Below are 458720 nucleotides of genomic sequence, written 5' to 3'. Positions count from 1 at the left end.
AGGGTTACAGCCGTGGCCTGGCCAGCGCCGTGCGCACCTTCGGCGTGAGCCAGTCCTCCACGTACCGGTTGAACAGCCAGGCCAGGAACAGCATGGTGGCCACCGTCGCCAGGAACGTGACGTGCGAGGGCAGGTGCAGGGTCCGGTGGTAGGCCTCGATGGCGACCCAGCCCAGGTGCTCGTGGACCAGGTAGAACGGGTACGTGAGCGCGCCCGCGACCGACAGCCAGCGCCAGTTGGCCCAGTTCAGCCAGCCGAGCGCGATGGCCGCCACCGCCAGATAGCCGAGCGTGATGAACAGGACGATGCCGAACGAGGTGCGGTAGGAGAAGAACTCCGGGTTCGGGGCGTGCCACAGCCTCGCCACGGCGTAGTGCTGGCCGATCAGCCAGCTCACGCCGACGATGCCCCAGGCGTACGCGTCCCGCCGGTTGCGGTGGATCAGGTAGAGGCCGACGCCGCCGATGAAGTACGACGCGTACTCCGGCATCAGGATGAGGTCCAGGAGCGGCTCGTTCGCGGCCTCCGCGATGGCAGCGGCCAGCGTCCAGCCCGCGCAGAACAGGATGATCCGCTGCCGGTTGGCGCCCGGAAGCACGACGCACAGGGCGAACAGGGCGTAGAAGCGGACTTCTGCCCACAGCGACCAGCAGACGCCCAGAACCCGGTCCGCGCCGAGGGGCTGCTGCATCATCGTCAGGTTCACCAGCGCGTCACTCGGCGACACCGCGTGGTACGCGACGACGGGCAGCGCGAACACCGCGGTCACCAGGATCACCGCCGCCCAGTAGGCGGGCAGCAGGCGCGAGGCGCGGGAGGCGAAGAACGAGCGCAGGGACCTGCCCCAGCCGCTCATGCAGATCACGAACCCGCTGATCACGAAGAACACCTGGACGCCCAGGCATCCATACGCGAACCACGAGTGCAGCTCGGGGAACTGGAGTTTCGGGGAGGTGCCCCAGGCCTCCGTGACCTCGCCGTCCCGGCCGCCGTAGTGGTAGCAGGCGACCATCAGCGCGGCGATGATCCGCAACCCGTCGAGCGCACGCAGGCGAGGCGCGTGCGCCCGCGGGATTATCCGGTGCGGGGCACCGTTGACGTCCGCCGGCGCCGGGGACTTCGGGACGGACGTGTCCACGGATGCGTTCACGGGGACATTTACGGGAGCGTTGGCGGGGGCGTTCATCCGAGCGTGGCTCGCTTCAGCGACCGTGCGCGGCGTGCCACTCGGCGTACCGTCGCATTGCGCGGGATGAAGGCGAGCTGCGCGGGAACCGCGCCGGGCAGTGCCAGAGAGGTGAGCCGGCGTCGCTTGAAGTACCGCCAGGTGTGCGTGTTCAGCTTGTGCGTCAGATACTCCTCGGCGGCCTTGCGCAGGTCCGGGTAGATCTTCGGCTGCATGGCGAAGCCGACGGCGCGCACGAGTTCGGTGAGGGCCGCGGCGTCCAGGCCGTTCCGCTGCTCGGTGACGGCCGCCTTGTCCGTCAGCTCCGGCAGCACGGCGTCGACGATGGTGACGGGGATGCGGTTGCTGTTCTCGTACGGCGTGAGGCGCTCCAGGAGGGCCTCGGTGCCGATGCGGGCGACAGGAAGGCCGTACAGCGCGGACGCCGTGAGCAGCGCGGTGGAGAAGCAGCCGACGACCAGGGCGGGGCGCATCCGCTGGTAGAGCACCTCGGCGAGGACGGGCGTGTCGAGCACCGTGAGGTCGGCGCCCAGCTTCTCGGCCTCCTTCTCCAGCAGGCGCGACCAGCGGGCCGGGGCCGACGGGTGCGGCTTGAACACCACGCGGGTGTGGCCGAGCGCCAGGGCGCCCTTCAGCATCCGTACGTGGAGGGCCTCCTCCTCCTCGGCGGTGAGGATGTCGAGGGCGGAGAGGTACTGGCCCAGCAGCAGCGCGGGTTCGTCGATCGCGGGCAACTCGTCGCCGGTGCTCTCGAGGTCGGCGAGCACCTTGACGAACGCGTCCGTCGGTACGATCTCGGGCTCGACGCCGAACTCCGTCAGGAGCAGCGGCTTGAGGCCCGGCACCAGGTCCAGGTGGAGCAGCCGGGACACGCGCGTGCCGACCAGGGGGTCGATCTTGTTGCGGGTGGGGCCGTAGCTCATCAGGCCGTCCGCGTACACGGTGACGGGCGCGCCGGTGAAGATTTGCGAGACGCCGAGCGCCGGGTGCACCTGGATCGACTCGACGGCCAGCTCGATGTCGTCGTCGCCGAGGTTCCAGGCGAGCCGCAGATGGCGTTCCCACAGGGGTACGTCGTCGAGCCGCGGGGCCCAGCCGCCCGGGTGGAAGGGGGAGATGGTCTCGTTCCACGAGATCACGTCGTCGAAGCGGCCGCGCAGCCGCTCGAAGCCGGGCATCTCGTCCAGGGCGGGGGTCGTCTCGGGCGTCGTCGCGTTGTTGGAGACGAGCAGGATGCGCCGGTCGGCCGGCGTGAAGCACTTGCTGTCCAGGGCGGCGGCGAGCGTGGCCGTGCCGTACAGCGTGGACGCCAGGAAGATCTGGGTGGTCACGCGGCCACCCCCGCGCCGGTGGGACGGCGGCGCAGCCGGCGCAGCCGACCGGCGCGCTGGACGTCCATCGAGTCGAGGGCGTCGTCGAGCACGTCCTGCGGCATGCGCCGCAGCGCGACGGCGCTCATCGACTTGAGTTTCCGTGCCACCGCTGGCTCGAACCTTTCGATGGATCCCAGGTGATGGGAAATAATCGCGCAATACGTGCGCACGGCTTTGGGCAGAAGTCTTTCCGCTTCGGGGTCCTCGGCGGTTTCCGCAACCACCTGATCGAACGCGCGGATGAAATCGAGCTGACGTACGTCACCGATCTGTGTCAGTGAGGAGGCTACGCCACGCCGGTAGAACACGCCGAGCAGCCCCACCGTGGCGAAGGATTCCGCCTCCCGGTGCAGCTTCCAGATCCACGGCCGGTCCTCGGCCGTGCGCAGTCCGTCGGTGAAGTGCAGCAGGCCGCGGTCGAGGAGACGGCGGTGGTAGATGCCCGCCCAGGCGTATGCGTAGTCGACGGAGGTGGACCGGTCGGCGGGGAGGATGGCGTCGCGCGGGTTCATGACGACACCCCGGCGACCGTTCGGTACGCGGTGGATGGAGCGGGCGCGGGCGGTGCACTGGACATGGTCGGTACGGACGAAGTCGCAACCCAAGTCTTCGATGGAGGCCAGGAGTTGCTCGTAATAGCCGGGGGCGAGCCAGTCGTCCCCGTCGAGGAACGTGAGGTATTCGCCGCGCGCGGCGTCGATGCCGGTGTTGCGCGCGGTTGCCAGCCCTCCGTTCTTCTCGTGTCTGACATACACCGCACCCGGGAGCTCGCGCTCCGCGCGCGCGAGAATGTCCGGTGTCTCGTCGCGCGAGCAGTCGTCGACGAGAATGAATTCGAAGTCGGCCCGCGCGTTCGCACGCAGGCTCTTCAGGGTGTCGGGCGCGTATTGCTGCACGTTGTAGAACGGCACGATGACGGAGAGCTTGACCACCCACGTGACGTTAGGCGGCGGCCCGGCATTCGTCTTGACCGCTGGTGAGATGTCAGGTGAACGACGCGTGGCGGAACCGTGAACCCAGCTGGTTTCCGGGTCCATCGGGGCCCGATTCGCCATTCGTAGATGTGCTGTTAACCGTTTGTTGTATTCGGGTTGGGCAGGACCTCGAAATGGCTTCCTAGCGTCTTCGACGTGCCAGCAAGTACCACGAAGTCCCTGCGGGTGGCCGTCCTTGCGGATTCCGACACTCGGTGGAAATGGGGATCGCTCACCGCGAACCGCATTTCTCCGGCCGAATCGGACATTCGCCTCGACGGATTCCTCCTGCGCGGCCGTGCCACCCCCACCGCCCGCCAGCTCGAAGAAGTCGGCGTCCGCGCGGACTCCCTCCGTGAGGTCACCGCGGTCGAGTTCCTGCGCGAGATGGCGAAGGAGGAGTGCGCCTACGACGTAGTCGTCCTCTCCCTCGTCGGCGGCGCCGTCCAGGCGATGCTGCACGGACTGGCGCACGCCTGGGACGGGCGGACGAAGCGGCCCGTGGTCGTCACCGGCTATGTCGGCGTCGTCTACGAGAAGCTCGCCGACGGCCTGCTGCTGCGGCACGGCGCGGACCTCGTCCTCGCCAACTCCCGCCAGGACGCGGACCGTTTCCGGGTCGTGTACGAAGGAGTCGGCGCCGACGCCTCGTCGGTGACGGAGGTCGCGCTGCCGTTCCTCGGCGGCGAGCCCTACGCCGGCGGTGAGGACCCGTACACGGTCGTCTTCGCCGCGCAGCCCTCCGTACCGGAGAGCCGCAAGGACCGTACGTACCTGCTGAACCGGCTGGTCCAGCACGCGCGCCTCCACCCGGACCGTGAAGTGCTGCTCAAGCTGCGCTCCAAGCCGGGTGAACACACCACGCATATCGAGGAGTTGCCCTACCAGAAGCTGGCGCAGCGGGTCGACCTGCCGGCCAACTTCCGGCTGGTGTACGGGCACATGGGTGAGGTCCTCGACCGCACCGACCTGCTGGTCACCATGAGCTCCACGGCCGCCCTGGAGTCCCTGCACCGCCGTATCCCCACGGTCGTCCTGACCGACCTCGGGGTGCGCGAGGCGCTCGGCAACCACCACTTCGTGGGCTCCGGCTGCCTCGCCTCCTGGGACCAGCTCGACGAAGGGCACCTGCCGGAGTCCGACGCGGCGTGGGTGGCCCGGCAGGGCGTCGCCGCCGACGGCTCGTACGAGACGGCCTTCGACGCGGCGCGCTCCCGCATCACCGAACTGCTGGAGGGGGGCCGACTCCCGCCCCTCGCCCCGTACTACACGCCCGAAACCGCGCCCGGCTATCTGCCCGGCATCCTCGCCCGCCACCACCTCGGCCCGGACGGCGGCCCGCTGCCCGGCGCGCCCGCGGCGGACAAGGAGCCCAGCCCCGTACGGCAGATCGTGCGCCGGGCCGCCCGCGGCGCCTACCGCCACGGCGTCCAGCGCGTGGCACCGGTGATCCGGCGGATGGGGGAGCTGTGACCGCCACCGAGCCCCCCGGCGCTTCTCGCCTTCCTCGCCTCCCTCGTCAAGGAGAACAGCGCATGACCAACTCCGAAGCGGGCCAAGCCGCGCCCGTGCGCCGCGTACTCGCGGTGATCCCCGCGCGCGGCGGCTCCAAGGGCGTGCCCGCGAAGAACCTCCTGCCGGTCGGCGGTGTGCCGCTGGTGGCCCGCGCGGTGCGCGAGTGCCGTGCCACGCGGCTCGTCACGGACGTCGTGGTCTCCACGGACGACCAGGCGATCGCCGCCGCGGCCCGCGAGGCCGGCGCCGAGGTCGTGCTGCGCCCCGCCGCCATCGCCGGCGACACCGCCACCTCCGAGGCCGCCGTCCTGCACGCCATGGACGCCCACGAGGCCCTGCACGGTGCCCCGGTCGACGTGGTCCTCCTCGTGCAGTGCACCAGCCCGTTCATCATCCGCGAGGACGTGGACGGCGTCGTCCAGGCGATCACCGGGAACGGCGCGGACACGGCGCTGACCGTGGCTCCCTTCCACGGCTTCGTGTGGCGCGACGCGGACGACGACCCCGTTGTCGTCGACACCCAGCGCGCCGCGACGGAGAACGGCACCGACACCCTCGTCTCGGACACCGCGACGAGCGGCGGCTACGGCGTCAACCACGACAAGTCCTTCCGCCCGCGCCGCCAGGACCGCCCCCAGGACCTCCTGGAGACCGGCGCCGTCTACGGCATGGACGCGGCGGGCTTCCGCGAGGCCAAGCACCGCTTCTTCGGCCGTACGGAACTCGTGCGCACCGACCCGGCCCGCGTGCTGGAGATCGACGACCCGCACGACCTCGCCCGCGCCCGCGCGCTGGCCCCCCTCTTCGACGCGAACCGCCCCGGTTCGCTCCCGACCGCCGCCGACATCGACGCGGTCGTCCTCGACTTCGACGGCACCCAGACCGACGACAGGGTGCTGATCGACTCCGACGGACGGGAATTCGTCTCCGTGCACCGCGGGGACGGCCTCGGTATCGCCGCCCTCCGCAAGAGCGGGCTGACGATGCTGATCCTGTCCACGGAACAGAACCCGGTGGTCGCCGCCCGGGCCAGGAAGCTCAAGATCCCGGTCCTCCACGGCATCGACCGCAAGGACCTCGCACTGAAGCAGTGGTGCGAGGAGCAGGGCATCGCGCCGGAGCGCGTGCTCTACGTCGGCAACGACGTCAACGACCTCCCGTGCTTCGCCCTCGTGGGCTGGCCCGTGGCGGTCGCGAGCGCCCATGACGTTGTGCGCGGCGCCGCACGCGCGGTCACCACCGTCCCCGGTGGCGACGGCGCGATCCGAGAGATCGCCAGCTGGATCCTCGGCCCTTCTCTCGACTCCCTCCACAAGTAAGGAACTTCTCCACCATGAGCAACTCCCGTCTGCGCACGTTCGGTTCGAAGACCGCCGGCCCGGGTCAGCCCGTCTACGTCGTCGGTGAGATCGGCATCAACCACAACGGCGAGCTCGAGAACGCCTTCAAGCTGATCGACGCCGCCGCCGAGGCCGGCTGCGACGCCGTCAAGTTCCAGAAGCGCACCCCGGAGATCTGCACCCCGCGCGACCAGTGGGACATCGAGCGCGACACCCCCTGGGGCCGGATGACCTACATCGACTACCGCCACCGCGTGGAGTTCGGTGAGGACGAGTACCGCCAGATCGACGAGTACGCCAAGAGCAAGAACATCGACTGGTTCGCCTCCCCGTGGGACACCGAGGCCGTCGCCTTCCTGGAGAAGTTCGACGTCCCGGCCCACAAGGTCGCCTCCGCCTCGCTGACCGACGACGAGCTGCTGCGCGCCCTGCGCGCCACCGGCCGCACGGTCATCCTCTCCACCGGCATGTCGACGCCGAAGCAGATCCGCCACGCCGTCGAGGTTCTCGGCTCGGACAACATCCTGCTCTGCCACGCCACGTCGACCTACCCGGCCAAGGCCGAGGAGCTCAACCTGCGCGTGATCAACACCCTGCAGGCCGAGTACCCGAACGTCCCGATCGGCTACTCCGGCCACGAGACCGGCCTGCAGACCACGCTCGCCGCGGTCGCCCTCGGCGCCACCTTCGTCGAGCGTCACATCACCCTCGACCGCGCCATGTGGGGCTCGGACCAGGCCGCCTCCGTCGAGCCGCAGGGCCTCGCCCGCCTCGTCCGCGACATCCGCACCATCGAGGAGTCCCTCGGTGACGGCGTCAAGAAGGTCTACGAGTCCGAGCTCGGCCCGATGAAGAAGCTGCGCCGCGTCGCCGGCGTCGTCGCCGAGGCGGAGATCGCCGACGCCGCGGGCGAGCCGGTCGCGGTCTGAACGCCCTCAACCCCTCCTTACGACGGGACGGTCGTACGTCGATGAGCCCCCGCGCCGGATCCACCGGCCCCCACACTCTCGCCTTCGTCGAGAGTCCGGTACAGCTCCTGAACGTGCTGGAGTGGGCGCACACACACGCCCTCAGCAGCACGGCGCCCGGCGCGGGGCTCACCCTCGTCGTCCTGTCTCCCAACGATCCGATGACCCGCGGCCAACTGCGCCGCATGGCCGAGCTGGCCCGCGAGGAGGGTCACGAGGTCCGCTGGGAGGAGGCGCGCGGCGGCACGACCGCACCCTTCCACACGGTGGGAGGCCTGGCACCCCTGCTGCGCAGGGCCCACCGCATCGTGATGGGCGACCCGTTCTCCCGTTACGTACAGCTCCTGCTGACCATCACCCGCGCCCGCGACCTGGTCGTCGTGGACGACGGCACGGCGACGATGGAGTTCGTCGCCCAGCTCGCCCGCGGTGAACGCCTGGTCCGCTGGCACCGCAAGGGCGGCCGCCCCGGCCCCCGCGACCTGCTCTTCGCCCCGGTGTCCTCCTCGGCCAGGCGCCGCCTGACGCCGAGCGCCCACCGCACGGTCGAGGTCTTCTCCTCCATGCCGATCGAATCGGCACCGGACGGCGTCCGCATCACCGCCAACGACTTCTCCTGGACCCGCGCCCGCTTCGGCCCGCCCCGCATCACCAAGGGCGCGGACCTGGTCGGCACCTCCCTCGTGGAGACGGGCGTGGTCGACCCGGACCGCTATCTGTCGGCGGTCCGCGCCCTGTCCCAGGCCCACGGCGCGACCCGCTACTTCGCCCACCGCCGCGAGAGCACCGACAAGCTGCACCGCCTGGCCAACGAGACGGGCCTCGAAATCGTCCGCCCGGACCTGCCCCTCGAACTGATCGCCCGCCGTGGCCCCATCGGCCGTACGATCCTGAGCTTCCCGTCGACGGTCGTGCACACCCTGCCGCTGGCCCTGGCCGGCACCGAGGTCCGCGTCGCCGTCTGCGACATCGACCCGAGCTGGCTGACCCAGAACGCCTCCCCGCGCGCTCAGGGCTTCCTCTCCGGGGTCACGGGCACGGCACGGGACGTCCACCGGCTCACGATGGCGAGCACGGCCTGACCACGAGCACGGCCTGACCGCCGGTAAGGGCTCCGGATCCCGTCGGCGTGCTGTGAGACCGTAGAGGCGGAGTACGGGTGTGGGCTCGGCACGTCGGGCGTTCACCCGTGGGGATCCCCGGGCAACCCCCGGCGGACCGACTCAAGATCCAATCCGTCCGGAAAGCCGGGCGGGTTTACCCATCTCCGTCGATACGTATGCGCCGCGCGGCCAGGTTTCTTCGCCTAACGGGCTGAAGTTTTGTTGATCGTGGGTCAGTTGGCCGTCCCGTCGCCCTACCCTTCAAAGGGTGAACCAACTGATGTCCCCAGAGTCCGAGGCCGATCACCCCGGGGAACCCCTGCTCCCCGGCGCGCTGCCCGAGGCGCTGCGCGCCGAACTCGTCGCGTTCCGCCGCGACTTGCACATGCACCCGGAGCTCGGCAACCAGGAGTTCCGCACCACGGCCGCGCTCAAGGCGCGCCTGGAGCGGGCGGGCCTGAAGCCGCGCGTCCTCGACACCGGGACCGGCCTCATCTGTGACATCGGGGACTGGGACGGCGTACAGCCCATGCTCGCGCTGCGCGCCGACATCGACGCGCTGCCCATCCCGGACACCAAGACCGAGTGCGCGTACCGCTCGACCGTGCCCGACCGCGCCCACGCCTGTGGCCACGACGTGCACACCACGGTCGTCCTCGGCGCCGGGCTCGTCCTCGCCGACCTGCACCGCGAGGGGCGCCTTGCCCGTCCCGTACGGCTGATCTTCCAGCCCGCGGAGGAGGTGCTGCCCGGCGGCGCCCCGGACGCGATCGAGTCGGGCGTCCTCGACGGCGTCGGGCGGATCATCGGCGTGCACTGCGACCCGAGGGTGGACGCCGGGCGCATCGGGTTGCGGCACGGCCCCATCACCTCCGCGTGCGACCGGCTCGAAGTCGCGCTCGACGGCGCGGGCGGTCACACCGCGCGCCCCCACCTCACCACCGACCTCGTCACCGCCGCCGCACGCGTCGTCACTGACGTACCGGCGCTCGTCGCCCGGCGGGTGGACGCCCGCAGCGGGCTCGCCGTGACCTGGGGACGGATCGAGTCCGGGCACGCCTGCAATGTCATCCCTCAGCACGCCGAGCTCTCCGGGACCGTGCGCTGCCTGGATCTGGGCGCCTGGCGGGCCGCGCCCGACCTGGTGCACGCGGCCATCGACGAGATCGCGAACCTCTACCGCGCCAAGTCAGAGATCAACTACATCCGGGGCGTCCCGCCGGTCGTCAACGACCCGGCCGTCACGGACCTGCTCCGCGACGCCATGACCGCGCGGCGCGGCGCGCACTCCATCGAGGACACCGAGCAGAGCCTCGGCGGCGAGGACTTCTCCTGGTACCTGGAGCACGTGCCCGGCGCGATGGCCCGCCTCGGCGTCCGCACACCGGGCGAGCGCACCACCCGCGACCTGCACCGCGGCGATTTCGACGCGGACGAATCGGCGATCACGGTCGGGGTCGAGCTGTTCACGGCGGCCGCCCTTCTCGACACCGGGGTGTGAGGACAGAGGGCGCGACGGGCGACCGCGGTCGCGCCCTTCCCTGCGCAGTAGCGTTCCGCCTCCCCAAATGTGCCGTTCGCTCCCCTGGTTCACGGGGACGTAACCGGCCATCGGCACGAATGGATAACGGCCACGCGGAACCCCGTTCCCTGGACGGTCTACGCGCGTTAATGTGCGCCGAACTCAGCACCCACTGCGGGGCTTGGAGAATGGGGAACTTCAGATGCGTCGGATATCCAGCCTGACCCGCATCGCGGTGGGGGTCGCGTCGCTCGCACTCGCCGCCACGGCCTGCGGCGGCACCAGCAAGGACAGCGACAGCGACGGCGGCGACAGCAGCAAGAGCGGCAAGGGCCTCGCCATCGCGTACGACATCGGCGGCAAGGGCGACCAGTCCTTCAACGACGCCGCGTACGCGGGCCTGGAGAAGGCGAAGGCGGAGTTCAAGTACGACACCCAGGACATCGAGCCCACGGACGGCGAGACCGACGCCGACAAGGAGCAGCGTCTGGCGTCGCTGGCCAAGCAGGGCTACAACCCCGTCATCGGTGTCGGGTTCGCCTACGGCCCCGCCATGGAGGCGGTCGCCAGCAAGTACCCGGACACCACTTTCGGCATCGTCGACTCCGTGGTCGACGGCAAGAACGTGGCGTCGCTCGTCTTCGCCGAGCAGGAGGCCTCGTACCTCGCCGGTGTCGCCGCCGCCAAGGCCACCAAGAGCAACACCGTCGGCTTCGTGGGCGGTGTGGACATCCCGCTCATTCACAAGTTCGAGGCGGGCTTCAAGCAGGGCGTCGCGGACACCAACCCCGGCGTCAAGGTCCTGTCGCAGTACCTGACGCAGACCGCCGAGGAGGGCGGCTTCTCCAGCCCCGACAAGGGCAAGGCCGCCGCCGAGGGCCAGATCGAGAAGAAGGCCGACGTCGTCTACCAGGCGGCCGGCCTGTCCGGCCAGGGTGTGATCGAGGCCGCCGCGAAGGCGAAGGTCTGGGCGATCGGCGTCGACTCCGACCAGTACCAGCAGGAGGCGCTGGCCTCCTACAAGGACCACATCCTGACCTCCGCGCTCAAGGACGTCGGCGGTGCGGTGTACGCGCTCGCCAAGTCCGTCAAGGACGGCAAGCCGCTGACCGGCGTGCAGACCTTCGACCTGAAGGTCAACGGCGTGGGCCTCGCCGACACCAACCCGAAGATGGCGGAGATCTCCGGACTCAGCGACGCCGTGGCCAAGGCCAAGGCGGGCATCATCGACGGCACCATCAAGGTCAAGACCGAGTAGTGATCCCTAGGTCCGTCGCCGCCCGCGAGGGCGAACGCGGTCGAAGGTGTGCGGAGCGGGCGGTCACTCACGGTGCCCGCCCGCTCTCGCATCCCCGCGCATGTCACCCACCGCCATGGCGCCTTTGCGGTCGGCAAGCCTCCGGCCCGTACGCGAGTGGCGTCGGGCACAGCCGGATAACAAGGTGGACAGAAGGGGTTTTCTCGCCGGTCTACGCGCGTTAATCTGCGGCGAAGCCAGCGCCGAAGCCCTACCGTCAGGCGCTTGTACGACAGGAGCACAACACATGCGCCGGGTTCCCCGCATCGCGCTCGCAGGCGCTGCGACCGCCTCTCTCGCCCTCGTTCTCTCCGCCTGTGGCGGCACCTCGACCTCCGCCGGCTCGTCGGAGGCGAAGGGCGACAAGGGTCTCGCCATCGCCTACGACGTCGGCGGCAAGGGCGACCAGTCCTTCAACGATGCCGCGTACGCGGGCCTGGAGAAGGCGGAGAGCGAGTTCGGCTACGACACCGCCGACGTCGAGCCCACCGACGGTGAGACCGACGCCGACAAGGCGCAGCGTCTGGCGTCGCTGGCCAAGCAGGGCTACAACCCGGTCATCGGTGTCGGCTACGCCTACGCGCCGGCCGTCAAGGAGGCCGCGGAGAAGTACCCCGACACCACCTTCGGCATCGTCGACGACTCCACCGTCACGGCGAAGAACGTGGCGGACCTGGTCTTCTCCGAGGAGGAGGCCTCGTACCTCGCCGGTGTCGCCGCCGCCAAGGCCACCAAGTCGAACACGGTCGGTTTCGTGGGCGGTGTGGACATCCCGCTGATCCACAAGTTCGAGGCGGGCTTCAAGCAGGGCGTGGCGGACACCAAGCCCGGCGTCAAGGTCCTGTCGCAGTACCTGACGCAGACCGCCGAGGAGGGCGGCTTCTCCAGCCCCGACAAGGGCAAGGCCGCCGCCGAGGGCCAGATCGAGAAGAAGGCCGACGTCGTCTACCAGGCGGCCGGTCTGTCCGGCCAGGGCGTGATCGAGGCCGCGTCCGCCAGCAAGGTGTGGGCGATCGGTGTCGACTCCGACCAGTACGAGCAGGAAGCTCTGAGCAAGTACAAGGACGCGATCCTGACCTCGGCGACCAAGGACGTCGCCCAGGCCGTGTACAACCTTGCGAAGTCGGTCGAGGACGGCAAGCCCGAGACCGGTATCGTTCGGGGCGATCTGAAGTCCGGTGAGGTCGGTCTGGCCGACTCCAACCCGGAGTTCGCGAGCAACACCGCGATCCAGGGCGCCGTCGACACGGCCAAGGAAAAGATCATCAGCGGCGAGATCAAGGTCAAGTCCAGCTGACGAGCAAGAACTCGGGAGCAACCATGCGGTTCCGAGGAAGTTCAGGCACGACCTCCTGCCGCCAGGCGCGGGTGCGTGTCCGGACCGCCTCGGAGCCGCTTGGTAACCGCGGGGTTACGTCCGCTCAACGGGATACGAGGAGTCCGGCTCCCCGTATCCCGTTCTCGCGGGGCGGGAACCCTTTCGTTGCCGTAGGGGCGCTACGCGCGTAGACGACCCCCTTTCCCTACAGGAGAGTGCGCCATCAACGCGTCCAGCAGCCCTCCGGCCGACGCGGTCAACGGTCAGGTGACCGCAGTCGAACTCGCCGGGATCACCAAACGATTCCCCGGCGTCGTGGCCAACCACGACATCCACCTCAGCGTCCGCAGGGGCACGGTCCACGCCCTCGTCGGCGAGAACGGTGCCGGCAAGTCGACGCTGATGAAGATCCTCTACGGCATGCAGAAGCCGGACGAGGGCACCATCGCCGTCAACGGCGAGCAGGTCACCTTCTCGTCGCCCGCCGACGCCATCGCGCGCGGCATCGGCATGGTCCACCAGCACTTCATGCTCGCCGACAACCTCACCGTCCTGGAGAACGTCGTCCTGGGCAGCGAGAAGCTGTACGGCATCGGCGCCAGGGCCCGCCGCAAGATCGTGGAGATCTCCGAGCGCTACGGCCTCGGCGTCCGCCCCGACCTCCTGGTCGAGAGCCTCGGTGTCGCCGACCGTCAGCGCGTGGAGATCCTCAAGGTCCTCTACCGCGGCGCCCGCATCCTCATCCTGGACGAGCCCACCGCCGTACTCGTACCGCAGGAGGTCGACGCACTCTTCGACAACCTGCGCGAGCTCAAGGCCGAGGGCCTGTGCGTCATCTTCATCTCGCACAAGCTGGGCGAGGTGCTGTCGGTCGCCGATGACATCACGGTCATCCGCCGCGGTACGACGGTCGGCACCGCCGTCCCCTCCGAGACGACGCCGCGCCAGCTCGCCGAGCTGATGGTGGGCAGCGAGCTGCCCACCCCGGAGACAGCTGAGTCCACGGTCACGGACAAGCCGGTCATCGAGGTCAAGGGCCTCACGGCCTTCGCCGGCGGCGGTCCCTCCCTCGGCGAGTTCGACGAGCCGTCCGCCACCGGTCTGGCTACGGAGGACACGGCCGAGACCGCCGCCGCGGTGCGGCGCGTCCTCGACGACGTCACCTTCACCATCCACGCGGGCGAGGTCATGGGCATCGCCGGCGTCGAGGGCAACGGCCAGACCGAGCTCATCGACGCGCTGATCGGCCTCCAACGGGCCGACTCCGGCTCCGTCTCCTTCCTCGGCGAGGACATCACCGCCCTGCCCACCCGCAAGCGCCGCGAGCAGGGCATCGGCTACATCCCCGAGGACCGGCACCGGCACGGCCTCCTCCTGGAAGCCCCGCTCTGGGAGAACCGCATCCTCGGCCACGTCACCGAGAAGCCCAACGCGAAGGGCGTCTGGCTCGACATCAAGGGCGCCCAGGAGGACACGAAGCGGATCGTCAAGGAGTACGACGTCCGCACGCCCGGCATCGACGTCACCGCCGCCTCCCTGTCCGGCGGCAACCAGCAGAAGCTGATCGTCGGCCGCGAGATGAGCCACAAGCCGCGCTTCCTGATCGCCGCCCACCCCACACGCGGTGTGGACGTCGGCGCACAGGCGCAGATCTGGGACCAGATCCGCGAGGCGCGCCGCGAGGGCCTCGCCGTGCTGCTGATCTCCGCCGACCTGGACGAGCTGATCGGCCTCTCCGACACGCTCCGGGTGATCTACAACGGCAAGCTGGTCGCGGACGCCGACCCGGCCACCATCACCCCGGAGGAGCTCGGCTCGGCCATGACCGGCGCCGCCTCCGGACATCTCGAGAACGAAGAGCTCGCCGCCCAGGCTGAGCTCGAAGAGCATCCCGAAACCCCGGCGGAGCTCTCAGAGCACCCCGAGACCCCGGCAGACGCCCCGGAAGACGAGGCCCGCTGATGAAGAAGTTCGACAAGGAGCGCCTGCTCCTCGCGGTGGCCGGGCCGGTCATCGCGCTCGTCGTGGCCGTGGCGCTGACCTCGGTCGTGCTGATCTCCTCGGGCAAGAACCCGATCGAGCCGTACACGATCATGTTCGAGCAGGCCTCGTTCTCCGACATCCAGGTCCTGATCATCAACCAGGCCTCGCTGTACTACATCGCGGCGCTCGCGGTGGCCATCGGCTTCCGGATGAACCTGTTCAACATCGGTGTGGACGGCCAGTACCAGCTGGCCGCCATGATGGCCGCGATCGTGGGCGCCCATGTCGCGCTGCCCGCGGCGTTCCAGATCCCGCTGCTGCTCCTGACCGCCGTCTTCACCGGCGCGTTCTGGGCCGGAATCGCCGGTGTCCTCAAGGTGACCCGCGGCGTCAGCGAGGTCGTCGCGACGATCATGCTCAACGCGATCGCGACGTCCGTCATCGCCTATCTGTGGCTGCCCAGCGTCTTCGGCGTCAAGGTCGGCAACAACAGCACCACCGGCGAGATGCACGCGTCCGGCTGGGTGCCCGGCTTCGACCTGGGTGCCGCGGGCGAGATCTACGGCCTGGTGGTCCTCGCCGCTCTGCTCGGCATCGGCTACTGGATCGTCCTCAACCGCACCCGCTTCGGCTTCGACCTGCGCGCCTCCGGCGCCTCGGAGACCGCCGCCGCGGCCAGCGGTGTGAACCCCAAGCGCATGGTGCTCACCGCCATGCTGGTCTCCGGCGGCATGGCCGGCCTCGCGGGCCTGCCGATCCTGCTCGGCGCCACGCACACCTTCAGCCTGAACTTCCCGACCGGCATCGGCTTCCTCGGCATCGGCATCGCGCTGCTCGGCCGCAACAGCCCGGTGGGCATCGCCTTCGCGGCCCTGCTCTGGGCCTGGCTGGACAAGGCCTCGCCCGAGCTCGACTTCCACGGCTACGACAAGGAAATCGCGGTCATCATGCAGGGCCTGATCGTGATCGCGGTCGTCGTCTCGTACGAGGCCGTACGCGAGTGGGGTCTGCGCCGTCAGCAGCGCCGCGTCGGCGCGGAACTCGCCGCGGGCCACGTCCTCGGCGCCGCCAACAACACCGAGAAGGAGGTGGCTGGCCGATGACCACCGCAACCAAGGTCGACCAGCCCAAGTCGCAGCCCGCGGCACCCGGCGGCCGCCGGCTGTCGCTCCCCGTCCTTCTGCTGGTCATCGCGGGCGCCCTGGCGCTGACCTCGATCGTCCGCATCATCACGGGTGCCGACGGCATCACCAACGTCAGTCAGATGTCCACCGCGCTGGAGCTGGCCGTCCCGATCGGCCTGGCCGGTCTCGGCGGTCTGTGGGCCGAGCGCGCGGGCGTCGTCAACATCGGCCTCGAAGGCATGATGATCCTCGGCACCTGGTTCGGTGCCTGGGCCGGTTACCAGTGGGGACCGTGGACCGGCATCCTGGTCGGCATCATCGGCGGCTGCCTCGGCGGTCTGCTGCACGCGATCATCACGGTCACCTTCAACGTCAACCACATCGTCTCCGGTGTGGCCATCAACATCCTGGCGCTCGGCGCCACCCGCTACCTCGCCCCGCTCGCCTTCGAGGGCGTCCAGGGCGGCTCGGCCAAGCAGTCCCCGCCGGTCGAGTCCCTCGGCCACTTCACCGTGCCGGGCCTATCGGACTGGCTCAGCACCCTCAACGCCAAGGGCTGGTTCTTCCTCTCGGACATCGCGGGCCTGCTCGGCGGCCTGGTCACCAACGTCTCCTGGCTGACCCTGATCGCCGTCGCGCTGATCCCCGCCACCTGGTGGATCCTCTGGCGCACCTCCTTCGGCCTGCGCCTGCGCTCCTGCGGTGAGAACCCGATCGCGGCCGAGTCGCTCGGCGTCAACGTCTACAAGTACAAGTACCTGGCCGTGATCATCTCCGGTGGCCTGGCCGGTCTCGGCGGTGTCTTCCTGTCGATCGTCGCCAACCCCTTCTACCTGGAGGGCCAGACCAGCGGCCGCGGCTACATCGGTCTCGCCGCGATGATCTTCGGTAACTGGATGCCGGGCGGACTCGCCCTGGGCGCGGGCCTGTTCGGCTACACCGACAGCCTCAACCTGCGCGGCGGCTCCGAGAACGTCCACGCACTGCTGCTGCTCGGCGCCATCCTGCTCGTCATCGGCGCGATCTGGCTGGTGATCAAGAAGAAGTACGTGGCCTCCGTGGTCACGCTTGCCGTGGGCGTGCTGGTCTTCCTCTGGTACTCCCTCACCAACGAGGTGCCGAACCAGATCGTCTCGGCCACGCCGTACGTCATCACGCTGCTCGTCCTCGCGCTGTCGGCGCAGCGCCTGCGCATGCCGAAGGCCGACGGCATGCCCTACCGGAAGGGACAGGGCAAGTGACGTCCGCCGACGCGGGGTCCGCGGCCGTCGACTGGGAGGCCCTGCGCGCGGCCGCGCGGGACGCCATGTCCCACGCGTACGCCCCCTACTCGGGCTACCCGGTCGGCGCCGCGGCTCTCGTCGACGACGGCCGGATCGTCACCGGCTGCAACGTCGAGAACGCCTCGTACGGGCTCGGGCTGTGCGCCGAGTGCGGTCTGGTCTCCCAGTTGCAGAACACCGGGGGCGGCCGGCTGACGCACTTCACCTGCGTCGACGGGCGGGGTGAGATCCTGGTGCCGTGCGGGCGCTGCCGCCAGCTGCTGTTCGAGTTCGGCGGGCCCGATCTCATCCTGGAGACCCCGGCCGGAATCCTGCCGCTCTCCGAGATGCTGCCGCAGGCCTTCGGGCCGGGCCATCTCACCCAGTAATTCCCGTGCGGCCCCTCCTGATCCGCTGAAGATCTCCGGGAGGGGCCGCTCATCTTTCGGAAGGAAAGCCATGGCCATGGACGCCGTCTCCGTCATCCGCACCAAGCGGGACCGCGGCGAGCTCAGCGACGAGCAGATCGACTGGGTGATCGACGCGTACACCCGCGGCGAGGTCGCCGACTACCAGATGGCGGCCCTGAACATGGCGATCCTGCTCAACGGCATGGACCGCCGTGAGATCGCCCGCTGGACGGCCGCGATGATCGCGTCCGGGGAGCGCATGGACTTCTCCACGCTCGCCCGCCCGACCGCCGACAAGCACTCCACGGGCGGCGTCGGCGACAAGATCACCCTCCCGCTGGCCCCGCTGGTGGCCGCGTGCGGTGCGGCGGTCCCGCAGCTGTCCGGGCGCGGCCTCGGCCACACCGGCGGCACCCTCGACAAACTGGAGTCGATCCCCGGCTGGCGCGCGCTGCTCTCCAACGAGGAGATGCTCTCCGTGCTGGACGGCGTGGGCGCGGTGATCTGCGCGGCGGGCGACGGCCTGGCTCCGGCGGACAAGAAGCTGTACGCGCTCCGGGACGTGACCGGCACGGTCGAGGCGATCCCGCTGATCGCCTCCTCCATCATGTCCAAGAAGATCGCCGAGGGCACGGGCTCGCTCGTCCTGGACGTGAAGGTCGGCACCGGCGCCTTCATGAAGACGATCGAGGACGCGCGTGAGCTGGCCTCGACGATGGTGGGCCTGGGCACCGACCACGGGGTCAAGACGGTCGCGCTCCTTACCGACATGTCGACCCCGCTGGGCCTGACGGCGGGCAACGCGCTGGAGGTCCGGGAGTCGGTGGAGGTCCTGGCGGGTGGCGGCCCGGCCGATGTGGTGGAACTGACGCTGGCCCTGGCCCGCGAGATGCTCGACGCGGCCGGCATCAAGGACGCCGACCCCGCGAAGGCGCTCGCCGACGGCTCCGCGATGGATGTGTGGCGCCGCATGATCGCCGCGCAGGGCGGCGACCCGGACGCCCCGCTCCCCGTCGCGCGCGAGCAGCACGTGGTGACGGCTCGGTCCTCCGGCGTCCTGACCCGCCTGGACGCGTACGACGTGGGCATCGCCGCCTGGCGCCTGGGCGCCGGACGCGCCCGCAAGGAGGACCCGGTGCAGGCCGGCGCGGGCGTCGAACTCCACGCCAAGCCCGGCGACACGGTGACGGCGGGCCAGCCCCTCCTGACCCTCCACACGGAGACCCCGGAGCGCTTCGAGTACGCCCTCGAATCGGTGGCCGGCTCGTACGACATCGCGGCGCCGGGCACGGACTTCAAGGCCACGCCGGTCGTGCTGGAACGCATCGCCTGAGCTGCGCTTCTCCCTTCCGGGTGAACGGGACCAGTGGACCTCCACCGGTCCCGTTCCGCGTTCTGGAGCCGGAGACGCATCCGCGTACGCGGCGGCCGGCACCCGTGGGCCCGGGCAGCGCCGATGAGTTTTGTGCTCGCGGCCGGTCTACTGACCGTGGACGCCAGGACACCCGACGTACTCGTGCTGCCAGGACTCGTCACCCGGGACGAGCTGCCCCGGCTCTGCGACGACGTGCGTGCGCAGCTGGAGGTGACCGGAAGCGGGGTCGTGGACTGCGATGTGGCGGGGCTCGGTGCGGCCGGCCTGGCCGCTGTCGACGTCCTGGCGAGACTGGAGCTGGCCGCGCGGCGGGCCGGGGGCCGGATACGGCTGCGCAATCCGGACCCCGGCCTGCGTGCCTTACTCGACCTGGTCGGTCTCGAGTTCTTCGAAGCGCATGGGCAGCCCGAAGAGCGGGAACCAGCGGGCCGTGTCCAGGAAGCAGTGGTACCCGGTGATGCGCCCCTTTGAGATCTCCAGCACCTGGACGGCCCAGGGCTCGTAGCCCTCCCCGTTCGGGTTGGGCTTGTAGTGGCCGAACGCTGGCAGGCCATTGGCCTCGACCGGCACCAGGCGCGAGTTCGTGCACCCGGAGCCCGTCGTCGTCATGAAGCCGGTGATGTCGGCCGGGCCGACCAGCCACAGGTCGAACGGCGGCATCGTCATGATCGCGTCCTCCTGGAGCAGCGCTGTCAGCGCCGTCATGTCGTACCCCTCGAAGGCGGCGACATAGCGCTCCAGAAGCTTTTGCTGCTCGTCGTCGAGGGGGTCGAAGGTGACGGCGTCGGCGCCCGCGTCGGTGTTTTCCGCGACGGTCGCGCGGGCGCGCTGCAGGGCGCTGTTGACCGACGCGACCGAGGTGTCGAGGAGTTCGGCGACCTCGTTCGCCTTCCAGGCGAGGACCTCGCGCAGGATGAGCACGGCACGCTGCTTCGGCGGCAGCTGCTGCAGGGCCGCCACGAAGGCGAGGCGCACCGACTCCTTCGCCACCGCCGCCTCGGCCGGGTCGTCGACCGTCGGCAGGACGCGGGCGTCGGGCATCGGCTCCAGCCAGGTGTTGTCCGGGCGGGGGGTGAGGGCGGCCTGGGCCAGCGGGGACGGGGCGGTCAGGTCCATGGGGCGTGCCCTTTTGTTGCCCGCGTTCAGCATGTCCAGGCACACGTTCGTGGCGATCCGGTAGAGCCAGGAGCGCATCGAGGAGCGGCCCTCGAACGTGTCGTAGCTGCGCCAGGCTCGGACCATCGTGTCCTGCACCGCGTCCTCGGCCTCGTAGGACGAGCCGAGCATCCGGTAGCAGTACCCGGTCAGCTCGACCCTGTGCTTCTCCAGCCGGACGTCCAGCTCTGTCGTCGTCCCCGTACCGTCGCTCATCGCCAGCCCACCCCTTGGCTCTTCCGGTCGCCGCCGCCTCTTCGCGCCAGCACTTCGGAAGTTACCGCAGCCCACTGACAATGGCGCGCAAAGTGGGAGAACCTGCAGGTGGAGTGGGTTGCGGATACCGGGTTCTACGCCCCCTCCGACAATTTCAGCCCCTCCGGCGTTTGAGGAGCGGGGTCTGGGGCGGAGCCCCAGGTACGGGAATGGGCAGGGGCGGAGAGGGCGAAAACCGTCGTCAGTGGGCGGCCGGTGCCGCGTTGCCGCGGCGGGACTGAAGCCGCGCCGCGTGGGAGCCGAAGACCGTGATGGTGACGACACCGACGACGGCCAGCAGGCCGAGGGCCACGGTGCCGGTCCAGCCGCCCGCGTGGAAGGCGACCGCGCCCAGCGTGCTGCCGGCACTGGAGCCGACGTAGTACGCGGACTGGTAGAGCGCGGACGCCTGGGCGCGCCCCGTCTGCGCCGTGTGGCTCACCGCCGACGACGCCACCGCGTGCCCCGCGAAGAAGCCCGCGGTGATCAGGACCAGCCCGAGCAGCACCAGCGGCAGCGAGCCGGCCAGGGAGAGCAGCAGACCGGCGGTCGTCGTACCGCCCGCCAGGTACAGCGCCCCGCGGCGGCCGAGGCGCGCCACCAGCCTGCCCGCCGTCGACGCCGACACCGTACCGACCAGATAGACCAGGAAGACCGAGCCGATGATGCCCTGGGGGAGGGAGAAGGGGGCTTCGGTCAGCCGGTAGCCGATGACCGTGTAGACGGCGCCGAACACCGTCATGAACAGCGCGCCGATCGCGTAGAGCCGGCACAGCAGCGGGTTGGAGAGGTGCTCGCGCACCGTCCGCGCCAGCACCCGAGGCCGCAGCGAACCCGGCGTGAAGTGCCTCGGCGCCGGAAGCAGCAGGCGGAAGGCGACGGCGCAGGCCACCGCGATCACCCCGATCGTGCCGACGGCCACCCGCCAGCCCCACTCCTGCGCGACCCAACCGGTGATGACCCGCCCGCTCATCCCGCCGACGCTGTTGCCCGCGACGAACAGCCCGATCGCGGTGATCAGGGCCTTGGGGCGGACCTCCTCGGCCAGGTAGGCGGTCGCCGACGCCGGGAGTCCGGCGAGCGCCGCGCCCTGGATCGCCCGCAGCACCACCAGCGCACCGATCGACGGCGCGAAGGGCACAAGGAGGCCGACCGTCACCGCCACCGCCAACGACGCCGTCATCACCGTACGCCGTCCGAATCGCTCCGAAAGCGCGCTCATGGGGAGGACGAAGAGCGCCAGCCCACCCGTCGCGGCCGACACCGTCCAGCTCGCGTCGCTCGCGGTGACCCCGAAGTCCGAGGAGATGAGTGGGAGCAGGGCTTGCGTGGAGTAGAGGAGCGCGAAGGTCGCGACACCCGCGAGGAAGAGGGCGAAGCTCATCCGGCGGTAGCCGGGGCCGCCCGGGGTCATACGCGTGTCGACGGCGGGAGTCGCATCGACGACAGGGGCGGAAGCGACGCCACGGACGGAGACGGAGGTGGAATCGAGGACAGGGGCGGAGGAGGCGGCGCCCACGGTGGTGGACGCCCCGGTACTGGCGGACGGCATACTTCGAAGCTAAAGAGCCGCCGCTCATCCGTCCAATGCATGGAATCGCCATAATCGTTCCTATGGCGCATCAGCAGAGGTCAGAAGCTCACCTGTCACCGTCCAGTGACACAGAAGACATTGTCGCGCTGCTCGCCCCACGGCTCGCGTACTTCGCCGGGGTCGCCCGCACCGAGCACGTCACCCGGGCCGCGCAGGAGATGCGGGTCCCGCAGTCGACCCTGTCGCGGGCCATGGTCCGGCTCGAACAGGACCTGGGCGTCGACCTGTTCGCGCGCAGGGGACGCACCGTCTCGCTCACGGCCGCGGGGCGTACGTTCCTCGGCTCCGTCGAGCGCGCCCTCGCCGAGATCGAGCGCGCCGCCGACGACGTGCGCGCGGACGCCGACCCGGCCACCGGCAAGGTCGCCTTCGGCTTCCTGCACACCATGGGCTCGGAGACCGTGCCCGGACTGATCCGCGCCTTCCGGGCCGGCCATCCCGGCGTCCGCTTCAGCCTCGTCCAGAACTACGGCGAGGCGATGCTGGAGCGGCTGCGCTCGGGCGAGCTGGACCTGTGCCTCACCTCGCCCGTGCCGGACGCGCCCGACCTGGTGGGCCGCCGCCTCGACGAGCAGAAGCTCCGGCTCGTCGTGCCGGCCGAGCACCACCTCGCCGCCCGCAAGCGCATCCGGCTCGCCGAGGCCGCCGACGAGACCTTCGTGACTCTGGAACCCGGCTACGGCATGCGCCGTATCACCGACGACCTCTGCAAGGAGGCGGGCTTCAAGCCGCGTATCGCCTTCGAGGGGGAGGAGACCGAGACGCTACGAGGTCTCGTCGCCGCCGGTCTCGGGGTCGCCCTCCTGCCGCCACCGCCCGTCGCCCGCCCAGGAGTCGTCGAGCTCTCGGTCACCGCCCCGCGCGCCGTACGCGAGATCGGCGTCGCCTGGCTGGAGGGCCACCCGGACACACCGCCGGTCGCCGCCTTCAAGGGGTTCCTGCTGTCCCGGCGGGGCCGTCTGCTGCCCGACTGAACCTTGGACCGACCGGCACATGGGGGCGGCGTCCCCCATGTGCCGGTCGGTCCTACCGCCGCAACGACTGCCCGAACCCGGCCGCCAGCGGCATCCGCAGCCCCAGCGGCGGCGGCGCCGCGAACGCGTCCTCGATCGGGCGGGAGAAGGCGCGTCCGAACAGCGTGCCCAGGACGAAGTCCTCGGCGAGGGCGAGGACTTCCCGCCGGTGCTGGTGCAGCGCGTGCCCGTCGGAGTGGACCTCGAAGCGGCAGATGTCGCGGTTGGCCTTCTTGGCGCGCGCCGCGAGCCGGAAGGACAGCTCGGGGTCGGTGCGTTCGTCGTTCGTGCCGTGCACGATCAGCACGCGCCGGCCGGCCAGCTGTTTCACCGGCTCGGGTGGCGCCGCCATGTCCTCCTCGGGCAGCCAGGGGGCGAGCGCCAGTACGGAGTTGACGGCCCCGTGGCCGGCCGCGCGCAGCGCCGCCCGTCCTCCCATGTCCACGCCGGCCAGGCACACCGGAACGTCTCCGTAGCGGCGTACGACCTCGTCGGCGGCCCAGGACGCGTCGCCCGCCAGATGCGCCTCGCTGCCGTTCCAGCCGCGGTAGCGGTAGTGCACCACATGGGTGACCAGGCCTTCCGCGCGTCCCGCCCGGGCGAGGCGGCGTCCGAGCCCGCGTACGGAGGCGGTCGCCATCAGGGGGGACGGTCGTCGGGCGGAGGTCTCCTCGCCGCCCGGGAGCAGCAGAACCACGCCGCTCACCGCCGTCGGCTCCGGGCCGAGCGCCCTCCCCAGCCGGGCCCTGCGAACCGGCGTCGCTTGCTGTGCCATGACAGAACAGTGTCAGAAGCGACGGTGTACGCCACCCGTCCGCACGGTCACCATTACGTATCGACGGATCCGTCCACCAGGAGATCTACGCGCGTAGGGGCTAGGGTGCGAAAATGACGAGCCAGATCCCGAACACCCCGAGCTCGGAACAGATCCGCCGGGCGCCCAAGGTCCTGCTGCACGATCACCTCGACGGGGGCCTGCGCCCCGGCACGATCGTCGAACTCGCCCAAGAACAGGGGTACTCCCACCTCCCCGAGACCGACCCCGACAAGCTCCGGGTCTGGTTCCGCGAGGCCGCCGACTCCGGTTCCCTGGAGCGGTACCTGGAGACCTTCGCCCATACCTGTGCCGTCATGCAGACGCGCGACGCCCTCGTCCGGGTCGCCGCCGAGTGCGCCGAGGACCTCGCCGAGGACGGCGTCGTCTACGCCGAGGTGCGGTACGCGCCCGAGCAGCACCTGGAGGCCGGGCTCACCCTCGAAGAGGTCGTCGAGGCGGTCAACGAGGGCTTCCGGCAAGGGGAGCGGCTCGCCCGGCAGAACGGCCACCGCATCCGAGTCGGCGCCCTGCTCACCGCCATGCGGCACGCGGCCCGTGCGCTGGAGATCGCGGAACTGGCCAACCGCTACCGGGACATGGGTGTCGTCGGCTTCGACATCGCCGGCGCCGAGGCCGGTTACCCGCCCACCCGGCACCTCGACGCCTTCGAGTACCTCAAGCGCGAGAACAACCACTTCACCATCCACGCCGGTGAGGCCTTCGGCCTGCCCTCGATCTGGCAGGCGCTGCAGTGGTGCGGCGCCGACCGGCTCGGCCACGGCGTACGGATCATCGACGACATCAAGGTCCACGAGGACGGCTCCGTGCAGCTCGGGCGGCTCGCCTCGTACGTCCGTGACAAGCGCATCCCGCTGGAGCTGTGCCCCAGCTCCAACCTCCAGACGGGCGCCGCCGACTCGTACACCGGCCATCCGATCGGACTGCTGCGGCGGCTGCATTTCCGGGCCACCGTGAATACGGACAATCGACTTATGTCGGGAACGAGTATGAGCCGTGAATTCGAGCACCTTGTCGAGGCGTTCGGTTATACGCTCGACGACATTCAATGGTTCTCGGTCAATGCTATGAAGTCAGCATTCATTCCTTTCGATGAACGGCTGGGCATGATCAATGACGTCATCAAGCCCGGTTTTGCCGAGCTGAAGTCCGCATGGCTGTTCCAGCAGACCGCCTCCACCAGCGGTTCTGTGGGGGATCGGGCCTGATCGGAGGGGGTGGGAAGCGGCTGAGTCTTCACTCCATCTCCATGACTCGGCCGCTTTTTATGTTTGCGGAGCCCGGGTCTGGGTGTTTACGTTTTTGGACCGCTCAAAACCCCGTCTCACGGATCCAAGGACGCATTCAATATGAAGCAGTCTGCTGCCAAGACCCTCGGTGTCGCCGCTCTCGGTGCCGCCTTCGCCGCAGCCGGTGCGGGTGCCGCCAACGCCGCGCCCGCGGTGCCCGACGCCTCCTCGGCGCTGGACACCGTCACCCAGACGCTGCCGGCGGAGAACGTCACCAAGGCGCTGCCCGGGGCCGGTGAGGCGCTCGCCCAGGGGCAGAGCGCGCTTGGCACGGGTGTGGCCGCCGCCCAGCCCGCGGCCGCGCGCGTCCTCGCCGACGGCCCTGCCGCGCCCGTGGCCGGGCTGCTCGGCGGACTGCCGCTGCAGGGACTGCCCACGCACGGTCTGCCGGTGAACGGGATCCCGCTCGGCTGATCCGCCTGATCCCGCGCCTGAACTCTCTCCTGTACGAACGCCGGTGGGGCGCACCCTTGTTGGGGTGCGCCCCACCGGCGTGTCGAGCCGGGGAGCCGGTGACTACCAGGCCGTGCGGGCCTTGTCCTCGGACGGGAGCAGGATCCACAGCACTATGTAGAGCAGGAACTGCGGGCCCGGGAGCAGGCAGGAGAGTACGAAGATCACGCGCATCGTGGTCGCGGAGATGCCGAAGCGTCGCGCCAGCGCTGCGCACACGCCGCCGATCACGCGGCCGTTGGTGGGACGGGCAAGGGCGGTCATGGTGGCTCCTTCGCGAACCGTAGCCGACTGCCGGGTGGTCCGGCTTCGATGTCTTGTGTCGTCAACGCTAAGCGGACGAACTGGGCCAAGCGTCGCTCTACGGGGCGATCCCGACCCTGGGAATCGTCGGGGTCCGACCCTGAGCCGTGTCCTCCCGGAGGCGGGCCGCGCGATGTCGTGACGCGGCCCGGCGGCGGAGCCTGGCCCGGACGGCGGGCACGATCGCGAGATGCGTGAGGGCTACGCCGACCGTGTTGAGCAGCAGGGAGTCGACGTCCACGACCTGGCCGGGGACGCCGGTCTGCAGAAGCTCGATGCCCAGCGAGAGCAGGGCGCCGGCGGTGACCGTACGGGTGAGGGAGCCGAGGGGGGAGACGGCGAGCTTTCCGCCCGCCATGGGGAGCAGGACGCCCAGGGGGGCGAGGAGGGCGAGGCCCTCGGTGATGCGGCAGGCCGCTTGCTGGGGGCCGAGTGCCAGGTCGGCTCTGATGCCGGCGAACGGCCGCAGGTTGGCGGCGCTCATCCAGGGGACGTCCAGGGGGCGCAGGGTGATCCAGGCGACGAGGGCGAGATGTGCGACGAGGAGGACACCTCCTGCCACACGGACGCGGACCACGGCGCTGCCGCCGTCTGAACCTTGACGCTGCACGCCTCCCAAGACGCGGGGTCCGGCGGGATCGGTTCCGGCGGCGGGGCGACCGAAGGGTTGTCCGCCCCGTCCGCCCCGTACCTGGGGGACTCCGCCCCCCAGACCTCCCGTGTCGCGCTTCGCGCTCGTCCTCAAACGCCGGACGGGCTGAAATCAGCCCGTCCGGCGTTTGAGGAGCGGGGGTTTGGGGGCGGAGCCCCCAAGTGACGATGGGGGTCCCCCGCTCGAGCGAAGCCGAGAGTGGGGGAGGGCAGGGGCGGAGGGGGCGAAAAAACGCCTCAAACGCCGGACGGGCTAGGAGACCACCGTCGACGGCGGGGAATTCGTCCCCGGGTCGGCGCGGACCTCGGGGGTGCACTCGTAGCTGTGGAGGGGGGACGGGGCGGGGCCGCCGAGGATGACGGTGCCGTTGTCCTGGGCCGCGCCCGAGTCGGCGAAGGTGCAGATGATCTGGGCCAGGGCGGACGGCGTGAGGTCCTCGGGCGGGGTGCTCAGCCGGAGGATGCCCTCGGGGTCCTTGTCACGAGGGCCGCTGACGGTCATACCGCCGCGTACGTCCGTCGTGTACCCGGCCTGCTCCTCCGGCGCGGAGGGCGGCTCGGCGAGTTCGTCGAGGAGCCCCTGGGCCACCAGAACCCGTCGCGCCGCCTCAGCCGTGCCGTCCGGAATGCGTACGGACCGGTCGACCGCCACCAACTGCTCCGAACAGAGCAGGAACACCTGGACGGGGACGCCGCGCGAGGACTGCGTGGAGATGTCGGGGCCCGACAGGGCACAGGGCACACGGGACGGCGCCGGGCCGAAGTCCGTCGGGACCTGGGTGGCGCGGATGCCGCAGCCCGCGAGCAGCACGGCGAGCAGCGGAAGGGCCAGCCAGGGGCGTACGCCCCGGAGCCGGCCAAGCCGTCCCGGCCCCGCGGGGCGTGCACCTCGCGGCGCACGGAGGTGTCGTGCGGTCGTCATCCGGCGGTGCCCTCCGAGCCGTTGCTGTTCCCGTCCCTTTTCCCGTTCCCGTTCTCGTCCCCGTTGTCGGAGTCGTCGGTCGGGAGCTCCGACGCGTCCTGGGGCAGGCGCAGGGTGAAGACGGCGCCCCCCTTGGGCGCGTTCGCCGCGGTGATCTCGCCGCCGTGGATGTGGGCGTTCTCCAGGGCGATGGAGAGGCCGAGGCCGCTGCCCTCGGAGCGGGGGCGGGAGGCGCTCGCCTTGTAGAAACGGTCGAAGACGTGGGGGAGTACGTCCTCGGGGATGCCGGGACCGTGGTCCTGGACCTCGATGACGAGTTCCTCGCCCTCCACCCGCACGGACACCCGTACCGGAGAGCCCCCGTGCTTGAGCGCGTTGCCGATCAGGTTCGCCAGGATCACGTCGAGGCGGCGCGGGTCGAGGCGCGCCGTGATGCCGCGCTCGGCGTCCAGGTCCACCGCGTCCAGCCAGGCGCGCGCGTCGATGCACGCGGTGATCTGGTCGGCGATGTCGACGTCGTCGAGGACGAGCCGGGCGGTGCCCGCGTCGAAGCGGGTGACCTCCATCAGGTTCTCGACGAGGTCGTTCAGGCGGCGCGTCTCGCTGACCACGAGGCGTACGGCCGGTTCGATCATCGGGTCGACGCTGCCCGTCTCCGCGTCCAGTTCCTCTTCCAGGATCTCCGTGACGGCGGTGATCGCGGTGAGCGGCGTACGGAGTTCGTGGGACATGTCCGCCACGAAGCGGCGGGACGCCTCGTCGCGGGCGCTCATGTCGGCGACACGTTTTTCGAGGGCTTCCGCCGTGTGGTTGAACGTACGGGAGAGGTCCGCGAGTTCGTCCGTACCCGACACGCGCAGGCGCGTGTCCAGTTTGCCCTCGCCCAGGCGGCGGGCCGCGATGCCCAGGCGGTGCACCGGCTTGAGGACCGTGGTCGCGGCGGCCTGGGCGAGCAGAGCCGAGCCGATGAGGGCCAGACCGGTGGCGATGCCCAGGGACCAGGCGAGGGAGTTGAGGTCCTTCGCCTCGGGTTCGAGGGACTTGAGCATGTAGCCGGTCGTGGTGCCGCCGATCACCCTCGCACCGCCCACGAGGTACGGCTTGTCGTGGTCGGTGATCCGCTGCCAGTACAGGTGGTACGCGGACTCGTTGTTCGAGGACAGCTCCTGCTGCTTGTTCACCGCCTTCTGGAGGGACTTGGGTACGTCCTCCAGCGTGAAGGTGTCCAGCGCGGAGTTGCCGACGACGGTCTTGCCGTTCGCGTCCTGGGCGATCAGGAGCACGCTGAAGCGCTGGCTGCTGTCGGCCATCTGCCCGGCCGTGCGCTGGAGTTCGTCCTGCCCCGGGTGCACCGGCAGCAGGCTCGCGTGGTTGCGCATCTCCTGCTGGAAGTCGCGCAGCACCGCGTCCTGCGCACGCGTCAGCACAGCCTCGCGATTGAGCCAGTACGCGATGCCCGATGCCGACACGGCGGCCGTGAGCGCGACGAGTCCGAACACCACGACCAGCCGCAGCCGCAGGCTGGTGAAGCGCAGGCCGGACAGGAGCGCCTTGCGTGCAGCGGCCCAACCGCGGACCTTGTCCTGCGGTTTCGTCATTGAGGATTGTCCAGCCGGTAGCCAACCCCACGCACCGTTCGGATGAGCGTGGGCGAGGACGGCACGTCCTCGACCTTCGCGCGCAGCCGCTGCACACACGCGTCCACCAGGCGCGAGTCGCCCAGGTAGTCGTGCTCCCAGACGAGGCGCAGCAACTGCTGGCGGGACAGCGCCTGTCCGGGGCGGCGACTCAGCTCCAGGAGCAACCGCAGCTCGGTGGGCGTCAGTTGCAGATCCTCGCCGTTCTTGGTGACCGTCATCGCGGCACGGTCGATGACGAGCGATCCGAACGTCGCCGAGTCGTTCGCTTCGCGCTCACCGCGCCGCAGCACGGCACGGATCCGGGCGTCGAGCACCCGGCCCTGCACGGGCTTGACGACGTAGTCGTCGGCGCCGGACTCCAGACCGACCACGACGTCGATGTCGTCGCTGCGCGCGGTCAGCAGAATGATCGGCAGCTGGTCGGTGCGCCGGATGCGCCGGCACACCTCGAATCCGTCGATGCCGGGCAGCATCACGTCCAGCACGATCAGATCCGGCCGCTGCTCACGCAGTAGTTTCAGACCGTCCTCGCCGGTGGCAGCAGTGGCCACACGGTGTCCCTGGCGCGTCAAAGAGAGCTCCAGGGCCGTACGGATGGCGTCGTCGTCCTCGATCAGCAACAGGGAAGGCACGAACGTCATTCTGGCCCATGTCATGGCCGGGTAGCGACCTCACCCGAACTTCGTTCGACGGGACCTGCAAGCGCTCCCAGCCATCACCCGCACCAAGGCCCCTTCTTGTACGGCGGAGAGGCCCCGAGGGGGCATCCGCGTAGTCGTGCCGTTCTTCTCTGTGATCGTGCTGCGGCGCGCCCGCGGATGGGCCCTGTGACAGGTCTGTGACAGTCGGCGGACACGGCCATGAAGTGGCCCGGGCAAGCTTTTCGACACAAGCACGGAAGCACGGAAGCACGGCGGACCGAACCGAAGATCCGGGACTCCACGACGGGGGGCGCGAGATGAACACGCTGCACAGCACCAGCACTAGCGCAGTTGTCACGCGGCTCCACGACGTCACCCGGGCCGCGGAGAAGTCCGGCGCCGATGGGGGTCCCTCCCGCGCGAGCGTATTCGAGCGTGGGGGAGGGCGGGGGTGCGCTCGCGGCGCCGGGCGTCAACACACCGGGTACATGACGGTGGTTGACGCGTTCACTGGGGAGAGCCCTGCGGCGACAGCCGCTCTGGGCACTGTGGGGGGGAAGGCTCACGGGGGAGCCGCGTACGGGGAGGCCACGGGGGAGCGCCGTTCGGTGTCGGAGGTGGAGTTCACCGCCTACGTCCAAGAGCGTCGTGCCTCCCTGTACGCAACCGCCTACCACCTGACCGGTGACCGGTTCGAGGCCGAGGACCTGCTGCAGAGCGCGCTGTTCTCGACGTACAAGGCCTGGGACCGGATCAGCGACAAGGCCGCGGTCGGGGGCTACCTCCGCCGCACCATGACGAATCTGCACATCAGCGCGTGGCGCCGCCGCAAGCTGAACGAGTACCCGACCGAGGAGCTGCCGGAGACGCCCGGCGACACGGACGCGATGCGCGGCACCGAGCTGCGCGCCGTCCTGTGGCAGGCACTGGCCCGGCTGCCCGAACTCCAGCGCACGATGCTGGTCCTCCGTTACTACGAGGGCCGCACCGACCCGGAGATCGCGGAGATCCTCGACATCAGTGTCGGCACGGTGAAGTCCAGCATCTGGCGGTCGCTCCGCCGGATGCGCGAGGACGAGGTCCTCAGCTTCGGCCGTGACGAGGAGGAGTCCTTCGGGGAGCTTGTCGCCTGAAGGCCTGGGGGGAAGCAAGGGGAAACACAACCGGGGGGAACCAACGGGGTCACGGGGGACCGCGGGGGAGCACGGGGGAAACGAGAAAGGTCCAGGCGGACGGGGGGTCCGCCTGGGCCTCTTTTCGTGTTCGTGTCCCGTCGTGTTCGGGTCCCCCGCCCCGGCGCCTTCGCCGAGAGCGGGAGCCGGTGACCGGGGTGGCTACGCCGCCGTCGGGCGCGCGGCCGCGCGCCCGACGGCGGCCGCGGCGGTCAGGCGGCCCAGGGCCTCGGCCTTGTCGCAGGGGTGGGCGCCCAGGGCCGCCTGGCGGGCCACGATGGAGCGCTCGGCGCGCATCAGACGCCAGCCGCGGCGCAGCAGGAAGGGCACCGACTTGCGGCCCTCCCGCAGATCCCGCATGAAGCGGCGGCGGAACGTGGTGACCGGGCCGCGCGACAGGCACAGCGCGTCGGCCAGCACGCCCAGCTCACGGCAGCGCTCGACGATCTCGGCGGCGAAGATGCCCTCCGCGATGAACAGCGGGGTCCGCTCGACGCGCAGCGTCTCCGTACCCGTGCGGGCGCTCAGCGCGATGTCGTACACGGGGATGGTCGTCCGCCCCGTACGGCACAGCTCCTCGATCGCGGCGACCGCGGTGTCCGCGTCCCAGGACAGCGGGTGGTCCCAGTCGATGTCCGCGCTGCCCTCCACCTGAGGAAGCGTCGGGTCCGTGCCCTCCTTGTAGAAGTCGTCGAGGCGGAGCACGGGGAGCCCGGAGTCGGCCGCGAGAAGGGACTTTCCAGAGCCGGAGGGGCCGCAGAGCAGCACCACTCGGGTGGGTATCGGGGGATGGGAACCCAATTCTCCGTACCTTCTGTCAATCGACCTGGTTTCGCCCCGCAGCGAACATGCGGCGGACACATCCAGGAGATTATCCCCTCCCCCGAGACCCGCCCCGGCCTACTCCGCCACCGGCTCCGTGACAAAGCGCCCGGACGCGTCCAGCTTCCGCGCCAGGGCCTGCGCCTCCTCGGGGGTGTCCGCGCCGAGGGAGTACGTCGTCGACACGGTCGGCAGCGACGGCCGGCGCTACGCCTGCGGGGTCTGGGTGTACGACAAGACCCTCCTGCCGTCCGGGCGCGGGCTTGGCCCCCTGGCTCTTCCTGGGGACGCCGCCGAGCCGGGTCACGGGCGAGGTCACCATCGAGCGCGCCTCCGCGCCGGCCTGGAAGGGCACCTTCACCACGGGCACCAAGGCCCTCCACTACGGCCTGCGCGACATGATGGCCGAGCTCTTCTCCTACGAGGCTCTGAGCCACCCCGGCCGGGTGCACTACGTCTACATCGGCGCCGACCGCAGCAGCTTCCACGGCGGCTTCACCATGGCCGGCCAGGACCGAATCGAGATCACCTTCGCCACGCACGGGGTGACACTGACGCACACGGTGGACTGGAACTGACGGCAACGGCGGACGGGGGCCGGACGGCATCGGTGGACTGGGCCGGACGGTCCCGGGGGGACTGGCGCTGATATGTCTGTTGCCCCGCACAGGCGAATCTGCCACCTTCGGTGCTCGCGCGGGAGGACGGGTCAACTACGCTGCGTGTCACTCCACTTGCTCTCCGCTCCCCAACAGAGGACATCCGATGGTGCGACACGCAGCCACCCAGCAGACCACCCAGGCCGCCCGCAGGACCGCGCGCATCGTCGTCGCGGTCGGTGTGGTCGCTGCCGGTGCGGCCGGGGCCACACCGGCGGTCGCGGACGCGGACCCGGTCGTGGACGTCATGCGCACCCGGCCCACTTCCCTGGGCAACGTCGACCCGCAGGCGGGCCTCCAGGCCCTGACCGGCACGGTGGGTTACGTCACCGGCTCGGTCGAGGGCCTCAAGCCCAACCCGCTGGCGGGCACCGCTGTCGACCCGCTCGACAACGGCGTCGGCACCCAGCTCGCTGACTTCAAGCCCCTGTCCTCACAGGCGCTGACCCGGCCGGTGGCACAGGCGTCGTCGATCGGCAGCATTCCGGTACTGGGCCAGGCGACGGGCCTGCTGCACGGCTGACCACGGCAGAAAGCCGCGCTTCCCCCGGACGGAGGGGAAGCGCGGCTTTCTGGTCCCAGGTGAGTCCCAGGTGACTTTCGTGTGACTCAGGTCCCAGGTGACTTTCGGATGGCTCAGTACGACGAGCCCGACGCGCCCAGCGACCCCGTCGGGTGCCAGACCGTCTTCGTCTCCAGGAAGGCCGTCATGCGGTCGATGCCCGGAGTCGCGGAGTAATCCACAGCCTGTGGACGCACGACCCGCTTGAGGTTGTCCGCGGCCGCGATCTCCAGCTCCTTCGCCAGGACGTCGTCCGCGCCCGCGAGGTCGATCGCGTTGACGTCCTGGTGCGCGGCGAGGGGAGCGGCGATCTCCGCCGTCTTGCCGGAGAGCACGTTGACCACACCGCCGGGCAGGTCGGAGGTGGCGAGCACCTCGCCGAGCGACAGGGCCGGGAGGGGGGACCTCTCGCTCGCGATCACGATCGCCGTGTTGCCGGTCGCGATGACCGGCGCGATGACGGAGACAAGACCGAGGAAGGACGACTCCTGCGGGGCCAGGACCGCGACCACGCCCGTCGGCTCGGGGGTGGAGAGGTTGAAGAACGGGCCCGCCACCGGGTTGCCGCCGCCGACGACCTGGGCGATCTTGTCGGTCCAGCCCGCGTACCAGACCCAGCGGTCGATCGCCGCGTCGACCTGAGCGGCGGCCTTCGCCTTCGACAGGCCCTCGGCGTCGGCGACTTCGCGGACGAACTGCTCCTTGCGGCCCTCCAGCATCTCGGCGACGCGGTAGAGGATCTGGCCGCGGTTGTACGCCGTCGCGCCGGACCAGCCGCCGAACGCCTTGCGCGCGGCGACCACCGCGTCACGGGCGTCCTTGCGGGACGAGAGCGGTGCGTTCGCCAGCCACTTGCCCTTAGGGTCCGTCACCTCGTACACCCGGCCGCTCTCGGAACGCGGGAACTTCCCGCCGACGTACAGCTTGTAGGTCTTGAGGACGGAGAGTCGCTCAGTCTTTTCGGTCTTCTCAACTGCGCTCATTTTTTATCGCTCGCCCTTCGGGCTCGACGGGGCGAGGTACGCCTCCAGGCCGTGGCGGCCGCCCTCGCGGCCGAAGCCCGACTCCTTGTAACCGCCGAACGGCGAGGTCGGGTCGAACTTGTTGAACGTGTTGGACCAGATGACGCCCGCGCGGAGCTTGTTCGCCACCGCCAGGATGCGGGAGCCCTTCTCGGTCCAGATGCCCGCCGACAGGCCGTACTGGGTGTTGTTGGCCTTGGCGACGGCCTCGTCCGGCGTGCGGAAGGTGAGGACCGACAGCACCGGGCCGAAGATCTCGTCGCGGGCGATGGTGTGCGCCTGGGTGACGTTCGTGAAGAGCGTCGGGGCGAACCAGTAGCCGGAGGTGGGCAGTTCGCAGGCGGGAGACCAGCGCTCGGCGCCCTCGGCCTCGCCCTGCTCGGCGAGCGAGGTGATCCGGGCCAGCTGCTCGGCGGAGTTGATCGCGCCGATGTCCGTGTTCTTGTCGAGCGGGTCGCCGAGGCGCAGCGTCGACACGCGGCGCTTGAGCGAGTCGAGCAGCTCGTCCTGGATCGACTCCTGGACCAGCAGGCGGGAGCCCGCGCAGCAGACCTGGCCCTGGTTGAAGAAGATGCCGGTGACGATGCCCTCGACGGCCTGGTCGATGGGGGCGTCGTCGAAGACGATGTTCGCGCCCTTGCCGCCGAGTTCGAGGGTGACCTTCTTGTTCGTACCGGCCACCTGGCGGGCGATCGCCTTGCCCACGGCGGTGGAACCGGTGAAGGCGACCTTGTTCACGTCCGGGTGCTCGACGAGCGCGGCGCCCGTGTCGCCGTACCCCGGAAGGATGTTGACGACGCCCTTGGGCAGACCGGCCTGGCGGCAGATGTCCGCGAAGAACAGGGCGGACAGCGGGGTGGTCTCGGCCGGCTTCAGCACGACCGTGTTGCCGGTCGCCAGCGCCGGGGCGATCTTCCACGCCAGCATCAGGAGCGGGAAGTTCCAGGGGATGACCTGGCCCGCGACGCCGAGGGGCTTGGGGTTGGCGCCGAAGCCGGCGTGGTCGAGCTTGTCGGCCCAGCCCGCGTAGTAGAAGAAGTGCGCGGCGACCAGGGGGAGGTCGGCGTCGCGCGTCTCCTTGATGGGCTTGCCGTTGTCCAGCGTCTCCAGGACGGCGAGCTCGCGGCTGCGCTCCTGGATGATGCGGGCGATGCGGAAGAGGTACTTGGCGCGCTCGGCGCCGGGCAGTGCCGACCACTTCTCGAAGGCCTTGCGGGCGGCCTTCACGGCACGGTCGACGTCCTCGGTGCCGGCCTGGGCGACCTCGGAGAGGACCTCCTCGGTGGACGGCGAGACGGTCTTGAAGACCTTGCCGTCGGCCGCTTCCGTGAACTCGCCGTCGATGAACAGCCCGTACGAGGGGGCGATGTCGACGACCGTGCGGGACTCGGGCGCGGGTGCGTACTCGAATGCGGATGCCATGGTGATCAGTCCACCGTCACGTAGTCGGGGCCGGAGTAGCGGCCGGTGGCCAGCTTCTGACGCTGCATCAGCAGGTCGTTCAGGAGCGAGGAGGCGCCGAAGCGGAACCAGTGGTTGTCCAGCCAGTCCTCGCCCGCCGTCTCGTTCACCAGGACCAGGAACTTGATGGCGTCCTTGGTGGTGCGGATGCCGCCTGCGGGCTTCACGCCGACCTGGATGCCGGTCTGGGCGCGGAAGTCGCGGACGGCCTCCAGCATGAGGAGCGTGTTGGCCGGGGTCGCGTTGACGGCGACCTTGCCGGTCGAGGTCTTGATGAAGTCGGCGCCCGCCAGCATGCCGAGCCAGCTGGCCCGCCGGATGTTGTCGTACGTCGACAGCTCACCGGTCTCGAAGATGACCTTGAGGCGAGCCGCCCCCGAGGCCTCCTTCACGGCGACGATCTCGTCGTACACCTTCATGTAGTGGCCCGCGAGGAAGGCTCCGCGGTCGATGACCATGTCGATCTCGTCGGCGCCCGCGGCGACGGCGTCGCGCACGTCGGCCAGCTTCACGCCGAGCGCGGCGCGGCCCGCCGGGAAGGCGGTGGCGACGGAGGCGACCTTCACGCCGGAGCCGGCGACGGCTTCCTTGGCGGTGGCCACCATGTCGGGGTAGACGCAGACCGCGGCCGTCGTCGGCGTCGTACGGTCGGTCGGGTCCGGGTGGACCGCCTTGGCGCCGAGCGCCCGGACCTTGCCCGGGGTGTCCGCGCCTTCCAGCGTCGTCAGGTCGACCATCGAGATGGCGAGGTCGATGGCGTACGCCTTCGCGGTCGTCTTGATGGAACGGGTACCGAGCGAGGCGGCGCGCGCCTCCAGGCCGACCGTGTCGACGCCGGGGAGCCCGTGGAGGAAGCGGCGCAGCGTGCTGTCGGACGCGGTCACGTCGCCGAGTGCGTGTGCAGTGGTGGACATGGTCACCAGCCGAGCATATCTACGCGCGTAGCGGCTGTACACCCCCGGGTCGGACGCAGAACGCCGAGGGGCTCATTCTCAGCCCCTGCGGAGCGTCGGGCACAATCGGGCCCATGACCACCTCGCGACCCGAGTCGAAGGACCGGATCTACCGGTCGCCCGCCGGCATGGCGGGCGGTGTGCTCCTGCTCGTCATCGCGGGCTGGCTCGGCATCGACGCGCTGATCGCGGGGCAGGGCCGCACTCCCTGGCAGGCCCTCGCCGCGCTGATCCTCATCGTCCCGCTGGTGTGCGCGTTCACCCTGCGCCCCGCGGTCTACGCGAACGAGGACCGGTTGCGCGTCCGCAACCCGTTCCGCGTCATCGTGCTGCCCTGGAGCAAGGTCGCCTCCCTGCGTTCGGGCTACTCCAACGAGGTGGTCGACACCTCCGGCACGAAGTACCAGCTGTGGGCGATCCCCGTCTCCCTGCGCGCCCGCAAGAAGGTGGCCAGGCAGCAGGCACGGGGCGCCACGGCGGACGGCCGGGGCAGCCGTACGCCAGCGTTCGGCCGCACGGCCCCCGCACCCGCCGCGCCGTCCCGCGCCACGACCGACCAGATCATGGACGACCTGCGCGAGCTGTCCGAGGCGAGGGCGTCCGAGGAGAGCGCGCAGGGCGAGGTCAGCGTGCGATGGGCGTACGAGGTGATGGTCCCCGCGGCGGCCGGCGCGATCCTGCTGGCCATCCTGCTGGCCATGGGCTGACCGGCGCCTCGCACGGTCATGGCGCGCTCGGCCACACCAGCACCATGTACGCGCCGCAGTACGCCGCGACCACCAGCGCCGCCGTCAGGCTCAGTGCCCGGAAGCGGGCCGAGGCGCGGGAGATGTGCAGGGCGAGCGGGAGCAGGAGGGGGAAGCCGGGGAGGAGGAAACGGGCGCGCGGGAAGTAGACACCGCCGCTGCCCAGGACGATCAGCAGCAGGACCCCGGTGAAGACGAGCAGGGGCAGCGGCTGGCGGTCCCAAGCGGAGAGGACGTAGAGCGCCATCGACGCGAGCAGCGTCACCGTCACCATCACCAGGAACAGCTGGGGCGTCGAGTCGAACGCCAGGACCTGCTGCATCCGCTGCAGGGTCTCCAGGCCGCCGTCCCACTCGTTGTTCCACAGCCGCTGTACGGCGAAGTAGCCGTCCCAGCGGCCCACGCGCAGGCCCACCCAGCCGACATACCCGAGCCAGCCGGCCGGGGCGAGCGCGGCGGCCGCCAGGGCGCGTGCCGAGAAGCCGTGGCGGAGTGAGACCAGGGCGGTCGCGGTGACCGCGGCCGCCACCGCGATGCCTGTCGGGCGGGTCAGGCCGGCCAGCGAGGCGAGCGAAGCCGCCCACAGCCAGCGGCCGGTGAGCACCGCGTACAGCGACCACGCGGCGCACGCCGTGAACAGCGACTCCGTGTAGCCCATCCACTGGACGAGGCCCACCGGGAGGGCCGCCCACAGCACGGTCAGCAGGACGCCTACGCGGCGGCCGTGCAGATGGCTGCCCACCGAGTAGATCCCCCACGCGGCGGCGAACGAGCTCACGACCGCGATGACCAGGCCCGTCGTCGCGCGCGTGCCCGGCGTCAGCACGGCGAACGCCTTGATGAGGACGGGGTAGAGCGGGAAGAAGGCGAGGTTGTTCGCGTCGTGCTCGGTGCCCAGGCGGTGTGCGTAGCCGTGGTCGGCGATGCCCAGGTACCAGTTCGCGTCCCACTGCGCCGCCAGGGTCGGCCACAGGCCGTGGTGCTGGTGGTGGGCCCACACGGTGACCACGAGCAGGACGGTGAGGCGTACGGCCGCGTAGGCGAGCAGCGCGGGGGCCGCACGGCGCAGGTGGGCGCGGAATCTGGCCGCGGGGGTGGCTTCCCGCGGCGGGCGCCGGGTGTTCGGGACGCGTGCACTCGGGGCGTTCCGGGGTGGGGCGGATGTCGGCCGGGAAGCGGTCGAGGGCACGCGGCAGCTCCTGGGACTCGGTGGTGCGCTACCGGTAAACCGTTCCTCGGTCTTCCAGTGGCGTACGGGAGCGCTGCGTCAACTGCCGTGTGGAAATCACCCGTACGTGCGGCGGGCAGGGGGCCGCTCTGCGAGCAGACGGGAGGAGGGCCGCTCTGCGGGAACCCGGGAAGATGGCCGCTGTGGGGACCACCGGACCGGTGAGCCCCCACAGGCGATGCCAGCTGTCAGATCAGATACCGGCTGCCGCCGACAGGTCCCGCTTGATCGCCGACAGCAGCTCGGCGGCCTTCGCGTGGGCCGCGGGGAGGCCGTCCCGGGTGCCCACCGGCACCACGACCTCCAGGTAGCACTTCAGCTTGGGCTCCGTGCCGCTCGGGCGGACGATGACGCGGGCGCCGTCCAGCGTGTAGCGCAGGCCGTCCGTCGCAGGCAGCTTGTCCGTACCCTTCGTCAGGTCCTCGGCGTTCGTGATCGCCAGGCCCGCGAGCTCCGTCGGCGGCTGCTCACGCAGGCGCCGCATGGCGTTCGCGATGACCGAGAGGTCCTCCACGCGCACCGAGAGCTGGTCGGTGGCGTGCAGCCCGTATTCGACGGCGATGTCGTCGAGGAGGTCGACGAGGGTGCGCCCCTGCTCCTTCAGCTCGGAGGCGAGCTCGGTGATGAGCAGCGCCGCCGTGATGCCGTCCTTGTCGCGTACGCCCTCGGGGTCGACGCAGTAGCCGAGGGCCTCCTCGTACCCGTACCGCAGACCCTCGACGCGGGCGATCCACTTGAAGCCGGTGAGGGTCTCCTCGTACGGCAGGCCTGCCTTCCCGGCGATCCGGCCGAGCAGGGAGGAGGACACGATGGACTCGGCGAAGGTGCCGCGGGCACCGTGGTTGACCAGGTGCTGGGCGAGCAGGGCCCCGACCTCGTCGCCGCGCAGCATGCGCCAGTCGCCACGGTCCTTGACCGCGACGGCGCAGCGGTCCGCGTCGGGGTCGTTGGCGATGATCAGGTCGGGGTCGGTCTCGCGGGCCTTCGCGAAGGCGAGGTCCATGGCGCCGGGCTCTTCCGGGTTGGGGAAGGCGACGGTCGGGAAGTTCGGGTCGGGGTCGGCCTGTTCGGTGACGAGGACGGGCTCCGGGAAGCCGGCGCGGGCGAAGGCGGCGAGGAGGACCTCCGTGCCGACGCCGTGCATCGCCGTGTACACGGTCCGGGCGGTGCGGGGGGAGTCCTCCGCCAGGACGGCGTCCGTACGCTCCAGGTAGGCGTCGAGCGTGTCCTCGTCGAGGGTCTGCCAGCCGGAGTCCGGGCGGGGCACGTCGGCGAGGGCGCGGACGGCGTCGATCTCGGCCGCGATCTCGGCGTCGGCCGGCGGAACGATCTGTGAACCGTCCCCCAGGTAGACCTTGTAGCCGTTGTCGCGGGGCGGGTTGTGGCTGGCGGTGACCTCCACGCCCGCCGCCGCGCCCAGGAGCCTTATGGCGTAGGCGAGGACGGGGGTGGGGAGGGGGCGGGGCAGTACGGCGGCGCGCAGACCGGCGCCCGTGATGACGGCCGCCGTGTCCCGGGCGAAGTCCGCCGACTTGTGCCGGGCGTCGTAGCCGATGACGACCAGGCCGTCGGTCACGCCCTTTGCCTTGAGGTAGGCGGCGAGGCCGGCCGCCGCCCGGATGACCACGGAGCGGTTCATCCGCATGGGCCCGGCACCGAGCTCCCCTCTCAGCCCCGCGGTGCCGAACTGGAGGGTGCCGCTGAAGCGGGCGGCAAGCTCATGGACGTCCTCGGCGTCGATGAGCTGGGCGAGTTCCTCACGGGTGTCCGCGTCGGGATCCTCGGCCAGCCACGCCTTGGCCCGCGCGATGAGTTCGTCCTGCACCTCGGGTGAACCTCTCTCTTTTCAGCCCGTCCGGCGTTCGAGGACGAGCGCGTCAGCGCGATTGCGGGGGTCTGGGGGCGGCAGCCCCCAGGTACGGGACGGGCAGGGGCGGAGGGGGCGAAAAACCCCACCGCCGAACCCGCAGCAAACCCCGCCGACTACAGACGATCCAGCACCTGAGTCAGAAGCTCACCCATCCGCGCGGCCGAGTCGCGGCCCGCCTGGAGGACTTCCTCGTGGTTGAGCGGCTCGCCGGTCATGCCGGCGGCGAGGTTGGTGACGAGCGAGATACCGAGCACCTCCGCACCCGCCTCACGCGCGGCGATGGCCTCGAGCGTCGTCGACATGCCCACCAGGTCGGCCCCGATGACCCGGGCCATCCGGATCTCGGCCGGCGTCTCGTAGTGCGGCCCGGGGAACTGCGCGTACACGCCCTCCTCGAGCGAGGGGTCGACCTCCTTGCACAGCGCCCGCAGCCGCGGCGAGTACAGATCGGTGAGGTCCACGAAGTTCGCGCCGACGATCGGGGACGTCGCCGTCAGGTTGATGTGGTCGCTGATCAGCACCGGCTGCCCGGGCCGCATGCCCTCGCGGAGCCCGCCGCAGCCGTTGGTGAGCACGATGGTCTTGCAGCCGGCGGCGACGGCGGTCCGCACGCCGTGCGCGACGGCGGCGACACCGCGGCCCTCGTAATAGTGGGTGCGGCCGAGGAAGACCAGGGCCCGCTTGTCACCGATCTTGTACGAGCGGATCTTGCCGCCGTGGCCCTCGACCGCCGGCGGGGGGAACCCGGGCAGTTCGGTGACCTGGAACTCGGCCTCGGGGGAGCCGAGGGCGTCCACGGCCGGGGCCCAGCCGGAGCCCATCACGAGGGCGACGTCGTGGGTCTCGGCGCCCGTGAGCTCACGCAGGCGCGTGGCGGCGGCGTCGGCGGCGGCGTAGGGGTCGCCCTGGATGTCGTCCGGAAGAAGAGATGCGTTCACGCGCACGAGGGTAGCCGGTCCAGGCCTACGCGCGTAGATGACAGAGCTCACGGTCTTGCGATCGTTGTCTTGTCGTTTCCGACGAGAGGGCGATGCGAGGGGACCGCTCACTCGTCCGTGATGAGGACGTCCTTGTCGTTGAAGACCTCGACGATGAAGACCAGCAGGCGGCCGCGGCTGACCGTGTATTCCACCAGGATGTTCTGCGTCAGCCGGATCGTGCGGTCGTCTCCGGTGGAGCTTATGGGCCGTGAAACCGAGAGGAATGGGTCGCGGGCCAGCATGGCCATGCCTTTGTCGAACGCGGCGCGCTGCCGGTCGTCGAGCCGGTCGCGGGCCGCGGCGGCCTGAACCGTGTAGTAGACGTCGTACGTGATCGTGGGGGCCATGAGCACTCCCGCTGGTGCGTCGGTGTCCTCGAGCTTAGAGGCGGCGGCCCTCAGCAGGGCCTCTTCCGCAGTTCCATCACGTAATCGTGTGGAGCGCCGGCAGACTCCGCCGCGTCGGCGATCTCCCCGAGGTACCGCGCCGACGGCAGCCCCCCCTCGTACCCGTTGAGCACGTACACCCACGCCGGCTCCTCCCCCTCCAGCGTGTCCACGCGTACCCGCATGCGCCGGTATATGTCGAGGCCCACGCCCTCCCAGCGGTCCATGGAGTCCTCGTCCAGGGGTGCGATGTCGTACAGCGCCACGAACACCTGGGACCGCGGTGCCTCGACGATCGTCGCGAGCGCGCCCTCCCAGCCCATGTGCTCGCCCCCGAAGGTCAGCCGCCAGCCGTTCAGCCAGCCGGTGGCGCGCAGCGGCGAATGTGGAGCGCGGCGCGTCATGAGCCGCGGGTCGAGATTGCCGGCGTACGCGGCGTAGAGCGACATGAGGTTGAGGGTACGGCAGCGACGCATACGCCTCTCGTGTAACAGAAGGAGCTCGGGTGCACGACGGTTACCACCCTGGGCGGAAGCACTTGGGAGCGTGCGGGACAATGGAGTACGTGACTCGGATCGTGATCATCGGTGGCGGACCCGGCGGATACGAGGCGGCCCTGGTGGCCGCCCAGCTCGGCGCGGAGGTGACCGTCGTCGACTGCGACGGTCTGGGCGGGGCGTCGGTGCTCACCGACTGCGTACCGTCCAAGACTCTGATCGCCACGGCCGAGGTGATGACCACCTTCGACTCGTCGTACGAGGAACTCGGCATCATCGTCGCCGACGACACGCCGCACATCGATGAGCCCGCGCGCGTGGTCGGCGTCGACCTCGGCAAGGTCAACCGCCGTGTGAAGCGGCTCGCGCTCGCGCAGTCGCACGACATCACGGCCTCCGTCACGCGCGCAGGCGCGCGTGTCCTGCGCGGGCGTGGACGGCTCGAAGGCATGCAGGCCCTGGACGGCTCGCGCAAGGTCGTCGTACGGGCCGCGGACGGCACCGAGGAGACGCTCACCGCCGACGCCGTCCTCATCGCCACCGGCGGTCATCCCCGCGAGCTGCCCGACGCGCAGCCCGACGGCGAGCGGATCCTGAACTGGACCCAGGTGTACGACCTCGACGAGCTGCCCGAGGAGCTCATCGTGGTCGGTTCCGGCGTCACCGGTGCCGAGTTCGCCGGCGCCTACCAGGCGCTCGGGTCGAAGGTGACCCTCGTCTCGTCCCGCGACCGCGTGCTGCCCGGCGAGGACCCGGACGCCGCGGCCGTCCTGGAGGACGTCTTCCGCCGCCGCGGCATGAACGTCATGGCGCGCTGCCGCGCCGAGTCCGCCAAGCGGGTCGGCGACCGCGTCGAGGTCACGCTCTCCGACGGCCGGGTCATCAACGGCACACACTGTCTGATGGCCGTCGGCGCCGTCCCGAACAGCAGCGGGATGGGCCTGGAGAAGGCCGGGGTCAAGGTCAGGGACTCCGGGCACATCTGGACCGACAAGGTCTCCCGGACGACCGCCCCCGGCGTGTACGCGGCCGGTGACGTGACCGGCGTCTTCGCCCTCGCGTCCGTCGCGGCGATGCAGGGACGTATCGCCATGTACCACTTCCTGGGCGACGCGGTGGCCCCGCTGAACCTCAAGACGGTCTCGTCGAACGTCTTCACCGACCCCGAGATCGCCACCGTCGGCTACACGCAGGCGGACGTCGACGCGGGCAAGATCGACGCCCGTGTCGTGAAGCTCCCCCTCCTGCGCAACCCGCGCGCCAAGATGCAGGGCATCCGGGACGGCTTCGTCAAGATCTTCTGCCGTCCGGGCACCGGGATCGTGGTGGGCGGCGTGGTCGTGGCCCCCCGCGCCTCGGAACTGATCCATCCCATCTCGATCGCGGTCGACAACAATCTGACGGTCGAACAGATCGCGAACGCCTTCACCGTCTATCCCTCGTTGTCGGGCTCGATCGCGGAGGTGGCGCGGCAGCTGCACACCCGTAAGACCGCGGGCGAGGTCTGAGTCCTTCGGGCGACTCCCCGCCGGTCTTCGCTGGTCACGGGGAGTCGTCGACCATTCGTAAGGCATAGGCGGCGCGAGTAGGCGCCTATACCACTTCGCGCCCTGCCATGCGAACAACTTCTGTTATTCGGCGCAAACTGCTGAAAGCAGACGGTCGTTGGGGTTACTGTCAGTTTCGTGTTCGCTGCAGAACGTCGCCAATTGATCCTCGAAATGGTGCGAGCGAATGGAGCGGTGTCGCTCCGTGAGCTCGCCCGCGTCGTCCAGACCTCCGAAGTGACCGTACGGCGGGACGTGCGCGCACTGGAGGCAGAAGGACTCCTCGACCGCCGACACGGCGGTGCGGTATTGCCGGGCGGGTTTACGCGGGAGTCCGGCTTTCCGCAGAAATCGCATCTCGCGACCGCCGAGAAGACGGCCATCGCCGATCTCGCCGCGGGTCTCGTCGAAGAGGGCGAGGCCATCGTGGTGGGTGCGGGTACGACCACGCAGGAGCTGGCTCGCCGGCTCGCGCGGGTGCCCGGGCTGACCGTCGTCACCAACTCCCTGTTGGTGGCCCAGGCGTTGGCCCACGCCAACCGTGTGGAGGTCGTGATGACCGGCGGCACTCTGCGCGGTTCCAACTACGCCCTGGTCGGCTCCGGCGCCGAGCAGTCCCTCCAGGGGCTGCGCGTCTCCCGGGCCTTCCTTTCCGGCAGCGGGCTGACCGCCGAGCGCGGTCTGTCCACGTCCAACATGCTCTCGGCGTCCGTCGACCGCGCGCTGGTCCAGGCCGCCGCCGAGGTCGTCGTCCTCGCCGACCACACCAAGCTCGGTACGGACACGATGTTCCAGACCGTGCCGACCGACCTGATCACGCGCCTGGTCACGGACGAGCCGCCGCCGCACGACGACCGCGCGGCCACCGAACTGCAGGCCCTGGCGGACCAGGGCGTACAGATCGCGGTGGCCGGTTCATCCAGCTCGGGCGGCGCGGGAGGCGATCCCGTCCCGGCGGGGCGCCAGCCACGCCGGGACGTACCACTCCCCGGGCCGCGCCGCGGCCAGGTGGTACCCGGCACGGGCCCGCAACTGCGCAGCGCGACGGCCCTGGGCGAACAGCCCCAGGGGGAGCGGGCGCGGGTGGCGGACTTGCGCCGCCGCTGACGGGGGCGGCCCGCCTGAGGCACTCATGCCCTCACGGCTTCAAGCCGCGGAGCGTCAGTGTCAGGAGGCGGTCCGCCAGTTGGGGTTCGTCCGGGGTTTCCTCTGACGCCAGGGCGATGGCGTTGGTCAGTTGGAGGAGATCGGTGATCGAGACGTCGGGGCGTACCGCGCCTGCCTGCTGGGCGCGGAGCAGGAGGGCGTTGCCCGCCTCGCGCATCGGGGTGCTGCACCGCGCGAGGGCCGAACCTTCGTCCCGCGAGGCCGACATGAGGGCGCGCGACAGGCCGCGGTACTCGCTCGCGTGGGTGATGATCTCGCGCAGCCAGTCCACGAGGGCGGTGCAGGGCTGCGGGGCGTCCAGCAGCTCGCGTGAGCGGGCGAGCAAGTCGCTGACCGCGTCCTCGAAGACCGCGCTCACCAAGGCGTGGCGGTTCGGGAAGTGGCGGTAGAGCGTGCCGATTCCGACGCCCGCGCGGCGGGCCACGTCCTCCAGGGAGGCGTCGGTTCCGTGCTCGGCGAACGCGGAGCGCGCCTCGGCGAGCAGCCGTTCGTAGTTGCGCCGGGCGTCGGCACGCATGGCGCGCGGCGCCCCGGGGCTCTCCGCGGGCCCCTGCGCCCCCGCTCGGTCCTGTGCGGTCGCGCCCACCATGGCATCCACCTGCTCTCTCCTGCCGCGAGGCTGCCGTCCAGCATGCCATCAGGCGCTCACGAGCGGTCTCCCCGGGCCGGGTGAAAGCCGTACCTCCTTCTCGTGCGTCCCTTTGGCCTTCTCGTACGTCCCTGGGGCGCGCCCTTGGCGCACGCCGTGGGGGTGACAGGACGAAGCGCCCGGCGGACTCACTGCTTCAGTCCGCCGGGCGCTTCGGGTGTCGGTCGTGCAGAGACCTGAGTGCTCAGTCCTTGATCTCGCAGATGACGGCGCCGGAGGTGATGGAGGCGCCGACGTCGGCGGTGAGGCCCTTGATGGTGCCGGAGCGGTGTGCGTTCAGGGGCTGTTCCATCTTCATGGCTTCCAGGACGACGACGAGGTCGCCTTCCTGGACTTCCTGGCCTTCTTCGACGGCGACCTTGACGATGGTGCCCTGCATGGGGGAGGCGAGGGTGTCGCCGGAGGCGACGGGGCCGGACTTCTTGGCGGCGCGGCGTTTGGGTTTGGCGCCGGCGGCGAGGCCGGTGCGGGCCAGGGACATGCCCAGCGAGGAGGGCAGGGAGACTTCCAGGCGCTTGCCGCCGACCTCGACGACGACGGTCTCGCGGCCGGGCTCTTCCTCGGCCTCCAGGTCGGTGGGGGGCGTGAAGGGCTTGATGTCGTTGACGAACTCGGTCTCGATCCAGCGGGTGTGGACCGTGAACGGGTCGGTGGAGCCGGTCAGTTCGGGGGCGAAGGCCGGGTCGGTGACGACTGCGCGGTGGAAGGGGATGGCGGTGGCCATGCCGTCGATGCGGAATTCGGCGAGGGCGCGGGCGGCGCGCTGCAGGGCCTGTTCGCGGGTGGCGCCGGTGACGATCAGTTTGGCGAGCAGGGAGTCCCAGGCGGGGCCGATGACGGCGCCGGACTCGACGCCGGCGTCCAGGCGGACGCCGGGGCCCGAGGGCGGGGTGAAGGTGGTGACGGTGCCGGGGGCGGGCAGGAAGCCTCGGCCGGGGTCTTCGCCGTTGATGCGGAACTCGAGGGAGTGGCCGCGCAGTTCGGGGTCGGTGTAGCCGAGGGGCTCGCCGTCGGCGATGCGGAACATCTCGCGGACCAGGTCGATGCCGGCGACTTCCTCGGTGACGGGGTGTTCGACCTGCAGGCGGGTGTTGACCTCGAGGAAGGAGATGGTGCCGTCGGCGCCGACGAGGAATTCCACGGTGCCGGCGCCGACGTAGCCGGCTTCCTTGAGGATCGCCTTGGAGGAGGAGTACAGCTCGGCGACCTGGGCGTCGGACAGGAAGGGGGCGGGGGCTTCCTCGACGAGTTTTTGGTGGCGGCGCTGCAGGGAGCAGTCGCGGGTGGAGACGACGACCACGTTGCCGTGGGTGTCGGCCAGGCACTGGGTCTCGACGTGGCGGGGTTTGTCGAGGTAGCGCTCGACGAAGCACTCGCCGCGGCCGAAGGCGGCGACGGCCTCGCGCACGGCGGACTCGTACAGTTCGGGGACCTCGTCCAGGGTGCGGGCCACCTTCAGGCCGCGTCCGCCGCCGCCGAAGGCGGCCTTGATGGCGATGGGCAGGCCGTGCTCCTTGGCGAACGCGACGACCTCCTCGGCGCCGGAGACCGGGTCGGGGGTGCCGGCGACCAGGGGGGCGCCGGCGCGCTGGGCGATGTGCCGGGCGGCGACCTTGTCACCGAGGTCGCGGATGGCCTGCGGGGGCGGGCCGATCCAGATCAGCCCGGCGTCCAGGACGGCCTGGGCGAAGTCGGCGTTCTCGGACAGAAAACCGTAGCCGGGGTGGATGGCATCCGCTCCGGAGTCCTTGGCGGCCTGCAGCACCTTGGCGATGTCCAGGTAACTGGTGGCCGGGGTGTCACCGCCCAACGCGAACGCCTCGTCCGCCGCACGGACATGCAGAGCGTCCCGGTCCGGTTCCGCATACACGGCAACGCTCGCGATCCCGGCATCCCGGCACGCCCGGGCCACGCGGACAGCGATTTCGCCACGGTTGGCGATGAGCACCTTGCGCACGATGGCTCCCTCCTTGAAACAAGCCGAGTTTAGGGACAGCCGACACGACCTTTCGACCCGTCCACTGTGGTGAGCTTGCCCACACGGAGCGTGATGCGAGGCTCGCCCGACCCGCGAAATCCCTTGTCGCGCCGAGGCACGCAGGAATCCTTCCCAGAACCCTAGCCCGCCGGTGTGGTCAAGGTCTCTGTGACTCAGTGCTGCGCCCCACAGCGTTTCTTTGTGGAGTCCCTACGAATGGCCCAACGATTCTTTGCCCGTGGCAGAACCCTTGTCCCTGGGTTTACCCGTTAGTAGCGTTCGGGCTGCTGAAGAAAGTCCGCGGCTCGAAGGACCCCGTCGAGGGGTGGCCGGGCGGCGATCTGGCGTACTTGGGTTAACGGCACTGGGAAGTGGGTGGGGACCGGTGGTGCGCAGGCCGGTTGCGTGGGTGGCGGCGATCGTGCTCTTCGCCGAGGCGGTCGGCATAGCGGCGCTGAACTGGTTCCTCGGCATGGTCGTCGACCGCCAGGACATGTCCCTGGCTGGCCTCGACCCGGACATGATGTCCGTCTCGTCGAAGGTCGGGGGCCTGGTCTTCGGCCTCTACTTCGCGGCGTGCGGCCTCGCCGCCCTGCTGATCGCGCTGCGCGACCGCGCCCCACGCGTGGTCGGCCGCATCCTCCTCATCAGCGCCGCCGTGGTGCACGGGCTGCTCGGCGCGTTCACGGTGGGCCTGGTGGGCTGGGGCGCGTTCGCCTTCATGATGGTGGTGCTCGGGCTGATCGTGTTCACGCTGATGGCGTACGACCGCCGCGAGGGCGCCGGTCCCGCGGGAGGCGCCGCGCCCGAGGACGGCAAGAACGGCGACAACGGGGGAGGGGTCCCGATCGCACCTCCGGCACCCCCGGCCCCGTCGGCCTCCTGACCACGTACCCCCGAGGTACCACGTACCCCGCGGTCCCTACTTCTCCTGCGGCGTCCACAACTCCGTGATGCCGATGCCCAATTGGGCCAGCAGCCGGCGGACCAGCGGCAGCGAGATCCCGATGACGTTGCCGTGGTCGCCGTCGATGCCGTCGATGAACGGGGCCGACAGGCCGTCCAGGGTGAACGCGCCCGCCACGTAGAGGGGTTCGCCCGAGGCGACGTACGCGGCGATCTCGGCGTCGGTCGGGTCGCCGAAGCGGACCACGGTGGACGCGGTCCCCGAGGCGTAGCGCTTGGCCGCCGTGTCGTAGATGCAGTGCCCCGTCTGGAGGATCCCGGCCCGGCCGCGCATCGACTTCCAGCGGGCGACGGCCTCCTCGGTGTCCGCGGGCTTGCCGAGCGCCTCGCCGTCCAGTTCGAGCACCGAGTCGCAGCCGATCACCAGTGCGCCCTGCACCTCGGGCTTCGCCGCCACGTGGGAGGCCTTCGCCTCGGCCAGCGCGAGGGCGAGTTCGGCGGGGGTCGGGGCGGTGACGGCGTCCTCGTCGACCCCGCTCACGATCACCTCGGGGTCGAGGCCGGCCTGCCGCAGCAGGTTGAGCCGGGCGGGGGACTGCGAGGCGAGCACGAGGCGGCGGCGCGGCTGATCGGTCATGCGGTCAGCGTATCGGCGGAGGGTCCCCGAGGGCTCATCTCACCCCGATCACGATCATCGCCAGCACCATGGCCAGCGCCATGAGAACGCCCAGCCGCCGCAACATGTCCTGCATGTCGCGGAGTTCCTTGGGGGGCTCGTTCTCTGGGTCGGACCACAGCATGGTGTCGAGCTTGCGGCGACGTGATGGGGGGCGCCTGAGTACGCGTACTCAACTTGTGCTCGGCTTGAGCTCAGCTTGAGTTCGACGGAGTAAACGGCACTCCAGTCCCGTTTTAAACGGTACGCTAATTCCATTAGTGACCCCGATGAGGTCGGCGCCGAGGTGCCGTGCGGCCTCGCCGCCCTGCTGCGGCGGACTGGGGCGAGCGCGCGGCCAAGGTGAGCCATGAGCTCAACGAGTGGATCCGGTGCTCGGGGGGGTATGACGCGGTCGTCGACCTCAACCGGGTACTGGCCGATCCGGCGGACCCGGACCGGCTGCACCCGTCGTACGACTTCGGCGACCACCTGCACCCCGACGACGCGGGGTACCAGGTGATGGCCGATGTGCTGTCAGCGGTCCTCTAGCCGGGCCAGAAGGTGCGACTCCACGCCGTCGGGCCCGGCTTGGGCAGCCGGTGCGCGGCGATGCGGGCCGGGTCCGCCCAGGAGTCCGGCTCGCGGCGCGCGCCGGACGGGGTGGGGACCGCCGCCGCGGCGCGCGCCCTGACCACCGCCAGGGCGGCGGCCAGCTCCTCCGGGGTCGGATTTCCCCGTACGACCTTGATCGTCATGTCTGCTCCCAGGATCCGGGTCTACAGGGGCTTAGAGGGGGATGTTGCCGTGCTTCTTCGGAGGGAGTGATTCCCGCTTCGTACGGAGCTGACGCAGACCGCGTACGACGTGGGAGCGGGTCTGCGACGGCATGATCACGCCGTCGATGTAGCCGCGCTCGGCCGCCGTGTAGGGGTTGAGGAGGGTGTCCTCGTACTCCTGGATGAGGCGGGCCCGGGTGGCTTCCTGGTCCTCGGCGGCGGCGATGGTGCGGCGGTGCAGGATGTTGACCGCGCCCTGCGCGCCCATCACCGCGATCTGGGCGGTGGGCCAGGCGAGGTTGAGGTCGGCGCCGAGGTGCTTGGAGCCCATGACGTCGTAGGCGCCGCCGAAGGCCTTGCGGGTGATGACGGTGATCAGCGGGACGGTCGCCTCGGCGTAGGCGTAGATCAGCTTGGCGCCGCGGCGGATGATGCCGGTGTGCTCCTGGTCGACGCCCGGGAGGAAGCCGGGCACGTCGACGAAGGTGATGACGGGAACGTTGAAGGCGTCGCAGGTCCGGACGAAACGCGCGGCCTTCTCGCTCGCGTCGATGTCCAGGCAGCCCGCGAACTGCATCGGCTGGTTGGCGACGATGCCGACGGGGTGGCCCTCCACCCGTCCGAAGCCGGTGAGGATGTTCGGCGCGAACAGCGGCTGCGTCTCGAAGAACTCGGAGTCGTCCAGGAGGTGTTCGATCACCGCGTGCATGTCGTAGGGCTGGTTCGCGCTGTCCGGCACGATCGTGTCCAGCTCGCGGTCCTCGTCCGTGAGGGCGAGGTCCGCCTCGTCCGGGAAGACCGGGGGCTCGGAGAGGTTGTTGGACGGCAGGTAGGACAGCAGCTGCTTGACGTACTCGATGGCGTCCTTCTCGTCGCCCGCCATGTGATGGGCCACGCCGGATGTGGCGTTGTGGGTCCGGGCGCCGCCCAGCTCCTCGAAGCCGACGTCCTCGCCGGTGACGGTCTTGATGACGTCGGGGCCGGTGATGAACATGTGCGAGGTCTGGTCGACCATGATCGTGAAGTCGGTGATCGCGGGGGAGTAGACCGCGCCGCCCGCGCAGGGCCCGACGACCAGGCTGATCTGCGGGATCACGCCGGAGGCGTGGGTGTTGCGGCGGAAGATCTCCCCGTACATGCCCAGGGCGCTGACGCCTTCCTGGATGCGGGCGCCGCCAGAGTCGTTGATGCCGATGACCGGGCAGCCGGTCTTCAGCGCGAAGTCCATCACCTTCATGATCTTCTGGCCGAAGACCTCGCCGAGGGCGCCGCCGAAGACGGTGAAGTCCTGCGAGAACACCGCGACCGGGCGGCCGTCGACCATGCCGTAGCCGGTGACGACACCGTCGCCGTACGGGCGGTTCTTCTCCAGACCGAAGTCGGTCGACCGGTGCCGCGCGAACTCGTCGAACTCGACGAAGGACCCGTCGTCCATCAGCAGCTCGATCCGCTCACGCGCCGTCAACTTGCCCTTGGCGTGCTGCTTTTCGACCGCGCGCTCCGAGCCGGCGTGCGTCGCCTCCTGGATACGGCGCCGCAAGTCAGCGAGCTTGCCCGCGGTGGTGTGGATGTCGGGGTGGTGCAGCTCTTCCGGCTCGGACATCGGGATGCGGCTCCCTGCCTGCTCTAAGGGATGTGAGGGTTGAGGTGCTCAGAAGTGGGGACGGCTACTCATCCGTAGCGTAGTGGGGTGTCTTCGGTTCGGCAGTGCGGCGTTTACCACACTCCCCCTCTGGTTTCAGCGGTCAACGAGGTCTCCGGATCAGGCCTGAGCGCCCGGGAAACTCAGCCCGGCAGGGACCGGAATCCGTCCCCTTCTCGCGGGGCGGAGGACGTCAAACCTAGGGTGGTTGCATGACGACCCCACCAGGTGGACAAGGCAGCCCCTCCGACGAGCCCGGTGAGCCGCGGCCGGGCCGCTGGTCCGACCTCGACCGCCCACCCCTCAACGAAGCCGCCCTGCGCCGCGCGCTGGTCCGCGACGGCGGGCTCTGGAGCGATGTCCAGGTGGTCCAGCGCACCGGGTCCACCAACTCCGACCTCGTCGCCCACGCCGCGAAGGAGGACGTCGGAGAGGGTGTCGTCCTCGTCGCCGAGGAGCAGAACGCCGGGCGCGGTCGCCTCGACCGCAACTGGACGGCTCCGGCCCGCTCCGGCCTCTTCTTCTCCGTCCTGCTCAGGCCCACCCAGGTCCCCGTCGAGCGCTGGGGCTGGCTGCCGCTGCTCACCGGCGTGGCCGCCGCGACGGCCCTCTCGCGGGCCGCCGGTGTCGACACGGCACTCAAGTGGCCCAACGACCTGCTGGTGACCGTCGGCGGGGAGGAACGGAAGGCCGGGGGCATCCTCGCCGAGCGGACGGGGGCCGATGCGGTGGTGGTGGGCATCGGCATCAACGTCACCCTCAAGGAGGACGAGCTTCCCGTGCCGGGGGCCGGTTCGCTGGCGCTGGCGGGAGCCGTCACGACGGACCGGGACACCGTGCTGCGGGCCGTGCTGCGCTCCCTGGAGCAGTGGTACGAACGCTGGCGTGCCGCCGGGGGCGATCCCGCCGCGTCGGGCCTCCAGGAGACGTACGCCGCCGGCTGCGCGACGCTCGGCCGGGTGGTCCGGGCCGAGCTGCCCGGGGGGCAGTCGATCACCGGGGAGGCGGTGGCGGTGGACGGCGACGGGCGTCTTGTCATCGCTACCGGGGAGGGTGTGCAGGAGCCGGTGGGGGCGGGAGATGTGGTGCATGTGCGGGGCGTGTAGCGGGCGGTTTTTCGCCCCCTCCGCCCCTGCCCGTCCCATAACTGGGGGCTCCGCCCCCAGACCCTCGCTGTCGCGCTTCGCGCTCGTCCTCAAACGCCGGACGGGCTGAGAATCAGCCCCCCGGGCGTCGGGAGTGAGCCAGCGCACACCTGCCGTAGAGTTGAGCGCGGTCGATACCTGACCGCGGCAGATCGGAAGGGCAGCAGGCGTGACCGTCGACGACACCGGCTCCGACACGGGTGCCCACCCCGCCCCCGACAGCGAGCAGGGCCGTACCGCCGGGCCGGACACTGACCGGGACACCGACCCGGACTCCGGCGAGGACCCCCTGGCGCTCCGCCTGGAGCAGCTCATCCTCGGCGCCGAGCGGCGCTACACCCCGTTCCAGGCGGCCCGCAGCGCCGGCGTCTCCATGGAACTGGCATCCCGCTTCTGGCGGGCCATGGGCTTCGCCGACATCGGCCAGGCCAAGGCCCTGACGGAGGCCGACGTCCTCGCGCTGCGCCGCCTTGCCGGTCTCGTGGAGGCGGGCCTGCTCAGCGAGGCGATGGCGGTCCAGGTCGCCCGTTCCACCGGCCAGACCACCGCCCGCCTGGCCGAGTGGCAGATCGACTCCTTCCTGGAGGGCCTGACCGAGCCGCCGGAACCGGGGATGACGCGCACCGAGGTGACGTACCCCCTGATCGAGCTGCTGCTGCCAGAGTTGGAGGAGTTCATCGTCTACGTCTGGCGGCGCCAGCTCGCCGCCGCGACGGGACGCGTCGTCCAGGCGGCGGACGACGAGGAGATGGTCGACCGCCGGCTCGCCGTCGGCTTCGCGGACCTCGTCGGTTTCACGCGGCTGACGCGCCGCATGGAGGAGGAAGAGCTTGGCGAACTCGTCGAGGCCTTCGAGACCACGTGCGCGGACCTGGTGGCCGCGCGCGGGGGCCGTCTGATCAAGACGCTGGGCGACGAGGTGCTGTACGCGGCGGACGACGCGGGTGTCGCCGCGGAGATCGCGTTGCGGCTCATCGAGACCCTGGCGAACGACGAGACGATGCCGGAGCTGCGCGTCGGCATCGCCTTCGGCACAGTGACCACCCGTATGGGTGACGTGTTCGGTACGACCGTGAACCTGGCGAGCCGCCTCACGTCGATAGCGCCACGCGACGCGGTCCTGGTGGACGGCGCCTTCGCGGAGGAACTTGTCCGCACCGGGGAGGCCCCCGCCTCCGAGGCGGAGGCCGCCGAGGCCGCGGCCACCGCGGAGAAGGAGGGCGAGGAACCCCCCTCCTACCGCTTCGCCCTCCAGCCGATGTGGCAACGCCCGGTACGAGGCCTCGGCGTCATCGAACCGTGGCTTATGGCACGCCGGGAGGGCGAGTCCTGACACGACGGGGCCACGAGCCCTGACACGACGGGGCTAGCGGGGGCCGACCGGCGCCCCCAGGCCGTTCACGCAGATCCCGATGATCGGCACGCAGATGCCTGAGGGCTCGGGCTGCGGGGCCGGGGCGTGCGTGGTCGGGCTCGGAGTGGGCCGGGGTGCGGCGGGAGCGGTCGCGGCCGGGGGCGGTGTGGTCACGGGGCCGGTGGGGATGCCGGTGGTGTCCGGTACGGCGCCGGCCGCGGGGGCGCTCCCGCGAGGCGACGGGACGGCCGCCGGTGTCGTGGTCGGCGGCGGTGTCGGTACGAGGCCCACGCCCGAGGTGGGCGTCGCGCTCGCCCCGCCGGCCGCGCTCGCCCGGCCCGTCGCGACGGTCCCCGTGGCGGTCACGGGGTTTGCCGAGGGCGCGGCCTCGACGGTGGTGACGGCGTTGCCCGCCGTGTCCGTGACGGTGGCCCCGGTCGGCTCCGCCTCCGCGCTGCCCCCACCGGCGACCACCGACTCGGGTGTCATCCGCGCCAGGCTCAACGCTCCCGCCGCGAGCGCGAGTCCCCCCACGGCGAGCACTACCCGCCGCGGACGGGGCCTGCGGTGCCGCCCACGGGCGGGGCCGCCCCAGAGGGGAGCAGGTCGTGGCGTCGTCTCTCGGTTCGTCATGGCCGTCCTCCCCAATGCGCCCGCACCCCCCCCGAGTGCGCCGTGGCGGTGCGCAGGCTATGTGTGGTTTGAGGGTGACGGGCGGGGGTTGGGCGGGATGTCACCCGAAAGAGGACAACCGGGGCGAGGGGACGGGTTTCGTCGGGCGGCGTGGGCTGCGATGATCGGGGCGTCGGTTGTTAACCCGCGTTAACCGGGAGGGTGTCGTGGCACAGCTAGGGGCGGAGCAGGGGTCGCAGCCAGGGGACGAGCGGCGGTTCGGGGAGTTCGTCGTCGTACGGCGGCATGCGTACGTCGCGGAGCTCGCCCTCGACCGGCCCAAGGCCATGAACGCCGTGTCCACGGACATGGCCCGGTCGATCGCCGGTGCCTGCGAGGCCCTCGCCGCCGACCGCGACGTACGCGTGGTCGTGCTCACCTCCACCCACGAGCGCGCGTTCTGCGTCGGCGCCGACCTCAAGGAGCGCAACTCCTTCACCGACGCCGACCTGATGCGGCAGCGCCCGGTCGCGCGGGCCGCGTACACCGGTGTCCTGGAGCTGCCGATGCCGGCCATCGCCGCCGTGCACGGCTTCGCGCTGGGCGGCGGCTTCGAGCTGGCGCTGTCGTGCGACCTGATCGTGGCCGACCGTACGGCGGTCGTCGGGCTGCCCGAGGTGTCCGTCGGGGTGATCCCCGGGGGTGGCGGTACGCAGCTGCTGCCCCGCCGGGTCGGCGCCGCCCGCGCCGCCGAGCTCATCTTCTCCGCGCGACGCCTGGAGGCCGCCGAGGCACGGGAGTTGGGCCTCGTGGACCAGCTCGTGGAGGAAGGGCGGGACACGGCGGAAGCCCTTGCTCTCGGCGCCCGTATCGCCGCGAACTCGCCCGTCGGGCTGCGTGCCGCCAAGCGTGCCCTGCGTCTCGGTCACGGCCTGGATCTCCGTGCCGGCCTGGAGGTCGAGGACGCCGCCTGGCGGTCCACGGCGTTCTCGGGCGACCGGGCGGAGGGCGTGGCTGCCTTCAACGAGAAGCGCAAGCCGGAGTGGCCGGGGGAGTAGGGGAACGCACGACTGCCCGCAGCTGGTGCGTACGCCCACCCGGACCCCTGTTCGCCATACCAATGTCCCAAATCGCGGCAAATATCCCTAGCCTGGAGTGATGGGTGAGGACAGACGGCTGAAGGCCGTGGTGGCGCTCGCGCAGGGGATGGCGGCGGCGCACACCTCGCGCGAGTCGTGGCGGGCCGCGGCGCTCGGCGCGTGCCACGCGCTGGCCGGAAGCTTCGCCGCGCTCTCCATGTGGGAGCGCGAACTCGGCCGGCTGCGGGTGCTCGTCAATGTGGGCGAGCGGGCCCCGGACGAGGTCGAATTCCCCGAGGGGGAGGCCTACCCGGTGCACCAGTTCCCGGAGATCACCGAGTTCCTGCACGAACGCTGGGCCGGGGGCGGCGGCCCCAACGCCTGGGTGGAGACGGCCGACGGGCCGGCGGCGGGCCCCGCCGGGTACTGCCATCAACGCGTCGCGGCCCTGCGCCGCCGCGGCCGTGGCTGCTGCGTCGTCGCCCCGATCGTGCTGAACGGCCGCGCCTGGGGCGAGCTGTATGTGGCCCGCCCGGCCGCTGACCCCGTCTTCGACCGGGCCGACGCCGACTTCGCGACCGTGCTCGCCTCCGTCATCGCGGCCGGGATCGCCCAGACCGAGCGCCTGGAGGAGGTCAGGCGCCTCGCGTTCACGGACGCCCTGACCGGGCTCGCCAACCGCCGTGCCGTGGACGTACGCCTCGACGAGGCCGTCGAGCGGCACAAGGCGGCCGGCGTCGTGATCAGTCTCGTCGTCTGCGACCTCAACGGGCTCAAGCGCGTCAACGACACCCGGGGGCACGCGGTCGGCGACCGGCTCCTGGAGCGGTTCGGATCCGTGCTGTCCCTGTGCGGGGCCATGCTCCCGGGCACCCTCGCCGCCCGGCTCGGCGGTGACGAGTTCTGTCTGCTGGCGGTGGGCCCTGCGGCCGACGAGGTGGTCCGTATCGCCGATGAACTCTGCCGCCGCGCCGCCGAGTTGGAGCTGGGGGAAGGGGTGGCGTGCGGGGTCGCCTCGACCGAGGACCCGATCGGGCCCGTCCGCTCGGCCCGTCGGCTGTTCCGGCTCGCGGACGCGGCCCAGTACCGGGCCAAGGCCGTACGCGCGGCGAAACCCGTGGTCGCCGGACGCGAGGGCCCCGACGACCCGGTCGTACGCCTCGCGGACGCGCCCTCGCCCACGGAGGGGGAGCGCCGCCGCTTCCGTGGCCGCCACGAGCCCTGCCCGTGACCCACGCCGGGCGCTCGGGACGATGTACGGCGGAGTCTCGGGGTGTGACGTACCGCGGAGTCCGGTGTGACGTACGGCGGAGTAAGGGGTCAACCTGGCACTCGCTAGTGACATCGTCGAATTCACTGCGTACGCTCCTGAATATGGATATGCACACTGTGGTGGTGGGGACGTCCGGGGTGACCGCGTCCGACGTTCTCGCCGTGGCGCGCGACGGCGCCCGGATCGAGCTCTCCGGCGAGGCGGTGGCGGCCCTCGCCGCGGCCCGCGGGATCGTGGACGCGCTGGCGGCCAAGCCGGACCCCGTCTACGGCGTCTCCACCGGGTTCGGCGCCCTCGCAACCCGGCACATCGGCCCGGAGCTGCGCGGCCGGCTGCAGCGCAACATCGTCCGCTCGCACGCCGCCGGGATGGGCCCGCGGGTGGAGCGGGACGTCGTCCGCGCCCTGATGTTCCTGCGGCTCAAGACCGTCTGCTCCGGGCACACCGGCGTACGGCCCGAGGTCGCACAGACCATGGCGGACATCCTCAACGCCGGCATCACCCCGGTCGTGCACGAGTACGGGTCGCTCGGCTGCTCCGGCGACCTGGCGCCGCTGTCCCACTGCGCGCTCACGCTGATGGGCGAGGGCGATGCCGAGGGCCCGGACGGCGTCGTACGCCCGGCCGGCGAACTCCTCGCCGAGCACGGCATCGCGCCCGTCGAGCTGCGCGAGAAGGAGGGCCTCGCCCTCCTCAACGGCACCGACGGCATGCTCGGCATGCTGGTCATGGCCCTCGCCGACCTGGAGACGCTCTACAAGTCAGCCGACGTCACCGCGGCACTGTCCCTGGAAGCGCTCCTCGGTACCGACAAGGTCCTCGCCCCCGAGCTGCATGCCATCCGCCCGCACCCGGGCCAGGGTGCCAGCGCCGCCAACATGCTGGCCGTGCTGAAGGGTTCGGGCCTGACCGGACACCACCAGGACGACGCGCCGCGCGTCCAGGACGCCTACTCCGTGCGCTGCGCCCCGCAGGTCGCCGGCGCCGGACGCGACACCATCGCCCACGCGCGCACGGTCGCCGAGCGCGAACTCGCCTCCGCCGTCGACAACCCGGTCGTGCTGCCCGACGGTCGCGTGGAGTCGAACGGCAACTTCCACGGCGCCCCGGTCGCGTACGTCCTCGACTTCCTCGCCATCGCGGCCGCCGACCTCGGCTCCATCGCCGAGCGCCGCACCGACCGGCTGCTCGACAAGAACCGCTCGCACGGTCTCCCGCCGTTCCTCGCGGACGACGCCGGTGTCGACTCGGGCCTGATGATCGCCCAGTACACGCAGGCCGCGCTGGTCAGCGAGATGAAGCGGCTCGCGGTCCCCGCGTCCGCCGACTCGATCCCTTCCTCCGCGATGCAGGAGGACCACGTCTCCATGGGCTGGTCGGCGGCGCGCAAGCTGCGGACGGCCGTCGACAACCTCACGCGCGTCATCGCCATCGAGCTGTACGCCGCCACGCGCGCCGTCGAGCTGCGTGAGGGGCTGACCCCGGCCCCTGCGTCGCAGGCGGTCATCGACGCCGTACGGGCGGCGGGAGTTGAGGGTCCCGGTCCCGACCGCTTTCTTGCCCCCGACTTGGCGGCCGCGGACGCGTTCGTGCGCGGCGGTGGCGTGGTGGCCGCGGCGGAGTCGGTGACCGGCCCGCTCGCGTAGCGATCCGCTGTACGTGACCGGGGGCGCCGTTCGGTCGGGCTGTGCCCCCGGTCACACGTCACGGTGGCCCGTGCCCGTCTGGGGGTGTGCTACTGTCACATTGATACGTTTTTGGTACCCATTTACTTTGTGCGCCTGATCGGAATCTCCGCAGGCGCGTTTTGTTTTACCGGCATCTCCGGCTTTTCCCGGTGCATACTCCGGATGGGGCCCCTACCTGTTCAGGAGAAATGCATGGCTACTGGCACCGTGAAGTGGTTCAACTCGGAAAAGGGCTTCGGCTTCATCGAGCAGGACGGCGGCGGCCCCGACGTCTTCGCTCACTACTCCAACATCGCCAGCTCCGGCTTCCGTGAGCTGGTCGAGGGCCAGAAGGTCTCGTTCGAGGTCACGCAGGGCCAGAAGGGCCTGCAGGCGGAGAACATCAACCCCGCCTGATTCGGGGACGCGCTTTTCCAGAGCCGGGGCCCGCACCTTCGGGTGCGGGTCCCGGCTCGCGCTGTGCGTGCAGTCCGTGGGGCCCAGGAAGGAAATCCAGATCCAGCATGACTCGATCCGAACGTCCCGTCCGTAAGCGGCCGGCCAATGCACGGGGCAGCGCCCAGGCGAATTCGTCCGCACGAGGCGCGGGCCGCGGCGGCGGCCGTAATGCCGGCCGGGGCGCGGCCCGCAAGGTCGTGCCGCCGCAGGAGTTCTCGCTGCCCGAGACCCTCACGCCCGCGCTGCCCGCCGTCGACTCCTTCGACGCGCTGGACATGCCGGCCGCGCTGACCAAGACCCTCGCGTCCCAGGGCGTCACCGAGCCCTTCCCGATCCAGGGCGCGACCCTGCCCAACTCCCTTGCCGGGCGCGACGTTCTCGGCCGGGGCCGCACCGGCTCGGGCAAGACGCTCGCCTTCGGACTCGCCCTCCTCGCGCGTACGGCCGGTCGCCGTGCCGAGGCGAAGAAGCCGCTCGCGCTGGTCCTCGTCCCCACGCGCGAACTCGCGCAGCAGGTCAACGACGCGCTGACGCCGTACGCGACCGCCGTGAACCTGCGCGTGGCCACGGCCGTCGGCGGTATGTCGATCAGCCGGCAGTCCGGGGCGCTGCGCCGCGGCGCCGAGGTCCTCGTGGCCACCCCGGGACGGCTCAAGGACCTCATCGAGCGGGGCGACTGCGCGCTCGACCGGGTCGCGATCACCGTGCTCGACGAGGCCGACCAGATGGCCGACATGGGCTTCATGCCGCAGGTCACGGCGCTGCTCCAGCAGGTCGAGCCGGACGGTCAGCGGCTGTTGTTCTCGGCGACGCTCGACAAGAACATCGACCGGCTCGTACGGATGTTCCTCACGGACCCCGTCGTGCACTCCGTCGACCCGTCGGCCGGCGCGGTGACCACCATGGAGCACCACGTGCTGCACGTCGCCGACGAGACGGACAAGAAGGCCGTGGCGATGCGGATCGCGGCGCGCGACGGCCGGGTCATCCTCTTCGTCGACACCAAGCGCGGCGCGGACCGCTTCACCAAGCGGCTGCTCGCCAACGGCGTACGGGCGTCCGCGCTGCACGGCGGGCGCAGCCAGCCGCAGCGCAACCGCACCCTCGACCAGTTCAAGAACGGCCAGGTCACCGCGCTCGTCGCCACCAACGTGGCGGCCCGCGGCATCCACATCGACGACCTTGACCTCGTGGTCAACGTCGATCCGCCGACCGACCACAAGGACTACCTCCACCGCGGCGGACGCACCGCCCGCGCCGGGGAGTCCGGCAGCGTCGTCACGCTCGTACTGCCCGAGCAGAAGCGCGAGATGACCCGCCTGATGGTGGACGCCGGCATCACCCCGCGCACCGCCCGCATCAAGTCCGGCGATGAGGAACTGACCCGCCTCACCGGGGCCCGCGAGCCCTCCGGCGTCCCCGTCGTGATCGAGGTCCCGCAGCCGGCCGCCCAGCCACAGCAGCGTCCCAAGTCGCGCCCCAGGACCGGGGGCGGCGCCAGGAGGCCGGCGGGTACGGGCGCGAGCGCGGCCGGGGGTACGGAGTCCCAGGGCCGTCAGCCGCGCCGTGGCGGCACGGGCGACAGCACGGCCGCCGGCCGCTCGGGCGGCCGCGGCCGCGCGCCGCAGCGCCGCACGGAACGAGGCGGCCAGGGCGGCAGCGGACGCAGGGCCGCTTAAGGGGATCTGGCAAACACCGGGCGGGACCCCGCGCCCCGTAAGGGGCGCGGGGAACTGCGCGATCAGCCACGGACGGCCCGCAGCGAAAGAACGACCCCATCGCACCCAGGCGCCCCGCCAGTCACGGCCCCATGGCGCCCCGTCCGTCACACGGTGCCGAAGAACCCCGGATCCACCGAGTCGAGCTTGATCGCGGTGTCCCGGTGGAGCCGGAGGACTTCCGCCAGCGGGACCGCCCGCCGTCTGGTGGCCGAAACGTCGCGGCGGGCCTCCGCGGTCCAGAGGTACGGCACGACGGACAGCCCCTGCGTCCCGGTCAGCGCGCCGGACTCCCCGCGCCAGCCGGGCCAGCGCAGGGTGTCGTAGAACCGCTCCGTGCCCTCGGAGAGGAACCACGCGAGCCAGGTACTGTGGCTCACTTCGAGGCTCTCCCAGCGCAGCGAGTCCGGCGCGAAGTACGTGATCTCGCCGGGGCGCCCGGGACGGCCCGCCGCCTCGGGGTCGGGCCCGTTCATGGCGTAGACCCCGCCCAGGACGTCGTGGCCGACGACGAGACCGTTGAAGGGGCGCCAGGCCGGATCGAGCCGCTCGGGAAATCCGTTGACCTCGGCGAGACTGGGCAGCCCCGTCGCACCGCCGGGCACCCCCGTCGGCGAATCGGCGTCACCCGGGCTGCCGTAGATCCGCACCCACCCGCTGTCCAGCACCACCCCACCGCAGTTGAGCACCATCCCGCCCAGCCAGGAGCGCGTGGTGATCTGCATTTGGAGCAGGGTGGCGCGGCCCAGCGCCGGGTCGACCGGCACCACGTCCATGGACACCATGCTGGTGCCGAGTGCCTCGGACAGGACCGGCCAGGAAGACTCCTCGACCTCGGTCAACTCGCTCAGCTCTCGCATGGATCCCCCGCAGGTTTTCCGGCCCGAGCACCGCGCTCAGTAGGCCATCGTGCGCTCGCGGCGCACCGAATAGAAGATGAATCCGGCTCCCAGGCCGAGGAAGAGGGTGCCGCCGAAGACGTACGGCGTCGTGTCGACGCTTCCGGTGTCGGCGAGTTGGGTGTGGTCCTGGGCCTCACCCGACTCCGCGGTCGCCTCCGTCGACTCCCGCACCGCAGTGGTGGTGACGGTCGACGCGGTGGTGGACGCCGAGACGCTCGGGATGGGTTCGTCCTGGGTCGCGTTGGCGGACGGGACGAACCACAGGGCCCCCAGGAGGGACCCGGCTGCGGTGGCGGTCAACAACGATCGACGTGCGGCGGACACGAAATATCGATCCCCTTGTGGCGCTGGCGAATTGGCCGTGTGGGGCGATGCTAATGAAAGGCGCGGGTCGTGGGAAAGTCGCGCACGTGCGGGCCGTACGCTCCGTTCCATGAGTACTCCTGAGACATCACAGTTTGTGCGGCTTCGGGTCGAACTGGTGCTGCAGGTCGACGACCCCGACGCCCTCACCAAGGCCGCGCTGCGCCGCGTGGCCGATGACGCCGACATGCCGGCCGACGAGCGGACGCACGCCGAGAGCGCGGTGACGGAAGACACCTCCGAGGCCCTCGCGTATCTCGTGGACCCGTTCGACCTGGTCAGCGAGGTGCCCGGGGTGGACCTCGCGCAGGCCTCCTGGAGCAGCGAGCCCATCGACTACGACCCCGATTCGCCGGATTGGGACCTCGACGAGGATGATGCTGACGAGGACGACGAAGACGACGAGGAAGGTGCCCGCGGCTGACGCGGCTTGGGGAAATCGTGACCCCGGGCGGCAACCGCCGCCCGGGGTTCTGTCGTCTCAGGAGTCCCAGGGGGAGGGGCACTGGCCGCGTCCGCACCACTGGATCCGGCGGTCCGGACGTGGTGTGTCCCACATCTTCGAGGTATGTGGAACGGGACGAACCGGTCGTAGCGTTGATAGCTCGTACGGGGCTCCTGTGTCCTTTGGTGATTCGGCAACGATGGAGAAGCGTGTGATGACGGACAGTAAGCGGCGCAAGGGCCTGATGGCCGCGTCCGCACTGCTCGGCGGGGTGCTGGTGCTCTCTGGGTGCAGCGGGGGCGAGGCCAAGGCTGAGGGCTCGGACGGCGGCGACAGCTCGTCACAGGCCAAGGTCGACGAGGCGGCTGCCGAGAAGTCCTCCGAGGCCCAGATCAAGATCACGCCGAAGGACGGCTCCGACAACGCCTCCATCAACAACGGCACGGCGGTCACCGTGAGCAAGGGCACGCTCACGTCCGTCACCATGCAGACCGCCTCCGGCACCGCCGTCGCCGGTCAGATATCCGCCGACAAGAAGAGCTGGAAGCCCGCCGGCCAGCTCGAGCGCGCCACCACATACAAGGTCGCCGTCGAGGCCACCGACTCGGCGGGCCGCACCGCCCATGAGAACTCCTCGTTCACCACGGTCTCCCCGGCCAACAGCTTCATCGGCAACTTCACGCCCGAGGACGGCTCGACCGTCGGCGTGGGCATGCCGGTCTCGATCAACTTCAACAAGGCGATCACCAACAAGGCCGCCGTGCAGAAGGGGATCACCGTCACCTCCAGCAGCGGCCAGGAGGTCGTCGGCCACTGGTTCAACGCCAACCGCCTGGACTTCCGCCCGGAGGACTACTGGCAGGGCGGCTCCACCGTCACCCTCAAGCTCTCGCTCGACGGCGTCGAGGGCGCCAGCGGTGTCTACGGCGTGCAGCAGAAGACGGTCACCTTCAAGATCGGCCGTAACCAGGTCTCCGTTGTCGACGCCAAGTCCAAGACGATGAAGGTCACCCAGGACGGCAAGACCGTCAAGACCATCCCGATCTCCGCCGGTTCGCCCACGAACACGACGTACGAGGGTCAGATGGTGATCTCCGAGAAGTTCGAGGAGACCCGGATGGACGGCGCGACGGTCGGCTTCACGGACGACGACGGCAAGGGCGAGTACGACATCAAGGACGTACCGCACGCCATGCGTCTGTCGACCTCCGGCACCTTCATCCACGGCAACTACTGGGGCGCCAAGTCCATCTTCGGCGCCGTGAACACCAGCCACGGCTGCGTCGGCCTGTCCGACACGAAGGGCGCGGGCGACCCGAACACGCCCGGGGCCTGGTTCTACAACAACTCGCTGATCGGTGACGTCGTGGTCGTCAAGAACACCGGCGACAAGACCATCGCCCCGGACAACGGCCTCAACGGCTGGAACCTCGACTGGGCGGCGTGGAAGGCCGGTTCGGCCGTCTGAGTTACCTGAACCGTCAAGGCGGCGGCAGCCCTCGGGGCTGCCGCCGCCTTCGCGTTTCCACCGGTTTCCGGAATCCCGCACGGGATCACACAGGTGAACTCCCGCTCCACCACAGCCTTCTCATCGTTCTCTTATTCCGGCCTTAACGCTTCATCACGCGCCGTACCTAGCTTGCGGCCCATGTTCTTCACCTACCTGAGGCGCGAGTTGCGCCGCCGCAGAAAGGCGGCCCTCGTCGTCGCCTCCGGACTCGCCCTGGGCATCGCCCTGGTCATCGTCGTCAGTTCCGTGTCCTCGGGCATGGAGAAGGCGCAGGGCAAGGTCCTCCAGTCGCTGTACGGGCTGGGGACGGACATGACGGTCACGAAGGCCGCCGAGCCCGCGTCGAGCAGCGGCGGCGGCAAGCGCTTCAACTTCGACGCCCGCCCCGACGACTCCGACGACGAGCAGAGCAGCGACCGCGTCATGGTCCAGGGCTTCCAGACGCTGTCCGCGAAGACGGTCGCCGAGGTCGACGCCCAGCAGGGCGTCGCGGACTCCGTCGGCGGGCTGAGCCTCCAAGTCATCAAGGTCAGCGGGCAGTTCAAGCAGGGCCAGTTCAAGCAGGACCAGAACGGCAAGCAGAACAGCCAGGGCGGTCCCGGCGGGGCGCAGCCCTCCCCGCAGGGCCGTGTCGAGGGCGGCGGCGCCGAGTTCGACGTGGACAACTATTCGGTCTACGGCACCGACGTCACCAAGCCGGCCCTCGGCCCGCTGACCTCCTCGAAGATCACCAGCGGTCGTACGTTCAAGACGACGGAGACCAACGCCAAGGTCGTCGTCGCGGACACGTCGTACGCCAAGGAGAAGAAGCTCAAGGTCGGCAGCACGGTCACCATCAAGGGCGTCAAGTACAAGGTCATCGGCATATCGACGCCGGACAGCGGTGACGCGGCGGCCAACCTGTACATCCCGCTCAAGCAGGCGCAGACGATCAGCGACTCCAAGGACAAGGTCACCACGATCTACGTCAAGGCGTCCGACTCGCAGCAGATCGACAGCGTCAAGAGCACCATCCAGAAGAACATCCCGGATACGACGGTCACCACCTCCGCCGACCTCGCCGACACCGTCTCCGGCTCCCTGTCCACCGCTTCCGACCTCGCCTCCAGCGTCGGCAAGTGGCTGTCGATCGCGGTGCTCGTGGCCGCGTTCCTGGTGGCGGGTCTGCTCACCTCCTCGGCCGTCTCCCGCCGCGTACGCGAGTTCGGCACCCTCAAGGCGCTCGGCTGGAAGTCGGGCCGCGTGACCCGCCAGGTCGTCGGTGAGGCCATCGTCCACGGTCTGGTCGGCGGTGCCCTCGGTATCGCGCTCGGCCTCACGGGCGCGTACGTCGTCACCGAGATCAGCCCGAACCTCCAGGCGGAGCTGGGCGGTTCGGGCGGCGGCCCGGGCGGTGGCGGCCCGGGCGGCGGCCCCGGCGTCAGCGTCATCGGCGGTCCGGCGCGGGAGACCGCGTCCAAGGCCCTCGACGTCGCGCTCACCGCGCCCGTCAGCATCGACACGATCGTCGTCGCGGTCGCCCTCGCCGTCACCGGCGGTCTGATCGCCGGGGCCTTCGGCGGCTGGCGCGCCTCCCGGCTGCGGCCCGCGGACGCCCTGCGCCGCGTCGAATAGGCCCCGCCCCCCGTACCTACTCCCCGCCCCCTTACGCACCGCACTTACGTATCCCAGGAGTTGCACCATGTACGAACTCAGAGGCGTCACCAAGCGCTATACGCGGGGCAAGGAAACGGTCGACGCGCTCGCCGGAATCGATCTGACGATCGGGGACGGCGACCGGCTTGTCATCCAGGGCCCCACCGGTGGCGGAAAGTCGACCCTTCTCCAGATGCTCGGCGGGCTCGACCGCCCGACCGCCGGGAGTGTCGAACTCGACGGCACGGACATGGCGAGACTGTCCGAGGCGAAGCTCACCAGGGTGCGCAGCGAGAACATCGGTTTCGTCTTTCAGAGCTTCAACCTGATTCCCACGCTCACCGCCCAGGAGAACGTCGAGACCGCCCTCGTACCCCTCGGTGTGAAAACGAGGGAACGGCGCGAACGGGCCGCCGCGGCACTGGAGTCGGTGGGGCTGGCCGAGCGGCTCGGGCATCTGCCCGCCGAGCTGTCCGGCGGCCAGCAGCAGCGCGTCGCCATCGCCCGAGCCCTGGTCAAGCAGCCGAAGGTGCTGCTCGCCGACGAACCCACCGGAAACCTCGACGAGTCGATGCGCGACGAGATCATGGACGTACTGGAGGCCATGTGGAAGGAGCACGGGCTCACTTTCATCATGGTCACGCACGATTCAGCGATAGCGCAGAAGGCGCCGCGGCTTGCGACGATCCGCAAGGGCCGGATCACTGTCAAGGAGAACGCGGGAGCATAAAGGAGTGCAAAAGGGGAGCGCGGGAGCGGAGCGGAACAACTCCGTCAACTCTTCACTGTCACCTCTCTATTGAGCGGTCGATCACCCCCCGGGCATACTTGCGTATTCCGGGGGGTGCACGCGCATGCGTGCGGGATGTCCCCCGGCCGGATGAATCGGGAATTCATCCGGACCACATCTCCAGGGGGAGACTTGCGCAGACAAATGAAAAGAGCGTGCGCGGCGACCATCGCCACGGCTGCGGCCGTGGCCCTGGCGGCGGGAATGACCAGCCCGGCGTCGGCGAAGGCGGAGCGCGCGAGCGGCGCATCGGCGGCCGGACAGCACCGGCTCACGGCCAAGCAGCACATCACGCTGATCACCGGTGACCGGGTGGCCGTCGACGCGAAGGGCCGCGTCGTCGGCTTCGAGCGTGCCAAGGGCCGCGACCGCATACCGGTGACGATCCGTAAGGCGGACGGCCACACGCTCGTCGTGCCGGCCGACGCCCAGCGCCTGATAGCCACCGGCAAGCTCGACCAGCGGCTCTTCGACGTCACCGAGTTGAGCAAGACCCGTAACTCCCAGAAGCGGGGCCTGAAGCTCATCGTCGGCTACCAGGGGGCAGCGACGGCCGCCAAGGCGGACGTCCGTGAGGCGGGCACGCTCCGCCGCACCCTGAAGTCGCTGAACGCGGACGCGCTGCTCACGCCGCGGCAGGACGCGGCGGAGCTCTGGTCGGCGGTCACCGAAGGCGGCAGCACCGCCTCCGGTATCGCGCACGTCTGGCTGGACGGCGTCCGCAAGGCGAGCCTCGACAAGTCGGTCCCGCAGATCGGCACCCCGAAGGCGTGGGCGGCCGGGTACGACGGCAAGGGCGTCAAGATCGCCGTCCTCGACACGGGCGTGGACGCGACCCACCCGGACCTCAAGGACCAAGTGGTCGCGGCGAAGAACTTCTCCACGTCCGCCGATGCCACCGACAAGTTCGGGCACGGCACGCACGTCGCCTCGATCGCGGCGGGCACGGGCGCGAAGTCGAACGGCACGTTCAAGGGCGTCGCGCCCGGCGCCAAGCTCCTCAACGGCAAGGTCCTCAGCGACGACGGCTACGGCGACGACTCGTCCATCCTCGCGGGCATGGAGTGGGCCGCCGAGCAGGGCGCCGATGTCGTCAACCTCAGCCTGGGCGGCGGCGACACCCCGGCGACCGACCCGCTCGAAGCCGAGGTCAACAAGCTCTCCGAGGAAAAGGGCATCCTCTTCGCCGTCGCGGCCGGCAACGACGGCGACTTCGGCGAGCAGACCGTCGGCTCCCCGGGCAGCGCGGCCGACGCGCTCACCGTCGGCGCGGTCGACGACAAGGACCAACTGGCGTCCTTCTCCAGCCGTGGCCCCGGCCTCGACGGTGCCATCAAGCCGGACGTGACCGCGCCCGGCGTGGACATCACGGCGGCCGCCGCCCCGGGCAGTCTCATCGAGAAGGAGGTCGGCCAGAAGCCCCCGGGCTATCTGACGATCTCCGGTACGTCGATGGCGACTCCGCATGTCGCGGGCGCGGCGGCGATCCTCAAGCAGCAGCATCCCGACTGGACGTTCGCCGAGCTCAAGGGCGCGCTGACCGGCTCCGCGAAGGGCGGCGCGTACACGCCGTTCCAGCAGGGTTCGGGCCGGATCCAGGTCGACAAGGCGATCAAGCAGTCCGTGATCGCCGACCCGGACTCGGTGAGCTTCGGCGTCCAGCAGTGGCCGCACACCGACGACAAGCCGGTGACCAGGCAGCTCACCTACCGGAACCTCGGCAAGACCGACGCCACCCTCACCCTCACGGCGACCGCCACCAACCCCAAGGGCCAGGCGGCTCCTTCGGGCTTCTTCACGCTCGGCGCGAAGACGGTGAAGGTCCCCGCGGGCGGCAAGGCCGCGGTGGACGTCACCGTCAACACCAAGCTGGGCGGCACCACGGACGGCGCGTACGCGGCCTACGTGACGGCCACGGGCGGCGGCCAGTCGGTACGGACGGCGGCGGCCGTGCAGCGCGAGGTGGAGTCGTACGACGTCACGGTGCAGTACGTCCACCGCGCGGGTGAGACGCCCATCCACCTCACGGACCTGTCCGCCTACACGGGTCTGGCCGAGGGCCGGACCTTCTTCACGCAGGGCACCGCGACCACGGAGACCATCCGGGTGCCCAGGGGCGACTACCTCTTCAACTCCCAGCTGGTGAAGGACCTCACCAATGCTGAGGGAGGCGTCGACTGGCTGGTCCAGCCCAAGCTGAGCGTCACCAAGAACACCACGGTGACCGTCGACCAGAACGCCGCCAAGTCCGCCGACATCACGGTGCCGGACACCCGGGCGAAGCAGCTGGCGGCGATGGTCTCCTACGCGTACGACCCCGCGGGCGTCGGTTACGGCGTCGGCATGGAATCCTTCCAGGACCTGCGGGTCGGCCACATCGGCCCCGCGGTCTCCTCCGGGCTGTCCCAGAGCTGGTCCGGCACGTGGGCCAAGGGGGACGACGCCGAGTACGACGTGTTCACCGGCGGCAAGGTCACCAGGCTGCGCGGCGCGCACGTCAAGCACTACAAGGCGAGCGAACTGGCCACGGTGAAGACCAACCTGGGCGCCGCGGCCTCCGGCAAGACGGGGTCGGTCACCGCGTTCGGCTTCCTGCCCGATGACGTCTCCTTCGGAGTCGGCGTCGAGCGGAAGCTGCCGGGCACGCGCACGCTGTACGTGTCCACCGGCGACCAGGTCCAGTGGAGCCTCGACTTCGAGCAGTACGGCGGCAAGGACGCCGACGGCTTCCCGGTCGGCGAGGCCTTCTACACGCTGGGCGACCCGCAGACCTTCTCGGCGGGCAAGAGCTACACGAAGACGTTCAACACCGGTGTCTTCGGCCCGAAGACGGGCGGTCTGTACGGCGTCTACCGCGACGGCTCGTACATCAACGGGTATCTGCCGATGTTCGCCGACGGCCAGTCGCACGCCGGCTCGTCCGTCTACACCTCGGTCAGGACGACCCTGTACCGCAACGGCACCAAGGTCGCCGAGACCGACGATCCGCTCGACGGCAGCGGCCAGTTCAAGGTGCCGGACGCGGACGCGGCGTACCAGCTGACCACGTCCATCAAGCGTTCCGTGAAGGTGGCCGCGGCCTCCACCCGGATCGACGCGAGCTGGACGTTCCGCTCCAAGAAGGCCGACACGGCGAAGCTGCCGGTCTCCACGGCCCGCTTCGGCGCCTCCCTCGGCCTCGACAGCCGCGGGCCCGCCGACGAGAAGGTCACCATCCCGGTCACCGTCCAGGGCGCGGCCGCCGGTTCGAACCTCAAGTCCCTGTCCGTGTACGTGTCGTACGACTACGGCCAGACATGGACCAAGCTCGACGTCAGGAACGGAAAGATCACCTTCAAGAACCCGGCGAAGGGCAAGGGCATCTCGTTCCACGCCAAGATCGCCGACAAGAAGGGGAACAAGTCGACGATCTCGATCTACAACGCGTACTACGGGAAGTGACGCGACGGCCGGACGGGCTGGAAGGTTTCAGCCCGTCCGGCGTTTGAGGATGAGCGCGAAGCGCGACAAGCGGGGTTCTGGGAGCGGCAGCCCCCAGGTACGGGAATGGGCAGGGGCGGCGGGAGCGAAACCCTACTGCGGGGAAGCCGTGCCCGCGCGCGTGGCGTCGGTGCCCCAGGAGGCCAGCAGCCGCAGCGCCTCCGCGGAGGCGGACCCCGGCTCCGCGTGATACGTGACCAGCGCCAGCTCACTGTCACCCGTCACCTGGAACGACTCGAACTGGAGCGCCAGATCACCCACCAACGGATGCCGCAGCCGTTTCTCCCCGTGCGTCTTCTCCTTCACGTCATGCGTGGCCCACAACCGCCGAAAGTCCCCGCTCTTCACGGACAGCTCCCCCACCAGCGCCGACAGGCGCGGATCGTCCGGATGGCACCCCGCGTCCATGCGCAGCTGGCACACGATGTCGATCGCCTTCTGCTCCCAGTCCACGAACAGATCGTGGTAATCGGGCTTGAGGAACACCAACCGAGCCCAGTTCCGCTCCTGCGGAGGCAGCTCCGACCAGTCCCCGAAGACGGCCGCGGCCATCCGGTTCCACGCGAGGATGTCCGCCCGGCGCCCGACGACGTACGCCGGAACCCCCTCGAACGTGTCGAGCAGCTGCCGCAAGGCGCCTCGCACCTGCTGCGGCCGAGCCGGCTGCTTCTTCTTGTGCTGCTTCGGCTTGGCGAGGTGCGTGAGGTGCGCATACTCGGCATCCGTCAGCCGCAGCGCACGCGCGATCGCGTCGAGCACCTCCGCCGAGACGTTCCGCCCGTTGCCCTGCTCGAGGCGGGTGTAGTACGCGACGGACACCCCGGCCAGCTGCGCCAGCTCCTCGCGGCGCAGCCCGGGCACCCGGCGGTGCCGCCCGTAGTCCGGCAACCCCACGTCCTCAGGCTTCAGCCGGGCCCGGCGGGTGCGCAGGAACTCACTGAGCTCGGCACGCCGGTCCAGCGGCTGCCCCGGCTGTTCGTCCATACGTCCAGTATTCACGGTCGTACGCAGAGAAGCCTGACCCCGCCAGTGGTAGGACCAGCGGACGTACGCAGAACCGTGGCCTGGGTAAACCGCGTGAGCCACGGCAGTCTGGACGACGTACCTGGTCGGAAGGCAACCAGGTACAAGATCTCTCCTGAGGAGAACCCCGGCATGACCACTGTCGCTGCGTACGCCGCTCCCGCCGCCAAGGCTCCGCTGGAGCGCACCACCATCGAGCGTCGTGAGGTCGGCGAGTTCGACGTCCTGATCGACATCAAGTTCGCCGGCATCTGCCACTCGGACATCCACCAGGCCCGCGAGGGCTGGGGCGAGGCCATCTTCCCGATGGTGCCCGGCCACGAGATCGCCGGCGTCGTCTCCGAGGTCGGCTCCGGCGTCACCAAGTTCAAGGCCGGTGACCGCGTGGGCGTCGGCTGCATGGTCGACTCCTGCCGCGAGTGCGAGAACTGCAAGGCCGGCCTGGAGCAGTACTGCGCCAACGGCAACGTCGGCACGTACAACGCCCTCGACAAGAACGGGGAGCCCACCTACGGCGGCTACTCCCAGAAGATCGTCGTCGACGAGAACTACACCGTCCGCATCCCCGACGGTCTGTCTCTCGACGTGGCCGCCCCGCTGCTCTGCGCCGGCATCACCACGTACTCCCCGCTCAAGCACTGGAACGCCGGCCCCGGCAAGAAGGTCGCCATCCTCGGCATGGGCGGCCTCGGTCACATGGGCGTCAAGATCGCGCACGCGCTCGGTGCCGAGGTGACCGTGCTCTCCCAGTCCCTGCGCAAGCAGGAGGACGGCCTGAAGCTGGGCGCCGACCACTACTACGCCACCAGTGACCCGAAGACCTTCGAGGAGCTGGCCGGCACGTTCGACCTGGTCCTGTCCACGGTCTCGGCTCCGCTGAACCTGGACCAGTTCCTGTCCCTGCTGAAGACGGACGGCGCCTTCGTGAACGTGGGCGCGCCCGAGGAGCCCGTCTCGCTCAACCTCTTCTCGGTGATCAGCGGACGCAAGACCCTCGCGGGCTCCGGCATCGGCGGTATCCAGGAGACCCAGGAGATGCTGGACTTCTGTGCGGAGCACGGCTTCGGTGCGGAGATCGAGCTGATCGGAGCGTCCGAGATCAATGACGCGTACGAGCGGGTGCTGGCGAGCGACGTCCGCTACCGCTTCGTGATCGACACCGCCACGATCTAGTTCTTGGTCGTTGTGTGGGGGGCGCCCGCCCGTCGTAGGCCGGCCGTCGTAACGGTCGTACGGCTGGTCGGGCGCCCTTCCGCGTTTGACGTCTGACGTTCGCCCAAGGCAGGGCTTGCCTTGGGTTCACAGCGGAGGGTTTGGGGCCGGGAAGGCGGGCTGCCTAGTCTGAAAAGGTGGCTCGGATTCCTGCGAGGAGGTCTTCGCGATGTCCATAGCGCTGAACCACACGATCGTCGCCGCCCGCGACAAGAAGGCGTCGGCGCAGTTCCTGGCCGACATCCTGGGCCTCGAAGTGAGCCCGCAGTACGGCCCGTTCATCCCGGTCCAGATCCCCAACGGGGTCACGCTGGACTACATGGACACCGACACGGCCGCACCGATCACGCCCCAGCACTACGCCTTCCTGGTCTCGGAGGCCGACTTCGACGAGATCCTCGCCCGCGTCCAGGAGTCCGGCCTCACGTACTGGGCGGACCCGTTCCACCGCATCGTGAACGAGATCAACACCAACGACGGCGGCCGCGGCGCCTACTTCGACGACCCGAACGGCCACAACCTGGAAATCCTGACGAGGCCGTACGGAAGCGGCACGGACTGACGTCCCTGGCGACGGTCCTGTTCAGGGGGCCCGGATCGAGGCCGCTCGCGCGGAGGTCCTCATGCCCGAAGGAGAAGTCCCCGTTGGGCAGGGCGCCGCCGACGTGCCGCCCGACCACGGTGCCGGGACGGAACTGACACAGCCGTGACGCATGCGCTCGCCGAACTGCGCCCGACGAGGCGATCGTGGCAGGACCCCGTATGGGGCTCGGCGGCAGCTAACGCACCCGGCGGGTCATCGCGCCGCCGACAGCGCATGGCGCTCTGGGCATACAGAGCGCTGCTCACCGGGTCGTACCCGGCGAGCAGCGCGCTCAGCGTTGCCGTGACGTCCGGCGGGAGCGGCTAGCCGTCCGCCTTCGCCACACCGATCGGGCAGGACACGCCCGTCCCGCCGATCCCGCAGTACCCCGCCGGGTTCTTGTCGAGGTACTGCTGGTGGTAGCCCTCGGCCGGGTAGAAGGTGCGGCCCTCGGCGGGGAGGAGTTCCGTGGTGATCGTGCCGTGGCCCGAGGCCGTGAGGACCTTCTGGTAGGCCTCGCGGGAGGCGGCCGCGGTGGCGGCCTGGGCCGGGGTGTGGGTGTAGATGGCCGAGCGGTACTGGGTGCCCACGTCGTTGCCCTGGCGGAAGCCCTGGGTCGGGTTGTGGGACTCCCAGAAGACCTTGAGGAGCCGCTCGTACGAGATCACGGACGGGTCGTAGACCACGCGGACCGCCTCCGTGTGGCCCGTCAGGCCCGAGCAGGCCTCCTCATACGTCGGGTGCTCGGTGAAGCCGCCCTGGTAGCCCACCAGGGTCGTGTACACGCCCGCCGGGAGCTGCCAGAACTTGCGCTCCGCGCCCCAGAAACAGCCCAGGCCGAAGTCGGCGATCTCCATGCCCTCGGGGTAGGGGCCGAGGAGCGGGGTGCCGAGGACCGTGTGGCGTTCGGGGACCGTGAAGGACGGCTCGGGGCGGCCGCGCAGCGCCTGCTCGGGGGTGGGCAGCTGCGGTGTACGGCTGTGCAGGAACATGCTCTCTCCACGGGGTACGGGTTGCGGGGGGTCATCCGCATCAACATGGGAACCGCCTCCGGCATTCCGCGCGCTCAGCCCAGCCCGGCCTGTGCGGCCGCGCGCGGCGCGACCGCTCTCTGTCGCGGGCCGGCGCGCGCCTCAGTGCGGCAGCGTCGCCGGGTTCCCCCCGTTCGCCTCGTACCCCGCCACCGCCAGCGCCCGGTATATCGCGTAGTCCGCGGCCGGGTCGGAGGTCAGGGTCCAGGGAAGCGCGCCGACGTGGCCGTCCACGTGCACCAGCTGGTTCATCGCCTCGGCCCAGCGCTCGCTGCGGACGAGGAAGAAGACCAGGAGGTGGCGGACGTGGGCCAGCATCGGGTCGTCGGGGCGGGCCGCGTGCACCGCGAAGAGCGCGCCGTGGACCGCCTTCGTCACGACCTCGCTCTGGTAGAAGCCGCGGACCAGGTTCACCTCGGGGAGGTGCTCGAAGACCGCGAAGAGGGGCATGGCGGCCAGCAGGGAGCCCTCGGGGGCGCGGGCCGCGGCTGCCTCCGCGAAGGAGTACGCGACCTCACGCGAGCCGTGCCACTTCTCGCACCAGTAGTGCAGGGCCGCCAGATGCGCCCCCATGTGGGACGGCGCGCGGTCCAGGATCTTCAGCCAGAGCTTCTCGAACTCCGGCTGCTCGTAGCCGAGTCCGCGGGCCACCGACAGCTCGATGATGTACGGGACCGGGTCACCGGGGGACAGCAGCGCCGCCTCGCCGCACGCGGCCCGCGCCTCCTCCATGATGATCCGGAACTCGTCCGTCCCCGGCGTCGACGTACGCCACGCCTGCTGCACCAGGAACTCCGCGTGCACCGCCGCGCCGCCCGCGTCCTTGGGCTGCTCGGCCCGCCACACCCGCAGCCACTGCCCACCGGGCGTCTCGCTGACCCCGCCGGGGCGCTGCTGCAGCTCGACGGACGCGGCGCCCGCGAACGCCTGCACCCGCTGCCAGCGCCGCTCGCCCGCCGTCTCCGTGCCCGCGAGCAGCTGCGATGCCGAGCGGTAGTCCTGCGTGCGCTGGACCAGGTCCAGCACGTCCAGCAGGTCCTGGTCCGGGCCCGGCATGCGGATGTCCAGCTCCTCCTGCCGCAGGAACCCGTAGTTCGACGGGTCCGCGGCGTCCGGATCGCCGGGCATGACCTGCTGAATACCCGCGCGCCTGCGCATGAGAACCGGCAGCAGGACCATGCTGAACATGGCCAGTGCCAAGAGGACCCAGAGAATCTCCATGCCTCAAGCGAACCAGACGGGTCCGACAATTGGCCAACCTGGTCCGCACAAGTTCTCGCGGACGGTGCCACAAGCTCCGGCGGACGGCACCGCAAACCCTCGCGAGGCGGCGCCACAAGCCCTCGCGGGGCGGCATTACAAGGCCTCGCGGGCGTCATCGGCCCCGCGCGCCCATTACGCTCGGGACCCATGAGCGACAGGCACATCAGTCAACACTTCGAGACCCTCGCGATCCACGCGGGCAACACCGCCGATCCCCTCACCGGCGCGGTCGTCCCGCCGATCTACCAGGTCTCGACCTACAAGCAGGACGGCGTCGGCGGCCTGCGCGGCGGTTACGAGTACAGCCGCAGCGCCAACCCCACCAGGACCGCCCTGGAAGAGAACCTCGCCGCCCTGGAGGGCGGCCGCCGCGGCCTCGCGTTCGCGTCCGGACTGGCGGCCGAGGACTGCCTGTTGCGTACGCTGCTCAGCCCCGGCGACCACGTGGTCATCCCCAATGACGCGTACGGCGGCACGTTCCGCCTCTTCGCGAAGGTCGTCTCCCGGTGGGGCGTGGAATGGTCCGTGGCCGACACGAGCGACCTCGACTCCGTACGAGCCGCCCTCACCCCGAAGACCAAGGCCGTCTGGGTGGAGTCGCCCTCCAACCCGCTCCTCGGCATCACCGACATCGCCGCGGTCGCGCAGATCGCGCGTGAGGCGGGCGCCAAGCTGGTCGTCGACAACACCTTCGCGACCCCCTACCTCCAGCAGCCGCTCGCACTCGGCGCGGACGTCGTCGTGCACTCCCTGACCAAGTACATGGGCGGCCACTCGGACGTCGTGGGCGGCGCCCTGATCGTGAGCGACCAGGAGCTGGGCGAGGAGCTGGCCTACCACCAGAACGCGATGGGCGCGGTCGCCGGGCCCTTCGACTCCTGGCTGGTGCTGCGCGGCACCAAGACCCTCTCCGTGCGCATGGACCGGCACAGCGAGAACGCCGGCAAGATCGCCGAGATGCTCACCCGGCACCCGCGCGTGACGCGCGTCCTGTACCCGGGCCTCCCGGAGCACCCCGGTCACGAGATCGCCGCCAAGCAGATGAAGGCGTTCGGCGGCATGGTCTCCTTCCAGGTCGAGGGCGGCGAGGAGGCGGCCGTCGAGGTCTGCAACCGCGCCAAGGTGTTCACGCTCGGCGAGTCCCTGGGCGGCGTCGAGTCCCTGATCGAGCACCCGGGCCGGATGACGCACGCCTCGGTGGCCGGTTCGGCGCTCGAGGTCCCCGCCGATCTCGTACGCCTCTCCGTAGGCATCGAGAACATCGACGACCTCCTCCAGGACCTCCAGCAGGCCCTGGGCTAGTCAGGCCCGCGAGGGTCAGCAGACCCGCAAAGGGTCACCAGCCCGTCAGCGGTGGAGTCGTCTCCGACGGCGGCTCCACCCACGGGCGGGCCGTCAACGCCCAGACGACGAAGGCGACGGCCGCCGCGAACAGCAGCAGCCACATCAGGCGCCGGGCCACCGTCCTTCGGCGCAGCATGCGCCCTCCGCGGCGTACGACGTCCGCGTACAGGTCCGGCGGCACCGGAGGCGGCGCCTGCTCCAGCATCCGCCGCACGACCGCCTCACGCTCGGACCGGTTCATGACGGGGCCACCTCCACCGTCGGAGCCGGGCCCCGCGGCGGGTGCAGCAGCGTGGCCATGGCGCGGGCGCAGATCGCCCGCACCCGTTCCGTGGGGAGCCCGAGCAGGGCCGCCGTCTGTTCCTCGGCGACGCCCTCGTACAGCCTGAGGACCAGAATCAGCCGCTCCTGGGGCGTGAGCCGGGCCAGGACGTTCTCGGGGGAGGGGCGCAGGCGCCCGAAGCTCCCGTACTGGTGCCAGGCCGCGCGCGCGAAGCGCAGGGCCAGCTGCTGGCGGGCCCGGTCGTACGGGTCCTCGCCGCGCAGCCGGTCCCAGGAGGCGTACGTGTGGGCGAGGGCCAGCGTCAGCAGGCGCCGCGCGCGCGGGTTGGCGCCCGGGGGCTCCGCCGTGAGCAGCGTGGCGGCATGCAGCAGCCGCCCTGCCGCGCCCGCGACGAACGCCTCGAACTCCCGGGCCCGGCGGGCGCCTTGGGACGCATGCCGTTCTCGCACCGCGCCTCCCGCCTGAGGGCGACCCTGAGGGAAACGGGCCCCGGCCGCGTACGCCGTGCCGCACCACGTACGACGAGGACCCGGTCTCATATGAGGCCAGGCGCCGCCTCTCGGTCAAGGGCTCGGCGCACATGCACGCGCGCGAAGGGAGCGCCTCCACGCGCGCGTGGGGAGCACATGCACGCGCGCGTGGGGAGGGGATACGAGAAGGACCTCGCGTGGACACTCGATCAACGGAGATGCCGGACACGGTGACGTGCCCCCCGGCGGTTCAGGAAGCCGGCTCCGACTCCGCCACCGGTACGCCCTGGGCGGACTGGCGGGCGGAGAGCGCGCCGTTGAAGCGGGTCAGGAGCGTGCAGAACGCCTCGCGCTCCTCCGGCGTCCAGTCGTGTGTCAGCTCGGCCATCAACTGGCGCCGGGAGGAGCGCACTTCGTTGAGGCGGGCCTGTCCGCGCGGCGACAGCTGGAGGACCACCGCCCGCCCGTCCTCGGGGTGCGAGGTGCGCTTGACGAGCCCGGTGTCGACCAGCGGGGCCACCTGCCGGGTGACCGTCGAGGAGTCGATGCCCATGCTCGCGGCCAGCGCCTTGACGCCCATGGGGCCTTCCTTGTCGAGGCGGTTGAGCAGCAGGTACGCGGCACGGTCCATGGAGTTGCGCACCTGCCCCGCCCCGCCGAGCCGGGTCTGCTCGGCACGGCGCGCGAACACCGCGACCTCGTGCTGCAACGTGTCGAGCAGACCGGTGTCACCGAAGATCGTCATGTCCATCGACATTTCAGGTGTTGTGGGCATGGCCGGGGGCTCAATTCATGCGTGGGGAGCTGGGTTGGGGGACAGGTTACGCGGCCGGGGCGCTAGCCGTACCGGCGCTGCGCAAACCGATCCCGGAGCGTGGTCACGGCGGGAGTGCGGCCGCGTGAACTGCGAGACTGGTGGTCATGAGCTACAGCACGGCTGACTCCTTTCCCAGCGTGACTCTCGACGACGTACGCGGCGCGCAGAAGATGCTCACGGGTGTGGCGCGGGTGACCGCGATGGAGGGCAGCAGGTATCTGTCGCAGCTGGTGGGAGCGCCGGTCCACTTCAAGTGCGAGAACCTTCAGCGCACGGGTTCGTTCAAGCTGCGCGGCGCATACGTACGCATCGCGGGGCTGCTTCCCGAGGAGCGTGCCGCGGGTGTCGTCGCCGCGAGCGCCGGGAACCACGCGCAGGGCGTCGCCCTGGCCTCCTCGCTGCTCGGCGTGCGGTCCACGGTCTTCATGCCCACCGGCGCCCCGCTGCCGAAGGTCGCGGCCACGCGCGACTACGGCGCCGAGGTGAGGCTGCACGGACAGGTGGTGGACGAGACGCTGGCCGCCGCGCAGGAGTACGCGGCCGAGACGGGCGCGGTGTTCATCCACCCCTTCGACCACCCCGACATCATCGCGGGCCAGGGCACGGTCGGTCTGGAGATCCTGGAGCAGTGCCCCGAGGTGCGCACGATCGTCGTCGGGATCGGCGGTGGCGGCCTTGCCGCGGGCGTCGCGCTCGCGGTCAAGTCGCTGCGTCCGGACGTACGGATCGTCGGTGTGCAGGCGGAGGGCGCCGCGGCGTACCCGCTCTCGCTGGCGGCCGGGCGTCCGGTGTCGGTCGAGAACCCGGTGACGATGGCCGACGGCATCAGGGTCGGGCGGCCGGGCGACGTGCCGTTCGGGATCATCGAGGAGCTGGTTGACGAGGTCCGCACGGTCTCCGAGAACAATCTGTCCAGTGCCCTGCTGCTCTGCCTGGAGCGCGCCAAGCTGGTCGTTGAACCGGCCGGCGCGAGCCCCGTCGCGGCGTTGCTGCGGGAGCCCGGTGCCTTCGAGGGCCCGGTCGTGGCACTGCTGTCGGGCGGGAACGTGGACCCACTGCTGATGCAGCGCATCCTGCGCCACGGCATGGCGGCAGGTGGCCGTTACCTGGCGGTCACTCTGCGATTGACCGACCGCCCAGGCGCTCTGGCCACACTTCTCGGGGTGTTGTCAGTGGCAGACGCTAACGTCCTCGATGTGAGTCACGTACGGACCGATCCTCGGCTCGGGCTCACGGAGGTGGAGGTCGAGCTGCACCTGGAGACGAAGGGCCCCGAGCACTGCGCCGAGGTGAATCTGGCGCTGCGCGAGGCGGGCTACACGGTCATCGACTGAGGTCAGGGACCGCGTCCGGACCGCGTCCGGACCGGATCCGCACGGGATCCGGACGGGATTCTGAACCGAGTCAAGATCGAGTCAGGACGGCCTGTGTCTCCTGTGGAAAAACCGGTTGAGTAACGCGATACATCGCGTTACAGTCTCTGTCTGTTATCCGGCCGCCCGTGTGGGCGGCCGAAACCTGCGAGAACCCGCAGAAGCACCTGCTCATTTCCTGAAAGTCCCCAACGACGTGGAGTACTCACATGCCAGGCGCCATCTATGCCGAAGGTCTGGTCAAGACCTTCGGTGACGTAAGGGCTCTGGACGGCGTCGATCTCGATGTCCCGGAGGGCACGGTCCTGGGCCTGCTCGGGCCGAACGGCGCGGGAAAGACGACCACCGTCCGCTGCCTGACCACCCTGCTGCGCCCCGACAGCGGCAAGGCGGTCGTCGCGGGCGTCGACGTGGTCAAGCACCCCGACGAGGTACGGCGGAGGGTCGGCCTTTCCGGACAGTTCGCCGCGGTCGACGAATACCTGACCGGCCGCGAGAACCTGCAGATGGTCGGCCAGCTCTACCAGATGAAGGCGAAGGCGGCGAAGGTCCGGGCGGACGAGCTGCTGGAGCAGTTCAACCTCGCGGACGCCGCCGACCGCACCGCCAAGACGTACTCGGGCGGTATGCGCCGCCGGCTCGACCTGGCGGCCGCCCTGGTCGTCTCGCCCCCGGTGATGTTCATGGACGAGCCGACGACCGGCCTCGACCCGCGCAACCGCCAGGCGCTGTGGGACGTCATCAAGGACCTGGTCTCCGGCGGTACGACGCTGCTGCTGACCACCCAGTACCTCGAAGAGGCCGACCACCTCGCGCACGACATCTGTGTGGTCGACCACGGCCGCGTCATCGCCCGCGGCACCGCCGACCAGCTCAAGGCGCAGACCGGCGGCGAGCGCGTCGAGGTCGTCGTGCACGAGCGCGAGCACATAGCGACGGCCGCGGAGGTGCTGCGCGGCTTCGGCAAGGGCGAGGCCACGGTCGAGGAGCACACCCGCAAGCTCACCGTGCCCGTCACCGGCGGCGCGAAGCTCCTCGCGGAGGTCATCCGCGAGCTGGACACCCACGGTATCGAGATCGACGACATCGGCCTGCGCCGCCCCACCCTGGACGACGTCTTCATCTCGCTCACGGGCCATGCGGCCGAGGAGCGGGAAGAGGGCAACGGAGCGGTGCAGGACAGCAAGGACCAGAAGCGCAAGAAGGGGACCGAAAAGTGAGTGCCGTGACCGACGCCGTGCAGGTCGCGGCGCCCTCGAACCCCTTCGGCCAGTCCATCCGGGACTCGCTGGTCGTCGCCAAGCGCAATCTGATCAGGATGTCGCGGATCCCGGAGATGGTGATTTTCGGACTGATCCAGCCGATCATGTTCGTGGTGCTGTTCAGCTATGTCTTCGGCGGCTCCATGCAGATCGGCGGCAGCACCAGCCCCGCCGACTACCGCAACTTCCTGATGGCCGGCATCTTCGCGCAGACCGTCACCTTCGCGACCGCGGGCGCCGGCGCGGGCATCGCCGACGACATGCACAAGGGCCTCATCGACCGCTTCCGCTCGCTGCCCATGGCGCGCGGCGCGGTGCTGACCGGGCGCACGCTCGCCGACCTCGTCCAGACCGCGCTGACCCTGCTGGTCCTCGCGATCGTCGCCCTGCTGGTCGGCTGGCGCGTGGGCTCCCACGGCGACACCAACGCGGGCAAGGTCCTCGGCGCCTTCGGACTGCTGCTTCTGGCCGGGTACGCGTTCACCTGGATCGGCGCGCTGATCGGCCTCTCCGTGCGCACGCCCGAGGCGGCCACGTCCGGTGGTCTGATCTGGCTCTTCCCGGTCACGTTCATCTCGAACGCGTTCGTGGACTCCAGCAACATGACGCCCTGGCTGCGGCACATCGCGGACTGGAACCCGTTCAGCGCGATCGTGCAGGCCAGCCGCGAGCTCTTCGGCAACCCGGGGGTGTCCACGTCGGACGCCTGGCCCATGCAGCACCCGATCGTGGCCTCGGTGATCTACTCGGTCCTGATCATCGCGATATTCAGGACGCTGGCGGTGCGCAAGTACCGATCTGCCACGGCGTGATCTGGGCATGACGATGCCCCCGGCCGCGCGGCCGGGGGCATCACCGTAGTCGCTGGTCCTGGGCTCAGCCCTGGTACGGCTCGGCCTTGAGGATCTTCACCGAGGCGAACTTGCCGTTCGGCAGCTCGTACTGGGCGTCCTCGCCGACCTTCTTGCCGTTCACGCCGGAGCCCAGCGGGGACTGCGGCGAGTACGTCTCGATGTCGGAGCTCGCGTACTCGCGGGAAGCCAGCAGGAACTCCAGAGTGTCGTCCTCGTCGCCGTCGAAGGCGATGGTGACGACCATGCCCGGCGCGACCACACCGTCCGCCGCGGGAGCCTCGCCGACCTTGGCGTTCTCCAGAAGCTGGGTCAGCTGGCGCACACGGAGCTCCTGCTTGCCCTGCTCCTCCTTGGCCGCGTGGTACCCGCCGTTCTCGCGCAGGTCGCCCTCCTCGCGCGCGGCCGCGATCTTGGCGGCGATCTCCGTGCGCGCAGGACCAGACAGGTACTCCAGCTCGGCCCTGAGCTGGCTGTACGCCTCCTGGGTCAGCCAGGTGACGTTCTCGCTGGTCTGGGTCACAGGTGCTCCTCGTAGGTACTGGGAATACAAAGCATCGCCCTACCCAGAAGAATGTTCCTTCACGGGTGGGCGAAACCACGAGCCTAACAATTCAGTGGCCCGAAGGGGAGGACATAAGACATCAGAATGACGTCTATGCAGGTCAGCCGGTAGCTACCGGGGGTGACATCACTCGGCGTGGCAGCCGAGCAGCTCCGCTGAGCCACCACGGGCCGTCGTACGCAGCGTAACCACCTGGTCGACGCGCGACGAGTTCTGCTCGAAACGGAAGTCCGCGCGGCCCACTTCGCTGCCGTCGGCACCCTGCGAGCGCAGGGTGCAGTAGCCGTGGACGTCTGCGTCCTTGCGTACCTCCAGATGTACCTCGACCGCGCTGTCCGAGGTCGCCTTGAAGGTGATCACCTCGGCGCTGATCTTGCTGCCGCCGACGTAGTGGGACGCGAACCAGCCGATCAGGACGAGCAGGGCGACGCCCAGCACACCGCCGATGATCTTGAGTGTGCGGTCGGCGCGCTCGTCCGCGGAGCGGCCGTACCGGCCCTCGGGCACCTGCACCGTACTCATGATCGTCCTCTCCACGGGGCCCACGGGGTTGGGGCCCCGGAATTATTCCCCCCCCGATTCCGTCACTATAGAAGCCGCCCAGGACGCAGATTCACGCCGGGCACCGACTTGCCGACCGGCCGGCCGGCCGAATGGGCCGGCCGACCCACCGACTGGCCGACTTACTGAGGATTGAGTCTTGACTGACCAGCTGCGACTGATGGCCGTGCATGCCCACCCCGACGACGAGTCGAGCAAGGGCGCCGCCACGATGGCGAAGTACGTGTCCGAGGGGGTGGACGTGCTGGTCGTGACCTGCACGGGCGGGGAGCGCGGCTCCATCCTCAATCCGAAGCTTCAGGGCGACAGGTACATCGAGGAGAACATCCACGAGGTACGCAAGAAGGAGATGGACGAGGCCCGCGAGATCCTCGGCGTCAAGCAGGAGTGGCTCGGCTTCGTCGACTCGGGTCTGCCCGAGGGCGACCCGCTGCCGCCGCTGCCCGAGGGCTGTTTCGCCCTGGAGGACGTCGACAAGGCGGCCGGTGAACTGGTCCGCCAGATCCGCTCCTTCCGCCCGCAGGTGATCACCACCTACGACGAGAACGGCGGTTACCCGCACCCCGACCACATCATGACCCACAAGATCTCGATGGTGGCGTTCGAGGGCGCGGCGGACCACGAGAAGTACCCGGAGTCGGAGTTCGGCCCGGCGTACCAGCCGCAGAAGCTCTACTACAACCAGGGCTTCAACCGCCCGCGGACCGAAGCGCTTCACCGCGCCCTTCTCGACCGCGGCCTGGAGTCGCCGTACGGGGAGTGGCTGAAGCGGTGGTCGGAGTTCGAGCGCGTGGAGCGCACGCTGACCACGCACGTTCCGTGTGCCGAGTTCTTCGAGGTGCGTGACAAGGCGCTGATCGCGCACGCCACGCAGATCGACCCCGACGGCGGCTGGTTCAAGGTCCCCATGGAGATCCAGAAGGAGGTCTGGCCGACCGAGGAGTACGAGCTCGCCAGGTCTCTCGTCGATACCTCCCTCCCCGAGGACGACCTCTTCGCGGGCATCCGCGACAATGCCTGACATGAGCGCAAGCCTCGCACTGACACAGCTCGTCCCTCTTGCCAAGGAGCTCGACGAGAACAAGGTCACTCCCGGTGTCCTCGGCTTCATCGTTTTCGCGGTGATGGCCCTGGCCGTCTGGGGTCTCATGAAGTCGATGAACCGGCACATGGGCAAGGTTGCCTTTGAGGAGGAGCCGGAGGCGGATGCGGTGGCCTCCGGCACGGTGAGTCGCGACTCCGGGGCCGGGGCGGCCTCCGGGCCCGCCTCCGGTCGAAAGGCCTCGCCCTCGAAGGGCTGAGCTTCTCCTGCCGAGGGGCTCGTACCTTGGTCCGCCAGGGGTGGCGGCAGGTGCGCGGAGTGCGCGCGCGGCGGGGCGGGTTCGCGCCCGCCGCGCCGCTCGTGTGTGCGTCGACCCCCCGGCGAAGCTGGGTGGGTTAAAGGGCTTTTCGCCCCCGCCGCCCCTGCCCTCCCCCACTCTCGGCTTCTCCCCCAGTGCCTTAAGGGCCTGGGAGGTACCCCCAGAGCGGGGGGACCCCCATTGTCACTTGGGGGCTCCGCCTCCAAACCCCCGCTCCTCAAACGCCGGAGGGGCTGAACTTCGCCGGCCGGGGCTGAAATTTTGCCGGCCGGGGCTGAGAGCGGGCTAGGAGTTGGCCGAAGCCACCGCCACCCCCATCACGTCCCGTGCATACCGCCCCGGCACCATTCCCAGGCGCCAGGCCTGCCAGCCGGCGTCCAGGTCGACTCCTCGCTCCAGCAGCAGCTGGTACGCCTCGATGTAGTCGTCCAGCTTGGCGTCGCGGGACGGGTGGCCGGTGCGGGAGAGTTGGGTCAGTTCCTCCTGGGCGACGGCGGCGCCGACCTCGTAGCCGCCCGGGGCCGCGTACGGGAGCAGGGTGCAGCGAAGGAAGCGCGCCCAGTCCTCGCCGCGGCGGTCGCCGTACGACGTGAAGAGGCCGATCGCTTCGTCGCACAGCGCCAGCGCCTGCTGTGTACGGGCGTTTCCCGCGTCCACCACCGCAAGTTCCAGGCAGGTCCAGGCCTCGCCGTGGGCCACGCCGATGCGCTGGAAGTCGGCGCGGGCGTCGACCAGGAGCTGGCGGGCGAAGCCGGAGTTGCGCAGCGAGCCGGTCTGGGCGGCACGCTGGTCGCGGGTGACGCGGGCCGAGTGGTGACGGGCACAGGCGAGGCCGTAGACGTCGCGCATGCGGGAGAACATCGTGCGCGAGCGCTCCAGTTCGCGGACCGCCGAGTCCAGGTTGCCGCCCTCCTCCAGGGCCTGGCCCAGGTAGTAGATCGTCCACGCCTCGCCCCGCGCGTCCTCGTTCTCGCGGTGCCGGGAGGCCGCCTGGCGCAGCCCCGCGACCGCGGTGGACGGGTCGCCGTCGACGAGGCGGGCGCGGGCCAGCTGGGTGAGGGCCCAGGCCTCGCCGCGGGCGTCGCGGGTGCGGCCGTACAGGTCGAGGGCCTCGCGCAGTTCCCGTTCCGCGCGCGGTACGTCGCCCATGCGCAGGCCCAGCTGGCCGAGCTGGAAGTGGGCCCACGCCTCGCCGTGCACGGACCCGCTCTCGCGGTGCAGGACCAGGGCCTGGGTGAGCAGGTCCAGGGCCTGGGCCAGGCGGGAGCGGTCGCGCTCCACCGCCGCGAGCGCGTGCATCGTCCAGGCGCGGTCGGCCGCCAGGCCGGGGGAGGCCTGGAGGTCCATGGCCTCCTGGAGCTTGGCCGCCGCCTCGGTGAGGTTGCCCTGGTGGTGGAGGGTGATGCCGAGGGAACAGAGCGCCCTGGCCGCGCCCGCGTCGTGATGGGCCTCGAAGTACAGGTCCACGACGGAGGTCAGGGTCGTGCGCGCCTTGTCCAGCTCACCGAGCTGGCGGGCCGCGATGCCCGTACGCCACTGGACCGAGCGGACCAGCAGACCCTGGTCCACGGCCTGCGTCAGCTCGCTGATCTCGCCCAGGCGGTAGAGGTCTCCGCGGAGCAGGCAGTAGTCGCACAGGGCGCCCAGCAGGTTCAGGACCGCCGCCTGGTTCACGCCCTCCGCGTGGCGCAGGGCCGCCGTGATGAAGCTCGACTCGTCGTCCAGCCAGCGCAGAGCCGCGTCGAGCGAGGTGAATCCGTGCGGGCCCACGGTGCTCGAATGAAAAGCGGTGTCCGCTCGCGTGGACGTCTTGCCGTCGACCAGGCGGATCACCGAGTCGGCGAGCTCCGCGTAGTTCACGATCAGACGCTCCTGCGCCGCCGTACGCTCGGACGGCTCCTCCTCGTCGAGGAGGCGGGCGCCCGCGAAGGCCCGTACGAGGTCGTGCAGCCGGTAGCGGCTGCCGCGGACGTGGTCGATCAGGCCCGCCTGCCAGAGCGCGGTCAGATGGCGGCCCGCCTCGGGCTCGTCCGTGGCCAGCAGGGACGCCGCCGCGGCCGCGCCGAGGGAGGCTCGGCCCGCCAGGGCCAGACGGCGCAGGAGCCGGCGCGCCATGTCGGACTGGTCCGTATAGCGCAGCCACAGCACGCGCTCGACCGGTTCCACGGGGCCGTATGCCGCCAGGTCGGAGGCCAGCAGGCGCGGTGTGCGGGGGCCGAGGGAGGAACCCGCGATGCGCAGGGCCAGCGGCAGGCCGCCGCACAACTCCCGTACCCGGTCGGCGGATTCGGCGTCGTACGGGCCCGAGGCGTCCTGCGCTGTCGCGTTCAGCAGCTCCTCGGCGCCCGCCGCGTCCAGCGCCTCGACGGGCAGCTGGTGCACCCAGGCGGGGAGGTCGGCGGGCAGGTCGAGCGGCCGGCGGGCGGTGACCAGGACCAGGCTCTCCGAGCGCTCGGGGATCAGGGTGCGCACCTGCTCGGCGTCGCTCGCGTCGTCCAGGACGATCGTCACCGCCAGACCCGTCAGATGCTGGTGGTACAGCTCGCCCAGCCTCCTGACCTGCTGGTCCTGTGAGGAACGCTCGCGGAAGAGGAGCTGTTCGCGCGGTGCGCCGAGCCGGTTCAGCAGGTGGAGCAGCGCGTCGCGGGTGGTCAGCGGCGGGTCGTCCGGGCTGTCCCCGCGCAGGTCCACCACGCACGCGCCCCGGAACTGGTCCCTGAGGTCGTGCGCCACCCGGACGGCGAGAGTGCTGCGGCCGGAGCCGGGCGCGCCGTACAGCACGACCACCGTCGGCTTCGTCTCCGTGCTCGCGCGCGCCGCGTGCACCCACTGCGCGACGCGTGCCATCTCGGTGCGGCGTCCCGCGAACGGGCCGTCCGGCTCGGGCAGTTGACCGAACGACTGCTCCAGGACGCTGCGCCGCCGCGCGGCCGCGCTCTTGTCGGTGCGCCGCAACTGGGGCGCGCCCTGCTTCGCGCCCGTGGAGGCGCTGAGCACCCGCTGCTGGTCGAGGAAGGGACGGATGCCCCGTACGTCCAGGGCCGTCAGCCACTGCAGGCGCAGCTGCTCCGGGCCGCCGGGCTGCCCCAGGGCGCCGGCCCGGCGGCTCGCGGCCGGCACATGCGCGGCGGTCACCTTGAGCACGGTGGCCGCGGCGCCCGCCACCGCCACCGTGGCGCCCGCGCCGATCGCCGTCCCCGTGTCCGTACCGAACGCCAGGTCCGCGACCACGGCGGCGACGGCTGCAACAGCCGTCACCAGTAAGGGCGTTCCGCCGCCCTGCCGGGCATACCGCTGCCCGAACGTCAGCCGTCCCGCCTCCGCCTCGTCGAGTGCCCGCGTGTACGCCGCGTACTCCTCGGCGGCGGTCTGCGCCATCGCGTCCAGCGCGGCCCGCGCCCGCGACAGCAGCACACCCTCGTCGATCCGCCCACCCGTCCGCCGTGCCTCTTCCTCCACGGCCCGGGCCAACAGCCCCTCGGCCTCCGCCCGATGGCTGTCCCGCATGTGACGTCCCCCTCCGTCAGCAACTCCTTTGCAGACGAGTGTCCTTCGTTCCGCACGTGAAGGCGAGAGGACCGGCGATCATTCGCATGGGCCGGCGATCGTTCGCCGGGGCCCTGCCGGACATGCCTGACGGGTGAGGTGCCGGGTACTGCGGCAGGATGGACGTATGCCGAACCGACTGGCCCATGAGACGTCCCCCTACCTCCTCCAGCACGCCGACAACCCCGTCGACTGGTGGCCCTGGTCGGCCGAGGCCTTCGACGAGGCCCGCAAGAGCGACAAGCCGGTCCTGCTGAGCGTCGGCTACAGCAGCTGTCACTGGTGCCATGTGATGGCCCACGAGTCGTTCGAGGGCGAGGCGACGGCCGCCTACATGAACGATCACTTCGTCAGCATCAAGGTCGACCGCGAGGAGCGCCCGGACGTCGACGCTGTGTACATGGAGGCCGTGCAGGCGGCGACCGGGCAGGGCGGCTGGCCCATGACCGTGTTCCTCACGCCGGACGCCGAGCCCTTCTACTTCGGCACCTACTTCCCGCCCGAGCCCCGTCACGGCATGCCCTCCTTCCTGCAGGTGCTGGAGGGTGTGCACAACGCCTGGACCGACCGGCGGGACGAGGTCACCGACGTGGCGGGGAAGATCACGCGGGATCTGGCCGGGCGGGAGCTGGGCGTCGGGGACAGCCAGGCGCCCGGCGAGGAGGAGCTGGCCCGCGCGCTGCTCGGGCTCACCCGGGAGTACGACGCGACGCGGGGCGGATTCGGTGGGGCGCCCAAGTTCCCGCCGTCCATGGTCCTTGAATTCCTGCTGCGGCATCATGCGCGGACCGGTTCCGAGGGTGCGCTGCAGATGGCCGCCGACACCTGCGAGCGCATGGCGCGCGGTGGCATCTACGACCAGCTCGGCGGGGGCTTCGCCCGGTACTCCGTCGACCGCGAGTGGGTCGTGCCCCACTTCGAGAAGATGCTGTACGACAATGCCCTGCTCTGCCGCGTGTTCGCCCACCTCTGGCGGGCCACCGGGTCCGAGCTCGCCCGCCGCGTCGCCCTCGAGACCGCCGACTTCCTGGCGCGCGAACTCCGCACCGAGGAGGGCGGGTTCGCCTCCGCGCTCGACGCCGACAGTGACGACGGGAGCGGGCGGCATGTCGAGGGCGCGTACTACGTGTGGACCCCGCGGCAGCTGCATGACGTCCTCGGCGACGACGCCGAACTCGCCGCCCACTACTTCGGGGTGACCGAGGAGGGCACCTTCGAGCACGGGCAGTCGGTCCTGCAACTCCCTCAGCGCGACGGCGTCTTCGACGCCGAGAAGATCGCCTCCATCCGCGAGCGGCTCCTCGCCGCACGCGCCGGACGCCCCGCCCCCGGCCGCGACGACAAGGTGGTCGCCGCCTGGAACGGGCTCGCCATCGCCGCCCTCGCGGAGACCGGCGCCTACTTCGACCGGCCCGACCTCGTGGACGCCGCGATCGGCGCCGCCGACCTCCTCGTACGTCTGCACATGGACGATCGCGCGCGGTTGTCCCGTACCAGCAAGGACGGCCACGTCGGCGCGAACGCGGGTGTACTGGAGGACTACGCGGATGTCGCCGAAGGCTTCCTCGCGCTCGCGTCCGTCACCGGGGAAGGGGTCTGGCTCGAATTCGCCGGGTTCCTGCTCGACCACGTGATCGTCCAGTTCGCGGACGCCGAGTCCGGTGCGCTGTACGACACGGCGGCCGATGCCGAGCGGCTCATCCGCCGTCCGCAGGATCCGACCGACAACGCCACGCCGTCCGGGTGGAGCGCGGCGGCCGGTGCGCTGCTGTCGTACGCGGCGCAGACCGGCGCCGAGCCCCATCGCGCCGCCGCCGAGCGGGCGTTGGGCGTGGTGAAGGCGCTCGGTCCGCGTGCGCCCCGCTTCATCGGGTGGGGGCTGGCGGTGGCCGAGGCGCTGCTCGACGGGCCGCGCGAGATCGCGGTCGTGGGCCCGGCCGGCGATCCGGCCACCCGGGCCCTGCACCGCACCGCCCTGCTGAGCACCGCCCCGGGAGCCGTCGTCGCCGTGGGCACGCCCGGGAGTGACGAGCTGCCGCTGCTTTCCGGCCGGCCTCTGGCCGACGATCAGCCGACCGCGTACGTGTGCCGCAACTTCACGTGTGACGCCCCGACATCCGATGTCCAGCGCCTCAAGGACGCGGTGGGCAGCGTGAACGCCGTCTGAAACCGTCACCCGTGGACCAGAAACCTCCGGCGTAAACCGATACATCCCTTTCTTCAACCCAGAGTGCCGAAACACTCTATTTATCTGAATAACTCATAGGCTTCACAGTTCCCCCTTAGTGTCTGCACGGCGGCGCGACAGGTGTGACTCACTGAGACTCACAGTGACCCCCTGTCGCGACAGGGGTTTTGGGGATCTGGGGGGATCTGTTGGTCACGTCTGTCTTCATTGCTGCCGTTTCTCTGGCGCTCTTCTGGATGGCAGCCTTCACACTGTGGTGGCAGATGCACGCGTGGCGTACGCCCGAAGTGCTCGCCTCCACCCGGTTCAGCAGTCCGGACGGCGGTGAGAGTCTGTCCTTCTCGCTGCTGCTGCCCGCGCGGCACGAGCAGACCGTGCTCGACCACACGATCCAGCGGCTGCTGGAATCCAGTCACACCGACTTCGAGATCATCGTGATCGTCGGGCACGACGATCCGGAGACCACCGACGTGGCGCGCGGTGCCGCGGAGCGCGACGCGCGCGTCCGCGTCGTCGTCGACCACCACGACAAGAAGAACAAGCCGAAGGCCATGAACACGGCGCTGCCGCACTGCCGCGGCGACGTCGTCGGAGTCTTCGACGCCGAGGACCAGGTCCACCCGGAGCTGCTCGCCCACGTGGATCACGCGTTCCGCACGACGGGCGCGGACGTCGTCCAGGGCGGCGTGCAGCTCATCAACTTCCACTCCAGCTGGTACAGCCTGCGCAACTGCCTGGAGTACTTCTTCTGGTTCCGCTCCCGGCTCCATCTGCACGCGCAGAAGGGGTTCATTCCGCTCGGCGGCAACACCGTCTTCGTACGGACGGACGTACTCAAGGAAGCCGACGGCTGGGACCCCGACTGCCTCGCGGAAGACTGCGACCTGGGCGTCAGGCTCTCCAGCGTGGGCAAGAAGGTCGTCGTCGCCTACGACTCCGACATGGTGACCAAGGAGGAGACCCCGGGCTCGCTGATGTCGCTGCTGAAGCAGCGCACCCGCTGGAACCAGGGCTTCCTCCAGGTGTACCGGAAGAAGGACTGGAGGCAACTCCCGGGCTTCGGCCAGCGGTTGCTCGCCCGCTACACCCTCATGACGCCGTTCATGCAGGCCTTCACCGGCGTCATCATCCCGCTGAACGCGGCGATCGCGTTCTTCCTCGACGTACCGGTCGGCATCGCCTTCATCACCTTCCTGCCGGCCGTCACGGCGTTCGTCACCTTCGTCTTCGAGGTCGTCGGACTCCACGACTTCGGCAAGCAGTACGGGCTGCGCGTCCGCTTCGTCCACTATCTGAAGCTCATCGTGGGCGGTCCCTTCTACCAGGTGCTCCTTGCGGGCGCCGCCGTGCGCGCCGTCTGGCGCGAGCAACGGGGCCGCACCGACTGGGAGTTGACCAGTCATGTCGGCGCGCATCTCACCGAAGTGATCCGAGAGGACGTTCCTGCGTGACCTCCACTCTTGACGCGGCGACCACACCCACGGTCCCCGCGCAGCGGCCTCGTGCGCCCAAAATCGTCCCCAACGCCCATCCGGTCCTGGGTTTTCGCAGCTCCCGCTCCGATCTGATCCTGTGCGCAGTGCTCCTCGCGGCGATCATCGTCGTCCAGGGCTGGAACATCGCCGCCTACCCGGCCCTCAGCGACGACGAGGGCACCTACCTCGCCCAGGCCTGGGCCGTCCAGGAGGGCAGGGGCCTGGCCCACTACACGTACTGGTACGACCACCCGCCGCTCGGCTGGATCCAGATAGCCGTCCTGACCTGGATCCCGGCCCAGCTCAGCCCGGAGCTGATGACCGTCGGCGCGATGCGCGCCGCGATGCTGGTGATCAGCGCCGTCAGCGCGGTCCTCGTGTACGTCCTCGCGCGCCGTCTCTCGCTGCCGCGGTGGGCGGCCGGGCTCGCGATGGTGCTCTTCGGGCTCTCCCCGCTGTCGGTCGTGCTCCAGCGCGAGATCTTCCTCGACAACATCGCGGTGATGTGGACGCTGCTCGCGTTCTGCCTGGCCGCGTCCCCGAGCCGCCACCTCTGGCACCACTTCGGGGCGGGCATCGCGGCCGCCGCCGCCGTGCTCACCAAGGAGACGATGCTCGTTGTCCTGCCCGCGCTGTTCGTCACCATGTGGCGGCACAGCCACCGCGACACCCGCAAGTTCGCGCTCACCGGAGCCGTCACCGCCTGCGCGCTGATCGGCCTCGCGTACCCGCTCTTCGCCCTGCTCAAGGGCGAGATGCTCCCGGGCTCGGGACATGTCTCGCTCTGGGACGGCATCAAGTACCAGATGAGCCGCCCCGGCTCCGGGTTCATCCTCGACCAGGGCACCGGCTCGTACGGCGTCCTCCAGTCCTGGCTGTACTACGACCGCGTGCTGCCCCTCGGCGGCCTCGCGGGCGCCCTGCTGCTCCTGGTCACCTGGCGCTGGTCGATGACCGCGCGCGCCCTGGCCGGACCCGCGCTCACCGTGGCGATCCTCGCCCTGGTGGCCCTGCGCCCGAGCGGCTACCTGCCCGCGATGTACGTCATCCAGGCCCTGCCGTTCCTCGCGCTCGTCCTAGCCGGAGGCACCGCGAGCGTCGTGCACGCGGTGCTGCGCAGGTGGCGCGGCGAGGAGGAGAAGACGTACGTCACCTGGGGGCGCCGCGGGCTGGCGGCCGTACTCGTGGTGGCCGCCGGCGCCTATGTCGTGCCGCGCTGGTACGACGGCGACCGCACCGCCATGACCACCGACGCCAACGCCCCCTACCGGGCGGCCTCTTCCTGGCTGAAGACCGAGGTGAAGGACCCGCAGGACACGCGGGTCCTGGTCGACGACGCGCTGTGGCTCGACCTCGTCCACCACGGCTACGAGCCCGGGCTCGGCGTCATCTGGTTCTACAAGGCGGACCTCGACCCCGCGTTGAGCAGGACGATGCCGCGCGGCTGGCGCGACCTCGACTATGTCGTCGCCTCCCCGACCGTACGGCGCGACGCGGTCGACCTGCCCAACGTCAAGGCCGCGATCGAGCACTCGACGCCGGTCGCCACCTTCGGCAAGGGCGCCGACCGGATCGAGATCCGGCAGATCCAGAGTGCGGGAGGCTCCCGATGAGCCACGAGTCCACCGTCCCCGACGAGCTGGGCGACCCGGTCGCACACGCGGCCGAGCTTCCCGAACCCGGCGCCGTCACCATCGTCGTACCGACCTTCAACGAGTCCGCGAACATCAGCGAGCTGCTGCACCAGATCACCGCATCGGTGCCGGCCCGGCTGCCCTGCGAGGTCGTCTTCGTCGACGACTCCACGGACGACACGCCCGACGTGATCCACGAGGCGGCGCAGGACTGCCCCTTCCCGGTCACCGTCCTGCACCGCAAGGAGCCGGCCGGCGGGCTCGGCGGCGCGGTCGTCGAAGGGCTGAAGGCGGCGACCTCGGACTGGATCGTCGTCATGGACGGAGACTGCCAGCATCCGCCGTCCCTGGTACCGGAGCTGGTCGCGTCCGGCGAGCGCGCGAACGCCGGGCTCGTTGTCGCCAGCCGCTACATCAAGGGCGGCAGCCGCGCCGGACTCGCGGGCGGCTACCGCATCGCCGTCTCGCGCAGCGCGACCTGGCTGACCAAGACGCTCTTCCCGCGCACACTGCGCGGCATCAGCGACCCGATGAGCGGCTTCTTCGCCATCCGGCGCAGCGCGGTCACCGCGGAGATCCTCCAGCCGCTCGGCTACAAGATCCTCCTCGAACTCGCCGTACGCAGCCGCCCCCGCCAGGTCACCGAGGTGCCCTTCGTCTTCCAGGACCGGTTCGCGGGCGAATCCAAGTCGACCGCGCGGGAGGGCTTCCGGTTCCTGCGCCACCTCGTCGGGCTGCGCACCGCCTCGCCGGTCGCGCGCATGGCGGTCTTCGGACTGATCGGCGCCACCGGCTTCGTACCGAACCTGCTCGGCCTGTACGCGCTCACCGCCGCCGGCATGCACTACGTACCGGCCGAGATCCTCGCCAACCAGCTCGGGGTGGCCTGGAACTTCCTGCTCATCGAGCATCTGCTCTTCCGCGAGCGCCGCAAGCACCGCAGCTGGTGGGACCGCGTCGGCCGGTTCGCGCTGCTCGCCAACGCCGATCTGATGCTGCGCATCCCGCTGATCGCGCTCTTCGTCGGCCGCTTCGGGATGAGCGCGCTCACCGCCACCGCACTGGCCCTGGTGACGACCTTCGTCCTGCGCTTCGCGGGGACCGAGGCGCTGGTCTATCTGCCGCGCCGCAGCAGCAAGCCCGGGCGCGCGAGCCGCACAGCAAGGAGAGCCGCATGACATATCCGGCACGCCCCAGACGGAGAACCTCACTGCTGGCCGTGGCGGGCCTCGCCGCCGGGCTGCTGCTGATCTCGCCGCAGCCCGCGTCCGCCGCCAACCGGGTCAAGAACCCCGGCTTCGAAACAGCCGGCACGGACGACATGCCGTACTGCTGGGAGAAGTCCGGCTGGGGCGACAACGACTTCACCTTCTCCACGGTCGCCGACGCCCACTCCGGCTCCAGGGCCATGAAGGTCGAGCTGACCCGCCGCGTCGACGGCGACCGCAAGGCGCTGATCACCGAGTCCACCGACTGCGCGCCGGTGGTCAGCGCGGGCAAGCAGTACGACCTCGGGCTCTGGTACAGGACGACGACGCCCGACGCGTCCATCACGCTCTTCCGGCACGACACGACGGGGGGCTGGCAGTACTGGACCGACCTCAAGACCCTGGACATGGCGGGCGGCTGGACCCAGGCCACGGTCCGCACCCCCGAGGTCCCGGCGGGCACCGACCGGATCACCTGGGGCGTCTCGGTGTACGGCACGGGCTCGGCGACGACCGACGACTACACCATGGAACAGGTCGCCGACCCCGTCCCGGACCCCGTGTGCACGGGCACCGCCGAGGAGTGCGCCGACGGCAAGTGGGACGTCCTGCCCACGCAGAACCCGGTCCGCTCCATGCACTCCGTCGTCCTCAACAACGGCAAGGTGCTGCTGATCGCGGGCTCCGGCAACAGCGAGGAGCAGTTCAACGCGGGCACGTTCACCTCGGCGGTGTACGACCCGGCCAACGGCACCTACAAGGTCATCCCCACGCCGAAGGACATGTTCTGCGCGGGGCACGTCCAGCTCCAGGACGGGCGCGTTCTCGTGATGAGCGGCAACAAGGCGTACCCGGTTGCAGGCGGGCACGGCTACGAGGGCTACAAGGACTCGTACGTCTTCGACCCGGCCACCGAGACGTACAGCAAGACCAACGACATGAACGACGGCCACTGGTACCCGTCGGCGACCGCGCTCGGCAACGGCGACGTCATCTCCTTCGGCGGACTGCGCGAGGACTCGACCGGCTCGGTGACGGCGGAGCTGTGGTCGGACGCCGAGCAGCGGTGGCTGCCGACGTGGAAGGTCAACCAGACCTGGTCGTACTGGGGTCTGTACCCGTCGATGATCTTGATGCAGGACGGCCGCCTGTTCTACTCGGGCAGCCATGTCTTCGGCAACGGCACCCCCGGCACGGGCTCCGCGATCTACGACTACGACGCCAACACGACGACGGCGATTCCCGGGCTGCAGAACAAGGACGAACGCGACCAGTCCGCCAGTGTGCTGCTGCCCCCGGCCCAGGACCAGAAGGTCCTCACCCTCGGCGGCGGCAACATCGACTCCAACCCGGACGCCAACCGTCTGACCGACATCATCGACCTCAAGGCGGCCGACCCGTCGTACGCCGCCGGGCCGCCTCTGCCGCAGGGCACGGTCGACCTGGGCAACGGTCCGGTGCCCCAGACCGGCGGCCAGGGCAAGATATACGTCTCCGCCGTCCTGCTGCCCGACGGCAAGGTCCTGGAGACGGGCGGCGCCCTGAACAACCGCGCCAACCCGGTCTACGAGTCGTCGATCTACGACCCGGCGACGAACACCTTCGACCCGGTGACCGCCGACCCGGAGGAGCGCGGCTACCACTCGTCCGCGTTCCTGCTGCCCGACGGCCGCGTGATGACGACGGGCGACAACCCGGGCAACGGCACCTGGAACCACGACGTGTCCATCTACACCCCGCCCTACCTGCTCAAGGGCCCCCGCCCGACGATCACTTCGTTGATCGACACCGAGTGGACGTACGGGGACACGCAGCGCATCACCGTCGACCGGCCCATCGCCAAGGCCGAGTTGATCCGCCCGGCCGCGGTGACGCACTCCTCGGACCCGAACCAGCGGTTCGTGGACCTGCCGCTGTCGGTGGACGGCAACAACGTCGACCTGAACGTGACGAGCAACCCCAACCTGGCCCCGCCCGGCTGGTACATGCTCTTCGCGGTCGACGCCAACGGCGTTCCGTCGGTGGCCACGTGGGTCCACCTCCAGGGCCCGACGGCCCTCAGCGCGACCGATGCGTCCGCACACGTCCACTCCTTCGCCGACTCCCTGGAGGGGACCGTCACGAAGCCGGGCGAGAAGCGGGCCTCGCAGAAGGTCAGCCCGACCCTCTCCGGCTGTGACCGGCACTACGGCACGATCAACGTCTGCGTACCGACGGTCTTCCCGGACGGCGTGCGGAAGACGACGGCCGGCCGCTGCGCCTGGCTGAAGGAGAAGGACTACGGGCGGCTGAAGGTCAACGGCAAGGACGATCCGCTCGGGCTCGACCCGAGTAGGGATGGACTCGCCTGCGGTGCCCAGGACGTGAAGAGGCGTTAGCCCGGTCCTGAGGTGCCGTGGGTTCAGTCCCCGAACTCCGCGAGGGCGCGCTCCACGATCGCCACCAGGCGGTCGTGGTGCGCGCCCTTCCAGTAGGCGCGCCCGCACTCCTCGCACTGCGCGAAGACGTCGTACGACCGCTGCGTGCCGCCCTCCAGCTGGTCCACGACCTGGTCCTTGGTGGCCTCCTTGAGCAGGCCGTTGCACGCCGTGCAGCGCGTCCAGGGCTTCAGCTCGGGCGCGAACCGGCCGAGTACGTCGCGGAGTTGGTCATCGGGCCGGGTGCTGTAGACGAAGGCGCCCGCCCACAGCTCGCGGCGGCGCAGCAGCCCGCGGTCGCGGCTGAGCATCACGCGCCGCTCGGCCGCCGAGCGCGCGGCGAGGGCCGGGTCGCCGATGTCCGTCGACTCGTACGCCGTGTCGACGCCGAGGAGGCGCAGGCGCCGCGCGAGCGTACCGAGGTGGACGTCGAGGAGGAAGCGGAGCGGGGCGCCGGGGACCCGCTGCGGACGCTCGACCGCGCGGACCTCCACCGATTCGCCGGCCGACGGGACGTGCGAGAACGGCACCTCGCGGCCGTCGACGAGCAGGGCGCCGACCTCCGTCAGCGGGACGCCAAGCGACTCGACGACATGGCCGAGCGAGGAGGAGCCGTCCGTCCCGACGCCCGTGGCACCCTTGCGCCGCCCGTGCGGGACGAACAGGCCCAGTCCGGGGTCGAATCCGACGTGGATCTCCGGTCCGTTCACCGGTTCAGGATGTCATGCGGGGGGTGCCCGCGGCTTCCGGGTTTCCGGGGGTCAGACCGTGCTCCAGGACGGATACGGCGCGGTCGACCACGTCGGTGTAATCCTCCTGGTGGCCGCCCTCGGCCCAGTACAGGGAGGTCTCCATCAGGCCGCCCATCAGCGACATCGCGAACACCCGCACCTCGAGGCTCTGCGGATCCCGGCCGGTGCGCTCCCCGATGGCCCGGCACAGCAGGCGCCCGGTGACCGACATGCTCTCCATCATCCGGGAGCGCACCGCGGGGACCTCGACCATCAGCCGCGTCCGCAGCCGGGTCACCTCGGGCTCCTCGGCGAGACCCAGGCCGATGGCCTTGGTCACCACGTACCGCAGGGAGTCGAACCACGGCTCGTCAGCGGGCCGCGCCCGCAGCTCTTCCTCCAGTACGGGGTCGTACTCGTCCGTGAGGACGATGTCCTCCTTGGCCGGGAAGTAGCGGAACACCGTGGACGGGGAGACCTCGGCGGCCTCCGCGATCCGCTCGATCGTCGCCGCCTCGTACCCCTGCTCCTGGATCAGCCGGTACGTCGCGTCGCGGATCGCGATCCGGGTCTTCATCTTCTTCCGCTCCCGCAGCCCCGGCGGGGATCCGGGAGCGGCGGAGGCGCGGTGTGCGGTCATGAAATGAGAGTAACTCTCAGAAGATGGTGACTGTCATGGTGGCCGGAAAGATCAGCCGTGCTGGTAGGCGACCAGCGAGATTCCGACGTAGTGCACGACGAACGCCGCGAGGGTGAAGGAGTGGAAGACCTCGTGGAAGCCGAACCAACGCGGTGACGGGTTGGGGCGCTTGATCCCGTAGATCACGCCGCCCGCGCTGTAGAGCAGACCGCCGACGATCACCAGCACGAGGACGGCGATCCCGCCCGTGCGCATGAAGTCGGGGAGGAAGAAGACGGCCGCCCAGCCCATCGCGATGTAGCAGGGGGTGTACAGCCAGCGCGGGGCGCCGACCCAGAACACACGGAAGACGATGCCGGCCGCCGCCGCGCCCCAGATGCCCCACAGAAGCCACTGTCCCTTGGCGCCCGGGAGCAGGAGCATCGTCAGCGGGGTGTAGGTGCCCGCGATGATCAGGAAGATGTTCGCGTGGTCGAGTCTGCGCAGGACGCCGTCCATCCGCGGGCTCCAGTTGCCGCGGTGGTAGAGCGCGCTCACTCCGAACAGGAGGCAGGCCGTCAGCACGTAGATCCCGCAGGCGATGCGGCCGCGGGGCGAGTCGGCGAGAGCGGTGAGTACCAGGCCGGAGATCAGGACGGCCGGAAACATTCCGAGATGCAGCCAGCCGCGCAGCTTCGGCTTGATCTCGTGCGGACGGGAGCGCGCGACCGGACCGCGGCCGGTGTCCGGCGAGTCCGTGGGCGCGTCGGGGACGGACGCAGTCATGGGGGGCATCGTACCTACGGAACCGTAAGTTACGTATCAGTGTGGAGAAATGACCGGCCAAGAGTGGCCATCATCTCACGGCGCCCATCAGTTCGCTCGGCGACGGAGGGCGGCCCTTTTCGGCCAATGAGACGGTCGCGCGCCGGTGCTCGGTGGTGGCACGGCGGCCGCTCGGTGGCCGTGTGGGCGCCGCGCAAAGAGGCGCTCGGCTGAATCCGGCATGGACGCAAAGGGACGCCCCTACACGTGGCAATGCTCACTCCGCTCAGGTGTGACGCCCTCTGGACATATGCGCACTCTCGTCGGATGATCAAATGAGTGCGGTCGGCACCGGATGAGCGCCAGAGATCGACCACCGTGAAGCATCCGGGTCGCAGCCCCCACGGGGCACAACAACAGAACCCTCACTTAGGAGCAATCGTGGCGCGCGACATCGCGGCTCCCACTACGGCCGTCCCCACCAAGCACCCGGAACTGATCTCGTGGGTGAACGAGATCGCCGAACTGACGCAGCCGGACAGCGTGGTCTGGTGTGACGGATCCGAGGCCGAATACGATCGACTGTCCGAAGAGCTCGTCCGCAAGGGCACCTTCAAGAAGCTCGATCCGATCAAGCGCCCCAACTCGTACTACGCCGCTTCCGACCCGACCGATGTCGCGCGGGTCGAGGACCGGACGTTCATCTGCTCCGAGAAGGAAGAGGACGCGGGCCCGACCAACCACTGGAAGGCCCCCGCCGAGATGCGGGAGATCTTCACCGGTGAGCAGGGCGTCTTCCGCGGCTCGATGAAGGGCCGGACGATGTACGTCGTCCCGTTCTGCATGGGCCCGCTCGGCTCGGACCTCTCCGCGATAGGCGTCGAGATCACCGACTCCGCCTACGTCGCCGTGTCCATGCGCACCATGACCCGTATGGGACAGCCGGTCCTGGACGAGCTCGGCTCCGACGGCTTCTTCGTGCGTGCCGTGCACACGCTCGGAGCGCCGCTGGCCGAGGGCGAGGCGGATGTGCCGTGGCCGTGCAACTCCACGAAGTACATCTCGCACTTCCCCGAGACCCGCGAGATCTGGTCCTACGGCTCCGGCTACGGCGGCAACGCGCTGCTCGGCAAGAAGTGCTACGCCCTGCGCATAGCCTCCGTGATGGCGCGCGACGAGGGCTGGCTCGCCGAGCACATGCTGATCCTCAAGCTCACACCGCCGCAGGGAGAGCCGAAGTACGTTGCCGCCGCCTTCCCGAGCGCCTGCGGCAAGACCAACCTCGCCATGCTGGAGCCGACGATCTCCGGCTGGACCGTCGAGACGATCGGTGACGACATCGCGTGGATGCGGTTCGGCGAGGACGGCCGGCTGTACGCGATCAACCCCGAGGCCGGTTTCTTCGGCGTCGCGCCCGGCACCGGTGAGCACACCAACGCCAACGCGATGAAGACGCTGTGGGGCAACTCCGTCTTCACGAACGTCGCGCTGACCGACGACAACGACATCTGGTGGGAGGGCATGACGGAGGAGACTCCGGCCCACCTGACGGACTGGAAGGGCAACGACTGGACGCCTCGGTCCGAGACCCCGGCCGCCCACCCGAACGCCCGGTTCACCGTCCCCGCCTCGCAGTGCCCGATCATCGCGCCCGAGTGGGAGGACCCCAAGGGCGTGCCGATCTCGGCGATCCTCTTCGGCGGCCGCCGCGCCACCGCGGTCCCGCTGGTGACCGAGTCCTTCGGCTGGAACCACGGCGTCTTCCTCGGCGCGAACGTCGCCTCCGAGAAGACCGCCGCCGCCGAGGGCAAGGTCGGCGAGCTGCGCCGCGACCCCTTCGCCATGCTGCCGTTCTGCGGCTACAACATGGGCGACTACATGGGCCACTGGGTCGACGTCGCCAAGGGCAGGGACCAGGAGAAGCTCCCGAAGATCTACTACGTGAACTGGTTCCGCAAGAACGACGCGGGCAAGTTCGTCTGGCCCGGCTTCGGCGAGAACAGCCGCGTCCTGAAGTGGATCGTGGACCGCCTCGACGGCCAGGCCGAGGGCGTCGAGACCCCGATCGGCGTCCTGCCGACCAGGGAGGCCCTGGACACCGACGGTCTCGAACTGTCCGAGTCCGACCTCGACTTCCTGCTCACGGTCGACAAGGAGGTCTGGCGCGAGGAGGCCGCGCTGGTGCCCGAGCACCTCAACACCTTCGGTGACCACACGCCGAAGGAGCTGTGGGACGAGTACCGGGCGCTGGTGCAGCGCCTGGGCTGACGCCCGCCTTGTAAACTCCGCGGCCGGTCGGACTTGCCCTGACCTGCGATGTCATCACGACCGGCCGCGGTGACGCCGGCGTCTCCAGCCCGTCCGGCGTTTGAGGACGAGGCCGTTCAGGCCGAAGCGGGGGTCTGGGGGCGGCAGCCCCCAGGTATGGGACGGGTAGGGGCGGAGGGGGCGAAAACCCCCGGCGCCATTTCCCGCATCACCTCCGCCCCGGAAGGGAATCCGCGGGACACTCAGGACATGCGCACACCGGTCAGTGACCCCATGAAGATCGGCCCGTACCGCATCGTGGGACGGCTCGGCTCCGGCGGGATGGGATGGGTGTACCTCGGCCGCTCGCCGGCCGGCCGCGAGGTCGCCGTCAAGGTCGTGCGACCCGAGCTCGCGGCGGAGGGCGAGTTCCGGCAGCGCTTCGCGCGCGAGGTCGCGGCCGCGCGGGTGGTGAGCGGCGCGTACACCGCGGCCGTGATCGACGCCGACACCGAGGCCGAACTGCCGTGGCTGGCCACGATGTACGTGCCCGGACCCTCGCTCGCCGAGGCGGTCCGCACGGACGGCCCGCTGCCCGAGCCACAGGTGCGCCGGCTCGGCGCGGGCCTGGTCGAGGCACTCCAGGCCATCCACGCCGCCCGCGTGGTGCACCGGGATCTGAAACCGGCGAACGTGCTGCTCGCGTCCGACGGGCCCCGTGTCATCGACTTCGGGATCTCCCGCGTCGACGGCGCACCCGGGCTCACCCAGGCCGGCATCGTGGTCGGCACCCCGCCGTTCATGTCGCCGGAACAGATCAAGGGAGCCCCCGTGGGCCCGCCGAGCGACGTCTTCTCCCTCGGCGGAGTGCTGGTGTACGCCCTGACGGGCCGCCCGCCGCACGGCAGCGGGGAGGCGGTGCGCTACCGGGTCGTCCTCGCCGAGCCTGAACTCGGCGACGTACCAAGGGGAATGCGGGATCTGATCGCGCACTGTCTGGCCAAGCGGCCCGAGGACCGGCCCCAACTGGGGGAACTGCTCGCCGAGTTGCTGGAGCAGACACCCAAGACGCCCTCGGAGCTGTGGCCACCGCCCGCCGTGGCCCACAGCATCAAGGTGCGCACCCGCGACCTGGCGAACCGCCGCAAGGATGGCCCCAGCGTGTCCGTCCCCTCCTGCCTCCTGCTGCACGCCCAGGCGCTGCTGGACGCCGGGCTGACCGACGCGATGGTCGCCGAGGCGGTGGGCCGTGGCGACGCCTGATTCCCTTGCCGGGCGGGGGCACGACATCCTCGAAATAGGCACGCACTGGCAGCAGTTGGTGCGGAACTGGGTGGCCCGGCGGAATTACCACACCACGACCGACACCGTTTCCGTGTCCATGCAATTCGATCTCAAGGAAACGGGACGGGTGGTCACGGTGAGATTCATGACCACCAAACGGCTCCTTGTCGCCTTTGCGACCGACGGCCATTACCTGCGCCAGGATCAACTGGCCGTCGCCGCGGCGGCGTCGAACGCGTGGAATACCGAACAGCTGAATCCCATGCTGTCCGTGTGGGACGTACGGGGGCCCCGGCCCTGTCTCGCCGGGGTCTGCGATCTCCCGCTGACCTGCCGGATGACGCAAGCGGATTTCGATGCTTTGGCCAGTGATTGGGTGGAACGGGCGCGGCAGATGTTCACCCGCTGCCATCAGGTTTTCAAGTTGTAGAAGTGAAAGCCGTCGTGTGCCCCAACCCCTTCCGGGCGCACGCCGGTTGCCGCCACTATGGGCGAGTGCCTTTCAAGGCCACGGGGGTGTGGTTTCAGGCCACGGGGGTTGCCCATGCGGCGTTCGCTGTACTTCACCGTGCTTTTCGGAATGCTGGTCGCGCTGGCGCCCGCGGGGGCGGCGGCTTCGGCCGGCGCGACGTGCGACCGGGACTTCGCGGCCCGGCTGCGGTGCTGGTCCGACGGGATCGACAAGGGCACCGTCCTGGTGACCCTGGACGACGAGGTGCGGTTCGACGGCAGGGCGCCGGACCGCAGGGCCATCGAGAAGACGCTGTGGGACAACCGCAAGCACCTCGTGGTCGAGGTTCCGGCCCGGCGCCACACGGGCCCGGGCGGAACAGCGCTGCTCCTGCTGGCGAACACCGGTTGGGTGGCGCCCGACGCCACGATCGATCCGCTGCCGAAAGGCGCCCTGCCGGAGCTGAGGACCGCCGGTGCCTGTCAGGACAAGAACGTCACCGACCTGTGCACACGGCTCACCAAAGGCCCGCTGACCGGCAACGCCCTGACCCGGGCCGCCCCGGACCTCTACAGCCCCTTGAAGGCCTACTCCGTCGCCGCCCCCGCCGGGCCGGCCACCGACTCGCCGTCCGCCGCCGGAACCCCCACCGCGAAGGCCGACGACCCGAAGACGGGCACCTCGGACCTCGACACCCCCACAAAGATCCTCGCCGCCCTCTGCGTCCTGCTCTTCCTCCTGCTCGCCCTCCTCCTGTTCCTCATCCGCCGCTCCTCCCAGGCGGTGGGCACCCTGTCCCGCCGCGCCCTCGCCGCACCGGGCGTCGGCACCGTGCCCGCCTCCACCGCGCACACCCGTACGTCCGACGAGACCACCACCCGCCTTCCCGACGAGACCACCACCCGCCTCAGGGTCACGCCGACGCCCCGGTACGGACGTCGGGTCGGGAACGTACCGGGCCCCGCCAGGTCCGCCGTCGTACGCACCGAACTGCACCCGCAGGGCTATGTCGAGATCGACCACGTGCTGTACCGGGCGGTGTGGGCGGAGCCCGGACGGCCGCCGCCCGCCCCCGGCCACCTCGTCGACGTCGCCGACGCGCGGGAGCGGGACTCCGACGTCCTGTACGCGTTCCCGCCGGCCACCGGACGCCACGTCAAAGGCGCCCGGACCTGAGCGCTCAGCCCTGAGAGCAGGAGAGACAGACATGCACAGCGAATACCCGCCCACGCTGCCGGCGGAATACGCCGACATCGAGTTCGAGAACAACGCCCAGCGCCTGCCGCTCGTGCTGTGCCTCGACACCTCCAGCTCCATGGCGGGACAGCCCATCCAGACACTCAACAACGCGCTCATGGAGTGGACCCGGGAGCTGCACGACGACGTCAGTCTCAGCTACAGCGTCGAGGTCGCCGTGGTCACCTTCGGGGGCCAGGGCGTCGCCGCCTGGCGCGGTCCCCAACTTCTCGCCCCGCGCGCCCCGGTGAGCCCCTTCGTGCCCGCGCACACGTTCCGGCCACCGCAGCTCACCGCCGCCGGGGTGACCCTGATGACGGAGGCGCTGGAGCTGTCGATGCACATCGTCGCGGCCCGCAAGGCCGAGCTGCGCGCCTCCGGACTCCAGTACTACCGGCCGCAGATCTGCCTGGTCACCGACGGGCTGCCGACCGACGGCACGGGCCATCTCACCGACTCCTGGCACCGGTTGATCCCGGTCCTCGCCGACGAGCAGCGCGCCCGCCGCTTCCGGCTGTACGCGATAGGGGTCGGCGGCATCACCGACATGGGCGAGCAGGTGCTCCAGGCGTTCGCGCCGAAGTTCAACGCGCGGTTGCAGGGCTTCCCCTTCCGCGAGCTGCTCCAGATGATGTCGGCCAGCGCGAACGCCGAGCAGAAGGGTGCGGGCGACGAGGTCTTCGAGAAGATCTTCAGCCAGTTCAAGACGCAGCGCCCGGCCTGGGAATCGTGACCGATGAACTCAGGGGAGCGCGAGTCGCCGTGGCGGATCCACGGCATGAGCGTCGAGGGCTACCGTCACCGCCGCCAGCAACTGCCGTGCCAGGACGCCTGCGCGTACACCGCGTCGGCGTCCGTGGCCGTCCTCGCGGTCGCGGACGGCGCGGGCAGCAGGCCGCGCTCGGAGGAAGGGTCGCGGCTCGCGGTGGAGCTGGCCGCCGAGCACTTCGGGCGCCGGGCGGCCGCGGCGGCGGACTGCCGGCCCGGCGAGAGTGTGCATGAGCTGCTCGAAGACGCCTTCCACGACGTCAGCAAGATGTTCCTGGACACCACCGGCGCCGACGCCGCGGACTTCGCGACCACCCTCACCGTCGTGGTGCTCGCGCCCGGCTGGCTTGGCCATCTCACCGTGGGCGACGGCTTCGTCGTACTGCGCGCCGGTACGGAGGACGGCGAGCGGCAGTTCCATCTGCTGCCGCAGGCGATGGCGGCCAGCGAGTACAGCAACGAGACGGTCTTCCTCACCTCGCCGGACGCGGTCCGCTGGGTGCACACCGACTGCGTGTCCGACGACGGGATCGACGGGGTGCTGCTGTCCACCGACGGACTCGTGCAGGCCGCGCTCAACCGCGCCGGCGGCGGCGCGCTGTCCCCGAACACCTCCTTCGTCGACGCCGTGTTCCGCTCCCTCGACACCGTGACCGACAACAGCCACGAGGGGCTCGCGACCCTGCTGAGGTCGGACCGGCTCACCGCCCTGAACGCCGACGACAAGACCCTGCTGCGGGCCGTGCTCAAGGCGCGGCCATGAGCGGCCTCACGGTGTTCCTGGACGGGAAGCAGGTCACCCTCGCGGAGCTGCCGCTCAAGGGCGGCGGCCAGGCGGCCGTCTTCCCGGTCGTCGGCGACGACGGGATCGTCGTCAAGCTCTACCGCGAACCGCCGGGCCTGGACCAGGAGCGCCGGCTGATGCGGATGCTGATCATGTCCCCGCTCGCCGCCCGCCCCACCGACCTGTCCCAGCCGCCCGAACTGGCCTGGCCCACCGCCCTGGCCCGCGGCCCCCAGGGCGAGTTCCTCGGCTACGCCATGCGCCGCTTCGGCGAGCCCCAGCACGTCCAGCTGATCGGCCTGTTCACCCGAGCCCAGCGGCTCAAGCTCTTCCCCGAACGGGCCGACTGGCGCTTTCTGCTCGGCGTCGCCTGGAACCTCGCCTTCATGACCGCCCGCATGCACTACGACAACCTCGTCATCGGCGACTTCTCCAGCAGCAACGTGGTGGTCGACGCCAACGGCTTCGTCACCTTCCTCGACTGCGACTCCATCGCCTTCAACGATCCGGTGACCGGGGAACTCTTCCCCTGTCTGATGCACACCACCGACTATTCGTCCCCCGAGCGCCAGGCCGGCGGCCCCGCCACCCGCGCCACCGACGACTTCGCCCTCGCGGTCCTCGTCTACCAGCTGCTGACCGCGGGCAACCACCCCTTCGGCGGCGTCCCGCACGACAGCGCCTCCGAGTCGACCGTCAAGGACAACATCGCCGCCAGCTGTTCCTACGTCGTACGCCCCGAGCTGGTCGTCATCCCGCGCGGCACCATCGACCCCTCCGTGCTGCCCCCCGAACTCCTCACCCTGGCCCGCGCCGCCTTCGGCCCCGGCGTGCACGCCCCCGCGGCGCGCCCCCCGGCGGAGGCCTGGCTGCGCGCCCTGGACAAGGAGCGCTCCCTGGTACGGGTCTGCCAGAACCGGCCGCTGCACACATACGGCTCCCATCTGACGTCCTGCCCGTGGTGCACGCGGGCAGCGGTGACGGGGCACGACGTGTTCAACGGGCCGGTGCCGGTTCCGGTGCCGGACGCTCCGCAGCAGGAGCCGACGGGCGGGGCGTGGGCCACGGCGCTGAAGGTCGCCCTGCTGATCGCGGTGGTGGTGATCCTGATCGTCATCGCCACGCGAGCGGGATGAGCCGTTACTACCAGCGCCCCCGGTCTTCCAGATAGCGCGTGTGCGACTCCTGCCGCCGCGCCTCCGTCTCCCGTAGCGAGGCCGCCAGCCGGTCCGACTCCTCGTACAACAGGGTGAGTTGGCGCTCCAGATGGCGCTCCGGCGGTTCGGTGCCTGGGGCCAGCCGGGTCCACCACCGAGTCCTTACGAAGGTGTCGACGGCCTCGGGGATGTCCTGCCGTACGGCACGGGACAGCGTATGCACGCCCTCCGGGTCCTGGGCGAGGACCTCGGCGACCCAACCGGGGTCCAGCAGCGCGGCCAGGAGTTCCGTCAGTTCGGTGAGCCGACCGGCCGCGGCGGGTGGCAGCTCGACCCCGCCCAGATACTCCCGCAGCTTGCCGAAGTCGAGCCGCAATGCGTCGAGTTGGGCCGACGGGTCCGGGAAGTCCGGGAGCGGGGGGCGCTCCGGCGGGGCGATCAGGGCGCCCGCGCCGTACAGGCCGGCGACGACGACGGGCCAGTACGGGCCGGCGACCCCGGTGAAGGTCAGCGCCAGGCCGACGAGCCCGCAGCCGCTGCCGGTGAGGTTCTTGCGGGACTCCAGATAGCCCAGGAACTTATTGGTAGCCACGGATCTCCTCGAAGGCGCCGTCGAGCGAGCCCTTCTGGGCGTCGAAGAGGCGGCCGCCGGTCAGGTCGGCGATGTGCTGGAGCTCGCCGCGGTCGGAGTCGCCGAACAGGATCGGGAAGACCGGGATCTCCCGCTGTCCGCCCGGCAGCCCGGAATAGAAGTCGTCGAAGTGTCCGGGGCTCGCGCCCGTGGTGTTCTCGCCGTCCGTCATCAGCACGATCGACGTGAACGTGTCGTCGTCGGTGCCCAGATGCTCGTACGCCTTCTCCAGCGACGTGTAGATCGCGGTGTCGCCCTCGGCGCTGAGCGCGCGGGTGTCCTTGCGGATCCCGTCGAGCCCGGCCTTCGGGTCCTCGGGTCGCATCACATGCGTGCGGACGCTCTTGACCTTCGACCCGAACGGCATCAGCGTCACCTCCTCGCGGTCGCGGAAGTCGCCCGTCAGATCGGTGAGCGCCTTCTTCAGCCGGGCGAGCCGGTCGCCGCCCATCGAGCCCGAGGTATCGAGAACGTATACGGTCCTGGACGGCCGGCGGAGCTTGTTCTCGTACGAGTCGAGGAGCCGGTCGGCGACGGATCGGCTGCCGGGGAAGGGGAGTTCGCGACGCCTTCCGCTGTCCAGGCCCGCCGCCGGAGGCACGGAGGCGACGACCGGACGGCGATGCGTGTCACGGGTGATCTCGCCCTGCACCTTCGGCGTCCGCAGGGCCTCGGCGAGGCGGCGGACGGTCTCGCGGGTCTCCTTGCTGGACGCGGCCAGGGAGGAGACCGGGTAGTCGGCGGTCACCACTCCGTCGCGCGGCCGGATGACCGTCAGGCCCTTCATGCCCTTGAGGACCGACTCGTAGTTGAGCAGCGCGTCCACCGTGCCGCGACGCTCGTACGCCGTCGCCAGCCAACCCGAGGAACCCGACGTCAGCTTCTGACCCTTGAAGAACTCCCGCAGTTTCGGCGTGGCCTTGTCCACGTCCGCGTCCGTGAGCGCTGACTGGGCGCCGGAGAGGCCCGAGGCGACCGAAATCAACGTGGAAAAACCCGAGTTGGAGCGGGCGGGGTCGGTCATGCCGTACGTCAGCTTCCCGTCCGCCACCGCCTTCTCCACCTGGGACCAGGTGACGTCGTCCGGCTTCCAGCCGAGTGCGTTCACGGTCGCCGGCTTGACGCCGATGGCCACGGGGCTCGACATGACCGGGGTCTCCGAGACGACCTTCTTCGCCGCGTCCGGGCGAAGGTGCAGGTAGTCGTTGGAGGACAGCCAGAGGGCGTCGTACGCGCTGTCCGCCTTGCCCTGCGCGAGCAGGTCCACGGCGGCGAGGGTGCCGATGTAGGTGGGCTTGACCGTGATGCCGGTGTCCTGCTGGATCCGGTCGAGGATCGGCTTCATGTCGCTGAGCTCGCTGGAGGCGAGGACGCGGAGGGTGCCGGGTTCGGGGGCCGCGTTGCCCTCGGACTTCTTCTCTTCCTGTGCCGTGCAGGCCGTGACGGCGAGCAGCGCCACGACGGCGCACGCCGTACGTCGTCTCATGCGAGCCCGCCTTCCAGCGCACTCTGCGAGCGGCTGCGCTCCAAGTAGGCGCTCGCATGCTGGAGTTCCGAGGTCAGGGACTCCACCGTCGTCGCCATCGCCTCGGTCGCCTGGACCTTGTACGTGTCGATCGCGTCGAGGGTGCGGTAGATCTGCTGGAAGGCGGTGCGGAGGGTTTCCGCGCCGACGGCCGGGTCGGCGGCGATGCGCTGGATCTCGCCGCTCTGGGTGGCGAGCATCTCGGCGTTGCCGCGGATGAGGTCCTCCGTGGTGCCGCGCAGGGCGTTGACCTGGTCGACGACCTTGCGCTGGTTCTCGAGGGCGGAGGCCAGCATCACGGAGATACGCAGGGCCGAGACGGTGGTGGTGGCCGCGCGGTCGACGCCCTTGATGAGCTCGTCGTTGTTGCGCCTGACCACGTCCATGGCCAGGTAGCCCTGGGCGCAGACGGCGAGCTGGGTGAGCAGGTCCTGGTGCTTCTGGCGGACGGGGAAGAGGACGTCGGAGCGGAGGGTGTCGGCCTGCGTCGGGTCCTGGGTCTCCACGCCGGCGATGTGCTCCTCGACCGCCGTGTCGAGGGCCTGGGTCAGGACGACGTACTCCTGGAGCTTGCCCATCGTCTCCCAGAGCCGGACGCGCTCGGTCTGCAGCGCCGCGTTGTCGCGGCGCAGTTCATCCTGGCCGCCGCGCAGGGAGCCCACGATCTTGTTCAACGTGCCCTGCGCGGAGGCGTACTTGGCGACGTGGTCGCGCAGTTTGTTGCCGCCCGGGAGCCGGGACAGGAACTTCCTGCCCTTGCTCGCGGGCAGGTCACGCGGGTCCAGGTCCTCGACCACGCGACGGAGTTCGACGAGCGAGCCCGCGACATGCGACTGGGCGTCCTCGCCCTTGCCCGGCAGGCTGCGCAGGGTGCGCTCCAGCATCCGGTTGGACTGCGCGGCGGCGCCCCGCATCTCGCCGGCGCCCAGGCCCGCGATCTCACCGACCTTGCCGGCGAATTCGGGCGAGCGGGCGTCGAGGGCGGCGAGCCCGCCGACGTACTCGGCGGCGCGCCGCGCCATCTCGTCCCGCACGGACGGGTCGACGGGGACGAGCCCGCCGGCCTTCTCACGGGGCACGGGCGCGACGGCCTCGGGCGGTGTGAGGGTCAACTCGTTCTGTTCGGTCGTCATGTGTCGCTTCCCCCTAGTTCCCGGCCCGGCGCGCCATCTCGTGCAGCACCTTGGAGGCGGGCACGGGCGCCTGCCGGACGCCGGTCAGCTTCTGGTTGAGATACGCGGTGTGGCTCGCGGTCGCCGCCGTGAACTCGGCGGTCGCGCCCTGCGGCCGGAAACCGTGCCGGACGGCGAGCTCGCGCAACGTCGGGTCGCTGCTGAGGAGTTCACCGAGCGAACGGCCCTGCGGCGTGAGCGGTACGACGGTGTGGTCGCTGTTCGCCGTGGTGTCCGGGTAGAGGACGGTGAGGTCGCCGACGTCCTGGCCCTCGGCGAGCAGTGCGGCGACCTGCGACTCGTACACGAGGACGAGCGGGTTGCCCGCGCCGCTGATGAAGTCCCTGAACGCCGCGTCCGTGCTGGACTGTTGGGCGCCCTGTACGCTGATCAGCTTGTGCATCAGGGGCGCGGTGCGCTCGACGGCGGCGGTGTCGGCGGCCACGCGTCCGCCGTCGGCGACGTACGAGGCGGCGGCGAGGTAGAGGGCGCCGGAGTTGGAGGTGTCGGGGTCGGTGGTGGTGATGTAGAGCGTGCCGCTCAACTCCCCGTGCGCCTTGGCCCCCTTGAGCTGCTGCCACGTCCGGTCGTGCTCGGCCGCATCGAGGTAGGCGGCCATCTTGAGGGTGCCGGTGTTCTTGTCGAGGGCGGCGAGTCCGTTGGCGGCGAGTACTTGGGCCGCGCTGCGATGGGCCACCACGACAAGGGGCGAGTAGAAGGGCCGGGGGAGGGGCTGCCGCACGTGGTACTTGTCGGCGAGCTCGTCGGCCGGCGCCTGGCTGGACGGGAAGGCGAAGTCGTACCCCTTGAGGTCGAGCCCTTCCATGGCCCAGGACCCGGAGGTCTCCGTCTTCACGGTGTAGCCCTTGGCAGCGAGGGCCTTCACCACGTCGGGATCGGCGAAGAACTCCGCCTTCTCCGAACCGATCACTCCCTGCACGGTCTTCGTTGCCGTGCCCTTGTCCTGATCATTGCGGCCCGCGACGACGGCTGCTACCACTCCGCCGATCAGCAGTACCGCCAGGACGATCCCTGCGATACGTCTCACGCCTGGAGAGTGCACCTCGGAACCCAACGTTCCCCGTCTCGGGGGGTGAACACGGGGTGACCACCGGGTCCCGGTACGCAACCGGAACCGGGGGTGCCGCTACGTGGGGCGGCGAGGAGGCCGCGCTGGTCGGACGCGTCGCTCTACGGCCCTCTGAACACCCAAAGCCGCAGCAACAGGAAGCGAAGTGCGGTCGCGGCGACATTGGCCACGATCAGTGCGCCGACCTCCACGTGCGGCGCGTCCGGCAGGGCCCGGTGCACCACGGCGAGGGCGCCGCTGCTGAGCGCGAGCCCGGCGAAGAAGGCCACCAGCCCCTGGAGTTGATGCCGGGCAGCTCCGTCCACGCCGTGCACCCGGAAGGTGAATCGGCGGTTGGCGGCGGTGTTCGCCACAGCGGTGGCCAACAGCGAGACCAGGTTGGCGGGCTGGGCGTCGAGCGCCGGCCGGAGCGCCGTGTACAGGCCCAGATAGGCGGCGGTGGACAGCACACCGATGATCGCGAACACCGGCAGCTGCCGGGCGACCCCGGCCTCGGTCACGGCGGCGGGGGCGGGCTCGGTGAAGTTCGGCATCGATTACGGCACCCGAGGTTCGAGAGCGTGTGTCTGTACACACTGAAACAGCCCCAGACAGTACCGTATGCGAGCAAATCGTGCGCTTTGTTGCGCCGACCCGCTCGAGAATGGGCTGGCATCTCCGAATGATTGATGTGCTCCACGACCCGACCGACCGGATCGAGTATGCGGTTGAGTTGTCGGTCGTGATCCCGATGTTCAACGAGGAAGAGGCGTTGCCGGCGCTGGTGGGGCGGCTACGGCCAGTGCTGGACGGCACGGGCGAGCCGTACGAGGTCGTCGCGGTGGACGACGGCTCCACGGACAGGACGGCCGAGCTACTGCTGGAGCTGCGGGCCACCTGGCCCCAACTGCGGATGGTACGACTGCGCCGCAACAGTGGACACCAGGCAGCGCTGACCGCCGGCCTGCACCACGCCCGCGGTCGCTACGCCGCGAGCCTCGACGCCGATCTCCAGGACCCCCCGGAGAAGATCCCTGAGATGCTCGTCCTGGCCCGCTCCCGGCGCCTGGACATCGTCTACGGAGTACGCGCCAACCGATCCACCGACACCGGTTTCAAGCGCCGCACCGCCGGGGCCTACTACTGGCTCATGCGTCGCTTGGTCGGCAACCACGTCCCCGCCCAGGCCGGCGACTTCCGCCTTCTGTCGCGCAACGCCCTCGACGCCCTGAAGGCCCTGCCCGACCAGCCGCAGGTGTACCGGCTCCTGGTGCCCTGGTTCGGCTTCCCCAGCGGAGAGGTCACCTACCACCGTGACGAACGCGTCGCCGGTCAGACCAAGTACCCCCTGCGCAAGATGATCCTGCTGGCGGTCGACAGCATCATCAGCTTCTCCGTCGCCCCGCTGCGCCTGGCCACCTGGCTCGGCACCCTCGCCTTCTTCGTCTGCCTCGGCACGCTCGTGTACACGCTGGCCGTGTACGCGGCGGGCGACACCACCCCCGGCTGGGCTTCCCTGATCATCGCCGTTCTCTTCATCGGCGCCGTCCAGCTCATCTGCCTGGGCGTGCTCGGCGAGTACATTGGCCGCATCTACACCGTCGTCCAGCAACGCCCGACCTACTACGTCGCCGAAGACACCGGCACGGCGACCGCCCCCGCGATGGGCGTCGCCTGGCCGGGCCCACGACGCGGCCAGGGAAGCCGACAGGATTCCGTCGGCGGCTAGGCCGTCCCGCAAAGGCTCGGTCCCACTGCCGACGGCCCGGCGCGCCGACGTCGGCGCGCCGGGCCGTCGGCAGTGGGGGAACTCCCGCTACCGGGCTACGTCCGGGCCGGCTCGGACGTGGTCCTGCCGGCGACCGGCTGGCCGGGCATGCTCGGTGCTTCGGGTCCGTGGCGGAACTCGTGGACCGTCGTCCGGAGCACGGCCATCAGCGCCAGCAGCATCAGCACACCGTGCGCAGGCATCGACAGATACGGAGCCACGCGCGGGGCAACGCACACCAGGTAACTGCCGAACGAGGCGAGCTGCACCAGCACCGGCACGTACCAAAGCTGCCGGGGCCGCAGGAACGCGGCCATCACGGTGAACACGTCTGCGACGTAGAAGTACCGCTCGTGCATCGAGGGCAGCAGGAACGGCACCACGATCGCGGAGCAGGTGGCCAGCAACACGATCCGGGTGTCCGTGAGTGCCGGCACGCGAAGGCCGGAGTCCGGCACGCCGCGTCGGCCGCGCCGCAGGGACCAGACCGCCAGCCCCATCAGGAGCGACACCAGCACCCCCGCGACCAGAACGCCCGCGCTGCGCACGGGGTTGGGGTCACCTGGCACCGACACGAACTGGTAGACGGACGGCGCGTTGACGGTGAGGAAGTGGTACGTGTCCGTCTGCCGGGCGTAGACCGTCAGCAGCCGCCCCGGGTCGGCGCCGATCACGAGGGCCGGGACAGCGAGTGCGAGGTACGCCGCGGGAACGGCGAGCAGGCACCGCCACGGCACCCGTCCCACCAGCACCAGTACGAGCAGGAAGGGGAAGAGGAAAACGGCCTGGAACTTGAACGCCAGCGCGATCCCGAAGAACGTGCACGCCCACCACGGCCGGTGGCGCAGCACGTAGTGGACCCCACCGACCAGGAAGGCCGTGTAGACGGCGTCGCACTGCCCCCACCAACCGCTGTTGGTGACGACAGTGGGCAGGAAGAGTACGACCGCGGCCGCGCCGATGGCCGCCCAGCGGTGCGTGGGCCGCAACAGGGACACCATGCGGAAGGCGTAGTACGCCAGCGCCAGGTCGAACAGCATCGAGACACACTTGATGCCCACCAGCGACGACAGCGGCAGGTAGGTCAGCGCGGCCATCAGATAGAGGTAGGGGACGTTGTAGTCCGAGAAGCTGGGGTCAGCGAGAGCGTGGAACCCGCCGTGGCTCACGATGTGCCAGTACCAGGGCTCGAGAAAGGTGACATAGTCGCCCGACTCGCCGGGCAGCAGAAGCACACGGACCAGGAGGGCTACCGTCACCGTGGTGTATGCGGCCAGCGCCAGCACGGTCGAATCGGCGGTGTGCCGGCGGGGGGCCTCGGCGGCTGTGTCGGGCATTCCGGACTCCGTTCAGGTCGCGCTCGATCGCGCCGTGCGGACGGCGTCCGGGCGCGGCGGCGATCAGTATGTCCGAAACACCCCTTAGCGACGTGTAACAAACCGGCGTTTATGGGCATTTCGCCTAGGGTGCTGCCATGCGAGGAATTCTCCTGGCCGGGGGCACCGGCTCGCGACTGTGGCCACTGACCCACTCTGTGTCGAAGCAACTGCTGCCGGTTTTCGACAAACCGATGATCTATTACCCGCTTTCCACGCTGGTGATGGCCGGTGTCCACGAGATCCTGATCATCACCACCCCTCAAGACCAGTACCAGTTCCGCCGCTTGCTCGGCGACGGCAGTCAACTGGGCCTGCGGCTCGAGTACATGGCGCAGGAGCGTCCGGAGGGCATCGCCCAGGCCTTCCTCCTGGGGGCCGACTTCATCGGCAGCGAGTCGGTGGCCCTGATCCTGGGCGACAACATCTTCCACGGGAGCGGCCTCGGCACCCGGTTGGCCCGCCACGACGACGACCTCAAGGGCGGCAGGGTGTTCGCCTACCAGGTCGTCAACCCCTCGGCCTACGGCGTGGTGGAATTCGACGAGTCGGGCATGGCGCTGTCCATCGAGGAGAAACCGGCCCGGCCGAAGTCCCGCTACGCCGTGCCCGGCCTCTACTTCTACGACCATCACGTCGTGGACATCGCCCGCGGTCTGCGGCCCAGCGCCCGGGGCGAGTTGGAGATCTCCGACCTCAACCGGGTCTATCTGGAGGCCGGGACGCTGCACGTCACGCGACTGGACCGCGGCACCGCCTGGCTGGACACCGGGACCTTCACCTCCATGATGCAGGCTTCGGAGTTCGTCCGGGTGATCGAGGAGCGCCAGGGCTTCAAGGTCGGATGCGTGGAGGAAGCGGTGTGGCGTGCCGGCCTGATCGATGACGACCGGCTCCGGGAACTGGCCCAGCCCCTGCTGAAGAGCGGGTACGGCCACTATCTGCTGGGACTGCTGGAGGACTACCGATATGTCGTCGTGCCCCAGAGAGGCGGGGGATCGCGCCACGAAGAACCCCTGGGCCGGCCCTGAACCGACTGTGCGGCGAAAAGGAGCATTCACATGGAGCCACTGGGTATCGAAGGGGCCTGGGTAGACACGCCCAAGGTGTTCGCGGACGGCAGGGGCAGATTCCACGAGTGGTTCAAGAGTGAAGGGTTTCGTGATTCCATCGGCCAGGGGCTCCGACTCGAGCAGGCCAACTGCTCCCGCTCCGTTATCGGCACCCTCCGCGGCATCCACTACGCATCGGTCCCACCGGGCCAGGCCAAGTACGTCACTTGCGTCAGCGGCGCCGTCCTCGACGTGGTGGTCGACATCCGCACCGGTTCTCCGAGCTTCGGGAGGTGGGAGGCGGTCAGACTCGACGACACGACGCACCGCTGCGTGTACATCTCGGAAGGGCTGGGCCACGCCTTCATGGCGCTGGAGGACAATTCCACCGTCGTATACCTCTGTTCACAGGGATACGCGCCGCAGCGCGAACACGGGATCAACCCGCTCGACCCCGAGTTGGCCATCGCCTGGCCCGAGGAACTCGCCCCGCACCTTTCCGACAAGGACGCCACTGCGCCCACGCTGGAGGAAGCCGGGCGACAAGGTCTGCTGCCTTCCTTCGAGGGCTGCACCGCGTATCGCAGAGGGCTCGCCAAAGGAATCTGCGAGGAAGACACGGAGAATGTAGGTCCACTGAGGCCGCACGGGTGATCCTCGCGCAAGTCGTGGCGTGATCCGTGACCATTCGATTGCCGAGAGATTAAGAATGGCTTTGTCCGTAGCCAAAGGCGACGTGACGCGCATGCGAATAAAGCGCACCGGGTGCGCGCGCTTGCGGCCTGATTCCCTCCCAGTTCCTGAGGAAGGTTCTCTTGAACCGTAGAACGATTCGAAGTTCACGCCTGAGGTCCGCCACGCTGGTGTCGGCGGGCGCTCTCGCGGTGGTGCTCAACGCTGCGCCGAGCTCGGTGGCCATCGCCGACGCGATCGACAGGTCGGGCGTCGACACCACTGTCAGCTCGTACGGTGAAAAAGAAAAGAGCGGCGACCGGGGCGACCGGGGCCCCCAGGGGGCCCAGGGCAAGCCGGGCAAGGAAGGCAAGCGGGGTCCGCAGGGCGCGCGGGGTCCGCAGGGCGCGCAGGGTCCGCGGGGTCCGCAGGGTCCGCAGGGCGCTCAGGGCGCTCAGGGCGCGCAGGGCGCCAACGGTGTGGGTGTCCAGGGTGCTCAGGGCGCGCAGGGTGCCCAGGGCGCAACGGGCGCAGGCGTGCAGGGTGCTCAGGGCGCGCAGGGTGCTCAGGGCGCGCAGGGTGCCCAGGGCGCGCAGGGCGCGCAGGGTAGCCAGGGTGCGTCGGGCGTGGGCTCGATTTCCACCTACGTCGTGCCCGGCGAGGTGGTTTCCGGGTTGGGCGGGACCACTGTCTCGTCGGAAGCCTTCTGCATCGGCAACGATGTCGTCACCGGCGGCGGATACATCGAGGGCCCTCCCAACGTCGTCTCCATGACGCTTAGGAGTACCCCGTTCAAGAGCTCCCCGACCGACGGATGGCAGGCCGCCGGCCAATTCCCGAGCACTGGCACCATCCAGGCCTTCGCGGTCTGCAGCCCGGTTCCTGGCCCGTGACTCCCATGTGAGCGGCGGTGCCGTACCGGCCGCCCGCTTTACCTGGGAATGAACGACGGTGCCCGCGAGGCTTCGGCCTGGCGGGCACCGTCCGCATTCTGCCCGCGCCCGCGGAATCGAGGAATGCGCCGGCTCGTAATCGACAACACCAGCGTGAATCGGTCCTGCCTGCCTGGGAGATGCTGCAGCCCTGAGTAGCGTAAGTGGCGCAGATACTTGGGTGACCAGTCACACCCCCGGTGCTGAACGCCGGGCAGCAAGAAAACTCGGAGAACTATGCGCATCCTTGTGACCGGCGGCGCCGGATTCATCGGTTCGGAATACGTCCGCCGACGGCTGGAATCGGATCCGACAGCGCGGATCACCGTCCTCGACAAACTCACCTACTCGGGGGTCGAGGCCAATCTGGCACCGGTGTCGGAACATTCGGGCTACACCCTTGTCCGGGGCGACATCTGCGAGCCGGACGTGGTCGACCAGGTGATGACGGGCCAGGACGCGGTGGTCCATTTCGCCGCCGAGTCGCACGTGGACCGGTCGATCTACGGGGCCGGTCCGTTCGTTCGCAGCAATGTGATGGGCACGCAGGTGCTTTTGGACGCGGCCCGCCGGCACGGTGTCGGCCGATTCGTGCACGTCTCCACCGACGAGGTCTACGGCTCGATCAGCGAAGGCTCATGGACCGAAGGGTGGCCTTTGGCGCCGAACTCCCCGTACTCCGCGTCGAAAGCCGGCTCCGACCTGCTGGCGCTCGCCTACCACCGCACCCACGGCCTCGACGTGGTGGTCACCCGGTGCACCAACAACTACGGGCCGTACCAGTTCCCCGAGAAGGCCATCCCGCTCTTCATCACCAACCTGATCGACGGGAACACGGTCCCCCTGTACGGAGACGGCCGCAACATCCGCGACTGGCTGCACGTCTCCGACCACTGCCAGGGCATCGAACTGGTCCTGAAGGGCGGAAGGGCCGGAGAGGTTTACCACATCGGCGGCGGGACCGAGCTGAGCAACCACAAGCTCACCGGCCTGCTGCTGGACGCGGTCGGCGCCGGCTGGGACCGGGTCGAGTACGTGGCCGACCGCAAAGGCCACGACCTGCGCTACTCGCTGGACGACAGCAAGATCCGTGAGCAGCTCGGCTACGCCCCGCAGGTGTCCTTCACGGAGGGCCTGGCCGCCACGGTCGCCTGGTACCGCGCACACCGCTCCTGGTGGGAGCCGCTCAAGGAGAGGGCCGAGCTGCGATGACAACCAGCTGGCTGGTGACCGGCGCACGCGGGCTCCTCGGCCAGGACGTGCTGGCCGAGCTCGCCGGCGATCCGGACGCCGAGGTCACGGGACTGAGCCGAGACAGGCTCGACATCACCGACCCGACAGCCGTCCGCGCCGCCGTCACCGGCCACCGAGTGGTCGTCAACTGTGCCGCCTGGACGGACGTCGACGGCGCCGAGCGGTCCGAGGCGGCGGCCACAGCCGTGAACGGCACGGGCGTCCGCCACCTCGCACGCGCCTGCGCGGACAGCGGCGCGCTCCTGCTCCACATCTCCACCGACTACGTGTTCCCGGGCGACGGCCGTCGGCCGTACCCCGAAGACGCGCCGACGGGGCCCGTCAACGCGTACGGGCGGAGCAAACTGGCGGGGGAGCGGGCAGTCCTCGAACTGCTGCCGCGCACCGGCTACGTCGTGCGCACCGCCTGGCTCTACGGCGCGCACGGCCCGAACTTCGCGGCCACCATGCTCGAACTCGCGTCCCGGCACGAGACCTTGGACGTGGTGGCCGACCAGCACGGCCAGCCGACATGGTCCCGGGCGCTCGCCCGGCAGCTGGCCGCCCTCGGCAGTGCCGCGCTGACCGGACAGGCACCGGCCGGCATCTACCACGGCACGGCGGCCGGCCGCACCACATGGTGCGGTCTGGCGCGTGAGACCTTCCGGCTCAGCGGCCTCGATCCCGAGCGGATCCGCCCGGTCGGCTCGGACAAGTTCCCGCGTCCGGCCGCCCGCCCGGCCTTCGGTGTCCTCGGCCACGGCAACTGGCTGCGGGCCGGTCTCGCCCCCCTCCCCCCGTGGGACGACCAGCTGGTGGCCGCCCTCAAGGAACCCGCGTTCGCCGGGTCGGCCGCCGCGGCGCGCGCGAGCGCCCGCCACAGGTAGAAGGCGCCCTGCGGAACCAGATGGGTCCGCAGGGCGCCTTCCCTGGTGTCGTCCGCGCCGCCAGGTACTCAGCGGCTCACGGAACTCCGGAACTCTTCCGGCACTTGGGAAAGGATCTGGTGGTCGACCGCGACCGCATGACGGAACACATCCTCGGCCTCGCCCTTGCGGTGCTGCTCGGCCAGGAGGTTACCCAGTTCCACCTGGATCGCGGTGGCCTTCGGATCGGCGGCAACGGCACGCTTCAAGAGCTCAATGGCCCGGTCGGGATCGCTCGACCTCAGCAGCAACGCCTCGCTGTAAAGCGCGGACATGAATTTCGGATCGGTCTCGAGAGCCTTCTCGTACGCTGCACGGGCATCCGCCGTCCTGCCGTTCTGCTGCTCGATGGCGCCGAGGCCGTACCAGGCGAGCTTGTTCTCGGGGTCCAGTTCCAGCACACGCCGGTAGTCCCGGGCAGCCCCAAGGGAATCCTGGTGCGTCTGGCGCTGAAGTGCGGACTGCAAGAGTGCCTCTGCCGGCTTGCTGTTCCGGGTCACGGACGCGGACTTGGATTCCGACAGCACGGACGACGGGGATTGAAGCGCCCAGACGGTCACCCCGGTGGCGACCGTCGCCGTCGCTACGAGCCCTGCCCACAATCTCCTACGTGTCATTTTGTCACATCTCATGGAATAGCAGAGGATGGATGGATACGTCTTACCTCAGGTGGCCGACACCGACGTTACGAGGCCGCCCCGATGGCGCCGCCGTTCGGCAGGCGCTTGGGGCGTGCAAACCACCCGAATGACAGAGCAGGTGCCCGGCGGAACCTCACGGTCCACCGGGCGCCTGCTGTTCCGCGGGGTCTAGACCAGGAGCTTTCCGCCGCACCGCGCGGTGCCGTCCTTCATCGCGATGAGGTTGGCGACCACGTACGAGATGTCGTTCTGGGAGTGGAACTCACTCGGGAAGTAGGTGACCAGTCGCGACGACTGGAACCGGGCCTCGAGGTCCGGCACGAAGGTGCGGTACTGGTCGTCCGTGTAGTACCAGAACGAGTTCTCGTTGTAGTAGGCGACGTGCGTGGGGTCCTGGTACGCGCCGCGGCCGTCGGAGCTGGGCGTCATGGTGAGGAGCATGCCACCGGGCGCCAGCAGCCGGTACAGCTCGTTGATCAGCGGCACCTTCGCGGGCACGTACTCGAGGAAGTCCCTCGCCCGCATCAGGCCGACGGAGCCGTCGGGCAGGTCCAGCTTCCCCGGCAGGGTCGCGACGATGTCGACACCCTCTCCCGGCCGCTGGTCCACGCCGACGTAGCCCGGCGGCTTCCGGTGGGCCGCGCCGAGGTCCAGCGCGAGCAGTCCGCGCCGGTAGGTCCAGGCGAGGGCGTTGGCCTCGATGTACTTGTCGTACAGGGCGACCGTCCGGCGCTGGATGTGCGCGTTGATCTCCGGGTCGCTCTGGGTGTTCCCGGAGTGAACCCGCTGGAGGTACAGGCAGCGGTTGATGTGGTGGAAGTCGCCGACGTGGAAGAGGCGGCACATCAGGTCCTGGTCGTCCAGGACCGTGAGCTCTGCGTCGTACCCGCCGGCCTTCTCGTAGCTCTCCTTGCGGAACGCCCGCACATGGTTGGGCGCGTACCAGATGTAGGCGACGTTGTGCGGCGTCGGCGCCAGGGAGACGACCTGCAGCAGCTTGCGGCCGTCGACCTTCACCTCCTCGTACTGCCAGCCGAACGTCTCGTCGAAACGGTTGTCGTCCCGCTTTCCGTCCTCGGTGATCTGCGCGGTGTTGCTGTAGACGAAGACGGCCTCGGGATGCGCGTCGAACGCCTTGCTAAGCTCCGCCAGGCACGCCTTCGCCAGCAGGTCGTCGTGGTCGAGTTCCACGAGGATCTCGCCGCGGGCCAGTTCACAGGCCCTGCGCTTCGCCGCTCCGACGCCCTTGACGTCGTCCGCGATCTCCACGCGGACCCTGTCGTCGTGCCGCTCCGGCCGCCACCGGGCGCCGTTGTTGAGCAGGACGATCCACTCCCAGTCGGAACAGGTCTGCGCCTGCAGAGTCGCCAGGCACTCATCGAGGAAACGGGGCCGGTGGCTGGGGGTGAAGACGGAGAACTTCGGTGTCGCCGTCGACGTCATCTGTTGCTCCCTGCTTGGCTCGATGTCGGTGAGGGTACTGAGGAGTCAGGAATCACCGGAATTCCTCCGGCACTTGGGAACGCAGTGAGGGATCGGCCGCGACCGCACGACGGAACTCGTCCGCGGCTTTGTCGTCACGGTTCTTCTGCGCCCAGATCCGTCCGAGGCGCAGATGCGCCGTGGCCGCCTTGGGATTGCCGGCAATGACACGCTTCAGGAGCCCGCCGGCCCGGTCGGGATCGCTCGACTCCAGCAGAAGCGCCTCGTTGAAGAGAGCCGACGGGAACGCCGGATCGATCTTCAGGGCCTTGTCGTAGGCCGCACGGGCATCGGCCACCCTGTCATCCTCATGCGCGATGACTCCCAGGTTGTACCAGGCGAACTTGTTCTGCGGGTCCAGCTCCAGGACTCGCCGGTAGGTACGGTCGGCCCCTTCGAAGTCGTGGTGCTCCTGCTGCAGAATGCCGGCCTGCAAAAGCGTATTGGCATCCTGCAGGTTCTGTTTCGCTGGTGACGGGGCCTTGGAATCCGGGGGCACTGCCGAGTAGGAATGAATCGCCCACGACGTGACTCCGGTGGCAACCACAGCCACACCGAAGAGCCCCACCAACAATTGCCTACGTTTCACTGTGTCACATCTCGTGGAATAGTGAGGGACGATGGCGTGCCGGAGTCCGAACCACCGTCATTTCCACCGACGTTACGAGGCAGTGGTGATGCAGCCGCCGTTTGGCGGGCACTAAGGGCGCGCGGTCCACCCGAATGTACGCGTCGTGTGCACAAAAAAGTGGTGCCTGGTCCGCACGTCGCTGCGGATGCGCGCGGACCGGGGCCGTTCGCGGGGCGCCGTGGGGCTCAGTGGGACGCGAGTTCGCGGGGTTCGGCGGCGGATACGTGGGCGTCCATGCGCTCGGCTGCCAGGATCGCGGCGGCGGTGTCGGCGCGGGATGCCGCGACGACGAGGGCGCGTCCGGCGAGGGCGTGCGCGCGCTGGTGGAGGGCCGCGATGTGCGGCTCGTCCGTGGCCGCCGCCCGCACCGGCGGCACCCCGCCCCGCAGCCGGGCCACCTGCGCGGCGAGACGCTCGGCGGCGGTGTCCAGGTCGGCGGACGGCGCGAGCGCGCGGATCTCGTCCGTGACCGCGAGCAGCGCGGCGAGGTGACCGGCCAGCTGGATGTCCAGCTCCTCTTCGCGCGACCGGTGGGGGAAGTCCGAGGGGGCGGTGCCGGCCATCGTGTGGACCGACTTGGTGCGGATCGGTTCGTACATGGGACGGCCTCCTGTGCTCTGACAGGAAACCATCCTAGCTTAGATTTCGTCTAAAGTTGAGCCCGGTCGCGGAACTCGCCGCGCCCGCGCACGCAGCGTGAGCGTCACGGCTGGCTGTAGCCGTCCAGGAAGTTCCCGATCCGGGTCACCGCGTCGGTCAGGTCCCCGACCGTCGGCAGCGTGACCACCCGGAAGTGGTCGGAATGGGGCCAGTTGAAGCCCGTCCCCTGGACGACCATGATCTTCTCGCGGCGCAGAAGATCCAGCACCATCTGCCGGTCGTCCTTGATCTTGAACACATTGGGGTCGAGGCGCGGGAAGAGATACAGCGCCCCCTTCGGCTTCACACAGCTCACGCCCGGGATCTGCGTCAGCAGCTCGTACGCCACATCCCGCTGCTCCTTCAGCCGTCCGCCGGGCAGGACGAGGTCGTTGATCGTCTGCCGGCCGCTGAGCGCCGCCACCACGCCGTGCTGCCCCGGCATGTTCGCGCACAGGCGCATGTTCGCGAGGATCGTCAGGCCCTCGATGTACGAGTCCGCGTGCGCGCGCGGGCCCGAGATCGACATCCAGCCGACCCGGTAACCGGCCACCCGGTACGCCTTCGACATGCCGTTGAAGGTGAGGGTGAGCAGGTCGGGGGCCACCGCGGCGGTCGCCGTGTGCGTGGCGCCGTCGTACAGGATCTTGTCGTAGATCTCGTCCGAGCAGACGAGGAGGTTGTGCCGGCGGGCGATGTCCGTGAGCCCGCGGATCATCGCCTCGTCGTATACCGCACCCGTCGGGTTGTTCGGGTTGATGATCACGATGGCCTTGGTGCGGTCGGTGACCTTCCGCTCCACGTCCGCGAGATCGGGCATCCAGTCGGACTGCTCGTCGCAGTGGTAGTGCACGGCCGTACCGCCGGACAGGGACACCGCGGCTGTCCACAGGGGGTAGTCCGGGGCGGGGACCAGCACCTCGTCGCCGTCGTCCAGCAGGCCCTGCATGGCCATCACGATCAGCTCGGAGACGCCGTTGCCGATGAAGACGTGCTCGACGTCCGTCTCGATGCCGAGGGTCTGGTTGTGCATGACGACGGCGCGGCGTGCGGCCAGCAGGCCCTTCGCGTCGCCGTAACCGTGCGCCGACGACACGTTCCGGAGGATGTCCTCCAGGATCTCGGGCGGGCAGTCGAAGCCGAAGGCGGCCGGATTGCCGGTGTTCAGCTTGAGGATGCGGTGCCCAGCGGCTTCCAGCCGCATCGCCTCCTCGAGCACCGGGCCCCGGATCTCGTAACAGACGTTGGCGAGCTTCGTCGACTGGATCACCTGCATGTCAGGGAGCTTACGGCGCGGTAACGCCGCACGGGTGGTGCTTTCCACCACATGAGACGCGGCGTTTTGGGTGGATATCGCCGCGCGCTGTGTCGCCGGCCCCTCCCGTCTCTATAATCCGCCGCTATGTCCATGCCACCTCATGACGGCAACGGGGCGCACGGTGCTTACGAGCCCCAGGAGCCGCCGAACGTGTACCACCCGCAGGCTGCCCCGGCTCCGGCGTACGACGAGTACGCCGATCCGGCGGCTGCCCACGGCTGGGAGAACGCGTACGACGAGACGCGTGAACTGCCTCCGGTCGCCGCCGACGCGAGCGGTGCGGGCGGTGCGGGTGGTGCGGGTGGTGAGAGCGGTGCGGGCGGTGCGGGCGGTGAGCCCGGCGAGGGCCGGGGTGCCGGCTGGGCCGGCGCGGACGCGCGCCGGCACGGCTCCGGTGGGCGTTCCCGGCGCAAGCCCAGTCCCTGGCGCTCGCGCCGCGTGGTGGTGGCCGCGGGAGCGGCGGGTGCCGTCTCGGCGGCCGCGCTGATCGCCGGGTTCGCCTTCTCGGGTTCGCCGTCCGGGGCCCAGGACAAGGACGACCGCACGGGGTCCACGGCGGGGGAGTCCGGGGCGCCCGCGGAATCGGACGGGGCCTCGGCGTCGGACACCGCGCGGACCGGCGGCCCGTCGGGCAGCGGGGAGTCGTCCGACTCGGCGTCCGCCGCCCCGTCCCCCTCGGCGAGCGGCTCCGCCTCGGCCGGGACGAAGCCGAAGGACCGCTCGAGCGGGTCCCCCACCGCCGGCGCGACGACGACCTCCGATCCCGTCCCGGCCACCTCCTCCCCGAGCCAGGTGAGGGACAAGCCAGGACATGGGCCAGGCGGCACCAAGGGCCCCAGGTAGCCCCTGTCTTGCGGTGATCCCATGCGGTGATCGTGGAGATCCGGCGACGTCCGGCCTGAAACGGGGCCCGGCCTGAAACAACTCCTTGTACCCCTCGCGTGCGCCTGTTCACAATGCGCATGACAAAGCTACGGCGACCGGAGATCTCCGGTCGCCTTCGCCGCAAGAGGGGACCCCCACATGAGAAAACCTCTGGTCGTCGCGCTCTGCGCCCTGGCGATAGCCGGGGTCGGCGCGACTCCCGCGGCCGCGGCCGAGCCGACCGCCACGGGCTCGGGCACGGCCGCGGAACCGGGTGCGATCACGTCCGTGGTCAACGACGTGGTCACGTCCGCCACGGCGAGCATCTCCCGGCTCACCGGACCGTCGGCCCAGGCCGTCGACTTCGCCGGCACCGTCGCGCTCAGCAACTGCTCCGGCTCCGTCATCCGTTTCCCGGACTCGGAGGACGACGACCCGGCGCTGGTGATGTCCAACGGCCACTGCCTGGAGTCCGGTTTCCCGGCGCCCGGTGAGGTCGTCGTCGACCAGGCCTCCAGCCGCACCTTCGGCCTGCTCAACTCCGCCGGCACCCGGGTCGCCACCCTGCGCGCCGGCAAGGTCGCGTACGCGACGATGACCGACACGGACGTCTCCCTGTACCAGCTCACCACCACCTACGCGCAGATCAAGAGCTCGTACGGCATCAGCGCGCTCACGCTGAACGACACGCACCCGGTCGCCGGTACCGCGATCACGGTCGTCTCCGGTTACTGGAAGCGGACCTACGCCTGCAACGTCGACGGCTCCGTCTACCGCCTCAAGGAAGGCCAGTGGACCTGGAAGGACTCGGTCCGCTACACCTCCGCCTGCCAGACCATCGGCGGCACCTCGGGCTCGCCGGTCATCGACAACGCCACCGGCAAGGTCGTCGCCGTCAACAACACCGGCAACGAGGACGGCGGCCGCTGCACCGACAACAACCCGTGCGAGGTCGACGCCGACGGCAACGTCACCGTCCGCCAGGGCATCAACTACGCCCAGCAGACCTACCAGATCCCGGCCTGCTTCGGGATCGACAACAAGCTCGACCTGAGCGCGAGCGGCTGTACCCTGCCCAAGCCGTAAGGACTGTGCCGAGGCGGGCGGTCACCGGGGAGTACGGCGGACCGCCCGCCCCGCCAGTACGTCCGTCCTGCGCCCGTCCTCGATCACGAACCGGCCGTCGACGAGGACATGCGGGATGCCGGCCGGCAGCGTGCGCGGCGCCTCGAAGGTCGAGCCCGCCGCGACCGTGGCCGGGTCGAAGAGGACCACGTCGGCGCGGTAGCCCTCGCGGACGAGTCCGCGGTCGGGCAGCCGCAGGCGGGCGGCGGGCCTGCCCGTGAGATGGGCGACGCACTCCTCCAAAGACAGCACGCCCAACTCCCGTACATACCGGCCGAGATACTGCGGGAAGGTGCCGTACGCGCGCGGGTGCGGCTTGTCGCCCCGCGCGATGCCGTCGGAGCCGCCCGTGTGCACGGGGTGCCGCATGATCGCCTGGACGTTCTCCTCGTGGCCGACGTGCTGGAGGATCGTCGAGCCGAGGCCGTCGTCGACGAGGAGGCGGCGGGCGGTGACCCAGGGGGCCTCGCCGCGCTCGTCGGCGGACTGCCGGACCGTCCTGCCGACATGGGACGCCAGCGCCGGGTCGCCGACCCCCGAGATCTCGATCGTGTCCCACTCGATGGGCACGCCGTGGCAGCCGTCGGAGCCGATGACCTCCATGTGATGCCGGATCCGCTCGGCCGTCGCGTCGTCCTTCAGCCGGGCGAGGACCGCCTCCGGGCCGCCCTCGCTCGCCCAGCTCGGCAGCATCGCCGCGAGGGTCGTACTGCCGGGGGTGTACGGGTAGGTGTCGAGGGTGATGTCGGCGCCCTGGGCCAGCGCCTTGTCCAGGAGGGCGAGCAGGTCGGGGGCCCTGCCCTTGTTCACGCCGAAGTTCATGGTGGCGTGCGCCAGATGGAGCGGGCAGCCGGCCTCGCGGGTGAGGGCCACCATCTCCTCGTACGCCGCCAGGGCGCCCGCCCCGTACGAGCGGTGGTGCGGGCAGTAGTAGCCGCCGTACTCGGCCACCACCCTGCACAGTTCGGTGAGTTCGGCGTCCTTGGCGTACATCCCGGGCGTGTATGTCAGCCCGGAGGACATGCCGACGGCGCCCTCGCGCATCCCGTCGGCGACCAACTGCCGCATACGGTCCAGCTCTTGGGGTGTCGCCTCGCGGTCGTCCCAGCCGACGGCGAGCATGCGCACCGTCCCCTGCGGGATGAGGTAGGCGGCGTTGACCGCGATGCCCTCGCCGTCGAAGCCGTGGTCGAGGCGGTCCAGGTACTCACCGACCGACCGCCATGTGAAGTCGATGTCGTCGCCGGAGCCGTTCCAGCCGGTGATCGCCTTGCGGACCTCGGCGAGCGTACGGTCGTCCACCGGCGCGTACGACAGCCCGTCCTGGCCGATGACCTCCAGGGTCACCCCCTGCGCCGCCTTCGCGCTGTGGTCCGGGTCCCGGAGCAGCGCGAGATCGCTGTGCGCGTGCATGTCGATGAAACCGGGGGCGAGGGCGAGTCCTTCGGCGTCAAGGACCCGGCGTGCGACGGGACGTTGACAGCCGGCCGCCGCGGCCTCCTGGACGATCGAGACGATCCTGCCGCCGTCCACGACGACGTCGGCGCGGTACGAGGGGGTGCCGCTGCCGTCTATGACGTCCGCGTCACGGATGACGAGGTCTTCCACGGGTGCTCCTTGGCAGCTCAGAAGTACGTACGGATGTAGTCGACGACCGTGCCGTCCGCCTCCACCAGCGGAATCAGCTGCCACTTGTCGAAGGACGTGCAGGGGTGGGAGAGGCCCATGCCGAGCCAGTCGCCGACCGCGAGGTCCGCCTCGGGGGCCGTACGCAGCCAGGCGTGCTGGTCGGAGAGGGCGGTGACCTCGATGCCGGTGGCCGGGCGCTCGGTGCCGTCCCGGCGTACGACCTGGGCGAACGGCAGGTCCAGGTCGTACGCCGCGTCCCGCTTGCCCGCGTTGGCGAAGGCCTGCTCGGCGGAGGGGCGGGAGACGACCTGGGCCCAGAGGCGGAAGGCGGGGTGCAGGGCGCCCTCCTCCGGGACGCGGGTGAAGGGCGTCAGCTTGCGGTAGTGGCCGTCGTCGTGCGAGACGTAGGCGCCCGAGCGCAGCAACTTCAGGACAGGGGAGCTCAGTTCGGGGATCTCCGCGAACACGTCGGCCACCGCGTCGAACCAGGCACTGCCGCCCGCGCTGACGACGATCTCGTCGAGACCCTTGAAGCGCCCGGCCCCGTCGAACTCCGCCGCCAGCGCGGTCAGCCGGCGCAGCCACGCGTGCACGCGCTCCGGGTCCGCCTGCGGGACCTCGCCCTCGTAGCCCGCCACGCCGACCAGACGGAGCGACGCCGTCGCGGCCACCGCGTCCGCGACCGCCGCGCACTCCGCCTCTGTACGGACGCCGGTGCGGGCGCCCTCACCGGCGGCGAGTTCGACGACGACGTCGAGGGGGCGGGACGTGCCCCGGAGCGCCGCGTCCATCAGTTCCACCCCGCGTACGGAGTCGACGTAGCAGATGAAGCGGAAGTTCTCGTCCGCTGTCAGCTCGGCGGCGATCCAGCGCAGAGCCGCCGCGTCGACGAGCTCGTTCGCGAGGAAGATCCGGTCGATGCCGAACTCCCTGGCCACGCGCACCTGGTGCGGCACCGCGAGCGTGATGCCCCAGGCGCCGTGCTCGATCTGCTTCCAGAACAGCTGCGGGGCCATCGAGGTCTTGCCGTGCGGGGCGAAGGCGAGGCCGTGGCGGGCGGCGTACGCCTCCATGAGTTCGAGGTTGTGCGTCAGGCGCTCGGCGGAGAGGGCGAGGACGGGGGTGGTGAAGCCGTCCGTGAAGAGGTTGCGGCGCTGGGCGGCCAGCTCGCGGACGGTCAGGCCGTCGGCATCCGGGGGGAGGCCCTTGAAACGGTGGTCGACGCGTTCCCCGGCGAGATGCGAGAGCGCTTCGAGGGTCTTGTTGGTGGTCATGCGAGGCTCCCAAGTGACGTGTTGCGCAATCTGCAGTACGCGCTCCGTAATTCGCATCCCGCTGTTTAGTATCGGGGATCGCGGAGGTACGTACGCCGTCACCAGGAGGCCGACTGCGCGAGCACGGCCTCGTCTACCGCCAGTCCGACCAGCGCCACCGCCTCGGCGCCCGCCTCTTCGCCCTCGCCCAAGAGGCCGTCGAAAAACTGGACATCCGCGAGGTCGCCCACCCCCACCTCGTACGCTTCAACGAGCAGTGCGGGCACACCGCGGACCGGCGCTCCCCCAACGCCGAGACACTGCATCTGCCGGAGGCCACCCCCACCACCGGGGACAGACGACGAACCGCCCTGACGGCGATTCGTCTCTCCCTGCCCTGCTCCGCGGGGGCTTGCGGCTCCGTCCCGAACGTCGTCGTCACCGCCGACGAACTCCTCACCGTCCTCCCGCCGGTGCGCCGTACCGTGGACGCCATCAGCGGTGACTTCTCCGGAACACCCCCCACGAAGGAAGCCAGTTCATGACAGACAAGATCGCTCTCACCCCCAAGACCCACACCACCCCGCCCGCCAAGTTCTCGCACGGCGTGAAGAAGGGGAACATCCTCCAGGTCGCCGGCCAGGTCGGCTTCCTCCCGGCCGAGGAGGGCAAACCCCCGACGCCCGCGGGCCCGACCCTGCGCGAGCAGACCCTCCAGACCCTCGCCAACGTCCAGGCGGTCCTCGAAGAGGGCGGCGCCACCTGGGACGACGCGATGATGATCCGCGTCTACCTCACGGATACCGCCCACTTCGCCGAGTTCAACGAGACCTACGACCAGTACTTCGCGGGCCTTACTGAGGCGCCACCTGCTCGGACCACGGTGTACGTCGGGCTGCCGAAGAGGCTTCTCGTCGAGATTGACGCCTTGGCGGTACTCGGCTGATTGTTCGTGGTTCGTATAACAGCCGTGCAGCTAAGTAGGGGCTGGCTGTGTCCGCCACAGGATCCTCGACCATACTGCCCGCTGTGGAGCAGCGCATAGGTTCGAAGAGCCAGCCCCTGGACGCCGCCGCCGTGAACCCGGCGCACATCCCCGGGCTTACGTCACCCGTGCCCGCCGTGCCGAAGGACGCGGAGCCGAAGGACGAGGTCGTCGAGGAGGCCGAGAAGGCCGAGGAGGCCACGACGGAGGAAACGGTCTCCGAGGGCGAGGCTCTCGAAGACACCGAAGCCGAGGCCGAGTTCGAGGCCGAAGCCGAGTCTGACGCCGAGGCCGAGCCCGAGCCCGAGGCCGAGCCCGAGGCCGAGCCCGAGGCCGAGCCCGAGCCCGAGCCCGAGCCCGAGGCCGGGGCAGACCCCGAGCCCGACGCCGACCCCGACCCCGACGGTCCCGTCTTCGAGGCCTCCGACCGGCGCGCCTCGATCAAGGCCGACCACAGCGGCGTACATCTGCGACTGGACGACCAGGAGGCGGAGTTCCGCTGGGACGAGATCGGGGCCGTGGAGACGGAGTCGCCCCGCTTCGGCAAGCGGTTCACGGTCACGGTGCACACGCCGGACCACCGCTGGTACCCGATCGAGATCGAGGCGACGGCCCGGGCGCGCTTCAAGGAGTGGGAGACGCGGCTGGACGAGGTCCTGGACGCCTACTTCCAGGAGTAGGCGTCCAGGGCGGGCTCGGCGGCATCAGCCGCAGTACTGCGCCTCCTTGCCGATGGACCGGTACATACAGTCCGCGTTCTCCAGCAGTTGCAGCACCGCGTCCCGGTTGCGTGACGTCTCCCGCTCGATGACCTCGTCGGGCGGGTAGAAGCCGCCGCCGGAGCTGGACCTCGGGTACATCTCGAAGGTGTACCCGAAGATCTTCTGGTTGCCCCACAGCCAGTCGTCGATCGACCCGTCGGTGATGTACAGGTCGCTGGACTGCTCGGCCGTGTAGCCGTTGCTCGCGGCCATCTTCCCGCCGACGGTGGCGAACGCGTTGCGGTCGTCGGCCGTCATCCCGGTCGTCGTGTCGGCGGTGGTGTACCCGAAGGGCCACAACACCAGTTCGCTGTATGTGTGGAAGTCGATGCCCGCCTTGATCTGCTGCGTCCCGCCGACGACCCGGCTGCGCACGAAGTCGGCGACGACCTTCACCTCGGGCGCCGACTCGGCCGCCGGACCGCGGTACGTCTCCGAGGACGTCGAGCCGGACGAACCGCCGCAGCAGCCCCAGCGGTAGTTCCAGTTGCGGTTGAGGTCGGTGCCCACGAACGACGAACCGCTGTTGGGCTGACGGTTCTTGCGCCACGAGCGGTAGGAGCCGGTCGCGATGTCGTACTCGCCGCCGTCCGGGTTGACGTCCGGGACGATCCAGATCTCGCGGTTGTTCACCATGCTGGTGACCCGGGAGTCGGTGCCGTAGTCGGAGGTCAGCTCGCGCAGCAGGTAGAGCGCCATCTCGACGGTGAGGTGCTCGCGGGCGTGCTGGTGGTGGGTGAACAGCACCTCCGGCTCGGACTCGTCCGTGGCGACGTTGTCGCTGACCTTGAGGGCCACGATGTTCCGGCCCTGGTACGAGGTGCCGATGACACGCTGGCTCACGAGGCCCGGGTGGGCCGAGATGACGGAGCTGATCTCGTTCGTCATCTCCGTGTAGTTGTGGTACCTCGAGTCGGCCGACGGGAAGTCGAGGAGCCGTACGTCGTCCTCGCCTGCCGAAGGGTCGGGCACCGCGCCCAACGGGGTGACGTCGTAGCCGAGTTCGCGCAGCTTCTCGATCTGGGCGGCGCGGCCCGAGATCACGACGCCGTGGTCGTCGGCCTCGTCAACGCTCACGCCCGCCTGCTGGAGCGCCGTACGGTCCTTGACGGTCGAGTGCATGTGGACCTCGTACTGGCGGATGTCGTCCGCCGAGGCCGCCGGGCGCTTGCCGCTGGTCGCGGTGGCGTCGGTCGCCGTGGCGGCGAGGGGAGCCGCGAGCGCGAAGGCCGCCAGGGCGGCCAGGGCGGCGGTGCGTCTGCCGCCTCGGGCGCCTGAGCCGCGTATGCGAAGTCGCATGAAATCTCCTTGTTTCTCCAGGGGTTCCGGAGTTCCGGGATCTCCGGGGTCTCCGGATGTGGGGAGTGGAGCTGGGGGGTGCTTCTCTGCGACGTACGGGGTGCGGATGTGGCGCTCATGGTGGGCGTGTGGCATGACCAGGTCAAGGCAGTGGAGGGGTTGATGGCGGAAACCGGCCGATCACCGGCCGGCCGGCGGCCGATCACCGACCTCCCGCCGGTCGCCTGCCACCGGCCGATTTCTCACGCCATTCCTTCGCGGTACGCCCCCTTGTGCCGCCGTGCCCTTTACGCTTCCTTGATTGCCATGACGGAGATCACTGGGAAGTCAGCGCCAGGGGAGGACATCTCCCGCCCCCGCAAGTCCAGTTGGAAGTACATCGGCCCCGGCATCGTCGTCGCGGCGACCGGTGTCGGCGCGGGAGACCTCGTCGCGACGCTCATCGCGGGCAGCAATTTCGGCTACACCCTGCTCTGGGCGGCCGTCATCGGCTGTCTGGTCAAGATCTCGCTGGCCGAGGCGGCGGGCCGCTGGCATCTGTCCACCGGCCGCACCCTCTTCGACGGCTGGGCGAGCCTCGGCCGTTGGACGACGTACTTCTTCGTCGTCTACGCGGTCGTCTGGGGCTTCGTCTACGGCGCGGCGGCGATGTCGTCGAGCGCGCTGCCGCTGCAGGCGCTGTTCCCCGACGTGATGGACCTGAAGTGGTGGGGCATCGCGTGCGGGCTCGTGGGCCTGGTCTTCGTCTGGTTCAACAAGTACGCGGTCTTCGAGAAGGTCATGACCGTGCTGGTGGGCGTGATGTTCGTGGTCACCGTCTACCTGGCGATCCGCGTCACCCCGAACCTCGGCGACGCCTTCGCCGGCCTGCTCCCCGTCCTCCCTGACGAGAAGGACTCGATCCTCAACACCCTCGGCCTGATCGGCGGCGTCGGCGGCACCATCACCCTCGCCGCGTACGGCTATTGGGTCAACGCGAAGGGCTGGACGAACACGAGCTGGATGAAGGTGATGCGGTTCGACAACCGGGTCGCGTACGCCACGACGGGCATCTTCGTGGTCTCCATGCTCTTCGTCGGCGCGGAGCTGCTGCACTCCGCCAACGTGGCCATCGCGAGCGGCGACAAGGGCCTGATCCAGCTAGGCGACATCCTGGAGGCGGAGTACGGCACGGCGACCGCCAAGTTCTTCCTCATCGGCTTCTTCGCGACGTCCTTCACGTCACTGATCGGCGTCTGGCACGGCGTCAGCCTGATGTTCGCGGACTTCGTGGAGCGCTACCGCAAGCGCGCGGCGACGACGGGCGAGGAAGTCGCCTCCGGCGAGCGGGAGAAGTCGTGGCCGTTCCGTGCGTATCTCCTGTGGCTGACCTTCCCGCCCATTGTCCTGCTCTTCCAGGGCCAGCCCTTCCGCCTGATCATCCTGTACGGCGTCCTGGGCGCGGCCTTCCTCCCCTTCCTGGCGGGCACGCTGATCTGGCTGCTCAACTCCTCCCGTACGCCGAGAGAATGGCGCAACGGCGTGCTGAGCAACGTCATGCTGGCCGTCGCCGGACTCCTCTTCCTGATCCTGTGCGTGAAACAGATCTGGGACCAGCCGTGGTCGGAGTTCTTCTGACAAGCCGGTCGGGCGATTCCCACCAGGTGATTCCGGGCGGTTTTCACCAGGTGATAACGGATCTTCCGCCCTAGCTGGTTGCGTGCTTCAGTGGCAGCGCGCCGGGCCTGCCGGCGCGCGTACCAAGGAGCATCAGCAATGGAATCTGTGGTTGTGATCAGTACCCTTCGCCTGCGCGAGGACCGGGCGGACGAAGCCCGGAAGGTCATCGAGTCGTTGGTCGCGCGAACCCACGAGGACGCGGGCTGCCTCACGTTCGCCGCACATGAGGACGCCGCCGATCCGCTCACCATGGTTCTCGTCGAGAGGTGGGCCTCGCAGCAGGCCGTCGACGAGCACAGCCAGGCCCCCTACCTCGCCGAAGCCATGGGCCGGGTGGGAGAACTGCTCGCCGCCGAGCCCGAGATCCGCTTCCTCAACCCGCTCGGCTACGGCACGGCCGACAAGGCCACGCTGCGCTGATCACACGCGCCGTACGGGCGGGGCGCACTGGGGCCGACGCAGCGACCGCGGCGCTGCGTTGACTTCCTGGCGTGACGCCGACCCGTGCTGCGGCGCCCCCACATGCCCCGACCATCTCTCAGCCCTCGCCGCAGTCGCTCACAGAAGCTTCAGCCACTTCGGGCTGAGGGCGATCGTCCTCAGCTCCTCCACGGTCAGCGCGGGGGTGTCACGGGTCGCCGCCGAGTTCTGACTGCCGGTGTTGAACCCGCTGACGACCACCCGCATGCCGTCGGTCCTGATGGTGTCGACGGTCCACATCACGACTCCCGCGCCGCCCTTCTCGCCGGGCCGCTTCTGTGTGGCGACCTTGGTGCCGTCGGGCAGGGTCTCGTCGTCCGGGCCGGACTGACTACGGTTCGATCATGCACCAGCCACCGCACACCCCGCCCCCGCAGGGCTTCGGCCCACCTCCACAGCCGTACGCTCCCACTCCCCAGCAGCCGCACGCAGCGCCCGCGCCCCAGCAGCCGTACGCAGCGCCCGCGCCCCAGCAGCCGTACGCAGCGCCCGCGCCCCAGCAGCCGTACGCACCGCCCGCACCCCAGCAGCCGTACGCGACCCCGTACCCGGCTCAGCCCGCATACCCGGCTCAGCCCGCATACCCGGCACAACCGGCCCCCGTTGCCCCGGAGTTCCTGGTGGTCGACCGCCACAACTCCGTCGTCGTGGACGCCACCGGCGTCTCCTTCGAGGACCACGGCCTGTCCATCGACTTCTCCTGGCCCCAGATACGCAGCGTCCACTACCGCCCGAACACCACCGGCAAGGCCCTCATCATGACCGTCGTCCACGCCGACGGCCGCGTCTACGAGTGCACCGTCGACGCCAAGCGCAAGGACCGCCTCCACGAGTGGTTCACCCAACTCGCCCAGGTACTGAGCTACTACCGCCCCATGGGCTGACGCGGCGCCACACCGGAGCCCAGGGGTCCGGTGTGGCGCCGAGATCATGAATCGAGCCCTACGGCAGCGCGTGCACGTGTGGCCCCACCGCGTTCGACCAGGCGTTGCCCGCCGACGCGTCCCAGTTTGTCGACCAGGTCATCGCGCCGCGCAGGTCGGGGTAGGTCCTGGACGGCTTGAAGGAGCCGCAGTTGGTGCCCTTGGCCAGGCAGTCCAGGGCGTTGTTCACGATGGAAGGTGAGACGTACCCGCTGCCCGCACCGCTGGGTGATGCAGGCAGCCCCAGGCCCACCTGGGACGGGGAGAGGCCGCCCTCGAGCTGGATGCAGGCCAGCGCCGTCAGGAAGTCCACGGACCCCTGGCTGTACACCTTGCCGTCGCAGCCGAGCATCGAACCGCTGTTGTAGTACTGCATGTTGACGACGGTCAGGATGTCCTTGATGTTCAGCGCCGTCTGGAAGTACGAGTTGGACGTCGACTGCATGTCGATCGTCTGCGGGGCCATCGTGATGACGAGGGACGGGCCCGCCTTCGAGGACAGGGATCGCAGCGCCTGCGTCATGTACGTGGCGTTGAGGCCGTTCTCCAGGTCGATGTCGACGCCGTCGAAGCCGTACGTCTGCATCAGCGCGTAGACCGAGTTCGCGAAGTTCGTCGCGGATGCCGAGTCGTTCACCGACACCGTGCCGTTCTGGCCGCCGATGGAGATGATGACCTTCTTGCCCGCGGCCTGCTTGGCGGCGACGTCCGCCTTGAACTGGTCGACGGTGTAGCCGCCGAGCCCGGCCGAGTCGAGGTGGAAGTCGACCGCGCCGGGTGTGCCCGTCGCGTCCGCGAAGGCGACGGCGATGATGTCGTACTGCGCCTGCACGTCGGAGATCTTCTGGACCCGCGCGCCGTTGTTGAAGTTCTGCCAGTACCCCGTGACGGCGTGCTTCGGCAGGTCGCCGCCACCGCCGCCGGAGGCCTTCGTCGTCCCCGTGACCGCCGTCGACTTCGCGGACTCACCGGCCGCGTTCGTCGCCGTGACCTGGAAGGAGTACGACGTCGAGGCGGCGAGTCCGGAGTCCGTCGCCGATGTCCCGGACACCGACTGGACCTTCGTACCGGCCCGGTAGACGTTGTAGCCGGTCGCGCCCGGCACCGGGTTCCAGGCGAGGGAGACGGACGACGAGGTCGTGGAGGAGACCGCCAGACCGGCTGGGGTCGCGGGGACCACGGGGTCGGGGTCGCCGCCACCGCCGCCGTCGGGGCCGTACACCGACAGGTCGTCCGCGTAGTACGCGGCCTGCCCGTACCAGCCGTGCGTGTACACCGTCACCGAGGTCGTCGAGGCGCCGGTGGTGAAGGTCGTCGACAGCTGCTTCCAGCTCGTCGAGTCCGGCGTCCACGTCGACACGTCCGTCGTCCCCGTGCCGGTCACGCCGAGGAAGGTGTAGCCGCCCTGCACCCAGGCGCTCAGCGTGTAGGTGGAGTTGGGCCTGACCGCCACGGTCTGGGTGCACCTGGCGTTGTCCTGCCCGGCGGGCGTGGCCTTCAGCGCGGCCGAGCCGCCGTGCACCGGCGAGGAGACGGTCGTACCGCTGTTCGCGGAACACGTCCAGTTGCTCAGGCCCGACTCGTAGCCGGCGTTCTTGGCGTTGTTGACGTCGGCCGCCTGGGCCTGGCCGGCCAGGCCGGTGAGGGAGAGGACGGACGCGGTGACGGCGGCGGCGAGGACTCCCGCCCATCGCCGTCCGGGCAAGCCCGTCCATCTCCGTCTGGGCATACGTGTCCTACCTGTGACGCGGTCCACTGGGGCCTCCGGGGAAGGGGAGAGGTGGGGGAGAGGTGCAACGGTGGCCACCGCTGGTCGTCCAAGCTGGTCCAGACCAATCCGGTTGTCAAGACCTCTGGATCCCCCAACCCCCGTGCGGGGCCGCCGAGTTGTTGCACCCTCGTCTCACTCTCCGTTGATCGCGCCCGTACCTTCGGTGAGTTGATCTCGGAGATTCGGTGTTGAGCGGGGCATGCCGTGGATATGGTGCTGATGCAAGACGACGCCACAGTGACGGTCTGCGGTCATCCGTACGCCCGACTGTGACGGTTCATGGCGCAACAGGGGCGATCTGAGGCGGCGGTTGACCACCCCGCCGCAGTGAACGGGGTGTGTGCAGCGTGCCGACCGCGATAGCCGTCACCAGTCCCGACCTGGTGCTGCCACCGCACGACCGGCAGACCCCGCCCGCCGTCGTCCAGCCGCTCGACACCCTCGAAGACTCCCTCACCGGGATGTACGCGCTCATCGAGCAGCACGGGTACGTCATTGCGCTCTATCCGTCCTCGGTGGACGGTGCGGTCACGCGACGGCTGCACACCGTCCGCTCCGTCCTGGAGAGCGACCGCATCGCCCTGCTCGGGATCGACCTTCCGCCGCTCGGACTCGCCCTGCTCGCCCAGCAGTTGCGCCAGCTCTCGGTCTGCGACTTCAGCCCCGGCGTGCTCGCGTCCTCCGCCCGCCTGCTCGCCCACTACATTTACGCCGGTGGCCTGCTCGGCTCTGTCGCCAAGCTCGACCGGATTCCGGTGTCCCTGAAGTCCCACGCCAAGTCCTGGGTGGGCGCCCAGTTCGCCGTACTGGCCAACCCGCGGCCGCAGCTCATCAGACTCGGTCAAGGGGGGCTGACCGGGCCCGAGTTCGGCACCCGGATGCTCGTGGCCGCGGGCCAGCCGCCCTCCGACTGGGTCACCGCCACGCTCGCCCCCGCCTGGCGGGTGCAGGGCGTCGCGACCGTCCCGCTCCCGGAGGAGTCGGGCCACTGGTGGGGCACGTCGCGGCTCGTCGAGTTCGCCGCCGGTCTGTACGACGTCTCCGTGCTCTACCAGCTCGTCGCCTCCGTCCGGCGCGAGGAGTGCCACTGGTGCGGTCTCGAACTCATCGGTGACCGCTGCGGGTTCTGCGCCGCGCCTCTTCCGCCACCACCGTCGTCGAACGAGCTTCCGGTCACCGCCGCCCGGGCAGTCTCCTCAGTACGCGCCCTGCCCCGAGGCACCACATAGGCGCAACCGGGCACAACTGAACACGGCAGAACACAACGGAACACCAACTGGTACGACCTGGTACGACCGCTCGACCCCGCCGTTCCCGCCCCACGATCGAGGTTGTCCGGAATCATGAACTCACGCCAGCGCCGCGGCGTCATCCTGCTGGTTCTCTCGGCCCTGTGCGCCCTGGGCGCCTTCGCCGGAGTGCTCTCGGTGATCCGTGACGTGAACTCCAAGGTCGGCCCGGAGGTGGCGGCGTACCGCCTGAAGGGCGACATCGCGCCCTACAAGGAGCTGTCGGCCGACCAGTTCGAGAAGATCTCGATGCCCGAGCGCTGGCTGACGTCCACGGCCGTCACCAGCCTCTCCCAGATCCGCGGCAAGATCGCGGTCACCCAGCTGGAGAAGGGCTCCCTGCTGCAGACCGACATGATCGTGGACCGGCCCGAACTCGCAGCCGGGCAGCAGGAGATCGCGATCATGATCGACGCGGCGACGGGTGTCGCCGGCAAGATCAACCCCGGTTCGCGGGTCAACATCTACGCCACCTTCAAGGCCGAGAACGACAGGGGCACCGACCAGTCCAAGGTCATCGTCGAGAACGCCCGGGTCATCGACGTCGGCAAGCTCACCGCGCTCGACCCCGGCCAGTCCAGCTCCGACCGGCGCAACAGCGCTGACCAGGCCGTCCCCATCACCTTCGCGCTCGACACCGCCGACGCGCAGCGCGTGGCGTACGCCGAGTCGTTCGCCGAACACGTCCGGCTCGCCCTGGTCGCGGGCGGCTCCGACGCGCCCGTCGCACCCGGCGACCGTACGTACACCCTCGACGAGGACAAGTAGGAGGCCGCGCATGAGGTCCACGCCTACGAGGTCGTGCCGATGACCATCCGTATCCTCCCCGCCGTCGGTGACATCGACTCGGCCCGTGCGCTCACCACGCTGCTGAGCCAGCTCGCCGACGCCGAACCGGCCCCGCCCGTCCCCGACACCACCGCCCTCCTCGACACCCTCGCCCGCCTCGCCGCCGTGTCCCTGGACGAGCTGCCCGAGGTCGTCCTCGTCCACGAACGCATAGGCCCCGTACCGGCGCTGGACCTCATCCGCGACCTGGTGATGCGCTTCCCGGCGGTCGGCGTCGTCCTCGTCACCGCCGACACCAGCACCGGCGTCCTCACCGCCGCCATGGACTCCGGCGCCCGCGGCATCATCGGCCTGCCCCTCGGCTACGACGCCCTCGCCGAACGCGTCCAGGCCGCCGCCGCCTGGTCCATCGGCATGCGCCGCCACCTCGGCAGCGGTACACCCGAGCTGTACGCGGGCCCGGGCGGCACCGTCGTCACGGTGACCGGCGCGAAGGGCGGCGTGGGCGCGACCGTGGCAGCCGCCCAACTCGCCCTGGCGGCAGGCGCGTCGGGCCGCTCCGTCGCGCTGGTCGACCTCGACCTCCAGTCCGGGGACGTGGCGTCGTACCTGGACGTGCAGTTCCGCAGGTCGGTCGCCGACCTCGCCGGCATCAGCGACATCAACCCACGGGTCCTCCAGGACGCGATCTACACGCACGACAGCGGCATCGGCCTGCTGCTGGCCCCCGCCGAGGGCGAACGCGGTGAGGAGGTCACCGACCGGGTGGCCCGCCAGGTGCTGGCCGCCCTGCGCTCCCGCCACGACGTGGTGGTCGTCGACTGCGGCTCCCAGATGAACGCCGCGACCGCCGCCGCCGTCGAGATGGCCGACCTGGCCCTGCTCCTCGTCACCCCGGACGTCGTCGCCGTCCGCGCCGCCAAACGCATGGTCCGCCTGTGGGACCGCCTCCAGATCCGCAAGGCGGAGGAGACGACCACCGTCGTCAACCGTTTCGCCCGCGGTACGGAGATCCAGCCGTCCCTCGTCGAACGTGTCACCGGCACCAAGGTCGCCCGCTCCGCGGTCCCCGCCGCCTTCAAGGAACTCCAGTCCGTGGTCGACGCGGGCCGGCTCCAGGACCTGGACGCCCGCTCGACCGTGAAGCAGGCGCTGTGGGCGCTCGCGGGCGAACTGGGCCTGGTGGCCGCCCAGGAGGGCGGGGGCGGCGGCCGACGCCGCAAGACGTCGTCGGACCGGGGCGCGCCGGCGCTCCGCCGCAGGGGCGGCGACCGGGGAGCGGTGACCCTCGAATTCGCCGGGATGTTCCCCCTCCTGCTCGTCGTCATGACCATCCTGTGGCAGTGCGTGCTGTACGGCTACACGTACTCGTTGGCCGGGAACGCGGCGGACGAGGCGGCGCGGGCGGCCACGGCGGCGTACGCGGTCGACGGCGATGTGCCGGGCGCGTGCGCGGCGGCGGGGGGCGAGCATCTGCCGGGGGCCTGGAGCGGCGCGGACATCGACTGCACCGCGTCGGGCTCGGTGATGACGGCCACCGTCGAGGTCGAGGTACCGCTCTTCTTCCCGGGGTTCGACGCGGGGTGGCGCGTGAACGGTGAAGCGGGGGCGGCGCTGGAGGGGGTCGAGGGATGAGGGCCCTCGTCAGGCGGAGGCTCGGCGCCGCGCGCGGGCTCCGCGACGACCGAGGCGTCTCCATCCTGGAGTTCGCCGGTTTCCTCCCCATCCTCCTCGTCATCGGGATGGCCGCCATTCAGCTCGGCCTCATCGGGTACGGCATCAACCAGGCCGGCTCCGGGGCGCGTGCCGCCGCGCGGGTCCAGTCGCAGGGCGGGGACGGCACGGCGGCCGGACAGGCCGCCGTAAGCGGGTGGCTCAGCCCGAACGTGACGCCCGACGAGGGGTCCGACCTCACGACCGCCACGGTCCAGGTCACCGTTCCCGGAGTCATTCCCCTCCTGGGCCCCTACACCGTGACCCGCCAGGCCACCATGCCCAACGACATCGACGACTGACCGAGAGGAGCCGAAGACATGAGCCTGCGTTCCCGTATCGCCGCCCCCGACGAGGGGGGACCCGCCCGTGAGGACGGACACCTCGTCGCCGTCTACCGCGCGAAGCTGCTCGAAGAGATCGACCTCGCCGAGATGTCGAGCCTGGCGGCGGCCGAACGCCGCGTACGCCTGGAACGCGTCCTGGGCCACATCATCAGCCGCGAGGGCCCGGTCCTCTCCTCCGCGGAACGCTCCCAGCTGATCCGCAGGGTCGTCGACGAGGCACTCGGTCTCGGCGTCCTCGAACCCCTCCTCGCCGACGCGTCGATCACCGAGATCATGGTCAACGGCCCGGACTCCATCTTCGTGGAGCGAGCCGGACGCGTGGAGCAGTTGCCCCTGCGCTTCGCGTCCAACGAACAGCTCATGCAGACCATCGAACGCATCGTCTCGACGGTCAACCGCCGCGTCGACGAGTCGAACCCGATGGTCGACGCCCGCCTCCCCACCGGCGAGCGCGTCAACGTCATCATCCCGCCGCTCGCCCTGACCGGCCCCACGCTCACGATCCGCCGCTTCCCGCGCGCGTACACCCTCCCGGAGTTGATCGGCCTCGGCTCCCTCGACGAGCAGATGCTCATGCTGCTTGCCGCCTTCGTACGGGCCCGCTTCAACCTGATCGTCAGCGGCGGCACCGGCAGCGGGAAGACGACCCTCCTCAACGCCCTCTCCGGCCTGATCCCGTCCCACGAACGCATCATCACCATCGAGGACTCGGCCGAACTCCAGCTCCAGCAGGAGCACGTCATCCGCCTCGAATCGCGCCCCCCGAACGTGGAGGGCAAGGGCCAGATCACCATCCGCGACCTGGTCCGCAACTCGCTGCGCATGCGCCCCGACCGCATCATCGTCGGTGAGGTCCGCGGCGGCGAGACCCTCGACATGCTCCAGGCCATGTCGACCGGCCACGACGGCTCGCTCGCCACCGTCCACGCGAACTCCGCCGAGGACGCGCTGATGCGCCTGCAGACCCTCGGCTCGATGTCCGAGGTCCAGATCCCCTTCGAGGCCCTGAAGGACCAGATCAACTCCGCGGTCGACGTCGTCGTCCAGCTGGCCCGGCACGCCGACGGCTCCCGCAAGGTCACCGAGATCGCGCTGCTGGTCTCGCACGGCCGCGAACAGTTCCGCATCGTGCCCGTCACCCGTTTCGTCCCCCGCCCCGTCGGCCCCGACCGCGTCGTCCACGGCCACTTCGAGCACCTGCCCCTCCCACGCCCGATCGCGGAGAAGCTGTACGTCGCCAACGAGCCGCTGCCGCCCGCCTTCGGCATCGCGGAGGCCATCGACGTACTCAACACGAGGCAGGCCATCGGATGACGCCGCCCGCCGCCGACTCTCCCGGGTCCAGCACCCCCGACATCTCCGAAGGGAGGCGGCCATGAACAACCCCGCCCTCCTCGCCCTCGGCGCGACCGTCCTGTGCGGCACACTCGCCGTCGCGGGCGTCCACACGTACGCCGCCGGGCGCGCCCAGCGCCAGGCTCTCGTCGACCGCCTCTCCGGCGGCGGCCCCCTCCGTACGGCGGCGGGCCGCGTACGCCGTTTCGCGGGCATCGACCGCCGGCTGCGCCGCACCCGCCTCGGCCGCACGATCCAGCTGCGCCTGTCGGCGACGGGACTCGACGTGACGCCGGGGGAGTTCTTCACCTACGTCACGGCGGTGGTCGTGGCGCTGTGGCTGATCGCGGCGGCGACACTGGCGCCCTTCTTCGGCCCGATCGCCGCATTCGTGGGCGTGTGGAGCGCGGCCATCTTCCTGAACTGGCAGCGCCAGAAACGCATCGAGGCGTTCATCGGCCAACTCCCCGACGTGGCACGCCTGCTGGCGAACGCGACGGCGGCGGGCCTGGCCCTGCGGACGGCGCTGGCCATGGCGGCGGAGGAACTGGAAGCCCCGGCGGGCGAGGAACTGGCGCATGTCGCCGACCAGTTGACCCTGGGCAGGACGGTCGACGACGCGCTCAACGAACTCTCCGAACGCCTGCCCTCCCGCGAGCTCATCGTCCTCGTCACCACCCTCGTCCTCGCCAACAAGGCGGGCGGCTCGGTCGTCAGCTCGCTGCGCAACCTCACCCAGACCCTGGAAGACCGCAAGGAAACGCGCCGCGAGGTCCGCACGATGCTCTCCGAGGTGAACGCGACGGCCTTCACCGTCCCGTTCCTCGGCATCGGCTCCCTGGTGCTGATCAACTCCTCGAACGAGGGAGCCCTGGCCCGCGTCACCGGTTCCCCCCTCGGCCAGGGCCTGGTCCTGCTCGCCCTCGGCCTCTACACCGTCGGTTTCTTCGTCATCCGCCGCCTCGGCAAGATCGAAGTATGAGGGAGGGGTTACGTTGCTGCCGCTGCTGCTCGCCGTCCTGATGGGCGCGGCCGTCGCGGGCGCCCTCCTGGGCATCCGCATGATCCGCGCCGACGCCAAGCTGCCCTCCGACCTCGCGCTCGCCCTTGAGGTCGGCGGAACCCGCGTCTCCAAGGCGGACTCGGCCGTCGACCGCCTCGGCATGCGCTTCGCCCCCACGGTCCTGCGCCTGATGGGCCCGCGCCGCGTCGACGCCAAGCGTCGCCGCATCGACATGGCGGGCAACCCCGGCGGCCTGACCCTGAACCGCTACGCGGCCCGCCGCGCGGTGTACGGCATCTTCGGCGTCGTCCTCGCCCTGGTCTTCCTCACCAACGACCAACTCCTCTTCGCCGCCCTGGCATTGGCCTTCGGCCTGCTCGCCGCCGACGCCACCATCTGGCAGGCGGTGCGGGAACGCAAGGAGGTCATCGACCGTACGCTGCCGGACTTCCTGGACGTGCTGGCGGTCGTGGTCTCGGCGGGCCTGAGCTTCCGCCAGGCCCTGGACCGGGTGGCGGAGAAGTACGAGGGCCCCTGGGCGGACGAGCTGAGGATCACCCTGCGGCAGATGGACATGGGTGTCAGCCGCCGCCAGGCCTTCGACGAACTGCGCAAGCGCAACTCCTCCGAACAGGTCGCCCAGTTCGTGTCCGCCCTCCAACAGGGCGAGGAACTCGGCTCCCCGATCGCCGAGACCCTCATCCAACTCGCCACGGACATGCGCCGCACAGACGCCCAGAACGCCCGCCGCCGCGCCGCCAAAACCATCCCCAAGGCCACGATGGTCACCCTGGTCTTCATGCTCCCGGCAACGATGATCCTCATCGCGACAGGCATGTTCCTGGGCTCGGGAACAAACTTCGGCTCGATCTTGGGGCGATGATGAAGTGGACCAAGCTGTGGGCAGTCGTGCCGCTGGGGCGGCGCCCGTCCCACAGAGAGCGGCACCCTGTCAGCGCCGGTAAGCGACCCCCCCCCGACAGCAACCGTGACGCCGGGCACCTGGCAAGGGGGCTAGGCAAGAACAAAGGCCGACCCCCCGCCACGGGGTATCTAGCAGACGACGCCCCCGCCCCCGGCGGCATCCGCCTCCAGCTCAACGCCCTCCAAGCCCTGTGCCGCCAGGCATTCGCCGTACGCCTCGCGGCCATAGCGATAGGCGCCCCCTTCGCGATGACGAACGCGACAGACGGCCCACCCCGCTACGCGGTCCTCGCCGCGGCCGTCCTCGGCGTCATGGGTTCGTACGCCATGCTCAGAGACTGGGACCGCTTCGGCCCCCGCCTCCTCGCCCACCCCACCCTGATGGCCGTGGACCTCACCTTCGGCGCGATCCTGCTCCTGACGGCATCCCCGGCGTCCCCCCTCGCCTACGCAACCGTCTGCACCCCACTCCTGGCAGGCCTGCTGTACGGCTGGCGCGGCTCAGGAGTTTTCACGGGCCTCCAGCTGATCGTCCTGCTCACGGTCTTCCGGGCATGGGAACACCGCCCCGGCGCAGGCGCCAACACCCTCCTCGTCGCGGGCTTCTGCATCGGCGCCGGCATCATCGGCGTAACGCTCCGCAACCTGATGTTCCGCTTCGGTACGGCCAGCCAGGCTCTCTCGGAGGCGAACTCCCGCCTGGCCGTGGCGGAGGCCGTGGAGTCCGAACGGGCCCGCCTGGCCCGCGATATGCACGACTCGGTGGCGAAGACGCTGCACGGCCTGGCCCTGGCGGCGGAGGCCCTGGCGGCCTCGGCGGATGCCTCGGACCCCCACACGGTCAAACGCCAGGCGACGACGGTGGCGAGCGCGGCACGCAGAGCGGCGACGGAGTCCCGAGCCCTGCTGACGGACCTGCGCCGCCACACGGACCTGACCACCCCCGACACGGACATCCTGTCCGAACTCCATGCCCATACGGCGGACTTCGAGTCCCGTACGCACCTGCCGACAACACTGCACCACACAACCGCGGGCGCGATCCTGTTCCCCCGCACCACGGCCCGTCACGTCCTGGCGATCGCCTCCGAGGCCCTGGAGAACGCCCACCGCCACGCTGAAGCGACCCAGGCGACGATCGAACTGGACGTCTCCGCGACCGAGTTCGGCCTACGGATACAGGACGACGGAGTGGGTGTTCCTCCCACCGTCACCCTCGACGACCTGTCGAGAACCGGCCATTTCGGCCTGCTCGGCATGACGGAACGCGCCGCGTCCCTGGGCGGCCGCATCGCCCTGAACCGTTCCCCGCAGGGAGGCACGGAGGTCCACCTGACCCTCCCGCTCCCCGCGGCCGTCCCGCACCCTCCCCCCACTCCGCAAGAGGAGGCCGCACATGCCTGACCAGGCACTTACCGGCCCGCCCCTCCGTGTACTGGTGGCCGACGACAACCCGGTCGTCAGGGCCGGCCTGACCGCACTCCTGGGCGGCCACCCGGACATCGAGGTGGTCGCGGCGGCGGCAGACGGCGCAGAAGCCCTGAAGGCCACCGCACACCTCACCCCGGACGTCGTCCTCCTCGACGTCCGCATGCCCGGCACCGACGGGCTCACCGCCCTCCCCGAACTGGCCCGCATGGCCCCCGTGATGATGCTGACGTACAGCCGCGAACCCGAGGTCGTGGCGGAGGCCCTGCGCCGAGGCGCGTCCGGCTACCTGGTCCACGGCGAATTCACGGCAGCGGAACTGATCACGGCGGTACGAGACGTACGCGACGTACGCCACGGCGGCCGCCCAACTGTCCCGGATTCACTCGGAGTTTCCCACGAACCGAGCGAACTCGCTTCGCATCTGCAACCATCTGTGGCACAGTCGTCAAAGGCTCAACCCTTGTACGCGGCGGGACTTCACCGCCGTGCCCCCAACCGGCCCGACTTCGGCCTGAGTTCAAGGGAGGTGGAGGTGATGGACCTCATCGCGGCCGGCATGAACAACCGCCAAATCGCCGCCACCTGCTTCATCACCGAGAAGACCGTCAAGAACCACATCAACCGCATCTTCGCGAAACTGCACAGTTCCTCACGCAGCGAAGCGATCGCCCACTGGCTGGGCACGGCCCACGAGGGGTGGCCCCGATGACCCCACCACCCGCCGGAAGTTGGGCCCCTGGGCCCACCCGGAGTAGGCGTCTTCTCACGTACGGTGCTCGGGTCGGTGGTTGGCGTGCCGGGTGGGAGGGCAGTGACGATGAACAGGTTCGACAGGTGGACGCGGACCGTTGTCTCCCGGGTGCGGGGGAGCGGGCGGGACGCGGGGGCCGGGTTTGTGGAGTATGCGGGCCTGATGATCATCATTGCGGGGATTTTCACGTTGATCGACAGCCTCGGATTGGACGGGCTGATCTCAACGGCGATACTCAACGCGGTGAACGACGTCATCGGCGGCTGATCTCCGCACGGCTGCGCAGCGACCGAGGGGCGACTCTCCCCATCTATATCTGGCTGACGGGGATACTGCTCTTCGCTGCGTTCGCCTTCTTCGCATTCGCCCAAGCAGCGTCCGCCCGTAACGGAGCTCAATCCGCGGCGGACGCTGCGGCGTTGGCGGCGGCACAGGACGCCCGCGACGAGCTGATGGACCGCCTGGGAGAGGCCGTCGGCCAGGACGACAACTGGCTGGACTGGCTCGATGGCGAGCTCGACCCCGAGGGAGCGGGTGCGGCTGCCGCGGCTCAACAACTGGCCGCCGAGAACGACTCATCCCTTCTGGGCGTTCAGCCCGTCACGAGGAACGGCTATCCCGGGTTTCAGGCCGACATCCAGACCAACTACACGGTCGGCGACTCGATCATTCCCGGCACGGAGGGTATGAAGGCCACGGCCCACGCCGTCGCCGTCATCAAGCCGCGCTGCGATTTCGATCTGGACGCGGATCCCGAGAAACCCGTCGAACTGGACTGTGACGGCGAGATCGTGGAAATCGATCCCGGAGACTTCGATCCGGACGAGCTGCCGGACGCGTCCGTGCTGTTCGCCGTGCATCTGGCCGAGTGAGAGGAAGCCATACCGATGGACTTTCGGCACACCATGAAGGGCCGCAGGGCGCTGAGTGCGGTGGCGGTCACGGCTGGGCTGCTCCTCACGGTGGCCGGCTGCGGCGGGGGCGGCGATGAGGGCTCCGACAAGGGAGCATCGTCTCCGTCGGCTCCCGCGAAGAGCGGCAGTGGTAACGGCGGCTCGGAATCCAAGGCGCCGGAGTCCGATGCGGTGCTTGCCGAGGTGAAGGGCGAGAACGGTCTGACGCTCACGATCACCTCCGCCAAGCGCGACCAGGGAGGCTTCGTGACAGTCGAGGGGACGGTCACGAACAACACGGACAACGCCTGGATCGCGGCGAACTGGCGTGGCGACGAGCGTGAGTTGTCGAAGAACGGCGCATCCATCGCGGGCGCCAGCCTGATCGACCAGAAGGGCAAGAAGAAGTACCTCATCCTCCGGGACACCTCAGGCCGGTGTCTGTGTACGCAGTTCACCGGCGGCGTCCGCCAGGGCGCGACCGCCCAATGGTTCGCCCAATTCCCCGCCCCACCCACCGATACCACCAAGGTCGACTTCCAGGTCGGCGCCATGCCCCCCGCCTCCATCGAACTCTCCGAGGGCGAGTGACCCATGGCCGCCCTCCCGCCCCGCGCCACCGCGACAATGCTCACGGCCCTCGCCGTACTGGTCACGCTCACCCTCCCCGGCGGCCCGGCCTATGCCGACGACGAGGACCCGAGCGCACCCCCGGGCAGTGTGACGACGTCCCCGCCCCCGGAAGTGGACGCGAACAGCCCCGGCCTCAAGCTCGCCGACGGCGCCACACTCGCCGAAGCCAAGGTCCTGGACATCAAGTCGGTCGTAGAGGACCTGGGTGGCGAGGAGCGCCGGGAGGACACCAACGCGGACGTGACGTTCGCGTTGCAGGCAGAGGTGCTGTTCCCCAAGGACAGCTCGAAACTCAACCCCGAGGCCCGTTCACGTATCCAGGCGATCGCGGACGAGATCAAGGCGCAGAACACGACGACGGTCAGGGTCTTCGGCTTCACCGACAACCTAGGCTCGTACGCCCACGGCCTGACCCTCTCCAAGAAGCGCGCGGACGCGGTCCACGACCAACTGGCGGCTTCCCTGGGCTCGACGAACATCACCTTCGAGGTACGCGGCTACAGCGAGGACTACCCGATCGCCGACAACACCTCGGAACAGGGCCGCCGCAAGAACCGCCGCGTGGAGGTGACGTTCCCGAGGGGCACGGCGTCAGGATCCAACGTGGACTGAGGTCCTATTCGTACTGGTAGCGGGCTTGGAGCACGATCACCTCGGCGTCCCGGGGGAGGTACACCAGCCGGTGTTCATCGGTGATACGTCGGGACCAGGCTCCGGCCAGTGCGTGCTTGAGCGGTTCGGGTTTGCCGATGCCTTCGTACGGGTCGCGGAGGGTGTCGTCAATGAGGCGGTTAATACGCTTGAGGATCTTCCGGTCGGCGGTCTGCCAGTGGACGTAGTCCTCCCACCCTTGCGGGGTGAAGGCCAGCTTCACCGGCGGTCCTCGTTGCTCTCGTCGCTCTCGTCGCGAATGAGTCCGCGGCTCTCGTACTCGCCGTCCAGGGCGTGCTGGAACGAGCGGAGCAGTCGGCGGGCGTTCGCAGGGGAGCGCAGCAGGTAGGAGGTCTCAAGGAGAGCCTCGTACTCGTCGGCCGCGACAAGGTACGCGCTGCCGTTCTTGGAGACGATCTCTATGGCGCTCTGGTCGCTGTTGACCTCTTCGATCAGAGGGAAGAGCCGGCGACGGGCCTCACTGGCAGTGATCGACACGGTACTAACCTCCTGGAGCGATGGTACAAGAAACGGTACCACTACTAACGGGCCCTGTGCGCGGGCCATTCAGGGCCGCTGCCCCCTTCGTGGGCTTCTGCCGATGGCTCGCTCGCCGCCAATGCCTCGGCCTCCTGGAGGATCTCTGCGCTCCATTCCTGAATCTCCGGGAGGGGGCGCCGATCTCCGCTGCCTTCGCCTGTAGCAATTCCTCCAGCAGATCGCGTTGCAGTTGCCGCTCGACCGCCGTGCTGACGTACGCCGAGAAGCCGCGGACGCCCACCCGCTGCCTGATCGCGGCGACGCGGCCTGCGGGCATGGAAACGCGGACCCTCTGGACTGCGCCCTCGCCCTGGCCGTACTGCTCGATGCTGGTCACGCTGCCAAGCGAGCGCCTATGTGCCGTCTGCCGTCCGCTATTACGGGGTCGAGGTATCGCCCGCCCCCTCTCCCGGCAGCCGCATCGACCCCACCCCGCAGACGGCCGCTTTCCCGCCCTGCGCCTGCCCGAGATGCGGAGCGTCCCCGCAACCGGGATGACACCCGCACGCGCGCCCGGGACGCGGCGACACGGTCCGCCGCGTCCTGGTCGAGTGGCCGAGTCACCTGGGACCATGCCCCGAAATGGCCCGTAAACGACTCCGGCGAGGTCCCCATGAGCAAGATCATCCTGATGATGTCGGTGTCCCTCGACGGATACATCGAGGGGCCGAACCGCGAGATCGACTGGCACATGGTCGACGCCGAGCTGCACCGGCACTTCAATCACGAGATCCGGAAGCTGGGTGCCCTGCTGAGCGGGCGGGTGACGTACGAGTTGATGGCCGGGTTCTGGCCCACGGCCGACGAGGACCCGGAGGCTGCGCCCGAGGTGGTCGAGTTCGCCGGGATCTGGCGGAACATCCCCAAGGTGGTGTTCTCGCGGACGCTGGAGCGGGGCGAGCGGCACACGACGATCGTGCGGGAGGTCGTGCCCGAAGAGATCCAGGCGCTGAAGGAGCGGTCGATCGGGGATCTGGGGCTCGGCGGGGCCGATCTCGCCGCAGAGTTCATGCGCCAAGACCTCGTGGACGAGTTCTGGCTGTACATCCATCCCGTACTGATCGGCCGTGGCAAGCCGCTCTTCCCCGAGACGGATACCCTGACCCGCCTCCGGTTCATCGAGGCACGCCTCTTCGGCAACGGTGTCGTACAGCTGCGGTATGAGCGCGCGGATGTCGCCGATGCAGCCAACGCCGAAGAAGGATAAAGGAGTTGTACGGCGGCGGGGCACCCGCTAGGAACGTCGTATGAGCCCTGCGAGCCCTGTGAGCGCCCCGAGCCGTACGACCGCACTCGGTGCCGTGTTCCGGCCCCAACTCCCCCCGGAGCGGCTGCGAGCCATGGCGCGCGTCGCGGACGACGCGGGTCTCGAGGAGCTGTGGCTCTGGGAGGACTGCTTCCTCGAAGGCGGGATCTCCGCCGCGGCGGCCGCGCTCGCGTGGACCGAGCGGCTGCGGGTCGGCGTGGGTCTGCTGCCCGTACCCCTGCGGAACGTCGCCGTCACCGCGATGGAGGCCGCCACGCTGCACCGGCTGTTTCCGGGGCGCGCCGTCCTGGGCGTCGGCCACGGCGTACAGGACTGGATGGGGCAGGTCGGCGCGCGGGCCGAGTCGCCGCTGACGCTGCTGCGCGAGCACCTCGACGCGTTGCGCGCGCTGCTGCGGGGGGAGCGGGTGACCACCGACGGGCGGTACGTGAAGCTCGACGGTGTCGCCCTCGACTGGCCGCCGGCCGGGGCGCCCGAGGTCCTCACCGGCGCCACCGGGCCCCGTACGCTCCGGCTCTCCGGGGAGGCCGCCGACGGCACCATCCTCACCGCCTCCACCACACCGGACGAAGTACGGCGGGCGCGCCGGCTCATCGACGAGGGGCGGCAGGCGGCCGGACGGACCGACCGGCACCGGGTGGCCGTCTACCTCCACACCGCCACCGGGCCCGACGCCGCCGCGCGGCTGCGCGCCCAGATCGAGGCCAACGGCGAGGATCCGCTCCCCGAGCACGGGGTCGCCGGTGCCCCGGGCACTGTCGCCGAGGCCGTCCAGCAGCTCGTGGACGCGGGAGCCGACACCGTCATCCTCCAGCCCACCGCCGACGAACCGGATCCCGAGGGCTTCGTACGGTTCGTGGCCGAGGACGTACGCCCGCTGGTCCCCTAGCCGGCGAGGGTGGCGGACCGCCTGCCGCGGCCCTGTCCGAAGGACGGCGGACTCAGCCCGGCCGGTGATCCCCCGTCCGCCCGTCGATCAGCTCCCGGAGGATGTCCATGTGCCCCGCGTGCCGGGCGGTGTCCTCGACCATGTGGATGAGCACCCAGCGCAGCGAGACCGTCGTGCCGTTCCACGACGTGCCCAGCTCGTCGAGCGACAGCTCGGAGATGGTGCGGTCGGCGGCGGCGCGGGCGCGGCCGTAGAACGCGACGATCTGCTCCGTCGTCTCGCCCTGGCCGGCGCTCATGTCCTCGTTCTTGAACGGGTCGAACCACAGGGGCTCGACCTCGCGCCCGAACGTCGAGCAGAACCAGCCGTACTCGACGGACGCGAGGTGCTTCACCAGGCCGAGCAGGTTCGTGCCCGACGGGGTCATCACCCGTCGCACCTGCTCGTCGTCGAGGCCTTCCAGCTTCCACAGCACGGCGTCCCGATGCCGGTTGAGACTCGCGTGCAGACTTTCCTTCTCGCCCCCGGTGTACGGCACCCGGACAGCCCCTTGATGAGTCGTCATGTCCGGAAACTAGCAGCGGCCACTGACAGCGAAGGGCGGCAGGAACCCACAGGAAAATGCCTCGCACGCGCGCGTGCCGGTTGAGAAGCTCCCTTTCCCGCTGGCGGAAAGCGACCCCCGCCCGCGTTTCCACATCGTTATCGATGACGGCTCGCCTCGGCTGTTCGCGTCACATAGGTTCAGACCAAGCTAATTCGCGTGAGCAAAGCTGCGCTTGTGGCACCGCGCAGTGGAGGGGGCTGAGCGGCGCTGCCCCTCTGGCGTGACGTCACGCGGCCATGGCCGCGAAGTCGGCGACGGCGTCAAGCGGGCGTTCGCCACTGGCATCACCCTCGCGGAGTACGTCCCGGCGGGTCGGCGCGGACATCGCAACCGGGTGCAAACCCATCGGATCTCTCCGGATCCCCCGCGTTTCCCTTTGAATTAGTTGTGATTCAGCCATGATCGGGCCCGGAATTGCGGCTTCCGCGCCCACCGGGGCGTCGTCGGCCGATTTCGGAGAGTAGTTGTGGCACGCCGATGCGCGCAGCATCACTTACGAAGGGTTATGGTGGAAACCCCCCCTCGGGCCGGTCCGTCTCCCCCCCCACGGACCGGCCCGTTTTTTCTGCCCACGCGCGGCACCCCCCACGGACGCCCCCGTGCGCCCCCCGACACCACGGGCGCCGGCTCCGGTGACTCAGCGCCCCGGCCGCTCGTTCCGGCGCCGCCCGACCACTCCGACCAGGCGAGCTACGGCCGCCTCGACACGGCGACAGGCGACCGCCTCGACGCGGCGAGGGACGAACCCCCCGGCCGCCGCCGGCCACCGCCCCGGCTCAGCTCCGTCCGGCCCAGATGTTCGTCCCCGGCGTCGACACCGCGAACGCGTCGATCTCCTTCAGCTCCTCGTCCGTGAGCGGCGGCGCCGCCAGCGCCGCCACGTTCTCCTCCAGCTGCGCCACGCTGGACGCGCCGATGAGGGCGGAGGTCATCCGCTCGTCGCGCAGCACCCAGGTGAGCGCGAGCTGGGCAAGGGACTGGCCGCGGCGGGCCGCGATGTCGTTCAGCCCGTTCAGCCGTCGTACGACCTCGTCGCTCAGCAGGTCCGGGTCCAGCGACTTGCCCTGCGTGGCACGCGAGCCCTCCGGGATGCCCTTGAGGTACTTGCCCGTCAGCAGACCCTGCGCGAGCGGCACGAAGGAGATGCAGCCCATGCCGGCTTCCTCGAGCGTGTCGAGCAGCTCGTCCTCCTCCGTCCAGCGGTTGATCATCGAGTACGACGGCTGGTGGATGAGGGGACGGACGCCCATCTCGGTGAGGATGCGGGCGGCCTCGGCGGTCTGTTCGCTGGTGTACGACGACACACCCACGTACAGCGCCTTGCCCTGCTGGACCGCGGACGCGAGCGCGCCCATGGTCTCCTCCAGCGGAGTGTCCGGATCGAAGCGGTGCGAGTAGAAGATGTCGACGTAGTCGACGCCCATCCGCGTCAGCGACGCGTCCAGGGACGAGAGCAGGTACTTGCGCGAACCCCACTCGCCGTACGGACCGGGGTGCATCAGGTACCCCGCCTTGGTGGAAATGACCAGTTCGTCACGGTAGGGCGCGAAGTCCTGCCGGAACAGCTTGCCGAAGTTCAGCTCGGCAGAGCCGGGCGGCGGCCCGTAGTTGTTCGCGAGGTCGAAGTGCGTCACGCCCAGGTCGAAGGCGCGGCGCAGGATCGCGCGCTGGGAGTCCAGCGAGCGGTCGTCGCCGAAGTTGTGCCACAGGCCGAGCGAGACGGCGGGCAGCTTCAGCCCGCTGCGCCCGCTGCGCCGGTATTCCATCGAGTCGTACCGTCCTGTTGCGGCCCGGTATACAGACATGTCGTTCATGCAGAGGAACCTACGACAAGCCACTGACACCTCACAGCAACGGCCCAGCCCCGGGGCCAGGGGTGTTCTCCGGGGGAACACGGCCGGGGGTAGGCTTCGCCCCCGGGGAACGCCATACGGACAGGGACTGCGTGCCCGGCGCGCCTGTCTGATCCGCACGGAGGGGCTGACAACACGTGAACCTGCGCGACAACCTGCGCCGTCTGCTGGTCAGGTTCTATGCACGCAGGGTGGAAGGCAACCTCGACCACGCCCAGGTGCCCAAGCACATCGGGGTCATCATGGACGGCAACCGGCGCTGGGCGAAGGCCGCGGGTTCCACCACGGCCCAGGGCCACCGGGCCGGGGCCGACAAGATCGGGGAATTCCTCGGCTGGTGCTCCGAGACCGATGTCGAGGTCGTCACCCTGTGGCTGCTGTCCACGGACAACTTCGACCGCCCGCAGGAGGAGCTCGGCCCGCTGCTGGGCATCATCGAGGGCGTCGTACGCACCCTGGCCGCCGACGGCCGCTGGCGTGTGCACCACGTGGGCACGCCCGACCTGCTGCCCGCGCAGATGCAGACGGCCCTCAAGGAGGCCGAGGAGTCCACCGCGCACGTCGACGGGATAGTCGTCAACGTCGCCATCGGCTACGGCGGCCGCCAGGAGATCGCCGACGCCGTCCGCTCGATGATCCTCGACGCCGCCGACAAGGGCACCTCGCTGGAGGACCTCGCCGACACGGTCGACATCGACCTCATCGGCAAGCACCTCTACACCCGCGCCCAGCCCGACCCCGACCTGGTGATCCGTACCAGCGGCGAACAGCGGCTGTCCGGATTCATGCTCTGGCAGACCGCGCACTCCGAGTACTACTTCTGCGAAGTCTTCTGGCCGGCCTTCCGCAAGGTCGACTTCCTGCGCGCCCTGCGCGACTACGCGGCGCGACACCGCCGCTACGGCGGCTGAAACCGGCGGATTCCGCCGCTACGGAGGACGGCCTCGGCTGCGCCCGCGGCTGACCTCGGCGGCCTTCGGGGCCCACCTCACCGGCCCCCGGGGACCATACGTCATCAGGAGTTAACGAACGCGCCGTCATATGCCGTGGCATGGCGTGGCGCGTTCGAGGGCATAAGCCTTCCAGGTCGATGCCCGAATCACGGGCGTCGTGTCTCAGCGGGCGGCACGGGGCCGTCCGCCCGGGAGGCCCTTTGCACCAGCCCGACCGTGCGGTCAGTACGGACGAGACGGAGGGCCGGTTCCCGGCCCGCGCGAAGCGGCCGGAACCGGTCCAGCTCCTCTCCGTCGCTCCCCGACCTCATCCGAGGGGGTACGTCCTTCCGTGGTGACCAGCACAAAGCGCCACAAGCCAGACCGGCGCACCTATGTTCTCGACACCAGCGTCCTGCTGGCCGACCCGCATGCCCTGAACCGCTTCGACGAGCACGAGGTCGTGCTTCCGATCGTCGTGGTCACGGAACTGGAGGCCAAGCGGCACCATCCCGAACTCGGCTACTTCGCCCGGCAGGCCTTGCGTCTGCTCGACGAGTTCCGGGTGCGGCACGGCCGCCTCGACTCTCCCATCCCGATCGGGGACCTCGGCGGGACCGTACGCGTCGAGCTCAATCACTCGGACCCCAGCGTGCTGCCCAGCGGCTACCGTCTGGGCGACAACGACTCCCGGATCCTCGCGGTCGCCCGCAATCTGCAGGCCGAGGGGTACGACGTCACCGTCGTGTCGAAGGATCTGCCGCTCAGGATCAAGGCCTCGTCCGTCGGACTCCTCGCCGAGGAGTACCGCGCCGAACTCGCCATCACGGGCTCCTCCGGCTGGACCGGAATGTCCGAACTGACGCTGTCGGGTGAGCAGGTCGACGTCCTCTTCGACGTAGGCCACGCCTACGTCCCCGAGGCTTCCGAGCTGCCGGTGCACACGGGCCTGACGATCCAGTCGGAGCGCGGCAAGGCGCTCGGGCGCGTGACGTCCGAGGGCAACGTCCGTCTCGTACGCGGCGATCGGGAGGCGTTCGGCATCAAGGGCCGCAGCGCGGAGCAGCGCATCGCCCTTGATCTGCTGCTCGACCCCGACATCGGGATCGTGTCGATGGGCGGCCGGGCCGGCACCGGCAAGTCCGCGCTCGCGCTCTGCGCGGGCCTGGAGGCCGTCCTGGAGCGGCGTCAGCACCAGAAGATCATGGTCTTCCGGCCGCTGTACGCGGTGGGCGGACAGGAGCTGGGCTATCTGCCCGGCTCCGAGTCCGAGAAGATGAGCCCCTGGGCGCAGGCCGTCTTCGACACGCTCTCCGCGGTCACCAGCCGCGAGGTCATCGAAGAGGTCACCGCACGCGGCATGCTGGAGGTCCTGCCGCTCACCCACATCCGCGGCCGCTCCCTGCACGACGCCTTTGTGATCGTGGACGAGGCGCAGTCACTGGAACGGAACGTCCTGCTGACCGTTCTGTCCCGAATCGGCGCCAATTCGCGGGTTGTTCTCACCCATGACGTGGCGCAAAGGGACAATCTGCGCGTCGGTCGATATGACGGAGTCGTCGCGGTCGTAGAGAAGTTGAAGGGCCATCCGCTGTTCGCGCATGTGACCCTCAACCGGTCCGAACGATCCCAGATTGCTGCCCTTGTGACCGAAATGCTGGAGGACGGGCAGATCTGACCCTGAGTGGTGAACTTGGGGTGGCTACTGGCTGGTTTGCGCCGTCCGGCAAAGGCGAAGAGCCTAGCCGGGCGGCGTCTTGGCGTGTGCTCGTTTCCGGAAAACGCCTGGGGCAAACGAGGTGTGAGCTTTCACACCCGGCGGGGAATTGCCTTGCGCCGCCGGATTGCGGCAGAGTCTCACTCCTGTCAGGCCCCGCATACGACACACCTGTACCCCTGGGGGTACCGCCCAGGCCCTCAGGGCTCTGGGGGAGGTACGGCACAACAGGAATCGCAGAACTCCATAGAGCCGTCGTATGCCGCCCGAGCACCACGCGGCGCTCCCCTCGCGGGAGTTGCCCACCGGGCCCGTGCCTCCCGTGACCCCGCAGTTGGGAGGCCAGCGCCAGGGGCACGATTGCGTCCGCGAGGGTCACCTACAGCGGGCGATGCTGGAAGGAAATCGTGTGAGCCGGATTTCGGTCCGGGGATTCGCAGTGGCCTCGGCCACCGCGGTCACCGCTGTCGGAAGCGTCGTCGGAGTTGCCTCGGGCAGCACCGCCCAGCCGATCGATGCCGAGGCGACGGCAAGCGACTCGACCCTCCTCGCGGACATACCTGCCGGCCAGCAGGCCCAGGTGCAGACCGCGTCCCTGACGCAGCAGGCCGACGCACAGGCCATCGCCGCCGACGCGAGCGCCAAGAAGGACGCGGAAGAGGCCGCCCGCAAGCAGGCCGCCAAGGACGCGGTCGCGAAGCAGGAGGCCGCGGAGAAGGCCGAGCAGGCGGCGAAGGAGGCCAAGGAGCGCGAGGAGGCCGAGGAAGCGGCCAGTCGCTCCGCGACGCGTGACGCCTCCAGCTTCGCCGTCCAGTCTTCGTACTCCATCGCGCAGATCCAGGCGATGGCGCGCCAGATCGTGCCGGCCGACCAGTTCCAGTGCTTCAGCAACATCGTGGACCACGAGTCCGACTGGAACTACAAGGCGGTCAACCCCTCCTCCGGCGCGTACGGCCTCTTCCAGGCCCTGCCCGGCTCCAAGATGTCGTCCGTCGGCGCCGACTGGCAGACGAACCCGGCCACCCAGATCCAGTGGGGCCTCAACTACATGAACGACCGGTACGACAGCCCCTGTGGCGCCTGGTCGTTCTGGCAGGCCAACCACTGGTACTGAGCCCCACGCCGTACGTCGGCCGCTCAACCTTGCGAAGCCCCTCACCGTCTTAGGGTGAGGGGCTTCGGCCCTGTACGGTCGGATCCGACGACTCCAGGGGGGAGTGGTGGGGAGCAACGGGGGAAGAGGACGGATCATGTCTCGAGTGCCAGGGTGGCTCGGCCGGCTGGGGGCCGGACTGTCCGAGCTGGGGGACCGGTTGGACAAGCGCCGGGCCGAGGTGGAGAAGGAGGCGGCGGGCTCGCCGGACGCCGGGGAGGCGCACGAGGTCCGGGGCGGCGAATCGGCTGACTCGGAGGCGGGCGCCGAGACATCCGCGCCCTCGCCCTCGCCCTCGCACGAGGTCCCCGCCGGGCAGGCATCCGCGGCTGCCGCGGCGCGTGTGCCCGTCGCGGCCGCCGAGCGTCGTCCCGATCCCGCCCTCGCCGTGCCGTGGGGTGTGCGGGTCGCGGCCGAGGCCGGCTGGCGGCTGCTCGTACTCGCGGGCACCGTCTGGGTGTTGATGCGCATCATCAGCGCCGTACAGCTGGTGGTGCTGGCCTTCGTGGCCGCGCTGCTCATCACCGCGCTGCTGCAGCCGACGGTGGCCCGTCTGAAGCATTACGGGGTGCCGCGCGGGCTCGCCACGGCGCTCAGCGCAATCCTCGGCTTCGTCATCATGGGGCTGATCGGCTGGTTCGTGACCTGGCAGGTCCAGGAGAACATCGACAACCTCTCCGACCAAATCCAGGACGGCATCGACGAGTTGCGCAAGTGGCTCCTCACCAGCCCGTTCCATGTGACGGACAAACAGATCAACGAGATCGCCAAGAATCTGCGCGAGGCGATCGGGGCGAACACGGACGCGATCACGTCCGCGGGTCTTGAGGGCGTGACGGTCATCGTGGAAGCCCTCACGGGCATCCTCCTGACCGTGTTCTCCACCCTCTTCCTCCTCTACGACGGCAAGCGCATCTGGCAGTGGACGCTCAAGCTCGTCCCGGCCGCCGCGCGGGAGGGGGTCGCCGGGGCCGGGCCCCGGGCGTGGCGGACGCTGACGGCGTACGTGCGCGGGACGGTGATAGTCGCTCTGATCGACGCGACCTTCATCGGCCTGGGGATCTACTTCCTGGACGTCCCGATGGCCGTCCCGCTCGCCGTCTTCATCTTCCTCTTCGCCTTCATTCCGCTGGTGGGTGCGGTGGTGTCGGGGGCGCTGGCGGTCGTCGTCGCGCTGGTGACGCAGGGGGTCTTCACCGCCGTGATGACGCTTGTCGTGGTCCTCGCCGTGCAGCAGATCGAGGGGCACGTGCTGCAGCCGTTCATCCTGGGGCGGGCCGTTCGGGTTCACCCGCTGGCGGTCGTGCTGTCCGTCGCCGCGGGGGGTGTGGTGGCCGGGATCGGGGGCGCGGTGGTCGCCGTCCCGCTGGTCGCCGTCACCAACACGGTGGTCGTGTACCTGCGTTCGTACGCCCAGGAGCCGGGCCTCCGCCAGGCGCCGGAGCCGCGGGGCGCCACGGCGGTGGACGCGGCCGCGCCACCGCGCGGGTAGAGCTGAAATCAGCCCCTCCGGCGTTTGAGGAGCGGGGTCTGGGGCGCTGCATCGATCAGCGGCTCCGCCGCGGGCCCAGGTACGGGACGGGCAGGGGCGGAGGGGGCGAAAAGGCCTTGAGCCCCGCCCACCACAAAGGGTGAACAGGGCTCAAGAAGGAAACGCCCGCGGAGGCTACTCCGCGAGAACAGCCTCGGTCTCCAGCGTCGTACCGACCGCCTGGACCACCGCAGCGATCTTGAACGCCTCCTGGATCACCTCACGGGAGAGCCCCGCATTGCGCAGCACCTGCTCGTGCGAGTCGAGGCACAGGCCGCAGCCATTGATGGCGGAGACGGCGAACGACCACAGCTCGAAGTCGACCTTGTCGACACCGGGGTTGCCGATGACGTTCATCCGCAGCCCCGCACGCAGCGTGCCGTACTCGTGGTCCGAGAGCAGATGACGCGTCCGGTAGAAGACGTTGTTCATCGCCATGACGGCCGCCGCGGACTTCGCCGCGGTGTACGCCTCCGGCGAGAGGTTCGCCTTCGCCTCCGGCTCCAGCTCCCGCAGGACGATCGGGGAACGCGAGGCGATGGCGGTCGCCAGCACGGTGCCCCACAGCTGCTGCGCCGGCAGATCGGAGTTGCCGATGACCGAACCCAGGTTGAGCTTCAGGTCCTTGGCGTAGTCCGGAACGGCGGACTTGAGGGAGTCGAGCGACATGTCAGTCACTCACCGGCCAGCAGGGCGACCGGGTCCAGGGTCTCGTCGCCCTTGCTCCAGTTGCACGGGCACAGCTCGTCCGTCTGGAGCGCGTCGAGGACCCGGAGGACCTCCTTCGGGTTACGGCCGACGGAACCCGCGGTCACCATGGTGAACTGGATCTCGTTGTTCTGGTCGACGATGAACACGGCACGCTTGGCGAAGCCGTCCTCGCCCTCGATGCCGAGGTCACGCATGAGCTCGTGCTTCGAGTCGGCCATCATCGGGAAGGGCAGGTCGCGCAGGTCGTCGTGGTCCTTGCGCCAGGCGTGGTGCACGAACTCGGAGTCGCCGGAGAAGCCGAGCACCTGGGCGTCACGGTCGGCGAACTCGTCGTTCAGTTTGCCGAAGGCCGCGATCTCGGTCGGGCACACGAAGGTGAAGTCCTCGGGCCATGCGAAGACGATCTTCCACTTGCCCTCGTAGGTCTTGTGGTTGATCTGCTCGAACTCCTTGCCCTTCTCCAGCGAGACACAGGCAGTCAGATCGAACTCGGGGAACTTGTCACCGACAGTGAGCACACGCTCTCCTTGCAGCGAAGATACGCTCCGTTGACGAGCCGTATCTCATGGGTTGGACGATCTCGATCCTGGCACAGGGTGCATTGATTACGGAAATAGCTACACTCGGTTCAGTTGATCGGTGACAACTATCAGTGACAGTTAGTAAGGGGTACGGCCATGGCCGCGGCCAAGAACACCAACGGGCGCCGCCAGCCCAGCCTCTCCCAGCTGCGCGCCTTCGCGGCCGTCGCCGAGCACCTTCACTTCCGCGACGCCGCCGCCGCGATCGGCATGAGCCAGCCCGCGCTGTCGGGTGCGGTCTCGGCGCTGGAGGAGATCCTCGGGGTGACCCTGCTGGAGCGTACGACCCGCAAGGTGCTGCTCTCACCCGCCGGCGAGCGTCTCGCCGTACGCGCCAAGGCGGTGCTGGAGGAAGTCGGGGCGCTCATGGAGGAGGCCGAGGCCGTGCGCGCGCCCTTCACCGGGGCCCTGCGCCTCGGTGTCATCCCGACCGTGGCGCCGTACCTCCTGCCCACCGTCCTGCGCCTCTGCCACGACCGCTACCCGGACCTCGACCTCCAGGTGCACGAGGAACAGACCGCGAACCTGCTCGAAGGGCTGACCTCCGGCCGCCTCGACCTGCTGCTGCTCGCGGTCCCGCTCGGAGTGCCCGGCGTGGTCGAACTCCCGCTGTTCGACGAGGACTTCGTCCTCGTCACCCCGCTGGACCATTGGCTGGGCGGCAGAGAGGGGATCCCGCGCGAGGCCCTGAGGGAGCTGAATCTGCTGCTGCTCGACGAGGGGCACTGTCTGCGGGACCAGGCCCTGGACATCTGCCGGGAGGCGGGCCGCGCCGACGCGCCCGTCACCACCACCGCCGCGGGCCTGTCCACCCTCGTCCAGCTCGTCGCGGGCGGTCTCGGCGTGACCCTCCTCCCGCGTACCGCGGTCAAGGTCGAGACGACCCGCAGCAACCAGCTCCTCACCGGCTACTTCGCGGACCCGGCACCGACCCGCCGCATCGCCCTCGCCATGCGGGCGGGCGCGGCGCGCCGCGCGGAGTACGAGGAACTGGCCGCAGCGCTGAGAGAAGCGCTGCGGCCGTTGCCCGTACGGGTGTTGTGAGCCTCGGGGGCTCCAGGGGTTTCGAGGCTCCAGGGATTCCGGAGCCTCGGGGACTACTCCGTACGCAGCCCGTCCGGCCGCATCAGTCGGATCAGCGGCGGCAGGCTGAGCGCTGTCACCAGCACCACGACTCCCGCGCCGATGCCGGTCATCGACAGCACGCTCGCCCAGTCCACGCCCACCGGGGTGTTGGTCATCTTCAGCAGGACCGTGCCTAGGGACAGACCCACGGCCGTGGCCAGGATGAGTCCCAGGGCGATCGGGATGGCGGTCTGCCACAGCACGGACAGGCTCAGCGTGCGGCGCCGGGTGCCGAAGGCGACCAGGGACGACAGCAGCTTCTTGCGCTCGCGCAGCTGCTCCAGCTGGGAGACGAGCAGGCTCGCGCCGATGAGGATCAGCACGCAGGTCGCGCCGACGAACAGGCCGGTGCGGATGGAGGTGAAGCGATTGGACTGCTCGGTCGCCGACCAGGTCTGGGGATGGGCGAGCGGATCGAGCTTCGCCGCGGCGTTGCGGACGAACTCGCGGGCCTCCGGCACCGACGCGTCGAGGGAGAGGTAGACGGTCGCGGACGCGGCCGACGCCGCCCCCTTGGGCAGGGCGCCGGGAGTGAACAGGAAGCCGCCGCGCTCGTTGCCCTGCGGATCCTTATGAGCGTCCGCCCGCTTGATGTCCTTCGGTACCGTCCAGGCGATCTCCCGGCCCTTTTCGTCGCTGCCGGAGGACGGGTCGATGTACAGCGACGCGCCGGCCTTGCTCAGCTGCTCCGTGTACTCGTCGTACGGGGCGTTCCGTACGGCGAAGACGTCGCCGTCGCTGCACGACGGCAGCTTCGCCGCCTCACGCAGGGCCGCGCAGTCGCCGACGGTCACACTGGCGTACTGCTCCGGTTCGTCGCGCCCGTTGCCCAGCGAGGCCGTCGACAGGGTCGTCGTGTCCGTGACGCCCCTGGTCCGTGACAGGGCCTGGACGGCCTCGGCAGCGGTGACCTTCTCCGGTACGTCCAGTGACATCTGCGCCCGGGTGAGGTCGTTCGCGCTGGCCTTGGTGTAGTCGTCGTCGACGCCGGCGAACAGCATCTGCAGGGCGATCGCCCCGGCCACCGCCACCGCGATGCCGTTGACCATGCGGGCCGCGGTGCCGCTGCTCAACTGGAGCCTGCGGACGGCCAGTTGCCAGGAGACGCCACCGGAGTTCAGCCGGGCGACGACCGCCTCGACGAGCCAGGGCAGCAGCGCGGTGACCCCGACGAGCAGGAGCACGACACCGCCGACGACCAGGTACTCGTTGAACTGCCCGTTGTCCCGCCCCTGCCCGATCATCGGGTACAGCATGGCGAGTCCGGCCAGCGGCAGCAGCAGCCGCCACCACAGCCGGCGCCGCGGGGGCCGGGCCGCCCGGACGACCCCGAGCGGCTCGATGACGACACCGCGCAGCGCGAAGAGCGTCACCGCGACGGCGGCGGCCGGGACGGCGAGGGCCACCAGGACCACCAGGGCGGGCGTCGGGGTGAGGTCGCCGGGGTAGACGCTCATCCCGAACACCGAGACCATGCCCACGAGTTGACGTCCCATCAGGAAGAACCCGGCGCCGAGCAGCAGCCCGAGCAGCGCTCCGGCCAGCGCCTCACCGGCGGCGATCCGCCGGGTCATCCGGCCGTCCGCGCCGATCAGCCTGAGCGCCGCCAGCCTGCGGTCGCGCCGCTCGCCGCCGAAGCGTACGGCCGCGGCGATGAAGACGCCGACCGGCATCAGCAGCACCACGAAGACGATCAGCACGAGCAGGAGCAGGATGGGGTCCAACCGCTCGGGCGGGGAGGTGGACCCGAAGGCGTCGATGCGATCGACCCCGCCGGCCGACTCCGAGGTCGCGTTCAGGTCCTTGGTGCCCGCGTAGTAGGAGAGTTCGTGCGGATCGATGAGTCCGACGTCGGCGATCGTCCCGGTGACGCGGTAGGGCAGCCGCTCGCGCAGCAGCGTCCCGTCGGAGGACTTCAGCATCCGGCCGAGGGCGGGCGAGACGACCATGTCACCGGCCGCGGGGAACTGCTCCACCCCCGGCGGCAGCGGTGCCCGGTCGCCTTCGGGCTGCAGCAGTCGTCCGCGTATGTCCTGGTCGTGGAAGGTGGTGTCCACCCTGCCGAGGATCAGCGTGCGGTCCGACCGCTCCATGACCTCCCCGCTGAACATCCAGTCGTCGCGGTCGCGTCCACGGTCGTTCCGGTTCGCCAGTGCGCTCGGTATCGCCGTGGTGAGCAGCAGCAGCGCCACCCCGAGGCCGACCCCGAAGGCGGTGAGGGTGACCCGCACCCAGGCCTCCCGGCCCCCGGTCATCGCGAACTTGACGCCCATGGCCAGGTCTCTGGACCACTTGGTCATGCGATCCGCTCCATGTCCCGGGACCTGCCGTCGCGTACGACGATCTCGCGGTCCGAGTACGCGGCCACCCGCGCCTCGTGCGTGACCAGGACGACGGCCGCGTTGGTGGACCTCGCCGCGTCCGTCAGCAGTTCCATCACGCGCTCGCCGTTGAGCGAGTCGAGCGCGCCGGTCGGCTCGTCGGCGAACAGCACGCGCGGGCTGGTGACCAGGGAGCGGGCCACGGCCACGCGCTGCCCCTGGCCGCCGGAGACCTCGCCGGGCCGCTTGCCTTTGAGGTCGTCGACCTCCAGCCGCTCCATCCACGACAGGGCGGTGCGCTCGGCTTCTCTGCGCCCCGTCCCGTTCAGCCGCAGCGGCAGCGCGACATTCTCGACACAGGTCAACTCCGGGACGAGCTGCCCGAACTGGAAGACGAACCCGAACTCGCTGCGGCGCAGCGCACTGCGCCGAGCGTCGTTCATGGTCGCCATCTCGCGGCCGTCGTACATGATCGAGCCCGAGTCGGGTGTGACGATCCCGGCGAGGCAGTGCAGCAGCGTGGACTTGCCCGAGCCGGAGGGGCCCATCACGGCGACGACCTCGCCGGGGTGGATGGAGAACTCGGCGCCGTCCAGAGCGGTCGTCGGTCCGTACGTCTTGTGCAGCTCCGACGCGGTGAGCAGGGAACCGAGGGGAGTCATCGAGCGGTCACCGCCTCGGCGAGTTTGTCGAGACGCGCGGCGGTGAGTTCCAGCCACCGCAGATCGGCCTCGAGGTGGAAGAGGGCGTGGTCGCAGATCAGCTGGTCCGCGAGATCGCCCTTGCGCTTGCGCTCGGTCAGCATGCGCATCATGCGCAGATGCTCCGAGCGCTGGGTGTCGAGGATCTCGCTCGCGTCGCGCCGCGTGAGCAGCGCGAGGACGACCTTGGTGTACAGCGTCGACTGCAGATACGGCTCGGGCTTCTCCGGCGTCGCGAGCCACTGCTGTACGTCGGTGATCCCGGCCTCGGTGATCGCGTACCGCTTCCGCTCGGGCCCGTCGCCCGCCTCTATCCCGTCGACCTCGACGAGCCCGTTCTTCAGTAGCCGCGACATCGTCGAGTAGACCTGGCCGTAGTGCAGCGGCCGGTCATGACCGAACTTCTCGTCGAAGGCCCGCTTCAGGTCGTAACCGTGGCGTGGCCCGGACTCCAGGAGCCCTAGGAGGGTGTGACCGATGGACATGACACACCACTATACACACCACGTATACATGGCGTGTATACGTGCCATGTATACGTGGCGCGTATGCGTGCCCGTGCAGGGTGTCCAACCGCTCACATCTGATGCATCGCGGCAACCTTCCACCCCTTTCGCTCGTCGGTTTCATTGAGGTGGGGGCGCAGTACGTGCTTGATGTCACGTCCGGAAAAGGCCGGATCAGCTGCCCTTTGTCATAGATGTCATGGCGCGCGGTGTTAGCTTGCTGAGCTGACCTGAGCGATGAACCGGTGTGGCCCACGAGACTGAAGCGGAGCGGATCGACCCATGGGACGAGCGGAAGAGAGACGAGCGCGGCAGGCGCGTGGCCGCCGCGCGGCGCCCAAGCGCTCGTCCGGGGCGACGGTGGTCGGCTCCACGGGCGTCGGCGGGAAGGCCGCGGGCAAGGCCCGCCGCAGCGGCATACGCCGGTTCGTCAACTGGAAGACGATCCTTGGGACGTTCTTCGGCTTCTGCCTGCTCGGCATGGGCGCCTTCATCGTGCTCTACATGGTCGTCGACATACCCGAGGGCAACGCGGCCGCGAAGCAGCAGAGCAACATCTACAAGTACAGCGACGGCTCGCTGCTCGCCCGCACGGGCGAGGTCAACCGTGAGCTCGTCGACCTGGACAAGGTGCCCAAGGGCGTCCAGAAGACCTTCGTCGCCGCCGAGAACAAGTCGTTCTACAAGGACGCGGGCGTCGACCTCAAGGGCACGGCCCGCGGTGTTCTCAACACCCTGTCCGGCAAGGGCAAGCAGGGTGGTTCGACGATCACCCAGCAGTACGTCAAGAACTACTACCTCAACCAGGACCAGACCGTCTCGCGCAAGCTGAAGGAACTGGTCATCTCGTTGAAGGTGGACCGCCAGAAGTCCAAGGACGACATCCTCGCGGGCTACATCAACACCAGCTACTACGGCCGCAACGCGTACGGCATCCAGGCCGCGGCGCAGGCGTACTACCGCGCCGACGCGAGCGACCTGACGGTCGAGCAGGGCGCGTATCTCGCCTCGCTGCTGCAGGCCCCGAGCCAGTACGACTGGGCGGTCGCCACGGACACCGGCAAGCGGCTGGTCAAGGCCCGCTGGAACTACACCCTCGACAACATGGTCGAGGAGGGCTGGCTGGACGCCGCCGAGCGCGAGGCCATGAAGTTCCCGGTGCCCAAGCCGCCCAAGGGCGCGCCCGGCATGGAGGGGCAGACCGGCTATCTGGTGAAGGCCGCCGAGAACGCGCTCGCCAAGCAGCTCGTCGCCCAGGGCACGGCCGAGGACCTGAGCGACGCCCAGGCCAGGGTCGAGGCGGGCGGCTGGACCATCACGCTGAACATCGACAAGAAGAAGCAGGCCAAGCTGGAGAAGGCCGTCAAGGCGCAGCTGACCAGCAAGCTGGACCCGGAGAAGCGCAAGGTCGACGCCAACATCCAGGCCGGTGCCGCGTCCGTCGATCCCAAGACGGGCAAGGTCGTGGCGATGTACGGCGGTCAGGACTACTTCAAGCACTACTACAACAACGCGACCCGCCGTGACTACCAGGCCGCGTCGACCTTCAAGCCGCTGATCCTCGCGGCGGCCCTGGAGGAGCAGGCCGAGACGCAGAGCGGCAGGCCGATCACGGCGAACACGATCTACGACGGCACGAGCAAGCGCCCGGTCGTGGGCAGCGACATCGGCTTCGCGCCGCCGAACGAGGACGACCGCTCGTACGGCGACGTCACCGTCCAGACCGCGATGAACAAGTCCATCAACTCCGTCTTCGCGCAGATGGGCGTGGACGTGGGCATGGACGAGGTTCTCAAGGTCGCGGGCGAACTCGGCATGGACACCAAGGGACTTCAGGCGGTTCCCGCGCAGACCCTCGGCTCCATGGGCGCGAGCCCGCTGGAGATGGCCGGTGTCTACGCCACGCTCGACAACCACGGCAAGAAGGTCACCCCGGCCCTCGTGGCATCGGCCGAACACAAGGACCGTACGGTCGAGTTCCCGGACCCGATCGGCGAGCAGGTCATCAGCCGGGAGGCCGCCGACACGGTCACCTCGGTGCTCACCGGCGTGGTCGACGACGGTACGGCGAGGTTCTCGGTGCGGGACAACCCGGACCGTGACGGCCAGCAGGTCGCCGGCAAGACGGGTACGTCCGACAACAACAAGTCGGCCTGGTTCACCGGCTACACGCCGAAGCTGGTCACCTCGGTCGGCCTGTTCGGCGAGGACGCGAAGAACCAGAACCAGGTCTCGATGAGGGGCGCCACGGGCCTCGCCGCCGAGGGCGGCCGGGTCAACGGTGGCGGCTACCCGGCCCAGATCTGGGCGGCGTACACCTTCGACGCGATGGGCAAGGTCACCAGGTTCGACCTGGACACCACGTCGGGTGCGGCGGTGGAGCCCACCGAGAAGCCCACGTACACGTGGACGCCGAGCAGCACCCCCTCGTCGTCGGAACCGACCACCGAGGAACCGACGACCGAGGCACCGACGAGCAGCGCCCCGCCCACCCCGACGGACAAGCCGACGACGACCGAGCCGCCGACCAAGGAGCCGACCGCTCCGGTGCCGACGCCGACCGACGACATCCCGGAGGATCCGCTGGATCCGAGGAAGAGCGATTAGCCGACAGCATGCGAAAAGGGGTGCCCGGCGACTTGCCAGGCGCCCTTGTGCGTGGGCGATCACGGTCGAAATGTGCACGATCGCGGTCGATATGCGCCATCGACGGATGCGCCATCGACGGTCGGCAGGCGCTGAACGGGGGCCGGCCGATCAGCCCCGGTTCAGCTCGAACCAGACCACCTTCCCCGTGCTCAGCCGCGTCGCGCCCCACCGTCTGGCCAGTTTGTTCACCAGGTAGAGCCCGCGTCCGCCCTCGTCCGTCGCGCGCGCCTGCCGCAGCCGCGGCAGCTGCGGCACGTCATCGCCGACCTCGCAGCGCAGGACGTCGGTACGGAGCAGCCGCAGGGTGACCGGCCGCGACGTATAGCGCACGGCGTTCGTCACGACCTCGCTGACGAGCAGCTCCACGGAGTCGCTCAGCTCCTCCATACCCCAGCGCGACAGCGCCCGCCGGGCCAGCCGGCGGGCCCGCCCGGGGGCGGCGTCCTCCGGCTCCAGGAACCAGTACGCCACGTCACTCGGCGCGATCCCGTCGAAGCGGGCGGCGAGCAGCGCGATGTCGTCGTCCCGGTCGCCCGGGCCGAGCATGTCGAGCACCTCGTCGCACAGCGCTTCGAGCGGCGGCGGATGGTCGGGCCCGGTCAGCTGCGCGGTGGCCGAGAGCCGCTCCCGCAGTTGCTCTATGCCGGTCCACACGTCCCTGAGCCGGGACTCGACCAGACCGTCGGTGTACAGCAGCAGCGTCGCCCCGGCGGGCGCGTCGAGCTCCACCGCCTCGAAGTCCACTCCGCCTACGCCGATGGGGGCACCCGGCGGCACCCGCAGCACCTCGGCCCGCCCGCCCAGGTGCAGCAGGACCGGCGGCGGATGGCCCGCGTTGGCGATGGTGATGCGGTGCGAGACCGGGTCGTAGACGGCGTACAGGCAGGTCGCCATCCGGTCGGTGCCCAGGCGCTGGGCCTGCTCGTCGAGGTGGTGCAGCACCTCCTGCGGCGGCAGATCGAGCCCGGCGAGGGTCTGCGCGGTCGTCCGCAGCTGGCCCATGATGGCCGCCGACGTCATCGAGTGGCCCATGACGTCACCGACGACGAGGGCGACGCGGCTGCCGGGCAGCGGGATGGCGTCGTACCAGTCGCCGCCGACGCGCGCGGTCTCGGCGGCGGGGAGGTAGCGGCTGGCCAGCCGTACGCCCGTGGGTTGGGGCAGCGTCTCGGGCAGCATCGTGCGCTGCAGCTCGTCGGCGATGTACGCCTCACGCCCGTACAGCACCGCCTTGTCGATGCCGAGCGCGCTGTGCGTGGCGAGCTGGGCCGCGACCAGCAGGTCGTCGGCCTCGAAGGCGAGGCGCTCTGGGCGGCGCAGGAACAGGGCGGCGCCGATCACCCGGCGGCGGCCGCGCAGCGGGGCCAGGATCGCGCGCTGCCCGCCCGGTACGAACACGTCGTCACCCAGCAGCTCCGGCAGCGCGGCCCGCGCGGCGGGCGCGTCCGCGAACACCGGACGTACCCCGCGCAGCACCTCGGCGAGGGCGCCGCCGGGGCGCACCTCGCACAGCTCGGCCGTCATCGCCGAGAGGTCGCTGGGCTCGGGCTGGACCGCGGGCAGGAAGCCGCCCTCGGTGTCCCGCTCCACGGGGATCCGGTCGGTGCGCCGCAGCCGCAGCACGAGAGGCCCGGTTGGCCGTTCGTCGCCGACGGGCAGCGGGTCGCGCAGATAGACGAGGATCGCGTCCGAGAAGGTCGGCACGGTGGCCCGGCACAGGCCCATCACGATCTCGTCCAGGTCGATGCCCCGGGCGATCCTGCGGGTCGCGGCGCCCACGAAGCGCAGCCGGTCCCCGTCGCGGCGCATCGGCATCGGGCCACCGGGCGGCAGCCCCTGCCCGGTGCGCCGTTCCTTGCCGCCGGGGCTGCCCGCCGGGCGCTCCTGCGCGGCGCCCTGCTGCGCCGGGAGGGACTCGGGAGCGGGGCGCGGGCGGTGCGGATCGGGCTCTGCGGCCGAGGGCTGGGAGTGCTCGGAGGCGGGGGAGGCGGACGGCGGGGTGGGCGCGCCGGTGTCGGGGGACGAGGCGGAACCGGAGGAAGGGGAAGAGGGCATGTCGGTGCTGCCGGTCGAGTCCTGACCGCCGGTGGGGCCCTTCTTGCCGCAGTTCGTCTTCTGCATGTCACCCGTGAGGTCGCCCGTGCGGGCCTGGACGGGTAACGCGGCGGAACCCGGCAGCGTCGACGACTGCTCCGGGGCGCGCGCGGACGACTGATCCGAGGTACGCGCCGATGACTGGTCCGGGGTACGCAGGAGCGCCCCGCGAGGGTCCGCGGGGGCGGGCGGCCGGCCGGCGCCGGGCCGGCCGCGCTCGGGCGAGGTGGGGTGCTCCGTCACGCGTGTCGAATCCATCCGTCCGGGGCTGCGCGCCGTGCGTGCAGGTCGTCCCGCAGCCCCGATACCCGGAATGTGTGCCCCAGGAACGGAATCTGCGCGCCGTCAGGGCCCGGCCCGCCGGCAGCGCACGCCGCCGGCCCGAACGCCATGGCGGCTCCATACGCCCCGTACGGCCGTCTGCGGGCCGTGCCGCCCCGGCTCTCGTACCCCTCGCTCACGTCCTGCCGCCCCTCGATGACGAATGGTCAGGCCCAGTACATCCTGGGGGAGTTGCCGCCGTGCGCCCGTCCGTCACTCGACCACCACTCCTCAATGACGGTGCTGGACACCGGTCTTGACCACCTGATGCGGAGGACGATCCTACGGTTGTATCACGGGGGCGCAACAAGGGTCTCATGAGGAAACGTGCGCGGGCGTACGGTCCCAGTCATCAGGCAGGACCGGAACCGGCCACGACGGATCCGGGCGCCAGTGCTGCCAGCCGTCCGAGAACGGCGCGCCCCAGGCGCGGATCGCCTCCACCGCCGACCACCCCGCTTCCCGTACCCGCGCGGCCAGTTGAGCGTCCATCAGGCCGGCGCGCTGTGCCATCGCGAACTCGTCCTCGTCGAGCCAGCGCCATGTCCGGTCCGGGTACACGGCGATGTCCAGGAAGTGGTCCTCGGAGTCGACCCCGCCCGTCCAACGGGTCAGCGGCGCCTCGAGGTTCACGTACCAGTTCTTGAAGCGCCAGCCCGGCTCCCAGAACAGCCACACCGACCAGGGATCGCCGGGCCGCGCCAACTTCAGCACCCCGGTGCCGAACCAGCGGTCGCGGCGGACCGTACGCGCCTTGGTGTAGCGCGACTCGAGCGGCTCCCCGTGCACCGGCGTCCCGTCGGCCAGCACCGGCTTCACACACACCGTGCCCGGCGCCATCCACACCGCGAGCAGCTCGGCGTCGTCCCGTACGACCGTGACGGGACGGCAGATGTGGAGGCGTTCGCCGGCGTTCTCCCGGTACCGCCACAGGATCTGACTCCCGGGGGTCCAGTGCGCCGTCGACCCGCCCGTTTGCACTTCGCTCACCGCTCCACCGTCTGCCATGACCAGATATTAGGTGCCCCAGGCATACGACGCTGCGGTGGACGTCACGGTTCTCGTCGCCGGACGGAGGACGTCACACGGGTGTCATCAGGCGTTTCTCAAAGGTCCTTGCGGGAGCGGACGCCTTTACGGATGTGTCATCCGCAGGACATCCAGCGCCTCGTCCAGCTGTTCAAGCGTCAGGTCGCCCCGCTCCACATACCCCGCTTCGAGAACCACTTGGCGAATGGTCTTGCGCTCGGCCAGCGCCTTCTTGGCCACCTTGGCGGCCTCCTCGTACCCGATGTACTTGTTGAGCGGAGTGACCACGGAAGGCGACGACTCGGCGTATTCGCGCGCCCGCTCCCGGTCCGCGACGATCCCGTCGACGGTCCGGTCGGCGAGCAGCCGTGCCACGTTGGTGAGCAGCCGGATGGACTCCAGGACGTTCTTCGCCATGACGGGCAGCATGACGTTGAGTTCGAAGTTCCCGGCCGCTCCGGCCGTGGCGACGGTGGCGTCGTTCCCGATCACCTGCGCGGCGACCATGAGCACGGCCTCGGGGATGACAGGGTTCACCTTGCCCGGCATGATCGAGGACCCCGGCTGAAGGTCCGGGAGGCTGATCTCGGCCAGTCCGGTGCGCGGCCCTGACGCCATCCACCGGAGGTCGTTGGCGATCTTGGTCAGCCCGACGGCGATGGTCCGCAGCTGCCCGCTGGTCTCCACGATCCCGTCCCGGGCACCCTGCGCCTCGAAGTGGTCGCGCGCCTCGGTGAGCGGCAGCCCGGTGGCCTGCGCCACCTCCGCGATGACGGCGGCGGAGAACCCGGGCGGGGTGTTGATCCCGGTCCCCACGGCGGTCCCGCCGAGCGGCAGTTCGGCGAGCCGCGGCAGCGACGCCCGGAGCCGCTCCACCCCGTACCGCACCTGGGCCGCGTACCCCCCGAACTCCTGACCAAGCGTCACCGGCGTCGCGTCCATGAGGTGCGTACGCCCGGACTTCACGACGTCGGCGAACTCCTCGGACTTGCGCGCGAGCGAGGCGGCGAGATGGTCGAGCGCGGGGATGAGATCGCGGGTGACGGCGGCGGTGGCGGCGATGTGGATGGAGGACGGAAACACGTCGTTGCTCGACTGCGACGCGTTCACATGGTCATTGGGGTGTACGTCCCTGCCGAGCCGCTCGGTCGCGAGCGTGGCGATGACCTCGTTGGTGTTCATGTTGGACGAAGTCCCGGACCCGGTCTGGAACACGTCGATGGGGAAGTGGCCGTCCCACCGCCCCTCGGCGACTTCGGCCGCTGCCTCCTGAATGGCCTCGGCGATGTCCTTGTCGAGCACCCCGAGCCGCGCGTTGACCTTGGCTGCGGCCCCCTTGACGCGAGCCAGGGCCTCGATGTGCGCCCGTTCGAGGCGCTGCCCGGAGATGGGGAAGTTCTCGACGGCACGCTGCGTCTGGGCCCGCCACTTGGCGTCGGCGGGGACGCGTACGTCGCCCATGGAGTCGTGCTCGATGCGGTAGTCGTCGCTCATACCGGCTATAGCGATGGAGGGCCCGCCGATGTTCCGGTTCCGGCCCGTCAGCCGCTGGAGATCTTTCAGCCCGTCCGGCGTTTGAGGACGAGCGCGAAGCGCGGTACGGGGGGCTGGGGGCGCTGCATCCATCAGCGGCTCCGCCGCGGACCCCAGATACGGGACGGGCAGGGGCGGAGGGGGCGAAAACCCCCCGCCGCACCCGCCGCACCCGCCGCGCACCGAACCCCTACGCCAGCCCAGGCCCCCGCACCGGAATCGACGTGAACGTCGGCGACGGCGCCGGATCCTGGAAGAAGTCGTTGCCCTTGTCGTCGACCACGATGAACGCCGGGAAGTCCTCGACCTCGATCTTCCAGACGGCCTCCATCCCGAGCTCCTCGTACTCGACGACCTCGACCTTCTTGATGCAGTCCTGGGCGAGACGGGCGGCGGGCCCGCCGATGGAGCCGAGGTAGAAGCCGCCGTGCGCCTCGCAGGCGTTGGTGACCTGCGCGGACCGGTTGCCCTTCGCGAGCATCACCTTGGAGCCGCCCGCCGCCTGGAACTGCTCGACGTACGAGTCCATCCGCCCGGCCGTCGTCGGGCCGAAGGAGCCGGACGCGTACCCCTCGGGCGTCTTGGCCGGACCGGCGTAGTACACCGGGTGGTCCTTCAGGTACTGCGGCATCTCCTCACCCGCGTCGAGCCGCTCCTTGATCTTGGCGTGCGCGATGTCGCGGGCCACGACGAGCGGTCCGGAGAGCGAGAGCCGGGTCTTGACCGGGTACTTGGTCAGCTCGGCGAGGATGTCGTCCATCGGCTGGTTCAGGTCGATCTTGACACTGTGTCCATCAGCGGCTTCGCCGCGGGCGCCGTCCGACTCCAGGTGCTCGTCCGTCGTCTCCGGCAGGAAGCGCGCCGGGTCCGTCTCCAGCTGCTCCAGGAAGACGCCCTCGGCGGTGATCTTCGCGACCGCCTGGCGGTCGGCGGAGCAGGACACGGCGATCGCGACCGGACAGGACGCGCCGTGCCGCGGGAGGCGCACCACGCGTACGTCGTGGCAGAAGTACTTGCCGCCGAACTGCGCGCCGATGCCGATCTTCTGGGTCAGCTCGAAGACCTTCTCCTCGAGCTCCTTGTCCCGGAAGCCGTGCCCGAGCTCGGAGCCCTCCGCCGGGATCTCGTCGAGGTAGTGCGCGGAGGCGTACTTCGCGGTCTTCAGGGCGTACTCGGCGGACGTGCCGCCGACGACGATCGCCAGGTGGTACGGCGGGCAGGCGGCCGTACCGAGCGAGCGGATCTTCTCCTCCAGGAACTTCATCATGGAGGCCTCGTTCAGGACGGCCTTCGTCTCCTGGTAGAGGAAGCTCTTGTTGGCGGAGCCGCCGCCCTTGGCCATGAAGAGGAACTTGTAGGCGCCGCCGTCGGTCGCGTACAGCTCGATCTGCGCCGGCAGGTTCGAGCCCGTGTTCTTCTCCTCCCACATGGTGAGCGGAGCCATCTGCGAGTAACGCAGGTTGAGGTTCTTGTAGGCGTCGTAGATGCCGCGGCTCAGGGCCGCCTCGTCGCCGCCCTCGGTGAGCACGTTCTGTCCGCGCTTGCCCATGACGATCGCCGTGCCGGTGTCCTGGCACATCGGGAGGACACCCGCGGCGGCGATGTTCGCGTTCTTCAGCAGGTCGAGGGCGACGAACTTGTCGTTGCCCGACGCCTCCGGGTCGTCGATGATCCGGCGCAGCTGCGCCAGGTGCTCGGGCCGCAGGTAGTGCTGGATGTCGTGGATGGCCTCTTCGGCGAGCTTGCGCAGCGCCTCCGGCTCCACCTTGAGGAACGTGCGCCCGTCGGCCTCGAAGGTGGAGACACCCTCGGAGGTCACCAGCCGGTACGGGGTGGTGTCCTCTCCCTGGGGGAGCAGATCGGTGTACGCGAACTCAGGCATGCGCCCATTCCTCACTCGACAGACAGCTGCGTGCCTCCATCGGCAGCGTCCACCAGCGTAGAACCTGCCGCTGACGGCGAGCTTGTGAGGTATGGCTCAGTTCGAGCCGAGGGTGCCTCGCCGGCGGGTTATCCACAGGTAGCGTGAAGGGGTAGTCGCGATCTATCGCGTTTGGGTACGCTGCTGCGGTGGACCTTCAGAAGCGCTCCGACTCGGCCGCCCCCACCCTGGCGAAGCCGACCGACCTCCGTGCCTCCGACGCCGACCGTGACCGCATCGCCGACATCCTGCGCGACGCCCTCGCCGAGGGGCGCCTCACCGCCGAGGAGCACTCGGAGCGCGTGGAAGGGGTGCTGGCGACGAAGACCGTGGGCGAGCTCGACCAGTTCGTACGGGACCTGCCCGCCGCCCATACGGGCCGCGCGACCCCCGCGTACGTCTCCGCGCCCCATCGCCCCACGGCGGGCGCGATCCCCGTGGAGGCCGACGAGAACGTGGTCGCGGTCTTCAGTGCCGCCGTCCGCAAGGGCCGCCGGCGCGCGGGCCGCCGTATCCACGCGTACGCGATATTCGGCAGTGTCGAGATAGACCTCAGCGAGGCGATCTTCGAGTACCAGCAGGTCGTGATCAGGGCGATCTCGGTCTTCGGCAGCGTGGAGATCCGCGTCCCGGAGAATGTCTCGCTGCGCGGCAGCGGCGCCGCGGTGCTGGGCAACTTCGAGGTGGCCACGCTGGACGCGGACGATGCCCAGGCGCCCGTCGTCTATGTGGACGGTCTGTCCGTGCTCGGCAGCGTCGAGGCACGGCCCAAGCGGGGCAAGCTGATCGCGGACATCCTCGACCGCGTGACCGAGCGGGTGGACCGGAGTTTGCGCAAGCATCTGGACCGTTGACGCTTGTGAATTCGGCGGCACCGACGGCGCATTGGTCCAGTCGTACGAGCCTTGCCGGGCAGGAGAATTCCCGGGCTTCGGAACTCAGTGCATAGGCGCGCGCACAGCGGGTAGGCCTTGCTGCATCGTCTCTTGGAGGGCGCCGTGGAACTTTCCGCGGTGCCCGGCACGCTCGCGAAGCCGTCGTCAGGAGTAGACCGTGCTGCAACCGCCGCATCAGTCCCTGCAGGTAGCTGCCGTTCCGGCCCAGCGGGCGCCAGTGCGGGACAGGGATCAGGAGGCCCCATGGCACACGGAGGCCGTGTGCCGACGAGACGAAGCCGGCCTGTTCTTCGCCCCTTCCAAGGAGCCCACCGCGGCCCGGCTGTCCCGTGAGGAGGCGGCGAAGCGCGTCTGCGCCCGCTGCCCGGTGATGGTCGAGTGCCGCGAACACGCGTTGCTGCAACCCGAGCCGTACGGAGTGTGGGGCGGCCTCACCGCCGCCGAGCGCCGCGTGGTGCTCGCCCGGCGCCGCCGTCGCGAGCTGGAACTCAAGAAGGCCGCACGGGGGACCATAGCGGCGGCCGGCTGACAGGTACGAACGGCACAAGGGGCGTCCCTCCGCACAAGGGGCGCCCCTTCCGCCTCCCTCAGGGCCGCGGAGCTGTGACTACTTCGCGCGGTCGAAGTCGATCGCGCTGTACGCCCGCAGCTTGGACAGCCGGTGCTCGGACGAGATCTGGCGGACCGTGCCCGACTTGGAGCGCATGACGATCGAGTCGGTCGTCGCGGTCTCGGCGCCGTAGCGCACCCCGCGCAGCAGCTCGCCGTCCGTGATGCCGGTCGCGACGAAGAACACGTTCTCGCCGGAGACCAGGTCGTTCGTGGTCAGGACGCGGTCCAGGTCGTGACCGGCGTCGAGCGCGCGCTGCCGCTCCTCGTCGTCCTTGGGCCACAGCTTGCCCTGGATGGTGCCGCCGAGGCACTTGACCGCGCAGGCCGAGATGATGCCCTCGGGCGTACCGCCGACGCCGAGCAGCAGGTCGATGCCGGTGCCCTCACGCAGCGCCAGGATCGAGCCGGCGACATCGCCGTCGGAGATCAGCTTGATGCGGGCGCCGGTCTCCCGGATCTCCTTGATGATCCCGTCGTGGCGCGGCCGGTCGAGGATGACGACGGTGACGTCCTCGGGGGCGCGGCGCCTGGCCTTGGCGACCCGCCGGATGTTCACCGAGACGGGCGCGTTGATGTCGACGAAGTCGGCGGCCTCGGGGCCGGTGACCAGCTTGTCCATGTAGAAGACCGCGGACGGGTCGAACATGGTGCCGCGGTCGGCGGCGGCGAGCACGGCGATCGCGTTCGTCATGCCCTTGGCGGTGAGCGTGGTCCCGTCGATCGGGTCGACGGCGATGTCGCACTCGGGGCCGGTCCCGTCGCCGATGCGCTCCCCGTTGAAGAGCATCGGGGCCTCGTCCTTCTCGCCCTCACCGATGACGACGACGCCATTCATCGAGACGGTGGAGACGAGGGTTCGCATGGCCCGGACGGCGGCGCCGTCGGCGCCGTTCTTGTCGCCGCGGCCGACCCAGCGGCCCGCGGCCATCGCGGCGGCCTCGGTGACGCGGACCAGTTCCAGGGCGAGATTTCGGTCGGGGGCCTCGGAGGGGACCTCGAGTTCGGACGGCAGCTGATGGTTCTCGGTCATCGAGACGCACCTTTCTGATACGACGACGGCCGGATGAGGGTGTGGCCCGACTCTATCGTCAGACTGCCAAAATGAGCAGGGGACCCCACGGATGAGCAGACCAGGGCACCTGCGACGATAGGTTCGTGGCACGTACGAATGGCAAGCAGTCGGTCCGGGACATGATTCTCTCCCTGGGCCTTATCGGGCTCATTGCGGGCGTCATCTACATCTTCATCCCGCACGACGACTCCGAGCCTCCCCTGAAGCGCGTCGACTACCGTGTCGAGCTGCTCACGGCTCGCCGCGCGGCGAGTTATCCCGTGGCGGCGCCCGCGGGCCTGCCGTCGGCGTGGACGGCGACCTCGGTGCGGTACGACGGCTCACAGTTCGACGCCTGGCACCTGGGCTTCCACGACCCCGACGGCCAGTACGTTGCGATCGAGCAGTCCACCGAGAAGCCGGCCGTGTTCATCGACGCGGCCAGCCAGGGCGCCAAGGAGACGAAGGCGACCCAGCGCATCGGCGACCAGACGTGGCAGCGCTACGAGGGGGACCACTACGACGCCCTCGTGCTGAAGAGCCACGGCTCCACGACCGTGGTGACCGGCACGGCGCCGTTCGACCGGCTGACGAAGATGGCGCAGGCCCTGAAGACGTCGTAAGCCGCCTGTGCGCGTCAGAGTCGTAAGCCACTCGGGCGCGCAAAAAAAGGCCCCCGGCGCCATTGGCGGGGGCCCTTCTCGTACGTACGGCGGAGATCAGGAGCTCAGGCGTACGAGATCAGACGTACGCGGAGATCAGACGGTCGTGACGACCTCGTCGAACTCCAGGCGCGGGGAGCGCGCGAACCAGGCGTCCTCGCCCGGCTTGCCGATGTTGACGACCATCAGCGGGGTGTGGTCGCCGTCCAGGAACTCCTTCTGGACAGCGGCGAAGTCCATGCCGTTCATCGGGCCGGCGGCCAGACCGGCGGCGCGGACACCGACGATGAAGTACGCGGCCTGCATCGCGGCGTTGACCGTGGCGGACTGCTCACGGACCGGGCGCTCGGAGAAGAACATGTCCTTCGCCTGCGGGAAGTGCGGGAACAGGGTCGGGAGCTCCTCGTGGAACTCGTTGTCCGCGGCGAGGATCGCGACCAGCGGGGCGGCGGCGGTCTTCGCCTGGTTGCCCTCGGCCATGCAGTTCACCAGACGCTGGCGAGCCTCGCCGGAGCGGACCAGGACGACGCGCAGCGGCGTCTGGTTGAAGGCCGTCGGGCCGTACTTGACCAGGTCGTAGATCGCCTGGATCTGCTCGTCGGTCACCGGCTCGTCGCTGAAGGTGTTCGCGGTGCGGGCCTCGCGGAACAGCAGGTCCTGGGCAGCGGGGTCAAGAACGAGAGACATGAAGAACCTTTTCGGTATGTGCGTATGTGCGGTGGATCCCGGGGGGATCCGTTGGCGATACCGACAGTAAACCGATTAGGTTTAAGGTTCAACCAAATCCGGAATATGGTGATCCGCTTCACAGATCATGGGGGCCGCCGCCGCGACTCTGAGCAGCGACGGCCGACGCTCACCAGGAATCGGCCGCCGACGGGCCATCACGCCGACCTGGTCATGAACCAGAGCCGGCTAGCCGAAGCCTCGGAGTCGGCTACTCGGAGTCGCTGGCGTGCTCCTCCGACTCCTCCTCGGCCAGCGCCGCGTCCAGCCGCGCCCGCGCGCCCTCGAGCCACCGCCGGCACACCTTCGCCAGCTCCTCGCCCCGCTCCCACAGCGCGAGGGACTCCTCCAGGGTCGTGCCCCCCGCCTCCAGGCGGCGTACGACCTCGATGAGCTCGTCCCGCGCCTGCTCGTACCCGAGTGCCTCGTCCACCTTGCTGGTCATGCGCCCACCCTATGCATCGACTCGTACGGAGAATTCACCCTCGGCGACCCGCGCCCGCAGCGCCTCGCCCGCCGCCACCTCGTCCGGGTCCCGGACCACATGACCGTCGGCCTTCTGCAGCACCGCGTACCCCCGCTGGAGGGTCGCGGCGGGGGACAGGGCCACCACGCGCGCGTGGGTGTGCGTCAGCTCCGAGTCGGCACGGTCGAGGAGGTGCCCAAGGGTGCGCCGGCCGCGGTCCAGCAGGGCGGCGACCTGGTCGGCCCGTTCGTCCACCATGCGGTGCGGATCCTCTATCGAGGGCCGGGCCAGCGCGTGCGCGAGGCCGCGCTCCTCCCGCTCGATGAAGGACTGGACGCTGCGCCGCGCCCGGTCCCGCAGGAACCGCACCCGCTCATACTCCTCGCCGACGTCCGGCACGACCTTCTTGGCGGCGTCGGTCGGCGTGGACGCGCGCAGGTCGGCCACGTAGTCCAGCAGCGGGGTGTCGGGTTCGTGACCGATCGCCGACACGACGGGCGTACGGCACGCCGCCACCGCCCGTACGAGCTGCTCGTCGGAGAACGGCAGCAGGTCCTCCACGCTGCCGCCGCCCCGCGCCACGATGATCACGTCGACGTCGTCCATCGCGTCCAGATCCTTCACGGCCTGCACGACCTGGGGCACCGCGTGCACGCCCTGCACGGCGACGTTGCGGACCTCGAAGCGGACGGCGGGCCAGCGGTGCCGCGCGTTCTCCAGCACGTCGCGCTCGGCCGCGGACGCCCGCCCGCACACCAGGCCGATGAGCTGCGGCAGGAACGGCAGGACCTTCTTGCGCTCGGGCGCGAACAGTCCCTCGGAGGCGAGCGACTTCTTCAACTGCTCAAGGCGGGCGAGCAGTTCACCCACCCCCACCGGCCTTATCTCGGCGGCCCGCAGCGACAGCTGCCCCCGCGGCGCGTACCACTCCGGCTTCGCGTGTACGACGACACGGGCGCCCTCGCTCACCACGTCGGCGACGGCGTCGAACACCTGCCGATAACAGGTCACGCTCACGGAGATGTCGTGCGACGGGTCGCGCAGCGTCAGGAACACGACGCCCGCACCGGGGCGCCGCGACAACTGGGTGATCTGCCCCTCGACCCACACCGCGCCGAGCCGGTCGATCCATCCTCCGATGAGCCGCGACACCTCACCGACGGGCAGCGGAGCCTCCGCGGACGTATTGAGAGCCATGCCGCGAGGGTAACGGCCGACGCTGACACCGCGGCCCGCCGTTCGTGTCCCGCGCCGTCGTCCACGCCGGTCGTCGCGCCGGACATGGATCCCGTGCCGGGCGCCGGACATGGGCCCAGTGCGGGCGCCGGACATGGGCCCGGTGCCGGACATCCCGCGCCCCGGAGGTCACGCCCGGCCCCACCCCTCCCAGCCCCCACCAGTTCTCCCCAAGGAGGCGATCTTTGACCCTCCGGGCGGCCTTACGATGGGGGGCATGACTGCTTCGCCTGGCCGCCGTGTCCTGCTCGCCGCCCCCCGTGGCTACTGCGCGGGTGTGGACCGCGCCGTGATCGCCGTCGAGAAGGCCCTTGAGCAATATGGGGCCCCGATCTATGTCCGTCACGAGATCGTCCACAACAAGTACGTCGTGCAGACCCTGGAGAAGAAGGGTGCGATCTTCGTCGAGCAGACGGCGGAGGTCCCCGAGGGGTCCATCGTCATGTTCTCGGCGCACGGCGTCGCCCCGGTCGTCCACGACGAGGCCGCCGCCGGCAAGCTCGCCACCATCGACGCGACCTGCCCGCTGGTCACCAAGGTCCACAAGGAAGCCGTCCGCTTCGCGGGCGAGGACTTCGACATCCTGCTCATCGGCCACGAGGGCCACGAGGAGGTCATCGGCACGTCCGGTGAGGCGCCCGACCACATCACCCTGGTCGACGGCCCCGAGGACGTCGCCAAGGTCGAGGTCCGCGACCCGTCCAAGGTCGTCTGGCTCTCCCAGACCACGCTGTCGGTCGACGAGACCATGGAGACCGTCGACGCGCTGAAGGAGAAGTTCCCGCAGCTCATCTCCCCGCCGAGCGACGACATCTGCTACGCCACGCAGAACCGTCAGCTGGCCGTGAAGCAGATGGGCGCGGAGGCGGACCTGGTGATCGTCGTCGGCTCCAGGAACTCGTCGAACTCCAAGCGCCTGGTCGAGGTCGCGAAGCTTGCGGGCGCGCGTGACGCGTACCTGGTCGACTTCGCGGACGAGATCGAGGAGGGGTGGCTGGACGGCGTGACGACGGTGGGCGTCACCTCCGGCGCGTCCGTCCCGGAGGTCCTGGTCGAGCAGGTCCTGGAGTGGCTGTCGCAGCGCGGGTTCGAGGACGTGGAGATCGTCAAGGCCGCCGAGGAGTCCATCACCTTCTCGCTGCCGAAGGAGCTGCGCCGCGATCTGCGGGCGGAGGCGGCGGCGCTGGTCGCCGAGCGCACCGCCGAGAAGTGACCGTCAGTCGTACGACGTAACGTAGATCCATGCAGATCTTCGGTGTGGACATCGGCGGTTCCGGGATCAAGGGCGCTCCCGTGGACCTGGACCGCGGTGACTTGACCCAGGAGCGCTTCAAGGTGCTCACCCCCCATCCGGCGACGCCCGACGCGGTGGCCGACGGTGTGAAGGAGGTCGTCGCCCACTTCGGCTGGACGGGTCCGGTCGGCATCACCTTCCCCGGTGTGGTCAATGGCGGCGACACTGTTCGTACGGCGGCCAACGTCGACAAGGCGTGGATCGGCACTGATGCGCGCGCCCTGTTGAGCGGGCGCCTCGGCGGCCTTCCGGTGACCGTGCTGAACGACGCGGACGCGGCCGGCGTCGCGGAGATGCAGTTCGGCGCCGGGCGCGACCGTAAGGGCACGGTCCTCCTCCTCACCTTCGGCACGGGCATCGGCAGCGCCCTGTTCATCGACGGCGAACTGGTCCCGAACACGGAGCTGGGACACCTCGAGCTGAACGGCCACGAGGCGGAGAAGCGCGCCTCTACCAAGGTCAAGGAGGACCAGCAGATGACCTGGGAGCACTGGGCGCGCCGCGTCACGAAGTACCTCGCCCACGTCGAGATGCTCTTCTCCCCGGAACTCTTCATCATCGGCGGCGGCGTCAGCCGCAAGGCCGACAGGTTCCTGCCGCTCATCCAGGGCATCAGGGCGGAGATCGTCCCGGCGCAGCTGGAGAACAACGCGGGGATTGTGGGGGCGGCGATGAGGGCGGCGGCGAAGTCGGCGACGTAGGGCGTCGCTGCAGCCGTAGGGCGCCCCGCCTCACGGGCGCGAGGCCGGCTTCCCTGGCCACCCTGCCTGTGCCGTTTCGAGCTGCCCTGTCCGGCTCACCGAGGCGGACGGGTGGGCGGGACGACTCGGTGTGAGGCGGCGGCCTTCGCCTGGGCGCGTCGTTGGGCCGCGCGGCGGGCCATCAGGCGGATCTTGCGGACGGTGGCGATCAGGCCGGCGATCAGCGTCCCGCCGTACAACCACCCTGCCTGCGTGGCGAGCGCGGTGATCAGGCCCATCGCGTGGCCCCCGACCCCGCCGCCGTTTTCGTCGGTGATCGGCAGCAGGCCGAAGGCGAACGCGAGGGGGACGACGACGGGCGCGGTCACGAGGTCCCCCCGCCGTACCCACACGGCGGTCAGCGCGCACACCGGCAGGAACAGCACCCCGTACACCACCAGCGAAGCCCCGAACAGCAGCCGGTCGAGGCAGGCGAGCGCGAACATCGACGCACCGCAGAACAGCCCGCTGCCCAGGCCGGTGAGCCGCGGATTCGGCATCCGCCGCGCCGTCCGGACCACCGGTGGAGCGGCCCGCCGAGCCGCAGGGGCGCCCCGCCGGACCTCGGCGCCCGCGCCCCGCGCCGCCTGCGCGGGAACGGGCATGCCGCGTCGCGGTCTGTGCTGAGGGGGACGCGTCCTGTGTTGCTCCACTGGACCAACTTAGGTCGGTTTATGTGTGGAATAGCCCTTCAGACACGCCGAAGGCAGGCCGAACAAAGGCCGGACAAAGGCCGGACAATGGCCGGAAACAGGCCGGACGCGGGCCGATGGACGGGGCTTGGGCAAGCGTTCGATACGTCGCCGGTGCGGGCCGGGGCACGCCGTAGACTGGGGGATCGTCCTCCACCCTCACGTACGGGAAGTCGCAACGTGTCGCTCACGATCGGAATCGTCGGTCTGCCCAATGTCGGCAAATCGACCCTGTTCAACGCCCTGACCAAGAACGACGTGCTCGCGGCCAACTACCCGTTCGCCACGATCGAGCCGAACGTCGGTGTCGTGGGCGTCCCGGACGCACGCCTGACCAAGCTGGCCGAGATCTTCGGCTCCCAGCGGATCCTCCCGGCGACCGTCGACTTCGTCGACATCGCCGGCATCGTGCGCGGCGCGAGCGAGGGCGAGGGCCTGGGCAACAAGTTCCTCGCGAACATTCGCGAGTCCGATGCGATCTGCCAGGTCATCCGCGCCTTCAAGGACGAGAACGTCGTCCACGTCGACGGCAAGGTCTCGCCCAAGGACGACATCGAGACGATCAACACCGAGCTGATCCTCGCGGACCTCCAGACGATCGAGAAGGTCCTGCCGCGCCTCCAGAAGGAGTCGCGCATCAAGAAGGACATCGCTCCGAAGGTCGCGGCGGTCGAGGCGGCGAAGGACATCCTGGAGAAGGGCGACACGCTGTTCTCGGTGGGCATCGCCCAGGGCTCCGGCAACGAGGAGCTGCTGCACGACCTGCACCTGCTCACCACCAAGCCGTTCCTCTACGTCTTCAACGTCGACGAGGACGAGCTGATGGACGACGACTTCAAGAACGAGCAGCGCGCCCTGGTCGCCCCCGCCGAGGCGATCTTCCTCAACGCCAAGCTGGAGGCGGACCTCGCCGAGCTCGACGAGGAGGACGCGATGGAGCTCCTGGAGTCGGTGGGCGCCGAGGAGCCCGGCCTCGCCACCCTGGCCCGCGTCGGCTTCAACACCCTCGGCCTGCAGACCTACCTGACGGCCGGCCCCAAGGAATCCCGCGCTTGGACCATCAAGAAGGGCGCCACCGCCCCCGAGGCCGCCGGTGTCATCCACACCGACTTCCAGAAGGGCTTCATCAAGGCCGAGGTCATCCACTTCGGCGACCTGGTCGAAGCCGGCTCGGTCGCCGAGGCCCGCGCCAAGGGCAAGGCCCGCATGGAGGGCAAGGACTACGTCATGCACGACGGCGACGTGGTGGAGTTCCGCTTCAACGTGTAGCGCCTGATTCCTTGATCGGCCGAAGTGGCTGGTCAGGGTAAGAAACCCCAGGTCAGGGGCCAGATCTTCGGGTCTGGCCCCTTCCTGTTTTCTCCGGCTGGATCAGCCTCTTTCCTGCCCCTGTGCTGACTTGGTGCTGACTTGCTGGGTGGGTCTGTACGTCCTCTGAGCTGGGGTTTCCGGGGTGCTGTGAGAGGCCGGACGGAACGAGGGGGGTACCTGGAGCCGGGCATAGGAAACCCGGTACCCGTGTGGAAGGGCCGCCGTGCAGGATGGGGGAGTGGCTGACCTGCTGTGGGATGAAGTCAGAGGGTTCTTCGACCCCGATCTGATGGGCGCGCTGCCGGACGTGCTCGTTCATGGGGCCTCGGTCGAGGACTGGCAGGCTGCCCTCGACCTTATTGATGAGCGCGGATGGAAGCACCAGTACTCCGAGGGGGAATCGGTGCTCCCGATGCCTCGGGCGGAGACAGTGCTGTCACGCCCGGCTGAAGCTGATTGCCCGCAGCTGCGGGTCTGGCTTGCTGACGATGCGCTGGCGATCTTCCGCTTCTACTCGGCGGACGAGATCGACTTTGATGTCGACCTGCGGGAACTCCAGGGGCAGGAGCACCTCGACTTGTTCTGCGGGTTCCTCACCGCGATCGGACGGCGGTTGGCGAAGCCGGTGCTGACGGATGCCGAGGGTGGCGACGGCAGCCATCCCGTACTTGGATTCGAGGTCGAGAGCGATCCGGTTGTGCTGTTCGCGTTGCCGTTCGCTTCCTGATCGCTGTTGGTTCGGACCTCCGCAGGCGGCCCTCTTTATGCGACAACGCGAATATTTGCGTGACCGCATGGACGGAGACTGTGCCCCCTCCGTACGGCCGTGATGCCGCCCCATGAGGGGGCGCGGGACAGGGGGTTTCGCCATGGCTCGTGAGGAACTGACCCGACTGACCGGCACCGGGAACGGGAACGGCGAGTGCGGCAAGGATGACTGCCCGAACGTCTATCGAACCGCGTCCGGCTCGTTCGTCGTCCAGGGAGATGTGTCCCATGCGTTCACCGCCCCGGAGGGGGAAGGGCTCGTGGAGATCCCGGAGGAGACGTTGAGGGAGGCTTTCCGTGCTCTTGGCTGGTGAGGCGTGGGCGGCGCGGTTCGAGCGCTTCACGCAGGAGGCATGGCGCCTGGAGACGCTGCCGCAGTACCTCATGCCGCAGGAGGAAGAGGAGTTCGCCGCATTCCGTTCGGGCGCTCGTATCGCCCCCGAGAACGTGGCGAACGAGTACACCGACCGTCTACGCCGACAGGCGGCGGAGAGGCGCGTACAGGGCCGCGTCCACGTCGTCACTCGCCCACTGTCCGCGTACCTGCGCTTCGAGTTCCACCATTACTACAAGGCTCACGCCTTGGCCGGGGAGCAGATCCGCATTCTCGACGTCACGGACAGGCCCAATCCCATCGAGGGTGCACAGGACTTCTGGATGTTCGACCGCTCCGAAGTGGTCCTCATGAACTACCACCCGGACGGTAGGCAAATCAGCCGCGAAGTGTACGCAGGCGACGTGGCACCGTTCGTCGAATACCAGAGGGTCGCGGTAATCGAGTCGGTCCCCTTCGAGGAGTACGTGAAGGGCCTTGACCTTTGAGCCAGAGGCCCTGGGCCAGTCGAGATCAGACCTAGCGGCGGCGCTGAAGAGCGAGCGCAAGCGGGCCGGGTGGACGCAAGTCCGGCTCGCGAAGCGCTGCAACATGAGCCAGACAAAGATCAGCAATATCGAGAGCGGGAAGCTCACCCCCGCCATAGTCGACGTCGAGCTGATCCTTCATGCCCTTGGAGCGGAAGGGCCGCTGGCGGGCGAGATCCTCGCCCTCGCTCGCTCTGCGAACACGGAGTGGCAGGACCACTGGAGCTCACGCCGCAGAGGCTTGGACAAGAAGCAGAACGAACTGGCCAGACTGGAGGCGGTCTCCACGCAGTTCCGCTACTTCCTGCTCTCCATGATTACGGGCCTGCTCGCCACGCCCGAGTACGTGCGCGCGAGCATCGCTGACGTTCCCGGAGACCAGTCCAAGACCATCGCGAAGAAGCTGGAGCGGCAAAGAGTCCTGGTCAATCCGGAGAAGACGTTCACTTTCCTTCTCACGGAACAGGCCGTCCGGTGGCCACTGCTTCCGCCCATCGAAATGGCCATGCAGATGGACCGACTTGTGTCTGTATCGCGAATCCCTAACGTGCAGTTGGGGGTGATCCCTTTGGCGGGACATATTCCAGAGCGCCCCCTCAACACATTCACAGTCTATGACCGTCGCCTGGCCACCGTGGAGACAGGGACGGGGGCCTTGATACTCCGGGACCACCGGGACGTGAACGCGTATCGAGAGGACTTCGAGCGGTACGAGAGATACGCCGTCTGGGGTGACGACTGCCGGGCGCTCTTGAACGACTGGTCCGTGATCTTTACCCGACAACACCAATAGACGTAGGCCCCTCCGACTCACCCCGCGAAACTGGTTGCTCGCTCGGGACATTCGGTCGGGGAGGCGGCAAGCGTGAGCAATCCGAGAACAACGATAAGCGGGCCGGTGCATTTGTCTCTGCCCCGCACTCCGCCCGATCCCGCGCCCGGCTGCGGGGTGTGCGCGGCGCTGGTCTCACAGCGCCAGGCGGCACGGGACAGGGGCGACCTGTCGGCGGCGACGGATGCGGACGTGGAGATCCGTAACCACCCGCACCGGACGCGCGGACAGGGGCAGTCGTGAGCCGCTCCGTCCTGCGGTACGTCGAGCACCGGATCACCCAACACCCGGACACGGACGTGACGTTCGAGGCGGAGTGTCTGGCCTACCCGTGCGGATGGTCAGCGCAGCCATCGACGGAGGGCGCGGCCGTGGACGTCGAGTGCATGAGCCACACCGGCCGGACGGGGCATGGGAGCTTCCGACGCGTGTGCACGTCGTTCGCGTTGGTGGTGCGGACCGAGTAGAGGCAGCTCCCCCCGGCGCGCTGGAAGGGGCGGAGTGAGCGATGGGCGCCCCTCTGCCCGCCTCCGTCGACCTCCCCCGTAGTCGGCAGAGGCGGGTATCGCTGCTCGCGCCAGACTGCGAGGAACGAGGCGGGCCGGATCGCAAGTATCGGCTCGAACAGGTAGGGAGCGCGGCTGCGCAGCAGTCCGTTCGGGGCCGCCTGGAACACCGGCACACCGGCGAACCGGCCGGAGAGGGACAGGGCGACCGTCGCTGTTATCGCTTGGCCTGTGCATGTTTCTCTGGCTCCCATCTTGTGTTCATCTCGCCGGAACAGGGTCGGGTCTCCGTAGTCGATCTTCGTCTACGACCCGATCGACCGCGAGGACGCCATGTGCACCGAACACTGTGACCGCCACACCGAACCCCTGGAGAACGACCGGCTTCCCCGCCGCACCCTCCTGGCGGCCGCGACCGGTCTCGGCGCGGCGGCGCTCACCCTGACTCCTGTCTCCTTCGCGCAGGCCGCTGACGGCACGCCGGCCGCAGCCGACGGCACCGGCGAGGTGACCAGGACGATCACCGGGCATCTGGAGACCGGTGTGGCGGACTTCGTGTACCTGCCGGTGGAAGTGCCGACGGGCGTACGTGAGATCGCCGTCTCCTACTCCTACGACAAGCCCTCGGTGCCGGTCGGGACACCGGGCAACTCCTGCGACATCGGCGTCTTCGACCAGCGCGGCACCAAGCTGGGAAGCAAGGGCTTCCGTGGTTGGTCCGGCGGCTTCCGAACGTCCTTCGCCATCAGCACGACCGAGGCCACGCCCGGCTATCTGCCCGGTCCCGTCGAGGCCGGTACGTGGTACATCGTCCTCGGCCCGTACCAGGTGGCGCCGCAGGGCATGGACTACAGCGTGCAGGTAACTCTGCGGTTTGGCGAGCCCGGTCCGGCGTTCGTCCCCAACTTCCCGCCGGAGCGGGCCAAGGGACGCGGGCGCGCCTGGTACCGCGGCGACTGCCATCTGCACACCGTGCACTCCGACGGCAAGCGCACGCCCGCCGAACTCGCGGCCGCGGCACGCGCCTCCAAACTGGACTTCATGGTCTCCACCGAGCACAACACCTCCTCTGCGCACGCGATCTGGGGCGAGCACGCCGGTGACGACCTGCTGATCATCGCCGGTGAGGAGGTCACCACGCGCAACGGCCACTGGCTGGCGCTGGGTGTCGACCCGGGCCAGTGGATCGACTGGCGTTACCGTTCCCGCGACGACCAGTTCGCGCGCTACGCGCGGGAGGTGCACCGCTCCGGGGGCCTGGTGGTGCCCGCGCACCCGTACACCCCGTACATCGGCGCTCAGTGGAAGTTCGGCTATGAGCACGCCGACGCCGTGGAGCTGTGGAACGGCCCCTGGACGTACGACGACGAGTCGGCCGTCGATGTCTGGGACGCCATGCTCGGCGACGCGGTCAGGAAGGGCCACGACTGGGTGCCGGCCATGGGCAACAGCGATGCGCACCGGGAGCCCCAGGTGGTCGGTGCGCCGCACATGGTCGTGCACGCCGAGAACCTCAGCCGGACCGCGATCCTGGACGCCATCCGCAACGGCCGCAGCTGGATCACCGAGTGGTCCACCGTCGACCTGGCCTTCACCGTCACCGGCCGTGGCATGCAGGCCGGTATCGGCGAGCGGCTGCGGGTGCCCTCCGACGCTCCCGTGGACGTCCGGCTGGACGTCTCGGGCGTGCCGGGCGGCACCGTCCGCTTCATCACCGACGAGGGCCAGATGCACCAGAGGTCGCTGCCCGCCTCCGGCACCGGCACGGTCGTGTGGCGCACCACCGCCTCGCTCGCCGCGTACGTGCGCGCCGAGATCCGCCACCCGAGGGCCGACGGCACCCCGGGCAAGGGCAACTCCATGAGCCCCGACCTGCCGTGGGGCGCCATGGCGGCGATGACCAACCCGATCTTCCTGGAGCGCACGGACGACTAAGGTGCGGTGACGGCGGGACCCCGGGTGCGGAGTCGGGTGTCCCGCCGGGCCTGGCAGCGGCTGCGGACCGGGCACGGCACCAAGGGCGACCGCGACTACGACTGGGCCATGGTCGAGATCACCGGCGACGACACCCCCCGGACGGGAACCGGGAAACAGCGCCCTGCTCATCCGCCGCCACCGCTACACCGGTGAACTGTCCTTCTACCGCTGCCACCTCGGTCGCCTTGGCCGACCTGGTGTCCGTGGTCTGCACCAGGGGCGCATCGAGGAGGACTTCCACGCCGCGAAGTCCCTGACCCGGCTCGACCAGGGGCAGGTGACCTGCTGGAACTCCTGGATGCGCTGGAGCCTGGTCAGCCTGATCGCCGCCGCGGCGGCCGCTGCCCTGCTGGCCGCCGGATGCGGCACCGAACAGAACACGGCGAAGGAAGCAGCACCGGTCCGTGCGGCAGAATCCCCTGCCGGCTCCACCGCGACCACCGACGGCGGCCACGGCAAGAAGCCCGCGGTCCCGGCCGAGCTGCACGGCCCGGCAGGAGGGGGACCAGCGGGGTGCGCCCTTCGCCCAGGCTGACGGAGGGCGTCCCCAGCGGCAGGCACTCGGCGTACCGCCACAGTGAATTCACCCGCCCGGCAGGGGATTTGAGGGGTGCGGGCGTCGGCGCGAAGTCCAGGTCGAGCGGGCCGCGGCAGACCGGGCAGCACCAGGTGAGCGAGTCGGCGGGGATGCGGGTGCCGTCCGTGGGGCAGAAGCAATCCGGCAGTGGTGTCATGTCCGCAGGTTAGATGTGGCCGGTTGATGACGTTGCGTCATGTCTGGCACATGGCGACCGTGTTAAGGGCGTGCAGGGCTCTTGTGCAATTCCTCTGCAGGCCTCAATCTTTCGGCTGACGCACAGGGGCATCACAGTTCAGTGCCAGACGGCCGCCGGCGCGCGGCCGGATGCTTGGCATGGCCCTGTCGCGTCGACTTCTCGGTTCGTGCACCAACCCCCACCAGCGCACCACCGAATGAGAAGGATCCCTCAGATGGCAGAGATGCGTCATGTCCGTCCTGCCCGCCACGCCCGGCGAAGACTCGTCTGGGCCGGCACAACGGCTCTCGCCCTCGGCATCGTCTCCGCGCTCCCCGTGAGTGCCGCGAGTGCCGCGCCCGAACCCGTGGGCCACATCCAGTACGCCGGAGCGTCCAACGCCGTCGCGAACAGCTACATCGTGACCCTCGACGCGGACGCCGCGAAGGCGGACTCGGCCCAGGGCAAGGCCCTCGCCAAGGAGTACGGCGCCACGGTCGAGCGTACGTACAAGAAGGCGCTGAACGGCTACGCGGTGGAGGCCACCGAGGCCGAGGCGGAGCGGTTCGCCGCCGACCCCGCCGTCACCTCCGTCGTCCAGAACCGCACCTTCCACATCGACACGACCCAGCCCAACCCGCCCTCCTGGGGCCTGGACCGTATCGACCAGAAGAACCTGCCGCTCAACAGCTCGTACACCTACCCGGACTCGGCCGGGTCGGGCGTGACCGCGTACATCATCGACACCGGCGTACGCATCACCCACAGCGACTTCGGCGGCCGTGCCTCGTACGGCTACGACGCCATTGACAACGACAACACCGCCCAGGACGGCAACGGCCACGGCACACACGTGGCGGGCACGGTGGCCGGCAACGCGTACGGCGTCGCCAAGAAGGCGAGGATCGTCGGCGTCCGCGTGCTCAACAACGCGGGCTCGGGCACGACCGCCCAGGTTGTCGCGGGCATCGACTGGGTCGCCCAGAACCGCAGCGGCCCGTCCGTCGCCAACATGTCGCTCGGCGGCGGCGCGGACAGCGCCCTCGACACGGCCGTCCGCAACGCCATCGCCTCCGGCGTCACCTTCGCGGTTGCGGCGGGCAATGACAGCGCCAACGCCTCCAACTACTCGCCCGCGCGGGTCACCGAGGCCATCACCGTCGGCTCGACCACGTCCTCCGACGCCCGCTCCAGTTTCTCCAACTACGGCTCCGTCCTGGACATTTTCGCCCCGGGCTCCTCGATCACCTCGTCCTGGAACAGCAGCGACACGGCGACGAACACCATCTCCGGTACCTCGATGGCGACGCCGCACGTGGCTGGCGCGGCGGCGGTCTATCTGGCCGACAATCCCGGCTCCACGCCCGCGCAGGTCGCCTCGGGCCTGATCGCCGCCGCCTCGACCGGTGTCGTCACCAACCCGGGCACCGGCTCGCCCAACCGGCTGCTCCAGGTCGGCGCCGGTACGGTGACTCCGCCAGGACCGCGCTTCGACAACACCGCGGACTACACGATCAACGACCACTCCACGGTCGAGTCGCCGATCACCGTGAGCGGTGTTTCCGGGAACGCGCCGTCGTCACTGAGCGTGCCTGTGAGCATCGTTCACACGTACATCGGTGATCTGCAGGTGCAACTGATCGCCCCCGACGGGTCGGCGTACACGCTGAAGGCGTACGGGACCGGCGGAAGCTCCGACAACATCAACACCACGTACACGGTGAATGCCTCCTCCGAGGTCGCCAACGGCACCTGGAAGCTGCGCGTGAGCGACAACGCGTCGCTCGACACCGGGAAGATCGACTCCTGGGCGCTGCAGTTCTGACCGGCGGTCAGTAGCACTCCTCGTCCTCAGTACTCCTCGTCCTCGCGGAACGGCTCCGGCTCGGTGACCCAGCCCGCCGCGAGGACGAGGCGTGAGGTGCGGTGCACGGCGAGGAAGCCGAAGGGGCGGTGGAAGACAGCGTCGATCTCGGTCGTCACATAGCGGGGTGCCGGGCGCTCGAAGGGCATCGCGCAGCCGGCGATCGCCGACAACGCCGTAACGGCGGCCGCGCGAAAGCCCTTGTCGGTGAAGGCGGTGGTAGCCGCCTGGTTGGCGGAGCCCACCGCCAGGGGGTGGTGGCTGATACCGGGGAAGTGCCCTCGGGAGTCGTCCCTGGCCGCGTCGAGCCCGAACAGCCGCGGATGCTGCAGCAGATCGTGCTCAGCGGAGAAGTCGAACGCGACCGTCGCGACGTTCAGGCTCGGTGGGGTCGGGCTGTAGCAGCGCACCTTGCGGACATTCAGCCCCGGGCCCACTTCTCCGTACGGGAGTTGCTCACCCGGCACAGCCCGGTGGCGCCGCGCGAGGACGTCGACGCCCGCGGCGAGTACCTGACTCGCGCTCATCCGTTCCTCGCCGAGGAGCAGGTGAACGTCGACGCCGGTGGTACCGAGGACCTTCAGCTCCGTGACGGCTCCCGCGGGCGTGTCCGCCACACCGATCCGGTCCAGCAGGCCGGTCGTCCTGAGGAGCCCGGCCAGGTGCCGGTCCTTCCACGGACCCGAAGTGGCCGACAGATACCCGGGCTCGAAGGGTTGCAGCCACCGCGTACGCAGCGCCAGCGCACTCGCCAGCACCAGCAGGGTGTCCTCGTCCAGTGGCGCGGGCATGCGCTCGATGAGCCCGCCCGTCCGCTGGGCCGCCCATGCGTCGAGCGTCGCCTTGTCCGCGGTGACGTCCCCGCTGAGCACGCCGAAGGTGTCCACGGGCAGTCCCCCCGCCCAGTCCTCCCGCACGGGCAGCGTTCGTCTGGTCCACAGTCCCAGCGCCGTGTCCACGCCCCGCATGCTCTCCAGGGCACCCAGCAACTCCCGCCCTGCGGCGGCGGCTTCGTCGGCCGCGATCCCCACCGCTTCCGCCAGCTCCGTCCGCGCCGCGCCGCCCGCCGCGTCCGCGAGGAGGGCGAGCAGCGGCCAGACGCCGGTGGCGGAGAACACCGTGCCGCCCGACGCCGTCCCCGCCCAACGGGCGGTCAGCCCGTTGACCGCCCGCATCGCTGCGTTCGTAACCCGCTCCCCCAAAATTTCGACTCCGCTCGATCAGGGGGACCCCCCATCGCCCCCGCGTGGCGCGCTTACGATGCGCCCAACCGTACAGTCGTACGCCAGTTCCACACCCCCTGGCCTAGGAGCAAGGCACCCGTGTCCATACCCCCGCCGCCCGGGCCCCAGCAGCCTGAGGGTCAGTACCCGCCTCCGGGGTTGCCGCAGGGCACTCCTGGTACGCCCCCGGGCACGTACCCGTACCAGCAGCCGTACCCGCAAACCCCCTATCCGGGGGCGTACCAGCCCTGGGGGCAGGGCTATTCCCCGTACAACCGGCCGGCGCCCGTCAACGGGCTCGCGATCTCCGCGCTCGTGCTCGGCATCCTCTGCTTCCTGCCCGCTGTCGGGCTGGTTCTCGGGATCGTCGCGCTCGCGCAGATCAAGCGGCGGGGCGAGCGCGGCAAGGGGATGGCGGTGGGCGGCATGGTCATGTCGTCGATCGGCGTCGTCCTGCTCGTACTCGCGGTCGCCACGGGCGGTGCGCGCGACTTCTGGGACGGCTTCCGGGACGCGGCGAGCGAACGGGGCTCGGCCTTCTCGCTCAAGAAGGGCGAGTGTTTCGACGCGCCGGGCGGCTCGCTGGAGGGTATGGCGTACGACGTCGACAAGGTGCCGTGCGCCGGCCGGCACGACGCCGAGGTTTTCGCCAACTTCCAGCTGGGCAAGGGTGGTTACCCGGGCGACAGCGCGATCACCGACACCGCCGACGAGAAGTGCTACGCGCTGCGGGACACGTACGCGATGGACAGCTGGGCCATCCCGGGCAACGTCGACGTGTACTACTTCACGCCGACCTCGCAGAGCTGGCGCGTCGGCGACCGCGAAGTCACCTGCATGTTCGGCAGCGTCGACGAGAAGGTCAGCCTGACGGGCTCGCTGCGCAAGGACGTGCTCACCCTCGACGCGGACCAGCTCGCCTATCTGAAGGCCGCGCACGTCCTCAACGCGGCGATGGAGTCGGCGCCTTACGAGGAGTACGTCGAGGACGATCTGCCGGGCCACAAGGAATGGGCGACCAGGGTCTCGAAGGCGCTCACGAAACAGGCGGGCATGCTGCGCGGCCATACGTTCGCCCCCGACGCCTCCAGCGGTGTCGCCGCGCTCGTCAAGGACCTCGAGCTGGCGCAGAAGGAGTGGGCGAAGGCGGCGGACGCGCAGGACGCGGACACCTTCTACACGCACTACGAGAGGGGCCTGAAGCTCATCGACGCCGAGAAGACGGTCACCATCCGCAAGGCTCTGGGCCTCGCCACCACCCCGCCGTCGTACGAGGAGGGCGGCGACGGCGCCGGCGACGGAGGAAGCGGTGCCGGTATGGAGGTGTGACCGCGGCTGTAGCGGGGAGAAAGTGCCTGGTGAAACCCTCGGGCGGATCAAGTCATCACATCGAGTGATTCCCTGGCCTTTGCTTGCATGGCACAACCCACGGTTGCCACGCTCTTGCTGTCTGTACAACCTGATGGGAGCGCCTAGTGACATTCGGTGAGCAGCCGGCCTACCTGCGTGTCGCGGGTGATCTCCGCAAGAAGATCGTCGACGGTTCGCTGCCACCGCACACCCGCCTCCCGTCACAGGCCAGGATCCGCGAGGAGTACGGCGTCTCGGACACGGTCGCCCTGGAGGCGCGCAAGGTGCTGATGGCCGAGGGGCTCGTCGAGGGCCGCTCCGGTTCGGGCACGTACGTGCGGGAGCGGCCGGTCCCGCGCCGGGTGGCCCGCTCCGGGTACCGGCCGGACAGCGGCGCGACCCCGTTCCGCCAGGAGCAGGCCGACGTGTCCGTGCGCGGCACCTGGGAGTCCCACAGCCGCCAGGTCGAGGCCAGCGGCGCCATCGCCGAGCGCCTGTCCATCAAGCCCGGCGACCGCGTGATGTGCACGAACTACGTCTACCGGGACGGCGGCGACGCGGTGATGCTCTCCACGTCCTGGGAACCCCTCGCCGTCACGGGCCGTACGCCGGTGATGCTCCCCGAGGAGGGTCCGCTCGGCGGCATGGGCGTCGTCGAACGCATGGCGGCCATCGACGTGATCGTGGACAACGTCACGGAGGAGGTGGGAGCGCGCCCAGGTCTCGCCGAGGAACTCCTCGCGCTGGGCGGCGTACCCGGGCATGTCGTCCTCGTCATCCAGCGGACCTTCTACGCCTCGGGGCGCCCGGTCGAGACGGCCGACGTGGTCGTCCCGGCGGACCGGTACCGCATCGCGTATCACCTGCCGGTGAAGTAGCCGTAGCCGCCGGGTTCGGGGAGCGGACGCCGACGCGGTGCGCTGCGGCGCTGTCCGCCGTCGGCCGCCAAGTGACCCCCGTACGGATCCGGTTGGAATCTGGCCGTTCTCAAGTGCCGTGCCCACGCTGGACTTCGTGCTGTTCGAGGGCGCGCAGGGAGTGCTCGACAGCGCGTTCGAGGGCGTGCGGTGCTTTCCAGCCTGGCCGGTTGCGTACCTCTTTGTGAAAAGCCGTATTCGCTGCGTGAAGGTTAGGCGTAGGCTCGGGCATATGCGGATTGCGGTTTCCTTAGAGGGCGGGGCACGGCGGGGACCCGGGTCGGGAAGTGGAGGGGCGCGATGAACGACGGCACGATCACTCTTCCCTGGCTCGTCATACGGCAGGACGACAACGGCAATCGCTACCGCGTGGGCAGGTACGCGACCCGCGCCGAGGCCCAGAAGATCGCCGACAGCCTCGACGACCGCCGGCACAAGCAGCTCTACTGGGTCGAGCTCATCGGGCAGAACGGAACCAAGTGATCCGCCCTGTTGGGGGCTTCGGTCCTGCCGGGGGCATACGACCTGCCCGGGGCATCCGTCCCGTCCGGGGTCCGGTGGCACTCCCGTAGGCTCCGGCTCATGACGGAACGGATCGTGGTGGTGGGAGCCGCCCTGCTGAGCGGCGGTCGCCTGCTCGCCGCCCGCCGCAGCGCGCCTCCCGAGCTGGCCGGGCGCTGGGAGTTGCCGGGCGGCAAGGTCGAACCGGGCGAGACTCCCGAGCACGCCCTCGTACGGGAGCTGCGCGAAGAACTCGGCGTCGAGGCGGAGCCGGTCGAGCGTGTCCCGGGGGAGTGGCCCCTCACGGCGCCGTACGTCCTGCGGGTGTGGATCGCACGGCTGCTCCCTGGCTCGGGCGAACCCAAGCCCCTCGAAGATCACGACGAGTTGCGCTGGCTCGCTCCGGACGAGGTCGAGGACGTGGCCTGGCTGGACCACGACGTTCCCGCGGTGAAGGCCGCGCTGACGGCGTGGGGCGCGGGCGGCTAGAGCCTGTCCGGCGGATCAGGTCGCGGACTGCCCGGGCGGAGGCCGGGGCTCGTCCGGGGTGGCGCGCGGGGAGTGGAGAAACCTCGCGGGGCGTATGGGCCGGCGGCGTTCAGAGCGTCGTACGCCGTTCGTGCCACAGTGCGCCTTCGGGGGCGGTAAGGCGTCCCGGATATCGGGTATGTGCCCATTAACCCCATGAAACCGGACATGGGTGTGCTCTTGGCCTGGGAAGTGATCGGCTTGATCGACACCGAAGGCGATTGCGCCGAGTGGACCTTTCCCGCGGAACCAGGTGCCGTCCGTACCGCCCGTGCCGTCGTTCGGGGTCAGCTGCGCACCTGGGAACTGGACTGCCTCGGCGATATCGCCGCACTGCTGGTCAGCGAGCTGGTGACGAACTCCCTGCGGCACGCCACGGGCCCCATCGGCGTACGGCTCGTACGCCCTGCCGGGCTGCCGGGCGCCCTGCTGGTGGAGGTCTCCGACCCGCTGCCGGACCCGCCCCGCGAGCGGGCCACCGACGCCGACGACGAGAGCGGCCGCGGACTCCAGCTCGTGGCCAGCTCCTCGCGCCGCTGGGGCACCCGCCCCGGAGGCACCGGGAAGACGGTCTGGTTCGAGCTGGCGGTGCCCGGCTGACGGATCGTCGGGAGGGGGAGGGGGGAACGACCGAAGGGTTCCAGCCACCGATGCCGGCCGGGCTCTTTGATTCGACGGGGTGCTACCTGGTTAGAAGACTGGGAGTATGTCGCGGCCGGTCCAAAAACCATCGGGACCGGGCTGTGATCGTGAACACCGTGTTGTGCGGCGCCGTAGTGCTGGATACTGCGGGCAGCCGCCTCCGGTGACCGGTGCCGGACGCGGTGAGCTGGAGGGGACGGTTCGCGTGAGCGAGATACCAGCGAAGGCCACGGAGTCCGAGGACCCGTCGGACGGCGCGAGGGCTGAGGTCGCGGGCGATGCCGCGGGCGACGCTGCGCGCGGTCCCGTGCGCACAGTGCCCGACGCGCGCGCGGGCGACGCGACGGGCGGATCGACGACCGGTTCGATGGGCGCATCGATGCGGGGCGCGACGGGCGAACCGACGGGTGACGCGACGGGCGGGTCGAGGCCTGATGTGACAGGCGAATCGAGTCCTGGCGCGACGACTGACTCCATGCGTGGTGCGGCAACCAACTCGATGCGCGGCGCGGCAACCGACTCGATGCGTGACGCGATGTGGCAGAGCAGTCCGCCCGGTTCGATCTACGACTACATCAAGGTCGCGGCGTTCTCCATAGGCCCCGACGGGCTCGTCGACCAGTGGAGCCTGCGGGCCGAGCAGCTCTTCGGCATCTCCTCCGGGCGCGCCGTCGGCATGGACCCCATCGAGGCGTTCGTCGCCCCCGGCCGGCGTGAGTTCGGGCAGCGCAAGATGGCGGAGATTTTGGACGGCCGGGAGTGGACCGGAGTGATCCCGTTCCGGATGCCCGCTCGCGACGACGGCAGCGAGGGCGTCGAAGGGCTCGCCGAGGTCTATGTGATGCCCACCACTACGGAGGAGGGTGAGCGGGCCGCCGTATGCATCCTCGTGGACGTCCGTATCCTGCGCAGGATCGAGACGGACCTCGCCGCCTCGCAGGCGATTTTCGGTCAATCTCCCTTCGGCTTCCTCCTGATCGACACCGATCTGCGGGTCCGGCGCGCCAACCAGCGGTTCGCCTCGACTTTCGGCGGCACCGCCGAGGACCACCGCGGGAAGGGTGTCCACGACTATCTGCCCCGCGCGGAGGCCGAGCGCGTCGCGGCGATCCTGCGCCGCGTCCTGGAGACCGGCGACTCCATCACGGACATGCACGTCACGGGCCATGTGCCCGGGTCCGACGAACGCCGCCACTGGTCCATCAACCTCTACCGCGTGCACAGCGGCAGCGGCCGCCCCATCGGTATCGCCTGGCTCGGAACCGACATCACGGCCCGTCGCGCCGCCGCCCGCGAGGCGGCCGCCGCCCGGCGCAATCTCGCCCTTCTGAACGAGGCCGGCGCCCGTATCGGCAACTCCCTCGACCTGGAGACCACCGCACGCGAGCTCCTCGACGTCGTCGTGCCCGGATTCTGCGACCTCGCGACCGTCGACCTCTACCAGGGCCTGCTGGCCGGCGACGAAACCCCGCCGGGCCTGGCCGACGGCAGCGCCGAACTCCGCCGCGTCGCCTTCGCCAGCGCCGTCTCCGACGCGCCCTTCCTCGGCGGACCGGAACCGGTGGACGTCGGCGCGGTCCACCACTATCCCTTCAACTCGCCCTGCGCGGACGCCCTGCGCACCGCACGCCCCCAGCACATCCCCGCCGCGGAGGGCGGGCTCATCCAGTCCACGCTCGCGGTCCCGATGGTCGCCCACGACACCGTCGTCGGGCTCGCCCAGTTCTCCCGTACGAAGGGCAGCGAGCCGTTCGGCGAACGCGACCGGGCGCTCGCCGTGGAACTCGCGGCCCGCGCCGCCGTCTGCATCGACAACGCGCGCCTCTACCGCCGCGAGCACGAGCGCGCGCTGATACTGCAACGGTCCCTGCTGCCCCCGGGCGATCCGGAGGCCTCGGGTCTGGACATCGCCTGCCGCTACCTCCCCGGAAATGCCGCGACGGAGGTGGGCGGCGACTGGTTCGACGTCATCGAACTGCCCGGCCACCGCACGGCGTTGGTGGTGGGGGATGTGATGGGGCGCGGGTTGCGCGCTGCCGTCGCCATGGGTGAACTCCGTTCAGCCGTACGGACGCTGGCGCTCCTCGATCTGGAACCCGCCGAAGTCCTCTCGGCGCTGGACGAGATCGCGCGCGGCCTCGGCACGCCCGGCGGGGTCCAGCAGTCCACCCGCACCCGGCAGCCGCGCGACGCCGACCTCTCCGAGGTGTACCTCGCGACGTGCGTGTACGCCGTCTACGACTCCGTGACGCGCCGGTGCACCTTCGCCAACGCGGGCCATCTGCCGCCGGTGCTGGTCGAACCCGGCGAGAGCGCGCTGATGCTCGACGTGCCGCCCGGGATGCCGCTCGGGGTGGGCGGCGAGCCCTTCGAGGAGGTGGAGGTCGAGCTTCCCGAGGGTGCGTTGCTGGCGCTCTACACGGATGGACTGGTCGAATCCCGCGACCATCCCCTCGACGAGGGCCTCCAGGCGTTCGTCGGCGCCCTGACCGACCCCTCCAGCCCGCTGGAGGACGTCTGCGACCACGTCCTCAACACCCTCGACACCCACCACGGCGAGGACGACATCGCGCTGCTGATGGCCCGTGTCCAGGGCCTGCCCGCCGAGTCCGTCGGCGACTGGACCCTGCCGCGCGAGCCGCGCAGTGTGGGGCGCGCGCGTGAGTACGCCCGTACGCAGCTGGTGTCCTGGGGCCTCGAACCCCTCGTGGACACGGCGGAGCTCCTGGTCAGCGAGCTGGTGACCAACGCGCTGCGCTACGGCGAGGGCGAGATCCGGCTGCGGCTCCTCCTCGACCGCACCCTCGTCTGCGAGGTCTGGGACGCGGGGCTCGTCCAGCCGCGGCGGCGACGGGCCCGGGACACGGACGAAGGCGGCCGAGGGCTGCAGCTCGTGGGGCTGCTGTCGGCGGCCTGGGGCTCCCGCCGGACGCCGCGCGGCAAGACGGTGTGGTTCGAACTCCCGCTCCCGGACGGCGGGACGGGCCTGACGGACCCGGCGGAGGCGTTGCTGAGCCTGTTCTGAGGCGTCTTAGCCTGTCCGGCGTTTGAGGACGAGCGCGAAGCGCGATATGGGGGGTCTGGGGGGCGGAGCCCCCCAGATACGGGACGGGTAGGGGCGGAGGGGGCGAAACCCCCTGGTCAGGCACCCGGCACCGCCCGCCGCCCCCGCGTCAGGGGCCCACCGAAACTCGCGGGCCCCACGTCGCGCCCCCCGTACGGCGTCCCATACGCCCGCACATCCCGCTCGGCAACCCGCAACGCCTCCCGGGCGAGCACACCGGCCCACTCGACCTCGGAGAGATCGGGCGCCAGCCCGAGACGACGCTCCGCCTCCGCCAGCCGCGTACGCGCCCCACACCCCACCGCCCCCCGATGCGTCGTGACGAACCCCGCCACGACGGCGACCGCGCTACGCGCAGGGAGCAGCGCGTGCTCGAGGAGCGCACGAGCACGGTCCTCGGACAGCTCACCGGAGCGCACCGAGGCAAGCGCCGCCCCCGCCTCGGCAAGGCGCCGCAGGGCGTCGAGAGGGTCGTACGGACCGCCCGCCATCTCCCGGCGCACATCGGCGAGCAGCGACTCGGCGTGCGCGACCCGCCCGGGCAGCGCACCGACCCCCGAGGTCGCCAGCAGCCCGCGGGCCTCCGCGAGGTCGGCCCGTACGGCGTCGAGGGCGGCGGTCACCTGCGCGTCGGCCGCGCCCAGTTCGGCGGCGAGCCGGTCGACGCCGTCCACGAGGACCGCCGCCTGGTCGACGGCCCCCTCCGCCGAGCGCAGATACGCGGCCGCCTTCCCGCCGTCGCCCCGGTCGCGGGACTGCCGCGCCTGGTCGAGCTGCATCGTGGCGAACGCGAGCCGGTCCTTGGCCAGTTCGACGTGGCCGGCGACGGGGAGGGACGCGGAGGGGGCGTACCGCTCATGGAGGTCGCGCAGCGTCGCCTCGGCGGCCGGGGTGCGCGCGGCGAGCTCCCGTAAGCGGGTCTCAGCGTGCCGCAGGGCGGTTTCCGGGTCCCGCTCCAGGGCACGCAGTTGGTCGAACCCGGCGGCCTCCGCGTCAAGCCGCCGCCCCGCCTCCGTGCAGCGCAGCACGATCTCCTCAAGGATGTTCCGGCCGTTTTCCGGCGCCGAGTCGTCGAGCTGTTGCCGCAGCCGGAAGGCGTCCGCCAGCTCGGCCTTCGCGTACGCCAACGCCTCCGCGTACGGCTTGACCGCGTCGGCCCCGAACTGGGCGGCGGCGCAGCCGAGTTCCTCGGCGCTCGTCCGGACGCAGTCGTCGGTGTCGACCAGTAACGTCCGTGTCTGCCGGTCGAGTTCACGGACGGACGCGACCTGCGCGGACCCGCCGCCCGGCGTCGTACGCGTCCTCGCCCGTCGCGTGCGCCGGGCGTACCCGTACGCCGCCAGTACGACCGCGGTGCCCAGCGCGATGAGCGGCAGTACGAGGTCCGCGGTGGCCGTCTCGTCCTGACCGACATCACCCGCGGCCCCCTGAACCCCCGCCTCGCCGGTGACACGCACACCCCTGGTCGCGGTCACCGTGTCCCCGCCACGCCCCTCGGTCAGGGGCAGCACCAGCCACCCCACCGCCACCAGTCCTCCGAGCACGACATGCGCCACGCGCACGGCTATGTGGGACGTGGCTCTGCGCGACCGGTTCCGGCTCTGGGGCGACGTCACATTTGGGAGCGTATGGCCGCTGGTACGGGGGCGCGACCGGGCGTACGCCGAGGTGGGGGCGTCTAAGGTACGGGGGATACGGGGGCGTACGGAGGGGGCGCGGGGATGGACACGAACCGAACAGAGCCGACGGCGGCGGACGCACAGGTCCCGGACCGGGAGCCGCGCGAAGCCCCGCAGCCCCCGGCTCCGGAGGCGCCAGAAGCCCCGCAGCCCCCGGAGCCGGAAGAGCAAGAGACGCCGCAGCCCCCGGCGCCCGAAGGGCTAGAAGCCCCGCAGCCCTCGGAACCGCAGGCGCAAGAGACAGCGCAGCCCCCGATACCGGACCCACAACCCCCGGCGTGGCGCCGTTCCTGGCGTCACCCCCGCCTCCGCTGGCCCAAACGCATCGCCCTCGCCCTGATCCTCGCCCTCCTCCTGCCGACCCTCGCCGCAGGCATCGCCCTCCGCGTCAACTACGCCGGAGACCCGGCCCCCGGCACCAAGACCAGGAACCGTGACGCCCTCTGGCTGGGCCACGCCTGGGTGGACGGGCGGAAGAAGGACGCGGACGTCACGGCGCTCGCGGCGCGGCTGCGGAGCACCGGGATCCGGGATCTGTACGTGCACACGGGACCGCTGGAGCACGACGGCACGCTGCCCGAGGCGGTGTACCCGCGTGCTGGCTGGCTGATCGCCGCCGTGCACCGGGAGCTGCCCGGCGTACGGGTCCAGGCCTGGCTCGGCGACAGACTGGCGAGCGAGGGGCCGGTCGGGCTGCGGCTGGAGCGGAAGGCGACCCGGGACGCCGTCGTGCGCTCGGCCCGCCAGGTCCTCGACGCCGGCTTCGACGGCGCCCACTTCGACCTGGAGCCTCTGCACTCCGGCGACTCCGACTACCTCTCCCTCCTCGACGACCTGCGCCGCGTCACCCGCGCCCACGACGTCCCGCTCTCCGTCGCCGCCCACCAGATCGACCCGCTTCCGGCGCTCCACTCCGTCACGGGCACCCTGACCGGACACTACAAGTGGTGGTCGCAGTCGTACTTCGGACAGGTCGCCCGCCGGGTCGACCAGATCGCCGTGATGTCGTACGACACGGCGATGCCGCTGGAGAGCCTGTACGGCGGTTACGTCGCCCAGCAGACCTCCCTCGCCCTCGAAGTCACCCCGAAGTCGACGGACTTGCTGATGGGCCTGCCCTTCTACTACGAGGACGACGTGAGCCACCGCGGCTCCGCGGAGACCGTCAGGGCAGCCGTCCGCGGCACCCGTCTCGGCCTCTCCCGCACCGACCGCACCCGCGAACACTTCGGCGTCGCCCTCTACGTGGACTTCGCCGCGCGTGAGAAGGACTGGACGCAGTACCGGGAGGGCTGGGTCAGTCCTGCCGCCTCCTGATCTTCGACCCCAGCCACACCAGCGGGTCGTACTTGCGGTCAACCGCCCGTTCTTTCAAGGGAATCAGGGCATTGTCCGTGATCTTGATGCCCTCGGGGCAGACCTCGGTGCAGCACTTGGTGATGTTGCAGTAGCCGAGACCGTGGTCGTCCTGGGCGCTGCGCTTGCGGTCCAGGCCGGACTCCGCCGCCGCGTCCAGCGGGTGCATGTCCAGCTCGGCGACGCGCATCAGGAAGCGCGGGCCCGCGAACGCCGTCTTGTTCTCCTCGTGGTCACGCACGACATGGCAGGTGTCCTGGCACAGGAAGCACTCGATGCACTTGCGGAACTCCTGCGAGCGGTCGACGTCCTCCTGCATCATCCGGTACTCACCGGCGCGCAGGCCGGCGGGCGGCACGAAGGACGGGACCTCCCGCGCCTTGGTGTAGTTGAAGCCCACGTCGGTCACCAGATCCCGTACGACCGGGAAGGCGCGCAGCGGTGTGACGGTGATCGTCTCCTCCGGCGTGAACACCGACATCCGCGTCATGCACAACAGCCGCGGCCGCCCGTTGATCTCCGCCGAGCACGAACCGCACTTGCCCGCCTTGCAGTTCCAGCGCACGGCCAGGTCGGGGGCCTGGGTGGCCTGGAGCCGGTGGATGATGTCCAGCACCACCTCGCCCTCGTTGACTTCGACCTTGAAGTCCTCCAGGCCGCCGCCCTCGGCGTCCCCGCGCCACACCTTGAAGCGGGCTTCATAGCTGCTCACTCGTAGAGCTCCTCTTCGGCGAGGTACTTGACCAGCTCCTCCTTCTCGAAGAGGGCGAGCAGGTCGGGGCGGATGGGTTCGGTGGTCTCGCGTACGAGGTCGATCTGACCGCGTACGGGATCGGTCGCCGCCAGCCCGCCCGTCGGGTCGGTCAGTTGGCACAGCAGGTTGATACGGCGCCAGGTCCGCTCCATCGTCGGATGGTCCTCGCGGGTGTGGCCGCCGCGCGATTCCGTACGCTCCAGGGCGGCGCGTGCGACGCATTCGCTGACCAGGAGCATGTTGCGCAGGTCGAGGGCGAGGTGCCAGCCGGGGTTGAACTGCCGGTGGCCCTCCACGCCCGCCCGGCGCGCCCGTACGCGCAGCTCCGCGAGCTTCTCCAGCGCCTGTTCCATCTCGGCCTCCCGGCGGATGATGCCGACCAGGTCGTTCATGGTCTGCTGGAGTTCCTGGTGGAGGGTGTACGGATTCTCCGGCGGGCGTCCGCTCGCGGCGTCGGCTTCCGGGCCCTCGGCCGAGAAGGGGCGCAGTGCCTCCGCCGCCGCCGTGTCCACCTGGATGTCGTCGACCTCAGAGTGTTTCCCCAGACCGGCGGCGTACTCGGCCGCGTGCAGGCCCGCCCGCCGCCCGAACACCAGCAGGTCGGAGAGCGAGTTGCCGCCGAGCCGGTTGGAGCCGTGCATGCCGCCCGCGACCTCCCCGGCCGCGAACAGGCCCGGCACCCCGCGCGCCGCCGCCGTGTCCGAGTCGACCGCGATGCCGCCCATGACGTAGTGGCAGGTGGGCCCGACCTCCATGGCCTCCGCCGTGATGTCGACGTCCGCCAGCTCCTTGAACTGGTGGTACATGGACGGCAGCCGGCGCCGGATGACGTCGGCGGGCATGCGCGTGGACACGTCGAGGAAGACACCGCCGTGCGGGGAGCCGCGGCCCGCCTTCACCTCGGCGTTGATCGCCCGGGCCACCTCGTCACGGGGGAGCAGTTCCGGCGGACGGCGGTTGTTGTCCGGGTCTTCGTACCAGCGGTCGCCCTCGTCCTCGGACTGCGCGTACTTCTCCTTGAAGACGTCCGGGATGTAGTCGAACATGAACCGCTTGCCGTCGGAGTTCCGCAGCACACCGCCGTCACCGCGGACGGACTCGGTGACCAGAATCCCCTTCACCGACGGGGGCCAGACCATGCCCGTGGGGTGGAACTGCACGAACTCCATGTTCAGCAGCGGCGCTCCGGCCAGCAGAGCGAGCGCGTGCCCGTCGCCCGTGTACTCCCACGAGTTCGACGTCACCTTGAAGGACTTGCCGATACCGCCGGTGGCGATCACGACGGCGGGCGCTTCGAGGACGAAGAAGCGGCCGGACTCACGCTCGTAGCAGAAGACGCCGGAAACCCGGTCCCCGTCCTTGAGGACTCGCGTGACGGTGCACTCCTGGTACACCTTCAGGCGCGACTCGTAGTCGCCGGTCTCCTTCATGTCCTCCTGCTGGAGCGACACGATCTTCTGCTGGAGGGTCCGGATCAGCTCCAGGCCGGTACGGTCGCCGACATGCGCGAGCCGCGGATACTCGTGGCCGCCGAAGTTGCGCTGCGAGATCCGCCCGTCCTTCGTGCGGTCGAAGAGGGCGCCCCAGGTCTCCAGCTCCCACACCCGGTCGGGGGCCTCCTGCGCGTGCAGCTCCGCCATCCGCCACTGGTTGAGGAACTTGCCGCCGCGCATGGTGTCGCGGAAGTGGACCTGCCAGTTGTCGTGCTCGTTCACATTGGCCATCGCGGCCGCGATGCCGCCCTCGGCCATCACCGTGTGGGCCTTGCCGAAGAGGGACTTGCAGATCACGGCCGTACGCGCGCCGCGCTCCCGTGCCTCGATCGCGGCCCGCAGGCCGGCGCCCCCGGCACCGACCACGACGACGTCCCACTCCTGTCGCTCCACCACGGACATCAGAAGTCCCCACCCAATCTAAAAGAAGCGCGGATCGTCGAAGGCGCCGGACGCGACCAGATACACGTAGAAGTCGGCGAGTGCCACGCTCACCAACGACGTCCAGGCCAGCAGCATGTGGCGTTCATTGAGTCGTCCGATGAACTGCCATGCCCGGTAGCGCACGGGATGCTGCGAGAAGTGCTTGAGCTTTCCGCCGACGATGTGCCGGCAGGAGTGGCAGGAGAGGGTGTACGCCCAGATCAGCACGATGTTCACCAGGAAGACCACGGTGCCCAGACCCATGTGGCCCCAGTTGTAGTGCTCGTCGCGGAAGGCGAGCACGGTGTCGTACGTCAGGACGCCCGCCACGAGGATCGCCGCGTAGAAGAAGTACCGGTGGATGTTCTGCAGGATCAGCGGGAAGCGGGTCTCGCCGGTGTACTTCTTGTGCGGTTCCGCCACCGCGCAGGCCGGGGGCGACATCCAGAAGCCGCGGTAGTAGGCCTTGCGGTAGTAGTAGCAGGTCAGGCGGAAGCCGAGCGGGAAGATCAGGATGATGATCGCCGGGGAGATCGCCCACCAGCTGCCGAAGAGGTCGGCATTGGGGCCCGCGCGCATGGTCTCGCACCGCTCGGCCAGACACGGCGAGTAGAACGGCGAGACGTACGGCGCCGCGTAGTAGTCGGCGTCGGCGAAGGCCCGCCACGTCGAGTAGACGATGAACGCCAGCAGACCGGCCGCCGTGGCGGCCGGGGCCAGCCACCAGCGGTCGGTCCGCAGATGCGGGGCGTCGATCGCGGCGCGCGTACCGGTCCGTACGCCGCCGCTGTTCGGATGTGGTTCCGTACCAGTGGCCAAAGTCATGACTCCGGTCGGTTCAGGGGGCGTGCCGGTCGCGGGCGCCGAGGCCCTCGTCGTCCGAGTCCGTCCACAGGGTGTCGTCGTACGGGGTGTCGGGGATGGGCACGAGGTCGGGGCGGCCGGACGAGGTGACGCGGGGTGCCGTCTCGCGCAGCAGCGCGACGCTCTCGCGCAGATGGTCGGCGTCGGTGCGGACGCGGCGTATGTCGATCCCGCCGCTGCCGATCTCCTGCTCCAGGCGGCTCACCGACCGCGACAGGTCGTCGAGGCAGCGCTGGACTGTCATCAGGTCGTCTTGCACGGACATGACGTGACCTCACTTCCGTGGGCATCGGGCCCTGGGCGGCAACGTTCATGCGCCTGCGAGTGTTGCGCGTCACACCGGCCGGTGGGAAGGCATGTGCATCGATTGGCGGATTGCGTGCCTCCTCTGCACGCTCGCATGCGCTCTGTGTGCGCCGGGGGTGTGCGTTGGGCCGCACGGGTGACCTTCGGTGTCCCTGCCGCCGTGTCGCCCCCGGCAGACGAACCCTTTCCTCTTCAGTGGGGCCATAGATCTGATCAACTCCAAAATACCGCCAAATGTGGACAGATCACATCTAATGTCACCGGCGGGAGCGGCTCATCGGAGGTAGCAGAGATGTCCCACGACGGCGTCGGACTGCGCGCGGTGCTGCGCTCGGTCGCCTTCCTCACCGCGAGCGCACTCGCGGTACCCGCACTCGCCGCGTGCAGCGCGGAGGACGAGGCGGGCAAACCCGTCGCGGGGCAGGACATCGCGCCCGCGTCCCGGGATGAGATCGCCGACGGCGGCACCCTGCGCTGGGCCGTGGACGCCGTCCCGGAGACGCTGAACACCTTCCAGGCGGACGCCGACTCCGCGACCTCGCGGGTCGCCGGTGCCGTACTGCCGTCGATGTACCGGCTCGACCCGAACGGGCGCCCGCAGGCCAACTCGGACTACCTGGAGTCGGCGAAGATCGTCGAGCGCGAGCCCAAGCAGGTCGTGCTCTACAAGCTCAACCAGCAGGCGGTCTGGAGCGACGGACGCGAGATCGGCGCCGCCGACTTCGCCGCCCAGTGGCGCGCCCTGTCCGGCAGGGACACCGCGTACTGGACGGCCCGCAACGCCGGCTACGACCGCATCGAGAGCGTCGAGCGCGGCAAGAACGACCTTGAGGTCCGCGTCACCTTCAGCCGCCCCTACGCCGACTGGAAGTCGCTGTTCTCGCCGCTGTACCCGAAGGACGTCATGGGCACCCCGGACACCTTCAACGACGGGGCGAGGAAGAAGCTGAACGTCACCGCCGGGCCCTTCGCGCTGAAGGCGGTGGACCGCAAGAACGCCCAGGTCACCCTCACCCGCAACCCGCGCTGGTGGGGCCGTCCCACCAAGCTCGCCGAGATCGACCTGGTCGCCGTTCCCCGCGACCAGCGAGCCGCCGCGCTGGCCGCGGGCAGGCTCGACCTGGCCGAGATCGACCCCTCCCAGGCCGAGCGGATCACCCTCGCCGCCCGCGACGGCGGCAGCAAGCCCCTGACGGGGCCCGGGGTGTCCCCGAGGACGCGCAAGGCGATCGCCGAGCATCCCGAGCAGCAGGTGGCACTGCGCGACTTCGTGGTCCGTAAGTCCCTCGAACCCATCTACACCCAGCTCGCCCTCAACGGCGCCCAGGGCCCGCTCGCCGACGAGCGCGTCCGCCGTGCCGTGGCCCGCGCTCTCGACCGCAAGGAACTCGCCCAGGCCGTCCTCTCGCCGCTCGGGCTGCCTGCCGTGCCGGTCGGCAGCCACCTCGCCCTCTCCGGCCAGCAGGCGTACGCCGACAACAGCGGCGCCCTCGGCGGCCAGGACACCGAGGAGGCGCGGGCGCTGCTCGCCGATGCCGGATGGGTGCCCGGCGGGCCGGTCACGGAGCAGAAGGAGGAGAACGCCGCCGGGGCCAAGGGCAAGAAGGCGGACTCCGACTCCGGGGACGGCCCCGGCGACGACGGGGAGTACATCGTCGGCGAGGACAACAAGCCCGCCGAGGCCGACCGGGAGAAGAAGGACCCCAAGGACCAGACGACGCAGCACCAGCAGGCGGACGACCAGGCCGGCCAGCACATGGACGGCAAGCAGTACGCCAACCACCCGGGCGGGGCGCCGGGTGCGTACGCGCCCAAGGGCACGGCCGCTCCCGCGGGCACGGCCGCTCCCGCGGGCACGGCGGCTCCCGGGGGCGCCGCCGCCGGGGCACTCGCCGCCAAGGACGGCAAGCCGCTGACGCTTCGCTTCGTGCTGCCCTCGGGGCCCGGCGCGGAGGCCCTGCGCACGGTCGCCGACCGTATCGCGCGGATGCTGGAGCGCATCGGGGTCCGCGCCGAGCTGTCCAAGGTCTCGGACGACAGCTACTTCAAGGACCACATCGCCTCGGGGCAGTACGACCTGGCGCTGTACTCGTGGCCCGCGTCTGCCTTCCCGGCCACCGACGCGCGGCCGATCTTCGCGAAGCCGGTGCCGGCCGCCGACGGGTCCCTGAGCGTCGAGCAGAACTACACCCGTGTCGGTACCGACCAGGTCGACCAGCTCTTCGACCAGGCCATCGCCGAGCTCGACGAGGACGAGGCGCGCTCGCTGGTCCGCAAGGCCGACGCCCGCATCTGGGCCGCCGCCGGCTCCATCCCCCTCTACCAGCGCCCCCAGCTCACCGCCGCCCGCACCTCCCTGGCCAACACCGGAGCCTTCGGCTTCCAGACCCCGGTGTACGAGGACATGGGCTTCCTGAAGAAGCCGCCCCGGCCTGCGGCGAGCCCGTCGAACTAGGCCCGCCGCCACCACCGCTACCGCTGTGGAGCCGCCGTCCCGCTCCCGCTGTGGGCAGTCGTCCCGCGGGGCGGGACGGGTGGGCACAGCCCCCAGCGCCGGGTGCCCTATTGCACCAAGGTTCCCGGCACCGGGGCTGGGCTCGGGGGGCGGTACGCAGCCCTGCGTTGACGGGGTGCCGCTGCGCCCACCCGTGCCGCCCCAGCGGCACGACTGCCCGCAGCTACGATCGTCTGGCGCCCGCGGCGCCGTCGTGCTGCTGCGGGTGGGCTGCCGCCCCCAGCGGCACGTATGGGACGGCTCCCCGCCAGGGGGGTGTGGACCTGCGGAGGCCGCCTCCTCCGGGGCCACGTACCATGGGGTAAGGCCGTGGCGTGTTCAGCCCGGCAGGCCCCGCGCAGCGGAGGCCGTCCACTCACCCCGGGAGAAGCGCCTCAATATGGCCACGCGCCACGACATCCGCAACGTCGCCATCGTCGCCCACGTCGACCATGGCAAGACCACCCTGGTCGACGCCATGCTCAAGCAGGCCGGTGCCTTCGCCGCGCACGCCGCCGAGTCGCTCGACGACCGCATGATGGACAGCAATGACCTGGAGCGTGAGAAGGGCATCACGATCCTGGCCAAGAACACGGCCGTCAAGTACCACCCCAAGGATGGCGGCGAGGCCATCACGATCAACATCATCGACACCCCCGGCCACGCCGACTTCGGCGGCGAGGTCGAGCGCGGTCTGTCGATGGTCGACGCGGTCGTCCTCCTCGTCGACGCCTCCGAGGGCCCGCTGCCCCAGACCCGCTTCGTGCTGCGCAAGGCGCTGCAGGCCCGCCTGCCCGTCATCCTGTGCATCAACAAGACGGACCGCCCGGACTCGCGCATCGACGAGGTCGTGAACGAGGCGTACGACCTCTTCCTCGACCTCGACGCTGACGAGGACCAGATCGAGTTCCCGATCGTCTACGCCTGCGCCCGTGACGGCGTGGCCTCGCTGACCAAGCCGGAGGACGGCACCGTCCCGGCCGACAGCGACAACCTGGAGCCCTTCTTCACCACCATCCTGGAGTCCGTCCCGGCCCCGTCGTTCGACGAGACCGCGCCGCTCCAGGCGCACGTCACCAACCTGGACGCCGACAACTTCCTCGGCCGTATCGCGCTGCTCCGCGTCGAGCAGGGCGAGCTGCGCAAGGGCCAGACGGTCGCGTGGATCAAGCGTGACGGCACGATCGGCAACGTACGCATCACCGAGCTGCTGATGACCGAGGCGCTCACCCGCAAGCCCGCCGAGGTGGCCGGCCCCGGTGACATCTGCGCCGTCGCCGGTATCCCGGACATCATGATCGGCGAGACCCTCGCCGACCCCGAGAACCCGATCGCGCTGCCGCTGATCACGGTCGACGAGCCGGCGATCTCGATGACGATCGGTACGAACACCTCGCCGCTGGTCGGCCGTGGCGGCACCGGCAAGGGCGCGGACGCGAAGTCCGCGGTCAAGGACCGCAAGGTCACCGCCCGCCAGGTCAAGGACCGCCTCGACCGCGAGCTGATCGGTAACGTCTCCCTCCGTGTGCTCGACACCGAGCGCCCGGACGCGTGGGAGGTCCAGGGCCGTGGTGAGCTCGCGCTCGCCATCCTGGTCGAGCAGATGCGCCGCGAGGGCTTCGAGCTGACCGTCGGCAAGCCGCAGGTCGTCACCCAGGAGATCGACGGCAAGGTCCACGAGCCGGTCGAGCGCATGACGATCGACGTCCCCGAGGAGCACATGGGCGCGGTCACGCAGCTCATGGGTGTCCGCAAGGGCCGGATGGACAACATGTCCAACCACGGCTCGGGCTGGGTCCGCATGGAGTTCGTCGTTCCTTCCCGTGGCCTCATCGGATTCCGGACCGAGTTCCTCACCAGCACCCGCGGCACCGGTATCGCGCACTCGATCCACGAGGGCCACGAGCCCTGGTTCGGCGTGCTGGCGACCCGTAACAACGGCTCGCTGGTCGCCGACCGCGCTGGCGCCGTCACCGCGTTCGCGATGACGAACCTCCAGGAGCGCGGCGTTCTGTTCACCGAGCCCGGCACCGAGGTGTACGAGGGCATGATCGTCGGCGAGAACTCGCGCTCCGACGACATGGACGTGAACATCACCAAGGAGAAGAAGCTCACGAACATGCGGTCGTCCTCGGCCGACTCGTTCGAGGCGATCGTCCCGCCGCGCAAGCTCTCGCTGGAGCAGTCCCTCGAGTTCTGCCGCGACGACGAGTGCGTCGAGGTGACCCCGGAGGCCGTTCGCATCCGCAAGGTCAACCTGGACGCCCGCGAGCGCGCCCGCGCCGCGAGCCGCGCCAAGCACGGCTGATCCTCATCGGCCTGATCCGGCTGATCGTTATCGGCCGTCACGGCTGATCGACACCGGCCGGAACGGCTGAATCCGATCGGTCGCTACGGCTGATCCACCGGAGCCATCGGCGACTGAGCCCGGGTGCCCCCATGTTGGGGGCACCCGGGCTTTTTTCAACCGGTTTTTCTGCCCCGACGTGTCCGAAATGCGGAACTCCCCGCCCGATAGGCATGTAACACGTCCGTTTCGCGGGCTTCTCCGGCGGATCAATTTGTCCAGATTTTGGAAGATCTAAGCGTCAGCTGTGATGGAACCGAGACCTAAAGGCTGTGGTCGGTTATCTGGCTCATGTCACATAGTTAGCCGCAACGCTCGGGTCAATGGGTCATGCGCTGTGGGGACAGCGCCGACTCACGAGCACAGTGGGGTGTTTGACCTTCCGTCAGGGGTGTCGGAGGTTCGTCAAGGGCCCCTCCTGTCCGTGCACCGGTTGAGTCATGAGGAGGCACCAGATGCCAACTACGCGTGTTCATCAGCGAGTTGCCGCATTCCGCGCCCTTGCGCACCGCGACAACTAGGCAGACGTCTCTCCTGATCCGCATGGTCCGAACTGTGGCCGTCCGCACCCTGTGACGGCGGCCGCGGGCTCGGCGTACCCATGAAATGGACGAATCATGACCAGTCCGATCGAGATCGAGAGCGCGGAAGCCTCCGCCGAGGTCGACGAGAAGATCAAGCAGAAGCGTTCCGACGAGCCGGAGAAGCTGGAGGGCCGTTCGCCCGGCCAGCTGATGTGGCGCCGGTTCAAGCGCGACCGTGCCGGTGTCGTCTCCGCGTACATCGTGCTCTTCTTCTTCCTGATCGCCGCCCTGGCTCCGCTGATCTCGAAGCTGTACGGCAAGGACCCGTACACGCTCTACGGGCAGGACGACCCCACGCTCCTGAACGAGTTCAACATGCCCGCGGGCCCCAACGGCGGTATCACGTCGGAGTTCTGGTTCGGGATCGAACCCAATCTCGGGCGCGATGTGTTCATGCAGCTCCTGTACGGCATGCGCACCTCGCTGTACACGGCGCTCGCGGCGACGCTCGCGATGGTGATCATGGGCGTCCTGATCGGTCTGGTCGGCGGCTACTTCGGCGGCAGGATCGACTACTGGCTCGGCCGGCTCACGGACTTCGCGCTCGCCTTTCCGAACCAGCTGTTCATGATCGCGGCGATGCCCGTGATCACCGCGGTGTTCGTCGCCCCCGACGAGGAGACACCGACCTACGTCCGCGCACTCGCGATCGTCGGCGTGCTGTGGCTCCTCGGCTGGATGGGCCTCGCCCGGCTGGTCCGGGCGGTCACCCTCTCGCTGCGCGAGCGGGAGTTCGTCGAGGCCGCCAGGGTCGCGGGCGCCTCGCCGTGGCGGATCATCCGCAAGGAACTGCTGCCCAACCTCGTCACACCGATCCTGGTGCAGGGCACGTACATGCTGCCCGGCACCATCCTCTCGGTCGCCTTTCTCTCCTTCGTCGGCGTCGGTTACACCGAACCGACCCCCGACTGGGGCCGGATGTTCGCCATCGGGTCGGACATCTACGAACAGGACCCCGTCTACATGTTCTTCCCGGGTGTCGCCATGGTCGTCTTCGTCGTGGCGTTCAACCTCCTCGGTGACTCGGTCCGGGACGCCTTCGATCCCAAGACGGGCCGTTGATCTCCGAGTACGGGGTGCCGCTGCCACCCGGGAGCCGGCGACGACCGGCCGTGCACTGCCAAGCAGCACCAGTGGATCACTGATCACAACTCACAGGCAGGTGGACTCGACTTCATGAGCATCCTCACTTCCCGCAGAGCGCGAACCGCCGTCGTCGCGGTCGCGGCCGGCGCCCTCGCGCTGGCCGGCTGCAGCAGCAGTAACAGCGGCGACAACACGGACAAGAGCAAGAACAAGGAAGAGGCCGCCGCCCAGTCCGCGGCCGTGAAGATGGGTACGGCCGCCGACTCGACGGGACCGGCCGAAGAGGTCCCGGGCGCCAAGCCCGGCGGCACGATCCAGGTGTACGAGGAGGACGACTTCTCGCACCTCGACCCGGCCCAGATCTACGTCAGCGACGGCGGCCTGCTCTCGAAGCTCATCTACCGCGGCCTGACGACGTACAAGGAGGACGCCAAGGGCGGCCTCACCGTCGTCGGCGACCTCGCCACCGACCCCGGCAAGATCTCGGACGGCGGCAAGACCTGGACGTACACGCTGAAGGACGGCATCAAGGACGAGACCGGTCATGTGATCGACTCGACCGACGTCCGCCACACCATCGAGCGGCTCTACGACCCGATCATCACGGACGGCCCCACCTACGTCCAGCAGTGGCTGTCGGGGAGCGGCACCGCCTACCGCAAGGCGTACGAGGGCCCCTACAAGGGCAAGCACCTTCCGGACACGGTCCTCGCGACGCCCGACGACAAGACGATCGTCTTCAAGTTCAAGACCGCGCAGCCCGACCTGCCGCAGGCCCTGGCCATGGCCGGTTACTCGATCGTCCCCCAGAAGACGGACACCAAGGCGAAGTACGACACCAAGCCGGTCGCCGTCGGCCCGTACAAGATCTCGGAGCTCAAGGCCGGCAAGAGCGTGAAGCTGGTCAAGAACACCAACTGGGACGCGAAGACCGACCCGATGCGTCACCAGTACGTCGACGGCTTCAACATCGACATCAACCACGACGACGAGGACCAGACCAAGACGCTCCTCGCCGACCGCGGCGAAGCCAAGAACGCCATCATGATGACCGGTCAGGTCGCCACCACCCAGGTGCAGAAGGTCGTCTCCGACCCCGCGGCGATGAAGCGCACGATCCAGGGCTACGCCCCGTACGTGTGGCAGCTGAACTTCAACATGGACCGCATCAAGGACAAGAAGATCCGCGACGCGATCACCTACGCCATGCCGGCCACGGCGGTCTTCAAGGCGGACGGCGGCGCGTACGGCGGTGAGGTCGCCAACAGCCTGATGTCGCCCACCACTCCGGGCTACCAGAAGGACTACGACCCGTTCGGCCGGGCCAAGAAGCCCAACGGCGACCTCGAGAAGGCCAAGAAGCTGATCGAGGAGGCGGGCGCCAAGGGCAAGAAGGTCGTCTACGCCTACGCCAACGCCCCGGTCCGCCAGCAGCAGGCCGTCCTCATCGAGAATGCCCTTGAAAAGATCGGCCTCGACGTCCAGAAGAAGGAGATCGACGCCGCGACCTGGTACGAGAATGTCGGCAAGGTCCAGAACGGCTTCGACCTCTACATGACCGGCTGGGGCCAGGACTGGCCGTCCGCCAACACCGTCTTCCCGCCGCTGTACGACGGCACGCAGATCCAGGACGGTGCGTCGAACTACGCGCACATCAACGACGCCCACGTGAACTCGGAGATCGCCCGGATCCAGACGATCACGGACGCCGCCGAGTCCGCGAAGGCCTGGACCGCGCTCAACCAGTACATCAGCGAGAAGGTCAACCCGGCGGCGCCGATCTACTACACCAAGGTGTTCCAGATCGCCGGCTCCAACGTGGGCGGCCTGCGCTACTCCACGGTGACCAGCTACACCGACCCGACCCAGGTCTTCCTCAAGAGCTGACCATCCTCCCGGGGCGCACTCAGCACATCAGCACTCCGCTGAGTGCGCCCCCGGGCGCTCCTGTCCCTGGCCGCCGTACCGAGAGCAGCGTTCCGCCATGCTTCGATTTCTCCTTCGCCGGACGTTCGGCGCGATGCTCATCCTCCTGCTGATCAGCCTCGCCACGTTCCTCATGTACTACGCCATCCCCCAGGATCCGGCGACGCTTTCCTGCGGCAAGAACTGCACACCGGACGCGGTGGCGATCATCCACAAGAACCTGGGCCTGGACGATCCCCTGTGGGTGCAGTACTGGAAGTTCCTCTCCGGCGTGTTCGTCGGGCGCGACTTCGCCGTGGGCCATTGCCCCGCCCCCTGCTTCGGCGTGTCCTTCCGGGACCAGGAGATGGTCTGGGACACGATCATGGACCGGTTCCCGCTGACGCTGTCCCTCACCCTCGGCGGCCTCATCGTCTTCCTCTTCGTCGGCCTCGGCACCGGCCTCATCGCCGCCCGCTACCGCGGAACCTGGCTCGACAAGACGGCCTCCAGCGTCTCGCTGGTGCTCAGCTCGTTCCAGATCTACTTCCTCGGCCCGATCGTCCTCGGCATCTTCGTCTACAGCACCGGCTGGCTGGACAAGCCGAAGTACGTGCCGTTCACCGAGAATCCGGCGGCGTGGTTCATGGGCCTGCTGATCCCCTGGGTCGTCATGTCCGTGATCTTCACCGCCAACTACACCCGTATGGCGCGCTCGACGATGATCGAGCAACTCCAGGAAGAGCATGTGCGCGCGGCCCGCGCCAAGGGCATGACCGGCAGATACGTCTTCTTCCGTTACGCCTGGCGCGGCTCCCTCATCCCCATCGTCACCATCCTCGGCATCGACATTTCCGCGCTGCTCGGCGGCGGCATCGTCACCGAGTTCACCTTCGGCCTCGCGGGCATCGGCCGGCTCGCCGTGGAGTCCGTCGTCGGCAAGGACCTGCCGAAACTCATGGGCGTGATGCTCTTCAGCGCCGCGTTCATTCTCTTGCTCAACGTCATCGTGGATGCGTTGTACGCCCTGATCGACCCGCGTGTGCGGCTGTCTTAGCGCTTGAGGAGATCTCTCAGTGACCACACTCACCAAGCCCGAGGACGCCCCGGCTCCCACCGGGTCCGACGCGTTCCTGTCGGTCCGCGACCTGCATGTGCGGTTCTCCACGGAGGACGGCGTCGTCAAGGCGGTCGACGGTCTCTCCTTCGACCTGGAGCGCGGCACGACGCTCGGCATCGTCGGCGAGTCAGGGTCCGGGAAGTCCGTCACCAACCTGACCGTCCTGGGCCTGCACAACCCGCGGACCACCACGATCGAGGGCGAGATCGTCCTCGACGGCAAGGAACTGATCACCGCCACCGAGCCCGAGCTGGAGAAGCTGCGCGGCAACAAGATGGCGATGATCTTCCAGGACGCGCTGACCGCGTTGTCGCCGTACTACACGGTGGGGCGGCAGATCGGCGAGCCGTTCCGCAAGCACACCGGGGCCTCCAAGAGGGAGGCGCGGGACCGGGCGATCGAGATGCTGACGAAGGTCGGCATCCCCGACGCCAAAGGGCGCGTGGACGACTATCCGCACCAGTTCTCCGGCGGTATGCGCCAGCGCGCGATGATCGCGATGTCGCTGGTCTGCAACCCGGACCTGCTGATCGCCGACGAGCCGACGACCGCCCTGGACGTGACCGTCCAAGCGCAGATCCTGGACCTCCTGAAGGACCTCCAGCAGGAGTTCGGATCCGCGATCATCATGATCACCCACGACCTCGGGGTGGTCGCCAACATGGCGGACGACCTGCTCGTGATGTACGCGGGCCGGGCGGTCGAACGCGGCACGGTCCGCGAGGTCCTCAAGTCCCCGCAACACCCGTACACCTGGGGCCTGCTGGCATCCATGCCGCGCCTTGCCGCGGACGTGGACGAGCCGCTGACCCCCATCCCGGGCGCGCCCCCGTCGCTGCTGAACCCTCCCTCGGGGTGCCCGTTCCATCCGCGCTGCGCCTTCCGCGGCGAGGTCGAGGGCTCCGACCGCTGCGTGGACGTCCGGCCCGAACTGCCGGTGGGGCGCGGCGCCGCCTGCCACCTCACCCTGGACCAGAAGAGCCGTATCTTCACCGAGACGATTCGGCCCAGGCTGGGCTGAGGGGACTGACTGACTGTGAGCGACGCTGTGAGCGACGAGAAGACCGCGGTCGTGGCCGAGACGATCCCGGGGCAGCGGGACGTGGACCCGGCCGAACCGCTGATGCGGGTGCGCGACCTGACGAAGTACTTCCCGGTGAAGGGCGGCTTCCCGATCCGCCGCACGATCGGCGCCGTACAGGCCGTGGACGGCGTCTCCTTCGACGTCTTCCCCGGCGAGAGCCTGGGCCTGGTCGGCGAGTCGGGCTGCGGCAAGTCCACGACGGGACGGCTGCTGACGCGTCTCCTGGAGCCCACGCAGGGCACGATCTCGTACCGGGGCAAGGACATCAGCCGCTCCAGCCGGCGGGAGCTGTCCCCGATCCGCTCCGAGATCCAGATGATCTTCCAGGATCCGTACGCCTCCCTGAATCCGCGCCAGACGGTCGGTACGATCATCTCCTCTCCCATGGAGATCAACGGCGTCAATCCGCCGGGAGGCCGGGAGGCCCGCGTCCGCGAGCTGCTGGAGACGGTCGGCCTCAACCCCGAGCACTACAACCGCTTCCCGCACGAATTCTCCGGCGGTCAGCGCCAACGCATCGGCGTGGCACGGGCGTTGGCGCTCTCGCCGAAGCTGATCGTGGCGGACGAACCGGTCTCGGCGCTCGACGTGTCGATCCAGGCGCAGGTGGTGAACCTGCTCCAGAAGGTCCAGCGGGAGATGGGCATCGCGTTTGTCTTCATCGCCCACGACCTCGCCGTCGTCCGCCACTTCTCGCAGCGCGTGGCGGTCATGTACCTCGGCAAGATCGTGGAGATCGCCGACCGTACGTCGCTGTACACCGGCCCGCGCCACCCGTACACCCACGCCCTCATGTCGGCCGTCCCCGAGGCGGACATCGACGCCGAGAAGAAGGAACGCATCCGCCTGGAGGGCGACGTCCCCTCCCCGATCTCACCGCCCTCCGGCTGCCGCTTCCGCACCCGCTGCTGGAAGGCGCAGGACAAGTGCGCGAACGAAGAGCCTCCGCTGATCCAGCTGTCGGGCAACGCGGACGGCCATTTGACGGCCTGCCACTTCCCGGAGGACCCGACGATCGAGGCACGGGCGGAGGACATCGTGCTGGACCCGGCGCTGGTGGCGCTGGAGGAGGAGATCGCGGAGGGGGCGGAGGACTAGGGAGGTCGCGCACGTTCGGTAGGCTCTCCAGTCGGATTAGCGGAACGTAGTGTTTCTGTTGCAGAGTGTCACGTGCGCGCCCGGCGCCCAGGCGACGTCGGGCACCCTCCTCGGTGAGGTCATGCGACTTGGCCGACCAGCGTCGGAGGGACGTGCCACGCGGGCTGACGGTTCCGGCCGTTCAGCACCAGGGCACGAAGGCGATTGGCCTATGCCCCTGAGCAACACCAGGGATCGCTAACCCAATCAGAGACGCTAGGGCGTCCCGGGTCGGGCCACGGTGATGATCTCGGGGGAGGTGGGGGTCAGCGGCCCCCGCCCCCAGTCCCCGTACCGCTCCGCCACGACGAGCCCGGCCTCGGTGAGGAACCGGTCCAGGGCGTCCGGGCCCAGGAACCGCAGCGTGCTGCGACTGACCTGCGGCCGTTCCCACCTCGGATGGTCGAAGTTCTCGGTGAACGTCACCCGATCGCGGCTCACGGGCGTCTCGACCTCGTGCCAGACCCGTACGACCTCGCCGTCGGCGTCCGTGACCTCCCGCACGCGGTCCGGGGTCCACCTCTCCCACGCCCGGACGGCGGGATTCAGCGTCTCGAAGACGAACCGGCCGTCGTCGGTGAGGGCACGCCGAATCGCCGCGAGGCAGGAGCGCAACTCCTCGTCCCCGACGAGCACTTGGAAGGCGTGCCCGGTCATCACGACGAGGTCGAACTCCCGCTCCCACCACGTGGAGAGGAGATCCCCGAGCACCCACTCCACGGCGGCTCCTCGCCGCCGCGCCTGCACCAGTATGGCCGCGGCGGGGTCGAGCCCGCAGAGCCGCCCCTCGTGCCCGGCCACGCGTGCCCGCTCCAACAGCCGCCCCGTCCCGCACCCGACATCGAGCACGGACCGCGCGGACATCACCAGGTCCAGGTAGAAGTCGTCACTCGGCCCCCATGGGTTGAGGGCGTCGTACAGGGCAGCGAGCGAGGGGTCAGTGAACGAACGGTCAGCCACCGCAGCAGTGTCTCAGCCCGGGGGCCCGCTCGAACCACGAACCGGGGTCGTGGCGCGGGTCGTCCTCGAAGGCGGCGCCTGGGGTCCGCGGGCGGCGACTGCCCCGCAGTGACAGAGGTTCTTAATCGCTCGACATCGAACGGGTGGACGGGAATGCTGCACCCCGATGACTGAGACGACGCGCACCGACATGCCCCCCGCCTGGGACGAGCGCACCCAGCTGGCCACCTTCCTCGACTACGTCCGCGCCACCGCCCGCGCCAAGTGCGAGGACGTCTCCCCGGAGGACGCCCGCAAGGCCCCGCTGCCGGGTTCCCCGCTGATGACCCTGTGCGGGCTGATCAGTCACCTCCGCTGGGTCGAGTACTTCTGGTTCCACGTGGTGTTCCTCGGCGAGGAGGACGAGGGGCCCTGGACGGACGAGGACCCCGACCGCGAGATGCGCATCGCCGTCGGCATCCCGCTGGCCCGGCTCCTGGCCGAGTACGAGGAGCAGAGCGCCCGCTACCGCCAGTTGGTCGCCGACCACGACCTCGACGCCACCGCGAAGCGCCCCGTTCGCGACGGCCGGCACGTCGACCTCCGCTGGATCCTCTTCCACCTCATTGAGGAAACGGCCCGCCACAACGGCCACCTCGACATCCTGCGTGAGATGGCCGACGGCAGGACGGGGTACTAAGCCATGGGGGAGGAAAGGCCGTTGAGCCCCACCATCCGTCACATCACCTTCGACTGCACCGGCGACCCGTACGATCTCGCCCTGTTCTGGAGCAAGTTGCTCGGCCGCCCGCTCGCCGACGACGACAAGCCCGGTGACCCCGAGGCGGTGATCGTGGACCCGTCCGGAGGCCCGACGCTCCTCTTCGTCCACGTCCCGGAGGACAAGTCGGCCAAGAACCGCATCCACCTCGACCTTCAGCCCCAGGGCCGTACCCGGGCGGCGGAGGTCGAGCGGGCGATCGCGCTCGGCGCCCGGCAGATCGCGGACCACACCCGCCCGGACGGCGGCGGCTGGGTCGTTCTGGCGGATCCCGAGGGCAATGAATTCTGCGTGGAGCGCGGGGAGTTGGGGTAGCGAGGTTCTCGGTCCGGGGCTGCTCACTCGTCGTGGAGTGCGGTGCGGAGCGCGTCGATGGCGAGGTGGCGTGCGACGTTGGCGCCGCGGGTGTCGCGCAGGCTGTCCAGCATCAGGAAGTCGTGGACGATGCCGAGGACGCGGACGGCGGTGACGTCCACGTCGGCCTCGCGCAGCTTGTTGGCGTACTGCTCGCCCTCGTCCCGCAGGACGTCCGCCTCGTCGGTGATGAGGAGGGTCCTGGGCAGGCCCCTGAGCTGGTCGACCGAGGCCTGAAGCGGCGCGGCGTAGACCTCGGTGCGCTGCGCCGGATCGGAGTACTGGTCCCAGAACCAGATCATGCCGTCGCGGGTGAGGTAGTAGCCCTCCGCGAACTGACGGTAGGACGGGGTGTCGAAAGCAGCGTTGGCAACCGGGTAGAGGAGGACCTGCGCCGTGAGATCGAGACCGCCTCGGTCCTTGTTCATCAGCGCGAAGACGGTCGCCATGCAGCCGCCGACCGAATCGCCGCACACCGCCACGCGGCCGGCGTCGAGACCGTGCTCGGCCCCGTGCTCGGCGATCCACTGGCCGACCGCGTAGTTCTGCTCCACCTGGGTCGGGTACTTCGCCTCGGGAGCACGGTCGTAGTCAGGGAAGACCCCCGCGGCACCGGCCCCGACGACCAGTTCCCGGAAGAAGCGGTCGTGTGTCTTGTCGTCGCCGAAGACCCAGCCGGCGCCGTGGATGTAGAAGACCACGGGCAGCGGGCCGGTGGCACCCTTCGGCCTGATGATCCGCGTACGGACCTGCCCCCATTCCCCGGCGTCGACGGTCACCCATTCCTCGTCGACCTCCGGCCGTTCGACGCCCTCGCCACTCTGCAGCCCGGCCAGGATCTCGCGTCCCTGCTCCGGCGGTACCTCGTAGATACGGGGATGCGGAGCGGTGGCCTCGGTCAGTTCCCTTGCTGCGGGCTCAAGGTAGGGAGTGATCGGCGGGGGAATGTCGGACATGACGCCTCCATTTCGGCTGGTGACAGCCTGTGCACACGCAGGCGCCCAGAGCCCCCGAGCGCGCCGTATCCGACTCAACGCGCCTCTCCTGGGTACGGCAACCTGGCACCGGGCGTGACCTGTGCGTCCTGAGATTCGTGTACTCCGTTCGGGTGAACGTCATCCGGGCGTGTGGCAGCAGTGAGGGGAGTTGGGCCAACGATGGCTGATCTGCGCCTGGAAAGGGTGACGCCGGACAACGTCGACGCCGCCATCGCACTGAGGGTGCGGCCGGACCAGGAGCGCTTCGTCTCCCCGGTGGTGAAGTCACTGGCCGAGGCCTATGTGCACCCCGACAAGGCCTGGCCCCGCCTGATCGTCGACGGCGCGGAACCGGTCGGCTTCGTGATGGCCTTCTTCGACATCCGCTTCAACCCTGACGACCCGGACGACCGCCCCCGCTCTGGCCTCTGGCGCCTGAACATCGCCGCCGGCCGCCAGGGCCGCGGCTACGGCCGCTTCGCCGTCGAGTCCGTCTCCGAGGAGATCCGCCGACGCGGCCAGTCCCGCGTCACGGTGACGTGGGCCGAGGGGGAGGGCGGACCCGAGGAGTTCTATCTGCGGCTCGGGTTCCGTCGTACGGGGGAGATGAGCGGGGACCAGGTTGTGGGGGAGCTGGACTTGGACCGGGCCTGTCGGGCCTGTCGGGCCTGAGGTGATTGCGGGGTCGCAGGCGTCCTGCCGTCGCCGAGGGTTCGGGGCGGCGGGGCCTGGTGGGCGAGGTGGTCGGCCGGGCCCAGCGCTGTGAGGGGGTCAGTCGGTCAGGGCTCCTGGGCCGCGGCGGGTTTGGGCCAGCCACTCCGGCGCCGGGTCGGCGTCGCCGTAGGCGTCGTGCCAGTTCCACCATTCGTACGGCGTCGTCTGGGGGTAGCCCTCGGGCGAGTCCTCCCAGGCCTCCTGCCGCCCGAGCGCTGTCATGTCGAGGTAGCTCCAGGTGTTCCCCAATGCCTCGTCGCCGCGGGCGTTGATGAAGTAGGTGCGGAAGACGCTGTCGCCCTCGCGGATGAAAGCGTTCGTGCCGTGCCATTCGTCCACACCGAAATCGGCGTCGAAATCGTCGGTGATCGTGTACCAGGGGATGTTCCAGCCCATCCGCGCCTTCACTCGCTCGATCTCCGGCTGCGGCGCGCGTGAGGCGAAGACGAGGGTGGTGTCGCGGGCGTTCAGATGGGCGAGGTGGCCGACGTGGTCCGCCACCATGGAGCAGCCGCGGCAGGCGTGGTCGGGCCAGCCGTACACATCGGGCTCGAAGAAGGCGCGGTAAACGATCAGCTGACGGCGCCCCCCGAACAGGTCGAGCAGACTCACCTTGCCCTCGGGGCCTTCGAACTCGTACTCCTTGTCCACCGCCACCCACGGCATCCGCCGGCGCTTGGCGGCCAGGACATCACGGGCGCGGGTCAGCTCCTTCTCTTCCACCAGCAGCTGCTGGCGCGCCGCCTCCCACTCTTGTGGCGAAACGATCGGGGGTGTCTTCATTGCGACGTTCACCTTCCAGTCCGGCTCGGTCCGAGCTCATGCGCCAGGCAAGGGGCCGAGCCTGCTGCCGCTCACCAGGGCCCCTGCATCCAGGGTCGGACGCCACCGGCACGGGCACATCCCGAAGCGGAAGTGTCGGCTCGGCGTGCCACCGAGCACGGGCACATCGGCTGAGCTCAGCCGGACCCGGCGCGCGCCACATCGCCGCAGGTCAGCGGCGCAATCTGAGCGCTTCAGCCGACGCCGCGGGATGGGCCGCCCATGCTTTCCCTGCCTGTACGGCGTGCTCGGGCGTCGCGTCGTTGGGGGCGACGCTGAACCAGACCGCCTTGCCGTGCCGATAATCCCGTACGCCCCACTGATCGGCGCAGGCCTCGACGATGCCGAGCCCGCGGCCGCGTTCGTCGCCGTCGGCAGGAGTGCGAGGCATCGGCCGGCCCGGACCGTGGTCCCAGACCGTGACGCGGAAGTCCTCCCGGGTGCGTTCCATGCTGACGTACGTCTCCATGGCGGAGTGCCGGTAGGAGTTGGTGACGATCTCGGACACCAGCAACGGGCCGGAAGGGCCGATCTCCACGTTCCAGGATCCCTCGAGGCGCTCGGCGTATGCCATGAGCTCCTCGGCGATCACACGCATCTTCGCGTAGTCCATGTCGTGAGGCTAGCGAGGCCGGCTACACCCACGCCCAAGCGAAAGCGAAGGCCCGCACCTCATAAGGGGTGCGGGCCTTCGTCCCCCGGGAACCGGACATTCGTGGGCTCGGGTCAATGGGCCGGTGAAGGTCGGTCCCATGCGGCGGCGCCCCGACGGATTGGGGTGTGTCAGGGGCGTCGCCGGGGGCTCAGAGAGACTTGCGGGCCGCCGAGGCCGCCGAGGCCGCCGGGACCGCCAGGTCCGCCGTGGTCTCCGGGTAGTGGCACGCCGTCAGGTGGCCCTCCTTGTTGCCCTCCACCTGGACCAGCGGCGGGGCCTCCGTCGCGCACTTGTCCGTGGCCTTCCAGCAGCGGGTGCGGAAGCGGCAGCCCGACGGGGGGTTCAAGGGCGAGGGCACGTCGCCGGTCAGGAGGATGCGCTCGCGGGCCGGGACGTCGTCCGCCGTGGCCTCGGGGACGGCGGACAGCAGCGCGCGCGTGTAGGGGTGGCGCGGGTTCGCGTACAGGTCCTCGCGGTTGGCGATCTCCACGATCTTGCCGAGGTACATGACCGCGACGCGCTCCGAGAAGTGGCGGACGATCGCGAGGTCGTGGGCGATGAAGACGAACGCGATGCCCAGGTCCCTCTGGAGCTCCTGGAGCAGGTTCACCACCTGGGCCTGGATCGAGACGTCGAGAGCGGAGACCGGCTCGTCCGCCACGATCAGCTTCGGCTCCAGAGCGAGCGCGCGCGCCACCCCGATGCGCTGGCGCTGACCGCCCGAGAACTCGTGCGGGAAGCGGTTGTAGTGCTCGGGGTTGAGGCCGACCGTCTCCAGGAGTTCGCGTACGCGCTTCTCCTGGCCGCCGGGCGGGTTGATCCCGTTGATCTCCATCGGGCCCGAGATGATCTTGCCGACCGTCTGACGCGGGTTCAGCGACGCGTACGGGTCCTGGAAGATCATCTGGATCTCGGAGCGGACCGGCGCCAGCTGCTTGCGCTTGGCGTGCGTGATGTCCTGGCCGCGGTACGAGATCGTGCCGCCCGTCGGCTCAAGGAGACGCGTGATCAGACGTCCGGTGGTCGACTTGCCGCAGCCGGACTCGCCGACCAGGCCCAGGCTCTCGCCCTCGGCGACCTGGAAGTCGAGGCCGTCCACGGCCTGGACCGCGCCGATCTTCCGCTTGAAGGGGAAGCCTCCCATCACCGGGAAGTGCTTGGTCAGTCCGGTGACGTCCAGGAGGGGGTTCGTGTTGCTCATGATGGTGAAGTCCCGTCTCAGTTACGTCAGTGCGACCGGGTCGCGGCGTAGTCGGTGAAGAACTCGCGGCGCTGGTCCGCCGTGAGGTGGCAGGCGGCACCGCGCCCGTCCGTGATCTTCAGCAGCGGCTGCTCGGTGGAGCACAGCCCGCCCTCGACCTTCTCCGTGAAGGTGCACCGCGGGTGGAAGCGGCAGCCGGACGGCGGGTTGAGCAGCGAGGGCGGCGACCCCGGAATCGGCGACAGCGGGACGTCGACCGGGCCGTCCAGGCTCGGCATCGAGCCCAGCAGGCCCCAGGTGTACGGGTGCTGCGGCTCGCGCAGCACCTCCTTCTTCGTACCGCGCTCCACGCACCGGCCGCCGTACATCACCAGGACGTCGTCCGCGATGTCGGCGATGACGCCGAGGTCGTGGGTGATGAAGATGATCGCCGTGCCGAACTCCTGCTGGAGGTCCTTGAGCAGGTCCATGATCTGGGCCTGGACCGTCACGTCGAGCGCCGTGGTCGGCTCGTCCGCGATCAGCAGCTCGGGGTCGCAGACCAGCGCCATCGCGATCATCGCGCGCTGGCGCATACCGCCGGAGAACTGGTGCGGGTAGTCGTCCACCCGGACGTCCGGCTGCGGGATGCCGACACGCTTGAGCATCTCGATCGCCCGCTCCCGGGCCTCCTTCTTGGAGGCGCCGGTGTGCTTGCGGTACGTCTCGCCGATCTGCTGGCCGACCGTGTGGTACGGCGACAGCGAGGCCAGCGCGTCCTGGAAGATCATCGACATCTTGTTGCCGCGCAGCTGCTCCAGCTCCCGCTCGGAGGCGGTCAGCAGCTCCTTGCCGTCGAGCAGGATCTCCCCGTCGATGGCGGTGCGGTCGCGGTCGTGGAGGCCCAGGATCGTCAGGTTCGTGACGGACTTGCCGGAGCCCGACTCGCCCACGATGCCGAGCGTCTTGCCCTTGGCCAGGTCGAAGGTGAGGCCGTCGACGGCCTTGACGACGCCGTCTTCGGTGGAGAAGTGGACCTTCAGATCCCTGACGGACAGGAAGGGCTGCTGATCGGTGCTCGTCACGGGGACGCTCCTGAGGGGGGTGATGCCGGGGATAGCTGTTGGGGGCGAGGCGCCCGGGGTCAGGCGAGCCGGATCCGCGGGTCGATGAGGGCGTAGACGGCGTCGACGATGATGTTGAAGAACACGATCGCGCCGGCCGACAGCAGGGTGACGCCGAGCAGCATGGGCAGGTCGCTCTGGTCCACGGACTTCACCGCGAGGCGGCCGATGCCCTGCATGCTGAAGGTCGTCTCGGTGATGATCGCGCCGCCGATCAGCGTGCCCAGGTCGATGCCGAAGACCGTGACGATCGGGCCCATCGCACCGCGCCAGGCGAACCGGAAGAACACGTTCCGCCGGGACAGGCCCTTGGCGCGGGCCGTGCGCACATAGTCCTCGCTGAGCTGCTCGACGAGCTGGGAGCGGGTCATACGGGTGTAGTTGGCGGTGAAGATGATCGCCAGGACCAGCCAGGGCAGCAGCAGTCCGGAGAACCAGGCCACCGGGTCCTCGGTGAGTGGCGTGTACGACGGCTGCGCGAACAGGCCCAGCTTCGCGACGAGGAAGAACATTGCGATGTAGCCGACGAAGTAGATCTGCAGCGAGGAGCCGAGCAGTGAGGCCGAGCTGGCGAACTTGTCCAGGAACTTGCCATGCTTGACCGCAGCCAGCATGCCAGCGCCGATGCCGAGGATCAGGAAGACGACGGCCGCGCCGAAGGCGAGCGAGAGGGTGGTCGGCAGCCGGTCCAGGATCGTGCCGAGGACGGGCTCGCGGTTGGCGAAGGAGTAACCGAGGCAGGGTGCGGGGCAGTGGCCGTATCCGGCGTACTCGCGCCCCATGAAGACGCCCTCGAGCCAGTGCCAGTACTGCACCGGGATCGGCTTGTCGATGCCCAGGTTCTGTCGGATCTGCGCCAGCACGTCGGGCGTGCAGTTCTTGCCGCAGGCCATGAGCGCCGGGTCACGCGGGACGGCGTAGAAGAGGCCGAAGGTGATGGCGCTGATGATCAGCAGGATGACCAGTGCGCCGAGGACTCGGCGGACGAGGAAGCGGGACATGGGGGCGTGACTTTCCGGACGGGGCGCCGTCGCCGGGGGCGTGAGGGGTGGAGGAGCCGGAGGGGGCGGCCGGGCGAACGGCCGCCCCCGGGGTCGTACGGCTTACTTCATCGCGTAGAGCTTGCAGAGCGCGACGCAGGTGTTGCCGCTGTCGTAGATCACGTTGCCGACCTTGGAGCCGTGCATCCAGTTACGGATCTTGTGGTAGTCGGGGACCACCGCCGCCAGGTCCATGATCTGGCGGTCGATGTCGCCCCAGGCCTTGTTCGCGGCCTCGGTGTCCGTGATCTTGGCAGCGGCGTCGATGGCCTTGTTGACGCTCGTGTCGTTCAGCTGGGCGTAGTTGCTGCGGCCGTCGCCGATGTTCTCGCCGCTCCAGCAGGGGTAGAAGACCGAGTAGCCGTTCGGCCAGTCCGGGCTCCAGCCGGCGCCGAACAGGTCGAAGTCGTTGTCGATCTTGCCGATCTGCGTGTAGAAGGTCGACTTGTCGACCTGCTTGTTGACGACCGTGAAGCCGGCCGCCTCCAGCGCGTTCTTGACCGCGACGGCCACCTTTACCTGGGTGTCCGAGGACTGGTAGGCGATGACCAGCTTCTGGCCGAGCTTGCCGGCCTCCTTCAGCAGGGCCTTGGCCTTGACCGGGTCGCCACCGGGCTTCTTGGTGACGCCGTAGAGGTCGAACTTCTGGTAACCCGGGGTCACCGGGGCGAGGATGGTGGTGGCGATCTCGCTGGTGGAGGCGCCGCCCTGGATGGTCTGAATCTGCTGGTGCGGCCATGCGTGGTTGATGGCCTGACGGACCTTGACGTCCTTGATGCGGGTCATGTTGATCGGCCAGTAGTAGGTGACCGTGTCGACCTGCGTGAGGACGCGCTGCTTGAGCTTGGCGTTGGTGAGGACCTGGGCGATGCGCTCCGGGGCGACCTCGTTGAAGATCGACATCGAGTACTGGTCCTTGCCCGAGTCCGCGATGTAGCGGTCGGTCGAGGCCAGCAGCTCGAAGCCGAACTGGAAGACGTACTTGTCCGGGTAGTTGTTGCGGATCGGGTCGGTCTTCGGGTCCCAGTGCTCGTTGCGCACGTAGGTCAGCGACTTGCCGATGCTGCGACTGCCGATCTTGTACGGGCCGCAGGAGAAGGGACGCTTGTCGTACTTCTCCTTGGTGTCGTTCTTCTTGTTCACCAGGGCGTAGCCGCGCATGGCGAGCGTGAAGTTGAAGTCGGTGCGCGCTTCGTTGAGACGGAAGGTGATGGTCTTGCCGTCGACCTCGATGGAGTCGAGGTGCTTGCCCTCGTAGGGGCCCTTGTACTTGTCGCCGCCGGCCAGCCACTGCTGGACGTAGCGGGGGCCCTCGGTGATGAAGGAGGCGAAGAGGCGCTCGAAGGTGTGGCGCAGGTCGTCCTCGGAGACGTCCGAGCCGTCCTCCCACTTCAGCCCGTCCTTCAGGGTGAAGGTCCAGGTCTTGCCGCCGTCCTTCATGGTGCCCGCGTCCGTGGCCGCGTCGCCGACCAGGGTCGCGCCACCCTTGTCGTCGATCTTGTAGCCGGTGAGGCCACGCAGGATCGGGACGGTGATGGCGCCCTCGGTCGAGACGTAGATCTGCGCCGGGTCCATGTGGTCCATGTCGAACTGGTCGAGCGAGTAGATCGTCCCGCCCTTGACCGCTCCCTTGACCTCCGGCGCCGGACCGGTGGAGTCGGCCTTGGTGCCGACCAGAATCTCCTGGGTCTTGGAGCCGCTGACCGTGGGCGCCTTGCGGTTCGACTTGCTGTCGCTGCCGCTGCCGCCGCAGGCGGTCAGCAGCGAGGACGAGGCCGCGACGACGCCGGTGGCGATCATGAAGTTTCTACGGGAAAAAGACATGGGTGAGCCTGCCTTGTAGAGACGATCGGGACGGATGGAGCCGGCCGCGCGACACTGAACGGGCCGGGTGGAACAGGGTGGCTACCGCTTGGACTTCGGGTCGAGCGCGTCGCGCACCGAGTCGCCGAGCAGATTGAAGGCGAGGACGAAGATCACCATCGACAGGCCCGGGAAGAGCATGAAGGTGAGGTCCTCGGTGTAGAACTGGGCGCCGCGCTGGATCATGACGCCCCAGTCCGGGGTCGGGTCGATGATGCCGACGCCGAGGAAGGCGAGGCCCGCCTCCGCGGTCACAAAGGCCGGGAGCATCAGCGTGGACTGGATGATGATCGGCGTCCACAGGTTGGGCAGCAGCTCCTTGAACACGATGCGCCCCGGCGACGCGCCCGTGACCTTGGCCGCCTCGATGTACTCCCGTTCGCGCAGGCCGAGGACCTGGCCGCGCAGCAGACGGGCGATGGAGGCCCAGCCGAAGGCGGAGAGAACCAGGATCAGGGCGATCGCCCGCAGGGAGGTGGGGATGTTCTCGTCGGGGGCGACGAACAGCCCGTACACGACCGGCATGAAGGCGATGAAGAAGAGCGTGGACGGGAACGACAGCAGGATGTCGATGACCCGGCCGACGACATAGTCGGTCCTGCCGCCCAGATAGCCGGCCGTGACGCCGACGACCACGCCGACGAGGGTGGTCAGCAGGGTGGCGGCCACGGCGATGCCGAGCGAGGTGCGGATGCCGTACAGCAGGAAGGTGAAGACGTCCCGCCCCAGCTGCGGCTCGATCCCGAACCAGAACTCCGAGCTCATCCCGCCGTTCGGGCCCGCCGGGTAGGCGAAGGCGTCCAGGAGCTCCGGGCGCTGACTGGCGTACGTGGTGTACGGATCCTTCCCGTACAGCTTCGCGATCAGCGGGGCACAGATCGCGATCACGAAGAAAAAGATCACGATGAAGGCCGAAACGACGCCCGTGCGGTCGCGTTTGAACCGCTTCCAGGCGAGTCGCCCCGGGGAGCGACTCTCCGAGCCCTTGGGGGTGGAGGACGGAGCCGAGATCTCTTCGGTCTCGTCGGTCACCTCAAGTGGGGCGGCCGCGGCAGGGGTAGGGGGGGTCATGGTGCTCCAGGCCCTGTGGGGTCAAGGGCTCCGCAGGGCGCTCCCTACGGGCTACGCCGGACTTTTTCAACGCAATTCATGCAAGGTCAATAAAATCTCGATCCCCTTGGCATTCTCTTTAACTTTTTTGCCTGCACTTGACCATAGCGTAACTACGCGTGTAGCACCCTGTGGCCGTTCCGTGTCCCGAAGTGGGCTAATTGGGCAAAACGGGCAATGAGTTCGATATGCGGACTCCGGAGTCTCGAAATGCGTACAACCGGTGCACGAGAATCAACGGTTCCGCATCGAACGGCGAAGATCTATTGCGCCGATCATCCGGAGCGACCGCGTCCGGATCGCATCCGGGCCGTCCGGGCCGCATCCGGATCCATCTGGAGGGCGTCGCCGTGCGGGCGCCACGCGGAAAGGTGGGGTGAATGTGCGTAAAGTTCCGTCTGCACCAATATGGGGCGCAATGGGTGCCGGTGCACCGGAGCGGAAATTCCCACCCCCGGCGTCGGCGCCCCGGCGGACTCTTGAGGAGGCACTCCATGCGCGGAGCCACGCGCCACGCCACATGGGCCGCCTGCGCGGCGGCGGTAGCCCTCGCGGCGATCGGCTGCGGGGGCGGCGGCAACAGCGGCGGCGCCTCCGGGGTCTTCAGCTCCTCCTGGGGCGACCCGCAGAACCCCCTGGAGCCGGCCAACACCAATGAGGTGCAGGGCGGCAAGGTCCTCGACATGATCTTCCGGGGTCTGAAGCGGTACGACGCCAAGACCGGCGCGGCCGAGAACATGCTGGCCGAGAAGATCGAGACCTCGGACTCGCGGAACTTCACGATCACCGTCAAGGACGGCTGGACGTTCAGCAACGGCGAGCCCGTCACCGCGCAATCCTTCGTCGACGCGTGGAACTACGGGGCCGGTCTCAGGAACAACCAGAAGAACGCGAAGTTCTTCGGGTACATCGAGGGCTACGACAAGGTCCACCCCGACTCGGGCAGCCAGAGCGCCGACACCCTCTCCGGGCTCAAGGTCACCGGCCCCCACACCTTCACCGTCGAGCTCAACCAGAAGTTCTCGACGTTCCCCGACACCCTCGGCTACGTGGCCTTCGCGCCGCTGCCCAAGGCGTTCTTCGACGACCACGCGGCCTGGGTGAGCAAGCCCGTCGGGAACGGCCCGTACACCGTCGAGTCCTACACCAAGGGCTCGCAGATGTCCCTGCGCAGGTGGGACGGCTACCCCGGCGACGACAAGGCGCGCAACGACGGCGTGGACCTCAAGGTCTACACCGACAACAACACCGCCTACACCGACCTCATGGCCGGCAACCTCGACCTCGTCGACGACGTGCCCGCCGCTCAGCTCAAGAACGTGCGGAGCGACCTCGGTGACCGGTACATCAATTCTCCGGCCGGGATCATCCAGACGGTGGCCTTCCCGTTCTACGACAAGAACTGGGACACGAGCGACGCGCTGAAGGTCCGTCAGGGCCTGTCCATGGCGATCGACCGCGGACAGATCACCAACACCATCTTCCAGAAGACCCGCACTCCGGCCACCGACTGGACCTCGCCGGTGCTCGGCGCGGAGGGCGGCTTCCAGGACGGACTGTGCGGCGAGGCCTGCTCGTACAACCCGTCAAAAGCCAGGAAGCTGATCGAGGAGGCGGGCGGTCTGCCCGGCCGGCAGATCAAGCTCTCCTACAACGCGGACATGGGTTCCCACAAGGAGTGGGTCGATGCCGTCTGCAACTCCATCAACAACGCGCTCGGCAACGACACGGCCTGCGTCGGCAACCCGATCGGCACCTTCGCCGACTTCCGCAATCAGATCGGCCGGCACAAGATGCCCGGTCCTTTCCGGGCGGGCTGGCAGATGGACTACCCGCTCATCCAGAACTTCCTGCAGCCGCTCTACTACACCAACGCCTCCTCGAACGACGGCAAGTGGTCCAACAAGGACTTCGACCAGCTCGTCGACCAGGCGAACGCCACGACCGACCAGGCCAAGGCCGTCCGGCTCTTCCAGCAGGCCGAAGAGGTCGTACGGGACAACATGGCCGCCATCCCGCTCTGGTACCAGAACGGCAGCGCCGGCTACTCGGAGCGGCTCTCCGACGTGGCACTCGACCAGTTCAGCGTCCCCGTCTACAACGAGATCAAGGTCAGCTGAGCTCCCATGGGACGGTACGTCGTCCGGCGTCTGCTGCAGATGATCCCGGTGTTCGTCGGGGCCACTCTGCTGATCTTCCTGATGGTGAACGTGATGGGCGACCCCATCGCGGGCCTGTGCGGCGACCAGCAGTGCGACCCTGCGACCGCCGCCCAGCTCAGGAGGGAGTTCGGCCTCGACAAGCCCGTGTGGCAGCAATACCTGACCTACATGGGCAACGTCTTCACGGGCGACTTCGGCACCGCCTTCAACGGGCAGCCGGTCACCGAGCTGATGGCCGGCGCCTTCCCGGTCACCATCCGGCTGACGGTCGTCGCGATCCTCTTCGAGATCGTGATCGGGATCATGCTGGGCGTGATCACCGGGCTGCGGCGCGGGCGGCCCGTCGACACGGGCGTTCTGCTGTTCACCCTCGTCGTCATCTCCGTGCCGACCTTTGTCACCGGTCTGCTGCTCCAGCTGCTGCTCGGGGTCGAGTGGGGCTGGATCAAGCCGTCCGTCTCCCCGGACGCCGCCTTCGGCGAACTGATCGTGCCCGGCCTGGTCCTGGCCTCCGTCTCCCTCGCGTACGTGACCCGGCTGACCCGGACCTCCATCGCGGAGAACAAACGGTCCGACTACGTCCGTACGGCCATCGCCAAGGGCCTGCCCAGGCGACGCGTCATCACCCGGCACCTGCTGCGCAACTCGCTCATCCCCGTGGTCACCTTCATCGGCACCGACATCGGCGCGCTGATGGGCGGCGCGATCGTCACCGAGCGGATCTTCAACATCCACGGCGTCGGCTTCCAGCTCTACCAAGGGATTCTCCGGCAGAACACGCAGACCGTGGTCGGTTTCGTGACGGTCCTCGTCCTGGTCTTCCTGGTCGCCAACCTGCTCGTCGACCTCCTCTACGCCGTGCTCGACCCGAGGATCCGCTATGCGTGAGCAGTCGCCCTACGAGCCGCACGAACCCGAGGGCGCCATGGCCGCGAGCGGCGCGGGAGGAGCCATGGACCTGGCCGCGAACGAGGCGGAAACCCTCGAACGGCGTCCATCGGCCGGGGCCCCGGGAGGACCGACGGGAGGCGCGGGTCCGCAGGAGAAGCCCAGAAGCCTCTGGTCCGACGCCTGGCGCGACCTGCGGCGCAACCCCGTCTTCATCATCTCCGCGCTCGTCATCCTCTTCCTGGTCGTCATCTCCCTGTGGCCCTCGCTGATCGCCTCCGGCAATCCCCTCACCTGCGACCTGGCCAAGGCGCAGGAGGGCTCGCAGCCCGGCCACCCCTTCGGCTTCGACGGCCAGGGCTGCGACGTCTACACGCGCACGGTGTACGGGACCCGCGTCTCGACCAGCGTCGGTGTCTGCGCCACCCTCGGCGTCGCGGTCCTCGGCTCGCTGCTCGGCGGGCTCGCCGGGTTCTTCGGCGGCGTCTGGGACGCGATCCTGTCCCGGATCACCGACATCTTCTTCGCGATCCCCGTGGTCCTCGGCGGTCTGGTCCTCCTCTCCGTGGTGACCAGCAATACGATCTGGCCCGTCATCGGGTTCATGGTGCTGCTCGGCTGGCCCCAGATCTCCCGTATCGCGCGCGGCTCCGTCATCACGACCAAGCAGCACGACTACGTGGCGGCCGCCCGCGCCCTCGGCGCCTCCAACTCCCGGCTGCTGCTCCGGCACATCGCGCCCAACGCCGTCGCGCCGGTGATCGTCGTCGCGACCATCGCGCTCGGAACGTATATCGCCCTGGAGGCGACACTCTCGTACCTCGGCGTCGGCCTGAAGCCGCCGACGGTCAGCTGGGGCATCGACATCTCCTCGGCGTCCGCGTACATCCGCCAGGCCCCGCACATGCTGCTGTGGCCCGCCGGTGCGCTCGCGATCACCGTGCTCGCGTTCATCATGCTCGGCGACGCGGTGCGCGACGCCCTCGACCCGAAGCTGAGGTGATGGCCGTGCTGCTCGAAGTGCGCGATCTGCACGTGGAGTTCAGAACCAGGGACGGGGTCGCCAAGGCGGTCAACGGGGTCGGCTTCGGGGTGGACGAGGGCGAGACGCTCGCCGTCCTCGGCGAGTCCGGCTCCGGCAAGTCGGTGACCGCGCAGGCCGTGATGGGCATCCTCGACATGCCGCCCGCCAAGATCACCGGCGGCGAAATCCTCTTCCAGGGCAGGGACTTGCTGAAGCTCAAGGAGGACGAGCGGCGCACCGTCCGCGGCGCCGAGATGGCGATGATCTTCCAGGACGCGCTGTCCTCACTCAACCCCGTGCTCAGCGTCGGCGAGCAGCTCGGCGAGATGTTCACCGTGCACCGCGGGATGTCCAGGAAGGACGCCCGAGCCAAGGCGATCGAGCTGATGGACCGGGTGCGCATCCCGGGCGCCGCCGACCGGGTGCGCGACTATCCGCACCAGTTCTCCGGCGGGATGCGCCAGCGCATCATGATCGCCATGGCGCTCGCCCTGCAGCCCGCCCTGATCATCGCCGACGAACCGACCACCGCGCTCGACGTCACCGTCCAGGCCCAAGTCATGGACCTGCTCGCCGAGTTGCAGCGCGACCTGAACATGGGGCTCATCCTCATCACCCACGACCTCGGCGTGGTCGCGGACGTCGCCGACAGGATCGCGGTGATGTACGCGGGCCGGATCGTCGAGTCGGCCCCGGTCCACGACATCTACAAGGCGCCCGCACACCCGTACACCAAGGGCCTGCTGGAGTCGATCCCGCGCCTGGACCGGAAGGGCCGGGAGCTCTACGCCATCAAGGGCCTGCCGCCGAACCTGATGCACATCCCGCCGGGCTGCGCCTTCAACCCGCGCTGCCCGATGGCCCAGGACGTGTGCAGGACCGACGTACCGCCGCTCTACGAGGTGGACGAGGAGCGCAGGAGCGCGTGCCACTTCTGGAGGGAGTGCCTCGATGACACAGACGGCGACTGAGAAGCCACGGGCGGGCTCGGAGCCCGAGCCGATTCTGCGGGTCAGCGGGCTGGTCAAGTACTACCCCCTCACCCGGGGCATCCTCTTCAGGAAGCAGATCGGCTCGGTCAAGGCCGTCGACGGGGTCGACTTCCACCTCGGCCGGGGCGAGACCCTCGGCATCGTCGGCGAGTCCGGCTGCGGCAAGTCGACGCTCGCCAAGATGCTGGTCCACCTGGAAAGGCCGACGGCCGGGACGATCACGTACAAGGGCGAGGACATCACCCGCCTGTCCGGCAAGGCCCTGAAGTCCGTACGCCGCAACATCCAGATGGTCTTCCAGGACCCGTACACCTCGCTCAACCCGCGCATGACCGTCGGCGACATCATCGGGGAGCCGTACGAGATCCATCCCGAGGTCGCGCCGAAGGGCGACCGCAGGAGGAGGGTGCAGGAACTGCTCGACGTCGTGGGTCTGAACCCGGAGTACATCAACCGCTATCCGCACCAGTTCTCGGGCGGTCAGCGTCAACGCATCGGCATCGCACGGGGGTTGGCGCTTCGCCCCGAGATCATCGTCGCCGACGAGCCGGTCTCCGCGCTCGACGTCTCCGTACAGGCCCAGGTGATCAACCTGCTGGAGCGGCTCCAGGACGAGTTCGACCTCGCGTACGTGTTCATCTCCCACGACCTCTCGATCGTGCGGCACATCTCCGACCGGGTCGGCGTGATGTACCTCGGGCGGATCGTGGAGACCGGCAAGGACGCCGAGATCTACGACCATCCGACGCACCCCTACACCCAGGCTCTGCTCTCCGCCGTGCCCGTGCCCGACCCGGAGGCCCGGGAGCGCCGGGAGCGGATCATCCTCGCCGGGGATGTGCCGTCCCCAGCGAACATCCCGTCCGGCTGCCGCTTCCGCACCCGCTGCTGGAAGGCCCGGGAGCGCTGCACGCTGGAGGTGCCGCTGCTCGCGGTGCCCGCGGAATTCCGGCGCACCGAGGGCCCGGCCGCGCACGACTCGGCCTGTCACTTCGCCGAGGAAAAGAGGGTCGTGCCCCCCGAGGAACCACGGAACAATCAAGATGACGGGACGCCATAGCCGTACAAACGCACATCAATCGCTTTAACACGCAGGCAACTTGGCTGACCCGGCACCGATATACGGACGCGTCAATCTGAACACCGTACGGCCGTGCGGGTGCCGTAAACGAGCCGGGGTGCGCCATGTCACCCCGGCTCGTTGCCGTGCCGAGGTCAGACGAGCCCCAGCGAGCGCTTCAGGAAGTCCACCTGGAGCAGGAGCAGATTCTCGGCGACCTGCTCCTGGGGGGTCATGTGCGTGACGCCCGACAGGGGCAGCACCTCGTGCGGGCGGCCGGCGGCGAGAAGCGCCGAGGACAGCCGCAGGGCGTGCGCCACCACGACATTGTCGTCGGCGAGACCGTGCACGATCATCAGCGGCCGGTGCGGCTCGGCGGGCGCGGAGAGACCCTCGTCGGTGACCAGCGAACTCTTCGCGTACGTCTCCGGAGCCGCCGCCGGATCACCGAGGTACCGCTCCGTGTAGTGGGTGTCGTACAGCCGCCAGTCCGTGACCGGGGCGCCCGCGATGCCCGCGTGGAAGACGTCGGGGCGGCGCAGCACCGCGAGTCCGGCGAGCCAGCCGCCGTACGACCAGCCGCGGATCGCCACCCGGGACAGATCCAGCGGGAAATCCTCCGCAAGCCCGCGCAGCGCGTCGACCTGGTCGTCGAGGGAGAGCGTGAAGTCGTCGCGGATCTCCTTTTCCCAGGCGGGGGAGCGGCCGGGGGTGCCGCGGCCGTCGGCGACGATCACCGCGAACCCCTGGTCCGCGAACCACTGTGAGGGGAGGTGCGCGTTGTGCGCGGCCAGCACCCGGGGACCATGCGGACCTCCGTACGGGTCCATCAGAACGGGCAGGGGATTGTCACCGTCGTAGTCAGTAGGCATAAGCACGGCGCACGGGATTTTGCGTGCGCCCCCCTGTGTCAGTGTCACGCGCGGGGACAAACCGGGATCTTCGGCGTACGAGGGGATGGCCGCCGCCTGCTTTCCTTGCCGCAGCACCTGCACCTGGGTGCCCGGCCGGTCGAGCACCGACGAGACGAGCACGGTCACGCCCCCGGCGCGCACCGCCGAGTGCACGCCGGGCTCCTGCGAGACGCGCTCCACACCGAGCTCGTTCACGCGGTACACATGCACTTCGCCGGTCTCCCGATCGGCCGCCGCCTCGCCTGCGGACGCCGAGATCAGCACGTCGTCGTCCGAGACGTCGAGCACCGCGCGGACATGCAACTGGGCGCCCGTCAGCAGGCGTTCACCGAACGCGAGCACCCGGGCGCCGCCCTCGTCGGCGATCCGCACAAGCTGTCCTCCCGGGCTCCAGCACGGCACACCGGCGAAAAGATCCAGCCAAATAGGATCTTCGTCCGCGTGCACCATCCGCGTCGTCCCGGTATCCGGATCCACCGCCAGGAACAGCTGGCTGCGCTGGTCCCGCGCCTGCACCAGAATCAGCGGCGCACCCGCCTCTGACCAGTGCACACGCGCCAGATACGGGTACTGCGCCCGGTCCCACACGACCTCCGTGCGCACCCCGTCGAGCGTGACGACGAAAAGCCGTACGTCCGCGTTGGCGCTGCCCGCCACCGGATACGCGACCCGCTGCGGATCACGTTCCGGCTGGGCCGGATCGGAGATCCACCAGCGCTGTACGGGCGTGTCGTCCGCCCGCGCGACGAGCAGCCGATCGCTCTGCGGAGACCACCAGAAGCCCCGCGAACGCCCCATCTCCTCGGCCGCGATGAACTCGGCCAGCCCAAAGGAAACCGACTCCCCGTCAGGTTCGGCCAGTACCCGGTCGTCCTCACCTTCGGCACCCACAACACGCAGGGCGCCCCCGGAGACGTACGCGACGAACCGCCCGTCGGGCGAGGGCCGGGGGTCGATCACCGGCCCCGGGACGCGGAGTTCACGGGCCGTGCCGGCCCGCAGCTCCGCCGTGAAAAGCCGCCCTGACAAGGCGAAAGAGGCCAACTCGACGGCCGCGTCGGTGGCGTAGCCGACGATCCCGGCGCCGCCCTCGCGGCTGCGCTCACGGAGCGCCCGCTCCTCCGGCGGCAGATGCTCCGTGGCGCCGCCGAGCAGCGCCGCCGGATCGGCCGCGACGCGCTCCCCGCCCTCCAGCACATCGAGAACCCACAGTTGATTCGCCCGGTCCGTACCGGAGCGGGACCGCAGGAACGCCACACGGCAACCGTCGGGAGACACGGTGAACGCACGCGGCGCGCCGGAGGTGAACCGCTGCGTGCGGGCGTACCGGCGCGGGAAGGAGAGAGGCTCGGTCGTCATGCCCTGACCATATTGGCCATGCGCCCCCTTGTGCGGCTGTGCGCCGATCGATGCGCGCGTACGGATAGTTATGATCACTAGCGCTGCGTGGGTATGAACCTGCTGGCCGCTGTATGAATTTACGACCCCCATGTCCAACCCCCCATGTCCCAGGGATCTTTGGAGGTGAGCCGCCGTGGCACTCTCGATTTCGGCGGTGGTGCTGCTGGTGATCGTCGTCTTTCTCCTGATCAAGAAGTCAGGACTGAAAGGCGGGCACGCTGCCGTGTGTGTCCTCCTCGGCTTCTATCTCGCCTCCTCGACCGTCGCCCCGACGATCAGCGAGCTGACCACGAACATCGCGGGCATGATCGGCAGCATCAAGTTCTGATCCGCGCCCGAACGTTGGCTCCGGGAGACAACTGACCGGAGCCCGACCCCAGCTGACCTGTTCTCCTTCTGCGTGCCGCTCGGATCCGTAAGCTTGACGGATCTAGGACAAGCGAAGGCTGAGGCAGCGGCGCGTGGACAGAGACAGTGTTGACGATCGGCTCCGGGAGCTGGCGAAGGCATCCCCCAACTTCGGGCGCCTGTACAGGTATCAGCCTCTCCTCGCCATCTACGGGTCGCAGGCGGAACTCACCGTTCTGACCAACCCGAACGCCGCCTACGTGAACGCTGGGCAGTTCGGTGAGGTCCTGGCCGAGGAGTTCGTCACCCGGACCGGCACCCGGGTCGAGGGCACCAGCCAGTTCGACCGGCTCAATGCGCTCACGCGGGCAGGCGTGCTCGTCGGCTGGAGCCGTGACGCCTTCGACAAGCTGCGCAGGGGCCGCAACGACGCCGCGCACAACCACCTCTTCGACACGACGAAGGCGCTCGAAGCGCTGAAGTTGTGCTGGCAGTTGGGTGACCTCTTCGACCGGGCCATGGGCGGTACGCGGACGGTGACCGCGTTCGTCCCACCGACACTCCCGGCCGAGGTGCCGTCCGCCGACCCCGAGGAGATCGCGGAGCTTCAGAAAGCGCTAGACGGGCACCGTCGTGCGCTGGCCGAGTCGCGCGTCAAGCTGTCCGAGACCAGCGATCGCCTTGAAGCGGCGCGGCGGGCGCGTGAAGAGGCCGAGGCCCTCATCGCCAGTGCCGAGCAGACCAAGATCGCCTACGCCGAACAGATCCAGGAGTTGCGGACGCAGGTCACGGAGCTGCGGGCGGCCCACCAACAGCAGTACGACCGAGAGCGCGTCCAGCCCCGCAAGGTCGCCTCCGCCGCCCGTGAGGCCATCGTGGAGCGCGCGCAGCGCCCCGCGCCGCTCAACGAGGTTCAGGCGCGCGAGAAGATCGACGTGATGCTGTCCAAGGCGGGTTGGCGGATCCAGGACAAGGCGGACGCGAACCCGCTGGCGTGCAAGGGCGTCGCCATCCGTGAGTTCACGTTGGCCACAGGCCGCGCCGACTACGTCCTGTACGTCGACGGCAAGATCGTCGGGGTCATCGAGGCGAAGCGTGAAGGGACGGCGCTTGCGGGGGCCCTCGCCCAGAACGAGCGGTATGCGGCGGGTGTGCTCAAGGACCACGCGATGGCCGTGTGGCGCAGGGAGGAACCCTTCGCGTTCCGCTACGCCACCACGGGCACGGAGACGTACTTCCTCAACCGCATCGACCCCGACGCACGCTCGCGTGAGGTCTTCGCCTTCCACCGCCCCGAGACCTTCGCCGCGTGGATGAAGCGGGCCGAAGAGGATCCGGAGACCCCCACCTTCCGGGCGGCCTTGCGCACCAACATGCCGCTACTGGAGACACACGGCCTGCGCATGGCTCAGGTCGAGGCCATCACGGGCTTGGAAGGATCCCTGGCCACCGACCGGCCGCGCGCCCTGATCCAGATGGCGACCGGCGCAGGCAAGACCTTCACGGCCGTCACAGAGACCTACCGCCTGCTCCGGCACGCGGGCGCCCGCCGGGTCCTCTTCCTCGTCGACCGCAACAACCTCGGTCGCCAGGCGCACGCGGAGTTCGACAAGTACCGCACGCCCGACGAGAACCGGAAGCTCACCGACCTCTACAACGTCGACATGCTGGGCCGGAGCGGGCTCCAGGAGACGTCCTCCGTCGTGATCTCGACCATCCAGCGGATGTACGCCTTCCTCAAGGGCGAACCGGTGGCGGACGGACCCGAGACGGACGAGCCGGACACGGACGACCTGAAGACGAGCGAGGCGGAGACCGGGGACCGCGAGGACAAGAAGGCCTCGACCCTGGACGAGACCTACGCGGCGGACGAGCCGATCACGGTCGACTACAACCCGGACGTCCCGATCGAGTCCTTCGACGTGATCGTGGTCGACGAGTGCCACCGCTCCATCTACGGCCTGTGGCGTGGCGTCCTGGAGTACTTCGACGCCCATCTCGTCGGCCTCACGGCCACGCCCACCCGCCAGACCAAGGGGTTCTTCGACAACAACATGGTCTCGCGGTACACGTTCGAGCAGGCCGTGGCTGACGGCGTCAACGTCGACTTCGACATCGTGCGTCTCAACACCGACCTGCGGGAGGACGGCGGCGCCAAGATCGAAGCGGGTACGACCGTCCGCATCCGCGACCGGCAGACGCGCGCGCAGAGGTACGAGGAGCTCGACGAGGACTTCGAATACACCGTCTCGCAGCTCGGTCGCACGGTGATCACCGAGGATGAGATCCGGGCCGTACTGACGACGTACAGGAACAACTGGCAGCGGTGGTTCCCAGGGCGCGTCGACCTCCCCAAGACCCTCGTCTTCGCGGCTGGCGACGACCATGCCGACGAGGTGCTCAAGCAGGTCAAGGAAGTCTTCGGGCGGGGCGACGAGTTCGCGAAGAAGATCACGTACAGATCGCGGGAGAACGGGGACGACCCGGACTCGCTCATCAACGACCTGCGTAACTCGGCCCGGCTGAGGGTCGCGGTGACGGTGGACATGATCGCCACAGGCACGGACGTGAAGCCGCTCGAATGCGTGATATTCCTCCGGTCGATCAAGAGCCCGGTGCTCTTCGAGCAGATGAAGGGCCGGGGCGCCCGCTCGATCGACCCGGACGAGCTGAAGGCGGTCACTCCGGAGGCGGCACCTGACCTGGTGAAGGACCGTTTCTTGCTGATCGACGCGGTGGGTGTCACCGACTCGCCTCTGGTGGATGCCCGGCCGCTGATCCCGGCGGGCGAGAAGGGCATCTCGCTGGCGAAACTCCTCGACAAGGCCGGCACGCGCTCACTGACGGCGGACGAGGCGGAGACGCTGGGGCGTCGTTTGGCCCGTATCGACCGTCAGTTGGGTGATGAGGAGAAGAAGCTGCTGGCCCAGACGTCTGAGGGCGTGAGCCTGGCCGACCTAGCGCGCCGCATCGCGGATGCGGTGGACGTCGACACCCAGGACCGCGCCCGCCACGAGGGCGGCTCCGAGCTCGCCAAGAAGCTGGTCCAGGACGCGGTGGCTCCGCTGACCAGTCGGCCGGAGCTGCGGAAGCTGATCCTGGAGATCCGTCACCAGCAGGACCTGACGTACGACGAGACGACGGAGGTACGGGTCACGGAGCTGCGGGAGGTACCGCGCGAGGAGAGGGCCCGCAGGGAGCTCGCCGAGTGGAACTCGCTCCTCACGAAGGAGCAGCGGGACGAGAATGCGGCGATCCGGGTCGCGCTGGGAAGCGGCACGCGCCGCTTCACTCCGCGCGAGGCGCGGGACGCGCTGAAGGAGCTCGCAGGCAGGATCCGGGCGACGAACCGTTCCTGGACGCCGGGGGTGTTGTGGGACCACTACGACCAGCTCGGCAAGGCCGCGACCGGCCCCGGCAAGGAGGCGGGCCTCGGCGACCTCATACGGCTCATCCGCTACGAGCTCGGCGCAGACGACGAGCTCCGTCCGTACCGTACGGTGGTCGAGGAGCGCTTCGAGGGCTGGCTGCTGCGGCAGCAGCAGGCGGGAGTGGAGTTCACGGACGACCAGTTGTGGTGGCTGGACCGTATAAAGAACGCCATTGCCGCCGACATCGGCATCGAGCCGGGAGACTTCGGACACGCACCTTTCTCCGAGCGCGGCGGAGGCCGGGGCTTCATGCGGGCGTTCGGGGACAAGGACAAGGCGCTGGAACTGTTGGATGAGCTGAATCAGGAACTGGCTTGAGCGTGGATCTAGGTGGGTTGCCGGACTCCTGGTCGTGGGTGTCCCTGCAGGAGGTGTTGAGTGAGCCCCTCGTCAATGGGCGATCGGTCAAGACCATGGAGGGTGGATTTCCCGTCCTGAGGCTTACAGCCATTAAGGATGGAAAGATCGACATTGGGGAGTCGAAGGAAGGAGAGTGGAGCGCTGAACAGGCCGCGCCCTTCCTGGTTCGCCAAGGGGACTTTCTGCTCAGCCGTGGTAACGGGTCCAAACGCCTGGTAGGACGTGGTGGTCTGGTAGGCGATGTGGGAAATCCGATTGCGTTCCCAGACACCATGATTCGAGTGCGCCCCAGTGATGAGCTGGTTTCCGCTTCATATTTCCGGTTGCTGTGGGACTCTCCGGTTGTGCGTAGACAGATCGAAGATCAAGTGCGCACGACTGCGGGGATCTACAAGGTGAACCAAGCCATCCTTGAGAGAGTTGCCCTGCCTCTGCCGCCGCTTGCAGAGCAGTACCGCATCGTCGAGGCTGTGGAAGAGCAATTGTCGCGTCTTGACCAGGCGACGGCCTCCGTCGCGGCGGCGCAGGCTCGTGCGAGTTTGCTGGCTGAGACGCTCGCCGAGCGGGCGGTTCGGGGGCTGGTGGGGGTGTCCTCGCACCCGGACCCCAGCGTGCCACTGGACGAGATCCGGGCGGCGACGAGTGCTCGGGCGGGCAAGCGCTGGAAGCCCACGGATCCGATCAAGTTGGCCGATATGAAGGTTCCGGAGGGATGGACGCTGGCGAGTCTCGGTGACCTTGCTTGGGGCAACGGCTACGGAACGTCCGTCAAATGCAACTACGAGGGCACCGGGGCGGCGGTCCTCCGCATCCCGAATGTTCAAGGCGGATTTATCGAAACCAGCGACATGAAGTACGCACTGGACGCTTCTCTCGATCTGTCGGAATATTACGTGCGAAAGGGTGACATCCTGTTCGTTCGGACCAACGGAAGTCCCGCGCTCATTGGTCGGGCGGGTGTCGTGGAGCGCGAAATGGAGCTCGCGTTCGCCTCCTACTTGATTCGCTTCCGGGTGAACCTGGATTTCGTCGAACCATGGTGGATTCAGCTGGTGACGCGAACCAGGGCCTGGCGTCGTCACATCGAGCGGGTTGCGGCGTCCTCGGCGGGTCAATACAACCTGAATGCAAAGCGTCTTGCGGAACTCCCTGTCCCATTTCCGCCTCTCTCGGTACAGCGCGAAATTCTGGACTGTGTGAATTCGGAGATACCCTGGATTAGTCGATTGCAGGATGTCTCGAACACCGTTGTCAAGCGGTCGGACAGCTTGCGGGCCCGCATCCTCGATCGAGCTTTCCAAGGAGGCCTGGTGCAGCAGCACCCCGCAGACGAGTCGGCGTCGGCCCTCCTGGCCCGCATCACAGCCGACCGCGCTGCTCGGCCCAAGCCCAGGCGGACTCGCAGGGCCGCTGACAGAGCCGCAGCTGACAGGGCTCCCAGGGCGCTTGCTTCGCAAACAGCGATGACGGACCCAGCACCCGAGCCGACCGCCGTCCCTGCCTTCGCCGTACAACAGGAGTTCGAGCTGTGACCGCCCCCGCAGACGCGCATCAGCCCGCCGCAGAAGGCGCTGAGTCCACCGCGCCCGCCAAGGCTAAGGCCGTTGTCCAAACCAACACCCTGGTCTCCAAGCTCTGGAACTACTGCAACGTCCTCCGCGACAACGGCATGTCGACCATCGAGTACGTCGAGCAGCTCTCGTACCTGCTCTTCCTGAAGATGGTCGACGAGATGGAGAACGACCCCTGGGACGGGCGCGACATGAGCGCGATCGTGCCCGCGGACTACAACTGGCAGTCCCTCGTGGGCAAGCGTGGTGCCGAGTTGGAGAAGCACTACCGCGACACCCTGGAGCACCTGGGCCGTCACCCCGACACCACCATCGGCACGATCTTCGCCGACGCCCAGAACCGCATCACCAAGCCCGCCCTCCTGGAAAAGCTGGTCGTCGATCTGATCGGCAGGGAGGAATGGACCGTCAAGGGCACAGACCTCAAGGGTGATGCCTACGAAGGGCTGCTCTCCAAGGGCGCCTCGGACACCAAGACCGGCGCCGGCCAGTACTTCACGCCCCGCGCGCTCATCGACGCCATGGTCGACGTCACCCAGCCGGGCCCGAAAGACACCATCACCGATCCGGCCTGCGGTACCGGCGGCTTCCTCATTGCGGCCCACGCCTACATCCGTGACCACCACATGAAGAGCATGTCGCTGGACGAGCGGATGGCCTACGACAGCGGCCGCAAGATCTGGGGCAACGAACTTGTCACCGCGACCGCCCGCCTCGCCGCGATGAACATGCTCCTCCACGGCATCGGCAAGAGCGACGGTCCGAGCCTCATCAGCGTCGGTGACGCGCTCGCCGAGAAGCCCAGCGGTCACCACGCGACGCTCGTCCTCGCGAACCCTCCCTTCGGCCGCAAGTCCGCGATCACGGTGATCGGCCAGGACGGCGAGGTCGAGAAGGAGGACATTCAGTACGACCGCGACGACTTCACCGCGACGACCACCAACAAGCAGCTGAACTTCCTGCAACACATCATGTCGCTGACGGCTGTTGGGGGGCGCGCCGCCGTTGTCCTGCCGGACAACGTCCTCTTCGAGGGCGGGGCCGGTGAGAAGGTTCGTCGCAAGCTTCTCGACGAGTTCGACCTTCACACGATCCTGCGGCTGCCGACAGGCATCTTCTACGCCGGCGGCGTCAAGGCCAACGTCCTCTTCTTCGACAAGAAGCCCCCGCGCGCCGACGGCAAGCCGCACACCACCGAGACCTGGGTCTACGACTTCCGCGTCGGCCAGCACTTCACGCTCAAGCAGCGCCCCCTCACCCGCGCCCACCTGGACGACTTCGTCGCGGCCTACCGCCCCGGCGAGCCCAGGTCGTCCCGGGTCGAGTCCGAGGACGACAACGGGCCGTTCAAGAAGTTCGGTTACGAGGACCTGATCGCCCGAGACAAGGTCAACCTCGACATCACGTGGATGAAGGACCCCGCCCTCGACGACGCCGACAGAGGTCTGCCGCCCGAGGTGATCGCCGAGGAGATCGTCCGTGACCTCCAGTCCGCCCTGAACGAGTTCACGGCCATCGCCCGCTCCCTGGGCGCCGAGGTCGACGTACCGGAGGCGGAGATCGAGTAGCCGGGCCGGTCAGGCTTCGGACGCGTACGGCACGAAGTCGGCCCAGGTGGCGGGGGAGAAGCTCAGGCGGGGGCCGTCGGTGTTCTTGGAGTCGCGGACGTGGACGGTGCCGGGGGTGGTGGCGAGTTCGACGCAGGAGTCGCCTTCGCTACTGCTGCTGTAGCTACTTTTGAACCACGCCAGGTCGGAGGCGTCCCCGGCCTCGGTGTTGCGGAACATGTTTCCCCCAGCAGTTGCTCGATGAAGGCTGTCGACTCACGTGGGGTGAGAGCCTGAGCCCGGATGATGCCATACCGCAGTTCAAGGATACGGAGCTGCTTGGGCTCGGAGACCGGTCGGCCGTTGGCCACCGCTTGTGAACGCCCCACAGCCGAGCCGTCCTGGAACTTCAGCACCTCGATGCCACCGGCCAGTCCGGCGTGCTCCTCGCGATCCATCGGCATCACTTGAAGCTCGACGTGCCGCAACTGTCCTGTGTCCAACAGATGTTCAAGCTGGCGACGCAACGCCGGTTTCCCTCCGAGCGGACGTCGGAGCGTCCACTCCTCCAGGACGAAGCTGACTTCAGGCACGGGGTCCCGCTCGAAGACGGTCTTGCGCGCCACGCGGGCGGCGATGAACCGCTCCACCTCGTCCTCGCTGTATGCGGGGCGCCGCATCAAGAGAAGCCCGCGTGCGTACTCCGGCGTCTGCAACAGCCCATGGATGTTCAGGGGGTCATACAGCTGAAGCTCAACCGCCTTCGCCTCCATCTGTGCCAGATCCCGCACCTTCTTCGGGTACCGAACCCTCTTCACGTCCTCCTTCATCGCCGAGAGCAACCCATCCGCCCCCAACACCTCGTCCGCCTTGTCCAGATACTCGGGTTGTGGAATCCGCTTCCCGCTCTCGATCTTGTAAACCATGTCCTCGCCGTACCCGACCGCCACGCCGAAGTCGGCGGCCCGCATCCCCACCGCCTCCCGCCGCAGCCGTAGCTGCCGCCCCACGGTCGCGACGACCGCCACACCCCAGTCGTCGTCCGGGTCGACCTCCCAACCCGGCTCGTCCGCCTCGCTCTTGAGCCGCGCCGCGTTGCCATCGACCTGCTGCATCCCGCACCCCTCCGTCGTACGACCGTGCCGCGACGGCCCCTACCCCTACGGCCCGTCTCGACAGCCCGGACACGACCGGACAACGTCCGGACAGTCGCCGTACGCAACGGAGTCGTCACTGTTCACGGTAGGCACGGGCAGCCACTCTGAGTGACGTGATCCAGGAAACCGCCGCCCCCGAGGCCCAATCCGACTACCACATCCGCAACTTCAGCGTGCAACTGTCCCCCACGCCACGCGGGGCCCGCCTCGCCCGCCTCCTCGCCACAGAGCAACTCCGCGCCTGGGAACTCCCGTTGGACTCGGCACGCCAAGTGGTCGCCGAACTCGCGGCCAACGCGGCCACCCACAGCCGCGTCCCCGGCCGGGACTTCCGGCTCACGCTCTACGTCGTCGCCAACACTCTCCGGATCGAGGTCACCGACACCCGCGGTGACCGTCTTCCGTACGCTCGACACTCCGCCCCCGATGCCGAGTCCGGCCGCGGTCTTGTCCTCGTCGACACCTTGGCCGACCGCTGGGGCTGGGTCCAGGGACCGCCCCCGCGCAAGACGGTGTGGGCCGAGCTGGACCTCGCACCGGAACCCGACCGCCCGTGCTCCGGCGCGACGGGCGACCTTCTCCAAGAAACACCAGGGTGAAAGAACCCGACCAAACCCCACCTCCTGCTGAATGTCCCCGTTGGGCCTCCGCTCCGACCCGCATGGCCGAAACCCGTACGCACCGTTGAACGCGCATGTGAAGCCTCGGAAGATGGTCATGAGCGGATGACGCGATGCCGGTCTTTCGAGGCCGGTGGAACGGGGGTTGAGCGGTGCTGGTGGGTGGCGGCGCGGTCGTGAGTGTTGACCGATGAGGAACCGTGTGCAGGTCGCGATCCAGATCATGCTGGCGCTGGTCGCCTGCTTACTCGGGATCGCCACCAACTACGCGACCAGCACCGACAAGGTTCCCTGGGCACTGGAGGCTATTCAGCGGTTCTCCGTTCCGGCCATCGGCGTGCTGATCGTGGCGCTTGTGGCCGGGCAAGTCGTCGTCTACCGGTTGGAGCATCCCGCGCCGCCCCGGAGCGAGTGGCCGAGGGAGCGGGTTCCGTATCCGGGTCTCGACGCGTTCGACGAGGACGAGGCCGCTGTCTACTTCGGCCGGGAGGCACAGGCCGCCGAACTGACGCGCAGGCTGCACACCACCGCGACCCGCCCCGCGGAACGGTTCCTGGTGCTGGTCGGGGCGTCCGGCAGCGGAAAGTCCTCGCTGGTCAGGGCCGGGGTAATGCCCAGGCTTCGGGAGCGCCGCTGGACTGTCGTGCCGGCCTTCGTCCCCGGCCCCAATCCGCTGGGTGCCCTCGCGGCAGCGCTGGCGGCTGCTGCCGACGGGCAGGAACCGGCGAGCGCCGTACTGCGCAGGCTGCGCCAGGGGCCGGACGCCCTGCGAGCCGAGCTGTCGCGGCTGCGTGGCGGCCGGTTCCGGCGGATACTCCTCGTGGTCGATCAGATCGAGGAGATCGTCACCCTGGCGGGCGAGCGTGAACGCGCCCAGTTCCTCGAAGTGCTGAGTACCTGCGTGGAACAGGACCCGGCAGTCCGTGTACTGGTCACCCTCCGGGTGGACCTGCTCGGCAGGCTTCTCACCATCGGACAGGCGGAACTCCTTCAGCACCCTGTCGCCATCGGCACCTTGGGCAGAGCGCAGCTCGTCGAAGTTGTGAAGCGCCCCGGGGCCCTTGTCGGCCTGGGCTTCGAGCCCGGAGTCGTCGACTCCATCGTGAGCGAGACCGGAACGGACGACGCGTTACCGCTACTCGCCTACCTCCTCCAGGAGTTGTACTTCGCCTCCGGCCCCGGCGGGATGGTGACCGAGGAGCTGTACCGGCGGCTCGGCGGAGTACCCGGCGCGCTCGCGCGCCAGGCGGACAACACCGTGACCCAGCTCGGTGCGGGCGTGGGCATCGACGCCGTCCTCCGCGTCCTGCTCAGGTTTGTCACCGTCGAGGGGCAGGAGGTGGCCCGCCGCCATGTGCCGCTGTCCGAACTCGACGAACGGGACCGGCATGTCGTCGATGCCTTCGTCGAGGCACGGCTGCTGCGCACTGACGTCACGGGCGACGGCTCCGTAGCCGGTGGCGAGCCGTTTGCGCAGGTGACGCACGAGGCGCTGTTCCGCCAGTGGGCCCCGCTGCGGCAGGAGGTCGAGGCGCGGGCCGAACGACTCCGCGAGCGCGCCGAACTGGAGCGGTGGGCGGCCGACTGGGAGCGGGCCGGTCGCAGCGACGACTATCTCCTTACCGGCGAACGCCTCACGGCGGCCCGGCGCTGGTTGGAAGCCCTGGAAGAATCCGGGCAGGCGTCCACACCCGCCCGCGCGCTCGTCGAGTCCTCGCAGCGCCGCGACATGACCTTCCTGAGCCAGGTCTCCGACAGTATCGGCCGTCAGGTTCTGCTGAGCGCGGAGAGTGAACCGGAGCGTTCCCTGCTGCTCTCGCTCGCCGCATTAGGCGAGTGCGCGCCCACGCCCTCGGCCCGGCGCGGGCTGATGGCGGCGCTGGCGGCGAGTCACCTCCGCTCACGGCTCGACGGACACACGGACACTGTCCGGCACATTGCCTGGTCCCCGGACGGGCGCATGCTGGCCACGGCGTCCAGGGATGGCACGGGTCGCGTTTACGACGCGCCGTCCGGACGTCCCTTGCTGGTGCTGCCGTGCGACGCCGTCATGGTGGAGTCCGTTGCCTGGTCACCGGACTCGGCGAGGCTTGCGACCGCCGGCCGTGACCGTGTCGTACGGATCTGGGATGCCGTCTCGGGGGAGCCGGTCCATCTGCTCACCGGGGCTGGAGATCTCAACAGACAGGTGGCCTGGTCGCCGGACGCCCGACATGTCGCTGCAAGCTCCAAGGACCGGATCGTACGGGTCTGGGAGGCTGGCACAGGGCGGCTCGTACACGAACTGCACGGACACGGCGAAGATGTGTGGGGCGTGGCGTGGTCGCCGGACAGCAGCCGCCTCGCCTCCGCCTCCCACGATCAGACCGCGATCGTCTGGGACCTGACGACAGGGACGGCGGCCACCACGCTCACCGGGCACTCGGACTTCGTCGAGGGCATCGCCTGGTCGCCGGACGGACGGCACATCGCCACCGGCTCCGGGGACCACACCGCCCGTATCTGGGACGCCGGGACCGGTGATCTACGCCTGTTGCTGCGAGGGCACACCGACTACGTGTGGAACCTGGCCTGGTCGCCGGACGGACGGATGCTGGCCAGCGCATCCTCCGACCGCACAGTGCGCATCGTCGACACCGAGAACGCCAAGGTCCTGGCCGTGTTGCGCGGCCACACAGACACTGTGTGGGGGGTCTCCTGGTCACCCTGCGGGACGATGCTTGCCACCAGTTCCACCGACGGCGCCGGCATGGTGTGGGACCTGCGTCCGCGTGGCGCCGAGGTCGTCATGGCCGACGGACACCGAGGCCCGGTGAACCAGGCCACGTGGTCCGGCGACGGCAGCCGTTTCGCCACGGCCTCGGACGACGGCACCGTACGGGTGTGGGACGCGGTCACCGGCGTTCCTGCCGGACCGGTGACCGAGGCGGGAGACCGGGTCTGGGGCGTCGCCTGGGCGCCGCAGGGGGAATGGCTCGCGTTCGGCACCAACGACGGCCTGTTCCGGATCGCCGACGGGCACGGCGGCACGCTGTTCGAGCGACAGGGCGAGGTCGTCGAGGGGTGCGCGTGGTCTGCGAACGGCGGCCGGATTGCCACCGGTGGCCATGACGGCGCCGTGCGTGTCCTGTCCGCGCCGGACGGGACCGAGCTGCTGAAACTGACGGAACATCAGGACTGGGTGGGGCGTGTGACCTGGTCGCCGAGCGGACGGCGGCTCGCCAGTTGTTCCGACGATCGTACCTGCCGACTGTGGGATATCGGGGAGGGGCGGCAGTTCACAGTGTTGCGAGGCCACGACAACTACGTGGAGGACGCGGCATGGTCCCCGGACGAGGCGAGGATCGCCACCGCTTCCGGCGACTGGACGTCCGCCGTGTGGGACGTCCTCACCGGACGGCGCATCGAGGTGCTGAAGGGGCACGAGGGACGGCTTCGCGCGGTCGCTTGGTCACCGGACGGACGGCACATCGCCACGGGCGCCGACGACCGTACTGTACGGGTCTGGTCCGCCACCACCTATGAGGAGATCGCCGTCGCCGGTGTGCACCAGGACAAGGTGACCTCCGTTGCCTGGTCCCCGGACGGCACACGACTGCTCACGGGATCGGTCGACGGGACAGCGCGGGTGTGGAGGGCGGAGCCCGACCACGACCGGCTGGAGGCGACCGCCCGCGGAAGGGTCTTCCGTACCCTCACTCACGAGGAACGGCGGCAGCATCTGCTGCCGCTCGACCCCGTGTGACTGTGTGATCAGTAGGCCGGTTCGACCGTGAGCTCTTCGGTGCGAACCAGGTAGTCGTCCGGGTTCAGGCTCATGGCCTCGCGTTCGGGCGACGACCAGTACAGCGCGTTGCGCTCGGCGAAGGTCTCCGGGCCGTCGTACGAGATCAGCCAGACGAACTGGTTGCTCTCGCGGTCCACCCAAGCTCCTCCGATCGTGAACCCCAACTCCAGCCGCAGCGGGACGATTTCGCCACGCCACCGCTCCACCCACTCGTCGAGCAGGCCGTCCCGGACGGTGTACGTACGCAGTTGTGTGGTCTTCGGCATGGCAGACATCCTCTCCGAGCGGCGCAGCCCGGTACCACCGGAACCCGGCCGCCCGTGCTCCGGTGCGGCGGGCGGTCTTTCCCAAGAAACACGACGGTGAAAGAACCCGACCAAGCCCCACCCCTCCCGCCCGCCGCGCAAACTCACCCACGCGGGTGAACATCGCCGACTCGGCTGGATCAGGGGCCCGTTGCCTGCCCTACGCTCGGCGCAACACAACCGCAGACATGCGACGGCCCCCGCCGGGACGGCAATCCCAGTGCGAGGGCCTGACCACCGAGGAAGCAGGAGCCTTCCCGATGGATACGCAGAACCCTAGCGTGCTGCCGCGCGCCCAGTCCCGGCTTGCCGCCGACGAATACCCGAACCAGCGGCCCCATGCCGACGGCGGTGTCATCCACGACAACACCCGCCACACCACCCGCTTCACGGTGATCGGCAACCACCTCGCCCAGCACCCCGAGTTGTCGGGGCTCGCGATCGGGCTGGGCGTGCACATCCAGTCCCTGCCCAGCGGCGCCCGCGTCGACATCAAGACCCTCACCGCCCGCTTCCCCGAGGGGGCGACCCGGATCGCCGCCGCATTGCGCGAGTTGGAGGCCCACGGCTACCTGCGCCGCGAACGCACACGCGTCCCTGGCGGCCGCATCGTCACCCGCACGATCTCCTGCAACCAGCCGGGAGGGCACCGCAACGCCGACCGCGAACCCGCACGACCGCCACACCCGACGCGGACGAAGAAGCAGGCACCCCGCAAGAAGGCCCTCCCCGCCGTCCCGCAACCGGCATACCCCGCCCCCACACTCCTTCAGGCGGCCACCGACCTCCTCGCCGACCTACGCCGTCGTGACCCTCGCCTGCTCCTCTCCGCCTGCGACGCCGCCCATCTCGCTCCCGGAGTCGCGGCCTGGCTGGAACGAGACGTGAGTCCCATGGCCGTACGTCAGGCGCTGACTGCCGACCTCCCGCCCGAACCCCTACGCCGCCCGGCGGCCCTTCTGGCCCACCGCCTCACCGTCCAGCTGCCTCCCTCGCCGCCGTTCCGCGCCCCCGCAGCTCCGCCGACGGTCCGGCATCCACTCCAGAACTGCGAAGGCTGCGATCGCGCCTTCCGCTCACCCACCCCAGGACGCTGCTATGACTGCCGCACTCCCGCTGCCACTGCCGCCTGAGCCCGTTGTGTCCCGTTCCCGTCCCGTAGGCCGGATATTCTGGCCGGGGCACTCTCTGGAGGACACCATGAGCACGCAGGCTGACCACGGAAACGAGCTGATCCCCCGTCCCGAGCTGACACCGGATGCCCTCCGCGCAGCCCTCGCCGTCGTCGCTCCGGGGCGTCTTGACGAGATGCAGGCAATGAAGGACGAGGCCTTCGCCAAGGCCGTCGAGTGGCAGTCGCTCAGCCCGGTGCAGAGCTGGGTCCTGATCTGGGCCAAGGAGATCGAGATCGCCCGCCGACCGGACCTGTCCGCCCGCTACGCCCAGGCGGAGAAGGATGTGGAGCACGAGGACCCGGCCATCGCGCAGGGAGCCCTACGCGAGCTGAGCGCGGTCCTCGAAGAGGCGCTGAAGGCAGTTCGAGGGTGAGCTGGAAATGGGAGTACGCCCTCGGGGCGGAAGAGGCTGCCCGCGCCGCCCCGGCAGATTTCTTGGCCGCTGTTTCACACAGGGCCGATGAACTGGTCAGGGCGGCTGAAGCTCTTCATGTCCACGGCCGGGCCTATGAGGGGATCGACCCGAAGGGCAGAGAAATCATCGTCTCCGGCGGCTGGTTCAGGTACCAGGTCGTTGTGCGGAGCGAGCGCGTCTACATCGTCCAGATCACCTACCTGGGCTTCTGAGGGGCCGGAACGACCGGAGGGGCGTGATCCGGAAATGGAGGGGCCTGAATCGGCCACGTTTTCCGAACTGATCCCGCTCGGCTTGACTGGCCCCCGTGCGCCTCGGGAATCCTCCTCCTGGAGATCGTTGCGAAGATTTGCACGGGGGTTACCCATGGCCGTTCCCAGACCGCAGACGCGTCAGTTTGAGGCGTTTATGACGAACCTGTCGTATGCCCGACGCATGGTCGAGGCGGGCAGAATGCTCACCCCGTTCAAGTCGCCCACGATTGACATCGATGACTTTTACCGGGCGGCCTGGGTTCAGGCTGTTGCCGCCATCGACCACTGGCTGCACGAGGAGGTGCTGCGCCGGGTCGCCGAACTGGCGGCTAAGGACAGCCCTGACATGCCGTACCAGCTGCGTGTGTATGAATTGCCATTGCACAGGGTCGAGGCGGTACGGCGCGGCGATGTCCCCCTGCCTGACGCCGTCGTCGAGCATCTGCGCGACAAGCTCGCGGCCCAGTCGCTCCAGCACCCCGGCAAGATCTCCGAAGTGCTCAAGCTCGTGACGGAGAAGAAGGTCTGGTACGAGGCGGCCGGATGGATCAACGGCTCCTTCTTCCAGGGACGCACCAGCCTGAACGAGAAGAAGCTTCGCAGCCGCTATCTGGAGATCACTCAGCGGCGCAACAAGATCGCACACGACGCCGACCTGATCGACGGCGATCTCGAACAGCGCCGCCCGATCGACGAAGCCGAGGTGACCGACGCCATCGACTGGATCGAGCGGATTGCGCTGGGCATCGCCCATGTCCTCGATGACGAGGGCTGACAGCAGGCCGGGAAGCACCCGAGGGGTCGGTCCCCTCGTAGGCTGGCCCCATGACGGAACTGCCCGACCGGCGCCTGCTCCTGGTGCACGCGCACCCGGACGACGAGTCGATCAACAACGGCGCGACCATGGCCAAATACGCGGCCGAGGGCGCCCATGTCACGCTGGTGACCTGCACCCTCGGCGAGGAGGGCGAGGTCATCCCGCCCGAGCTCGCGCACCTCGCGCCCGACCGCGAGGACGGCCTCGGCCCGTACCGGATCGGTGAGCTGACCGCCGCCATGAAGGAGCTGGGTGTCACCGATCACCGGTTCCTCGGTGGCCCCGGGCGTTTCCGCGACTCCGGGATGATGGGCGTCGAGCAGAACCGCCGCCCGGGCGCCTTCTGGTCCGCCGACATCGACGAGGCCGCCGCGTACGTGGTGGAGGTGATCCGCGAGGTCCGCCCCCAGGTGCTCGTCACCTACGACCCCCACGGCGGCTATGGGCACCCGGACCACATCCAGGCCCACCGCGTGGCCGTGCGCGCCGCCGAGCTCGCCGCGGAAGACGCCTTCCGCCGGGACCTCGGCGACCCTTGGGAGATCGTCAAGACCTACTGGAACAGGGTGCCGCAGTCGGTCGCCGAGAACGGCTTCGCGCGCCTGCGTGAGGCGCTCCCGGAGCTTCCGTTCACCGAGTCCGCCGCCATCGACGACGTACCGGGTGTCGTGGACGACGCGGTGATCACCACCGAGATCGACGGGACCGCGTACGCCGCCGCCAAGGCGGCCGCGATGCGCGCGCACGCCACCCAGATCGAGGTGGCCGAGCCCTGGTTCGTCCTCTCGAACCAGCTCGCGCAGCCGCTCTTCACCACCGAGTACTACGAGTTGGTGGACGGGGAGCGACCCCAGGGGCGGCGCGAGACGGACCTGTTCGAGGGGATCCAGCGAGTGGAAGCGGGCGTGCGATGAGTACGACGGGACCGGGACAGGGCGGCAGCATGCTGGCCCAGCCGCTGACGCGGCCCTCGGGCGGGCGGATCGCCGCCTACCTGGGACTCTTTCTGCTCGGGGCCCTGGTCGGGGCCACCGGGGCGCTGGTGCAGTCCGGCTGGTTCCCGGCCGGGTTGCTGCTCGCCCTCGCGGGCGCGGGCGGGCTCTTCCTGGGCGGTGCCCGGGCGACCGGCTCCCGGGCGGGGGCCGTCGCACCCGAGGCCGGCTGGACGGTCGCCGTCGTCCTGCTCACCGCCAGCCGGCCCGAGGGGGACTACCTCTTCGGCGCGGGAGTCGGCTCGTACCTCTTCCTGCTCGGCGGTATGGCCGTCGCTGTGATGTGCGCCACCCCCGGGCGGGGGCGGCAACCGGACGGTTCCGGCGTCCGACTTGGGAAGTGACGTACCACTTCGCCGTATCCAACAGGTGCGGGTCCCGTGGGGGTTCCTTCGAAGGCGAGGTTTGCGCGCCGGACATGGCCAGTATGGTGGTGCGCGCCGCCGAGCTGCCCGAGATGAGGTCGAGTAAACGGGCGGCGGAGCCAACCGGGAGAACCTGCCTTGAGTCGTGAAACTGACAGTTCGTCCTCCGGGCCCAACGGCCGCGGTGGAGCCGCGTACCCGTCGGGGACGCCGCCGTACGGGACCCCCCCGGCTTCCGAAAGCGGTGCCGACGCGGGCCGTTCGGCCACCGGCAAGCCGCCGGGGGACCGCAAGACCGAGACCACGCTGACGACACGGATCCGGATCAACATCCCCGGATCGCGGCCCATCCCGCCCGTCGTCGTCCGCACGCCCGTCGGGGACGCCGACGCGTCCGCCGAGGGTGCCGACAGCGGGCCCGCCGCCCCGGAGCCGCCGCAGGGCGTGAGTGCGCCCACGGGCGCGGCCACCGCCATGGCCACCTCCATGGACGCTTCGGCCGGGGCAGCGGCTCCGGCCCCCGCGGCCGAGGAGAAGACCAGCGACTGGTTCGCGCCACGCAAGTCCGGTGCGCCCAAGGGCGGTCCGGGGGGTGGATCCACCAACGGGGCGGGCCTGCCGGGTGGTTCGGGCGCCGCGGGTGCTCCCGGCGGTACCGCGGGTTCCGTGGGCGCACAGGGCGGGCGCCCTGGTGGCGCCGGCGGAGCGCGGCCGCATGCCGCGAACGGCGCTGGTCCGCTGGGCGCGTCCGGTGGCGGGCGGCCCGGTGGCGCACAGCCCGGTGGGGCGGGCGCACCCCGGCCCGGCGGTGGCGCCACGAACGGTTCCGGGCTGCCCGGTGCCACCGGCGCCGGACCCGTGGCCCCCGGCCACGGTGGCGGCACCGGTTCCTTCGACGTCACCGAGGCGCTGGCCGGCACCGGATCCTTCCCGACGGCCGGACCGGGCAACGGGCACGCCGGTGCGGGGAACGGTCCTGCCGGCCCAGGCAACGGCGGCGAACCGCGCCGCGACGACCTCCCGTACTTCTCCGAGGGCGGGCAGCGCGGCCCCGCGGGCCCGACCGGCGGTCCGGTCACCGGGACCGGCCCGATGGTGCCGCCGGCCGGTCCGGGCGTGGCACCCGGCAGCCTGGCCGCCGGGCCCGGCGCGGGATACGCCGGTCGCGGTCCGGGCGGTCCCGCCGGCGGTACGGGCACCCACGCCACCCAGCGGGCCGGTCTCAGCGGTGGTCTCAGTGACGACACCGCGATCCTCACGCCGCAGAAGCCGGCGCCCGAGCCCGGCGCCGGTGCCTACGGCAGCCCCGCGGGCAACGTCTCCGGGGACACCCTGACCAGCGGCATCCCCGTCGTACCGCCCGCCCAGAACTCCCCGTTCGGGCCGGGCGCGCACACCGACGGCCCGCCGCCGCACACCCCGCCGAAGCTGCCCGAGCCGGTCCAGCAACCGCCGGCCTCGTCGAAGCCGGCGAAGAAGAAGGGCCGCAGCAAGCTGACGCTCCTGGTCGTCGCCCTGGTGGTCCTCGGCGGCGGCGCGTACGGCGCGGGCCTGCTCATGAACCACTCGGACGTGCCCAAGGGCACCACCGTGCTCGGCGTCGACATCGGCGGCGGCACCCGCGACGAGGCCGTCAAGAAGCTCGACGACGCCCTCGGTGACCGTATGAACAAGCCGCTCAAGCTGTCGGTCGAAGGCGACGCCGTCTCGCTCAAGCCGGACCAGGCCGGGCTCCAGCTCGACAGCCAGGCCACGGTCCGCGCCGCCGCGGGCAGCGACTACAACCCCATCTCGGTGATCGGTTCGCTGTTCGGCCAGGGGCGCGTCGTCGAGCCCGTGATGCCCGTCGACGAGGAGAAGCTGCAGGCCGCCCTGGAGCGCGCCGCGGGCGGCGCCGGTTCGGCGGTCGACGGCTCGATCAAGTTCCAGCCGGGCAAGGCCACACCCGTGTACGGCAAGGCGGGCGAGGGCATCGACATCGCGTCGTCGACGAAGGCCGTGGAGGAGGCGTACCGCGCACAGGTGGAGACCGGTACGACCGCGCCGGTGAAGGTCGCCACCAAGATCCGTCAGCCTACGGTCGCGAAGGCCGAGGTCGACCGGATGATGACGAAGTTCGCCAACGTCGCGATGTCCGCGAACGTGACGGTCCAGACGGATGCCGCCCACACCATCTCGTTCAGCCCGGAGAACTCCATCTGGAAGTTCCTGAGCGTGCGCGCGGTGAACGGCAAGCTCGTCGAGCACTACGACCTCGCCGTCCTGAAGGAGCTGTACGGCGGTGCCTTCGACGGTGTCACGATCACCAAGGGCAACGGCAGCAAGAAGCCGGTGAGCCCGCAGGACGTGGCCTCGGCACTGGGCAAGGCGCTGCGCGGCACGACGCCTGCGGACCGGATCGTCACGATCTCAACGAACCCCAGCTGAGTTTCAGCCCGTCCGGCGTTTGGGACGAGCGCGAAGCGCGATAGGGGGTCGGGGGGCAGAGCCCCCCAGATACGGGACGGGCAGGGGCGGAGGGGGCGAAAAAACCGGCAGCGCATCGCCCCCACGCCGCCGTCAGTTGAGCATCGCCCGAGCCGCCTGCGCCTGCTGGCGGAGGCGACGCGCGGCCGGCTCGTCAACGGCGCCCACCACATCGGCGTACGCGTCGAGTTCGGCGGCACCCGCGAGGAAGTCACCGCACTGGACGAGGAGTTGCGCGCGCTCGTAGCGCAGCCGGGCGGGGTGTGACGGCAGCAGCAGGGACAGCTCGACGGCCCACAGTGCGACGTCCGCCCGCTCGGGCCGGGCGGCCGCCCAGGCGCGGACGTTGTTCAGGACGCGCAGGACGACGTCGAGCGGATCGGCGGGGGAGAGCATCGCGGGGTCGAGCGGCGCACCGGTCGCCCCCGCGACGAGCAGTTCCGCGTCGGACCCGGTGAGCACGCGCCCGCCGTCGAAGGGATCGGCCAGCACCTGCTGCTGGAAGAAATCACTGAGTGAAGCCCCTTGAGTTCCTTGCGGGGTGGCGGCCGGGTGCGGCGGCCCGAAGCCGACGACGAAGTGCCCGGGCAGAGCGACCCCGTACACCGGCGCCCCGGCCCGCCGCGCGACCTCCATCCACACCACGGACAACAGGATGGGCAGCCCACGCCGCCGCCGCAGCACCTCGTGCAGCAGCGACGACTCCAGCCGCTGATAGTCGGCCGGCGCGCCCCGGAACCCGCAGCGCCCGCCGAGCAGCTCCCCGAGCGCGGCCGCCCAGGACCGCGGCCCGCCCGGACGGAACGGCAGCTGCCCCGCCAGCCGGTCCAGCTCGATCTGCGCCGCGTCCATCCCGGTCTCGTCCAGCGTTCCGTCCCCGGCGGCCCCCACCAGCAGACACAGCACCGCCAGATCGGGCCGCTCGGCCCGTGCCTCGTCGGCGAACCGCCGCCGCACCTCGGCGGCCCGCTCCGGCTCCGGTGGCTGAGGGGAACGCATAGCCGGTTCGTGCCCTTTCACACCGATCGATACGGGTCGCCGACCCCGGAACCGCCATCCGCCGCACCGGATCCCGGGATCCACCGGTAGTGGTGGTACGCGTGATGCGGCCCGAAGCCCATCCCCGCGTACATCGCCCGCGCCTCAGTATTCTCCTCCTCCACCTGGAGCCAGGCAGCCGAGGCGCCCTCGTCCAGGGCCCGGCGGGCCAGGGCGGCCATCACGGCGGTGGCGAGACCCTGGCGGCGGCGGGCCGGGTCGACCTCGACGGCCGCGAAACCGGCCCAGCGGCCGTCGACCACGCACCGTCCGATCGCGGCCGGGGGTTCCCCCTCCGCGCCGGGCACCGTCGCGAACCACACCGAGGGCCCGCTGCCCAGCACCCGCAGAGCCACGTCGCTCAGCCCCTTGCGCTGGTAGCGGCCCAGCCAAGCGTCGTCCGCCTCGCGGGACAGCACGACTTCCGGCGCCTTCCGGTCCCCGGCCGGAGCGTCGGACACCTCCAGATCCCCGATCGGCGCGTCGGACACCTCCAGATCCCCGATCGGCGCGAGCGAGCCGATCCACAGCTCGGCCGTCACCTCACGCGTCCAGCCGCGCGCCTCCAGCTCCGCGCACAGCAGCTCCTGCGCGCCCTCGGCGCCGGTCGCGGTCTGGATGTACGCGGGCAGGCCACGGGCGGCGTACCAGCCCCGTACGTACGTCAGCGCCTCGTCCAGCGGCACGCCGGGGTCTCCGAGCGGCAGGACGGAGTTGGCGCGCCGGGTGAACCCGGAGGCCGCCCGCAGCTCCCACGCGCCGAGCCGCTCGCTCTCCCCCGGCCGCCACGCCCGCGCCGCGACCCGCGCCAGCTCCTCGTACGAGGCTGCCGGGCCCCGCCGACGCGCCGGAGCGGCCGGGACGACCTTGCCCGCGACCAGCGAGGATTCCGCGATCTGGACCATTTCGCCGGTCCGTCGTGTGATCAGCAGCACACCCTTGTCCCATGATGTGAGAACACCAACCGTGTCGGTGAACTTCTCACCCTCGGCGACATCTTTGATCATCCGCCGAACAGAGACACGTTTGCCCACGTCAGCAGCGGTGATACGGACCTCGAGGCGGCCGGAAGCTGAGATTTCCACAGGTCAGTTCACCCCTCCTGTTCGGATCATGCCCAAGAACGGAGATACTAGGGGCGGGCATCGACAACGCCGCGCTCCCGCGCGCCAGGCGGCGGAGCCTACGGAGGCCCGCCAGCGCCCTATCGAGGAGGAACGACAGCGTGACCTACGTCATCGCGCAGCCTTGTGTCGACGTCAAGGACAAGGCGTGCATCGAGGAGTGCCCGGTCGACTGCATCTACGAGGGCTCCCGGGCTTTGTACATCCACCCGGACGAATGCGTCGACTGTGGAGCCTGTGAGCCGGTATGCCCGGTCGAGGCGATCTTCTACGAAGACGACACTCCCGAAGAGTGGAAGGACTACTACAAGGCGAACGTCGAGTTCTTCGACGAGCTCGGCTCGCCCGGCGGCGCCAGCAAGCTCGGCCTGATCGAGCGTGACCACCCCTTCATCGCCGCGCTGCCGCCGCAGAACCAGTAAGCGGCCCGCACAGACGCGCCGCCTCGGTCCCGTACGGCCTGATCGCCTTGATCGCCGTACGGGACCGAGGCGTTTGCCGTACGAGCGAGTACAGAGAAAGTGAGCCCGATCCCGTGTCCGCAGTCTCCGACCGGCTTCCCGCCTTCCCCTGGGACAAGCTGGAGCCCTACAAGGCGACGGCCGCCGCTCACCCGGACGGCATCGTCGACCTGTCCGTCGGCACCCCGGTCGACCCGGTGCCCGAGCTGATCCAGAAAGCCCTGGTCGCGGCCGCGGACTCGCCGGGCTACCCCACGGTGTGGGGCACGCCCGAGCTGCGGGACGCGATCACGGGCTGGGTGCGGCGACGGCTCGGCGCGCGGGATGTCACCCACCGCCATGTGCTCCCGATCGTCGGCTCCAAGGAACTGGTCGCCTGGCTCCCGACCCAGCTGGGCCTGGGCCCCGGCACTGCGACATCCAAAGACGTGGTCGCCTACCCGCGCCTGGCGTACCCGACGTACGAGGTCGGCGCGCGGCTGGCCCGGGCGGACCACGTGGTCTACGACGACCCGACCGAACTGGACCCGACGGACCTGAAGCTCCTGTGGCTGAACTCCCCGTCGAACCCGACCGGCAAGGTCCTCTCCGCCCCGGAACTCGCCCGGATCGTCGCGTGGGCCCGCGAGCACGGCGTCCTGCTCTTCTCCGACGAGTGCTACCTGGAGCTGGGCTGGGAGGCCGACCCGGTCTCGGTCCTGCACCCGGACGTGTGCGGCGGCTCGTACGAGGGGATCGTCTCGGTCCACTCCCTCTCGAAGCGCTCGAACCTGGCCGGCTACCGCGCCGCGTTTCTCGCGGGTGACCCCGCCGTCCTCGGCGACCTCCTCCAGATCCGCAAGCACGGCGGCATGATGACGTCCGCGCCGACCCAGGCCGCGGTCGTCGCCGCCCTGTCGGACGACACCCACGTCCGAGAACAGCGCGAGCGCTACGCAGCCCGCCGCACCGCCCTCCGCGACGCCCTCCTCCGGCACGGGTTCCGCATCGAACACAGCGAGGCGAGCCTCTACCTCTGGGCCACCCGGGAGGAGTCCTGCTGGACCACGGTGGCCCACCTGGCAGACCTGGGCATCCTGGTGGCCCCCGGCGACTTCTACGGCGAGGCAGGCGAAAAGTTCGTACGAGTGGCCCTGACAGCGACGGACGAGCGAGTGGCGGCAGCGGTCGAACGCCTGGGGTGACCACTGTGGGCAGTCGTTCCGCAGGTACCGCTGTGGGCAGTCGTTCCGCAGGTACCGCTGTGGGCGGTCGTTCCGCAGGGCGATGGGGGTCCCCCCGCTCGAGCGAAGCCGAGAGTGGGGGAGGGTGGGCACAGCCTGCAGTGCCGGGTGCGGTGTAAACGGGGCCAGCCCCAGCCGGGGGGGCCAGCCAAACGGGGGTCCAGGGAACACCTTCCCTGGACCCCCGGTCGCCGTACCGACGCGGCGTCAGCGGGGCGGCGGCGTCAGCCAAGCGGCAGACCCTTCAGCGGCAGCTGGTCGGCCGGAAGCCCCCTTTGGGTGACGGCGTCCGTCGGAAGACCACCACCCGTGGCGGTCTTCGCGGTGTCACCCAGCAGACCCCCGGCCTCCCCCGCCGCATCCCCGGCCGCCTTCTGCGCGGCCGGCGTCGCCGTCTTGGCGACCTTGCCACCGGTCTTGCCCGCGGCCGGCACCGCCTTCTTGACAGCGTTTCCGCCGGCCGTGCCCGCGAGCCCGGTGACGTTCTGCGTCGCACCGTCGACCGTGTTGCCGACCTGCGCCCCGTCCAGGGCGGTCAGCCCGCCGAGGTTGGGGGTGGCCGGCAGCGCGGTCGCCGCTCCGGCGGAGCCGGCCGCACCGACCACGGGCGCCGCTCCCGCTGCGATGAGCAGCGCGGCACGGGCGATCCGGCGGGTCAGGGGGAGGGACATGATGCTCCTTAGACGGGAGAGAACGTTGAAGTGTCCGACCGTGCCCAGGAGTTGACCGGCTGGCTGCCGACCGATCGTCACCGACTGTCGATCGTCGTCGGTGATCGTTCCGGGCTCGGACGCAGTGACTACCGCTCGAAGCCCGCGAAGGTTGCGGTGGCCCGACGTAAAGAGTTGGTAATGCGTCGCATTATCAGCTGCGGATAAAAGCGGGCAAAAAACACCCAGTCGGAAAGTCTGCCGAATCCTTACGGCCCTTGGTTTTCAAGGGATTCGACGGAGGTGAGGGTGACCGCGCGAAAACCTGCGCACATCGTCGACCCCGGCGCGATCGGCCTCACCCTCACGGGTGAGGCCCCGTACTGCTGCCCGGTGACGATTCGGACCTGTCCTGTCCAGCGGCGACGCGGACTTCTACTGGCCGGTGACGATGCGGACCTCGGCGGCGGACTCCCCCGCGGCCGAGCCCCCCTTCGCGTCGGACGTGCGCCACCCGCTGCCGGCGCTCCCGGCGGTCCACTGCCGCCCCGCGTACGACACCCGCTCGATGTGCAGCGCCGAGGAGTTGGCCACGGCCCAGTGTGCGAGCTCCCAACCCCGCTGCCGTACGCCGGTCTTGGCGGTGGAGTCCTCGCGCACGGGGACGGTCACGGTCCGGCTCGCCCCGCTCGGGGAGGGCGAGGCCGCGGTCGAGGCGGACGCCGCGGCAGAGGCGCCCTCAGCGCCCTGGGCGCCCACGGCGGCTCCCGCCTCCTGCAGCACCTCGCGCCCGAAGTCCCGTACCAGCGCGGCCCGCACCGAGTCCGTACCGCCCGCCGGGGTCGCGTCGGGGCGCCCCTCGCAGGTCAGCGTGGCCGCCGCGCGGCCGGTCAGGGCGGCGGCGAGCAGCGTGGCGTCCGGCTCGTGCTTCGCGTACGCCTGCGGAAAGCCGCTGCGCTGCACGCGCTGGGCGGCGACGGTGAGCGGCAGCCGCGAATAGCCCGGCACCTTGGCCAGGTGCTCGTAGAAGATGTTCGCCGCGTACGTCGGGTCCATGATCTGCTTCGGCGTCCCCCAGCCCTGCGAGGGCCGCTGTTGGAACAGGCCGAGCGAGTCACGGTCGCCGTGCTTGATGTTGCGCAGCGCCGACTCCTGGAGGGCGGTCGCGAGAGCGATGGTCACGGCGCGCTCGGGCATACCGCGGGAGGTGCCGACCGCCGAGATCGTCGCCGCGTTCACCGCCTGCTCCGGTGTGAACTCGTACGACGCCCCGTCGCCCTTGCCCGAGACGACCGTGCACCTGGGCACGCCGGTGCCTTCCGTGAGGTACTGCACGGCGAGATAGCCCGCGACCGCGAGCAGGACCACGAAGGCCGCCCCGAGACGGAGGAGGCGGCCACGCCGGACGGGAGTGGGGGACGGCTCTGACACGACGTACAAGGTACTGGAGCCCTCTGTCGGCGGGGTGTGAGGTTGTGAACAACAGAGCTATCACGCGGAACATCCTCGACACTCGAGGTGTCCGGGATATCCGGAACATTCGGGAAATTGACCCATGGACGGAACCCGACGGCGCCCGACGGGAACGGCTGCGCTGCACGGGACCGGGGAGCGACCGGGGAAGGGGGAGGAGCGGTCGGCCCCCGTCCGCGTCGTTGGCACGACCCGCAGGACAGGCCCTAGGGTCGACGGCATGGCCGACACCCCGATTGACCTCACCCTGGACGCTGCCGAGCTCACCGCGCAGCTCGTCGACTTCCCTTCGGAGAGCGGCAGCGAGAAGCCGCTCGCCGACGCCGTCGAGGCCGCCCTGCGCGCCCTGCCGCATCTGACGGTCGACCGGTACGGCAACAACGTCGTGGCGCGGACGAATCTGGGCCGCGCCGAGCGCGTCATCCTCGCCGGCCACATCGACACCGTGCCCATCGCCGACAACGTCCCCTCCCGCCTCGACGAGGACGGCGTCCTGTGGGGCTGCGGCACCTGCGACATGAAGGCCGGCGTGGCGGTCCAGCTCCGCATCGCGGCCACGGTGCGGGCCCCTAACCGTGACCTCACCTTCGTCTTCTACGACAACGAAGAGGTCGCGGCACACCTGAACGGTCTGAAGCATGTGGCCGACGTCCACCCCGAGTGGCTAGAGGGTGACTTCGCGGTCCTCTTGGAGCCTTCGGACGGTCAGGTCGAGGGCGGCTGCCAGGGCACGCTGCGGGTGCTGCTGAAGACGAAGGGCGAGCGTGCCCACTCCGCCCGCGGCTGGATGGGCTCGAACGCGATCCACGCGGCGGCCCCGATCCTGGCGCGCCTGGCCTCGTACGTGCCCCGCTACCCGGTGATCGACGGCCTGGAGTACCGCGAGGGCCTGAACGCGGTCGGTATTTCGGGTGGGGTGGCCGGAAACGTGATCCCCGACGAGTGCGTGGTGACGGTCAACTTCCGCTATGCGCCGGACCGGTCCGAGGAGGAGGCGATCGCGCACGTCCGCGAGGCCTTCGCGGACTGCGGAGTCGAGGAGTTCGTGGTCGACGACCACAGCGGCGGGGCCCTCCCCGGCTTCTCCCACCCGGCGGCCGCCGCCTTCATCGAGGCGGTCGGCGGCACCCCGCAGCCCAAGTACGGCTGGACGGACGTATCCCGCTTCAGCGGGCTCGGCATCCCGGCGGTCAACTACGGTCCGGGCAACCCGCATTTGGCGCACAAGCGCGACGAGCGCGTGGAGACGGCGAAGATCCTCGCGGGCGAGGAGCGGCTGCGCGCCTGGCTGACCTCGTGAACCCGTGAACCTCCCGCCGAGCGCGAGCGCGAGCGTCCGGCCCGGGCAGTGCGCGGCGGACATATTTACGTCCCCCCTCCGTAACCCGCGTGGATCTACGCTGGGGTGGAACCACCCGCAAGTGGAGGGAGCGGACATGGCCACTGGCAACCCCGAGGGCGAGAAGGTGCCACCCGAGGAGCAGCGGCTCGGGCCGGTGCTGCGCAGGCGGAGTCAGGTGCAGGCGAGCACCACGGACCAACGCCTCCTGGACGCGGGCGGCCCTTCCGACTGGGTGCACACCGACCCCTGGCGAGTGCTGCGCATCCAGTCGGAGTTCATCGAAGGCTTCGGCACGCTCGCCGAACTCCCTCCCGCCATCAGTGTCTTCGGGTCCTCCCGTACGCCGGTGGACTCACCCGAGTACAAGACGGGAGTCGCCCTCGGGCGGGGCCTGGTCGAGGCCGGCTTCGCCGTGATCACCGGCGGCGGGCCGGGCGCCATGGAGGCCGCCAACAAGGGCGCCTGCGAGGCGAACGGCATCTCCGTCGGCCTCGGCATCGAGCTCCCGTTCGAGCAGGGCCTCAACCCCTACGTCGACATCGGCCTCAACTTCCGGTACTTCTTCGTCCGCAAGATGATGTTCGTCAAGTACGCGCAGGGTTTCGTCGTCCTGCCGGGCGGCCTCGGAACCCTCGACGAACTCTTCGAGGCGCTCACCCTCGTCCAGACCCAGAAGGTCACCCGCTTCCCCATCGTCCTGTTCGACACGGCGTACTGGGGCGGTCTCGTCGACTGGCTCAAGAACACCGTGATCGCCCAGGGCAAGGCCTCCGAGAAGGACCTCCTCCTGTTCCACCTGACGGACGACGTGGAAGAGGCGGTGGCCCTGGTCTCGAAGGAGGCGGGCAGGGACGGCTGAGAATCAGCCCCTCCGGCGTTTGAGGAGCGGGGTCTGGGGCGCTGCATCCGTCAGCGGCTCCGCCGCGGGCCCAGGTCGGGACGGGTAGGGGCGGAGGGGGCGAAAAACCCCTCTACGCCAGCCCCCGCCGTGCGACAGCCGGTGGCCGGTGCCCGGCAATGGACGCCACCATGTCCAGCACCTGCCGCGTCTCCGCGACTTCGTGGACGCGGTAGACCTGGGCACCGAGCCACGCCGAGACGGCGGTCGTCGCCAGCGTCCCCACCACCCGCTCCTTCACCGGCTTGTCGAGCGTCTCGCCGACGAAGTCCTTGTTGGAGAGGGAGACGAGCACGGGCCACCCCGTCTCAACCATCTCCCCGAGCCGTCGCGTCGCCTCCAGACTGTGCCGCGTGTTCTTCCCGAAGTCGTGCCCAGGGTCGATGAGCACGGACTCACCCGGCACCCCCAAGGCCACCGCACGCTCGGCCAGCCCCAGCGTCACCCGCAGGATGTCGGCCATGACATCGTCGTACGCGATCCGGTGCGGACGCGTACGCGGCTCGGCCCCGCCGGCGTGGGTGCACACCAGCCCCACCCCATACCGCGCGGCCACCTCCGCGAGCCGCGGATCGACTCCGCCCCAGGCGTCGTTGAGAAGATCCGCCCCGGCTTCGCACACGGCCTCGCCGACCTCGTGACGCCAGGTGTCGACGCTGATGATGACGTCGGGGAAGCGCCGGCGCACCTCGGCGACGAAGCCGACCGTACGGCGCGCCTCCTCCTCGGCGGTCACCTCTTCGCCCGGCCCGGCCTTGACCCCACCGATGTCGACGATGGCGGCACCCTCCGCCACCGCGCGCTCCACGCGCGCGAGCGCCGGCTCGTCGTGGAAGGTGGCCCCCTGGTCGTAGAAGGAGTCAGGAGTCCGGTTCACGATCGCCATGATCACCGGCTCGTGCGGTTCGAATTCACGCTTGCCGAGCCTGAGCATCCCCTGTGACCTCTCTTAGTAAGTCCCGCTGATCAGCCGCCTGTGACCTTACTGATCAGCCGCCTGCGACCTTAACTGTCAGACTCGCATGGCACGATCGGACCTGACACTTTCAGCATCAGGCAGCTTCCGTACTTCCGCGCCGGCGCACCGCGCGTCGGCACCAGAGCGTGGGGACCTCAGCGATGTTCATGTTCTTGTTCCTGGTCGTCGCGCTCGCCGTCGTGGTCGCCGCGGTGACACTGTCCGTGGTGGGCGGCGGCGAGGGCGCCCCCCTTCCCGAGGCCGTGCCCGAGCGGCTGGTGGACGCGCTGCCGTACGACCGGCCGGTGAACCGGGAGGACGTGGAGGCGCTGCGCTTCCCCGTCGTCGTACGCGGCTACCGCATGGCGGACGTCGATGACGCGCTGGGCCGTCTCGGCGCCGAGATCGCCGAGCGGGACGCCCGGATCGCCGACCTGGAGGCCGCGCTCGCCGGTGCCCGCGCGAGCGCCGCCGCTTCGCTGCGGAAGCCGACCGAGGAGGACCAGCGGTGAGTGAAGCAATGGCCGGGCCCGACGGCACGCGGCGCTGCCTCTGGGCGCTGTCGGCCGAAGACTATGTGGCGTACCACGACGAGGAGTGGGGCCGCCCGGTCCGCGGCGACGACGCGCTGTACGAAAGGCTCTGCCTGGAGGCCTTCCAGTCGGGCCTGTCCTGGATCACGATCCTGCGCCGTCGCACGGGCTTCCGCGCCGCCTTCGCCGACTTCCAGATCGCCAAGGTCGCGACCTTCACGGACGCCGACAAGGAGCGTCTGCTCGCCGACCCGGGCATCATCCGCAACCGCGCCAAGATCGAGGCGACGGTGGCCAACGCGCGCGTGCTGGCCGACTGGTCGCCGGGCGAGCTCGACGAGCTGATCTGGTCCTTCGCCCCCGATCCGGCCTCGCGCCCGGCCCCGAAGCGCCTGGCCGACGTCCCGGCCGTGACGGACGAGTCGACGGCCCTCTCCAAGGCGCTCAAGAAGCGCGGCATCCGCTTCGTGGGCCCGACGACGGCGTACGCCTTGATGCAGGCGTGCGGCTTGGTGAACGACCACTTGGAGGACTGCGGGTTTCGAAGCGCGCGGTAACGGGAGCGCCCGATGAGGGGCGCGGAGAACTGCGCGACAAGCCACAGGCGGCCCGCAGTTCCCGCGAACCGTCACCGCCCCAGGTACTTGGGCTTCTCCTTGTTCACGAACGCCTGCACAGCGATCGTGTGGTCTTCTGAGCCCCCCGCCCGCGCCTGAAGCTCGTCCTCTTTCTCCAGGGACTCGTCCAAGGAGTGGGAGAGAGAGTAGGCGAGGGACTCCTTGAGGGCCGCGTACGCCAGCGTCGGCCCCTCTGCCAGCGCCCGTGCCACCTTCTCCGCCTCGCTGCGCAACTCGGCGGAGGGGACGAGCCGGTTCGCGATCCCCAGCTCGTACGCCTCCTGGGCGGTGATGCTGCGCGGGAAGAGCAGCAGGTCGGCGGCGCGGCTGGGCCCGATGACCCGGGGCAGCGTCCAGGAGATCCCGGAGTCGGCGGTTAGCGCGACCCCGGCGAAGGACGTGTTGAAGGCGGCGGTGTCCGCGACGATCCGGTAGTCAGCGGCGAGGGCGAAGCCGAAGCCCGCTCCGGCCGCGACGCCGTTCACCGCGGCGACCACGGGCTTCGCGGCGCCGGTCAGGGCCCGCACGATGGGGTTGTAGTGCTCGCGCACGGTGCTCATCGTGCGGCCGGAACCGGACTGCTTCTCGTCGGCCAGGAGCCGGATGTGCTCCTTGAGGTCCTGCCCCACACAGAAGGCCCGGTCCCCGGCGGCGGTGAGCAGGATGGCCCGTACGTCCCCGTCCGCCGCGGCCGCCTGGGCCGCGTCCCGGAAGGCGACCTTGGTCGCGATGTCCATCGCGTTCATCGCCTCGGGGCGGTTCAGCGTGATCGTCGCGAGTCCGTCGTTCACCTCGTAGAGCACGGTGTCGGCCATGGCGGTCCCCTCGGTGTCGCGGCTCCGTCGTACCGGGCGGTACGTCCTGTGTCAGATGACAGCATGGCGGAGATCACCGACAGAGGCGCGGGCCCGACATATGACCTGTGTCAAAGAATTCCGCGCCCCGGAAGTCCATGCGGCGACGCAGTATCGCAGCCACATCGCCGAATTGTGTGGTTTTGCTCAAGCGCGTTGCGCAAGCGATGCCGACTGATGTTGGTCATCGGGTCCTGAGATGCGGGATAATGGCCTGGAAGCAATGTGTTCGATGCCGGTGACGCGTGTCCTATGAGGGGGCGTGCGTGCCCTCCAAGGGGGCCGTCGGCGACGATGAGCTGGTTTCAGGAAGGGGAACGAGCATGGCGGCCATGAAGCCGCGGACGGGCGATGGCCCGCTCGAGGTGACCAAGGAGGGGCGGGGCATCGTCATGCGCGTTCCGCTCGAAGGCGGCGGTCGGCTCGTCGTCGAGCTGACCCCTGACGAGGCCGACGCGCTCGGCGACGCCCTCAAGAAGGTCGTCGGCTGACGCGGAAGCGACCATACCTTTTCAGCTGCCCCGGCATCGTCATCGGTGCCGGGGCAGCGGCGTTCCAGGGGGCGCCCGTGATTCCAGGGGTACGTCACGACGTACCCCTTTGGTATCGGCGCAGGTCGGAGCGTATGAGCAGGGCGGAGCCGGGTACCGGTCAGCGCTTGACCGCGCACAGCAGGCCGTCGCCCACCGGCAGCAGCGAGGGCACCAGCTCCGGGCTCTCGCGCACCGCGCGCAGCAGCTCGCGCAGCCGGCCGACCTCCGCGGGCTGCGGTCCCGAGTCCACCGTGCGGCCGTCCGCGAAGACGCCCTCGAAGGCGACGAGCCCGCCGGGGCGCAGGAGGCGCAACGATTCAGCTAGGTAGTCCAGGCACTCCAGCCGGTCGCCGTCGCAGAAGACGAGGTCGTAGCCGGCGTCCGCGAGCCGGGGCAGTACGTCCAGCGCGCGACCGGGGATGAAGCGGGCGCGATTGCTGGCGAAACCGGCCGCGCGGAAGGCCTGGCGGGCGAACTGCTGGCGCTCCGGCTCTGGGTCGACGGTGGTCAGTACCCCGTCCGGCCGCATGCCGTGCAGCAGATGGATTCCGGAGACGCCGGTCCCGGTCCCGATCTCTGCCACCGCCTTCGCGTCCACGGTGGCGGCGAGCAACCCCAGCGCGGCGCCCGTGCCGGGCGACACCGAGCGCAGCCCTGCCTCCTGGGCCCGGTCCCGGGCCCAGAGCAGTGCTTCGTCCTCGGCGACAAAGGCGTCGGCGAACGCCCAGCTCGTCTGCCGGTTGCCGGTAATGACCCTCTCCTGTCCCCGTGATTGCCTGGGCGTGACTGTATCCGTTGGCGCCGGGAACCCGCAGATGGGACCGGGCGTTTGGAGGGGTGGAGAGACAGAGCGGGGAAAGAGGATGGACCAGTACTCACAGCAGGGCGCCGAGCAAGTGCTCACGCAGCCCTGTGTGCGCGCATCAAATTCTCTTAAAACCGCTTATCCGGAGCTAACGGGCGAGGTGGCTATGGTAGGGGCTCCACTGGACACCACCAGAGCCGACAGGGGAGGTGCGGCTGCGCCTGTGGATCGGAGAGGGGTGCTGCGGCGCCTGCTCAGATCGGCGGGTGAGCCGAAATCCGTGACCGACATCGCTGACCAGTTCCACACCGCTGCCCCCGCGCAGACCGCGACGTTCGCCACCGACGCGGAGTCGCAGACGTGGACTCCGCCCACCTGGGAGGAGATCGTCAGCACGCACAGCGGCCGGGTCTACCGTCTCGCGTACCGCCTGACGGGCAACCAGCACGACGCCGAGGACCTTACCCAGGAAGTCTTCGTCCGCGTCTTCCGCTCGCTGTCGACGTACACGCCCGGCACCTTCGAGGGCTGGCTGCACCGCATCACCACGAACCTCTTCCTGGACATGGTGCGCCGCAAGCAGCGCATCCGCTTCGACGCCCTCGGCGACGACGCGGCCGAGCGCCTGCCCAGCCGCGAGCCGTCCCCACAGCAGGTCTTCAACGACGCGCACTTCGACGCGGACGTCCAGCAGGCGCTGGACACCCTCGCGCCCGAATTCCGCGCCGCAGTCGTCCTGTGCGACATCGAAGGACTGTCGTACGAGGAGATCGCCGCGACCCTGGGTGTCAAGCTCGGCACGGTCCGAAGCCGGATCCACCGTGGCCGCTCGCAGCTGCGCAAGGCCCTTGCCCACCGGTCTCCCGAGGCCCGCGCCGAGCGCCGCTCGTTCGCGATCAGCGGAGTGCCCGTGCTGGGGGGAGGGGGCGCGACCGCGTGAGTGGATCCCGGCCGAACTCTGCCGAGCGGCCCATTGCTGAGCAGCACCTCGGCGACCGACTCTCCGCCCTCGTGGACGGAGAGCTCGGTCATGAGTCGCGCGAGCGCGTCCTCGCCCACCTCGCCACCTGTGCGAAGTGCAAGGCCGAGGCCGACGCCCAGCGCCGACTGAAGAACGTGTTCGCGGAAGTAGCTCCTCCTCCGCCCTCCGAGAGCTTCCTTGCCCGCCTCCAGGGGCTTCCCGGGGGTGGTGACTCCAACGGCGGCGGCTCGCCGCTGGGCGGGGGAGCATTCGGCGGCCGGATCCCCGGAGCCGACCGGACCTCCGGAGACACCAGTTTCTTCGGCGTGAGGGGCGAGCCCTTCGGGTACGTCCCGGCCGGACCGCACGCCGATGTGCTGCCCCCCTCCTCGGGACGCGGCTTCCGCATCCATGACGTCAGCCGTCAGGAGGCCGAGCGATCGGCCTCGCGCGGGCTGCGGTTCGCCTTCGCCGCCGCCGGCGCGGTTTCGCTGGCCGCTGTGGCGCTCGGCGGGGTGTCGACCGGAGTGCCGGGTGACACCACGGACGCGCGCGGTGGTTCCGGCGCCGGAAGCAAGGTGACGCCGACCCGTTCGCAGGGCACGGGGGCCGCGACGGCTCCCGAGGCGCAGCGCCGACGCTCTGTCGGGCCGCTGTTCGCGGGTGGCCAGCAGGCGCTCGGCGGCGGTCCGGTGGCGCCCACCGAGGTGTCCGCGCCGCTGCTGCCCGGAGTCCCCGCTCCGGTCCCCCGCGGCCAGGAAGCCGTGCACACACTGACGGCACCGGTGGTCGCCGGTGCCGCCGCGATGTCCCCGCTCATACGTCCGCTCACCGATGCCCAGCCGCTCGCGCTGACGACGTGGCCAGCTGCCCTGGAGGTCACGACCCCCGGCCTGCTCGCCGTCCCCGCGTCCACCCGGTCCCCCTCTTCGTCCCCGTCCCCCACTTCCCGTACCGTCCGCTGAACCCGCCCTCTGCGCGGCGGCCCATGAACCTGGTTGAATCCAGGGTGGGCCGCGTCCGCAGGAGGGATCCCGGACGCGGAGTCGACAATCTGCGGTGACCTCGGCGAGTGATGCCGCGGGCCAGGTGTGGGGAGAGCATGAGCGAGGGGAAGCCCACGAAGGCGAAGTGGTGGAGCAGGCCCCGGCCGCAGGGCGCGGGACCCGACACCACCACGGATCACCTCACGGAACCGGTGCCCTCGGAGGCCGCAGGGACGGCTGTGCCCGAGGGGGGCGCGGGTGCGCCAGGCGCCCGCACGCCTGGAGCGGCTGCGGACGCCCGTACGCAGCCGGGCGCCGCCGACGCGAGGGTTTCCCGCGACGAGGGCCGCCCAGCCGCCGACGAGGGCGACTACGAGCTGGGCCGTCCTGGGCCCAGCGTGGCCCTGACGGGTGCGGCCGGTGCCGACGGTGACGGTGACTTCGAATTGGGCCGTCCTGGGCGGAGTGAGGCTCCGGCGGCTGCCGACGGTGACGGTGACTTCGCGTTGGAGCGGCCCGCTTCGGCTCCCCGGGGGAGCGCGCCGGGCGGCGAGTCGTCCGAGCACGTCGCCGCCCCCGCGGAGCGCCCCAAGCCCCTGCACGACCCCGACCCCTACGGCACCCCGCCCTACGGTCAGCCCGGCCCCTGGGCGCCCGCCCCGCCGGTCCAGCACCCGGCGGCCACGCCCGCGCACGGGACGCAGGTCCCGCCGGTCCAGCACCCGGGGGCCACGCCCGCGCACGGGACGCAGGTCCCGCCGGTCCAGCACCCGGGGGCCACGCCCGCGCACGGGACGCCCGCCCCGCCGGTCCAGCACCCGGGGGCCACGCCCGCGCACGGGACGCAGGTCCCGCCGGTCCAGCACCCGGGGGCCACGCCCGCGCACGGGACGCAGGTCCCGCCGGTCCAGCACCCGGGGGCCACGCCCGCGCAGGGGACGTACGTCCCGGCGGGGACAGCGGCCCAGGGGACGCCCTTCGACGCTTCGGCCCAGGCCGCGCCCTTCGACGCCGCCTCCCAGGCCGCGCCCTTCGATGCCGCCAGCCAGGCCGCGCCCTTGCCGTCGCCGCCCGTCGGCCACGGCGCCCCCGTTCCTCCGGCCCCGTACGCCGGCGCCGCCCACGAACCCCCCGTGCAGAGCCCCCAGCCCCCGTCCCCCTGGCAGAACTACGACCCCTGGGCCCCGCGCCCCCTCCAGCAGAACGGCGCGGCTGTGGCGAGCGTGACGCAGCGGCGTAAGCGGGCGAAGAAGGTGCTCGTGGGCGGGGCCGTGGTGCTTGCGCTTGTCTCCGGGGGAGTGGGAGGCGCCGTAGGGGCGTATCTGGAGCGGAACGGCGGGGTGGGAGACGTCGAGCTGCCGCAGGCGGGGAAGGAAGCGCCGGGGCGGGCTCCGGAGAGCGTGGCCGGGATTGCCGCCCGTGCGCTGCCCAGCGTCGTCACGCTGCATGTGCGCGGGTCCCAGGAGGAGGGCACCGGCACCGGCTTCGTGCTCGACAGCCAGGGGCACATCCTCACCAACAACCACGTCGTCGAACCGGCCGGCGGCAGCGGCGAGATATCGGTGACGTTCAGCGGCGGCGAGACCGCCGAGGCCGAGGTCGTCGGGCACGACAGCGGGTACGACCTCGCCGTCGTCAAGGTCACCGACGTCAGCGGGCTCGACCCCCTGCCGCTGGGCAACTCCGACAACGTCCAGGTCGGCGACCCCGTCGTCGCCATCGGCGCCCCCTTCGACCTCGCCAACACCGTCACCTCCGGCATCATCAGCGCCAAGGAGCGGCCCATCACGGCGGGCGGCGAGAGCGGCGACGGGAGCGACGTCTCGTACGTCGACGCCCTGCAGACCGACGCGCCCATCAACCCCGGCAACTCCGGCGGACCCCTGCTGGACTCCAAGGCCCGCGTCATCGGCATCAACAGCGCCATACGCTCCGCCGACAGCGGCTCCGACCTGAAGGGCGGTCAGGCAGGCTCCATCGGTCTCGGCTTCGCCATCCCCATCAACCAGGGCAAGCGCGTCGCCGAGGAGCTCATCAACACGGGCAAGGCCACCCACCCTGTGATCGGTGTCACGCTCGACATGGACTACTCGGGCGACGGCGCCCGCGTGGGCACCAAGGGCAACGGCGGTGGTCCACCGGTCATCGCGGGCGGTCCCGGCGCCGAGGCGGGCATCAAGGCGGGCGACATCATCACCGAGGTCGACGGCCGGCCCGTCCACTCCGGCGAGGAGCTCATCGTGAAGACCCGCGCCCACCGCCCCGGAGACCGGCTCCAACTGACCCTCCAACGGGGTGGCAAGGAGAAAACGGTCACCCTGGTGCTCGGCTCGGCGGACGGCGGCTGATCAGCTCCGAACGGCAAACAGCGTGGCAAGCCCGCCGTGTGCATGAACCCGGAAGCCCCGGGACAGTTCCGGACGGACAGGATCGACGGGTACCGTGGACCAGGCCCGGACCACGGAGGACCCACCGAGGGAGACCGACCGAGGGGCCGAGGACCGAGGACATCGCAAGGAGCTTCAGGTGTTCAATGACATAGGACCGCTCGAGCTGGTGACGCTCGTTGTGCTCGCCGTGCTCGTCTTCGGCCCGGAGAAGCTCCCGAAGATGATCCAGGACGTCACACGCACCATCCGCAAGATCCGCGAGTTCTCGGAGAGCGCCAAGGCGGACATCCGCGAGGAACTCGGCCCGGAGTTCAAGGACTTCGAGTTCGAGGACCTCAACCCCAAGACGTTCATCCGCAAGCAGCTGGACAACGACGAGCTGGGGCTCAAGGAGATCCGCAACGGCTTCGACCTGAAGAAGGAGATGGCCGAGGTCACGGACGCCGTCCACGGCGGCGACTCCGACACTGCGTCGTCCTCCTCGTCGTCTTCCGGTTCGGCCGGCGGCTCCGTCGACATGACGAAGAAGCGCGAGAAACTCGCCCCGGACGAGCGCCCGCCCTTCGACGCGGACGCCACCTGAGCCGTACGCCCTCCGCGCCGTACGGATGCCACGTGAGCTGGACGACACGCGAGCCCGTACGCCGTCTGAAGCCGTGACCCGTACTCCGTCTGAAGCCATGAGTCGTACGTCGTCCGAATACATACCCCTCGCGGCCTGAATCCGGCGCGTGCGCGTCCCGCGCGCCGGGCGGTTTCGCTGCTGCTCGGAGCGGTGTGGCTATGCTGCCCAGTTGTTGTGCGGACCGATAAGGACGCCCGAGGGGGGCGGGCCGCCCGGTCCGACGAGAGCGAGGAGGCGTCCGGGCAGATGGAGACGACAAGTCGGGTAGGCGCGCAGGCGCCGGCCGCGGAGGGCGGACAGCAGGTCCCCTCCGCCCGGCGTACGGTCGACGGCTACCTGCTGGCGCCCTTCCCGTGGTACGGCCTCGACGAGGCCTTCACGGGGCCGCGCTGGCTGATGCAGGTCGGTACGTCGGCGGACGGTGCCGTCGAGCACGGTTCGATCGGGCACGGCGACGAGCCCACGGTGCGCGCCGAGTCGGCCGAGGACAAGGAACGCTTCGCGGTCGTGGTCACCGTCGCGGCCAGCCCCGTACGCCGCAGCGCGGACGGTACGGGTCTGCTGGAGGCCACCTCGGTGTCCTCCGCGGCCTGGCTGGCCGGTGTGGGACTGCTGTCCTTCACCTGGCCCGGGCAGATGGACCACAGCCTGCGGGACAACTGGCTGGACCAGCAGACCGAGACCGCGTGGGTCCTGGCCGACGACCTGAACGGCCCCGACTGGTCCACGCTGTCCCTTCCCGTGGACGGCGTTCCCACATCCTTCCACTACCGCGAGTCCGAGTTCGGCTGGGTGCTCGCGGGGTCGACCCAGGAGGGGGGCCACGTGGGGGCGTACGGGCGCGGGATGAGCGCCTATGGGCTGGGGTTCGCGATGATCAAGGACATCGGAGAGTACGCCTAGCCGGCGGGGTTACGGGGAAGGGGCGCCGTCTTGATAGACGGCGCCCCTTCCTGTGCGGTTTCTGGGGCTGGATCTCCCTGACCAGGCGCCCGGCGCTGCAGGCTGTGCCCACCCTCCCCCACTCTCGGCTTCGCGCGAGCGGGGGACCCTCATCGCCCTGCGGAACGACTGCCCACAGCAGTGGCTAGAACTTGTTCCTCGGGGTGATGCCGAGTGACATGCCCGACAGGCCGCGCTGGCGGCCGCCGAGTTTGCCGGCGATGGCGCGCAGGGCGGAGCCCGCAGGGGAGTCGGGGTCGGAAAGGACCACCGGCTTGCCCTCGTCGCTGCCCTCGCGGAGGCGGACGTCGATCGGGATGGAGCCGAGGACCGGGACCGTGGCGCCGGTCGTGCGCGTCAGGCCCTCGGCGACCGACTGGCCGCCGCCCGTGCCGAAGACGTCGACCATCTCGCCGCAGTGCGGGCAGGGCAGGCCGGACATGTTCTCGACCACACCGACGATCTTCTGGTGGGTCTGGACGGCGATGGAGCCGGCCCGCTCGGCGACCTCGGCGGCGGCCTGCTGCGGGGTGGTGACGACGAGGATCTCGGCGTTCGGGACCAGCTGCGCGACGGAGATCGCGATGTCGCCCGTACCCGGCGGGAGGTCCAGCAGCAGCACGTCCAGGTCGCCCCAGAAGACGTCCGCCAGGAACTGCTGGAGCGCGCGGTGGAGCATCGGGCCGCGCCACACCACCGGCGCGTTGCCCGGGGTGAACATGCCGATGGAGATGACCTTCACGCCGTGTGCCTGCGGCGGCATGATCATGTTCTCGACCTGGGTCGGACGGCCGTCCGCGCCGAGCATGCGCGGCACCGAGTGGCCGTAGATGTCGGCGTCCACGACGCCGACCTTGAGGCCGTCGGCCGCCATCGCCGCCGCCAGGTTCACCGTGACCGAGGACTTGCCGACGCCGCCCTTGCCGGAGGCGACCGCGTACACGCGCGTCAGGGAGCCCGGCCTGGCGAAGGGGACCTCGCGCTCGGCCTGGCCGCCTCGCAGGGAGGACGCCAGTTCGCGGCGCTGCTCGTCGCTCATGACGTCGAGCGTGACGTCGACGCCCGTGACGCCCTCGACCCGGGAGACCGCCTCTGTCACGCGCTGCGTGATCGTGTCTCGCATCGGGCAGCCGGAGACGGTCAGATACACAGTGACCGCCACCGTGCCGTCCGCACCGATCTCCACTGATTTGACCATCCCCAGCTCGGTGATGGGTCGCTGGATCTCGGGGTCGTTCACCGTCGCCAGTGCTTCGCGCACCGCGTCTTCCGTAGCCATACCGACGATGGTACGGCGACGGGCCGCGGGCCCGGTAAGCCCGTCACCGGTCGTCTACGTCACGTCTTTCGAACGTTCCGCCGGGAATACTCCACGGCTGTCGCCGTGGCCGTCGGGATACCGGTCCTCCAGCTCCTTGATCAGGTCCTCGAGTTCGGAGCGGATCCAGTCGCGGGTGGCGACCTCGCCGAGGCCCACACGCAGCGCGGCGATCTCGCGGGTGAGGTACTCGGTGTCCGCGATGGACCGCTCGTTCTGCGTGCGGTCCTGTTCGAGGTTGACCCGGTCGCGGTCGGCCTGGCGGTTCTGCGCGAGCAGGATCAGCGGGGCGGCGTACGAGGCCTGGAGCGAGAGCATCAGCGTCAGAAAGATGAACGGGTAGCTGTCCCAGCTCAGTACGGGAGGCGCGAAGACGTTCCACAGCACCCACAGGATGATGACGAACGTCATCCAGACGATGAACCGCCCGGTGCCGAGGAAGCGGGCGATCTTCTCCGACAGCCGTCCGAACGCCTCCGGGTCCCACTCGGGCACCAGTCTGCGCCGGGGCACCTTCGGCTGGTCGAGCCGCCTGTGCTGCCGGGCGGCGGTGGCCCCGTGGGCGACCCGTTCGGCGATCCGCTCGCGGTTCTCGCGCTCAGGCGCCATCGGGTTCCTCGCCTTCGAGGTGGAACTCGGTCTCGCGCCAGTCCTCGGGCAGCATGTGGTCCAGTACGTCGTCCACGGTCACCGCGCCGAGCAGCGAGCCGCTCTCGTCGACGACGGGCGCCGCAACCATGTCGTACGTCGCGAAGAACCCGGCCACGACAGGCAGCGCGGCCTCCGGGTCCAGCGGCTGGAGGTCGTCGTCGACCAGCGCGCCGACCAGCGTGAACGGAGGATCGCGCAGAAGCCGCTGGAAGTGGACGGTACCCAGGTACTTGCCGGTCGGCGTCTCGTCCGGCGGGCGGCACACATACACCTGCGCGGCGAGCGCGGGGGAGAGGTCCGGGTTGCGGACGCGGGCGAGCGCGTCGGCGACCGTCGCGTCGGGCCGCAGCACGATGGGCTCGGTGGTCATCAGGCCGCCCGCGGTCTTCTCCTCGTACGCCATGAGCCGCCGTACGTCCGCCGCGTCGGACGGGCGCATCAGCGCCAGCAGCCGCTCCACGTCCCCGGCGGGCAGTTCGGAGAGCAGATCGGCCGCGTCGTCCGGGTCCATCGCCTCCAGGACGTCGGCCGCGCGCTCCTCCTTGAGCTTGCCGAGGATCTCGATCTGGTCGTCCTCGGGGAGCTCTTCGAGGACGTCGGCGAGACGGTCGTCGTCGAGCGCCGCGGCCACTTCTCCGCGCCGCTTCGGGGACAGGTGGTGCAGGACGTTCGCGAGGTCCGCCGGGCGCAGCTGCTCGAAGGTGGCGAGCAGGCTCTCGGCGCCCTGTCCCTTCTCCTCCAGCGAGAACCCGGTGACGGCGGACCACTCGACGGTCAGCGTCTCGCCCTTGGTGCGCCGGAAGGCCCCGCTGCGCGCCTTGCGCACGAAGACCCGGTCGATCAGCCAGTCCCGCCGGGCAGGCACCTGCTGGATCGACACGTCGAGCACGGTCACCTCCTCGCCCGTCTCGACGAGGCGGACGCGGCGGTCGAGCAGCTCGCCGAAGACGAGCCGTTCGGTGGGCCGCTGCTCGAAGCGGCGCACGTTGAGGACACCGGTGGTGATGACCTGGCCGGAGTCGATGCCGGTCACCCGGGTCATGGGCAGGAAGATGCGCTTGCGCGTGGACAGTTCGACGACGAGGCCGAGCAGCCGGGGCGGCCGCCGTCCGATGCGCAGCATGGCGACCAGATCCCGCACCCGGCCCACCTGGTCGCCGTTCGGGTCGAAGACGGCGACACCGGCGAGGTGCGAGACGAAGATCCGGGGGGCGCTTGCGGCCATGTCAGCGCCTCCTTGCCTTCCTTCTCCGCATACGTGCCTTCTGTGCAGCTCTGTCCGCTCGGGTGGGCTTCAGGCTAGCCCGTCCCAGTCGGATACGCCCTGGTGAGCGGTCCGGACGGACTGCCTCCGTCGTGCGTGGGCGGCACGGGTACGCTGCCTACGCCATTCAGGTCCCCCGCACGAAAGGCAGCCCCGCCTGTGACTGGAATTCCCCAGGGCCGAAGCCGCAGGGCCCCACTGGTGAGCGCGGTGTGCGCACTGGTCGTGACGGGGACGGGGCTGGCGGGGTGCGGGGCTGAGAAAGACCCGGACGCGGGCACGAACGGCGTGGGCAAGCTGCCCGCCGCCACCATCCAGGCGAAGACGAAGAAGGCGGCCGAAGCGGCGGACGCGGTACGGCTCTCCGGAAACGTGGTCGTCAACGGGACGACGTACACCCTCGACATGCGCCTCAAGGCCGACGGGGGCACCGGCTCGGTCACCTCGAAGGGGGAGGCCTTCCGGCTGCTGCGGGTCGGCGAGAATCTCTTTCTGAAGGCCGACGCCGAATTCTGGAGCGACCAGGACGGCAAGGGCGGCACGACCTCGGCGGACACGGCGGCGGCCGAAAAGCTGGAGGGCATGTACGTGAAGGTGCCGACCGGTGACCCCGCCTACAAGCGCTTCAGCGGCTTCACCGACAAGGACGTCCTCCTCGACGGCCTGCTGAGCCTGCACGGCACCCTCGGCACGGACGGCCGTCACGAGCAGTCCGGCGTCCGCACCATCCGCATCACCGGCGGCAAGGGTTCCGGCGGCTCCCTGGACGTCTCCCTGGAGGGAACCCCGTACCCGCTCCTCCTGGTCCGCGCGGGCAACGCGGGCACCCTCCGCCTCAGCGACTGGGGCAAGGACTTCCCCCTGGAGGAGCCCACCAAGAAGGAGACGGTGGACTACGGGCAGCAGCTGCCGTCTTCGTAGAGCCGCTGCCGTCTTGGTAGACCCGGAGACGCCCGCGTCGTGGACTAGCTCACCGGTGTCTATGAGGTGCCGTTGCTTCTCCGCGACTTGATCCGCCGGACGGGCCCTAGCGGCGCTTGCGCTTCTTCATCAGCAGGCGCGGCAGGGCGGCCGGGATCGGCCGACGCGTGATCGCCGGGGTCGGGACGGGCGCGGCCGCGAGAGAGCCCTCGGGGAACTCCCGGGTGGCGCCCGACGGCTCCAGGCGGAGCACCCGGCACTCACGGGCCCAGCGTTCGGGCATGGCCTCGCCGTCGGGGGCGTTCAGGCGCTTGCCCTTGAGCTCGCCGACGGCCGCGTCCCACTCCGGGCTGCCGGGGGCCAGCTCCACGACCTTCGCGGACCAGGAGACCAGGCGTCCGCCCTTGTCCTTGCTGCGTACGGTGACGACCGCGGTGCCCCCGTCGACCAGGTCCGGCAGCGGCTGCTCGCCAGGCCCGTCGCCCACCAGGCAGGCCGCGCCGTCGTGCCACACGTGCCACAGGGCGCGGGAGTGCGCCGCGTTGCCGCCCTGGGTCTGGAGCGCCGGCGCGCCGCCGCCCCGTACCCAGATCAGCCCGGACTTCTTGGTGGCCTCCTCGACGAGGGCCTGGTCGAGCAGCTCTTCCGTCATGGGGCCAAGACTATCCAGCCCGCGTCTACAGCCACCCGTTGCGCTTCAGCATGCGGTGGATCGTGAGACAGATGCCGACCGTGACGCCGAGCACCAGCGGGTAGCCGAACTTCCAGCGCAGCTCCGGCATGTAGTCGAAGTTCATGCCGTACACACCGCACACCATCGTCGGTACGGCGATGATCGCGGCCCAGGACGTGATCTTGCGCATGTCCTCGTTCTGCGCCACGGAGGCCTGGGCGAGGTTGGCCTGGAGGATCGAATTGAGCAGCTCGTCGAAGCCGAGGACCTGCTCCTGCACCCGGGCGAGGTGGTCGGCGACGTCCCGGAAGTACTTCTGGATGTCGGGGTCGATCAGCCGCATCGGCCGCTCGCTCAGCAGCTGCATCGGGCGCAGCAGCGGCGACACCGCCCGCTTGAACTCCAGTACCTCGCGCTTGAGTTGGTAGATCTGCCCGGCGTCCCTACCGCGCGGCGTGCCCTTGCGGCCCGGCGAGAACACCTGGGTCTCGACCTCGTCGATGTCGTCCTGCACGGCGTCCGCGACCGCGATGTACCCGTCGACGACGTGGTCGGCGATCGCGTGCAGCACGGCGGAGGGGCCCTTGGCGAGCAGCTCGGGGTCGTCCTGGAGCCGGTGCCGCAGCGCCCGCAGGGAGCCGTGCCCGCCGTGCCGGACCGTGATGAAGAAGTCCCGCCCGGTGAAGCACATGACCTCGCCGGTCTCCACCACCTCGCTGGTAGGGGTCAGCTGGTCGTGCTCGAGGTAGTGGATGGTCTTGAAGACGGTGAACAGCGAGTCGTCGTAGCGCTCGAGCTTGGGGCGCTGGTGGGCCTGGACGGCGTCCTCGACGGCCAGCGGGTGCAGCCCGAACTCGCTGGCGATACCGGCGAATTCGGCCTCCGTCGGCTCGTGCAGACCGATCCACACGAAGCCGCCGTCACGCTGCACCTGACGCATCGCCTCGTGCGGCGACAGGGGCTCGCGGCTCTCGATGCGGGCGCCGTCGCGGTAGACGGCGCAGTCGACCACGGCGGACGGGGTCGAGGGGTCACGGGTGGTGTCGTACGAGCCACCGTCCTTGCGCAGCGAGGGACGGGGGCGGACCGCGTCGCGCAGGTCACGGATCATCGACATGGCAGGCTCCTTCGCAAGGGAGGCCGCCGGGCGACGGTTGAAACTACCCGGAATGGGGACGTCCTGACTGCGGATGTTTGGCACGTCCACAAAGCGGGGAGCACCGCACCGTCGCGGTGGCAGCTTCGCTACTGATTCAGATCGGACAGATCAGGTACAGATCACGTTCTGATCAGACAGATCGGCAGATCGGGCGGAAACGAAGCGCTCTTCCGTCGTGCGCCGCGACGACGCTGACACGTACGCACACGTTCGCAGGAGACAGCAGCTAGGGGAACAGTCGAACTAGCCGGAGAGCTCAGCGACCGGAAGAGCGGGTGGTACTGCACGGTCGACTTCGATCCATTGCAGCCCCACCTCCTCCGGTCGGTCCCCCGTGAGGGACGAGCCATCCCCCGTAGGGGAGTCTGTCTCCCCGTGGGGAGTCAGTGTTTGTGCGGTCGGAGCTCGAGAGCGACTCCCCCAGTGCCTTAAGGGCCTGGGTGGTGCCCCCATCAGCGCGCTGCCACGACCGGCGGCCAACACTATCAGCGCGCTGAAGCGTCAAGCCCCCGCTTTGCGCGTTACTGACGAGATCTATGCTCGGCTCATGGCTGATGTTCTCCCTCTGGTCGAAGCCCGGTTGTGCTCTGCGCTGGGCGAACCCGACGCGCGGGCCGGCGTCACCTTCCTCGGCACCGACCGCATCGAAGTGCTGCGCTTCACAGAGGGCGACCTCGTCCGCTACGCGACGCTCGGCATGTCCGCCCAGCCGATGGCCGACCCCACGGCGGTCCTCGCCGACCCGGTGAAGGGACCGCGCGCGGAGCTGATCCTCTCGGTGCGCGCGGGCGCCGCCGACACCGACAAGGTGCTCCGCCCGCTCGCCGTACTCGCCGTGTCCCCGCAGGTCGAGGGACTGGTCGTGGCCCCCGGCGCCTCGCTGGACGTGGGCGAACCGCTGTGGCCCGGCGCGCCGTTCACCTCCGTCCTGGTCGCCGAGTCCGGCGGCCTGGTCGAGGACCTGGAACTGGACGCGCCCGCCGATCCCGTACGTTTCCTGCCGCTGCTCCCGATGACGCCCAACGAGGCCGCGTGGAAGCGCGTGCACGGCGCGGGCGCCCTCCAGGAGCGCTGGCTGAACGGGGGAACGGATCTGCGTGACCCACTGCGCAAGTCTGTTGCGCTGGACTGAGATTGGGCTCTGTGCCGTGACAGGCACACGCCGGACGGGTGATCGTCCTTGACGCGGCGAAGGACGGGGAGGACCGTTGGGCCCTATGAGGGGCGAACCCAGTTGCCCGAAGTGTGGTGGCCGGGTCAGGGCTCCCGGCCTCTTTGCCGATTCGTGGCAGTGCGACGTGCACGGAACCGTGCATCCGCTGCAGCCCGTGATCCCGCCCAGCGTCGAGGCCCTCGGAGTGGTGGTGCACCGCGCCCGGGTGCCGGTGTGGATGCCGTGGCCGCTGCCGGTCGGCTGGCTGTTCACGGGTGCGGCCTTCGCGGGTGACGATCGCAGCGGGGGGCGCGCGACCGCCGTCGCCTGCTCGGGACCCGGACCGCTCGGCGGCATAGGCGAGCTGATCCTCGTCGCCGAGGAACTCGGCGTCGGCCTCGGCGCGCGGTACGCGGGCATCGACGGGCCCGACCCCGGCGCGTACATGAGCGTCGAGAAGCCGCCCCAGGCGAAGGTCCTCGCGGCCGGCCGCCCGACCCCGCTGTGGCACGTGTCCGGCGCCCCCGACGACCGCGCCGTCTTCGCGGGCGAGGCGCGCGGACTGTGGCTGTGGGCGATCGTGTGGCCCGAGCAGTCCGGACTGCTGATGTACGACGAACTGGTGCTGACCGATCTGCGGGAAGCGGGGGCGGAGATGGATCTGCTGCCGATCGGGGCGTTGTCGCCGCGGATTCTCGAGCCGTAGCGCTCCGCCCGGCTGATTCTTAGCCCGTCCGGCGTTTGAGGACGAGCGCGTCCAGCGCGATGCGGGGGTTTGGGGGCGGCAGCCCCGAAGGACGGGACGGGAAGGGGCGGAGGGGGCGAAAACGCCTGAGGGCCGGCGGCGTGTGCGGGCCGGCGGCGCGTGCGGGTCGGTGGGGGCCGGTCGCGCCCACGCGGCGAAGCCGCAGATGTCACTGCCCCGCACCCCTTACGGGGCGCTGCTGCGGCCGCAGGGCTCACAGGTTCTCCGTAGGGGGCGCTCGGTCTTCGTAGGGGGTGCTCGCCAGGTACGGGTGTGACAGGGGGCGCGGCATTCCCGTTATCCTGGGTGTCTGCTTCCGTCCCGTCGCCGTCTGGAGTTCGCGTAGTGCGCATCGACCTGCACACCCACTCCACGGCTTCCGACGGTACGGACACGCCGGCCGAGCTGGTGCGGAACGCTGCCGCCGCCGGGCTGGACGTCGTCGCGCTGACCGACCACGACACCACCCGCGGGTACGCCGAGGCGATCGCCGCGCTGCCCGAGGGGCTCACCCTCGTCACCGGCGCCGAGCTCTCCTGCCGTATCGACGGCATCAGCCTGCACATGCTGGCCTACCTGTTCGACCCCGAGGAGCCCGAGCTGCTCGCCGAGCGTGAGCTGGTGCGGGACGACCGTGTGCCGCGTGCCCACAGCATGATCGCCAAGCTCCAGGAGCTGGGCGTGCCGATCACCTGGCAGCAGGTGGCGCGCATCGCGGGCGACGGTTCGGTCGGGCGGCCGCATGTCGCGTCCGCGCTGGTCGAACTGGGCGTCGTGGACAGTGTCTCGGACGCTTTCACCGAGAAGTGGCTGGCCGACGGCGGCCGTGCCTACGTCCCCAAGCACGAGACCGACCCCTTCGAGGCGCTCCGGCTGATCAAGGGCGCGGGCGGCGTCGCCGTCTTCGCCCACCCGGCCGCCGTCAAGCGGGGCCGTACGGTGCCGGAGTCCGCGATCGCGGAGCTCGCCGCGGCGGGCCTCGACGGCATCGAGGTCGACCACATGGACCACGAGCCGGCGACCCGGGCGCGGTTGCGCGGACTCGCGGCCGACCTCGGGCTGCTCGCCACCGGGTCGTCCGACTACCACGGCAGCCGCAAGACGTGCGTGCTCGGCGAGTACACGACCGACCCCGAGGTGTACGGGGAGATCACTCGGCGGGCCACGGGCGCGTTTCCGGTGCCGGGTACCGGTGGAGCCTGACGCTTCTCGGGCTTCTCACTTCTCGGTTTCTCGATTCCAGGTCCGTTACTGAGGTCCGCTCTGAGGTCTGTTCCGCGTGTCCTTTCCCAGGTCTGTTGTCAGGCGCACGGCGCTGTCGGCTGTGCCGCCCTGTACCTGACCTGACCTGACCTGTCCTGCCCTGCCCGCGGAAGCCTGACCTGCCTCCAGAACTCTGACCCGTCTCCGGAGCTCCTCTCCTGCCTCCGGAACGAACCCCGGCCCACAGCGGCCATCCCTGTTCTCACCACCACCCGCAAGGCCATTCACCGTGTTCGACGTCGCCGTCTTCGGCTCCCTCTTCCTCACCCTCTTCGTCATCATGGATCCCCCCGGGATCACCCCGATCTTCCTCGCGCTCACCGCCGGACGCCCCGCCAAGGTGCAGAAGCGGATGGCCCTCCAGGCCGTCTGTGTGGCGGGTGGCGTGATCGTGGTGTTCGGACTGCTCGGGCACCAGATCCTGGACTACCTGCATGTCTCCGTACCCGCGCTGATGATCGCGGGCGGGCTGCTGCTCCTGCTGATCGCCCTCGACCTGCTGACCGGCAAGACCGACGAGCCCAAGCAGACCAAGGACGTCAACGTCGCCCTCGTACCGCTGGGCATGCCGCTGCTCGCCGGGCCGGGCGCCATCGTGTCCGTGATCCTGGCGGTGCAGAAGGCCGACACCGTCACCACGCAGGTGTCCATGTGGACCGCGATTCTCGCGATCCATGTCGTGCTGTGGCTCGTGATGAGGTACTCGCTGCTGATCATCCGCATCATCAAGGACGGCGGTGTCGTCCTGGTGACCCGTCTCGCGGGCATGATGCTCTCCGCGATCGCCGTGCAGCAGATCATCAACGGGGTCACGCAGGTGATTCAGGCGAGCTGAAGGCCTTCGAACCGAGGTCTTCGACCCGAGGTCTTCGAACCGAGGTCTTCGATTCGAAGGCCTCCGGGACGCGCAGAGCCCCGTACGGCGTCGGTGCCGTACGGGGCTCTGGAGTATGTGTCAGAGATCCGCTTGTTACGAGGCCGAGGTCTCGGCCGGGCGGATCCACAGTCGCTGCCCGATGGCCGCGGCTTGCTGAACGATCCGATTGACGGAGGCAGCGTCCACAACGGTGCTGTCCACGGTCGTGCCGTCGGCATCGTCGAGTCGCCTGATTTCGAAGCGCACAGGCTTCTCCCTTCGTCTGGTCATCCTCCTGAGGAGAACTACTGGTGAGCGGCGCGCGGGCGGCAATGTCCCGGCATCCATAGAGAGACAACAGGGTGCGTGTTTCAAACATTCCCTACGCTAAGGAAATTTTTCGAGAATCTAATTACCGGCCGGTATGAGGCCTGGCGGAGACTGAACGGGGCCGGTTGTGTTCGCAGCGTGACCACCGGGACAATGAAGGCGATGAACGACGACCTCGCGGCGCTCGGCGCCCGCATCGACCATACGAACGAGCTGCTGCAGCGCATGCTCGCCGAGGTGGCGAAGACGCCCTCGACCCACGCGATCTTCGTCGACGCGGGATATCTGTACGCGGCCGCGGGGCGGCTGGTCGCCGGGACGGAGGACCGCCGCTCCTTCGAGCTGGACACCGAAGGTCTCCTCGAGGCGCTCATCGACCGGGCCCGCACGATCTTCGCGGACAGCAGGCTGCTGCGCGTCTACTGGTACGACGGCGCACGCCGCCGCATCCACACCGCCGAGCAGCAGGCGATCGCGGAACTCCCGGACGTGAAGGTGCGGTTGGGCAACCTCAACGCCAACAACCAGCAAAAGGGCGTCGATTCCCTGATCAGGTCCGACCTGGAGTCCCTCGCCCGGCACCGCGCCATCAGCGACGCCGCGTTGCTCGGCGGTGACGAGGACCTGGTCTCGGCGGTGGAGGCCGCGCAGGGGTACGGGGCCCGGGTCCACCTGTGGGGGATCGAGGCGCCCGAGGGCCGCAACCAGGCCGAGCCGCTGCTCTGGGAGGTCGACAGCCAGCGGACCCTCGACCTCGACTTCTTCAAGCCGTACGTGTCACGCCGGACCGGCCTCTCGTACGACGCGACGTTGGCGGCCCGGCCCACACGGGAGGACGTGCGCTTCGTGGGCGCGCAGATCGCGGCGAAGTGGCTGGCGGCGCGGGGCCGGGAGTCGCTTGTGGAGCTGTTGCCCGGGCACCCGTATCTCCCCGGCTCGGTCGACCAGGATCTGCTGGTCGAGGCGGAGGGGCTGTTGCAGTACTCCCTGCGGGGCCAGGCGGATCTGCGCCGAGCGCTCCGGGACGGCTTCTGGGAGCACTTGCAGGCGCAGTACTAGGGCACGTGCGGGCGCAGTATCAAGGCACTCGCAGGTGCGTACTAAGCGACCCCGAGGAAGTTCAGGCACGCACCCACGCCGCCCGGCACGCTCCCCCACTGCCTCAAGGGCGTGGGAGGTGCCCCCACTCGCCGCACCGGCCAAAGGCCCAAGTAGCTCCGCTACGAGGACCTTCGCCCGGCACGCCGAGAGCACGCACCGAACGACGCGGGAACGCACCCGCACTTCCCCGGCGCCGCTTAGCGGCCGGCTCGCCGCTCCTGGCCGTCCGCGTGATCCCAGAAGTACGCGAGGGCGCGGGCCGTTTCCAGGGGCTGATCCGCGTTGGGGGAGTGCTCGGCTCCTCGTACGACCGTGCGGTGGGCCCCCAGCCGTACGGCCATCTCGTCCAGCAGGGGCAGCGGCCAGGTGTCGTCGCGCTCGCCCGAGAGCACGTGCATCGGCAGAGCGATGGCGGCCAGTTCGGCGACACGGTCGGGCTCGGTGCACAGTTGGCGGCCGGTCGCGACGAGCTGGGCGGGGCTGTTGCCCAGCCAGCGGCGCCGTAGGTCGGCGAGGTCGTCGAGGCCCGCGTCGAGCCCTCCGGTGTCGGTCTCCTCCGGCGGCTCCATCGCCCGGATCGCCTCCCACACCTGGGCCATGTCCATCACCGCGAGCGTGTCCCGCAGCAGCTTGACGCGCTGCTGTTGGGGGGCGGAGATCTGGGCGGGGCCCGAGGACATGAGCGTCAGTGAGGAGAAGGGGGACGGGTCGAGCAGCACCGCGGCGCGCGAGATCTGGCCGCCGAGGGAGTGTCCTACGAGGTGCAGCGGGGTGCCTTGCGTGTCGAGGGCGGCGGCCTGCGACAGTACGTCCCGTGCCAACTCGCCCTGCGCGTACGCCGTTTCGTCGCGCTCCGGTCCCCCGGTCTCGAACTGCCCGCGCCCGTCCACGGCCACTGTCCGGTAACCCGCCGCCGCCAACGGCTCGTGCAGCGCGATGAAGTCCTCCTTGCTGCCGGTGAATCCCGGCAGCAGGAGGGCGGTGCCCTTGGGCCGCCGCCCGTCCGGCGCGGCGTCGAGCACGGCGAACTCACCGCGTGCGGTGGGGAGCCGGTAGGCACGGACTCCGGGCGGCGGGGCGAAGGTGGCAGGCCTGCTCATGCGACCGAGGTTATCGCCCCCTCCGCCCCTACCCGTCCCGTACCCGGGGCTCCGCTCCAGACCCCGTTCCTCAAACGCCGGAGGGGCTATCTCCAGCCCGTCCGGCGTTTGAGGACGAGCGCGTCAGCGCGATACGGGGGGTCTGGGGGCGGAGCCCCCCAGATACGGGACGGGTAGGGGCGGAGGGGGCGAAAAAAATGGCCCGGCCCCACCGAACAGTGGGACCGGGCCAACAACCAGAGAATCAGCTCTCCGCCGACTCCGCGGCAGCCGCGGCCTTGCGAGTGCGCCGGCGCACCGGCTTGGGCTCGGCCTCCTCGGCAGCGGCCTGCGCGGGAATATCGGCGTCGACGGTCTCGGCGGCGGCCTTGCGCGTCCGGCGACGCACAGGCTTGGCCTCCGCCGCCTCGGCGGTGTCCACGGCGGCGTCGGCGGCCTTGGCGGCTACAGCCTTGCGCGTACGCCGCGGCTTGGCCGGAGCCTCCGCCACGCCCTCAGCCACGTCGGCGACAGCCTCCGCGGCCTTGCGGGTCCGCCGGCGCACCGGCTTGGGCTCGGCCTCTTCGGTAGCGGCCTGGGCCGGAATCTCGGCGTCGACGGTCTCGGCGGCGGCCTTGCGCGTCCGGCGACGCACAGGCTTGGCCTCCGCCGCCTCGGCGGTGTCCACGGCGGCGTCGGCGGCCTTGGCGGCCGCAGCCTTCCGCGTACGCCGCGGCTTGACCTCCGCCTCAGCCTCGACGGTGTCGACAACGGCCTCCGCGGCCTTACGCGTACGACGACGCGGCTTGGCCGGGGCCTCCGCGACCTCGGCAGCGACAGCGACGGCCTCAACAGCGACGACCTCAGCGGCTGCCACGGCTGCCACGGCTGCCACGGCCTCCACGGCTTCCACGGTCTCCACCGGCTCCGCCGTCTTCCGCGTCCGGCGACGACGCGGCTTGACCGGCTCGTCGACGGCACCCTCCGCCGTCGCCACGGCGGCCTCCGCGGCCTCGGGCACGGCGGCGGTTTCCGCCGCCCCACCACGCGTACGGCGCCGACGGCGCGGCGTGCGCGGCTCGACGGCCTCGTTGGCTTCGGCGGAGGCGGAGGCGGAGGCGGAGGTGGAGCCAGAGGTGGAGCCGGTCTCCGTCCCCGTCTCCGGAGACGCTGAAGTCTCCTCCAACGGCGCCCCGTTGCGCGTACGACGGCGACGACGCGGCGTACGCGCCGGGCGCTCACGCTCGGCGGACGGCGCCGGGGAGCGGCCACCGCGCCCGCGCGGCCCACGGCCACCGGTCTCGCCGAGGTCCTCCACCTCCTCGGCCGCGAGCCCGGCGCGGGTGCGCTCGGAACGCGGCAGGACACCCTTGGTGCCGGCCGGGATGCTCAGCTCCTCGAAGAGGTGCGGAGAGGTGGAGTACGTCTCCGGCGGGTCGTTGAAGCTGAGCTCCAGCGCCTTGTTGATCAGCTGCCAGCGCGGGATGTCGTCCCAGTCGACGAGCGTGATCGCGATGCCCTTGGCGCCCGCGCGGCCCGTACGGCCGATGCGGTGCAGGTACGTTTTCTCGTCCTCGGGGGACTGGTAGTTGATGACGTGGGTGACGCCCTCGACGTCGATGCCGCGGGCGGCGACGTCGGTGCAGACGAGGACGTCGACCTTGCCGTTGCGGAAGGCGCGCAGCGCCTGCTCGCGGGCGCCCTGGCCGAGGTCGCCGTGGACCGCGCCGGAGGCGAAGCCGCGCTGCTGGAGCTGGTCGGCGAGGTCCGCGGCCGTACGCTTCGTACGGCAGAAGACCATGGCCAGTCCCCGGCCCTCGGCCTGCAGTATGCGCGCGACCATCTCGGGCTTGTCCATGTTGTGCGCGCGGTAGACGTGTTGCGAGGTGTTCGCGACCGTCACGCCCTCGTCGTCCGGCGCGGTGGCGCGGATGTGCGTGGGCTGCGACATGTAGCGGCGCGCGAGACCGATGACCGCGCCCGGCATGGTCGCCGAGAACAGCATCGTCTGACGGCGGGCCGGCAGCATGTTCATGATCTTCTCGACGTCGGGCAGGAAGCCCAGGTCGAGCATCTCGTCGGCCTCGTCGAGGACGAGCGCCTTGATGTGCTTGAGGTTGAGCTTCTTCTGGCCCGCGAGGTCCAGCAGCCGCCCGGGGGTGCCGACGACGACGTCGACGCCCTTCCTGAGGGCCTCGACCTGGGGCTCGTACGCCCGGCCGCCGTAGATGGCGAGGACGCGTACGTTACGGACCTTGCCCGCGGTCAGCAGGTCATTGGTGACCTGGGTGCACAGCTCGCGCGTCGGAACGACGACGAGGGCCTGCGGGGCGTCGGTGAGGGCCTCGGGCTGCGCGCGGCCCGCCTCGACGTCGGCGGGAACGGTGACGCGCTCGAGAAGCGGGAGGCCGAAGCCCAGCGTCTTGCCGGTGCCGGTCTTGGCCTGGCCGATGACGTCGCTGCCGGACAGGGCAACGGGGAGCGTCATCTCCTGGATGGGAAAGGGGTTGATGATGCCGACGGCCTCAAGGGCCTCGGCCGTCTCGGGAAGGATCCCGAGCTCTCGGAAAGTCGTAGTCAGGGTGCTGCCTCTTCTGTGTACGCGGTGCGAGGCGAGCGCGGGGGTCGTGTCGGGACCGTGCCGGGGACGTCGGCCGCTTGTCGGGCGGGCCAAGTGGCATGGGACCACTGCCGACGCTCGAGCGCTCGTACCGCTGAGGGTCCCTCCGGACGCCGTACGCAGAGTGCCGTACGGACGAAGAGGGCTGTCGGGTCGGAGCCGATCGGGCCACCGACCGGGCATCCTCATTCGTGCGGCCCGTCGAATACTCGACCGGGCGCATTAGCACCATACCCTGGAATCGCGCATATGCGATGGCCGATTTGGTCACGTCGTCGTTGTCACAGTGGTTGACCAGGGACTTCCCTCTTGCGGCGAGCGGGCTATTGTGCGCTTCATGACGACGCCTGACAACGCCGCTGACAAACCCGCCGAGGCCAAGCCCGGGGCCACCTCGGTCGCCGCCCAGGACTGGGCCACCGCCTCCGCCGACCCCCAGTACCGCGCCGCGGTCGTGGACCTGCTCGGAGCGCTCGCGTACGGCGAGCTCGCGGCGTTCGAGCGGCTGGCGGAGGACGCCAAGCTGGCGCCCACCCTCATCGACAAGGCGGAGCTGGCCGCGATGGCGTCGGCCGAGTTCCACCACTTCGAGCAGCTGCGGGACCGGCTCGCGGCGATCGGCGCGGAGCCGACGCAGGCGATGGAGCCGTTCGTCGCCGCGCTCGACGGCTTCCACAAGCAGACGGCTCCCTCGGACTGGTTGGAGGGGCTCGTCAAGGCGTACGTCGGCGACTCGATCGCCAGTGACTTCTACCGCGAGGTCGCGGCCCGCCTCGACGCGGACACGCGCGGGCTCGTCCTCGCGGTTCTCGACGACACCGGACACGCCAGCTTCGCCGTCGAGAAGGTGCGCGCCGCGATCGACGCCGACCCGCGCGTGGGCGGCCGCCTCGCGCTGTGGGCGCGTCGCCTGATGGGCGAGGCACTGTCCCAGTCGCAGCGCGTGGTCGCCGACCGCGACGCCCTGTCGACCATGCTCGTGGGCGGCGTGGCGGACGGCTTCGACCTCGCGGAGGTCGGCCGGATGTTCTCGCGGATCACCGAGGCGCACACGAAGCGGATGGCGGCGCTGGGGCTGGCGGCCTAGGCACCGCGCTCGCGCGGTGGGTCGTGAGGCTTGTGACGCTCGCGGCGCTTTCGGGAACGGCGGTGCGGGTTACGCCGTCGCTGAGCTGCGCCGAAAGCGTTCCGCCGGGCGGAGGAGGAGCGACAGCAGGGCTGCGGAGACCGCGGCCGCGCCGAGGAGGATCACCAGGAAGTGGCCGGCGCCCAGCGCGGTGTGCGTCAGGAAGGCACCGAACAGGGCCCCGGCCACACCGGTCGACAGGACCAGGCTACGGGCCGGCAACCGGTGGGGCAGGCGGTACGCCGCCGCCCACGCCAGTGCGAGACCGAGCATCGCGGAGCCGAGTGCTTCCAAGAACATGGTGAGGTCCCTCCCGCACGGCCGGCGCAAATCGGTCGTAGCCGGTCTTACCCCTGACGTGCGGAATGCAATCCTCCTCTGTGATCAATCTGTGCTCTGTCTGTGTACGACAGCGGTATGTGCGACGACGGCCGTAACCGCCTACCACTGCGGGGCCGCACCCGCTCGGCCAGGCATGCGAAAGGGCCCGGTGACTCAGTCACCGGGCCCCTGTGCTGTCGCTCGCCTGTACTACAGCGCGCTGAATCCCACCTTGCGCTGCGTGGGCTCACCGAGCTCCACGTACGCCAGGCGGTCGGCCGGAACCAGGACCTTGCGGCCGTGGTCGTCCACGAGTGTCAGCAGCGCCGACTTGCCGGACAGTGCCTCCGACACCGCGCGCTCGACCTCTTCCGGGGTCTGACCGCTCTCCAGAACGATCTCGCGGGGCGCGTGCTGCACGCCGATCTTGACCTCCACGGCTATGTCCCTCCGACGGTCAGTGATGTGCGCGTCTGTCTCCGCGCCGTACGCAGCACACATTAGCCCGGTGAGGGGACGTAGACGCTCCGCTCAAGAACGCCAGGAGCGAACAGCGGGCGGGAACAAAGTGGCGGTCAGTGGTGCTCGGTGCCGTGCAGCGGGAAACCCGCGATGCCTCGCCAGGCCAGCGAGGTCAGCAGCTGGACCGCCTGGTCGCGCGGGACGCTGCGGTCACTGTGCAGCCAGGACCGGGCCACCACCTGCGCCAGGCCGCCGAGGCCCGAGGCGAGGAGCATCGACTCGGCGCGCGAGAGGCCGGTGTCCTCGGCGATGACCTCGCTGATCGCCTCCGCGCACTCGTGCGTCACCTTGTCGACGCGCTCGCGGACCGCCGGCTCGTTGGTCAGGTCCGACTCGAAGACCAGCCTGAAGGCGCCGCCGTCGTCCTCGACGTACGCGAAGTAGGCGTCCATCGTCGCGCGGACGCGCAGCTTGTTGTCCGTGGTGGACGCGAGCGCGGTCCGAACCGCCTGGAGCAGCGACTCGCAGTGCTGGTCCAGCAGGGCGAGGTACAGATCGAGCTTGCCCGGGAAGTGCTGGTAGAGGACCGGCTTGCTGACGCCCGCGCGCTCGGCGATGTCGTCCATCGCGGCCGAGTGGTACCCCTGCGCAACGAATACTTCCTGGGCGGCGCCGAGGAGCTGGTTGCGTCGGGCACGGCGCGGCAGGCGAGTGCCCCGCGGGCGTGCCGCCTCTGTCTGCTCGATGGCTGTCACGCCGCCTCCCAAAATTGTCCACACGCGGTGTGCGCCGCTCGGCCATCGTACTTTTCGGTAACCGTGGTGTGCGCGGTGCGAGCGCAGAATTTCATGGACCGGACGCGGGCGATAGTGGCACAAAGGGCGCCGAACGGCACGAGGTGGGCGCTACGCCGCCCCGACTGCCCTGATCAGCGGCTTCCCGTCACCGGTACTCGTCCTCGTTGAGTTGTACGACCCTGGCCTGTTCGGCGAGGTCCGCCTCGTTGGCATTCAGGGGGTCACCGACGGGCTTCGGGTCGACGTCGTCCGAAGGGTCCAGCTCGGCGGCCTGCTCGGCGGCGTCGGCTTCCGGTGCTTCCGCGTCGAGGATTTCCCGGAACCGGTCGTTGAAGTTCTCGGTGTCTGTCGGGTCGACTGTCATGGTTCCTCTTCCCGAGCGGTGCGAGTGCGCTCCCGTGCGCGTGCGAGTGCCCTCGACTGAAGCCTAGGAGACACCCGATCCGGACGCTATGCGATCCAGCCGCGATGTACGCGTGTTCGCGGTCCGCGTTGTGCGGGTGCCCGCCGGATGCGCCGGAGTCGTCCTCTGTTCGTGTTCCGCTTGCCCCTGTTCGTGTTCTGCTCGCGCTGTGTTCGCGATCTGTGACCGCGAACACATGAACCACTGCGTGATCGTCTCGTAACATTGCCGCATGTCTTCGACCGAACTGCCGACCGCACCGGCCACCGCAGTCACGCCGAGGGCTGGTGCCGTCAGGGTCGCGGAGGGCGAGCGTCTGCGTTCGGTCGGGCTGCCGGGGATCACGCTGACGGTGCGGTCGAGACCGCCGGCGCGCGAGGGACTGCCGCCCGCGTTGTACGTGCACGGGCTTGGCGGTTCCTCGCAGAACTGGTCGGCGCTGATGCCGCTGCTCGAGGGCCTCGTGGACAGCGAGGCCCTCGACCTGCCCGGCTTCGGGGACTCGCCGCCGCCGGACGACGGCAACTACTCGGTCACGGGACACGCGCGCGCGGTCATCCGTTATCTCGACGCGGCCGACCGCGGGCCGGTGCACCTGTTCGGGAACTCGCTCGGCGGGGCCGTCACGACGCGCGTCGCGGCCGTACGACCCGATCTCGTCCGTACGCTCACGCTGGTCTCGCCCGCGCTGCCGGAGCTCGCGGTGCAACGCACCGCGTGGCCGACCGCGCTGCTCGCGCTGCCCGGGGTGGCGGGGCTGTTCACCAAGCTCACCAAGGACTGGAGCGCGGAACAGCGCGTGCGCGGCGTCCTGGCGCTCTGCTACGGCGATCCCGGCATCGTGACGCCCCAGGGGTTCCGCGACGCGGTCGAGGAGATGGAACGGCGGCTCACCCTTCCGTACTTCTGGGACGCCATGGCGCGGTCGGCGCGCGGCATCGTGAACGCGTACACGCTGGGCGGCCAGCACGGGCTGTGGCGCCAGGCCGAGCGGGTGCTCGCGCCGACGCTCCTCATCTACGGCGGCCGCGACCAGCTCGTCGGTTACCGCATGGCCCAGCGCGCGGCCCGTGCCTTCCGCGACTCCCGGCTGCTGACGCTGCCGGACGCGGGACATGTCGCGATGATGGAGTACCCGAACGCGGTGGCCACCGCGTTCCGCGAACTCCTCGCGGACACAGGCCAGTTGACCTCTTCGACCAACACCGGTGCAGGGAGCTGAGGCGGGACGTGGGACGTCACAGCCGCCGGGGACGCTCGGGCAAGTCCGCCACCTCGGAGATACCTGAGGCTCCGGTACCCATATCTGAGGTTCCGGCACCGGACGGGGCTCGGGTTCCGGCGCCGGGGCCGGGGCCAGCTTCCTCGGGTCGTACGGCCACTCCGCCTCCGGGGATGGGGGCGGAGGCGCTGGGGTCCTATCCGCCGAGGGCCGGGGCGCCTGCGCGGGGGGTGCCTGGCACTCCGGCGCATGGTGTGCCGCGTTTTCCGGATGGGACGCCTGCGCAGAGTGTGCCCCGTTTTCCCGACGGGACGCCTGCGCATGGTGTGCCGCGTTTTCCGGATGGCACGCCCGCGCATGGTGTGCCGCGTTTCCGGGACGGGACTCCGGCCCACGGCATGCCCCGCTTTCCCGACGGGACTCCGGCCCACGGCGTCCCCCAGGTGCGTGGTGGTCACCCCGAGCAGCGTGAATCCGGCGGTGGCTGGGGCGAGTCCAGGGGTGGTGTGCAGCAGGGGGCGCCGTCGGGGGTGCCTCAAGGCGCTCCGTACGGTGTGCCGTCCGGTCATCCCGCGCCGCCCCGGATCCCCCGTCAGCGGCAGGAGCACGCGCCGGGTCCCCGGCAGGCCTACATCGACGCCTTCGACCTCGACGAGGGCGAGGACGTCGACGTCTACGCGCCCCGCGGCGCGGCGGCAACGCGCACCGACCCGTACGGCTCCGTCACCGACTGGGACCCGGAGGTCGCGGAGGCCGACAAGGAGCCGCTGCCGGGGGTCGAGGAGCCGGCCAAGGGCAGGGGCAAGGGGAGGGCGTTCACCGGGATCGCGGCGGCCGCTGTCACCACGGTGCTGGCCGTCGTCGTGGCCGGGCAGATCGCCACGGGCGAGGATTCCGGCGTACGCGCGCAGTCCGCGGACGGCGGTGACCGGCAGACCCAGGACTCCGCTTCGCGCGCGGACGCCCGGCCGACCCCGTCGGAGACACCGGGTGCGACGCCATTGACGTACGGCCAGAAGATGGGCCAGAAGTACGCGCTCGGGGCGACGTTCGCGGGGTCGGGGAAGTTCGACGCGGTCCTCGGCTTCGACAAGGCGCCGGGCAAGGGCCGCAAGTACACCTATCGCATCGACGTGGAGCAGGGCCTCGGCCTCGACGCGGCGCTCTTCGCGCAGGCAGTGCAGAAGACCCTGAACGACGACCGGAGTTGGGCCCACAACGGCGGCCGTACCTTCGAGCGGATCTCCTCCGGGAAGCCCGACTTCGTCATCACGCTCGCGAGCCCGGGCACCACCGCGGAGTGGTGTGCCAAGTCTGGCCTCGATACGACGGAGGACAACGTGTCGTGCGACTCGGCGTCGACCGAGCGCATCATGATCAACGCGTACCGCTGGGCCCAGGGCTCCACGACGTACGGCGACGAAATGCACGCGTACCGGCAGATGCTGATCAACCACGAGGTCGGTCACCGGCTCGGATACGGGCACGTCACGTGCGACAAGAACGGCGAACTCGCCCCCGTCATGCAGCAGCAGACCAAGTTCCTCGACCACGACGGGATCCGCTGTCGGGCCAACCCGTGGCCGTATCCCGGGAGTTGACCGACGGTGCTGGGGGTCGCGGCAGCGTGCGGTGCCGCCCGCCGGAGTTGGCTGCGGCGTGAGCGCCAGGCCGGGCGGGGAGACGGCGTCGAACTGGCGAAACGTAACTTCTTGATCCCTTAGCGCGACGGAACGCGCCCTGCGCGGGAAAGTTACGACCGTTCACCCCTTTTGGTGGCGCGATGGACAACCGTCCGTCGCGCCACCGCCTTGTCCGCATACGTTCGTCCCGCTGCGAGCCGCCGGACCAACGGCGGCTCCTCATACGGGAGATCGGGGGTGCACTCGTGCGCATCGGACTGCTTACGGAGGGTGGCTATCCGTATGTGAGCGGTGACGCCAGGCTCTGGTGCGACCGGCTCGTGCGCGGGCTCGGGCGGCACGAGTTCGACATCTACGCGCTCAGCCGCACCGAGCGGCAGGAGGACGAGGGCTGGATCCAGCTGCCGCCCCAGGTCAGCCGCGTACGGACCGCACCGCTGTGGACCTCCGAGGACGACGGGGTGGTGTACGGCCGGCGGGCGCGGCGGCGGTTCGCGGAGGCGTACGGGGAGCTGGCCGCGGCGGTGTGTGGAGGGCCGGGGGGTCCCGACGGTTTGGGCAGGTCTGGCGGACCGGGGGAGTCCGGCGGACCGGCGGTGGCTGGGGGCGGGGCTGCTTTCGGTGGTTCGGCGGCGGCTGGGGGCGGGGCTGCTTTCGGTGGTTCGGCGGATGCCCGTGGCGCGGCGGATGCCCGTGGCGCGGTGGCTTCTGACGGTGTTGAGGCGGACCGTTTCGGCAGCGCGCTGTACGGGCTCGCCGAACTCGCCCGGGACGAGGGCGGACTGGTCGGTGCGCTGCGCTCCGAGGACGCCGTGCGCGCGCTGGAGCGCGCATGTCGCGCGCCCGGCGCACTCCGCGCGGCGCGCACGGCGCGCGTGCCCGATCTGCTCACCGTCTCCGCCCACATCGAGCGCGCGCTGCGCCCGCTCTCACTGGACTGGTACGAGGACGACGGGCTCGACTCGGTCGACCTGTGCCACGCCGCGGCCGGCGGCGCGGCGGCACTGCCCGGCCTCCTCGCCCTCCATTTCTCCGGGGTGCCACTGCTGGTCACGGAGTACGGGGTGCAGTTGCGTGCGCATTACCTGGCCTCCGCCGCGGTAGGTGAGGGTCCCGCCGTACGGGCGCTGCTCGCGGCGTTTCACGGCAGGCTCGCCGCCGAGGTCTACCGCGCGGCCACGCTCATCACGTCCGGCAACACCCACGCCCGCCGCTGGCAGGAGCGCTGCGGCGCTGATCGCGCCAAGCTGCGCACCGTCTACCCGGGCATGGAGGCGTCCCGTTTCGCGGAGGTGGGGGAGGGCGCGGAGGGCAGCAGGCGCGCGGACCCTGACACGCTCGTGTGGGTCGGCCGCATCGAACCGGCCAAGGACCTGATCTCGCTGCTGCACTCCTTCGCGGAGATCCGCAAGGAGGAACCGAAGACCCGGCTTCGGATCGTCGGCGCGCCCGCCGAAGGGCCGGAGGGCGCGACCTATCTGGCCCACTGCAAGGCGCTGGCCGCGCAGCTCTTCCCCGACGAGGCGGAGGGCGTGCACGCGGTCGGCGACAACCCGGTGTCCTTCGAGGAGATCGGCGGCCCGGAGGTCCCGAGCCTCGCCGAGGCGTACGCCTCCGGAGCGGTGATCGTCCTGTCCAGCGTCGTCGAGGGCTTCCCGATCAGTCTCGTCGAGGCCATGTTCTGCGGCCGGGCCACCGTTTCCACGGACGTGGGCGCCGTCGTCGAAGTCATCGGCGGTACGGGGCTGGTCGTGCCGCCGCGCAATCCGCGGGCGCTCGCCGAGGCGTGTGTGGCACTGCTGCGTGACCCCGAGCGCCGTGCGCGCCTGGGCGCGGCTGCCCGCGCACGCGCCCTCGAACTGTTCACCGTCGAGCAGAACATCACGGCATTTCACGGCCTTTACCTGGAGATCGTCTCGCACTCTCCAGTACGGCGGGTGGTCCTGGACGACGAGGGGGAGCCGTTGCCTTTCGGAGTCCCGGCAGAGGCCCATGTGCCCGGCCGCTGGGCCGAGACCCGCCTCATGGCCGCGAGCCGACCACGCTGGGCGGCCGGGGCGCCGGTACGGGCCACGGCCCCTCTTCCCGCAGGGGAGGGCGCGTGATGAGCGAACTCGGAGAACTGGACCGGCCGGGCAGACCGAGCAGCCCCGGCGCCTGGGACGCGCGGTCCGAGAAGTGGCTTGTGGGGAGCGGCGAGATGGACGTACGCGGGGCGGGGGCGTCCGGGGGTTCCGGCAGCGGCCCTGGCGATGCAGCCGAGGGTTCCGGCGGCCGCAGCGGAACTGACGCTGCGTGTCACGAGGGACGGGACGGTGGCGGTATGGCGCGCGATGGGGGCGCGGGTGGTGCGGGGGGTGCTCCTGGCGTCGGGGGTGCTGGTGGTGTGGGTGGCCTGGGTGGTCCGGGCGGTGCTCGTGGCGATGGCAGCGCGGGTGCTGGTGACGCGGGCGGGCCGGGGCGTACGGGTGCTGCTCGTGGCGTTGCTAGCGCAGGCGGTGCCGGCGGTGTGAACGGTGCACGCGGTGTGCCCCACGGTGCACGCGGTGCAGGCGGTGTTGGCGATGCACGCGGTGCAGACGGTGTTGGCGGTGTACGCGGTGCCGGCGGTGTTGGCGGTGCGGCAGGCGTCGGCGGCGCCACTGCCGCCGATAGCGCAGATGGCGCCGTAGGCGCGGAGGGCGCACGCAAGTCCACCGGCCGTCGCGGCGCCGTCGACCCCGTTAAGGCCCTGATGCACCGGCACCGCGAACTCTGCGAGCGTGCCGTGGACCCGTTGGAGATCGCGGCGGGCCTGGAGGCGCACGGGGTGACCGACAGAACCGCCGCCCGGTTCCGGCACCGGGACGTGTTCTCGCTCGCCGAGGAGATGTACGCGCGCGTGCCGCGAGACGGGGAGCCCGCACCCCGTACGGTGACCCCGGCGCGCCCCGGCGCGCGCGCCGACTGGGCGGCGCTCGCTCTGCTTCCGGGCGCCCTTTGCGTGGCAGCCGTCGCCAGCCTGCGGATCACCGACGGGCAGCCGCGCCTCGCGGTCGCCGCGGTCGGCGTCCTCGCCGTAGCGCTCGGCCTGCGCGTCGCCCTCCGCCGCGGCCCCCTGAACGCCGGCCACCGTACGACAGGCGCCACGCGCGCGTGGACGTGCTGGCTCATCGCATACGCCCTCCTGGGCGACGGCCTGCTGCGGGCAGGCCTCGACGGCGGTCCCGACGGCCCCTGGCCGCTGGCCACCGCATCCGTGACGGCGCTCGCCCTGGCCTGCGCCCCGGCAGCCTGGTGCGCCCACCTCTTCGCCGTACGCGCCCGCCGGAAGCTGACCGCGAGCCGTGGCTTGGAGGAGTTCGCCGCCTCCGTACAGCCCCTGCTCCTCGGGGCGTTCGGCCTGTTCCTGTGTGCCGTCTTCGCGCTGCTCGCGCTGTGCGGGGCGGCGCTGGGCGAGCCCGCCGCGTACGCCGGAGCCGGTCCCCTCGGCGCGCTGCTGCTGCTCGCCCGGCTGCTGACAGCACGTGGCTTCACCCACGCCCCGGCCGTCGTGCTCGCCGCCGCGGGGGCGGTCGAGGTGACCGCCCTCGCCACGGTCTTCGCGGGCCGCCTTCCCGGCTGCTCCCTCCTGGTCGTCCCCGTCGAGACCGTTGCCGACACCTGGGGACCGGGTGCCGTACCGGCCCTGGTGTGCGGCGCGGCCTCCCTCGTCCTCCTCGTCCACTCGACGCGCACCCTGACCCGGGCCTCCGCCCACGCCCTGCCCTGCGGGGCGGCATGAGTCGCGCCCCGAGCCCCGGCCCACGGACCGATCGGAGCCCCGGCTCCCCGACGGGCCCGGGCTCCGGCGCGCCCACCGCCCCGAGCCCCGGTCCGCTTCCTCAGGTCCTGGACGCACAGTCTCTTCCTCAGGTCCAGTGCGCACAGCCTCTGATTCCGAGCCCGCGGCCCAGGTGCCGTGGGCCGCGACCCCACACCCGGCCCACGGCGTCCCCCACCACCGTGAGCCGCGCCCGGCGCCCGGGACAGGCCCCCGCGCCCGGCCCTCTACTCCCGCGGGGCCGACACCGCGGGCCCTCTCCCGACCTACGGCATCACCTCGAAGGAGAACGCCAGATGATCACCTCCCGAACCGGAGAATCCGCCCCGGGAGCCGCCCGATGAGGGTCCTGCTGATCGGAGCCAACGGATACCTCGGCCGTTTCGTCGCCGACCGACTGCTCGCCGACCCGGCCGTGCAGCTCACCGCGCTCGGCCGGGGCGACGACGCCGACGTACGGTTCGACCTCGCCTCGGGCAGCCCCGGTGCCCTCACCCGCTTCCTGGACGCGGTGCACCCCGGAGTCGTCATCAACTGCGCCGGGGCCACCCGCGGCGGCGCCCGCGAACTCACCCGGCACAACACCGTCGCCGTCGCCACCGTCTGCGAGGCCCTGCGCCGCAGCGGCTGCGGCGCACGGCTCGTCCAGATCGGCTGCGGCGCCGAGTACGGACCCAGCCAGCCCGGTTCCTCCACCGCTGAGGACGCCGTGCCGCGCCCGGGTGGCCCATACGGCGTGAGCAAGCTCGCCGCCACCGAACTCGTCCTCGGCTCCGGCCTGGACGCCGTCGTGCTCCGCGTCTTCTCGCCCGCCGGGCCCGGCACTCCCGCCGGATCCCCGCTCGGCCGCCTCGCCGAAGCCCTGCGCCGTGCCATGCAGTCCGGCGACGGCGAACTCAAACTCGGCGGCCTCGGCGTCCAACGCGACTTCATCGACGTCCGCGATGTCGCCCGCGCCGTCCATGCCGCCTCGCTCTCCGCCGCACAAGGCGTGATCAACATCGGCTCGGGCCGCGCCGTACGCCTCCGCGATGCTGTCGCCGTCCTCGCGCGCGTGGCCGGCTACGGCGGCACCCTGCACGAACTCGACGGCCCGCCCGGACCCATGAGGCCATCCATCGGCCACCCCCGCACCGAACCAGACCATGCGGCCCCGGTCGCGTACCCCTATCCGGACGGCTGCGGCAGCTGGCAGCAGGCCGACGTGCGCACCGCACGCGACCGGCTCGGCTGGCGGCCCCGGATCAACCTCGAGGAATCCCTCGCCGACATCTGGATGGAGGCGGCATGCCGTATCTGACCAGCACCGCAGCGGGCACCGCGAGCACGGACTTTGGCCTCGGCTTCGGCATCCCCGGCTATGCGCACCCCCTCGTCGCTCCCCTGGAGTGGGGCGAACTCACCCGCCCCGGCACCCCCTTGCACTGGGTCGTCCTGAACGTGTCCCACGGGCCCGGCACGCGCCCCGACCCGCACTGTCTGGAAGCCGCCGGACGGCTGCGCAACGCGGGCGTTCGGATCCTCGGGCACCTGGACACCACCTTCGGCGCGCGCACCTCCGGAATGCGCACGTTCGGCGAGCTGATCTCGGACGCCCACCGATATCTCGACTGGTATCAGGTCGACGGCTTCCTCCTCGACCGCTGCCCCACCGAGCGCGGCGCGCTCCCCGAGATCCGCCGCACGGTCACCACGCTCCGCGCGCTCCTCGCCGACGCGCACATCGTGCTGGGGCACGGCAGTCACCCCTACCCCGGGTATGCCGAGAACGCCGACCAGTTGGTGACCTTCTCCGGCCCCTGGAGCGATTACCGCTGGTCGCAGGTCGCCGAGTGGACCGCCGACTATCCGCCCGAGCGCTTCTGCCACTTCGTGCACGGTGTGCCGCGCGGCCACCTGGACGAGGCGCTGCGCATCGCACGCTGGCAGGGCGCATCGACGATCTACTTCACCGACCGCACGGATCGGGGCGGGTGGGCTGACCCCTGGGAGACGATGCCCGGCTACTGGGACGAAATCGTCTCGCGGATCGGAACGGGTGTCTCGGAATGAAGGAGAGCGTGGCAGTGTTACCGACAGAACAACCGTAGTGATTGACCGACCAACGGAGTCCCCGTGTCGCTGCCACCCCTGGTTGAGCCAGCTTCTGAGCTCACCGTAGACGAGGTCCGCAGGTACTCCCGCCACCTGATCATCCCCGATGTGGGCATGGACGGGCAGAAGCGGCTGAAGAACGCCAAGGTGCTGTGTGTGGGCGCCGGTGGCCTCGGTTCGCCGGCGCTGATGTACCTGGCCGCGGCGGGGGTGGGCACGCTCGGCATCGTGGAGTTCGACGAGGTCGACGAGTCGAACCTGCAGCGCCAGATCATCCACAGCCAGGCGGACATCGGCCGCTCCAAGGCCGAGTCGGCGCGCGACTCCGTGCTGGGCATCAACCCGTACGTGAACGTGATCCTTCACGAAGAGCGGCTCGAGGCCGAGAACGTGATGGACATCTTCAGCCAGTACGACCTGATCGTCGACGGCACGGACAACTTCGCGACCCGCTACCTGGTCAACGACGCGTGCGTGCTCCTCAACAAGCCGTACGTGTGGGGCTCGATCTACCGCTTCGACGGCCAGGCCTCCGTCTTCTGGTCCGAGCACGGCCCCTGCTACCGCTGCCTCTACCCGGAGCCCCCGCCGCCGGGCATGGTCCCGTCCTGCGCCGAGGGCGGCGTCCTGGGCGTGCTGTGCGCGTCCATCGGCTCCATCCAGGTCACCGAGGCGATCAAGGTCCTCACCGGCACGGGCGAGCCGCTCGTCGGCCGCCTGATGATCTACGACGCCCTGGAAATGCAGTACCGCCAGGTCAAGGTCCGCAAGGACCCGAACTGCGCCGTCTGCGGTGAGAACCCCACCGTCACCGAGCTCATCGACTACGAGGCCTTCTGCGGCGTCGTGTCCGAGGAGGCCCAGGAGGCGGCCGCTGGCTCGACGATCACTCCCAAGCAGCTCAAGGAGTGGATCGACGACGGCGAGAACATCGAGATCATCGACGTCCGTGAGATCAACGAGTACGAGATCGTCTCGATCCCCGGCGCCAGGCTGATCCCGAAGAACGAGTTCCTCATGGGCACCGCCCTGGAGACCCTCCCGCAGGACAAGAAGATCGTCCTGCACTGCAAGACGGGTGTCCGCAGTGCGGAGGTCCTCGCCGTCCTGAAGGCCGCGGGCTTCTCGGACGCGGTCCACGTCGGCGGCGGCGTGATCGGCTGGGTCAACCAGATCGAGCCGGAGAAGCCGGTGTACTGAGCAGCGGCTCGCTCCGTTCGAGGAGCAGCTCGGCCCGCTCTGTCGATGGCGGGGGCTTCGCGAACCGTGGTTGCGCGAAGCCCCCGCCGTCGTCATGAACAGACCTTGCCGTCCTTCGGCACCGTCCCGTCCAGCAGATAGCTGTTCACGGTCGAGTCGACGCAGTCGCTCCCACTCCCGTACGCCCCATGGCCCTCGCCCTTCCAGGTGAGCTGCACGCCGACGCCCTTGCCCAGCTCGTCGGCCATCCTGCGGGCACCCTCGTACGGCGTCGCCGGGTCCCCGGTGTTGCCGACGACCAGGATGGGCTCGGCTCCCGGAGCGCTGACCTCCGGATTGTCGAACTGCCCCCCAACCGGCCAGTCGTGGCACCAACCCGCCGTGTCCCAGCCCAGGTAGTCCCCGAAGACGGGCGAGATCTTCTCGAACTCGGGCAGCAGCGTCTCCGTCTCCTCGGGCGTCGGCCGCTGCTTGTCGTCCAAGCACGATATGACCCGTTGGGAATGCGTCGTCGTGCCGTAGTGCCCCGAGGCGTCACGGCTGTTGTATCCGTCGGCGAGGCCCAGCAGCTGCGAACCGTCCCCGTCCTCGGCCGCCTTGAGGGCGCTGGTCAGGGTCGGCCAGCTCTCCTTGCTGTACAGCGGCAGGATGATACCGGTGAGCGCGAGCGTCTCGGTGAGCTTGCGCCCGCCGGACGTCGGCAGGGGCTTCGTGTCGATCCGGTCCAGCAGGTCCACGATCTTCTGGGAGCCCTGCTTCGGGTCCTTGCCCGTGGACTTGAGGTAGTCGTCCAGCGCGCGCTGGAAGCCCAGGGTCTGGTTTTTGGCGTGGCCCACCGTGTCGGCGCTCGGATCGACGACGGCGTCCAGGATCAGTCGCCCCACCTTCTGGGGGAACAAGTGGGCGTACACCCCGCCGAGTTCGGTGCCGTACGAGATGCCGAAGTAGTGCATCCTCCGGTCGCCGAGGATGTGGCGCATCAGGTCCATGTCGCGGGCCGTGTCCGTCGTCGAGACGTGGGACAGCAGCTTCCCCTGGGCCTTCTCGCAGCCCTTGCCGAAGTCGGCGGCGTCCTTGAAGTACGCCGCTTCCTCGGCCGCGTCGTCCGGTGTGGCGTCCACCGACTCGGCGGCCTGGATCGCCTTGTCGCTGCGGCAGCGCACGCCCTCGCTGGTGGCGACACCGCGCGGGTCCCAGCTGACCAGGTCGTACCGCTGGTGGAGTGGGCCGACGACGCTCTCGTACGCGGGCATCGTGGAGACGCCGGAGCCGCCGGGCCCGCCGAAGTTGAACAGGAGGGAGCCGATGCGCTTGCTCTCGCCGCCGGTCGCCTTCGAGCGGATCAGCGCCAGGCCGATCGTCTCGCCGTCCGGCTTCGCGTAGTCCAGGGGCACCTTCAGCGTCGCGCACTGCCAGCCGCTGCCCGGCGCGGGAGAGTCCGAAGTGCCCTTGCAGCGGCCCCAGTCGAGCTTCTGCGAGGTGAGCGAGGCGGGCAGACCAGCGGCCGCGCCGGAAGAAGACGCGGCGGCCGAAGGCGTATCGCTGTTCTTCCCCTCGTCCGTGCCGTCCCCCGACGAGCCGCTGCTGCAGCCGGCCACCAGTAACGCGGCGGCGGCCGCGGCCGTCCACCGTGCGAAACGTGTCATGCGCTTTCCCCCTCACCCGTGATCCGTCCGAAGCCGCGGATCACATGCAGGCCATATTAGGCGGCGGCGGTCAGCGCCGCGGAGCCCTGTGGATAACTCTTTGACCTGCGGTTTTCTAAGAGCAGACGGTGCCGGCCCGCGGAACGGTCCCCTCCAGCAGATAGCTGTTCACGGCGCCTTGCACGCACTTGTTCTTGCTGTCGTACGCCCCGTGCCCCTGGCCCTTGTACGTCAGCTCGACGCCGACTCCCTTGCCCAGCGCGTCCACCATCTTCCTCGCGCCCTCGTACGGCGTGGCCGGGTCGCCGGTGTTGCCGACCACGAGAATCGGCGCCGCGCCGGGGGCGCTGACGTCCGGATGGTTGGCGGCCCCCGCCACGGCCCAGTCGGTGCAGCTGAGCAGGGACCAGGCCAGATAGTCGCCGAACAGCGGCGAGGCGGCCTGGAACTGCGGAAGCTTCGACTTCACGAAGTTCGTCGTATAACGCGGTTTGTCGTCCGCGCAGTTGATGGAGACGTTCGCCGCGACGAGGTTGCTGTACTGGCCGTTCTCGTCACGCCCGTTCATCGAGTCCGACAGCAGCATCAGCACCCTGCCGTCACCTTCGTACGCCTGCTCGAGGCCCTCCGTCAGGAACTCCCAGAAGTCCTTGGAGTACAGAGCCTGCGCGATGCCGCTGGTCGCGGCGGACTGGGTGAGCTGACGGGGGAAGACGCCGGGGATCGGATCGCTGTCGAGGTCCTTCAGGAGTTTGGCGATGCGGTCCTTGACGTCCTGCGCCGTGTCGCCGATCGGACAGGGCTCGATCTTCGAGGTGCAGTCGTTGGCGAAGTTGTCGAGAGCGCGCTGGAAGCCCTTGGCCTGCCCGAGCGAGCTCTGCTCGGGGTTCTGCGTCGGGTCGACGACCCCGTCGAAGACGGCGCGCCCCACCCTCTTGGGGAACAAGTGCGCGTACACGCCGCCCAGTTCGGTGCCGTACGAGATGCCGAAGTAGTACAGCTTGTCGTCGCCGAGCACATGCCGCATCAGGTCCATGTCGCGGGCCGCGTCGGTCGTGCGCACATGAGGGAGGGTCCCGCCGGAGTTCTTCTCGCAGGCCGAGTTGAACGCCTTGGTGTTCTCCAGGAGCTGCCGCTGCTCGGCGGTGTCGTCCGGGGTGGCGTCCTCCTGGAAGTACTCGTCGAGCTGGCTGTCGTCCTCGCACTGCACGCCCGCGCTGCGGCCGACTCCCCGCGGGTCGAAGCTCACCAGGTCGTAGCGGGTGCGCAGCTTTTCGTAGTCCTTGCTGAAGGCGGGCAGTGTGGCGACGCCCGAGCCGCCGGGGCCGCCGAAGTTGAAGACGAGCGACCCGATGCGCTTGTTCTCGTCACCGCTCGTCTTCGCCCGGATCACCGCGATCCCGATCGTCTCGCCCTTGGGCTTGGCCCAGTCGAGGGGCACCTTCAGAGTGGCGCACTGCCACTCCGTACCGCCCGGCAAGGGTGAGGGAGGGTTGCCTCCGCCCTCGGACTCGGACGGTGCCGGGCACTCCTTCCAGCTCAGCTTCTGGGCCGTCAGATCCTCATCCTTGGAATCGTCACCGCAAGCCGTCATCAAGGAAGAGAGCAGCAGAGCGGTGACGGTCAGAGCAGCGGCGCGTAGCCGGGGCGGGTTCGGCATGTTCCCATCCTGCGGTCGCGCGGGGCGGGGCGCTCGGGGCGCGAGCCGTGTGGGTGAGGGCGCGCCGCACGGCTCGTACCAGGTGCGCCGTGGCGCGTACGACACGGCTCGTACGACACAGTCAGTACGACACGGCCCGTACGCCCGAGAAGCGCTCCGTACGAGCCGGCGCCGGCGCCGGCCTAGAGCGCGCCCTTGCGCGTCAGGTGGTTGAAGTACAGCCATCCGGGCAGCACCGGGAGCCACAGCGTCAGCAGCCGGTACAGCAGCACCGCGGGCGCCGCGACCTCCTTGGGGAGGCCGACCGCGATCAGACCGACGGTGAGGGTCGCCTCGACGGCGCCCACGCCGCCGGGGGTCGGTGCCGCCGAGCCCAGCGCGTTACCGGCGAGGAAGACGACGGCGACGCTGGCGATGCTGAGCGTGGTGGCCTCGTCGTGGCCGAACGCGCGGATCGACGCGTCCAGGCACATCACGAAGCAGGCGGTCAGCAGCAGCATGCCGCCGATGCCGGTGATCAGTTTCTGCGGCCGCTGCAGCACATCCAGCATGCGCGGCACGACGCCCGCGAACAGCGACCTCACGCGCGTGGCGACGAATTTGCGCAGGAACGGCACCGAGGTCACGACGAGGACCAGTACCGCGACCGTCAGCAGACCCGCGATGACCGTGCGGGAGGGCGACAGGGACGGCGTCTTCTCGGTGCCGGTCAGATAGCCGAAGGCCAGCAGCATCAGGATGTGGCAGCCGAGCCCGAACAGCTGCGACGCGCCGACACTCGCCACCGCGAGCCCCGGCCGCACCCCGGCCCGCTGCAGGAAGCGCGTGTTGAGAGCGACACCGCCCACCGCCGCGGGCGCCACGATCTTCACGAAGGAACCGGCGACCTGTGCCGCCACGGTCCGCAGGAAGGGCACCCGCTCCGGCACGAAGCCGAGCAGGCTCATCGCCGCTGCGAAGTAGCTCAGCGCCGAGAACGCCGCCGCGGCGGCGACCCAGCCCCACGAGGCGTTGGCGAAGAGGGTGCCGAACTCGATGTGCGTGAGCTGCGTCAGCAGGAAGTACGCGCCGATCGCACCCGCGATGAAACTGATCAGTGTGCGCGGCCTGACGCGTTCCAGGCGGGCCGGTTCGACCGGTGCCTGGGGCCTGATCAGCAGCACCTGGTGGCGGATCTGGGTGAGCAGATCCTCCTCGCGCGCCTCGTCCAGTGCCTCGTCGATCGCCCGCTTCTCGGCCCGCTGCTCTGCCCGTACAGCTTTCTTGTCGGGCTTCTCCAATACGGGCGTGGTGGCTTCCTTGGCTTCCTCGACGCGGGCGAGCTTGTCCTGCCGGGAGGCCTCCAGGACCGCCTCGCGCTCGCGGTGCGCGCGCTCCCGGGCCAGTTTTCGCAGGGTCGCGCGCGTGGAGCGCGTCAGCGCGATCGGCTGCAGCATCGGCAGACAGTCGGCGACGGCGTCCGGGCCGAGCACGCCGACCGCCGACGCCACCGCGCGCTCGGCACCCACGCGCAGTCCGAGCGTGGTGACCAGCTGGGCGATGTCCATGCGCAGCAGCAGCTCGCCGGCCGCGATCTCGCCGCCACGCAGATCGGTGAGGATGACCGTGCCGGAACGATCCACCAAAATCGCGTCACCCGCGAGCCTGCGGTGCGCGATGCGCCGGGACTGCAACGCCTGCACCTGGTGCCAGGTGTCGCGCAGGAACTCGTCGGTGATGAGCCCGTCGGGCAGCGAGTCGAGGGTGCGGGCACCGGTGTGCTCGTAGACGAGCATGACGGCGTCCGGGCCGAGTTCGGAGGTCGCGATCAGCTTGGGCGCGTTGGCCCCGGCCGCGATGGCCGCGTACGCGAGGAGCGCTTCCTGTTCCAGGGCCTGGCGCAGCGACTGAAGGCTGCGGCGCGTGGTGATGCCGCGCAGTGTCAGGCGCCGCCACACGCGGTAGAAGAAGCCCTGTGCCTGCTGCTCGCGGTCGACGACCGTGACGTCCAGCGGCCGGCCGTCCTCCAGCGTGACGAAGTAGCGTCTGCCGCGGTCGCCGTTCTCCGTGGCCTCCAGTGCCTCCACGCGGGCCGCGCTCACCGGGTGGAAGCCGACGTGCCGCAGACCCGCCATCAGCGTCCGCCCGGTGGGCCGTACGTTCGGTGAGCCGACCGCGTACAACGTCCCGTAGGCGACGGTCCAGCCGATCAGCACCGTCAGGATGATCGAGAACGGCGTCGTATAGCCGGTGACCAGCATGGAGAACGCGTCGAGGAGCAGCACCACCCAGAGCACCGCGCGCCAGCGCGGTCTGCGGGACATGCCGACGGCCGTCATGTATGCGATGACCGGTGCGAGATAGCCGTGCACGGGATCGGTGAGGGCATGGATGTCCCCCGGAGACGGCTGGGTGAGCGCCTCCTGGATGGAGTCCGGGGCAGCCTTCGCGACCCACAGGTCCGTGGCCAGTGTCACTCCGTGCGCCAGGACCGCGGCGAGGACGCCGTCGGCGATACGCAGCCCGTCCCGCTTGATCAGCCGCTCGATGGCGAAGGCGACGGGCACCAGAAGGATCGCGATGCTCGACGCCAGACCCGCGATCTTGATCAGCAGATCGGGTGCCTGGCCCGTGCCCTTGTTGATGTCCTGCTCGAGCCCCGAGGTCGTGCCGTGGGCGAACGCCGCGATGGCGAGCAGGACGACGATCGCGAGGAAGCCGACGAGGAGCCGCATCAGGTCGGACGGACGGTGCACGCGCGCGGGGAGCAGCGGTTCGTCGCCCTCCACCTCGTCGGCGCGGGAGTCGTCGCCGCAGTCGGCGTCCTGCTTGACCTGCTGCTTCTCGTTTTCGTACGTCTTAGGAGTGGGCTCTTCGCTGTGAGGAGTGGGCTCTTCGGCCGCGGTGGAGGCGGACTCGTTCGCCTTCTCCTTCGCGCCCTTCTCGCCCACGCCGTCGGCGTCCGGGCGTGACGAGGCCTCGGAGGTGCCCTCCGCGTCTTCGGGGTGCACGCCCTGTTGCCTCATGATCTCTTCTTGATCTCGTATCACCGGTCACCGCCCGCACGATGGTGGCATGCACGACCGACACACGGGGGCATCAGGGTGCAAATGCGGGGGCGCACAGTCTGCCTCAAGCGTCGTCGCGGGGCGAGGGATACGCACAGTCGCTGCCACCTCACATTGTCGGTGGGGTGGGGCAGGATGGGGCGGATGAGTGAGGAGAGCCTTCCGGCGGATGCCCTGCCGGAGTACGCCGAGCGGGTCCTCGAGGTCGCCGAGCTGATTCCGCCGGGGCGCGTCATGACGTACGGCGACGTCGCCGAATGGCTGGACGCGGGAGGACCGCGCCAGGTGGGCCGCGTGATGGCCCTCTACGGAGGAGCGGTCCCGTGGTGGCGCGTCATACGCGCCGACGGCGTGCTGCTGCCGGGCCACGAACTGGAGGCGCTGGCCCACTACCGCGACGAGGGCACGCCCCTGAAGGAGGCGAGCAGAGCCTCCGAGGGGCATCTGCCGCGCGTCGACATGAGACGGGCGCGATGGGACGGCGGCGAGCGCGCGGATGGTCACACCTGACAGCTTCCGGCATCGGACGGGCGAAAGGGGAGCCCGTGGCCCGTACGGGGGAAACGAGGCACATCCGTGACATGCCGTACGTTCGTGGAGCGGGTGACGCACGTGGCGTGAGGGAAGAAGCCGAAGCCCTCCTTCCACGTACGTCACCGGCGTAGCGTCGTCGGCGCGCATCCCCTTCACTCCGCGGCCACCACCCTCCACGCGCGGCAGTCCTCGCACCCGTCGCCCGACCACCAGCCCTACGACGGCCCTCCGCGCCGTCAGTGACAAACCGCACAACCACCAGGACCGGCAAACCACGTGAGCTCCACTTCTTCCACCAGGCGCCTGACGCACCCCCAGGTGCGCCAGGGGACCCGCGGCGCGTACCGACTGGTGCGTACCCCGCCGGCCCGGGTGGATCCCCCTCGTCTGGACGCGGGGCAGCGCGCGGTGGTTGACCACGGGAGCGGTCCACTGCTCGTCCTCGCGGGCCCGGGCACCGGCAAGACCACCACGCTCGTCGAGTCCGTGGCCGCCCGGATCGCACGGGACGGCGACCCGCAGCGGGTCCTGGTGCTGACGTTCAGCAGGAAGGCGGCCGTCGAGCTGCGCGACCGCATGGCGCTGCGCATAGGGGCCGCCCGCGCCCCCCAGGCCACCACTTTCCACTCCTTCTGCTACGCCCTGGTCCGCGCCCACCAGGACAGCGACCTGTTCGTGGAGCCGCTGCGGCTGCTGTCCGGTCCCGAACAGGACGTGGCGGTGCGCGGGCTCCTCGCGGGCCAGCCCGACCTGGAGCGGCTCGGTCTCGCACATGTGCGCTGGCCGGACGAACTGCGCGCCTGCCTCACCACCCGTGGTTTCGCCGACGAGGTCCGAGCGGTCCTCGCCCGCAGCCGCGAACTGGGCCTGAGCCCCGACGCCCTGGACGCCTTCGCCCAGCGCATCGGCCGCCCCGACTGGGGCGCGGCGGCGGCCTTCCTCGCCGAGTACCTCGACGTTCTCGACATGCAAGGAGTGCTCGACTACGCGGAACTCGTCCACCGCGCGGTGCTGCTCGCCCGGCGCCCCGAGGTCGCCGAGCACCTCGCCGCCCAGTACGACGCCGTGTACGTGGACGAGTACCAGGACACCGACCCCGCGCAGGTGCGGCTGCTGCACGCCCTCGCGGGCGGCGGGCGCACCCTCGTCGCCTTCGGCGACCCGGACCAGTCGATCTACGCCTTCCGGGGCGCCGATGTGAACGGCATCCTGGACTTCCCCGACACCTTCCCGCGCGCGGACGGCCGCCCGGCGCCGGTCGAGGTCCTGCGGACGTCCCGCCGCTCGGGAGCGGCCCTGCTGGCCGCGACACGCCTGCTCACCCAACGCATGCCGCTGACCCGCCTCCCGGCGGAGAAGGTGCGCGCCCACCGCGAGCTGTCCCCGGTACGGGATGGTGGCCGCGTCGAGGTCTACACGTACCCCACGCCCGGCACGGAGCTCGACAACATCGCGGACATCCTGCGCCGCGCCCACCTGGAGGACGGCGTGCCGTGGGGCGACATGGCCGTCCTGGTGCGCGCGGGTTCTCGCACGATTCCGACCATCAGGCGGGCGCTCACGGCGGCTGGAGTGCCGCTCGACATCGACGGCGACGATCTGCCGCTGCGCCACGAGTCGGCGGTCGCGCCGCTGCTGACGGCGCTGCGGGCGGTGGCACGGGCTGAGCAGGGCGAGGACTCGGCCACCGACGGTGCCTTGTCCGCGGAAACCGACGCTGCCGTACCCGCGGAGGACGAGGGTGGCGCACCCGTCGACGACGAAGGTGCTCTGCCCGAGGACGCCGAACGCGCCAGCCCTGCGGCCCCGGAGCAGCCGCGGCCCTGGCTCGACACCGAGACCGCACTCACCCTGCTCGCCTCGCCCCTCGCGAGCATGGACGCCGCCGACCTGCGGCGCCTGGGCCGTGCGCTGCGCGAGGAGGAGCGCGCCGCCGGCAACCTCGTACCACCGCCGTCCGACGACCTGCTCGCCCGCGCGCTGGCCGAGCCGGAGCGGCTCGTCGCGCACGACCCGGCGTACGCGCGAGGAGCCCAGCGCCTCGGCGCGCTGCTGCGCAAGGCACGGGAGCGCCTCGCGGGCGGCGGGACCGCAGAGGAGGCGCTCTGGGACCTCTGGGAGGGCACGCCGTGGCCGCAGCGTCTGGAGCGGGCCGCCCGGCGCGGCGGCGCGGCGGGGCGCAATGCCGACCGGGATCTCGACGCCGTGTGCGCGCTGTTCGCGACCGCGGCGCGCGCCGAGGAGCGCACCGGGGGCCGCGGCGCCCTCAACTTCCTGGAGGAGATCGAGGCCGAGGACATCGCCGCCGACACGCTCACCCGCAGGGCCGTACGGCCCGACGCCGTACGCCTGATGACCGCGCACCGCTCCAAGGGCCTGGAGTGGCGCCTCGTCGTCCTCGCCGGCGTCCAGCAGGGCCTGTGGCCGGATCTGCGCCGCCGCGGCTCCCTGCTGGAGGCGGACCGCATCGGGCGTGACGGGCTCGCCGAACCCCTCACGCCCGGAGCCCTCCTCTCCGAAGAGCGCCGTTTGTTCTACGTGGCCGCCACGCGCGCGCGTGAACGCCTTGTCGTCACCGCCGTGAAGGCCCCAGCCGACGACGGCGACCAGCCGTCCCGCTTCCTCGCCGAACTCGGTGTCGAACCCAAGGACGTGACCGGCCGCCCGCGCCGCCCCCTGTCCGTCGCCGCGCTGGTCGCCGAACTGCGCGCCACGACCGTCGACCCGCGCGTGTCGGACACCCTCAGGCAGGCCGCGGCCCGCCGCCTGGCCCGGCTGGCCGCACTCGCCGACGAGGACGGCCGCCCGCTGGTCCCGTCCGCGCACCCCTACCGCTGGTGGGGCATGTACGAGCCGACCGAGAGCAAGGTCCCGCTGCGCGACCGCGACCAGCCCGTCGTGCTCTCCGGAAGCGCCCTCGACCAGCTGGCCAACACCTGCGCCCTGCAGTGGTTCCTGGGCCGCGAGGTGAAGGCCGACGCGCCCGCCACGGCCGCCCAGGGCTTCGGCAACGTGGTGCACGTGCTCGCCGACGAGGTCGCGTCCGGACACACCCCCGCCGACCTCGACGTCCTCATGGAGCGCCTCGACTCCGTGTGGAACGCGCTCGCCTTCGACGCGCCCTGGAAGTCGGCGCAGGAGAAGGAGCACGCGCGCGTGGCGCTCGAACGCTTCCTGAAGTGGCACGTCATGGACCGCACCGGCCGTACGCCGGTGGCCAGTGAGCATGACTTCGACGTGACCCTCGAAGCGGGCTCCTACGAAGTACGCATCCGCGGCTCCATGGACCGCGTCGAGGCGGACACCGAAGGCCGCGCCTACGTAGTCGACTTCAAGACCGGCAAGCACGCGCCGAGCGCCGCCGAGGTGACCCACCACCCGCAGCTCGCCGTCTACCAGCTCGCCGTCCGCGAGGGCGCCGTCGACGACGCCTTCGAGGGCGTACGCCCCGAACCGGGCGGCGCCGAACTCGTCCAGCTGCGCCAGGGCGCCGCCAAGAAGAACGGCGGCGAGACCCTCCCCAAGGTGCAGGCCCAAGAGCCGCTGGCGGGCGAGTGGGTCGGCGACCTCCTGGCCACCGCCGCCGGCAAGGTCCTCGACGAACGGTTCTCGCCGACAACGGGACAACACTGCACACACTGCGCGTTCCGGGCGTCGTGCAGCGCTCGGCCGGAGGGGCGGCAGGTGGTCGAGTGAGGTGCCCGAGGGGGCGTCACGTCGACGAGTGACGTACGGCACCACGCGTGCTGACCAGCGGTTCTTCCGCCCCGGCGGCCGATGTGGCCCCCGCTGTCAGTGGGCGCCGCTAGCCTCTCTGAGGTGCCCGCCCGTATCACCGATCCCGAGCAGCTCAAGGAGCTCCTCGGCATCCCGTTCACCCCGGAGCAGACGGCCTGCATCACCGCACCGCCCGCCCCGCAGGTGATCGTGGCCGGAGCCGGTTCGGGCAAGACCACGGTGATGGCGGCGCGCGTGGTGTGGCTCGTCGGCACCGGACAGGTCGCCCCCGAGCAGGTCCTCGGTCTGACGTTCACGAACAAGGCGGCGGGCGAACTCGCCGAGCGTGTCCGCAAGGCGCTCATCAAGGCGGGTGTCACCGACCCGGACGTGATCGACCCCGACAACCCGCCGGGCGAGCCCGTCATCTCCACGTACCACGCCTTCGCGGGCCGCCTGCTGACCGACCACGGGCTGCGCATCGGGCTCGAACCGACGTCCCGCCTGCTCGCCGACGCCACCCGCTACCAGCTCGCCGCGCGCGTGCTGCGCGAGGCACCGGGGCCGTACCCGGCGCTGACCCGCTCCTTCCCGGACCTCGTCGGCGACCTCCTCACACTCGACTCCGAGCTCGCCGAACACCTCGTACGCCCCGAGGACCTGAGCGCGTACGACGCCGAACTGCTGCGCTCCCTGGAGGGCGCCAAACTCACCAACGCCGACCTGCGCAAGGTCCCCGAGGCGGCCGCGGCCCGGCGCGAGCTCACCGAGCTGGTGGGCCGCTACCGCGCGGCCAAGCGCGAGCGCGACCTCCTCGACTTCGGCGACCAGATCGCCCTCTCGGCCACCCTGGCCCGCACCCGCCCCGAGGTCGGCGAGATCCTGCGCGACGAGTTCCGTGTTGTCCTGCTGGACGAGTACCAGGACACCTCGGTGGCCCAACGCGTGCTGCTCGCCGGGCTGTTCGGCAGGGGCACCGGTCACCCGGTGACCGCGGTCGGCGACCCCTGCCAGGCGATCTACGGCTGGCGCGGCGCCTCCGTCGCCAACCTCGACGACTTCCCCGAGCATTTCGCGCGCCCCGACGGCCGCCCCGCGACCCGCCAGGCGCTCAGTGAGAACCGCCGCAGCGGCGGCCGCCTCCTCGACCTCGCCAACGGCCTCGCGGAGCCCCTGCGCGCCATGCACGCGGGCGTGGAGGCGCTCCGCCCGGCCCCCGGAGCCGAGCGCGACGGCCTGGTCCGCTGCGCGCTGCTGCGCACCCACGCCGAGGAGATCGACTGGCTGGCCGACTCGATCGCCCATCTCGTACGCACCGGGAAGGCGCCCGGCGAGATCGCGGTCCTGTGCCGTACGGCCACCGACTTCGCCGAGATCCAGCGCGCGCTCGTCGCCCGTGACATCCCCGTCGAGGTGGTGGGCCTCTCCGGGCTGCTGCACCTTCCCGAGGTCGCCGATCTCGTCGCCGTCTGCGAGGTCCTCCAGGACCCCGGCGCCAACGCCTCCTTGGTACGGCTGCTCACCGGGCCGCGCTGGCGGATCGGCCCCCGCGACCTCGCCCTCCTGGGGCGGCGCGCCCGCCTTCTCGTGTCCCACGCGCGCGTAGGGGCCGACGACGACCCGGAGCGCCGGCTCGCCGCCGCCGTCGAGGGAGTCGATCCGGCCGAGGTGATTTCGCTCGCCGACGCGCTCGACACGTTCCTGGAGATGCCCTTCGAGGCCGAACGGGACGACGACGGGCTGCCCTTCTCGCCGGACGCCCGGGTGCGGTTCGCGCGGCTCGCGGCAGAGCTGCGCGACCTGCGCCGCTCGCTCGCAGACCCGCTGATGGACGTCCTGCACCGGGTGCTCGCCGTCACGGGCCTGGAAGTCGAGCTCTCCGCATCCCCGCACGCACTGGCCGCCCGCCGCCGGGAGACCCTGTCGAACTTCCTGGACATCGCCGCGTCCTTCGCGGCGGGCGACGGCGAGGCGACGCTGCTGGCCTTCCTCGGCTTCCTGCGCACCGCCGCGCAGTACGAGAAGGGCCTCGACAACGCCCTGCCCGGCGGCGAGAACACCGTCAAGGTGCTGACCGCGCACAAGTCCAAGGGCCTGGAGTGGGACGTCGTCGCGGTCCCCGGCCTCGTCAACGGCACCTTCCCCAGCAGCCAGGGCCGCGAGAAATGGACCGCCCAGGGCAAGGTCCTGCCGCACGAGCTGCGCGGCGACGCCGACACGCTGCCCGACATCGACGCCTGGGACGCCAAGGGCATCAAGGCCTTCCACGAGGCAATGAAGGACCACCAGCACACCGAGGAACTCCGCCTCGGCTACGTCACCTTCACCCGCCCCCGCTCGCTCCTGCTCGGCTCCGGCCACTGGTGGGGCCCCTCCCAGAAGCGGCCGCGCGGCCCCTCGGACTTCCTGCACGCCCTGTACGAGCACTGCGCGGCCGGACACGGAGAGATCGAGGTCTGGGCCGACGAGCCCCTTGAGGACGAGGAGAACCCCGCCCTTCGCGAGGCGGCCGCCGACCACGCGTGGCCGCTCCCGCTCGATGACGCGGCGCTCGCCCGCCGCCGAGCGGCCGCGGAGACCGTGCTCGCCCACTTGGAGCGGGCGGCGTCGCACGAGGACGCCCGCCCGGGGGCCGAGGGGGGTCGGCCCGCGGCAGCGCACGACCCGGCCTCCTTCGACGACCCGGAATGGCCACCTCCTCCGGAGGACGACGAACCGACCTACGAGCCTCATGAGCCCTATGAAGAGGACGGCTCTCCGGACTACGCCGAGTCGCCCAGCCTCCCCGACAACGACGCCTCCGACTGGGACGCGTGGACCACGGACCGGCCGACGCTCCTCGCACCGGCACATCACACGCGCGTGCCGCCCGCCGGGGACCCGGACGACGCCCCGCCAGGGGTGATGATCCCGCACGCCCGCCGGCACCCCGCCGAAGCCGGCCTCACCCCGGAGGAGGCCCGCACCCTCGCCTCCTGGGACCGCGACCTGGACGCGCTCACCGGAGAGCTCCTGCACGCCCGCGCGAGCGTCACGGACGTACCCCTGCCGTCGTCGCTCACCGCGTCGCAGCTGCTGCGCCTGGCCGCGGACCCGGACGGCTTCGCTCAGGAGCTGGCACGCCCCATGCCGCGCCCCCCGCAGCCCGCCGCGCGCCGGGGCACCCGCTTCCACGCCTGGGTGGAGTCCCGCTTCGAAGAGCTGCGGCTGCCCCTGCTGGAGCCGGAGGAGCTGCCCGGCAGCGAGGCCGAGATCGCCGACGAGCGCGACCTGGAGGCCCTCAAGGACGCCTTCGAACGCACTCCGTACGCGCACCGCACCCCCTACCGCGTCGAGGCGCCCTTCCAGCTCGCCATCGCGGGGCGCGTCGTACGCGGGCGTATCGACGCCGTCTACAGGGAGGACGACGGCGAGGGGACGACGTACGAGATCGTCGACTGGAAGACCAACCGCGGACGCACCGCCGACCCCCTCCAGCTCGCGCTCTACCGCCTCGCCTGGGCCGAGCAGCAGGGAATGCCCCTGGAGTCCGTCAAGGCCGCGTTCCTCTACGTCCGCAGCGGCGAGGTCGTGCGACCGGACGACCTCGCGGACCGTGCGGCACTGGAGCGGCTGCTCATGGGAGGCCCAGCAGACCCGCGGGAAGAGCCTCCCGGGGAACCGCCGGACGAACACGCCTCCGTGGGCGGATAGGCTCGTCACCATGAGCAAGCCCGTTGACATCGCCGTCAGCACCGCGCGTATGTACATCCAGAATCACCGCGACGCCTTCCTCGACGACCTCTCCGAGTGGCTGCGCATCCCCTCGGTGTCGGCTCAGCCCGACCACGCCGCGGACGTCGCGCGCAGCGCCGACTGGCTTGCCGCCAAGCTCCGGGAGACCGGCTTCCCGACCACGGAGGTCTGGCCCACCGCGGGCGCCCCGGCCGTCTTCGCCGAGTGGCCCTCCGAGGACCCGGGCGCCCCCACGGTCCTTGTCTACGGGCACCACGACGTCCAGCCCGCCGCCCGCGAGGACGGCTGGGACACCGAGCCCTTCGAGCCGGTGATCCGCGGAAACCGCCTCCACGCGCGCGGGGCCGCCGACGACAAGGGGCAGGTGTTCTTTCACACACTCGGCGTCCGCGCCCATCTCGCCGCCACCGGGCGCACCGCACCGGCCGTCCACCTCAAGCTGCTGATCGAGGGCGAGGAGGAGTCCGGCTCCCCGCACTTCCGTGACCTCGTCGAAGCGCAAGCGAAGCGGCTCGCCGCCGACGCCGTGATCGTCTCCGACACCGGCATGTGGTCCGAGGACACGCCCACGGTGTGCACCGGCATGCGCGGCCTCGCCGAGTGCGAGATCGAGCTGTACGGCCCCGACCAGGACATCCACTCCGGCTCCTTCGGCGGTGCCGTACCCAACCCGGCGACCGCTGCCGCCCGCCTCGTCGCGGCCCTGCACGACGAGCACGCGCGCGTGGCCGTGCCCGGCTTCTACGAGGGCATCACCGAACTCACCGACCGCGAGCGCGAGCTCTTCGCCGAGCTGCCGTTCGACGAGGAGCGGTGGCTGCGCACGGCCAAGTCGAAGGCCACCTTCGGGGAGGCCGGACACACCACCCTGGAGCGCATCTGGGCCCGCCCGACCGCCGAGGTCAACGGCATAGGGGGCGGTTACCAGGGCCCCGGCAGCAAGACGATCATCCCGTCCTCGGCCATGGTGAAGCTCTCCTTCAGGCTGGTCGCGGGCCAGGACCCGGACCACATCGAGAAGGCCGTCCGCGATTGGGCCGCCCAGCAGCTGCCCGCCGGAATCCGCCACGAGATCACGTTCGGCGCGGCCACGCGCCCGTGCCTCACGCCCCTGGACCACCCGGCCCTGCAGTCCGTCGCCCGCGCCATGGGCCGTGCCTTCGAGCAGCCCGTCCGCTTCACGCGCGAGGGCGGCTCGGGCCCCGCGGCCGATCTTCAGGAAGTGCTCGGCGCCCCCGTGCTCTTCCTGGGCATCTCCGTCCCCTCCGACGGCTGGCACGCCCCCAACGAGAAGGTCGAACTCGATCTCCTGATGAAGGGCGTCGAAACCACCGCCTACCTGTGGGGAGACCTGGCCGAGAACTGGCGCGAGGCACACTGAAGAAGCCGATCCATGCCCCTGCCCCGAGACCATGCCCTGAAGAGCGTCCCTCACATCCGCCCAGCTGAACCGCCCGCCGAAACAACCGTTCCACCGGGGGAGTTGGAAGCACCCGTGACCACCTGGACCGACCACAGCGCCGACCGTCCCATCTCGCTCACCGCCCCGAGCGGCATCGACAGGTCCGCCCACCACCGGCTCGACGAGGCCTGGCTCGCGGCGGCCTGGAGCCACCCCACAACCCGCGCCTTCGTGGTCTCCGGCGGTCAGGTACTCATCGACGAGACGGCGGACGGCACCACCGAGCTCGTGATGACCCCCTCCTTCGAGGCCCCGCTCACCGAGGCGCACCGCTACTTCCTGGGCACGGACGACGACGGGGTGAGCTACTTCGCACTCCAGAAGGACGCGCTTCCCGGCCGCATGGACCAGTCCGCGCGCCCGGCAGGACTGCGCGAGGCCGGACTCCTGCTGTCACCCCGCGACGCGGGCCTGATGGTGCACGCGGTTGCCCTGGAGAACTGGCAGCGTCTGCACCGCTTCTGCTCGCGCTGCGGCGAGCGCACGGTCATCGCGGCCGCCGGCCACATCCGCCGCTGCCCCGCCTGCGGCGCCGAGCACTACCCGCGCACCGACCCCGCCGTGATCATGGCTGTCACGGACGACGACGACCGCATCCTGCTCGGCCGCCAGATGCACTGGCCCGAAGGCCGCTTCTCCACGCTCGCCGGCTTCGTCGAGCCCGGCGAGTCCATCGAGCAGTCCGTACGCCGCGAGGTCTTCGAGGAGGTGGGCGTCACGGTCGGCCAGGTCGAGTACGTCGCCAGCCAGCCGTGGCCCTTCCCCTCCAGCCTGATGCTGGGCTTCATGGCCCGCGCCACCTCGTGCGAGATCGACGTCGACGGCGAGGAAATCCATGAGGCCCGCTGGTTCTCCCGCGAAGACCTGCGGGCCGCCTTCGAGTCCGGGGAGGTGCTGCCTCCCTACGGAATCTCGATTGCGGCCCGCCTGATCGAGCTCTGGTACGGCAAGCCCCTGCCGGCGCGGGGGCACACCGCCTGACGTCGCTCAGACGCCGATCTTCTGCTTGACCTGCGCCAGCGAAGGGTTCGTGAGGGTCGAACCGTCCGGGAAGAGAACGGTGGAGACGGTCTGTAAACTTCCCTCTTGCTTGTGGCGGCCAGGGGAGGCCGCCCATGTCTTGGGGAGGGGCAAGGGTGAGCGACAGGCCCAGGGCGCTTGGCGTGGTCCGTCTGTCCAAGTCTTCTCAGGTGCTCTCACCGATCACGCCGGTCTCGTTGCCGGGAAAGCCGTACGAGAAGCCCAAGGCGCTTACGGGGGCGGAGTGGGAGATCGTCAGCCGTTGGGAGGACTTCGAAGCGGAGCGTGCAGCGCAGCGAGCGAAGACCGATCAGGAAGCCATAGGACCAGAGGGAGTCGAGAAGGTCCCGGCCCCTGCCTGACGAAGGTCGAGCAGGCGAGGAAGGCCCCCGACGACGGGGGCCTTTCCCGTTTCAGCATGTTGTACGATGCCGGGCCAGGTCGCCGCCGTCGCTCCCGACTGCATGAGACCGAGTCCAGGCCCGAAGCCTTGGGCGCCACCTGTGAAGCGCTGTGCCTTCCGCACGGCCACCCCCGCGAAGAAGGGAGACACATGTCCCGCCGTCCGGCGGGGGTCGCTGGCGCACTCGTGTGCGCCTCACAGGAAGGAGCCGCAGACCAGTGGCCATCAGCTTCGGTCATGACCGCCCGTGGGGCGGAGTCTCCCAGCACGAGTACCGGCGTATGGCGCAGGACCCTGTGCACCCGCTTGCCTACCGTGTCCACTTCGCCGCCATCGGATGGGCCGACCGTCTGGGACACGCGGCCTTCGGCCCCGGGAAGCTGGCCGCCTTGTTGGGCAATGAGGGCAAGCCGTTGTCCGACCAGAGCACGACCAACGCGGTCAACCGCGCCAAGAGGTTTGGGCTCGTCTCGCCCCGGTCGACCCGGACCGCTGGCAACCGACCCCGCAGCAGACCGCCGACTACGCCGAGAGCCTGGAACAGGGCTTCGGCTACGGACCCGACCTGCGGGCCCACCTCGCGCAGGTGCTCAGCCCCCGCCGGAGCGTCGTCTTGGCCACTGTCCTCCACAGCCAGGCGGCTCCGCTACCACGCGCCGAGAGCTTCTGTGGCGACGGCCGCCGAGTGGAGCGCTCAGTCTGTCTGCGCCCCTGTGGGGCGCGTACAGAAGTTCGGGTGATGACGGCCTCCTGTCGACCACGGGGGGAGACGACTCCGGGCGTGCCGAGGACGGGCCCTGTCCTGCCGCTGGGGTCCCCAGGGCACACAAAACCCCCGATCAGCGTCAGGCCGGTCGGGGGTTGCGTCTCGCGAGGGTCAGACGCCGAGCGCCCGCTTCACCTGGGCAAGGCTCGGGTTCGTCATGACGACCGCAGGCCCACCACTGGAGGAAACTATCTGAAGAGTCGGAACCGTCTGGTTTCCGCCGTTCGCCTTCTCCACGAACGCCGCGGACTGCGGGTCCTGCTCGATGTTGATCTCGTTGTACGTGATGCCCTCGCGGTCCATCTGGCTCTTCAGCCGACGGCAGTAGCCGCACCACGTGGTGCTGTACATCGTCACAGTGCCCGGCATGTCGATTGCGCTCCTTAATGGGTTCTGGGTGCGTCGTCGCAGTCAGGGGAACGTATGTGACCCGGCCGCCATTCCCGCAGGGGGTATCCGGCCGGGACGTGACGCCTGCCGCCTCAGGACGTGACGCTTGCCGCATTAGTACGACTGCGAGTGCCGCCCTGTGGACAACCGGCTCTTCCGCCTCCGGCGACCTGGCAGCATGGCGGGGTGACAGCAGCAACGCACTCCACCCTCTTCCCGCAGGTTCCGGACACGGCCGACGCGGTGCTCGACGGGCTCGACCCCGAGCAGCGCGAGGTCGCTACCGCCCTGCACGGTCCGGTGTGCGTGCTGGCGGGTGCCGGCACGGGCAAGACGCGGGCGATCACCCACCGCATCGCCTACGGGGTGCGCGCCGGGATCCTCCAGCCCTCCAGCGTGCTGGCCGTCACCTTCACCAACCGCGCGGCGGGCGAGATGCGCGGCCGCCTCCGCCAGCTCGGCGCCGGAGGTGTCCAGGCCCGCACCTTCCACTCCGCGGCGCTGCGCCAGCTCCAGTACTTCTGGCCGAAGGCGGTCGGTGGCAGCCTGCCCCGGCTCGTCGACCGCAAGATCCAGCTCGTCGCCGACGCGGCGGCCGCCTGCCGCATCCGCCTCGACCGGGGCGAACTGCGGGACGTCACCGCCGAGATCGAATGGTCCAAGGTCACCCAGACCATCCCCGCCGACTACGCGGCCGCCGCCGCCAAGGCCGGCCGCGAAGCCCCCCGGAACCCGGCCGAGATCGCCCAGCTCTACGGGACGTACGAGGACCTCAAGCGTGACCGCTCGGTCATCGACTTCGAGGACGTCCTGCTGCTGACCGTCGCCATCCTCCAGGACCGGCACGACATCGCGGAGCAGGTCCGCTCCCAGTACCAGCACTTTGTGGTCGACGAGTACCAGGACGTCAGCCCGCTCCAGCAGCGCCTCCTGGATCTGTGGCTCGGCGAGCGCGACAGCCTCTGCGTCGTCGGTGACGCCAGCCAGACGATCTATTCGTTCACCGGTGCAACTCCCGACCACCTTCTTGACTTCCGCACCCGCCACCCCGGAGCCACCGTCGTCAAGCTCGTCCGCGACTACCGCTCCTCGCCCCAGGTCGTCCGCCTCGCCAACGGCCTGCTCGCTCAGGCCCGCGGCCGGGCCGCCGAGCACCGCCTGGAGCTGATCTCCCAGCGCGCCCCGGGCCCCGAGCCGGTCTACGCCGAGTACACGGACGAGCCCGCTGAGGCCGAGGGAGCCGCCCGCCGCATCCGCGACCTCATCGCCTCCGGCGTCCCCGCGGGCGAGATCGCGATCCTGTTCCGTACGAACTCCCAGTCCGAGATCTACGAACAGGCCCTTGCCGACGCCGGAGTGCCCTATCAGCTGCGCGGAGCCGAGCGGTTCTTCGACCGCCCCGAGGTGCGCAAGGCGGGCGCCGCCCTGCGCGCCGCGGCCCGCTTCGGGGGTAACGACTCCCTGCTCGACGACGCCGTCGACCTGCCCTCACAGGTCCGTGCCGTGCTGTCCGGCGAGGGGTGGACCAGCCAGCCACCTGCAGGCTCCGGCGCGGTCAGAGAGCGCTGGGAGTCGCTGGCCGCCCTCGTGTACCTGGCACAGGACTTCGCCGCCGCCAAGGAGGGCGCTTCCCTCAGCGACCTGGTGGCGGAGCTCGACGAGCGCGCGAGCGCCCAGCACGCCCCGACCGTGCAGGGCGTCACCCTTGCCTCCCTGCACTCTGCCAAGGGCCTGGAGTGGGACGTCGTCTTCCTGGTCGGCGTGGCCGAGGGCATGATGCCGATCACCTACGCAAAGACCGACGAGCAGATCGAGGAGGAGCGCCGCCTCCTCTATGTCGGCGTCACCCGCGCCAGAGAACACCTCTGTGTCTCGTGGGCGTTGTCCCGTTCACCCGGCGGCAGACCCAACCGCCGGCCCAGCCGCTTCCTCGACGGACTGCGCCCGGGCTCCGTCGCCACCGCGGGCCGGAGCGCCGGCGGCGGTACGGGAGGCATCGAGCGCGGCATCGGAAGCAGCGGCGGCTCCGTCGTACGGCGGACGAGCCGGACACCGGCGCGCTGCCGGGTCTGCGGACGTACGCTGACCGACGCCGGCGAGATGAAACTGATGCGCTGTGAGGACTGCCCCTCCGACATGGACGAGGCTCTCTACGAGCGGCTGCGCGCATGGCGGGCGGTGCAGGCGCAGCGCAGTGGGCAGCCCGCGTTCTGCGTCTTCACCGACAAGACGCTGATGGCGATTGCCGAGACCGTGCCCGACGACGAGGGCGAGCTCGCGCGGATCCCCGGCGTCGGCGTGCGCAAACTCAACCGCTACGGAGCCGATGTTCTGGCCATCTGTGCCGGTCAAGAGCTTGGCGGAGGCGACGAGGATGACTGAAACAAACTCGTCGAAAAAATAGTTTGCGCATGCCCCGGCAATCCCCATAGGTTCTAAGCACGGAAGCGGCGGCCTTCTCCAAGGCCCTGGTTCCGTGCTGTACTTAATAACCGTCGGACCGGCTCACCCTGGTCCCCTTAGACGCCGAGAGGAGGCGATTCCAGTGATCAGCATCAACACCAGCTCCGTCAGCACCGTCAAAATGACCGATCGCTCGGTCGTCTCCACGTGCATGCTCGGCGTCTCGAACCTGGGCACCGGTCTGTCCGGCATCCGTGCCGCCCGTCCGGCGTCCTCCGCGTCTCCTGCGGGTCTTCCCATCCGTGAGCGCAATGAGCGACCGACCCAGGCACTGGAAGCGGCAGTAGTGGCAGAGGCGAAGGCCTATGCCTTTGCGGCAGCCGGTGCCGGATCCCTGAAGCAGACGACGCAGCACCACACGATGTGGGCCTTCCGTGGGCCTGAACCCTGGAGTGATCCAGCCTGATTCTCCATCAGGCCGGCGCCTTCAGGGCCGCGGAACCCCACCCGGGATCCGCGGCCCTTCTGTTTGTCCCCGACCGGGGGCGGCAGAGCGAAGGGGCCTCGGGACAAGAAAAGAACCCGGTACCAGCCGCCAACCGGCCAACCGGCCGGCACGACCAGACGAGGAAGACGAACCGTGCAACTCGAAGCGCACGCCCCGTCCGTACCGCCTTCCGAAACGATCCCCCCGCCCGGCCTCACGGAGGACTCCACCTTGACCCCGCTCACTGCGCTCACCGCGCTCGACGACGCCATCGAGAACCTCGGCGTACCCGTCCCCTGCCGCTCCTACGACCCGGAGGTCTTCTTCGCCGAGTCGCCGGCCGACGTCGAGTACGCCAAGTCCCTCTGCCGCACCTGCCCGCTGATCGAGGCCTGCCTCGCCGGGGCCAAGGAGCGGCGTGAGCCCTGGGGCGTCTGGGGTGGCGAGCTGTTCGTCCAGGGTGTTGTCGTGGCCCGCAAGCGGCCGCGTGGCCGCCCGCGCAAGAACCCGGTTGCGGCATGAACGCCCGAGGAACGATCGATCGCCCCCTGACGCACGACCCCAAGAAACAGGCCCCGATGAAGCCGTCCACCAGCGAGCCCGCAGGCTCCGCGACCTCAGACTTCACCACCACCGGCGCGAACGACTCGCGTCAGAACAGGACCCGAGAGATGCAACTCATCCCAGAAGCCCTGGCTCGTGCGCATATGCACGAGCGACTGCACCGGGCCGAGCAGGAACGCCGGGCCGTGCGCCTGGCGACTGCCCGCCGCATGCAGCGTCGGGCCGAGCGCGCCTCGATGCGAGCCCGGCGCGCGCTGGCCATGGCGGTCATGCAGTAGCCGACGGCAGTCGCAGCACTGGCAGGAAGTGATTCCCCGCGGGGGCCGGTCCGAACGGACCGGCCCCCGCGGTGCGTTGTGCCGGGCGAACCGCCGATCCCGGGGATATCGTCGCCGAGTGACGAGTCTTTCCGGGGACAGTGACAGCACCACCGGCTCCGCACCGCGGCCCGACGCGGGCGATGCCCAGCACATCGTGTGCGCCCGCTGCGGCACACCGGCCGACGGCCCCCAGCCGACATGGACCTGTTCCGTCGAGAACGGCACCCGCCACTACTTCTGCGACAACTGCGCCCGCGCCCACCTCAGAGCGATCGAGGGCCGGCTGGACTCGGCGTGGTGGTAGCCCCACGAGGCCGGGCCGCCGCCTCGCCTCCCTCACGCCTCCGCCGCGGCGTCCTCCCCTTCGAGAAGCCCCTCGTACGGCACGAACCCCGGTAGCCACTCCTCCAGTTCATCGCGGAGGCGGACCGTCGCGCCGAGTTGGCACAGGACGCCGATGGTGCTCAGGGTCACACGATGTATCAGGAGGTAGGACGGGGGCAGGTTGAGCCGCTTGCCCAGTTGGTACGCGGGGGAGCGGGGGTCGGCCACCCGCGCGGCCTGACTGCGCATCCAGTTCCGGGTGAAGGTGAACTCGTCGGCCTGGGCCGGTTCGATGATCGGCAGGAGGTAGTCCAGGACCGCGTCGGGTTCGAGGTCGATGGACTCCTTGACGAAGCCCTCCTCGCAGAGCAACTCGTAGACCGCTTCGGCATCTCCGTCGAGGGTCATGCGGAGGGAGTTGCCGATCGGCAGGGGCAGACCGCCGGGGAGGCGGTCGACCGTGCCGAAGTCCAGGACACCCAGGCGCCAGCCGTTCTTCTCGTCCGGCAGGAGACGGAAGTTGCCCGGGTGCGGATCGGCGTGCAGCAGGCGGGTGCGAGCGGGGCCCGAGAAGAGAAAGCGGGCCAGCAGCTGTCCGGCGCGGTCCCGCTGCTCCTGGGTGCCGTCGGCGATCACTTCCGACAGAGGCGTTCCGTCGATCCATTCGGTCACCAGGACCTGGTCGCACTGGTGGACCACGGCCGGTACGAGGACATCCGGGTCGCCCGCGAACTCATCCGCGTGCGCCTTCTGAGCCTGTGCCTCCAGTCCGTAGTCGAGCTCCTCGGAGACCCGGTCGCGCAGTTCCGCGATGAGCGGCTTGATGTCCATGCCAGGGATCAACGGGCCGAGGAGCCGGGCGAATCGGCCGATCTGGTTCAGGTCGGACAGCAGGGCCTCGCCCGCCCCGGGGTACTGCACCTTGACCGCGACCTCGCGCCCGTCGTGCCACACCGCCCGGTGCACCTGGCCGATCGAGGCCGCGGCGGACGGTTTGTCCTCGAACTCCACGAACAGCTCGGGCCAGTCCTCGCCGAGCCGCTCCTCCAGTACGGAGTGGACGGTGCTCGTCGGCATGGGGGGCGCCGCTTCCTGAAGTTTCGTCAGTGCAGCACGGTAAGGCCCCGCGATCTCCTCGGGCAGCGCCGACTCGAAGACGGACAGCGCCTGCCCGAACTTCATGGCGCCGCCCTTGAGCTCGCCGAGCACCTTGAACAGCTGCTCCGCCGTGCGCTGCTGGAGCTCACGGCCCACGATCTCCGCCGACATCCCGCCGATCCGTTTGCCGAGCCCCCAGGTCGCCCGCCCGGCGAAGCCGAGCGGCAGCGCGGCGAGTTTGGCGGTTCGGGTGACCGCCTTCCGGGGAAGATCAGACATGCGCCCTCCAAGTCCCAGACAGCCGTGCCGCGTACGGCTGTTGCCGGGCCATTGTCTCGTGCGGCTCGCCCTCCTCGGAGACCCGCTCCCCCTTAGCCTTCTCCGCCGCGCCGCACGGGCATGCCGGATGCGACCAGATGGGTCTGGCGTGCCAGTCGAGGCCCGGGACCGATGCCTCCCAGCGCGCGCCCGCGCTCGAGGGCAACTCCCCGTCGAGGAAGGCAAGTGCGTGACCCGCGGCCAAGCCGGCGACGCAGGCCGCCAGCGTGAGGTCGCACGCGTGTACCTTGCGCTGCCGTCCGGAGCGCCACTGCGCGACCAGGCGAGGCCACGTCGGATCGCGGTCGACACGCCCCCGGTCCAGACAGCCCGCGCAGCCGGTGTCTCCGGGCAGTACCAAGGGGCCGACGACCCCGGTGCCTTCGACCACACCCGCGTAGAGATGGGGCGTCCCCGAGGCGAGCAGGGCCTCGGCCGCGGCTGGATCGGGTGCGTGGACGGCGAGGTCGTCCCGAGGGGCGAGGATCACCAGCGACAGTCCTCGTACCTCTTTCGTCCCCCGCTCCTTCGAGGACGTCCGGGGTGGACGGTCCGGTGCCGCACCGTGCACTGCCCGGCGGGCGGCCTCCTGACGGCGCTCGCCGATGGACTCGGCGGGCAGCCCGCCCGGTGCAACGTCCCACGGCTCGACGCAGCCGATGTCGCGCACATCGACCTCTCCCACGCCCGCGCCCGCGAGCAGTGCGGCCAGGACCACTCCCACGCGGCCGGCGCCGCGCACCTCTACGCGCAGGGAGCGGCGGGCGGCCAGTCGTTCGACGGCGTCGCCCGGTTCGGGCGCGACGAGGGAGAGGGAGGCGAGCTCGGGGCGCAGCCGGTCCAGGACCTCCTTCTTCTTACGCAACGCGTCCGCGGCCGAGCCGCCTCCGGTCGCGTCGTCCAGCAGCCCTGACCGGGCCAGCCGCTCCACGAGCCCGTCGACATGGCCCTCGGGCAGCCCCATCTTCCGCCCCTCATCGCGCAGCATCGGCATCCCGCGTGTCCCGTCGAGCAGGTCGAGGAAGCTGCCCGTCGCCGTGTCCATCGGGCCCAGAACCATCGCGTGCGCGGGCGCCATCCCGAACTGCAGGGTGTTGAGATCCCGCCAACCGCGCCGCAACGCGGGCTTCACCATCGGATGGCTGACCGAATGCCTGACCGAATGCCTGACCGAATGCCTGACCGGATGCATGACCTACCCCCGTAGCCCGTAGAGCGTCCCTGTGTGCCGACGGGAGTGCGTCCTGCGCCGCCGATCGAATGTCAGCATGCCCGCCCCGGCCGAACCGTGCCGAAAGTTGTCCACAGGCGGCACTATTCGTCGTACAAATCAAGCGCTCGGGGTGCGGATCGTCACCGAACCGTCCCGGGGGCGGGACTTCCCCCATGTGCAGCAGGTAACGTCGGGGCGTGCCCGCCGACCCACTGCACCGCGCCGGAAAACCACAGCGCAGCACGACGAGCCCGCCGCCAAGCGGCTCGGGGGCGAGCGCGATCGAGGTTCGCAGGAGCGCGCGACGGCGCAGAACGGTCTCCGCGTACCGCGAGGGCGATCGCACCGTCGTGCTCATCCCCGCTCGCATGTCCGAGGCGGAGGAGCAGCGCTGGGTGACCGTCATGCTCGACAAACTGGCCGCCCAGGAGAACAAGAGGGTGCTCGGCGACGCCGAGCTGGCCGAACGCGCGGAGCGATTGTCGGGCCAGTACTTCGACGGCCGCGCCCGGCCCACGTCGGTGCGCTGGGTCACCAACCAGAACACGCGCTGGGGGTCGTGCACCCCGTCCGAGGGCAGCATCCGTCTGTCGCACCGGTTGCAGGGCATGCCCGAGTACGTCGTCGACTACGTCCTCGTCCACGAACTCGCCCACCTGCTCGTGCCCGGACACGGTCCCCGCTTCTGGCGTCTCCTCGAGGCGTATCCGCGCACCGAGCGTGCGCGTGGCTACCTCGAAGGCGTGGTCGCCGCCGACCGGCTGCCCCATCTGCCCGCCGCGCGCGAGGAGTAGAGGCGCTCCGGCCTTCGTAGGGCGATTGTGTACCGGGTCTGTACCGGCTTCGTCCGCCGCCGGAGATTCCCGTTAGCCTGACGCGACGCACTCGCATTCGGGATGGGGGACGGTCGTTACGCATGGCCAGGGAATTCCAACGCGGCCACAAGGCCAGGATCAGTGACCTCACCGCGGGCACCGATCTGTACGTAGGCGTGCAGATCAACGGCCCCGGACTGACCTTCGACATCAGCTGCTTCGGTCTGGACGCCGACGAACGGCTCTCGGACGACCGGTACTTCGTCTTCTTCAACCAGCCGAAGACCCCGGAAGAGTCCATCCAGCTGCTCGGTGCCCAGTCGGGCGACACGGAGTCCTTCCGTGTCACGCTCGACCGGATACCGGCGAAGATCCAGAAGCTGTCGTTCACGGCGACCATCGACGGTGCCGGGCAGATGTCGCAGATCGCTCCCGGCTACCTCCGTGTCGTCGCGGGTGGCGTGGAGGTGGCCCGGTACTCGTTCAGCGGCGCGGAGTTCTCCACGGAACGTGCCGTGATGCTGGGCGACTTCTACCTGAAGGACGTCTGGCGTTTCGCCGCCGTGGGACAGGGCTTCGACGGCGGCCTCGACGCGCTCCTGAAGAACTTCGGCGGCGAGGTCGCCGAGGAGCAGCCCGCCGCGCAGCAGCCGCAGGCCGGTGCCGCGCCGGGCTTCGCCCCGCCAGCCCAGACCGCCGCGCCGCCGGCCTTCGCCGCCCCGGCAGAGCCCGCGCCCGCGCCGACGCCCACGCCCGCTCCCGCCCCGGCGCCGCAGCCCGCCGCGCAGGGTTTCGCACCGCCTCCGGGAGCCACGCCGCCCCCCGCCCCGGCGCCGGCCGCGCCTTCGGTGCACGGCGCGCCGACCATCGCCGCGCCTCTGCACACGCCGCCGGGCGGTACCGTGCCTCCGCCGGGCCCCGCACCGTACGCGCAGCCGCCCGCGCAGCCCGGTCCACCGCCCGGCTACGGCCAGCAGCCCCCCGGCCAGACGGCTCCCATGCCGCCCGGTTACGGCCAGCAGGCCCCGACTGCCCCGGCGGGCTACGGTCAGCAGCCGCCGGCCGCGCCCCCCGGTTACGGTCAGCAGCCGCCGTACGGCCAGGTCCCGGGCCAGGCGCCCGGACACTACCCGGGCCAGCCCGGCGCCCCCGCCCCCGCTCCGTATGGCGTGCCCCAGGGCGCCCCGCAGGGCGGTGCCGGTGTGGCCGCCGCGCTGGGGGCCTTCAAGGAGACGCCCACCGGTCAGCGGTGGACGCAGCAGAACAAGAAGCTCGTCCGCGTCGACCTCGGCATCGGCGGGCAGCCCGTCCTCGCCCGCCAGGGCAGCATGGTGCTCTACCAGGGCAAGGTTGACTTCAGCTACAAGGGCGCCGGTTTCGCCGGGCGTGTCGTGGGCAACGCGACCGGCCAGGAGATGCAGCTGATGCGCTGTACCGGCCAGGGCCAGGTGTTCCTCGCCGAGGACTCCACGATGCTGCACCCCATCGAGCTCCAGGGCGACGCGATCTGTGTCTCCGCGGAGAACGTCCTCGCCTTCGACGAGTCCCTCCAGTACGAGGTCCGCCGCATCGAGGGCCACGGCATCCCTGGTGGCGCGCTGTTCACGATGCAGTTCCAGGGCACCGGCACCATCGTCGTGAAGACGCACGGCGCGCCCGTCGTCCTGCCCGTGACGCCCACTACGTTCGCCGACTGCAACGCCGTGGTCGCCTGGTCCGCGGCCGCGCAGGTGGTCGTCTCCAGCCAGGTGCGGATGCGCCGCAACGCCTATCCGGGCGACTCCGGGGAGAGCGTGAACCTGCAATTCCGTGCCGCGCCCGGCAATTTCATCGTCGTCCAGCCGTACGAGGTCTGAGGGAGCCCGTCATGAACCAGCCACTCGCGGGCTTCGCCCCGGCCCCCGTCTCCGCCCGCATGGAGAACCACGGCAACCACATGCTGAAGGTCGCCATGCAGACCGGAAACGACCTCCTCGCGCGCGTGGGGTCGATGGTCGCCTACGAAGGGTTCGTCCAGTACGAGCCCAACCCGCCCGCCGTACGCCAGATCGCACGCGACTGGGCCACCGGCGAGGGCGCGCCCCTGATGAAGTGCTCCGGTGACGGCCTGCTCTACCTCTCCGACTACGGAGCGAACGTCGTCGTCATCAACCTCAACGGGGACGCGATCTCCGTCAACGCCACCAACCTGCTCGCCTTCGACGCGCACCTCCAGTGGGGCGTGGAGCGGGTGAAGGGGCTCGCCAAGTTCGCCGGACAGGGCCTGTGGAACACCAAGATCTCCGGCCAGGGCTGGGTCGCGCTGACCTCCCGCGGCAAGCCGATCGTCGTCGACTGCGGCAGAGGTGAGGACGAGACGTACGTCGATCCGGACGCGCTCGTCGCCTGGTCCCCGAACCTCAAGGTGAAGGGCAAGCGCAGCTTCAAGGCGCAGTCGCTGATCGGACGCGGCAGCGGCGAGGCGTTCCAGATGGCGTTCTCCGGGCAGGGCATCGTCGTCGTCCAGCCCAGCGAGGACAGCACCGACCGCCTCCGGATCCGGGGCTGAGGGGGAGCCACACACCATGCAGAGCCCGATTTTCGGCTACAACGAACAGCAGACCCAGGAGCGCTGGAGCCTGCAGAACAAGCAGATGCTGCGCGTGGCCCTGGAGGGCCACGACGACATCCTCGCCCGCAAGGGCACCATGGTCGCGTACCAGGGCCTCGTCGAGTTCGACGCCGAGTACCAGAGCAACAGCCAGGGCCGCGCGCGTGCGCACACCGGTGAGGGCCTCGACCTGATGCGCTGTCACGGGCAGGGGACGGTCTACCTCGCCAACCTCGCCCAGCACGTGCACGTCATGGACGTGGACCAGGACGGCCTCACCGTCGACAGCAGCTACGTCCTGGCGATGGACTCCGGGCTGCACCACGAAGTCATCGCCGTGGACAGCCAGTACGGCATCTCCGGCTCCGGCAAGTACCAGCTCAACATCACGGGGCGCGGCAAGGTCGCGCTGATGACCTCCGGAATGCCGCTGATGATGCAGGTCACGCCGGACCGGTACGTCAACTGCGACGCCGACGCGATCGTCGCGTGGTCCACGAGTCTGCGCGTACAGATGCAGGCACAGACCCACTCCTCCGGAGTGTGGCGGCGGCGCGGCAACACCGGTGAGGGCTGGGAGCTCAGCTTCATGGGCCAGGGCTACGCGCTCATCCAGCCCAGCGAGTTGCTGCCGCCGCAGAACGCCGTGATCGGCCAGGGGGTGCGCGCCCAGTACGGCATGGGCCAGCACGGGGCGCACGGGCAGAACCAGGGCAACGTCTGGAGCTGAGCGCCCGACCGTCCAGGAAGCAAACGTAAGGGGCGACCGCCAATGGGCGGTCGCCCCTTACACGTTGGTCGCCTTACACCTTGGTCGCGTACGCGGTCACAGCCGTGCGCGGGTCGCCTCGACGAGCCGTACGACCGACGCGTCGGCCACCTGCGCGACCTCGTCGTACGTGAACCAGCGCAGGTCCAGAGACTCGTCGCTGATCGCCGCCTCCGTCTTCCCCGGGGCGAGCGTCGCGTACTGCACGTCCAGGTGCTGGGTGCACGGGTCCGGGATGGGATGCCGGTCCAGACGGACGGGACCGCCCGACAGCAGCGTCAGGCCCGGGATCCCGGATTCCTCGGTCGCCTCGCGCAGCGCCGCGGCGGCCAGCGTCGCGTCGTCCGGCTCGCAGTGGCCGCCCATCTGGAGCCACATCTGGAGCTTGCGGTGCAGCGTCAGCAGGACCCGGCCGCGCGGCGGGTCGATAACCAGGGCGCTCGCCGTGACATGCCCGGACGTGCAGGACTTCCAGGTGCCGTCGGGGTGCCCGGCGAGGTGGTCCAGGTAGGCCTGGCGCAGCTCTTCCTGGTCCTCGTAGCTCTTCAGTACGAGGACCGCGTCGTCGTGGAGGGTCACTCGGCCTCGTCGCCCTTTGCGCCGTCCTCGGCGGCGTCGTCCTTCTTCAGATTCGGCTTGTCACCGGAGCCGCTCGCCGCCTCGCCGAGCATCTTGTCGATCTCGGAGAAGTCCAGCTGCTCGCGGTGCACGAAGCCGTCCGGGTCGTCCAGGTCGGACGCGGTCGGCAGCATGTCCGGGTGGGCCCACAGGCCGTCACGGCCGTCGACACCACGCGCGTCGGTGAGCGAAGCCCACAGGCGCGACGCGTCCCGCAGCCGGCGCGGACGCAGCTCCAGGCCGATCAGCGTGGCGAAGGTCTGCTCGGCGGGACCGCCCGTGGCACGGCGGCGGCGGAGCGTCTCACGCAGCGCGTCCGCGGACGACAGACGCGGCTTGGCGGCCGCGTGCACGACCGCGTCCACCCAGCCCTCGACGAGCGCGAGAGCCGTCTCCAGGCGGGCCAGCGCGAGCTTCTGCTCCGGGGTGTCCTCCGGCTGGAACATGCCCTGCTGGAGCGCCTGCTGCAGCTCCTCGGGGTTCTGCGGGTCGAACTGGCCGACCACGTCCTCCAGCTTGGCCGTGTCGACCTTGATCCCGCGCGCGTAGCCCTCGACCGCCCCGAACAGGTGCGAGCGCAGCCACGGCACGTGCGCGAAGAGGCGCTGGTGGGCGGCCTCGCGCAGGGCGAGGTAGAGCCGCACCTCCTCCTGGGGGATGCCCAGGTCCTTGCCGAACGACTCGATGTTCAGCGGCAGCAGCGCGGCCTTGCCGGCCGGGCCGAGCGGCAGGCCGATGTCGGTCGAGCCGACGACCTCGCCCGCGAGCACGCCCAGGGCCTGCCCGATCTGCGTGCCGAACATGGCGCCGCCCATGGAGCGCATCATGCCGATGAGCGGGCCCGCCATGGCCTGCATCTCCTCCGGCAGGACGTCGCCCATGGCCGCGCCGACGCGCTCGGCCACCGGGTCGACGAGCTCCTTCCACACGGGAAGGGTCGCCTCGACCCACTCCGCGCGGCTCCACGCCAGGGCGGAGCCCGCACCGGAGGGCAGGGACGTCGCGTCGTCCAGCCACAGGTCGGCCAGGCGCACGGCCTCCTCGACCGCGATGCGCTCGGCGGGGCCGACGCTCGCGTCCTTGGTGCCGTCAGCGGTGCCCTGGGAGACCGTCTGGCGGGCGATCTGCTTGGCCATGTCCCAGTTCACCGGGCCGCCCTCGTACGAGAGCATCTGGCCCAGCTGCTGGAACGCGGCGCCCAGGTCGTTGGGGTTCATGGATCCGAACATGGCTGCGAGCGGATTGTCCGCTCCGGGACCGCCGGCTCCGGGCAGCCCGAAACCGAACGGTCCCTGACCACCACCGCCGCCCTGCTGGTCCTTCTTCTTGCCCTCGTCGCCGTTCTCCGGCTCCTCCGGCGGAAGGCCGAATCCGAATGGGGTGTCACTCACGGGGTTCCTCGGCTGGTAAGGCCGCCGGTTCGTTCCGACGGCGGCTGCCCACAACACCACCCAGCGTAGACACCCCAGCCCGATCGGGCCTCGATGCTTCGCCGACTCCCGGCCTGCGGCAGGATGGATGCCACCTGGTACGGACGCGTCTCACGCGGCCGTTACTGAAGACAACCGCTGGAGACGCCCGGTGAGTTCCCCAGATCCACAGGTTCGCGCAGCGCGAAACCACTCAACCAGCCCGACCGCCCGCGGACCCGTCGTCGCGGTCACCGGAGCCGCGTCGGGCGTGGGCGCGCTGCTCACCGAGCGGCTTGCCGCGAGCGAGGAGATCAAGCAGGTCATCGCCATCGACGAGCGGCGCGGCGAGTGCGCGGCCGCCCACTGGCACATCCTGGACGTGCGGGACCCGGCGATCGCCGAGAAGCTGCGCGGCGCGGACGTCGTGGTGCACCTCGCCCTGGACCTCGATCTGGAGACGGACGCGGCGGCCCGGACGGCGTACAACGTCCGGGGGACTCAGACCGTTCTCACGGCGGCCGCGGCGGCCGGGGTCCACCGGGTGGTGCTGTGCACCTCCGCGATGGTCTACGGGGCGCTGCCGGACAACGAACTGCCCCTCTCCGAAGACGCCGAACTGCGGGCGACGGCCGAGGCCACGGGGGTCGGTGACCTCCTGGAGATCGAGCGGCTCGCGCGGCGGGCGCCACGAGCGCATCCCGGACTTAATGTCACCGTCGTACGGCCCGCCGTGCTGGTCGGAGGCACCGACACCGCTCTGACCAGGTACTTCGAGTCGCCGCGGCTGTTGGTGGTGGCGGGGTCGCGGCCCGCCTGGCAGTTCTGCCATGTCGAGGATCTGTGCAGCGCCCTGGAGTACGCCGTCGTCGACAAGGTGGACGGGGAACTGGCCGTCGGGTGCGACGGGTGGCTGGAGCAGGAGGAGGTCGAGGAGCTGAGCGGGATCCGGCGGATGGAGTTGCCGTCCGCGGTCGCTCTGGGGGCGGCCGCCCGGCTTCACCGGATTGGGCTCACTCCTTCGCCTGCCGGGGATCTGGCCTACACGATGTATCCCTGGGTGGTGAGCGGGAGTCGGCTGCATGACGCCGGGTGGCGGCCGCAGTGGACCAATGAGGAGGTTCTCGAGGAGCTGCTGGAAGAGGTTGCCGGGCGGCATACCGTGGCGGGGCGGCGGCTCGGGCGGAAGGACGCGACCGCGGCGGGAGCCGCGGGGGCGACGGTCGCTCTGCTGGGTGCGGCTGCCGTGGTGCGGCGGGCTCGGAAGGCTCGGCGGGGGGTCTGAGGACCGAGGGATTTTCGCCCCCGCCGCCGCTGCCCGTTCCCGAAGCTGGGGTCTGCCGCCCCCAGCCCTCCGCTTCGGCCTGAACGGCTCGTCCTCGCACGCCGGACGGGCTGAGAGATGCCGGCCTCGTCCTCGCACGCCGGACCGGCTGAGACATGCCGGCCCCGTCCTCGAAAAAACGCCGGACGGGCTGCAGGATCTGTCCATTTCGTGTTGTCAGTGGCGTGGGGCACGATGGGGGCATGGCATTCACGAACGATCATCCCGGTGAGCAGGCGGCGCAGGACGCGATCAAGTTGATCGCCATTCGTGAGACGCCGCTCTCTCTGGACGAGGTCTTCAAGGCCGTGGGGGACGACTCCGCCGGAGGGACCGCGCTGTTCGTGGGGACCGTCCGGAATCATGACGGCGGCGCCGATGTCGATGAGCTGGGGTATTCGTGTCATCCCAGTGCCGAGGCGGAGATGCGGCGGATCGCCGAGAAGGTGGTCGCCGAGTATCCCGTGCGGGCGTTGGCCGCCGTTCATCGTGTCGGGGAACTGGGTGTCGGGGATCTCGCCGTCGTCGTCGCGGTGTCGTGTCCGCACCGTGGTGAGGCCTTTGAGGCGTGCCGCAAGCTCATCGACGACCTGAAGCACGAAGTGCCGATCTGGAAGCACCAGAAGTTCTCCGACGGTACGGAGGAATGGGTCGGTGCTTGCTGAGCCCGACCGGCCTCTCCTCACCGTCGAGGGCTGACCGACCTGCCCCCGAGGACGCCGCCGAGGGCTGACCAACCCGCCCCCCATGGACGCCTCCAAGGACGCCCCCGAGGGCTGAGCAACCACCCTCTCGCCCTCCGGTTGCGTAACCGGGGCCCTGCCGTGAGCGTTAACGCAGTGGATGGTTAATCTGCTGATCACTCAGTTGCGGTCGCTCATGGGGTTGGGAGGTCGACATGGCGGCGCTCGCCTGGTTGCTGATTCCGCTTATCGCCGCGATCGGTGCCGGACTGTGGGGCAGTTGGGCCGGCCGGAATCGCAAGGCGGCGGGAGACGACATGGAGCTCGCGGGATACATGCGCTTCCGTGAAGCCATGGAGAGGGCCGAGACCGCCGAAAGGGTTCGACCCAGGGAGAAGTCCCCCTCCGACGCCCTCTGAGCCCGCGCGCGCCGGCCCCCGTACGCGCGCCCCCGGCCCACCTCATCAGCACGGCCCTGGTACGAAACGCCCTCGTACGCGTGCCCGGTCCGCCCTCGTACGCACGCCCCGTCCGCCCTCGTAGGGACGGCCCCGACGGTGCACTGACAGCACTGTCCCGTACTGTCGTTCCATGCCACGCCGCACCGCGACGATGCTCGCCTCCACTCTGATCCTGATCGCGCTCCTGTGCGCGGGAGTGTTCATCAAAGTGCCGTACTCGGAGATGTCACCGGGCCCCACGGTGAACACGCTGGGCGAGCACGACGGCGAGCCGGTGCTGCAGATCTCCGGGCGCAAGACGTATCCGACCACCGGGCACCTGAACATGACCACGGTGCGCGTCACCAGCGCCGACTACAACATGAACCTCGTCGAGGCCGTGTACGGGTGGCTCGCGCATGACAACAGGGTCGTGCCGCACGACACCCTCTACCCGGACGGCAAGACCGAGGAGCAGTCGACGCAGGAGAACGCCGAGGAGTTCAGCCAGTCCCAGGAGAGCGCCAAGGTGGCGGCTCTGAAGGAGCTGGACATCCCGGTGAAGTCCTGGGTGATCGTCTCCACCGTGCTCAAGGGCTCCCCGGCCGAAGGCAGGCTGCACGCCGGGGACGTCATCAAGGCCGTCGACGGTACGACGGTGAAGGCACCCGACGACGTCGCGAAGCTCGTCACCGAGCACAAGCCGGGCGACAAGGTCGTCTTCACGATCGTTCCCGCCAAGGAGCAGGCCGCCGCCGAGAAGGAGAACAAGACGGCGACCGTGACCAAGGACGTGACGATCACCACGGCCAAGTCCGACGACGGCGGAACGGACCGGGCGATCGTCGGGATCTCGGCCGGGACCGACCACACGTTCCCGTTCACCATCGACATCAAGCTCGCCGACGTCGGCGGACCGAGCGCGGGCCTGATGTTCGCGCTCGGCATCGTGGACAAGCTCACCCCGGGCAACCTCACCGGCGGCACGTTCGTGGCGGGCACCGGCACCATCGACGACAACGGCAAGGTCGGCCCGATCGGCGGCATCGCGATGAAGACGGTCGGCGCGCGCGAGAAGGGCGCCCAGTACTTCCTGACGCCCAAGGACAACTGCGCGGCCGCCGCGATGGACACCCCCGAGGGGCTCACGCTCGTCAAGGTCGACACCATCGACGACGCGATGAGCGCCCTCAAGGACATCAACTCCGGCAGGACGGCCGACCTGCCGGAGTGCACCACCAAGTAGTCCGCCGTGCAGTTCGCCAAGCAGTCCGCCGGGCAGGCCCGGGGACTACTCCGCGAACGTCGCCGACAGCGCCTCCGCGAGGCCCGGCACCAGGTCCGACCCCGTGAGCACCTCCGTCGGCGCATCCTTCTCGCGCAGGCGGAGCGCCGAGTCGCGGGTGCCGTCGCGCAGGACGCCGACCGTCATGCGTACCTCCTGACGGTCCGGGTGCTCGGCGACCCACTTCGTGAGTTTCTTCCCGCTCAGGCCCTGCGGGACGGAGGCCTCCGCGGACGGCGGCAGCATCAGCCGCTCCACGGTGAGCGCGCAGCCGACCACGGCGTCCGGCCAGGCGATGGTGCCGAGGAACTCGTCCAGCGGCTTGTCGGCAGGGATCTCGTCCTGCTCGATGGGGGTGAGACCGGTGGTCTCCTGCTCGTTCTCCAGGCCGAGCTGGGCCGCGAGGCCGGGTTCCTGGGTCCGCAGTCGCGCGGTGTCTACGAGGGCGAAAAGGCGAGCGGGCTGGTCCCAGCCCAGGCCGGAGGCGTACTCGTCGATCTCGAGTACGGCCCGGGTGAGCGGGTTCGCTGCCATGGGAGTGTTGGACATGGTCACAATCCTGCCTCGTTCGTACCCGAATCCGGGAACCGAGTAAAGCGTGAGTAAGTTGCATAGATGAGGCTCCGCGATCTCGGAGCCTTACGGACGGTCCACCATCAGGGGGGCCTGACGGATCAACAGCGAACTTCGAGGTGTGGACCTTGGCTTTCCAGATGCCGGACCGCGGCGGAGGCCCGACAGGGCCACGGATCAGAGTGGGCCGACCGTCCCGGCGTGTCCGGACCCTGCTCATGACGCTGGGCGTGCTGGCCGTGCTGGCCATGGTCTTCGTCATGTTCGCGGGGTTCTGGACGGACTGGCTCTGGTACCGGTCGGTTCACTACTCGTCCGTCTTCACGACGACCCTGTGGACCAAGATCGGTCTCTTCTTCGTCTTCGGTCTGCTGATGGCGGCCGCGGTCGGCTTCAACATCTGGCTGGCGCACCGGCTGCGCCCGCCGCTGAGTGCCATGTCGATGGAGCAGCAGAGCCTCGACCGGTACCGGATGAGCATCGCGCCCTACAAGAGGTGGCTGCTGCTCGGCATCACGGCCCTGGTCGGGCTGATCGCCGGCGCGTCCGCCTCGGGCCAGTGGCGTACGTGGCTGATGTGGGTGAACGGGGTGCCCTTCAACCAGAAGGACCCCGAGTTCCACCTCGACGTCTCCTTCTACGCCTTCGACCTGCCCTGGTACCGCTTCCTGCTCGGCTTCGGCTTCGCGGCCGCCGTGCTCTCGCTGATCGCCGCGGCGCTCACGCACTACCTGTACGGGGGACTGCGGATCACCAGCCCGGGGGCGCGCGCCACGGCCGCCGCCACCGGCCATCTCTCCGTGCTGCTCGGCATCTTCGTCGCGCTGAAGGCGGTGGCCTACTGGCTCGACCGGTACGGGCTCGCGGTGAAGTCCAGTGACTTCAAGGCGACGGGCAACTGGACGGGCCTCAGGTACGTCGACGCGAACGCGTATCTGCCCGCCAAGACGATCCTGTTCTGCATCGCGGTCATCTGCGCGCTGCTCTTCTTCGCCACCCTGTGGCGGCGCACCTGGCAGCTGCCCGTCATCGGCTTCGGCCTGATGGTGCTCTCCGCGATCCTCATCGGCGGCCTGTACCCGGCGATCGTCCAGAAGTTCCAGGTCCAGCCGAACGAGCAGGCCAAGGAAGCGCCGTACGTCGAGAAGAACCTGAAGGCGACCCGTGAGGCATACGGGATCGACGGCACCGACGTCACGGACTACCCGGGCTCGAGCAACACCAAGGACAAGACCAAGCTGCGCGACGACGCCGATACCGCCGCGAGCATCCGGTTGATGGACCCGAACGTCGCGTCGCCGACCTTCCAGCAGCTCCAGCAGGTGCGGAACTACTACGGCTTCCCGCTGAACCTGGACGTCGACCGCTACACCAAGGACGGCAAGGCCCAGGACACGGTCATCGGTCTGCGCGAGCTGAACCTCCAGGGCATTCCGAAGAACAACTGGATCAACGACCACTTCCGCTACACCCACGGATACGGCGCCGTCGCGGCCAAGGGCACCACGGCCGACGACGAGGGCCGCCCGGTCTTCACCGAGTACGACCTGCCGTCCAGGGGCGACCTGGGCACGTATCAGCAGCAGATCTACTACGGCGAGAAGACCAGCCAGTACTCGATCGTCGGCGGTCCCCAGAAGGAGATCGACTACTCCGACGACAGCGGTGAGAAGACCACCAGCTACAAGGGCAAGAGCGGGGTCAACCTCGCCAACCCGCTCAACCGGGCCGCGTACGCGGTGGCGTTCAGCGAGCCGCAGATCCTGTACTCGGGTGCGATCGGTGACGGTTCGCGGATCCTCTACAACCGCACTCCCAAGGAGCGCGTCGAGGCGGTGGCTCCCTGGCTGACCATCGACGGTGACGCCTATCCGGCGGTCGTCAACAAGAAGATCCAGTGGGTCGTCGACGCGTACACGACCACCAACGGCTATCCGTACGCCTCCCGTACGACCCTCGGTGACACGACGGCGGACTCGCTGACGGCGGCCAACAACCAGCGCGCGGTGGTGGCCCAGCAGAACCAGGTCAACTACATCCGCAACTCGGTGAAGGCGACCGTCGACGCGTACACCGGTGAGGTCAAGCTCTACCAGTGGGACACCGAGGACCCGGTACTGAAGACCTGGATGAAGGCGTTCCCGAACACGGTGGAGCCCAAGCGCTCGATCTCCCCGGAGCTGATGGATCATCTCCGGTACCCGCAGGACCTGTTCAAGGTCCAGCGCGAGCTGCTGACCCGCTACCACGTGAAGGACGCGGAGACGTTCCTCAGCGGCAGCGAGGTGTGGCAGGTCCCGGACGACCCGACCAACAAGTCGGGCAGCGCGGTGCCGCCGTACTACCTGAGCATGAAGCTGCCCGGCGAGACGTCGCAGGCGTTCTCGCTGACGACGACGCTGACGCCGAACGGCCGTGACAACCTGAGCGCCTTCGTGTCCGTCAACGCCGAAGCGGGCACGAGCGAATACGGCAAGATCAGCATCCTGAAACTGCCGACGGGCAAAACCGTCGACGGACCGAAGCGGGTGCAGAGCCAGTTCAACTCCGAGCCGGCCATCGCCGAGTCCATCAGGCTCCTGAGAGGCGGCGACTCGGAAGTCGAGTACGGCAACCTGCTGACGGTTCCGCTCGACGGAGGACTGCTGTACGTGGAGCCCGTCTACGTACGCGGTGGTGACCTCAAGTACCCGCTGCTGCGCAAGGTGTTGGTGACCTACGGAGGCAGCACCGCCTTCGAGAACACCCTCGGTGAGGCGCTCAACAAGGTCTTCGGAGCTGACGGTACGACCGCTCCGCCGCCCGAGGAGGGCACCACCAAGCCGCCCACGTCGAGCAACCCGACGGTCCAAGAGGCGCTCGACGACGCCCAGAAGGCCTTCGAAGCAGGCCAGAAAGCCTTGAAGGAGTACGACTGGGAGGCATACGGGCAGGCGCAGAAGGATCTTGAGGACGCGCTGAAGCGGGCCGAGGACGCGCAGGCCGAGGCGGACAGGACCGGCAACAGCGCCAGCAAGAACCCCGACAAGAGCAGCGGCCAAAGCAGCGACAAGGGCAGCGACCGGACCAGCGCCCAAAGCAGCGAGCCGAGCGGCAGCCCGAGCCCCGGCAGCGGTTGATCGGGAGCCCCTCCGCGCCGTGGTACGGTTGAGACACAACGGCGCGGGGTGGAGCAGCTCGGTAGCTCGCTGGGCTCATAACCCAGAGGTCGCAGGTTCAAATCCTGTCCCCGCTACTGAAGTCGAAGGCCCGGATCCTGATCATGGATCCGGGCCTTCGGCGTGTGCGCCGACGCGCCGGGCCACCCGTGGTGACCTGGTGACTCGTGCGAAGTGCCGCTGCCTGCGTGGGGAGTTGGGAAAACTGTGTTTGACTTGTCTCTCTGTGGGCATGTCGACAAAACGCTGAAGTGACCTCACTCGCTGCGGTATACCAGATGTACCCAGGTTGCAGGTGGTGCGACGATGGACGTTATGGGGGACAAGGCAACTCTGTTGGATACAGGGCGGTTTGCGCAGCTTGCTGATTTTGTGCAGCCTGCGGAATTCACGCAGCCTTCCGACCGGGACGAAACCGGCGAGGCTGTCGAGGAAGTACGCCAGCGGCTCGCCGCCGAAGCCGGCGACGTCGAGGCGATGAGTGTCCTCGGCGCCATGCTGCTGCGCCGCGGTGACCTCGACGGAGCCGAGCCTCAGCTGCGCGCTGCCACCGCCGCCGGTGACCGCGCCGCCGCCAACAACCTGGGTGTCCTCCTGCACCAGCGCGGGTACGCCGACGAGGCCGCCGGATGGTGGCGGATCGCCGCCGTCGCGGGCTCCGCGGCCGCCGCGCACGCGCTCGGGCGGTACCACCGCGAGCGCGGCGACGAGCCCGCCGCCGAGTACTGGCTGCGCCAGTCCGCCGAGCAGGGACACGCGCTCGGCGCGTACGCGCTCGCCGATCTGCTGGAGCACCGCGGCGACGTCGGAGCGGAGCAGTGGATGCGGGCCGCCGCCGAACGCGGGCACCGCGAGGCCGCGTACCGGCTGGCGCGCGCTCTTGATCGCAAGGCCCTGGACTCGGGCGAGGCCATGGGCGACAACGGCGTCATCGGTGCCGCGGGCGAAGAGGCCGAACAGTGGTACCGGCAGGCCGCCGCACGCGGGCACCGGCGGGCCGCGCTGCACCTCGGAGCGATTCTCGAGAAGCGGGGCGACCTCAAGGAGGCCGGGCGCTGGTATCTGACGTCCGCCAAGGACGGGGAGGCGCGGGCCGCGTGCGCGCTCGGGTTCCTGCTGCGGGACGCGGGGGACACGGAGAGCGCGGCCGTGTGGTGGCTGCGGGCCGCGCAGGACGGTGACGGCAACGCGGCGAACGCCCTGGGGGCGCTGCACGCCGAGAACGGTGAGACGCAGACCGCCGAGCGCTGGTACCGCGCCGCCATGGACGCGGGTGATGTGAACGGGGCGTACAACCTCGGGCTCCTCTGCGCCGAGCAGGGACGGACCGCGCAGGCCGAGCAGTGGTACCGGCGGGCCGCGTACGCGGGTCACCGCGAGGCCGCCAACGCCTTGGCGATTTTGCTGCTGCAGGTCGGCGACTCTGCCGGGGCCGAGCCGTGGTTCTCCAAGGCCGCGGAGGCCGGGAGTGTGGACGCCGCGTTCAATCTCGGGATTCTGTACGCCGGGCGGGGGACCGAGGCCGATGAGGCGGCGGCGCTGCGGTGGTACGAGCGTGCCGCCGCCGCCGGGCACACCGAGGCCGCGCTCCAGGTCGCCATCGCGCGGCTGCGGGAGGGGGACGAGCGGGCGGCCGAGCGGCATCTGCGGTGTGCGGCGGGGGGCGGCAGCGCGGAGGCCGCGTACCGGCTTGCCGCCGTGCTCGACGCGCGGCAGCCGCCGGCGCCGGCTCATGAGCTGGGCGAGCCCGCGCAGCAGAAGAGCGAGTGCGAGGAGTGGTACGAGCGGGCGGCGTCCCAGGGGCATCGCCGGGCGCAGGTGCGTGTCGGGATGCTGGCCGCCGCGCGGGGCGACGTGGTGGAGGCGGCTCGGTGGTACCGCGAGGCCGCCGAGGCCGGGTCCCGGAACGGGGCCTTCAATCTCGGGCTGCTGCTGGCGCGGGAGGGGAGTGAGCCGGAGGCCGCGCTGTGGTGGACCCGGGCGGCGGATGCGGGGCATGGGCGGGCGGCGCTTCGGCTCGCGCTCGTCTATGCGCGGCGGGGCGAGCTGGCGGAGGGGCAGTGGTGGGCCGACCGGGCCGTGTCCCTGGGGCCTGCGGAGGTGGGGGAGCGGGCGGCTCGGTTGCGGGATGCGTTGCGGGAGGAGTTGTCGGCGTGACGCTACCGCTGTGGCTGAGGGGGAGGGGCTCGCCCCGCCCCCCTCAGCCCCTGCCCGTCCCGTATCTGGGGGGCTCGGCCCCCCCAGGCCCCCCGTATCGCGCTTCGCGCTCGTCCTCAAACGCCGGACGGGCTGAATGGTGCCGGGCGGGCTGAAAATCTCAAGCGCCGGACGGGCTGGACGGTGCCGGGCGCGGTGCTTGGTTAAGCGATTTGCGCTGGTCCACACCGGTGACGTAATGTTCAGTTCACCGACGCGGGGTGGAGCAGCTCGGTAGCTCGCTGGGCTCATAACCCAGAGGTCGCAGGTTCAAATCCTGTCCCCGCTACTGAAACCGAAGGCCCGGATCCTGATCTTGGATCCGGGCCTTCGGCATGTTCGGCGTTCCGACGGCAGCGAACCGCAGTGAACGGCGAACGGCAGCGAAAAGCCCCGGCACCTTCAGGTGCCGGGGCCTTCGTGGGAGTTCTTACGCCGCCGCGCAGTTCGGGCAGACGCCGCGGTACGTCACCTCGACGTCCGAGACCGTGAAGCCGAAGCGCTCCGAGTCCGGGAGGTCGGCGAGCGGGTTGCCGTTCGGGTGGACGTCGCGGATCGCGCCGCACTGGGCGCAGACCAGGTGGTGGTGCGGACGGTGCGCGTTCGGGTCGTACCGCTTGGCGCGCTTGTCCGTGGCGACTTCCAGCACCTCGCCGAGTGAGACCAGCTCACCCAGCGTGTTGTAGACGGTCGCCCGGGAGATCTCGGGCAGCTTGGCGACAGCACGCGCATGTACCTCGTCGGCCGTCAGATGGACGTGATTGCCGTCGAGGACCTCGGCCACCACACGCCGCTGCGCGGTCATCCGCCATCCGCGTCCGCGCAGCCGTTCCAGCAGGTCACTCATGAGGATCAGCCTATCAGCAAGAGGACCAGAATACGAATGAGTGTGACTTTGGAGCTCAGTTTGACTTAGACATTGTCCATTGTAGGATCGAGTTCGTCTGTAGGATCGAGTTCGTCCTTAGCCGTGTGGTGCAAGGGACAGGAACAGCACGGAACGACGCAGGAGGCGCACGTGACGCAGGGACCGCTTACGACGGAGGCCGGTGCTCCGGTAGCCGACAACCAGAACAGCGAGACCGCGGGCGTCGGCGGCCCGGTCCTCGTTCAGGATCAGCTCCTTCTTGAGAAGCTCGCCCACTTCAACCGTGAGCGCATCCCGGAGCGTGTCGTGCACGCCCGTGGCGCCGGCGCCTATGGCACCTTCACGGTCACCGCTGATGTCACGCAGTACACGCGAGCCAAGTTCCTCTCCGAGGTCGGCAAGCAGACCGAGACCTTCCTGCGCTTCTCCACCGTGGCCGGCAACCTCGGCGCGGCCGACGCCGTGCGTGACCCGCGTGGCTGGGCGCTGAAGTTCTACACCGAAGAGGGCAACTACGACCTCGTCGGCAACAACACCCCGGTGTTCTTCGTCAAGGACGCCATCAAGTTCCCCGACTTCATCCACACGCAGAAGCGCGACCCGTACACGGGCAGCCAGGAAGCGGACAACGTGTGGGACTTCTGGGGGCTGTCTCCCGAGTCCACGCATCAGGTGACCTGGCTGTTCGGTGACCGCGGTATTCCCGCGTCCTACCGGCACATGAACGGGTACGGCTCGCACACCTACCAGTGGAACAACGAGGCCGACGAGGTCTTCTGGGTCAAGTACCACTTCAAGACCGACCAGGGCATCAAGAACCTCACCCAGGCCGAGGCCAACAAGCTCGCCGGTGAGGACCCCGACTCCCACCAGCGCGACCTGCGTGGGGCCATCGAGCGCGGTGAGTTCCCGAGCTGGACCGTGCAGGTGCAGATCATGCCGGCGGCGGACGCGGCGACGTACCGCTTCAACCCGTTCGACCTCACCAAGGTGTGGCCGCACGAGGACTACCCGCCGATCGAGATCGGCAAGCTGGAGCTCAACCGCAACCCGGAGAACATCTTCGCCGAGGTCGAGCAGAGCATCTTCTCCCCGTCTCACTTCGTGCCGGGCATCGGGCCCTCGCCCGACAAGATGCTCCAGGGCCGTCTCTTCGCGTACGGCGACGCCCACCGGTACCGCGTCGGCATCAACGCCGACCACCTGCCGGTGAACCGTCCGCACGCCACCGAGGCGCGCACCCACTCGCGTGACGGCTTCCTGTACGACGGTCGCCACGGCGGTGCGAAGAACTATGAGCCCAACAGCTTCGGCGGGCCGTTCCAGACGGACCGGCCGCTCTGGCAGCCGATCGCGGTGACCGGCCACACCGGTGAGACCGCCGCCCCTTCGCACGCCGAGGACAACGACTTCGTGCAGGCGGGCAACCTCTACCGTCTGATGTCCGAGGACGAGAAGGACCGTCTGATCGAGAACCTGGCGGGCTTCATCGCCAAGGTCTCCCGTGACGACATCGCCGAGCGCGCGATCAACAACTTCCGCCAGGCGGACGGGGACTTCGGCAAGCGCCTTGAGGCCGCGGTCCAGACCCTGCGGGGCTGACGGCTCCTTGTACGGCGCCTGTGCGGATGGTGTCCGCACAGGCGCCGTACGTGTGCTCAGGCGGGTACGTGCTGTCGCGCCGGGGCCCAGCAGCGGATGATGTCGCGGACCGAGACGATGCCGACCGGGCCGCTGGAATCGAGCACGATCAGGTGGCGGAAGCCGCCGTGTGACATCGCCGTCGCGGCCTCCTCCAGGGTCCAGGTGGGAGCGGCGAAGACGACGTCGGTGGTGGTGTGGGTGCCTGCGGTCTCGGTGTCGGGGTCCTGGCCCAGGGCCAATGAGTTGAGGATGTCGCGCTCGGTGATGATTCCCAGGCCGCTGGAGTCCTCGTCGTGGACGACGGCCGCGCCGACGCGGCGTTTGGACATCAGGCGGGCCGCCTGGCGAAGGGTGTGTGCCGGGCCGATGGTGAGGACCACCGTGCTCATGGCGTCGCGGACGAGCATGAACGGAGCCACCTCCTACGAATCCGCCGGGTCGCTTGCGAACGGATTCACAAATTCACAAGTGGGGGGACTCTCAGAGTCGCAGGCAAAGGGAGGGTCAACAAGGGGGCGTGTGCGGTGAGTTCGGGGCGCTCAGGGGGTTCCTGGGGTGCCCCCCAGGGGTTTTCCTGCTCTGCCCAGCGGGTTTCCCGGGGCTGCGCAGGGGGTTCTTGGGGCCGGCCAGGGGCTCGGTTCAGTAGCGCTGGTTCAGGTACCCCAGCAGCTCGTCGTGGAGGATGCCGTTCGACGCGGCGGCGTTGCCGCTGTGCGGGCCCGGGCGGCCGTCGAGGCCGGTGAAGGAGCCGCCCGCCTCGGTCACGACGATCGCGTTCGCCGCCATGTCCCAGAGCGACAGCTCGGGCTCCGCGCAGATGTCGACCGAGCCCTCGGCGACCATCATGTACGGCCAGAAGTCGCCGTATCCGCGGGTGCGCCAGACGGCCTTCGTGAGGTCGAGGAAGCCGTCGAGGCGGCCCTGGTCCTCCCAGCCGCTGAGGGAGGAGTACGCGAAGGAGGCGTCCGCGAGCTTCGAGACCCGCGAGACGTGGAGGCGGGACGCCGACGACAGGCTGCGGCCCGTGAACGCGCCGTGGCCCTTCGCCGCCCACCAGCGGCGGCCGAGCGCGGGGGCGGAGACGACGCCGACGACCGGCTGGTAGCCGCCCTCGCCCGCCTCCGTCAGGGAGATCAGCGTGGCCCAGACGGGGACGCCGCGTACGTAGTTCTTGGTGCCGTCGATCGGGTCGACTACCCAGCGGCGTGGGCCCGTGCCCTCGATGCCGTACTCCTCGCCGAGGATCGCGTCGCGCGGTCGCGCCCGCTGGAGCTGGCCGCGGATGAGTTCCTCGGCGGCCTTGTCCGCCTCGCTCACCGGCGTCATGTCCGGCTTGGTCTCGACCTTCAGGTCGAGCGCCTTGAACCGGTCCATCGTCGCGGCGTCGGCGGCGTCCGCGAGGACGTGGGCGAGGCGCAGGTCATCGCGATAGTCGGGCATGACCGAACCGTATCTGCCCGGCTCGGGGCGGGGCTACACCGGACGGGGGATCATCACGGCCGGGCCTGGGGGCCGGTTCTCCGGGCTCCGGGCCGCTGGCGTCTCGTGCCTCTGGCCCCGTGCCCCTGGGCCGCTGGCGTCGCGTGCCCCTGGCCCCGTGCCCCCGGGCCGCTGGCGTCTCGTGCCCCTGGGCCCCTGGCCCCGTGCCCCCGGGCCGCTGGCCTCCCGTGCCCCTGGCCCCGTGCCCCTGGGCCCCTCACCCCGTGCCGCCTGGCGCCCGTGCCCCGTGCCGTGTCCTGCGCCCCGGGCACCGGATCGCGGGTCCTCGCCCCGGATCGCGGCTGCGGGCTCGTCTCGGTTTGCCTGCTGTCCGTTGTGAGTCGGGGCCGTGCCGGAGCATCCGCCCTCGGTCTGGCGCGGAATCGGATGGGTGTGAGGAGCCGGCGTTGACGCGCCAGCCGCTGCGGGCGGACGTTCCGGCACGGCCCCTTCGGTGCGTTGGCGGGCTCCGATGCGAGGGAGTGCCGGTGCTTGGGGCCCCGGTGGTCGCTTGCGGGCGCCCTCGGAGGTGTCGCGAACCCTTGACAGTGGTTCTGTGCGCGTCAAATCTGAGCTGCAGAGTCGGTCGCCCTAGGGAGGCGATGATGCCTGCAGCGCGGGAATCCCTCTTGGATGCCGCCTATACGGCGCTCGCGCGTCGTGCGTGGTCTGCGGTGCGGATGGTCGATGTGGCCGCCGTGGCTGGTGTGTCACGTCAGACGCTGTACAACGAGTTCGGGAGCAAAGAGGGGCTCGCGCGTGCTCTGGTGCGGCGGGAGGCCGATGCCTATCTCGCGGGGGTCGAGCGGGCGCTCGCCATGCATGCGGACGCACAGGAGCGGCTGGTCGCGACCGCCGAGTGGACCGCGTCGGCCGCGCGGAGCAATGCGCTGGTACGGGCGATGCTGACCGGGTGCTGGAGCGAGCGGCTGCCCTCGCCGACGCTCTCGGCGGTGCCGTCGGCGTCCGCGGTGCCCGCGCAGCGGCGGGCCGACGGGCCGCTGCCCTCGCCCTCCGACTTCGTGGCGCTGGTGCGGGATCGTGCGGTGGCCACGCTGGGCGCCTCCAAGGCGGACAGCGCCGAGTTGGCCCGTTCCTGTGAACTCGTCGTCCGGCTCGCTCTGTCGTGTGTCGCGGCGCCGCCCGGTGAGGGCGGGGTCACGGATCTGGTGAAGGCCGCGCTGGCCCCGTGGCCCCGGCTGGTCTGAGGATCAGTGGGCCGAGCCCGACAGCTGCAGCCCGATGACCCCGATGATCACCAAGCTGATCGAGACGATCTTGAGCGTGGAGACCAGGTCGCCGAGGAAGATCATGCCGTAGAGGGCGGTGCCCGCCGCGCCGATGCCGGTCCAGACGGCGTACGCCGGGCCGACGTCGAGCTTTTTCAGGGCGAGGGTCAGCAGGCCGAAGCTGCCCAGCGCGAAGGCGCAGAACGCGATCGTCGGCCAGACCCTGGTGAAGCCGTGCGAGAGCTTCAGACAGACCGCGAAGCCGGTTTCCAGCAGTCCCGCCACAACTACCAGCAGCCACGCCATGTCCCAGTCCTCCCGCCGTCGCACGTCGACTGCTTGGTGTGATTATGCATTCACCGACCGGCTAAGCCCTTACCGGAGGGGCACGAGCGCAAACAACGCGGAGGTCACGGCGGAATCAGTCGCCTTCCTTCCGCTCCCGCGTCGCCAGCAGCCTGCGCAGAGAATAGAGCCGGGCCGGGTCCGCGTGACCGTCTGTCACCCACTGGTCCAGGGCGCAGTCCTGCTCGTCGTGGCTGCACGCGCGCGGGCAGCCCTCGGTGCCGGGTTCGAGGTCGGGGAACGCGTGGATGACCCGGGACGGATTGACGTGGTGCAGGCCGAAGGAGCGCAGACCCGGGGTGTCGATGACCCAGCCCTCGTCGTCGGCCAGGGGGAGCGCGAGCGCCGACGTCGTGGTGTGCCGGCCGCGGCCCGTCACCGCGTTGACGTGTCCGGTCGTACGCCGCCGCTCCTCGGGGACGAGCGCGTTGACGAGGGTCGTCTTGCCGACGCCCGAGTGGCCGACGAACGCCGTGATCCTGCCGTCCAGCTGTTCGCGTACGCGGTCGGCGGCGCCGCCGTTCTCCAGCTCCTCGCGGCTGGTCACGAGGTACGGGATGTCCAGCGCGCCGTACAGCTCCAGGAGTTTGTCCGGCGGGGCCAGGTCCGATTTCGTCATCACGAGGAGGGGGGTGAGGCCACCGTCGAAGGCCGCCACCAGACAACGGTCGATCAGACGGGGGCGCGGCTCCGGGTCGGCGAGGGCGGTGACGATGGCGAGCTGGTCGGCGTTGGCGACGACCACGCGCTCGTACGGATCGTCGTCGTCGGCCGTGCGGCGCAGTACGGAGCTGCGCGGCTCGATGCGGACGATGCGGGCCAGGGTGTCCTTCTTGCCGGACAGATCGCCGACGAGGGCCACCTGGTCGCCGACCACCGCCGCCTTGCGGCCCAGTTCGCGGGCCTTCATCGCCAGCACGGTCCGGTCGTCGACGAGGCATGTCAGCCTGCCGCGGTCGACCGTGAGGACCATGCCCTCGGCCGCCTCCTCGTGCTTGGGGCGGATGTTCGTACGCGGACGGTTGCCCTTGGGGTTGGGGCGGCTGCGGATGTCGTCCTCGTCGGTGTGCTTGCCGTAACGGCGCATGATCCCGGTCCGCCCGTCAGTTCCCGAGCATCCCGGCCCACAGGTCGGGGAAGTCCGGAAGGGTCTTCGCCGTCGTCGCCACGTTCTCGATCTGTACGCCCTCCACGGTCAGGCCGACGATCGCGCCCGCGGTGGCCATGCGGTGGTCGTCGTACGTGTGGAAGATGCCGCCGTGCAATCGGCGGGGGCGGATGTGCAGACCGTCGGCGGTCTCGGTGACGTCGCCGCCGAGCTCGTTGATCTCCTTGGTGAGCGCGGCCAGGCGGTCCGTCTCGTGCAGGCGCAGGTGAGCCACGCCGCGCAGGGTCGAGGGGGAGTCGGCCAGGGCCGCGACCGCCGCGATGCCCGGGGTCAGCTCGCCGACCTCGCTCAGGTCCACGTCGATGCCGTGGACCGAGCCCGAGCCGGTGAACCGCAGGCCGCTCTCGGTCAGTTCGCAGGTACCGCCCATTTCGGTGAAGATCTCCCTCAGCTTGTCGCCCGGCTGGGTGGTGCGCGCGGGCCAGTCGGGGATGACGACCGTGCCGCCGGTCACCAGGGCCGCCGCCAGGAACGGCTGTGCGTTCGACAGATCCGGCTCGACGATCAGGTCGCGGCCGAGCAGCGCGCCCGGCGTGACCCGCCAGACGTTGGGCTCGCCGCCCGACTCCGGGGTGTCCACCTGGGCGCCGACCGCGCGCAGCATGTCGACCGTCATCCGGATGTGCGGCATGGAGGGGAGCGTCGAGCCGATGTGGCGGACCTCGACACCCTGGTTGAAGCGCGGGCCGGAGAGCAGCAGGGCCGACACGAACTGCGAGGACGACGACGCGTCGATCTCGACCGGGCCGCCGTCCAGGGCGCCCCCGCCGTACACGGTCAGCGGCAGCGCGCCGCGGCTGTCGTCGTCGATACGGGCGCCGAGTACGCGCAGCGCGTCGATCACGCCGTTCAGGGGGCGCTCGTACGAACGCGGGTCGCCGTCGAAGCGGATGGGGCCGTCGGCCAGCGCGGCGACGGGCGGAAGGAAGCGCATCACGGTGCCGGCGTTGCCCACGTCGACCGTGGCCGGGCCCGCCAGACCCGAAGGGATGACCCGCCAGGCCTCGCCGGAGGCGTCCGGGCCCGCGGCGACCGTGGAGCTGGACGCCACCGTCTCCTCGATGCCCACGCCCATCGCGCGCAGCGCGCCCGCCATCAGCAGCGTGTCGCGGGAGCGCAGCGGGCGGCGCAGCCAGCCCGGCTCGGAGGCCAGCGCGGCCAGCACGAGAGCGCGGTTGGTGACCGACTTGGACCCCGGCACGTGGACCGTCGCGTCGACGGCTCCGCTCGCGTGCGGGGCGGGCCAGAGGGCGGTGTGGGCGGGGTTAGCGGTCATGCGCCCCACTTTAGTGGCTGGGGATGGATGGAAATCTTGATCAAAAGCGGCGAAATCCGAACCAAAGCGTTCCGCTGGGGAACCGGTTTGGAGCGTGCGGCTCCGTTGTGGCTGGTCGCGCTCACGCAGCGGAGCTGCAAGAGGTCACAGCCGCGCGCCACTTCGGGGCGCTTCAGACCTCCAGGAGCCAGCGGCCGCCGCCCAGCAATGAGCACAGTGATACCGCATGGAAAAGGAATAGCCACAGGCCAGCCGGGACGTGCGTGAGCCGTGACAGCTGGTCCGCGTCCGAGTCGCCCGCGCTCCCGTGGCTCCGCTTGGCCTGGAGTTCGAAGGCCGGGCGGACCCCGCCGAGGAGGAGGAACCACACTACGGCGTACGCGAAGGCCGCCTGCACCTGGGGGCCGGTGAGCCAGGACACCACCAGGAACGTGCCGCCGGTGAGGATCACGGTCAGGGCGCCGTATGCGTTGCGGATCATCACCAGCATGGCGACGAGCAGGGCGGTGGCCAGCCACAGCAGAGCGGTGATGTGGCCGACGGCGAGCAGCGCGGCGCCGCCGAGGCCGAGCAGCGGGGGAGCGGTGTAGCCCGCGGCCGCGGTGAGGATCATGCCGGGCCCTGTGGGCTTGCCGCGGCTGACGGTGAGGCCACTGGTGTCGGAGTGCAGCCGTATACCGCTGAGGCTGCGCCCGGTGAGCAGCGCGACCAGGCCGTGGCCGCCCTCGTGCGCGATGGTGATGGCGTTGCGGGACACGCGCCAGACGCCGTGCGGGACGATCACTGCCAGCGCGGCGACCATGGTGGCGATCACCACCCACAGGTCGGGGTCCGGCTGGCTGCCGAAGACCTCGTCCCAGAGGCTTGCCAGCGAGGTGGCTGCGGTGCTGTCCATAGTCGGGGTTGGCTCCCTCGGTGTCGCGGAATCTGGCAGTGTGGCACGTATGTGCGGACGGTATGCAGCGAGTCGGGGGCCCGAGAATCTCGCAGGAATCTTTGAGGTCGAGAAGTGGGACTCCGAGGAGACCTTGGAGCCGGACTACAACGTGGCCCCGACCAAGGAGGTCTACGCCGTCCTCGACCGTCCCCTGAAGGACGCGGACAGCCCGAAGCCGGTTCGCCAGCTGCGCAAGCTCAAGTGGGGGCTCGTCCCGTCCTGGGCCAAGACGCCCGAGGGCGGCGCCCGGATGATCAACGCGCGCGCGGAGACGGTGCACGAGAAGCCCTCGTACCGCCGCGCCTTCGCCGCCCGGCGCTGCATCGTCCCCGCCGACGGCTACTACGAGTGGGTCACCGCCGCGGCCGAGCGCGATCTGGAGGTCGAGGGCAAGAAGAAGCGGCCGCGCAAGCAGCCGTACTTCGTGACACCGGCGGACGGCTCGGTGTTCGCGATGGCCGGGATGTACGAGTTCTGGCGCGACAAGACGCTGCCCGACGACCATCCGCGGGCGTGGTGGGTGACGTGCTCGGTCATCACGACCGAGGCCGAGACCTCGCCGCTCGCGATCGCGCCCGCCGAGGGCCCGCGCACCCTGGCCGACATCCACCCCCGGATGCCCCTGATGCTCCCGCCGGACCGCTGGGACGCCTGGCTCGACCCGGCCCGCACGGACGTCGACGGCCTCCGCGAGCTGCTCGCGCCGCCGCCCGCCGGGCTGATGCGCGCGTACCCCGTCTCCACGGCGGTCAGCAACGTCCGCAACAACGGGCCGGAGCTGTTGAAGGAGCTGGAGGGGCCCGAGGAGGGCACACTTTTCTGATGAGCGAGATCGTCGAGACGGATGCGGGCGCCGCGCGCATCACCTGGCACAAGGCGAGGAAGGCCAGGCTCCTGCTCGCCGTCAGCCATGGCGCCGGTGGTGGCATCGAGGTGCGTGACCTCCAGGCGCTGGCTCAGGCGCTGCCCGCGCACGGCGTCACCGTGGCGCTCGTCGAGCAGCCCTGGCGGGTGGCCGGCAAGAAGGTGGCGCCCGCGCCGAAAACGCTGGACGTGGGCTGGCGCGGACTGTGGCCGGCCCTGGCGAAGCCCGGACTGCCCGTGGTCTCCGGCGGCCGCAGCGCCGGGGCCCGCGTCGCCTGCCGTACGGCGACGGAACTCGGTGCCGCCGCCGTGCTCGCCCTCAGCTTCCCGCTGCACCCGCCGGGCAAGCCGGAGAAGTCCCGCGCCGACGAACTGCTCGGCTCCGGGGTGCCCACCCTCGTCGTCCAGGGCGGCAACGATCCATGGGGGAAACCCGACGAGTTCCCGCAGGGGTCGTACGAACTGGTTGAGATTCCGTACGCGGATCACGGCCTTGCCGTGCCGAAACGGGCTCCGCTCGACCAGGCCGAGGCCCTGAAGATCGTCACCGACGGTGTCGTGGAGTGGGCCGCGTCACTCGGGTGACACCCGGGAATGCTGAGCGGCGGACCTCTGTTGTGGGGAACAGACAGCACGGCGCGTGCTGAACCGTTCGTACGAGAGGAAGTCCGCCGCATGGGTTCGACCTTCTGCCCGAGCCGCAGCAGCCGCGCTGACCTGGACTGGACGATGCTGCTCGCGGCGAAGAACGCCCCGATTCGGGCGGCGGGTGAGCCTGATGTTCGTCTATCCTCCGATTCCAGTGGAACCGGTCTCGGTTTCACGACATCGCTGGAGGAGGTGGGTCCGGTCACTGGGACCGACGCAGGGACCGAACACGGCCAGGCGGAGCAGCCCGAGGGCCAGGGCACGAGCTCGGAGTCGTCCGCTGAGCGCACCGCGCGCTTCGAGCGGGACGCGCTCGAATTCCTCGACCAGATGTATTCGGCTGCCCTGCGCATGACGCGCAACCCGGCCGACGCCGAGGACCTGGTGCAGGAGACGTACGCGAAGGCATACGCGTCCTTCCACCAGTTCCGCGAGGGCACCAACCTCAAGGCGTGGCTGTATCGCATTCTCACCAACACCTTCATCAACTCGTACCGCAAGAAGCAGCGCGAACCCCAGCGCAGCGCGGCCGAGGAGATCGAGGACTGGCAGCTGGCGCGTGCCGAGTCACACATGTCGACGGGTCTGCGTTCCGCCGAGTCGCAGGCGCTCGATCACCTGCCCGACTCGGACGTCAAGGAAGCGCTGCAGGCGATCCCCGAGGAATTCCGCATCGCCGTCTATCTCGCGGATGTAGAGGGCTTTGCGTACAAGGAGATCGCGGACATCATGGGGACACCCATCGGTACGGTCATGTCCCGGCTACACCGGGGCCGCCGTCAACTGCGCGGCATGCTCGAGGACTACGCGCGTGACCGCGGGCTGGTTCCGGCCGGCGCCGGAGAGTCGAACGAAGCGAAAGGCTCGGGCTCATGAGCTGCGGAGAGCCGCACGAGACGGATTGCAGTGAGGTACTCGACCACCTGTACGAGTTCCTTGACCATGAGATGCCGGACGCGGACTGCACGAAGTTCGAGGTGCACTTCGAGGAGTGCTCCCCGTGCCTGGAGAAGTACGGCCTCGAGAAGGCCGTGAAGAAGCTGGTCAAGCGGTGCTGCGGCCATGACGACGTGCCGACGGATCTGCGTGCCAAGGTCATGGGGCGCATCGATCTGGTCCGCTCGGGGCAGGTCGTGCCCGAGCATGACGTGACAGCGACGCCGCAGGAGTCCTGAACTCCGGCCGTCCTGAACCCGGCGGTCCTGAACGCCGGCCGTCCTGAAATCCGGCGTCCAGAGCCCCGGGTCTCCTCAACACCGGTAGCGGATCGTCCGTTTATCACCCGAACGTGCTAATCCGTGGGCTCCGCGCCCACGGATTCGGCCATACCCGTCCCCGGGTCGCCCCCGCCGCTCTAGGCTCCGGAGCCTGAAGTCGGGGAGGGTACGAAGGGGACGAGGATGGGGTCGGTTCCGGCGTGGGCCCGTGTGTACGTGGCCTGTGTCGTTCTCGGGGCCCTCGCCTGTGTGGCTCCTCTCCCGGACCTCCGCGTTCCATGGTGGGCCGTCGCCCTGCTCGCCGTCCTGTACGCCGGGTGCGAGCGGATCACGCTGCCGCGCGGGCCGAGAGGCGTGAGCGCGGCAGGACGTGACACCCCCAAGAGCATGGGCACCTTCCTCCCCGTATTGCTGGCCGGGGCCTTTCTGCTGCCGCCGCCCGCCGCCGCGTTCGTGGTGGTGCCGGGGGCCCTGCTTGCCCGGGTCGAACAGCGCCCCCGGTGGCTGCGCCGGGTCTGGCGCGCGGCCCAGCTCGCGGTCGCGGTCTGGGCGGCCTCCCGGGTGCACTGGGCGCTGGACGGCCGGGACGCGGTGGTCGAGGCCGACTTTCCGTACGCGCTGGCGCCCGCCGGGGCCGCGGTGCTCACGTTCTGCCTGGTGCTGACCGTCCTCGACGGGGGGATCCTCGCGCTGGCCGACCGGGCGCCAGTGCGCGGCGCCTGGCGCGGGCTCTTCGCGCGCTCCCTCGCGCCCGTCGCCGTCCACGGGCTCGCCGGGCTGATGATGGCGGTGCTGTGGCGCAGTCCGTACGGGCCTGTCGCCGCGTTGCTCGTCTTGTTGCCGATGTACGTGTCCTGCTGGGCGTTCGCGCAGTACCACCGGGAACGGGCCGCCCACCAGGCCACGATCCGCGCCCTCGTCCAGGCCGTCGACATCAAGGACGGTTACACCCGCGGGCACAGCGAGCGGGTCGGGCAGGCGTCGATGATGATCGCCCGCGAACTCGGCATGGACGACGAACGTGTCGAGGTGCTGCGGTTCGCCGGAATCCTGCACGACGTGGGGAAGCTGGGGGTTCCCACGCGCTTGCTGCGGAAGGACGGGCCGCTGACGCCCGAGGAGCGGCGGGTCATCGAGCTGCATCCCGAGTACGGGCACGAGATGGTGCGCGGGATCGGGTTCCTCGGGGAGGCGCGGTCCGCGATCCTCCATCACCACGAGCGGCTGGACGGGAGCGGGTATCCGTACGGCCTGGTGGGGGCCCAGATTCCGGAGTTCGCGCGGGTGGTGGCGGTCGCGGACGCGTTCGACGCGATGACGTCCACGCGGTCCTATCGGCGGGCTCGGCCTGTTCCCGCCGCGCTGGAGGAGCTTGAGCGGTGTGCCGGGGTCCAGTTCGACCCCGGGATGGTCCAGGCCCTGGTGCGGGCGCTGGCCCGGCATGGGTGGCATCCCGCCGTGACCGCCGACAGTGCGCCGCTTCGCGGCGGTGTTTACCCACCCGCTCCGGCCGTTTCCGGTCGGCTGGAAGGGCAACCGACCACCACTGCGGGTGGGAGAGTCCCATGAGTAGCGCCGCTTCGGGGCGGTGTTTACCCACCGGCTCCGCCCGTTTCCAGTCGGCTGGAAGGGCACCGAAACCCCTTCCCCTCACCCTCGTTCACACCCTCACCCTCCTCCTCACCCTCCTCTCCCTCACCGTCACCCTCTGGACCGGCCTCTCCGACCGCGGTACCGCCCTCGCCTTCGGCATCCTCATCGCCCTTGGTGAACTCACCCGCTGGAGTGGTGCCGAGGAGCGGGAGACCGCTCCGCTCGGGGCCGCGGGGGCGTTGTCGTACGCGCTGCTCGGGGAGCAGGCGGGGCAGCACACCCACCACGGTGTCCTGCAAGTCGTGGCCGTGGTCGCCGCGGCGGCCCTCCTGGGGTGTGTGCCCCATGTGGCCCGGGGGAAGGGGCCGACCGTCGACCACCTCACCCGGCGGGTGCTGACCGTCGCGTTCGCCGCCGTCTGTTTCCAACCCCTCTACAACCACGGCAGGTTGCTGGAATGGGGCGGCGGCCCGGCGTACGCGCTGCTGCTCGTCGCGCTGCTGGTGCTCACCGCCCTGTGCGACGCCGTGCTCGCGGCGGCCATGGCGCACGCGCGGACCCGGTGGCCGTTCGGGCCGCTGCTGCGCGACGAGCTACGGTCGATGCTCGGCATCGGGTCGGCCGTGTGCGCGACCGGGGCCGTGATGTCGCTCGCGGTCGCCGTGGTCGGGCTCTGGGCACTGCCCGTCTTCTCGCTGCCGCTGCTGCTCACCCAGCTGTCGTTCCGGCGCTACGCGGCCGTGCGCGTCACCTACCGGCAGACGATCGCCTCCCTCGCGCGGGCGACCGAGATCGCCGGGTACACCCCTGCGGGGCATGCCCGGCGAGTGGCCGCGCTCAGCCGGGCGGTCGGGCGGGAGCTGGGGCTGTCCGAACCCGATCTGACCGTCCTGGAGTACGCGGCGCTCATGCACGACATCGGCCAGCTCAGCCTCGTCGACCCCGTCCCCGCCGGGGCCACGTCCGTGCTCTCCGCCGACGAGCAGCGCCGGATCGCTCTCCTCGGCGGTGCCGTCGTACGCCAGACCGGGGTGGACCCCGAGGTCGCCGTGGTGGTGGAGCGGCAGGCCGACCCGTACCGGGAGCAGCCGGTCACCGCGCGGATCGTACGGGCCGTGAACGCATACGAGGAGATGGCCCGGGAAGCAGGGCCCGGAGGGCCGCTGACGGCGCTGGAGAAGCTGCGCCTGGGCACCGCCCACGACTACCAGCCGGAAGTCGTGGAGTCGCTGGCCAGGGTGCTGTTGAATCAAAGGGGTGGCACGTGAGCGCCTTGCGGCAGGGGTCGTGGCGGGCGGTGGGCGGGCGGTCTGACGCTGGTCCGGGCTGGGTAACCCATGGGTAATGAGCGGCCGTCCGACGGTACGTGGTTGGATGCGAGGAAGAGGGTGTTCGGGGGCACGGGCCAGCCCAGGGCTGCACTGTCTTCAAGGGACTCTTCAAGGGACCAGCAGCGGGAATCGCGAGGAACTGGCAGGCGGGAATCGTGAGGATCTTCGGCAAGGGACGACACCGGCCCTCCGCCTCATGGCGGCAGGCCACCGACCGTGCGTTCACGCTGATCGGCGACGGCCGCTACGAGGACGCGGGCGCGCTGCTGACGCGCGCCGCGGACCTGGAGCCGTGGCTGTCCGAGTCCTGGTTCAACCTGGCCCTGCTGCACAAGTTCCGGCACGACTGGGAGCAGGCCCGGGCGGCGGGCCTCAGAGCCGTCGCGCTGCTCGACCGCGAGACCGGGGCGCCCGACTGGTGGAACGTGGGCATCGCGGCCACCGCCCTGCAGGACTGGCCGCTGGCCCGGCGCGCCTGGCAGGCGTACGGGCTGCGGGTGCCCGGCGGTGCCGCCGTCTCCGGGGAACCGGTGGGCATGGACCTCGGCAGTGCGGCCGTACGGCTGTCCCCAGAGGGCGAGGCCGAGGTGGTGTGGGGGCGCAGGCTCGACCCCGCCCGCATCGAGGTGCTGTCGATTCCGCTGCCGTCCTCCGGGCGGCGCTGGGGCGAGGTCGTCCTGCACGACGGGGTGCCCCACGGGGAGCGCACCACCGCCGCCGGGCACGCCTATCCCGTCTTCGACGAGATCGAGCTGTGGGCTCCGTCACCGGTGCCTACCTGGGTGGTCCTGCTTGAGGCGGCCACCGAGGACGACCGGGACGCCCTGGAGCAGCTCGCCGCCGACGCCGGCTTCGCCGCCGAGGACTGGTCGTCGTCCGTACGGCTGCTGTGCCGGATGTGCTCGGAGTCCCGGATGCCGTCCGACGAGGGCGACGGCGAGCACCTGGACCCGCACGACCGCAGTGAGCCCGGCCACCCCGGGCCGCTCGGCCACCGCACCGACGGGCAGCTGTGGGTGCCCGAGCGGGAGTGCGGGGTGGCCGCGCCGGCTTCGCTGGTACGGGGGTTGCTGGACGGGTGGGTCGCGGACAGCCCTGATTCCCGGGACTGGCGGGACTTGGAAGAGGTCTGCTAGGGCCGGTCCGGCATGATCCGCCGGGCAGGCCCCGGGTCCATGGCCGACTGCGGCGCTGTCGTGGCTGGTCGCGCCCACGCGGCGGAACCGTGGATCGACACTGTCCCGCGCCCCCGAACGGCGCGGCCCCCGTACCCTGTATCAGCATCACATCCGTGTTTTTGAGGAAGGCGTACGTCGGTCATGGCGCAGCAGGACACTGAGCAGCAGCACTCCGGAGTGCTCCCCGTGGACGACGACGGCTTCGTCATCGACACCGAGGACTGCGAGGAGCGTGAGGCGGGCTACCGTGAGCGCGGCACCTCGCGGCCGATCACGGTTGTCGGGAACCCGGTGCTGCACAAGGAGTGCAAGGACGTCACGGAGTTCGGGGACGAGCTGGACCAGCTGGTCGCCGACATGTTCGCCAGCCAGCGCACCGCCGAGGGCGTGGGCCTGGCCGCCAACCAGATCGGCGTCGACCTGAAGGTCTTCGTCTACGACTGCATGGACGACGAGGGCAAGCGGCACGTGGGTGTCGTCTGCAACCCCGTGCTCGTCGAGCTGCCCGCCGAGCAGCGCCGCCTGGACGACAGCAACGAGGGCTGCCTCTCGGTGCCGACCGCGTACGCGCCGCTGGCCCGCCCCGACTACGCCGAGGTCACCGGCCAGGACGAGAAGGGCAACCCGGTCAAGATGCGCGGCACCGGCTACTTCGCCCGCTGCCTTCAGCACGAGACGGACCACTTGTACGGATACCTGTACATCGACCGGCTCTCCAAGCGCGAGCGCAAGGACGCGCTGCGGCAGATGGCCGAGAACGAGCCCCGCTACCCCGTGGTCGCCAACGACTGAGTCGAACCCGTGGTCGCCAACGGCTGAGTCAGAAAACGACAGTTGGGGCTCACGGCCCCTCGCGAGTCCCTGCCGACGGCGCCTGGTTCAGGACCCCTCCTGACCAGGCGCCGTTCGTGTGTACGTCGCACGTTCGATCCCTTGCGCTCCCCCAGTGATCCATATTCAGTCACGGAAGGTGAGATTCTCGGCACCGTGGGGTAGTGAATGGAGCAAATCCGTTCCCAGACAGTCAGTTGTGGTGCTGAATAGGAAGTGCGGGGATACGCAACGGCGCACGCCCGGCACAGCGGGAGGGGCGAGGAGCGCCAACAGGCGGCTGAGAGGGGTTTGTTCGTGCATGCTTTCTCACAGAGCACTTCATCGACAACGACAGCGGTCGCGGTTCCACCGGCGCTCTCTCTTCCGGTGATCGAGGCGGTGTTTCCCCGCCAGCTCCACCCGTATTGGCCCAAGCTCCAGGAGAAGACCAGGACTTGGCTCCTCGAAAAGCGGCTCATGCCCGCGGACAAGGTCGAGGAATATGCCGACGGACTGTGCTACACGGACCTCATGGCGGGCTACTACATAGGTGCCCCCGACGAGGTCATGCAGGCGATAGCCGACTACAGCGCATGGTTCTTCGTCTGGGACGACCGCCACGACCGCGACGTCATCCACGGCCGGGCGGACGCCTGGCGGAGGCTGAGGTCCCAGCTGCACGCGGCGCTCGACTCCCCCAGGAACCATCTGCACCACCAGGATCCCCTGGTCGCGGGGTTCGCGGACAGCATGGTGCGTCTGTACTCGTTCCTCAGCACGAAGTGGAACCAGCGGTTCGCGCTCCACTTCCACGCGGTGATCGAGGCGTACGACCGGGAGTTCCGGAACCGCGCCGCGGGCACCGTCCCCACGGTCGACGAGTATCTCGAACTCCGCCGGCTGACGTTCGCGCACTGGATCTGGACCGACCTTCTGGAGCCCGCCGCGGGATGTGAACTCCCCGCCGCGGTGCGGAATCACCCGGCGTACCGGAAGGCGGCACTGCTCAGCCAGGAATTCGCCGCCTGGTACAACGATCTGTGTTCGCTGCCCAAGGAAATCGCGGGCGACGAGGTCCACAATCTCGGAATCAGTCTCATTCACCACGAGGGGTTGACGCTCGAAGAAGCCGTCAGCGAAGTACGGCGGCGGGTCGAGGAATGCATCACCGAATTCCTCGTCACCGAAAAAGCCGTCTTACGGCTTGCCGAAACCCTCGCGGACGGGACCGTGCGGGGCAAGGAATGCAGCGTCGCCGTGAAGGCGTGTCTCAGCAATATGCGCAACTGGTACAGCTCCGTGTACTGGTTCCACCACGAGTCGGGCCGGTACAGGGTCGACAGCTGGGACGACCGCTCCACACCCCCGTACGTCAACAATGAAGCGGCAGGTGAGAAATGACCGTCGAGTCGATACGGCCTGCGGAACCTCCGGCGCATGAGCTGTCCGTCCCGCCCCTCGCGGGAGGCGGCCTGCCGGGCCTCGGCCACGGCTGGAAGCTGGTGCGCGACCCGCTGGGCTACCTGGCCCAGCTGCGCGACCACGGCGATGTCGTCCGGCTGAAGCTGGGCCCCAAGACGGTGTACGCCATCACCACCCCCGCGCTGACCGGGGCGGTGGCGCTCAACCCCGACTACGAGATCGGCGGCCCGCTGTGGGAGTCCCTCGAGGGGCTGCTCGGCAAGAAGGGGGTGGCCACCGCCAACGGGCCGCAGCACCGGCGTCAGCGGCGCACGATCCAGCCCGCGTTCCGGGCCGACATCATCCCCGAGTACGGGCCGATCATGGAGGAGGAGGCGCGGGCGTTCGCCGCGCGCTGGGAACCGGGGACGGCGGTCGACTGCACCTCGGAGTCGTTCCGCGTCGCCGTCCGCATCGCCGCCCGCTGTCTGCTGCGCGGCAAGTTCATGGACGAGCGCGCCGAGCGGCTGAGCATCGCGCTCGCCACGGTCTTCCGCGGCATGTACCGGCGCATGGTGATCCCGGCGGGACCGCTCTATCGGCTGCCGCTTCCGGCCATGCGCAAATTCGACCGCGCATTGGCCGATCTGCATGACCTCGTCGACGAGATCATCGACGAGAGGCGGGCATCTGGTCAAAGGCCGGACGATTTGCTGACGGCATTGCTGGAAGCGAAGGACGACGACGGCCGGCCCATCGACGAACAGGAGATCCACGACCAAGTCGTAGCGATACTCACCCCCGGCAGCGAAACCATCGCGTCCACGGTCATGTCGCTCCTCCAAGTCCTCACCGCGTATCCGGAACAGGCGGAGAGGGTCAGCGCCGAGGTCGAATCCGTCGTGGGCGACCGGCCCGTCGGATTCGACGACGTCCGGAAGCTGTCGCACACGAACAATGTCGTCGTCGAGACGATGCGTTTGCGTCCCGCCGTATGGATATTGACGCGGCGCGCGGTGACCGAGACCGAGCTGGGCGGCTATCGCATTCCGGCCGGTGCCGACATCATCTACAGCCCGTACGCGATCCAGCGGGATCCCCGGTCGTACCGGGATCACCTGGATTTCGACCCCGACCGCTGGCTTCCGGAACGGTCCGAGGACATCCCGAAGTACGCGATGCGCCCGTTCAGCCTGGGCAACCGGAAGTGTCCGAGTGACCACTTCTCGATGGCCCAGCTCACCCTGATCACGGCGACCGTCGCGTCCAGGTGGCGGTTCGAGCAGGCGCCCGGCTCCAACGACGCGACACGCGTCGGCATCACCCTGCGGCCGAACAAGCTGCTGCTGGAGGCCGTAGCGCGCTGACCCCGCGTGCCCACTGGCGCACGTTCAGGCAGCCCGCGGGCCCCTGAACGTGCGCCGGTACGCCTGCGGGGTCGTCCCCAGACTCCGTACGAACTGATGGCGCAGCGCGGCCGCGGTGCCGAACCCGGTGCGGCCGGCGATCGTGTCCATCATCTCGTCCGTGGCCTCCAGCAACTCCTGGGCCAGCAGCACCCGTTGACGCAGGAGCCAGCGGTATGGCGTGGTGCCGGTCTCCTGCTGGAAGCGGCGCGCGAAGGTGCGCGGGGACATATGGGCGCGCGCCGCGAGCTGCTCGACGGTCACCTCCTCGTCGAGGTGCCGGCGCATCCACATGAGCACCTCGCCGACCGTGTCGCACGCCGAGCGGGGCAGCGGCCGCTCGATGTACTGGGCCTGGCCGCCGTCGCGGTGCGGCGGTACGACCATGCGGCGGGCGATGGCGTTGGCGACCTCCGGGCCGTGCTCCTCGCGCAGGAGGTGGAGGCAGGCGTCGATACCGGCGGCGGTGCCCGCCGAGGTGATCACCGGGCCGTCGTCGACGTACAGCACGTCCGGCTCGACGACCGCCCGCGGGTACCGCCGGGCGAGCTCCTCCGCGTGACGCCAGTGCACCGCGCAGCGCCGACCGTCCAGGAGGCCCGCCGCGCCCAGCACGAAGACTCCGGAGCAGACGCTGAGCACACGGGCACCGCGGTCGATGGCCCGGCGCAGCGCGTCGAGCAGCTCGGGCGGGTAGCCGCGTACGGCATAGGTGTCCCCGGCCGGTACGACGACCAGGTCGGCCGCGTCGAGCCGGTCGAGGCCGTAGGGGGTGGAGACCGTGAACCCGGGGACGTGGGTGTCGAGCGTCGGGCCCTCGGCCGACGCGACCGCGAAGTCGTGGACGGGCAGCCCGTCGTCACTGCGATCGAGGCCGAACACCTCGCAGACGACGCCGAGTTCGAAGGGATGCACGCCGTTGAGCAGGACGGCGGCGACGTTGTTCAGCAAGACTCACCTCGCGTAGACGTCGAGACCGGCCTCTCCAACCTGCTTTTCGGCCGGGGGCCCGGGGGATGTCCCCCGGATGGACACAGCAGCATGCCGCCCAGTGTGCCCCGTCAGTGGCAGGAATTCGAGGGTGTACGGCAGTCCTGCCACTGACGGTCAGGAGTCATCGGCGCGACAGTGGTGTTCATGGAGACGCTCATAGAGAACTTCGACAACCTCCCCGGAATCCTGACCGTCCTCGGCATCTTCGTGATCCTGGCCCTGCCGGGGCTGATCGGGCTGGCCCACGAGCGGCGTATCGACCGTCAGCTCAGGGCTTCGTCACCCGCACCGTCACCGTCCAGTCCTGAAGGCCCTTGCACGACACCCGGCCCGGCTCGGTTGCGCACAACGGCCGGGACGAGCTGAGCCGTGCCGTCCCGGCCGAGACCGCCTCGAAGGCGGCGACGGCGTCCCCCGGCTGGATGACGATGCCGCTGTTCGTGGCCCGGAGAGCGCTGCCGCTCACGGTGACGGGTGCCCAGGGCCGGCCGGTGGTGCCGTCCAGGAGGATGCGGAGCACGTCCCCGGTCGCCAGACAGTACGTGTGGCCGGTGTCGGCGGCGCCGAGCTCGGCCTTCGCCGTCGTACAGCCCTGGTGGGTCCTCGTGGGGGACGGCGACACGGTGCCGCTGCCGCCCGCGTCGCTTCCGCCCTGCGTGCCGCAGCCCGCGAGGAGAAGCGCCAGTGCGGTGAGGGCGATGGTCCGGTGGTGGGTCGCTCGGCGCATGGGGAGGCCTCCTTGGTGCTTGGACGTGCCACGCGCCGATCGGGATCCATAAGGACGGGCCTCGGCCGCGCGATGGCGGCCGGGGCCCGTCAGGAAAGGCTCAGGAAAGCCTCATGAAAGGGGAGCCGTCAGAAGTCCTCGTCGAAGTCGACGGTGCCCTCCACCGCGACCTGGTACGCGGACGGGCGCCGCTCGAAGAAGTTGGTCAGCTCCTGGACACCCTGGAGCTCCATGAAGGAGAAGGGGTTCTCGGAGCCGTACACCGGCGCGAAGCCCAGCCGCTGGAGGCGCTGGTCGGCGACGCACTCCAGGTACTGCCGCATCGACTCGGTGTTCATGCCCGGCAGCCCGTCACCGCACAGGTCGCGCGCGAACTGCAGCTCGGCCTCGACGGCCTCCCGCAGCATGTCGGTGACCTGCTGCCGAAGCTGGTCGTCGAAGAGCTCCGGCTCCTCCTTGCGGACGGTGTCGACCACGTCGAAGGCGAAGGACATGTGCATCGTCTCGTCGCGGAACACCCAGTTGGTGCCCGTGGCGAGGCCGTGCAGCAGACCCCGGCTGCGGAACCAGTAGACGTACGCGAAGGCGCCGTAGAAGAAGAGTCCCTCGATGCACGCGGCGAAGCAGATGAGGTTGAGCAGGAAGCGACGGCGGTCGGCCTTCGACTCCAGCCGGTCCAGCTTCTCCACCGAGTCCATCCACCTGAAGCAGAACTCGGCCTTCTCGCGGATGGACGGGATGTTCTCCACGGCCGCGAAGGCGGCGTTGCGGTCCTCCGGGTCGGGCAGGTAGGTGTCCAGAAGCGTCAGGTAGAACTGGACGTGCACGGCCTCCTCGAAGAGCTGGCGCGACAAGTACAGCCGCGCCTCGGGGGAGTTGATGTGCTTGTACAGCGTCAGCACCAGGTTGTTCGCGACGATCGAGTCGCCCGTCGCGAAGAAGGCCACGAGGCGGCCGATCAGGTGGTGCTCCGCCGGCGTCAGCTTCGCGAGGTCGGCGACGTCCGAGTGGAGGTCGACCTCCTCCACGGTCCAGGTGTTCTTGATGGCGTCCCGGTAGCGCTCGTAGAAGTCCGGGTAGCGCATGGGGCGCAGGGTGAGCTCGAAGCCGGGGTCGAGCAGGTTCTTGTGTCGTTCGGGTGCGGCGGTCATGCGCTACGAGGGGCGGATTTCCCAGAGGCTATGCCTGGGGAGGCCCCTGCCTCCTTCTCTGTGGTGTAGGCGTATCCGTCAGCTCGCTGGAGGAGGCGGACGTGCCGGTGATGGATCCCCTGCACAATGCCGTGCCGGGTGGTGATGTTGAAGCTGCCCTTGGTGCGGACCGCGACCCGGCCCGTATGGGTTCCCGCCTTCTTGCCAGTGGGAACCACTGCCCGAACGAAGTCCCCGGTCTTGAACCGGTGAACCGTCTGGATCACGAACGGCGTGTGCCGGTGTACAACTGCCCGCTTCGACCGCAGCAGCTTGCGCGCGCGTGCCGGACTGCACGGCTGCAACGGCATGCCGTGCTTGTCGAGTACAAATACACATGGGTGGGCCTCACGACCCTCCTCCCGGACCGGACGGTCCGAGGTGACGCGCCCAGCGGCAGGTGAACTGCCGGGCGTCTCCCCTCGCACATGTCCCGTACCGGGTGCCGCGTCGCGGCGCCCGGCTCCCGTTTCGTCCATGCTCCTGAGGTTGTCTGCTGAGCCGGGTTCCAGAGCCGACTGCTGAGGAAGCACAGTCGGGTGGGTCTGCTGTCCTGTACGGAACGTAGCCACCAAGGTCACCTCCTATTTGGTGATGGCTGGCGCTGGTCACAGCAGGCGTCGGCCGCCATGGGCCGACGCCTCCCACTCTTCGAGTGGAGAAGCCTGTGACTACTGGCAGGCCTCGCAGCTCTCCGGGTTCTCCAGAGAACAGGCGACCGCATCGGTCGTACTGTCCAACTGTTGTACGGGAATCGAAGTTACGGACGCCGCGCGGGCGATCCGGGTCGCCGGGCGTGAGCGCAGGTAGTACGTCGTCTTCAGGCCCTGCTTCCAGGCGTACGCGTACATCGAGGAGAGCTTGCCGATGGTCGGCGTCTCCATGAAGAGGTTCAGCGACTGGGACTGGTCCAGGAACGGGGTCCGGGCGGCGGCCATGTCGATGAGGCCGCGCTGCGGGATCTCCCACGCCGTGCGGTACAGGTCGCGGACGTCCTGCGGCACCCAAGTGAAGCCCTGCACCGAGCCGTTGGACTCGCGCAGCGCCTCCCGGGTCTGCGCGTCCCACACGCCGAGCTTCTTCAGCTCGTCCACCAGGTACGAGTTGACCTGGAGGAACTCACCGGAGAGCGTCTCGCGCTTGAACAGGTTGGACACCTGCGGCTCGATGCACTCGTACACGCCCGCGATGGACGCGATGGTGGCGGTGGGCGCGATGGCGAGGAGGAGCGAGTTGCGCATGCCGACCGACGCGATACGGTCCCGCAGCGCCGCCCAGCGCTCCGGCCAGGTGAGCTGGACCTCGAAGTGGTCGGGGTGCAGCACACCCTGGGCCGTACGGGTCTTCTCCCAGGCCGGGAGCGGGCCGTTGCGCTCGGCGAGGTCGGCGGAGACTTCGTACGCGGCGAGCATGATGCGCTCGGCGATGCGCGTGGACAGCGCGCGGGCCTGCGGCGAGTCGAAGGGCAGGCGCAGCTTGAAGAAGACGTCCTGGAGGCCCATCGCACCGAGGCCCACCGGGCGCCACTTGGCGTTGGAGCGGCCCGCCTGCTCGGTCGGGTAGAAGTTGATGTCGACGACCCGGTCCAGGAAGGTGACGGCCGTGCGGACCGTCTCGTCCAGGCGCGCCCAGTCGATGTCGCCGGTCGTCGTGTCGACAAAGGCACCCAGGTTCACCGATCCGAGGTTGCAGACCGCCGTCTCCCCGTCGTCCGTGACCTCCAGGATCTCGGTGCACAGGTTCGAGGAGTGGACGGTGTGGCCCGGCAGCGCCGTCTGGTTGGCGGCGCGGTTGGCGGCGTCCTTGAAGGTCATCCAGCCGTTGCCGGTCTGTGCGAGGGTGCGCATCATGCGGCCGTAGAGGTCGCGGGCCGGGATGGTCTTCTTCGCGAGCCCGGCCACTTCCGCCTTGCGGTACGCGGCGTCGAACTCCTCGCCCCACAGGTCGACCAGTTCGGGTACGTCGGAGGGGGAGAAGAGGGACCAGACGCCGTCGGCGTTCACCCGGCGCATGAACTCGTCCGGGATCCAGTGCGCGAGGTTCAGGTTGTGCGTACGCCGGGCGTCCTCACCGGTGTTGTCGCGCAGCTCCAGGAACTCCTCGAGGTCGGAGTGCCAGGTCTCGAGGTAGACCGCGGCCGCGCCCTTGCGCCGGCCGCCCTGGTTCACGGCGGCGACCGAGGCGTCGAGGGTCTTCAGGAACGGGACGATGCCGTTGGAGTGCCCGTTGGTGCCGCGGATGAGGGAGCCGCGGGAGCGGATCCGGCTGTACGACAGGCCGATGCCGCCGGCGTGCTTCGAGAGGCGGGCGACCTGGTGGTAGCGGTCGTAGATGGAGTCCAGCTCGTCCAGCGGGGAGTCGAGGAGGTAGCAGGACGACATCTGCGGGTGCCGCGTACCGGAGTTGAACAGCGTGGGGGAGGAGGGGAGGTAGTCGAGGCGGCTCATCAGCCCGTAGAGGGAAGCGACTTCGTCCACGGAACGGGCGGTGTCGTCCTCGGCGAGACCGGCGGCGACGCGCAGCATGAAGTGCTGGGGGGTCTCGATCACCTTGCGCGTGATCGGGTGCCGGAGGAGATAGCGGCTGTGCAGGGTGCGCAGCCCGAAGTAGCCGAAGCGGTCGTCGCCCTCGGTGTCGATGAGTGCGTCGAGGCGGGCCGTGTGCAGGCGGACGAACTCGGCGGTGCGGTCAGCGATGAGGCCCTCGCGGTGGCCGACGGCGACCGACTCGGAGAAGGACGTGACGCCCTGCGAGGCGGCCTCGGCGGCGATGCTGATCGTCAGCAGCCGGGCGGCCAGTCGCGAGTACACCGGGTCCTCGGAGATGAGGCCCGCGGCGGCCTCCGTGGCCAGCTCGCGCAGCTCGGGCTCGTCCGCCCGGGCGGACCGGCCGCGCAGCGCGGCGGCGGCGACCCGGCGGGGGTCGGCGTCGGGGAGGTCGGCGGTGAGGTCGGTCAGGGTACGCAGCAGATCAGAGGCGTGGCCCGAAGGGTCTCCGTTGAGGGCGGCGGTGGGAGACGGGTGGGCGGTACCGGGACCGTCGTTCTCCACCGGTGTCGCGTTCGCGTTCGCTGAGACCGGATCGGCTGGCGCGATGGTCACGTGGGGCTCTCCCTCGCTCGGCAGGGGGCCTGGCGGAGGGCAGGGCAGCTCACGAGCGCACGCGGCGTCGCGTCCACCGGCCCATTCCACGAGGCCCGGACGTCATGGCAACCCGGACCGGAAGGCCGGGCGCGCTGTCGGCAGGTCCTCGGACTGACTCTCGTACGACGGCATGCGGGCATACGTGTACGAGTACACCGTTGCGGGACAGTTCCGGATTCGCACCGGATTCCCCTGCGGCGACAGCGAGCATGAGCATACATCTTGTGTCGGGCCGCCGGAGCACCCCCACATGTTGTGTCGTATCGCGAGGCTACCTGGGGAACTGGCGGGTGTAATGCGCTACGTATTACGCTTCCCGTATGACGCCGAAAACCATCAGTTTTCGTCCGGACGCCGAGACGCACCGTGAGCTGGACGCGCTGGCCGCGGCGCGGGACATAACGGCGTCCGATGCCATAAGGCTGGCGATCCACGAGGCATACGTCCGAGAACAGTACCGGCGTGCCGCCTCCGAGCTGGATGAGTGGCGTAACGATCCGGCCTACCAGGCGGAGATCGCCGAAGTGCGCGAGGAAATGAACGACCTCCGTGCGTGGTGACCTCTACCGCCTCCGCGTCCGGAAGGACGCGGTCGGCCATGAGCAGCGCGGTGCGCGCTATGCCGTGGTTCTGCAGACCGAAGCGCTCAACACGTCCACGCTGATCGTGGCGCCGACGTCGACGAGCGCCCGGCCCGGGCTGCTGCACCCGAGGCTGGATATGAACGGTACGCCGACGGTGGTGCTCGTCGAGCAGATGGCGGCCGTTGATCCCGAGCGGCTCGGTGATTCCTTCGGCCGAGTCGACCCCGGGGAGTGGGATGACGTCGAGCGCGCGGTGAAGCTGGTGCTGGGGCTGCTCTGAGCGTATGCCCCGGGTACGGCAACGGGCCGCCGGATTTTCCGGCGGCCCGTGTCACGTACCGGCAGGTGTCAGTGCGCCGCCCCCGCCGTCGCCGGCGGCAGTTCCACCTCGACGCCCTTGTCGCCCGCGTCCGCCGTGTAGTCCTCCGGAGACGTCTCGTCGATCCCCTCCGGGGCCTTGAAGGCGCGGAAGGCGAAGGTGAGGGCCACCGTCACCACCACGTTCAGCACGAACGCCGTCAGGCCGATGTAGCCGATCTCCCCGATCCCGGGGATCTCCTTCGAGCTGCCGCCGAAGTGCTTCTGCGTCGGCGAGGCGACCCCGTACGCGGCGAGCGTGCCGTAGAGCATGCCGACCGCCCAGCCCGTGAGCAGCGCCCAGCGGTGGAACCAGCGGGTGAACAGACCGCCGACCAGGGCCGGGAAGGTCTGCAGGATCCAGATCCCGCCGAGCAGCTGGAAGTTGATCGCCACCGTCTTGTCCATCGTCAGGACGAAGACCAGCGCGCCCACCTTCACAAGGAGGGAGACAAGTTTAGAAACCTTCGTCTCCTGCTGAGGGGTGGCGTCCGGCTTGATGAAGTCCTTGTAGATGTTGCGCGTGAAGAGGTTCGCGGCGGCGATGGACATGATGGCCGCCGGGACGAGCGCGCCGATGCCGATGGCGGCGAAGGCCACGCCCGCGAACCAGTCCGGGAACATGGTCTCGAAGAGCTGCGGGATGGCGAGCTGGCCGTTCTGCACCTTCACCCCGGCCGCGATCGCCATGAACCCGAGCAGGGCGAGCAGGCCCAGCATCAGCGAGTACAGGGGCAGGATCGTGGTGTTGCGGCGGATCACCTCACGGCTGCGGCTGGACAGCGTTGCCGTGATCGAGTGCGGGTACATGAACAGCGCCAGCGCCGAGCCGAGCGCGAGGGTGGCGTACGTCCACTGGCCCGCCTCGGGCGGCACGACCCCGCCGGCGCCCGCCGCCGAGTACTTGTCGGTGGCCGCCTGGAAGATCTCGTCGAAGCCGCCCAGCTTGATCGGGATGTAGATGATGGCCACCGCGATCACGATGTAGATCAGGGTGTCCTTCACGAACGCGATCAGGGCCGGGGCGCGCAGACCCGAGGAGTAGGTGTACGCGGCCAGCACGCCGAAGGCGATGAGGAGGGGGAGGTCCTTGATGAACCAGTTCGTGTTCTCGCCGCCGCCCACGCCCATCACGTCAAGGACGGCCTGGATGCCGACCAGCTGCAGGGCGATGTAGGGCATGGTGGCCAGGATGCCGGTGACGGCCACGGCGAGGGACAGGCCCTTGGAGCCGAAGCGGCCGCGTACGAAGTCCGAGGTCGTCACGTATCCGTGCTTGTGCGAGACCGACCACAGGCGCGGCAGGAACGTGAAGATCAGCGGGTACACGAGGATGGTGTATGGCACCGCGAAGAAGCCCGCCGCGCCCGCCGCGTAGATCGCCGCCGGTACGGCCACGAAGGTGTACGCGGTGTACAGGTCGCCGCCGAGCAGGAACCACGTGACCCAGGTGCCGAACGACCGGCCGCCCAGGCCCCATTCGTCGAGGCTGTTCTCGTCCGCGGCCTTGCGCCAGCGCGCGGCCAGGAAGCCCATGACCGTGACGGCCAGGAAGAAGAAGATGAAGACGCCGAGCGCGACGCCGTTCACGCCGTCCTTCACTGCGACGCACCCCCCTTGCGGGCGCGCTGGTCACGCTGCCACAGCTTGTACGCGATCATCGTGAGGGCGGTCGAGAGGAGCACCCACAGCATCTGGTACCAGTAGAAGAACGGGATGCCTATGAAGGCCGGGTCCGTCTTCGCGTACGAGCCGACCCACAGCATCGCCACGAACGGGGCGAGCAGGCAGATGGCGATCACTACGCGTACCGGTGTCACCACCGGTGGTTTCACTTCAGGCACGTCTGACATAAGGCGGCTCCGTCCCCTCACTGATCACCTGTTTAACGAGCTGGCAATCTAAAGGACGGTTCCGCTTTATGGAACCCCAGTCCGCATAACGGATGGGGAGGTTTCGTGTCGCGGTGCGGGCAAGGCCGTCAGCAGCAGCGGAACCCCTGGCGCGGGTCCGCCTCCTGCCGGTCCGTGCGCGCCCGCTCGAACTCACGGCGTGAGGGTACGGGCGCGTCCGGATGATCCTTCCGTAGGTGCGCGACATAGCGGTCGTACGCGGATTCGTCCGTCAGCTCCCGTACGTACCAGCGAATGCCCTTAACGGCTCGCCGCAGCGACCGCATCGCGCTCCTCCTCCTTCTCCTCCCGGGTCGGTATCAGCCCGGCCGGAGCGACGATCTTCGACTCCACGTACGGCGCCTCGCTCAGTGTGGACAGCGCGGGGCGGCGCAGGTGCCGTATACAGACCCTGGTCGCGTCCACGATCACGACGACGATGAGGACGGCGAGGACGGCCGAAAGGACGCCGTCCACCGTGGAGTTGGTGACGATGGTGTGCATGTCGTCCATGTTCTTGGCGGGCGGCAGGACCTTTCCCGCGTCGATGCCGTCCTGGTAGACCGAGCGTTGCTTGAAGAAACCGACGCGCGGATCGCTGGAGAAGACCTTCTGGTAGCTGGCGGTCAGCGTCACCGTCGCGTCCCAGAGGAGCGGAATCCCGGTGATCCAGGCCCACTTGAGGCGTCCGGACTTCACCAGCAGGGTGGTGCAGACGGCGAGGGCGACCGCGGCGAGCAGCTGGTTCGAGATGCCGAAGATCGGGAAGAGCTGGTTGATGCCGCCGAGGGGTTCGTGGACGCCGATCCACAGGAAGTAACCCCACAGGCCGCACACGATCCCGCTGGTGATGACCAGGCCGGGCTTCCAGCTCACGTTCTTGAAGGGCCGGTAGAGGTTGCCCAGGGTGTCCTGGAGCATGAAGCGGCCCACGCGCGTGCCCGCGTCGAGCGCGGTCAGGATGAACAGCGCCTCGAACATGATCGCGAAGTGATACCAGAAGGCGCGCAGACTTCCGCCCGTGACCTGGGAGAAGATCTCCGAGACACCGACGGCGAGCGTGGGCGCGCCGCCCGTACGGGAGAGCAGGGTCTGCTCCTCGACCTGGCTCGCCGCCCGCGCCAGGTCGTCCGGTGAGATCGTGTAGCCGAAGTTGGCGACCGCCTGTGACGCCGACTCGACGGTCGTGCCGATGACGCCCGCCGGCGCGTTCATCGCGAAGTACAGCCCTGGATCGATGATGCTCGCCGCCACCAGCGCCATCACGGCCACGGACGACTCCATCAGCATGGAGCCGTATCCGATCATCCGGACCTGCGTCTCCTTCTGGATCATCTTCGGCGTCGTACCGCTCGATATGAGCGAGTGGAAGCCGGAGAGCGCGCCGCAGGCGATGGTGATGAAGACGAACGGGAAGAGCGAACCCGCGAAGACCGGGCCGTTGCCCTGCGAGGCGAAGTCGGTGACGCTGTCCATCTTCAGCGTCGGCAGCGCGATGACGACCCCGAGCGCGAGCAGCCCGATCGTGCCGATCTTCATGAAGGTGGAGAGGTAGTCGCGGGGAGCCAGCAGCATCCACACCGGCAGGATCGAGGCGATGAAGCCGTACGCCACCAGGCAGATCACCAGGGTGGAAGGGGCGAGCGTGAAGGTGTCGGCCCACGACGACTCGGCGACCCAGCGGCCCGCGACGAGGGCGAGGAACAGGAGGGCCACGCCGATCAGCGAGACCTCGGCGACCCGGCCGGGGCGCAGCACCCGCAGGTAGAAGCCCATCAGCAGGGCGATCGGGATGGTCATGCCGATGGAGAAGGTGCCCCACGGCGACTGTGCGAGCGCGTTCACGATCACCAGCGCGAGCACACCGAGCAGGATGATCATGATGGCGAAGGCGGCGAGCAGCGCGGCGGCCCCGCCGAACGGGCCGATCTCCTCGCGGGCCATCTGCCCGAGCGACCGCCCGTCCCGGCGCGTGGAGAAGAACAGCACCACCATGTCCTGGACCGCGCCCGCGAAGATGACCCCGACGATGATCCAGATGGTGCCGGGCAAGTAGCCCATCTGCGCGGCCAGTACGGGGCCGACCAGCGGGCCCGCGCCCGCGATCGCCGCGAAGTGGTGGCCGAGCAGTACGCGCCGGTCCGTCGGATGGAAGTCGATGCCGTTGTTCAGCCGCTCCGCCGGGGTGGCCCGGGTCTTGTCGACCTTGAGCACCTTGTACGCGATGAACTTCGCGTAGAAGCGATAGGCGATGGCGTACGAGCCGAGCGCGGCGGCGACCATCCAGGCGGCCGACACCTCCTCGCCCCGGGAGAGCGCGAGTACGGACCAGCCCGACGCACCGACGAGCGCGACGAGGGTCCAGACGACGATGGTGCGGACGTTCGCGGTACGCACTGGGAAGTCCTCCCGTCCATGCGGCAACGGGGAGGAACGTAGAGCAGGAGCGGCAGTTGCGCTACACCACGCGCACTACTCTTGTGGACGCTTCAACCGTGCGACGAACTTGTACCGGTCCCCCCGGTACACCGACCGCACCCACTCCACCGGCTCGCCCTGCTTGTCCCGCGAGTGCCGGGAGAGCATCAGCATGGGCAGGCCGACATCGGTGCCGAGCAGTCCGGCCTCGCGCGGGGTGGCCAGCGAGGTCTCGATGGTCTCCTCGGCCTCGGCGAGATGGACGTCGTACACCTCGGCGAGCGCGGTGTAGAGGGAGGTGTACTTGACGAGCGACCTGCGCAGGGCGGGGAAGCGCTTGGCGGACAGATGGGTCGTCTCGATCGCCATCGGCTCGCCGCTCGCCAGGCGCAGCCGCTCGATGCGCAGCACCCGGCCGCCGGCCGTGATGTCGAGCAGCCCGGCGAGGGTCTCGTCGGCGGTGATGTAGCCGATGTCCAGGAGCTGCGAGGTGGGCTCGAGGCCCTGGGCGCGCATGTCCTCGGTGTACGAGGTGAGTTGGAGCGCCTGGGAGACCTTGGGCTTGGCGACGAACGTGCCCTTGCCCTGAATGCGTTCGAGGCGGCCCTCGACTACCAGTTCCTGAAGGGCCTGGCGCACGGTGGTGCGCGAGGTGTCGAACTCGGCGGCCAGGGTGCGCTCGGGCGGTACCGGCGTGCCGGGGGACTGCGTCTCCGTCATGTCGAGCAGGTGCTTCTTCAGGCGGTAGTACTTGGGCACGCGCGCGGTACGGATGGGGGCCCCACCCTCGTTCTCCGCACTGCTGACGTCGGTGCTCATACTCTGCCTTCCCGGCTCCGGATGCCGAAGCGGCCGACATCCTCATCGGCCACGGCTGACATCGTGGCACGGCTTCGCGTGGGAGTGTTCCCCCGCACGCTCCGTGATCCCCTCTATATACCGTCGGCGTTCCTGTTGGTCTAGTCCACCGCGGGGAGCCTCGCGCGGCGAGTCGGCGGCGACCCGCCGGCAAGGCTGTCCGTTAGGTCGCTTTATTAGTTAAAGGTCCCTGCATATATAGGTCACGTAACGGACGGTCAGAGCGCTTGCGAATGCCTTGACACCCCCCTAGGTCTAGGCCAAGCTCCCCCGTACTGGTCTACACCATTGGTCCAGTCCCGGCCCCACGGGCGGTACACGACGTATGTCACCGCGGGGGAGCAGGGGGGTTTGTGGCATCCCTGAGGAGGGTGGCGTGAAGCGCAAGCTGATAGCCGCGATCGGTATCGCGGGCATGATCTTCTCCGTCGTGGCGTGCGGGGGCGACGACAGTGACGGCGACAGCGGCAAGAAGGCGGGGGCCGACGGCTTCAAGGGCGAGACCCTGACCGTCTGGGCCATGGACGGCTCGACGCCTCCCGGCTGGACCAAGGACCTGACGGCGGCCTTCGAGAAGCAGACGGGCGCCAAGCTGAAGTTCGAGACCCAGCAGTGGAACGGCATCCAGCAGAAGATCACCACCGCGCTCTCCGAGGAGAACCCGCCGGACGTCATCGAGGTAGGCAACACCCAGACCCCCGCCTACGCCGCCACCGGCGGTCTCGCCGACCTCTCGGCCCTCAAGTCGGAGATCGGCGCCGACTGGACCGCGGCCCTCAACGAGTCCTCGGTCTACGACGGCAAGCAGTACGCGGCCCCGTGGTACTTCGCCAACCGCGTGGTCATCTACAACAAGAAGGTCTGGGCCGACGCCGGCATCAAGGACACCCCGAAGACCCGGGACGAGTTCTTCAAGGACCTCCAGGCCATCGAGAAGAAGACCGACGCCGAGCCGATCTACCTGCCCGGCCAGAACTGGTACTTCTTCGACGGCCTGACCATCGGCCAGGGCGCCGACCTGGTGAAGAAGGACGGCGACAAGTACGTCTCCAACCTCGCCGACCCGAAGGTCGCCAAGGCCATGGAGATCTACAAGGAGTACCAGTCCTACTCCAAGGCCCCCAAGGACAAGGACGAGGCGACCCCGCAGCAGGCCGAGGTCTTCGCCAAGGGCAAGGCCGGCGCCTTCATCGGCATGGGCTGGGAGGCCGGCACGGCCATCGCCGCCAACAAGGACATCGAGAAGAACATCGGCTACTTCACCATCCCGGGTGAGACGGCCGACAAGCCCGAGGGCGTCTTCCTGGGCGGCTCCAACTTCGCGGTGGCCGCGGGCAGCAAGAAGCAGGAACTCGCCAAGGAGTTCCTGAAGCTGGCCCTGTCCGACAAGTTCGAGGGCGCGCTCGCCAAGGAGAACGGCGTCATCCCGAACAAGGAGTCGCTGCAGACCAACCTCTCGGCCAACCCCGCCGCGGTGGCCGCCGCCCCGGCCGCGGCCGGCGGTGGCACCACGCCGCTGATCCCCGAGTGGGCCGCCGTCGAGAACGCCCCGAACCCGATCAAGACCTACATGACCGCGGTGCTGAACGGCAAGTCGCCCGCCGAGGCCGCCAAGCAGGTCGAGGCCGAGATCAACAAGCGCCTCTCGCAGACGAGTTGATCACCCGTGCCGGGGCGTCCCCACGCAGGACGCCCCCGCGCCGGGGCGTCCGCCACCCCCACGCGGGGCGCCCCGGCGCAGCGGTGCGTCGACCAGTAGGGCCACAAAGGTTGCGGTAGGGCCACAGAGGATGCGGCAGGGCCTTAGAGAGATGGCGAGCATGTCAGTGCAGACCGAACGCGCGGACACGGTCCCGGCGGCCGGGGTCCGCAAGAGCGACGCGTCCCCTCCGGGAGACGGGGCGCACCGGACGAGGAGACGAGGCGGCGCGTCCGCCCCCTATCTGCTCCTGCTGCCGGCGTTGGCGGCCACCGCGGTGCTGCTCGGCTGGCCGCTGGTGAAGAACGGCATGCTGTCGTTCCAGAACCTCAACCCGCGCCAGCTGATCCTCCACCTCACCGAGTGGAACGGGATCGACAACTACCAGGAAGTACTGACCGGCTCGGACTTCTGGAAGGTCGTCGGACGGTCGGTCGTCTTCACCGCCGCCAACGTCGCCCTCATCATGGTGCTCGGCACCCTCGTAGGCCTCCTCCTGGCCCGCCTCGGCAGGCGTATGCGGGTGACGCTGATGCTCGGCCTGGTGCTGGCCTGGGCGATGCCCGTGATCGCGGCCACCACCGTCTACCAGTGGCTGTTCGCCTCGCGCTTCGGCGTCGTCAACTGGCTGCTGGACAAGCTCGGCTGGCACTCCATGGCCGAGTACAACTGGCTCGGCACCCAGTTCTCCACCTTCTCCGTGGTCACCCTGCTGATCGTCTGGCAGTCCATCCCGTTCGTGGCGATCAACCTGTACGCCGCGACGACCACGATCCCCAAGGAGCTCTACGAGGCCGCCTCGCTGGACGGCGCCGACGCCTGGAAGTCCTTCGCCTCGGTGACCTTCCCGTTCCTGCGGCCCTTCCTGTGGGCCACGACGTTCCTGGAGATCATCTGGGTCTTCAAGGCCTTCCCGCAGATCTTCGCGATGAACGAGGGCGGCCCGAATCGCCTCACCGAAACGCTGCCGATCTACGCCTTCGTCGAGGGCGTCGGCAACCAGCACTACGGAATGGGCGCGGCGATCTCGTTCCTCACCATCCTGGTTCTGCTGGCCCTGACCGCGTACTACCTGCGCACGGTTCTCAAGCAGGAGGAGGACGAGCTGTGAAGCGATCCCTGATCGGCCGTCTGTGGCCCAACGCGACGGCGGTCGTTCTCTTCGTGGTGTTCGCGTTCCCCGTCTACTGGATGTTCGCCACGGCCTTCAAGCCGACCGGCGACATCATCGCCGAGGACCCCGTCTTCTTCCCGACCGACGCGACGCTCGAGCACTTCAAGGAGGCGGTGAACGCCGACCACTTCTGGACGCTGGTCGGCAACTCCGTGACGGTCACGGTCGTTTCGGTGCTGCTCTCGCTCGTCATCGCGCTGCTCGCGTCCTTCGCGCTCGCGCGGATGCGGTTCAAGGGGCGACGCGGCTTCATCCTCACGTTCATGATCGCGCAGATGGCCCCCTGGGAGGTCATGGTCATCGCGATCTACATGATCGTGCGCGACGCCGACCTGCTGAACAGCCTGGTCTCGCTGACCTTCTTCTACATGGTCATGGTGCTGCCCTTCACCATCCTGACGCTGCGCGGATACGTCGCCGCCGTGCCGAAGGAACTGGAGGAGTCGGCCATGGTCGACGGCTGCACCCGCACCCAGGCCTTCACCAAGGTGATCTTCCCGCTGCTCGCACCCGGCCTGATGGCCACCTCGCTCTTCGGGTTCATCACCGCCTGGAACGAGTTCCCCATGGTCCTCATCCTCAACAAGAACGCCGAAGCGCAGACCCTGCCGCTGTGGCTGTCCAGCTTCCAGACCACCTTCGGCGACGACTGGGGTGCCACCATGGCAGCGGCCTCCCTCTTCGCCGTACCGATCCTGATCCTCTTCGTCTTCCTGCAGCGGAAGGCCGTCAGCGGCCTGGTCTCAGGCGCCGTGAAGGGATGAACGCCACCCGATGACGACAATCGCCAGCGGAACAGACACTCTGACCCGCGACGCGCTCACCGTCCTCCAGCCCGGCTTCCCGGGCACCACGGCCCCCGACTGGCTGCTCCGCCGCCTCGGCGAAGGCCTCGCCTCCGTCGGCCTGTTCGGCCGGAACATCGCCTCGCCCGACCAACTGGCCGCCCTGACCGCCCAGTTGCGCGCCGAGCGCGACGACGTCCTCGTCGCGATCGACGAGGAGGGCGGCGACGTCACCCGTCTCGAGGTGCGAACGGGTTCGTCCTTCCCGGGGAACCACGCGCTGGGCGCGGTGGACGACGTAGAGCTGACGAGGGAGGTCGCCTTCGCGCTCGGCAGGCGCCTGGCCTCCTGCGGCGTCAACCTCAACTGGGCTCCGTCCGCCGACGTGAACTCCAACCCGGGGAATCCGGTCATCGGCGTACGGTCCTTCGGCGCCGACGCCGACCTGGTGGCCCGGCACACGGCCGCCTACGTCACCGGACTCCAGGCGGCGGGCGTCGCCGCCTGCACCAAGCACTTCCCGGGGCACGGCGACACGGCGGTCGACTCGCACCACGCGGTGCCGCGCATCGACGCCGAGACGTCGGTGCTCCACTCCCGCGAACTCGCTCCGTTCCGGTCCGCGATCGCCGCGGGCACCCGCGCGGTGATGAGCGCCCACATCCTGGTCCCGGCCCTGGACCCCGACCGCCCGGCCACCCTCTCCCGCCGTATCCTCACGGGCGTGCTCCGCGAGGAACTCGGCTACGACGGCCTCATCGTCACCGACGGCATGGAGATGCAGGCCATCGCCGCGGCCTACGGCATCGAACGCGGCAGCGTCCTCGCCATCGCCGCGGGCGCCGACGCGATCTGCGTGGGCGGAGGGCTGGCCGACGACGACACCGTACGGCGCCTGCGGGACGCCCTTGTCTCGGCGGTTCGCGCGGGAGAGCTCCCCGAGGAGCGCCTCGCGGACGCGGCGCGTCGCGTACGGGAGCTGGCTCGGTGGACGGCGGCTTCCTCGGGGGCGGACGCGGGCGCGGGCGCCGCGGGTGTCGCTGACAGGGAGGTCGGCCTGGTCGCCGCCCGTCGCGCGCTCAGGGTGACGTACTCCGAGACGTACGTCCCGCTCACCGACGCCCCGTACGTCGCCGCCCTCACCCCGGTCGCGAACATCGCCGTCGGCGACGAGACCCCCTGGGGCGTGGCGGCGGAACTGGCCCGCCTGCTCCCCGGCACCGAGACCGCCGGCTTCACCGGCGAGAACGCGGGCCCCGAGGCCCTCGCCGCCGCGGGCACCCGCCGCATCGTCGCCGTCGTCCGCGACGAGCACCGCCACCCCTGGATGGCGGCAGCCCTCGACACCCTCCTCACCGCCCGCCCGGACACCGTCGTCGTCGAAATGGGCGTCCCCCAGTCCCCACCCCGCGGCGCCCTGCACATCGCGACCCACGGCGCGGCACGGGTCTGCGGCAGGGCGGCGGCGGAGGTCATCGCCGGTACGTGACGGCTATGTGGGCTGGCCGGTGGTGTGTGGGCAGTCGTTCCGCAGGGCGATGGGGGTCCCCCCCGCTCTGGGGGTACCTCCCAGGCCCTTGAGGCACTGGGGGAGAAGCCGAGAGTGGGGGTGGGTGGGCACACACCACCCACCGGGCTGCACCGGCCCGACGACCGAAAGTCACGACGTACACATGCGTCGGGGCACCCCTGCAAGGGGGTGCCCCGACGCCGTCCTCCACGCCAGTGGGCCTTAAAGCCCCTGCCAGCCAGGCTTATCGGCAAACGTATGCCGAAAGTAATCCGCAAGCTTCAGCTTGGACGCAGCCGCCTCGTCCACGACAACGGTCGCGTGTGGATGAAGCTGCAGCGCGGACGCCGGGCACACCGCGGCCACCGGCCCCTCCACCGTCGCGGCCACCGCATCCGCCTTGCCCTCGCCCGTCGCGAGCAGCACCAGATGCCGCGCCTCAAGGATCGTGCCGATGCCCTGTGTGATGACGTGGTGCGGCACCTGCTCGATGTCGCCCTCGAAGAACCGCGCGTTGTCGACCCGGGTCTGCTCGGTCAGCGTCTTGATCCGGGTCCGCGAGGCGAGCGAGGAGCACGGCTCGTTGAACCCGATGTGCCCGTCGGTCCCGATCCCGAGCAGCTGGAGGTCGACCCCGCCGGCCTCCGCGAGCGCCTTGTCGTACGCCTCGCACGCGGCCTGTACGTCCTCGGCGGTGCCGTCCGGCCCCATGAACGCGTCCATGCCCAGGCCCAGCGGCTCCAGCACCTCCCGCCGCAGCACGGAACGGTATGACTCGGGGTGCTCGGCCGGCAGCCCCACGTACTCGTCGAGCTGCGCGATCCGCGCGCCCGAGGCGTCCACGGCACCGGAACTCACCTTGGCCGCCAGGGCCTCGTAAATGGGCAGTGGGGTCGAGCCGGTGGCCACGCCGAGCAGGGCGTCGGGCTTGCGCCGGAGCAGCTCCGCCATGGCCTCGGCGATCAGCTCGCCGCCCGCCTCGGCGTCCGGAACGATGACAACTTCCACGCTGGGCCTGCCGATCTGGAGAGGGGACTCAGGGACTCAACTGGAACCCGGAAGGAGGGCATATGTGGTATAGACCAATCTACCAGAGAGCCCTTCTTCCGTCGTCCCGAAGGCCGCCTTGCCCGGACGCGCCGGACGGGCGCTGCCACTGAAGGCGCTCGCCGGACGCCCCACGGCGATCCGGCCCAACTGATGGGCCAATCCGTCCCAGCCGCGCACCGAAGCGGGCTAGTCTGCGGGGTGGACGCAGTTGGATGTTGGATAAGCGGACAACAACAAACAGCCGCCGACGCATGGACAGAAGACACATGGACGCAGGACCATGGTCTAGTCCACAATGCTTGAGCGAGTAAGCAAAGCCTCCGTCTTCCCCGCACAGGAAGGCGGACCGAGGAACCGGCGCTCTCTGCCCTGACTGCTCCGGCTCCTCTCTTCGGCCGACCGGGACCGCACACCCGTGGCCGTTGTTGCTCCGGGCTGCGGTGCCGGGAGGGTTGAGGGTCCCTCCCAGGCGCCGCGGCCCGCGGGTGTTTCCGGGCTCCGTACGGGGGGTGCGGTCGCTGTTTTCGAGGCCTGTCGTATTCGGCGGGTACGCTCGCAGACGTGCCCTCCATGAACGACCTCGTACGCCAGCACACCGCCCTGGGTGACTCCGACCTCGAGTGGCTGCATCTGCTGGTCTCGGAGTGGCAGCTGCTCTCCGACCTCTCCTTCGCCGACCTCGTCCTGTGGGTCCCCACCCGCGACGGCACGCGCTATGTCTCCGTCGCCCAGATGCGGCCCAACACCGGCCCCACCTCGTACCAGGACGACATGGTCGGCCACCTCGTCCCGCGCGGCCGCCGCCCCATGCTGGACGTCGCGCTCGACGAGGGCCGGATCGTGCGCGAGGGCGACCCGGAGTGGCGCGAAGAGGTCCCGGTCCGGGTCGAGTCCATTCCCGTACGACGTGAGGGGCGCGTCCTCGGCGTCATCGCCCGCAACACCAACCTGCTCACCGTGCGCACCCCGAGCCGCCTCGAGCTCACGTACCTCCAGAGCGCCTCCGACCTCGCCCAGATGATCGCGGCGGGGGCCTTCCCGTTCCCCGACCAGCAGGTCGACATGGACGCCTCGCCGCGGGTCGGCGACGGGCTGATCCGGCTCGACGCGGACGGCATCGTCCAGTACGCATCTCCGAACGCGCTGTCGGCGTACCACCGCCTCGGCCTGGCCGCCGACCTGGTGGGCCACAACCTCGGGGCGACCACCGCGGAACTCGCTCCGTCCCGCGGGCCGGTGGACGAGGCGATCGCCAAGGTCGCCAGCGGCTGGGCGCCCCGCGAGTTCGAGATCGAGTGCGGCGACGGCGTGATCCAGCTGCGCGCGATCCCCCTCAAGCCCAAGGGCACGCGCGTCGGTTCGCTCGTCCTGCTGCGCGACGTCACCGAACTGCGGCGCCGCGAGCGCGAGTTGATCACCAAGGACGCGACCATCCGGGAGATCCACCACCGGGTGAAGAACAACCTCCAGACGGTGGCGGCGCTGCTGCGGCTCCAGGCCCGGCGCATCGAGTCGGAGCGCGGCCGCGAGGCCCTGGAGGAGGCCGTACGGCGGGTCGGTTCGATCGCGATCGTGCATGAGACGCTGTCTCAGAACCTGGACGAACGCGTGGAGTTCGACGAGATCGCCGACCGGGTGCTCGCCATGGTCGCCGAGATCTCGCCGGGCAAGGTCACCGGCCGGCGCACCGGCCGCTTCGGGATCCTGGACGCCGAGGTCGCGACCCCGCTCTCCATGGTCCTCACCGAGATTCTGCAGAACGCGCTGGAACACGGCTTCCGCGAGGGCGACCGTGGCACCGTCGAGGTCTCGGCGGTCCGCGGCGGCACCACCAAGGACGCTCGCCTGCTGGTCACGGTCCAGGACGACGGGGTCGGTCTCCCCGAGGGCTTCGACCCGCACCGCTCGGGCAACCTCGGCCTGCAGATCGTACGGACGCTGGTGGAGGGCGAGTTGGGCGGCACCTTCGACATGGTGGCGGCCCCGGAGCGCGGCACGCAGGTCATCCTGGACATCCCGGTGCGGGCTCACAAGTAGTCAACGTCCAAGGGCCTGGCACCGTCGACGCCGGGGGCAATCCGCACGCCGGCGCCGGGAGCAATCCGTACAGACGCAAACAGCGATGAGCCCCGGACCACTGGGTGATCCGGGGCTGAAAGCTCGTTGCTCAAAAGCGCATCGGGGGTACTGCGCGCTGCGGCTCGGGAACGGGAGATGCGTACTCGCTGTACGCGCCGCCAGGCTCAGGCTCGTGCGGGGTGGGGCGTCAGGCGGAGGCCTGACGGGCCCGGTTGCGGGCGGCGCGGCGCTTCATCGCGCGGCGCTCGTCCTCGCTGAGGCCACCCCAGACGCCGGAGTCCTGGCCGGACTCGAGCGCCCACTGCAGGCACTGCTCCATGACGGGGCAGCGGCGGCAGACGGCCTTGGCTTCCTCGATCTGCAGCAGCGCAGGACCGGTGTTGCCGATGGGGAAGAAGAGCTCGGGGTCTTCCTCGCGGCAAACGGCGTTGTGACGCCAGTCCATGGCTGCTACCTCTCCGTGGTATTACATGCAGGTTGCTTGTGAATGTGAACGCTTTCACGAATCCCTCAACGAGCAAAGGGCCGACTGTCAGGATGGCCTGACGTGGTCCTGTGATGTGAGGAGGGGTTCTGGCTCTCTGCGGGGCCGATGAAGCGGGCCGTCCCGAGCGCCACGTAGAGACTCGCAAACCTCAGCGGCGGATACAACCCCTTCCGGAAAGTTTTTTTTGATTCCTCGGTGTCGACTAGGTCACAGCCGTACTTCCATGGGGTGGATCCTGGCCTAAACGTTCGAGTGAAAGGACTTTGGCCCCTTCTACTCACACAATCACACGCAGTGCACGGCGTACGCCTGTGAACGTCACGCTGGTGCGCAGTCCCAGGTGGTCACCGTCCATCTGAAGGGGGAGCGGCACCTTCGAATGCAAGGTGAAGTCCGTCAGATCGTGCAGGGACGTGGCGTGCTTGCCATGGGGTCCGCGCTCGGGGGACGAAGTGAGCAACTGCGTGGCATACCGGGCGAGCGCGGCCGTCGACATGCGGCTGAGACCGAGTACGTCGAGCCCTGTATCGAACGACGCCTTAGGCGACGCGTACACCGGGCGATTGCCGAGAAACGTCCACGGCGCGGTGTTGCAGATGATGGACAGGACCAGATCGGTGACCGGCTCCGCGCCGGGGCACTCCAGGGTGATCGTTCCGTTCCGGCGGTGAGGTTCGTCCAAAAACTGGCGTACCGATTGGCGGAGATACAGCGCATGCGTCGAACGTCTGCCGCGCTCGCGCTGCTGCTCGACCCGGCCGACCACCCCCGCGTCGAAGCCGAGGCCGGCGCAGAAGGTGAACCAGCGGGAGGGCACGCCCTCGTCCGCCGTGCCGGGCGTGCCCGCGGCGATGCCCAGGCCGATGGTGCGCTCACGCTCCTCGCGCAGCGCGTCCAGCAGGGCGCCGGTGGCCTCCACCGGTTCGTTCGGCAGGCCCAGGGCGCGGGCGAAGACGTTGGTGGAGCCGCCCGGAACCACGGCGAGACGGGGCTGGCGCTCCGGGTCGGGACCGTGGTGGAGCAGGCCGTTCACGACCTCGTTGACCGTGCCGTCGCCGCCGAGGGCCACGACCAGGTCGATGTCCTTGCTCTCCGAGGCCTGCCGGGCGAGGTCCCGGGCGTGCCCGCGGTACTCGGTGGTGACCGCCTCCAGCTTCATCTCGCTGGCCAGCGCATGGATCAGTACGTCACGCGTACGCGCACTTGTGGTGGTTGCCGCCGGATTGACCACGAGAAGTGCACGCATGCGATGCAGCGTACCTACTGGGGGGTACTCGGCGAAGGGCGAGGCTGGGATCGGAGAAGGGATCGGGAGTGGGCTTGCGCACAGTGGCGGCTCGAACCCGGGGCGTGGCGGGCCCGCGCCCTGGCGGGCGGTGGGGGCCGAGGCGCGGCGGGCGGTGGGGGCCGAGGCGCGGCTGACCCCGGCGGCTACTCTTCAGGGGTGAGCCCTGAGCAGAACCCCACTCCCGACGCCCCGACCGCAGAACCCCGCCCCGGGCGGCTGACCGCCGCGGCGGCGCTGGCCGCGCTGGAGGGGCTCGCCCTCGTCGTGGGCGGTGTCTACGTACTCGTCCTGGGCCTCACGGGCAGCCCCGATGACCGGCAGCAGGCCGTCACCGGCGGTGTGACGCTGATCGTGCTCGCCCTGCTGCCGCTGCTGGCCGCGCGCGGACTGCTGCTGCGCCGCAGCTGGAGCCGGGGCCCGGCCGTCATCACCCAGATCATGGCGCTGCCCGTGGCCTACAACCTGCTCCAGGCCGACAGCATGACGATCCCCGGCGGTATCGCCCTGGCGGTCGTCGCGGTCGCGGCGCTCGTCCTGCTCGTCAACCCCGCGACGACGCGGGCCCTCGGAATCAGAGGGCCCGGCGCCGACGACGTACAGGACCAGAAGTAGGACCCGCCAAGACCAGAGGCGCCGGTCGTCTCACTCCTCGACGAGGAGCTTCTCGCGGAGCTGGGCCAGCGTGCGCGCCAGCAGGCGCGACACATGCATCTGCGAGATGCCGACCTCCTGCGCGATCTGCGACTGCGTCATGTTGCCGAAGAAGCGAAGGAGCAGGATCCGCTTCTCCCGCGGCGGCAGGTCCTCAAGGAGCGGCTTGAGGGACTCGCGGTACTCGACGCCCTCCAGGGCCTCGTCCTCCGCGCCCAGGGTGTCCGCGACGGCCGGGGACTCGTCGTCCGTGTCGGGGACGTCCAGGGACAGCGTGGAGTACGCGTTGGCGGACTCCAGGCCCTCCAGGACCTCCTCCTCCGAGATCGCCAGCTTCTCGGCCAGTTCGTGGACCGTGGGGGAGCGGCCGTGCAGCTGCGAGAGCTCCGCGGTCGCCGTGGTGAGCGAGAGCCGCAGCTCCTGCAGCCGACGCGGCACCCGCACCGCCCAGCCCTTGTCGCGGAAGTGCCGCTTGATCTCGCCGACGACCGTCGGGGTCGCGTACGTCGAGAACTCGACGCCGCGCTCCGGGTCGAAGCGGTCGACCGACTTGATCAGGCCGATGGTGGCGACCTGGGTGAGATCGTCGAGCGGCTCCCCGCGGTTGCGGAAGCGGCGCGCGAGGTGCTCGACGAGCGGGAGGTGCATACGGACCAGCTGGTTGCGCAGCTCCGCGTACTCGGCGCTGCCCTCCTGAAGCTTGCGCAGCTCGACGAACATCGCCCGTGCCCCGCTGCGGTCCTGGGGGTGGTGCTGGATGTGCTGGGCGCTGGGCCCGTGCTGCGCGGCCTGCACGCTCTGCGTTTCTGGCTTGTCGTGTTGCTCGTGCTCGCTCATAGTCCCGCCCGTCACCAGCCGTCGCCCCTCCGAGGACGTGCTCCGTGCGGCCCCCTCCGGATCCCATTGCCCGTCTTCCTGGCCGGAGAGCCTCTCCCGTTCCTTGTCGACCGGCGCTTCGGACACGGCCGAGGAGGCGCCGTCCACCGGGTGCGGCCGGGCCTGCTCGGGGATGCCGTCGACGCCGTCCGCCGTACGCCGCGGCCCGCCCAGGCCGTCGACACGCTCGGCCGGAAGCTTTCGTGTGCCGCGCTCTTCGTCCCGCACCGGCCCGTCCCCGTTCCTCACGCCGGCCCGGGTCCGGCGCCGCGCTGTTTGTAGAGGCTGATCGAAACGGTCTTGTCCTCGGCGACGGTCGAGTCGACCTTGCCGGCGAGGGCCGAGAGGACGGTCCACGCGAAGGTGTCCCGGGAGGGAGCGTGACCGTCCGTGGTCGGCGCCGCGACGGTGACCTCCAGCGAGTCCTCGATGAGCCGGAAGACACAGCTGAGCACCGAGCCGGGAACGGCATGCTGCAGCAGGATCGCGCAGGCCTCGTCGACCGCGATGCGCAGGTCCTCGATCTCGTCGAGGGTGAAGTCCAAACGGGCCGCGAGTCCGGCCGTGGCCGTGCGCAGCACCGACAGGTAGGCACCCGCGGCCGGCAGCCGGACTTCCACGAAGTCCTTGGTCGCGGGCTCGCCTGCGATCTGGGACACCCTCACCTCCATGGTGGTACAAGCTCATTCGAGCTCTTTCGGGGCCGAGGGTCGCCCCCCGGGGGTAACGCGCTACGTGGTTCAGCGGTGACGCTACCGCGCTCCCAAGTTTTCTGTCCCGGGGACCCCGCGCCTTCCTGTCACTCATAGTAAGCCCATGAGTACGGACAGTGGCTAGGGGTCTGCGGGCCCAAATAGGAAGAGCGCGCGCCGGGTTGACGTACCCAGGCGTCAGACCGTCGAACCGTCCGGATCCAGGGTCGCACGCGTCCGTGACGGCCAAACCCCAAGAGTCCGTGGTCGCCGTGTCACAGGCGTCCGTGGTCGCCGGTTCAGAGTCAGAGTCAGAGTCATCAGAGTCGGAGTCATACGAGGACGTGGTCGACGAAGCACCAGCGCCAGCTCTCCCCGGGCTCGAAGGAGCGCATGATCGCGTGTCCGCTCTCCTTGAAGTGCTCCGTCGCGTGCCGCAGCGGCGAGGAGTCGCAGCAGCCCAGGTGCCCGCACTCCAGACACAGCCGCAGATGGACCGGGTCGGTGCCGGCGGCGAGGCACTCCAGACAGGTCTCGCTCAGGGGCTCGGGCGCGGGGTGCGGCAGCGCGTCGGCGTGCGTGCACTGTTTCATGATGGCCAGGTTACGTCGGGTGTGCGGGAAGTCGCGCGGAAACGAGGGCGGGCGGAAGACGATGCATGTTTTGCCACTGCTATTGCTGGTCGCGGTCAGCGCGGCGGTCGCCGGCGCCGCCCGCCGCACCCCGGTCCCCGCACCCCTCCTGCTCGTCGCGGTGGGCCTGGCGGTGTCGTACGTCCCCGGGGTGCCCGCGTACGAACTCGACCCCGAAGTCGTGCTCCCGCTGATGCTGCCACCGCTGCTGTACACGGCGGCCACCGACAGCTCGTACCTCGATCTGCGGGCGCAACTGAGGCCCGTCGCGCTGTTGTCGGTCGGGTACGTCCTCTTCGCGACCCTCGTGGTCGGCTGGGCCGTGTATGTGCTCGTGCCGAGCATGCCGCTGACCGCGGCGCTGGTCCTGGGGGCGGTGGTGGCGCCGCCGGACGCGGTCGCCGCGACGGCGGTGGCGCGCCGGGTGGGGCTTCCCTCGCGGCTCACCACGATCCTGCAGGGCGAGTCCCTGGTGAACGACGCGACCGCGATCACCGCCTACAAGGTGGCGATCGCCGCCGCGATCGGCGAGGGCGCGACCTGGGCGGGCGGCATCGGCGAATTCCTGGTCGCGGCGGTCGGCGGCGTCGCCGTCGGGCTCGTCCTGATGATCCCCATCCACTGGCTGCGCACCCACTTGAAGGAGGCGCTTCTCCAGAACACCCTCTCCTTGCTGATCCCGTTCGCCGCCTACGGGGCCGCCGAGCAGGTGCACGCCTCCGGAGTGCTCGCCGTGGTCGTCGTCGCCCTCTACCTCGGGCATCGCGCCTGGGAGGTGGACTTCGCGACCCGGCTCCAGGAGGAGGCGGTGTGGAAGATGGTCGCCTTCATCCTGGAGTCGGCGGTGTTCGCGCTGATCGGGCTGCAACTGCCGGTCGTCCTGCAGGGGCTCGGGCAGTACGAGGGGGGAACCGCCGCCTGGTACGCGGTGGCCGTCTTCCTCATCGTGGTCGCGGCCCGGTTCGCGTGGATCTATCCGTCGGCTTTTCTGCCGCGCCTGCTGTCGTCCCGGATCCGGGAGCGTGAGGAGAACCCCACCTGGAAGGCGCCGTTCATCGTCGGCTGGGCCGGCATGCGGGGCGTGGTCTCCCTCGCCATCGCCTTCTCCATCCCGCTCACCATGCACGGTGGCGAGCCCTTTCCCGATCGCAATCTGATCCTCTTCCTGACCTTCACGACGGTCATCGGAACCCTGGTCGTGCAGGGGCTGACGCTGCCCCCGCTGATCCGCCTCCTGAAGCTGCCGGGGCGCGACGTACAGGCCGAGACGCTCGCCGAGGCCAACGCCCAGGCGCAGGCCTCCCGAGCCGCCGAACAGCGCCTCGACGAACTCCTCAGCGACGAGCGCAACGCCCTGCCGCCGCCCCTCGCCGAGCGTCTGCGCGCCGTCCTCGAACGGCGCCGCAACGCCGTCTGGGAGCGCCTCGGCGGGGTCAACCCGATCACCGGCGAGACCGCCGACGACACCTACCGGCGACTGGCGCGCGAGATGATCGGCGCCGAGCGCGAGGTCTTCGTCACGCTCCGGGACCACCGCTTCATCGACGACGAGATGCTGCGGACCCTGCTGCGCCGACTGGACCTGGAGGAGGCGGCGGCCTACCGGGAGGCGACCTGAGACCCAGGACCCGCGTCCGGGAACGGCGCCCCGGTGATCACCGCGGCGACCGTCGTCCCGCGCGGGAACGCGCCCTCCGCTGCGAGGGCGACAAGTCCGTACAGCATTTTGGCGACATAGAGACGTTCCACGGGCAGTCCGTGGCGTTGCTCGAAGTCCTCGGCGAAGGCGTCGAGTTCCTGGGTGGTGCGGGCGTAGCCGCCGCAGTGGAAGCGGTCGTCGAGGGACCAGGTGCCGCGGCGGGCGCCGAAGGCGGCCTGCTGGAGGGCCTCTATGCCGGCGCCGAGGAAGCCGCCCTTGAGGACGGGGATGCCGAGGGCGCGCTGGCCGGGGGCGAGTCCGGCGGCCAGGCCCGCGAGGGTGCCGCCGGTACCGCAGGCGACGGCGGCCACGTCGACACCGCCGTGGTCGCGCAGTTCCGCGCCGAGCGCCTGACAGCCGCGTACGGCGGGGGAGTTGCTGCCGCCCTCGGGCACGACGTACGCGTCCTCGGCGTCCACCGCGCGCAGGATGGCGGCCAGCGTCTCCGGCTGCGCCTTGCGGCGGTACGTCGATCTGTCGACGAAGTGCAGGCGCATGCCGTCGGCGGCGCACCGGGCGAGTGAGGGATTGAGGGGGCGGTCGGCCAGCTCCTGGCCGCGGATCACACCGACGGTGGGCAGTCCGAGGAGGCGGCCCGCGGCGGCCGTGGCGCGCAGATGGTTCGAGTACGCGCCGCCGAAGGTGACCACCGTGCGGCCCGCCGCGGCCTCCAGGTTCGGGGTCAGCTTCCGCCACTTGTTGCCGACGAGCTCCGGGTGGATCAGATCGTCCCGCTTGAGCAGCAGCCGGACGCCGTGGCGGGCGAAGCGCTCGTCCGCGGCCTCCCGCAGCGGCGACGGAAGTCGCGGCCGCGGGCCGGTCGGGCCGAGCGCTTCGGGGACGCCGGGGACGCCGGGGGCACCGAGCGCTTGGGGGACGCCGGGGACGCCGCGGACGCCGGGGACGCCGGGGGCGTCGCGGCAGTCGCGGTCGTCAGGGGCATCGGGGCTGGTCACCCCGTCATTGTCGGACATGCGTCCGGGTGGCGGGCACTCACGGGCGCCGCCTGCCGCCCGCCGGCCGGTGCCCGCTCATCCCTTCAGGCGGTCGCGGACGCGCTGCCGCATGGAGGCCATCGTGAATCCCTTCGGATCCACCTTTCCCGGCTGCCACTCCAGATGGCCGATGACCGAGCGCTCCGTCCAGCCGTGGTGGCGGCAGATCGCGGCGGCGACCTTCTCGATGGCCTCCAGCTGGGCCTCGGGCCAGGGGTCCTTGCCGTCGCCGAGGTTCTCGCACTCGAAGCCGTAGAAGTGGCGGTTGCCGTCGGTGTTCGCCTCGTTGTCGTGCGGGAGCGCCTTCTCCGCGATCACCGCGCGCAGGACCTCGTCGTCACCGAGGCCCGCGTGGTTGGCGCGGCCGTAGCCGACGAGGTGGACGACGCCGTCCTTGGTGATGACGCCGTGGCACAGCGGTCCGGGCAGTTCTGTGTAGCCGTCACGGCAGATCTCGACGGTGCGCTTGCTGCCCGAGGTCACTGTGTGGTGGATCATCACGCCGTGCACCGGACCCCATGGGCCCTTGTGATTGCGGTTGTGATGTGCCCAGTCGCCGACCTCGACGACGGTGACGTCTGCCTCCCTGAGCCGTTCCAGGAATCTGCCCGCGGACATGGGTGGGGCCACGACCGCCTCCTTCGCGCTGCACGTCGGCCACCGGTCGCGGCCGTCTCGTACGGCAGCTTCTACCCGCAAGGAGGCAGGTGGGCCCACTCGTTCGCACAGCGTGCGAGCCGATCCGGTCAGGAGCTCAGGGCCCTGACCGGATCAGAGGAAACCGTCACGAGTGGAGGAACGCGTCCCCATGCGTGGCGATGTGGCTCTCCAAAGCCTGCAGGGCCTGCTGGGTCGCCTCGGGGGAGCCGTTGCCCCGACGCTCCGCGTAGTACGCGGCGCCCAGTTTCTTCAGGAGGTCGCCGCCGGCGCGCTGCGCCTGCACTTCGTCGAGCTTGTGCTTGCCCTGGGTGAGGCCGCGCTGTGCCTGTTCTTTGGCACGGTCCAGGAAGCCTGCCATTGCCGTCTCCTGTCGTTGTCCGTCGAGGGGTCAAACGTACGGCCGGATCTTGAAGTTCCCGCCGGCGGCAGCCGGACCGGAGTGTCGCGGCGCCCGAAGCCGGAGCGCCACGACGGCCCCCCTCTGCCCACTCCCTGTAGATCCATTCCCGCTCATTCGTGTAATAGCACCAGCACGCTCCGTGATGGAAGGCTGGTCCCCGCAGATCAGTGCACGACCGGGAGGGCGATTTTCATGTCGGTAGGCGAAGAGGTCCGCGCCGAGCAGAGCAGGCCGCAGCAGAGTCTCGGCACTTCCGCCGCGCGGAACCTGGCCACCACCACCAAGTCCGTACCCCAGATGCAGGAGATCAGCTCCCGCTGGCTGCTGCGCATGCTTCCGTGGGTGAACGTGCAGGGTGGCACGTACCGTGTGAACCGGCGCCTCAGCTACTCCGTGGGCGACGGTCGCGTGACGTTCGTGAAGACCGGTGACCTTGTCCAGGTCATCCCAGCGGAGCTCGGCGAGCTGTCCGTCCTGCGGTCGTACGAGGATCAGGAGGTGCTCGGCGAGCTCGCCCGGCGTTGCCAGCAGCGGGAGTTCGCCCCGGGGGATGTGCTCGCCTCGTTCGGCAGCCAGTCCGACGAGGTGTTCCTGATCGCCCACGGCAAGGTCGAGAAGATCGGTACGGGCCCGTACGGGGACGACGCGGTGCTCGGTGTCCTCGCCGACGGCGCGTACTTCGGGGAGCAGGCACTCATCGACCCGGAAGCCATCTGGGAGTACACGGCCCGCGCGGTCACCGCCGTCACCGCGCTGGCACTGCCCCGCCAGGACCTCGAACAGGTCGCGGAGCGCGCCGAGTCCCTGCGCACCCACCTCACGCAGCTGCGAGCGATTCCGGCGCAGCGCACCAACAAATACGGCGAGAAGGAGATCGACCTCTCCGCCGGCCACACCGGAGAGCCGGACATCCCCGGCACCTTCGTGGACTACGAGGGCTCTCCGCGGGAGTACGAGCTCAGCATCGCGCAGACCGTGCTGCGCCTGCACACGCGCGTGGCCGACCTCTACAACCAGCCCATGAACCAGACCGAGCAGCAGCTCCGGCTCACCGTCGAGGCGTTGAAGGAGCGCCAGGAGCACGAGCTCATCAACAACAGGGAGTTCGGACTGCTCAACAACTGCGAGTACGACCAGCGGCTGCAGCCGCACGACGGCGTCCCCAGCCCGGACGACATGGACGAACTGCTCAGCCGTCGGCGCGGCACCAAGCTGTTCCTCGCCCACCCGCGCGCGATCTCCGCGTTCGGCCGCGAGCTCAACAAGCGCGGGCTCGTTCCGGAGACCATCGAGCTGGCGGGCAACCGCATCCCGACCTGGCGCGGAGTCCCGATCTTCCCCTGCAACAAGATCCCGGTCAGCGACGCCCGTACGACCTCGATCATCGCCATGCGTACGGGTGAGGCCGAGCAGGGGGTGATCGGGCTCCAACAGGCGGGCATCCCCGACGAGATCGAGCCGAGCCTGTCGGTGCGCTTCATGGGCATCAACGAACAGGCGATCATCTCCTACCTGGTGACGGCGTACTACTCGGCCGCGGTGCTCGTGCCGGACGCCCTCGGCATCCTGGAGAACGTCGAGATCGGCCGCTGGCGGTGACCGTCCGCGAGCCGGGGGACGCCGGGTTCCCGCCCTGCGGGGCGGGTACACCGAGGGGGTACGCGCCCAGCGGCCACGGAAGCGCCACAGTCCGGGGATTCTCCGAGGTGATCCCATGGGTGAGTTCATGACGGAGACGAAGCAGAGTCCGACCGAGATCCTGGACAGGCGGAGCCCCATCGGAAGGCCCATGGTGAGGCAGGGTCCTGACAGCCCGTCCGACGGGCAGGAAGCGGCAGGCATCCTGGAGCGCACCCGGGCGTCGGTCGACCCCGAGCTGCGCAGGGCCATCGACTCGCTGCCCGGCTCGATGCGCCGGATCGCGCTCTACCATTTCGGGTGGGAGCACGCGGACGGCACTCCGGCGGCGGGCAACGCGGGCAAGGCCATCCGGCCGGCGCTCGTGCTGACCGCGGTCCGGGCGCTCGGCGGACAGCACACGACGGCCGTACGGGCGGCCGCCGCCGTGGAGTTGATCCACAACTTCACCCTGCTGCACGACGACGTCATGGACCGGGACGCCACCCGCAGACACCGCCCCACCGCGTGGACCGTGTTCGGCGACGCCGACGCGATCCTCGCCGGGGACGCCCTGCAGGCGCTGGCCCAGCGATTGCTCGCCGAGGACCCGCACCCGGCGTCCTCGGCGGCCGCCGCCCGGCTCGCGGCCTGCGTCATCGAACTGTGCGCGGGGCAGCACGCGGACACGGCCATGGAGAGCGGCCCCAACGAGGTCACCCTCGACGAGTGCCTCGCCATGGCCGAGGCGAAGACGGGCGCGCTGCTCGGCTGCGCCTGCGCACTCGGGGCGCTGTACGCGGGGGCGGACATCGAGGACGTCGAGGCTCTTGACGCGTTCGGCCGCGAGGCCGGGCTCGCGTTCCAGCTGATCGACGACGTGATCGGGATCTGGGGGGACCCGAGCCGCACCGGCAAGCCGGCCGGGGCGGACCTCATCGCCCGCAAGAAGTCCCTGCCCGTGGTCGCCGCGCTCGCCTCGGGCACCCCGGCGGCGACCGAACTCGCCGAGCTGTACGGGGTGCCGTACGAGGAAGGGGAGCTGGAGCGCACGGTGCTGGCCGTCGAGCGGGCGGGCGGCCGTGACTGGGCGCAGGCCCAGGCGGCCGAGCGGATGTCCCGGGCGATGCACGAACTGTCCCGGGCGGTCCCCGACCCGGAGTCGGCGGGCGGGCTCCTCGCGCTGGCGGAGTTCGTGACGCGGCGCAGTAATTAGTCCACCGACGAGTCCACCGCGCACGACGTAGTAACCAGTCCGCCGCGGACGACGCAGTAGCAGTAACCCGTCCGCCGCGCCTGACGCAGTAACCAGTCAGCCGCGGCGGCGGTTGAAGACCCCGGAGCCCCGGCTCCGTACGGCACCTGACCTCCGTACGGCACCGGGCTCCGGCAGGCCGGGTCCCGCACATCCCCACGGTGTGCGGGACCCGCGCCCCCACGAGCCGGCCCCTGTGACGCCACCGGCTACGCTCAACCTCCGTGCGATCAAGGTCGGTTGGGGCGAAGGGGCGGGACATGGGCGTGGTCATACGGACGGCGGACGAGAGCGACAGGGAGCTGGTCGTCGGGCTCCTCGACGCGGCTTTCCGGGACGACCCGGTGAGTGGCTGGGTCTTCCCCGACGAGGCGCACCGCCGTATGACGCACCACAAGCTGATGGCCGCCTTCCTCGACGTCGTGCTCGCCGAGGGGCGTGTCGACCTGGCGGAGGACGGCGCGGCGTGCGCGCTGTGGCTGCCCGTTCCCGCGGACGCACACGCCGAGGACGATGAGGACGGCCCGGCACAGCTGCGCGAGGCCGTCGACCCGGACAACGAGCGCGTCGAGCTGATCGGCCGGCTGACGGCGGACATCCACCCCGCGGGCTGCGCGCACGAGTACCTGTGGATGATCGCCGTGGCGCCGGAGCGGCAGGGCGAGGGGCTCGGCACCGAGCTCATCCAGTCGGTCCTCGACCGGTGCGACCGCGAGGGCCTGCCCGCGTATCTGGAGGCGAGCAACGCCCGCAGCCGCAAGCTGTACGAGCGGCTCGGCTTCGACCTCGTGGGCCGCCCCCTCGACCTGCCGGGCGGCCCTCAGATGTGGCCCATGTGGCGCGCCCCGCAGCAGGCCTAGCTCTGCGGCGGGCTCAGCTCTCCGGGACGATTGTCGCCACAATCCGTTCGAGCAGTTCGTCCGGTACGGCGACTCCCGGCAGTACGCCGTCCAGTACTCTGGGCAGTGTCAGGTGCTCCAGGAGCAGCCCGAGCACGGCGAGATAGAGCACTCAGCCTCAAGGAGTCGCCCGACCCGCACGTGGAGATCGTCGCGGACGACGTCCTCGGCAGGATCCGCGCACTCAAGGCGGAGGAGAGCGGGTTCGGCATCTATCTGTGCGGTGGTGCGCAGCTCGCGGGCGCGCTGACCGACGAGGTGGACGAGCTCGTCATCAAGACATACCCGGTGGTGCTGGGCTCCGGCATGCCGATGTTCGGCTCAGGGTTCGACGTCACGGAGTTCGTGCTCGACGGGGTGCGCGCGTTCAAGAACGGGGTGCTCGTGAGGACGTACAGCAGGAAGAGGTAGCCGTACGGCAGCAGCCGTACACGTACAGCAGGAAGCGCCGAACCCGTCAGCACCCTACCCTGAAGGCATGGGCACCGATGAGCAAGTCTGTCCCGCCTGTGGGAAGCCGGTCGCCACGGTCGTGCGGCGTCACAAGGTCCTTGGCGCCTGGGTTCCGAAGTGGGAGCCCGGCCCCTGCCACAACCCGGAGTGCGAGGCGTCCGCCGAGCCACCGCGGGAGGAAGCCGCCGAGACCGACGACGCCGGCAAGACCGATGCCGACGTCGGCAAGACCGCCACGAATAAATCCTGAACCCGTGTAGAGAACCCCGTCCCGGCTCCGACGTCCTCTGTGAGAACCGCCCAGCACGGGCGGTCCGAGCCGAGGAAGCGAAGGAGCGGACTCATGAAGTACCTGGTGATGGTGCAGGGCACACAGGCCGACTACGAGGGCATGCGGGGCAAGGCGTCCGCGGGGGCTCCGGCCTGGAGCGAGGCGGAACTCCAGGCCATGTACGCCTACATGGGCGCGATCAACGACGACCTCTCCGAGTCGGGCGAGTTCGTCGACGGACAGGGCCTGGCCGAGCCCGCGCAGACCCGCCTGGTCACCCTGGGCGCGGACGGCAAGGCCGTGATCACCGACGGCCCGTACAGCGAGACCAAGGAGCTGATGGCCGGCTACTGGGTCCTGGACTGCGCGAGCCTGGAGCGCGTCACCGAGATCGCCGAGCGCGTCAGCCGGTGCCCCGGCCCCGCGGGCGCCACGAACTACCCGGTCGTCATCCGGCCCATCATGGACGGCGCCGGGGACATCTGAGGGCATGACCGGCATGACCGGAGATATCCGCGAGGTGCGAGAGGCATGACCGGAGATATCCGCGAGGTGCGAGAGGCATGACCGCAGACAACCGCGAGGTGCGAGAGGCATGACCGGAGACCTCCGCGAGGCATGAAACGTGCGACCGAGGTCGAGGACCTGCTGCGCCGGCACGCGCCGCAGGTCCTCGGCGCGCTCGTACGCCGGTACGGGCACTTCGACGCCGCCGAGGACGCCGTACAGGAGGCGTTGCTGGCGGCGGCCGAACAGTGGCCCCGGGCCGGGCTGCCCGACAATCCGCGCGGCTGGCTGATCAAGGTCGCCTCGCGGCGGCTGACGGACGTACTGCGCAGTGAGGAGGCGCGGCGGCTGCGGGAGGAGAAGGCGGCGGCGCTGACGCCTCGCGACGCTTTGACCACGCCGCCGCCCGGGGCGGACCGTGCCCCGTCGGAGGACGACACGCTCACCCTCCTCTTCCTCTGCTGCCATCCGGATCTGACCCCGCCCGCGCAGATCGCGCTCACCCTGCGCGCGGTCGGCGGTCTGACCACGGCGGAGATCGCACGGGCGTACCTCGTGCCGGAGCCGACGATGGCCCAGCGGATCAGCAGGGCCAAGCAGCGGGTGAGGGGTGCGCGGTTCGGGCGCCCCGACAACTGGGAGGAGCGGCTGCCCGCCGTCCTCCACACCCTCTACCTGATCTTCAACGAGGGCTATACGGCGACGTCCGGAGCCTCGCTCCTGCGGGCCGAACTCGCGGGCGAGGCCATCCGGTTGACGCGTACGGTCCACCGGCTGCTGCCCGAGGACGGCGAGGTGTCGGGTCTGCTGGCGCTGATGCTGCTGACCGACGCCCGGCGTGCCGCGCGGACCGGTCCGCACGGTGAACTGGTGCCGCTCGACGAGCAGGACCGCGGCCGCTGGGACAAGGCGGCGGTCGAGGAGGGCGTGGCGCTGGTGACGGAGGCATTGTCGCTGTCGCGGGAGAGGGCGGGGCCCTACCAGCTCCGGGCCGCCATCGCCGCGGTACATGACGAGGCGCCGTCTGCCGAGGCGACGGACTGGCGCGAGATCCTCGGCCTGTACGCCGTGCTGGTCCGCCGGGTCCCGGGTCCCGTCGAACGCCTCAACCGGGCGGTGGCGGTGGCCATGGTGTACGGGCCGCGGGCGGGACTGGCCGAACTCGACGCACTGGAAGACGAATGGGCGGCCGGGCACCGGCTGGACGCGGTCCGCGGCCACCTGCTGGAACGCGCGGGTGAGACGGAAGCGGCGAGGGCCGCGTACGAGTCGGCTGCCCGCAAGACCCTCAGCCTCCCCGAACAGCGCTATCTGCAGACGCGGGCCGCCCGCCTCAAGCCGTAGCGTTCGGCACGGGCCGCCCGCCTCTGACCGTAGCCTTCGCGGTATGACCGAACCTCTTGTGCACCTCACCGAGCGCCACCTGTGGGACGCGGCCCGCGCGTCCGGCACCTACGAGATGTCCACCCGCGGCCGCACCCTCCAGGAGGAGGGCTTCATCCACTGCTCCCTGCGCCGCCAACTCGCGCCCGTGGCCGCCTCCTTGTACGGCTCCTACACCGGCCCGGACGAACTCGTACTCCTCGTCATCGACGCCGAACGGCTCGACGTACCGGTGCGGTACGAGGCGATGACGCCCGGGGGCGAGGAGTTCCCGCACGTCTACGGGCCCATTCCGGTGGAGGCGGTCGTGGACGTGGAGGTCTGGGACAAGGGCGGGCCGGGGGTGGTGTGACGTGACGCCGGCCGGGGACGGCGTACAACCGCCGGCGGTCTCTGTCAGCCGGGCAGGCTGCCCGTCCTGGGGTCGCGTGGCGTCAGGCAGTACGTGCCGCCGGACGGGTCCCGCATGACGGCCCAGTGCGCGCCGCGGCCGACGAGCGTGGCGCCGAGGTCTTCGTGGCGGGTGCGGACCGCCTCGATGTCCGAACAGGCGACGTCGAGGTGCGCGGAGGTGGGGCGGTCGGTGTCGAGGCGTTGCAGCAGAATGCGGATGGGGAGCGCGGCGGATGGCTTGACCAGGTGGAACTCCGGGAGCGCGCCCGGGTGGGACTCCCAGCCGGTGAGCTCGCTCCAGAAGGCGACCTCGGCGTCGTACACGGCGGGTGCCAGGTCGAGGCATACCTGGTCGAGCCGGCTCGTCACACCGCTCGGTCCCTCGACCACCGGCGGCCGCGCCGACTCTCCGTGCCAGGGCACCGCGCAGAACAACTGACCTCCGGGGGACCGCAGTACGGTCCACCCGTCGTGGTCGGCGACGATCTCGGCGCTCAGCCGCCGTGCCGACTCCACCAGCGCCGGTACGGCCTCGACGGCGAGGCAGAGATGCGCGCCGCCGTCGCCCGCCTCGACGCCCTGGGCCTTCACACACGCGTCGGCGCCGTCGTGCAGCAGGGTCACGAACTCGCCCCGGTCGCCCCGCGGTTCGGACAGCCGCGTCCCCGTGACGGCGGTCCAGAAGTCGGTGGCGGGCCCGAACTCCTTCATGGGCCGGTCGATAAAGGCGTACGTCCACCGGATCGGTTCGGTCATCGGGCCGCTCCCTGTCTCGTAGGGCTCGTACGGGCTCGTACGGGCCTGTACGGCTCGTACGCCACAGAGCCCGCGCTCGCCAACCTACTCGAATGACCGCCGAGTTGACCTTCCTCTCGCGGGTGTCCTGTCGCGGCCGGGAAACGGGCTGTGGCCCGGGGAGCAGCCGGAGAATCCGACGAAGGCGCTGCAGGTCCTCGTCTCGCGAGCACACGCCCAGTCTGGCGCCGAGGTGATCGCCAGCACCGCCACCGGCTAGCGCCTCACGCTGGGCGAGGAGCAGGTCGACAGTTCCGCCGTGCTGCTCGCCGCCGCCGCGAGCTTCCGGGCGGCGCCGGGACGATGCAGGTCGGCCATCAGCAGCAGGTTCTCCTCGTCGGTGAGCATGCCGTCCACGGCGGCGAACTGCCCGGTGACCCCTATCTGCGCCCGCACGGCGTCGGGCTCCCGGGAGAGGTCGATTGCATGAGCATGCGTGAGGCTGCATACTCTTTCTATGTCCAAGGTCCTCACCTCCCTTCCCGTCGGCGAGCGCGTCGGCATCGCCTTCTCGGGCGGCCTCGACACCTCCGTCGCGGTCGCATGGATGCGCGACAAGGGCGCGATCCCGTGCACCTACACCGCCGACATCGGCCAGTACGACGAGCCCGACATCGCCTCGGTGCCCGGCCGTGCGAAGACCTACGGTGCCGAGATCGCGCGCCTGGTCGACTGCCGCGCGGCGCTGGTCGAGGAGGGCCTGGCCGCGCTCACCTGCGGGGCGTTCCACATCCGCTCGGGCGGGCGGGCCTACTTCAACACCACGCCGCTCGGCCGCGCCGTCACGGGCACCCTCCTGGTCCGGGCGATGCTCGAGGACGACGTACAGATCTGGGGCGACGGCTCGACCTTCAAGGGCAACGACATCGAGCGGTTCTACCGCTACGGCCTGCTCGCCAACCCGCACCTGCGGATCTACAAGCCCTGGCTGGACGCGGACTTCGTGACCGAGCTCGGCGGCCGCAGGGAAATGTCGGAGTGGCTGCTCGCCCACGACCTGCCCTACCGCGACAGCACGGAGAAGGCGTACTCCACGGACGCCAACATCTGGGGCGCCACCCACGAGGCCAAGACCCTGGAGCACCTGGACACCGGTGTGGAGACCGTGGAGCCGATCATGGGCGTGCGGTTCTGGGACCCCTCGGTCGAGATCGCCACCGAGGACGTGACGATCGGCTTCGACCAGGGCCGCCCGGTGACGATCAACGGCAAGGAGTTCGCCTCCCCCGTCGACCTGGTGATGGAAGCGAACGCCATCGGCGGCCGGCATGGCATGGGCATGTCGGACCAGATCGAGAACCGGATCATCGAGGCCAAGAGCCGCGGCATCTACGAGGCGCCCGGCATGGCCCTGCTGCACGCGGCGTACGAGCGCCTGGTCAACGCGATCCACAACGAGGACACCCTCGCCCAGTACCACAACGAGGGGCGGCGCCTCGGCCGGCTGATGTACGAGGGCCGCTGGCTGGACCCGCAGGCGTTGATGGTCCGCGAGTCCCTGCAGCGCTGGGTCGGCGCGGCGATCACCGGCGAGGTGACGCTGCGGCTGCGGCGCGGTGAGGACTACTCGATCCTCGACACCATGGGCCCGGCGTTCAGCTACCACCCGGACAAGCTGTCCATGGAGCGCACCGAGGACTCGGCGTTCGGCCCGGTGGACCGGATCGGCCAGCTCACCATGCGCAACCTCGACATCGCCGACTCGCGCGCCAAGCTGGAGCAGTACGCCGGGCTCGGCATGGTCGGCCCGACCCATCCCGCGCTCATGGGTGCCGCCCAGGCGGCCGCGACCGGGCTGATCGGCAGCATGCCGCAGGGCGGCGCCGAGGCCATCGCCTCCCGCGGCGAGGTCCCCGCCGACGACGAGATGCTGGACCGCGCGGCCATGGAGTCCGGCACGGACTGACCAGCCCCAGCCCTGTCGAGCGAAAGGCTCGGCACCCCGAGGGATTGCCCCACCGGAAAGGCCGGCTCGCGCCAACGGCGTTGAGCCGGCCTTCCGTTACCGGGGCAGGGGTGCCCGGCAGCGGCGGGAACGCCGAAGGGGCCCGGCCGAAGCATCGGCCGAGCCCCTTCAGGAAGCTCGCTGACCTGCGAGGGTGCACCGCTCGCCGGTCGTGGCGAACAGGCCCCGGTTCAGGCCTTCTTGGTCTCCTAGTAATGGGCCAGGTTGGTGACCTGCGGGGATCTTTCCTGTGGGGCACTGACCTGGCCTTTTGGTGATTGGTGGCGATGGGGTGCGACGGTCTTGATCGGGTGTCCTGCGGACTGTGTGCGGACTGGGCCGGGGCTGATGCGATATCACTGCACGGTTCTGGACGCACCGCTACGGTGAGCCGTACGGCCGCTGATAGCACGATGCCACCGAGGAACATATGGACGAGTCTGTTGCACCGGATGCTGCTCGGCCCGGGGGTGAGACGGCATCTGGACCCGCTGCTGCTCCCGAGGATGCGACCGCCGGAGGCGACATCGCTGCAGCCGGTGAAACTGAGCGAGGATCGAGCACCTATGCGACCGGCGGTGGTGGCGTTTCGTTCGCGCACCGCGTCGCGGCTGTCTATCTCGCTGGCATGTTGACTGGCGCACGACGGGCGGAGGTATCTGAGCTGCCGGTCCGGAGGGTGTCGTTCCAAACCGGTCCGGCGCACCCGGTGGACGATCTTCTGATCGAATGCGGCGATGCGGCAGCCGAGGTCATCCTTGCCGTGGCATGTCGAGCAACGCCGAACTTCGTCCAGAGCCATGGCGACACGGTGAAGCTCGTCGGGTCGCTGCTCGCCGAGGTCGAAAAGTTCGACGCCGACACTCACCAGGTCGCCGTCGCGACCGCCGGTCGGTCCGATCAGTGGGACCAACTCGCAACGCTCTGCGGCATCGCGCGTGCTCATGCCGACCCGGAGTCGTTCCAAGCGTCCATGGACGTCGATCGCCGCTGGTCCAAGCCGGTGCGTAAGCGCCATGAGCATTTTCTGGAGATGGTCGAGAAGGTCGTCGAAGACGACACAACGCAGGAAGAGATCCTGCGGCTGGAGTGGCGGCTGCTGGGCCGGCTGCACATCCTCGGGTTTGTGGTTCAGAGCCCGGACGAAGGCGACCGCACAGCGGTCGCGACGTCGCTGGACAGCATGGCCTCGGCTGCCGCCGACGGGGTGGTGGTCCGGGACCGTCTCGAGGTCGAGGCAACCCGCTACGACGCGACTGGCGCTGTGGTGGACCTCAAGGTGCTCCGCCGTGACATTCACGTGGTCTTGGACTCGGCTGCGACTCGAAGTCGGCACGCGTGGTCGGTGCTTGCTGAGCAACGCAAGTTGGCCGTTGCCGGTGTGCGGGCCACTATCGGTGATGAGTCGTCCGGAGGGCCGGTCGAGATCTCGTTCGCCGACCGCCGCGAACGACTCGCTGATGCCCTGCGCGAGGCCGGTACCCGTGCTTCGGCTTTGTTGGTATCCGGCGAGTCGGGCATCGGTAAGAGTGCGCTGACTCTGTCGGCTGTTGCAGAGTTGGAAGCCGCAGACCCCGCCGGGTTCCAGGGGGTGGTGGTGAACTTCCGTGGCATGCCGCAGTCGAGTTTGGAGCTGCGAGCTGCGCTCGGGGTTTCGCTGGAGGACGTGCTCGCGGAGACATCGGCACCTTCTCGAGTCCTGGTCATCGACGCGGCTGATGCTGCTCTGGAGCGGTCTGCTGGCCTGTTGAGTGACCTGGTGCTGGCAGCGGCTGCGGCGGGTGTTGGGCTCGTTGCCGTGACATCTGACGTGGCACTGGGTTTCGTGCGGGAGCAGGTGGAGCTGGGGTTCCCGAAGTCCATTTCGTCTTTTGAGATGCGGCCGTTGGGCGATGAGGACATCTCCGTCGTCTCAGACCACTTTCCGCTTCTGCGTACGGTCCTGCGAGACCTGCCCGTGAACTCGCTGCTGAGAAGGCCCGTTGTACTGGACCTTCTGGCTCGGACCGGGGCGGAGCCAGATAGCTCACTGGGTGAGTGGGAGTGCCTTGATCTGGTGTGGAGCAGGATTGTACGGGGCGATGGGCGGCCCGGTGTCGGCTCGGCGGAGGCACGCGAACAGACATTGCTCGCGGTAGCCGCAGGGACCATGAAGCTGCCCGAGGACCGTCGACCTGGCGCAGGCGTCGATGCCGCAGCGGTCGACGCGCTGCGTCGGGATCATCTGCTCGCGCCACCGAGCCGGTATCGGAACCAGCCGGACTTTGCACATGACGAAGTCCGGCGGTACGCGACCGCCATCCTTCTCGTCCGTGGTCAGAGCCCCATCGAGTTGCTGCAGGCAGCGGGAGCGCCGCGGTGGGCACTGTCGGCCGCCACTCTTGCTTGCGAGGGACTACTGAAAGCACCGGACGCTCGGCCCGTCCGGAAGTTCATCGAACTGCGCTCGCAATTTGAGGTGTTCGCGGCAGCACGCGGACCCCGGTGGACTGACGTTCCGGTGGAGGCGGTTCTGGAGACGCCATTCGCGTACCAATGCCTGAAGTCAGCGTGCACGGATGAGTCGGTCGGCCTGGTGCTCGGCGACGTGGTTCGAGTTGTTCAGCAGCGGTATAAGGTCAACGGGTTGGTCGACCGTCTAGCCACGAACCCCGTTGTGCAGTTCCTCCTTGATGACGAAAAGCCGTGGGACGTGTCGAAGGAGTCGTTCGAACTGCTCGCGGACTGGCTGCAAGCCCTGTCCCTAGCGGACGTTCCGGCTGGCAACGAACTACGAATCCGACTTCGGGACCGTCTTCTTGCCTACTGGAACTCGTTCCCTCTACGCAAGACCAGCGGGGACACGCCGTCTGGGTGGATGTCGCAGCGTCGGCGACGCCGACGCGAGCTGGATTACCACCTGACGAAGGAAGCGTTCGTCGAAACGTTGGCCCTGCTCGGTCCGGACATCGATGATGCCGTCGAAAGGTGCCTTCGAGTCATTGCGGAAAATGCGCCAGCGTTCCTGGCTCCGGCTGCGGACTCACCGTTGAGCGCCCGAGCCTTGGCGCAGAAGGACCCGGGGCTATTGGCGACGTTGATGGCGGCCTACTACATCGACGACGAGCCAAGCTGGCACCGAGATGAGGGTGTCCGGAGGCATCAGGGCCGGTGGACCGGTATCGGACCACCGTTCTTCCAGTACTACTTCGGCGGGTTTTGGCAACTGTTCCAGACAGCGCCGTTGCCGACCTCGGCGCGGGTTTTGAACAGCATCCTGAACAGCGGTGCGCGGGCACGCGTAGCAACGCTGTCGCGGCCTAGTCCGCCTTACGCGTTGACTGATCCCTTTGATGACGGGGACGAGGGTGCTGATAGTGAGACAGAGAACGGAGAGGTTGAAGACCGCGGTGCGGTCCTGAACCTTGACGGTACTGCTCGCTTGTACGTCGGCGACAGCCACGTGTGGAGCTGGTACCGGGGCACGTCGGTGGGCCCATACTCGGCTATGAGCGCACTCCAGGCGATGGAACGTCTTGCCGACGCGTGGTTGAGCCGGGGTGCGTCACCGAGGGTGGTTGTCGAGGCCCTCTTGAACGGCTGTGAGAACCTGGCGGTTCCAGGGATGCTATTCGGTCTGCTGGTGCGCCACATTGAGAAGGTCGGCACCGAGCTCGACCTTTTTCTCGCCGAACCTGTCGTATGGGAGTTGGAGTTTGGCCGCAGGACGAGTGAGTACGTAGGGCTGCGTGCAGCAACCGAGGGGCTCGCAAACCTTGAACGTCGCCAGTGGACACCGCGTGAGGTAGCCATGTGGCTGATGGTGCACGGCGGGCAGGAGCGTGCCCAGGCTTTGAAGAGGGTTGCCGACAAGCTTGTCGAGAACGGCGACCGGCTGAGTATTAGCCAGGAGCGTACGAAGAACTGGGCTGCCAGCTTGGACCCGGAGCAATATCGAGTTAAGCAGCATGGCGATGAGGTCTACATCGAGGTCGAATCACCGCTTGAGCTGCAAGCCGTGCAAGAAGCGCACGCGGCTCACCAGGAGGTCGTGCAGACCAGCCTGCGCCTGCAGAATCGGTACTGGGGTTCGGCCAAGCATGACGCCGAGTACGTGCTGCCCTCGTCGGAGGAGATCGCTGCGGACCTGGTGGCAGGACGTGCCTTGGTCGAAGCCGATGAAGACCTGATGCCGAATCGGCCCGTGGACGCCGTTGCCCATGTCGTTCGAGCAGCGGTCGAACGAGCCGCCGCTGGTGATATGGAGGCGCTGGGCAACGAAGAGCAGTTCGTAACTGAGTTCGTCATCGGCATCGCGTTGTTGTTCCGGGAGGCCGAGGATCAACGTCACGAGGATCAGTTCTTCGATCTTGGTGCCGATCGAGCCGTGGCTCAAGCCTTGCCGGCGTTTCTCACACCCGCACTGGCAGCGCCGCTGGAAGCGGCTGGCGTCTCGACCGAAGATGTTGCCGAGGCTGGTCTTGCGATGGCAGGCAAGGCGTCCTTGGAGACTCGGCTGTACCTGGCGCGTGGATGCGATGTCGTCTGGAGGTCCCCATGCCACCTCGACCCTTGCATCCACCGGACCGCGTTGAACTGGTTGCTTGAGACAGCCCGTGACGCAGAAATCGGTCCGTGGGACCAGCACGGTCAGCGACGGCCGAATGTCCTGATTGCCGGCGACGTTGCCGAACGCCTCCAGGCACTATCGGGTGACTCCGTTGACATCGCGGTTCTGGATGCAGCCATTCGCGGACTCGGAGCAGCCGCGTCGACGGGCCATTGTTGCACCGACGACGCAGCCACGCTCCTCGCCGCGTTTCTCGACGTCGAGCGACGCGCCATGGTTGCGCAGGAGAAGCAGGGCTGGACCGCGGACGACCGCGGGACGCACAGCCTGGTCGCCGCACGGGCTCTGCTCGAAGGCTTTGCGAAGGACGGTGATGCCGGACCGGTGCTCGAACACCTCGACGTCCTTCGCGCAGATGCAGGGCTGATGTCGAATTTTCTCCACGGTCTTGCCGCGACAGGTGCAGAGAACGAACGCTTGGCTGAAGCTGCCCGAGATGTCTGGCCGTCGTTGCTGCGCCATGCCATTGGCTACCTGAGTGACGACTCAAGCCCTTACCGTGACCATCATTGGGGCGACTGGGCTGCCGCTGCCCTGCTGCCGGACCCTCTTCCATGGACGCAGGGCTTGTACAACGAGGTCGTTGGCGAACCCGTCGACTGGGTCCGCGCTGAGGACCTGGTTGAGTCGCTCGACGATTGGCTGCCGACAGCTCGCGGGGAAGCCAAGTGCGTCGACGCGCTCATCGGCATCCTGCGGAAGCTCTCGCAGGAAGTGCAGGCTATCCGTGGCGTGCATTGGGTTTCCGACCTCTGCATTCAAGATGGACGTGTCACGGTCAAACAGTCGTGGCTCTCGAACAGCTGGCTCAAGGAAATTCGCAGGACGGCTGAGGAACTCGGCGAATTGGACGAGTGGCAGATGCTCGTCGACTCCTTGGTCGTCGCCGGAAATGAGGGGCTGGCGCCGTACAGCAGGTGATGCCTCAGGGGCTGCGCGACGTCTTGTGAGACTTCCGGAAAGCGGCATTATCTGCCAGTCATGTGAGTGCATTACGCCCGGAGTGTACGGGGCAGTAAGTCGCGCGGCTTGCATTCGGTGAGCGGGACGCGCAATGGCATTTGCCCTTGGTGCCTTCATGACGCGCGAACGACCCTTGTTGGCATAAGCCTGTTGCGAACGGTCGCCCTGGCAAATAGTCGGGCCGCTTCGTGCCGCTATTTCCAGCCGTCAAGGGAGACCTCTGAGCCTTCCCCTAGATAATGGTGGAGAGCGCTTGAGGTGGTGTCTACAAAGTTTTCGAGGATGGCGTTGGCTTCGACCCAGCAGACCTGAAAGCGCTTGCGTGGTTCGAGGTTTTCGGGTTCGCCGGTCCATTCGTGGACGCCGAAGACGATAGTGAGAAAGCCGTTAGCCTCGATCGTTCATGAGTCCTCGTCGGTTCGCTGATGGGGACTCTGTGCTTACGGGGTGCGGAATTTCGTGGGCTGGGTGCAGGACACTACGACGACCTGTGGACCGAGGACCCCTGGCCCGACGAGTACGACTTGGCAGTCTGGCCGGTACCCCGGCCCCCTGCGGGGGGCGGGGTACTTCTCGTATGCTCCGGCGCATGCGACGCACCTTCATACTGCTCGCCCTCGCCGCTCTCGCTCTGGTCGGCTGCACCACCGAGGAGGACAAAGCCGCGAGGTACTGGGACGGCTACCGGTTCGGCGAGCAGACGGCGACGGACTACGCGAAGCGCGTCCTCGACACCAACTTCACGTACTGCACGACCGGCGGGGAGGTGGCCGCCCGGCAGGACATGTGCACCCGCCCCGGCGGCCTCGACACCCGGTACCCCGCCTCCGTGGGACAGCGGGAGTGCGCAGACGCGCTCCCTAGCGGCCTGGACGGCGACGAGCGCGACGCATGGAACAAGGGTTGCATCACCGGCATGGCTCTCGGTGCGCCGGACGTCGTGATGTACGGGGCCGATCCTCAGAAGTGAGCCTCAGGACAGTCTTGTTGGCTGGCCGGATCGGGCGCCGGACGGCTGCGGCAGGGCGTCTCCTGTCGGCTCTTTCTGGCAGGCGTTCCGGAGACGTTCGTCCATTTCAGCCGTCAGTTCAGTCAGCCGCGCGTACAGCGCCTGTTCTTGCTTGGACAGGTTTCCGGACTTCATCCTCGCCAACAACTCTTCCGTGGCATCGGACAGGACGCCCAGGCAGGTCTGGGCCGCCTCGTTGAAGCCGCGATCGTACACATTGAAGTAATAGGCGCGTGCGCTCTCCTCGGCCCCCTCCTTGGCCACCTCTCGTACCGCGTGGCCGAGCTTGCGCAACATCTGCTTGCCCCTCGACATGCTGCCCCTCCCCTTCCCCGTACTCGACACCGAGCTGCTGAAGGTACCGCCCGTCTGGCCCAGTTGGCGATCACGACCGCTTACGCCCGGCTGACGCCTGCCTGCCTCCAACTTTGTGAAAGCCCGAGGCTAATGATCAGCGGTACGTTCGATTTCGATGGCCAGAGCACCCAGGGCTTCCTTCTTGGGCGGGTAGATGGCTCGGATGTTGTTGAGCTGCTGTTCGCGAGTAGCGGTTGGATTGATGTTGGCCGGTCCCTCGCCGTCGAGCAGGGCCTCGAAATTGGTGTATTCGGTGACCCGCTTGACGTTCACCTTGCAGGTTTCGTCCGTGCCCTTGATGCGGAAGCGGATGATGTCGCCTGCAGCGAGATCGGTGAGGTGCGGGTATTTCACCCGCACCTCGATGGTCTTGGTGCCCGCGGCGACGAGGTCGAAGTACTGGCGGTAGAGGTTGAGCTCGCGGACGCGGGCGGTGGTGTCGGTCATGGGGCGGGAACGCTCCTGGTTGCTGGTGCGGTCATCATGCGGCTGATCTCGGCGGCCGAGTACGAGCGGAAGAAGTGACGGGGGTCGGACAGCAACGTATCGGTCATGGCCAGCAGTTGCTCGGCGTACTCCGCGACGGTGCCGGGCCACTGACGGGTGTCGAGCATCCAGTCGGCTGCGCCTTCGGGCAAGGGCGCACAGCCTTCGCGGATCAGCGACTTGGACAGCTTGGCACCGGTGTCGGTGACGACTTGCGGGCAGTACAAGCGGGCGGGGAGTTGGGCGCGGGTGAGGCCGACGGCCTGGAGGGCTTCGTCGACCAGGTGGGAGCCGAAGACCCAGTCGCCACCCTTGACCATGACGTGGAGCGTGCCGTGGGGGTTGGACAGGGCGAGTTCCTTGACCGCGTTGCGGTACAGGGTGGCCAGGTCGAGATAGGCGCCTCCGGCGGGTGTGAGGGTGGCTTGGTATGGGCCGTGGTGGAGGCAGACGGCAGCCACTTGCGCAGTCTCGTAGCCGGTGAGGCGGACATGCGTGCGTTCTGCGTGCTTCTCGGCCCAGCCGCAGCCGGGGCGCGGGCAGGGCACGCGCAGGTGTGGGGTGCCGGTGGAGGGGGCGAGCCACCAGCGGGCGGCGTCCATGCGGGGCAGGAGCCGCAGCCAGGTGCAGCGGAAGTGCTCGCCGGCCTGTTGCTGGCTGTACGTCTCGACGCGGTGGGGGACGCCCAGGCGCCGGGACAGCGCGGTGAACAGAGGTTGGTAGAGCGCGGTGACAAGGTCGGTCAGGGCCTCGTGGCCGAGGGCTTGGGCGTAGGCGCGCTGGTAGCGGTGGCCGCTGACCGGATCGGTGGTCAGCTCGTAGGGGGCGTTGTCGAGGGCGCTGAACAGGACCTCGGTCGGGATACCGAAGCGGCCGCGCAGGCGGGCAGCCATGGCGAAGGCCAGGGACTGCACAAGTGAGGTGCCGATGTGTGGGGCGCCGTTGATCTGGGTGCCGACGACCAGCACGATCCGCTCGGGTGGGGTGGCCAGGATGCGTGGGGTCAGGACGTCCTCGGCGTGGTGGAGGGCGTTGGCCAGGACGGTGTTCGGTGAGACGGGATGGGTCGTCACGGGATGTCCCCCTGGGACGGGTTGGGGTTCATTCGGTTCGGGTGTGAGCGAAGAGGAGGCGCTGGCGGAGCGTGGCGCGGTCCAGGTAGGTGTCGATCTGTGCTGGTGTGGCGCTGCGGGAGAGCGGGTCGAGGCCCAGGACGAGGGCCACCGGGGTTCCTTGGCCGAGTAGGAGGGACCAGGGACGGCCGGTGGGGATGCGTTTGCGGTAGGGGGTGGCGTCGAAGCGCAGGGCTACCTCGGTTGGGGTGATCAGACGCAGGCGTGGCCCGATGTCCGGCGGGGGCGCGGTGGCGGGGCCGAGGCGCAGAGCCTCGGCGACCGCGCGCATGCGTTGCGCGATGACGGCCGGCGTCTCGTAGAAGCTGCGCGGCGGTTGGGGCACGAGAAGGAGGCAGCACAGAGTGGCGCCGGTCGGCGCGGTGTCCAACCACGTGGTGGTGGCTAGGGAGGCGATCAGACCGGCGGACGGCCTGAAGGACTCGGTGCGGGCAGGCGTCAGCATGTGGGCACCGCGCTGTGGTGGAAGGCGGCCCAGACACACTTGCCAGGGCCCTGGCGCTCCATCACGCCCCAGTGGTCGGCGACTGCGGACACCAGCTGCAGGCCGCGGCCGCCGTCGGCGGTGCCCCGTGACTCCCGCTTGGCGGGTGTGCCGTTGCCGCCGTCGTGCACCTCGATGCGCAGCATCGTGGCGTGCAGTTCGACGCGTACGAGGACCTGACCGCCCGCAGGGGCTCCGTGCAGGACGGCGTTGGTGGCGAGCTCGGAGATGCACAGCCGGATGTCGTCAAGGCGTTCGGTCCGGCCCCATTGGGTAAGGGTCATGGCGACGAAGGAGCGGGCGGCGCATGGGGTGGTCCGGCGCCGGTCGAAGAGCATCGTTTCGTGCTCGACGGCGCCGTCGAGGGCTTGGTCCGGTGCGAGGGTGTCCGGCTCGTCGGGCAGTGTGCTGGGCATGGCCAACAGCCAACCGCCGTCGCTCGTTTGGGTCGGGAGCCAGCGTGGGGGCCGTGCAGGGGGCCACTATGGGGGCCAGAGTTCGCATGCTCCGGGGAGAGGGGATGGGCGACACGGGGATCGGCGCGTTGCTCCTCCTGCTGCGCACTGAGCGTGGCTGGACCCAGCAGCGGGTGGCCGACGAGTACAACGCCCTGGAGGGGCGTGCCGCCAAGACCGGTAAGGAGATCGGGCGTTACGAGCGCGAGGCGCGCGTCCCGGTTCCGTACACCCGCAAGTACCTGGCGCAGGTGTTCGGCGTCGATGTCGTGGCACTCGACCGGGCTGTGGCCCTCAGCAAGAGCCTCCGGGGCGAGGAGGACAGCTCCTCCGGGTCCTCGCCGGAGCGGCCAGCGTGGCCTGCCGTGCCTTCACATTCCGGCAAGGGTGCCATATCGGTGGACGCGGTGATGTCAGCCGACTTCGCACGGTTCATCGCGCAGCGCAACGCCGACGAGTTCGTCGTCGAGCAGCTGGAGGCCGATGTCGCAAGGCTCGCCCGCGTCTACGTCAGCCATCCGCTGATGGAGCTGTACATCGAGATCAAGCGGTTGCGGGACGGGGTGTTCGAGCTGCTGCGCGGGCGCCAACATCCCCGGCAGACCGCCGACCTGTATGTTGCCGCCTCACGGTTGTGCGGGCTGTCCGCGCACGTCTGCCTGGACCTGGGCGACTACGACTCGGCTGCCACCCACGCCCGTACCGCCCGGGCGTGTGCCGAGGCGGCCGGGCACGAGGGGATGCTGGCCTGGGTGCGGGCGGTGGAGTCCCTGATCGCCTACTGGACCGGGCGGTACGACCAGGCGGCGCGGCTTGCGCAGGCCGGCCGCCACCACCGGGCTCGCGGCAGTATCGGAGCCCGGCTGGCGAGCCTGGAGGCGCGGGCGCTCGCCATAGCCGGAGACCAGGCGGGCGCGGTGGCCGCCTTGGCGGACGCCGAGCGCTCGCGTGAGGCGATGCCGGGTCACGACGAGGTGCCGGGCATCTTTGCCTTCCCTGCCGCCAAGCAGTTCGCGTACGCCGGGACGAGCCACCTGGCCGTGGGCGGGCGGGAGCACGTCCGGCAAGCCATCGCCAGCGCGGACACCGCAGTCCGGCTCTACCGCAGTGCGGAAGACGACGACCAATCGGTCGGCGACCTGTTCGCCGCCCATGTCGATCTCGCCCGCGGTCACCTCCTCCTCGGCGACTTGGACGGCACCGAGGCGATGCTCGGATTCGTCCTCGAATCCCCGCCCGAGCGCATGTCGGCCAGCATCGTGCGCCGACTCACCGCTCTGGGCCGGGAGCTGGGAGAGCCGCAGTACGGTGGAGCGGCGCAGGCCGCACACCTACGCGAACGACTCCAGCACACGGCCGTCCTCGCGGCCTCACCCGCCGCCCACCCACCGGAGCTGCCGACATGACCGAACTGTCTGCCGCACACGACGCCGCCGTCACCGACCGGGGTCGTCTCGCCGGGAGCGCCTACAACAGCGACCGGGACCTGGCCGCCCGCCAGTCGCTCTACCAGTGGCAGACGCCCCGTCACGACCTGCCCGGCATCGTCGCCGAGCAACTGAGCGGCGTGCGCGGGCGCGTGGTCGATGTCGGCTGCGGCAACGGCAAGTTCATCCAGCGGCTCCGCGATGATCAGCCCGAGCTGGCCCTGCTCGGCCTGGACATCGCCCCCGGCATCCTCGCCGCCGTGCCCGGCCCCGTCGCCGTGGCCGATGCCACCCGCCTACCGCTGGCCACGGCGAGCGTCGACGCCGCCCTGGCGCTGCACATGCTCTACCACGTCCCCCACATCCCTCAGGCGGTCAGGGAGCTGTCCCGCGTCGTCGCCCGTGACGGGCTGGTGATCGCTTCCACCAACAGCGACCGTGACAAGGCCGAACTCGACGACCTGTGGCAGCGTGCCGCAGGCGACGTCCTCGGCACCGGACGCGGCCCGGCCCGTATTTCGCTCAGTGCCCGGTTCTCCCTGGAGAAGGCCCCAGCCTTTCTGGGCGAGGAGTTCGGCCGGGTGGAGACGATCAAGCTGCCCGGCACCATCACGGTCCACGACCCCGATCCGGTCATCGCGCATATGGCCTCCTACCGCGCGTGGGCGGACCAGCACGACGTGCCCTTCGAGGCCACGATCGAGCGGGCCCGAGCGATCCTTGTCGATCACATCGCCCGACACGGGGCCTTCGAGGTCACGTGCCTGGGCGGCATCCTCGTCTGCCGTCGCTGAGAGCAGACTTGGCTATCGCCGTCGGCCGCGTTCCGTAGACCGTTCGCTCACTGTCGTGGGCGTGGACGTGGGCTGTGGTGTGGGCGTGACGAGGGTGGTGCGGGTGCTCCGCTTGCAAGCTGCCTGTGCTCGCCTGTTCGGCTGCACAGTGATGCGCCAGTTGAGGACCTCGACGGGGCGATCGGCGGTGTCGAGTTCTCGCCGCGCGGCGATTTCAGCCAAGAGGCGTCGGGGGTTGTGGCCGGCGGTCTCGGCGCGGGCGAGGGTCGTGGTCAGGGCTGGCCATGCTGGATCGGAGAGGACGCGGTCAGCGTGGTCGGGGAGGACTGCGCGTAGATCCTGCTCGAAGCGGCTGGCGGTTGTGGCGCGCGGTGCGCGCCGCGCGAGATCCGCCAAGACTGGCTGGGCGGCCTGCTGGTAACTGGCCTGCAGGTGGCGGAAGGCTTCTTCGGCCGCTGCGGCCTGCTGCTCGTGACCGCGCTGCTCATGCCACTTGGCGGCGGCGCGTGCCACGTGGAGCGCGGCGAAGATCAGGGCGATGGCGAGTCCGCCCGGCTCGTGTGAGGCGTAGGCGAGTTCTTTGGCGGCTTCCCGTAGGGCGGTGGCGGCCTGGTGGTCGGCCCGGATCGCCGAGCGGCGGGCGCGGTTGAACGCCCTTGCCGCGGCTTGCAGTTCGGCCCGGTGCCCGCCGTTGGTGGTGAGGGCCAGGTTGTGGAGGGTGTCGCCGAAGGCATCCAGGTGGCCCTGGGCCACAGTGTCGTCGCCCGAGTCGAGGACGGCGTGGGCGTCGCGGATGGCGGTTTCGGCGCGGTGCCACGGTTCGGCCGGGTCCGCCATCTGTTGGGGGCGGTCGGCCAGGGGCTGGGTGTGGAGGCGTTCACACAGGCGGTTGTAGGACAGGTCGGGGGCGAGGCTTGAGCCGCCGAACCAGATGGGCTCACCCCGGCTGGTGTCGCCGGGCGCGGCCAGGCTGTAGCCGGTCACCTCGCCGGTCTCGGGGCCGATGCGCGGCCTGACCTGGATGCCAAGGGAGCGCAGCACGGTGAAGTACTCGTCCATGCTGCGTACGGCGGCGGCGACCGCGTACGCCTGCTCGCGCAGCCACTCCCGCGCGGCCTTGTTCTGGCCCTGGCGCTCGGCCTTCGCGCGCTCGGCGCCGGTCGGGGTGCGCGGGGCGGTGAGGTCACCGGACTTCAGGCGGCGCAGTCCGAACTCGGCCTCGATCTTTCGGCATTCGCGCTGTGCCCGCCAGCCATCCCGGTTCGTACGAGGGCGACGGCCGTCGGCTCGGACGGTGGTGGCCATGATGTGGATGTGGTCGTCTGCGTGCCGAACCGCGATCCAGCGGCACGCCTTCTCGTCGCCCTCGGGGGCGATGCAGGTTGCGGCGACGACGCGGCGGGCGACTTCGGCCCACTCGGCGTCGGTTAGGTAGCGGTCGCCGGGCGCGGTGCGCACAGGGCAGTGCCACACATGCTGCGGCGGCTGCTTTCCGCCGAGCTCTCGGGTGCGCAGGTCGACGTGGTGGTCCAGGCGCCGGGCGAGGTGGGTGTAGGTAGCGGTGGGGTCGCGGCCGGGGTCGGGGGCGCCGGCCATGTCCCAGGCGGCCACGATGTGGGGGTCGGTGTGCTCGTCGCGCCGCCCCTGGCCGAAGAGGTAGTTGATCAGGCCGAGCGTGCTGGAGCCGGTGGAGACGTCAGGCACCATGACTGGCCCCTTCCGCCAGGAGCCGGTCCATCAGTGCGTAACTGGCCTGGGCGGCTTGGTCAATGCGGTCGAGGACGGCCTCGGCGCGCTCGGGTATCGCGCCGGAGTGGATGGCTGCCGTGATCTGGTTGAGGTTGGTGCCGATCCGGTTCAGCGCCTTGGTGTGCGCTTCGACGGCCTCCACCAGCGGGCGGACGGGGTCGTCTTCTGGGCTGCCGACCATGCCCGCCTTGCCGAGCGCGACGGCGAGGGCGGCGTCGCCGACGAAGCCGGCGAACTTCTGGTGGCGCCGCCTGGCCTCGGCATCGATGAGGCAGACCGCGGTCGGGGTAAAGCGGATCTTCTTCTCCTGATCGCGTTTCTCGGTGGTGCGCTTGCGGTTCATCCGCGTGGGCAGTGCGGGGGCGTCGGGCTCACGCCACGAGGGCTGCTCAACGGCGGCGGGCGGTTGACGGGCGGACGGCTCGGCGTGTGGGGTGATGGAGTCGGCGACGGGCCGCTCGGCGCTGTCGGCGGTAGACGCGGTGCGGGGCTCGTTCACCCCCTCCTCAGGCTCGGGCGCCCGCTGGCGCCCGGCCCCCTCTCCCTCCGCCACCCCAGGGGCGGGGGCAAGCGCGGACGAAGCCTCTTTAGGGGCTCGTTCGCTCCAGCTTGCTGCTGTTCGTCGGTCCCGGCTGAACCAACCCCAGCGGCGGGAAGAAGAGGGGTTTGTGTCGTTCTCGGTGTGCATGGTGGTGCTCCGGAGGAGAGGGGATCGGGCTGTGTCACGTCCGTCGCATCCGTCGCATGCCTGGTCAGCACAGGTACGGAGACGCGGGCAGGTACGGAGAACACCGTCCCGGCGACAGAGTCCGTCCCCGCGCTGACCTGCGCGGGGACGGATGCGACGAAGTGATACGGACCCCGGTGGATTCAGAGAGCGCGTTTCGGGGCGGCGGGGCCACCGGGCGGGCCGACAGGCAGCGTCCCCGTCGGGGCGGCGGGCAGCCTGCCCTGGGTTACGCGGGCAGGGGAAGCGCCGTGTTCGGGATCGGGTGCCGCCTCGACGAGGTCCGGGCAGTTGCGGGCCCAGGCGTCCAGGAACCGGTTGCGCATGTACGCCTTGGCCTGCCTTCCCTTGTCGAACCGGTAGTTGGCCGGGCTGATGTTGAAGTCCCGCAGCAGGTTGCTCAGGTGGTACGCGTTCAGCCCTTTGGTGCCGTGCTCCGCCCACGGGGCCTCAGCGTCCTGGAGCAGTGCGGCGACCAGATCCTGGGTGGCCAGGGCCTCGGGGTTGTCCGCCTGCGCGAAGATGCGGTGGATGTCGCGCAGGAGCCGCGTCTTCAGGCTGCCCTGCTCGTCCTGGGCCGCCTCGTGGCGGGTCATGGCCAGGCAGGCGGCACGAGCGTGGGCGGGCCACTGGCCGCCGGCCAGGTCAGCGATGATGACCAGCGGCTCCCAGGTGTCCGCGGCCCGGTCCTCCACCGGCATGTGCGGCACCATGCGGGCAGCCTGCCCGCGCAGCGGACCCAGCCAGGCGGTCAGCCGGTCACGCAGCGCGTTGAGTTCCGGCACCGAATACCGGGAGCGGAAAGGGGTGACCTTCTCGCCCGGCTTGCGCTTCTGCATCCGCAGCACGACTGCCCGGTCCATGACCGTATCCGGCAGGTCGCCGATCCCCGCGATGGCAGCCATGGCGAAGGTGGGGAACGGGGTCGGTTTGTGATCCGGGCCGGAGATCCGCCACGCGGGCCGGTTGCGCTGGTGCCCGGCATTCAGCAGGCCGCGCAGGATCTCACTGTCACCGCTCGCTTTGGGGCCGAAGATGGTGTCCGCCTCGTCCACCAGCAGGGTGGGCGGGTTCTTGCCGATGACCCGGAAGATGACCGCCGGGGAGGTGTTCACCGTCATCATCGGCTGGTGCACGGTCTCGTGGAGCACGTCCAGAACCCGGGACTTGCCGCACCCCTTCGTCGGGCTCACCACCGCCAGACGCGGCGCGTGCTGCAGGGCCGTCTGGATGTGTGTGGCCGCCACCCACAGGGTGACCGCGGTCAGCGCCTCCTCGCTGGGCAGCACCACGTACTTGCCGATCGCTGCCCGCAACTCGTCCAGCAGCGCGATCCCGTCAGCAGTTACCTGCGCCCTCGCGCCTTCATGGCCTCCGGTGCCTGCCTCGCCATCAGCGGCCGTGATCTTGTGCTGCTCGGTCCCCTCGACGGGAGCGTCGGTCCCCGACGATAGGCGCGAGCCGTTTTCCCGGTCCCCATTGCGGTCCCCTGGTGTAACTCCGGCGTCTTGGGGACCGGTCCCCGTTGTCACGCTGCTGGCCTGCACGTTTCCAGTGAATGTGGATATCGGGACCGCGGCATGCGGCGTCAGGGGACCGGATGCGTCGCGGGGACGGTCCCCTGACACCGCATCAGCGGAGTGCTGGTCCCCGCGGCTCCAGGGGATGCCCTCGCCGGGGACCGCTGTTGTGGGCCAGGCGCCGGGGGACGCGTTCGTGGTGGTAGGGGACGCAGAGTCCTCCATAGACGTTCCTCTCCGGTGAGGGGCAGGACGGGCAAGGTCCCGCCCCTCACCAGCTTGTTCGTTCAGGGATGGGCGATCGGCAGGGGAATCTCCGGCCCTCGGCGTTGGCGCGCCGAGGGCCGTTGCTGTGTCCGGCGCCTACGGCTCAGGAGGCCAGACCCCACTCGTCGCGGCCGTCGATCAGCGCCCGCTCGTACCGCAGCAGTTCGGCTTCGGGGTACAGCACCCGCTTGCCGATCTTGATGCCGCGAGGGCCCTTTTCGATCTGGCGCCAGTAGCAGACGGTGCTCTCCGCTGTGCGGTAGCGCTCGGCGACCTCGGCGGTGGTCAGATATCGCATGCATTCCCAATCGACTAGGTGGCAATCCGGTCTGCATAGGTTGTACCCGACGATCGACGGTTAGCCAAATCGGCAAGTACGTGTTTCAATTAGGAAAGCGACGATCAAGATGGAGGTCCGATGGCAGGCGACAAGGTCGACGGTGGTGAGGTGCCGCTGCTCTACAGCGAGGGCAACATCGCCGCCCGGGTGGCGCTGGAGCGCGAGGTCAGGGGATGGAGCACGATCGAGCTGGCGGACCGTGTGTCCAAGGCCGGCGTCAAGATGAACCAAACCGCGGTCTGGCGCATCGAGAACGGCACCCCACGCCGCCGTATCAACGTCGACGAAGCCCTCGCCTTCGCCCGCGTCTTCGAGCTGCCCCTCGAAGAGCTGATGTCCCCGCCTCTGGAAGGGCTGGACCTCGACAGCAGACGGCTCGTCCAGGAAGCCGTCGAGGCGTACTACGAGACACGCGATGCCGAGGACCGCCTGCACCACGCCGTCGTTGGCATCGCCGAGTACATCCAGGCCCACCCGGACAGCTCACGGGCCATCCACGAACAGTGCCTTCGCCTCATGGGCGACGAGCGCGACGCCCGCACCCTCACCGAGCACATCGAGGGCGGCGGCTACCACCGATAACCAACCCAAGGGAGAAGCCACTTGGCGAACATCCAGAAGCGTCCCAACGGCAAATGGCGGGCCCGCTACCGAGATCTCGACGGCAATGAGCACGCCCGCCACTTCGACCGGAAGCTCGACGCCCAGCGCTGGCTCGACGAGGTCACGGCCAGCATCGTCACGGGCCAGTACGTCGACCCGCAGGCCGGACGGATCACGTTCGAGAAGTACGCGAAGAAGTGGGAGGAGTCGCTCATCGCGAGCGAGGCGGGTGAGCGGATCACCGACAACGCGCTCCGGCTCCACCTCGTCCCGGCGCTCGGCGCCCGCGCCATGGCGGCGATACGCCGCAACGACCTCCAGGTGCTCTTCAAGAACCTGTCGGAGCTGCTCGGGCCTGGCAGCGTGCGCAACGTCTACGACGTCCTCGTACGCCTCATGACCGCGGCCGTCGAGGACAAGGTCATTGCCTCCAGCCCGTGCCGCCGGATCACCCTCCCGCCCATGCCGGACGAGGAGGTCACCCCGCCCACGGTCGCGCAAGTCGAGGCCATGGCCCGCGTGATGCCGCCGTACATCCGCGCGGCGATCGTCACGCTCGCCGGATCAGGCTTGCGAATAGGCGAGTTGCTCGGCCTCAAGGTGTCGGACGTCGACTTCAAGGCCGGCACTATTCGCGTCGAGCGCCAGCGCCTTCAGTCCGGGAAGATCGGGCCGCCGAAGACCGCAAAGTCCCGGCGTACTGTCCCGGTCGGTGAGGTCGTCACTGACGCGCTCCTCACGCACCTCGCCGCACGCCCCTCCAAGGAGTGGCTGTTCACGATGGAGGAGGGCGAACCCCTCAACTACCGTCGCTGGAAGACCGAATGGAACTGCGCTCGCAAGGCGCTCCAAGCCGCGGAGAACGAGGCGGCCGAGCGCGAGGGCCGCAAACCCGTCGAGCTGCCGCACATGGTGACGCACGACCTGCGGCACTTCTACGCCTCCGCGCTCATCGCGGGTGGGGCAAGCGTCAAGCAGGTCCAACTCGTCCTCGGCCACGCGTCCGCCGTCATCACGCTGCGGATCTACGCCCACCTGTGGCCGGGCGAAGAAGACCGCACCCGGACCGTTATGGACGCCGTGCTTGGCGGCCTGCGGACCGGGTGCGGACAGGGAGACACTGCAAGCAAGGAAATTGCAGGTCAAAGGACTTGAGGCAAGATCAAGCCTTCTTGGTCTCCCAGAAGATCTTGTCGATCTGGGCGATGTAGTCCAGAGCCTTCTGGCCCGTCGCCGGGTCCGTCGACGCCTTGGCGGCCGAGAGGGCCTTCAGGGTGTCGTTGACCAGCTGGTTCAGCTCGGGGTACTTCTCGAAGTGCGGGGGCTTGAAGTAGTCGCTCCAGAGCACCGACACGTGGTGCTTGGCGAGCTCGGCGCGCTGCTCCTTGATGAGGGTGGCGCGCATCTGGAAGTGCGGATCGTCGTTGGCGGCCATCTTTTCCTGGACGGCCTTCACCGACTCCGCCTCGATGCGGGCCTGGGCCGGGTCGTACACACCGCAGGGCAGGTCGCAGTGCGCGCTGACCTTGACCTTGGGGGCAAACAGGCGGGAGAGCATGGAGCTGTCCTTCCTCGTGATCGTCTTCTCAGGTGGGACATTACTCCGTAGGAGACGACTTTTCGCGAGTGCCCCCATGGGCTTAGGTCAAAAGTCCAGGGTGAAACTGGGACTGGTGGAGGATAGGACCGGGGAGGTGCCGGGGATGCCGGAGCTGTCGCAGGAGACCGAGCGGGGGAGGGTCCTGCTGCCGTTCGGGGCGGCGGAGGTGACGGGGCCGTCGATGGTGCCCACGCTGCGGCACGGGGATCGGCTCGTCGTGCAGTGGGGGGCGCGGGTCAGGCCCGGTGACGTCGTCGTCCTGCGTCATCCGTTCCAGCAGGATCTGCTGGTCGTCAAGCGGATCGCGGAGCGGCGGGAGGCGGGCTGGTGGGTGCTCGGCGACAACGCGTTCGCCGGGGGCGACAGCACTGATTACGGCACCGTTCCCGAGGAGCTCGTCCTCGGGAAGGTGCGGTTTCGGTGCCGGCCCCTGAAGGACGGTCAGCGGTCGCCGCTCGCGGTGGTGCGGTGGGTGCTGGGGGCTGCCAGGCCCGTGCTGTCCGACCGGTCCGCCTCCAAGCGCTTGCGGGCGCGGTAGGCCGCCACGTTGGCGCGGGTCGCGCAGCGGTCCGAGCAGTAGCGCCGGGAGCGGTTCGTCGAGGTGTCCAGGTAGGCGTTGCGGCAGGGTGCTGCCTGGCACAGGCCCAGCCGGTCGACGCCGTACTCGGTGAGGTGGAAGGCGAGGCCCATCGCGGCGATCGCCGCGTAGCCCGCCGTCGCGTTCGACGGGTGGTCGGCCAGGTGCATGTGCCACAGGGGGCGCCCGTCGTCGTCCCGGACGTCGTGGCCGGAGATCTGCGGGCTCACCGGGAACTCCAGCAGGAGTGAGTTCAGCAGGTCCACGGCGAGGGTTTCGTCGTCGCCGTCCGCCGCCTCGAAGACAGCGCGCAGCCGGGCCCGTACGGAGCGGAAGCGGGTGACGTCCGCGTCCGTGGCGCGGCGGGCCGCCGAGGCGTTGCCCCCGAAGAGGTCGCGGACGGCCTCGACCGAGGTCAGTGAGTCCTTGCCCCGGGCCGGTTCCTCGCTGTTGACGAGACGGACAGCGTAATCCGAGTAATAGGCCAGTTCCACTTGTAGTCCTTACGAGGGCGCTCTATCGTCGTGCCTGCGGTCAGGTAACAGCTGATTGCACTTACAGGGTATTACGTGGACGAGGGGAGAAGGGGCTTCCATGGACATCGCCACCGGAACCGACTGGCGCGCCTGGCAGGAGAGCTGGGACCGGCAGCAGGAGTGGTACATGCCGGACCGCGAGGAACGCTTCCGCGTGATGCTCGACATGGTCGAGGCCGTTGTCGGGCCGGAGCCGCGCGTCCTCGACCTCGCCTGCGGCACCGGCACCATCACGGCGCGGCTGCTCGCCCGCTTCCCCAAGGCCACCAGCACCGGCGTCGACCGCGACCCCGCACTGCTCACCATCGCCGAGGGCACCTTCGCGGGCGACGACCGGGTCACCTTCGTCACGGACGACCTCAAGGACCCCGCGTGGCCCACGCGGCTGCCGTACGACTCCTACGACGCCGTCCTCACGGCCACGGCCCTGCACTGGCTGCACATCGAACCCCTCGCGGCCCTCTACGGTCAGATCGCGGAACTCGTCCGCGACGGCGGTGTCTTCATGAACGCCGACCACATGATCGACGAGACGACGCCCAGGATCAACGCGGCGGAGCGCGCCCAGCGGCACGCCCGTATGGAACAGGCCAAGAAGGACGGCGCACTCGCCTGGACCGAATGGTGGGAGCTGGCCGCGAGCGACCCCGTCCTCGCCGAGCCCACCGCCCGCCGCTTCGAGATCTACGGCGACCACGCCGACGGCGAGACCCCCTCCGCCGAGTGGCACGCGCGCGTACTGCGCGAGAAGGGCTTCGGGGAGGCCCGGCCCGTGTGGCGCTCGCCCTCGGACGCGCTGGTCCTCGCGGTCAAGTAGGGCTCCGCACCGGCGAGCAGGAGGCGGTACGAAAGTTCGTACCGCCTCCTCTGCATCCCATGAGGCACCCCACCGCACTGGTACGGGTGAGACGGTCCGTACCCGGTGGACCGGGGAAAGGGGGAGGGATGACGCGGGGCGCGGAAGCGGCTCTGCACGCCTTCGTCGAGGGCAGGCGCACGGCACTGTTCCGCAGTGCCTACCTGTTGTGCGGCAACCGCGACGAGGCGGAGGACCTCGTCCAGACGACGCTGGTGAAGGTCGTCCTCGGCGCGCGGAGGCACGGGCGGCTGGAGAACCTCGAGGCCTATGCGCGCAGGACGCTCGTCAACACCTTCATCTCGGCCCGCCGCAGATTCTGGCGGCGCGAGCAGGCGTAGGGCGAACTGCCGGACGTGCCGGGGCAGTCGGTGGACAGCGACACCGGGCTGATGGTGCGGGCCGCTCTCGCGGAACTCGCGCCCAGACAGCGGGCGGTGCTGGTGCTGCGGTTCTGGGAGGACCTCAGCGTGGCCGCCACCGCCGAGCTGCTCGGGATGCGGGAGAGCACGGTCAAGAGCCACACGGCCAGGGGACTCGCGGCGTTGAGGGCCGCGGTGCGGGAGGAACACGTATGAGTGAGGAAGAAGTGCGGGTACGAGAGCTGCTGGGGAGGGCCGTCGACACCGTGCCGGTGCCGGTGAGCCGGGGCGGCGAGGCCGTCTTCGCGCGGGCGTCCCGGCTGCGGTGGCGCCGGCGCGCCGTGGCGACGGGCGTGGTTGCGGCGACGGTCGCGTCCGGGGTCGTCCTCGGGGCGGGCGTGCTGCGCTGACCCGGGCGCAGCTGCGCGAACTGGCCGTCAGGCCACAGCTGTTGCCGTAGTCCGCGGACACGAAGGAGGGGCGGTACGAGGATCCCGTACCGCCCCCCTTTTCGTCGGGCTACAGCACCTTCGACAGGAACGACTTCGTCCGCTCGTGCTGCGGATCCGTCAGGACGTCACGGGGGTGGCCCTTCTCGACCACCACACCGCCGTCCATGAAGACCAGCGAGTCGCCCACCTCGCGGGCGAAGCCCATCTCGTGCGTGACGACGACCATCGTCATACCGGACTCGGCGAGGTCGCGCATGACGTCGAGGACGTCACCGACCAGCTCCGGGTCGAGCGCCGAGGTCGGCTCGTCGAAGAGCATCAGCTTCGGGTCCATCGCCAGCGCGCGGGCGATCGCCACGCGCTGCTGCTGGCCGCCGGAGAGCTGCGAGGGGTAGTTGCCCGCTTTGTCGGACAGGCCGACCCGGTCGAGGAGCTCCATCGCACGGTGGTGCGCGTCAGCCTTCTTCGCACCCTTCACCTGGATGGGGGCCTCCATGACGTTCTCGACGGCCGTCATGTGCGGGAACAGGTTGAAGCGCTGGAAGACCATGCCGATGTCCCGGCGCTTCAGGGCGACTTCGCTGTCCTTGAGCTCGTACAGCTTGTCGCCCTTCTGGCGATAGCCGACCAGGTCACCGTCGACGTACAGGCGGCCGGCGTTGATCTTCTCCAGGTGGTTGATGCACCGGAGGAAGGTCGACTTGCCGGAGCCGGACGGGCCGATGAGGCAGAAGACCTCGCCGGACTGCACTTCCAGGTCGATGCCCTTGAGAACCTCGACCAGTCCGAAGGACTTGTGGACGCCCTCGGCCTTCACCATGGCGGTCATCACACGGCTCCCCTCGGGCTGCCCTTCGAGAACAGGTTCGCCTGGATCTTCTGGAAGACCGTCGGCGGCAGGCTGCGGCTGGAACCACGTGCGTAATGGCGCTCCAGGTAGTACTGGAAGACGCTGAACACGCTGGTCATCACCAGGTACCAGATGGAGGCCACGAAGAGCATCTCCATCACGGCGTACGACGTGGAGCCGATCGCCGACGTCGAGCGCAGCAGCTCGTTGTACGTCACCGCGTACACCAGCGACGAGGTCTTCAACATGTTGATGAACTCGTTGCCGGTCGGCGGCACGATGACGCGCATCGCCTGCGGGATCACGATCCGGCGCAGGGTCTTGGTGTGCGTCATGCCCAGCGCGTGCGAGGCCTCCGTCTGGCCCTCGTCGACGGCCAGCAGGCCGGCGCGGCAGATCTCCGCCATGTACGCGGCCTCGTTCAGGCCCAGGCCCAGCAGGGCGCACATGAACGGGGTCATCACGTCCGTCATCTCGTCCTTGTAGATCGGACCGAGGTTGAGGACGGGGAAGATCAGCGCCAGGTTGAACCAGAGCAGCAGCTGGACGTAGACCGGGGTGCCGCGGAAGAACCAGATGTACAGCCAGGCGACGCTGCTGGTCACCGGGTTCTTCGACAGGCGCATCACCGCCAGGATGACGCCCAGCACCACGCCCATGACCATGGCGAGCACGCTGATCAGCAGCGTACGGCCCGCGCCCTTGACGACACTGGCCTCGAAGAGCTGGTCGCCGACCGTGCTCCACTGGATGTCGCCCTGCGAGAACGCGTAGGCGAGCCCCGCGAGGAGCGCGAGGACGACGACACCGCTGACCCACCGGCCGTAGTGGCGGACGGGGATCGCCTTGATGGCCTCCGGGCCGCCCGTGGGCACCGACGCCTTGGAGAGCGTCGTGCCGGAGGGTGGAGTGTCCTCGGGGGACTTGTCTGACTTATTGAGCTTGTCAGTCACGTGACTGCCCTTCAGTGGTGCGCTTCGCTCACTTGCCGCCGTTGATCGCGGCCTTGTCGATCGCGCCCGACTGCGCGCCCCACTTGTCCAGGACCTTCTGGTACGAGCCGTCCTTGATGATCGCGTCGACGGCTTCCTTCAGGACATCGCGGAGCTCGGTGTTCTTCTTGCTCAGCACGATGCCGAACGGGCCCGCGTCGTACTGCTCGCCGACCACCTCGAAGGCGTTGCCGCCGTCGGCCTTGCGGGACAGGTCCAGCGCCACCGGGTAGTCGTTGACGCCGGCCGCCGCGCCGCCGGACTTCACCCGGGTCTGCGCCTCGGTGTCGTTCTCGAAGGACTCGATGTCGATGGCCTTCTTCTTGGCGTCCGTGCACTTCTTGGACTGGTCCTTGAGGGCCGTCTCGTACGTAGTGCCCCGCTGCACGGCGGCGGTCTTGCCGCAGAGGTCCTCGATGCCCTTGACGCCCTCCGGGTTGCCCTTCTTGACGTAGATGGCCGTGCCCGCGACGAAGTAGTCGACGAAGTCGACGCCCTCGCCGAGCTTCTTGCCCTTGTCGTCCAGGCCCTCCTGGCGCTGCTTGTTGTCCGTGATGGAGGACATCGCGATGTCGTAGCGGCCGGAGTTGACGGCGGTGATCAGGCCGTCGAAGGAGCCGGAGGTGAACGTGAACTTCACGCCGAGCTGCTTGCCGAGCGCCTCGGCCAGGTCCGGGTCGACGCCGACGATCTTGCCGTTCTCCACCGACTCCATCGGGGCGTACTCGGCGTTCGTGCCGACCTTGATCTCGCCCGCGTCCTGGATCTTCTTGGGCAGCTTGGAGAACAGCGGGGCGGTGTTGGCCTTCGCCGACTCGGTGGAGCTGCCGCCTCCGCCTTCGGTCTGGTCACCGCAGCCAGTGAGGATCAGGGCGCCGGCGACCGCGATCGCACCGACCGCTGCTATCCGGGACTTCGCGGCGGTCGTACGACGGGTGGAGCTTGCGGTCATGGTGGGTTCCTCCGGCGGATGAGGGAGTAGCCGATAGGTCGACGAGAACACACGGCTTCGGGTGTCGCGACCTTGTGTGATGACGGCATCTTGCCATTCGGACTCGGGCAGCAAGGGTCCTTGCTATGTCAAAATCGGATAACGGGTGACCCCCGACCACCGCTGCCCGGTCCAGCAAGGCCGGTTCTTCTGCGGGAATCCCCCTCCGCGGCCGGAAAATCTTCGGCGCATCTCACGATGCGAGCGGCCGTGCTCCGCACTCGCGGCGTCATGCGGGCAAGTTGTGGACTTGTCCACACAATCGGTTATGAGTCATGTCACCGGGGTGTGATCTTCGCGCTATGGACTCGTCCGTGACGCCGTCCGTCAGGTAAGAAGGTTCTTTACACCCCTCATCGGGGGCTCAGGGCGCGTGTGCGGCGCGCCCGTCGCACAAACGCCCGTACGCAACCACGGCGGCTGGGCTTGCGCGGTGCCCGCCCACCCCTCAACCAGGAGTGGTCACCCTCAACCAATGAAGACTTAAGGGGTAAAACAAAGTGGCAGCGGAGATCGTCAATCCTCGCAGCGACAGCGGTACGGATCAGGAAGGCGGGGCCGAGCCCCTCGATTCCTTCGACCCGGCCTTCGCGCTGCACCGTGGCGGGAAGATGGCCGTGCAGGCCACCGTGCCGGTCCGTGACAGGGACGACCTGTCCCTGGCGTACACGCCCGGCGTCGCGAAGGTGTGCAGCGCCATCGCGGAGCAGCCGGAACTCGTCCACGACTACACGTGGAAGTCGTCCGTGGTCGCGGTGGTGACCGACGGAACGGCCGTGCTCGGGCTCGGTGACATCGGTCCCGAGGCATCCCTCCCCGTGATGGAGGGCAAGGCCATCCTCTTCAAGCAGTTCGGCGGGGTCGACGCGGTGCCGATCGCGCTCGACTGCACCGGCGTCGACGAGATCGTCGAGACGGTGGCCCGCCTTGCGCCCTCGTTCGGGGGCGTGAACCTCGAGGACATCTCGGCACCCCGGTGCTTCGAGATCGAGCGGAAGCTCCAGGAGCGGCTGGACATTCCCGTCTTCCACGACGACCAGCACGGCACCGCGGTCGTCACCCTCGCGGCCCTGCGGAACGCCGCCAAGCTGACCGGGCGGTCGCTGGGCGACCTGCGCGCGGTCATCTCCGGCGCGGGTGCGGCCGGGGTCGCCATCGCCAAGTTCCTGCTGGAGGCGGGGCTCGGGGATGTCGCCGTCACGGACCGCAAGGGTGTCGTGTCCAAGGACCGCGAGGACCTGACGGACGTCAAGCGGGAGCTCGCCGAGATCACCAACAAGGCGGGGCTGACGGGGTCGCTGGAGTCCGCGCTCGCGGGCGCCGACGTCTTCATCGGCGTCTCCGGCGGTACGGTGCCGGAGCCGGCGGTGGCTTCCATGGCGGAGGGTGCCTTCGTCTTCGCCATGGCCAACCCGAACCCCGAGGTGCATCCCGACATCGCCCACAAGTACGCGGCCGTCGTCGCGACCGGGCGGTCGGACTTCCCGAACCAGATCAACAACGTGCTGGCGTTCCCGGGGATCTTCGCGGGGGCGTTGCAGGTGCGGGCGTCCCGGATCACCGAGGGGATGAAGATCGCGGCTGCGGAGGCGTTGGCCGCGGTGGTCGGGGACGACCTTGCCGCGGACTACGTGATTCCCTCGCCCTTCGACGAGCGGGTGGCTCCGGCGGTGACCGCGGCGGTGGCCGCGGCCGCTCGGACCGAGGGGGTTGCCCGCCGCTGACGCGGCGTGGTTCGGTCCCGCTGGGTTGTGCTGCCCGGCGGGGCCATTTTTTCGCCCCCCGCCCCTACCCGTCCCGTACCTGGGCCCGCGGCGGAGCCGCTGATCGATGCAGCGCCCCGGACCCCGCTCCTCAAACGCCGGAGGGGCTGAGTTATTGCCGGCGGGCAACGGCGGGACGCGTGTCACACGAGGACGTGGTTCCCCCGGTCGGGGGCGGAGCCTATCGTCAAGGTCATGTTCGCTGCCTATGCCGCCCGAATCGACCGTGACGAGCCGCTGAACGGCCTGGAGTTGGGGGAGCGCCCGGCCCCCGAGAAAAGGCCGGGCTGGACGACCGTGAACGTACGGGCCGCCTCGCTCAACCACCACGACCTGTGGTCCCTCCGCGGAGTCGGCCTGTCCGAGGAGAAGCTCCCGATGATCCTCGGCTGCGACGCCGCCGGCATCGACGAGGACGGCAACGAGGTCGTCCTGCACTCCGTCATCGGCCAGACCGGGCACGGGGTCGGCCCCAAGGAGCCCCGGTCCATCCTCACCGAGCGCTACCAGGGCACCTTCGCCGAGCAGGTCTCCGTACCGACGTGGAACATCCTCCCGAAGCCCAAGGAGCTCTCGTTCGCGGAGGCCGCCTGTCTGCCCACCGCGTGGCTGACCGCGTACCGCATGCTGTTCACGAACGCGGGCGTACGGCCCGGTGACTGCGTCCTCGTTCAGGGGGCGGGCGGCGGCGTGGCCACCGCCGCGATCGTGCTCGGGAAGGCCGCAGGGCTGAAGGTGTACGCCACCAGCCGTGACGAGGCCAAGCGGAAGCGGGCCGTCGAGCTGGGGGCTGTGGAGGCCTTCGAGTCGGGGGCGCGGCTCCCGCAGCGGGTCGACGCCGTCATCGAGACGGTGGGGGCGGCGACCTGGTCGCATTCGGTCAAGTCCCTGCGTCCCGGCGGCACGTTGGTCATCTCCGGTGCCACCAGCGGCGACCGGCCCCCGCACGCCGAACTGACCCGCATCTTCTTCCTGGAGCTGAAGGTGGTCGGCTCCACGATGGGCACCAAGGACGAGCTGGAGGACCTGCTGTCCTTCTGTGCCGCCACCGGGGTGCGGCCCGTCATTGACGAGGTGCTGCCGCTGGACCGGGCCCGCGAGGGGTTCGAACGGATGGAGTCGGGCGGTCAGTTCGGGAAGATCGTGTTCGCGGTGGACTGACGTTTTGGTGTGGTGCTGCGGGTGCGGCGGGCTCGGTTTCGAGCCCGCCGTTCGCGTTTTCGCGGGCGGGCGTTTGTCAACCGTGGTTGACGCGGGCCGAGGTGTCAACGTAAGTTGACAACATGACCGAAGCAACGGATCTTGCCGAGCGCGCGGGTGATCGTGATCCGCGGATCGGGCTGCGGGCAGTCTCCGCGCTGCGGAGGCTGCTGGAGCAGTTGGAAGCGGTACAGGTGCGCAGTGCGCGCAATCAGGGCTGGTCGTGGCAGGAGATCGCCGCGGAACTCGGAGTGAGCCGGCAGGCCGTGCACAAGAAGTACGGGAGGCAGTGATGTTCGAGCGGTTCACGAAGGACGCGCGGGCTGTCGTCGAGGGGGCGGTGCTTCAGTCCGAGCGGGCGGGGGCCGACACGGTGGAGGCGGAGCACATGCTGTTCGCCCTCCTCGACCGGGAGGGGAGCCGTGGGTCGTTCGCCCTCGCCTCGCTGGGACTGGCCGGCCGGCGCGACTCGGTGGAACGGGGTCTTGCCGAGGCCCGCCGTCGGGGCGGGCTCTCCCGCGCGGACGCGGACGCCCTCTCCGGGCTCGGTATCGACGTGTCGGAGATCGTTTCCCGGGTCGAGGAGGCGCATGGGGTGGGCGCGCTGGAGTCGGGGCGGAAGGGCGGGGGTGGCCGGTGGTTGCGGCGACGGCCCTTTGCCCAGGGGGCCAAGGACGTGCTGACGCGCTCCCTTCGGATCGCTCTCGCCCGGCGGGAACGGCACATCGGCGACGAGCATCTGCTGATGGCGCTCACCGTGATGCCCGGGGTGCTCGCGGAGGTGCTCGCCGATCACGGGGTTACGTACGAGTCGGTGGCGCGGGTGCTGTACGGGGATGGGGGAGGCGTGGCCGCAGCGGGATGAGGTTTGTGGGTGCGGGCGGGGGGTGTCGCCCTCTCCGCCCCTACCCTCCCCCACTCCCGGCTTCTCCCCCAGTGCCTTAAGGGCCTGGGAGATACCCCCAGAGCGGGGGGACCCCCATCGTGCCTGGGGGCTGCCGCCCCCAGGCCCCCGCTGTCGGCCTGAACGGCCTCGCCCCTCAAACGCCGGGCGGGCCGAAGACCTCGCCCGCCCGGCTGAAGGGTCCTGAGGGGCTGTCTCTAGCCGCGGTCGGAGCTTCGTAGTGTTGCGCTGATGTGGGCCGCCGCTGTTGACAAGTGGCGGCGGGCCTCGCGTAGTTGGGTCTCGGTTACGCCGTGGTCGCGGGCCGTGTCGCGGATGTCGTCGCGGAAGCGGTCCAGGAGGCGGTCGAGGTCTCGGGCGGGGTTGCCGGTGGAGTCCTCGTGGGCCCAGGAGGGTTCGTAGGCGGCGGGGAAGTCCTCGGGGGTGACCGTGTAGTCCGGCTCCGTGGTGGTGCCCGCGTGGGTGAAGCCGAAGTCCTTGCCCAGGTCCTTTCCGAAGTTCTTTCCGAACTCGCCGAATTCCTTGGCCAGTTCGGTCAGTCCCTCGCGTACGCCCGTCGGCCAGTCGCCCCGCGCGAAGTGGTCCTGGACCTGCTCCTGGACCCGCTTGGCCATGCGCTGCATCTCCTCCTGGGCCTGGGCGCGGGCCCGCTCCTGGGCCTCCTTGGCCTGGCGGCGGGCGCGCTGGGCCTCGTCGCGGGCGCGGCGGCTCTCGTCCTTCGCGCGGCGGGCCTGTTCCTTCCACTCCTGCCGGACGCGCCGCAACTCCTCCTTCGCCGCACGCCACGACTCCTTGTCCTGGAAGTCGCCGAGACCGCCGAACTCGCCCGCGGCGGTGTCGTGTCCCTTCGCCCCGGCGCCTGCCTTGGAGCCCTGCCGGGCCTCCGTGGCCGCCGCCCGCATCTCGCGGCGCAGGTCGCCCGCAGCGCCCCGGACGTCGGCGCGGATCTCCGCCGCGAGCTCCGCCACCGACTCGCGGATCTCCAGCTCCAGATCGGCCAGTTCGCCGCTGCGGTCGGCCAGTTCGGCGCGGCCCGCGTCCGTGATCGCGTACACCTTGCGGCCGCCCTCGGTGGTGTGCGTGACGAGGCCCTCGGCCTCCAGCTTCGCCAGCCGGGGGTAGACGGTGCCCGCCGAGGGCGCGTACAGGCCCTGGAAGCGCTCCTCCAGGAGGCGGATCACCTCGTATCCGTGGCGCGGCGCCTCGTCCAGCAGCTTGAGGAGGTAGAGGCGCAGGCGGCCATGAGCGAAGACGGGGGCCATGTCAGAGCACCTTCTTGTCGGTCGGGCCTTCGGTCGAGCCGTCGGTCGGGGCTTGCGGGGAGCCGCCGTCCGTCGGGGCTTCGGCCGGGCTGTCGTACGGTTCGTCCTCCGTCGGTGGCCTGCGGAGCAGGGCGATGGAGCCGCTCGCGGTCACTGCCTTCAGCCTGCCGTTGCCCGCGCCCAGTCGGCCGGTGATCTTCTTGGCTCCCCACTGGCCGCTGACCCGGAGATCCTCGAAGGCAGTGGAGACGGTGCCGCTCGCGGTGTTCGCCTCCACCTCCGCGTCCGCCGGGTGGGGGAGCCGGATGGCGATCTCGCCCGAGACGTTCGTCAGCTGGACGTCGGTGGGCGCGCCCGTGGGGTCGAGGTCCACGATCATCGAGCCGCTCACCGAGTCGGCCCGCACGGACGAGCCCGAGCCCTCGACGACGGTCAGGTCGCCGGAGACGGAGTTGAAGCGGAGGCCGCCGGTGACGGCCTGGGCCTCCAGATTTCCGGACACCGTGTCCACCCGGACCGGACCCGCGATGCGGACGAGTGTCGTGTCACCCGTGACGCCCTTGACCTCCACGCGCGCGTCCATCCCGGAGACCACGGCGGCGGCGCCGACCACGCCGACCTCGACCCGGGTGCCGGTGGGAACGGCCAGGGAGACCACCACGTCGCGGCGCCAGCCCTTGCGGTCGAGCCACTTGAGGAAGCCCTTCCAGGGAAGGTCCTCGTACGCCACCGTGAGCGTGCCGCCCTGCTGGGTCACCTGGAGCGGCGGGCCCTCCAGCGCGGACACCTCCAGCCGGGCGGAACCCTCGTCGGTGCCCACGACGTTCACAGTTCCGTTGACGACGCGTACGTGCAGTGCCGTCACGGGGTCGTCGAAGGTGAGCTTCCTCGGCTCTGCGACGGACCACTCGGACATGGTGCAGACCTCCTCGACCGGACGGACCCGACGTGAGCCCGAACCCGACGCGCCATATCGCGTCTCCCGTCATTCACGATATATCGCGGTTGCGGAAAGTCAAGACGCGTCGAGAAGTCCATGGGATGCGTCCCGATGCGCCCCCGAGGTCGCGCCCCCTGAGATCGCGCCCCCTGGATGCGTCCACGAGATGCGCCCATGGATGCGTCCACGAGATGCGCCCATGGATGTGTCCACGAGATGCCTCCCACTCCGCCGCGACACCGGCCCCAGGTGGGGTAATTGCGCCTGAACGCTGGCAAATCATCCTAAAATGTCAGCATGTCGACTGTGTCCGGCGAACCCTCGGCCCAGGCACCCGGCGCCCTGCTCCTCTGCCGGGCCCACCCCGAGTACGTCGGTCCCGCCGCCCAGTTGCTGCGTGAGCGGATGCTGCTCACCCCGGCCGGTCCCGAGTGGAGCGTGCTGGTTCCCGAGGGCAAGCCCTGGCGGCACGGCGCGGAACCCGTCGACCGCGTGCTCACCGGCTGGGCCACGGCCCTCGCCGTCGGCGCCCCCTGGCCCGTACTCGCCCTGTGGTGGGACGCCGACCGCGGCGGTTACACCCTCGCCTCGGGTTTCCGCCGCGCCGTCGGCTACGAGTGGCTCGCGAACGGCACCCCGGTCGGTGCCGACGAGGCGATGCGCACCTTCGCCGCGCGGCTCGGCCTCGACCCGGTGATCGAGATGCAGTCCCTGGAGCAGTTGACGAAGCCCGACCCCGGTGTGGACGCACACGCGCGCATGCGCGGGCTGATCGCCGTCCTCACGCGCGCGGGGGTGGTGCTTCCGGCCGGGCTCAGCCCCGGCGAACCCGCCGACCGGCTCCGTGCGGTGGCCAGGATCCAGCCGGGCGCCGAGCAGATCGAGTGGACCGGCTGGAGTGCCGCCGAACTCGACGCCGTGGAAGGCGGCACCCTGAAGCCCTGGCTCCGCGGTTCGGGGGCCCGCACGCTCGCCGTGGCCGAGCTGGCCGCCGGGCTCCCGATCACCGCCTGGGGCGTACGGCGCCGCAGTGGCGGCTGGATCGCCGCCGGCGCGCTGCTGGTGATCCACGGCGCCCTCGGTGTGGCGTACGAGCACCTGCGCGCCTTCGACTGACCCCCGCGCGCCCGAGACGAGGGCGGCGTCTACTCCTCGTCGTCCTCGTCGTCCAGCCGTGCCAGCCACGTCGCCAGCCGCTCCACCGGGACCTCGAAGTCCGGGTTGAGGTCGACGAACGTCCGCAGCTGCTCGGCGAGCCACTCGAAGGTGACCTCTTCCTCGCCCCGCCGCTTCTCAAGTTCCTCGATGCCACGGTCGGTGAAGTACATGGATGGTGCTCCGTCGGTGAAAGTGAAGTGGAACGCTGGGAAAAGGATAGGTGGGGGCGGGCGGCCCGCGGAGGTCCTCTGTCGCGGCTGCTCCCCTCCGACTAGCCTGCAAGGCCGGCTGCAACCACGGGGGCGTGGGGGAACGGGGGATGCCATGGGTGACGCAGTGACGCGGATCGCACGGATCGAGATGCCGGACGGGACACCGGTGTGGGCCCGGATCTCGGGGGCCGAGGAGCTGGAGGCGCCGTCCGGCGGGCTGTCGTACACGGACACGAGGTTCGGCGAGCGGGTCGAAGCGCAGGTGGAGAGCCTGCAGTCGGTGATCACCAGCGTCGCGCGCTCGCTGGCCGCACCCCTGCGCGCCGTAAAGCCCGACGAGGTCAGCGTCGAGTTCGGGATCGAGCTGACCGCCAAGGCGGGCAAGGTGGTCGGCCTCCTCGCGGACGGCGAGGCCAAGGCGGGCATCACGGTCACGCTGACCTGGAACGGCGGCCCCCCACCGAACGTCGACGCCACCGCCGGAAGCGACGGCTCCGACGCGAACCCGCACCCGGGCGCCCCCGCCGGAACCGGCGAAAACACGCCACCCGATCCAGCGGCGGCCCCGCACCCGCCCACTCCGCACGCGGGCGCGTCCCCCGGCGCCCCGGCGCACGGCGGCCCCGGTGACGCCTCCGCCGGGGGCCGGGCATGACGGACGGGCACGCCCGGGGCGCACCGGGCGGCCCCGGAAACGCTCACCGTGCCCTGCGTGACCTCGTGATGGCGGCGACGGTGCGCATCCATCGCGCGGGCTCCGGGTATGCCCTGGACGAACCAGGCACGTTCCTCGGATCCGGCTTCTTCGTCGCTCCGAACTGGGTTCTGACCTGCGCGCATGTGGCACGGAGCGGGGAGGGGGGCGAGGTGACCGTGGTGTACGAGACCGGGCCGGGCCGCGGCACGTCCGCCGTCGCTGGCGAGGTGGCGACGGCCATCCCCGAACAGGACATCCCCGAGCACGCCGGACCCGCCCTGCGCGGCAACTGGCCGGCCCCGGACCTCGCGCTCGTGCGGCTGCGCGAACCCGTCGACCACGACTGCGCCTACGTCACCGAGCGCCCGGCGGCGTACTACGGAGAGGCGGTCGTCTTCTACTCCGGGTGGTCTGTGGTCGGCGGGGAGCTGCGCCGGCTGAACGGGACGTGCACGGTGCAGGGCACCCTCGGCGGCTGGTCCGACGACGAGCAGATCCGGCTCGGCGGCGACGTGCTGCCGCCCGGCGTCTCGGGCGGGCCGGTGGTCGATCCCGTACGCGGAGAGGTCGTCGGTGTCCTGAAGTCGCAGGCCGACCGGGGGCTCGGCGGCACCTGCACGGGCGTGGAGCAGTTACGGGCGCTGCCGGTCCCCGCCGGCGAGGTGCGGGCCGAGCACGACGACAGCTACCAGGCCGTCTTCCACGCCCACGACCGCTACCACCGGGACCGGCAGCGCCACCCCGACAGCGACCGCAGCACCTGGGCCGACGTCCAGAACCAGCTCGGAGCGCGGCCCGGGCGCGCCCTCAGCCCGGAGGAGCGGACCCAGCTGCTCGGCAGGCTCGCCGACCTGCCGCCTCCGGTGAGCACGCGCGCCCTGCTCGGCCTGCTCGAATCGCTCCTCGGCAGTCAGGCGGCGATCCCGCACCCGGCACCGCGCGGCTGGCGCGACGGGCTCGGGGCGTTGTACGAGACGTCGCGTCACGACGCCGCGCTGGAACTCGTCCTCGACTACGCGATGCGGGTCATGTCCGCCGAGCGCCCCTTCGTCACGCCCGGCACCCAGGCCGCCGAGCGGGCGCTGTGGGAGTGGGTGCGGCAGACCGCGGAGGGCCGGCCGGGTCCGGCGTACCGACGTCGGCTGAGCGAGCAGTGGATCGAGCGGCTCCGGCTGCCGCCACGCGACCCGTCCTCGGCGGATGCACGGGCGGCGCGCACCCCGGAGCACGCCGCCGACCGTGCGCCCCGCCGCTTCGCCCTGCTCGAACTGGAGCAACGGGGCTGGGAACCAGGGCGCTGCGACTGGCATGTCTCGGTGGGCGGGCCGACCGGAGAGGTGGTGCGTCTGCGCGACGGCGAGCGCACACCGCTCGAAGAGCTCCCCGGCGTCCTCGCGCAGCCGCTCGCGGAGGCCTTCCGACAGTGCGACGAACCCGGCCGGCCCGCGGATCTCCAGGTCGCGCTGCCGCATCTGCTGCTCGGCCTCGACGTCGACGCCTGGCAGCTCGGGCCCGGCGAACCCCCGCTCGGCGCCCACCGGCCCGTCGTCGTGCGCTGCGCCGACCGGGAGCAGCTGCCCGACGGGGACGACCCCCTCGGCGGGAAGCGGCCCTCCGCCGACGAGGAGCAGCACGAACGCGAGGCCCGCTGGCGCTGGCTCCACGCGTACGGTGCGAAGGCCGAAGTCGTGGACTGCGAGGACGGGTTGCGGGTACCCGTACCGCCCGCGGATTCCCTGCGCGGTTTCCCGTACAGGACGGTCCCGGTCCTGTGCCGCTACGGCGACGACCGCTTCGAGGACGACCCGGTGGCACTCGTACGGATCGTGCACGGCGGGTACGGCGTCGCGCTGTGGCGGCGCTGGCGCGGCCGGCCCGACGCGGTGTGCGGGGAGTTCCACCGGCAGGCGGGCGACACCGTGGCGCGCGCCGGCAGCGCGGACCGGCTTCCCGAACTCGTCCACGCGCTGCGTGCCGGGGTGCGGGCGGGCAAACCGGAGACCTTCTGGGCGGACGGAATCGCCCTGTTCTACGACGATCCACGCCGGCCCCTGCCCGGGACCGGGGACCTGCTGGAGGCGCCATGACCGCACCGCCCTGTGCCCTGTCGCGCGGCACGCGGACGACTCCGTCGCGCGGCACCCCTACGACGCTGCCTCGAGGCGCACGGACAGCCCTGCCCCGTGGCACGCGGACAACGCCCAAGTGGGCTGTTATAAGGCCGTCTTGGGACCTGACGAGGCCCCCCGGCGGTCGATACGGTGAGGCGACGTTCGACGGCGGCCGGGGTGGACGAGTGACGACGAGGACTGGGCAATGACCGAATCCAGCGAGTGGCTCATCTACCGAGGCGCCGGTGAACCCCACGACGGCATGGCCCGCCTCCCGGCCCCGCCCCCGTGGCGCGACTTCGCGAGCCGGGACGCGGCCGGGAGGAACGGCGACGGCTCCGAGGACCGCAGGCTGGGCGCGCACCGGCACATGGCCGAGCTGCACCGGCCGGGCGCCGAGGAACTCGAAATGATCAACGCGGCGCTCTATCTGCGCCGTCCCCTGCTCGTCACCGGCAGCCCGGGCGCGGGCAAGAGCACGCTCGCGCACTCGGTGGCGTACGAACTGGGCCTGGGCAATGTGCTGCGCTGGCCGATCGTCAGCCGGTCCACGCTGCAGGACGGGCTCTACCACTACGACGCGATCGCCCGGCTCCAGGACGTGCAGATCGCCGCCGCGCCGCAGGGCACCGATCCCGCCACTCCCGGCGCCCCCGGTTCCGTCGATGGCATCGGCAGCTACATCCGGCTCGGTCCCCTCGGGACCGCACTGCTGCCCTCCGACACCCCGCGCGTACTGCTCATCGACGAGCTGGACAAGAGCGACATCGACCTGCCCAACGACCTCCTCAACGTGCTCGAAGAAGGCGAGTTCGCCATCCCCGAGCTGGAGCGCGTCGCCGACCGGCTGCCCGGCGGCGAGGCCGAGGTGCTCACCGCCGACGGCACCAAGGCCCTGGTGCGCGACGGCCGGGTGCGCTGCCGTACGTTCCCCTTCGTGGTGCTCACCAGCAACGGCGAGCGCGACTTCCCGGCCCCGCTGATGCGCCGCTGCATCCACCTCGAACTGGAGCGTCCGGACCACAGGCGGCTTGCCACCTTCGTACGCGCCCACCTCGGCGACGAGGCCGCGCGGGCCGGGGACGACCTCATCGCCCACTTCCTTGAGCGCTCGCGCAGCGAACTCGTCGCCGCCGACCAGCTGTTGAACGCCATCTACCTCGTCGACGCGGCCGCCCCGCCGAGTCGTGACCGTCTCGCGGACCTGCTCATCCAGCGACTCGACCGCCCGAGGTGACCCGCTGATGCCTGACGCCGCGGCGCGCCACGGGCCTGATCCCGCCGAATCGTCCGGCGGCGGACGGGTGCCTTCCGGCGGCGACCCCATCGCCGAACTCATCGCCAGGATGCGGCAGATGGGGCTGGATCCCGATGTCGGCCAGCTGTGCGACACGCTGTGGCTGGCCCGCTGGTCGAGCCCGCCGAGTGCCCGTGAGGGGGAGCAAGGGCGTGCGCGGCCGTCCGGTGCCGCCCGGCCGGGGGCCGGGAGCGCCCCGGCCCCCGAGCGTCCGGATGCCCGTGACGCCGTTCCGGGCCCACCCGTCCCGGGTCCCGAGCCGCGGCAGGACGGGCGCGGGGCGGCCGAGCGGAGCGTCGCTCTGTACCCCGCGTCGCGGGACGGGGCGCCGCGCGGACTGGGCCGGGGAGCGATGGCGCTGCCGATCGGGGTGCCCGCCGCGCCCGCGTTCCCGGCGCCGCTCGAACTCCAGCGCGCATTACGGCCGTTGCAGGGCTACCGGACCGCGGCGCCGCCGCTGCGCACGACCCTGGACGAGGCGGCGACCGCGGAACGGAGCGCCCGGGCGGGCGGCCTGGTCCTGCCGGTGTTCCGCGGAGTGACCCGGGCCGACGCGGCGCTCCAGCTGGTGATGGACGCCTCCTCGTCGATGCGGGTGTGGGACCGGATGTTCGGCGAACTGGAGCAGATATTCGGCCAGTTGGGCGCCTTCTGGGACATCGAGGTCAGTTATCTGCACCAGGGCCCGGACGGCGGGCCCGCCGTCAGCCGCAGCCCCGAACTCCAGGCGGCCCCGCTGCACTCCGCCGACCGGCTGCGCGACCCCACGGGCCGCCGGATCACCCTCCTGGTCAGCGACTGCGCGGGCGCCCTGTGGCACAGCGGCCATGCCCACCGGCTGCTGCACCAGCTGTCGGGCCTCGGCCCCGTCGCCGTACTCCAGCCGCTGCCGCAGCGCATGTGGAACCGCACCCGACTGCCCGTTTCCTACGGCGAGTTGACGCGGGGCGGGGCTCTCGCGGGTGCGGCCACGCTGAAGGTCCGCGTGCCGACCGGCATCCCGCCGGAGGCCCGCTCCGGTGTGCTTCCCGTGCCCGTACTGCCCCCGGAGCCCACCGCGCTCGGCGCCTGGGCACGGTTGCTGTCCGGGGCCGGTGCGGGGCCCGTGGCCGGAGCGGTCGGCTGGGTGCGCCACGACCATCCGCCCGCTCAGGCCTCCCGTGCCGGGCGCCGGCTGTCCGCGCTCGAACTGGTCAGCCGGTTCCGCTCCAACACCTCGAAGAGCGCGGGCCGCCTGGCCGGCTATCTGGCGGCGGCGCCCCTCTATCTCCCGGTGATGCAGCTCGTACAGCGCACCATGCTGCCCGACTCCGGGCCGTCCGAGCTGGCCGAGGTCCTGCTCAGCGGCCTGGTGTGGCGCCCCAAGGCGGAGGATTACGGGGCGGACGACGCCCGGTGGTACGAGTTCCTGCCCGGTGTACAGGAGGCGCTGCTGTCGCCGCTGGGCCGCGACGAGGCCATGCTGGTGCTCAAGCACTGTTCGGAGTACATCGAGCACCGCTTCGGCAAGGGCGGCCCCAACTTCCCGGCCCTGGCGCTCGCGCAGCTCGGCGAAGGCGGCTCCGGGAGGCCGTACGCGCAGGGCGCGGGATATCCCGGCGAGAACGGCGAGAACGGCGAGAACGGTGACAACGGCGGGGACACCCTCGTCCCGCAGCCCTTCGCCGAGGTCGCCGCGCGGGTCCTGGAGCGCTATATGCCGCTGCCGGAAGAGTTCGCGGGGTACGGCGGCCGGGGGCGCGCGGAGCCGGCCGGCGAGCGGCCGACCCACGCGGCGGTGATCCGGGCCCGCTCCCTGGTCGGTCAGTTCGACACCGACGGCATGGTGCAGGACCTCATCGACGCCGTACAGCTGCTGCGCGGCGCCACCGAACACGAACAGCCCGTCGGCGCCGACCCGGAGCTGTGGGCCGAGTACGCCACTTGTCTGCTGCGGCTGTGGGAGGTGCAGGGCGGCGCCGAGCTGCTGCGCGAGGCGGAGGCGGCGGCCGAGCGGGCCGTCGCGCACCCGCGCGCCCTGCGCGAACGCGCCGTACTGGCACGGGTGTTGCGCGCCGCCGCCACCGACCGCAGGCGGCGCGGCGACTGGCGCGGCGCGCTCGACCTGCTGCGCCGCGCCGACCGCGAGTACGCGGTCGCCTGCGCCGCGCCCGACCTGGAGGCGCGCGAGGCCCTGCGGCTCACCCTGGAGCGGGTGCGGGCGCTGGAGGCACAGTGGCGGCTCGGCGGCGACAGTGCGCTGCTCCAGGGCGCGGTCGGCATGCTGGAGGCGTTCGCCGACGCCTGGCCCGACCGGCGCCACCGCCCGCCCGAACTCCCGCTCGCCCACGGCCGCGTTCTGCTGCGCCTGTCGACCGCCACGCCCGACCACGAACAGGCCCGCCTGTACGCGGAACAGGGGGCGCACTCCCTGCGCGCCGCGCTGGAAGCGGGCCCCGAGGACGACACGGGCCCCGCGCGCGACCGCGTCCGCATCCTCCTCGACCTCGTCGACGCGCTGTTGAAGGCGGGCGGCGGGCTGGACGACGCCCAGGCCCACGTCGACGAGGCGCTGCGGCTGGCCCGTGAGCGGGGGGCCCGTGAACAGGGGCTGCGCGCCGCGCTGCTGGTGCGCGCCGGGCGCATCAAGGCGGCGCGGTACGCCGAGTCGGGCGACCCCCGCGAACTCCAGGAAGCCGCCGAACAGTTCGAGCAGGCCTCGCGCGGCGTGCCCCGCGACGCCCCCGCGCATGCCGACGTCCTCGCCGAATGGGGCGAGGTGCTGCTGCGCCGGGCAGTGCCGGCCAACGCTCCCGGTACGCCCGAGGCGCTGTCCCAGGCCATCCGGGTGCTCCGGGACTGCCGCACCGAAACACCGGCGGGCAGCGCGGAGCTGGCGTACCGCCTGCTGCTGCTCGGGCGTGCCCTGATGCTGCGCTACCAGGCCCGGGGCGACCGGGTGGACCTGCGGGAGGCCGAACACCTCTTCGGCCTCGCGGCGCTGGAGGCCGGCGAGCCGCTGACGGCCGCGCGCTGCTGGCTGGAGCTCGGGCAGGCGCAGTTCGAGGCCTACCAGAGCCTGGGCCGGCCCGCGCGGCTCGACGAGGCGGTCGACGCGTTCCGTTCGGCGGCGGAGTCGGCGCGCGAGGCCGAGGACGGGGCGGAGACGGACCGACTCCGCCAGGAGGCCGTGGAGCTGGGTGCGCAGGCGCACCACTGGCGGGGTATGTCCTACGAGGCGGCGGCGCGCCCGCGCGCCGCACGCGAGGCCTACCGGTCCGCCCGGGCCGAGTGGTCCAGGCTGCCGGACGGCGCCGTGAGCACGGGCGAGCCGACGTCCCGGCAGACGGCGCAGCGGCTGGCCGAGCTGGAGTGAGGGAGCGGAGCGCCTGCCGGCGGCCGCCGGGGCGGAGGCACGGGAACAAGGGGGAGGACATGGGCGCACGGGACGACGCACGCGATGCCGACGTCGGCATCGCGGGGGAGCGGCTGCCGGATTCGCCGGTTCTGCCGGATTCGCTGGGCTCGCCGAGTCTGCCGGACCTGCTGGAGCTCGACCTGGCGGACCTCAGGACGATCCAGCACCCGGTACTGGCCGAGGTGTTGACCGAGCTGAGAGAACGGGCGGGCCAGCCCAGCGAGATGCTCTGGGGGTTCAACAACTCCTTCTGAGGCGCGAAGGTGAGGTGACACAGAAGCGGTCAATATCCGGTCGCAAGGTGTTAATGGTGATCTCACCTTGTGGTTGAACCGGACAAGTTCGCTCGTGCCGCGTTTGCGTCGGGCCCCCGCCAGGGAATGCCGCCCGTACGGGCAGGGGCCGTGACGCGGGCCGTACCGCAGGGATCGCGGGCCGTACACCATGGGGGTGCCGGAGTGTCTGAAGAGGTGACCTCCGCGACCACTGTCCGGCACTCCGACCGCGACCCGCTGGCCCCTGAACCGCCCTTCCCCTTCCGGCAGTTCATCGTCAAGGTGCACGGGCGCTGCAACCTCGCCTGCCGCTACTGCTACCTCTACGAAGGCCCCGATCACACCTGGCGCACGCGCCCGGCCGCCGCGCCGCCCGGCGTGCTGGCCCACACCGCGCTGCGGATCGGCGAACACGCGCGCGTCCACGGCATGACGGCGCTCTCCCTCGTCCTGCACGGCGGCGAACCTCTGCTCGCGGGCGTGGACACGCTCGCCCGCTTCACCGGTCTCGTACGCGACCGGGTCCCGGATTCCTGCACGGTCCACGCCACCGTCCAGACCAACGCCACCCTGCTCACCGAGAAGCGGCTCGCCGTCCTGGCCCGGCACGGCATCCGCGTCGGCATCAGCCTCGACGGCGGCCTGCCCGCGCACAACACGCTGCGCACCGATCGCGCGGGACGCCCGTCCTGGCCCGCCGCCTCGCGCGGCGCGCGCCTGATCGCCGACCGCTTTCCCGGGGCGTACGCCGGGATCCTCACGGTCGTGGACCCCACGACCGACCCGGTCGAGCTGTACGAGTCCCTGCTCGCCCTGCGGCCACCGGCCCTCGACCTGCTGCTGCCGCACGGCAACTGGTCGGCCCCTCCGCCGCATGGCGACGGCGCCGGAACCCCGTACGGGGACTGGCTGTGCGCCGTCTTCGACCGCTGGTGGCATGCCGGACGGCGGGAGACACGGGTACGGCTCTTCGAGGAGTGCCTCGCCCTGCTGTACGGGCTGCCCGCCGCCACCGAGTCGCTGGGGCTGGCCCCGTTCGACGCGGTGGTCGTCGAGACGGACGGGTCGATCGAGCAGGTGGATTCCCTGAAGTCCTGTTACGAGGGGGCGGCGGAGACCGGCCTCGACGTCTTCCGCCACGGCTTCGACGAGGCGCTGCGCCACCCCGGTGTCGCGGCCCGGCAGGCGGGCGCCGCGTCGCTGGCCGCGCGCTGCCGGGCCTGCCCGCTGCTCTCCGTCTGCGGCGGCGGCCACTACGCCCACCGCTACCGCGCCGGCCACGGCTTCGCGAACCCCTCCGTCTACTGCGCGGACCTCCAGCGCTTCATCCACCACGTGGCGGGACGGCTCGCCGGGGCCGCCACACCCGTCCCTGCCTCTCTCGAAGGAGGCACCCCGTGATCCTGCCGGCGGTCCCGGACCGGGCCCTGACCGAACTCGGCCGCACGGAAGGCGGTCCCGAGACCCTCGCGCACCTGGTGCGCGACCAGGACACGCGACGTCTGCTGCTGCTGCGCGCCGTGCTCGACGCGGCGGACGCGGCGGACGCGGCGGTGTGTTCCGCCGCGGCGCGCAGGCGTGTGGGGGCGGACTGGGAGATGTTGGTGGAGGCGGACAGGGCGATGCCGACGGGTGTCGAATCCGCCGGCCGCGGCCCGGGGCATGGCTTGCCCGTACCAACGGGCCAGCCGGCCGTCGCAGGTGGAGGAAGCGCGACGCACACCCGGCTGTCACCCGCCCGGGCCCGCCTGCTCCACCCCTTGACCGGGCCGTGGACCAGGCGCGCTCTGCGCGGGCTGGACACGGAAGCCGGCCCCCGCACAGAGCGGCAGTCGCGCGAACTGAGCCAGGACCTGGCCCACTTCAGTGCGATCGCCGCGGTGGCCGCCGCCCGTGGCGGGATCTGCTTCGCCGTACGGCTGACCGCCACCGAGGGAGTACTCACCCTGCCTTCCCTCGGGGCGCTGCGTGGTGCCGGGCTCGGGAACGCCCCGGTCGACGTCGTTCACCGGCGTGGCCGGCTGACGCTTCGGCAGAAGGGCGCGGCTGACGTCGTGGTCCACCTGGAGAGTGGAATCGGCGCCTGGTCCTCCGCTCCCGCCTGGACGCCCGCGTACGCCCTGCCTGGCCTGCTGCCCGGTGGCGCGCCCATGCCGCTGGACGACCTGGACCCGTACCGCACCGTGCGCGGAGGCCCCCGCCACCACGCACTGAGCGGCCCGGTCACGCTTGACGACCCGGAACGCAAACGCTGGCTGCAATCGTGGTCGGGCACCGCCGCGGCACTGCGGCTCGGCGGCGCGCAGAGGGTCGCGGAGGCGGTGGCTCTGTTGCGATGCCTGGTTCCCCTGGCAGTGCCCCCCGGCGGTGCGGCAGCGGACGGCCGGGCCACCGGGGGGTGCAGCGCCACGCGGAGGGAGGCGTTCGGTGCCGTCCTCAGCAGCACCCCGCCCACCCCCGTCGGCTTCGCCGCCACCCTGGTCCACGAACTGCAGCACACCAAACTCACCGCACTCAGTGAGATGGTGACGCTCCACCATGCGAACGGCGCCGCACGATATTTCGCACCGTGGAGGCCTGATCCGCGCCCGTACGACGGCTTGCTGCAGGGCGCCTACTCGCACCTGGCACTCGCCGACTTCTTCCAGCGCCACGCGCTCGCCGACGCGAACCCCGCACACCGCGAGTCCGCGTGGGCGCAGCACGCCCGCTACCGCGAACAGATCGGCGCGGTGCTGCCGGCCCTCGTAGGATCGAGCGATCTCACCTCACGTGGACGGCAGTTCGTGGACGGGATGGTCGCCGTGTACGAGCGAATGGCCGAGCAGCCCGCTCCGCGCGACCACGCCGTCAGGGCCCACGAACACGTGAGGGCCGCCCGTGCGCTGTGGCTGCAACGTCATGCGGCCGAGTTGCGCCAGTAGCGTGACGGAGATGCCGATCGAGGTGAAGATCGTTGCGCTGTGGCGTGGTGATCGTCGCGTTTGCGGGAAAGGATGCGAACCGCGAGCGTCGGCGATCGGAACCCGTCTCTGCCTATCGCGGCGCCGCGCCCTGGTTCTAAAATTATGTGCGGGGAGGCCGCTGCATGTCTGGAGTTCGTACACCGGTCGGGCCAACCGACAGGGGGGCCTTAAGGCAGACTGTCACGATCAGTTTCGCCGGGTTCAACCGGGCTTGGGCGGCCTGGATCGGGGACCGACTGGAGCGGCGAGGCCTCCGTGTCGTGTACATGCGATGGGATTCGCCCGCGGAGACCCCGCTCGTGGATCTGCTAGGGGATCTGAAGCGCACAGAGGGTCGGATCCTTGTCATCGTCAGCGAGTGGTACTTCCAATTGGGTCCCCGCACCCACGAGGAGTGGAACGCGGCTCTGCGCGAAGTCGTGGCACCTGACCCGTCGCGTTTCGCGGCCGTCTCGGTCACCACGGCGTCGGTTCCCTCCGCGACCGCGATGCTCGCGGCGACGGACCTCACCAATGTGGGCGCCGACGAGGCCGAGCGGCGGCTGCTGGACCGGCTTGACCTGCCCGGTGACCCATTGCCCGAGCCCCCGGACGGCGGGCGGCGCGGGCCGCGTTTCCCCGCGGCCATGCCCGAGGTGTGGGGTGGCGTGCCCCGCCGCAACACCCGTTTCACCGGACGCGAGCACCTGCTCAACGACGCCTACCATCTGCTGCAGGGTGCCGAGCAGGGCGCGGGCGTGGTCACCCTGCACGGCATGTCGGGTGTGGGCAAGACGCAGCTCGCGGCCGAGTATGTCTACCGGTTCGGCTCCGAGTACGACGTCGTGTGGTGGGTCAACTCCGAGAAGCGTGTCACCTATCGGCGCCGACTGGCCGAACTGGCACCGCAGTTGGGGCTCCAGACAGGCGCCGAATACGGCGAACGACTGCGCGCCGTACGGGATTCGCTGCGCCGTGGAGATCCGTACTCCCGCTGGCTGCTGATCCTGGACGGTGCCGACGAGCCGGACCAGATCTGGGACCTGGTGCCCACGGGCCCGGGCCATGTGCTGATCACCTCGCGCAACCCGGAGTGGAACGAACACAACAGCAAGCTGCTGGAAGTACCGGTCTACGACCGCGACGAGTCGGTCGCGTTCATCAGGCGCCGGGCGCCGCGGCTGACGGAGGCGGAGGCCGACCAGCTGGCGGATGCCCTGGAGGACCTTCCGCTGCTGCTGGACCAGACCGCCGGCTGGCTGAATGATTCCGACCTGTCCGTCGAGGATTACATCGCCCTCCTGGAGGGCGGCATCGACCAGGACGTGGTCAAGGTCTCCGCGGACTTCCCGCTGGCGTTCCAGACGGCCTGGTCGATACTCCTGAACAAGCTGCGTGACACGGTCCCGGAGTCGGTCGACCTGCTGCGGCTGTGCACGTTCTTCGCGCCCGGTTTCATCCCCGTACGGCTTCTGAAGGAGATGCCGCACGACGAGCTGCCCGAGCAGGTCGCGGGGCTGCTCAACGACCCGCTGCTGTGGAACAAGGCGATCAACCAGCTGCGCCAGTACTCCGTGGTCCGCCTGGAGTCCCACGAGACACCGGCGGACGACCCGGCGTCCTCGGGTGAGGCGCTCTATCTGCACCGCATGGTGCACCAGATCGTGCACAAGGACATGCCGGCGGAGGACCGGCAGGAGTTCATGGGCGTGGTGCGTCGCGCGCTGGCGGCGGCCGACCCCGGGCGCCCCACCGATACCCGGCTGTGGGACGCGTACGCCGAGATCGTGCCGCATCTGAAGTACGCGGACGTCCTCATGAGCGAGGACCGGGCGGTCCAGAACATGGTCCTCAACTGCCTTCGCTACATGTGGCTCACCGGCGAGTACACGACGGGAGTCAAGCTGGGTGAGCGCGCGATGGCGGCGTGGAAGCCGCTGCTGGGCGAGGCCCATCCGCGGATCTGGGAGCTGACCCACCACTACGCCAACCTGCTGCGCTCGGCCGGTGAGTACCGGCGCACGGAGGCCATCGAGCGTGCGGCTGTCGAGCATCTGCGAGAGCAGCGCGGGGAAGAGGACCTGGACCACCTGCGCGCGGTCAACGGTCTGGGTGCCGACCTGTGGGGCCTCGGCCGCTACGAGGAGGCGCTGGAACTGTACGAGCGGCTGGTCGGGACCTACAGCCACCTTCTCGGCGAGCAGGACTCACGGACCCTCAGCGCTCGGAACAACCTTGGATTCTCCCTGCGGTTGCTCGGTCGCTACACGGAGGCACTGGACATCGACCGGCGGACACTGGAGGCGCGGCGGCAGCTGTTGCGGGGGCGGCACCCGTGGACCCTCTTCTCGGAGGTCTCCTACGCCATAGATCTGCGTCTGCTGGGCCGCTACAGCGAGGCCGAATCGGTCCAGGCGAAGAACGTACGTGAGCACCGCATCGTGATGGGGCCGGACAATCCGCAGACCCTGCGCGCCGAGCACAACCTGGCGTTGTGCCAGTACCGCAGTGGCGACCGGGCCACGGCGGGCCCGCTCTTCTCCCGAGTGCTGGAGCGATACGAGCGCAAGCTGGGCGAGACCGACCCGCAGACTCTGGCCGCCGCCGTCAGCCAGAGCTGCTTCGCACGCGAACACGGTGACATCGACCAGGCGCGGGAGGCGGCCGAATCCATCATCGCGCGCTACGAGGCGATGCTCACCGACGGGCACCCGTTCATCGCCGGAGCCCATGCCAATCACGCGCTGATCCTGCGGAGCGTGGGCGAGCGCGAGTACGCCCACGCACTGATGGAGCAGGCGATGGCCGACATGACCACGGTCGTGGGGGAGAACCACTCCTACGCCCTGGGCTGCGCCATCAACGCCTCCGCCCTGCGCAATCTCGTCGGAGACACCGAGTCCGCGGCCGAACTCAGCAGGATCACGATCACCCGGGCCACCGAAACGCTCGGGCGCACCCACCCTCTGACTCTGTCCGCCCGTATCGCCCACGCGGCCGACCTCCGTGGCCTGAGGGACCGTCAGCAGGCCGAGAAGGTCGAAGAGGAGGCCCTGTCCGACCTGGCCGCCACGCTCGGGCCCCAGCATGTCCACACCATCTCGGCCCGTTCCCGTAACCGTCCCTACTGGGACTTCGAACCCCAGGCGACCTGACGCCGTCCCGGAAGATCCCCGGTGCGCATAACCGCTCGCTCACCGGGGAAGGACCCAGGTCTCTCTCAACTGCTGAATATTACAAGAGAGTTGGACCGGGGGGACGCGTGGTGATCTTAGTGGGGCCCGTTCCGGCGGGTGCGGACGGACCCATCCCCGTCGAAGTCGACACGGATCTGGACCCGGCCGCCCTCGACGGCCTCGACCTCGTCTACGGCGACGAGGCCACCAGGGCAGGAGCCGCCCGGCGTGTCGTGGAGGTCGCCCGCGACGCCTACACCGACGGACTGGACCTGGCACGCCGGTGCGCAGCACAGGCCGTACGGAGGTTCGAGGAGCTGGAAGCGGGTCTGCGGCCCGACGAGATCGAGATGCAGCTCTCCATCAAGGTCGACGCGGGAGTGGCGGCCCTGGTCAAGAGCGGGGCCGAGGCCCAGCTGCAGATCACCCTCCGTTGGCAGACCTCCGGCCCTCCGGACGCGGCAGGGGGCGCGACCGGGGGCGCCTCGTGAGCGGCACGGCACCCGAGGCGGGGCGCCCCGGCGCGTCGATCCTCCCGTACAGCCGTGTCGTGGGACAGGACGACCTGAAGCTGGCCCTGGAGCTCAACCATGTGGCGCCGGGCATCGGCGGCGTGCTCATGGCCGGGCAGCGCGGCACCGCCAAGTCGACGCTCGTCCGCGCCTTCGCCCTGATGGCGCACGGCGAGCTACCGGTCACCCTGCCCATCAACGCCACCGACGACCGGGTCGTCGGAGGCTGGCGGCTCGACGCCCTGATGCGCGGCGAGACGCTGGAACAGCCCGGGCTCCTTGAGGAGGCGCACGACAAGGGAATCCTCTACGTCGATGAGGTGAACCTCCTCGACGACCATGTCGTCAACATCATCCTCGACGTCGTCTCGACCGGCCAGCTGTCCGTGCAGCGCGAGGGGCTGGCCGCCGCCAGGCAACTCGACTTCGGTCTTGTCGGCACCATGAACCCGGAAGAGGGCGGGCTGCGGCCCCAGTTGCTGGACCGCTTCGGGCTCATGGTCACCGCCGCGGACCTGGACACGGACGCCCGGCACCGCATGATCCGTACCGTCCTCGCCTTCGAGGAAGCACGGGCCCGGGACACCTCGGAGTGGCTGACGGATGCCGAACGGGACAACGCCGCCGTGCGCGACCGTCTTCGAGCCGCCCGGGAGCGCTTCGCACAGGTCGACGTCCCCGACCCCGTCCTGCGGCTGTGCGCCGAGGCGGCCGGGCGGCTCGACGCCGTGGGACAGCGCGGCGAGATCGTCGCCACCCATGCCGCCCGCGCCCTCGCCGCCCTGGAAGGTGCCGAGCGCGTAGAGCCGCGGCACCTGCTCCGGGTCCTGCCGCCCGCCCTGCGTCATCGCAGGCCCGAGGCGGCCCACGGCGGCACGTTCGACTGGGGGCCCGACGACCATGCCCGGATCAAGGACCTCTTCGATGCAGGCTGAGCCCGCCCCATGACCACCTCGACCCCGGCCCTCGAACCGCCCGACGACGCGCGGCGGCTGGAGCGCGCCTTCCGGTGCGCCGCCCTCGACCCGGCCCTCTCCGGCGTGCTGCTCTTCGACCTGGAGCCGCGACTGATCCGGCCCGTCGCAGGCCTCTTCACAGCGATCCTCGGCGGCCCGGCCGGACCGCCCGCCGCCCGCATCCCGCTCGGCGCCGCCACCCGTGACGAGGATCTGTGGGTCACCTCGCGGCTCGAACGGCACCGCGACGGAATTGCGTTCACCGTCGCCCCCGGCCCTCTCGTCGCCGGTGCCGGCCCGCCGCCCCTGGCCGTCGTGCCGGACCTGGCGCACCTCAGTGTCGCCGGGATGCGGGCCGCCGTGCAGCTCATCGGCGCCGACGTCGTCTGCGTCGAACAGCCGGGGCTGCGGCTCGTGGACCGGCCACGCGCTCGCTGGCTCGCGGTGTGCCGCTCGGAGGACTCGGGCCGGGTGACCCCACACCTCCTCGACCGGTTCGCGCTGCGGCTCGCGGTGCCCGGGCTGCGTACGGTGCCGGAAGGCCTGTCGTCGGATTCGGCCGCACCGCTTGGGGCGTTCGCCGCCACCACGGAGGAAGCCGTCACCCGCGTACAGGAGATCCTCGGACCGGGAGCAGGACCGCGCAGAAGCCTGGCCCTGGCGCGGCTCGCGCGGGCGCTCGCCACCCTCGGCGGGCAGCGGGAGGTGACGGCCGCGCACTGCGAGGACGCGGCGCGACTCATCGGGCTGCGTGTCACCGAACCGGCACCGTCCGCGGACCGTCCCGACAGCGGGGAGCCCGGCCCGCTGCCCGCACCGCTGCCGCATCCCGGCGACACCGGCCGCCGAGGGGGCCGGAGCAACAGGCGCCGCCGCCCGGAGGAGGAGCAGCCGCTGCTTGCGTCCGGGCCCGCCGAGGGGGTCGGCTCCGCGCCGGGTGCCCCGCTCGGCATGCCGTACCCGGAGGACGACGCCGTGGCCCTGCGCGAGTTCATGCCGCTGCGCAACCCCTGGCAGCGGCGCTCCGGGCCCGCCTCGGCACGCGGCGCGGTCGTGGGCACCCGCCGGGCGCACGATCTGCGGGACCTCGCGCTGCTGCGCACCGTGCGGGAGGCCGCCGTGCACCAACGGATCCGGGGCTACGAGGACTTCACCGTCGCACCCGTCGACCTGCACAGCAACCTCCGCGCCCCCGCCCCCGAACGCCTGCTCACCCTCCTCCTCGACCACACGTGCCGCGGCGACTGGGACTGGCAGGACGCCCTCACCCCGTTCCTCCAGTGGGCCTACACCGCGCGCGCGGCCCTCCACGTCATCGAGGTCGGCGGCGCCGACGCGGCGGACGAACTGCGGGCCGAGTCCTTCGCCGCGCGCGGTGTGCTCGACCCACGCCTGATGACCGCCCTGTACCGGCCCAGGGGGAGGGCCACTCCGCTGGCCCACGGCATCGAACAGGCGGCTCGGACAATGCGCCAGGCGTTCCGCCGACAGGGCAGCGCCCTCGCGGAGGCCTGGCTCGTCGTGGTGACCGACGGCCGCGGCAATGTTCCGCTGCGGGCCAGCCACACCGGCCGCCTGCACGGACCCGTGGCCGCCCGGGGTATCGAGGACAGCCTCACCGCGGCCGCCCCGATCGCCGCACTGGATCGCGGCAGGCTGCGCGTGGCGGTCGTCGACGCGGCCCGACGGCCGTACGGGGAGCTGCCGTTCGCGCTGGCGGAGACGCTCGGAGCCATGGTCGTCGAAGGACGGGGCGACCATGGGAGCTGAAGCCGTCGAGGACCGTGCGGTCACGGGAGCCGGCATCGTCGAGGAGCGGCGCCGCCATGGGCGCTGAGGCGCAGCACGGAGCCCGGTGGCTGTCCGGGACGGGAGCCATGGCGCGCCGGGCGGCGCTGCCGGGACTGAAGGAAGCGGCCCGCCGTGCCCCTGCCTCCCTGCGCAACCTCCGGCAGCCGCGCGAGGCCGCGTCCGGTGTCGGAGGCGCCGCGGCCCACCCGTATCAGCGCCTCCAGGACGGGGACGCCGTGCTCTACGTCGTACGGGTCCAGGACAGCGCGGGGCGCGACGCCTACCGCGTGACCGGCTGGTGCGGCGACCTCACGGTCCGCGGCGCGGCCGAGTCTCCCCGCCTGAGCGCCCCCGGAGTGGGCCTGGGCAACCTCCACCGCAAGGGCGAGTACCCCGCCGACATCCTGCACGGCATCCATCTGTGGTCACGCAACCAGCGCGAGCTCGGCGACTGGTTCAACCGCATCCGCGCCCGACACGGCTCCGACCTGCGGCTCCTCGTGTGGGACGACACGGGGTACGAACTCCCCTGGGAGCTCTTCCTGCTGCCGGCCGACCCTCAGCGGGGGTTTCACGAGGCATGGCTGGGCGCGCAGGTCGTGATGTCCCGGTGGACGACCGTCCACGACAGCAAGCACGACCTGCCCCGCGAGACCACGGACTGCCGTGGCCGCGTGCTCGGTTACCTCCACCATGAGATGGCCGACGACGGACACGTCTTCCGGCCTTACGCCCACCAACTCCACGCCAGGATGACCGCGTTCCTCCAGGCCCTCGACACCCCCGGCGAGCCCACCGGCCTCGTCTACATGGGCTGCCACGGCACCTACGGCGACAGCGTCCCGCGCCTCACCCTCGGCAACCGCACCTGGGCCGAACTGAACGGCCAGACCATGGGCGCCCTGCGCACCGACCGCTCCCTGGTCTGCCTCAATGCCTGCCACTCCGGGCGCGCCGTCCTCAACAGAGCCCAGGGCGAGCAGGCGCTCCGCGGCTTCGCTGAACTCTTCCTGCGCAAAGGGGCCGGCGGCTGCATCGTCACGACGGGTCAGGTCGGAGACAAGGAGGCACGCGCGCTGGTCCGTGGTCTCGTCGAGCAGGTGGCCGAACACCCGCACAGCCCGGTCTCCCGGACCCTGCTGTCCTTCCGGGCCCACGCCGCCGCGGAGTTCGGCCCGCCGTCCGCCGTCCCGCCGATCCGCGACGACGACGGCAGGGTCGACGAGCCGGGCCAGAAACGGGTCCTGCGGCTGCTGTACGCGTTCATGTTCCACTACTACGGGCACCCGCTGACCACACTCCGGCTCACGGCCCGCGAAGGGGGAGCCCGGTGACCACCCCCGAAGAACGCCCCCTCCTCATCGAACCCGTCGTCGCCTGGCCGCACCGCGCCGAGACGGACTGCGACTACCTCGTCACCGTCGACCTGCGCGGACCGCTGACCGCAGGAGACGGTGGGCCCGAATGGCCTTATCCCGACGAGGAGTTCACCTTCACCGTCGCCCTCGACGGCTCCCCGCATTTCATCTGCACGGCCCTCGACGACCCCAGCGTGGTCCTGCACCGCTTCGGCGGCACCTACGGCCCGGCCGCCTTCCGCGTCTCCGCGGGCACCATCCCTGGCCCCGCCGCGCTGTGGCTGACGGTCAGCAACCAGTGGGGCGTGCCCGTCCGCAAGGCCGAGCTGCGTTCGGAGATCCGGGAACGGGAGCCGGGGCGGGCCCCGGCGGCACAGCTCGCGGAGGTCGTGCGCGCCCGGGCTGCCCGGCCCGCACCGTACCGGCCGCAGCCGCTGGAGCACGCTCCCGAGCGGCCGGCCGACGTCACCACCCGGCCGGTGCTCAGCCCACCGCTGACCGGCCGCCCGGTCGTCATCATCAGTTACGCCGGATGCAACCGGGCCTGGGCCGCGTGGATCGCGGACCGGCTGGAGCGGCGCGGCCTGGTCGTGACGCCGCTGCGCTGGGAACCGCTGGCGGGCAGGCCGATGGCGGACGAGCTGCGCGACCTCCTCCTGCCGCCGGGGACGGCGCTCTTGGTCCTCAGCCACTGGTACTTCCAGCCTGGCCCGGGCAGTGACGACGACTGGAACACGGCCCTGCGTGAGGTCGTCCTCCCGAACGCCGACCGCTTCGCGGCGGTCAGCATCACCTCGTCGCCCCTGCCTTCCATGACCGCCGCACTCGAACCCGCCGACCTGTACGGCGTCGACGCCCGGGAGGCCGAGCGACGTCTGCTGGTCCGCCTGGGTCTGCCGACCGGGCCCGTGCCGGACGAGAGCGGTCGACCTCGTGTCCGCTTCCCCAACGACCCCCCCGAGGTGTGGGGCGGGGTGCCGCGCCGCAACAGCCGTTTCACCGGTCGTGAGGCGCTGCTCAGCAACGTGCGCCAGCTGCTCGACGACACGGAATCCGGCGTGGTGGCGCTGCATGGCATGTCAGGTGTGGGCAAGACGCAGGTGGCCGCCGAGTACGCCCACCGGTTCGCCAACGAGTACGACGTCATCTGGTGGGTGAGCGCCGACGGGCGCGCCACCTTCCGCGAGCGTCTCGCCGAACTCGCCCCGGCACTGGGCCTGAGGACCCGTCAAGAGTACGGCGAACGCATCCGCGCCGTGCACCATGCGCTGCGGCGCGGCGAGCCGTACCGGCGCTGGCTGCTCGTCGTGGACGGCGCGGATGACCCCGACATCATCGCCGACACCCTGCCGACCGGGACCGGTCATGTCCTGATGACCACCCGCAACTCCGACTGGGCGCGCCACGATGCCGCCCTGAGCGAAGTCCCGCTCTACCAACGCGGCGAGTCCATCGCCTTCATCCGCCGCCGCGCCCCCCGACTCACCGAGGACGAGGCGGACCAGCTCGCCGAAGCCCTGGAAGACCTGCCCCTCCTGCTCGACCAGACGGCCGGCTGGCTGAGCGACTCCGACATGCCCGTCCAGGAGTACATCGCCCTGCTGAAACGCGGCACCGGGGACGACGTCGTCGCGGTCTCCGCGGCCTTTCCCGTCGCGTTTCGGACCGCCTGGGCGATCCTGCTGAACAGACTGCGCGAGATCGCTCCCGAGTCCGTCGATCTGCTCCGCCTGTGCGCGTTCTTCGCACCGGGCTCGATCCCCGTACGTCTTCTCAGGGGCGTACCGGAGGACCAACGACCGGAGCCCCTGGCCGGGCTGATCGACGACCCGGAGCTGTGGGACAGGACGGTTCGGCGGCTGGCCCAGTACTCCGTGGTCCGGCTGGAGTCACGGGAGACGGCCCTGTACCTGCACCGCATGGTGCACCAGATCATCCGCCAGGACATGCCGGGCGAGGCCGCCGAGGAATGCGCCGCCGCGGCCCGCGCCGCGCTCGCCGCCGCAGCCCCCGCCACGCCGGGCGACCCGGAGACATGGCCCGCCTACGCCGAGATCGTTCCGCACCTGGAGTACGCGAACGCCCTGCGGGACACCGCCCCGGCCGTGCGGACCCTCGTCGTGGACTGCCTGCGCCACCTCTACCTCGCCGGGGAGTACGGCACTGGTCTCCGCCTCGCCGAACAGGCCATCCCCGTCTGGGAGGCCCATCTCGACTCCGACGATTCCAGCCTGTGGGACCTCGGCCACCACTACGCCAACCTGCTGCGCGCGGTCGGCGACTACCGGCACAGCGAGGCCGTCAGCCGCGCCGCGGCCGAGCGTCACCGGATCGCCGGACGAGGGGATCGTCTGCGGCCATACCTGAGAGCCGCGAGCGGCCTCGCCGCGGACCTGCGGGCGCTGGGGCGTTACGAGGAGGCGTACGGCCTGTCGCGGGAGGTGTACGACGCCTACGCGGAGCTCATGGGCGACGAGAACCACCCGGCCGCCCTCGCGGCGCGGAACAACCTGGCCGTGTCGCTGCGCTTGCTCGGCGACTACGACGGCGCGCGGGACACCGACCGGAGCACCTTGCACGCCCGCGACCGGGTCCTGGGCCCCCGTCACCCGTGGACACTTCTCTCCGAGACGTCCTACGCGATCGATCTCCGCCTGCTGGGGCAGGTGCGGGAGGCCCTGTCCGTTCAGGAGCGCTGCGTGGAACGCCACCGTGCGCAGATGGGCCGCGATCACCCCCAGACCCTGCAGGCCGAGCACAACCTGGCCATGTGCCATTACCAGGCGGGGGAGTTCACCGAGGCCGATGCCCTGTTCGCCTCCATCCGCGAACGCGGCGAGCGGGTTGTCGGAGGGGACGACCCTTTGAGCCTGATCTTCTCCGCCATCCGCAGCTGTTTCGCACGGGATCACGGGGATCTCGCCGAGGCGCGGGAGGCCGGGGAGTCGGTTGTCGCCCGCTACGAGCGGATGCTCGGCCCCGCGCATCCGTACGTAGCCGGGGCCCACTCCAACCAGGCCCTGATCCTGCGTGCGGTGGGCGAAGGAGAGGAGTTTCATGCCCTGGCCGACCACGCGTTGGCCGTCATGGAGCGGGCGGTGGGAGCCGACCACCCGTGGACGCTCGGCTGCGCCCTCAACGCCTCCGCCGGGCGCTCCCTCGCGGATGGCCCCCGAGCGGCCCTCTTGATCAGCCTGGACACCGCGGACCGAGCCGTCGAGGCCCTTGGCCCCCTGCATCCACTGACCCTGTCCGCGCGCATCGCGCAGGCCGCCGACTTGCGGGCCACCGGCAAGCGTCAGGACGCCGAGCGGGTGGAGAACATCGCCCTGGACGGTCTGACAGCGACCCTCGGCCCCCACCACCCCCGCACACGGGACGCCCGGAACCGCCAACGCCCCTCCTGGGACTTCGAACCCCAGACAACCTGACAGAAGCCGAAGGGCCCGGCCCCAAGTCCGAAGACCTGGGGCCGGGCCCCTACGGTGCTGCCGTGCCGGAGGCCTATGCCTCGAACACCTCACGCATCAGCTGCTCCTGCTCCGCCTGGTGCCGCTTCGCGGAACCCACGGCGGGCGAGGAGGAGTGCGGGCGGGAGATGCGGCGCAGGCGCTCGTCGTGCGGGACGTCCGCGCCGACCGCCAGGTCCAGGTGGTCGATCAGGTTGAGCGCGATGAACGGCCAGGCACCCTGGTTCGCCGGCTCCTCCTGGGCCCACAGGTACTTCTCGGCGTTCGGGTACTTGTTGACCTCCGCCTGGAGCTCGGCACCCGGCAGCGGGTACAGACGCTCGATGCGGATGATCGCCGTGTCCGTGACGCCGCGCTTCTTCCGCTCGGCATCGAGGTCGTAGTACAGCTTGCCGGCGCAGAAGACGACCTTGCGGACCGCCGCGGCGTCGACCGACTCGTCGCCGATGACGGGGCGGAAGCCGCCCGACGTGAACTCCTCCGCCTTCGACGCGGCGGCCTTGAGGCGCAGCATCGACTTCGGGGTGAAGACCACCAGCGGCTTGTGGTGCGGGTTGTGCACCTGCCACCGCAGGAGGTGGAAGTAGTTCGACGGGAGCGTCGGCTGGGCGACTGTCATGCTGTTCTGCGCGCACAGCTGGAGGAACCGCTCGATACGGGCCGAGGAGTGGTCCGGGCCCTGGCCCTCGTAGCCGTGCGGGAGCAGCAGGGTGACGCCGGACGTCTGGCCCCACTTCTGCTCGGCGGCCGAGATGTACTCGTCGACGATCGTCTGCGCGCCGTTGACGAAGTCACCGAACTGCGCCTCCCACATCACCAGTGCGTCGGGGCGGGCCAGCGAGTAGCCGTATTCGAAGCCCATGACCGCGTACTCGGAGAGCAGCGAGTCGTAGACGTTCAGGCGGGCCTGGTCGTCCGACAGGTACTGGAGCGGGGTGAAGTCCTCGCCCGTGACCCGGTCGATCAGCACCGCGTGACGCTGGCCGAAGGTGCCGCGGCGGGAGTCCTGGCCCGACAGGCGGACCGTGGTGCCCTCGAGCAGCAGCGAGCCGATGGCGAGGGTCTCGCCCATGCCCCAGTCGATCGTGCCGTCCTCGATCATCGACGCCCGGCGCTGCAGCTGCGGCAGCAGCCGCGGGTGCACGGTGACGTGGTCGGGGATGTTGACCTGGGACTCGGCGATCCGCTTCACGACCTCCTGGGAGACCGCGGTGGACACGGCGACCGGGAACTCGGGCCGTGCCTCGGGGACGTGCGCCTCGGCCGGGGCCGCGACGGCCTCGCGGACCTCGGTGAAGACCTTCTCCAGCTGGCCCTGGAAGTCCTGCAGCGCCTGCTCGGCCTCTTCGAGGGTGATGTCGCCGCGGCCGATCAGGGACTCGGTGTAGAGCTTGCGCACCGAGCGCTTCTTGTCGATCAGGTCGTACATCAGCGGCTGCGTGAACGCCGGGTTGTCGGACTCGTTGTGTCCGCGGCGGCGGTAGCAGATGAGGTCGATGACGACGTCCTTGTTGAACGCCTGGCGGAACTCGAAGGCCAGGCGGGCGACGCGGACGACGGCCTCGGGGTCGTCGCCGTTCACGTGGAAGATCGGCGCCTCGATCATGCGCGCCACGTCCGTCGCGTACATCGACGAGCGCGAGGACTCGGGGGCCGCGGTGAAGCCGACCTGGTTGTTGATGACGATGTGGACCGTGCCGCCCGTGCGGTAGCCGCGCAGCTGCGACATGTTGAGCGTCTCGGCGACCACACCCTGGCCGGCGAAGGCCGCGTCACCGTGCAGGGCGACCGGCAGGACGGTGAAGTCCGTGCCGCCCTTGTTGATGATGTCCTGCTTGGCGCGGGCGATGCCCTCGATGACCGGGTCGACCGTCTCCAGGTGGGACGGGTTGGCGGCCAGCGAGACGTTGATCTGCTCGCCGTCCAGGCCCGTGAAGACGCCCTGGGCACCCAGGTGGTACTTCACGTCGCCGGAGCCGTGCATCGACTTCGGGTCGAGGTTGCCCTCGAACTCGCGGAAGATCTGCGCGTACGACTTGCCGACGATGTTCGCGAGAACGTTCAGGCGGCCGCGGTGGGCCATGCCGATGACGACCTCGTCCAGGCGCGACTCGGCCGCGCTGTCGATGACGGCGTCAAGGAGCGGGATGACCGACTCGCCGCCCTCCAGGGAGAAGCGCTTCTGGCCGACGTACTTCGTCTGCAGGAAGGTCTCGAAGGCCTCCGCCGCGTTCAGGCGGCGCAGGATGCGCAGCTGCTCCTCGCGCTCCGGCTTGGAGTGCGGGCGCTCGACGCGGTCCTGGATCCACTTGCGCTGCTTCGGGTCCTGGATGTGCATGAACTCGATGCCGATGGTGCGGCAGTACGAGTCGCGCAGCACGCCGAGGATGTCGCGCAGCTTCATCAGGGACTTGCCGGAGAAGCC

Annotated in this window: 407 protein-coding genes, 2 tRNA genes, 12 pseudogenes and 1 riboswitch (1 of these 422 running past the window's edge); of the genes and pseudogenes, 249 read left to right on the top strand and 172 right to left on the bottom strand. The window is 70.0% G+C overall.

What is annotated here, in order from left to right; genetic code table 11:
* Nucleotides 1-4 precede the first annotated feature (4 nt).
* From C4B68_RS15100 to C4B68_RS15090, 3 genes are read right to left on the bottom strand one after another with little or no spacing between them, the layout of a single operon-like run.
* Nucleotides 5-1186, bottom strand: a complete 1182-nt coding sequence (locus C4B68_RS15100) for an acyltransferase family protein (RefSeq protein WP_099505452.1) — start codon at nt 1184-1186, stop codon at nt 5-7.
* Nucleotides 1183-2517, bottom strand: coding sequence for an alpha-2,8-polysialyltransferase family protein (locus tag C4B68_RS15095; RefSeq protein WP_099505453.1), 1335 nt, complete (start codon nt 2515-2517; stop codon nt 1183-1185). Before C4B68_RS15095 ends, C4B68_RS15100 begins: the two co-directional genes overlap by 4 nt.
* Nucleotides 2514-3491, bottom strand: coding sequence for a glycosyltransferase family 2 protein (locus C4B68_RS15090; RefSeq protein WP_099505454.1), 978 nt, complete (start codon nt 3489-3491; stop codon nt 2514-2516). Before C4B68_RS15090 ends, C4B68_RS15095 begins: the two co-directional genes overlap by 4 nt.
* Nucleotides 3492-3689: 198 nt before the next feature.
* Between C4B68_RS15090 and C4B68_RS15085 the strand changes: the two genes are divergently transcribed.
* The 13 genes from C4B68_RS15085 to C4B68_RS15025 all read left to right on the top strand — a co-directional run bounded on the left by C4B68_RS15085 (nt 3690) and on the right by C4B68_RS15025 (nt 19221).
* Nucleotides 3690-5006, top strand: a complete 1317-nt coding sequence (locus C4B68_RS15085) for a DUF6716 putative glycosyltransferase (protein WP_099505455.1) — start codon at nt 3690-3692, stop codon at nt 5004-5006.
* Nucleotides 5007-5068: 62 nt separating this feature from the next.
* Nucleotides 5069-6367 (top strand): N-acylneuraminate cytidylyltransferase, encoded by a 1299-nt coding sequence (locus tag C4B68_RS15080; RefSeq protein WP_099505456.1) that lies wholly within the window; start codon nt 5069-5071, stop codon nt 6365-6367.
* A gap of 14 nt (nt 6368-6381) precedes the next feature.
* Complete coding sequence (locus C4B68_RS15075; protein WP_099505457.1) at nt 6382-7317, top strand: N-acetylneuraminate synthase family protein; 936 nt, start codon at nt 6382-6384, stop codon at nt 7315-7317.
* Nucleotides 7318-7358: 41 nt separating this feature from the next.
* A complete protein-coding gene (locus tag C4B68_RS15070; protein WP_099505458.1) occupies nt 7359-8438 on the top strand; it encodes a hypothetical protein in 1080 nt (359 codons plus the stop codon).
* Nucleotides 8439-8739: 301 nt separating this feature from the next.
* On the top strand, nt 8740-9960 hold the full coding sequence (locus tag C4B68_RS15065) for an amidohydrolase (RefSeq protein ID WP_099505459.1): 1221 nt from the start codon (nt 8740-8742) through the stop codon (nt 9958-9960).
* 223 nt (nt 9961-10183) lie between these two features.
* Nucleotides 10184-11239: a BMP family lipoprotein gene (locus C4B68_RS15060; RefSeq protein ID WP_099505460.1), complete on the top strand. Its 1056-nt coding sequence runs from the start codon at nt 10184-10186 to the stop codon at nt 11237-11239.
* Nucleotides 11240-11525: 286 nt separating this feature from the next.
* Nucleotides 11526-12575, top strand: coding sequence for a BMP family lipoprotein (locus C4B68_RS15055; protein ID WP_099505461.1), 1050 nt, complete (start codon nt 11526-11528; stop codon nt 12573-12575).
* A 288-nt stretch (nt 12576-12863) separates the two neighbouring features.
* Nucleotides 12864-14558, top strand: a complete 1695-nt coding sequence (locus C4B68_RS15050) for an ABC transporter ATP-binding protein (RefSeq protein WP_099505462.1) — start codon at nt 12864-12866, stop codon at nt 14556-14558.
* Complete coding sequence (locus tag C4B68_RS15045) at nt 14558-15682, top strand: ABC transporter permease (protein WP_099505463.1); 1125 nt, start codon at nt 14558-14560, stop codon at nt 15680-15682. Before C4B68_RS15050 ends, C4B68_RS15045 begins: the two co-directional genes overlap by 1 nt.
* Nucleotides 15679-16944: an ABC transporter permease gene (locus C4B68_RS15040; protein ID WP_099505464.1), complete on the top strand. Its 1266-nt coding sequence runs from the start codon at nt 15679-15681 to the stop codon at nt 16942-16944. The genes C4B68_RS15045 and C4B68_RS15040 overlap by 4 nt, the downstream gene beginning before the upstream one ends.
* Nucleotides 16941-17354 (top strand): cytidine deaminase, encoded by a 414-nt coding sequence (locus C4B68_RS15035; RefSeq protein WP_099505465.1) that lies wholly within the window; start codon nt 16941-16943, stop codon nt 17352-17354. The genes C4B68_RS15040 and C4B68_RS15035 overlap by 4 nt, the downstream gene beginning before the upstream one ends.
* 70 nt (nt 17355-17424) lie before the next feature.
* Entirely contained in the window at nt 17425-18708 is a 1284-nt protein-coding gene (locus C4B68_RS15030; RefSeq protein WP_099505466.1) for a thymidine phosphorylase, read from the top strand.
* Nucleotides 18709-18831: 123 nt separating this feature from the next.
* Nucleotides 18832-19221, top strand: coding sequence for an STAS domain-containing protein (locus tag C4B68_RS15025; RefSeq protein WP_099505494.1), 390 nt, complete (start codon nt 18832-18834; stop codon nt 19219-19221).
* On the opposite strand, the gene C4B68_RS15020 is transcribed toward C4B68_RS15025, so the two are convergent.
* Both C4B68_RS15020 and C4B68_RS15015 read right to left on the bottom strand, forming a co-directional pair.
* Nucleotides 19111-20121 carry a sigma-70 family RNA polymerase sigma factor gene (locus tag C4B68_RS15020; RefSeq protein ID WP_099505467.1) on the bottom strand — a complete coding sequence of 337 codons (1011 nt, stop codon included), beginning with the start codon at nt 20119-20121 and terminating at the stop codon, nt 19111-19113. The two genes, C4B68_RS15025 and C4B68_RS15020, sit on opposite strands and share 111 nt — an antisense overlap.
* Before the next feature lie 241 nt (nt 20122-20362).
* Nucleotides 20363-21712, bottom strand: a complete 1350-nt coding sequence (locus tag C4B68_RS15015) for an MFS transporter (RefSeq protein ID WP_099505468.1) — start codon at nt 21710-21712, stop codon at nt 20363-20365.
* 62 nt (nt 21713-21774) lie between these two features.
* Here C4B68_RS15015 and C4B68_RS15010 point away from each other — a divergent pair, with 62 nt between their 5' ends.
* Nucleotides 21775-22728, top strand: coding sequence for a LysR family transcriptional regulator (locus C4B68_RS15010; protein WP_099505469.1), 954 nt, complete (start codon nt 21775-21777; stop codon nt 22726-22728).
* 52 nt (nt 22729-22780) lie between these two features.
* Here C4B68_RS15010 and C4B68_RS15005 read toward each other — a convergent pair whose 3' ends face one another.
* Nucleotides 22781-23542: an alpha/beta hydrolase family protein gene (locus C4B68_RS15005; protein WP_099505470.1), complete on the bottom strand. Its 762-nt coding sequence runs from the start codon at nt 23540-23542 to the stop codon at nt 22781-22783.
* A 113-nt stretch (nt 23543-23655) separates the two neighbouring features.
* On the opposite strand from C4B68_RS15005, the gene C4B68_RS15000 reads away from it, so the two are divergent.
* Both C4B68_RS15000 and C4B68_RS14995 read left to right on the top strand, forming a co-directional pair.
* Nucleotides 23656-24810: an adenosine deaminase gene (locus tag C4B68_RS15000; RefSeq protein WP_099505471.1), complete on the top strand. Its 1155-nt coding sequence runs from the start codon at nt 23656-23658 to the stop codon at nt 24808-24810.
* 141 nt (nt 24811-24951) lie between these two features.
* The gene (locus C4B68_RS14995) at nt 24952-25305 is read left to right on the top strand and encodes an ATP-binding protein (RefSeq protein ID WP_099505472.1); all 354 of its coding nucleotides are present in this window, start codon (nt 24952-24954) and stop codon (nt 25303-25305) included.
* Between the two features lie 102 nt (nt 25306-25407).
* Here the strand turns inward: C4B68_RS14995 and C4B68_RS14990 are convergent, their stop codons facing one another.
* The 5 genes from C4B68_RS14990 to afsQ1 all read right to left on the bottom strand — a co-directional run bounded on the left by C4B68_RS14990 (nt 25408) and on the right by afsQ1 (nt 29492).
* Complete coding sequence (locus C4B68_RS14990) at nt 25408-25608, bottom strand: PspC domain-containing protein (RefSeq protein WP_099505473.1); 201 nt, start codon at nt 25606-25608, stop codon at nt 25408-25410.
* 97 nt (nt 25609-25705) lie between these two features.
* Complete coding sequence (locus tag C4B68_RS14985; RefSeq protein WP_099505474.1) at nt 25706-26257, bottom strand: VanZ family protein; 552 nt, start codon at nt 26255-26257, stop codon at nt 25706-25708.
* Nucleotides 26258-26551: 294 nt separating this feature from the next.
* Entirely contained in the window at nt 26552-27220 is a 669-nt protein-coding gene (locus C4B68_RS14980; RefSeq protein ID WP_240634353.1) for a hypothetical protein, read from the bottom strand.
* Nucleotides 27217-28818 carry a sensor histidine kinase gene (locus C4B68_RS14975; RefSeq protein WP_099505475.1) on the bottom strand — a complete coding sequence of 534 codons (1602 nt, stop codon included), beginning with the start codon at nt 28816-28818 and terminating at the stop codon, nt 27217-27219. The genes C4B68_RS14980 and C4B68_RS14975 overlap by 4 nt, the downstream gene beginning before the upstream one ends.
* Nucleotides 28815-29492 (bottom strand): two-component system response regulator AfsQ1, encoded by a 678-nt coding sequence (gene afsQ1 / locus C4B68_RS14970; RefSeq protein ID WP_099505496.1) that lies wholly within the window; start codon nt 29490-29492, stop codon nt 28815-28817. Before afsQ1 ends, C4B68_RS14975 begins: the two co-directional genes overlap by 4 nt.
* Before the next feature lie 326 nt (nt 29493-29818).
* On the opposite strand from afsQ1, the gene C4B68_RS14965 reads away from it, so the two are divergent.
* A complete protein-coding gene (locus C4B68_RS14965) occupies nt 29819-30634 on the top strand; it encodes a SigE family RNA polymerase sigma factor (RefSeq protein WP_099505476.1) in 816 nt (271 codons plus the stop codon).
* A gap of 201 nt (nt 30635-30835) precedes the next feature.
* On the opposite strand, the gene C4B68_RS14960 is transcribed toward C4B68_RS14965, so the two are convergent.
* Nucleotides 30836-31474 carry a uridine kinase family protein gene (locus C4B68_RS14960; RefSeq protein WP_099505477.1) on the bottom strand — a complete coding sequence of 213 codons (639 nt, stop codon included), beginning with the start codon at nt 31472-31474 and terminating at the stop codon, nt 30836-30838.
* Nucleotides 31475-31758: 284 nt separating this feature from the next.
* Between C4B68_RS14960 and C4B68_RS14955 the strand changes: the two genes are divergently transcribed.
* Complete coding sequence (locus tag C4B68_RS14955; RefSeq protein WP_099505478.1) at nt 31759-32073, top strand: hypothetical protein; 315 nt, start codon at nt 31759-31761, stop codon at nt 32071-32073.
* A 187-nt stretch (nt 32074-32260) separates the two neighbouring features.
* Nucleotides 32261-32677 carry a hypothetical protein gene (locus tag C4B68_RS14950; protein WP_099505479.1) on the top strand — a complete coding sequence of 139 codons (417 nt, stop codon included), beginning with the start codon at nt 32261-32263 and terminating at the stop codon, nt 32675-32677.
* A gap of 113 nt (nt 32678-32790) precedes the next feature.
* Here the strand turns inward: C4B68_RS14950 and C4B68_RS14945 are convergent, their stop codons facing one another.
* From C4B68_RS14945 to deoC, 3 genes are read right to left on the bottom strand one after another with little or no spacing between them, the layout of a single operon-like run.
* Entirely contained in the window at nt 32791-33699 is a 909-nt protein-coding gene (locus C4B68_RS14945; protein WP_099505480.1) for an aldehyde dehydrogenase family protein, read from the bottom strand.
* A 3-nt stretch (nt 33700-33702) separates the two neighbouring features.
* Nucleotides 33703-35160 carry an aldehyde dehydrogenase family protein gene (locus tag C4B68_RS14940; protein ID WP_099505481.1) on the bottom strand — a complete coding sequence of 486 codons (1458 nt, stop codon included), beginning with the start codon at nt 35158-35160 and terminating at the stop codon, nt 33703-33705.
* Nucleotides 35161-35165: 5 nt separating this feature from the next.
* Nucleotides 35166-36113 carry a deoxyribose-phosphate aldolase gene (gene deoC, locus C4B68_RS14935; RefSeq protein WP_099505482.1) on the bottom strand — a complete coding sequence of 316 codons (948 nt, stop codon included), beginning with the start codon at nt 36111-36113 and terminating at the stop codon, nt 35166-35168.
* Between the two features lie 113 nt (nt 36114-36226).
* Here deoC and C4B68_RS14930 point away from each other — a divergent pair, with 113 nt between their 5' ends.
* A complete protein-coding gene (locus C4B68_RS14930) occupies nt 36227-36859 on the top strand; it encodes a PH domain-containing protein (RefSeq protein WP_099505483.1) in 633 nt (210 codons plus the stop codon).
* Nucleotides 36860-36875: 16 nt separating this feature from the next.
* On the opposite strand, the gene C4B68_RS14925 is transcribed toward C4B68_RS14930, so the two are convergent.
* The 5 genes from C4B68_RS14925 to C4B68_RS14905 all read right to left on the bottom strand — a co-directional run bounded on the left by C4B68_RS14925 (nt 36876) and on the right by C4B68_RS14905 (nt 41811).
* Nucleotides 36876-38087 carry a hypothetical protein gene (locus C4B68_RS14925; RefSeq protein WP_099505484.1) on the bottom strand — a complete coding sequence of 404 codons (1212 nt, stop codon included), beginning with the start codon at nt 38085-38087 and terminating at the stop codon, nt 36876-36878.
* Nucleotides 38088-38319: 232 nt separating this feature from the next.
* Nucleotides 38320-39951, bottom strand: a complete 1632-nt coding sequence (locus C4B68_RS14920) for a phospho-sugar mutase (RefSeq protein WP_099505485.1) — start codon at nt 39949-39951, stop codon at nt 38320-38322.
* A 158-nt stretch (nt 39952-40109) separates the two neighbouring features.
* Nucleotides 40110-40934: a purine-nucleoside phosphorylase gene (locus C4B68_RS14915; protein WP_099505497.1), complete on the bottom strand. Its 825-nt coding sequence runs from the start codon at nt 40932-40934 to the stop codon at nt 40110-40112.
* A gap of 107 nt (nt 40935-41041) precedes the next feature.
* The gene (locus C4B68_RS14910) at nt 41042-41323 is read right to left on the bottom strand and encodes a hypothetical protein (RefSeq protein WP_099505486.1); all 282 of its coding nucleotides are present in this window, start codon (nt 41321-41323) and stop codon (nt 41042-41044) included.
* A 50-nt stretch (nt 41324-41373) separates the two neighbouring features.
* A complete protein-coding gene (locus C4B68_RS14905; protein ID WP_099505498.1) occupies nt 41374-41811 on the bottom strand; it encodes a gamma-glutamylcyclotransferase family protein in 438 nt (145 codons plus the stop codon).
* 50 nt (nt 41812-41861) lie between these two features.
* Here C4B68_RS14905 and C4B68_RS14900 point away from each other — a divergent pair.
* Both C4B68_RS14900 and C4B68_RS14895 read left to right on the top strand, forming a co-directional pair.
* Nucleotides 41862-43367, top strand: a pseudogene (locus C4B68_RS14900) (NAD(P)H-quinone dehydrogenase); the annotation flags it as partial.
* A gap of 177 nt (nt 43368-43544) precedes the next feature.
* Entirely contained in the window at nt 43545-44513 is a 969-nt protein-coding gene (locus C4B68_RS14895) for a DeoR/GlpR family DNA-binding transcription regulator (protein ID WP_099505488.1), read from the top strand.
* 31 nt (nt 44514-44544) lie between these two features.
* On the opposite strand, the gene C4B68_RS14890 is transcribed toward C4B68_RS14895, so the two are convergent.
* Together C4B68_RS14890 and C4B68_RS14885 are read right to left on the bottom strand one after the other, a co-directional pair.
* On the bottom strand, nt 44545-45090 hold the full coding sequence (locus C4B68_RS14890; protein WP_180289363.1) for a TetR/AcrR family transcriptional regulator: 546 nt from the start codon (nt 45088-45090) through the stop codon (nt 44545-44547).
* 316 nt (nt 45091-45406) lie between these two features.
* Complete coding sequence (locus C4B68_RS14885; protein ID WP_104879980.1) at nt 45407-47179, bottom strand: acetyl/propionyl/methylcrotonyl-CoA carboxylase subunit alpha; 1773 nt, start codon at nt 47177-47179, stop codon at nt 45407-45409.
* A 406-nt stretch (nt 47180-47585) separates the two neighbouring features.
* On the opposite strand from C4B68_RS14885, the gene C4B68_RS14880 reads away from it, so the two are divergent.
* Nucleotides 47586-48086 (top strand): hypothetical protein, encoded by a 501-nt coding sequence (locus tag C4B68_RS14880; RefSeq protein ID WP_099499540.1) that lies wholly within the window; start codon nt 47586-47588, stop codon nt 48084-48086.
* Between the two features lie 36 nt (nt 48087-48122).
* Here the strand turns inward: C4B68_RS14880 and C4B68_RS14875 are convergent, their stop codons facing one another.
* Both C4B68_RS14875 and mmpB read right to left on the bottom strand, forming a co-directional pair.
* Nucleotides 48123-48743 carry a Maf family protein gene (locus tag C4B68_RS14875; RefSeq protein ID WP_099499541.1) on the bottom strand — a complete coding sequence of 207 codons (621 nt, stop codon included), beginning with the start codon at nt 48741-48743 and terminating at the stop codon, nt 48123-48125.
* A 34-nt stretch (nt 48744-48777) separates the two neighbouring features.
* Nucleotides 48778-48906 carry a morphogenic membrane protein MmpB gene (gene mmpB, locus C4B68_RS44065; RefSeq protein ID WP_099499542.1) on the bottom strand — a complete coding sequence of 43 codons (129 nt, stop codon included), beginning with the start codon at nt 48904-48906 and terminating at the stop codon, nt 48778-48780.
* A gap of 167 nt (nt 48907-49073) precedes the next feature.
* Between mmpB and C4B68_RS14865 the strand changes: the two genes are divergently transcribed.
* The gene (locus C4B68_RS14865) at nt 49074-49313 is read left to right on the top strand and encodes an SGNH/GDSL hydrolase family protein (protein WP_373682180.1); all 240 of its coding nucleotides are present in this window, start codon (nt 49074-49076) and stop codon (nt 49311-49313) included.
* On the opposite strand, the gene C4B68_RS14860 is transcribed toward C4B68_RS14865, so the two are convergent.
* Complete coding sequence (locus C4B68_RS14860) at nt 49310-49519, bottom strand: acyl-CoA carboxylase epsilon subunit (protein WP_099499543.1); 210 nt, start codon at nt 49517-49519, stop codon at nt 49310-49312. The genes C4B68_RS14865 and C4B68_RS14860 overlap by 4 nt on opposite strands.
* Nucleotides 49520-49550: 31 nt before the next feature.
* Nucleotides 49551-51143 (bottom strand): acyl-CoA carboxylase subunit beta, encoded by a 1593-nt coding sequence (locus C4B68_RS14855; RefSeq protein WP_099499544.1) that lies wholly within the window; start codon nt 51141-51143, stop codon nt 49551-49553.
* A 251-nt stretch (nt 51144-51394) separates the two neighbouring features.
* Here C4B68_RS14855 and C4B68_RS14850 point away from each other — a divergent pair, with 251 nt between their 5' ends.
* Nucleotides 51395-52288, top strand: a complete 894-nt coding sequence (locus tag C4B68_RS14850; protein ID WP_099499545.1) for a biotin--[acetyl-CoA-carboxylase] ligase — start codon at nt 51395-51397, stop codon at nt 52286-52288.
* A gap of 208 nt (nt 52289-52496) precedes the next feature.
* Nucleotides 52497-53660, top strand: coding sequence for an adenylate/guanylate cyclase domain-containing protein (locus C4B68_RS14845; protein ID WP_099499546.1), 1164 nt, complete (start codon nt 52497-52499; stop codon nt 53658-53660).
* 33 nt (nt 53661-53693) lie between these two features.
* Here C4B68_RS14845 and C4B68_RS44060 read toward each other — a convergent pair whose 3' ends face one another.
* Nucleotides 53694-54314 carry a hypothetical protein gene (locus C4B68_RS44060; protein WP_276311580.1) on the bottom strand — a complete coding sequence of 207 codons (621 nt, stop codon included), beginning with the start codon at nt 54312-54314 and terminating at the stop codon, nt 53694-53696.
* 206 nt (nt 54315-54520) lie between these two features.
* On the opposite strand from C4B68_RS44060, the gene C4B68_RS14835 reads away from it, so the two are divergent.
* The 5 genes from C4B68_RS14835 to C4B68_RS14815 all read left to right on the top strand — a co-directional run bounded on the left by C4B68_RS14835 (nt 54521) and on the right by C4B68_RS14815 (nt 60450).
* Nucleotides 54521-55351 (top strand): enoyl-CoA hydratase/isomerase family protein, encoded by an 831-nt coding sequence (locus C4B68_RS14835; RefSeq protein ID WP_099499548.1) that lies wholly within the window; start codon nt 54521-54523, stop codon nt 55349-55351.
* Between the two features lie 100 nt (nt 55352-55451).
* Entirely contained in the window at nt 55452-56603 is a 1152-nt protein-coding gene (locus C4B68_RS14830; protein ID WP_099499549.1) for a GGDEF domain-containing protein, read from the top strand.
* 149 nt (nt 56604-56752) lie between these two features.
* Complete coding sequence (hutH, locus tag C4B68_RS14825; protein ID WP_099499550.1) at nt 56753-58291, top strand: histidine ammonia-lyase; 1539 nt, start codon at nt 56753-56755, stop codon at nt 58289-58291.
* A gap of 234 nt (nt 58292-58525) precedes the next feature.
* Nucleotides 58526-58729, top strand: coding sequence for a cold-shock protein (locus C4B68_RS14820; protein ID WP_099499551.1), 204 nt, complete (start codon nt 58526-58528; stop codon nt 58727-58729).
* Between the two features lie 107 nt (nt 58730-58836).
* The gene (locus tag C4B68_RS14815) at nt 58837-60450 is read left to right on the top strand and encodes a DEAD/DEAH box helicase (RefSeq protein WP_099499552.1); all 1614 of its coding nucleotides are present in this window, start codon (nt 58837-58839) and stop codon (nt 60448-60450) included.
* Between the two features lie 146 nt (nt 60451-60596).
* Here the strand turns inward: C4B68_RS14815 and C4B68_RS14810 are convergent, their stop codons facing one another.
* Together C4B68_RS14810 and C4B68_RS14805 are read right to left on the bottom strand one after the other, a co-directional pair.
* Nucleotides 60597-61349: a DUF2625 family protein gene (locus tag C4B68_RS14810; protein ID WP_099499553.1), complete on the bottom strand. Its 753-nt coding sequence runs from the start codon at nt 61347-61349 to the stop codon at nt 60597-60599.
* Between the two features lie 36 nt (nt 61350-61385).
* Nucleotides 61386-61715: an LPXTG cell wall anchor domain-containing protein gene (locus C4B68_RS14805; RefSeq protein WP_180289171.1), complete on the bottom strand. Its 330-nt coding sequence runs from the start codon at nt 61713-61715 to the stop codon at nt 61386-61388.
* A 109-nt stretch (nt 61716-61824) separates the two neighbouring features.
* On the opposite strand from C4B68_RS14805, the gene C4B68_RS14800 reads away from it, so the two are divergent.
* The 5 genes from C4B68_RS14800 (at nt 61825) to C4B68_RS14780 (ending at nt 69575) form a co-directional block, all read left to right on the top strand.
* Nucleotides 61825-62178, top strand: a complete 354-nt coding sequence (locus C4B68_RS14800) for a hypothetical protein (RefSeq protein ID WP_099499555.1) — start codon at nt 61825-61827, stop codon at nt 62176-62178.
* 235 nt (nt 62179-62413) lie between these two features.
* Nucleotides 62414-63667 carry a L,D-transpeptidase gene (locus C4B68_RS14795; protein WP_099499556.1) on the top strand — a complete coding sequence of 418 codons (1254 nt, stop codon included), beginning with the start codon at nt 62414-62416 and terminating at the stop codon, nt 63665-63667.
* Nucleotides 63668-63847: 180 nt separating this feature from the next.
* A complete protein-coding gene (locus tag C4B68_RS14790; RefSeq protein WP_099499557.1) occupies nt 63848-65323 on the top strand; it encodes an ABC transporter permease in 1476 nt (491 codons plus the stop codon).
* A gap of 67 nt (nt 65324-65390) precedes the next feature.
* On the top strand, nt 65391-66074 hold the full coding sequence (locus C4B68_RS14785) for an ABC transporter ATP-binding protein (protein WP_099499558.1): 684 nt from the start codon (nt 65391-65393) through the stop codon (nt 66072-66074).
* Nucleotides 66075-66278: 204 nt separating this feature from the next.
* Nucleotides 66279-69575, top strand: a complete 3297-nt coding sequence (locus tag C4B68_RS14780) for a S8 family peptidase (protein WP_099499559.1) — start codon at nt 66279-66281, stop codon at nt 69573-69575.
* A 132-nt stretch (nt 69576-69707) separates the two neighbouring features.
* Here C4B68_RS14780 and C4B68_RS14775 read toward each other — a convergent pair whose 3' ends face one another.
* Nucleotides 69708-70598, bottom strand: coding sequence for a helix-turn-helix domain-containing protein (locus tag C4B68_RS14775; protein ID WP_099499560.1), 891 nt, complete (start codon nt 70596-70598; stop codon nt 69708-69710).
* A 171-nt stretch (nt 70599-70769) separates the two neighbouring features.
* Here C4B68_RS14775 and C4B68_RS14770 point away from each other — a divergent pair, with 171 nt between their 5' ends.
* Together C4B68_RS14770 and C4B68_RS14765 are read left to right on the top strand one after the other, a co-directional pair.
* Entirely contained in the window at nt 70770-71810 is a 1041-nt protein-coding gene (locus C4B68_RS14770; RefSeq protein ID WP_099499561.1) for an NAD(P)-dependent alcohol dehydrogenase, read from the top strand.
* Nucleotides 71811-72018: 208 nt separating this feature from the next.
* Entirely contained in the window at nt 72019-72411 is a 393-nt protein-coding gene (locus C4B68_RS14765) for a VOC family protein (protein ID WP_099499562.1), read from the top strand.
* Nucleotides 72412-72755: 344 nt separating this feature from the next.
* Here the strand turns inward: C4B68_RS14765 and msrA are convergent, their stop codons facing one another.
* Entirely contained in the window at nt 72756-73424 is a 669-nt protein-coding gene (gene msrA / locus C4B68_RS14760) for a peptide-methionine (S)-S-oxide reductase MsrA (protein ID WP_099499563.1), read from the bottom strand.
* Between the two features lie 141 nt (nt 73425-73565).
* A complete protein-coding gene (locus C4B68_RS14755; RefSeq protein WP_099499564.1) occupies nt 73566-74684 on the bottom strand; it encodes a hypothetical protein in 1119 nt (372 codons plus the stop codon).
* A 189-nt stretch (nt 74685-74873) separates the two neighbouring features.
* On the opposite strand from C4B68_RS14755, the gene C4B68_RS14750 reads away from it, so the two are divergent.
* Nucleotides 74874-76028, top strand: coding sequence for a cystathionine gamma-synthase (locus C4B68_RS14750; RefSeq protein ID WP_099499565.1), 1155 nt, complete (start codon nt 74874-74876; stop codon nt 76026-76028).
* A 34-nt stretch (nt 76029-76062) separates the two neighbouring features.
* Here the strand turns inward: C4B68_RS14750 and C4B68_RS14745 are convergent, their stop codons facing one another.
* From C4B68_RS14745 to C4B68_RS14735, 3 genes are all read right to left on the bottom strand, one after another.
* Nucleotides 76063-76311, bottom strand: a complete 249-nt coding sequence (locus C4B68_RS14745; protein ID WP_099499566.1) for a hypothetical protein — start codon at nt 76309-76311, stop codon at nt 76063-76065.
* Complete coding sequence (locus tag C4B68_RS14740; RefSeq protein ID WP_099499567.1) at nt 76308-76802, bottom strand: sigma factor-like helix-turn-helix DNA-binding protein; 495 nt, start codon at nt 76800-76802, stop codon at nt 76308-76310. The genes C4B68_RS14745 and C4B68_RS14740 overlap by 4 nt, the downstream gene beginning before the upstream one ends.
* Before the next feature lie 271 nt (nt 76803-77073).
* On the bottom strand, nt 77074-77580 hold the full coding sequence (locus C4B68_RS14735) for a MarR family winged helix-turn-helix transcriptional regulator (RefSeq protein ID WP_180289189.1): 507 nt from the start codon (nt 77578-77580) through the stop codon (nt 77074-77076).
* 164 nt (nt 77581-77744) lie between these two features.
* On the opposite strand from C4B68_RS14735, the gene ilvA reads away from it, so the two are divergent.
* From ilvA to C4B68_RS14720, 3 genes are all read left to right on the top strand, one after another.
* Nucleotides 77745-78974: a threonine ammonia-lyase gene (ilvA, locus tag C4B68_RS14730; RefSeq protein WP_099499998.1), complete on the top strand. Its 1230-nt coding sequence runs from the start codon at nt 77745-77747 to the stop codon at nt 78972-78974.
* Nucleotides 78975-79222: 248 nt separating this feature from the next.
* Nucleotides 79223-80233, top strand: a complete 1011-nt coding sequence (locus C4B68_RS14725) for an ATP-binding cassette domain-containing protein (RefSeq protein WP_099499568.1) — start codon at nt 79223-79225, stop codon at nt 80231-80233.
* The gene (locus C4B68_RS14720; RefSeq protein ID WP_099499569.1) at nt 80230-81087 is read left to right on the top strand and encodes an ABC transporter permease; all 858 of its coding nucleotides are present in this window, start codon (nt 80230-80232) and stop codon (nt 81085-81087) included. Before C4B68_RS14725 ends, C4B68_RS14720 begins: the two co-directional genes overlap by 4 nt.
* 64 nt (nt 81088-81151) lie before the next feature.
* Here the strand turns inward: C4B68_RS14720 and greA are convergent, their stop codons facing one another.
* Nucleotides 81152-81649, bottom strand: a complete 498-nt coding sequence (greA, locus tag C4B68_RS14715; protein WP_099499570.1) for a transcription elongation factor GreA — start codon at nt 81647-81649, stop codon at nt 81152-81154.
* 168 nt (nt 81650-81817) lie between these two features.
* Nucleotides 81818-82213 carry a DUF4307 domain-containing protein gene (locus C4B68_RS14710; protein WP_099499571.1) on the bottom strand — a complete coding sequence of 132 codons (396 nt, stop codon included), beginning with the start codon at nt 82211-82213 and terminating at the stop codon, nt 81818-81820.
* 199 nt (nt 82214-82412) lie between these two features.
* Here C4B68_RS14710 and mca point away from each other — a divergent pair, with 199 nt between their 5' ends.
* A complete protein-coding gene (gene mca, locus C4B68_RS14705) occupies nt 82413-83273 on the top strand; it encodes a mycothiol conjugate amidase Mca (RefSeq protein WP_167459308.1) in 861 nt (286 codons plus the stop codon).
* Between the two features lies 1 nt (nt 83274).
* Nucleotides 83275-83553, top strand: a complete 279-nt coding sequence (locus tag C4B68_RS14700) for a hypothetical protein (protein WP_373682181.1) — start codon at nt 83275-83277, stop codon at nt 83551-83553.
* Nucleotides 83554-83898: 345 nt separating this feature from the next.
* On the opposite strand, the gene C4B68_RS14695 is transcribed toward C4B68_RS14700, so the two are convergent.
* Nucleotides 83899-87120, bottom strand: a complete 3222-nt coding sequence (locus C4B68_RS14695; RefSeq protein WP_099499574.1) for a tetratricopeptide repeat protein — start codon at nt 87118-87120, stop codon at nt 83899-83901.
* Between the two features lie 166 nt (nt 87121-87286).
* Here C4B68_RS14695 and C4B68_RS14690 point away from each other — a divergent pair, with 166 nt between their 5' ends.
* From C4B68_RS14690 to C4B68_RS14670, 5 genes are all read left to right on the top strand, one after another.
* Nucleotides 87287-89326: a thioredoxin domain-containing protein gene (locus C4B68_RS14690; RefSeq protein ID WP_099499575.1), complete on the top strand. Its 2040-nt coding sequence runs from the start codon at nt 87287-87289 to the stop codon at nt 89324-89326.
* Nucleotides 89327-89535: 209 nt separating this feature from the next.
* A complete protein-coding gene (locus C4B68_RS14685; RefSeq protein WP_099499999.1) occupies nt 89536-90798 on the top strand; it encodes a glycosyltransferase in 1263 nt (420 codons plus the stop codon).
* Nucleotides 90795-92435 carry an ArnT family glycosyltransferase gene (locus C4B68_RS14680; protein ID WP_099499576.1) on the top strand — a complete coding sequence of 547 codons (1641 nt, stop codon included), beginning with the start codon at nt 90795-90797 and terminating at the stop codon, nt 92433-92435. Before C4B68_RS14685 ends, C4B68_RS14680 begins: the two co-directional genes overlap by 4 nt.
* Nucleotides 92432-93634 (top strand): glycosyltransferase, encoded by a 1203-nt coding sequence (locus C4B68_RS14675; RefSeq protein ID WP_099499577.1) that lies wholly within the window; start codon nt 92432-92434, stop codon nt 93632-93634. The genes C4B68_RS14680 and C4B68_RS14675 overlap by 4 nt, the downstream gene beginning before the upstream one ends.
* Nucleotides 93631-96042 carry a galactose oxidase early set domain-containing protein gene (locus C4B68_RS14670; protein ID WP_099499578.1) on the top strand — a complete coding sequence of 804 codons (2412 nt, stop codon included), beginning with the start codon at nt 93631-93633 and terminating at the stop codon, nt 96040-96042. Before C4B68_RS14675 ends, C4B68_RS14670 begins: the two co-directional genes overlap by 4 nt.
* A gap of 23 nt (nt 96043-96065) precedes the next feature.
* Here C4B68_RS14670 and C4B68_RS14665 read toward each other — a convergent pair whose 3' ends face one another.
* The 3 genes from C4B68_RS14665 to trhA are packed head-to-tail and all read right to left on the bottom strand — an operon-like array spanning nt 96066 to nt 98217.
* A complete protein-coding gene (locus C4B68_RS14665; protein ID WP_099499579.1) occupies nt 96066-96791 on the bottom strand; it encodes a Mut7-C RNAse domain-containing protein in 726 nt (241 codons plus the stop codon).
* A 4-nt stretch (nt 96792-96795) separates the two neighbouring features.
* Nucleotides 96796-97452, bottom strand: coding sequence for a TetR/AcrR family transcriptional regulator (locus tag C4B68_RS14660; protein ID WP_099499580.1), 657 nt, complete (start codon nt 97450-97452; stop codon nt 96796-96798).
* A gap of 51 nt (nt 97453-97503) precedes the next feature.
* Nucleotides 97504-98217 carry a PAQR family membrane homeostasis protein TrhA gene (gene trhA, locus C4B68_RS14655; RefSeq protein WP_099499581.1) on the bottom strand — a complete coding sequence of 238 codons (714 nt, stop codon included), beginning with the start codon at nt 98215-98217 and terminating at the stop codon, nt 97504-97506.
* Between the two features lie 420 nt (nt 98218-98637).
* On the opposite strand from trhA, the gene C4B68_RS14650 reads away from it, so the two are divergent.
* The 7 genes from C4B68_RS14650 to C4B68_RS14620 all read left to right on the top strand — a co-directional run bounded on the left by C4B68_RS14650 (nt 98638) and on the right by C4B68_RS14620 (nt 106102).
* Complete coding sequence (locus tag C4B68_RS14650; RefSeq protein WP_099499582.1) at nt 98638-100464, top strand: phosphoenolpyruvate carboxykinase (GTP); 1827 nt, start codon at nt 98638-98640, stop codon at nt 100462-100464.
* A 249-nt stretch (nt 100465-100713) separates the two neighbouring features.
* The gene (locus C4B68_RS14645) at nt 100714-101706 is read left to right on the top strand and encodes a serine/threonine-protein kinase (RefSeq protein ID WP_099499583.1); all 993 of its coding nucleotides are present in this window, start codon (nt 100714-100716) and stop codon (nt 101704-101706) included.
* Nucleotides 101693-102157 (top strand): hypothetical protein, encoded by a 465-nt coding sequence (locus C4B68_RS14640; RefSeq protein WP_099499584.1) that lies wholly within the window; start codon nt 101693-101695, stop codon nt 102155-102157. Before C4B68_RS14645 ends, C4B68_RS14640 begins: the two co-directional genes overlap by 14 nt.
* Nucleotides 102158-102271: 114 nt before the next feature.
* On the top strand, nt 102272-103354 hold the full coding sequence (locus C4B68_RS14635; protein WP_240634351.1) for a hypothetical protein: 1083 nt from the start codon (nt 102272-102274) through the stop codon (nt 103352-103354).
* A gap of 31 nt (nt 103355-103385) precedes the next feature.
* Complete coding sequence (locus C4B68_RS14630; protein WP_099499585.1) at nt 103386-104147, top strand: vWA domain-containing protein; 762 nt, start codon at nt 103386-103388, stop codon at nt 104145-104147.
* 3 nt (nt 104148-104150) lie between these two features.
* Nucleotides 104151-104945, top strand: coding sequence for a PP2C family serine/threonine-protein phosphatase (locus C4B68_RS14625; protein WP_099499586.1), 795 nt, complete (start codon nt 104151-104153; stop codon nt 104943-104945).
* Nucleotides 104942-106102 (top strand): hypothetical protein, encoded by a 1161-nt coding sequence (locus C4B68_RS14620; protein ID WP_099499587.1) that lies wholly within the window; start codon nt 104942-104944, stop codon nt 106100-106102. The genes C4B68_RS14625 and C4B68_RS14620 overlap by 4 nt, the downstream gene beginning before the upstream one ends.
* Nucleotides 106103-106109: 7 nt before the next feature.
* Here the strand turns inward: C4B68_RS14620 and C4B68_RS14615 are convergent, their stop codons facing one another.
* The 5 genes from C4B68_RS14615 to C4B68_RS14595 all read right to left on the bottom strand — a co-directional run bounded on the left by C4B68_RS14615 (nt 106110) and on the right by C4B68_RS14595 (nt 111074).
* On the bottom strand, nt 106110-106715 hold the full coding sequence (locus C4B68_RS14615; RefSeq protein WP_180289173.1) for a hypothetical protein: 606 nt from the start codon (nt 106713-106715) through the stop codon (nt 106110-106112).
* Entirely contained in the window at nt 106702-108240 is a 1539-nt protein-coding gene (locus tag C4B68_RS14610) for a substrate-binding and vWA domain-containing protein (RefSeq protein ID WP_099499588.1), read from the bottom strand. The genes C4B68_RS14615 and C4B68_RS14610 overlap by 14 nt, the downstream gene beginning before the upstream one ends.
* Nucleotides 108237-109412: a toxic anion resistance protein gene (locus tag C4B68_RS14605; protein ID WP_099499589.1), complete on the bottom strand. Its 1176-nt coding sequence runs from the start codon at nt 109410-109412 to the stop codon at nt 108237-108239. The genes C4B68_RS14610 and C4B68_RS14605 overlap by 4 nt, the downstream gene beginning before the upstream one ends.
* 13 nt (nt 109413-109425) lie before the next feature.
* Nucleotides 109426-110499: a substrate-binding domain-containing protein gene (locus C4B68_RS14600; RefSeq protein WP_099499590.1), complete on the bottom strand. Its 1074-nt coding sequence runs from the start codon at nt 110497-110499 to the stop codon at nt 109426-109428.
* A gap of 143 nt (nt 110500-110642) precedes the next feature.
* A complete protein-coding gene (locus C4B68_RS14595) occupies nt 110643-111074 on the bottom strand; it encodes a GtrA family protein (protein ID WP_099499591.1) in 432 nt (143 codons plus the stop codon).
* A gap of 128 nt (nt 111075-111202) precedes the next feature.
* On the opposite strand from C4B68_RS14595, the gene C4B68_RS14590 reads away from it, so the two are divergent.
* Nucleotides 111203-112249, top strand: coding sequence for a glycosyltransferase family 2 protein (locus tag C4B68_RS14590; protein ID WP_099499592.1), 1047 nt, complete (start codon nt 111203-111205; stop codon nt 112247-112249).
* Nucleotides 112250-112344: 95 nt separating this feature from the next.
* On the opposite strand, the gene C4B68_RS14585 is transcribed toward C4B68_RS14590, so the two are convergent.
* Complete coding sequence (locus C4B68_RS14585; RefSeq protein ID WP_099499593.1) at nt 112345-113625, bottom strand: glycosyltransferase 87 family protein; 1281 nt, start codon at nt 113623-113625, stop codon at nt 112345-112347.
* Nucleotides 113626-113762: 137 nt separating this feature from the next.
* Between C4B68_RS14585 and rfbA the strand changes: the two genes are divergently transcribed.
* The 5 genes from rfbA to rfbD all read left to right on the top strand — a co-directional run bounded on the left by rfbA (nt 113763) and on the right by rfbD (nt 118440).
* Entirely contained in the window at nt 113763-114695 is a 933-nt protein-coding gene (gene rfbA / locus C4B68_RS14580) for a glucose-1-phosphate thymidylyltransferase RfbA (RefSeq protein WP_099499594.1), read from the top strand.
* Nucleotides 114696-114725: 30 nt separating this feature from the next.
* Nucleotides 114726-115370, top strand: a complete 645-nt coding sequence (locus C4B68_RS14575) for a dTDP-4-dehydrorhamnose 3,5-epimerase family protein (protein WP_099499595.1) — start codon at nt 114726-114728, stop codon at nt 115368-115370.
* A 230-nt stretch (nt 115371-115600) separates the two neighbouring features.
* Complete coding sequence (locus tag C4B68_RS41075) at nt 115601-116281, top strand: hypothetical protein (RefSeq protein WP_218963931.1); 681 nt, start codon at nt 115601-115603, stop codon at nt 116279-116281.
* A 276-nt stretch (nt 116282-116557) separates the two neighbouring features.
* Complete coding sequence (gene rfbB / locus C4B68_RS14565; RefSeq protein WP_099499596.1) at nt 116558-117532, top strand: dTDP-glucose 4,6-dehydratase; 975 nt, start codon at nt 116558-116560, stop codon at nt 117530-117532.
* Entirely contained in the window at nt 117529-118440 is a 912-nt protein-coding gene (rfbD, locus tag C4B68_RS14560) for a dTDP-4-dehydrorhamnose reductase (RefSeq protein ID WP_099499597.1), read from the top strand. The genes rfbB and rfbD overlap by 4 nt, the downstream gene beginning before the upstream one ends.
* 68 nt (nt 118441-118508) lie before the next feature.
* Here rfbD and C4B68_RS14555 read toward each other — a convergent pair whose 3' ends face one another.
* The 5 genes from C4B68_RS14555 to C4B68_RS14535 form a co-directional block, all read right to left on the bottom strand.
* Nucleotides 118509-119039 (bottom strand): tetratricopeptide repeat protein, encoded by a 531-nt coding sequence (locus C4B68_RS14555; RefSeq protein ID WP_167459091.1) that lies wholly within the window; start codon nt 119037-119039, stop codon nt 118509-118511.
* Between the two features lie 249 nt (nt 119040-119288).
* Entirely contained in the window at nt 119289-120563 is a 1275-nt protein-coding gene (locus C4B68_RS14550) for a glycosyltransferase (RefSeq protein ID WP_099499599.1), read from the bottom strand.
* A 52-nt stretch (nt 120564-120615) separates the two neighbouring features.
* Nucleotides 120616-121170: a tetratricopeptide repeat protein gene (locus tag C4B68_RS14545; RefSeq protein ID WP_143674260.1), complete on the bottom strand. Its 555-nt coding sequence runs from the start codon at nt 121168-121170 to the stop codon at nt 120616-120618.
* Nucleotides 121171-121418: 248 nt separating this feature from the next.
* Entirely contained in the window at nt 121419-121832 is a 414-nt protein-coding gene (locus C4B68_RS14540) for an SCO4983 family protein (protein WP_099499601.1), read from the bottom strand.
* A 104-nt stretch (nt 121833-121936) separates the two neighbouring features.
* Nucleotides 121937-123148 carry a pyridoxal phosphate-dependent aminotransferase gene (locus C4B68_RS14535; protein WP_099499602.1) on the bottom strand — a complete coding sequence of 404 codons (1212 nt, stop codon included), beginning with the start codon at nt 123146-123148 and terminating at the stop codon, nt 121937-121939.
* Nucleotides 123149-123274: 126 nt separating this feature from the next.
* On the opposite strand from C4B68_RS14535, the gene C4B68_RS14530 reads away from it, so the two are divergent.
* Both C4B68_RS14530 and C4B68_RS14525 read left to right on the top strand, forming a co-directional pair.
* The gene (locus tag C4B68_RS14530; protein ID WP_143674262.1) at nt 123275-124033 is read left to right on the top strand and encodes a hypothetical protein; all 759 of its coding nucleotides are present in this window, start codon (nt 123275-123277) and stop codon (nt 124031-124033) included.
* A 180-nt stretch (nt 124034-124213) separates the two neighbouring features.
* Entirely contained in the window at nt 124214-125140 is a 927-nt protein-coding gene (locus tag C4B68_RS14525) for a S1 family peptidase (protein WP_099499604.1), read from the top strand.
* Nucleotides 125141-125161: 21 nt separating this feature from the next.
* Here C4B68_RS14525 and C4B68_RS14520 read toward each other — a convergent pair whose 3' ends face one another.
* Together C4B68_RS14520 and C4B68_RS14515 are read right to left on the bottom strand one after the other, a co-directional pair.
* Complete coding sequence (locus C4B68_RS14520) at nt 125162-126787, bottom strand: N-acyl-D-amino-acid deacylase family protein (RefSeq protein ID WP_099499605.1); 1626 nt, start codon at nt 126785-126787, stop codon at nt 125162-125164.
* A gap of 17 nt (nt 126788-126804) precedes the next feature.
* A complete protein-coding gene (locus tag C4B68_RS14515; RefSeq protein WP_099499606.1) occupies nt 126805-128082 on the bottom strand; it encodes an amino acid deaminase in 1278 nt (425 codons plus the stop codon).
* A gap of 113 nt (nt 128083-128195) precedes the next feature.
* Between C4B68_RS14515 and C4B68_RS44715 the strand changes: the two are divergent.
* The 3 genes and pseudogenes from C4B68_RS44715 to C4B68_RS41865 form a co-directional block, all read left to right on the top strand.
* Nucleotides 128196-128606 (top strand): annotated as a pseudogene (locus C4B68_RS44715) (hypothetical protein); the annotation flags it as partial.
* On the top strand, nt 128603-129007 hold the full coding sequence (locus C4B68_RS14500; RefSeq protein ID WP_099499607.1) for a RidA family protein: 405 nt from the start codon (nt 128603-128605) through the stop codon (nt 129005-129007). The pseudogene C4B68_RS44715 and the gene C4B68_RS14500, both read left to right, overlap by 4 nt.
* Nucleotides 129008-129090: 83 nt before the next feature.
* Nucleotides 129091-129726: a hypothetical protein gene (locus C4B68_RS41865; RefSeq protein WP_167459090.1), complete on the top strand. Its 636-nt coding sequence runs from the start codon at nt 129091-129093 to the stop codon at nt 129724-129726.
* 24 nt (nt 129727-129750) lie between these two features.
* Here the strand turns inward: C4B68_RS41865 and C4B68_RS14490 are convergent, their stop codons facing one another.
* A complete protein-coding gene (locus C4B68_RS14490; RefSeq protein ID WP_099499608.1) occupies nt 129751-131106 on the bottom strand; it encodes a M14 family metallopeptidase in 1356 nt (451 codons plus the stop codon).
* Nucleotides 131107-131412: 306 nt separating this feature from the next.
* Here C4B68_RS14490 and C4B68_RS14485 point away from each other — a divergent pair, with 306 nt between their 5' ends.
* Together C4B68_RS14485 and C4B68_RS14480 are read left to right on the top strand one after the other, a co-directional pair.
* The gene (locus C4B68_RS14485; protein ID WP_099499609.1) at nt 131413-132723 is read left to right on the top strand and encodes an Nramp family divalent metal transporter; all 1311 of its coding nucleotides are present in this window, start codon (nt 131413-131415) and stop codon (nt 132721-132723) included.
* A 138-nt stretch (nt 132724-132861) separates the two neighbouring features.
* The gene (locus tag C4B68_RS14480) at nt 132862-133185 is read left to right on the top strand and encodes a putative quinol monooxygenase (protein ID WP_099499610.1); all 324 of its coding nucleotides are present in this window, start codon (nt 132862-132864) and stop codon (nt 133183-133185) included.
* A 138-nt stretch (nt 133186-133323) separates the two neighbouring features.
* Here C4B68_RS14480 and C4B68_RS14475 read toward each other — a convergent pair.
* A pseudogene (locus C4B68_RS14475) lies at nt 133324-133563 on the bottom strand (hypothetical protein); the annotation flags it as partial.
* 26 nt (nt 133564-133589) lie between these two features.
* On the opposite strand from C4B68_RS14475, the gene C4B68_RS14470 reads away from it, so the two are divergent.
* Nucleotides 133590-134129, top strand: coding sequence for a hypothetical protein (locus C4B68_RS14470; protein WP_240634350.1), 540 nt, complete (start codon nt 133590-133592; stop codon nt 134127-134129).
* Between the two features lie 58 nt (nt 134130-134187).
* Here C4B68_RS14470 and C4B68_RS14465 read toward each other — a convergent pair whose 3' ends face one another.
* The gene (locus C4B68_RS14465) at nt 134188-135897 is read right to left on the bottom strand and encodes a chitinase (RefSeq protein WP_099499611.1); all 1710 of its coding nucleotides are present in this window, start codon (nt 135895-135897) and stop codon (nt 134188-134190) included.
* 389 nt (nt 135898-136286) lie between these two features.
* On the opposite strand from C4B68_RS14465, the gene C4B68_RS14460 reads away from it, so the two are divergent.
* From C4B68_RS14460 to C4B68_RS14400, 13 genes are all read left to right on the top strand, one after another.
* Nucleotides 136287-137168 (top strand): hypothetical protein, encoded by an 882-nt coding sequence (locus C4B68_RS14460; protein ID WP_099500003.1) that lies wholly within the window; start codon nt 136287-136289, stop codon nt 137166-137168.
* Nucleotides 137169-137282: 114 nt separating this feature from the next.
* Complete coding sequence (cpaB, locus tag C4B68_RS14455) at nt 137283-137996, top strand: Flp pilus assembly protein CpaB (RefSeq protein ID WP_099499612.1); 714 nt, start codon at nt 137283-137285, stop codon at nt 137994-137996.
* A gap of 39 nt (nt 137997-138035) precedes the next feature.
* Nucleotides 138036-139652: a CpaE/TadZ family protein gene (locus tag C4B68_RS14450; RefSeq protein WP_099499613.1), complete on the top strand. Its 1617-nt coding sequence runs from the start codon at nt 138036-138038 to the stop codon at nt 139650-139652.
* Nucleotides 139649-140032, top strand: a complete 384-nt coding sequence (locus C4B68_RS14445) for a TadE/TadG family type IV pilus assembly protein (protein WP_099499614.1) — start codon at nt 139649-139651, stop codon at nt 140030-140032. Before C4B68_RS14450 ends, C4B68_RS14445 begins: the two co-directional genes overlap by 4 nt.
* Before the next feature lie 18 nt (nt 140033-140050).
* A complete protein-coding gene (locus C4B68_RS14440; protein WP_099499615.1) occupies nt 140051-141391 on the top strand; it encodes a TadA family conjugal transfer-associated ATPase in 1341 nt (446 codons plus the stop codon).
* A 61-nt stretch (nt 141392-141452) separates the two neighbouring features.
* Nucleotides 141453-142394 (top strand): type II secretion system F family protein, encoded by a 942-nt coding sequence (locus tag C4B68_RS14435; RefSeq protein WP_099499616.1) that lies wholly within the window; start codon nt 141453-141455, stop codon nt 142392-142394.
* Nucleotides 142395-142407: 13 nt separating this feature from the next.
* Complete coding sequence (locus tag C4B68_RS14430; RefSeq protein WP_257217211.1) at nt 142408-143298, top strand: type II secretion system F family protein; 891 nt, start codon at nt 142408-142410, stop codon at nt 143296-143298.
* Nucleotides 143299-143588: 290 nt separating this feature from the next.
* Nucleotides 143589-144743, top strand: a complete 1155-nt coding sequence (locus C4B68_RS14425; protein ID WP_373682182.1) for a sensor histidine kinase — start codon at nt 143589-143591, stop codon at nt 144741-144743.
* Nucleotides 144736-145479, top strand: coding sequence for a response regulator (locus C4B68_RS14420; protein WP_099499618.1), 744 nt, complete (start codon nt 144736-144738; stop codon nt 145477-145479). Before C4B68_RS14425 ends, C4B68_RS14420 begins: the two co-directional genes overlap by 8 nt.
* 108 nt (nt 145480-145587) lie before the next feature.
* Nucleotides 145588-145788 carry a hypothetical protein gene (locus C4B68_RS14415; RefSeq protein WP_099500005.1) on the top strand — a complete coding sequence of 67 codons (201 nt, stop codon included), beginning with the start codon at nt 145588-145590 and terminating at the stop codon, nt 145786-145788.
* Nucleotides 145785-146393 carry a pilus assembly protein TadG-related protein gene (locus C4B68_RS14410; RefSeq protein ID WP_338059749.1) on the top strand — a complete coding sequence of 203 codons (609 nt, stop codon included), beginning with the start codon at nt 145785-145787 and terminating at the stop codon, nt 146391-146393. Before C4B68_RS14415 ends, C4B68_RS14410 begins: the two co-directional genes overlap by 4 nt.
* 15 nt (nt 146394-146408) lie before the next feature.
* Complete coding sequence (locus tag C4B68_RS14405; protein ID WP_099499619.1) at nt 146409-147005, top strand: hypothetical protein; 597 nt, start codon at nt 146409-146411, stop codon at nt 147003-147005.
* 3 nt (nt 147006-147008) lie between these two features.
* Nucleotides 147009-147659: an OmpA family protein gene (locus C4B68_RS14400; protein WP_099499620.1), complete on the top strand. Its 651-nt coding sequence runs from the start codon at nt 147009-147011 to the stop codon at nt 147657-147659.
* Nucleotides 147660-147663: 4 nt separating this feature from the next.
* Here C4B68_RS14400 and C4B68_RS14395 read toward each other — a convergent pair whose 3' ends face one another.
* Both C4B68_RS14395 and C4B68_RS14390 read right to left on the bottom strand, forming a co-directional pair.
* On the bottom strand, nt 147664-147921 hold the full coding sequence (locus C4B68_RS14395; protein WP_099499621.1) for a Txe/YoeB family addiction module toxin: 258 nt from the start codon (nt 147919-147921) through the stop codon (nt 147664-147666).
* A complete protein-coding gene (locus tag C4B68_RS14390; protein WP_099499622.1) occupies nt 147918-148196 on the bottom strand; it encodes a type II toxin-antitoxin system Phd/YefM family antitoxin in 279 nt (92 codons plus the stop codon). The genes C4B68_RS14395 and C4B68_RS14390 overlap by 4 nt, the downstream gene beginning before the upstream one ends.
* Nucleotides 148197-148851: 655 nt before the next feature.
* On the opposite strand from C4B68_RS14390, the gene C4B68_RS14385 reads away from it, so the two are divergent.
* The gene (locus C4B68_RS14385) at nt 148852-149445 is read left to right on the top strand and encodes a dihydrofolate reductase family protein (RefSeq protein ID WP_099499623.1); all 594 of its coding nucleotides are present in this window, start codon (nt 148852-148854) and stop codon (nt 149443-149445) included.
* A gap of 40 nt (nt 149446-149485) precedes the next feature.
* Nucleotides 149486-150394: an LLM class flavin-dependent oxidoreductase gene (locus C4B68_RS14380; protein WP_099499624.1), complete on the top strand. Its 909-nt coding sequence runs from the start codon at nt 149486-149488 to the stop codon at nt 150392-150394.
* A 52-nt stretch (nt 150395-150446) separates the two neighbouring features.
* Here the strand turns inward: C4B68_RS14380 and C4B68_RS14375 are convergent, their stop codons facing one another.
* On the bottom strand, nt 150447-150959 hold the full coding sequence (locus C4B68_RS14375) for a DinB family protein (protein WP_099499625.1): 513 nt from the start codon (nt 150957-150959) through the stop codon (nt 150447-150449).
* 818 nt (nt 150960-151777) lie between these two features.
* Nucleotides 151778-152815 (bottom strand): L-glyceraldehyde 3-phosphate reductase, encoded by a 1038-nt coding sequence (mgrA, locus tag C4B68_RS14370; RefSeq protein ID WP_099499626.1) that lies wholly within the window; start codon nt 152813-152815, stop codon nt 151778-151780.
* A 176-nt stretch (nt 152816-152991) separates the two neighbouring features.
* Here mgrA and C4B68_RS14365 point away from each other — a divergent pair, with 176 nt between their 5' ends.
* The 4 genes from C4B68_RS14365 to C4B68_RS14350 all read left to right on the top strand — a co-directional run bounded on the left by C4B68_RS14365 (nt 152992) and on the right by C4B68_RS14350 (nt 158148).
* Nucleotides 152992-153765 (top strand): isoprenyl transferase, encoded by a 774-nt coding sequence (locus tag C4B68_RS14365; RefSeq protein ID WP_099499627.1) that lies wholly within the window; start codon nt 152992-152994, stop codon nt 153763-153765.
* A 373-nt stretch (nt 153766-154138) separates the two neighbouring features.
* On the top strand, nt 154139-155464 hold the full coding sequence (locus tag C4B68_RS14360; RefSeq protein WP_099499628.1) for a PhoH family protein: 1326 nt from the start codon (nt 154139-154141) through the stop codon (nt 155462-155464).
* A gap of 448 nt (nt 155465-155912) precedes the next feature.
* Nucleotides 155913-156617, top strand: coding sequence for an aggregation-promoting factor C-terminal-like domain-containing protein (locus C4B68_RS14355; RefSeq protein WP_099499629.1), 705 nt, complete (start codon nt 155913-155915; stop codon nt 156615-156617).
* A gap of 136 nt (nt 156618-156753) precedes the next feature.
* Nucleotides 156754-158148 (top strand): AI-2E family transporter, encoded by a 1395-nt coding sequence (locus C4B68_RS14350; RefSeq protein WP_099499630.1) that lies wholly within the window; start codon nt 156754-156756, stop codon nt 158146-158148.
* Nucleotides 158149-158322: 174 nt separating this feature from the next.
* Here C4B68_RS14350 and C4B68_RS14345 read toward each other — a convergent pair whose 3' ends face one another.
* Complete coding sequence (locus tag C4B68_RS14345; RefSeq protein WP_099499631.1) at nt 158323-158856, bottom strand: alkyl hydroperoxide reductase; 534 nt, start codon at nt 158854-158856, stop codon at nt 158323-158325.
* A gap of 5 nt (nt 158857-158861) precedes the next feature.
* Nucleotides 158862-159416 carry a peroxiredoxin gene (locus tag C4B68_RS14340; RefSeq protein WP_099499632.1) on the bottom strand — a complete coding sequence of 185 codons (555 nt, stop codon included), beginning with the start codon at nt 159414-159416 and terminating at the stop codon, nt 158862-158864.
* A 159-nt stretch (nt 159417-159575) separates the two neighbouring features.
* On the opposite strand from C4B68_RS14340, the gene C4B68_RS14335 reads away from it, so the two are divergent.
* Nucleotides 159576-160523 (top strand): LysR substrate-binding domain-containing protein, encoded by a 948-nt coding sequence (locus C4B68_RS14335; protein WP_099499633.1) that lies wholly within the window; start codon nt 159576-159578, stop codon nt 160521-160523.
* 53 nt (nt 160524-160576) lie between these two features.
* Here the strand turns inward: C4B68_RS14335 and C4B68_RS14330 are convergent, their stop codons facing one another.
* From C4B68_RS14330 to C4B68_RS14320, 3 genes are read right to left on the bottom strand one after another with little or no spacing between them, the layout of a single operon-like run.
* Nucleotides 160577-162904: an ABC transporter permease gene (locus C4B68_RS14330; RefSeq protein WP_167459089.1), complete on the bottom strand. Its 2328-nt coding sequence runs from the start codon at nt 162902-162904 to the stop codon at nt 160577-160579.
* Nucleotides 162901-163587, bottom strand: coding sequence for an ABC transporter ATP-binding protein (locus C4B68_RS14325; RefSeq protein ID WP_099499634.1), 687 nt, complete (start codon nt 163585-163587; stop codon nt 162901-162903). Before C4B68_RS14325 ends, C4B68_RS14330 begins: the two co-directional genes overlap by 4 nt.
* Nucleotides 163584-164111, bottom strand: a complete 528-nt coding sequence (locus tag C4B68_RS14320; RefSeq protein WP_099499635.1) for a PadR family transcriptional regulator — start codon at nt 164109-164111, stop codon at nt 163584-163586. Before C4B68_RS14320 ends, C4B68_RS14325 begins: the two co-directional genes overlap by 4 nt.
* A 303-nt stretch (nt 164112-164414) precedes the next feature.
* On the opposite strand from C4B68_RS14320, the gene C4B68_RS14315 reads away from it, so the two are divergent.
* Complete coding sequence (locus C4B68_RS14315) at nt 164415-166739, top strand: transglycosylase domain-containing protein (RefSeq protein ID WP_099499636.1); 2325 nt, start codon at nt 164415-164417, stop codon at nt 166737-166739.
* Nucleotides 166740-166889: 150 nt separating this feature from the next.
* Here C4B68_RS14315 and C4B68_RS14310 read toward each other — a convergent pair whose 3' ends face one another.
* From C4B68_RS14310 to C4B68_RS14295, 4 genes are all read right to left on the bottom strand, one after another.
* Complete coding sequence (locus C4B68_RS14310) at nt 166890-169133, bottom strand: ATP-binding SpoIIE family protein phosphatase (protein WP_180289175.1); 2244 nt, start codon at nt 169131-169133, stop codon at nt 166890-166892.
* 378 nt (nt 169134-169511) lie between these two features.
* The gene (fomD, locus tag C4B68_RS14305) at nt 169512-170204 is read right to left on the bottom strand and encodes a cytidylyl-2-hydroxypropylphosphonate hydrolase (RefSeq protein ID WP_180289176.1); all 693 of its coding nucleotides are present in this window, start codon (nt 170202-170204) and stop codon (nt 169512-169514) included.
* Nucleotides 170205-170330: 126 nt separating this feature from the next.
* The gene (locus C4B68_RS14300; RefSeq protein ID WP_099499638.1) at nt 170331-171719 is read right to left on the bottom strand and encodes a class II fumarate hydratase; all 1389 of its coding nucleotides are present in this window, start codon (nt 171717-171719) and stop codon (nt 170331-170333) included.
* A 229-nt stretch (nt 171720-171948) separates the two neighbouring features.
* A complete protein-coding gene (locus C4B68_RS14295) occupies nt 171949-173640 on the bottom strand; it encodes a fumarate hydratase (RefSeq protein WP_099499639.1) in 1692 nt (563 codons plus the stop codon).
* A gap of 188 nt (nt 173641-173828) precedes the next feature.
* Here C4B68_RS14295 and C4B68_RS14290 point away from each other — a divergent pair, with 188 nt between their 5' ends.
* Together C4B68_RS14290 and C4B68_RS14285 are read left to right on the top strand one after the other, a co-directional pair.
* Complete coding sequence (locus C4B68_RS14290; protein WP_099499640.1) at nt 173829-174533, top strand: DUF1707 SHOCT-like domain-containing protein; 705 nt, start codon at nt 173829-173831, stop codon at nt 174531-174533.
* A 199-nt stretch (nt 174534-174732) separates the two neighbouring features.
* Nucleotides 174733-175104 carry a WhiB family transcriptional regulator gene (locus C4B68_RS14285; protein WP_099499641.1) on the top strand — a complete coding sequence of 124 codons (372 nt, stop codon included), beginning with the start codon at nt 174733-174735 and terminating at the stop codon, nt 175102-175104.
* Nucleotides 175105-175182: 78 nt separating this feature from the next.
* Here C4B68_RS14285 and glpX read toward each other — a convergent pair whose 3' ends face one another.
* Entirely contained in the window at nt 175183-176217 is a 1035-nt protein-coding gene (gene glpX / locus C4B68_RS14280; RefSeq protein WP_099499642.1) for a class II fructose-bisphosphatase, read from the bottom strand.
* 125 nt (nt 176218-176342) lie between these two features.
* On the opposite strand from glpX, the gene C4B68_RS14275 reads away from it, so the two are divergent.
* On the top strand, nt 176343-176861 hold the full coding sequence (locus C4B68_RS14275; RefSeq protein ID WP_099499643.1) for a DUF4245 domain-containing protein: 519 nt from the start codon (nt 176343-176345) through the stop codon (nt 176859-176861).
* Between the two features lie 135 nt (nt 176862-176996).
* Here C4B68_RS14275 and C4B68_RS14270 read toward each other — a convergent pair whose 3' ends face one another.
* The 3 genes from C4B68_RS14270 to xseA form a co-directional block, all read right to left on the bottom strand.
* Nucleotides 176997-177587, bottom strand: a complete 591-nt coding sequence (locus C4B68_RS14270; protein ID WP_099499644.1) for a malonic semialdehyde reductase — start codon at nt 177585-177587, stop codon at nt 176997-176999.
* 250 nt (nt 177588-177837) lie between these two features.
* Nucleotides 177838-178071, bottom strand: coding sequence for an exodeoxyribonuclease VII small subunit (locus C4B68_RS14265; protein ID WP_099499645.1), 234 nt, complete (start codon nt 178069-178071; stop codon nt 177838-177840).
* A gap of 9 nt (nt 178072-178080) precedes the next feature.
* Complete coding sequence (gene xseA / locus C4B68_RS14260; protein WP_099499646.1) at nt 178081-179289, bottom strand: exodeoxyribonuclease VII large subunit; 1209 nt, start codon at nt 179287-179289, stop codon at nt 178081-178083.
* A gap of 247 nt (nt 179290-179536) precedes the next feature.
* Here xseA and C4B68_RS14255 point away from each other — a divergent pair, with 247 nt between their 5' ends.
* Nucleotides 179537-180541, top strand: a complete 1005-nt coding sequence (locus tag C4B68_RS14255; protein WP_099499647.1) for a 4-hydroxy-3-methylbut-2-enyl diphosphate reductase — start codon at nt 179537-179539, stop codon at nt 180539-180541.
* Nucleotides 180542-180570: 29 nt separating this feature from the next.
* Nucleotides 180571-181323 (top strand): polyphosphate--glucose phosphotransferase, encoded by a 753-nt coding sequence (gene ppgK, locus C4B68_RS14250; protein ID WP_099499648.1) that lies wholly within the window; start codon nt 180571-180573, stop codon nt 181321-181323.
* A gap of 95 nt (nt 181324-181418) precedes the next feature.
* On the opposite strand, the gene C4B68_RS14245 is transcribed toward ppgK, so the two are convergent.
* Nucleotides 181419-181862: a DUF6542 domain-containing protein gene (locus C4B68_RS14245; protein ID WP_306511044.1), complete on the bottom strand. Its 444-nt coding sequence runs from the start codon at nt 181860-181862 to the stop codon at nt 181419-181421.
* Between the two features lie 372 nt (nt 181863-182234).
* On the opposite strand from C4B68_RS14245, the gene ychF reads away from it, so the two are divergent.
* The 9 genes from ychF to C4B68_RS41860 all read left to right on the top strand — a co-directional run bounded on the left by ychF (nt 182235) and on the right by C4B68_RS41860 (nt 188844).
* Entirely contained in the window at nt 182235-183323 is a 1089-nt protein-coding gene (ychF, locus tag C4B68_RS14240; protein WP_099499650.1) for a redox-regulated ATPase YchF, read from the top strand.
* A gap of 280 nt (nt 183324-183603) precedes the next feature.
* Nucleotides 183604-184092, top strand: a complete 489-nt coding sequence (locus C4B68_RS14235) for a hypothetical protein (RefSeq protein ID WP_099499651.1) — start codon at nt 183604-183606, stop codon at nt 184090-184092.
* Between the two features lie 142 nt (nt 184093-184234).
* Entirely contained in the window at nt 184235-184447 is a 213-nt protein-coding gene (locus C4B68_RS14230) for a hypothetical protein (protein WP_099499652.1), read from the top strand.
* Nucleotides 184431-184955 (top strand): DUF6879 family protein, encoded by a 525-nt coding sequence (locus C4B68_RS14225; RefSeq protein WP_099499653.1) that lies wholly within the window; start codon nt 184431-184433, stop codon nt 184953-184955. The genes C4B68_RS14230 and C4B68_RS14225 overlap by 17 nt, the downstream gene beginning before the upstream one ends.
* Complete coding sequence (locus tag C4B68_RS14220) at nt 184945-185787, top strand: helix-turn-helix domain-containing protein (RefSeq protein ID WP_099499654.1); 843 nt, start codon at nt 184945-184947, stop codon at nt 185785-185787. The genes C4B68_RS14225 and C4B68_RS14220 overlap by 11 nt, the downstream gene beginning before the upstream one ends.
* Nucleotides 185788-186065: 278 nt before the next feature.
* On the top strand, nt 186066-186293 hold the full coding sequence (locus C4B68_RS14210) for a DUF7848 domain-containing protein (RefSeq protein ID WP_099499656.1): 228 nt from the start codon (nt 186066-186068) through the stop codon (nt 186291-186293).
* Between the two features lie 372 nt (nt 186294-186665).
* On the top strand, nt 186666-188267 hold the full coding sequence (locus tag C4B68_RS14205) for a CehA/McbA family metallohydrolase (RefSeq protein WP_167459088.1): 1602 nt from the start codon (nt 186666-186668) through the stop codon (nt 188265-188267).
* A gap of 6 nt (nt 188268-188273) precedes the next feature.
* Nucleotides 188274-188462: a hypothetical protein gene (locus C4B68_RS41330; protein ID WP_143674263.1), complete on the top strand. Its 189-nt coding sequence runs from the start codon at nt 188274-188276 to the stop codon at nt 188460-188462.
* A 124-nt stretch (nt 188463-188586) separates the two neighbouring features.
* On the top strand, nt 188587-188844 hold the full coding sequence (locus C4B68_RS41860) for a hypothetical protein (RefSeq protein WP_167458941.1): 258 nt from the start codon (nt 188587-188589) through the stop codon (nt 188842-188844).
* Here the strand turns inward: C4B68_RS41860 and C4B68_RS43215 are convergent.
* A pseudogene (locus C4B68_RS43215) lies at nt 188786-189043 on the bottom strand (threonine synthase); the annotation flags it as partial. The gene C4B68_RS41860 and the pseudogene C4B68_RS43215 overlap by 59 nt on opposite strands.
* Before the next feature lie 256 nt (nt 189044-189299).
* Between C4B68_RS43215 and C4B68_RS14195 the strand changes: the two are divergent.
* On the top strand, nt 189300-190889 hold the full coding sequence (locus tag C4B68_RS14195) for a S8 family peptidase (RefSeq protein ID WP_099499657.1): 1590 nt from the start codon (nt 189300-189302) through the stop codon (nt 190887-190889).
* A 26-nt stretch (nt 190890-190915) separates the two neighbouring features.
* On the opposite strand, the gene C4B68_RS14190 is transcribed toward C4B68_RS14195, so the two are convergent.
* Nucleotides 190916-192103 (bottom strand): serpin family protein, encoded by a 1188-nt coding sequence (locus C4B68_RS14190; protein ID WP_099499658.1) that lies wholly within the window; start codon nt 192101-192103, stop codon nt 190916-190918.
* A gap of 147 nt (nt 192104-192250) precedes the next feature.
* On the opposite strand from C4B68_RS14190, the gene C4B68_RS14185 reads away from it, so the two are divergent.
* The 6 genes from C4B68_RS14185 (at nt 192251) to C4B68_RS14160 (ending at nt 199114) form a co-directional block, all read left to right on the top strand.
* Nucleotides 192251-193480 (top strand): DUF4190 domain-containing protein, encoded by a 1230-nt coding sequence (locus C4B68_RS14185; protein ID WP_099499659.1) that lies wholly within the window; start codon nt 192251-192253, stop codon nt 193478-193480.
* A 146-nt stretch (nt 193481-193626) separates the two neighbouring features.
* Nucleotides 193627-194379, top strand: coding sequence for a GntR family transcriptional regulator (locus C4B68_RS14180; RefSeq protein ID WP_099499660.1), 753 nt, complete (start codon nt 193627-193629; stop codon nt 194377-194379).
* A 339-nt stretch (nt 194380-194718) separates the two neighbouring features.
* On the top strand, nt 194719-194901 hold the full coding sequence (locus C4B68_RS14175) for an SPOR domain-containing protein (protein WP_099499661.1): 183 nt from the start codon (nt 194719-194721) through the stop codon (nt 194899-194901).
* A 99-nt stretch (nt 194902-195000) separates the two neighbouring features.
* Nucleotides 195001-195408, top strand: coding sequence for a (deoxy)nucleoside triphosphate pyrophosphohydrolase (locus C4B68_RS14170; protein WP_099499662.1), 408 nt, complete (start codon nt 195001-195003; stop codon nt 195406-195408).
* Nucleotides 195409-195615: 207 nt separating this feature from the next.
* Nucleotides 195616-196047 (top strand): ATP-binding protein, encoded by a 432-nt coding sequence (locus tag C4B68_RS14165; RefSeq protein WP_099499663.1) that lies wholly within the window; start codon nt 195616-195618, stop codon nt 196045-196047.
* A 247-nt stretch (nt 196048-196294) separates the two neighbouring features.
* Nucleotides 196295-199114, top strand: coding sequence for a SpoIIE family protein phosphatase (locus C4B68_RS14160; RefSeq protein ID WP_099499664.1), 2820 nt, complete (start codon nt 196295-196297; stop codon nt 199112-199114).
* 116 nt (nt 199115-199230) lie between these two features.
* Here the strand turns inward: C4B68_RS14160 and C4B68_RS14155 are convergent, their stop codons facing one another.
* Nucleotides 199231-200769, bottom strand: a complete 1539-nt coding sequence (locus C4B68_RS14155; RefSeq protein WP_240634349.1) for a hypothetical protein — start codon at nt 200767-200769, stop codon at nt 199231-199233.
* Nucleotides 200770-200874: 105 nt separating this feature from the next.
* On the opposite strand from C4B68_RS14155, the gene C4B68_RS14150 reads away from it, so the two are divergent.
* Nucleotides 200875-202149 (top strand): glycoside hydrolase family 18 protein, encoded by a 1275-nt coding sequence (locus C4B68_RS14150; RefSeq protein ID WP_240634347.1) that lies wholly within the window; start codon nt 200875-200877, stop codon nt 202147-202149.
* Here C4B68_RS14150 and C4B68_RS14145 read toward each other — a convergent pair.
* Genes C4B68_RS14145 through C4B68_RS14130 form a run of 4 tightly spaced genes read right to left on the bottom strand, consistent with a single transcriptional unit; the run spans nt 202130 to nt 205987 of the window.
* Nucleotides 202130-202900 carry a succinate dehydrogenase/fumarate reductase iron-sulfur subunit gene (locus tag C4B68_RS14145; RefSeq protein WP_099499665.1) on the bottom strand — a complete coding sequence of 257 codons (771 nt, stop codon included), beginning with the start codon at nt 202898-202900 and terminating at the stop codon, nt 202130-202132. The two genes, C4B68_RS14150 and C4B68_RS14145, sit on opposite strands and share 20 nt — an antisense overlap.
* Nucleotides 202897-204837, bottom strand: coding sequence for a fumarate reductase/succinate dehydrogenase flavoprotein subunit (locus C4B68_RS14140; RefSeq protein WP_099499666.1), 1941 nt, complete (start codon nt 204835-204837; stop codon nt 202897-202899). The genes C4B68_RS14145 and C4B68_RS14140 overlap by 4 nt, the downstream gene beginning before the upstream one ends.
* Nucleotides 204838-204855: 18 nt before the next feature.
* Nucleotides 204856-205683, bottom strand: a complete 828-nt coding sequence (locus C4B68_RS14135) for a hypothetical protein (protein WP_180289177.1) — start codon at nt 205681-205683, stop codon at nt 204856-204858.
* Between the two features lie 13 nt (nt 205684-205696).
* The gene (locus C4B68_RS14130; RefSeq protein ID WP_099499668.1) at nt 205697-205987 is read right to left on the bottom strand and encodes a hypothetical protein; all 291 of its coding nucleotides are present in this window, start codon (nt 205985-205987) and stop codon (nt 205697-205699) included.
* A 333-nt stretch (nt 205988-206320) separates the two neighbouring features.
* Here C4B68_RS14130 and C4B68_RS14125 point away from each other — a divergent pair, with 333 nt between their 5' ends.
* The 7 genes from C4B68_RS14125 (at nt 206321) to C4B68_RS14095 (ending at nt 217746) form a co-directional block, all read left to right on the top strand.
* Nucleotides 206321-208483 carry an ABC transporter family substrate-binding protein gene (locus C4B68_RS14125; protein WP_099499669.1) on the top strand — a complete coding sequence of 721 codons (2163 nt, stop codon included), beginning with the start codon at nt 206321-206323 and terminating at the stop codon, nt 208481-208483.
* A gap of 439 nt (nt 208484-208922) precedes the next feature.
* Nucleotides 208923-210830, top strand: a complete 1908-nt coding sequence (gene typA / locus C4B68_RS14120; RefSeq protein WP_099499670.1) for a translational GTPase TypA — start codon at nt 208923-208925, stop codon at nt 210828-210830.
* 656 nt (nt 210831-211486) lie between these two features.
* On the top strand, nt 211487-212515 hold the full coding sequence (locus C4B68_RS14115; protein WP_099499671.1) for an ABC transporter permease: 1029 nt from the start codon (nt 211487-211489) through the stop codon (nt 212513-212515).
* A gap of 114 nt (nt 212516-212629) precedes the next feature.
* On the top strand, nt 212630-214426 hold the full coding sequence (locus C4B68_RS14110; protein ID WP_099499672.1) for an ABC transporter substrate-binding protein: 1797 nt from the start codon (nt 212630-212632) through the stop codon (nt 214424-214426).
* Nucleotides 214427-214523: 97 nt separating this feature from the next.
* Complete coding sequence (locus C4B68_RS14105; RefSeq protein ID WP_099499673.1) at nt 214524-215501, top strand: ABC transporter permease; 978 nt, start codon at nt 214524-214526, stop codon at nt 215499-215501.
* A 19-nt stretch (nt 215502-215520) separates the two neighbouring features.
* Nucleotides 215521-216585 carry an ABC transporter ATP-binding protein gene (locus C4B68_RS14100; RefSeq protein WP_099499674.1) on the top strand — a complete coding sequence of 355 codons (1065 nt, stop codon included), beginning with the start codon at nt 215521-215523 and terminating at the stop codon, nt 216583-216585.
* A 102-nt stretch (nt 216586-216687) separates the two neighbouring features.
* The gene (locus C4B68_RS14095; RefSeq protein WP_180289191.1) at nt 216688-217746 is read left to right on the top strand and encodes an ABC transporter ATP-binding protein; all 1059 of its coding nucleotides are present in this window, start codon (nt 216688-216690) and stop codon (nt 217744-217746) included.
* Nucleotides 217747-218001: 255 nt separating this feature from the next.
* Here C4B68_RS14095 and C4B68_RS14090 read toward each other — a convergent pair whose 3' ends face one another.
* Complete coding sequence (locus C4B68_RS14090) at nt 218002-218745, bottom strand: class I SAM-dependent DNA methyltransferase (RefSeq protein ID WP_099499676.1); 744 nt, start codon at nt 218743-218745, stop codon at nt 218002-218004.
* A gap of 166 nt (nt 218746-218911) precedes the next feature.
* Here C4B68_RS14090 and C4B68_RS14085 point away from each other — a divergent pair, with 166 nt between their 5' ends.
* Nucleotides 218912-219424 carry a DinB family protein gene (locus tag C4B68_RS14085; protein ID WP_240634345.1) on the top strand — a complete coding sequence of 171 codons (513 nt, stop codon included), beginning with the start codon at nt 218912-218914 and terminating at the stop codon, nt 219422-219424.
* Between the two features lie 3 nt (nt 219425-219427).
* Nucleotides 219428-219820 (top strand): VOC family protein, encoded by a 393-nt coding sequence (locus C4B68_RS14080; protein WP_099499677.1) that lies wholly within the window; start codon nt 219428-219430, stop codon nt 219818-219820.
* 23 nt (nt 219821-219843) lie between these two features.
* Here C4B68_RS14080 and C4B68_RS14075 read toward each other — a convergent pair whose 3' ends face one another.
* Nucleotides 219844-220815, bottom strand: a complete 972-nt coding sequence (locus C4B68_RS14075) for an alpha/beta hydrolase (RefSeq protein WP_099499678.1) — start codon at nt 220813-220815, stop codon at nt 219844-219846.
* A 201-nt stretch (nt 220816-221016) separates the two neighbouring features.
* Between C4B68_RS14075 and C4B68_RS14070 the strand changes: the two genes are divergently transcribed.
* Nucleotides 221017-221508 carry a GNAT family N-acetyltransferase gene (locus C4B68_RS14070; RefSeq protein WP_099499679.1) on the top strand — a complete coding sequence of 164 codons (492 nt, stop codon included), beginning with the start codon at nt 221017-221019 and terminating at the stop codon, nt 221506-221508.
* A gap of 99 nt (nt 221509-221607) precedes the next feature.
* Here the strand turns inward: C4B68_RS14070 and C4B68_RS14065 are convergent, their stop codons facing one another.
* From C4B68_RS14065 to C4B68_RS14035, 7 genes are all read right to left on the bottom strand, one after another.
* A complete protein-coding gene (locus C4B68_RS14065) occupies nt 221608-222333 on the bottom strand; it encodes a DUF899 domain-containing protein (protein ID WP_099499680.1) in 726 nt (241 codons plus the stop codon).
* Nucleotides 222334-222544: 211 nt separating this feature from the next.
* Complete coding sequence (locus tag C4B68_RS14060; protein ID WP_099499681.1) at nt 222545-222985, bottom strand: ATP-binding protein; 441 nt, start codon at nt 222983-222985, stop codon at nt 222545-222547.
* A 190-nt stretch (nt 222986-223175) separates the two neighbouring features.
* Nucleotides 223176-224228: an ABC transporter ATP-binding protein gene (locus C4B68_RS14055; RefSeq protein WP_099499682.1), complete on the bottom strand. Its 1053-nt coding sequence runs from the start codon at nt 224226-224228 to the stop codon at nt 223176-223178.
* Nucleotides 224229-224254: 26 nt separating this feature from the next.
* Nucleotides 224255-225292 (bottom strand): ABC transporter ATP-binding protein, encoded by a 1038-nt coding sequence (locus C4B68_RS14050; protein WP_099499683.1) that lies wholly within the window; start codon nt 225290-225292, stop codon nt 224255-224257.
* A 59-nt stretch (nt 225293-225351) separates the two neighbouring features.
* The gene (locus C4B68_RS14045; RefSeq protein ID WP_099499684.1) at nt 225352-226332 is read right to left on the bottom strand and encodes an ABC transporter permease; all 981 of its coding nucleotides are present in this window, start codon (nt 226330-226332) and stop codon (nt 225352-225354) included.
* Nucleotides 226333-226434: 102 nt separating this feature from the next.
* Entirely contained in the window at nt 226435-228195 is a 1761-nt protein-coding gene (locus C4B68_RS14040) for an ABC transporter substrate-binding protein (RefSeq protein WP_099499685.1), read from the bottom strand.
* A gap of 81 nt (nt 228196-228276) precedes the next feature.
* Complete coding sequence (locus C4B68_RS14035) at nt 228277-229305, bottom strand: ABC transporter permease (RefSeq protein WP_180289178.1); 1029 nt, start codon at nt 229303-229305, stop codon at nt 228277-228279.
* 533 nt (nt 229306-229838) lie between these two features.
* Here C4B68_RS14035 and C4B68_RS14030 point away from each other — a divergent pair.
* The 5 genes from C4B68_RS14030 to C4B68_RS14010 are packed head-to-tail and all read left to right on the top strand — an operon-like array spanning nt 229839 to nt 235470.
* A complete protein-coding gene (locus C4B68_RS14030; protein WP_099499687.1) occupies nt 229839-231464 on the top strand; it encodes a peptide ABC transporter substrate-binding protein in 1626 nt (541 codons plus the stop codon).
* Nucleotides 231465-231470: 6 nt separating this feature from the next.
* Complete coding sequence (locus C4B68_RS14025; protein WP_099499688.1) at nt 231471-232394, top strand: ABC transporter permease; 924 nt, start codon at nt 231471-231473, stop codon at nt 232392-232394.
* The gene (locus C4B68_RS14020) at nt 232387-233397 is read left to right on the top strand and encodes an ABC transporter permease (RefSeq protein ID WP_099499689.1); all 1011 of its coding nucleotides are present in this window, start codon (nt 232387-232389) and stop codon (nt 233395-233397) included. The genes C4B68_RS14025 and C4B68_RS14020 overlap by 8 nt, the downstream gene beginning before the upstream one ends.
* Before the next feature lie 5 nt (nt 233398-233402).
* A complete protein-coding gene (locus tag C4B68_RS14015) occupies nt 233403-234389 on the top strand; it encodes an ABC transporter ATP-binding protein (protein ID WP_099500012.1) in 987 nt (328 codons plus the stop codon).
* Nucleotides 234370-235470 (top strand): ABC transporter ATP-binding protein, encoded by a 1101-nt coding sequence (locus tag C4B68_RS14010; RefSeq protein ID WP_099499690.1) that lies wholly within the window; start codon nt 234370-234372, stop codon nt 235468-235470. Before C4B68_RS14015 ends, C4B68_RS14010 begins: the two co-directional genes overlap by 20 nt.
* Nucleotides 235471-235625: 155 nt before the next feature.
* Here the strand turns inward: C4B68_RS14010 and C4B68_RS14005 are convergent, their stop codons facing one another.
* A complete protein-coding gene (locus tag C4B68_RS14005) occupies nt 235626-237743 on the bottom strand; it encodes a S9 family peptidase (RefSeq protein WP_099499691.1) in 2118 nt (705 codons plus the stop codon).
* Nucleotides 237744-237918: 175 nt separating this feature from the next.
* Between C4B68_RS14005 and C4B68_RS14000 the strand changes: the two genes are divergently transcribed.
* From C4B68_RS14000 to C4B68_RS13985, 4 genes are all read left to right on the top strand, one after another.
* Nucleotides 237919-238113 (top strand): hypothetical protein, encoded by a 195-nt coding sequence (locus C4B68_RS14000; RefSeq protein ID WP_099499692.1) that lies wholly within the window; start codon nt 237919-237921, stop codon nt 238111-238113.
* A gap of 133 nt (nt 238114-238246) precedes the next feature.
* A complete protein-coding gene (locus C4B68_RS13995; protein WP_099499693.1) occupies nt 238247-241882 on the top strand; it encodes a type I restriction endonuclease subunit R in 3636 nt (1211 codons plus the stop codon).
* A gap of 56 nt (nt 241883-241938) precedes the next feature.
* Nucleotides 241939-243456 (top strand): restriction endonuclease subunit S, encoded by a 1518-nt coding sequence (locus C4B68_RS13990; RefSeq protein ID WP_167459087.1) that lies wholly within the window; start codon nt 241939-241941, stop codon nt 243454-243456.
* 89 nt (nt 243457-243545) lie between these two features.
* On the top strand, nt 243546-245063 hold the full coding sequence (locus tag C4B68_RS13985; RefSeq protein ID WP_257217232.1) for a type I restriction-modification system subunit M: 1518 nt from the start codon (nt 243546-243548) through the stop codon (nt 245061-245063).
* Between the two features lie 9 nt (nt 245064-245072).
* Here the strand turns inward: C4B68_RS13985 and C4B68_RS13980 are convergent, their stop codons facing one another.
* Complete coding sequence (locus tag C4B68_RS13980; protein WP_099499696.1) at nt 245073-245282, bottom strand: DUF397 domain-containing protein; 210 nt, start codon at nt 245280-245282, stop codon at nt 245073-245075.
* Nucleotides 245282-246157 (bottom strand): annotated as a pseudogene (locus C4B68_RS13975) (helix-turn-helix domain-containing protein); the annotation flags it as partial. The pseudogene C4B68_RS13975 and the gene C4B68_RS13980, both read right to left, overlap by 1 nt.
* A 155-nt stretch (nt 246158-246312) precedes the next feature.
* Between C4B68_RS13975 and C4B68_RS13970 the strand changes: the two are divergent.
* Complete coding sequence (locus C4B68_RS13970; RefSeq protein ID WP_099499697.1) at nt 246313-246798, top strand: ATP-binding protein; 486 nt, start codon at nt 246313-246315, stop codon at nt 246796-246798.
* Nucleotides 246799-247009: 211 nt separating this feature from the next.
* A complete protein-coding gene (locus tag C4B68_RS13965; protein WP_099499698.1) occupies nt 247010-250564 on the top strand; it encodes an nSTAND1 domain-containing NTPase in 3555 nt (1184 codons plus the stop codon).
* Nucleotides 250565-250572: 8 nt separating this feature from the next.
* Here C4B68_RS13965 and C4B68_RS13960 read toward each other — a convergent pair whose 3' ends face one another.
* The gene (locus C4B68_RS13960) at nt 250573-250872 is read right to left on the bottom strand and encodes an NIPSNAP family protein (protein ID WP_099499699.1); all 300 of its coding nucleotides are present in this window, start codon (nt 250870-250872) and stop codon (nt 250573-250575) included.
* A gap of 299 nt (nt 250873-251171) precedes the next feature.
* Here C4B68_RS13960 and C4B68_RS13955 point away from each other — a divergent pair, with 299 nt between their 5' ends.
* The 7 genes from C4B68_RS13955 (at nt 251172) to C4B68_RS13925 (ending at nt 257356) form a co-directional block, all read left to right on the top strand.
* Nucleotides 251172-252044, top strand: a complete 873-nt coding sequence (locus tag C4B68_RS13955) for a helix-turn-helix domain-containing protein (RefSeq protein ID WP_099499700.1) — start codon at nt 251172-251174, stop codon at nt 252042-252044.
* Between the two features lie 67 nt (nt 252045-252111).
* Complete coding sequence (locus C4B68_RS13950; protein ID WP_099499701.1) at nt 252112-252459, top strand: hypothetical protein; 348 nt, start codon at nt 252112-252114, stop codon at nt 252457-252459.
* Nucleotides 252456-252713, top strand: coding sequence for a hypothetical protein (locus tag C4B68_RS13945; protein WP_099499702.1), 258 nt, complete (start codon nt 252456-252458; stop codon nt 252711-252713). Before C4B68_RS13950 ends, C4B68_RS13945 begins: the two co-directional genes overlap by 4 nt.
* 154 nt (nt 252714-252867) lie before the next feature.
* Complete coding sequence (locus C4B68_RS13940; RefSeq protein WP_099499703.1) at nt 252868-253530, top strand: hypothetical protein; 663 nt, start codon at nt 252868-252870, stop codon at nt 253528-253530.
* Nucleotides 253531-253580: 50 nt separating this feature from the next.
* Nucleotides 253581-254486: an N-acetyl-1-D-myo-inositol-2-amino-2-deoxy-alpha-D-glucopyranoside deacetylase gene (mshB, locus tag C4B68_RS13935; RefSeq protein ID WP_099499704.1), complete on the top strand. Its 906-nt coding sequence runs from the start codon at nt 253581-253583 to the stop codon at nt 254484-254486.
* Nucleotides 254483-254908 (top strand): DUF6113 family protein, encoded by a 426-nt coding sequence (locus C4B68_RS13930; RefSeq protein ID WP_099499705.1) that lies wholly within the window; start codon nt 254483-254485, stop codon nt 254906-254908. Before mshB ends, C4B68_RS13930 begins: the two co-directional genes overlap by 4 nt.
* Nucleotides 254909-255067: 159 nt before the next feature.
* A complete protein-coding gene (locus tag C4B68_RS13925) occupies nt 255068-257356 on the top strand; it encodes a peptidoglycan binding domain-containing protein (protein ID WP_099499706.1) in 2289 nt (762 codons plus the stop codon).
* Between the two features lie 132 nt (nt 257357-257488).
* On the opposite strand, the gene C4B68_RS13920 is transcribed toward C4B68_RS13925, so the two are convergent.
* Entirely contained in the window at nt 257489-258394 is a 906-nt protein-coding gene (locus tag C4B68_RS13920; protein ID WP_099499707.1) for a transglutaminase family protein, read from the bottom strand.
* A 17-nt stretch (nt 258395-258411) separates the two neighbouring features.
* Entirely contained in the window at nt 258412-259518 is a 1107-nt protein-coding gene (locus C4B68_RS13915; RefSeq protein WP_099499708.1) for a GNAT family N-acetyltransferase, read from the bottom strand.
* A gap of 140 nt (nt 259519-259658) precedes the next feature.
* Between C4B68_RS13915 and fdxA the strand changes: the two genes are divergently transcribed.
* A complete protein-coding gene (gene fdxA, locus C4B68_RS13910) occupies nt 259659-259979 on the top strand; it encodes a ferredoxin (RefSeq protein ID WP_099499709.1) in 321 nt (106 codons plus the stop codon).
* A gap of 113 nt (nt 259980-260092) precedes the next feature.
* Entirely contained in the window at nt 260093-261202 is a 1110-nt protein-coding gene (locus tag C4B68_RS13905; RefSeq protein ID WP_099499710.1) for a bifunctional succinyldiaminopimelate transaminase/glutamate-prephenate aminotransferase, read from the top strand.
* Between the two features lie 263 nt (nt 261203-261465).
* Here C4B68_RS13905 and C4B68_RS13895 read toward each other — a convergent pair whose 3' ends face one another.
* Complete coding sequence (locus tag C4B68_RS13895; RefSeq protein WP_099499712.1) at nt 261466-261912, bottom strand: ATP-binding protein; 447 nt, start codon at nt 261910-261912, stop codon at nt 261466-261468.
* A 414-nt stretch (nt 261913-262326) separates the two neighbouring features.
* Entirely contained in the window at nt 262327-263322 is a 996-nt protein-coding gene (locus C4B68_RS13890; RefSeq protein WP_099500013.1) for a VldE C-terminal domain-containing protein, read from the bottom strand.
* A 262-nt stretch (nt 263323-263584) separates the two neighbouring features.
* On the opposite strand from C4B68_RS13890, the gene dapE reads away from it, so the two are divergent.
* On the top strand, nt 263585-264664 hold the full coding sequence (dapE, locus tag C4B68_RS13885; protein ID WP_099499713.1) for a succinyl-diaminopimelate desuccinylase: 1080 nt from the start codon (nt 263585-263587) through the stop codon (nt 264662-264664).
* A gap of 136 nt (nt 264665-264800) precedes the next feature.
* On the top strand, nt 264801-265565 hold the full coding sequence (locus C4B68_RS13880) for an LOG family protein (RefSeq protein WP_099499714.1): 765 nt from the start codon (nt 264801-264803) through the stop codon (nt 265563-265565).
* Nucleotides 265566-265677: 112 nt separating this feature from the next.
* Here C4B68_RS13880 and folP read toward each other — a convergent pair whose 3' ends face one another.
* Complete coding sequence (gene folP, locus C4B68_RS13875; protein ID WP_099499715.1) at nt 265678-266538, bottom strand: dihydropteroate synthase; 861 nt, start codon at nt 266536-266538, stop codon at nt 265678-265680.
* Nucleotides 266539-266723: 185 nt separating this feature from the next.
* On the opposite strand from folP, the gene C4B68_RS13870 reads away from it, so the two are divergent.
* Nucleotides 266724-267074, top strand: a complete 351-nt coding sequence (locus C4B68_RS13870; protein ID WP_099499716.1) for a DivIVA domain-containing protein — start codon at nt 266724-266726, stop codon at nt 267072-267074.
* Between the two features lie 8 nt (nt 267075-267082).
* Nucleotides 267083-267652, top strand: a complete 570-nt coding sequence (locus tag C4B68_RS13865; RefSeq protein ID WP_099499717.1) for a DNA-3-methyladenine glycosylase I — start codon at nt 267083-267085, stop codon at nt 267650-267652.
* Between the two features lie 71 nt (nt 267653-267723).
* Here the strand turns inward: C4B68_RS13865 and chcB are convergent, their stop codons facing one another.
* Complete coding sequence (chcB, locus tag C4B68_RS13860; protein WP_099499718.1) at nt 267724-268527, bottom strand: 2-cyclohexenylcarbonyl CoA isomerase; 804 nt, start codon at nt 268525-268527, stop codon at nt 267724-267726.
* A gap of 362 nt (nt 268528-268889) precedes the next feature.
* Here chcB and C4B68_RS13855 point away from each other — a divergent pair, with 362 nt between their 5' ends.
* The gene (locus C4B68_RS13855; RefSeq protein WP_003966491.1) at nt 268890-269057 is read left to right on the top strand and encodes a DUF3117 domain-containing protein; all 168 of its coding nucleotides are present in this window, start codon (nt 268890-268892) and stop codon (nt 269055-269057) included.
* Between the two features lie 160 nt (nt 269058-269217).
* Here the strand turns inward: C4B68_RS13855 and C4B68_RS13850 are convergent, their stop codons facing one another.
* The gene (locus tag C4B68_RS13850) at nt 269218-269916 is read right to left on the bottom strand and encodes an O-methyltransferase (protein ID WP_099500014.1); all 699 of its coding nucleotides are present in this window, start codon (nt 269914-269916) and stop codon (nt 269218-269220) included.
* A 226-nt stretch (nt 269917-270142) separates the two neighbouring features.
* Between C4B68_RS13850 and sigE the strand changes: the two genes are divergently transcribed.
* From sigE to C4B68_RS13825, 5 genes are all read left to right on the top strand, one after another.
* Nucleotides 270143-270844, top strand: a complete 702-nt coding sequence (gene sigE, locus C4B68_RS13845) for an RNA polymerase sigma factor SigE (RefSeq protein WP_099499720.1) — start codon at nt 270143-270145, stop codon at nt 270842-270844.
* The gene (locus tag C4B68_RS13840) at nt 270841-271830 is read left to right on the top strand and encodes an anti-sigma factor family protein (protein WP_099499721.1); all 990 of its coding nucleotides are present in this window, start codon (nt 270841-270843) and stop codon (nt 271828-271830) included. Before sigE ends, C4B68_RS13840 begins: the two co-directional genes overlap by 4 nt.
* A 137-nt stretch (nt 271831-271967) precedes the next feature.
* Nucleotides 271968-274199 carry a S1C family serine protease gene (locus C4B68_RS13835; RefSeq protein WP_240634343.1) on the top strand — a complete coding sequence of 744 codons (2232 nt, stop codon included), beginning with the start codon at nt 271968-271970 and terminating at the stop codon, nt 274197-274199.
* 178 nt (nt 274200-274377) lie between these two features.
* A complete protein-coding gene (locus C4B68_RS13830) occupies nt 274378-274824 on the top strand; it encodes a sec-independent translocase (protein ID WP_099499722.1) in 447 nt (148 codons plus the stop codon).
* Between the two features lie 288 nt (nt 274825-275112).
* The gene (locus C4B68_RS13825; protein WP_180289179.1) at nt 275113-275769 is read left to right on the top strand and encodes a hypothetical protein; all 657 of its coding nucleotides are present in this window, start codon (nt 275113-275115) and stop codon (nt 275767-275769) included.
* 184 nt (nt 275770-275953) lie between these two features.
* Here C4B68_RS13825 and C4B68_RS13820 read toward each other — a convergent pair whose 3' ends face one another.
* From C4B68_RS13820 to C4B68_RS13810, 3 genes and pseudogenes are all read right to left on the bottom strand, one after another.
* On the bottom strand, nt 275954-277087 hold the full coding sequence (locus tag C4B68_RS13820; protein WP_099499724.1) for an Mrp/NBP35 family ATP-binding protein: 1134 nt from the start codon (nt 277085-277087) through the stop codon (nt 275954-275956).
* A 43-nt stretch (nt 277088-277130) separates the two neighbouring features.
* A pseudogene (locus C4B68_RS13815) lies at nt 277131-277735 on the bottom strand (DUF1003 domain-containing protein).
* Nucleotides 277725-279002 carry a magnesium transporter MgtE N-terminal domain-containing protein gene (locus C4B68_RS13810; protein WP_099499725.1) on the bottom strand — a complete coding sequence of 426 codons (1278 nt, stop codon included), beginning with the start codon at nt 279000-279002 and terminating at the stop codon, nt 277725-277727. Before C4B68_RS13810 ends, C4B68_RS13815 begins: the two are co-directional and overlap by 11 nt.
* Nucleotides 279003-279200: 198 nt before the next feature.
* Between C4B68_RS13810 and C4B68_RS13805 the strand changes: the two genes are divergently transcribed.
* Complete coding sequence (locus C4B68_RS13805; protein WP_099499726.1) at nt 279201-279962, top strand: hypothetical protein; 762 nt, start codon at nt 279201-279203, stop codon at nt 279960-279962.
* A gap of 106 nt (nt 279963-280068) precedes the next feature.
* On the opposite strand, the gene C4B68_RS13800 is transcribed toward C4B68_RS13805, so the two are convergent.
* Both C4B68_RS13800 and C4B68_RS13795 read right to left on the bottom strand, forming a co-directional pair.
* Entirely contained in the window at nt 280069-280614 is a 546-nt protein-coding gene (locus C4B68_RS13800; RefSeq protein ID WP_099499727.1) for a hypothetical protein, read from the bottom strand.
* Nucleotides 280615-280639: 25 nt separating this feature from the next.
* A complete protein-coding gene (locus C4B68_RS13795; RefSeq protein ID WP_099499728.1) occupies nt 280640-281752 on the bottom strand; it encodes a magnesium and cobalt transport protein CorA in 1113 nt (370 codons plus the stop codon).
* 589 nt (nt 281753-282341) lie between these two features.
* Between C4B68_RS13795 and C4B68_RS13790 the strand changes: the two genes are divergently transcribed.
* From C4B68_RS13790 to C4B68_RS13775, 4 genes are all read left to right on the top strand, one after another.
* Nucleotides 282342-282926 carry a suppressor of fused domain protein gene (locus C4B68_RS13790; protein WP_099499729.1) on the top strand — a complete coding sequence of 195 codons (585 nt, stop codon included), beginning with the start codon at nt 282342-282344 and terminating at the stop codon, nt 282924-282926.
* Between the two features lie 85 nt (nt 282927-283011).
* Complete coding sequence (locus C4B68_RS13785; RefSeq protein ID WP_099499730.1) at nt 283012-283653, top strand: DUF6758 family protein; 642 nt, start codon at nt 283012-283014, stop codon at nt 283651-283653.
* A gap of 384 nt (nt 283654-284037) precedes the next feature.
* The gene (locus C4B68_RS13780) at nt 284038-284895 is read left to right on the top strand and encodes a PHP domain-containing protein (RefSeq protein ID WP_099499731.1); all 858 of its coding nucleotides are present in this window, start codon (nt 284038-284040) and stop codon (nt 284893-284895) included.
* A 289-nt stretch (nt 284896-285184) separates the two neighbouring features.
* Nucleotides 285185-285790, top strand: coding sequence for a MarC family protein (locus C4B68_RS13775; protein ID WP_099499732.1), 606 nt, complete (start codon nt 285185-285187; stop codon nt 285788-285790).
* A 135-nt stretch (nt 285791-285925) separates the two neighbouring features.
* On the opposite strand, the gene C4B68_RS41855 is transcribed toward C4B68_RS13775, so the two are convergent.
* Complete coding sequence (locus C4B68_RS41855) at nt 285926-286078, bottom strand: hypothetical protein (RefSeq protein ID WP_099499733.1); 153 nt, start codon at nt 286076-286078, stop codon at nt 285926-285928.
* Between the two features lie 225 nt (nt 286079-286303).
* On the opposite strand from C4B68_RS41855, the gene C4B68_RS13770 reads away from it, so the two are divergent.
* Entirely contained in the window at nt 286304-287200 is an 897-nt protein-coding gene (locus C4B68_RS13770; RefSeq protein ID WP_167459086.1) for an NYN domain-containing protein, read from the top strand.
* 239 nt (nt 287201-287439) lie between these two features.
* Here C4B68_RS13770 and C4B68_RS13765 read toward each other — a convergent pair whose 3' ends face one another.
* Both C4B68_RS13765 and C4B68_RS13760 read right to left on the bottom strand, forming a co-directional pair.
* Nucleotides 287440-288342 (bottom strand): alpha/beta fold hydrolase, encoded by a 903-nt coding sequence (locus C4B68_RS13765; RefSeq protein WP_099499735.1) that lies wholly within the window; start codon nt 288340-288342, stop codon nt 287440-287442.
* 244 nt (nt 288343-288586) lie between these two features.
* Complete coding sequence (locus C4B68_RS13760; RefSeq protein ID WP_240634341.1) at nt 288587-290809, bottom strand: DEAD/DEAH box helicase; 2223 nt, start codon at nt 290807-290809, stop codon at nt 288587-288589.
* Nucleotides 290810-291278: 469 nt separating this feature from the next.
* On the opposite strand from C4B68_RS13760, the gene C4B68_RS13755 reads away from it, so the two are divergent.
* Nucleotides 291279-292028 carry a ferritin-like fold-containing protein gene (locus C4B68_RS13755; protein WP_099500016.1) on the top strand — a complete coding sequence of 250 codons (750 nt, stop codon included), beginning with the start codon at nt 291279-291281 and terminating at the stop codon, nt 292026-292028.
* Between the two features lie 69 nt (nt 292029-292097).
* On the opposite strand, the gene C4B68_RS13750 is transcribed toward C4B68_RS13755, so the two are convergent.
* The 4 genes from C4B68_RS13750 to C4B68_RS13735 form a co-directional block, all read right to left on the bottom strand.
* The gene (locus C4B68_RS13750) at nt 292098-292367 is read right to left on the bottom strand and encodes a hypothetical protein (RefSeq protein WP_099499737.1); all 270 of its coding nucleotides are present in this window, start codon (nt 292365-292367) and stop codon (nt 292098-292100) included.
* A 231-nt stretch (nt 292368-292598) separates the two neighbouring features.
* On the bottom strand, nt 292599-292826 hold the full coding sequence (locus C4B68_RS13745) for a DUF3107 domain-containing protein (protein WP_180289180.1): 228 nt from the start codon (nt 292824-292826) through the stop codon (nt 292599-292601).
* Nucleotides 292827-292963: 137 nt separating this feature from the next.
* Nucleotides 292964-293605, bottom strand: coding sequence for a TetR/AcrR family transcriptional regulator (locus C4B68_RS13740; RefSeq protein ID WP_099499739.1), 642 nt, complete (start codon nt 293603-293605; stop codon nt 292964-292966).
* Between the two features lie 187 nt (nt 293606-293792).
* Entirely contained in the window at nt 293793-294011 is a 219-nt protein-coding gene (locus C4B68_RS13735; RefSeq protein WP_099499740.1) for a hypothetical protein, read from the bottom strand.
* A gap of 271 nt (nt 294012-294282) precedes the next feature.
* Here C4B68_RS13735 and C4B68_RS13730 point away from each other — a divergent pair, with 271 nt between their 5' ends.
* The 8 genes from C4B68_RS13730 (at nt 294283) to moeZ (ending at nt 304011) form a co-directional block, all read left to right on the top strand.
* Nucleotides 294283-295272, top strand: a complete 990-nt coding sequence (locus C4B68_RS13730; protein WP_099499741.1) for an alpha/beta fold hydrolase — start codon at nt 294283-294285, stop codon at nt 295270-295272.
* Between the two features lie 8 nt (nt 295273-295280).
* A complete protein-coding gene (locus tag C4B68_RS13725) occupies nt 295281-296873 on the top strand; it encodes a DUF3152 domain-containing protein (RefSeq protein ID WP_167459085.1) in 1593 nt (530 codons plus the stop codon).
* A gap of 287 nt (nt 296874-297160) precedes the next feature.
* On the top strand, nt 297161-299020 hold the full coding sequence (locus C4B68_RS13720) for a DUF3492 domain-containing protein (RefSeq protein ID WP_099500017.1): 1860 nt from the start codon (nt 297161-297163) through the stop codon (nt 299018-299020).
* A 210-nt stretch (nt 299021-299230) separates the two neighbouring features.
* Nucleotides 299231-299428: a hypothetical protein gene (locus C4B68_RS13715; protein ID WP_104879979.1), complete on the top strand. Its 198-nt coding sequence runs from the start codon at nt 299231-299233 to the stop codon at nt 299426-299428.
* A complete protein-coding gene (locus tag C4B68_RS13705) occupies nt 299425-300678 on the top strand; it encodes a hypothetical protein (RefSeq protein WP_373682183.1) in 1254 nt (417 codons plus the stop codon). The genes C4B68_RS13715 and C4B68_RS13705 overlap by 4 nt, the downstream gene beginning before the upstream one ends.
* A gap of 379 nt (nt 300679-301057) precedes the next feature.
* Nucleotides 301058-302017, top strand: coding sequence for an NAD-dependent epimerase/dehydratase family protein (locus C4B68_RS13700; protein ID WP_099499746.1), 960 nt, complete (start codon nt 301058-301060; stop codon nt 302015-302017).
* Nucleotides 302005-302769, top strand: a complete 765-nt coding sequence (locus C4B68_RS13695) for a spherulation-specific family 4 protein (protein ID WP_099499747.1) — start codon at nt 302005-302007, stop codon at nt 302767-302769. The genes C4B68_RS13700 and C4B68_RS13695 overlap by 13 nt, the downstream gene beginning before the upstream one ends.
* A gap of 63 nt (nt 302770-302832) precedes the next feature.
* On the top strand, nt 302833-304011 hold the full coding sequence (gene moeZ / locus C4B68_RS13690) for an adenylyltransferase/sulfurtransferase MoeZ (RefSeq protein ID WP_099499748.1): 1179 nt from the start codon (nt 302833-302835) through the stop codon (nt 304009-304011).
* Between the two features lie 92 nt (nt 304012-304103).
* Here the strand turns inward: moeZ and C4B68_RS13685 are convergent, their stop codons facing one another.
* The 3 genes from C4B68_RS13685 to C4B68_RS13675 form a co-directional block, all read right to left on the bottom strand.
* Entirely contained in the window at nt 304104-305657 is a 1554-nt protein-coding gene (locus C4B68_RS13685) for an alpha/beta hydrolase (protein WP_099499749.1), read from the bottom strand.
* A 115-nt stretch (nt 305658-305772) separates the two neighbouring features.
* Nucleotides 305773-307317 (bottom strand): alpha/beta hydrolase, encoded by a 1545-nt coding sequence (locus tag C4B68_RS13680; protein ID WP_099499750.1) that lies wholly within the window; start codon nt 307315-307317, stop codon nt 305773-305775.
* 182 nt (nt 307318-307499) lie between these two features.
* The gene (locus tag C4B68_RS13675) at nt 307500-310322 is read right to left on the bottom strand and encodes a lysylphosphatidylglycerol synthase transmembrane domain-containing protein (RefSeq protein WP_099499751.1); all 2823 of its coding nucleotides are present in this window, start codon (nt 310320-310322) and stop codon (nt 307500-307502) included.
* Between the two features lie 186 nt (nt 310323-310508).
* Between C4B68_RS13675 and C4B68_RS13670 the strand changes: the two genes are divergently transcribed.
* The 5 genes from C4B68_RS13670 to nudC all read left to right on the top strand — a co-directional run bounded on the left by C4B68_RS13670 (nt 310509) and on the right by nudC (nt 320793).
* Nucleotides 310509-310874, top strand: coding sequence for an MGMT family protein (locus C4B68_RS13670; RefSeq protein WP_167459084.1), 366 nt, complete (start codon nt 310509-310511; stop codon nt 310872-310874).
* Between the two features lie 300 nt (nt 310875-311174).
* Nucleotides 311175-314594 carry an ATP-dependent helicase gene (locus C4B68_RS13665; protein ID WP_099499753.1) on the top strand — a complete coding sequence of 1140 codons (3420 nt, stop codon included), beginning with the start codon at nt 311175-311177 and terminating at the stop codon, nt 314592-314594.
* Nucleotides 314595-314717: 123 nt separating this feature from the next.
* Nucleotides 314718-318308: an ATP-dependent DNA helicase gene (locus C4B68_RS13660; protein ID WP_167459083.1), complete on the top strand. Its 3591-nt coding sequence runs from the start codon at nt 314718-314720 to the stop codon at nt 318306-318308.
* A gap of 10 nt (nt 318309-318318) precedes the next feature.
* On the top strand, nt 318319-319731 hold the full coding sequence (locus C4B68_RS13655; RefSeq protein ID WP_099499755.1) for a dipeptidase: 1413 nt from the start codon (nt 318319-318321) through the stop codon (nt 319729-319731).
* A 114-nt stretch (nt 319732-319845) separates the two neighbouring features.
* Nucleotides 319846-320793: an NAD(+) diphosphatase gene (nudC, locus tag C4B68_RS13650; protein WP_180289181.1), complete on the top strand. Its 948-nt coding sequence runs from the start codon at nt 319846-319848 to the stop codon at nt 320791-320793.
* Between the two features lie 6 nt (nt 320794-320799).
* On the opposite strand, the pseudogene C4B68_RS13645 reads toward nudC, so the two are convergent.
* Nucleotides 320800-320904: pseudogene (locus C4B68_RS13645) on the bottom strand (NrdH-redoxin); the annotation flags it as partial.
* A 44-nt stretch (nt 320905-320948) separates the two neighbouring features.
* Here C4B68_RS13645 and C4B68_RS41325 point away from each other — a divergent pair.
* A complete protein-coding gene (locus C4B68_RS41325) occupies nt 320949-321194 on the top strand; it encodes a hypothetical protein (protein WP_099499756.1) in 246 nt (81 codons plus the stop codon).
* A gap of 918 nt (nt 321195-322112) precedes the next feature.
* Here the strand turns inward: C4B68_RS41325 and C4B68_RS13635 are convergent.
* Nucleotides 322113-322370, bottom strand: coding sequence for a glutaredoxin domain-containing protein (locus C4B68_RS13635; RefSeq protein WP_099499757.1), 258 nt, complete (start codon nt 322368-322370; stop codon nt 322113-322115).
* A gap of 150 nt (nt 322371-322520) precedes the next feature.
* Between C4B68_RS13635 and C4B68_RS13630 the strand changes: the two genes are divergently transcribed.
* The 5 genes from C4B68_RS13630 to C4B68_RS13610 all read left to right on the top strand — a co-directional run bounded on the left by C4B68_RS13630 (nt 322521) and on the right by C4B68_RS13610 (nt 326469).
* A complete protein-coding gene (locus C4B68_RS13630) occupies nt 322521-324773 on the top strand; it encodes an ATP-dependent DNA helicase UvrD2 (protein WP_373682188.1) in 2253 nt (750 codons plus the stop codon).
* A 163-nt stretch (nt 324774-324936) separates the two neighbouring features.
* Nucleotides 324937-325260, top strand: a complete 324-nt coding sequence (locus C4B68_RS13625) for a hypothetical protein (RefSeq protein ID WP_099499759.1) — start codon at nt 324937-324939, stop codon at nt 325258-325260.
* 174 nt (nt 325261-325434) lie between these two features.
* Nucleotides 325435-325803: a WhiB family transcriptional regulator gene (locus C4B68_RS13620; protein WP_099499760.1), complete on the top strand. Its 369-nt coding sequence runs from the start codon at nt 325435-325437 to the stop codon at nt 325801-325803.
* Nucleotides 325800-326123 carry a hypothetical protein gene (locus tag C4B68_RS13615; protein WP_099499761.1) on the top strand — a complete coding sequence of 108 codons (324 nt, stop codon included), beginning with the start codon at nt 325800-325802 and terminating at the stop codon, nt 326121-326123. The genes C4B68_RS13620 and C4B68_RS13615 overlap by 4 nt, the downstream gene beginning before the upstream one ends.
* 118 nt (nt 326124-326241) lie before the next feature.
* On the top strand, nt 326242-326469 hold the full coding sequence (locus C4B68_RS13610; RefSeq protein WP_099499762.1) for a hypothetical protein: 228 nt from the start codon (nt 326242-326244) through the stop codon (nt 326467-326469).
* Between the two features lie 32 nt (nt 326470-326501).
* Here C4B68_RS13610 and C4B68_RS13605 read toward each other — a convergent pair whose 3' ends face one another.
* Nucleotides 326502-327866, bottom strand: coding sequence for an ABC1 kinase family protein (locus tag C4B68_RS13605; RefSeq protein WP_099499763.1), 1365 nt, complete (start codon nt 327864-327866; stop codon nt 326502-326504).
* Nucleotides 327859-329040 (bottom strand): TOMM precursor leader peptide-binding protein, encoded by a 1182-nt coding sequence (locus C4B68_RS13600; RefSeq protein ID WP_180289183.1) that lies wholly within the window; start codon nt 329038-329040, stop codon nt 327859-327861. Before C4B68_RS13600 ends, C4B68_RS13605 begins: the two co-directional genes overlap by 8 nt.
* A 275-nt stretch (nt 329041-329315) precedes the next feature.
* On the opposite strand from C4B68_RS13600, the gene C4B68_RS13595 reads away from it, so the two are divergent.
* From C4B68_RS13595 to C4B68_RS13580, 4 genes are all read left to right on the top strand, one after another.
* Nucleotides 329316-329912: a M48 metallopeptidase family protein gene (locus C4B68_RS13595; protein ID WP_099499765.1), complete on the top strand. Its 597-nt coding sequence runs from the start codon at nt 329316-329318 to the stop codon at nt 329910-329912.
* Between the two features lie 122 nt (nt 329913-330034).
* Nucleotides 330035-331789, top strand: coding sequence for a TerD family protein (locus C4B68_RS13590; protein ID WP_099499766.1), 1755 nt, complete (start codon nt 330035-330037; stop codon nt 331787-331789).
* A gap of 11 nt (nt 331790-331800) precedes the next feature.
* Nucleotides 331801-332481, top strand: a complete 681-nt coding sequence (locus C4B68_RS13585) for an AIM24 family protein (protein WP_099499767.1) — start codon at nt 331801-331803, stop codon at nt 332479-332481.
* A 16-nt stretch (nt 332482-332497) separates the two neighbouring features.
* Nucleotides 332498-333253 carry an AIM24 family protein gene (locus C4B68_RS13580; protein WP_099499768.1) on the top strand — a complete coding sequence of 252 codons (756 nt, stop codon included), beginning with the start codon at nt 332498-332500 and terminating at the stop codon, nt 333251-333253.
* A 96-nt stretch (nt 333254-333349) separates the two neighbouring features.
* On the opposite strand, the gene C4B68_RS13575 is transcribed toward C4B68_RS13580, so the two are convergent.
* Nucleotides 333350-333871: an NUDIX hydrolase gene (locus C4B68_RS13575; RefSeq protein WP_099499769.1), complete on the bottom strand. Its 522-nt coding sequence runs from the start codon at nt 333869-333871 to the stop codon at nt 333350-333352.
* Nucleotides 333868-335301, bottom strand: coding sequence for a zinc-dependent metalloprotease (locus C4B68_RS13570; protein WP_099499770.1), 1434 nt, complete (start codon nt 335299-335301; stop codon nt 333868-333870). The genes C4B68_RS13575 and C4B68_RS13570 overlap by 4 nt, the downstream gene beginning before the upstream one ends.
* 190 nt (nt 335302-335491) lie before the next feature.
* Here C4B68_RS13570 and C4B68_RS13565 point away from each other — a divergent pair, with 190 nt between their 5' ends.
* The 4 genes from C4B68_RS13565 to C4B68_RS13550 all read left to right on the top strand — a co-directional run bounded on the left by C4B68_RS13565 (nt 335492) and on the right by C4B68_RS13550 (nt 339012).
* Entirely contained in the window at nt 335492-336604 is a 1113-nt protein-coding gene (locus C4B68_RS13565) for an SDR family oxidoreductase (protein ID WP_099499771.1), read from the top strand.
* 242 nt (nt 336605-336846) lie between these two features.
* Nucleotides 336847-337308 carry a molybdenum cofactor biosynthesis protein MoaE gene (locus C4B68_RS13560; RefSeq protein WP_099499772.1) on the top strand — a complete coding sequence of 154 codons (462 nt, stop codon included), beginning with the start codon at nt 336847-336849 and terminating at the stop codon, nt 337306-337308.
* A gap of 233 nt (nt 337309-337541) precedes the next feature.
* Entirely contained in the window at nt 337542-337745 is a 204-nt protein-coding gene (locus C4B68_RS13555) for a hypothetical protein (RefSeq protein WP_099499773.1), read from the top strand.
* Between the two features lie 172 nt (nt 337746-337917).
* Nucleotides 337918-339012, top strand: coding sequence for a YlbL family protein (locus C4B68_RS13550; RefSeq protein ID WP_099499774.1), 1095 nt, complete (start codon nt 337918-337920; stop codon nt 339010-339012).
* Between the two features lie 45 nt (nt 339013-339057).
* On the opposite strand, the gene C4B68_RS13545 is transcribed toward C4B68_RS13550, so the two are convergent.
* Nucleotides 339058-339600: a PPA1309 family protein gene (locus C4B68_RS13545; RefSeq protein WP_167459082.1), complete on the bottom strand. Its 543-nt coding sequence runs from the start codon at nt 339598-339600 to the stop codon at nt 339058-339060.
* Nucleotides 339601-339764: 164 nt separating this feature from the next.
* Here C4B68_RS13545 and C4B68_RS13540 point away from each other — a divergent pair, with 164 nt between their 5' ends.
* The 4 genes from C4B68_RS13540 (at nt 339765) to C4B68_RS13525 (ending at nt 345267) form a co-directional block, all read left to right on the top strand.
* Entirely contained in the window at nt 339765-342743 is a 2979-nt protein-coding gene (locus C4B68_RS13540; protein WP_099500018.1) for a UPF0182 family membrane protein, read from the top strand.
* A gap of 42 nt (nt 342744-342785) precedes the next feature.
* A tRNA-Met gene (locus C4B68_RS13535) sits at nt 342786-342859 on the top strand.
* Nucleotides 342860-343088: 229 nt separating this feature from the next.
* Entirely contained in the window at nt 343089-344939 is a 1851-nt protein-coding gene (locus C4B68_RS13530) for a tetratricopeptide repeat protein (RefSeq protein ID WP_099499776.1), read from the top strand.
* Between the two features lie 254 nt (nt 344940-345193).
* Nucleotides 345194-345267 (top strand) — tRNA-Met (locus tag C4B68_RS13525).
* Nucleotides 345268-345408: 141 nt separating this feature from the next.
* On the opposite strand, the gene C4B68_RS13520 is transcribed toward C4B68_RS13525, so the two are convergent.
* Complete coding sequence (locus C4B68_RS13520; protein WP_099499777.1) at nt 345409-345825, bottom strand: Fur family transcriptional regulator; 417 nt, start codon at nt 345823-345825, stop codon at nt 345409-345411.
* 171 nt (nt 345826-345996) lie between these two features.
* Between C4B68_RS13520 and C4B68_RS13515 the strand changes: the two genes are divergently transcribed.
* Entirely contained in the window at nt 345997-347448 is a 1452-nt protein-coding gene (locus tag C4B68_RS13515) for a catalase (protein WP_099499778.1), read from the top strand.
* A 56-nt stretch (nt 347449-347504) separates the two neighbouring features.
* Here C4B68_RS13515 and C4B68_RS13510 read toward each other — a convergent pair whose 3' ends face one another.
* Complete coding sequence (locus tag C4B68_RS13510; protein ID WP_099499779.1) at nt 347505-347897, bottom strand: CBS domain-containing protein; 393 nt, start codon at nt 347895-347897, stop codon at nt 347505-347507.
* A 232-nt stretch (nt 347898-348129) separates the two neighbouring features.
* Entirely contained in the window at nt 348130-348930 is an 801-nt protein-coding gene (gene hisN, locus C4B68_RS13505; RefSeq protein WP_099499780.1) for a histidinol-phosphatase, read from the bottom strand.
* A 644-nt stretch (nt 348931-349574) separates the two neighbouring features.
* Between hisN and C4B68_RS13495 the strand changes: the two genes are divergently transcribed.
* Complete coding sequence (locus tag C4B68_RS13495; protein ID WP_099500019.1) at nt 349575-350177, top strand: TetR/AcrR family transcriptional regulator; 603 nt, start codon at nt 349575-349577, stop codon at nt 350175-350177.
* 3 nt (nt 350178-350180) lie between these two features.
* Here the strand turns inward: C4B68_RS13495 and C4B68_RS13490 are convergent, their stop codons facing one another.
* From C4B68_RS13490 to C4B68_RS13475, 4 genes are all read right to left on the bottom strand, one after another.
* Nucleotides 350181-350504, bottom strand: coding sequence for a DMT family transporter (locus C4B68_RS13490; protein ID WP_099499782.1), 324 nt, complete (start codon nt 350502-350504; stop codon nt 350181-350183).
* 115 nt (nt 350505-350619) lie between these two features.
* Nucleotides 350620-351630, bottom strand: coding sequence for a ribosome small subunit-dependent GTPase A (rsgA, locus tag C4B68_RS13485; protein WP_099499783.1), 1011 nt, complete (start codon nt 351628-351630; stop codon nt 350620-350622).
* Between the two features lie 16 nt (nt 351631-351646).
* Nucleotides 351647-352987, bottom strand: a complete 1341-nt coding sequence (gene aroA, locus C4B68_RS13480) for a 3-phosphoshikimate 1-carboxyvinyltransferase (protein ID WP_099499784.1) — start codon at nt 352985-352987, stop codon at nt 351647-351649.
* Between the two features lie 172 nt (nt 352988-353159).
* Nucleotides 353160-353882 carry a M50 family metallopeptidase gene (locus C4B68_RS13475; RefSeq protein ID WP_099499785.1) on the bottom strand — a complete coding sequence of 241 codons (723 nt, stop codon included), beginning with the start codon at nt 353880-353882 and terminating at the stop codon, nt 353160-353162.
* 49 nt (nt 353883-353931) lie between these two features.
* Here C4B68_RS13475 and C4B68_RS13470 point away from each other — a divergent pair, with 49 nt between their 5' ends.
* The 10 genes from C4B68_RS13470 to C4B68_RS13425 all read left to right on the top strand — a co-directional run bounded on the left by C4B68_RS13470 (nt 353932) and on the right by C4B68_RS13425 (nt 364336).
* Nucleotides 353932-354747: an SOS response-associated peptidase gene (locus C4B68_RS13470; protein WP_099499786.1), complete on the top strand. Its 816-nt coding sequence runs from the start codon at nt 353932-353934 to the stop codon at nt 354745-354747.
* Nucleotides 354747-355373 (top strand): alpha/beta hydrolase family protein, encoded by a 627-nt coding sequence (locus tag C4B68_RS13465; protein ID WP_099499787.1) that lies wholly within the window; start codon nt 354747-354749, stop codon nt 355371-355373. The genes C4B68_RS13470 and C4B68_RS13465 overlap by 1 nt, the downstream gene beginning before the upstream one ends.
* 255 nt (nt 355374-355628) lie before the next feature.
* Nucleotides 355629-356312 (top strand): RNA polymerase sigma factor SigR, encoded by a 684-nt coding sequence (gene sigR / locus C4B68_RS13460; RefSeq protein WP_099500020.1) that lies wholly within the window; start codon nt 355629-355631, stop codon nt 356310-356312.
* Nucleotides 356309-356611 (top strand): mycothiol system anti-sigma-R factor, encoded by a 303-nt coding sequence (gene rsrA, locus C4B68_RS13455; RefSeq protein WP_099499788.1) that lies wholly within the window; start codon nt 356309-356311, stop codon nt 356609-356611. The genes sigR and rsrA overlap by 4 nt, the downstream gene beginning before the upstream one ends.
* Before the next feature lie 225 nt (nt 356612-356836).
* Nucleotides 356837-358222, top strand: a complete 1386-nt coding sequence (locus tag C4B68_RS13450; RefSeq protein ID WP_099499789.1) for an HD-GYP domain-containing protein — start codon at nt 356837-356839, stop codon at nt 358220-358222.
* Nucleotides 358219-359514 (top strand): HD-GYP domain-containing protein, encoded by a 1296-nt coding sequence (locus C4B68_RS13445; RefSeq protein WP_099499790.1) that lies wholly within the window; start codon nt 358219-358221, stop codon nt 359512-359514. Before C4B68_RS13450 ends, C4B68_RS13445 begins: the two co-directional genes overlap by 4 nt.
* Before the next feature lie 218 nt (nt 359515-359732).
* Nucleotides 359733-360713, top strand: a complete 981-nt coding sequence (locus tag C4B68_RS13440; RefSeq protein WP_099499791.1) for a tetratricopeptide repeat protein — start codon at nt 359733-359735, stop codon at nt 360711-360713.
* Between the two features lie 183 nt (nt 360714-360896).
* Nucleotides 360897-361547 (top strand): peptide deformylase, encoded by a 651-nt coding sequence (gene def / locus C4B68_RS13435; protein ID WP_099499792.1) that lies wholly within the window; start codon nt 360897-360899, stop codon nt 361545-361547.
* A gap of 336 nt (nt 361548-361883) precedes the next feature.
* On the top strand, nt 361884-362969 hold the full coding sequence (cyc1, locus tag C4B68_RS13430) for an epi-isozizaene synthase (protein WP_099500021.1): 1086 nt from the start codon (nt 361884-361886) through the stop codon (nt 362967-362969).
* Nucleotides 362966-364336 (top strand): bifunctional albaflavenone monooxygenase/terpene synthase, encoded by a 1371-nt coding sequence (locus C4B68_RS13425; protein WP_099499793.1) that lies wholly within the window; start codon nt 362966-362968, stop codon nt 364334-364336. Before cyc1 ends, C4B68_RS13425 begins: the two co-directional genes overlap by 4 nt.
* Before the next feature lie 24 nt (nt 364337-364360).
* Here the strand turns inward: C4B68_RS13425 and C4B68_RS13420 are convergent, their stop codons facing one another.
* From C4B68_RS13420 to C4B68_RS13390, 5 genes are all read right to left on the bottom strand, one after another.
* Entirely contained in the window at nt 364361-365326 is a 966-nt protein-coding gene (locus C4B68_RS13420; RefSeq protein ID WP_099499794.1) for a helix-turn-helix domain-containing protein, read from the bottom strand.
* A gap of 310 nt (nt 365327-365636) precedes the next feature.
* A complete protein-coding gene (locus tag C4B68_RS13410) occupies nt 365637-366095 on the bottom strand; it encodes a hypothetical protein (RefSeq protein WP_099499796.1) in 459 nt (152 codons plus the stop codon).
* A gap of 128 nt (nt 366096-366223) precedes the next feature.
* On the bottom strand, nt 366224-367246 hold the full coding sequence (locus C4B68_RS13405) for a ribonucleotide-diphosphate reductase subunit beta (protein WP_099499797.1): 1023 nt from the start codon (nt 367244-367246) through the stop codon (nt 366224-366226).
* Nucleotides 367243-367596, bottom strand: coding sequence for an RRXRR domain-containing protein (locus tag C4B68_RS44710; protein ID WP_420824036.1), 354 nt, complete (start codon nt 367594-367596; stop codon nt 367243-367245). Before C4B68_RS44710 ends, C4B68_RS13405 begins: the two co-directional genes overlap by 4 nt.
* A gap of 360 nt (nt 367597-367956) precedes the next feature.
* Nucleotides 367957-370386, bottom strand: a complete 2430-nt coding sequence (locus tag C4B68_RS13390; protein ID WP_099499798.1) for a ribonucleoside-diphosphate reductase subunit alpha — start codon at nt 370384-370386, stop codon at nt 367957-367959.
* Nucleotides 370387-370508: 122 nt separating this feature from the next.
* Nucleotides 370509-370680: riboswitch (cobalamin riboswitch) on the bottom strand.
* A gap of 68 nt (nt 370681-370748) precedes the next feature.
* On the opposite strand from C4B68_RS13390, the gene C4B68_RS13385 reads away from it, so the two are divergent.
* Both C4B68_RS13385 and C4B68_RS13380 read left to right on the top strand, forming a co-directional pair.
* A complete protein-coding gene (locus C4B68_RS13385; protein ID WP_099499799.1) occupies nt 370749-370988 on the top strand; it encodes a ribbon-helix-helix protein, CopG family in 240 nt (79 codons plus the stop codon).
* Nucleotides 370978-371292 carry a type II toxin-antitoxin system PemK/MazF family toxin gene (locus C4B68_RS13380; RefSeq protein WP_099499800.1) on the top strand — a complete coding sequence of 105 codons (315 nt, stop codon included), beginning with the start codon at nt 370978-370980 and terminating at the stop codon, nt 371290-371292. The genes C4B68_RS13385 and C4B68_RS13380 overlap by 11 nt, the downstream gene beginning before the upstream one ends.
* 68 nt (nt 371293-371360) lie before the next feature.
* On the opposite strand, the gene mctP is transcribed toward C4B68_RS13380, so the two are convergent.
* The 5 genes from mctP to C4B68_RS13355 all read right to left on the bottom strand — a co-directional run bounded on the left by mctP (nt 371361) and on the right by C4B68_RS13355 (nt 376498).
* The gene (mctP, locus tag C4B68_RS13375; protein WP_099499801.1) at nt 371361-372971 is read right to left on the bottom strand and encodes a monocarboxylate uptake permease MctP; all 1611 of its coding nucleotides are present in this window, start codon (nt 372969-372971) and stop codon (nt 371361-371363) included.
* Nucleotides 372968-373222 carry a DUF3311 domain-containing protein gene (locus C4B68_RS13370; protein ID WP_099499802.1) on the bottom strand — a complete coding sequence of 85 codons (255 nt, stop codon included), beginning with the start codon at nt 373220-373222 and terminating at the stop codon, nt 372968-372970. The genes mctP and C4B68_RS13370 overlap by 4 nt, the downstream gene beginning before the upstream one ends.
* A 128-nt stretch (nt 373223-373350) precedes the next feature.
* Nucleotides 373351-373548: a YbdD/YjiX family protein gene (locus C4B68_RS13365; RefSeq protein ID WP_099499803.1), complete on the bottom strand. Its 198-nt coding sequence runs from the start codon at nt 373546-373548 to the stop codon at nt 373351-373353.
* The gene (locus C4B68_RS13360; protein WP_099499804.1) at nt 373523-375658 is read right to left on the bottom strand and encodes a carbon starvation CstA family protein; all 2136 of its coding nucleotides are present in this window, start codon (nt 375656-375658) and stop codon (nt 373523-373525) included. The genes C4B68_RS13365 and C4B68_RS13360 overlap by 26 nt, the downstream gene beginning before the upstream one ends.
* 75 nt (nt 375659-375733) lie before the next feature.
* Complete coding sequence (locus C4B68_RS13355; RefSeq protein WP_099499805.1) at nt 375734-376498, bottom strand: GntR family transcriptional regulator; 765 nt, start codon at nt 376496-376498, stop codon at nt 375734-375736.
* 415 nt (nt 376499-376913) lie between these two features.
* Here C4B68_RS13355 and C4B68_RS13350 point away from each other — a divergent pair, with 415 nt between their 5' ends.
* From C4B68_RS13350 to C4B68_RS13335, 4 genes are all read left to right on the top strand, one after another.
* Nucleotides 376914-378197: an extracellular solute-binding protein gene (locus tag C4B68_RS13350; RefSeq protein WP_099499806.1), complete on the top strand. Its 1284-nt coding sequence runs from the start codon at nt 376914-376916 to the stop codon at nt 378195-378197.
* A gap of 160 nt (nt 378198-378357) precedes the next feature.
* Nucleotides 378358-379347, top strand: coding sequence for a carbohydrate ABC transporter permease (locus tag C4B68_RS13345; protein WP_099500022.1), 990 nt, complete (start codon nt 378358-378360; stop codon nt 379345-379347).
* Complete coding sequence (locus tag C4B68_RS13340; protein ID WP_099499807.1) at nt 379344-380174, top strand: carbohydrate ABC transporter permease; 831 nt, start codon at nt 379344-379346, stop codon at nt 380172-380174. Before C4B68_RS13345 ends, C4B68_RS13340 begins: the two co-directional genes overlap by 4 nt.
* A gap of 10 nt (nt 380175-380184) precedes the next feature.
* Nucleotides 380185-381684, top strand: a complete 1500-nt coding sequence (locus C4B68_RS13335; RefSeq protein ID WP_099499808.1) for a glycoside hydrolase family 3 protein — start codon at nt 380185-380187, stop codon at nt 381682-381684.
* A gap of 243 nt (nt 381685-381927) precedes the next feature.
* Here C4B68_RS13335 and nagB read toward each other — a convergent pair whose 3' ends face one another.
* The gene (gene nagB / locus C4B68_RS13330; RefSeq protein ID WP_099499809.1) at nt 381928-382713 is read right to left on the bottom strand and encodes a glucosamine-6-phosphate deaminase; all 786 of its coding nucleotides are present in this window, start codon (nt 382711-382713) and stop codon (nt 381928-381930) included.
* 612 nt (nt 382714-383325) lie between these two features.
* Between nagB and C4B68_RS13325 the strand changes: the two genes are divergently transcribed.
* The gene (locus tag C4B68_RS13325; RefSeq protein ID WP_167459304.1) at nt 383326-384792 is read left to right on the top strand and encodes a sensor histidine kinase; all 1467 of its coding nucleotides are present in this window, start codon (nt 383326-383328) and stop codon (nt 384790-384792) included.
* A 229-nt stretch (nt 384793-385021) separates the two neighbouring features.
* Here C4B68_RS13325 and C4B68_RS13320 read toward each other — a convergent pair whose 3' ends face one another.
* Both C4B68_RS13320 and C4B68_RS13315 read right to left on the bottom strand, forming a co-directional pair.
* Nucleotides 385022-385279, bottom strand: coding sequence for a WhiB family transcriptional regulator (locus tag C4B68_RS13320; RefSeq protein ID WP_016639615.1), 258 nt, complete (start codon nt 385277-385279; stop codon nt 385022-385024).
* 319 nt (nt 385280-385598) lie between these two features.
* On the bottom strand, nt 385599-386567 hold the full coding sequence (locus C4B68_RS13315; protein ID WP_099499811.1) for a diacylglycerol/lipid kinase family protein: 969 nt from the start codon (nt 386565-386567) through the stop codon (nt 385599-385601).
* A 198-nt stretch (nt 386568-386765) separates the two neighbouring features.
* Here C4B68_RS13315 and C4B68_RS13305 point away from each other — a divergent pair, with 198 nt between their 5' ends.
* Complete coding sequence (locus C4B68_RS13305) at nt 386766-387221, top strand: hypothetical protein (protein ID WP_099499812.1); 456 nt, start codon at nt 386766-386768, stop codon at nt 387219-387221.
* Nucleotides 387222-387251: 30 nt separating this feature from the next.
* On the opposite strand, the gene C4B68_RS13300 is transcribed toward C4B68_RS13305, so the two are convergent.
* From C4B68_RS13300 to C4B68_RS13290, 3 genes are all read right to left on the bottom strand, one after another.
* Nucleotides 387252-388385: an RNA polymerase sigma factor SigF gene (locus tag C4B68_RS13300; protein ID WP_099499813.1), complete on the bottom strand. Its 1134-nt coding sequence runs from the start codon at nt 388383-388385 to the stop codon at nt 387252-387254.
* Nucleotides 388382-388795, bottom strand: a complete 414-nt coding sequence (locus C4B68_RS13295; protein WP_099500023.1) for an ATP-binding protein — start codon at nt 388793-388795, stop codon at nt 388382-388384. Before C4B68_RS13295 ends, C4B68_RS13300 begins: the two co-directional genes overlap by 4 nt.
* Before the next feature lie 365 nt (nt 388796-389160).
* On the bottom strand, nt 389161-389421 hold the full coding sequence (locus C4B68_RS13290) for a UBP-type zinc finger domain-containing protein (RefSeq protein ID WP_099499814.1): 261 nt from the start codon (nt 389419-389421) through the stop codon (nt 389161-389163).
* Between the two features lie 61 nt (nt 389422-389482).
* Between C4B68_RS13290 and C4B68_RS13285 the strand changes: the two genes are divergently transcribed.
* Nucleotides 389483-391078 carry a Na+/H+ antiporter gene (locus C4B68_RS13285; RefSeq protein ID WP_099499815.1) on the top strand — a complete coding sequence of 532 codons (1596 nt, stop codon included), beginning with the start codon at nt 389483-389485 and terminating at the stop codon, nt 391076-391078.
* Here C4B68_RS13285 and C4B68_RS13280 read toward each other — a convergent pair.
* From C4B68_RS13280 to C4B68_RS13270, 3 genes are all read right to left on the bottom strand, one after another.
* Complete coding sequence (locus tag C4B68_RS13280; RefSeq protein ID WP_240634698.1) at nt 391060-391950, bottom strand: 1-aminocyclopropane-1-carboxylate deaminase/D-cysteine desulfhydrase; 891 nt, start codon at nt 391948-391950, stop codon at nt 391060-391062. The two genes, C4B68_RS13285 and C4B68_RS13280, sit on opposite strands and share 19 nt — an antisense overlap.
* Before the next feature lie 240 nt (nt 391951-392190).
* Nucleotides 392191-392784 (bottom strand): N-acetylmuramoyl-L-alanine amidase, encoded by a 594-nt coding sequence (locus C4B68_RS13275; protein ID WP_099499817.1) that lies wholly within the window; start codon nt 392782-392784, stop codon nt 392191-392193.
* Between the two features lie 154 nt (nt 392785-392938).
* Nucleotides 392939-393172: a hypothetical protein gene (locus C4B68_RS13270; protein ID WP_099499818.1), complete on the bottom strand. Its 234-nt coding sequence runs from the start codon at nt 393170-393172 to the stop codon at nt 392939-392941.
* A 234-nt stretch (nt 393173-393406) separates the two neighbouring features.
* On the opposite strand from C4B68_RS13270, the gene C4B68_RS13265 reads away from it, so the two are divergent.
* The 3 genes from C4B68_RS13265 (at nt 393407) to C4B68_RS13255 (ending at nt 396946) form a co-directional block, all read left to right on the top strand.
* Nucleotides 393407-394813: a family 2B encapsulin nanocompartment shell protein gene (locus tag C4B68_RS13265; RefSeq protein WP_099499819.1), complete on the top strand. Its 1407-nt coding sequence runs from the start codon at nt 393407-393409 to the stop codon at nt 394811-394813.
* Nucleotides 394814-394928: 115 nt separating this feature from the next.
* Nucleotides 394929-396047, top strand: coding sequence for a family 2 encapsulin nanocompartment cargo protein polyprenyl transferase (locus tag C4B68_RS13260; protein ID WP_099499820.1), 1119 nt, complete (start codon nt 394929-394931; stop codon nt 396045-396047).
* 299 nt (nt 396048-396346) lie between these two features.
* Nucleotides 396347-396946, top strand: a complete 600-nt coding sequence (locus C4B68_RS13255; protein ID WP_099499821.1) for a GNAT family N-acetyltransferase — start codon at nt 396347-396349, stop codon at nt 396944-396946.
* 13 nt (nt 396947-396959) lie between these two features.
* Here the strand turns inward: C4B68_RS13255 and C4B68_RS43210 are convergent.
* Nucleotides 396960-397097: pseudogene (locus C4B68_RS43210) on the bottom strand (TetR/AcrR family transcriptional regulator); the annotation flags it as partial.
* A 2-nt stretch (nt 397098-397099) separates the two neighbouring features.
* Between C4B68_RS43210 and C4B68_RS13245 the strand changes: the two are divergent.
* The 5 genes and pseudogenes from C4B68_RS13245 to C4B68_RS13225 all read left to right on the top strand — a co-directional run.
* Nucleotides 397100-397396 (top strand): annotated as a pseudogene (locus tag C4B68_RS13245) (dihydrofolate reductase family protein); the annotation flags it as partial.
* Nucleotides 397397-397463: 67 nt separating this feature from the next.
* Nucleotides 397464-397688 carry a hypothetical protein gene (locus tag C4B68_RS13240; RefSeq protein WP_099499822.1) on the top strand — a complete coding sequence of 75 codons (225 nt, stop codon included), beginning with the start codon at nt 397464-397466 and terminating at the stop codon, nt 397686-397688.
* Between the two features lie 93 nt (nt 397689-397781).
* Nucleotides 397782-398195: a YciI family protein gene (locus C4B68_RS13235; RefSeq protein ID WP_099499823.1), complete on the top strand. Its 414-nt coding sequence runs from the start codon at nt 397782-397784 to the stop codon at nt 398193-398195.
* A 132-nt stretch (nt 398196-398327) separates the two neighbouring features.
* Nucleotides 398328-399560: an RNA polymerase sigma factor gene (locus C4B68_RS13230; RefSeq protein ID WP_099499824.1), complete on the top strand. Its 1233-nt coding sequence runs from the start codon at nt 398328-398330 to the stop codon at nt 399558-399560.
* A 43-nt stretch (nt 399561-399603) separates the two neighbouring features.
* On the top strand, nt 399604-399951 hold the full coding sequence (locus C4B68_RS13225) for a DUF952 domain-containing protein (RefSeq protein WP_099499825.1): 348 nt from the start codon (nt 399604-399606) through the stop codon (nt 399949-399951).
* Nucleotides 399952-399995: 44 nt separating this feature from the next.
* On the opposite strand, the gene C4B68_RS13220 is transcribed toward C4B68_RS13225, so the two are convergent.
* A complete protein-coding gene (locus C4B68_RS13220) occupies nt 399996-400748 on the bottom strand; it encodes a VOC family protein (RefSeq protein WP_099499826.1) in 753 nt (250 codons plus the stop codon).
* A gap of 312 nt (nt 400749-401060) precedes the next feature.
* A pseudogene (locus tag C4B68_RS13210) lies at nt 401061-401207 on the bottom strand (ABC transporter); the annotation flags it as partial.
* Between the two features lie 37 nt (nt 401208-401244).
* On the opposite strand from C4B68_RS13210, the gene argG reads away from it, so the two are divergent.
* Nucleotides 401245-402693: an argininosuccinate synthase gene (gene argG, locus C4B68_RS13205; RefSeq protein WP_099499827.1), complete on the top strand. Its 1449-nt coding sequence runs from the start codon at nt 401245-401247 to the stop codon at nt 402691-402693.
* A gap of 469 nt (nt 402694-403162) precedes the next feature.
* A complete protein-coding gene (locus tag C4B68_RS13200; protein ID WP_206337078.1) occupies nt 403163-408262 on the top strand; it encodes an ATP-binding protein in 5100 nt (1699 codons plus the stop codon).
* Between the two features lie 236 nt (nt 408263-408498).
* On the opposite strand, the pseudogene C4B68_RS43200 reads toward C4B68_RS13200, so the two are convergent.
* Nucleotides 408499-408693, bottom strand: a pseudogene (locus tag C4B68_RS43200) (NUDIX hydrolase); the annotation flags it as partial.
* A 200-nt stretch (nt 408694-408893) separates the two neighbouring features.
* On the opposite strand from C4B68_RS43200, the gene C4B68_RS13190 reads away from it, so the two are divergent.
* The gene (locus tag C4B68_RS13190) at nt 408894-409274 is read left to right on the top strand and encodes a hypothetical protein (protein ID WP_143674267.1); all 381 of its coding nucleotides are present in this window, start codon (nt 408894-408896) and stop codon (nt 409272-409274) included.
* A gap of 3 nt (nt 409275-409277) precedes the next feature.
* On the opposite strand, the gene C4B68_RS13185 is transcribed toward C4B68_RS13190, so the two are convergent.
* The 5 genes from C4B68_RS13185 to C4B68_RS13165 all read right to left on the bottom strand — a co-directional run bounded on the left by C4B68_RS13185 (nt 409278) and on the right by C4B68_RS13165 (nt 412189).
* Complete coding sequence (locus tag C4B68_RS13185) at nt 409278-409610, bottom strand: hypothetical protein (RefSeq protein ID WP_143674269.1); 333 nt, start codon at nt 409608-409610, stop codon at nt 409278-409280.
* Nucleotides 409611-409757: 147 nt separating this feature from the next.
* Nucleotides 409758-410117 carry an ASCH domain-containing protein gene (locus C4B68_RS13180; protein ID WP_099499831.1) on the bottom strand — a complete coding sequence of 120 codons (360 nt, stop codon included), beginning with the start codon at nt 410115-410117 and terminating at the stop codon, nt 409758-409760.
* Complete coding sequence (locus tag C4B68_RS13175) at nt 410114-411229, bottom strand: hypothetical protein (protein WP_099499832.1); 1116 nt, start codon at nt 411227-411229, stop codon at nt 410114-410116. The genes C4B68_RS13180 and C4B68_RS13175 overlap by 4 nt, the downstream gene beginning before the upstream one ends.
* 28 nt (nt 411230-411257) lie before the next feature.
* The gene (locus C4B68_RS13170; RefSeq protein WP_099499833.1) at nt 411258-411734 is read right to left on the bottom strand and encodes a hypothetical protein; all 477 of its coding nucleotides are present in this window, start codon (nt 411732-411734) and stop codon (nt 411258-411260) included.
* Complete coding sequence (locus tag C4B68_RS13165; protein WP_099499834.1) at nt 411728-412189, bottom strand: ATP-binding protein; 462 nt, start codon at nt 412187-412189, stop codon at nt 411728-411730. Before C4B68_RS13165 ends, C4B68_RS13170 begins: the two co-directional genes overlap by 7 nt.
* A gap of 104 nt (nt 412190-412293) precedes the next feature.
* On the opposite strand from C4B68_RS13165, the gene C4B68_RS13160 reads away from it, so the two are divergent.
* Nucleotides 412294-413634: an NsdA family TPR-like regulatory protein gene (locus C4B68_RS13160; RefSeq protein WP_099499835.1), complete on the top strand. Its 1341-nt coding sequence runs from the start codon at nt 412294-412296 to the stop codon at nt 413632-413634.
* Nucleotides 413631-414449: a class I SAM-dependent methyltransferase gene (locus C4B68_RS13155; RefSeq protein ID WP_099499836.1), complete on the top strand. Its 819-nt coding sequence runs from the start codon at nt 413631-413633 to the stop codon at nt 414447-414449. The genes C4B68_RS13160 and C4B68_RS13155 overlap by 4 nt, the downstream gene beginning before the upstream one ends.
* A 12-nt stretch (nt 414450-414461) precedes the next feature.
* On the opposite strand, the gene C4B68_RS13150 is transcribed toward C4B68_RS13155, so the two are convergent.
* From C4B68_RS13150 to C4B68_RS13135, 4 genes are all read right to left on the bottom strand, one after another.
* Nucleotides 414462-416156 carry a relaxase/mobilization nuclease domain-containing protein gene (locus C4B68_RS13150; protein WP_099499837.1) on the bottom strand — a complete coding sequence of 565 codons (1695 nt, stop codon included), beginning with the start codon at nt 416154-416156 and terminating at the stop codon, nt 414462-414464.
* The gene (locus C4B68_RS13145; protein WP_099499838.1) at nt 416146-416751 is read right to left on the bottom strand and encodes a MobC domain-containing protein; all 606 of its coding nucleotides are present in this window, start codon (nt 416749-416751) and stop codon (nt 416146-416148) included. The genes C4B68_RS13150 and C4B68_RS13145 overlap by 11 nt, the downstream gene beginning before the upstream one ends.
* Nucleotides 416752-417068: 317 nt before the next feature.
* Nucleotides 417069-418241 carry a DUF3631 domain-containing protein gene (locus C4B68_RS13140; RefSeq protein WP_099499839.1) on the bottom strand — a complete coding sequence of 391 codons (1173 nt, stop codon included), beginning with the start codon at nt 418239-418241 and terminating at the stop codon, nt 417069-417071.
* A 574-nt stretch (nt 418242-418815) separates the two neighbouring features.
* Entirely contained in the window at nt 418816-419010 is a 195-nt protein-coding gene (locus tag C4B68_RS13135) for a helix-turn-helix transcriptional regulator (RefSeq protein WP_099499840.1), read from the bottom strand.
* 120 nt (nt 419011-419130) lie between these two features.
* Between C4B68_RS13135 and C4B68_RS13130 the strand changes: the two genes are divergently transcribed.
* Nucleotides 419131-419634, top strand: coding sequence for a helix-turn-helix domain-containing protein (locus C4B68_RS13130; RefSeq protein ID WP_099499841.1), 504 nt, complete (start codon nt 419131-419133; stop codon nt 419632-419634).
* A 21-nt stretch (nt 419635-419655) separates the two neighbouring features.
* Nucleotides 419656-420810 carry a tyrosine-type recombinase/integrase gene (locus tag C4B68_RS13125; protein ID WP_099499842.1) on the top strand — a complete coding sequence of 385 codons (1155 nt, stop codon included), beginning with the start codon at nt 419656-419658 and terminating at the stop codon, nt 420808-420810.
* Nucleotides 420811-420817: 7 nt separating this feature from the next.
* Here C4B68_RS13125 and sodN read toward each other — a convergent pair whose 3' ends face one another.
* Complete coding sequence (gene sodN / locus C4B68_RS13120) at nt 420818-421213, bottom strand: superoxide dismutase, Ni (RefSeq protein WP_099499843.1); 396 nt, start codon at nt 421211-421213, stop codon at nt 420818-420820.
* A 145-nt stretch (nt 421214-421358) separates the two neighbouring features.
* Between sodN and sodX the strand changes: the two genes are divergently transcribed.
* Nucleotides 421359-421793, top strand: coding sequence for a nickel-type superoxide dismutase maturation protease (sodX, locus tag C4B68_RS13115; protein ID WP_099500024.1), 435 nt, complete (start codon nt 421359-421361; stop codon nt 421791-421793).
* Here the strand turns inward: sodX and C4B68_RS13110 are convergent.
* Nucleotides 421697-422326 (bottom strand): CGNR zinc finger domain-containing protein, encoded by a 630-nt coding sequence (locus C4B68_RS13110; protein WP_099499844.1) that lies wholly within the window; start codon nt 422324-422326, stop codon nt 421697-421699. The two genes, sodX and C4B68_RS13110, sit on opposite strands and share 97 nt — an antisense overlap.
* A 100-nt stretch (nt 422327-422426) precedes the next feature.
* Between C4B68_RS13110 and C4B68_RS13105 the strand changes: the two genes are divergently transcribed.
* The 3 genes and pseudogenes from C4B68_RS13105 to C4B68_RS13095 all read left to right on the top strand — a co-directional run bounded on the left by C4B68_RS13105 (nt 422427) and on the right by C4B68_RS13095 (nt 423996).
* Entirely contained in the window at nt 422427-423185 is a 759-nt protein-coding gene (locus tag C4B68_RS13105) for a class I SAM-dependent methyltransferase (protein ID WP_099499845.1), read from the top strand.
* Nucleotides 423186-423313: 128 nt separating this feature from the next.
* A pseudogene (locus C4B68_RS13100) lies at nt 423314-423802 on the top strand (SigE family RNA polymerase sigma factor).
* Nucleotides 423799-423996: a hypothetical protein gene (locus tag C4B68_RS13095; protein ID WP_099499846.1), complete on the top strand. Its 198-nt coding sequence runs from the start codon at nt 423799-423801 to the stop codon at nt 423994-423996. The pseudogene C4B68_RS13100 and the gene C4B68_RS13095 overlap by 4 nt, the downstream one beginning before the upstream one ends.
* 109 nt (nt 423997-424105) lie before the next feature.
* On the opposite strand, the gene C4B68_RS13090 is transcribed toward C4B68_RS13095, so the two are convergent.
* Genes C4B68_RS13090 through C4B68_RS13080 form a run of 3 tightly spaced genes read right to left on the bottom strand, consistent with a single transcriptional unit; the run spans nt 424106 to nt 426832 of the window.
* Nucleotides 424106-424867, bottom strand: a complete 762-nt coding sequence (locus C4B68_RS13090) for an amino acid ABC transporter ATP-binding protein (protein ID WP_099499847.1) — start codon at nt 424865-424867, stop codon at nt 424106-424108.
* Nucleotides 424867-425841, bottom strand: coding sequence for an amino acid ABC transporter permease (locus C4B68_RS13085; protein WP_099499848.1), 975 nt, complete (start codon nt 425839-425841; stop codon nt 424867-424869). The genes C4B68_RS13090 and C4B68_RS13085 overlap by 1 nt, the downstream gene beginning before the upstream one ends.
* Before the next feature lie 28 nt (nt 425842-425869).
* Nucleotides 425870-426832 carry an ABC transporter substrate-binding protein gene (locus C4B68_RS13080; RefSeq protein WP_099499849.1) on the bottom strand — a complete coding sequence of 321 codons (963 nt, stop codon included), beginning with the start codon at nt 426830-426832 and terminating at the stop codon, nt 425870-425872.
* Nucleotides 426833-427371: 539 nt separating this feature from the next.
* Here C4B68_RS13080 and C4B68_RS13070 point away from each other — a divergent pair.
* From C4B68_RS13070 to C4B68_RS13055, 4 genes are all read left to right on the top strand, one after another.
* Entirely contained in the window at nt 427372-428595 is a 1224-nt protein-coding gene (locus tag C4B68_RS13070; protein WP_099499850.1) for an NAD(P)-dependent malic enzyme, read from the top strand.
* A 234-nt stretch (nt 428596-428829) separates the two neighbouring features.
* Entirely contained in the window at nt 428830-429795 is a 966-nt protein-coding gene (locus C4B68_RS13065) for a zinc-binding dehydrogenase (RefSeq protein ID WP_099499851.1), read from the top strand.
* A gap of 122 nt (nt 429796-429917) precedes the next feature.
* Nucleotides 429918-430127: a helix-turn-helix domain-containing protein gene (locus C4B68_RS13060; protein WP_010984411.1), complete on the top strand. Its 210-nt coding sequence runs from the start codon at nt 429918-429920 to the stop codon at nt 430125-430127.
* On the top strand, nt 430127-430699 hold the full coding sequence (locus C4B68_RS13055) for a Clp protease N-terminal domain-containing protein (RefSeq protein WP_099499852.1): 573 nt from the start codon (nt 430127-430129) through the stop codon (nt 430697-430699). The genes C4B68_RS13060 and C4B68_RS13055 overlap by 1 nt, the downstream gene beginning before the upstream one ends.
* Before the next feature lie 236 nt (nt 430700-430935).
* Here the strand turns inward: C4B68_RS13055 and C4B68_RS13050 are convergent, their stop codons facing one another.
* Together C4B68_RS13050 and C4B68_RS13045 are read right to left on the bottom strand one after the other, a co-directional pair.
* Entirely contained in the window at nt 430936-432000 is a 1065-nt protein-coding gene (locus tag C4B68_RS13050; RefSeq protein ID WP_099499853.1) for a PadR family transcriptional regulator, read from the bottom strand.
* 1 nt (nt 432001) lies between these two features.
* Nucleotides 432002-432916, bottom strand: a complete 915-nt coding sequence (locus C4B68_RS13045; protein ID WP_099499854.1) for a DUF4097 family beta strand repeat-containing protein — start codon at nt 432914-432916, stop codon at nt 432002-432004.
* A gap of 321 nt (nt 432917-433237) precedes the next feature.
* On the opposite strand from C4B68_RS13045, the gene C4B68_RS13040 reads away from it, so the two are divergent.
* On the top strand, nt 433238-434056 hold the full coding sequence (locus C4B68_RS13040) for a hypothetical protein (RefSeq protein ID WP_099499855.1): 819 nt from the start codon (nt 433238-433240) through the stop codon (nt 434054-434056).
* Between the two features lie 29 nt (nt 434057-434085).
* Here C4B68_RS13040 and C4B68_RS13035 read toward each other — a convergent pair whose 3' ends face one another.
* A complete protein-coding gene (locus C4B68_RS13035; RefSeq protein WP_005312030.1) occupies nt 434086-434268 on the bottom strand; it encodes a DUF6104 family protein in 183 nt (60 codons plus the stop codon).
* A gap of 154 nt (nt 434269-434422) precedes the next feature.
* On the opposite strand from C4B68_RS13035, the gene C4B68_RS13030 reads away from it, so the two are divergent.
* The 13 genes from C4B68_RS13030 (at nt 434423) to fxsT (C4B68_RS12970) (ending at nt 456256) form a co-directional block, all read left to right on the top strand.
* Complete coding sequence (locus tag C4B68_RS13030) at nt 434423-434965, top strand: CU044_2847 family protein (protein ID WP_099499856.1); 543 nt, start codon at nt 434423-434425, stop codon at nt 434963-434965.
* On the top strand, nt 434962-437094 hold the full coding sequence (locus tag C4B68_RS13025; RefSeq protein ID WP_099499857.1) for a VMAP-C domain-containing protein: 2133 nt from the start codon (nt 434962-434964) through the stop codon (nt 437092-437094). Before C4B68_RS13030 ends, C4B68_RS13025 begins: the two co-directional genes overlap by 4 nt.
* 229 nt (nt 437095-437323) lie before the next feature.
* Entirely contained in the window at nt 437324-438355 is a 1032-nt protein-coding gene (locus tag C4B68_RS13020; protein WP_099499858.1) for an AAA family ATPase, read from the top strand.
* A 7-nt stretch (nt 438356-438362) separates the two neighbouring features.
* Nucleotides 438363-441770, top strand: a complete 3408-nt coding sequence (locus C4B68_RS13015; RefSeq protein ID WP_180289185.1) for an SAV_2336 N-terminal domain-related protein — start codon at nt 438363-438365, stop codon at nt 441768-441770.
* Between the two features lie 59 nt (nt 441771-441829).
* Complete coding sequence (gene fxsA, locus C4B68_RS13010; protein ID WP_099499859.1) at nt 441830-442066, top strand: FxSxx-COOH cyclophane-containing RiPP peptide; 237 nt, start codon at nt 441830-441832, stop codon at nt 442064-442066.
* A 204-nt stretch (nt 442067-442270) separates the two neighbouring features.
* Nucleotides 442271-443488 carry an FxsB family cyclophane-forming radical SAM/SPASM peptide maturase gene (locus C4B68_RS13005; protein ID WP_373682185.1) on the top strand — a complete coding sequence of 406 codons (1218 nt, stop codon included), beginning with the start codon at nt 442271-442273 and terminating at the stop codon, nt 443486-443488.
* Nucleotides 443488-445011 carry an aKG-HExxH-type peptide beta-hydroxylase gene (locus C4B68_RS13000; RefSeq protein WP_099500026.1) on the top strand — a complete coding sequence of 508 codons (1524 nt, stop codon included), beginning with the start codon at nt 443488-443490 and terminating at the stop codon, nt 445009-445011. The genes C4B68_RS13005 and C4B68_RS13000 overlap by 1 nt, the downstream gene beginning before the upstream one ends.
* 164 nt (nt 445012-445175) lie before the next feature.
* Entirely contained in the window at nt 445176-448187 is a 3012-nt protein-coding gene (fxsT, locus tag C4B68_RS12995; RefSeq protein ID WP_099499861.1) for an FxSxx-COOH system tetratricopeptide repeat protein, read from the top strand.
* 119 nt (nt 448188-448306) lie between these two features.
* Nucleotides 448307-448699: a CU044_2847 family protein gene (locus C4B68_RS12990; protein WP_240634337.1), complete on the top strand. Its 393-nt coding sequence runs from the start codon at nt 448307-448309 to the stop codon at nt 448697-448699.
* Nucleotides 448696-449655 carry an AAA family ATPase gene (locus tag C4B68_RS12985; RefSeq protein ID WP_240634335.1) on the top strand — a complete coding sequence of 320 codons (960 nt, stop codon included), beginning with the start codon at nt 448696-448698 and terminating at the stop codon, nt 449653-449655. The genes C4B68_RS12990 and C4B68_RS12985 overlap by 4 nt, the downstream gene beginning before the upstream one ends.
* Nucleotides 449656-449664: 9 nt before the next feature.
* Entirely contained in the window at nt 449665-451446 is a 1782-nt protein-coding gene (locus C4B68_RS12980) for a magnesium chelatase (RefSeq protein ID WP_099499862.1), read from the top strand.
* Nucleotides 451447-451502: 56 nt separating this feature from the next.
* The gene (locus tag C4B68_RS12975; RefSeq protein ID WP_240634334.1) at nt 451503-452801 is read left to right on the top strand and encodes a CHAT domain-containing protein; all 1299 of its coding nucleotides are present in this window, start codon (nt 451503-451505) and stop codon (nt 452799-452801) included.
* 518 nt (nt 452802-453319) lie between these two features.
* The gene (gene fxsT / locus C4B68_RS12970) at nt 453320-456256 is read left to right on the top strand and encodes an FxSxx-COOH system tetratricopeptide repeat protein (RefSeq protein WP_240634696.1); all 2937 of its coding nucleotides are present in this window, start codon (nt 453320-453322) and stop codon (nt 456254-456256) included.
* Between the two features lie 73 nt (nt 456257-456329).
* On the opposite strand, the gene C4B68_RS12965 is transcribed toward fxsT (C4B68_RS12970), so the two are convergent.
* Nucleotides 456330-458720: the 3' portion of a multifunctional oxoglutarate decarboxylase/oxoglutarate dehydrogenase thiamine pyrophosphate-binding subunit/dihydrolipoyllysine-residue succinyltransferase subunit gene (locus C4B68_RS12965; protein WP_099500031.1), read on the bottom strand. 1479 nt of this gene lie beyond the right edge of the window; the window shows 2391 of its 3870 coding nt (coding positions 1480-3870); its start codon lies off the right edge, out of view; it ends in the stop codon at nt 456330-456332.

The organism is Streptomyces dengpaensis, assembly GCF_002946835.1.
In the GTDB taxonomy this organism is placed as follows: Bacteria; Actinomycetota; Actinomycetes; order Streptomycetales; family Streptomycetaceae; genus Streptomyces; species Streptomyces dengpaensis.
The sequence above is the reverse complement of the archived record's forward strand: the minus strand, read 5'-3'. Positions and strand labels throughout refer to the sequence as shown.

Coding starts and splice junctions, on each gene's coding strand:
- C4B68_RS15100 (WP_099505452.1), bottom strand. CDS start 1,186: ATGAACGCCCCCGCCAACGCTCCCGTAAATGTCCCCGTGAACGCATCC.
- C4B68_RS15080 (WP_099505456.1), top strand. CDS start 5,069: ATGACCAACTCCGAAGCGGGCCAAGCCGCGCCCGTGCGCCGCGTACTC.
- C4B68_RS15075 (WP_099505457.1), top strand. CDS start 6,382: ATGAGCAACTCCCGTCTGCGCACGTTCGGTTCGAAGACCGCCGGCCCG.
- C4B68_RS15070 (WP_099505458.1), top strand. CDS start 7,359: ATGAGCCCCCGCGCCGGATCCACCGGCCCCCACACTCTCGCCTTCGTC.
- C4B68_RS15065 (WP_099505459.1), top strand. CDS start 8,740: ATGTCCCCAGAGTCCGAGGCCGATCACCCCGGGGAACCCCTGCTCCCC.
- C4B68_RS15060 (WP_099505460.1), top strand. CDS start 10,184: ATGCGTCGGATATCCAGCCTGACCCGCATCGCGGTGGGGGTCGCGTCG.
- C4B68_RS15055 (WP_099505461.1), top strand. CDS start 11,526: ATGCGCCGGGTTCCCCGCATCGCGCTCGCAGGCGCTGCGACCGCCTCT.
- C4B68_RS15045 (WP_099505463.1), top strand. CDS start 14,558: ATGAAGAAGTTCGACAAGGAGCGCCTGCTCCTCGCGGTGGCCGGGCCG.
- C4B68_RS15040 (WP_099505464.1), top strand. CDS start 15,679: ATGACCACCGCAACCAAGGTCGACCAGCCCAAGTCGCAGCCCGCGGCA.
- C4B68_RS15030 (WP_099505466.1), top strand. CDS start 17,425: ATGGCCATGGACGCCGTCTCCGTCATCCGCACCAAGCGGGACCGCGGC.
- C4B68_RS15025 (WP_099505494.1), top strand. CDS start 18,832: ATGAGTTTTGTGCTCGCGGCCGGTCTACTGACCGTGGACGCCAGGACA.
- C4B68_RS15020 (WP_099505467.1), bottom strand. CDS start 20,121: ATGAGCGACGGTACGGGGACGACGACAGAGCTGGACGTCCGGCTGGAG.
- C4B68_RS15015 (WP_099505468.1), bottom strand. CDS start 21,712: ATGCCGTCCGCCAGTACCGGGGCGTCCACCACCGTGGGCGCCGCCTCC.
- C4B68_RS15010 (WP_099505469.1), top strand. CDS start 21,775: ATGGCGCATCAGCAGAGGTCAGAAGCTCACCTGTCACCGTCCAGTGAC.
- C4B68_RS15005 (WP_099505470.1), bottom strand. CDS start 23,542: ATGGCACAGCAAGCGACGCCGGTTCGCAGGGCCCGGCTGGGGAGGGCG.
- C4B68_RS15000 (WP_099505471.1), top strand. CDS start 23,656: ATGACGAGCCAGATCCCGAACACCCCGAGCTCGGAACAGATCCGCCGG.
- C4B68_RS14995 (WP_099505472.1), top strand. CDS start 24,952: ATGAAGCAGTCTGCTGCCAAGACCCTCGGTGTCGCCGCTCTCGGTGCC.
- C4B68_RS14990 (WP_099505473.1), bottom strand. CDS start 25,608: ATGACCGCCCTTGCCCGTCCCACCAACGGCCGCGTGATCGGCGGCGTG.
- C4B68_RS14980 (WP_240634353.1), bottom strand. CDS start 27,220: ATGACGACCGCACGACACCTCCGTGCGCCGCGAGGTGCACGCCCCGCG.
- C4B68_RS14975 (WP_099505475.1), bottom strand. CDS start 28,818: ATGACGAAACCGCAGGACAAGGTCCGCGGTTGGGCCGCTGCACGCAAG.
- C4B68_RS14965 (WP_099505476.1), top strand. CDS start 29,819: ATGAACACGCTGCACAGCACCAGCACTAGCGCAGTTGTCACGCGGCTC.
- C4B68_RS14950 (WP_099505479.1), top strand. CDS start 32,261: ATGGTGCGACACGCAGCCACCCAGCAGACCACCCAGGCCGCCCGCAGG.
- C4B68_RS14945 (WP_099505480.1), bottom strand. CDS start 33,699: ATGAGCGCAGTTGAGAAGACCGAAAAGACTGAGCGACTCTCCGTCCTC.
- C4B68_RS14940 (WP_099505481.1), bottom strand. CDS start 35,160: ATGGCATCCGCATTCGAGTACGCACCCGCGCCCGAGTCCCGCACGGTC.
- deoC (WP_099505482.1), bottom strand. CDS start 36,113: ATGTCCACCACTGCACACGCACTCGGCGACGTGACCGCGTCCGACAGC.
- C4B68_RS14930 (WP_099505483.1), top strand. CDS start 36,227: ATGACCACCTCGCGACCCGAGTCGAAGGACCGGATCTACCGGTCGCCC.
- C4B68_RS14910 (WP_099505486.1), bottom strand. CDS start 41,323: ATGGCCCCCACGATCACGTACGACGTCTACTACACGGTTCAGGCCGCC.
- C4B68_RS14905 (WP_099505498.1), bottom strand. CDS start 41,811: ATGTCGCTCTACGCCGCGTACGCCGGCAATCTCGACCCGCGGCTCATG.
- C4B68_RS14890 (WP_180289363.1), bottom strand. CDS start 45,090: ATGCGTGCCGACGCCCGGCGCAACTACGAACGGCTGCTCGCCGAGGCG.
- C4B68_RS14875 (WP_099499541.1), bottom strand. CDS start 48,743: ATGACCGATCAGCCGCGCCGCCGCCTCGTGCTCGCCTCGCAGTCCCCC.
- mmpB (WP_099499542.1), bottom strand. CDS start 48,906: ATGCTGTGGTCCGACCCAGAGAACGAGCCCCCCAAGGAACTCCGCGAC.
- C4B68_RS14860 (WP_099499543.1), bottom strand. CDS start 49,519: ATGACGATCAAGGTCGTACGGGGAAATCCGACCCCGGAGGAGCTGGCC.
- C4B68_RS14855 (WP_099499544.1), bottom strand. CDS start 51,143: ATGTCCGAGCCGGAAGAGCTGCACCACCCCGACATCCACACCACCGCG.
- C4B68_RS14850 (WP_099499545.1), top strand. CDS start 51,395: ATGACGACCCCACCAGGTGGACAAGGCAGCCCCTCCGACGAGCCCGGT.
- C4B68_RS44060 (WP_276311580.1), bottom strand. CDS start 54,314: ATGACGAACCGAGAGACGACGCCACGACCTGCTCCCCTCTGGGGCGGC.
- C4B68_RS14830 (WP_099499549.1), top strand. CDS start 55,452: ATGGGTGAGGACAGACGGCTGAAGGCCGTGGTGGCGCTCGCGCAGGGG.
- hutH (WP_099499550.1), top strand. CDS start 56,753: ATGCACACTGTGGTGGTGGGGACGTCCGGGGTGACCGCGTCCGACGTT.
- C4B68_RS14820 (WP_099499551.1), top strand. CDS start 58,526: ATGGCTACTGGCACCGTGAAGTGGTTCAACTCGGAAAAGGGCTTCGGC.
- C4B68_RS14815 (WP_099499552.1), top strand. CDS start 58,837: ATGACTCGATCCGAACGTCCCGTCCGTAAGCGGCCGGCCAATGCACGG.
- C4B68_RS14810 (WP_099499553.1), bottom strand. CDS start 61,349: ATGCGAGAGCTGAGCGAGTTGACCGAGGTCGAGGAGTCTTCCTGGCCG.
- C4B68_RS14800 (WP_099499555.1), top strand. CDS start 61,825: ATGAGTACTCCTGAGACATCACAGTTTGTGCGGCTTCGGGTCGAACTG.
- C4B68_RS14795 (WP_099499556.1), top strand. CDS start 62,414: ATGACGGACAGTAAGCGGCGCAAGGGCCTGATGGCCGCGTCCGCACTG.
- C4B68_RS14790 (WP_099499557.1), top strand. CDS start 63,848: ATGTTCTTCACCTACCTGAGGCGCGAGTTGCGCCGCCGCAGAAAGGCG.
- C4B68_RS14785 (WP_099499558.1), top strand. CDS start 65,391: ATGTACGAACTCAGAGGCGTCACCAAGCGCTATACGCGGGGCAAGGAA.
- C4B68_RS14780 (WP_099499559.1), top strand. CDS start 66,279: ATGAAAAGAGCGTGCGCGGCGACCATCGCCACGGCTGCGGCCGTGGCC.
- C4B68_RS14775 (WP_099499560.1), bottom strand. CDS start 70,598: ATGGACGAACAGCCGGGGCAGCCGCTGGACCGGCGTGCCGAGCTCAGT.
- C4B68_RS14770 (WP_099499561.1), top strand. CDS start 70,770: ATGACCACTGTCGCTGCGTACGCCGCTCCCGCCGCCAAGGCTCCGCTG.
- C4B68_RS14765 (WP_099499562.1), top strand. CDS start 72,019: ATGTCCATAGCGCTGAACCACACGATCGTCGCCGCCCGCGACAAGAAG.
- msrA (WP_099499563.1), bottom strand. CDS start 73,424: ATGTTCCTGCACAGCCGTACACCGCAGCTGCCCACCCCCGAGCAGGCG.
- C4B68_RS14755 (WP_099499564.1), bottom strand. CDS start 74,684: ATGGAGATTCTCTGGGTCCTCTTGGCACTGGCCATGTTCAGCATGGTC.
- C4B68_RS14750 (WP_099499565.1), top strand. CDS start 74,874: ATGAGCGACAGGCACATCAGTCAACACTTCGAGACCCTCGCGATCCAC.
- C4B68_RS14745 (WP_099499566.1), bottom strand. CDS start 76,311: ATGAACCGGTCCGAGCGTGAGGCGGTCGTGCGGCGGATGCTGGAGCAG.
- C4B68_RS14735 (WP_180289189.1), bottom strand. CDS start 77,580: ATGTCGATGGACATGACGATCTTCGGTGACACCGGTCTGCTCGACACG.
- ilvA (WP_099499998.1), top strand. CDS start 77,745: ATGAGCTACAGCACGGCTGACTCCTTTCCCAGCGTGACTCTCGACGAC.
- C4B68_RS14725 (WP_099499568.1), top strand. CDS start 79,223: ATGCCAGGCGCCATCTATGCCGAAGGTCTGGTCAAGACCTTCGGTGAC.
- C4B68_RS14710 (WP_099499571.1), bottom strand. CDS start 82,213: ATGAGTACGGTGCAGGTGCCCGAGGGCCGGTACGGCCGCTCCGCGGAC.
- mca (WP_167459308.1), top strand. CDS start 82,413: ATGGCCGTGCATGCCCACCCCGACGACGAGTCGAGCAAGGGCGCCGCC.
- C4B68_RS14700 (WP_373682181.1), top strand. CDS start 83,275: ATGAGCGCAAGCCTCGCACTGACACAGCTCGTCCCTCTTGCCAAGGAG.
- C4B68_RS14695 (WP_099499574.1), bottom strand. CDS start 87,120: ATGCGGGACAGCCATCGGGCGGAGGCCGAGGGGCTGTTGGCCCGGGCC.
- C4B68_RS14690 (WP_099499575.1), top strand. CDS start 87,287: ATGCCGAACCGACTGGCCCATGAGACGTCCCCCTACCTCCTCCAGCAC.
- C4B68_RS14675 (WP_099499577.1), top strand. CDS start 92,432: ATGAGCCACGAGTCCACCGTCCCCGACGAGCTGGGCGACCCGGTCGCA.
- C4B68_RS14670 (WP_099499578.1), top strand. CDS start 93,631: ATGACATATCCGGCACGCCCCAGACGGAGAACCTCACTGCTGGCCGTG.
- C4B68_RS14660 (WP_099499580.1), bottom strand. CDS start 97,452: ATGACCGCACACCGCGCCTCCGCCGCTCCCGGATCCCCGCCGGGGCTG.
- trhA (WP_099499581.1), bottom strand. CDS start 98,217: ATGACTGCGTCCGTCCCCGACGCGCCCACGGACTCGCCGGACACCGGC.
- C4B68_RS14645 (WP_099499583.1), top strand. CDS start 100,714: ATGCGCACACCGGTCAGTGACCCCATGAAGATCGGCCCGTACCGCATC.
- C4B68_RS14635 (WP_240634351.1), top strand. CDS start 102,272: ATGCGGCGTTCGCTGTACTTCACCGTGCTTTTCGGAATGCTGGTCGCG.
- C4B68_RS14630 (WP_099499585.1), top strand. CDS start 103,386: ATGCACAGCGAATACCCGCCCACGCTGCCGGCGGAATACGCCGACATC.
- C4B68_RS14625 (WP_099499586.1), top strand. CDS start 104,151: ATGAACTCAGGGGAGCGCGAGTCGCCGTGGCGGATCCACGGCATGAGC.
- C4B68_RS14620 (WP_099499587.1), top strand. CDS start 104,942: ATGAGCGGCCTCACGGTGTTCCTGGACGGGAAGCAGGTCACCCTCGCG.
- C4B68_RS14610 (WP_099499588.1), bottom strand. CDS start 108,240: ATGAGACGACGTACGGCGTGCGCCGTCGTGGCGCTGCTCGCCGTCACG.
- C4B68_RS14605 (WP_099499589.1), bottom strand. CDS start 109,412: ATGACGACCGAACAGAACGAGTTGACCCTCACACCGCCCGAGGCCGTC.
- C4B68_RS14595 (WP_099499591.1), bottom strand. CDS start 111,074: ATGCCGAACTTCACCGAGCCCGCCCCCGCCGCCGTGACCGAGGCCGGG.
- C4B68_RS14590 (WP_099499592.1), top strand. CDS start 111,203: ATGATTGATGTGCTCCACGACCCGACCGACCGGATCGAGTATGCGGTT.
- C4B68_RS14585 (WP_099499593.1), bottom strand. CDS start 113,625: ATGCCCGACACAGCCGCCGAGGCCCCCCGCCGGCACACCGCCGATTCG.
- rfbA (WP_099499594.1), top strand. CDS start 113,763: ATGCGAGGAATTCTCCTGGCCGGGGGCACCGGCTCGCGACTGTGGCCA.
- C4B68_RS14575 (WP_099499595.1), top strand. CDS start 114,726: ATGGAGCCACTGGGTATCGAAGGGGCCTGGGTAGACACGCCCAAGGTG.
- rfbB (WP_099499596.1), top strand. CDS start 116,558: ATGCGCATCCTTGTGACCGGCGGCGCCGGATTCATCGGTTCGGAATAC.
- rfbD (WP_099499597.1), top strand. CDS start 117,529: ATGACAACCAGCTGGCTGGTGACCGGCGCACGCGGGCTCCTCGGCCAG.
- C4B68_RS14550 (WP_099499599.1), bottom strand. CDS start 120,563: ATGACGTCGACGGCGACACCGAAGTTCTCCGTCTTCACCCCCAGCCAC.
- C4B68_RS14540 (WP_099499601.1), bottom strand. CDS start 121,832: ATGTACGAACCGATCCGCACCAAGTCGGTCCACACGATGGCCGGCACC.
- C4B68_RS14535 (WP_099499602.1), bottom strand. CDS start 123,148: ATGCAGGTGATCCAGTCGACGAAGCTCGCCAACGTCTGTTACGAGATC.
- C4B68_RS14530 (WP_143674262.1), top strand. CDS start 123,275: ATGTCCATGCCACCTCATGACGGCAACGGGGCGCACGGTGCTTACGAG.
- C4B68_RS14525 (WP_099499604.1), top strand. CDS start 124,214: ATGAGAAAACCTCTGGTCGTCGCGCTCTGCGCCCTGGCGATAGCCGGG.
- C4B68_RS14515 (WP_099499606.1), bottom strand. CDS start 128,082: ATGACCACCAACAAGACCCTCGAAGCGCTCTCGCATCTCGCCGGGGAA.
- C4B68_RS14500 (WP_099499607.1), top strand. CDS start 128,603: ATGACAGACAAGATCGCTCTCACCCCCAAGACCCACACCACCCCGCCC.
- C4B68_RS14490 (WP_099499608.1), bottom strand. CDS start 131,106: ATGCGACTTCGCATACGCGGCTCAGGCGCCCGAGGCGGCAGACGCACC.
- C4B68_RS14485 (WP_099499609.1), top strand. CDS start 131,413: ATGACGGAGATCACTGGGAAGTCAGCGCCAGGGGAGGACATCTCCCGC.
- C4B68_RS14480 (WP_099499610.1), top strand. CDS start 132,862: ATGGAATCTGTGGTTGTGATCAGTACCCTTCGCCTGCGCGAGGACCGG.
- C4B68_RS14470 (WP_240634350.1), top strand. CDS start 133,590: ATGCACCAGCCACCGCACACCCCGCCCCCGCAGGGCTTCGGCCCACCT.
- C4B68_RS14465 (WP_099499611.1), bottom strand. CDS start 135,897: ATGCCCAGACGGAGATGGACGGGCTTGCCCGGACGGCGATGGGCGGGA.
- cpaB (WP_099499612.1), top strand. CDS start 137,283: ATGAACTCACGCCAGCGCCGCGGCGTCATCCTGCTGGTTCTCTCGGCC.
- C4B68_RS14450 (WP_099499613.1), top strand. CDS start 138,036: ATGACCATCCGTATCCTCCCCGCCGTCGGTGACATCGACTCGGCCCGT.
- C4B68_RS14445 (WP_099499614.1), top strand. CDS start 139,649: ATGAGGGCCCTCGTCAGGCGGAGGCTCGGCGCCGCGCGCGGGCTCCGC.
- C4B68_RS14440 (WP_099499615.1), top strand. CDS start 140,051: ATGAGCCTGCGTTCCCGTATCGCCGCCCCCGACGAGGGGGGACCCGCC.
- C4B68_RS14435 (WP_099499616.1), top strand. CDS start 141,453: ATGAACAACCCCGCCCTCCTCGCCCTCGGCGCGACCGTCCTGTGCGGC.
- C4B68_RS14425 (WP_373682182.1), top strand. CDS start 143,589: ATGACGAACGCGACAGACGGCCCACCCCGCTACGCGGTCCTCGCCGCG.
- C4B68_RS14420 (WP_099499618.1), top strand. CDS start 144,736: ATGCCTGACCAGGCACTTACCGGCCCGCCCCTCCGTGTACTGGTGGCC.
- C4B68_RS14415 (WP_099500005.1), top strand. CDS start 145,588: ATGAACAGGTTCGACAGGTGGACGCGGACCGTTGTCTCCCGGGTGCGG.
- C4B68_RS14405 (WP_099499619.1), top strand. CDS start 146,409: ATGGACTTTCGGCACACCATGAAGGGCCGCAGGGCGCTGAGTGCGGTG.
- C4B68_RS14400 (WP_099499620.1), top strand. CDS start 147,009: ATGGCCGCCCTCCCGCCCCGCGCCACCGCGACAATGCTCACGGCCCTC.
- C4B68_RS14385 (WP_099499623.1), top strand. CDS start 148,852: ATGAGCAAGATCATCCTGATGATGTCGGTGTCCCTCGACGGATACATC.
- C4B68_RS14380 (WP_099499624.1), top strand. CDS start 149,486: ATGAGCCCTGCGAGCCCTGTGAGCGCCCCGAGCCGTACGACCGCACTC.
- C4B68_RS14375 (WP_099499625.1), bottom strand. CDS start 150,959: ATGACGACTCATCAAGGGGCTGTCCGGGTGCCGTACACCGGGGGCGAG.
- mgrA (WP_099499626.1), bottom strand. CDS start 152,815: ATGAACGACATGTCTGTATACCGGGCCGCAACAGGACGGTACGACTCG.
- C4B68_RS14350 (WP_099499630.1), top strand. CDS start 156,754: ATGTCTCGAGTGCCAGGGTGGCTCGGCCGGCTGGGGGCCGGACTGTCC.
- C4B68_RS14345 (WP_099499631.1), bottom strand. CDS start 158,856: ATGTCGCTCGACTCCCTCAAGTCCGCCGTTCCGGACTACGCCAAGGAC.
- C4B68_RS14335 (WP_099499633.1), top strand. CDS start 159,576: ATGGCCGCGGCCAAGAACACCAACGGGCGCCGCCAGCCCAGCCTCTCC.
- C4B68_RS14330 (WP_167459089.1), bottom strand. CDS start 162,904: ATGACCAAGTGGTCCAGAGACCTGGCCATGGGCGTCAAGTTCGCGATG.
- C4B68_RS14325 (WP_099499634.1), bottom strand. CDS start 163,587: ATGACTCCCCTCGGTTCCCTGCTCACCGCGTCGGAGCTGCACAAGACG.
- C4B68_RS14320 (WP_099499635.1), bottom strand. CDS start 164,111: ATGTCCATCGGTCACACCCTCCTAGGGCTCCTGGAGTCCGGGCCACGC.
- C4B68_RS14315 (WP_099499636.1), top strand. CDS start 164,415: ATGGGACGAGCGGAAGAGAGACGAGCGCGGCAGGCGCGTGGCCGCCGC.
- C4B68_RS14310 (WP_180289175.1), bottom strand. CDS start 169,133: ATGGATTCGACACGCGTGACGGAGCACCCCACCTCGCCCGAGCGCGGC.
- fomD (WP_180289176.1), bottom strand. CDS start 170,204: ATGGCAGACGGTGGAGCGGTGAGCGAAGTGCAAACGGGCGGGTCGACG.
- C4B68_RS14300 (WP_099499638.1), bottom strand. CDS start 171,719: ATGAGCGACGACTACCGCATCGAGCACGACTCCATGGGCGACGTACGC.
- C4B68_RS14295 (WP_099499639.1), bottom strand. CDS start 173,640: ATGCCTGAGTTCGCGTACACCGATCTGCTCCCCCAGGGAGAGGACACC.
- glpX (WP_099499642.1), bottom strand. CDS start 176,217: ATGACCGAGAACCATCAGCTGCCGTCCGAACTCGAGGTCCCCTCCGAG.
- C4B68_RS14270 (WP_099499644.1), bottom strand. CDS start 177,587: ATGTCTCTCGTTCTTGACCCCGCTGCCCAGGACCTGCTGTTCCGCGAG.
- C4B68_RS14265 (WP_099499645.1), bottom strand. CDS start 178,071: ATGACCAGCAAGGTGGACGAGGCACTCGGGTACGAGCAGGCGCGGGAC.
- xseA (WP_099499646.1), bottom strand. CDS start 179,289: ATGGCTCTCAATACGTCCGCGGAGGCTCCGCTGCCCGTCGGTGAGGTG.
- C4B68_RS14255 (WP_099499647.1), top strand. CDS start 179,537: ATGGGGGGCATGACTGCTTCGCCTGGCCGCCGTGTCCTGCTCGCCGCC.
- ppgK (WP_099499648.1), top strand. CDS start 180,571: ATGCAGATCTTCGGTGTGGACATCGGCGGTTCCGGGATCAAGGGCGCT.
- C4B68_RS14245 (WP_306511044.1), bottom strand. CDS start 181,862: ATGCCGAATCCGCGGCTCACCGGCCTGGGCAGCGGGCTGTTCTGCGGT.
- C4B68_RS14230 (WP_099499652.1), top strand. CDS start 184,235: ATGGCTCGTGAGGAACTGACCCGACTGACCGGCACCGGGAACGGGAAC.
- C4B68_RS14205 (WP_167459088.1), top strand. CDS start 186,666: ATGTGCACCGAACACTGTGACCGCCACACCGAACCCCTGGAGAACGAC.
- C4B68_RS14195 (WP_099499657.1), top strand. CDS start 189,300: ATGGCAGAGATGCGTCATGTCCGTCCTGCCCGCCACGCCCGGCGAAGA.
- C4B68_RS14190 (WP_099499658.1), bottom strand. CDS start 192,103: ATGCGGGCGGTCAACGGGCTGACCGCCCGTTGGGCGGGGACGGCGTCG.
- C4B68_RS14175 (WP_099499661.1), top strand. CDS start 194,719: ATGAACGACGGCACGATCACTCTTCCCTGGCTCGTCATACGGCAGGAC.
- C4B68_RS14170 (WP_099499662.1), top strand. CDS start 195,001: ATGACGGAACGGATCGTGGTGGTGGGAGCCGCCCTGCTGAGCGGCGGT.
- C4B68_RS14165 (WP_099499663.1), top strand. CDS start 195,616: ATGGGTGTGCTCTTGGCCTGGGAAGTGATCGGCTTGATCGACACCGAA.
- C4B68_RS14150 (WP_240634347.1), top strand. CDS start 200,875: ATGGACACGAACCGAACAGAGCCGACGGCGGCGGACGCACAGGTCCCG.
- C4B68_RS14140 (WP_099499666.1), bottom strand. CDS start 204,837: ATGTCCGTGGTGGAGCGACAGGAGTGGGACGTCGTCGTGGTCGGTGCC.
- C4B68_RS14135 (WP_180289177.1), bottom strand. CDS start 205,683: ATGACTTTGGCCACTGGTACGGAACCACATCCGAACAGCGGCGGCGTA.
- C4B68_RS14130 (WP_099499668.1), bottom strand. CDS start 205,987: ATGTCCGTGCAAGACGACCTGATGACAGTCCAGCGCTGCCTCGACGAC.
- C4B68_RS14125 (WP_099499669.1), top strand. CDS start 206,321: ATGTCCCACGACGGCGTCGGACTGCGCGCGGTGCTGCGCTCGGTCGCC.
- typA (WP_099499670.1), top strand. CDS start 208,923: ATGGCCACGCGCCACGACATCCGCAACGTCGCCATCGTCGCCCACGTC.
- C4B68_RS14115 (WP_099499671.1), top strand. CDS start 211,487: ATGACCAGTCCGATCGAGATCGAGAGCGCGGAAGCCTCCGCCGAGGTC.
- C4B68_RS14110 (WP_099499672.1), top strand. CDS start 212,630: ATGAGCATCCTCACTTCCCGCAGAGCGCGAACCGCCGTCGTCGCGGTC.
- C4B68_RS14105 (WP_099499673.1), top strand. CDS start 214,524: ATGCTTCGATTTCTCCTTCGCCGGACGTTCGGCGCGATGCTCATCCTC.
- C4B68_RS14095 (WP_180289191.1), top strand. CDS start 216,688: ATGCGGGTGCGCGACCTGACGAAGTACTTCCCGGTGAAGGGCGGCTTC.
- C4B68_RS14085 (WP_240634345.1), top strand. CDS start 218,912: ATGACTGAGACGACGCGCACCGACATGCCCCCCGCCTGGGACGAGCGC.
- C4B68_RS14080 (WP_099499677.1), top strand. CDS start 219,428: ATGGGGGAGGAAAGGCCGTTGAGCCCCACCATCCGTCACATCACCTTC.
- C4B68_RS14075 (WP_099499678.1), bottom strand. CDS start 220,815: ATGTCCGACATTCCCCCGCCGATCACTCCCTACCTTGAGCCCGCAGCA.
- C4B68_RS14070 (WP_099499679.1), top strand. CDS start 221,017: ATGGCTGATCTGCGCCTGGAAAGGGTGACGCCGGACAACGTCGACGCC.
- C4B68_RS14065 (WP_099499680.1), bottom strand. CDS start 222,333: ATGAAGACACCCCCGATCGTTTCGCCACAAGAGTGGGAGGCGGCGCGC.
- C4B68_RS14060 (WP_099499681.1), bottom strand. CDS start 222,985: ATGGACTACGCGAAGATGCGTGTGATCGCCGAGGAGCTCATGGCATAC.
- C4B68_RS14055 (WP_099499682.1), bottom strand. CDS start 224,228: ATGAGCAACACGAACCCCCTCCTGGACGTCACCGGACTGACCAAGCAC.
- C4B68_RS14045 (WP_099499684.1), bottom strand. CDS start 226,332: ATGTCCCGCTTCCTCGTCCGCCGAGTCCTCGGCGCACTGGTCATCCTG.
- C4B68_RS14040 (WP_099499685.1), bottom strand. CDS start 228,195: ATGTCTTTTTCCCGTAGAAACTTCATGATCGCCACCGGCGTCGTCGCG.
- C4B68_RS14035 (WP_180289178.1), bottom strand. CDS start 229,305: ATGACCCCCCCTACCCCTGCCGCGGCCGCCCCACTTGAGGTGACCGAC.
- C4B68_RS14030 (WP_099499687.1), top strand. CDS start 229,839: ATGCGCGGAGCCACGCGCCACGCCACATGGGCCGCCTGCGCGGCGGCG.
- C4B68_RS14025 (WP_099499688.1), top strand. CDS start 231,471: ATGGGACGGTACGTCGTCCGGCGTCTGCTGCAGATGATCCCGGTGTTC.
- C4B68_RS14020 (WP_099499689.1), top strand. CDS start 232,387: ATGCGTGAGCAGTCGCCCTACGAGCCGCACGAACCCGAGGGCGCCATG.
- C4B68_RS14010 (WP_099499690.1), top strand. CDS start 234,370: ATGACACAGACGGCGACTGAGAAGCCACGGGCGGGCTCGGAGCCCGAG.
- C4B68_RS14005 (WP_099499691.1), bottom strand. CDS start 237,743: ATGACGACCGAGCCTCTCTCCTTCCCGCGCCGGTACGCCCGCACGCAG.
- C4B68_RS13980 (WP_099499696.1), bottom strand. CDS start 245,282: ATGTTCCGCAACACCGAGGCCGGGGACGCCTCCGACCTGGCGTGGTTC.
- C4B68_RS13965 (WP_099499698.1), top strand. CDS start 247,010: ATGAGGAACCGTGTGCAGGTCGCGATCCAGATCATGCTGGCGCTGGTC.
- C4B68_RS13960 (WP_099499699.1), bottom strand. CDS start 250,872: ATGCCGAAGACCACACAACTGCGTACGTACACCGTCCGGGACGGCCTG.
- C4B68_RS13955 (WP_099499700.1), top strand. CDS start 251,172: ATGGATACGCAGAACCCTAGCGTGCTGCCGCGCGCCCAGTCCCGGCTT.
- C4B68_RS13950 (WP_099499701.1), top strand. CDS start 252,112: ATGAGCACGCAGGCTGACCACGGAAACGAGCTGATCCCCCGTCCCGAG.
- C4B68_RS13940 (WP_099499703.1), top strand. CDS start 252,868: ATGGCCGTTCCCAGACCGCAGACGCGTCAGTTTGAGGCGTTTATGACG.
- mshB (WP_099499704.1), top strand. CDS start 253,581: ATGACGGAACTGCCCGACCGGCGCCTGCTCCTGGTGCACGCGCACCCG.
- C4B68_RS13930 (WP_099499705.1), top strand. CDS start 254,483: ATGAGTACGACGGGACCGGGACAGGGCGGCAGCATGCTGGCCCAGCCG.
- C4B68_RS13920 (WP_099499707.1), bottom strand. CDS start 258,394: ATGCGTTCCCCTCAGCCACCGGAGCCGGAGCGGGCCGCCGAGGTGCGG.
- C4B68_RS13895 (WP_099499712.1), bottom strand. CDS start 261,912: ATGTCCCTCCCCCTGACCCGCCGGATCGCCCGTGCCGCGCTGCTCATC.
- dapE (WP_099499713.1), top strand. CDS start 263,585: ATGGCCGACACCCCGATTGACCTCACCCTGGACGCTGCCGAGCTCACC.
- C4B68_RS13880 (WP_099499714.1), top strand. CDS start 264,801: ATGGCCACTGGCAACCCCGAGGGCGAGAAGGTGCCACCCGAGGAGCAG.
- folP (WP_099499715.1), bottom strand. CDS start 266,538: ATGCTCAGGCTCGGCAAGCGTGAATTCGAACCGCACGAGCCGGTGATC.
- C4B68_RS13870 (WP_099499716.1), top strand. CDS start 266,724: ATGTTCATGTTCTTGTTCCTGGTCGTCGCGCTCGCCGTCGTGGTCGCC.
- C4B68_RS13865 (WP_099499717.1), top strand. CDS start 267,083: ATGGCCGGGCCCGACGGCACGCGGCGCTGCCTCTGGGCGCTGTCGGCC.
- chcB (WP_099499718.1), bottom strand. CDS start 268,527: ATGGCCGACACCGTGCTCTACGAGGTGAACGACGGACTCGCGACGATC.
- C4B68_RS13855 (WP_003966491.1), top strand. CDS start 268,890: ATGGCGGCCATGAAGCCGCGGACGGGCGATGGCCCGCTCGAGGTGACC.
- C4B68_RS13835 (WP_240634343.1), top strand. CDS start 271,968: ATGAGCGAGGGGAAGCCCACGAAGGCGAAGTGGTGGAGCAGGCCCCGG.
- C4B68_RS13825 (WP_180289179.1), top strand. CDS start 275,113: ATGGAGACGACAAGTCGGGTAGGCGCGCAGGCGCCGGCCGCGGAGGGC.
- C4B68_RS13820 (WP_099499724.1), bottom strand. CDS start 277,087: ATGGCTACGGAAGACGCGGTGCGCGAAGCACTGGCGACGGTGAACGAC.
- C4B68_RS13810 (WP_099499725.1), bottom strand. CDS start 279,002: ATGGCCGCAAGCGCCCCCCGGATCTTCGTCTCGCACCTCGCCGGTGTC.
- C4B68_RS13800 (WP_099499727.1), bottom strand. CDS start 280,614: ATGACGGAAGAGCTGCTCGACCAGGCCCTCGTCGAGGAGGCCACCAAG.
- C4B68_RS13795 (WP_099499728.1), bottom strand. CDS start 281,752: ATGTCGATGATCCGTGACCTGCGCGACGCGGTCCGCCCCCGTCCCTCG.
- C4B68_RS13790 (WP_099499729.1), top strand. CDS start 282,342: ATGGCTGATGTTCTCCCTCTGGTCGAAGCCCGGTTGTGCTCTGCGCTG.
- C4B68_RS13785 (WP_099499730.1), top strand. CDS start 283,012: ATGAGGGGCGAACCCAGTTGCCCGAAGTGTGGTGGCCGGGTCAGGGCT.
- C4B68_RS13770 (WP_167459086.1), top strand. CDS start 286,304: ATGAACGACGACCTCGCGGCGCTCGGCGCCCGCATCGACCATACGAAC.
- C4B68_RS13765 (WP_099499735.1), bottom strand. CDS start 288,342: ATGAGCAGGCCTGCCACCTTCGCCCCGCCGCCCGGAGTCCGTGCCTAC.
- C4B68_RS13760 (WP_240634341.1), bottom strand. CDS start 290,809: ATGACGCTCCCCGTTGCCCTGTCCGGCAGCGACGTCATCGGCCAGGCC.
- C4B68_RS13755 (WP_099500016.1), top strand. CDS start 291,279: ATGACGACGCCTGACAACGCCGCTGACAAACCCGCCGAGGCCAAGCCC.
- C4B68_RS13750 (WP_099499737.1), bottom strand. CDS start 292,367: ATGTTCTTGGAAGCACTCGGCTCCGCGATGCTCGGTCTCGCACTGGCG.
- C4B68_RS13735 (WP_099499740.1), bottom strand. CDS start 294,011: ATGACAGTCGACCCGACAGACACCGAGAACTTCAACGACCGGTTCCGG.
- C4B68_RS13730 (WP_099499741.1), top strand. CDS start 294,283: ATGTCTTCGACCGAACTGCCGACCGCACCGGCCACCGCAGTCACGCCG.
- C4B68_RS13700 (WP_099499746.1), top strand. CDS start 301,058: ATGAGGGTCCTGCTGATCGGAGCCAACGGATACCTCGGCCGTTTCGTC.
- C4B68_RS13695 (WP_099499747.1), top strand. CDS start 302,005: ATGCCGTATCTGACCAGCACCGCAGCGGGCACCGCGAGCACGGACTTT.
- C4B68_RS13685 (WP_099499749.1), bottom strand. CDS start 305,657: ATGACACGTTTCGCACGGTGGACGGCCGCGGCCGCCGCCGCGTTACTG.
- C4B68_RS13680 (WP_099499750.1), bottom strand. CDS start 307,317: ATGCCGAACCCGCCCCGGCTACGCGCCGCTGCTCTGACCGTCACCGCT.
- C4B68_RS13675 (WP_099499751.1), bottom strand. CDS start 310,322: ATGAGGCAACAGGGCGTGCACCCCGAAGACGCGGAGGGCACCTCCGAG.
- C4B68_RS13670 (WP_167459084.1), top strand. CDS start 310,509: ATGAGTGAGGAGAGCCTTCCGGCGGATGCCCTGCCGGAGTACGCCGAG.
- C4B68_RS13655 (WP_099499755.1), top strand. CDS start 318,319: ATGAGCAAGCCCGTTGACATCGCCGTCAGCACCGCGCGTATGTACATC.
- C4B68_RS13635 (WP_099499757.1), bottom strand. CDS start 322,370: ATGCCGGGCACTGTGACGATGTACAGCACCACGTGGTGCGGCTACTGC.
- C4B68_RS13615 (WP_099499761.1), top strand. CDS start 325,800: ATGAACGCCCGAGGAACGATCGATCGCCCCCTGACGCACGACCCCAAG.
- C4B68_RS13605 (WP_099499763.1), bottom strand. CDS start 327,866: ATGTCTGATCTTCCCCGGAAGGCGGTCACCCGAACCGCCAAACTCGCC.
- C4B68_RS13600 (WP_180289183.1), bottom strand. CDS start 329,040: ATGGTGAAGCCCGCGTTGCGGCGCGGTTGGCGGGATCTCAACACCCTG.
- C4B68_RS13590 (WP_099499766.1), top strand. CDS start 330,035: ATGGCCAGGGAATTCCAACGCGGCCACAAGGCCAGGATCAGTGACCTC.
- C4B68_RS13585 (WP_099499767.1), top strand. CDS start 331,801: ATGAACCAGCCACTCGCGGGCTTCGCCCCGGCCCCCGTCTCCGCCCGC.
- C4B68_RS13580 (WP_099499768.1), top strand. CDS start 332,498: ATGCAGAGCCCGATTTTCGGCTACAACGAACAGCAGACCCAGGAGCGC.
- C4B68_RS13560 (WP_099499772.1), top strand. CDS start 336,847: ATGGCATTCACGAACGATCATCCCGGTGAGCAGGCGGCGCAGGACGCG.
- C4B68_RS13555 (WP_099499773.1), top strand. CDS start 337,542: ATGGCGGCGCTCGCCTGGTTGCTGATTCCGCTTATCGCCGCGATCGGT.
- C4B68_RS13550 (WP_099499774.1), top strand. CDS start 337,918: ATGCCACGCCGCACCGCGACGATGCTCGCCTCCACTCTGATCCTGATC.
- C4B68_RS13545 (WP_167459082.1), bottom strand. CDS start 339,600: ATGTCCAACACTCCCATGGCAGCGAACCCGCTCACCCGGGCCGTACTC.
- C4B68_RS13540 (WP_099500018.1), top strand. CDS start 339,765: ATGCCGGACCGCGGCGGAGGCCCGACAGGGCCACGGATCAGAGTGGGC.
- C4B68_RS13530 (WP_099499776.1), top strand. CDS start 343,089: ATGGACGTTATGGGGGACAAGGCAACTCTGTTGGATACAGGGCGGTTT.
- C4B68_RS13520 (WP_099499777.1), bottom strand. CDS start 345,825: ATGAGTGACCTGCTGGAACGGCTGCGCGGACGCGGATGGCGGATGACC.
- C4B68_RS13510 (WP_099499779.1), bottom strand. CDS start 347,897: ATGCTCGTCCGCGACGCCATGAGCACGGTGGTCCTCACCATCGGCCCG.
- hisN (WP_099499780.1), bottom strand. CDS start 348,930: ATGCCCGACTATCGCGATGACCTGCGCCTCGCCCACGTCCTCGCGGAC.
- C4B68_RS13495 (WP_099500019.1), top strand. CDS start 349,575: ATGCCTGCAGCGCGGGAATCCCTCTTGGATGCCGCCTATACGGCGCTC.
- C4B68_RS13490 (WP_099499782.1), bottom strand. CDS start 350,504: ATGGCGTGGCTGCTGGTAGTTGTGGCGGGACTGCTGGAAACCGGCTTC.
- rsgA (WP_099499783.1), bottom strand. CDS start 351,630: ATGCGCCGTTACGGCAAGCACACCGACGAGGACGACATCCGCAGCCGC.
- aroA (WP_099499784.1), bottom strand. CDS start 352,987: ATGACCGCTAACCCCGCCCACACCGCCCTCTGGCCCGCCCCGCACGCG.
- C4B68_RS13475 (WP_099499785.1), bottom strand. CDS start 353,882: ATGGACAGCACCGCAGCCACCTCGCTGGCAAGCCTCTGGGACGAGGTC.
- C4B68_RS13470 (WP_099499786.1), top strand. CDS start 353,932: ATGTGCGGACGGTATGCAGCGAGTCGGGGGCCCGAGAATCTCGCAGGA.
- C4B68_RS13465 (WP_099499787.1), top strand. CDS start 354,747: ATGAGCGAGATCGTCGAGACGGATGCGGGCGCCGCGCGCATCACCTGG.
- rsrA (WP_099499788.1), top strand. CDS start 356,309: ATGAGCTGCGGAGAGCCGCACGAGACGGATTGCAGTGAGGTACTCGAC.
- C4B68_RS13450 (WP_099499789.1), top strand. CDS start 356,837: ATGGGGTCGGTTCCGGCGTGGGCCCGTGTGTACGTGGCCTGTGTCGTT.
- C4B68_RS13445 (WP_099499790.1), top strand. CDS start 358,219: ATGAGTAGCGCCGCTTCGGGGCGGTGTTTACCCACCGGCTCCGCCCGT.
- def (WP_099499792.1), top strand. CDS start 360,897: ATGGCGCAGCAGGACACTGAGCAGCAGCACTCCGGAGTGCTCCCCGTG.
- C4B68_RS13425 (WP_099499793.1), top strand. CDS start 362,966: ATGACCGTCGAGTCGATACGGCCTGCGGAACCTCCGGCGCATGAGCTG.
- C4B68_RS13410 (WP_099499796.1), bottom strand. CDS start 366,095: ATGCGCCGAGCGACCCACCACCGGACCATCGCCCTCACCGCACTGGCG.
- C4B68_RS13405 (WP_099499797.1), bottom strand. CDS start 367,246: ATGACCGCCGCACCCGAACGACACAAGAACCTGCTCGACCCCGGCTTC.
- C4B68_RS44710 (WP_420824036.1), bottom strand. CDS start 367,596: ATGCCGTTGCAGCCGTGCAGTCCGGCACGCGCGCGCAAGCTGCTGCGG.
- C4B68_RS13385 (WP_099499799.1), top strand. CDS start 370,749: ATGACGCCGAAAACCATCAGTTTTCGTCCGGACGCCGAGACGCACCGT.
- C4B68_RS13370 (WP_099499802.1), bottom strand. CDS start 373,222: ATGTCAGACGTGCCTGAAGTGAAACCACCGGTGGTGACACCGGTACGC.
- C4B68_RS13365 (WP_099499803.1), bottom strand. CDS start 373,548: ATGCGGTCGCTGCGGCGAGCCGTTAAGGGCATTCGCTGGTACGTACGG.
- C4B68_RS13355 (WP_099499805.1), bottom strand. CDS start 376,498: ATGAGCACCGACGTCAGCAGTGCGGAGAACGAGGGTGGGGCCCCCATC.
- C4B68_RS13345 (WP_099500022.1), top strand. CDS start 378,358: ATGTCAGTGCAGACCGAACGCGCGGACACGGTCCCGGCGGCCGGGGTC.
- C4B68_RS13335 (WP_099499808.1), top strand. CDS start 380,185: ATGACGACAATCGCCAGCGGAACAGACACTCTGACCCGCGACGCGCTC.
- C4B68_RS13325 (WP_167459304.1), top strand. CDS start 383,326: ATGAACGACCTCGTACGCCAGCACACCGCCCTGGGTGACTCCGACCTC.
- C4B68_RS13320 (WP_016639615.1), bottom strand. CDS start 385,279: ATGGACTGGCGTCACAACGCCGTTTGCCGCGAGGAAGACCCCGAGCTC.
- C4B68_RS13315 (WP_099499811.1), bottom strand. CDS start 386,567: ATGCGTGCACTTCTCGTGGTCAATCCGGCGGCAACCACCACAAGTGCG.
- C4B68_RS13290 (WP_099499814.1), bottom strand. CDS start 389,421: ATGAAACAGTGCACGCACGCCGACGCGCTGCCGCACCCCGCGCCCGAG.
- C4B68_RS13285 (WP_099499815.1), top strand. CDS start 389,483: ATGCATGTTTTGCCACTGCTATTGCTGGTCGCGGTCAGCGCGGCGGTC.
- C4B68_RS13270 (WP_099499818.1), bottom strand. CDS start 393,172: ATGGCAGGCTTCCTGGACCGTGCCAAAGAACAGGCACAGCGCGGCCTC.
- C4B68_RS13265 (WP_099499819.1), top strand. CDS start 393,407: ATGTCGGTAGGCGAAGAGGTCCGCGCCGAGCAGAGCAGGCCGCAGCAG.
- C4B68_RS13260 (WP_099499820.1), top strand. CDS start 394,929: ATGGGTGAGTTCATGACGGAGACGAAGCAGAGTCCGACCGAGATCCTG.
- C4B68_RS13255 (WP_099499821.1), top strand. CDS start 396,347: ATGGGCGTGGTCATACGGACGGCGGACGAGAGCGACAGGGAGCTGGTC.
- C4B68_RS13240 (WP_099499822.1), top strand. CDS start 397,464: ATGGGCACCGATGAGCAAGTCTGTCCCGCCTGTGGGAAGCCGGTCGCC.
- C4B68_RS13235 (WP_099499823.1), top strand. CDS start 397,782: ATGAAGTACCTGGTGATGGTGCAGGGCACACAGGCCGACTACGAGGGC.
- C4B68_RS13230 (WP_099499824.1), top strand. CDS start 398,328: ATGAAACGTGCGACCGAGGTCGAGGACCTGCTGCGCCGGCACGCGCCG.
- C4B68_RS13225 (WP_099499825.1), top strand. CDS start 399,604: ATGACCGAACCTCTTGTGCACCTCACCGAGCGCCACCTGTGGGACGCG.
- C4B68_RS13220 (WP_099499826.1), bottom strand. CDS start 400,748: ATGACCGAACCGATCCGGTGGACGTACGCCTTTATCGACCGGCCCATG.
- argG (WP_099499827.1), top strand. CDS start 401,245: ATGTCCAAGGTCCTCACCTCCCTTCCCGTCGGCGAGCGCGTCGGCATC.
- C4B68_RS13200 (WP_206337078.1), top strand. CDS start 403,163: ATGGACGAGTCTGTTGCACCGGATGCTGCTCGGCCCGGGGGTGAGACG.
- C4B68_RS13190 (WP_143674267.1), top strand. CDS start 408,894: ATGCGACGCACCTTCATACTGCTCGCCCTCGCCGCTCTCGCTCTGGTC.
- C4B68_RS13185 (WP_143674269.1), bottom strand. CDS start 409,610: ATGTTGCGCAAGCTCGGCCACGCGGTACGAGAGGTGGCCAAGGAGGGG.
- C4B68_RS13180 (WP_099499831.1), bottom strand. CDS start 410,117: ATGACCGACACCACCGCCCGCGTCCGCGAGCTCAACCTCTACCGCCAG.
- C4B68_RS13170 (WP_099499833.1), bottom strand. CDS start 411,734: ATGCTGACGCCTGCCCGCACCGAGTCCTTCAGGCCGTCCGCCGGTCTG.
- C4B68_RS13165 (WP_099499834.1), bottom strand. CDS start 412,189: ATGCCCAGCACACTGCCCGACGAGCCGGACACCCTCGCACCGGACCAA.
- C4B68_RS13160 (WP_099499835.1), top strand. CDS start 412,294: ATGGGCGACACGGGGATCGGCGCGTTGCTCCTCCTGCTGCGCACTGAG.
- C4B68_RS13155 (WP_099499836.1), top strand. CDS start 413,631: ATGACCGAACTGTCTGCCGCACACGACGCCGCCGTCACCGACCGGGGT.
- C4B68_RS13150 (WP_099499837.1), bottom strand. CDS start 416,156: ATGGTGCCTGACGTCTCCACCGGCTCCAGCACGCTCGGCCTGATCAAC.
- C4B68_RS13135 (WP_099499840.1), bottom strand. CDS start 419,010: ATGCGATATCTGACCACCGCCGAGGTCGCCGAGCGCTACCGCACAGCG.
- C4B68_RS13130 (WP_099499841.1), top strand. CDS start 419,131: ATGGCAGGCGACAAGGTCGACGGTGGTGAGGTGCCGCTGCTCTACAGC.
- sodN (WP_099499843.1), bottom strand. CDS start 421,213: ATGCTCTCCCGCCTGTTTGCCCCCAAGGTCAAGGTCAGCGCGCACTGC.
- sodX (WP_099500024.1), top strand. CDS start 421,359: ATGCCGGAGCTGTCGCAGGAGACCGAGCGGGGGAGGGTCCTGCTGCCG.
- C4B68_RS13105 (WP_099499845.1), top strand. CDS start 422,427: ATGGACATCGCCACCGGAACCGACTGGCGCGCCTGGCAGGAGAGCTGG.
- C4B68_RS13095 (WP_099499846.1), top strand. CDS start 423,799: ATGAGTGAGGAAGAAGTGCGGGTACGAGAGCTGCTGGGGAGGGCCGTC.
- C4B68_RS13090 (WP_099499847.1), bottom strand. CDS start 424,867: ATGACCGCCATGGTGAAGGCCGAGGGCGTCCACAAGTCCTTCGGACTG.
- C4B68_RS13080 (WP_099499849.1), bottom strand. CDS start 426,832: ATGACCGCAAGCTCCACCCGTCGTACGACCGCCGCGAAGTCCCGGATA.
- C4B68_RS13065 (WP_099499851.1), top strand. CDS start 428,830: ATGTTCGCTGCCTATGCCGCCCGAATCGACCGTGACGAGCCGCTGAAC.
- C4B68_RS13060 (WP_010984411.1), top strand. CDS start 429,918: ATGACCGAAGCAACGGATCTTGCCGAGCGCGCGGGTGATCGTGATCCG.
- C4B68_RS13055 (WP_099499852.1), top strand. CDS start 430,127: ATGTTCGAGCGGTTCACGAAGGACGCGCGGGCTGTCGTCGAGGGGGCG.
- C4B68_RS13050 (WP_099499853.1), bottom strand. CDS start 432,000: ATGGCCCCCGTCTTCGCTCATGGCCGCCTGCGCCTCTACCTCCTCAAG.
- C4B68_RS13045 (WP_099499854.1), bottom strand. CDS start 432,916: ATGTCCGAGTGGTCCGTCGCAGAGCCGAGGAAGCTCACCTTCGACGAC.
- C4B68_RS13040 (WP_099499855.1), top strand. CDS start 433,238: ATGTCGACTGTGTCCGGCGAACCCTCGGCCCAGGCACCCGGCGCCCTG.
- C4B68_RS13035 (WP_005312030.1), bottom strand. CDS start 434,268: ATGTACTTCACCGACCGTGGCATCGAGGAACTTGAGAAGCGGCGGGGC.
- C4B68_RS13030 (WP_099499856.1), top strand. CDS start 434,423: ATGGGTGACGCAGTGACGCGGATCGCACGGATCGAGATGCCGGACGGG.
- C4B68_RS13025 (WP_099499857.1), top strand. CDS start 434,962: ATGACGGACGGGCACGCCCGGGGCGCACCGGGCGGCCCCGGAAACGCT.
- C4B68_RS13020 (WP_099499858.1), top strand. CDS start 437,324: ATGACCGAATCCAGCGAGTGGCTCATCTACCGAGGCGCCGGTGAACCC.
- C4B68_RS13015 (WP_180289185.1), top strand. CDS start 438,363: ATGCCTGACGCCGCGGCGCGCCACGGGCCTGATCCCGCCGAATCGTCC.
- fxsA (WP_099499859.1), top strand. CDS start 441,830: ATGGGCGCACGGGACGACGCACGCGATGCCGACGTCGGCATCGCGGGG.
- fxsT (WP_099499861.1), top strand. CDS start 445,176: ATGTCTGGAGTTCGTACACCGGTCGGGCCAACCGACAGGGGGGCCTTA.
- C4B68_RS12980 (WP_099499862.1), top strand. CDS start 449,665: ATGACCACCTCGACCCCGGCCCTCGAACCGCCCGACGACGCGCGGCGG.
- C4B68_RS12975 (WP_240634334.1), top strand. CDS start 451,503: ATGGGCGCTGAGGCGCAGCACGGAGCCCGGTGGCTGTCCGGGACGGGA.